The organism is Paenibacillus sp. FSL R7-0272, assembly GCF_037969905.1.
GTDB lineage: Bacteria > Bacillota > Bacilli > Paenibacillales > Paenibacillaceae > Paenibacillus > Paenibacillus polysaccharolyticus.
The window spans coordinates 5649560-6110932 of the sequence record NZ_CP150221.1; the positions used below are offsets into that span (position 1 = coordinate 5649560).

The following is a 461373-nucleotide window of genomic DNA, read 5'->3' on the forward strand; positions in this document are numbered from 1 at the left end:
GTATTTTGCAAAGTTCGCACTTCCTCCTGCAGCCGTTCAATCTCGCGCTGCATGCCGCGCAGAGAGTCAATAACTGGATCGGGCAATTGTTGATTAAGACGATCCACTCTACGTCCATCCTGTTTGACGATTCTACCTGGAATGCCCACCACCGTGCTATTGGCAGGAACTTCTTTCAGCACAACGGAGTTTGCCCCGATGTTGCTTTGATCCCCAACACGAAATGATCCCAGCACCTTTGCGCCAGACGAGATAACCACATTATTACCAATCGTGGGATGTCTCTTTCCTTTTTCTTTCCCTGTTCCGCCAAGAGTTACTCCCTGATAGATCACGACATCGTCACCAATCTCACAGGTTTCTCCAATAACAACGCCCATACCGTGGTCAATGAACAAACGTTCCCCAATCGTAGCTCCAGGATGAATCTCTATCCCTGTCATAAACCGGCTAACCTGTGATACGAACCGGGCGAGCGAGTACCATCTTCGTTTGTACAGATTGTGAGCAAATCGATGGGCCCATATGGCATGCAGCCCTGAATACGTAAATACGACTTCAAACCAACTCCGGGCGGCCGGATCATTTTCAAAGACCGTCTGGATATCGGATCTGATCTTTTTGAACATGCTCGTTCCCCTCTTGTTCCGGTTCTCGTCCTCCGGGTTCGCCGGACGGCGTGTTCCTTGGTAGTATACTTGCGCACTCGCCTAAACAAAAAACGCCCCTGCAGCACGAAGCTGCAGAGGCGTTAGTCGCGGTCCCACTCTGCTTGGCTCATTCTCTTCTTGAATAAAAGGAATGAGCCCTCTGGCGGCTCGGTAACGGGAACCAGTCGTCGCCATCTATCCTGACGTTTTCCTCTATTCAATGAATAGAAGCGGGGCCGGATTCGACGGTGCAGCTCACGGGTGCATTTCAGACTGCCGGACAGTGGATGACTCGCAGCCACCACTTGCTTGAACAAATATAATCTCTGTTCTTGTGTGGGGCCATCCTCTCTGGATCTGTCCAAATCAGCTTACTTCTCCCGGTCTTTGCTGTTCTATATGAACGTATTATGACAATTCAACCTTGTGTTGCTATTATAGCGAAAAGCCTTCGCACTGACAACCAGCAGAATCCAACTACATAAGTCGAGGTAATGAATACTTACACTCGTGCCAGCAAACGCTCGGTGACCGTGTCTCTGCCCAGTAGCACAATGGTCTGATTGAGATCACGTCCATGTGTCTGTCCGGTCAAAGCAACGCGGATAGGCATAAAGAGCTGTTTGCCCTTAAAGCCTGTTTCCTTCTGCACTTCTTTGATCAGAGCAGCCATTTTACTTGGGGTAAATTCGTCACTTGCCTGTACTTTATCCGCAAATGCCTTCAATACGGTTGGAACTTGCTCTTCAGCAAGCACCGCAGCGCCTTCGCTTTCCATTTCAACCTCTGGACGGAAGAATACTTCGGACAGTTCCACGATATCGGATGCCGCATTCATCTGTTCTTGATAGAGGTGTACGAGCGTATATGCCCACTCTTTTTGTTCAGATGACAGCTCCGCAGGAAGACGTCCCGCTTTTTGCAGATGCGGAATAGCCATCTCGGCAATTCGTGCAGGGTCCGCATTTTTGATGTAATGGTTATTCAAGTGCGCCAGCTTATGTGTATCAAATACGGCCGGGCTCTTGGATAGACGCTTCGTATCAAAGATGGAGATCAACTGCTCTTGCGAGAAGATTTCTTCTTCCCCTTCTGGCGACCAGCCAAGCAGGGAGATGAAGTTAAACATCGCTTCTGGCAGATAGCCGAGCTGATCATATTGCTCAATAAACTGAATTACGGATTCATCGCGTTTACTCAGTTTTTTGTGGTTTTCGTTCACGATCAGCGTCATATGACCGAATTGCGGCGGCTCCCAGCCAAGCGCTTCATAGATCATCAGCTGACGCGGCGTGTTGGAGATATGATCCTCCCCGCGTAGCACGTGGGAGATTTTCATCAAGTGATCGTCCACGGCAACGGCATAGTTGTACGTGGGAATGCCATCTTTTTTCACAATGACAAAGTCGCCTGATTCCTTGCTGTTGAACGAGATTGTACCTTTAACCATGTCGTTAAAAGAGTATGTGCGATCTGCCGGTACACGGAAACGAATGCTCGCCACGCGGCCTTCAGCTTCAAATGCCTCGATCTGCTCTGGTGTCAGGTCACGGTGTTTGCCGGAGTAACGCGGGGTCTCACCACGAGCCGACTGCTCCTCGCGCTCCTGTTCGAGTTCTTCTTCCGTGCAGTAACAACGATAAGCCAGACCTTTGTCCAGCAGTTCCTGCGTATATTTGCGATACAAATCCAGACGTTCCGTCTGACGGTACGGCCCGTATTCTCCGCCTACATCAATACTCTCATCCCACTCGATGCCGAGCCATTTCAAGTATTTCAGCTGGCTTTCTTCTCCGCCCGCAATGTTGCGCTTCACGTCCGTATCTTCGATACGAATGATAAATTTTCCGTTATTGTGTTTGGCATACAAGTAGTTAAACAGCGCCGTACGAGCGTTCCCGATATGCAGGTGTCCCGTTGGGCTTGGTGCGTAGCGCACCCGAATTTCTGTGCTCATATGATTCCCTCCGTCTCTAATTGATTGATGATATCACACACGTACCAGGCATACAACGGATTGAGCGGCAATTCCCTCTCCTCGTCCAGGGAAACCTAATTGCTCGGTTGTTGTTGCCTTCACGTTCACTTGTGCCACATCCGCTTCCAGCGCTTTAGCAATGACTTCCGCCATCTGCGGGATATACGGTGCCATCTTTGGCTTCTGGGCAATAATCGTTGAATCAATATTCCCAAGCTTATAGCCGCGATCCTTCACAAGTTGCCATACATGCTCCAGTAGTTTCAAGCTGTCTGCATCCTTGAATTCCGGATCAGTGTCCGGGAAATGCTTGCCGATATCCCCAAGTGCCAGCGCGCCAAGAATAGCATCGCTGATTGCGTGCAACAGCACGTCTGCGTCCGAGTGACCCAGTAGCCCTTTTTCATAAGGAATGGTTACCCCGCCAATAATACACGGTCTACCTTCCACCAACTGGTGCACGTCAAATCCTTGTCCTACACGTATCATCGATTCTTCTCTCCCTCAAGCCAAAACGCGGCATACTGTAAATCTTCCGGTGTTGTTAGTTTGATGTTGGTATAACTGCCTTCCACAACCTTAACCGACATTCCCTGGCGCTCAGCCAGCATGGCATCATCCGTCCCCAGAAACCCGTCACGTTCGGCAGATTCGTAAGCCTCCAGCAGGGAAGAAAGACGAAAAGCCTGCGGGGTTTGAATGCTCCACAGACTGCTGCGATCCGGCGTCGCTGTAACGATACCTTCCGCATTCACTTGTTTGATCGTATCCTTCACCGGCACAGCCAGCACAGCACCTTCGCCTGATTCGGCGGCAGCCATACATTCTCTAATCTGCTCACGGGTCACAAATGGACGCACCCCGTCGTGAACGAGAACCCCATCGGTGCTGAGCGCCCGAAGGCCTTCATGAACCGAATGTTGTCTCTCTTTCCCTCCGGGGATCACGCGGACACGCGTTTCCAGTTGGTATTCTTTTACCCATTCCAGGCATCGTTCAACATCTGCAACACCTGTAACCAGAATCATCTCACGGATCTCGTCCAGAGCCGCAAATACTTCAAGCGTATGTATGAAAACGGGCTTGTCCTGCAGCAGCAAAAACTGTTTGCTCTCGGTCGTTCCCATTCGGGTTCCCCGGCCTGCCGCCACAATGACAACGCCCCACCCTTTATCCATGCCGCAATCCCTGCCTTGTCTGTCAGTTTATCGCCGGGCGACAATTCATATCTCTTTCGATATCCATCATCGTACAACGATACACTACCCATCATACCGCTTTTATTGGGCTTTTTCCAACAGTTTCGGCTTGGCAAAAATCATTCGTCCCGCAGACGTCTGCAGCACGCTGGTCACCAGCACTTCCATCATCATGCCGATATACTCACGTCCACCTTCAACCACGATCATCGTTCCATCATCCAAATAGGCTACGCCTTGTCCGTGCTCCTTGCCGTCTTTGATAATCTGCACCATAATTTCTTCACCTGGCAGCACAACCGGTTTCACCGCATTCGCGAGATCATTGATGTTCAGTACGGATACCCCTTGGAGTTCACAGACTTTATTCAGATTGAAGTCGTTGGTGACGACTTTCCCTTGTAATACTTTGGCAAGCTTCACCAGTTTACTGTCCACCTCGGAAATTTCCTCGAAATCGCCTTCGTAGATCAATACCTGTACATCAAGCTCCTTCTGGATTTTGTTCAAAATGTCCAGCCCACGGCGCCCACGGTTGCGCTTGAGCAGATCCGATGAGTCCGCAATATGTTGCAGCTCTTCCAGTACAAATTCCGGGATAACAATCGTGCCCTCGATGAACCCGGTTTTGCAGATATCTGCGATTCTGCCGTCAATAATGACGCTGGTGTCCAAAATTTTATGTTCTTCCATTCTTCGCTCTTCTTCAGGCTCTGGGTGCCCCCATCGTCCTGACTTCCAGAATGCCGCCAGATCGTCTTTCTTGGCCATAGCCAAGCTATAACCCGAATATGCAGCGATCACCGTGAGAGCCACTTGCAGCACCTCTCCTGCGGTTCCGAGCCAAGCCAGGCAAGGATACATCAGTAAGGCTACGAGCAGTCCAGCCACGATGCCTGCCGCGCCAGCAGCAAGCTCGTTCATGGGTATCCTGGCTAAAGAATCGATACCACTGTTTAATCTGTTGGCCATCATTGTGCCACCGATCGTGCATACGGACATAAAAAGTACTGCTCCCAGCAGTGTTGATACACCCGCACCCAGCAGTCCCGCTGATTGAATCCATTCAGCCATCCAAGGAATGGACTTGCCTGCCAGATGATAAGCCGTGTACCCGAACCATGCGCCGCACAATCCAGTAAAAGTTAAAATGCCTTTTCTCCACATGAGTTCCTGCACCTCCTCAAATCATTCTTCATTTTCATATCCAGTATGATCCAATTATCGAAAACCTAATCGCGTCAGCATGAAGTTTTTGGAAATGTTGTGCTCATCAGTTGAAAGTGAGACTTTTATTGGCATATAATGAATTCAATTCATATCCCGAGGTGAGTGGCAAAATGAGTACGCTAAGTTTACAGGCTTTTCAGGATCAAGTTTCCGAACTGTTGCTGCGCCATCGCAGCCTGATTGATGTACTGTCCAAAACGGGACAAGCCGGAGCCTCTGTTAACCGCGCTGTGTCCAAAGCCATTACCGAATGCGGCTGTATTGAGCTGCACGCCACCAAACAGAAATATGCCCCCGAGAGTGATATTTCTCAAGCCAAGGGCCTGCTGGAAACGCATGTGGAAGGTGAATTGTGTGAGAATTGCAAAGAGGTGATCAGCTCCGAGTTGGGGCGGAACCTGTTCTATATGTCTGCACTCTGCAATCTGCTGGACATCAACATGGAAGAGGTCGTGAATCACGAATCACAGAAATGTTCGACGCTTGGGATGTTTAATCTGTCTTAGCTAATCCGTCCCCGCTACTTCGTCATATATCAAAGAATACAAGCAAAAAGCACGTACACTCCTTGTTAGGAAATGTACGTGCTTTTTTTTGAACTCATAGGGACCTTAGAGTTTGCCGAGTGGTTGGTACTTACTACCCTACCATTCTAGTTGTCAGAAGATCGCGATGATTTCTTGTCCTTGCGTTTCTTAGCACGATTGCGAGAAGCTGCCGTTCTTACACTGTATCTCATGCCATATAGGGCATATAACACCAGCGGAATAAAAATCAGCTTGGAGAGTTGATCCGGGAATAAAACAGCCAGTGCAACCGCAAGTAACACAACCCACGGAGCGATCCAGATCGCCTTGCGGGGTAGTCCGACTTTTTTGAAATTGGGATATTTCAGTGAGCTGACCATCAGATAAGACAACAGCAACGTAGCAATCATCATACTAATGGGTCCGATATCTTTGTGAAACAGGGATAGCGTAGCCAATACACCGCCTGCAGCAGGAATGGGCAAGCCTGTGAAATACCCCGGAATGCCCGGGCGCACGTTAAATCTCGCCAAACGAATCGCACCACAGATCGGAAAAGCCGCCGTTGCGATCCAGGCAAAGATCGGCATGGAATCCTGAAAAGACACCATGAAAATAATCAATGCAGGCGCCGCACCAAATGAAACCATATCCGATAGGGAATCAAGCTCCTTGCCGAATTCACTTTGTGCATTCAGTGCTCTGGCCACCCGTCCATCCAGACCGTCGAGCAGCATCGCAACGATAACCATAATCGCGGCCGAGCTATACTTTCCGTTGATTGCCAGCAAAATGGCCAGCATACCCAGAAACAGATTACCTAAGGTAAAAAGATTTGGAATGAATCTGGTTAACATGTTGTTTCACCTCATCCATAAAAAGCCGTTATAAGCGACCTCTACATCTGTCTGTCAATAAACATCTGCTCTTGCAGACGTTTGAGACCTTCCTTGATGGTGCGGGCACGAACCTCGCCAATGCCGTCCACTTCATCGAGTTCTTCAATCGTTGCCATGATGACATGAGGTAATTGCTCAAATTGATCTACCAAGTTATGAATAATTACATTAGGCAGACGAGGGATCTTATTTAATACCCGATATCCGCGCGGGGCAACCGAATCTTCAGAAGTTGCCGCAGATGAAGGATAGCCAAGCAACCGTACAATATGATGTGCATCAAGCAACTCATCGTCCGACAATCTTTTTAATCCCACGATAATATCGCGAATCTTGTCATCGCTGTCATCACGAGCATAGTCTTTATACAGTAACCACGCTTCTTCCTCTGTAGTACCCACGAGCTCTTCCATTTGCATCGAAATGAGCCTTCCTTCATTACCTAGCTCATCGATATAACGTTCAATCTCGGTTTTGATCCGCAGTACCATTTCTGTGCGCTGAATAACATTAACCACCTCGGGAATCGTAACGAGTTCCTCGAATTCGGAAGCACTAAGATTCGTAAGGGATTGCTTGAGCACCGCTTTATACTTTTCGAGCGTTTGAATCGCCTGATTGGCTTTGGTCAAAATCACCCCGATTTCCTTAAGCGAATATCGAAGTGTTCCCTGGTACAGGGTAATAATATTCCGGCGCTGTGAGATGGAAACAACTAACTTACCCGTTTGTTTTGCCACTCGCTCTGCGGTCCGGTGACGAATGCCCGTCTCTGAGGAAGAGATGGATGAGTCCGGAATCAGCTGCGTGTTGGCATACAGAATCCGCTTCAAATCCTCACTCAGAATAATGGCTCCGTCCATTTTGGCAAGCTCATACAGGTAGTTCGGGGAGAAATCACAGTTAATCGAAAATCCCCCATCCACCACTTCCATTACTTCAGGGCTGTATCCTACAACAAGCAGTGCGCCCGTCTTGGCGCGTAGCACATTTTCCAGACCTTCGCGGAAAGGTGTACCTGGTGCGATCAGCCTTAACAAATCATTCATATTGTCCAATTGGCTTGAGTCCTTCATCTTGTTATGCCCCCTAATCTAAAGCAACCGCTAGTGCATCTGCCACGGTATTCACACCGATCAGTTGTATCCCGCGAGGATGTTTCCAGCCCTTTAAGCTTTTTTCTGGTAAAATAACTCGTTTGAAGCCCAGCTTCGCGGCTTCTTTCACACGTTGTTCTGCCCTGGATACGGCACGAACTTCACCGGTCAGGCCAATCTCGCCAAAGATGACATCATCCGGCTTCGTTGGCACATCTCTCAAGCTGGAGGCAATGCTAACTGCAACAGCCAGATCGACCGCTGGCTCATCCAGCCTCACCCCACCAGCCACGTTCAGATAGGCATCCTGTGTCTGCAGGAACATACCCATGCGTTTTTCAAGCACCGCTATAATTAGATTTAATCGATGATGGTCGATACCTGTTGCCATCCGCCTAGGAGAAGGGAAGTGGGTCGTGGAAATCAAAGCCTGTAATTCTACAAGCATCGGACGTGTGCCTTCCATACTCGCCACAACGGTAGACCCAGCTACCCCTAGTGGACGTTCAGATAAAAATAACTCGGAGGGATTACCGACTTCACGAAGGCCATCTTCCCCCATTTCAAATATGCCAATCTCGTTAGTAGAACCGAAACGGTTCTTCACCGCACGAAGGAGACGATACGTATGATGCCGCTCTCCTTCGAAATAAAGCACACAGTCCACCATATGCTCCAGCATACGCGGACCAGCAATGGCACCTTCTTTGGTAACATGCCCTACAAGAACCGTTGCAATGCCTCGGCCTTTCGCAATCCGCATGAATCTGGACGTACATTCCCTTACCTGTGCTACACTTCCTGGTGCGCTGGTAACTTCGGGCAGATATACGGTCTGAATGGAATCGATGACAAGAAAATGCGGCTGGATCTGATCCACCGCTTCCTCAACCCGCTCCATATTGGTTTCACAGAGCACATACAGCTCCGGCGAAAGTGCACCGAGGCGGTCTGCGCGCAGCTTTGTCTGCTTTACGGATTCTTCTCCAGACACATATAAAACCCGCAACCCCGAGTGGGTCAACGCATGAGAAGTCTGTAACATCAACGTTGATTTTCCGATCCCCGGGTCGCCCCCCACCAGAACAAGCGAACCTGGCACAATGCCGCCGCCCAATACACGGTTCAGTTCACCGATTCCAGTCTGTACACGCGGCTCCTGACCGCTATCTATATCTATGATAGGAAGCGGTTTATCTTTACTGTCAAACAGAGGAGAATTTCTCCCTTGTGTTTTGACTACCGTTTCAGTTTCTTCTATCATCGAATTCCAGGACTGACAGCCAGGACATTTCCCGTACCATTTGGGGGCTTCATAGCCGCATTCCGTACATTGAAACTTGGTTTTTACTTTGGCCACTTCAGCACTCCTATTGATTTTTTTATTTTATAGCAGCATTTTGCATTATTCGACAAAATTTACTCGTTGCCCTGACATACAGGGATACTAAAAGTTTACCATTGTTTGAGATTTTTCGTAAAGGATTATCGCAAACTTTACACATGTTCCTCATCAATATCGCTTCATCTCAATCAAATCTTCACACTTCCTTTTATATATTCGTACATACGAAAAAAACCTCCCCGGCCAAAGCCAGGGAGGTTCTATATAAGCGGGTAGCTGAATTCATTCAGCCACATACATCATACTTATTTTGTTTCAATTTCCTCATTGGATGGAACGGCTACTTCCTTTTTCGTTACAGACAATGCACCATTCTCTTCGTCGATGAGTAAGGAATCCCCTTTAGTCACATTACCTGTAAGCAACTCTTCAGACAATTTGTCTTCAATATGCTTCTGGATCGCCCGGCGAAGTGGGCGTGCACCGTAAGCAGGATCAAATCCAGCTTTCGCCAAGAAGGCCTTAGCGTTATCTGTGAGCTCAAAATCAACCTCGTACTCATTAAGACGTTTACGTAGGTCCTCACTCATAAGAGTAACAATCTCAGCAATGTGTTTCTCTTCGAGCGAGTGGAATACGATGATTTCATCGATCCGGTTCAAGAACTCAGGACGGAAGCTTTTCTTCAGCTCATCCATCACTTTGCCCTTCATATTATCGTAATCTGCACCTGCATCCACAACAGCTGTGAATCCAAGAGTAGAATTACGTTTGATCGCTTCTGCACCCACGTTGGATGTGAGAATGATCAGTGTATTACGGAAGTCAACAACACGGCCTTTGGAATCCGTCAGACGACCATCTTCCAGCACTTGCAACAAGATGTTGAAAACTTCGGGGTGAGCTTTTTCCACTTCATCCAGCAGGACAACGGAGTACGGTTTGCGACGAACTTTCTCTGTCAACTGTCCGCCTTCTTCGTATCCAACATAACCTGGAGGCGCTCCGACCAGTCGTGCTGTGGAGTGTTTCTCACCATACTCGGACATATCAATCCGGATTACGGCATTTTCATCACCAAACATTGCTTCAGCAAGTGCACGAGCCAGCTCGGTTTTACCTACACCGGTAGGACCGAGGAAGATGAATGAACCCATTGGGCGTTTTGGATCTTTAAGTCCTGCACGTGCACGGCGAACGGCACGGCTGACCGATTTAACAGCCTCATCCTGACCGATTACACGTTCATGAAGAATGGACTCCAGATTCATCAGACGCTGTGTCTCTTCTTCTTTCAGCTTGTTCACCGGAATTCCTGTCCAGTTGGCTACCACTTGAGCGATATCCTCCGGAGTGACTTCGGAATCGGTCCGACCTTGTTTTTCTTTCCATTGATTTTTCGTTGTATCAAGCTCTTCACGGATTTTTTGTTCCGTATCACGCAGTGCCGCTGCCTTTTCGAACTCTTGACTCTGAACCGCGGCGTCTTTTTCCTTACGGATATCTTCCAGACGGCTCTCCAATTGTTTCAGGTTTGGCGGAATCGTATAGGAGTTCAATCTTACTTTTGATCCTGCTTCATCGATCAAGTCGATCGCTTTATCCGGTAAGAAACGATCTGTAATATACCGATCCGACAATTTGACAGCTTGCACAATCGCTTCGTCCGTAATTTTCACACGGTGATGCGCTTCGTAACGATCACGCAGGCCATGCAAAATTTGAATGGCTTCTTCCGGAGATGGTTGATCCACTGTAATCGGTTGGAAACGACGCTCTAGCGCAGCATCCTTCTCGATATATTTGCGGTACTCATCCAGTGTCGTTGCACCGATGCACTGTAATTCTCCACGAGCAAGAGCCGGTTTCAAGATGTTCGATGCATCAATCGCGCCTTCTGCGCCACCCGCACCAATCAGTGTGTGCAACTCATCAATGAACAGGACAATGTTGCCCGCCTGACGAATCTCATCCATGATTTTTTTCAATCGATCCTCGAACTCACCACGATATTTGGTTCCAGCAACAACCGAACCCATATCCAGCGTCATTACACGTTTATCACGCAATGTTTCGGGAATTTCGTTTGCAATAATTTTTTGGGCAAGCCCCTCGGCAATTGCTGTTTTACCTACACCCGGTTCACCGATCAATACCGGGTTATTTTTGGTACGACGACTCAATACCTGAATCACACGCTCAATTTCCTTGCTACGGCCAATAACCGGGTCAAGGTTATTCTCTCTGGCATACGCCGTCAAATCACGAGCGAGGCTGTCCAGTGTTGGTGTGCTTACATTGGCAGGTGTGCCGTTGTGGCTGGAAACTGCTTCACTGCTACCGAGCAATTGCAGTACTTGCTGACGTGCTTTGTTCAAGCTGATGCCAAGGTTATTGAGCACACGTGCCGCAACGCCTTCACCTTCACGGATCAGTCCGAGAAGAATGTGTTCTGTGCCAACATAGGTGTGGCCGAGTTTACGCGCCTCATCCATCGATAATTCAATTACTTTTTTCGCACGTGGCGTATATGCAATGTTCGTAGGTTGCTCTTGGCCACGGCCAATCAGCGTTTCTACTTCATCCTGAATTTTTTCCAATCCGAGTCCCAGGCCGATCAGTGCTTTGGCAGCAATGCCTTCACCTTCACGAATGAGGCCGAGCAAAATATGCTCCGTACCGATGTTATTGTGACCGAGACGGACAGCTTCTTCCTGCGCGAGTGCGAGCACCTTTTGGGCCCGTTCCGTAAATCTTCCAAACATCATATCTCCTGCACCTCCATGGTTTTGGATAAAACGAGGGATTCCATTCTATTTGAATGCCCCTTCGTATTCTTCATATCACTTTTGTTTGCAGCCATGCTGCGAATAAAATCATTGGTAGCTTCAGTCTAGATGGAAGCTTATTATATAAAAGCCGCAGATGCGGCATGAAACCCATATTAACGCTTAAAGGAAGGTTTAACCAGAACTTTTAGCTGCATTGATCGTATCACGAATTAACTGAGCACGGTAGATGTCGCGCTCATCTGTACGCATATCCCCAAATGTTTTTTGTAAAAACCCTGGCTGAGTCATTACATTCAACTCATTCATCACTGGAATCGATAATCCTTCCAACAAACCAAGATCTACGCCGAGCCGCACATCCGACAAACGTTGCGCTGCTTCCTTCGTATCTACAATCGCTGCATGAGACAAAATCCCGTATGAACGCATCACTCGATCCGTAATACGCAGTCTGGAATCAGTAATGAGCCGTTCTCTTGCGGTACGCTCATGACCAATCATCTGTAAAACAACACCGTGGAGGTTGTCGATCACTTCTTGCTCCGTCTGTCCAAGTGTAATCTGATTGGAAATCTGGAACAAGTTGCCCATCGCCTCGCTACCCTCTCCATAGATCCCTCGCACCGTTAATCCCACTTGAGACACGGCACTGAGGATACGGCCAATCTGCTGAGTCATAACCAATGCGGGAAGGTGCATCATAACCGATGCCCTGACACCTGTTCCAACGTTGGTTGGACAACTGGTCAGATACCCTCTGCGATCATCAAACGCATAATCCACGTGCGCTTCAAAAGCATCATCTATAGCGGAAGCTTTCTCCCAGGCCTCTTTGACCTGGAACCCCGGATAGAGGCACTGGATACGCAAATGATCCTCTTCATTGATCATAATACTTACCGACTCATCCTCACTAAGAATTACGGCTCCGTTGGTCGATTCATTCGCCAGACTCGGACTAATCAAATGTTTTTCCACCAGCACACGCTTGTCGAGTTCGTCAATATCGATCAGATCGAGTGTAGTAAAATCACCAAAGGCGTGTACGTCATCGTACTGAAGTACTTCGCTCAGCTTATTCAGCACCTCTTCCGATTGCTCACTCGAAGCCAGCATTGGAAACGGGATATGCTGAAGGTTACGTGCGATCCGGACACGACTGCTGATTACGATCTCCGAATCAGTTGCATCACTGCGCATCCAGTCACTGAGCGCCTTCTCTGTAAAACGCAGATTAGGCATCATGCTTCCCTCCTACTTATGACAAACTTTACTCTTGAGCTATTTCTTTTTCAAGTTCCCGGATCTGGTCACGAATCTGAGCGGCCTCTTCAAACTCTTCTTGAGCAATGCTCTGCTGCAGATTTTGCTTCAGATCGGCAATTTGCCGTTTCACCTTAATACGCCCGCCTGCTCTGGCAGGAACTTTACCTACATGCGATGTACTACCATGCACTCGCTTGAACAAAGGGTCCAGACGGCTGTCAAAATATTTATAACAGGAACTGCAGCCAAAACGACCAACTTTGCTGAACTGGGCATACGTCATGCCACATTCTTCACATTGCAGCGTTTTAGCAGGAGCAGCACCTGAACTTTTGCCTGCCGGATCAAAATCGAGTATTCCTGATAACAGGTTGTGTATAGAGAATCCTCCTGCTGTTCCAGGAATCATCTCCCCCTTCTCTCGGGCACATGATTCACAAATATGAAATTCCGTCTTCTCGCCATTTACAATTTTCGTAAAATGAAGTGTAGCCGGACGTTTGTTACATTCTTGGCACAGCATATAGATGTACCTCCTTTGATCCCGATAGTTTTCATTTACCGAGCAAAGATATTAGCATTGCCTTCAACATTCTGGCACGAATTTGATCCCGGTAAGGAAGTTTGACCATAAGAACTTCTCTCGACACAGCCGCACGCATCAACCCGGCTTCCCGCTTACTTAAAAAACGCGCTTCTTCCAATTGATAAATCAAGCCTTCCGCAGCAGTCTGTCCAATCTCGTCACCAATACTGTGATGCAGATGGTTGTGCAGCGCCGATTGGGCAGGTAATTCAATGCGTTGTATACGAACATATCCACCACCGCCACGTTTACTCTCGACGAGATACCCTTTTTCAAGAGTGAAACGGGTGCTGATGACATAATTGATCTGGGAAGGTACACATGAAAACTGATCTGCCAGATCATTACGCTGAATTTCAATCATTCCTTCGGGACTTTCATGCAAAATACCCTTCAGATATCGTTCAATAATATCAGAGATATTACGCATCCAATCATCCTCCACTGTCTGAAACGTTAAGTCAATAAGGACCACACGCCCCCACAGAGTACACCTTCTCCACCCATTTAACCACTCAGAGAAACAGCGAATCTTGCTGATACAAGTGTTAAACAGGAGAACAAAGGAAGCACGAAGGTCCTTGAATATCCCCTTGATCTTCCAATGATGTGTTCCGACTTACGGTACTTTTCATCAGAGAACAGTAAGAAAGCTAACGTCATATCATAGGTAAATAGTACGTATTCCAGAAATATAATCCTACGTATTTAACCTTGAGTTGACTTTGACTTTCTTTGACTTTATATACATTATAGCATATTTTACTGTTTTGCCAAGTGGGGGCACTATTCATTTTTTACGATTTTACACGAAATATTCGCCTGACACAAAAAAACCTCTCCCGGACCTCGGGAGAAGTTCTCATTGCTTCCAATTGCGCTTAGTATCTGTTGGAATGAAGTCGTACTCGATATAGATCGTCGCTCAAAAGAAATCAAGCAAATAGGTTTCGCGTTTGGGAACTGCCTTTTCCAACGCTTGGATAGCGCTCACTGGCCCTTCCAATCTACCGATCTGTGCCATCTCTGCGGGTCTACGATAACCCATTAACACGGCTGAAAGGGATTGAATACTAAGACGAATCGGCTGATTTAGCTGACCCTCGCCATCCGATTTTGCCTTTTTCCATATTGAAGCGGTTCCGTTCATCGCCACGTTTAATTCCCATACACCTTCGTTCCACGGAGCGTAAGCATCTTCGACATCAAGCCAAATCTGTACGGGCGAGTCCTGACTGGCAAAAGGATACTGCGAAATGAACTGCTCCACGCTCACGATTCGTGCCATAAAGTAAGGCACTACCTCTTGCCCAATCCGTGGATTGTCCAATTGAAATGCAAGCAGATCACTTGCAGGTGCCTGTAAAGTTACTTCGTCAATCATGGAATCGTGATTAGCAATGAACGTCCAAAGCCCTCGTCTGGACTCTTCATTCAAATGAATGAACTCACCGATGGTAAACTTACTTTCCTTGACTTCGTAGAGGACATACCCTTGCGGCACTCCTGCCTCATCATAGTATACAGCACGCTGGCTTCCTTTTTTGACATAAACGGAATTTTCCCACCACGCATCATCACGATTCAAAGTCCCATTATAGCGCGCTGCATAAGCGTCATACACCTGCTTCAATTCTGCAAGCTCAGCATTTCCACGTTTGATCGTGCCTGGTGTCAGTTGCTTGGCAGGCAGTTGAGCCGTAGACAATTTGTATTTCTTATATTCAACATAGGTTTCCCAGCCATACTTTCGATAAAAAGAAAACGAAAACGGATGCAGGAAAGATACACTTTGTTTATTACGATTCATTTCTTCTAGTGCGTATTTCAGCAATCCTGCTACCCAGCCCTTACGTCTATATTCCGGCCAAGTCGCTACACCTGCAATTCCACCCATTTCAAAGGACCTTCCGTGGATATAGGTCTGAAAAGGAATAATCTGCAGCTTGGCTCCAACCTGACCATCCGCATAAACACCCAATACATTATGCTTAGCGAATTCCTGGCGCCGCCTCTCTAACTGATCTTCTGTTAATTTAAATTGAAAAGCATACTCGGAGAGCGCCATACAAGCCTCATAATCGTCGATCGTTAATTTGCGAAGTTCCATACTAATCTGCACCTCATTTTCTTCTAATGTAAGTTCATTCTGTACAAAAGGCTGCTTGTGCCCTTTTCTTACATTTGAGTGTCTCAGAGGTTCCCTTTAAAGTCAAACAAGAGATGTAACGTTCACATCTCCTGAATCATAATGTCTTCTGAATTTTTATATATAAAATAAAAACCACCACCGAATTACATCGGCAGTGGTTCTTTGCTTGGCGGCATCCTACTCTCCCAGGACCCTGCGGTCCAAGTACCATCGGCGCTAGAGGGCTTAACGGTCGTGTTCGGGATGGGTACGTGTGGAACCCCTCCGCCATCGCCACCAAACGAGCATTTGTGAAACAAATGCATTCGCGTTCCATTCGGTCCATCACAGCGGTGTGGATGAATGGTTCAGCGCATATTCAGAGTGTTGTTCTCTGAAAACTAGATTCGAAACGAAATGCACGCGATTTAAAACTTGCTATTGGATAAGCCCTCGACCGATTAGTACTGGTCAGCTCCATGCATTGCTGCACTTCCACCCCCAGCCTATCTACCTCGTCGTCTTCAAGGGGTCTTACATACTGGGAAATCTCATCTTGAGGGGGGCTTCACGCTTAGATGCTTTCAGCGCTTATCCCGTCCGTACATAGCTACCCAGCGGTGCTCCTGGCGGAACAACTGGTACACCAGCGGTACGTCCATCCCGGTCCTCTCGTACTAAGGACAGCTCCTCTCAAATTTCCTACGCCCACGACAGATAGGGACCGAACTGTCTCACGACGTTCTGAACCCAGCTCGCGTACCGCTTTAATGGGCGAACAGCCCAACCCTTGGGACCTACTTCAGCCCCAGGATGCGATGAGCCGACATCGAGGTGCCAAACCTCCCCGTCGATGTGGACTCTTGGGGGAGATAAGCCTGTTATCCCCAGGGTAGCTTTTATCCGTTGAGCGATGGCCCTTCCATGCGGTACCACCGGATCACTAAGCCCGACTTTCGTCCCTGCTCGACTTGTAGGTCTCGCAGTCAAGCTCCCTTATGCCTTTGCACTCTTCGAATGATTTCCAACCATTCTGAGGGAACCTTTGGGCGCCTCCGTTACTCTTTAGGAGGCGACCGCCCCAGTCAAACTGCCCACCTGACACTGTCCCCGCACCGGTTTACGGTACCAGGTTAGAACCTAGATACGATCAGGGTGGTATCCCAACGGTGCCTCCACGCAAGCTGGCGCTCACGCTTCAAAGGCTCCCACCTATCCTGTACAGATCGTACCCAAATTCAATATCAAGCTGCAGTAAAGCTCCATGGGGTCTTTCCGTCTTGTCGCGGGTAACCTGCATCTTCACAGGTATTAAAATTTCACCGGATCTCTCGTTGAGACAGCGCCCAAGTCGTTACGCCATTCGTGCGGGTCAGAATTTACCTGACAAGGAATTTCGCTACCTTAGGACCGTTATAGTTACGGCCGCCGTTTACTGGGGCTTCGGTTCACAGCTTCGGATTGCTCCTAACCACTCCCCTTAACCTTCCAGCACCGGGCAGGCGTCAGCCCGTATACTTCGCCTTACGGCTTCGCACAGACCTGTGTTTTTGCTAAACAGTCGCTTGGGCCTTTTCACTGCGGCCCCCTCGTGCTATTCACACTACCGGGGCACCCCTTCTCCCGAAGTTACGGGGTCATTTTGCCGAGTTCCTTAACGAGAGTTCTTCCGCGCGCCTTAGAATTCTCTTCTCGCCTACCTGTGTCGGTTTGCGGTACGGGCACCTTCATCTGGCTAGAGGCTTTTCTTGGCAGTGTGAGATCATGACCTTCGCTACTGTAATTTTCACTCCCCATCACAGCTCAGCCTTAACAATGTGCGGATTTGCCTACACATCAGCCTTACTGCTTGGACAGGCATCCATCAGCCTGCGTCACTACCCTACTGCGTCCCCCCATCGCTCGTAACGATTTACGGTGGTACAGGAATTTCGACCTGTTGTCCTTCGACTACGCCTTTCGGCCTCGCCTTAGGTCCCGACTTACCCTGAGCGGACGAGCCTTCCTCAGGAACCCTTAGGCTTTCGGCGGATCAGATTCTCACTGATCTTTTCGTTACTCATACCGGCATTCTCACTTGTATAATGTCCAGCGCTCCTTACGGTACACCTTCAACCCTTATACAACGCTCCCCTACCCCTGGATCGACTTCACTCCAGCTTCGAAGTCCTGTGTTTATCCCCTGGGAACCATTTGGTCATCCAAGGCTTCACACCTTGTCAGACAAAAATGTCCTTGTGGTAAACACCGCCTCAAAGAAGCAGTGAAGTCGATCCAAGCCATAGCTTCGGTGGTGTGTTTAGCCCCGTTACATTTTCGGCGCAGAGTCACTCGACCAGTGAGCTATTACGCACTCTTTCAATGGTGGCTGCTTCTAAGCCAACATCCTGGTTGTCTGTGCAACTCCACATCCTTTCCCACTTAACACACACTTGGGGACCTTAGCTGATGGTCTGGGCTGTTTCCCTTTTGACAATGGATCTTAGCACTCACTGTCTGACTCCCGGAAGTAAGTCTATGGCATTCGGAGTTTGACTGAGCTTGGTAACCCTTGCGGGCCCCGCACCCAATCAGTGCTCTACCTCCACGACTCTGTTTTCCGAGGCTAGCCCTAAAGCTATTTCGGGGAGAACCAGCTATCTCCGAGTTCGATTGGAATTTCTCCGCTACCCCCACCTCATCCCCGCATTTTTCAACATGCGTGGGTTCGGGCCTCCAGTGCGTGTTACCGCACCTTCACCCTGGACAGGGGTAGATCACCCGGTTTCGGGTCTACGTCCACGTACTCACTCGCCCTATTCAGACTCGCTTTCGCTGCGGCTCCGGCTCTTCACCTTAACCTTGCACGGGAACGTAACTCGCCGGTTCATTCTACAAAAGGCACGCCATCACCCCTAAAACGGGCTCTGACTTTTTGTAAGCACACGGTTTCAGGTTCTATTTCACTCCCCTTCCGGGGTGCTTTTCACCTTTCCCTCACGGTACTGCTTCACTATCGGTCGCTAGGAAGTATTTAGCCTTGGCAGATGGTCCTGCCGGATTCATACGGGGTTTCACGTGCCCCGCACTACTCGGGATCCGTCTCGGAGGGAACAGACTTTCAATTACAGGGCTTTTACCTTCTTTGGCGGGCCTTTCCAGACCTCTTCGCTTAACCGGTTCCTTTGTAACTCCATGTGAGACGTCCCACAACCCCAAAGAGCAAGCTCCTTGGTTTGGGCTTCTCCGCGTTCGCTCGCCGCTACTGACGGAATCACTATTGTTTTCTCTTCCTCAGGGTACTTAGATGTTTCAGTTCCCCTGGTATGCCTCTACTTGCCCTATGTATTCAGACAAGAGTAACTGGATATTACCCCAGCTGGGTTTCCCCATTCGGACATCCCCGGATCAAAGCTTGCTTACAGCTCCCCGAGGCAGTTTCGTTGTTCGCCACGTCCTTCATCGGCTCCTAGCGCCTAGGCATCCTCCGTGTGCTCTTAGTAGCTTAACCATTGCGCTCGTGTTCGAGCTGTCACTTCCCTTGGTTTGCTTGCGCAAAGCCAAAAGTCGTTCCATTTCGATCACTCGCTCCAGCAATCTACCTTATAAAACACTTCACTTGTTTAACACAAGTTCAGCTAGGATGATTGTTGTTCGGTTACTTGAACCGAGTCATCATTCATCCCTAAAGGAATGTTCTAATTCGCGTTTGTTTCGTTTCGATATCTAGTTTTCAAAGAACACAACAAATAGATGAAATTGTTTGGTGGAGCCAAGCGGGATCGAACCGCTGACCTCCTGCTTGCAAGGCAGGCGCTCTCCCAGCTGAGCTATGGCCCCTCAAATTCCATCAAAACTGAACAAATGGAATAGTAACTTAATATTGCTTGCAAGTTCAGTGAACTTGCTTATTTGAATGTCTTCGTTGCAGAAGACGATTCTCCATAGAAAGGAGGTGATCCAGCCGCACCTTCCGATACGGCTACCTTGTTACGACTTCACCCCAATCATCTATCCCACCTTCGGCGGCTGGCTCCTTGCGGTTACCCCACCGACTTCGGGTGTTATAAACTCTCGTGGTGTGACGGGCGGTGTGTACAAGACCCGGGAACGTATTCACCGCGGCATGCTGATCCGCGATTACTAGCAATTCCGACTTCATGCAGGCGAGTTGCAGCCTGCAATCCGAACTGAGACCGGCTTTGGTGGGATTGGCTCCATCTCGCGATTTCGCAGCCCGTTGTACCGGCCATTGTAGTACGTGTGTAGCCCAGGTCATAAGGGGCATGATGATTTGACGTCATCCCCACCTTCCTCCGGTTTGTCACCGGCAGTCTATCTAGAGTGCCCACCCGAAGTGCTGGCAACTAAATATAAGGGTTGCGCTCGTTGCGGGACTTAACCCAACATCTCACGACACGAGCTGACGACAACCATGCACCACCTGTCTCAACTTTCCCCGAAGGGCACCTGATGCATCTCTGCCTCGTTAGTTGGATGTCAAGACCTGGTAAGGTTCTTCGCGTTGCTTCGAATTAAACCACATACTCCACTGCTTGTGCGGGTCCCCGTCAATTCCTTTGAGTTTCAGTCTTGCGACCGTACTCCCCAGGCGGAGTGCTTAATGTGTTAACTTCGGCACCAAGGGTATCGAAACCCCTAACACCTAGCACTCATCGTTTACGGCGTGGACTACCAGGGTATCTAATCCTGTTTGCTCCCCACGCTTTCGCGCCTCAGCGTCAGTTACAGCCCAGAGAGTCGCCTTCGCCACTGGTGTTCCTCCACATCTCTACGCATTTCACCGCTACACGTGGAATTCCACTCTCCTCTTCTGCACTCAAGTCACACAGTTTCCAGTGCGATCCGGGGTTGAGCCCCGGGATTAAACACCAGACTTACATGACCGCCTGCGCGCGCTTTACGCCCAATAATTCCGGACAACGCTTGCCCCCTACGTATTACCGCGGCTGCTGGCACGTAGTTAGCCGGGGCTTTCTTCTCAGGTACCGTCACCTTGAGAGCAGTTACTCTCCCAAGCGTTCTTCCCTGGCAACAGAGCTTTACGATCCGAAAACCTTCATCACTCACGCGGCATTGCTCCGTCAGGCTTTCGCCCATTGCGGAAGATTCCCTACTGCTGCCTCCCGTAGGAGTCTGGGCCGTGTCTCAGTCCCAGTGTGGCCGATCACCCTCTCAGGTCGGCTACGCATCGTCGCCTTGGTGAGCCGTTACCTCACCAACTAGCTAATGCGCCGCAGGCCCATCCCCAAGTGACAGATTGCTCCGTCTTTCCAGTTCTCTTCAGGCGAAGAAAACAAGTATTCGGTATTAGCTACCGTTTCCGGTAGTTGTCCCAAGCTTGAGGGCAGGTTGCCTACGTGTTACTCACCCGTCCGCCGCTAACCATCAGAGAAGCAAGCTTCTCTTCAAGTCCGCTCGACTTGCATGTATTAGGCATGCCGCCAGCGTTCGTCCTGAGCCAGGATCAAACTCTCCAATAAAGATGAATTTCGTCAGCGTCGTTAAACGCTCTGAAACTCATCGGGGTATTGAAAAGAGCGATAAGCTCATTTTGAATCTGACGATTCATTGTGAATCAAAAGTTACTATCCATTTGTTCAGTTTTCAAGGAACTTGTTCACCTTATCTTGCGACAACTTACGTCAACCAGACAGGAAAATCATCATATCATGTTAACTGAGTTTCTGTCAACAATCTTTTTCGTCAATCTTCAAAGCTACTCGACTACCTTCTGTTTGAAGCGACAAGAAATAATATATCACGCTGTCATGCTTTTAGCAAGTACTTTATTCAACTTCTATCATTTTGAAAATAAGATCGATCTTAAAGCCTGGAGAGAATGATCGAAATGAAGCGAGTTTTAGCTTTGCTTAGCCAAACAAGAGAGGTGATAGCTCGGAAAAGATCAAATTTGAAGTAAGTGATCCAAAAACTTTATAATAAGGTATCTTTAAATAAAAGGGAGTACTCCAAGGTTGTTAACAGTTCCAACTGAGCAGTAGCACGCCCACATTTACACGTGCCCTTCCTACAACTTATCTGAGATCCGCTTCTGGATTTTTGAATATTGATCTATTACGATTTTGCTTTAGCCTAAGATTTTGATTTCTAGATCAAATCCATGACGTGAGGTGAAAACACTTGAAACAGTGGTTAAAAATGATGCGTAAAGGTTACGGCAAAAAGCTCGTTTCTATTCATGCCTGGAATGCCTGGATCGTTGTGATACTTGCTATTACTGGTCTCATATTAATTGGTGGCTTCTGGCGTGAAACTCTGGGTATCGGACGTGTTTGGTTAAAATGGTTACATATCGCCGTGGGCATCGCCATGCTTTTGCCTGTCGTGTATTACTTATTTTTGGCCAGCAAACATTGGAAGCAACTTCGCAATAAACCATGGCAAAAAGCAAATACCATCATCGTTCTTGCACTTCTGATCGGATGGCTATTATCCGGAATTGTTTTATGGCAGTTCAAGCTGGCCGGCCCACAGTGGTCCAATGCCGCGCTTCTGATTCACGATTTGCTCACATGGGTTGGTTTACCTTACATCATCTACCACTCCATCACACGTACACGTTGGTTAAAAGACCCTGCACGCCGTACGATCCAAACGAATGAACCATCGATACAGAAGACAAGTGTAAATAAACCAGCCGCTCCCAACGCTAACAAAGAGGAACCGGACACGGGTAACATACCAGCAGCTACATCTGTTCTCCCTGCAGACAAAGACTCTGGTAGAAATAACGTCCCAAACATGGAGAAACCGCAACCGGTATATACCCGTCGGGCCTTCATCCGTTCTGCTGTGGGTATAGGACTCGCCGTTACTCTTGGACCTACATTTGTATCATGGGTAGGTAAAAACCTCAAGTTTGATAACAGCATAGACAGCATGCTTGAGACTGACCCCAATCGGATGGTTCCACTTCCGCAACCTTTATCTTCTTCATCTCCTCCAATTGGCGGGGGCGCCGAGGGACACTTTCGTGTATATACGGTAACACCCATTCCATCATTCTCTAATGCAAACTGGTCATTTCGGGTAGATGGTCTTGTAGAACGTGCTCAGATCTGGAATTGGGAACAGTTCGTCAAGCTTGCACGCACCGTGCAAGTCAGTGATTTCCACTGCGTTACTGGCTGGTCCGTGTACAAGAATACATGGGAAGGCATTCCTCTGAAGCATTTTCTGGAGAACGCCGGTATAAAGCCTGGAGCGCACAGCGTCAAATTTTATTCCGGAGACGGGGTATATACCGATGCGATTACACTAGAGCAGGCACAAATGGATGATATTATGATTGCGGTCATGCATGATGGCAAACCTATCCCTGCGGATCTTGGTGGACCTGTACGACTCGTTATTCCGCAGATGTACGCTTACAAATCGGTCAAGTGGTTGAACCGTATTGAAGTCATCGACAGCGAGCATATCGGGTATTGGGAAGAACGGGGATACGACAAAGATGCATGGTTATCCGGTGCTTCTCAGCGTTTTCCTAACATAACGGGTTCATAACAGATCTCCAGCGTATACAAAAGAGGCCTCCTGACACGACATTTGCGTGTTTTGGAGGCCTCTTTCTTTACAAGCTACTTGTATCACGTACCTAATTAATGCCTATGACACGTGCTGACGCAAAGCTGTAGATATTAACGTTCTAAGGATTCAGCAGGCGTACCAATTCGTCCTCATCTTCGATAGTCGGAATACCGAGATCACGAGCTTTCGTTAATTTGCTGCCTGCCTTCTCTCCAGCTATGACAAGATCTGTTTTTTTCGATACACTCCCCGTGACCTTCGCACCAAGCGCTTCAAGTCTCTGCGTTGCTTCTTCACGTGTCAATTGATGCAGTGTTCCTGTAAGCACGACCGTTTTACCACTAAAGAAAGAATCCTCCACCACAACCGCTGGCGCTTCTGGTGCCTGTGCTTTCACACCCAAATTCAGCATTTTCTCAATAGCAGCCTGTGTGAACGGATCGGCAAAGAAATTCACAATGCTCTCCGCAACAATACCACCTACATCGGGGAGTTCAACCAGCTCCTCTACGGTAGCATTCATGATGGCATGCAGATCACGGTAATGATCGGCGAGCATACGCGTGGTGGATTTTCCAGTGTTGGGGATACCCAAGGAATACAGGAAAGAAGCCAGGTCCCGATCTTTACTCTGCTCGAGCGCTGCGAGAAGGTTATTCGCTTTCTTTTCGCCAAATCGCTCCAGCTTCACGAGATCATCGAACTGCAATGTATATAGATCAGCTGGTTCACGCACATTCAATTCATCATATAGCTGAATCGCTGTTTTCTCACTGAAGGTCTCAATGTCCATGGCATCTCTGGAGGCAAAATGAGAGATACGAGCAACCGTCTGCGGTTTGCATGCCAGCTTGTTATTACAGAACAAGTGCGCTCCGCGTTGCTCTAACGGGAATCCACATGCCGGGCATTGCTCTGGATAGATGATCTCTTCTCCGTCATTCTCCTCAGTCACTTTGCCGAGAATCTCAGGAATAACATCATTGGAACGACGAATAAAGACACGTGAACCCAGCGCAAATTTCAGATTTTTACGTTCAATATCACCCACATTGTTCAGGGTGCAGTTCTGCACGGTCACTCCAGCCAGTTCAACGGCTTCTACCCGCGCCAGCGGCGTCACTTTACCCGTCCTACCAACATTCCACACGACTTCGTTCAGTACGGTTGTTGTCTCTTCCGCTTCGAACTTATAGGCAACTGCCCAGCGCGGGAACTTATCCGTGTAGCCTAACACTTCACGAGTTCGCATGTCCGTGAGCTTAATGACCGCTCCATCAATCAGGTAATCCAGTTGCCCCCGATTTTCCTGAATTGCTTCGAGTTGCTCCATAACGTCATCAAATTCTTGGAAATAGGTGAGTGACGGATTAACTTTAAAACGGTTCTCACGCAAGAAGTCCATCATTTCCTGATGGTTGGCAAACTGGATATCATCCGAGTATCCAATGTTATAAAAATAAGCATTCAACCGACGCTCAGCTGTCGTTTTCGGATTCAGGTTACGCAGCGCTCCTGCGGCTGCATTTCGTGCATTTTTGAGCGGCTCGGCAGCCGTTTCATTATATCGATTCAGTACAGAAAGATTCATAATGCCCTCGCCCTGCACTTCAATCGTACCTCCGGTATACGGAATTTTGAGCGGAACAGATTTGATGGTTTTCACTTGTGCCAAAATGCCTTCGCCCACCGTTCCGTTTCCGCGCGTAGAAGCCTGCACCAACTCACCGTTGGTATAGGTCAGGTTCAAGGTCAGTCCATCAAACTTCAGCTCAATGACATAACCCGGTTCAGGCAATGGATTATCCGGGTTTTTGCTGTTATAGTCATTCACCAGCTTTAATACACGTGTATTCCAATTGCGAAGCTGTTCAATGTTCTGCGCTTTGTCCAAACTCCATAATGGGGATAAATGGCGATGCGGGGTGAATCCCTTGAGCAGTTCGCCCCCTACACGTTGTGTGGGAGAATCCGGCAACACCATACCGCTCTCCTGCTCCAGCGTAACCAGTTCATCGTATAGAAGGTCATACTCCTTATCACTGATCTGCGGCTGATCCATCGTGTAGTACTGATAGTTGTGCTGGTTCAGCTCGGTAACGAGTTGCTCCATCCGGTGCATCGGGTCCATATTGGGCCATCCCTCCGTATATTTAATATATGTAGAACGAACATGCCTATTGTAATCGGGAGACATGGCAGAATCGATGTTCATGTCAGTCCAGTATCATACAATAGGCCGTTTATTCTTATTCCACTTTGGTAATCGGGGCAAATCCAGCGAGTAGACGTTTTACGCCGACTGGAGCCGGGAATGCAATCTGCAGTTCGGTATCATTACCACTGCCTTTGACTGCAACGATGGTACCTGTCCCCCATTTGCCGTGTTGCACTTTGTCGCCTGCCTTAAATCCTGCCGCACTTTCGGATGAGGCCGATTTTGAAGCCGATGTTGGTGCCGCAAAGGTTGGACGAGATGTACTCGTAGTTACCCGGGACGTTGGCCCAGATGAAGCTGTTGCGGATGAACCACTTCGGCTTTGTTGCTCAAACAGCTTGGACGCACTTGCAGCGCCGCCGAAATTGCTTCCACCACTGGAGCCTAAACCACGTCCTCCATATGAACCTCCGCCTGTGCTGGTTCCTCGGCGGTAACGGTCGCGTGCAATGGAAGTATCCTCCTTCAGCTCATCCGGGATTTCATCCAGGAAACGGGATGGCGGATTGGCCGTTGTACGCCCAAACAAGGTCCGCATCTGTGCACACGAGAGGAATAACTGTTCCTCAGCCCGTGTAATCCCCACGTAAGCCAGACGACGTTCCTCCTCCAGCTCTTCATTATCCATAAAAGCCCGGCTGTGAGGGAAGACCCCTTCCTCCATACCTACGATAAAGACAACGGGGAACTCCAGACCTTTGGCACTGTGCATCGTCATCAACGTGACCGCATCGCTCTGATCCTCTTCGTCATCGTTCATGCTGTCGATGTCTGCAATGAGTGCCAGATCGGTGAGAAACGAAACAAGCGTTTTGTCTTCATTATTTTTCTCAAACTCCATCGTTACCGACAGGAACTCTTCGATATTCTCGAGTCTTGCGCGAGATTCAATCGTATTTTCCTTCTGCATCTCGTCACGATACTGGCTCATCTCCAGAATCTTCTCGGTCAATTCAGTCACGGACAGATATTCAACCATCTGGTGCAGGGCGGCAATCATATCATAGAATTCCACCAGCGCATTACGTGTGCGACCAGCGAAACCGAGATCATCAACCACTTGCAGTACACGGAAAATGGAAACCCCGCGTTCTCCAGCTGCTGCAGCCAGCTTGGCTACTGTCGTATCTCCGATGCTGCGCTTCGGCACATTAATAATCCGGGTCAAACTGATATCATCATCCGGGTTGGACAGCAGGCGCAGATAAGCCAAAATGTCCTTGATCTCTTTCCGATCATAGAACTTGATGCCGCCGACAATCTGATACGGAATATCAGACTTGATCAAAATTTCCTCGATAACCCGGGACTGAGCATTGGTACGGTACAGAATCGCATGATGCTGATAGGATTTGCCATTCTTCACATTTTTACTAATCTCGGAGGTTACAAAATACCCCTCATCATGCTCGGAATCGGCACGGTATACCTTGATCTTTGATCCACCTTCTTTATCCGTCCACAGCTTCTTCGGTTTACGGCCCGTATTCAGGCCGATGACTTCATTCGCCGCATTCAGGATGTTGGAAGTCGAACGATAATTCTGCTCGAGCAGGATCGTCTGTGCTTCCGGGTAATCTTTTTCAAAGTTAAGGATGTTGGTAATATCCGCCCCACGCCAGCGATAGATCGACTGGTCACTATCCCCTACGACGCAGATACGGTGGTGGCTGTCAGCCAGCATACGGCACAACATGTACTGTGCACGGTTCGTATCCTGATATTCATCGACATGAATGTATTGGAATTTCTTTTGGTAAAAATCGAGCACTTCCGGCACTTCTTTAAACAGTTGAATAGTTGCCATGATCAGGTCATCGAAGTCGAGTGAGTTGTTGGCTCTGAGACGTTTCTGATACATCGTATACACCTTCGCTACAATGCCTTCAAAATAGTCGCCCGCCTGTTTCTCGTATTGCTCTGGACTAATCAGTTCATTTTTGGCCGTGCTCATCATCGCCTGAACAGCTTTGGGTTCGAACTTTTTCGTATCGATGTTCTGATCTTTCATACAGCTACGAATAACGGATAACTGGTCGGATGAGTCCAAAATACTAAAGTTGGATGTAAAACCGATCCGTTCAATGTCACGGCGCAAGATGCGCACACACATGGAGTGAAACGTGGATACCCAAATATCGCGGCCCTGAGATCCGCCTACCAGTTGGGATACCCGATCCTGCATCTCCCGAGCAGCTTTATTCGTAAACGTAATGGCCAAAATGCCCCACGGGGGTGCTTTCCGTGTTGCGATCAGATAGGCAATCCGGTGTGTCAGTACTCTGGTTTTACCCGAGCCCGCGCCAGCCATAATAAGCAATGGCCCATCCGTTGCCTCAACAGCTTGCCGCTGAGGAGTGTTCAGCCGTGCTACGGCGTCATGTATATTTACAGGTTGCATGCATGCATGCTCCTTTCATTAGTTGGTCGTATAAGTGGGTCCTGCGGTTACACTTGTCACTCCGATGACAGAATAAGCTTTCAATCGCTGTTATTCCCGGATTTTTTAAACTATTTTCTAAAGGTGAATATCCGGTAATAAAGGCGAACGCTTCGCTTCTCCAGCTTATTTCTGTCCTCTCCGTTCGCGTGTAAACATAGTCGCCATATACTTTGTGGGTAGGTAAAAACACCAAAAAAACTGTAATAAATCTTCAGTTTGTTTAACGGGAGTCTTCGTTTCTTCAGATTACTCCTGTACTCTCCGTTCCTGTGTAAACATAAATCATAATGCACATGGGCGGAAAGAGATTTAGGCACCTGAAAGCAATATTACTTAAATGAAATTAAATCAATAAAGGGACAAGGATCTATTTTAACAGATTCTAAAGGGGATGTGGGGGAATGGTAAACTAAACCGGTCAGGTGTTACTTTGATCGCCTTTCACAGCTTGTACCGTTTCCAATGCTTGGCTCAAATGGCTGTACACAATATTCCCAACAACAATGGTATCCGCAACTTGGGCAGCTTGTCTTGCTTTCTCTGCTGTATCAATTCCACCGCCATAAATGAGATGTGCTTTCTCCAATTGTCTGTGCGTCTCGCCAACCAGCTCCATATCCCCGAAAGTTCCGCTGTACTCCATATATATAATGGGCAGGTTCAGTAAACGTTCTCCAGCTTGAGCGTAAGCAACCGCAGCCTCTGTCGTCATTTCCGTATCTGCTCCGGTTAACCTCGCCACAGTCGAGTCCGAATGAAGCACAATATACCCCTCGGTAATCAGCAAATCCCAAGGAATTAAATAGCCATAACGCTCGATAGCCTGCTGGTGCTGTCCAATAATCCATCTGCTGTCCGTTGTGTTCAGCACCATCGGGATCAGATACCCGTCAAACCCGGGCACAACTGCCTCCAGATCGGATACTTCCAACACACAGGGCAGTTCATAGCGACGCACCCGGCACATCAGATCTACCGTATTATCATACGTAATACCTGATGATCCACCCACGATAATCGCATCCGTTCCAGACATGCATACCTGATCCAATGCCTCATCGGTAATTTCCCTGTCGGGGTCGAGCTTAAATACGTGTCTCCACTGCTTAATCATGTCTATCAACGAACATTCCTCCAGAGGTTCTTCTGCATCCTAAAAAGCTTGTAAACTAAGTCTAAGTCAGCAGACAGTAGGTGTCAATGTTCGTATAAAAGGCGAACAGAAAAAACACAGACTTTTTTGCTGTTTCCATCCCTAAAAAGTCTATGTCTTAAAATTTGATTCTCTTACAAATGTTTTTTAGCATATATTGAGTCTCTTCTGGGTCTTGAATGATTTAAGGTTTCCAAGCAAACCTTGTATTCATTTCTTCCATTTCCTGCTCTGTCAGGACATCGGAGTACACCCCATACACACCCCATTTTTCATAATTGGCCGCCTGCTGGGTATCATTAATGGTATGCACATAGGTGACTGCCCCAGCCTTCTTCAGCTTAGCGACAAAGTTCTGATTTACTTTATATTCCGGCATCGTTACAGCATCAATATCGTTATTTTGCACAAAATCAACAACTTGGCTCTCTGTATCTTGTGTAGCGTATAACGTGTAGATAATGGACGGGAAGTTGTAAACCTCCTTTACTTTTTCAAGCATAGGTTCATTATAAATCTGTACCACGACTCGGCTTAGAGCTGACGAATCATGTTTCTTCGCTGCATTGACCAATGATCGAAGCACTTGCTGAATATCTTCGTCCTTCTGCTCTTTGGTATCCGTTACAATATACATATCCGGGTACTTGGATAACACTTTCATAATTCCATCGGCATCCATTGGCTGGTACATGCCAAGAATCGGTGTGTTCATGAATTCATCGTGTGTAAGTGCCCCGGCCTGTTTATGCTCTGGCAACTCTTCATCCTGTCCCAGCATTTTACTCATGTTAGCCGTCCACTCATGTCTGGCTACAGCTACGCGATCCGAAGTGAGCATGAAGTCTATTTCGAATACCCGTGTACCTTTTTCATAATTGGCAATCATCGCTTCATACGCGTTGGTGTAAGGCTGTTCCCGAATACTGCCCATCGCATGGGCGATTAATCGGTAGTTTGCAAATCCATCACGTTGCTCCTCACTTTGACTGTCATGTGCCCAAAAGAGTGTACCCACAGTAACGAGCAACAGGATCAAAACGGCGGCAATACGTTTCATATCATTTACACATCCTTTGCAGACGTATTAGTCAAAGTAGTTTACAAGTATCACAAATTAATTATTGCTGTTCACTTACTATTAACGACGGTACATGTTGTGTAACATTACTTTTTGGTAACTAACTACCCGAATAAAGCAGGAGCAAAACAAAAAAGCCGCCCAAAGGCGACTTTCAATGGTGTGAGAAAAGGATCAGATAAGGGAAGCCAGAGAGATCATTCAATTCATCTGTCGCTATCTGATGCCCTTCTCGTATATACATGAAAACTTAATATGCATTTTTCAAACCATTGCGAATGGTTTCCCATATAATTTTAATATCAAATAATAAAGACCAGTTTTCAATATAAAAAATATCCTGTTCAATCCGATCCTCGATAGAGGTATCTCCACGTAACCCCTTACTCTGGGCTAATCCTGTAATGCCTGGGCGAACATGATGTTTAATCATATACTTAGGGATTTCATCCCGAAACTGGTTGACATAATACGGTCGTTCCGGTCTTGGACCCACCACGCTCATATGTCCAAACAACACATTAAAAAATTGAGGCAATTCATCTAAACTCGTACGCCTTATAAACGTTCCAAAGGCGGTACGACGTGGATCATTTTGAGTTGACCATCCTGTATCTTCAACACCTTCGGGCATCGCCTTCATAGAACGGAACTTATACATCATGAAATTACGTCTGTTAAGTCCGACACGCTCCTGTTTAAAGATCACCGGCCCTGCAGAGGTCAAACGCACCCCCAACGCTACAATGAGCATAATAGGCGATGTGAAGATGATTGCTGCGAGCGAGAACACAATATCAAACGCACGTTTCATAAGACGATTAATGGTAATGTCGAGCGGAATATCACGCACATTAATCATCGGCATACCTGCAAAGTTATCAAAGTGAGGGCGTGCCGGCAGATAATCAAAGAAATCCGGAATAATCAGTGTGCGCACTCCAGCCTTCTCACACACATTGATAATATGCGAATATTTATCATGTGCATCCAGCGGCAAAGCCAGAATAACCTCATCTACATAGTGCGTAGACAAAAATTCTTCCAGTTCGTCGATTTTCCCTAGAATCGGGCTGTATCTCTTTTGTTCCACTTGATCCCAATGTCGGTAATCATCCAGAAAGCCCGTAACTTCATACCCGAGTTCAGGATAACTTTTGAGATTGTCATAGAAACGTTTCCCAAGTGAGCCTGCCCCAAGAATCAGCACAAACTGACGGTTGAATCCTTTTTTGCGCAGGTGTTTTAATTGCAGCTTCACCATATAACGATACATCAACGTGAAGGACACGTTACCGACCATATACATCGCAAGATATGCACGCGAGATATTTACTTCCTTGAAAAAGAACATCAGACTCATCAGCATGAAGAAGGCTATGCCGTGAGATTGGATTATTTTCCAAAGTTCATCAACAAAGCGCTTTTTTCGTTTAGGTACATAAAGTGAAGATAAAAGACCTGCCAATATAGCAAGCACCGCATATACCAGGCTCCACATCATATATTTTTCAATCGGTAGCGGATTCTGATTTGTTAACAGATCACTCTCAAATTTCAACCACCACGCCAGCAAAAATGATACTTGAATAACACCAAAGTCAGATGCGATATACAATTGAGTTAAAAACCGTTGATTACGCCGAATCATGATTTCACCTCGGATGATACTTCATTTTCCGTTCTCGTCGGTGTAACAGTTCTCTTCGAACGAGAAGGCAGAGATACCCAGTTGCGCAGGAGGGATAACGTGAACTTTAAAGATACGCCCATCCATACGGCTCCGTTCATTAATGGATTATATTTCTTTGCGTAGTGCTTGCGGTGGAACACCCACATTGCTCTATGAAACTCATACGTAATTTTCAAAGGTTTGCGACGGGCACTACCACCCTTATAATGCACAATATATGTACGCGGATAGTAATAAATGCCCCACCCTGCCTCTTTAATACGATAACACCAGTCGATATCTTCACCATACATAAAAAACGTCTCGTCCAATCCACCAATCTGCTCAATGGTCTCACGACGTACCAACATAAATGCACCAACCAGACAATCTACTGGATATTCATCGTCTGGACTAAGATGCCCCAATTGATATTGATTGAACTTCGGCCGATCCGGGAAAAGCCGTGAAAGCCCAAACGCGTAGTAGAATGACGCAGATGGTGTGGGAAATCCTCTTTTGCAAGCTTTATCCAGTGAGCCGTCCGGAAGAATGACTTTACAACCGGAGGCCCCCATTTCGGGATGGCGATCCATAAAATAGACCATCGTATGGAGCGTATCTGGCTGAACGACCGTGTCAGAATTAAGGAGCAGAATGTAGCGTCCGCCGGCAATGTCCATTCCTTGATTGTTGGCTACGGCAAAGCCGGTGTTGGCAGAGTTGGCGATCATCCGCACATTCGGATAAGCTTGTTGAATGGCCTGAACCGAATCGTCCCGTGAAGCATTATCTACGACAATAATCTCATATTGGTAAGAGGTCTGAGACGCATAAACTGATGCCAGACAATCCATTGTCAGTTGACGTGTATTGTAGTTAACGATGATGATGCTAACGTCAACCTTATCATTTTTATTTATATGTGATACTTCGCTTAGTGAAGCATCGGTTGTATGAATCATTTTGAAAACTCCTGACTTCGTCTCATGTTTAACTATTGAAAGTATAGCATATGTTGGCATCAGAAGGGACTAAAAGTAGATTCAAGATACAACTTCAAACCTTCTTCATTACATATATGAGTTTGAGAACAAGGTTATCCAGCGAGGCTTGACGGTAGAATGGCATATTCAGGGCATAACTGATTCTATAACGCAAACTACGATTCCTCTGATACAAAAAATGTTGTATGTCTTCTTGCTGTTGTGTAGATAACTGATCCTTATATATCTCAAAAAATGCACTTGCCTGTTTACTTAAAATAAAATGATTCTTTCCATTCATAAAACGATTCCATCTGTTCTTCCATTTTGTAATAAGTTTATCATTGCTGCCACCAAGGACATTTCCTTGATGCTGTCGATACAATATCATTGGCTCCTTATCGAAGATTACTTCACCAAAAGAGGCAACGAAAAGATATATCCACCAATCATGCATAATGATACTTGTTTGATCGGAGGGGAGATTCATTCTGAGATGCTCGAATGTAACTGAATTCAGAACCATGGTACAACCCACACAACAATTTTCGACTAAAGCATTGCACATATTGAGTGGTTTCGGAGGAATCTTTGGCCATATGTTTAAATGATTCAACTCTTGATCCACCATTTGGGTAGAAGAACAATACATCAGCGGAATATTAGACGGCCTTGATTGAAGTTGTTCCACAGCTCTGCTGAGTTTGTAAGGCTTCCACACATCGTCCTGATCACAAAAGGCGTAAAAGTCATATTTCGGCTGCGTTAAACGCATCAGTTCAAAAAAACTCCCTATCACGCCTAAATTCTCACCTTTGAAAATATGGATCCCGATCTGCTGGGGAATAGATTCAGCAAATTTACGTATCTTTAGGAGAGTCCCATCGGAAGAGCCATCATCCCGGATGTAAATATCCATCTCGATGTGGCGTTGTGCGATCAGACTTTCAAGTTGTTCCTCGATATACTTTGCACCGTTATATGTAGAAAGCATGACACATACTTTAGATTGGTTCACTCTGCACCTCAAATTTAAACTTTTCTTTTTATTATATACGAAAACTCCCGCCCGGAAATACAAGAGCGAGAGTTCATTATTGAGTAATAGATTTGTTTTGGTTATGACATAGAACGGATAAAATCACGTAAACCTTCCCGCCACGGGCGGAGATCTGTTAAACCGTTAGTTCGAATGGACAAGTGATCCATTACTGAATTAACAGGTCTAGGAGCCGGCCTTGGAAACTGCTCTGTTGTGCAAGGTTCCAATTCAGCTTGAATGGAAACTCCGACAACAGTTTGAGCTTCCTTAAATATAGCTTGGGTAAACTCATACCAGGTACAATCTCCACAGTTAGAAGCATGATATATCCCATACATCTCTGTTCCCATTAGTTCGATAAGGAACAAAGCCAAGTCCACAGTATATGTGGGCGAACCTTTTTGATCATGAACAACCTGAAGTTTCGGTTTCTCCTGACCCAGCTTCAACATAGTTTTGACGAAATTATTACCGTGAAGGCCATACACCCAAGATGTTCGTACTACAAACCATTTAGAACACAATGATTGTACCAGCCACTCTCCGGCTCGTTTGGATTTGCCATACACACTTTGAGGATTCGTATTATCATATTCTTGATAAGGAGTAGTCGACTGACCATCGAAGACGTAATCTGTACTGATGTAAATCAGCTTGGCTCCGACTTTCTCTGCAGCTACAGCCACGTTACGTGTGCCTACTGCATTCACCTTATATGCACCATCCGTATCGGTCTCTGCTGCATCCACCGCAGTATACGCCGCACAATGTATAATGACCTCTGGATGATATGAAGATATAACCTCGTTACATTGAGCTTGATTGGTTATATCCATCTGTTCCCGATCACAAGCGAGAATGTCATGCCCCTCTTTTTCTAAAAGAAGCACAACATCCCGTCCAAGCTGGCCACTGGCACCTGTTACGAGAACCTTCATGCCTTATCGTCTCCTAAACGAGCTCCATACTGTTTCTCATAGTACTCCTGATAGGCACCAGATTGAATACGAGTCCACCAATCCTTGTTATCCAAATACCACTGAATTGTTTCCTTAATTCCTGTCTCGAAGTTATGCTTAGGCTTCCAGCCAAGCTCGGTCATCGTTTTGGTTGGGTCGATGCCATAACGCCGGTCATGTCCCAGACGATCCTGTACATATTGGATTAGAGACTCAGGTTTTCCTAGCTGCTCCAAGATAGTCTTCACAATGTGTATGTTCGTCCGCTCGTTGTTACCGCCAATATTATAGACTTCACCATTACGTCCCTTGTGAATAACAAGATCAATCGCACTGCAATGATCCTCCACATAAAGCCAATCCCGAATGTTCAAGCCATCTCCGTATACAGGCAGAGCTTCATCATTCAACGCATGTGAGATCATAAGCGGAATGAGCTTCTCCGGGAACTGAAGCGGACCATAGTTGTTAGAGCAACGCGTAATATTTACAGGCAAACCAAAGGTTTCGTGGTAAGCACGCACCAGCATATCTCCTCCTGCTTTGGAAGCAGAGTAAGGGCTGTTAGGTTGAAGAGGAGTATCCTCTGTAAACAAACCGGTTGGACCTAAAGAACCATACACCTCATCCGTCGATACTTGAACGAACTTGGTGATATTGTGTTTTTTCGCCGCTTCAAGTAGTGCCTGGGTTCCATTCACATTCGTACGCACAAAAACATCCGGTTCCAGTATGCTGCGATCCACGTGTGATTCTGCCGCGAAATTAACGACGACATCTACACCCTGGCCAATCAAACGATCCATCTGGGCAGCATCCGTAATATCTGCTTTGATAAAGGTATGTCGCTTGTTACCTTCAAGAGATTTTAAATTCTCCAAATTCCCAGCATAGGTAAGTGCATCTACATTGACGATTTCATAGTCCGGGTACTGCTCAAGCATATACATAACAAAATTACTTCCAATAAATCCGGCGCCGCCGGTAACGAGCAGTTTCATGGGATGGGAACCTCCTAATTACTTCACTTCAAAATTAAAATTGATCTCCGCGTCCTTCAGCAATGGATGCCTCTGATCCTTGTCGGACAAGACCGGATTGGACGTAGGCCAATCAATTCCTAGTGCCGGGTCACTCCATAATATGCCGCGATCATGCTCTGGGGAATAGTATTCGTCTACTTTGTACAAGACTTGGGTGTCTGGAACCAGAGTACAAAAACCGTGAGCAAACCCTTTTGGAACCAGCAATTGACGATGATTATGCTCGCTGAGAATAAAACCTTCCCATTGACCAAACGTCGGGGACCCTTTACGAATATCTACGATAACATCGTAGATAGCGCCGGAAATAACACGAATCAGCTTGGTTTGAGCTTTTGGATTAAGCTGATAGTGCAAGCCACGAAGTACCCCGGGTTCCTTAGAAAAGGATTGACTATCTTGAATAAATACCCTTTTAATCCCGATTCCTGTAATTTCTGAGGTATTATAACTTTCCACAAAATATCCTCGATGATCCGCATGAACTATAGGTTCTAGAAGAGATGCACCTTCCAACTTTAGAGGAGTTTTTCTCATAAACGTATACCTCCTTTATAGCTTAAGCTTACCAAACTCTTCGTCAAAGACGATATCTCGAGCAAGTTCATTAGCACGAGCCAATGAGGCGTGTGTGCCAGCATCGGTCCACCATCCTTGTAAAATATCAAAGGTAAGAGCCTTACGTTCAATATATGCATTGTTAACATCTGTGATTTCTAATTCGCCCCGCTTGGAGGGTTTTAATTTTTTTATTATTTGAAAAACTTCATGATCATACATGTAAATACCTGTCACAGCATAATTGGACTTTGGAAATTCAGGTTTTTCTTCAATTGAGACAATTTTCCCATCTTGAATCTCAGGTACACCAAATCTTTCCGGATCAGGTGTCTCTTGAATAATAATTTTTGCTCCATTATTTTGTTTTTTAAAATTAGATACATAAGATGATATATCATCTACGAAAACATTATCACCTAAGATGACAACCATTTTATCCTCACCTACAAAATCCTCAGCAAGATCAAGAGCTTGAGCTATTCCACCAGCTTCATCTTGCACCTTGTAAGTAAAGGCGACACCCATATCCTTCCCACTACCAAGAAGGTTTACAACATCCCCCATGTGGTCTTTACCTGTTACAATCAGAATGTCCTTAATTTCAGCTTGCTTAAGTTTATATACGGAATGAAAAATCATAGGATATTTCCCCACAGGAAGAAGGTGCTTATTTGTGACTTTAGTTAAGGGATACAGCCGAGAACCAGTGCCCCCAGCAAGAATGATTCCTTTCATAAAATAATACCTCCATTTAATTGCTTTTTATAATTAGTTTAGATAAAAGAAATGTGATAGGAACTGTGATTATCATTGCAACTAAGGGCACGATTTGAACAAAAAAATGAGCATACTCAACTAGAACATAGATCAACAGCATGTTGACTAAGTATTGTACCAAATAAACAATGGGAAATTTAAGAAATTTACGGAAAGATATCTTCTCCTGAAATACAAATACCGAATTAAGATAATAGGATAGAAAGATTCCTAAAATGTAAGATACCGAATATGATAAGGAATAATTAAAGAACAGCAACAAAAATAAATACATTAGGTATGTAGCCAGTGTATTTATTCCTCCACTGATCAAAAATCTTAAAAATTCCTTATTCAAACGTTTGGTCAATAACATAGGAAGGTCTCTCCCTGCTTTCATCTAATATCCTCCAAAGATATTCTCCAATCATTCCTAACATAACCATTATGACACCCAATAAAAATGTTATTAAAGCGATAATCGTGGTCCACCCTTGTAACTCAATAATTCCAAAAAGTGTACTTATTACGACAAAAGCTCCATATAAAATACTAAGTATAGCGGTAAAAAAACCAATAAAAGACATAAATCGGATTGGCGCATAGGAAAAACCTACAAATGAATCAACAAACAATTTGATTTTCTTTGAGAGTGTCCATCTAGACTTTCCCAGCTTTCTTTCTTGTCTGACATAAGGAATTTGAACCTGATCGTGTCCAAGCCAAAAAATAAGACTCATGATATTTGTGTTTTTTTCCTTTATTTGTATAACTTCCTGAACAACCTGCTGATCAATTAGTAAAAAATCGAACCCACCTTTCGGATAACCCTTCAACGCAAGCTTCTCTAACAAGTAATAATACGTATTAGAAAATAACTTTTGAAAAAAAGATTCTTCACGATCCGCCCTGGTTCCAAGTATAATTTTTTTACCCACTTTCCAGTGGTCCAGCATTTCTCTGAACATTTCAGGAGGATCTTGTAAATCAGCAGCGATTATCCCAACGCAATCTCCAGTTGTATATCCTAATCCAGCTTGTATTGCAGACATCGAACCGAAGTTCCGGCTAAGTTTGACTACCTTAATTCGTGAATCTCGATTCTTGGCTTCGAGCAATAACTCTAAAGATTTGTCTTTAGACCCATCGTCCACAAACACGAACTCCAAGTCACATTCGGGCATAAGATTTTGAAGTTTTTGTAACCGTGGAACGGTATACGGGATATTTAATTCATTGTAATAAATGGGTACCACTATAGAAAATTTAATTCGATCTGTACTCATTTACGACCTCCACAACTTGCATAACTTCTTCCATTTCCATGACTGGGCTTATGGGTAAGCTGACTACTTCTGCATGAATTTTCTCAGATATCGAAAATACAAGGTTATTCCATTCCTTGTAGGCTTCCTGCTTATGTGGAGGAATAGGATAATGAATCATGGTCTGTATATTATTACTACTCATATACTCGATAAAATGGGGCCGATTTTCTACGCGAATTACAAAAAGATGCCACACATGTGACTCTGGCTTGTTCTCTACGATTGGCAGCGTTATATATTCATTAGTAATATTACTTAAGTAGAAGGTAGCTATCTCCCTTCTGCGCTCATTATCCTGATCAAGCCAATTTAATTTTTCGCTTAGAATGGGGGCCTGAAGTTCATCTAATCTACTATTGTAGCCTTTAAATAAGTTCTCATATTTTTTTTGTGAACCATAATTTCGAAGAGCACAAAGTTTCTTATACAGAATTTCGTCATTGGTTGTGATGGCTCCACCATCTCCTAATGCCCCAAGATTTTTCCCGGGATAAAAACTGAATGCAGCGGCATCACCCAAATTCCCCACGCGTTTATCATCATATAGTGCTCCATGAGCTTGAGCACAGTCTTCTATAATTCTCAAGTCATAACGATTAGCAATCTCTCCAATAGGATGCATATCACAAGATTGCCCATACAAATGAACTACTAATATTGCTTTTGTTCTAGGAGTGATATGTTCTTCTAGTTTGGCTGGATCCAAATTATAAGTTAGCAAATCCGGCTCAACTAATACAGGGGTAGCTCCATTAGCAGAAATTGATAGTATCGAAGCAATATAAGTATTGGATGGCACTATTACTTCATCACCTGGGCCGATATCATAACCATGAATAATAAGTTCAAGTGCATCCAACCCATTAGCAACACCCACACAATATTGCGTACCACAATATGAAGCAAACTCATCCTCGAAAGCTTTTACTTTGCTCCCCAAAATGTACCATCCTGAATGTAGAACATTGTGTAATCTATTCATAATGGCATGTTCATGGCGCAAATTAATTTTTTTGAGATCCAAAAAAGGAATCACTGTCACTCACCTATTTCCCATAAAGTATTAAATCTCTACAATTAGGCTATCTTCTAAACCGTAGTGCTTTCCACACTCGGGACAATCCAGAGTTTCGCTTAATTTCTCCCCACAGTTACAAATATAACCACTCAATCGAGCTGGGTTCCCATACCACAACGTATTATTAGGAATATTCTTGGTAACTACAGAACCTGCTCCGACCATAGCATACTTACCAATCGTATTTCCAGCCACTATAGTTGCATTTGCACCTATTGATGCATACTCCTCAAGAATCGTTTTGAGGAATTCGGGTGGGTACTGTTTGGATCGTGGTCTAAGATCATTAGTAAAAGTTACATTAGGACCAATGAATACATTATCGTGTACATGAACCCCATCCCAAATATAGACTCCTGATTTCACTGTGACATTATTACCTAAAATCACGTCATTTTCAATAAATGTATGATCATTGATATTACAATTAGATCCAATCTTTGCTTTTGGCAAGATGTGAGCAAATGCCCATATACGAGAGTCATCTCCAATATCATCTGTTTCTACAATAGCTTGGGAATGAACAAAATATTTACTCACCGCCATATACCTCCAAAAAACGTTCATAATCTCGAATGTAATCTTCAGAATCATACAAATGTGAAGCCAGAACTAAAAGTACACAATCTGTTGAAAAATCATACATTTCATGCCAGTCATTAGGTTCAAGTATAAGGATCTGAGTAGGAGAATCTAACAATATATCTGTCTTTCTAATCGTATTGTCCAAATATATTTTGCATGAGCCTGACACACATACCAAAGCCTGTCTTGTTTTATAGTGCGCATGAAATCCTCTTCGTACCCCAGGTAATGTTTTATAAATATAAAACACTCGATTAATTTCAAATGGTAGTACCTTGTTATTTTCTAAAACTGCTAAAAACCCTCTTTCATCACCGAACTCGCTTATCTCTTCAATCCTGCTATAACTAGCTGTCATATCCATCCACTCCGTATTAGATAATATTTGTATATACTGTAAGTTCAATCACATTAAACCAACTATCTTCATTATTATCAAACAATACTCCTAAAGACCGCTTCCCTGTGGATACCGGAGCCTCACACCTCTCATGTTACGCTTGTTGGGCTTGTTCTGCATCGTACTTGGAAGATGCCGTGCGTTCTATCTCCCGTCAGATCATCGAAGGAGGTCTATCGAGTTCATTGGCGATGGCTCGTTAACTTTTTCCTTGTTGATGGAGAATTTCTAGTCGACTACGTTCAATTATGCTAAAATGTGCGTAGCTCATGGTGGATTATCCTTGTGTAAATGATTGTTGTGGTGACTTCATTCTACACGAAGCCAACCATGGGCCAATTTTATTTATTTCCAGTGAGTTTCCACTTCATATTACAATTCGTCATTTAATAATACATTAATTTGCTCTTATAATAACGTGGGGCATGCCATCTAACTTCATTATTGTGCAGAGATTAAGATACTAACCTAGCCAAATTTGTATCCATTCAGAATGCTATTTTTCCATATCTTTTATATTAAACCTTTCTACTTTAAAATACATGTTTCTGGGGTCGCTCGGAGCTAATACTTTTTGGGCATTTGTTTCAAAAGATATGAAATTCATCCCCGAATTAAGTGTGATCTCCGCGGAAACAAACATTGGATTTTGGTTAATAGAAAGATGATTTTCATATATACCTGAGATTTTGAGATCTGAAAAATTAGAATAGCCCGTTGAAACTAAAAATTCTACTTTCACCTTAACATTACGATCCGTTAAATTATTTAGATTGATTTCCGCTCTATTCTCGCCCCATCTCCAACTCGTTTGAGGGTTTTCTTCTAAATTAAAGAACCCTTTATTAAAATCAACTAAAACAGGATTCAAAGTTTTTTCTTTCTCTTGTTCCCATACTGCCCCATTATTCTTTCTTAACTCTTTTGAATAACTTGACATATCATAAAAAGCCAAACTTCCATCTTTACTTACAACTGGAGGAGACTTAATTAAAAGTTGTATATTCTTTTCAAAGGAATCATTATTATAACCCAGTCTATTGATAACTATGCCATTATAGTCAGCGTAAGAAATGGAGTTCAACATCTCTTTAACAGGTTTACTCGCAATATTTCTTATAATTAAGTCCGCTTTTGATCCCTTCATAGCGCCAAAACTCCAACTAACTGAGTCTGGGTCAGTGTGTAGATATGCTCTCAAATGATCATAGTTACCCATATTGTTAACTGGAGGGTATTCAGGAAAGGGTATATACGGAAGTTGAAATACTTTCGACTTTAGAGGAACAGATTTTTCAATATTCTGATAAAATTCCTCGTCAATTTTGTATTGTTGTTTTAATCCTGAATAATCAGGAGTATAGTTATTAGATGTTTGATCAAAAAGACCTAAAATAAGAATTATAACTTGAAGAACTGCTATAACATAAAAAATAATAGTATTTTTAAATTTATTCAAATAATATTGGAATAATGTTGCCACTGTTGTTAAAGACATAAAAGCAATGAACGGAATGATTCTATTAAATCCTCTTATTGACGGAGTTAATATCGCAGCAAAAAAATAACTAAAACCTCCTATAGTCGCTAATAATAATGCAGCTACATTGAGCTTCGACAGCTGGTTTAACGATTTTAAATTTCCATTGTTATTCTTAATGAAAATTAAAGCAATTAAGAATAGAAAGCCTGTTCCACCTATAACACCTAAGGACACCGATGAGTTTTCGTTAACCAGTGGGGCAGTAGATGCATAAGTATCTGCTATATGACTTAACTTTTCTATACGATGTCCTTGAATAGGCATTAAAATTTGGTCTATTTTCAAACCATAAATCTCTGTCTCAACTGGTGAGCGGTGAACGGATTCTGAGGTATCATTGCTAAATAGTTTAAAATATATTGAAGGTGATAAATTTAACATGAGCACCATACAAACTATAGATATAGGAACAAATGGCTTCAAAAACAGTTTCCAACTCCTGTATCTGGCACTAGTTATTACGGACGCCACAAACCAAAAAAAACATGAAAATAAGGCATAGTAAACACCTGTAGATGCCACAAATATTGACACTAGAATCGTATAAATGTTCAATCTAAAATACTTGTTATTTTTATATTTAAATAGATCAATTTTCCTCTCAAATATCCACAAAGCTACAAGTAACACAAACGGAACCATAAAATAAAAAGCTAGAAATATGTGCCCCCCATTTAATCTAATAAAGTGGTATGGCGTTAATGAGAATAATATACTTACCATTACACATATAAAGTAAGATATTTTTTGATTTCTTAAAACTATATAGGCTGAAATAAATGCAAGATAAAAAGAGACCAAATAAAATATATTAGTTACAACCGCGTAGTCTTTTGAGAATAAAGAAATAACTTTTATTATCAGAAAATTAAAATTATCCCCTCCCAGTGGATAATCATTCATGTTCAAGTAAAAAGGTGCTCCTAAAGAAGGATTGAAGATGTACCACCCATAATCGATAACTGTTTTAATGAACGTACTTGCTGATAAAAAATCCCCACTATAGCCAAATGGAATACTCAAATTTACCTTCCAAAACTTTAACTGCAATGCCAATGCAACAGATAAAATCAAAACACCAATTATTAGCAATAAAATTTCTAATGTTTTTTTTTTATAATTTTTATTCACATTATTAATCATATCAATACCGCCTCAATAATAATTAATTATTCCAGATATAATATCTGTCATATTGACAGATACTGTCAATTCCACTTAGAGGTGCTAGTTATGTTATTATTCACACTTTAGAAATGAATCTACGAGAATCTCTAAATTTCCATCTATATATTGATCAATAATTTTATTATCATTGAGTTCTATAAACATTTCAGATAAATTAGAGACATGTTCAGAAACATATTTTTCAAAGCTCAAATTAACATTGTTTTGTTGGCCATAAATAATCTCACTAATTATCTTTTTATAGTTTGCTAAACATACGGCCATGCAATTGTTTTGCTGAATATAATTTATAATATGTCTCTCTTTAACTTCCTTGTTTTCATCTAGAATCTTCAAAATTGTCTTAATTATCTCATCAACTTCGCTTTCAACATAACCAATTTTATAAACCACTTCATCTGGAAACTCACTAAATGATCCGATATCAGTTGCAATTACAGGTTTACCATGACCTAAAATTTTAAGCAAACTTGCTGAATTTTCACCTTGCGTTGGATATCTTAAATTAACACACATATTCGATGCAGCTATATATTGGTCAAATTGATTTAAACTAACATAACCTGTACATATTACTTCATCTACTAAATTGCTTTTTTTTATTAAATCCTGTAGTGGATACGATTCAGCAATTTCACCGACTATAAAAAATTTAAAGTTCCTTATAAGTTTATTTTCCTTAATAAGTTTCAATGCTTCAATTACTTTATCTATCCTTTTGGTATGATTTGCATATCCTAAAGCACATATAACGAAATCATCCTTGCTGATACCCAGTGTTTCTCTTTCAGTAATCATCTTGGAATATATTAAATCTATATCTGTAATCAAAGGGGCAGGCAACGGTACTACACTTATTGGAGCGTATGGTGCTTGTTTCTTTAACATTTCAGAAGCAAACTGAGAATGTACAATTATACCAGCTGAACGATCTAACAACCTTAAGTTTAAAGGGTAGTTCAATGAGTCAGTTTCCCAAATAGGAGGAATTTTATGATTGAGAAACTCATTCACTTTATTTAGACCTTCATTACCATGACAATAAAACATTTCCTCTTTATAAGCAGAAATATTTCCTTGTTCTAATGTTTTAGCGGCAAAAAAATGATGCAGTGAGTAATCATGAAGTACCACAACTCCAGGATATTTAATAGCGAACTCATAAATTTCATTATGAGCCGTGTAATTGTTCCCCATATGGTATAGTACTGCATCATATTCTTTGTTGTTATACAATTCATCAAATTGGTAAAACTCTTTGATATTAATTTTATTTTGTAGTTCTATATTATCCATCTGAAAATTGTTAGGGATATAAACATCGATATCAAATTCACCGTTCAAATACGGTATTAAGTCCTCACTATAATCAGAGATACCTGATTTTATTGGATTTAACGGTGAAAAGTAAGCTAATTTCTTCAAAGCCCACTCGACTCCTATCTAATTGTTTCTGTCAATTTATCAATTGCATTGTCCCATGTGATATGTTGTATATCGTTGTATCCTTTGTTTCCCATAGAAGAAGCAACATTCTTATTATTCGAAAGAAAGCTTAATTTCTCTGCAATATCTTCAGTTGTATCCACTATAAAACCGTTACTTTCCTCAACTAAAAACTCCAAAACTCCACCTGAGTCACGTCTACTAATTACAGGCTTTTTAGAAAGAAAGGCCTCCAAAGTCACATACCCGTAATCTTCATCAAATGGCGCATAGTACACAGCCAAACAATTGGCATATAACTCCAAAAGAGTCTTATCCTCTACGAAGCCTAAGAATACAACTCGATCTTTCATATTAAGCTTTTCAACCATTTTTTTGAGATTTTCTTTTTCAGGCCCTTCCCCAGCAATAACGCATTTTATATTTGAATTTGTGTAAGCCATTGCTTCAATTAAAAATTCTGTTCGTTTGAGTTTATCTAAACGTCCGACCGATAGAACATAATCACCAATCTCATTACTATAATAAGAGCCAACATGTTTTGGAGGATGATATAGCGTTTCTGATTGGATATTATTATACTTTTTAAGTCTATTCGTTGCGTTATCAGCAATTGTATAAATTTTCTTCGATTCTGATAAGGAATTATTATCAAATCTCTTAACTAACTCTCTTATAGAGTAATCTTCTGGAGAGGAGCCATACTGACTAAATTGGGTTCCCAACAAATCGTAAACTTGTCTATATTGATGAACAAGCCATGTCACCTTATTAGGATGCTGAATTCCATAAGAAGGGAATTTAGTGCCTATAACCAAGTCAATTTTCTCCCCATTACTTTCAGAAAGGTCGATTCCTCTCCAATTGACCATGCTCTGTATAAGTTGGTTATTTGGGTACCATTTAAAAGGTATTGCAATCATTTCCGATTGATAACCTCGCTTGTTTAGTTCGGTTGAAAGCGATTGAACAAGTAACTCTGCCCCTCCTTTAAAAAAGGGTACCTGAGAATGACATATTGCTATTTTTTTTTTCATATAGTCCGCCTTTTCTTAAAACAAACAGTAAAGGATAATGGTAAATGGTTGTTTCTTATCTGTTTCTTAGACATCAGCAGTTCGCCTACGGGAATCATTTCTAATACTTCAAAACCATTGTCATTTAACTCTTCTATAATTTCTACCTCAGTCCAAAAAACATCATATATATTAAAAGCAGACCATCCAAGAGATTCCCTCAACTGAGTCTCAGAGCGTTTGTCTGGAAAATCAGCAATTACTATTCCATCCTTGATTAATCCATGAATTTTACTATATATTATTTTCCGATCCAAATAATCAAAGTGTCTCAGAAATCTAAACATAGTAACAACATCAAATGTTTCTGTGGTATTGAACTCAAAGAAGTCACTCTTTACATATATTACTTTATCATTGGTTTGAAGTTTTTTTGCTGAGACAGATATCATATATGCTGAATTTTCAACAGCAGTTACAGAACCATATGGAGTTAATGTCCTTAATACTCTACCATCTCCTGAAGCAATATCAATGATACAATTCTCTTTTGAAAAACTCCTGAATTTATACTTTTCCACAAGAATTTTTATAGATTTTCTTTCAAGCTCATCATACGTACGCATAGGATAAGAGGAAAATCTATGTTCATCATAATTGTCAGCTATGAATTTATCATTATAATACTTAGCCATATTATCCTTCTTCATGATTAGGCTGCTATTGATAGCCTCTAACTGTCTACGCCATTCTAATAAATCCGGCGCAGTCGCTTGGGATTCAGATGAATTATAGTAATGCAGATAGCTAACATCATTATTAAATATTGAAAATAGCCCCGCACTTTTTTCCTTTGCATTTTTTCTATAATAGTCATAATTGTCAAATAATTCACGAATATTATCAACCATACTGCCTGCATCACAGCTTGCAACCGCCCCAAGTTGATTATCGCGAATAATATCTGCTATTCCTACCATTTCAGTCACTAGGACAGGAATTCCCAAAACAGAGGCTTCAACAACTGATAATGGTGATGAATGATTATGCTTATCTACTGTGAATGGGGCAACCATTATATCAATGTCACTATAAAAATCATACATATTGAGGTACCCATTTAACACCTCAACATTGTGTAAATTCTTTTCCTCAATAAGCTTGAGAATTTCTTCATAACCTTCGTATCTCCATGCGAATTTGAACCTAAAATCACTTAATTCTTCCGCTAATGATAATAATAAATACACTCCTCTATCTTCCCATAAATCTTTTGATAAAGGTGCAGAAGCGAAGCCAAGAGTCAAAACATTATGAGGTTCTGGAGCAAAGAGACTTAAGTCTAAATTAACCTTCGGTAACATTAAAGTAGTTCTTAATCCTTTTTCTTCAAAATCTTTTTTTACAACCGTAGACTCTACAAACAAAAATAAATTGCCTACATCAATAGCATGCCTCAAATATTCAAGATAGTTATTTTCATATTGTGGAAGACCATTAATACCCGTAATCGTAATATAAGTTATATAAATCTTTTCTTGATAATTCTTCTGAAACAAATAATAGCTATCTAAGCTATCAGAAAAAACATGAATTATATTGGGTTGTTGCTCTTTCAGTAAATTCTCAAAGTTATTGCCCCAATAAAAGACATCTAATTCAGGATCATATAATTCCACATTATCTTTTATATCTTGTTCTAAAGAAATGAACTTAAAATTATTGCACTGCTTTGTATATTTATAATATTTATAATAAGTTAAAGCCTCTTTTTTTACGGCTTCAATATCCTTTTCTTTTCTAAACCCCAAGCAAAAAATATATATTTTCTGATCACTCGTGTAATTAGTTGACATTAATTTCAGCAGCTCCCCCCACATTTAAATTCACCAATCCTATACATTTACTATCTGAGAGTACTCTTACAAAGGTAACGTCAATAAGTCGATCTATGGTTACAATTTCTCCATTAGACTGATCTGTTATTCCCAACGTAACAAAATAGGTTCCTTCATTTAAATAGTTAGGGATAGAGAAAACTGTAGTGAATTTATCATTATTGTCTACTGAAGGACTGATACATTTCAGCTCTTTAGTATTCGTTCCATACACTTCTACGCCACTAATTGTTTTGAAAATAATGCCTATTACGGGATTTTCAATGTACTCTACCGCTTCTGCGGTTATTTTAACCCTGAGGGTAGTACCTGTTGAAAAAACAGTAGTTTCCTTTCCGAATTCATCAAAAAAAATATAGCTACTTATTCTGGCCTTTCCATTTCCATACCTTAGTTTTTCTGAACTTTCATCTTGATGATTCGTAATTTGCAAATTAGCTGTTAACGACATTTTCTGATAGTAATTAGCAACATCATTTGAATTACCTTCAAAAACTAAATTCCCATCATAAAGAATGGATGCACGATCACATAGTGTTCTAACAGCGTTCAGATCATGGGTAACCAGTACAATTGTTTTGCCTTGTGCTTTAAATTCCTCGAATTTGGTATAACATTTTCTCTGGAAAACCTCATCTCCTACCGCTAATGCTTCATCAATTATCAGCACATCCGGATCAACATGAATAGCTAATGAAAAAGCCAATCTGACATACATACCACTGGAGTAACTTTTTACAGGTTTTTCAAAAAAATCTCCAATACCTGCAAACTCTTGTATGCTATCAATTTTGCTCAAAATCTCTTGGCTGTTTATCCCATATAGATAGCTATTAAACATCACATTTTGCCTGCCTGTAAGTTCTGGATGAAAACCAGCACCTAACTCAAGCAAGGCTGCAATTCTTCCATTCACTTTAAATGAACCGTGACTCTGTTTTTTGGTTTGAGCTAATATACTGAGTAATGTACTTTTCCCCGAACCATTGAAGCCAACAATGCCATACGTTTCACCTTTTTTCACTTCAAAAGAAACATCTTTGAGAGCCCAAAAATTGTTATGTTGCTTTACTAAACCTAATGTAAGCAACTCTTTTGATTTTGAATAATTGTTTGAATACATTTTAAATTTTTTAGATAAGTTAGAACATACAATAGCTGTTTCATCATTTATAACTTTTTCTCTAGTAATAGCACTATTTAATTCAACAGTGGTTTCCAAAACTATGTTGCCATAACCCTCGAACCATGATTTACCTTCATGAATCAAATCCCAACTAAGTTGGACTTTATCTAATTTTTCTTCAATAACAAAACAACAATTTACGACAACACTTTCCCCAGGTGAAATATTATATGGAAGTTTTGTACGTATTCCTTCTTTTCTTAATCCCTTTCCATCGGAATAACTATATCCGATTAATATAGGATTTGTTTTATCATATGGATACCATACTTCAGAACCAGTATTAGTTACGAGTATTTTTATGGAATTCATTTCTCCAATTCGAGAAACAATCCCCAGATCCGGTTGTAATAACTGCAACCTGGAATTATACATGTTCATTCGTTTTCAACTCGCTTTGATGAAGTTCTTCAAATGTTTTTATTACTTCTGTCTCAATTTCTACATTATCTGGGCTTTCTTTGAGCGCCAGTAACAATAGCTGATATTTTTTATTAACATCTTGTTCTATATTAGCGATATCTCTAAGAACAGAAGCTTTCATCTCAGAGATCACTTTAACCCTCTCCAACTCCTTCAACTTGTCTTCATCAATCTTTATCCCAATTTCTTTCCTTAACACTTCTTGCAGTTCGCTATTCAATAGATGTTTTTCTGATATAATATTTTGTTTTATTTGCTCAGTAGATGTGTCAAGAACTATCCGGAATTCACTAACCATTTCTTCTACTAACTGAGATACCAAAGTGCGTAATCTCGCTTCATCAACATTTTGGGTCAATTTCTGATCGACAATATATAGATGATCAATAACCCTCTGATTGAAATGAATTTGTTTAATAAGTATTGGATACATCAACTTCCGAATTGCCTTTTTAGTAAACACAACAAATTTACCAATTACTTTTCTAGGGGAAAAGAATTCCACATTATAAATATTATGTGTATCAATTAAAGGTTGCATGGAATTATTATCATTTTGCTTGCTTAGTTCGCTTTTATTATCAATTGCATAGTATATTCTTTCTTTCAATCTTTGTTTGATGACTTCTTCATCAAAATTCGAATTTTGCATCATGACACCTCTTTCTTAATCCTAAATCTTCTATATTAAATCGGTGACGTCATCAATCATTTTCTTGTAAACTAACCATCCCAATAAATATGTCACTGTTGAAATTATAATCAAAACGATTATATTATTTATTTCTCCATAAAGTATCAAATTTTGATAACCCTGAATAAAATACATCATAGGATTAAATTGAATAAATTGTTGGGCCCCAGTAGGAAGAACGCTTGATATATACGCTATAGGAGTTAACCAAAACCATATTTGTACCAAGATCGATGTGAACTGATTTAAATCTCTAAAGTGTACATTAAACATAGATAAAATCATCCCTAATCCTGTACAGAAGAGTTGCTGCAAGATGATAATAAATAGAACCAACATATAATTTATTTGTAAGGAGAAACCGAATAGACTTAGCACTATGGAAAGCAAAAAATAATTCATCACCAATTCAATTATTGATGAAATGGTTAATGAATTAATTAAAATGTATTTAGGAAAATATATTTTTTTAACAATGTTAGAATTTTCAATGAAAATATTTTGAAATCGAACTAATGTACTACTGAAAACTGTCCATGCTAGTATGCCGGAACTCAGATAGACACTATAGTCTAAGGTACTTGTCATATTAGGAAGTTTTGCAGACATTAACTGCGAAAATACTGTTGTGTATATAATAATGTATCCCAAAGGCAAAAGAAGACTCCACAGTAATCCTAATGTAGAACCAGCATACTTATTCTTAAACTCTCGTTTCACCATATCCCAAGTAAGACGAATATTATTAGATTTCATTCATTTACCATCCGTTCTTTTACTGCGCATGTCATTCAAGACATCATTTAAAGTTTGTTGTAGTGTGAATTGTGGTTTCCAAAATGTTAGGGCTTTGAATTTGGAGTTTGAACCATAATAATCAGGAATATCATTGGGACGAAATTTACTTTCGTCAATATTAACAACAATATTCTCTGAGGACATGGAGATTAAACTCTTCAACACATGCGATATTTCCACGGATTCTCCGGAACAAATATTATATATTTGTCCCGTTATCCCCTGTTCAGCAGCTAAGACATACGCTTCTACTATATCTCTTACATCTGTGAAGTCTCTCTTTGCACTCAAATTCCCAACTATAATTTCAGGTTTTTTATTTTTCCTCTCTATTTCAACGATCTGTTGTGCAAAGTCAGGGACGACAAAGCCCGCCCCTTGACCAGGGCCAATATGATTAAAAGGCCTTAAATGCACTATATCTAGTCCGAATACACTTGAAAATTCCTTAGCAAATAGAGATACATTCATTTTTGAGATAGCATACGGATTTTTTGGATTTAAGTATTCATCTTCAACTATAGGAAACTTGATACCATCCCAATGCCCATATTCTTCTGAAGAACCAATTGTAACAATCCGAATCGATTTTGATATCTCTTTGACTGATTCAAACAGAAGTAAAGTTATCATTGTATTTGCCAAGATTGTTTCGCTAGGACTACTCCAAGATTGGCGAACATTACTTTGAGCTGCTAAATGAAAAATCACATCAGGTTCTACTTGATTAATGACCCTTTTAATGTCTTCTTTATCAGAAAAACTTGATATTATTATTTCATCAACAAAGTTTAATTGCTCTGTCTTCTCCCATCGCTTCAAACGAGAAGTCCCGTAAACTGTAATCCCCCGTTTTTTCAAGGCTAATCCCAGATATCGTCCGACGAACCCATTCACTCCTGTGATCAATGCTTTTTTCATTGGATTATCTAACCTATAGAACCTTGTAATTTACTTAGATCACTATCAACCATCATCTTAATTAACTGTTCAAAACCAACTTCCAGTTCCCAGCCCAGGTTCTCTTTAGCTTTGGTACAATCTCCTAACAAAAGATCAACTTCTGCTGGACGAACAAATTTTGGATCAATGACAACATAGTCTCTCCAATTGAGACCAGCGTGATCGAAAGCAACTTGTACAAGTTCTTCGACTGTATGCGTTTCTCCCGTAGAAATAACATAATCATCAGGTTGATCTTGCTGAAGCATAAGCCACATGGCCTTAACATAGTCACCAGCAAAGCCCCAATCGCGTTTTGCGTCTAAGTTGCCCATACGCAGTTCATTTTGAAGCCCTAATTTAATACGCGCGACTGCATCAGTTACTTTACGAGTAACAAATTCCACACCACGACGTGGAGATTCGTGATTAAATAAGATTCCAGAACAAGCATACATATCATAGCTTTCACGATAATTCACAGTAATCCAATGTCCATATACTTTAGCAACACCATATGGGCTTCTTGGATAAAAGGGGGTCGTTTCTCTTTGAGGAGTTTCCATTACTTTACCAAACATTTCACTACTGGAAGCCTGATAGAACCTTGCCTCTGGTTTGATATAACGAACTGCTTCTAGCATATTGGTGACCCCTACACCTGTAGCTTGTCCTGTAATACCAGGTTGGTCCCATGATGTAGCAACAAAAGACTGGGCAGCCAGATTATATACCTCGTCTGGATTTGACTTTTTAACAGCTTGAATCAAAGAACCTTGATCTAGAAGATCCCCATCAATAAATTCAATTTCATTTTTAATATGATTGATATTCTCCATAATTGGTACACTTGTTCTACGACGAAGACCGTAAACTTTATAACCTTTCTCTAGTAACAGTTCTGCCAAATAAGATCCATCTTGTCCAGTAATTCCTGTAATCAATGCTTTTTTACTCATTTTGTAAGTCTCCTTTAATATGCAAATAAAATGATATTCAAATTAATCAACATTTGTTAAAGATACTCTTCCATCTTCTGCATTCTCAGTTCTTTTAAAAGTAACTTCACTTCTTGTGCCTTTTCTTTAGTACAAATTAAAGTCACATCTTCAGTATCCACTACTATTAGATCTTCAATTCCAAGAGTTGCAATTAATTTACCATTGCTCTCAATGATACATCGTTTGGTATCTAAGTTCAGAATGTTACCACGAATCACATTCCCATTTTCATCTAATTCGTTGATTCGTTCCAATGCTGTCCAGCTTCCCACATCATCCCATCCAAAAACACAAGGGATAACATAGATGTTACTAACCTTCTCCATAATCCCGTAATCTATAGATTGATCAGGCATCTTTAAAAATTCCGAACGTATTATTTCATCACGATTTTCCAAATCAAGTGCAACCTTCATAGTTTCCAAAACATCATGCATTTCTGGCATTAATTCCTGTATATAGTGTCTTATCGTTTCAACTTTCCACACGAAGATGCCACTATTCCACAAGAAATTTCCCGCTTCTAAATAAGATTGCGCTGTAACCAAGTCTGGTTTCTCGACGAACTGACTAACTTTATGAACTGAAAGCTCATTAACTTCTGTTGTTTGATTACTACTTTCGATGTAGCCATAGCCTGTTTCAGGATATGTAGGTTGGATTCCAAGTGTAACTAGGTTCTCATTATCATTGGCAACTTCAACAGCTGCTTTTAGTATTTTTACAAATCCCTCCTCGTTTTCTATAATATGATCCGAAGGAATTACGATCATTGTACTATCTGGAAAGCGATCCTCAATAATAATAGAGGCCATGCCGATGCAGGGAGCTGTATTTCGCCCCACAGGCTCAATGATAATATTATCAGCAGGCAATGTGGGGATTTGTGCCTTGATTAACTCCGCATAAAGTTCATTGGTGACAATAAATATTCGAGAGATGTCGACCATCTTTTCCAATCTCGCAATAGACTGCTGTATCATGGATTTATTTCCGGAAATATTCAAAAATTGCTTAGGAAGGTTTGTTCTACTTTTTGGCCAGAATCGCTCGCCTTTTCCCCCAGCCATAATAACACATGTAATATTCATTTTATCCTCCAAAATTCCACATAGAAATATACTCTAATCTTTTCTGAATCAAACTTCCAATGGTAAGTGGGGAGTAGTACCGTTTAATGTACGCCTCTCCATTCGCCGATATCTGTTCGTAATAGTTTCTATCTTCGTAAAGTTTACGCAAGTAATAACTCGCATGCTCTATATCAGGTTCCGCCCAATATTGGTATGCTTTGTACGGACCAAAGTCTTTTTTCAAATTAACCAAAGTATGCCTCACAATACATGAGTTATCATGGTTCATAAAATCCAGGTTGGAAGACCATCCTGTTCCCACAGCCGGTTTACCCAAATACATCGCCTCAGCAAGTCCTAAACCGAAGCCTTCGCTTCGATGAAGAGAGATATAACTATCTGTTATAAAAATCAATGCATTTGTGTCGTTTCTTGTAAGGGTACCTTCAATAACATAAATGTTCCTGTATCCGCCTATGACGTTATACAACTCTTCTAAATCTTCTTTTGCATAACCAATCCCATTCACTTTTACTACAAGACCAACAGATTCATCTTCGGGTAAAAAAGCGGTTTGAAATGCTCTAATTGAAGCCATAGGGTTCTTTCTCTCTTGAAAGCTCTTTAGATCATACATTGTAAGGAATAAAAAAGCATTCTGAGGTAGATTAAAATAGGCTCTTTCTCTCATATCCCTAATAGAAACTTCAATACTATGAGGGATTTTCACTACAGGTACCGGACTTTTTTGTGCTATAGAATCAGCAACAAATGTAGAGGGAACCCAAATTTCGTCAACCAAGTTAAAACTCTCTTTCCAGTCATCTGGAAAATCAGGCAGTTCCCAATGCCAATACCCTATGTTATATCGGTTTTTAAAGATGGTATTACCATACTGAGAATAAATTTCTATCATTTGCTCCGCATTTACATGAAACAAATTAATATTGTACTTAGGTTCAACGATCTCCTTGTGTACCCAAGTTGTATCATTCATTCTCGCTGAATTAGTTCCCATAAAATTAATAATACCAAAATCAATTTGACCAATTGCATTAATACTTCGCGCAGCTATCCTACACGATTCCCCAATTCCCATTTCAGCACGTGAATAACCAACAAGATTTACACCGTAGTTCTCTATGGGAGCATTAGTCTTCATATTGTTTTTTTCAAGAGGGAAAGCTGTCTTGAGTAATGTAAACTTGATTTTTTGTCTAACTTTTAGTGGAAAAACCTTAACCATTAGAGGCTTAACTTTAACAGCAATCTTATAAAGAATCTTGAAAAATAATGATTTCAACTCTGCCATTTGACTTTTAAACGTCCTTTATAAGTTTTTTAATTCTTCTCTGACATTTAGTAGATAAGACAACTTGCATGTTCTATGCTAAAATATTGTCGTATCTACAAGAAAAGGAGAATCAAACCTTGTCGAATCCAGTATACGGGAAACAAATGAAAACGTCGAGTAAAGCTACGGCCAATTCAGCATCGACGCTCCTATGGTCATTGTCCATAGGACTTATCTTATTTTTACTCTGGTCCGCGTTCCAAGTTGCGCTGTTTAATGGTCAATTGCTGCAGTTTGAGGCACCCATTTATTGGGCTGTTGCCATTACGACCCTCCTATTTATATTATGGGTGGCAATCTACTTTAAGCAGATGAAGTTAGACACACAGCAAGATTGGCTCAAAGTAGCCGTTATACTACTCCCTCTTACCTATGTATTATCACTAATTAATGCAGCATCAGAATACTTGGCGAATAATATGATTCTCATCCAATGTATCTATGCCATGATTTTTGTGATGACGATGTACCTGCTTCAAAACAACAAAATCAATCATATCATACAATCTTCCTTAATAGGAATTGCATATGTTATTGTCGGATTTGGTTTGTTAAATTGGTTAGGGGCCTTTAGTTTTGCAGGTAAGTTAGTTGGATGGTTTTCCGCAGGCGTAATCAATGGTGTATACAACCAGGCGATTTGGAATGATTCCAATGGCGCCCGGCTTGCGTCCGTGTTTCAATATCCCAATACATACGCAGCATTTCTAATGGCATTTCTGTTTATTTCCATCTTCAGCATGATTCGTTCCAAAAGAATATTCACTCAAATGTTGCATGGCTTTATGCTTGTTCCCATTATCCTGTCGTTGTTGCTTACACTCTCTCGTACAGGACTTGTCATGTTGCCTATCGTATTTGTTATCTTGTTACTTTTGCTTAAACCAGCCAAACAAATTCTATGGTTTATCTATTGTGCCGTATCGGCAATTGGCACGCTGTTGGTTTTAAACCCTATCAATACTGCAGGAATTGAACTTCAAAAGCAGTTCACAGGTTCTCTTGCAGCCAAGAGCTGGGCCATCCTTATAGGAGCCTCGCTTGTTGTTGCGTTATTGTGTTGGGCGATTCAGCGTTTTGTAGCCCCTATGCTGGAAGCCAAGTTTCAATCTTGGTCAGCTCGAAAAGCATCCAGTGTATGGATTCCGCTAGGTTCTGTAGTTCTAACCGTTGTTATTGCTGTGCTATTGCTCGGTACGGGCGTGCGTAACATTTTGCCGGACAGTATTAGCACACGACTTGAGAATATCAACTTCCAGCAACACAGTGTGCTGGAGCGTATCACATTCTACAAAGATGCCACGAAACTATTTGCCGATTATCCTGTAATCGGGGCAGGTGGCGGAGCATGGACTGCACTGTATGAAAAATATCAGAACAATCCTTATGTCAGTGCTCAGGCACATAACTTTTTCATGCAATACCTTGTCGAAGTTGGCCTCGTTGGATTTTTAGTATTTATGGCGTTTATACTATATGTTTTCTATCAATATGTACGCTCGTATGTCAGACGGAATGAAGAGGATCGCGAATCACATTTCGTGTACTTTATTCTTTCTATGTCAATCCTGGTGTTGAGTCTTCTTGATTTCAACATGAGCTATGTCTTTATTGGAATGCTGGTATTCCTTGGTCTTGGAGGTATGAGTGCCGCGATTGAGCCTCAACCAACTCGTCGTTTAAAAATGGGAGAAGCTGCGGCACGCGGAGTGTACAGTATAATTGCTGGAATAGCGATCATTGTGCTTCTCATCGTTTCTGTTCGATTCCTACAAGCTAATCATTATGCGATTGAAGGTAACGAGCTCGCAAGAAGCAGTCAAGATTTCCGGCAAATCAAAGCTCCGCTGGACAAGGATTTGTCCATCCGTAGCACACATCCGGATTCATTAATGCTTCTAGCGTCACTTTATCAACAAGGCTACACGCAAACGAAAGATGAGCAATTCTACACAGAAGCCGTGCAATTGTTGCAGCGCGGCCTCGAAGCAGAACCATATAATAAAAGTATGGTAAAACAACTCATTGGCATATACGAATTGAAAGGCGAAAATGACCAGGCATATACGCTACGAAAAGAATATGCGAGTAACTATATTTGGGATATGGACTGGTATGAGCAATTGATCAGCCGTTCATTCGATCTGGGGTATCAGGCACTTGGACAAGGGGATACCACAAAAAAGAATGCTTATTTCTCTTCGGGAATTGAGGCATATCAGCATGTAGTAGATGGAGTGGAGCACCTTAAAACTCTTCCTAAAGGACAACTTCAAGGTCAGCCATTCCAGGTCACTCCAACGATGATTCTCAATGCTGGGAAAATGAGGTATATGTCCAACGACCTTCCAGGAGCTACCGCTGTACTTAAAACGGGAATTGCCGAAGATCTGACGGATGCGACAAATCGTGAAATTGCTCGTTGGTACCTCGCTTCGCTCAAACGAGAATTTAAATTAGACGAGGCTCTATATAATAAACTGATTGCCATCTCATCTAGTGAAGCAGACGAAATTAAACGAATTGCAGAATTAACTTTTAATTAGAACCTATCCTCTTTTGTTGTTAACATCTTATATAAAAAAGGTTTGCCTTATAAGGCAAACCTTTTTTTAGTCCAGTCCTTGGTAGAAACGTTCCAAAGAAATAGTGGATTGATAACTTAAGTAATGAATAAATTCGTTAATCAGTCTGATACCACGATATCTTTCAAATACTTCAGCAAATCCTCCCGCAGATCAGGACGCTGTAACGCATAGTGAATGGATGTTTCAATGAAACCTAACTTCTCACCCACATCATGGCGCAAGCCCTCAAAATGATACGCGAGAATCTGTCTTTGCTCATTCAGACGGGATAAAGCATCGGTCAACTGAATCTCTCCGCCTACACCGGCAGACTGCCTGCCTAAGATTTCGAAAATATCGGGAGTAAGAATGTAACGGCCCATGATCGCCAGATTCGAAGGGGAATCCTCCGTTTTCGGTTTTTCAATCAAACGTCGCGCACGGAAGACACGTTCATCCGTACGAGTTAGCAATTCTCCATCGATAATACCGTAACGGGATACTTCACTCCAATCGACAGGTTGCACGCCGACAATCGGGGACTGTAGTTCGTCATAGACTTCAATCATCTGCTGCAAGCATGGGTGATCCGCTTCAACAATGTCGTCCCCGAGCAGGACGGCAAACGGTTCATTGCCAATAAACTTGCGAGCACACCAGATCGCGTGACCAAGTCCCTTCGGTTCCTTTTGCCGGATATAATGGATGTCAGCCATCTCGGAAGGTTTACGAACTTCGTTCAGCAGATCCCACTTCTGTTTGTCTGCGAGATTCTGTTCAAGTTCAAAGGAATAATCAAAGTGGTCCTCGATCGCCCGTTTCCCTTTCCCTGTAACGATAATAATATCTTCAATTCCTGAGGCAACGGCTTCTTCAATAATGTATTGAATAGTTGGCTTGTCCACAATGGGCAGCATTTCTTTCGGCATGGCTTTGGTGGCAGGCAGGAACCGGGTTCCCAGTCCGGCGGCTGGAATAATCGCTTTGCGGATACGTATAGGAAACACTCCTTTGGCTGGATCAAGATAGTATAGGGATAACACGATTAATAAGTTGGTAAAAGCGGTGCATTTCTCTATACATTACCACAATTTATTAACAATTGTTGTATAAAAATCGAGTTTCCTCTACACCATTAACAACTCGCGAATATCCTGCTCGGATAATGTCGTTGATCCTCCGTCGCCCGGTTCAATGACCTCGGCAATCAAGTCTTTTTTCCGCTGTTGTAGCTCCAAAATCTTCTCTTCAATCGTGCCCTCCGTCACAAGACGAATCACCTGAACCACTTGTTTCTGCCCCATACGATGAGCTCTTCCAATCGCCTGTTCCTCCACGGCGGGATTCCACCACAGATCATATAATATGACGGTATCGGCTCCCGTCAGGTTCAGTCCGGTTCCACCAGCCTTGAGCGAGATCAGAAACAGTTCAGCTTCTCCCTCATTAAACCTGCGACACATGTCTACACGACTCTGGGCAGGGGTTTGTCCATCCAGATAAAACAAGCTGTTGCCTTGCGCTGTAAGAGTCTGACGAATGAGGTTAAGCATACTTGCAAACTGGGAGAAGATCAGAATGCGTTTGCCAGCGGCCAGACAGTCCTGGACGGTCTCCAGCAGTTGCTCCATTTTCCCGGAATCCCCTTGATATCCGTCCACAAATAGTACCGGGTGACAACATAACTGACGCAGGCGAGTGATACCGGCCAAAATTTTGATCCGATTTTTCTGGAAACCGTTGTCTTCCATGTCCTTTGTGGTCTCATCCTGAAGCTGAGAGAGATACGCTGCGTAAAGCTTTTTCTGTTCGACCGTCAGCTCAGAGCGTTGCACCGTCTCAATCCGATCCGGCAATTCTTCCAATACATCTTTCTTCAAGCGACGGAGAATGAACGGACGAACCATACGCGAGATGCGTTCTGGCGGCAAGTCACGAAATCTTCTGTAGCTCGGGAATAAACCCGGAAATACGGCTTCAAAAATAGACCATAGTTCATCCAGTGAATTCTCGACAGGTGTACCTGTCAGGGCAAAACGGCGCGGCGCCTGAATTTGTTTGACGGCTTGCGCTGTCTGGGACGATGCATTTTTGACTGCCTGTGCCTCGTCCAGAATCAGGGTATGGAAGGTTCTTCCCAAATACGTATCCAGATCACGTCGTAGCAACGGATACGATGTCACGATCACATCCGCCTTGTCCATATCCGCCAGCATGCTGGCGCGTTCATCCTTCTGTCCTGCGGCGATCAATACATTCAAATGCGGAGCAAACCGTGCAAACTCATTCGCCCAGTTGTAAGTTAATGAAGCAGGCGCAACAACCAATACCGGCGGATGTGTCATTCGCGTGCGTATGGTCAGACCGTCTTGCTGCGAGGTGTGCCATGCATCATCTATCGTTCCACTGACGTTAGCCAAGTAAGCCTGCTTAGACCCATCCATGGTCCAATTATTAGAAATGGAGTTGTGTTTATCAGCTGGTAGCCCTGCCTCTTGTCCCTGCTCATACACGGGTCTCTCCTGTAATGAAGCTGTGATGTAGGCGATACTTTGCAGTGTTTTACCCAGTCCCATATCATCTGCCAGAATGCCGCCAAACCGGTAATGTGCGAGCGTACGAAGCCACTGATACCCGCTTGCCTGGTAATCCCGCAGCACGGGCGCCAGCGTCTGAGGTAACGGAAAGTCCATCCGGTCCGGATCACGCAGATCATCTAGGAAACGTTTGAGCGATCCTCCCCATTTCACATGACCCGAAACTTCATCTCTGCCCGGAAGCTGCAACGCTCTCACAGCAGGCAACCGGATATGGCTGCTCTGGATATCCTTTGCTTCCAGTCCAAGCGCGTCAGCCATGTGAGCGAAGCTGCTCGCGCCATCATTTTCAAGTGACAGAAAGACACCGCTTCGCAGGCGGAAGAAAGCTTTCTTTTCCACAATGCTGCGCATCAGTTCTTGCAACTCCTGCTCGTCGACTCCCTCCATCTCGAAGGAAATCTCCAGCCAGTCCAGTCCTTTTCCCAGATCAGCACGAACCTTCGGCGGTACCGGATACGTTGGCATCATCGCTTTCACAGCATTCGGCATATAGATATCGGCCAGCTTCTCAAACTCAGGCAACAGGTGATACATCACATCATAGATGGCGTCCTCACGCTCGCTTGCCCAGACACTCCCCTCCCGCTCCAGAAAAGAACGATCCAGTCTCTCGATGAGATTGCGTTCCTTGAAGCGGTCACGGATCAAGATGACTTTCTTTTCTTCCTCGTTAATTAAATACTCTGCCAGCGGGTTAATGACCATGACGCCATAATCGAATTCCAGACGTGCTGTAATGCGTTCCCGGTAAAAGTCGATATACAGTTTCGGTGACAACTCGGGTTCGGCAATCTGTTCGCGCACATGGGAATCAATCGACAGATGCCCCAATGTCCGCAGCTCCGGTACAACATGCTGCACAAACTCATCCACCTGCTGTGACGAGATATCAATGCTTTCTTTAATGCCGTAGGATGTGAGCGCACTGTTCAGGTCCTCCAGACTTCTCATCTGCGTCGGTTCTAACATATAGAGCTGCCCTTCAACAACCGCCGCATCATATGCCGGAAGCAGAATCAACTCACGCAGTCCTGACACCTCCAGCTGATACCCTTCATTCGCCCCCTCTGCGATCCGGTAAAATAGAGGCAATGCTCCCTCGCTTAGGGTTAACGGACCGTTTGCCAGGCCTGTGCCCTCCATGCGGCTATCCGCTTGCATAAGCAACTCCAGCAGTGGCTTCCAGACAATTGGAGCGATCAGGATATCGCGACCGTCCGAAGCACCCAGATAACCGGAAATCGATTCACGGTATGCCTCTTCACTCTGTCTCATACGAATGAGCATGGAAAGGATAGCCTGATCTTCCGCCCGAAACACATGTAGCAGCGGATCATAATGAAACAGCTTGGTGAAGGACATGGGCTCGCCCTTTTCAATAGAGTTCAGGAACTGCTTGACCTTCTGCACGACATAGAGTCGTTTGTTGCCCACTTTTAATTCAAGCGCCAGCTTGGCTCCACCTTTATGCACATGTACCAGCTTGCAGATGAACTGTACCTGTAATTCTTCTCGTAGCATAGAGCGGGTAACCGGTGCTGTGTATTTTGACTCCCGTTCATGCGGCAATCTGCGATCCTTCGCAAACATGGATAAAATCTGGTCTGCTGTGCGGTAGGACGGTTTATCCGCAGAGCGGCCCCAGCCTGAGGCTGAACTCGGACGACCTGCCTGTGCAAAAGGAGAAGGGGACAACGACTGCGGCTTATGCTGTTGCGGTTGATTCGGTTGATGTGGTTGCTCCAATTGCTGCGATTCTTGACCTTGTGCAGTAGATATTAAATCTGAATAAGGCCGTTCCCATTTCTCTTCTTCGACCAGTGTGCCCACTTTTGATGGTGTCCCTCTGCCGCTGGATGGCTCTGGTGTATCCTCACGTTCATGAATAGCAAGCAGAACAGCCGCAATATGTTTGCAGTAGTCATAATAGTTGCCATATGCAGGGCAGTTGCAATGCGCTTCAATCTCTCCCGCATCGTCCAGGTCTACCTTTACTTCGTAGACTTCTGTCCCTCGGACAACGGCTTGATAATGACGTCGGTCTTCACTCACAGCGAGCTTGCCAATCCTGCCAGACTGTTGATATTCTTCACCGTGTTTGAATGCCGTGACCCCGCACAGCAATTTGATATCCATCATCGTAAATGGAGCCACGCTTCACACCTCCTTGGTTGCCAATGCCGCTTTTATAGAAAAAACCCCAAGAGCTCCGTAAAGCAGAGATTGGGGTTGCTTATTATTTCACCAGTTGGCCGCGTGTAACGCCCAATTGGTTCGTTGCTTTCAGGGTTTTCCATACTTGTGTACCGCTGATCTCACCGCGGAGTGCACGGTTGTACAGGTCGATAACTTCCTTCACCTGCTCCGGTGTCTCTTCCAGGAACTCGACCCGGTAACGGGATACACCCAGATCCATAAAGTTAGTCAGATACTCTGCACCAGACTGTTCTACGGCATTATATACCGTGTTACGGCAGCCCTCATCCACACGTACCGGGTGAGACATCCCAATTCGGTCTTGCAGGGAAGCCCGCTTTTCTTCGCAAGGACGTCCGCAGTTCGTATAGTCGGTGCCTTCACTCATAAACGTACAGTACACGCAGTGCTCCGTGTGGAACATCGGCAGATGCTGATGGATTACCACTTCGGTCTGACTTGTACGGGAGTTACCGAGCAGATCAACCATCTGCTGAATGTTCAAGTCATACGACGGCGTGATCCAGTCGCAACCTGCCTCCAGGAACAATTCCACTGCCTTGTGGTTGGCGATGTTCAAGGAGAAGTCCCCGATCAGCTGCGGATGCTTCGCGTCCGGATTCATTCTACGGTGACGCAGGTAGAAGTAAAGCGCACCTGTATTACGAACGAGTACCGCATCCGGCTCCAAACGCAAGATATTGTTGTGATAGCCGTTCTCGCCAGGCATATGAATACGCGGCGTAGCCAGCGCGATTTTACGACCTGCAGCATGTACAGCTTCCACGGCTGCCGGGAATTGCTTGATAAACTCAAAGTCGGCGTAGATCATGCCGACGCCAGCTTCCAGCGCTGCCTCCACTTGTGGCAGGCTGCGGCACAGCGCGGTCAGCTCTGCTTGACCGCGAGCCACTGGCGATGCAGGTTGTACCGCATCGCCGTATACGTCCACCGCCCGTTTCACGTAGACGGGCGGTTTCGGGCGCTCGCCCGCGAGTTGTTCGACCGCCTGACGGCGAATATTGTTCAACTCGCGCATCGGAATGATGACGTCACCGTGCAGATTGACGTCCAGATCCTCAAGCTGGAACACGGTGCCGCCGAGACGTCCGAATTGCTCCTCGAGCAATTCATGGTTCATCGGACGTTTCTGGGCAATGTCCAGTTCCATCTCCGAATCCACGCGCACGGTCGTTCCCTTCTGCACGTCGGTCCACCACGTGCTGAGCGGTTGGCCCGGGCTGCCGATGACTTTCACTTTGACCGGGAAGACACGGTAAGGCTTATCGGTCTCAAAGCTTTGACGCAGACGTTTGTCGAGCGCAGGGTCATTGGTTTTCCATACCTTATCGCCGACTTTTACGCGGCGCAAGTCTACATCACTGCGGCCTGGTACGATGTCCACGATCCAGCCTTCGCCGGCTTCGCCTTCGATCTTCACACCTTTGCGGCGTACATCATATACACGTCCGCCTTCTTCTTTTTTCGTTGGATCACCAGCGTCAAATACAATACCGTCTCCACGTTTCACGGGTGCATCCAGTTTCAGCACAACACCGTCACGCAGCACTTGATCTACACGACCCAGGTAAACGCCACGGCTTTTCGGGAACGTTCCGTCTACCAGCTGTTTGTTGTTCGTGCCGTCCAGGAAACCATGTGTGAATCCACGCGAGAAGCTCTGTTGCAGCTCACGAATTTCTTCTTTGCTTGTCCGTGTATTGTCACCGTCAAAATAACGGTCAATCGCATTGCGATATTTGCTAACTACGTTCGCCACGTACTCTGGCGTTTTAAGTCGACCTTCGATTTTGAAAGACGTTACGCCTGCTTCAATCAATTCCGGCATAATATCAATGGCTGCCAGATCTTTCGGCGATAGCAGATATGCCACATCCCCCATCGGCTGGTGAACACCATCCACCATCAGATCGTACGGCAGACGGCACGCCTGCGCACATTCTCCACGGTTCGCGGAACGCCCGCCCCACATTTCGGAAGTCAGACACTGACCCGAATAGGATACGCAAAGTGCGCCATGCACGAATACTTCCATCGGAAGTTTCGCTTGATCACCAATCTTTTGAATCTGCTTCAAATTGTTTTCCCGTCCAAGTACGACACGTTCCATGTCAAACGGCTTGGTAAACTCTACCGCTTCAGGCGATGTAATCGTCATCTGCGTGGAACCGTGAATCGGAAAGTCCGGCGAAATCTCACGAATCATTTTGACCAGACCCAGATCCTGTACGATCACAGCATCTACACCCGCATCTACGCAGGCATCGATGAGTTCTTTGGCATCTTTCAATTCATTTTCAAAGATCAATATATTAAAGGTCAGGAACCCTTTTACGCCGTAACTGTGCAAAAACGCCATAATCTCCGGTAGCTCGTCCATACGGAAATTGTTCGCTCGTGCCCGTGCATTGAATTTTTCGACCCCGAAGAAAATCGCATCCGCCCCGTTGGCTACCGCCGAACGCATGCAATCCCAGTCCCCTGCAGGTGCCAGAAGCTCAACGTCTTCTCTTCGTATTGTTGCTGTTTTCATGTAGATCCTCCCCATACCGGCCTCAGCCAGTGTTCTTCCCTTGGTACCTGTATTTCGGTACGCCTGCACTACTGTCAACGTCAAGTATCACTATATCTATACATTAAGTCTGTATTGCCTGAAATCAAGGCCTACAGTCTCTCTATTTCTCAAATCAGCAGTAATAACTCCTGAACTAGTATAGTGTACCACTTCTGCACCGACTCTTCTACGGTTTCCTGAAAAAACCGTTTGTCATTTTCATCATTTTCCCATAGAGATTCCACTCATTCTCAACATATTTACACCTTATGCCATTCATTGTGAAGTCACAGCCAAAGAAAAAAACCGGAAGGTTCTTAACCCTCCGGCAATTTCTCCACATCTATTGTTATTTAATAAAAGTAAATGAGTTCACTGCTTTTTCCAGCATGGCTGCCTGCACTTGCGTACGGTTCGCATCGTTCAGACCACTCGTGATCGTATACGTGATTCCATCCTTTTCGAACACAATCTGACGACCTGTATACGGCACACCCTTATCCACTTCATGGTACGTGAAGGAGAATGCCGGTACACCTGCAAAGGTCAGTTGCTCGCTGCGGATCAGATTGAAGCTTTTTCGCGTTTTTGCTGCCTCTGCATAGGCCTCTCTCAGCTGACTAACCGTCATCTCAATCGACTTGTCCTCTGTAGCTGCAATGGAGAAGTTGCCACCCGTGAAGGTATAAACGACAGGTGAGCTTTCAAACCGATCACTATACGGCGTCCAGTAGCGCGGAATATCCACGCTGTAATGATAGTTTTTGGACGTACGCGTGATCGTTTTCATTTTATCTGTCAGATATGGATCTTCATCCAGCTGACCGAAATTATCTTTTACCGTGTCAAAATCAATCTCTACACTCTTCATAATTCGTTCAAACCATGCTCTGTCTGCGGCCTGTCCTTCAGGGAACGTATACTCCGCGTAGTAACGATATCCGTTCTTCTGCAAAAGCACATCATATTCCGTCTGCCATCCTGACCCGAAGTTATAACGGAATTCATTCACCTCGGCAGTTTCGCCAGAGATTTCCGTTGTAAATGAACCAATCTGCTGATAACTCTCGGCTGTAAAGGTTTCACGCATCCATTTCTCGAGCTGATCACTCCAGTCCTTCACCGTTGCACCGGACTTGGCTGAAGTCACTCGAAGTTGCAAATAAGCACCGTCTTTATCTTTATAAACCATATTATTATTGTCCATGGACCAGCCCGCTGGAACCTTTAATTCAATTCCGTAATCATCATTCCATGCCGCACGCATGTCGTCCTCCACCGTGGAAAGATCCTTAATGGTTCGATCTGACTGCGAATAGCTTGGTTCAAAAGAGTTGAGCAATGAAGCATGTTTGCCCAGATCTTTATAATTAATCGCCTCATAATCCGCCAAGTAGACATCATATTGACGACCGTCATGAATGTACTGGCGTAACTCCCATAACACGCCATCCGCATCTTTGACGACAACTCTTGCATAAGGATTGTTTCCTTTAGATACCGCTTCACGGTCCAGTACCGTATCTCCTGCCTGTTTGGCCACCTGCACGAGTTGTGTCAGCAAGTCATCCGCATCCAGTACCACATTCTGGTCACTCACATACACTTCGAGAAAATAACTTTCATCCGTAGCGCCAAAGGTCATCATGCGTTCCTGTTCATTCGTTTGCAACACCAGAAGATCGGCTGGATAATGAATCGACCAGCCATAATAGCTGTTGCCAATTCTCGTTTTCCCTTTGTCCAGGTCGATGCCGTCCTCATCCACACCCTCACCCGTTTGAAGCAAACGAATGACGATCTCTCCCGAACTGTTCGGCGCAATCGTTGCACCGATTCCTGCCGCAACCGGGCGAAGAGGAACCATTAACACACCATTCACCATTTGGGGGGCAGTCCCCATCTCCACTTTGGCACCGTCAATCCATGCGATGGAACTGTCTATTCTCAAGGCCACAACGTGTGGACCTTCCTTGATTTTGATGACATCATTTTTCTCCAGCCGCACTTCACTGCCAAAGGCTTTTTTGAATACGCCGACAGGCACCAATGTCACGCCTTTAATCGTGAGGGGTTTCGTGATGTTTTGTTTCTTGCCATTCATAAAAGCACTTGTACTTCCTGCTTTGACACGCAGCTCATTGGTGATCACATCATCATCTGCCCATACTGGCAGAGCTGTGCTTGTCAGCAACATCCCTGCTAATACGCCCGTGCTCAGCACGCGTAACCATGACTTCTTCATTCCGTTCATTCGTCCTCTCTCAATTCGGGTTGCTTGCCAGGCTTATTGTTCTTCATCCGTTAAAAGCGAATCATCGGACGGCTCCTCAAGAGAGGTTCGATCCACAAGTGTCAATGTGCGGGTAACGATGTCTCCGTCCGTTTGCACCAGCAGCTTTACCTTTTGTCCAGGTAAGTAGGCTTTGAGTAGCTCATTGATATCGACTACCGAAGATACACGTTTGCCCGCAACGCTGTAGATGGCATCCCCTTCCTTGATCTTGGCTTTCTTCGCTTCCGGACTCAATACACTCGTAACCGTCAACGGATCTTCCGCAGGCAGACCTACAATGGCCGACCAGCTCTCTTCCATCTGTAATCCGAGACTTGCCCGTTTGATCGTTCCATATTTAAAAAATTGATTGATGACAAAGTTCACGGTGTCTACAGGAATAGAGAAACCCATGCTCTCGATGCCCACGGCAGAGAATTTCATGGAGTTAATACCGACGACTTCTCCCTTTAAGTTAACGAGCGGCCCTCCACTATTTCCGGGATTAATCGCCGTGTCTGTTTGAATTAAGCGGTAGGACGCTTCCACCCCACGGTTCAGACCGCTGATCACGCCAACCGTAGCTGAGTTACGCAATGAAAAGGAGATCGGCGTGCCGATCGCAATTACCGTTTCGCCCACAGCCGCTTGTGAAGCTTTAGCAAAGACCGCAGGTTTGAGTGCTTTAGCGTTAATTTTAATCAGCGCAAGGTCACTTAACGGATCACTGAACGATTCTGTAATGTTATATGTATTCCCGTCTGTCGTGACAACGACCGGATCGACCAACTGATCTACCACGTGGGCGTTCGTCACAATCCATCCATTAGCGCGAATGATAACTCCTGTGCCATGTGCCAGATTATAACGATCGTTTGCCGATCCGTTCTGGTTTTCCGTCGTTTTACCTATAATCCCAACCACAGACGGAGATACCTTCTCAATCACTTTGGGAATGGCTTCGCTTCCCTTATACGTATACGTTCCTGATTTGGCATCGTATTGTCCACTGCCGCCGAACATCTTCACCAAATCTTTCGTATTCACATACACCTGGCCGTCGATTACCTTGGCTTGCATGCCTGTCTTGGATGCTGCTGCACCAGCCGTCGCCGTCATCACACCAATGGAGAGCACAACAACCATCATCATGGCTGTTGCCCGTTTTACTAACCTTATCATGACTTCACCTGACCCTCTCTACTCTATACATCCTTCTTGCGCGACTGGACAGCCGATTCCTGGCCGAATCTATCTTCTCTCTCATCTGCAATATCGGTATCCTTCAATGTATCATACAAATTATGGCTATACAATCGTTTTGATTTTCGCTATTTTTCGACATAATCAAACTCTCTCAGTTTCCTCCCTTCGAAGAATACAGACATGAAAAAACACCTCCCATATTCATCATGGAAAGTGTTCGAAATGACTATTGCATGGTCGTATTTCTATGCATCTTAATATTGCTATTAACCAAACCAACCTGTGATCATCGCGTAGTCTGTCATCAAAAATACCAGCAGACTGACAACTGTAAACCCGATAGCAAACAAATTTTTCTTCGGTGCCCGAAGGAGCCGAACTAATCCGATAAAAATCAGGATCGTAAACAAGATCACAAAAATATCAAATGCATTAAAATTCGATGTACTCGCTGTGGCAGCCTCTGCAAGCAGCATGGATAGACAGACCTCCTCACCATAGTTGAACAACCAACACATACCCTAAACTCTTCCTCTATGTTATCTGTACCCTGTTAGTAATGCAAGCCCTATCATCCAGAAAAATGAAAAAAATCCAGATTGACCGATTTGCCCGCAAAAGCTTACCCGGTCTAATATGTAAACACTTTCATTAAGGATTCTTAATAACAGTCAAGGTATGACAGACACGGGTAACAGGCAATTTGTAAAAAGAGCCCGGGTAGATGCCAGAGCCAGGCAGCACGTATTGTGGAATAGCACGAAGTAGAACCAAGCAGTTCTGGAGCTATGTCAAGAAAGTGGACACTTAGGCTACGGTTTCGTCCGTAACTTCATCGCAAATTGTGCAGGGGAAAGACAGCCCAGTGAGCCATGCATTCGCTTGCGGTTATAGTAAAACTCAATGTACTGGTAGATGGCAGTATAGGCTTCCTTTGGCGCCTTGAACCGAGGTGTTACAGTAGATCAGTTCCTTTTTTAAAATACGATGCCAGGACTCGATAAAAGCGTTATCGTAACAGTTTCCTCTGCGACTCATGCTACATTCCATTCCGTACGTTTGGAGTTGCTTCATGTACTCTTTTGATGTGCACGGAGAGCCACGATCCGAGTGATGAAACAACCCTGGAGCAGGGCTTTTCGTCTCATAGGCTGCTTGGAGTGCATCAAGCGCCAAACTTGTTTCCATATGGTTGTACAGAATCCAGCCTACAATTTCACGCGTATACAAATCGAGAACACTGGCAAGAGATAGCCAGGCCTCCTTGGCATGGAATATAGGTGATGTCGGTGACCCATACAGTGTTCGGTGTCGATGTTTCAAACTGTTGATTCAGGGTGTTCGGAGCAATCGGATGATCATGTGTGGAATTTGTGGCCTGGACACGATACTTGGGGCTATGAACGGATCGAACATTTGACGCATACAAACACTAACGGTACGGGAACTGATCTAATATCTTTCCAGATGGAGTAAATAGGTGATATTAGGACAACCACACCGCTTCTGATGTCGAATGCGCTTCATGACCTGAGCTTTCCGCATGTGATGCTGACTTGTTCTGTCCAGCCGCCACTTGTAATATTCACTCCGAGAAACATCTAAAATGGCGCACATTTTCTCCAAAGAAAACTCGGAGCGATGGCTTTCCACAAACTGAAATCTTAACGCTTTGGTTTGCTGAAGATGTGCACCGCCTTTTTTACAATCGCTAACTCCTCTTGTGTATTCGCAAGGGTATGTTTTTTCTCTTGAAGCAACCGGCGCATCTCTTTTAGCTCTGTTTCGAGTTCCTTGACTCGATCTATACTTGCGACTGGTTCGTTTATGAGCTCGCGGTTTTTGCTCATCCATTGATGCAACGTACTTTTCGAGATGTTGAGCTCTTCTGCAAGATCCCCGAGACTCTTCGTTTGTTCTTGATTTCACCATACAGATAATATCTAGTTTTATTCGGTCTTTTACAAAGAAAAACAGTCTTTCAATTATCGAAAGACTGCTAAGGGGATCAGCTAAAAGAAAGAATGTCCTCCCATCCTACTCGCTGTATGGTAGTGTGCATAATAGAAGAAACCAGGTACTTGGTTAACATTTAGTTCTGGCCCTACAGGTGTTGCTCCACCACCAGCTACTCTTGCCACACGTGCGGCTGCCGCACTATTTACTGACCAAACATTTGCCATCGATTTCGTATACATAGGGTTTACCAATCTATGAGCTGCACCAGCTAAGTCAATAGAATGACCAACGTAAAGTTTCCCCCCCATGATTTGGGCTTCGTAGTGTTCATATTTTTTTTGTCTTAGTGTCTCTCTAATTTCATTAACTGTTACCCAAGTTTCTGTTGCTATAATTAGAGTTGCACCGACACCGACTAACCATGCCAACAAAGTTTCCCCGATTACAATACCAATGGGGATCGCGAAAGAAGCTTGTAACTTGTCCTGTTCAATTGAATAGGATTCATTTGTTTCTAGATCAGTAAAAGTTGCATTTATGTCACCCAATGAATTGACTTCATTAATAACAACGTCATAGGTTCGAAGATTTGCTGTACTGACCTCCGACTTCTCATTAGTAATAAGAGTCATCTTACCTAAATTTTTATTAATTGTAAGAGTCCCTGTAATGTCAGTAGTGGTTTCATTCTTAGAAGCCAGTGCGCTTACCCGTGCAAAACTTGTATTTAATGCTGGCATAGTAGCGCTTATAACCATTTCATCGGTATTATCTACAAGAACATCTACGTTTGAACCTACAGAAAAATCTGATAATCTACTTTCTTGGGCTTGTGCTTGGAATGTAAACGAAAAGATCATAACGAAAGCTAAAATACTGGCGATAATTGATTTATTAAAAGACTTTATCATTTCCTACCCACACCTTTCAATCTTAAAATTTATGGACGTTTATCAAAAGTTAATGAACCATTACCATAGACAGGATCATACCCTGATTCTCCTAGATCCTTTGAGATAGAATTAAGGTCTTTTATAATATGTTCGAATATCTTATCATCCTTCACATATTTACTTGATGAAAGAAAATTAGCAACGATTCCAGTAACATGAGCAGTAGCAAATGATGTGCCATCAAAAACATGGTATTTATTGTTTGGTTGAAGAGTAAGAATATTGACTCCAGGAGCACTATAATCAATTTTCCCTAGAGAAGCATAAGGATAAGGATTTTCCAAATGATCAATGGCGGAAACTGAGATCACATTTTCATATGCTGCTGGAAACTGAGTGCTCATTCCAGGGTTATTCCCTGCAGCAGCAACTATAATTATTCCTTTGTCCATTGCTTTTTCGACTGCACCCCTTAATAAAGGATCGTCTCTTTTAATACCGAAACTCATATTAATGACATCAACATCCTGTTTTATTGCCCACTCTATTCCGCTTACAAAATTACTTAAATCGCCTTTCCCTTGATTATCAAGCACCTTAATAGATAGGATCTCTACATTATGAGAGATGCCTTTGATTCCTTTGCCATTGTCATTAGCAGTTATTATACCTGCCATTGCAGTTCCATGCCCTAGTCTGTCAGTCGCGTCATTGGTAGGATTAATAGCGTTATAGTGAGATATGTAAATTCCTTCAAGATCTCGATGCGTATTATCTACTCCACTATCCATAATCGCAATCTTTACTTTCTTATTAGCTCGTTCCAAAGAGGTAGAATTAATATAGGATATTCCCCAAGGCTCATACTGAGTACTCGTAAAATCTAACTGATCTATATCCTCATTTGTGAGTACAGTAAATGATTCCTTTGTCCCCCTATTAAGGTACATAATAAGAAACGTTGACAAAACTATTAGAGTTAATATAAACATTAATAGTGATTTTTTAGATATTAAAACCCCACCTCTCATATTTGGATATTTTTACGTAATTCACGTCCATAATATTATTATATAAATCATAAATTGTAAATATATTGTAATTAATCACATATTAAAATTTATATATTGAATATTATCCCAATTATTGAAATAATATAAGACTAGAACTTATGAGAGTAGGGTGACCAAAGATGAGTTTTGAATTCTTTCTTGCCGCAGATCGTCCAATACCTGAGGTAAAACAAAATGGCTCCGAGATTTTAACGGTAAGAGATATGATTCGTATGAATGTTCCAGATGGACCAGTACCATGGAAAGCTATGAAAGAGGATGCAGAGGTACTTTATAATCGTGATCTCGCAGACTTTAATCGGTTTCATGTGGAAAGTGCACCTCATGCCTATAAAATCATGAGTAATTACACAGGTTTCAATCATATCTATACGTTTGATGTTTCTCAATTAAGTTTAGCAAAGGATTTGTATGACTATATAAATTCACTTAATAATGAAATAAACTTAGAAGTGTGGCATTTGTGGTTTGGCTATGATTATGAAGATGAAGTCATTACAAGAAAAACATTGTTACGCTCAAAGCTTACTCCCTCCGATTTTGAAGTATCGCTTAATGAGAGTTGGTGCATAGCTATTAAAAGTAAATTTGTATAGTAAGAAAATAGATAGATAAGGGACTGTTAGAAGCAGTACCTTATCTATCTATTTTTCTAGATATTGTCACCCATAACTCCTAGCAAGTGGTAATTACTATTCATACATTAAATAACATATTCCATCTTGTTAATACCTTAACAAAGGCTCAAGGTGGCTACTATATAGCTTGTCCATGATTGTAGATTAGCTGGAATCAAAAAAGATATCGAACTCGTTTTGTTAAAACAAATAACTTCAAATCAAAGTGATAAATGGTAAATAATTAATTAATATCTATTCCGGTTAAATATTGATGAAAAAAGAAGTCCCAAATGCGACTACTTTTTTTCTATCTAGATTAAGCACCTTCAATAGATATCAAAACTTTCTATCTCAACTTGAATAGATTACAAAGGTAGGGTACCATTTTAAAATACTCCCCTATTCCGTTTCTTACTTCTTCATTTTTCTACCAGCCATCCATAGACTAACATTGAAGAGAACAGCTCTAGCTTCCCTCATTCACCCTTTACTACACCTTTACTACAGAACCTTATTCACTGATAACTGAGGCTAAGATAAAATTATTACTTCTTAACTTATAAGGGTTAGTATATATTTTTATGAATAAATATAAACTCATCATAATTATGATTCATAAAGTTGCTTTTTTTTAAAAAATTACACTTAAAACTCCTTAATGCTTCTCAATACTTCTTAATTCTCTCTAATTGTAGACAAACTCCCGTGAACGCCCTCCACCTTTTAACAGATTTTGCACTTTCCCTTAAACGTATCCCCTACTCTTAATCATCAAAAAAACCTTCCTCACCGCAGAAAAGGGGTGGCATACATCCACAGCCTATTTCCCAGGCAAAGAAGGTTCTCATCTAATTTTACAGTTTAAAGATTCGCTGTTCTCTAACTACTCCGTCAGTTGCAGAGCTCTGCTCCGCTCTGTATCGCGCTCCAGTACAGGTTTCAGATACTTACCCGTATAGGATTCCTGTACTTTAATAATATCCTCTGGTGTTCCTGTTGCTACAATTGTACCGCCGCCGCTCCCACCTTCTGGACCCAGGTCAACAATATAATCGGCTGTTTTGATGACATCCAGATTATGCTCAATGACAAGCACAGACTCTCCTGAATCGACGAGGCGATGCAAGACGTTCAGCAGTCGGTCGATATCATCGACGTGCAGACCAGTCGTAGGCTCATCCAGAATATAGATCGTCTTGCCAGTACTACGGCGATACAGCTCGGAAGCAAGCTTCACACGCTGTGCTTCACCACCGGACAGTGTTGTTGCAGGTTGACCGAGATTGATGTAACCAAGGCCTACATCAAGCAACGTTTGCATTTTGCGATGAATTTTCGGAATGTTCTCGAAAAACTGAGTTGCATCCTCAACTGTCATTTCAAGCACATCTGCAATATTTTTGTTTTTGTACTTCACTTCAAGTGTTTCGCGGTTGTACCGTTTGCCTTTGCAAACCTCACAAGGCACATACACATCCGGCAAGAAGTGCATCTCGATTTTTATAATTCCGTCTCCACGGCAGGCTTCACAGCGTCCACCTTTGATATTAAAGCTAAACCGGCCTTTTTTATATCCGCGTACTTTTGCTTCATTGGTCTGTGCAAACAGGTCACGAATGTCGTCAAATACACCGGTATAGGTTGCCGGATTGGAACGTGGAGTTCGTCCGATCGGAGACTGATCGATATCAATAACTTTATCGATATGCTCCAGACCACGAATCTCCTTGTGTTGCCCTGGACGTACTCGTGCACGATTCAAATCACGTGCCAGCGTTTTGTACAAAATTTCGTTGATCAGTGTAGATTTACCTGAACCGGACACTCCCGTTACAGCGGTAAACACACCCACCGGAATCTTTACATTCAGATTCTTCAAGTTGTTCTCTTTGGCTCCGCGCACTTCCAACCAGCGATCGCCAACACTTCGGCGTTCGGTACGAATCGGGATAAACTTCTTGCCACTGAGGTACTGACCTGTCAACGAATTCTCGTCATTCATAATCTCTTCAGGTGTACCTTGTGACATTACTGTCCCGCCGTGAATACCTGCACCTGGGCCAATGTCGATAATATAGTCCGCTGCCATCATCGTATCTTCATCATGTTCGACAACGATCAACGTATTTCCGATATCCCGCATATGTGCGAGCGTAGAGATCAAACGATCATTATCCCGTTGATGTAGTCCGATACTTGGCTCGTCCAGAATGTAGAGCACGCCCATCAGGCTGGAACCGATTTGAGTCGCTAGTCTGATCCGTTGCGCTTCACCACCGGACAACGTTCCAGCAGCACGGCTTAGCGTCAGATAATCCAGACCTACGTTAACGAGAAAACCCAAACGGCTGTTGATTTCTTTTAAAATCAGTTTGGCAATGGTCTGCTCTTTCTCGGTCAACTGCAACGACTCAAAGAAACGTCCAGCTTCACCGATGGACAAACTAGTCACATAAGCCATGTTGTGGTCATTAATGGTTACGGCAAGACTCTCTCGTTTCAGACGTTGCCCTTTACATGTACCACAAGGCTTGGCACTCATGTATCCTTCAATGAACTCACGGATACCTTCTGAACCTGTTTCGCGATATCGACGCTCCAGATTATTAACGATCCCTTCGAACGTAACTAATGCTTCTTTACGCTGTCCGAAGTCATTTTCATAACGGAAACGAATTTTCTCAGACCCTGTTCCTTGCAACAGCTTGTTCATCTGATCAGCAGGTAGATCCTCGACAGGAACATCCTGAGGGATATTGAAATGTTCGCATACGGATTTGAGAAACTGCGGATAATACGTGGACGTTCCTCCTGTCCAGGCATCAAACGCTCCTTCTTCAATCGATTTACGGCGATCCGGCACCAGCAGATCGGGGTCTACAATCATTTTGACACCCAAACCGTCACAATCCGGACATGCACCAAATGGACTATTAAAAGAGAACATCCGAGGCGCCAGCTCATCAATACTGAATCCACACACCGGACAAGCAAAGTTGGAACTGAAGCGCAGTTCTTCTTCACCGATAATATCCACGAGCAGCTGCCCACCAGACAGATTAAGTGCCGTTTCAATGGAATCTGCCAATCGAGCTTGAACATCATCCTTCACAACGATCCGGTCAACGACAACATCGATGGTATGTTTTTTATTTTTCTCTAGCTGGATATCCTCTGACAGGTCTCGTAATTCCCCATTAACCCTTACACGGACAAACCCTTGTTTAGATACATCGGCAAAAACACTTTTGTGCTCTCCTTTGCGTCCCGCAACAATTGGAGCCAGAATCTGCAACCGGGTACGTTCAGGGTATTGCATGATACGATCGACCATCTGTTCTACGGTTTGGGATGTTATCTCAATCCCGTGATCCGGACAATGCGGATGACCGACACGAGCAAACAGGAGACGCAGATAATCATAAATTTCAGTAACGGTTCCTACTGTGGAACGCGGGTTACGACTTGTTGTTTTTTGGTCTATTGAGATCGCAGGCGACAAACCCTCAATCGAATCGACATCCGGTTTCTCCATCTGACCTAAGAACTGACGTGCATAGGCAGACAATGATTCTACATAACGCCGTTGTCCTTCGGCATATATCGTATCAAAAGCCAGCGAGGACTTGCCTGATCCGCTCAAACCGGTCAATACGACAAAGCGGTCACGCGGAATGGTAATATCGATGTTTTTTAAGTTATGCGCTCGTGCGCCTTTGATGACAATGTTCTCGCTCGCCAATAGTATTCATCCTCTCATTGCTTTTCTATTCTATATAAGTTGAACTATAGATTCTTTACACGTGTACACTCCAATGACAGAATAACCTGGAGAGTAGCGGTTATCCCCAGATTTTTTTAATTTCCACTTATTAAGGGGGAAAAATCTGTTGATAAGCTTATGCTTCCGATGTAGCTTTCTTGTCAGAAAGCTTTTAGGCGAACGCTCCGCTTTTCCAGGTCTTTTCTGTCCTCTCCGTTTCTGTGTAAAGATTCGTTCAACTTATATATAAACCTCTTAACCAAATTCGTCATTTTTATCAGTATAGACCTGATTTTACGATTTCAACATGTCTTATTATCGGGTCAATGGATACATTTATTTACTTCGATTTACTCAATAAGAGAACGGCCAGACTGGCCGTTCTCTTATCATCCATGTTCAATCAATGAAGCTTCCTCTATCGATTTATATCTATTCTGCTCGCAATTCCAGCAATGCATCACGAAGCTCGGCGGCACGCTCAAACTGCAAGTTTTTGGCTGCATCTTTCATCTCCGCTTCCAGACGCTGAATAAGCGACTGGCGCTCCTTCTTCGACATCTTCTCGGCGGCGCCGGTCAGATACTCGTTTTTGGATTCAGCAACCTTCGTTGCCTCAATGACATCACGCACTTTTTTGCGAATGGTCTGCGGTGTAATGCCGTGTTTTTCATTGTACTCCATCTGAATGGTACGGCGTCTCTCGGTCTCTTTTATCGCTTTATCCATGGAATCCGTTACTTTGTCACCATACAAAATAACTTTACCCTCACTGTTCCTTGCGGCACGCCCGATTGTCTGAATCAGGGAACGCTCGGAACGCAGGAAACCTTCCTTATCCGCATCCAGAATAGCGACCAATGAAACCTCCGGCAAATCCAGACCTTCCCGTAGCAAGTTAATACCAATCAATACATGGAAGGTACCCAGCCTCAGATCACGCAGAATGGACATCCGTTCCAATGTTTTGATCTCCGAGTGCAGATATCTAACCTTAATGCCAACTTCCTTCAGGTAATCCGTCAGGTCTTCCGACATCTTCTTGGTCAGCGTAGTGATCAGCACACGCTCGTCTTTGGCAATCCGGTCGTTAATCTCTGCAATCAGATCATCGATCTGTCCTTTCGTCGGACGCAACTCAATAACAGGATCAAGCAGGCCAGTAGGACGAATAATCTGTTGCACCATCGTATCGGTATGCTCAATTTCGTAAGGTCCTGGCGTCGCCGATACATAGATGATCTGGTTCATTTTCCCTTCAAACTCTTCAAACTTCAGCGGACGGTTATCCAGTGCAGAAGGCAAACGGAAACCGTGATCCACCAACACAGTCTTCCTCGCTTGGTCACCATTGTACATCGCACGGATCTGCGGCAATGTAACGTGAGACTCATCCACCACGATCAACATATCATCCGGGAAGTAGTCCATCAGGGTGTATGGCGTATCCCCGCGTTCACGGAAGGTCAGCGGCCCGGAGTAGTTCTCGATCCCTGAGCAAAACCCGACTTCCTTCATCATCTCGATATCGTAACGTGTACGCTGCTCCAGTCGCTGTGCTTCCAGCAACTTGCCTTGCTCACGCAATACTTCAAGCCGTTCTTCCAATTCACGTTCGATGTTCACCAGTGCCACACGCATCGTTTCTTCTTGGGTTACGAAGTGAGATGCCGGGAAAATAGCAATATGCTCGCGCTCACCGATTAATTCTCCGGTTAAGACGTCAATCTCGGTAATTTTCTCGATCTCATCCCCGAACAACTCCACTCGAATGGCATGTTCACCCTTGGAAGCCGGGAAAATCTCAATAACATCGCCACGGACACGGAACGTGCCACGGACAAAGTTAATATCATTCCGCTGATACTGTATCTCTACAAGACGGGACAGAATCTGATTACGTGGTTTCTCCATTCCAACCCGCAGAGACAACAACATACTGGAGTAGTCATGAGGTGATCCCAAACCATATATACAGGATACACTTGCTACGATAATGACATCACGACGTTCGAACAAGGAACTGGTCGCGGCATGTCGCAGCTTATCAATCTCTTCATTAATACTCGAATCCTTCTCGATATACGTATCTGAGGAAGGAATATAGGCTTCTGGTTGGTAGTAGTCGTAATAACTGACAAAATACTCAACCATGTTATTCGGAAAAAATTCTTTGAATTCACTCGCCAGCTGTGCTGCCAGTGTCTTATTGTGCGCAATAATCAACGTGGGCCGCTGTAGCTTGGCAATAGTCTGTGCAATGGTAAACGTCTTACCCGTACCCGTTGCACCCAAAAGCGTCTGGTATCTCTTCCCTTCCTGAACACCCTTCACCAATTCCTGAATGGCTGCAGGCTGATCACCCTGGGGAGAAAACTCTGACTCGATTTCGAACGTTTTGTCGCTCATAATAATATCGCTCATTGCCGTATCTCACCCTATCGTCTAAAATAATAGTCACTATATATTGTCGAAGTTCCCCGAATTTCCAGTTGGGAAAACTTATAGTAATAGGAATATTTGTTCCCGTTCAATTATACCTTGTTCGTTTTAGTGATGCAAACGTGAAATGAAGATAGGAGTGGGTTAATTTATGGATATTGCGACACTTATCGGTATAATTGCCGGAATTGCCGCAGTTATCAGCGGTTTTTTGTGGGAAGGCGGCCATATGTCCGGCCTGTTACAAAAAACGGCTGCTCTAATCGTGTTCGGCGGCACCATCGCTGCCGTTGTAGCCAGCTTCCCTGCACATCGTCTGCGAACGATCCCTGCTGCTTTACGTATGGCCTTTGGACGTCGTGCTCAGGATTCCAAACAATGGGTTGAAGAACTAATCGAGATGTCGTCCATTGCCCGCAGATCCGGTGTGCTTGCTCTGGAACGCAGAGTTGTGGATCATCCCCATCCCTTTTTGCAAGATGGCATTCAGATGGTTGTCGACGGTACAGACCCGGATGTTGTTCGGCAGATCTTGGAGATGGAGATTGATTCTGTAGAACAGAAACATGAGGGTTATGCCAAAATATTTGAATCTGCCGGCGGCTATGCACCAACGATGGGAATCATCGGAACCGTAATGGGACTGATTCAGGTACTTGGCAGCTTAACCGATCCGACTGGACTCGGACCAGCCATTGCCGTTGCTTTCACGGCCACTCTCTATGGGGTTGCCAGTGCTAATCTCATCTTTTTACCTATCGCCTCCAAAATCAAATCCAGAGGTGCTGACGAGGTGCAAGAAATGGAGATGATGCTTGAAGGAGTGCTTGCCATTCAAAATGGGGAAAATCCTCAGCTCGTTCGCAAACGGCTAGAGTCTTTTACGCTCTCGCACCGCCAGGTCTTGCAATCTCCGCTCGCAAAGGAGGGATTAGATGAGTCGTCGCAGTAAACGGCGTGCCAAACGCGAAGCTGCTGACCATCGGGATCGCTGGATGATTACCTATGCGGATCTCATTACGTTACTACTGATTTTTTTCGTCATCATGTACGCCATGAGCAATCTGGATACCGGTAAATACGACGTCGTGACCCAATCCCTTCAAAGCACTTTTAATAAATCCGACTCCATACTTGAACTGGGGGACGGACTCAGGGATACACCGGGTCAAACCATCACCAAGCCCCCCCAGGGAAGCTCAGAGGATGATCAAGATTCGTCATCAGATTCGGACAAAGATACCCCTGATGATAGCAACCGTCCGCTCACGGAGCGGGAAGAACAATTCAGGACTCAGGAACAGGAATTACAAAATCTGTTCAATGTGATTACCCAATATATCGAAGATAATAAACTGGATAATCAAATTTTCGTGGCAGACAAACCGCAAGGTATCTCCATTACGCTCAGTGATCGTTTTCTGTTTGATCAAGGACAAGCTGCCTTGAAAAAAGATGCTGCACCTACACTTAGCAAACTCGCCAGTTTGTTTCGTAATCTTCAAATGGTGGTCAGTATTGAGGGACACACGGATAACGTCCCAATAGGAGCCAATTCCGCGTACAAGGATAACTGGGAGTTGTCTGGTGAACGTGCGTTATCAGTACTACGCTTTTTCATCGATCAGGAGAAACTCGACCCCGACCACTTCCAATATGCAGGGTATGCGGATACCAGGCCAACCGGAGACAATACAACAGCAGCTGGAAGACAGAAGAACCGCCGGGTTGAAATCACGGTGCTTCGCCAATTACAGCCATAGTCAGTTATCCCGCAAAAAAATACATGCCTGACCTCAGCCTCTATTAACCGTATATACGAAGTCATGTTACAACAAAACAACTCAGTAAAAAGCACGTTTGACGGTATTCATCCCGTAAAACGTGCTTTTTTGACTGTATTCTAAATTACCGTTGCTCCTACTCTTGCTCTTGCTTTAACTCTTAACTCCTAACTGACTCCCTCTATCTCTTTTCCTATTTACGCCGCCACCAATTTACGCATCCATCCCCGGTTGATTGGGACGAAGAATCACGGAACCGACAGCCAGCAGGATCACGGCCATGGCAAACAGGATCAGCAGCGGCAGGGTGATGTCTGCCAATGTGCCTCCGGCGGAGATCGTTTCGACTGCCTGAATCGTCCATTTTTGCGGTACGAAGTTCGCCAGCTTCTGCATATACTCCGGCATGATGGATAACGGCCAGAAACAACCCCCAATCATACAAGTTGGTACAATGATGAGCGAGTTCAACATACTGGCATTTTTCGATTCACGGATCAGGCCACTCACGGCACTCGCTAATCCCATCGATACCAGCATAAACGCTCCAAGAATCAGAAAGTGAATACCAAACGGAATCCCTGCATCATAATGCAGCACCCAACGGCTTATACCGAGCACGAGCATAATCTGGATGACTCCAATCGCCAGACTACCCAGAAAGTTTCCTAGCGCGATCTCATATGACCTAACTGGAGCGGTATACATTCGAGCCATCGTATGTTGTTTTCGATCGTCCATAATAACAGCCACTGCACTCGTTAACAGTCCCATCATGAACATAATCGTGAATCCGGTGACGTTATTTAAACCTGGCTTGGGATACAGTTGCAGATGTAATGCTTCCCCGGATAGATGATGCCTCCCAATCTCTTGCAGGAGCTGTTCGAGTTTCGCTTCCTGACTCTTAGCGTCAGCTTTAGAAGGCAACATGGTAGCAGATGTTTGTACGGCAACAGCAGACTGTTTCAACCCATCCGCAACCCCTTCGGCGGCTGCTCGTAGGATGTATGAGCTTTCGCTGACACGCATTTCAATCCACTGGATCTCCACAGGCTTCCCCTGTAACAGCGATTCGGTGTAATTGGCGGGAATTACAATTCCCATGCTTGCTTTTTGGCGAACGATATCCGATTTCACTTCTGCCTCGTTACTCGCAGCTTTGAAGCTGTATTCCTTCGTACGAGCGAGCTCTTTGATCATCCATGATCCAGCGATCCCCTCATCCATATTGACATAAGAAACAACCGCACGACTGGCCTGCTCACTTCCAAAAAGAGCAACTGCACCTGTCACAACAAGGCATGGTAGCAGTAAAAATGCAACAAAGCCACGTTTACGTCCCAGTGTTCTCCGGATCATTAACCAAGCGATATGCAGACTATTCATAACGATATCCAACCTTTCTGTATATCACTGCAGCAGCTGCTGCTAGCACTGCACACACGGCCCCAAGCATGAAAATATTGTGCATGACCTCTTGCAAAGTTGCACCCAGCATCATACTAAGAAAACTTTGAAGCGCCCAATGATTCACCGTGAATTCGCTAATGCGCTGTACAAAATCGATGGCGATCGGAGTAAACCCGCCGCTAATAAAAGTCATCACGATGATAATCCCCTGCATTAATGCAGTAGCTGAAGCAGCACTTTTACTAACCAAGGCTACAATAATACCCAAAGTCATTGACGCCAGCGTAATAAGTATACAGATTAGTACAATCAACCACGGATGACCACCCCAATTCACGCCAAATAATAGGTTGGTCATGACGATAATAATGATTGCTTGTAAAAAGGCAAGCAGACTGTTACCTGCAACTTTGCCGGCAAAGATCACTCCATTGCCTACTGGCGTTGCCTGAAGACGCGCGAGCGTTTGTTTGTCGCGCTCCGTAAACAGGCTGTTAACGGTGGTCATGCCAGAGTACAGCATAAACATCGCCAGCATGGCTGCTGCGTAATACTGTGACGCGCTGTAGGATTGACCGGAATTCCCCGGGCTGCTGACCTTAATATTCAGCTGTGCTGACGGCAGTCCAGTGCCATCTCGCATTGAAATCGCCATCACCGTTTCTGGCCCAAGAACTTTTGCAATGGCATCCTGTCGATTCAACTCATCCGTAAAGCTAGTGAATACGGTCTGCCCCACCACATTAAGTGTATTGTCTTTTCCAAGTATCCATTGTAGCTTAACGGTTTTTCCTGCCATCCATTGTTGCACCATATCCGAAGTCATGATCACCGCAAAATCAAGATCTCCTTGTTTTAACGCATCCATCGTTTCGTCCTGTGAAGACATGTTTTTCACTTTTATCTTTTGGGCTACTTCAGGTGCAGCCACAAAGGCTTTCAGGGCTTCACCTACAGGAGAGGATGCCGCTTCATTTGATTGCACAATCCCCACGCGCAACGTATCAGGCATCGTATCTTTTCCTGTTCCCATCGCGCTCGATAATGCCGTTCCCAAGATGAAAATTAATAATAAAGGCAGAATGAACAGATTAATCACTACAGAACGAATTTTCAAAATACGTCTGAGTTCAAAGATACAAATATGCCATATGCTCATGCCATCTCCTCCTAGTCTCGAAGCGTACGCCCGGTCAGATTGAGGAAAAGCGTCTCGAGATCCGGTTCTTCGACCCGGAGAGATTGAATAGACATGTCATGTTTGCTGCAAATAAACAGCATATCTTGCAGCGCCTGCTGTGCCGAAGGCAGCATAATCGTTAATGTGTCTTCCGTGACTTCTACTGCCCGTACACGCGGGTGAAGCTTAAGTTCTTCCACAGCACCGGCATCCATGCCAGAAGTGGTAAGTACAATTTTTTCCTCCGATGCAACACGTTCCCTTAACTCAGCCTCGGTTCCACAAGCAATAATCCGGCCTTGATCCATGATAGCCACCCGATTACTGATCGCAGCAACCTCCTCCATATAATGACTTGTATAGATAATGGTCGAGCCCATCTTGTTGAGCGTTCGCACCGATTCAAGAATGTGATTGCGGGATTGTGGATCAATGCCCACGGTAGGCTCATCCATAATGATCAGATCCGGCCTGTGACTGAGTGCACATGCGATGTTGAGTCTGCGTTTCATGCCGCCCGAGAAGGTGGATGGAGCATCCTTGGCCTTATCTTGCAAACCAACAAATTCAAGAGATTCCTGCACTCTTTCTTTGAGCTTCTTCCCTCGTAATCCATAGAGCCGGGCAAAAAAAGTAACATTATCCGCGGCACTCATCGTTTCATACAAAGCCAAATCTTGCGGAACCAGTCCAATCTTACGCTTCACATCGAGTGGTCGCTCCTCCACCGATATGCCATCCAGTCTGATCTCTCCCTGATCCATGCTGAGCAAACCTGCAATCATACTAATCGTAGTGCTTTTTCCCGCTCCATTCGGTCCAAGCAGACCAAAAATCTCTCCCTTTTGCACACTTAAGTTAAGGTGATCCACCGATAACTTGCTGCCATACCGTTTTACAACGTGATCCATTTCCAATATATTCATCTACGTATGCCCCTCCCATATGAGCTCTTACCGCGATATTCCTATGTCTATTGTATCGAATGTCTCCCCTTGGCGAAGGTACATAAAGTCATCATTCAAAGGTGACTTAAGTCATCTCCTGATGTTGCGGTGGCCTATGTTATAATCAAGGATGCGTTATCGTCTTATTCTCCATTATGTTAAAAAAGGATGTCATCTACATATGCCCTTGGGATTCCTGCAATATGGTTTATTGGTTGTACCTGCTGTGTTGTTCAGTTTGACCCTACCTTTACATGGCGAAGCACTGTACACCTTTTACATCCTCATCTCGACCTTACTCGCTGTAGCGAACCGCTTTACCCGTTCAGGCGCACAGCAATCACTGTTATTTCTGGCAGAAATAATGTGGGCCAGCTGGTTGATCGCGCTATACGGCCCCTTTATGATTTTCATCTCTCTATCGGTTCTCTATGTTTATATGTATCGGCTCGGTGGATCTGTAAGATGGTTCATTCTAGGGATTCAGCTGATTACAACAAATCTCGCACTGTATTGGCATGTTGCAACTCCAACTACGCTCAGTCTTAGAGCCATGGAAGTTCAAATGAACACCATTAGCTGGCTCTCGGGCTCTATGAAGCTGAGCATTGGCGTAAACTTGCTCTTATGGATGACAGCAGCGCTCTCCTGGCAAGGAGCCAAAGCTGCAAACGGTCGCAAACAACTGGAGCATGTGTATGACGAACTACGGCATAAGCATTATGAGCTACAAGAGACGCGTGCACAATTGCTGTCATTTTCCAAACAATTAGAAGATGCGGCTCAGGCAGAAGAGCGTATTCGAATATCCCGTCAGCTTCATGATGATATCGGACATCGGCTAATACGCACCAAAATGATGTCAGAAGCTGCCTTGCTCACGCTACCTTTGAATAACGAACAGGGTACTGAAATGGTCAAGCAGATTCGAGACCAGCTGGCTGCAAGTATGGATGATATGCGTAACACCCTTCATAAACTTCGTCCTGATTTTCATGCATCCGATGCCTACGCTTTGGATCGTCTATTAGAGGAAGTCGGTCGCGATACGGGGATACAGACTCATTACGAAATTATTGGTCAGCCACACGCTCTCTATCCCAGTATGCAGATTGTGTTGTACAAAAACGCCAAAGAAGCTATAACGAATGCCATTAAACATGGAAAGGCCACTTCCATTCGTTTGCAGCTGGCTTTTGGGCATCAGGAGATTCGTATGAGCATCAGTAATGATGGCAGCATGCACTCCCTTTTAGATACAAGTGTAACAACAGGCCTTGGGCATGAGGGTATGCGTCAGCGTACACAGTTCATTGGAGGTACCATTGAGGTTCAACCCACCGCCCCATATACTGTTATCACTCGAATCCCCATGACAAACAAAATGAATTTACTGTAAAACGGAAAGGAATATGCTCATGCCAGAACCGAACAATAGCACTCAGAAAACGTTGTCCGAGCAACCTCCCTCCGTCATTCAGGTCCTTCTTGTCGATGACGATCCCTTCATCCGGGAAAGCCTGAAAGTGGTGCTCGGCCTCGATGCGGATATTCACATTACAGATACGGCTTCCAATGGGACGGAGGCACTTGTCTGCCTTGAATCAGGAACACCTGTAGATGTTGTACTCATGGATATACGTATGCCCGAATGTGATGGGGTCGAAGGAACTCTTCTGATCAAAACCCGTTTCCCCGATATCCAGGTACTGATGCTGACAACCTTTGACGACGATGAATATATCATTCAAGCTATACAGAACGGAGCGAGTGGTTATCTACTCAAAAACGTCCCTCCTGACCGGATCGTACAGGGCATCAAAACCGTCTATAACGGGGATATGCTGATCCATCCGGATATTGCACGCAAACTCGCGGGCTTGCTCCGAACACCAGCTTCTCCTCCGGTAAACGAGCCACTTGAAACGCATGGGCTTACACGCATGGAGCTTTCCGTTGCCGAAGCTATATCTGAAGGACTATCCAACAAAGAAATTGCCACTAAACTGTTTCTCAGCGAGGGTACCGTCAAAAACTATGTAACTGAAATCCTGGGTAAGCTGCATTTGCGTGATCGCACCCAGATAGCCATTTTTATTTTGAAAAAATAAAGCAAAAAGGTACTTCCTCACGCCAGCGAAGGCGTCTGGAAGTACCTTTTATTACATTTCGACTGATCCTTTGTCACTCACTACAGGGGCTGGTGGTAAAGCCAGTGGAGCTTCGTCGATACGCTGCTGCTCTTTCCGGCGTGTGAATAATTTGAGCGTAATCACATGCAACAACGTCACCGGACGTGGCTGAACTGCCCATGCTTCATGTTTATCCGGTGCCATAATCACACCAAGCTGGTGGTGCTCGCCTTCGTAAATCGCTCGTTGCATAAACTTGCTCTCTCCCTGATGATTACGCACCTCCAGCTTGCAAAAAGCCGGATTCATCCGCAGTGCCCGGTGTAGTTCTTCGGGAGAATGAACGAGTATACCGTTCACTTTATACAATGTCTCCCCTGCCTCAATTCCGAGCTCTGCTGCAGGACTCTCTGGAATTACACTCAATACCTTAAGTCCATGCTGAGGATGAACAAATGCAGGACTAAGTTGCTGCTCTTCCAATGCGCTGTACCACACCAGGAGTTCATGTCCGGCAAAAGCTACCAAGGCTGCAATCACTGTCAATGGTGACCACCATACGGCAAGCAGACTGAATACAAGTAATGCCAAGCTATACAGCATCAAACGTTTAGCTGAAACCTGGAGTTTACGCCCAGGTAGCATACTTTGTGTATTTTCGCTAAATCCCAGCAAGATGGGTAGTGCCATTAGCGTGTAGCCCTGACCTGCATGAAGTAGCGGAGTCCACGCCAATTCTGTGATACCTCCGGTTGTCGGAACAAGAATCAATAGTGGAACCGCCCAGAAGAGTTGCATTTGATATCCGCCTACCAACTTCCCGCGTTTACCTTCCATCAGAAACGGTGAGGCCATAGATACACCCTGCATTCGTGCCAGTATAGCTTCGCCAAAATGCAGCAATGCAGCCAGCACGAGCAATGCAGGCATGTCCAATGCACGCACCGTCTCCACAGCTTGTCCAAGCATACCGACAGGCTGCCAGCTGGAGGCTACATTCAGAGCAAATTGCAGAATCCCCAGTGCCCCCGCTGCATAGGCAAAGCACAAATAACGGATACGAATTAAAGATAAAACCAATGCTGCAATCCATATGCTGATTACACTACCTAGCGTAAGATAAGTGCCAAGGAAAAGAGATATCATGGACACAATTACACCAATGACAATTCCCCCGAGAACCGCTCGAATCGCCTGCGTGATCGAACTCTGCATACGTACATGGAAGAGTTTCCGTTCCTGCAGCAACTGACGATGATAAATTAAAGCAATCAGAATCACTGCCATATAATAAAACGGCTGAATCAACAACTGTAACAATGCTTCCCCTAATACAGTTAACCAAGGCCATACCCATTCCATTGTAGCATTTCACTCCTCTCCTTCAGCCGGTTCAGAAAAAAAGAAGGCTGAAAATCAGCCTTCTTTATGGCTTCGACACAGCGGACGAAATATCCTTTGAGACATTTTCGATCGCGCGTTTCAGCTGTGCATCATATTGAGGATTGGCAATACGTTCAATCAGAGATGCTTCCAGAGATTCTGCCGTTTTCTCATCGATTTGGCCAGTAACCTGAATGCCTTTTTTCTTCTGGAACGCCTTGACGGCTTCTTCGGTCTTCTGGTCGTAGTATCCGTCTACACGATCCGGCTTGAAGTCAAGTCCTCTCAGCATCGTCTGCGCACTCTTCACATCCATGCTATTGCTGTCATATTTCAGTGGCAACTTCTCTTTATTAATCGGCGCAACCGAGAAATAGTCTGGCTGGTTCACTGCAATATCCGGTTTGATGCCTTTTTCATGAATCCAGGTACCGTTTGGTGTCAACCACTTGGCGATCGTAATCTTCAGCAGGCTACCGTCGCCCATCTGTTTATCGTAGCTGGTCTGCACCGTTCCTTTACCAAATGAATTTTCACCTACGAGTGTAGCACCAGCAGATTGTTGCAAAGCTCCTGCCAGGATTTCGGAAGCACTCGCGCTACCTTTGTTCATCAAGACGGTAATAGGATAAGGTTTGGCTGATCCATTCGATTTACTTTGTTCCTTCTTGCCATTTTTATCTTCAACCTGAACGATGACTTTACCCTTCGGTACAAACTGTTCTGCTATATCGATAACGACTTGCAGTACACCGCCCGGGTCATTCCGTACATCGATAATCAGGCCTTTCATATTCTGCTTCTCGAGCCTAGCAAGCTCTTCTTTGAAGCGTTCACCTGTATTCAGCGAGAACTGCGTAATGTTGATGACACCAATACCGCCATCTTCCATATGCGCATAAACGGTTTCCAAATCAATATCATCACGAACAATCGTGAATTCAATCGGCTCTGTCGATCCCGCACGTTTCACCTGTACTTTGGCTTCGCTACCCTTTGGACCTCTAATCTTGTTAACCGCTTTGTTGAGCTCAAGTCCTTGAAGCGATTCACCGTTAACGGACATAATGATGTCTTTCGCACGGATACCTGCTTTTTCAGCAGGCGAACCTTTGATTGGGGAAACGACAACGACATTACCGTCTTGCGAGGAAACCTCTGCACCAATACCGGTAAATGAACCTTCAATGGACTCTTCAAACTGGGCAGCTGTTTCCTGTCCCATATAGTTGGAGTAGGGATCACCGAGAGATTCCATCATGCCATTGATCGCACCATCAATCAACTTGGTACGGTCGACATCTTTATAATAGTTACTGGAGATCAAATCCATTGCGGTTTCAATCTTCTTTAAATCGTTTTTCTGCTGCGAGCTGCCGGTTACACTTGCCAGCAGTCCTTCGCCGGGTTTCACCTGGCTTGTAATGCCCGGATAAGTCATTAACACGATGGTTAACAGACTCCCGCCAAGCAGTCCCAAAATAACGAACAGCAGCGCCGATCTTTTTTTCATCATCCGTTTGTCACCGCCTTTAGTATTGAAGCGCATCCGATTCGAACTGCCCCGAATCATTCCCTGAACATGCCAGCTTAGTATATGTCTAGCTTGTACGGATTATGATTTTTCCATTCGAAGTTTAAACTATATAAGTTGCAACGCATTAAATCAGACAATCTACAAATAGTTCATCGGATTCACAGCTGTTCCGTTATCACGCACTTCAAAGTGCAAGTGAGGCCCAGTTGAGTTCCCTGTATTGCCAGACTCGGCAATCGTATCGCCTTTATTTACCGTATCTCCCTTGCTGACCTTGAATCCACCTTCACGCAAATGGCCGTACAATGACCACAGACCTCCGCCATGATCAATAATAACCGTGTAACCATAGCCACTATACCATTCAGCCATAATGACAATCCCGCCGGAAGCCGCATGAACGGATGTGCCTACTGGAACGGCAAAATCGACACCTGCATGCAGTTTGCCTACTTCCCCTGTAATCGGGTGAATTCGCGGACCGAACGGTGAAGAAATGCGTCCACCAGACACCGGTCTTGCAAAAATACCGCTACCTGACGAATAAGTTACCTCACTGTTACCGCTTGAACTTACACGTGTTGGCGCCTTGGCTGCTGCTTTGGCACGTGCCGCAGCTTGGGCCCGAGCTTTGGCTGCCGCTGCGGCCTGTTGCTCACGCAATTTATTTTTCTCCTGTAACAGAGCTGAGCGTTTGCCAGCAATCTGCATCAACACCGCTTCCTGCTCAGCCGTCAACTCTTCGGATTGTTCAATTTTAGCATCATATGAAGCCAGAAGCACTTGCTTTTCCTTTTCTTTCTCGTTCAGCTGCGACTTGCGCTGTTTCTTCTGTGAATACAGGCTTTTAGCTTCTGCATATTGCCGATCCAAATCTGCCTTTTTATCCACTACAAGCTGCTTGTCCTTTTTATGCTCATCCAGCAGATGCTGATCCTGATCCACAATCGTTTTAAGCGAGTCGGCGCGGGTCAGAAAATCGGTAAAGCTGGTGGAGGACAACAGGACATCAAGATAAGATACTGCCCCATCTGTGTACATCAGGCGCACACGAGATTCCAGCAGTTTTTCTCTTGCAACGATCCGTTCTTCTGCCGCTTGCAGATCTTTTTTCGTTGTACGGAGATCTTCCTCCGTATTCTCAATCTGCAATGATACACTCGCCAGCTCATCACTTACGACATTAATCTGTTCCAGAACAACCTTCAGATAATCATTGGTTTTATTTTTGTAATGCTGGGCTTCCTTTTTGTTGGCCGCAGCTTTCTTTTGCTCCTGCTTGGCAGAAGCTGCCTTGCTCTCCAATTGTTTAATCTGCTGGTCAATATCGCTGATGCTATTCTTGGCATATCCGTCAGAAGGTTGAAACGTCATACCGGCCAGTAACATAAAGGCCAGCAGCGAAGCGGTTTTTTTCAAAATGATGATCCCCCATCCTATGAATTCACAAGAAAGCAACCTGCACAGGTGGTGAACAGCATGTTCTTTGCTTTCTTTCATCAAAACAACAGTTGCGTCTTTCCTACATATCGTCAAACAGCGTTCAATAATGAACCTGTTTTGCCATTCTTTTCGACATTTTCTACACTTTGAGCGACTTGCGAATGGACAGTGTACTGCCCAAAATGCCTACGAGCACACCAAGCCCAATCAGTAACGTTCCCATCAGTGGCCAGATTTCGCTGAGTGGAATTAGATTCAGCATCTGCATGAAGACATCCTGACCAATCGTTGACATCAGTTGACTGTATCCGAAGAACAGAACCGCGACCGTGATAACGGAACCGATTAGTCCAATTAACGCCCCTTCAATAAAGAAAGGCCAGCGGATAAAAGTGTTGGTTGCACCCACCAGTTTCATAATGCCAATCTCCCGGCGGCGCGCCAGAATCGTTACGCGAATCGTATTCGAGATCAGGAACATCGACATCAGGCCCAGTCCCCCTACAAAAATAAATCCGATATTACGAACAAGCTTCGTAAATTTGAATAACACATCTACCGTTTCCTTGCCGTAGTTCACTTTCATGATCGGCTTCTCGGCATGTTTCTCGTTCAATGCTTCAATCTTCTGCGCGACAAAATTGACCGTTTCCGGTTCAATTACTTTAACTTCAATCGTATCTGGCAATGGATTGTTATCTACATCGAAACCACCGAGAACATTATCCGCATTTTCACCTAGACGTTCACGAAATTCTTTTAATCCCTCATCCTTCGGAACAATTCGAATCTCGCTGACTTCAGGCATGGCACTGATCTCCTGACCAATGACATTGCGCAGGTTCTCGTCCACATTCAGCTCCAGAAACGTACTGATCTCTACCTGGCTGTCTACCTGATTGGCCATAGAGTTCACGTTAAGCACAAGCAACATAAACACGCCAAGAATAAACAGAGAGACGATAATCGACATGACGGAGGCCACTGACATCCAGCCATTGCGGAATACGTTCTTGAAGCCCTCCCGCAGATGTCGCAAGAGAGTACTAAAATTCATAACCGTATTCCCCTCTCATCTGATCCCGTACAATCTGTCCGCGTTCAATGGCGATAACCCGTTTACGCATCGTATTAACAATATCTTTGTTGTGTGTTGCCATTACAATCGTTGTGCCCCGGAAATTGATCTCGTCCAGCAGTTGCATAATGCCCCATGACGTCTCCGGGTCCAGATTCCCTGTAGGCTCGTCCGCAATAATGACGGAAGGATTGTTCACGATCGCCCGTGCGATCGCAATCCGTTGCTGTTCCCCGCCGGAGAGTTGTGAAGGTTCGCGGTTGGCCTTGTTGCGTAATCCCACCAGATCGAGCACTTCCATAACCCTTTTCTTGATGTGACGCTTCGGCGCTTCAATAACTTCCATCGCAAATGCCACGTTCTCATATGCTGTCATCTTCGGTAACAGACGGAAATCCTGAAATACAACACCGATATTACGGCGCACATAAGGAATTTTTCGTGGTTTCAACTTGCCAATATTAAATCCGTTAATGGATATTTGCCCTTTGGTTGGCACTTCTTCTCTGTACATCAATTTCATGAATGTCGATTTGCCTGCACCGGATGGACCAACGATATAGACAAATTCATTGCGGTCGATCTTCACCGACACCCCTTGTAATGCGTGGGTACCATTGGCGTAGGTCTTCCACACGTCCTGCATTTCTATCACATCATCACTTCCTGCTCACATAGTTAGCCATTATGATTTCGACACAATCCCGGCATTTCCTTTAAAAAGGCCTGAAATTCATCAGGAAAAATCCATCCTGTCCCTCTTTTGCTGGTGAAGCATGGATTCATATGAAGTTTATTGTAACAAATTTGTTACCTATTGAGTACCCGAAAGTTTTCCACCCTTGGATCATATAGATAGAGAGTGTTACGAATTCCGGAACAACAGAAGCCAAAAGGAGCGTTTGGTTATGAAAAAAATACATGTAACGGTCATCGCCCTGTTCTCCCTGCTCTTGATCGGCTCCGCGTCCTATGGATTGCTCTATATGTACGTAAACCAGCCTACTTTGCCCAAAGGGGTACAGATTAGCGGCTGGGCCATCGATGGCAAACATCGCAAAGAGGTACTGGCAGAACTGCACACTCGCATTCAACAATTACAGGACTGGCCTGTCACACTGGAAGTGGCCGAACCAAACCCGATAACGATGTCACATACTGCCGCCGAACTAGGAGTGAGTTACAGTGCAGACAGCTTCAAGGCCGCAGTACAACAGCTGGATGAGGGGAACCTGTGGGAACGCGCGTATGCACGGTATCAATTTCCCCAGACCTTCTCTTTGGATATGAACTACAATGAACAAACCTTTCAACAATTGCTTAGCCCTGCCTGGGAAAAAGAAACCTTCGGTACGCCGACCGAAGCCGTCCGCCGCATCACCGCAAATGATCAAGTGCAGTACATTCCGGAGAAAAGCGTGCGCCGGATTGATTGGAAAACACTTAGCACCCTCATGCAGACCAAGTTGCACAGGGAGCTGAGCGATGTAATGGATGGAGGAAAACCAGAACCCATAGGGATTCTTATACCTCTTTACACCTTGAAACCCGAGGTAACGATCGATTCATTGAAAGATGAAGGCATTGAACGTAAAATCATTCAATTTTCCACAGGACTGGGAAACAGCAGTCAAGGTCGGATACATAACGTCAGCGCGGCTGCTCAGGCCATCAACGGGATGATTTTGCCGCCTGGAGGTGTGTTCGACTATGAAAAGGTAATTCGCAAAGCGGAGAAGGAATATGGTTTTCGGGAAGCACCGGTCATCGTGAACGGCAGGTTGATGCCCGGTATAGGGGGAGGAATCTGTCAGGTATCCAGCACTGTATATAATGCCGCTCTGCTAACGGGTCTGGATATTGTGGAACGGCGTAATCACTCGTTGCCCGTTAAATATATACCGAAAGGGTTAGATGCCACCTTTGCCTCGGGCGCCATTAACTTTCGTTTTCGAAACAGCACCGAGAAATCCCTGTTGATCCATGCCAAGGTGCAAGGCGGGCGCATGGTGGTGAAGTTTTTCGGCACATTCCCCGAGAACGTCAGTTATGCGCTGGAGTCTCGTACGATTGAAACGCTCAGTGTACCTGTAAAGTATGTATCCAGTAACGTGCTACCTGACGGTGCCCAGCAAGTGCTTCAGAATGGACAGCCCGGGTACATCGTTGAGACGGTACGTACGAAGCGAGTTGATGGCAAAGTCGTTGAAACCAAAACAATCTCACGCGATACCTACAAAGCACAAAGCCGTCTGATTGCCCGCTCAGGTCATATTAGCATGCCTGATCCACAGCAACCTTCCGTGGTGGAGGATGGCATTCGTGAGGGGAATCAGCCTTAAATTCAGGCGAAGATATATAAGTTGAAATACATGTTATTTACACGGAACACTCCAAGGACAGAATAACCTTTTGATCGCTGTTATCCCCGGATTTTTTGAGATTCCCTTTTCCAAAGGGGAAAATCCGGGGATAAAGGCGAACACTTCGTTTCTTCAGGTTTTTTCTGTCCTCTCCGTTATTGTGTAAATGAAAGTTCAACCTATATATTGAAGTAGGCAAATGTAAGCCTTAAAAACAACTAACGAATGATCCTTAAAAAGTAAAAATGCACCTGTCTCATACCCTTGTACGGGATATGAGACAGGTGCACTAGATTTACGGATTTGTAAAATCTGTTTATTGCATAAACTTTTGTTTCCTTAGCGCTTAAAGCTTGCAAAACGTTATAACTCAAGACTCACCGGATCTATACTTCATAATACACGGTCGGTGATGGCTTGGCTTCGTTCTCCTCTGCTTTAGTGCCCACCTGTATACTCGTGTTGCTCTTCTCCAACAACCATTTTCTCTTTCCCCATGAAGAAGGACGCGATCAGTGCAAGGGCTGCCGGAATAACAGCCCAGGCAAACAGCTGTACAATGGAAGAGGATAACGCATGTGTGATGGACTCCAGCACCTGTGGGGGAATCCCTTGACGCAGCTCTGGTGATAACAGTGCATGCGGATCAGTCAGATCCATCCCGGCAGGCAGACCACCTGCAGGCGCCCCAGCCGTTGCACCAGCTTCTCCAGCGGCACCAGCCATGCTGTCTGTCATTTTGCGCGTAAACACTTGACTCTGTACAATGCCAAAGATCGTGATGCCCATCGTCATGCCCAAGGAACGCAGAAAGTTCAGCGTTGAACTGGCGGCACCGCGTCTTTGCGGTTCGAAGGCATTCATAGCTGCATTACTAAGTACGGAGAAGGATGCACCGACACCAAGGCCAATCATGACCATGTATACCCGAATTGTCCATAGGGATGAACCTTCATCCAATGTCGTGAGCAACCCCAGACCCACTACAAGCAATGCCAGCGTTGGAATCATAATATTGCGGTATTTCGTTTTGGTCATGAGCACACCGCCCATAGAAGCCGTCACGACAGAACCTAGCATCATCGGCAACAACACAAGACCCGAGTTGGTCGCTTTGCCACCGAGTACGCCCTGGATGAAAATCGGGATATATACCGATGCCGTAATAAACGCAGCGCCACTGAACATGGCAATGACGTTACTTGACCAGTACACCCGCTTGCGGAACATACCGAATGAAATAATCGGCTCCTTGGCCTTCGTTTCTGCATACAAGAAAATCAACGCCAGCACGATAAATCCGGCAAACAGCCCCAAGATCTGTGCAGAGTCCCAAGCAAACGTCTTGCCACCCAGCTCCAGCGCAAAGATCAGGCAAACCACAGCACCGATAAGTGTAATGGCACCCAGCCAGTCAATCTGCTGTGACTGATGCTGGTGAGATTCCTTATAGAAAAATGCGATAAACAGAAATGCAATCAAACCGAGCGGCAGATTGATGTAAAACACCCATTCCCATGTGGCATACTCTGTAATGTACGCACCTAGCAACGGCCCGAAGACACTCGAAAGACCGAACACTGCTCCAAACAGACCACCCAACTTTCCCCGCGATTCAGGTGCAACAACGTCGAACATAATCGTGAACGCAATCGGCACCAGTGCTCCTGCACCAATCCCTTGAATTGCTCTGTACATCGTCAGTTCCACGATGGATGTCGCAGTTCCACACAAAGCGGAGCCAAGCATAAATACGATGATCCCGAAGACAAAAAACTTTTTACGTCCATACATATCCGACAGTTTACCGAAAATCGGCATACCTGCCATCTCAGCCACCATGTAGGCAGAAGTTACCCAGACGAACTTGTCGAGCCCGCCGAGCTTGCCCACAATATCCCCCATGGCCGTAGCCACAATGGTATTATCCATAGAGGCCATTAAGATGCTGAGCAGCAAACCTGCCAGCACAAATCCAATTTTATTGTTACGCGCAGCCATTGTTGTTAATCTCTCCATTCCCGTTCTATTCATATGACTGCATTAGTATATCCGAAAAGAAGTAACAAGCAATCAGTCCAAGGACCGATTGCTTTATGGCAAAACCTTCTACCTTGGGGGGATAACCATAAGTTCTACTTTTATAAGATTATACGAGCCGTCTCTTGCATCTTACCTCTTGGCTAAATTCGCTCGCTGTTGCCCACCTTCGCTTCCGGATCAACGGACAGTTCGCCAGAGTACTCCACAAACCGGATATTACAGCCGCGCCCAATATGGACTCGACTCCCTCGAACCGTATCCGCTTCGGTATCTTCCAGTACAATCTCATCGCCCTCGATCAGTTGAGCCCTGAACGATGGCGCACCGCCCAATCCGAGCGCTTTCCATAATCCGCTGCGTTCCTTGCGCCGAATATCGATACGCTCACCGCCTACTTCTCTTGCTGAAGAGGACGTGTATAAACGAATCTCTACACTGTCCGCATTAAGTAGTCCGCCCACTTTAATATTGCCCTGAACGTTGATCACTTCACCCTGCACATCTCCATCAATCGTTGCCATACCACCGATATCAATACGCTCACTGTCCACTCTACCGCGCACATTACACTTTCCGTTCACAGTAAACTCAGGCGTAGATAAGTCTCCATTAATCGTGGTCATGCCATCCACACGTACCCGATTGCTGACCAGTGGACCATTAATGGTACACATTCCATTAACCATCGTACTCTCGGCACGCGCCGCACCATGAACTCCCAATGTTCCATTGACATCTAGAGATTGGGTCCGCAGTTCTCCCTCCACTTTAGCCATTCCGTTGATCGTTGTGCTCTCGGAGACGAGAGAACCGTAGATTTTCAGCGTCCCGTTAACGCTTAGGGAGGAACAATCCAGATCACCATCCAGTTTAGCCATACCGTCAATATTCACTCGGTGATAAGAACCGCCTGTTGTTTTGCGAGAGCCTGTGACATTCAAATCATTTCTTAAGTGACGTTCTTCCATTCGTAAAATCCCCCTCAGCCCAATTTAAGTTTCAATTCTTCCATGAACGTTGCAAGCGGAATGCGAAGTACCACTTTTACCCCTTGATCAAAATAAAGTTCAGCTCCCGAGTTCACCACCATAAAGGCAGGTACGCCCATCTTGCGAATAAGCAGCAATTCACTAGCACGGTCACGAAACCGGTAATAGTGTTCAGACATTACATCAATCAGGAGTAACCCCTCCTGCTGAGTGATATCCCCGCTGAGAAGCAACTTTTCAAGCACATAAAGCATCATAATCTGTTCGAGACCATATAATGACTGCTGGCGACCAGCCTCGTTTAACAGATCAAGCGAAGCTAACGAAACAATGTTTCGATCCAGCAGTTGTTGGTCTGACATCTCCACCTCACCAAGTGTTGGCGAGAACACATCTGCCAGTTCATCCAGTGACAACCCGTCTTTCATATGAACAATCTTGTCGATCCGCTGTAAAATCTGCTGTTTAGGAAAAAATGTTTCCTGTCCCGTAAAAGAAGACTTTCGAATAAACCACTCCTCAGGAATCAGGTTTTTTCGTTTCCAGCGATATAATTGACCGTATGAAATGCCTGTCAGGTCAAGTAGCTCTTTTTTGGAGATCAAATCATCCGTCAATTTCAGGACCCCCTTTTCATTAAAGCCAGTGTAACAAAACATTGTTACGTTGTAAAGGTGCGAGGATCATATGTGATGAAATAATTGCCCAGATATCGAATACGTTTTACATCCTGTCATTGCGTTTACTTTATTTTGGGTATAACCTTGAATAGTAGCTGATATCATTCAGATTTCGTACCTTTTCCATTGCATATAAATATCCTTTTTAAACTTCCATCTATGAAAGGGGTTACTTTTTGGTATGGCACTCATTAAATGTGATTTCTACTCGGATGCCCTCGGATTAAGTACAAGCATGCATGTGATTCTGCCACAGCAGACCCACAATCAGATCGGAATGGAAAATGTCACTGGTTCTGGTCTGCACCCAACCCTGTATTTGCTTCACGGGATGTCAGACGATGACTCCATTTGGCTCCGCCGTACATCGATTGAACGTTATGTCGCTTCACTTGGCATTGCTGTCGTTATGCCGCAGGTTCATCGCAGCTTCTACACGGACATGGCAGAGGGAGGGCGTTACTGGACATTTATAAGCGAAGAACTGCCAGCACTTGCTCGTTCCTTCTTCCCGCTTTCAGCTAAACGCGAAGATAATTTTGTAGCAGGCCTATCTATGGGTGGATATGGCGCCTTCAAGCTGGCTTTACGCAAACCGGATCAGTACGCTGCGGCGGCAAGTCTTTCGGGCGCTCTAGATATGGCGGCTCATCTGAACAACGACGCCCCATCCGCCTTAAGGCAGGATGAACTGTTACGTATCTTCGGCCCGCAATTTGCAGGTTCAGAGAACGATCTAATCCATTTGCTTCAGGAAAGTAAACATAACACGGCCCCACGACCACTCCTCTATCAATGCTGTGGAACAGAGGATTTTCTGTATGAAGATAATCAGACGTTCCGCAAAGCCTGTGCCGACACAGACTTCAAGTTAACTTATGAGGAAGAGCCCGGGGAGCATGAATGGGGTTACTGGGACATGAAAATCCAGGATGTGCTGAAGTGGCTACCGCTGTCTAAAAGAAACTGAGGCATATAAGAGAGGCCTCCCTCTCCTGCATTAATTGCCCACTAAAAAAGCAGGCTTAAAGTGGACTGTGCCTCCTCGGTTACTATAACTAACCTGGAGGTACAGTTTATCTCAGCCTGCTTGTAATCATATTAGGTCACTCTCTTAATACGCCGCTTTTCCTTCTTCTGGTAGCAACGCTTTGATCCGAAAGGCCATCCGAAGACGTAACGTCTCCTCCGGGTCTTTCAAGCTACGACCAATAATCTCCTCGCATTTTTCCAGTCGATAAATTACAGTATTCCGGTGAATATAAAGCCGCTTTGCCGTCTCGGCAAGATGACAATGCGTTTCCAGATATACAGACAATGTATGAAGCAACATATGGTGATCCTTAAGTGTCTCATCTTCGAATCCTTGCATCGTATCCACATAAAATTTTCTCAGATGATCATGGGGGATCAAACGCAAAATTTCAGATACTTCCTTCGGCTGATACAATTCAATGAAGCGTGCTTTTCCAGATATACTCCCGAAATAGAGAGCTTCATTAGCCTCTTTAAAAGATAAAGGAATCTGGCTAAGTGGCTGGGCATAACTGCTAAGACCAAATGACAGCTCCGTTTCGTAATACATGGCAATTTTACGTTGCAAACGTTCCAGCAGCTCGATAAAGGAAGGTTTAATCATCTCCCACTCTTCAACCAGCGGCATGAGTAGCACATAGGATTGGTCATGGGTAAACAAATATACGGGATGGCGGAAGTGTGCTAGCTCCCCTTGAAGATGTTCGGCAATCTGATCCTGTTCTGCCTTGTATTGCATGAATGACGTTGCTCGACCCTTGCCATTCAGCTTGCCGACCACACAAAGGTATCGTTGATCGCTGGACAGTCCGAACTCCCTTGCCCGGTTTGCAATCTCCTCGTTGCTCGAGAAGACCCCTCCAATAAAGTTTGTAAAAAACTCATTCTGGATGCGGCGCCGATTCTGCTTCAATGCATTGTCCTTCATTAATTCAAACGCAATTACGTTCGTTGCCTGTTCAATGGTCAGAATGCTTGAACGTTCAGCAGGTGATATGAAACCGGTAATACACAGGAAATGCAGTTGCCTATGGGTGTATACAGGAAATAATGTTAACGTTTCACGTTCCTCACCTAACAAGGAAAATGCCGAGAACACGGAAGGCGCAACATGAATTTGACCGCCGCCAGATAATAACATCTCCAGTTGTACAGCCGTTTTAGCAGGAACTCGGCCGAAGATCGGCTGCAGATACGGCCCGAGCAGATAAACAGGAAATCGCAGTAAAGCAGATAATTGTTCAAGCAGCTTAGGTATACCTTGACCGCTCATAATTTGTTGAGTGAACTGGCGATGGGTCTGTATGGCATTATGCAACTCCGTTGTTCGTACATCAAGGATATGGCTTAGCGATTTGTTGACAATATCACCTAGCGAAGGATCAACAGGCAGTTCCACCAGAGGCAGATCCAACTCGTTTGCCAGCTGAACTGCGGATTCAGGAATGCTGCCGAGAAACCTTTTGCTTTTGATACCCAGCCCTGCACACTCCTGTTGCCCCATCTCACGAATCAGTTCAAGCAGAGCCGGCAGGTCATCCTTGAAGTGAAAAGCAGTCGTAATCAGTAACTCATTTCTTTTCAAGTACGGGATAATATCAGGAGCATCCATCATATTGACGGTATGGACCTCCCGATTCAAACCACCGCTTCCCCCTACCACGATTGTGCCGTTGAATACAGCCAGCTTCAGCAGGTCACTCATTTTCATCCTTCTCCACCCCTATAGTTAACATGCACAACGAATTCAGCTATTCTTCTACATTTTCGTGAATGATTTTTAACTTTTTTTATTTTACGATGAATTAAACGCAATGCCAAGTTAATTAATCTAACATCGGTCGGAAAGCTAGCGTTGCCGGAATGGGGGATACTGCACTTGATGATTGAACAACCAAAACCATCTGCCTTGTCTAAGCAGATCGAAGAGATGGTCGAATGGCTGGCTTCGTACGGAAAAGACAACAGCGGCGGCGTAACCCGTTTGCTCTATGACCCGGCTTGGAGCGCAGCTCAGAAGGCGATTCAAGCTAAAATAGAACAACTTGGTTTATCTGCACGCTATGACGATGCCGGCAATTTGTTTGGTCGGCTTTCTGGACGTGATCCTGAAGCAAACGTAGTGTTAACCGGATCTCATGTCGACACCGTGATCGGCGGTGGCAAGTATGACGGAGCCTATGGGATCATTGCAGCACTTATTGCTGTGGAACATTTGCTCACACATTATGGTCAGCCACTCAAACCTATCGAAGTGGTATCGTTGTGTGAAGAAGAAGGCAGTCGTTTCCCAATGACTTATTGGGGCTCAGGCAACATAACGGGAGTAAAAGAACGCGAGGCCGTTCACCACATCAACGATGTAAACGGAATTCCCTTCGAACAGGCGATGCACGAGGCAGGATTCGGACTCGGACTTCACGCGCAGCCAACACGCAAAGACCTGGAATGTTTTATTGAACTGCATATCGAACAAGGCCAAGTCCTTGAACGCGAAGAGAAATCGATCGGCGTCGTCACCCACATCGTGGGACAACGCCGCTATAACATTACGGTATACGGTGAAAGCAATCATGCCGGAACAACACCTATGCAGTGGCGTCGTGATGCGATGTTCACCTCAGCCGAGCTGATCCGAATATTGATGCATCGGGCCAAAGCCCATGAATCCGGACTTGTTGCCACCGTTGGACGTATGGAAGTTAAACCGAATGTAGGTAATGTCATTGCACGAGAGGTTACCTTTAGCCTGGATGTTCGTCACAGTGATGCGAAGATCATTGAGCAATTTTGCGAGGCATGCTTCAGTGAATTCGAGACTGTCGCCTCTGAACACGGAACAACGGTCGCTTGCCATAAGTGGATGGATGAACCTCCCGTTGCGATGGATTGCACGTTAAACCAGACAGCCGAGGAGATTTTAGAAAGCGAAGGTATTTCGTACAAAAGAATGACCAGCGGAGCAGGACATGACTCACAGATTTTCGGCACATATTGTCCAACAGGATTATTATTCGTACCAAGCCAGGGCGGCATTAGCCACTCCCCTGCTGAATTCACCCCTACGGAAGATTTACAGCGCGGAGTTCGCCTGTTAATCGACCTGTTATACAAGCTGGCATACTGAATGAACAACCAGAAACTAGGAGGCGATGACGAGATGACACAGTACCGGGAAATTCATGCACCTTTGAGAACTATTATGACCCCAGGACCAGTCGAGGTTGACCCGAGAGTTTTAAGAGCCATGGCAACACCCATTCTGGGTCAATTCGATCCGGAATTCACCCGAATGATGAACGAAACGATGGACATGTTGCGGCAGACATTCCAAACAAAGAACCAGTGGGCCTTTCCGGTTGATGGCACTTCACGTTCCGGTCTGGAAGCCGTGCTGTGCAGCCTGATCGAGCCAGGGGACAAAGTGCTTGTTCCTATCTTCGGACGCTTCGGACATTTGCTGACTGAAATTGCCGAACGTCACGGCGCAGAACTCCATCTCATGGAATGCCCATGGGGAGAAGTATTCGACCAACAAGCAGTAATTGATGAGGTAAAACGAGTTCAGCCGAAAATTTTAGCCATCGTACATGGCGAGACTTCAACAGGTTGCATGCAGCCACTGGACCAGATCGGTCCAGCTTGCCGGGAACTTGGTGTATTAACGGTCGTTGATGCTGTTGCTTCCATTGGCGGCGCTCCCGTCAAAGTAGATGAATGGCAACTCGATGCCGTGATTGGCGGTACCCAAAAGTGCATATCCGTCCCTTCTGGCATGGCTCCTATGACTTACAACGAGCGGGTAGAACGCATTCTGGCAAGTCGGAAAAAGGTAGAACGTGGCGTTGCACTTGAGAGTGATCGCCGGGATGTCGCACATCCAATCCGCAGTAATTACTTTGATCTGAGCCAGCTGCAAGATTACTGGGGGCCACGCCGGTTGAACCATCATACGGAGGCAACATCTATGCTTTACGCCCTGCGTGAAGGATTGCGCATTCTGCTGGAGGAAGGACTTGAAACACGCTTCGAACGTCATCGATTGCATGAAAAAGCACTGATGGCAGGTATACGCGGTATGGGTCTGGAGCTGTTCAACGATAAAGCATGGAAGCTTCCAGTCGTCACCTGTGTAAAAATTCCTGCAGGCATTGATGGCGAGTCTGTACGAACTACACTTCTGACCCAGTTCGGTATTGAGATCGCCAGCTCATTCGGACCGTTGCATGGGCAGATCTGGAGAATCGGCACCATGGGTTACAGTTGTCGGAAAGAAAACGTACTATTCGTCCTATCCGCACTAGAAGCTGTGTTAATTCGCCATAAAGCTCCGATTGTGATTGGACGCGGGGTGCAAGAGGCCCTCGACGTTTACGAGCAAGCAGAATAAAGCTATAGAGTAAAGCTCTGAGGGATTAAGATACATCATAGAAACAGGGCTGTTTTCCAATTAGGAACAAGGCTATTTTGCAATATTGAAAGGATTCCGGGAACTGCCGGAATCCTTTTGTACAATTCAGACTTCGTTAAGATACACCAACTGCATCATGGATTACCTGAATGCATGGGAAACATTTTCAACGAAGATCCACACGGAAGGTGACACATGCTTAAAATCAACTGGCTCCGCTCCGGTCTGGGCGGGCTGCAATGGCTGTTTTTCTTATTTACCAATACGGTAGTTATACCTATTACAGTCGGGGCGGCATTTGCATTGCCTCAGGAACGAATTCAATTTCTGATCCAGTGTTCATTCATTCTCACCGGAATCGCATGTGCTGTACAAGCATGGCTTGGACATCAAAGATCCGTCATGGAAGGACAGTCGGGGTTATGGTGGGGTGTCATCCTGAGTCTTAGCGCATCCGCCCCTTCCCTTGGTATATCCTTGACGGAACTCGGGGGTAGTCTCGCCGTCGGCATTTTGATCTCGGGTGTGATCACAATCCTGATTGGCTTATGCGGTCTGGCTACGCCTTTGTCAAAATTATTTACACCAGGGGTCATGGCTGTATTTATGTTCTTACTCGGTTGCCGACTGAATATCATTTTTCTCGAAGGTATGCTTGGTATTTCATCAGGTTCTTCCGATAAGCCGAACGTCATCCAACCTGCCGTTTTCTTACTGGCGGCAACCGTAGCTATTTTCGTTGCTGTCTTATCCATAAAAGCACGGACAGCCATAGCACAGTATGCTTTGCTGATTGGGATTTTGGGCGGCTGGGCATTACATGTATTTATCTTCGGCAGCTCTGGGGGAACATCCAACTCGGGAACACTTGATGCAGGCTTGTTTCCACTCGGGGAACCTACGGGCAGATTAAACGCTGGCGTAATCGCAATCGCCGTGATTGCCGGTTTAATCAACACTTCAAACACATTTGGTGCCCTGAAAGGTACGGACGCTATCTATGAGCACGAAGCGGCCAGCAGCCAGTATAAACGTTCTTTTACAATCAGCGGCATCCTTGCAGTGATATCGGGTGTGCTCGGACTCGTTCCATACGCTCCATATGTTAGTTCTGTCGGCTTTCTCCAACAAACCCGTATGCGAGAAAGACTTCCGTTTGTCATTGGTGGTCTGATGTTTGCGGCTATCGGCCTGATTCCAGCTGTCACCGGTTTACTGACACAACTTCCGCTCAGTATCGGAAGCGCTGTACTATTCGTGACATACCTTCGCCTGTTAGGTTCTTCACTCCAGTATTTCGGACAGCTTCATATGGATGCGGCAAACCTCTACCGGACGGCTGCGCCATTATTCATAGGTATTATCGTTATGGGATTACCGTCGGAGATTTTTACGACATTACCCCCATTGCTACGTCTACTTCTCGGAAACGGGCTTTTGGTAGGCATTTTACTGGCTTTGTTGTTGAACCAAGTCCACTCCCGTTCCTCCCTGAATGCACTAAGCCCTAGTATAAGAACGAAAGGGGAATAACTAATGAAACCTTCGAATCAGGAACAGACAGAAACATCTGCAACGAAAACGGGTCCAAAAGAAACAACCGATGCACTCCAGTCTAATCACCGGGGAGCATACGTTAATGCAGAAATCAGACTCCCAGCTAACCAAGCTGGCCCACTAAGTGGACTAACCTTTGCAGTCAAAGATGTTTTCAATATTCAGGGAGAAACAAGCGGAGCAGGCAATCCCGATTGGCTTCGCACACATGATCCTGCAACATCTACTGCCTCTGCATTGCTTACCCTACTGGATAATGGCGCAATTCTCGAAGGCACAACACAGACGGACGAACTGATGTACAGTCTGAATGGGGAAAATGCTCACTACGGTACACCAACCAATCCCCTCGCTTCGGATCGGATTCCAGGCGGTTCCTCGAGTGGGTCCGCCGTGGCAGCAGCAGCGGGGCTCGCCGATTTCACCGTCGGAACGGATACTGGCGGTTCTGTACGTATTCCATCTTCGTACTGTGGTCTGTACGGCTTCCGCCCAACGCATGGAGCTGTATCGACAGAAGGGGTCATTCCTCTTGCACATAGCTTTGATACAGTCGGCTGGATGAGTCAGGATGTAACTATTTTACGCAACGTAGGCAACGTGCTACTGAAAGAAAAGCTTCTTCTAAAGGACAACGGTTCGGATTCTTCATCTGAAATAGATATGAAGCCCTTCACTCATTTCTTCATAGCGACAGAAGCGTGGGAGTTGCCAAAAGCTGAAGATTGTTCGATCTTACTCTCAACATTACATGGAATTGAGGGTTGGCAGCTGGAAGGCTATCAATGCATTAATCTAACCGAACCCGGCGAGAGCTTGGCAGACTGGTCAGCGGCGTTCCGTGTTCTTCAAGGGCTGGAAATTGCGCACGAACACAGCGACTGGCTGACAAAAGAACGCCCGACATTTGGCCCAGGAATCGCAGAACGTTTTGAGTGGGCTTGCTCCCTTGAAAAGTCTGCTAGCGAGGCCGAAGTGAAGTTGCGCGCTCGCGTACGGCGTAACCTCGTTGACTTGTTAGGAGAAGAGGGTCTGCTTGCCATTCCAACCGCACCGGGCCCGGCTCCCCTTCTGGGATTGAAAGGTCCTGAAGCAGAAGCTTACCGTGCCAAAACAATGCAACTCTCCTGTATCGCCGGCCTTTCCGGCCTGCCCCAGGTTACAGTTCCAGTTCACCGTCTCGATGGACTGCCCCTCGGGTTATCTTTTATCGGTGGTACGAACACAGATCTTAGGTTATTGCATTGGACGGCAAAACAGTTTGCGGAAGAGGTGTGCCGATGAAACTTGTAACGATTGAAGATAAAGGGCGAGAACAAGTGGCATTTTGGACGGATCGAGGCATTACTCCACTGGCTTGGCTGAACGAGCAATTCGGCACAAGCTGGGATACAGATCTGTTTACTTTGCTGCAAAAAAATCAATTCACCGCACTACGTAACTGGTACTGCAATGAACACGGACAACTTGCTTCACTGGCTTCTCTGCCCGCCAGTGACGTATCCTATCGTGCGCTATATCGCCGTCCAGGGAAAATCATTGGTGTAGGCATGAACTATTGGGACAAAGCCATCGAACTATCTGGACGCCCACCCGAAGATGAACCTGTTATTTTTCTCAAACCTGATTCATCCCTGATCGGCTCCGGGGAAATGATTCGTCTGCCTGTTGGAGCGGGACAGATCACCGCTGAGGCAGAACTCGCGATTGTCATCGGACAAACATGCAAAGGCATTGGTGAGGAGCAGGCAATGGACGTTATAGCAGGTTACACGACCTCACTTGATATGACTGCCAAGGATATTCATGCCCGCAACCCCCGGTTTATGCAGCGTGCCAAAAGTTTTGACACATTCCTAAGCCTTGGCTCTTCTCTCTCAACGCCTGAAGAATACGAAAATTTGAACGAACTTGAGATTCAAACGGTGCACAATGGTCATGTTGCCCACAGCAATACCGTTAATCATATGATCTTTTCTCCTGCGTACCTGATTTCTTTTCTGTCGAACGTGATGACACTTCATCCGGGTGATGTCATCTTAACAGGCACCCCGGGATCAGTCACCATTCAACCAGGCGATGTGGTTAGCTGTCAGATTGATGGACTTCGGAAACTAGATAATAGGGTAGAGAGCGAAACCCGAACATTGTAAGATGTTTTGAACACAAAAATGCGTTTTTTACACCATTTTATCCTAACTTCACATAACACGTCATATTTTTTCATACAAATTCAACAGAAATTACGAGAACAATCTACGTTTTTGTCAATGAATTGTACAAACAAGATGATAAAATAAGAGATACAAAGAACAAGTAAGGATACATAACATTATTAAGTTATTTTATCTTACATGTTTTATATCATCTGTGGTGTGCAGACAGGAATGGATGGAACGACTCGTTAATTCAGAGATCAACCAGCCTTGCGGCACCCCATATCAAAGAGGAGTGGGGCAGATATGTCAACGAATTTGGCAGGACAAGTACTGAAACAGACGCAGCTACACGAAGAAATCAGCATCGACGACTCCTTAAAACCGAAACAGGAGAGCGAGAGAACAATCGGATCAGTACCCTACATGTTCATGTGGATCGGGGATGGCGTGAACCTCGGTAACATGACCCTCGGAGCGAGCCTCATTGTTGCTGGTGTCGCCACGCTCAATGTGTTTCAGACATTTGTAGCTGCGATGATTGCCATTGGTATTATTTCCGTGATCTTTGCGATCAATGACCGGTTTGGTTATCGAACAGGCATCCCCTATGTTGTTCAACTGCGAATGTCCTTTGGCATCAAAGGATCGATCATCTCCTCATTTTTACGTGGTGTGCCCGCCATCGTGTGGTACGGCTTCCAGAGCTGAGTCGGAGCAACGGCTTTGAATGAAATTGTCAAAGTATTAAGCGGTGGCAGCTTAGACAGCATTCCTGTTTGTTTTATCTTGCTACAGGCCGTTCAGATTGTCCTGTCACTTTATGGCTTTCACGCAATCAAGTGGGTTGAAACTCTCGCTTCCGTCGTTATTATGCTTGCACTCGTCTATGTATTCACCTTATTACTTAACTCCCACAGCACAGCCATTACCGAAAATTGGGTGAATGCCAAAGGGACATGGGGACTTCCATTCTTTGCTTTCATCATGGTATTCCTTGGAAACTACGCAGCCATCTTCCTAAGCGCAGGTGATTATTCTCGTGAGCTGAAGAGCGGCATGAGTGACAAAAAGCGTAGTATGCTCTACTTCTTCCCGATCGTTATCGCTTATGGATTCGTTCTGACGATCGGTGCAATGATGGCGGCAGCAACAGGCATCTCTAATCCAGTCAAGGCCTTTGCTGTTATTGTGGACAACCCATACATCACCGTATTCGTCTCAGCCTTCATCGTTATTGGTGCAGTTGCCGTTAATATGGTCGCTAACATCGTACCACCCGCTTACGTCATCTCGCTTGTTACCAAGCTTAAATACAAAGCATCTGTTGTCATCACCGGCTTGCTCGCCCTCTGTTCGTTCCCATGGGTACTCGTACAGGATTCCTCGGCTCAAGGTTTGAATACATTTATTCTGATCTATTCCGCATTCCTGGGCCCCATTGTAGCGATCATGCTAGTCGAATATTACATCTTGCGAAAACAAAAGGTCGATACAGCAGAGTTATATCTGGATAACGGCTCCTTCAAAGGGTATAACCCAAGCGCCTTGTTAGCTATGCTCATCGGAGCTGGAGCAGCCTTCCTGCTCGTTGACATCGGCTGGATTATCGGCTTCATTACCGCAGGTCTATCCTATCTGCTACTCAGCAAGTTCGCCTTTAAGGGTTCCTCATTCAAGAAAGGTACCATCTACGAATAAATGAGCCTGACTTAACTGCCAGAGCCAACCCATTTAAACATCAATAAAAAGAGAGAGGGATGAATATGGAACATTATGATCTGATCATACGTGGCGGAAGCGTGGTGTTGCCAGACGGTGTCGCACAAGTCGATATCGGCGTGAAAGATGGCAAGATTGCGGCGATTACCGCCACACTTGAGGGCGAAGTTACACATGAGTGGAATGCCACTGGACAGCATGTACTTCCAGGCATGATTGATGTACACGTGCATTTCAGTGAACCAGGAAGGGAGCACTGGGAAGGATTCACTACCGGATCAGCGATGATGGCCGCAGGTGGCTGCACGACCTTTTTCGATATGCCGCTAAACGGAATCCCCTCGACAGTTACGGAAGAAGCACTGCTGGAGAAAGCACGCATCGGCAATGAAAAATCACTCGTCGATTTCAGCCTCTGGGGCGGACTCGTTCCTGGCAACGAAGATGACTTGCAGCCATTAGCCGAGTCTGGTGTCATTGGGTTTAAAGCCTTCTTGTCGACCACAGGTAATAAAGAGTTCGAAGCGGTAGACGACATGACACTGCTGACGGGCATGAAAAAGATTGCAGCTCTCGGCAAAATTCTGGCTCTGCACTCGGAAAGCGCGGCAATAACGAACTGGCTGAAAGCTGAAAAGGAAGCGGCAGGACTCGTCAGCGCCGATGATTATCTGGAGACAAGGCCCATCCTCGCGGAAGTCGAAGCGGTTGAACGCGCACTCTACTACTCCGAAATTACAGGCTGCGCCCTGCATTTTGTTCATATCAGTTCCGCAGCAGCCGTGGCTAAAATTGAGGCGGCAAAAGCCCGTGGTATGAATGTCACGGTAGAAACTTGCGCACATTACCTGCTCTTTAACCACGATAGCCTGCGTGAAAAAGGGACTATCGCCAAATGTGCCCCTCCCCTGCGTGAGGCGGATGAACAACAGCGACTGATCTCCCTCCTGGCAGAAGGTAAATTCGATATGCTATCTTCCGATCATTCACCGTGCCCTTACGAGATGAAAGATCCGAAAGATTATAATCTCTTTCAGGCATGGGGCGGAATCAGTGGTGGACAATTCACACTACTCTCTGCTCTGGAACTTGCATTAGCCCACAACATTCCACTAGAGCACGTCGCTGCTTGGACAGCTTCGAATCCGGCAACACGTTTTGAACTTGCAGATCGTAAGGGCAGTATCGCCATCGGAATGGATGCAGACCTTGCCATCGTAAATCTGAATAAAGCATTCACCGTGACGGAAGAGAATTATTACGCCAAGCATAAACAGAGCCTCTATATCGGGCATACTTTCCCGTCGAGTCTGGCAGGTACAATCGTCCGCGGACATATCGTTGTGCAGGATGGCAAGGTGCTACCTTCTGTAAACGAAGGTAGCTGGCAGAGGCCATAAGGCAGTAGGAAACCTAAAAAAGAAGCATGTCCGAGAGTACATCTCTTGAACATGCTTCTTTTAGTTCCCATTGATCACAATCAGTAACATCCTATCCCATTCAGATCATCGTCAGATCTTCACTGAGTACTGCCCCTAGGTGTTAACCCCGATTCTCGATCCATTGCTCCGTCTGTCCCAGCAGCTTCTCACTACGAGAAATAGCTTCCGCGACCTGATTAGACGCTGTTCCACCGTATACGTTACGAGCGTTAACTACTGCTTCAGGCTGTAACACAGCATAGATCCGATCATCGAACAGCGGTGAAAATTGTTTGAATTCATCAATCGTCAGATCAAGCAAATATTTGCCGTTCTGGATGCAGTACAATACCGTTTTACCAATCACCTCATGCGCTTGACGGAAAGGCAGACCCTCACCGACGAGGAAATCCGCAATATCCGTTGCATTGGAGAAGTCCTGGTTTACCGCTTGACGCATACGATCCTTGTTTACTTTCATCGTAGCGATCATTGGAGCAAACAACTGAAGCGCCCCTTCAAGTGTTGCTACCGTATCAAACATACCTTCTTTGTCTTCCTGCATATCCTTGTTGTAAGCCAGCGGAAGAGATTTCAGCACGGTCAGCAATCCGATCAGATTACCGTATACACGTCCTGTTTTCCCACGAACGAGTTCGGGAACATCGGGATTTTTCTTTTGCGGCATAATGCTACTGCCTGTGCAGAACGCATCATCCAGCTCTACAAAACCAAACTCCGTGCTGCTCCACAGCACCAGCTCTTCACTCAGACGGGACAAGTGAGTCATGATCAGGGAAGCGGCTGCCAGAAACTCCACGATAAAGTCACGGTCACTTACCGCGTCCAGACTGTTCTCATATACTCCATCAAAACCAAGCTGTTCTGCTACAAAATGACGATCAATCGGGAACGTTGTGCCCGCAAGTGCCCCTGCACCAAGTGGCAGTACATTAATCCGTTTGTAGCTGTCCATCAGACGCTCCGCATCACGCTGGAACATCGATACATAGGCCATCAAGTGGTGTGCAAACAAAATCGGCTGAGCACGTTGTAAATGGGTATAACCCGGTACAATCGTATCCAGATTGTCTTTAGCCTGTCCGATTAGCGCTTCCTGCAAAGCATGTAACATGCCAACAAAACCTACGACACGTTCACGCAGATACAAGTGCATATCGGTTGCCACCTGGTCATTCCGGCTACGACCTGTATGCAGTTTACCGCCGACAGGGCCAATCGTTTCAATCAGATTTTTCTCAATATTCATGTGGATGTCTTCATCTGATACGGAGAATTCCACTTCACCTGCACGGATTTTATGCAAAACGGTAATCAGGCCTTCTTTGATCGTTTCCACATCTTCAGCCGGCAAAATACCGCATTTGCCCAGCATCGTCACATGGGCCAAACTGCCTTGAATATCTTCTTCCGCCAATGCTTTGTCAAAATTGATGGATGCGGTGTATTCTTCAACCAGATGGTTGGTTTGCTTCGTAAAACGTCCTCCCCACAGCTTGCTCACAGTGAGTATCCCCTTTCGCTCATGGACAAAGCCGCCCCTGCCAGAATGTGCAAGAACGGCCCGCCTTGTCAGTAATTATGATGTAGCGTGATACACACGCCGTGAATTATTTTTTGTTTTGCTCCACACCGGAATGTACTTTCAAACGCAGTGCGTTCAGGCGGATAAAGCCTGTTGCATCACCTTGGTCATAAGCTTCAGATGGATCAGCTTCCATGGTAGCAATGTCCGGATTGTACAGGCTGACAGGGCTTTTCACGCCTGCGCCAATCACATTTCCTTTGTACAGTTTCACACGAACCGTACCGGTTACGTTCTTCTGGCTTTCCGTTACCAGAGCTTGCAATGCCAGACGTTCCGGTGCGAACCAGAACCCGTTATATACGAGCGTGCTGTAACGTGTAATCAAGCTGTCACGCAGGTTCATCACTTCACGATCCATCGTAATGGATTCCATTTTGCGATGTGCCGTGAACAGGATCGTTCCACCCGGTGTTTCGTATACGCCACGGCTCTTCATGCCGACAAAACGGTTCTCTACCATATCTACACGTCCAATACCGTGTTTGCCGCCCAGTTCATTCAGTTGCTCCATCACTTGCAGCGGGCTCAGACGCTCGCCGTTCAGGGCAACACAGTCACCTTGTTCAAACTCCAGTTCGAGGTACTCCGGTTGGTCCGGTGCATCCTCAGGTGCGCTGCTCAGCAGGAACATATCTTTGTTCTCATCCGCGCTCGGATCGAACCAAGGATCTTCAAGCACACCGCTCTCATAGCTGATATGTAGCAGGTTGCGGTCTGTGGAGTAAGGTTTCGCCGCAGAAGCGGTAACCGGAATGCCATGTTTTTCAGCGTAAGCGATCATTTCTGCACGTCCCGGGAACTGATTGCGGAACTCTTCCAGACGCCAAGGCGCGATCACTTGAATGTCCGGTGTCAGTGCAGCTGCGTTCAACTCAAAACGAACCTGGTCATTTCCTTTACCCGTAGCGCCGTGAGCAATTGCTGTAGCGCCTTCTGCACGCGCGATATCCACCATACGTTTAGCAATAAGCGGACGCGCGATACTTGTACCGAGCAGGTATTGACCTTCATAAAGGGCACCTGCCTGGAACATGGGATAGATGAAATCTTTCGCGAATTCGTCGCGCAGATCATCGATGTATACTTTGGAAGCGCCCGTAGCGAGTGCTTTTTCTTCGAGTCCGTCGAGTTCATCCTTCTGACCGATATCCGCGGTAAACGCGATAATCTCTGCATCATACGTTTCTTTCAACCATTTCAAAATTACAGATGTGTCTAGTCCGCCGGAATAGGCGAGTACGATTTTTTCCTTAGCCATGTGATATGGTCCTCCCCAAGATCAATTACTATATTGCATCTATCATCGCCAAATTGGCGTGTAAAATCAAGCCATTGCCGCAAATCGCGACTATTCGCTCATCAAAGCGGCCATCAGTGCTTTTTGTGCATGCAGACGGTTCTCTGCCTGATCAAAGATCAGCGAGTTCGGGCCGTCAATGACACCTGCGCTCACTTCTTCACCGCGGTGTGCTGGCAAGCAGTGCAGGAACATGTAGTCCGGCTTCGCACCTTTCATCAATTCCTCATCGACCTGATACGCCGCAAACGCCTGCTCACGAATCTTTTGCTCCTCTTCAAAGCCCATGCTCGCCCATACATCCGTATACACAATATCAGCATCTTTCACGGCTTCCTGTGCACTGTAGGTTACGACTACTTCGGAGCCACTCTCCTGTGCAATCGCACGAGCTTGCTCGACCACGGTGCTGTCCGGCTCATATCCTTCCGGAGTGGCTACTGCAACATGCATCCCCATTTTCGCTGCGCCCAGCATCAGAGAGTGTGCCATGTTGTTGCCATCGCCGACATAAGCCATTTTCAGACCCGCCAGCTTGCCTTTATGCTCCAGCACCGTTTGGAAATCCGCCAGTACCTGACATGGGTGTGCTGCATCGCTCAGGCCGTTAATCACCGGAACATCCGCGTGTTCTGCCAGTTCAATCACATTATGGTGTCCAAACGTACGGATCATGATGCCGTCAAGATAACGAGACAGTACCTTAGCCGTATCATGCGTCGTTTCGCCGCGTCCCAGCTGAATGTCGTTTTTGCTCAGGAAAAGCGCATGTCCACCTAACTGGAACATACCCACTTCAAAGGATACACGAGTACGTGTCGATGATTTTTCAAAAATAAGTCCGATCGTTTTGCCCTTCAGGGGCTGGAACGGTACACCGCTTTTTTGCTTGCCTTTAATCTCAATCGCGAGATCAAGCAGGTAACGAATTTCCTCTGCCGTATAGTCCGTGAATTCGATGAAATCCCGGCCTCTCAAATCAATTTTCTGGACCTTGTCTGTGTGCTGTACTGCCATTATTGGTTCCTCCTCATTTCCGGTTCCCTGCACCCGCACGGGCAGAAGTTCCACGTCAATGGCTGAACTGAACTAACTCTCTCTATACATGAATTTGAGTCAGAGCCGGTTTCGTTCAGTCTATATTGCGGGTGGATCGGGTGGATCGTCACACTCCACTACTTCTGCTGCATAATCACCATGCGGCTACAGGGATTCTTTCACTATAATTTGTGCCGGGGGCCATGAAGGCCCCGGTTCAGTACTTTATTTTAGTATCATGCGATCAGGCTTTCGCCGCAACGTGCTCCTCGATCAATGCCGCTACCAAGGACACAGCCTCATCGATCTCTTCTTTGCTTACATACAGGTTGGGGAGTAAACGAATGACATTCGGCCCAGCCGAGACAAACAAAATGCCACGTTTCTGTCCAGCCAGCACAATATCTCCGATTGGCTCTGCGCATTCGATCCCTACGAGCAAGCCCATGCCCCGCACATCTTTCACGAATGAGTTCCCCGCAAGACGGTTGCGCAGAGACGACATCAGATAGTCGCCCATCTCGGCTGCACGCTCTGGCAAGCGATCCTCCAGCATCGTCTCAATGGTCGCAATAACAACAGAGGAAGCAAGCGGTGTGCCACCAAATGTCGTTGCATGGCTACCCGGTGTAAATGCATCACGCAGAAACCCTTTACCCAACATTGCGCCAACAGGGAATCCACTGCCAATGCCCTTCGCAACCGTGAACACGTCCGGTTCAACACCATAATGTTCGTGAGCAAACAGCTTGCCTGTACGTCCCATTCCTGTCTGTACTTCGTCCACGATCATGAGCAAGCCGTGTTCGTCACACAGTTTACGCACATGCTTCACAAATTCCGGCTCCACCGGATATACTCCACCCTCGGCCTGAACCATCTCCAGCATAATCGCTGCGGTCTTCGGTCCAATCGCCGCTTCAAGTGCAGGAATATCATGCAAAGGCACAGTTACAAATCCAGCTGGCAGTGGCAAAAATCCTTCTTTCACCTTATCCTGCCCGGTTGCCGTCAGTGTTGCCAATGTCCGTCCATGGAACGATTGAGCAAAGGTAATCACTTCATACCGATCTTCACCCTTCACCTTCTGCTGATAACGACGTGCCACTTTGATCGCCGCTTCGTTCGCTTCAGCGCCGCTGTTGCAGAAAAAGACCGCGTCAGCGCAGGTGTTGGCTGTCAGCAAGGCTGCTGCCTTTTCCTGTCCTGGAATCTGGAACAAGTTAGATACGTGCCACAGCTCATCGATCTGAGCTTTCAACTTCGCTCCGACTTTCTCCGGTGCATGGCCAAGGCTCGTCACAGCAAGTCCGCACATGAAATCGAGATAGCGGTTCCCCTGATCGTCCCATAACCAACTGCCTTTACCTTTGACCAAGCTAATTGGATACCGTGCATACGTTTGAAAAAGTGAGCTTTCCGTCGGTGCCGTTGCACCTTTTGCTGCTACTCCTGCTACGGCTGTGCCAGAACCTGGCTGTTCGTTGCCTTTTGCCATGACCATATCACTCCTTGTCGATTCGTACACTGCGATCCATTATGAGAAAACCTTTATTTACACGGGAATTACTCCGATGACAGAACAACCTTTCGAATCATTGTTATACCCTGATTTTTCGATCATATTTATTGAAGAACTAAAGGCAGTTTACACTGGCCACTCCGATGACAGAATAACCTTTCAATCGCTGTTATCCCCAGATTTTTTGGATTCCCTTTTCTCAAAGGGAAAATCCGGTGATAAAGGCGAGCGCTTCGCTTTTTCAGGTTTTTTCTGTCTTCTCCGTTTTTGTGTAACATATTGTTCGACAATGACATATAGAAAAAAATCCGGTGATAAAAGAGTGCTTCGCTCCTCAGGTTTCTCTATCCTCTTCGTTGACGTGTAAATTCAACTTCTTATAAAAACACCGTGTACAAATTCTTTTTTATATAAATAAAACCCTAAAGTCTGAATTTCGTATTACATCTACTGCATTCGGATAATTCGTGTACCGATCGTCTCGCCGCCAAGCACACGGCTCAGGATCTGCGGCTCGCTGCCGTCCACGATAATAACCTCGCGCACCTCGCCGTGGATACACGCAATTGCTGCGCGTACCTTCGGGATCATGCCACCGTAGATTTCGCCGGTTTGAATCATATCCTCGATCTCTTGTACGGATACGGATGGCAGTACTTTTTTCTCGCCACCAATCGTCTTCATAATGCCTGGTACGTCTGTCACGACGATCATTCGACTTACGCCTAGATGAGACGCTACCGCTCCAGCAGCCGTATCGGCATTAATGTTGTAGCGCTGTCCGCTCGCATCCACACCTACGGGTGCAATAACGGGCATATAGCCCATGTTTACGATCCCCTGGATAATCTCTGCTTTGACGCTTGTTACATCACCAACCCAGCCGATTTCGGCATGGTTTGCTACCGGTTTCGCTTGAATGAGACCGCCATCGACACCAGATACACCCAAAGCCTGACCGCCTACACGCTGGATCAAACGGACGATCTGTTTGTTAATGCTACCTGCCAGCACCATTTCTACAACGTCCAATACAGGCTCAGTGGTCTTACGCAAACCATTTACAAATTCGGTTTCGATCCCAAGCTTCGCCAGGTTATCAGAGATTGCCGGGCCGCCGCCATGAACGATGACCGGGCCGTTTCCCGAGGACTGCAAATCACGCAGATCTGCAAAGAAAGACTCTGGCAATGCAGCCAGCGTACTGCCTCCACATTTCATCACAAACATTTGTTTTTCCGTACCTGCTTCCGTTGCAGTACTGCCGTTTGGCATGGTTGAATTCACGGGCAAGGCTCCTTCCTAATGGGGTTATAAAGGATTAACACCTATATAAAAGATATAGATAAACGCTGGCCGTTCCAGATTCGGATTGTTCTTTCGATCGCCGTTGTCTCCAGGTTTTTCTGATTCCCCTTTTCCAAAGGGAAAACCCGGAGACAAATGCGCACGCTACGCTTCTACAGAATCGATTCCGCCTCTTCCACTACATTCGTTTATTTTTTATATTTAAAAGTTTAATCCTTATAAACATTTTTACATCTATGATGGTACGCAGCTTTCTGGAGATGAAGCTGCAAGTTCAAGACCTTTAATAACGTTTAGGTACTTTAGTAAACTTTCTGGTGAACCTAATTTTAAGACGATCTCGATATCTTATCCATTTGAAATGAGTCCGATCAGGAATAAGACAATTTATACCCATGATATATCATCTACTTACGTGCGATATGCTGCATTAATTCGCACATAGTCATACGTCAGGTCGCATCCCCACGCTACAGCGTTGCCTTCACCGTGATGCAGGTCCACTACAATACGCACTGTATCGGTCTGCAAGTATGCCAGCGCCGCTTCTTCATCAAACACAACAGGACGAGACTGAGCGAGCACAGAAATGTCTCCGAGACGGATATCTACCGTATCCGGGTTTACGGGTTGGCCTGCACGGCCTACAGCAGCGATAATTCGGCCCCAGTTTGCATCAGCTCCAAACATCGCAGATTTCACCAGGCTTGAACCGATCACGGTTTTGGCAATGGCTTGCGCTGATTCGTCGCTAACCGCACCTGTCACTTCCACTTCCACCAGCTTGGTTGCTCCTTCACCATCCCGGGCAATCGCTTTGGCAAGCACTTGGCATACATATGTGAACCCGGCAGCAAATGCCTCCCAATCCGGGTGATCCATCGTCAGTTCTTCATTACCTGCATAACCGCTAGACATTGCTACGAGCATATCGTTTGTGCTGGTATCACCGTCTACGGTAATCATGTTAAATGTATGGTTGGTCGCCTGGCGCAGCAGGCGCTGCAACGCTTCTGCTCCGATGACCGCGTCCGAGGTCATAAATGCCAGCATCGTGGCCATATTCGGATGAATCATCCCCGAGCCTTTGGCCGCTCCTGCAATCGTTACCGTCTTGCCGCCGACAACGACGGAGACGCAAGCTTCCTTTTTCACCAAATCGGTAGTCAGAATCGCTTGTGAAAATTGTTCTGCTTCGTTTGCTTCTTTGCCCAGCTGTTCCGGAAGCGCCTTGATGCCCGAATGTACCGCATCCATCTTCAGCAATTCACCGATGACACCTGTGGAAGCCACAGCCACGTCCTCTTCAGCCACACCCAGTTCACGAGCCGCTGCCGCACGCATCGCATATGCATCCTCTTCACCCTGCTGCCCTGTACATGCATTGGCATTACCGCTATTTACAATCACAGCCTGCAAACGTCCGTTGCTCAGGCTTTCCCGAGTGACTTTGAGCGGAGCAGCCTGAAACACGTTCGTCGTGTAAACCGCTGCAGCTGTCGCAGGGATATCACATCGTATCGCTCCGATGTCGTTGCGTGATGTTTTTTTCAGACCACAGTGCAGTCCTCCTGCCGAGAATCCGCCTGGCGTAACAATGGTTCCATTTTCAACTACGGTAAAAGCTTGATGCTCCACTTTTGTTCCCATATCATATCCCCCGTATGCGTTCAGCCATATGCTGATGAACCGCCTGCTTCAACTGAAACTCCCCCAACTTATACCCATGCCTTATGACTTTTAGATGGAACACCGCTTCTTTGCGCGCTCCCCCTGCAATGTTCACAAGCCACATGTTATGGATATACTGGTGTCATGTTCAGCCCGAGGTTTTCCTCCCATCCCATCATCAGGTTCATATTTTGAATCGCTTGCCCGGATGCACCCTTCACCAGGTTGTCGATCACCGAAATGATCGTCAAACGTCCTGTGCGCGGGTCTACCGAAAATCCGATATCACAATAGTTCGATCCAGACACTTCTTTTGTCGAAGGCCAAATACCCGGTTCACGCACACGTACAAAAGGTCTGTTTTCATAATATTTACGATATAAGTCCACAATCTCCTGATCACTATGCTCACCCGTCAGCTTTGCATACATCGTACTCATAATGCCGCGTGTCATCGGCACAAGCTGTGTTGTAAAAGTTACCGTCACCGGGCTTCCGGTGATATTGCCGAGCACTTGCTCGATCTCAGGGATATGCTGATGTTTATTCAATTTGTATGCTTTAAAGTTTTCGTTCATCTCTGCATAATGGTTGGTCAGACTCGTTCCGCGCCCTGCACCGGATACACCTGATTTTGCATCAATAATGATGGTCGATGGATCAATCCAACCCGCTTCCACCGCAGGAATCAGACCCAGCAACGTAGCTGTTGGATAACAGCCAGGATTGGATATAAAATCCTTACCTTTCACTTCATCTCCATACACCTCAGCCATACCGTATACGGCCTTCTCCAGCAATTCTGCTGACGGTGCAGGGTGTTTATACCATTGCTCATACACCGATCCGTCTTTCAAACGGAAATCACCCGACAGGTCGATCACTTTCAGTCCTGCTTCCAGCAGACTCGGTACGAGCTTCGCGCTTACGCCAGACGGGGTCGCGGTGAATACGAGATCTGCACGACTTGCGATCTCTGCCGGATCGACACCGTCGAGTGGCCTGCGAATCACGTCCGTCAAATGCGGAAACCCATCGGCGATGGACTCCCCGCTGCTGGATGAAGAGATTACCGATGTAATTTCAACTTGCGGATGATTCTGAAAAAAACGAATCAGTTCCACCCCGCCGTAGCCGGTGGAACCGACGATTGCCACTCTTAATTTGTTATTCACTCTCGCTCCCCCAATCCTGTTGTATGCGCTACTTGTGCCTTGCTCAAGGTTTTTGTCAAAGCTTGAGCAGACAAATCCGTCGCTTCTATGCATATTTGTGTATTATTATACGACTCTAGTTATATAAATACAACCATCTATCATGAATTTTACACGGATTCCCAACAAATCCGAACGATAACTTTTTACCTTAGGGACGAACAAGGATTCTTCTGTTAAAATACATAGTAGAAGGAAACATTACATACAGAGTCCTGTTCATACACATACCCTTTTTAATTAAGGTCACATTGAACTGGACTCCGAAGGTCATTATGAGACATGGGGGACTACAGTGCATATCGAATCCATATTACTTATTGTGCTCCTGGGACTGAACATTATCTTCGCTGCCGCAGTCGTTTTCTTTGAACGCAAGGATGCCAGTGCTTCCTGGGCTTGGCTGCTGGTATTGAACTTTATTCCGGTCTTCGGGTTCATCCTTTATCTATTGACGGGTCAGAATCTGACTCGCTATCGCCTCTTTCAATGGAAAGAGCGCAAGAAGCTTGGCTTGGAGGAACGAATCGAGGCGCAGCTTGCCCAGCTGCAGGATAATCGCACGCCTTTCTCCAACAAGGCAACAGAAAATAGCCAAGACATGATTTATATGAACCTCAAACAAAATGGGGCACTCCTGACAGAGCATAACGCCGTTGAGATCATCACCGATGGAACAGACAAGTTCCAACGGCTTCTCGATGACATCGAGGCGGCACAAGATCATGTGCATGTGCAATATTACATTTATCGTGGGGATAGCCTCGGCAAACGAATTCGGGATGCGCTGATCCGTAAGGCGCGTGAAGGCGTGAAGGTTCGTCTGCTGTACGACGCGCTGGGCTCGCGACGGGTAAGAAATCGATTTTTCAAAGAACTTCGTGAAGCGGGTGGACTTGTGGAAGTCTTTTTCCCATCCAAATTCAGTCTGATCAACCTACGGATGAATTACCGTAACCACCGCAAAATCGTTATCATCGATGGTAATCTCGGTTATACTGGCGGCTTCAACGTTGGGGATGAATATCTCGGACTCAACTCGAAATTCGGCTACTGGCGCGATACCCACCTTCGTATTCGAGGTAATGCGGTGCATGCGCTGCAAACACGTTTCCTGCTCGACTGGAACGAAGCTTCCAAACAACATGACACGCCGTATGTTCCCTCTCATTTCCCTCAAATTGAGGGTTCAGGTCAGACCGCCATGCAGATTGTATCCAGTGGCCCTGACGCCGAGATCGAGCACATCAAGAACAGCTACCTGAAAATGATTAATGGTGCCAAACATTCGATTCTTATTCAAACCCCGTATTTTATCCCGGATGCCAGTGTATTCGAAGCGATACGCCTTGCCTGCCTGTCAGGCATTGATGTTCGTATTATGATACCCAATAAACCGGATCATGCTTTTGTGTATTGGGCCACGCTGTCTTATATCGGAGAGTTGCTAAAAGTAGGGGCTAAAGTATTTATCTACGATAATGGGTTTATCCACGCCAAAACATTGATTATTGATAGTTTGGTCGCTTCGGTCGGAACTGCCAATATCGACTACCGCAGTTTCCGGTTGAACTTTGAGGTCAATGCCTTTATGTATGATGAGGCCATTGCAACGACACTTGTACAGACGTTCGAACATGATCTGCATGTATCACGAGAGTTATCGCTGGAAGAATACCAAAATCGCAGTTTTATGATACGTTTCAAAGAAGCTATTTCTCGTCTGCTGTCTCCAATCTTGTAAACTCGGCAGGAACCTATATAAATAACAGAACATAATTTACACAGACACTACGATGACAGAATAATCTTCCAATCGCTGTTATCCCCAGATTTTTTAATTCCCTTTACTAAAGGGGAAAATCCGGTGATAAAGGCGACCGCTTCGCTTCTACAGATTTTTTCTGTCATCTCCGTTGATGTGTAAATTTTAGTTAGTTTGGTTGTTTTGCTTATACAGGAAAACCTGCCTAGTCTAGATCCTATATCCTAAAAAATAAAAGCAGAACCTCCCTTCTCCGTAATCGGGGTAAAGAGAGGATCTGCTTTTTTATATCTACCTCATGCTTTTAAACCTTAAATATGCTCACCGCGCTTAAAGCCTTCACCAAGCACCTCATGCGCATTACTAATGATGACAAACGCTCCCGGGTCCACAGACCGGATCAGCGCTTTCAGTCTCGGCACTTCATTTTGCCCCACCACAACCATCAGCACCGTTCGCTGGTCATCCGTATATCCACCTTTGGCCTCCAGCTTGGTCAGACCACGATCCAGATCAGCCAGAATGACTTTAGTAATCGGTTCTGTCTGGTTAGAGATAATATACGCCACCTTCGAGTATCCCAGTCCCATCTCCACGGCATCAATGACTTTACCCGTAACGTACAACCCGATTAATGCATACAGAGACTGCTCCAGCGACAGCACAAAGGCTGCCAAAATAATGACGGTTGCATCCATGATGACAACACATAGCGAGTAACTGAGTCCACTGTATTTTTGCACAATGCGAGCCAGAATACTCATGCCCCCGGTTGAGCCTCTGCCCCGGTACACGATCCCAATCCCGAGCCCCACACCAATGCCCCCATACAAAGAGCCGAGCAACGGATTAGCCGTCGGAATCTCCCAATGACTCGTCAAATATACAAAGAGCGGCAACACAATGCTTCCAAGGATGGAACGCACACCATATTGTTTGCCAATCAACAGGAAACCTGCAATTAATAACGGGATGTTAATCGCCCATTGGGTATATGCCGGTTCCCAGCCCAACCACTCGTCTCCGAGGATGGATAAACCCGATACACCACCTGAAGCGATTTGATTTGGCAATAAAAATAAATTAAAAGCTACGGCAATCAAAAACGAACCCACAATAATAAACAGGGTATCGATGACGTTCCGCCATGGCCCATTCAGGGGAATGAAGGTGGTTAACCTCTTTTTGCGTTGAGGATATGAATGTTGTTGCTCTTGCATGTTGTCGCGCGCTCCTTTTATATAACGTATCCATAATCTTCTTAACATTTCTTAAAATTGTTCAAAAAAAAGCCCCTGTATACACCAGCATGCGCCTCAGCGCACGGGTCCATACAGGAACTTGAATTAATCGTTTTCTACTTTAATTTGGCTACGCAAATAACCGTCGATGAATGCATCGAGGTCGCCGTCCATCACTGCTCCTGTATTACCTGTCTCTACGCTTGTACGGTGATCCTTTACCATACTATAGGGATGGAATACATAGGAGCGAATCTGGCTTCCCCACGAAATATCCGACTGATCCCCTCGGATTTCGTCCAGTTCTTTTTTCTGCTCTTCAATTTTGCGCTCATACAATTTGGAACGAAGCATCGTCATCGCACGCTCACGGTTTTTGATCTGTGAACGTTCGTTCTGACAGGTCACAACCACTCCGGTTGGAATATGTGTAATCCGTACAGCGGAATCGGTAGTGTTAATATGCTGTCCACCCGCACCGCTTGCACGATACGTATCGATCTTGAGGTCTTCGGTACGAATGTCGATCTCGATGGTATCGTCGATCTCCGGCACCACATCACAAGATACGAAGGATGTATGTCTACGGCCTGATGAGTCAAAAGGAGAGATACGCACCAGACGGTGAACCCCCTTCTCTGCTTTCAGATAACCGTATGCGTTATGCCCTTTGATGGACAACGTCACACTCTTGATCCCCGCTTCATCACCCGGAAGATAATCTAGCACCTCAACCTTGAAGCCCCGTTTCTCTGCCCAGCGTGTGTACATACGGAGCAGCATCTGACCCCAGTCCTGCGACTCGGTACCACCAGCGCCTGGATGAAGCTCCAGAATCGCATTCATCTTGTCATACGGCTGGTTCAGGAGAAGTTGTAATTCAAACTCTTCCAGTTTGCCTACAATTGCAGCGACACTGTTGCCAATCTCCGTAGCGAGCTCTTCGTCGCCTTCTTCATCAGCCAGCTCAGCCATCATCAATGCATCATCATAATCCTGTTGCAACTTCGCGTACTGATCTACCGAACCTTTCACTGCGTTCATCTCTGCAATGACGGCTTGCGCTTTCTCATTGTCATCCCAGAAGTCTGGAGCTGACATCTTCTCTTCAAAGTTCTCAATCATCTCTTGCTTGAGATCTAAGTCAAAGAGACCCCCTAAGGTTTGTTAATTTCTTGCCTATTTCACGCAGGTCCTGCTTCACGCTTGGATCGATCATGTGCAATTCCTCTTTTCATTAAGATAAGCTCCCCGCATCCGGGAAGTTCAATAATCAAGATCAAGTCTCGGATACAATATACCGTGAGGCTTGCGCATACTGTTACCAGCAGGCACGTCACCCCTCAATCAGCATCATATGATTATTCATATGCACCGATGATCGGATATGCATCCTCCACTTTATCTTATTGAACCCCCGGCTGCAAGGAGCCGTATAAGTGAAACGATATAGATTAAACTAACCTATCTTACATTTGGTACTTCGATAAAAGGAATGAAACGAAAACTACTCTTGACCATGACAGTGTTTAAACTTTTTGCCACTGCCACACGGACATGGATCATTACGGCCGATTTGGTCAGAAACTTTCACCGGACGTTTCTCAGCAGGTTCACCGCTTGTCGAGATCTGACTCTCGTCCACTACGGCTTGACGCTCCTGGTTGCTTTCGATCTGTGCTTTCATCACATACGTCGCAACTTCTTCCTGAATCGAAGCGATCATCTGATGGAACATCTCGAAACCTTCGAATTGGTACTCACGAAGTGGGTCTGTACCACCGTATGCACGGAGGTGAATACCTTGGCGCAATTGATCCATCGCATCAATGTGATCCATCCACTTGCTGTCTACTGCACGAAGCACAACCACTTTTTCGAATTCACGAACCATATCTTCACCGATACGTTCTTCACGGGCATTGTACTTGTTCTGTACTTTCTCGAACAGATACTCAATGATCTCTTCAGCTTCTTTGCCCCAAAGGTCATCTTTGGTAATCGAGCCTTCATCCAGCAATTTGCTGTTCATGAAGTCCGCAACCTCTTGCAGCTCCCAGTTCTCCGGAATCTCGTCACTGCAGTGTGCTTCAACGATACGTTCAATGGAAGGTTTGATCATATCCATAACGATTTGTTTAATATTTTCAGACTCCAATACCTCACGACGCTGTTTGTAGATAATCTCACGTTGTTGGTTCATGACATCATCATACTGGAGTACCACTTTACGTACGTCAAAGTTATTACCTTCAACCCGCTTCTGCGCAGATTCAACAGCACGCGTAATCATGCGGCTCTCGATCGGCTGATCTTCTTCAAAACCAAGACGCTCCATCATGTTGAGCACGTTGTCCGCACCGAAACGTTTCATCAATTCATCGCCCAGCGACAGGTAAAACTGTGTGGAACCCGGGTCACCCTGACGTCCCGCACGACCACGCAACTGGTTATCAATCCGGCGTGATTCGTGGCGCTCTGTACCGATGATATGAAGGCCGCCAACTTCAGCAACACCTTCACCCAAAATAATATCTGTACCCCGACCGGCCATGTTCGTTGCAATCGTTACTGCACCCGCTTGACCCGCGCCAGAGATAATTTCAGCTTCTTCCGCATGGAACTTCGCGTTCAAGACCTGGTGTCTGATGCCGCGACGTTTCAGCATGTCTGATAGACGCTCCGAATTCTCAATGGATACCGTACCCACTAGAACCGGTTGGTTTTTGCTGTGACGCTCTACAATCTCTTCCACAACCGCTTTGAACTTGCCATCAATGCTCTTGTAGACCACATCCGCCATATCATCCCGTTTGTTTGGACGATTCGTCGGAATTTGCAGTACTTCAAGTCCATAGATTTTCTTGAACTCTTCTTCCTCTGTTTTTGCTGTACCTGTCATCCCCGCAAGTTTACGGTACATCCGGAAGTAGTTCTGGAATGTGATTGTTGCCAGCGTCATGCTTTCGTTCTGAACCTCAATGCCTTCTTTGGCTTCAATCGCTTGATGCAATCCATCACTGTAGCGACGGCCAGCCATCAGACGGCCAGTGAATTCATCAACAATCATGACTTCTTCATCTGAAACAACATAATCCACATCACGGCGCATAATGACGTTAGCTTTCAGAGCCTGTACAATGTGGTGGTTCAGCGTCACGTTGGCATGATCATACAAGTTCTCAATACCAAAAGCTTTCTCCGCTTTGGCTACGCCACCCTCAGTCAGCGCTACGGATTTCACTTTGATATCCACCGTGAAATCTTCTTCCGGCACAAGACGTTTCACAAAGCGGTCCGCTGCATAGTACAGATCGGTCGATTTCTGAGCTTGTCCGGAAATGATCAATGGTGTACGTGCCTCATCGACGAGGATCGAGTCTACTTCGTCAATGATACAGAAGAACAATGGACGTTGTACCATTTGCTCTTTGTACAGCACCATGTTGTCACGAAGGTAGTCGAACCCGAATTCATTGTTCGTACCATACGTAATGTCACATGCATATGCATGCTGTTTCAGTGCATGGTCCATACCGCTGAGGTTAACCCCAACTGACATACCCAGGAATTCATAGATTTGTCCCATCTCCTGGCTATCCCGTTGCGCCAAATAGTCATTGACTGTGACTACGTGTACACCTTTGGACATCAATGCATTCAAATATACCGGCAGTGTTCCTACCAGTGTTTTACCTTCACCCGTTTTCATCTCAGAAATACGGCCTTCGTGCAGCGCAATCCCGCCAAGCATTTGTACATCATAATGACGTTTGCCCAATACGCGGCGTGATGCCTCACGTACGGTTGCAAATGCTTCAGGAAGAAGTTCATCCGTCGTTTCTCCCTTTTCAATCCGGGCACGGAATTCCTCCGTTTTGCCTTTCAACTGCTCATCAGACAATGCCTGAAATTGTGGTTCCAGTTTATTGATCACATCGACCGTCTTCATCAGACGTTTCACATCACGCTCGTTCATGTCTCCGAAGATCTTTTTGACAAGTCCTAACATGGTATACCCCTTTCGTGCAAAACAGAATAGACCCCCTGCTGCCGCCATACGACACCATCGGATGGATTGTTGATCCATTTCCCCCTGGGGGTAACAAACAAAAAAACATATGAGATGAATCAACTCCAGGCTTGCCACAGTTACTCATGAAGCTGATCGTATTCACCCGGCTCTGGTTTATGGAATACATGCCAGAATTCGAGCTATTGAATCATGTTCATGGTGCTGTGTCTGTCATTGATTATGATTAGCGATCATTCGTTGACAATTCCTCATCAGGACAATGATTCTCTTTGCATAAATTGTAACAGTTTGTAAGGGTCGCCGCAACACGCCGTAGCAGACTTCTTAGAACTTCATCCCCCGTATAAACCGAGTTTTAGTGCAAAAAATCATAGTCGTTATCGGAAGTTGCAAATGGACTGTTTTATTTCCCGAGATGTTGCAAGGATCAATCGATCATTTGTGGGAAATATGGAATTTAATATCAAAATTCATTTTAACTTTTATAATTCTACTTTTGTTTTGATTTTCCTGCTGACTCCTAATCTATTAGACGCAACAATATAGCGAATAGTTTCATCATTTTATTTCCATCTTGCAATTCATTCGCTACGCACAAAAGAGCCCCATCCCTAGAAGGATGGAAGCTCTCGTTAAGTTCAATTCAGGAAGCATAGGCTCCTGCTTATATTCAATACTAAGGGCTATCTATTCAATTGAAGCGATGCTGTAAGTATACTTAACCTTGCTCAATCAAGCCATACTTGCCATCGTTCCGTTTGTAAACCACGCTTACTTCCTCATTCTCGATGTTGGAAAATACGAAGAAGTTATGACCAACCATGTTCATCTGGAGGATTGCCTCTTCCACGTCCATTGGTTTTAACATAAAGCGTTTCGTACGTACAACTTCCAAATCATCATCCGTATCCGTGTCCAGTTCGGCTGTAGCCACTGTGCCTGTCGGATCTTCTACGAAGAGAGTCTTCAGGCTACCTTCCTGACGGAATTTACGGTTAATTTTCGTTTTGTGTTTGCGAATTTGACGTTCCAACTTGTCCACAACGGCGTCAATGGATGCGTACATATCATCGCTCTCATCTTCAGCACGGAGCACAAAGCCCTTCAAAGGAATCGTCACCTCAACTGTATGCAAGCCTCTAGTTGTGCTCAGTGTAACGGCACCGTCAGAGGTAAGGGGTGCATCGAAATACTTCTCGAGTCTACTCAACTTTTTGTCGACATAATCTTTCAAAGCTTCGGTAACCTCGATTTGTTGACCTCGAATACTTAAATTCATAGGGCACTCCTCCTTTATCTTTGCCACTTCATTATAACACGAATGTAAGCGCCATGTAAAAACTCCCGGTGACCGAATAATGACATCTGCTCCAGTCACATCAACCAACGTAAGTTTAACGCCATATTTCGTGATTTTTCGCCATTTTCGAGCAAAATCACAGATTTAACTAGATTGTACATCAGGCGCTTGATCATCTATTTAACCGTTTTTGAGGTTACTCAATCTGTTATGTAAAACCTGCTATGTTATGGCTTCTATAAAACACAAAAAAAGACCCCGGATCACCGGAGTCTGATGCTAGCGATAATTCAATTTGGAAACCATCTAACCATATATGTAGGTCGGATTGTCCGGATGATTATAATTTGATTACGTTAGCTGCTTGCGGTCCACGTGCGCCTTCGACGATGTCGAATTCTACGGATTGACCTTCTTCCAAAGTTTTGAAGCCTTCGGATTGAATTGCGGAGAAGTGTACGAATACGTCGCCGCCGTCTTCAGTCTCAATGAAACCGTAACCTTTTTCTGCGTTGAACCATTTTACTTTACCTTGCATGCACTAACATTCCCTTCGTCATCAAATGAAGTGAAGCTCTGGCCAAAACCCTAGCCCACAACTCAGATGATATCACCTAATCTTATCCATTGTCAATTGGTAAAGAAAATGTTTTATTGGTATTTTTTGTAGATTTATAGGGAGAAATGTTGAACGATTGGAAATAATCTTTATAAAAATAAAAAAAAGAATGCAACATATCTCGTTCAGATATCTGCATTCTATTATAACTTACTAGTATCTCTTTGTGTCCACGATAATGCTATCCACTGCATAAGATACTTCATATGCATTTTTTTGCGCTTTAGCTTGATTACGTTGAATGAGCCAATCTTTGGCTTCAATCTTCAGATCGTTCATCCGCTTTAAAATTGCCTGGTCATTGTCCATAATAGCCTTAAGCCTTGTTTGTTCGGCTACTGTGGCCTCATGACCACCCGTGCGTTCCAACATCAAATCAATGATTGCCTGACGCTGATCCACAAACGCCTCTAATGCTTCTGAACTCACTTCATGAATCTGAAACATAATTTGGCTTGTTAACTGCTCCAATTGAGCAATCAGATCATCCATGAACGACTCCAGGCTCAGAAGAAGACACCATTTTACTCGCTTGAACCCATGTTTCCTTTAACTCTTTTAAATACCCCAGCGCTTCTTCTGCAGGTTCTGGTTTCTTCTTCGTATTTGCATCAATAAGCAAGTAATTAATATATTCATACAAAACATTCAGATTGGCTGCAATATCAGAAGACTGATCCAAGGTAACAGATAGTTCGCTAACAATGGTTTGTGCTTTCCCCAGGTTCAGACTTACCTTCTCATAATCCTTGGTACCCAATCCATCAAGCGCTGTCCGTACAAAACGAATAGCTCCATCATACAACATAATCAATAACTGACCTGGTGAAGAGGTCTGAACAGACGACTTGCGATATTGATCATATGGAGACTTAATCATATTTACACCCTTTCAATCTTTAAATATTAATCTATCTGGCGAAGAAACTGGAAAGACTCGAGGCTTGACTCTGATACTTACTCATTGCGGTTTCCATTGCCGTAAACTGTTTATAGTAACGACTTTCCATATCAGAGAGTCGTCTTTCTAGTGCAGTAATCTCTGTGTTATATCCTTTGAGCGTCTTACCCATTACACTTTCTTCTTTATAAATACTGTTAACATCGCCGCTAAATTTGGTCGTACCCGCGCGCTCTGCGATTTTAGACATCGCTGTATCCATCTCTGAATACAACTTGCCAAAAATAGAACTATTCGTGTTCGCCCCTGATCCCTGAAAAATGTCCGCAACCTGTTGCGGATTATTAATTATTGCTTTTTTAAACTTATCTTCATCCAGATAAATTTTACCATTCTCGAAGTACTTACCACCCGTTATTCCGATATTACTCAACTCGCCCATTTTCTCACCCATGATGTTTCTCATGGTAGACGTCAGACCCGAGAGAATATCATCATTTTTAAGAAGACCACTTTTGGCTTTCTCTTCCCACAGTTTAATGTCACTCTCGGACATTGCACTACGCTGATCTTTCGTTAACGGCTGGAAGCTACGATATTTCTCTTCCCCTACCTTGGTATTGAACAAGGCCAAAATCTTGTTGTAATCTTCGATAAAAGACTTCATCGTTTCGAGCGCTTTATCCGGATCACTCTGTGTGGTAATGGTGAATGGATTATCGCCAGTTTTGACACCATTTGAATCTCTGGTTACTGTCTCTGCCAACAAGTTCATCGTCACACCATTGTAAGTAATAACATTACTCGTTGGGGCTGGATTAAGCAAAATTCCATTAATTTTGACAATAGCATCCTTCGCATTAACGTCTGTAGAGCTTGATCCGAAAAGATCAAACAAAGAATTATCCCCTGCATTTAGCGCTTGAATATTAAGGATACCTGTAGAACCGAAATCTTTCGCAGCAATACTAAACTTCCCCGTTAACTCATCGAAACTTGCTTGTACACCCAGTTCCGATTTACTGTTGATCTTTGCAATTACAGAAGAAACAGTATCTTTACCTGTAAAAGTCATTTCTATATCATTAATTTTAATTTTATATTCTTTCGTATAATCACTATCTCCAAGAGTTGTCGTTGGCTGTCCAAATTTTATTCCATTCGCCAACTCTGCTAAGGATTGTCGTGAAGTAAAGCCCTGCCCGTTGCCGTTGGTTACCCTAGCTTTGGCGGTTGCAAGCTGCTCAACAGAAACTTCCATCTTAATTCCATTGGCAGTTCCACCCGCCTCGGCTTTAACAGCATCTGTATTCCCAGCCACTACAGCCTTTTGCGTATTCAATGCAGAAGAAAGTCTGTATGTCTGCTGCAACTTCGTGTTACGGAATTCATACATTTTACTATTCAGTTCACGGTAGCTGTCCCTCTGCCACTCCAATGTTGTTTTCTTTTGATTCAATTTATCTAACGGAGCACGTTTGGCTGTCATGAGCTCTTTGACCATGCTATCAATGTCCATACCGGAAAAACCGTTTATACGCATAAATTCACTCCTCACTTATTAAAGTGGATTTAATTTTTATACTTTCTCGTCAATTAGGATGCCCGCAATTTCCATCATCTTCGCTACCAGATCCAACGTCTGCTCACGCGGAATTTCTCGAAGCACTTCTCCCGTTTCCTTGTTAAGTACTTTGACCATAATATCATTTGTTTTTTCATGGATGCTAATGTCTAGCGTCGTCTCTGGCCCTTGCAGTGCCTTCACAGCACGGTCAATATTTCGGATCAGTAACTCTTCGCCTACCGGGATTTTCACGCCTTGTCTTTCCTTGTTATAAGCTTCTTTTGCCGTTCTGATATTTGCAATTTCGCTTCCCGTTTGAGAAGTGCCTACCTGGTTTGGAACCTCGATCGTAGAACTACTTGCAGATGTAGCGGCAGACAATGAAAACTGAATGTTCATCCTTGAATGACCTCCAACTGTGTTCGCATTTATAATATATATCGGCGTATCGCCTCTCCAGCTTTAGGAAATTTGTAAAATTACAATAAAAAACCTTGGATCAAAGATCCAAGGTTTAAGATAAAGCAAATTGAAATTAACGAAGCAATTGCAGAACGCCTTGTGGTTGTTGGTTAGCTTGAGCCAACATTGCTTGAGCTGCTTGAGCCAAGATGTTGTTTTTCGTTTGGCTCATCATTTCTTTCGCCATGTCAACGTCACGGATACGGGATTCAGCAGCAGTCAAGTTCTCGGAAGCTGTTCCCAAGTTATTGATTGTGTGCTCCAAACGGTTTTGAACAGCACCCAGTTTAGCGCGCTCGCTGGAAACCAGGGAAGTTGCTTTGTCCAGAACTGCGATTGCTTTAGAAGCATCTTCACGAGTGGAGATGTTCAGAGCTGCTTCAGCTTTGATATCGTTAGTTCCGTTAGTAACGGAGTTTTCTTTTGTGAAACCAGCTTGTCCAGCGTTACCTGTGATACCCAGTGCAGCGGAACGAACATCGTTGATTTGCAGGGACATGGATTGACCAGTGTTAGCACCGATTTGGAACTTCGTGTTGAAGCCTGTACCTTGTGCTCCAGCACCTACAACTTGTTCAACGTTACCGATCGTCGCAAAGCCACCACCAAGTGTAGTCAAAGCTGTACCTGTACCGTTAGTTACAGAAATATCTTTTCCTGTTTCAGAGATGAATTGGATTTCGTTATCTTTGGAGAGAGAAGCAGTTACTTTGCCTTCCAAACCAGCTTTTTGAAGAGCTCCATTCAAATCTTTAACCAAATCATCCATTGCAGCTTTTGCAACATTTTTATCTGCATTCGTAGTGTCATACACTTTCGCAGTTGTACCAGAATTCAACTTAACTTCAACTGCACTTTCGGAACCTACAGTGAATTTAAGAGAGTCTGTGGCATTAATTGTTACAGCGCCAAGAGCAGCAGTTCCTTGAAGTCCAGCACGTTCAACAGTGGATGGATCACCTTTCACTGCGGCTGCTGCACCGACATCTGCACCAACTGTACCCAGTTTTGCATCAGCACCTGCAAATTCAATAGTACTAGTGGTTCCTTGCGATTTAGAAGTAAATGTGAGAACGCCAGCTGCAACTTTAATGTCAACGAGGTCTCCTAATTTAGTTCCACCACTAGTTACATTTTTCAAAGTTTCAACGCTGGCTGCTTGAGTAGTTGCATCTGTTCCATCAAGCGTTACACCTTCCAGGTTAAAAGTAGTTCCATCTACCTTGATGGATACACCTGCACCAATATCTCCAGAACCAGTGCTAATTACAGCACCAAGAGTTTTAGTAGCACTAGTAGCTTGAGTCAGCTTGCTGCTGTCTCCGGAACCGATACCACCATTCAGCAATTTTTGAGTATTGAACTCAGTAGTGTTACCGATACGGTTAACTTCGGAAGTCAATTGGTTCATCTCGTCTTGCAGAGCTTGACGATCGGAATCTGTGTTTGTTCCGTTCGCGGATTGGTTGGAAATCTCACGCATACGTTGCAGGATGGAGTGAGTTTCGTTCAATGCACCCTCAGCTGTTTGGATCAAAGAGATACCATCTTGAGCGTTACGGGAAGCTTGGTCCAAACCACGGATTTGGCCACGCATTTTTTCGGAAATTGCCAAACCGGCAGCATCGTCACCAGCACGGTTGATGCGAAGACCGGAAGACAATTTTTCGATGTTTTTGTTTGTGTTAGCTGTGTTTGTTGTCAGTTGACGATGAGTGTTCATCGCCGCAATATTGTGGTTGATAATCATTGAGTGTTTCCTCCCTGAAATAAGTTAGTTCCACATCCTTGTGGTAAACGCCGCGACATTAAGGTCGGCCGCCCTGCCGAAGCAGCGTCTAAATTATATATCGACGGGAGGTGAGCAACTGTTTATAGCAAAATGGGAAATTTTTAATCTTTTTTTAATCCATTATTTCGAAGACGTTCCATGAATGCTTCAACATCGGCAGCCAGCGGTGTGGCCGACTCCCGGTTGGCGTCCTGAATGGAGGCATAGATCTCTTGGCGAAAGATATCAATATGCTTCGGTGCGGATATGCCGATTCTTACGGTATCCCCTTCCACAGCAAGTACCGTGACTTCGATCTGATCCTGGATGACAATGGACTCACCCTTTTTCCTGGATAAAACCAGCATATTACACTCCACCTTTCACGGATAACGCATCTTCTTCCTCTTCGGCCCAGATCAGGTGACGTGTATCATATGCGGACTGATGAAGTACAACTTGTTTGCCCACTTGTTTTTCCGGGTTAAGTACGACTGGTGCCAGGAGATTCATTGTTGATTTGTTGGCTTGCGAATGGATGGTAACCAGAGAGAATACGGCGACTTGTTCGTCAATCTGCAACTCTTCCTTATCCACTGCACTTAACTCAAAACTGTAGTCAGGCGCAAACGTAAAAGGACTCACTAACAAGAAAGACAGTTCCTTCTCACGCACAGATTGCAAATAACTAAACGGTGTATCTACCCACGGGATTAGTGCGAATTCTGTTTCCTCTTCAAATCCAGGTAACCCTTTCGGAAATTGATAGATTTCTTTCTCCTGAACTTCAACTTCTCCCCACATGCTTGTCTGAATAATAATAATAAACGCCTCCTTGGCGGTGATTTTGTACAAAAAAAGCCATAGAGGGCTTCGTCCGAGACCGTCTATAGCTCACATTATAACTTATAACGCCATATCGATGGCTGGCGGTGTGTATTTAACTGATGCATATTGCTTCACATAGATATCCAGCTTGCCTCGTTGATACTCGATCTCCGGTTTGTGCACCGTCACATTCAGTTCAGAAACCGCCGGATCATAATTGATATCAGGTGGCCTAGTGTTAATACGAATGTCGACGTTATCAAAAGATGCGGGAGTTCTCGTCTCTGGAAAAGGCTGCGGCATCCAATCGCTGCCCACAATGTTCGCAATCGTATTCCCCGGTTTGTGAATGGCAGCCAGCTGATTTCCTTGTTCTACTCGCGCAGCTAGATTTTGAAGGAAATTTTGCTGGATTCCCGAGTAAATTCGGGCATTCATATCAATCATATTCCCGCCTGTATAGGCGGCGAATGCTTGGCTTTGATCTACATTAAGCTCAATCGGATGACTCTGAACCGTAAGTTTAGCCGGCTTAGTCTGAAGCTGTACATCCGCTTTCGGCTGACGGATAGAATATTTTCCAGGGTCGGCATCGATATTTAATATAGAAGGGGTTGTCTGAATCTGCACCACAGGAAGGATCTTCATACTGCACCCACTCCTCTTATCTCAGGAAATCCACCAGAGAAGGTGATATGATTTTTGCGCCAACAGACAATGAGGCATTATAGATGTTTTCCTGAATTTTGGATTTCAAGGACAGTTCTGCAATATCGGCATCCTCGACTTTGGCTTGAAGATCAGACAAATTGATACCCAGATCATCCAAACGCCCCATCATCAGATCAACACGGTTTGTTTTCGCTCCTATTTCGGATCGGATCGACAACATTTTACCCATACGAGAGTCCATGATATCCAGTTGATTAGCCAATTCTTTTTGGTTGCCATCTTGCAATGCTTGCATAACCGTATTCATGATAACAAATAGATTGTCTTGTTCTGTAGCTGTACCGAAAACTTCATTCCCGCTTACATTGATAGGCAGTTGCACACTTTCACCTACAATGAAATTGATTTTCCCTTGGTCCGTCACTACCGAAGCAGCATTGCTCGTATCTAGTGTACCGTCCGCATTAGATGGAAAATCATAAGGTTTGACATCATAGGTCTCGCCATTAAAAATGTATTTCCCATTAAGCTTACTATTCGAAATATCAATAAGCTGTTCCTTCAGCTGTTTTACCTCTTCATTAATGCTATCGAGTGCGGTCTGAGGATTGGTTCCTGTCGTCGCTTGAACCGTCAGTTCACGTAATCGCTGAACAACATTACCGGCCTGATTCAGCACGGTATCATTAAATTCCAGCCAGGAAACGGCACTATCCACGTTTTTCTGATATTGCTCATTAGATGATAATTCAGCGCGGTAACGAAGGGAGTACGTGATCCCTACCGGATCATCCGAAGGCTTGTTGATCTTACGCCCCGTAGCCAGTTGAGTCTGAGTGTTGTTCATCTGTTGTGCATTCCTGTTGAGGTTCATAAGCAACTGCGAACCCAGCATGTTATTTGTAATTCTCATGATCTGTTGTGTCACTCCCTTCTATTATCTGCCTACCATACCCGTGGAATTAATTAATTTATCAAGCAGCTGGTCGAATGTGGTCATAAAACGCGCTGATGCACTATACGCATGCTGGAACTTGATCATGTTCCCCATCTCTTCATCCAGTGAAACACCACTAACCGATTGACGGCGTGTATCTACTTGCTGTACCAGAAACTCCGAGTTGGATGTCTGACGTGCGGCTTCCTGCGATTGAACGCCTAACTGTCCCACAATAGCACTAAATTGAGCCCCAATCGTTGCACTGCTCAAACCGTCTGCGGATTTCATCGGAGTATCCTTCAGGTTTGCGATCAAGTTCGCAAGAGTGTTATTCCCTTTAATCACCGTTTCCGTGCCGGAAGCGGTTGTCGTTCGCAGAGATGTTGCAATTTTGTTCGGATCAGCCAATATTTCAGCATTTAAGGAGATATTCCCGGCAGTTATTGCAGTTCCGCCTCCAGCCGCAGTAAAGAACGGTAGTCCTCCGTTGTTCGTTCCATCCATGCTGTAACCCAGCTGATGTAATCCGTTCAACCCTTTTACTGTAACCTTCAGATCACTGGTCAGTGTCCGCGCTGCGCCCGTAAGACCCAACGAATTATTTTCCGGCAACACGGAACCCGCAGGTATAGTAATATCAATATCTCCATTGGCCAGCGTATTCGCTAAGTCATCCATCTGTTTACGATAATCACTCACCAGCGTATCTCTGGATCTGATCATACCGTGAACTTCACCATTGGTGAGCGTACCCGCTGTATAAGCATTATTCAAAAATGCTGAATCTACTGTTGCTTGAACCGCTCCACCCGTTACAAGCTCCTGTCCATTCATCTGAACCTGGTAGCCTTGTGGTGTATCGGTAACGGTAATATTCATAATTTTGGACAGCTTGTCCGCCATCAAGTCACGTTGGTCACGCAAATCGTTTGCATTATCGCCAAGGGATTCAACCTTCACAATTGCACTGTTCAGGTTTGCAATGTTACCCAGGTAACCCTGAATTTCATTACCCTTGACCGCAATATTACTGTCCAGATCCTGACTTAGAGAGTCTAATTGACGACTAATCTGATTCATAGCATCGGTAAGAGCCAGCGTGGTCTCTTTAACAATTCGGCGAGCCGTAACGTCTTCCGGGTTTTTACTTAGATCTGACCAGGATTTATAGAAATTATCCATAACCGTACGAAAACCAGTTTTGGAAGGCTCGTTGACAATTGCCTCAAGTTTCTCCAGTGTATCCCGTTGAATGGACCAACTCCCGAAGTTGGTATTTTCGTTGCGATATTGGTCATCCAGAAACTTCTCGCGAACACGGGTAATCGAGTCGAACTCTACCCCTGTTCCGAGTTGCCCTGGTGCCGTACTATGCAAAAATGCAAACGGCTCCATAGGAATGGATGCTTGCATATTCACTTTCTGACGTGAGTACCCCTCCGTATTGGCGTTGGCTACGTTATGACCTGTTGTGCTAAGAGCGGTCGTCTGTGCGAACAAACTGCGTTTAGCCGTTTCGATTGAATGAAATGTAGATGTCACCTGGTTTCCCCCTATTTAATCAGGCACGCGTGTCGAACAGACCGATTCGTCCTGGATTGCCGTGCTTATCAGCAGGATGCTGATAAGTTGCATCCTGTTCAGGCCTTGAAGCAAACATGTCCATCGATAGATCAATAAACATTAACGATTGCTCAATCAGCTTCTGGTTTAGTTGATTGATATCTTTCAATTCTTGTAATGTTCCCGCCAGCTTCTTCTGGACTTCAAACAACCGCTGTTTGTCAGCCGGATCAAAGATCAGCTTGGAAATCTCGGTAACATTCAGGTTCAGCATCGACTTGATGCCACGCTCCTGAAGCAGTTCGTGAACAGCATGTAGTCGCTCTGTATCCAGCGGCTCCTGCTGTTTCATAAACTTGGATTCCTTATTCATGATAGCGATAAGCTGGTCTACATCATTCTTGACGATAACTTCTCGTTTAACCTGACTGAGCGCCAGCATATCACGGTGACTTTGCTCCATCTGCTCTAAAACTGCAATTAATCTGTCCAGTGCTGCCATTACATAATCACCTATTCCTTATCAAAAGACTTGAAATACGGTAGCAACTTGTCAGCAAGCTTGCTACTGTCTACCTGATATGTTCCCGAGCTTACCTGCTCTTTCAACTCCTGAATCCGTTGCAACCGTCCTGTATCTTGCGTACGTCCTTGTTCTTCAAGCATCTTCATCGCCTCCGGAGAAATGGATACTTCATCCTTGCGGCGGCTTTTCTTGGTCTCAGCCTGCTGATTGGATTCAACATTCCTCTGATATGAATTGATGGCTCCAATTCGACTCGGTTCATTGATTTTCATTCGAAGTGCACTTCCTTTCACCTGATTTTTTTTCGTTGATATACGTATTTCTTTCTTTATCTTTATGTGTTCGAAATGAGTAGGATAATAAAAAAAACCGATAATCTTTAATAAGTTTATCGGTACGTTTCAAAACATTTGTTATAGCATTATTCGTATTTAAGACCACGTTCCTATGAATTGCGCAGTTTGTCGACGGCATTGTAGGTTCGTCCGCCTACTTGGTTGTTATCCTTCTGACCTACTTCACGAGCTGCCCCAGCCAAGTCTTTCGTTAGTCGAGTACGGCAGGAATCGCACATATGGCCTTCACGGATCAGCATTCCGCACACTTCACAAGGATACATCATATTCGGGGCGTTTTCGATGGAAATCCGTCCCTCTCGGATAAACTTCGTAATGGTTTTGATTGAGACTTCTGTCGCATCCGACAATTCCTGTATGTTGGCGCCTTTATTCTCGCGCAAATAGTCTACACAGATCTGGTATTCCTGCTCCATTTCCTTGATACAGTTCGAGCACACATCACGAAAATTCAATGCATACAATTTGCCGCAACGAGGACAATTCCCTAGATTCATCGCTAAAACTCCCCTCTCAAACTTCCTTTTCCGACTAGATAATATCTATACATTACCTTATTTTCTCATATGAAGTCCATAGCTTATTTACGAAATAAAAACGAAGACAGGATGCACGTTTACGCAAACCCGTCTCCGGAATTGTAATTACTATATATCATTAATTCAAGGTTCTAATACTCAGAGCAGAAGACCATACACTCGTATTCTGATCATTAAAAGCCCGAACACGGTATTTATGCACACTTGCCGGTAATAAATCCAGATGTACAAATGCTGGATCGCTAACAATCGCAACAATCTGTCCGTCTGCTTCAATCTCATAAGATGTAGCACCAGCTACATTTTCCCATGTGATTGTAATGCTTGTTCGATCTACTGTCCCTTTAGGAACCGCTACACTTAATTGAGTTACTCCCGTAATTATTTCGCTCCATGCTCCGGCACCGGAAGCATTTTTCGCTCGAATTCGGAAGGAATGCTCCGAATTGGGTGCAAACCCACTCTTCGTGTAGGCAACTGCATTGATTGCCACGATTGTACCATCAATCTCAAGATCATAACCGGTTGCCCCGCTTACCGCATTCCATTTTAGCGCAATTGCTGCGGTTGTTGCAGAATTCACAGTTAGACCTGATACACTTCCTGGCAGTGTCGTTTGGGAGACCACGGCTGTCCATGCACTCGCATTGGTATCGGTCAATGCACGTACGCGATACCTGTGAGCAGTGCCACCAAGTAGCTCGCTGTGAGTGTAAGAAGGTTCACTCACGGTTGCTACAGTGCTTCCGTCTGCCTCAATCTCATATTTCGTTGCTCCAACGACCCCTGTCCATGTCAAAACAACTGCTGTTTCTTCTGGCACACCTTTCAAAGCGGTTGGCAGGTTTAATTGCGTAGAGGCATTCAGCATGTCACTCCAGCTACCGATTCCGGCTGCATTTTTGGCACGGATTCGGAAAGTGTGGTCGGTGTTCGCCGCCAGACCACTCTTCGTGTACGCTGTTCCAGTAACCGCTACAACGGTGCCGTCGATTTCCAGCTCATAGCCTGTAGCTCCGATGGCTGCTGCCCATTTGATTGAGATTGCTGCAGTTGTTGCTGTGTTGAGCAATAGCCCTTCAACTTTACCTGGAACGGCACTCTGTGTTAGAACGGCTGTCCATGCACTTGTATTGGTTTCCGTTAATGCACGAACACGATATTTATGTGCTGTGCCTGGCAACAGGGAGGTATGACTATAGCTTGGTTCTTCCACCGTAGCTACGACTGCGCCGTCCGCTTCTATTTCGTACTTCGTTGCATTGGCAATCGCTACCCATGTCAGGTTGATTGCTGTTTCTTCCGATGTTGCTTTCAGAACAGGCGTGTTCAGTAATGTTGTTGCACTGATCAGCTCGCTCCACGCGCCCACACCCGCGGCGTTCTTCGAACGAATGCGGAAGGTGTGGTCGGTATTCGCTACGAGGCCACTCTTCGTATAGGCTGTGCCGGTTACCGCCACAACGGTGCCATCGATCTCCAGATCATAACCGGTGGCTCCTGTTACAGCTGTCCATTTTAACGCTATGGCTGCATTGGTTACTGTGTTAACGGCCAGACCACTGACGGATGCAGGTATCGTGCTTTGCGTCAGTACAGCTGTCCATGCACTTGTATTTGTTTCCGTTAATGAGCGAACACGATATTTATGCGCTGTACCTGGCAACAGGGAGATATGGTTGCAGCTTGGTTCTTCCACCGTAGCCACGACTGCGCCATCCGCCTCAATCTCATATTTGGTTGCATCCGCTACCGCTGCCCACGTCAGGTTGATTGCTGTTTCTTCGGATGCAGCTTTTAGAACAGGCGTGTTCAGTAGTGTTGTTGCACGGATCACGTCGCTCCACGCGCCCACACCCGCGGCGTTCTTCGAACGAATGCGGAAAATGTGGTCGGTATTCGTTACGAGGCCACTCTTCGTATAGGCTGTGCCGGTAACTGCTACGACTGTACCGTCAATCTCCAGATCATAACCGGTTGCTCCTGAGACAGCATTCCATTTTAACGCAATGGCTGCATTGGTCACGGTGTTAATCGCCAGACCACTGACGGATGCAGGAATCGTGCTCTGTGTTAGAACGGCTGTCCATGCACTTGTATTGGTTTCCGTTAATGCACGAACACGATATTTATGTGCTGTGCCTGGCAACAGGGAGGTATGACTATAGCTTGGTTCTTCCACCGTAGCTACGACTGCGCCGTCCGCTTCTATTTCGTACTTCGTTGCATTGGCAATCGCTACCCATGTCAGGTTGATTGCTGTTTCTTCCGATGTTGCTTTCAGAACAGGCGTGTTCAGTAATGTTGTTGCACTGATCAGCTCGCTCCACGCGCCTACACCCGCGGCATTCTTCGAACGAATACGGAAAGTGTGATCCGTGTTTGCCGCGAGGCCGCTCTTCGTATATGCAGTCCCGGTAGCCGCTACAACGGTGCCGTCGATTTCCAGATCATAACCGGTTGCTCCTGAGACAGCATTCCATTTTAACGCAATGGCTGCATTGGTCACGGTGTTAATCGCCAGACCACTGACGGATGCAGGAATCGTGCTCTGTGTTAGAACGGCTGTCCATGCACTTGTATTGGTTTCCGTTAATGCACGAACACGATATTTATGTGCTGTGCCTGGCAACAGGGAGGTATGACTATAGCTTGGTTCTTCCACCGTAGCTACGACTGCGCCGTCCGCTTCTATTTCGTACTTCGTTGCATTGGCAATCGCTACCCATGTCAGGTTGATTGCTGTTTCTTCCGATGTTGCTTTCAGAACAGGCGTGTTCAGTAATGTTGTTGCACTGATCAGCTCGCTCCACGCGCCTACACCCGCGGCATTCTTCGAACGAATACGGAAAGTGTGATCCGTGTTTGCCGCGAGGCCGCTCTTCGTATATGCAGTCCCGGTAGCCGCTACAACGGTGCCGTCGATTTCCAGATCATAACCGGTTGCTCCTGAGACAGCATTCCATTTTAACGCAATGGCTGCATTGGTCACAGTGTTAATCGCCAGACCACTGACAGAGTCAGGCAGTGTAGTTTGTGATTTTACTGCAGTCCAAGCACTTGTATTGTTGCTATTAATAGCACGCACACGGTATTTGTGTACTGTTCCCGCTTTAAGTGCTGTATGCGTGTAGATGGGTTCCGTTATGCCTCCGATAACCACTCCATCTACCTCAACTTCATAGGAAGTAGCTCCCTCAATTGCTGGCCATACGAGGATAATTTCCTCTTGTGTTGCATTCGTTTGAATAACCGGTGTGCTCATCTGAGTCGTTCCTGTGATAGCCTGACTCCAGCTTCCTGGCCCTCCTGCATTTTTAGGTCTGATTCTAAATGTATATTCGGTATTCGGTGTCAGACCTGTTTTATTGTATGTGGTGCCAGTGACAGCAACGATTGTACCGTCAATCTCCACGTCATAACCTGTAGCCCCTTTTACTGCACTCCAAGATAATGACAGTTTGTTTAACGTAGCATCCGTTATCTTGAATCCATCTGCACGATCAGGTACGGTCAACTGTTTTACAGTTACGCTCCAATCGCTCTCATTTGCAGCCGAATAAGCTTTGAGCGTATACGTATGCGTAGAGTTGGCTTCAAGCGCTCCATGCTCATAAGAAGTAACATTACCAAGCTCAATCGGTGTTCCGCCGTCGATTTGCAACTGGTAACGATCCGCGTATTCAACTGCGTTCCATTGAACTGTATTCTTGCTTTCTTCTGCTACTACTGTCAGAACAGGTTTCTTCAGCAGTGTGGTCAGGGTATAAGGTTCACTCCATTCACCTGTTCCAAGTTTGTTCACCCCGCGTACCCTATAGGTATATAAAGTGTTTGGGGATAACTGAGTGCTCGCATAACCAACACCATAAAATGGGCCTTTAATGGTCCCATTCTCCTCAATCTCATATTGGACAGCCTGTTTGGCAGCACCCCATGCAAGATTGGCCGCAACATCAGTAGCCGCGGCACTTAAGTTCACCGGAATTTCCGGGGTGGATGTGATTGGAGGATTGGTAGCTGATTCCTTCACAAAACTAAAAGATTCTGCTTTTCGGGTGTAATACGGGTTAAGGTTGGAGACAAAATCGACAACAACACCTGTATCCGCATTAACAACCAGACTAAGCTGAGTCGCTTCGAAGTTTTGTACATATCGTGGCGTTTCATATCCAAAGACATCCACATGAGATATATCCCACTGCCCCACGCTTGTACCGGATTGTCTATATTCCATCACCGTGTAGTAGTGCCAGATTTCTGAAAAATCGATCATGATCGCCTTTTCTACTTTCCCAGCATAAGTAGATGTGTATGTACCAAATGCTACATTCGTCATTTTCGGAACTGTTCCCGAAACAGACTGTCTTCGAGAAAATGAATATCCCGACGAATTCAAGCTATAATCTCTTGCCCATCTGAGATCAATTGCTTTTTGATTGACACGAAGATTCCCATCTTGCTCTGTAAGGACATAATGGTAGTCGTAACTGCTGGAAACAACCCTGCTACTCGTTGCGGCATGTGCCCGGTTCCCCCCGTACACGCCAAACTGACCGAATACCAGCATGAATACCAGTACACGGACAGTCCATAAATAAAAGCCGTTTTTTCTTCTCCCTGCAACCAATGTTGTTCTCCCCTTCAAAAGATATGTTTGCCCCACTCCTAGGATCACTTGTGGTGAATGACAGAACTATCTATTCTACGAGATAACATTGATTCCTCTTTTTAACATGTAAAAATTTTCTTGTAACGCTTTCAATCGATATATCATCAAACAACTGGACTATCAAATCTCGAATTCACAAAAAACAGATTCACAAACATTTAGTCATTAATATAAGAGCAAACGTTCCTGTAACACATCCTCCTCCTCATCAAGACAGGCTACGATCTGGCTAATGTAAGTGTATAAATCTCCACCGTTACGCCGGCTTTACTTGCGGCATGTAAAATGACATGCCCACAAGCGTCTAACGTACTTCCGGTCGTGTAGATGTCATCAATTAAAAGTAATTTAAACGGCTTGCTGTAATTCTTGAGCAGGCTGAAATCAAATTCATCAAGCTTGATAGAAAAGGCATGTTTCATCGTCTCGAATCGCTCGGCGCGAGACTTGAAGCTTTGTTTCCCTGTGTTGATCTGGCGTTGCAACAGATCAACACAGGGCAAACCAGCGGTGATGGCAAGCCCTGTTGCCAGACGCTCCGCCTGATTAAAGCCGCGTTCGGCCAGACGCTCGTCGCTCACGGGCACATACGTGACCGCATCCGGTCGCCATAGCGGCTTCCCGGTTTCTTTTTCATATATAAGAGTCAGTTCTTCACTCATCGCTTGAAAAGCTTGAGTTAACATAGCAGTTAGTAGCGGGGCATAGCGCTCATAGCCTCGAAATTTGTACATGCTTATCCAATCTTTCATTAGATCGTTATACTGGACGGCGCTACGATTGCAGAAGAAAGAGCGATGTTGCATATGCGGGCGCACACAGTCAGGGCATCCTACACCACGTCCACAGCGCTGGCAACGGATCGATCGAATCCATGGAATCTGCTGTACACAACGCGGGCAGATCCCGGGATAACGTGAGGACAACACCGCACGGGTTCCACAGGTCAAACATGGTGAACCCGGCGGGCCAAGCAGCTTATGGAGTTGTCCGGTTAAACGCTGAACATGCTCGAAGATATGAGAAATATAACTGAACATGAGGTGCTTCTCCTTTCTTAACGATATAACGAGACGACGTAGCGAGCATAAAGTATGTAATACACGTTCGGTTAGTATGTGTGAAGACCACTAGTGCTTGTGTAGCGATGGAATAGTTTTGTTTGAAGGTGGATACTGGTGTAAATAATGGTTCACATAAACGATTAGTCTGTAGTGAGCCTATTCAAGTTCAGTTGTGTATGTTGATGTAATGATGACTATGATCTTGGAGCTGGCGTACGGAGGTAACCTTTGCGACGGGCAATCGCGTTCATTTTGCGAATCTGGGATACAGCTTTCACTTGGGAACGAGTACGGCGGGATGCAGCAAATACGACACGGCCTGCCGGATCATCCAAGGAGCGCCCTGCCCGGCCTGCCATCTGTACGAGCGAAGCCTCGTCGAAAAGTCCGTTGTCTGCATCCAGAATAAATACATCGCTACGCGAAATCGTCACGCCTCGCTCCAAGATGGTGGTTGTCACAAGCAGACGGATGGAGCGTTCACGAAATGCAATGACTTTGGCGGCCCGCTCCGCATCCTGCGATGAAGTGCCTTCAATTGATATCGCAGGAAAAGTCCGACGCATCAGGTGCACAAAGGACTCAATCTGGGCGATACGCGTTACAAAAACAAATACCTGAGCATCACGTTGTAAGGAGGTACGAATGCTGCTCACAATGGTAGCTGGAAGTTGTTTGCGTTTGATGCATTGTGCCACAGTAGGCATGTTAACCAGCTTCGGTACAGGTAGCGGATGTCGATGGAAGCGGACAGGCACTTTGGCATGAGCAAGTTTGCCCAAAGCGACCTCGCGTTGCAAACGGGTTGGCGGCGTAGCGGACAAATAAATAAAATGCCCCTCCGGTTTACAGCAAGATGTAGCGGCATGGGCCAGCATGGGATCGTTATGATAAGGAAATGCATCAAGTTCGTCGATGATCACCAGATCAAAACCTTGGTAAAAACGCATAAGCTGGTGTGTGGTGGCCAGAGTAAGCTGCGCGTCTTTCCAGCGCTCCGAACTTCCGCCATAGAGCGTTGCGAGCGAGATGTCCGGGAATGCTTTGGCAAGGCGCGGAGCCAGCTCCAGCACAACATCCCTGCGCGGTGTAGCGACCAACGCTCGTCCCCCATGATCCAGGGTGTGCTGGATTAGTGGGAATATCATTTCCGTCTTGCCGGCCCCGGTCACGGCCCATAGCAAGAACCGCCCCGGCCCATCCCCTGCGGGCGGCCGGGCCAAAAACGCGAGCGCCGCGGCAGCTGCCGCGCTCTGCGCTGCGCTTAGCCCCCACCGGGCGAGTCCGCCGCCGGTGGGGGCCAGGGCCGTGCCACGCGATGCTTCGCCGCGTGCGGGCACGGCCCCTTGCGCTGCACTGCGTAGCAGCAGCGCACAAGCACGGCTGCGCCCTAGCGCGAGGCATGCCTCGCAGTAGGCGCACGCCGCCAGGCCGCAGGCAGCGCAGGGCACGCGCTGCCTGGCTTCGCTGCCACAGCGGTGGCAGCGGGGCGCGCTTCGCGCGCGGCCGAGCCACGCGAGCCTGCGGCGCGTGGCAGGCCCTTCGAGGGCGGCTGTGAGCTGCAGCCGCCCATGCAAGCGCGCGAGCTGCGCAGCCGCGCGCCAGCCCCTGGCGGCATGGCGGGCTCCGCCGCCAGCAGCGCCTCGGCCTCGGCCGCCAGTAATTGGCGGCCGCTCATCCGCTCAGCCAGCAGAGCTGCGCACTGCTCCAGCTGAGCCCAATACTCGGCGGGATATGGCTTCGGCATCCCGCCAACCCTAACTGCACGGATAGCTGCAGTCCCTTTCCCTCCATCCCCACCAATTCCTTTTTCCCTTTTATCGTTCTCCCCTCTGTCCAATCTACTTCCATTCCTCCATCTTACCGCTTCCGCCTGTTCGACCAACGCTCTCCTTGCCTCTATTTCACCCGAGAGATGCTCATACAAGTCCAGCTTGGTATTCAAGTAGCTTTGCCACGCCTCCATACGCCACATATCCATGCTGCGTTCGGGTACAAATTGATCTACCAGCCACGAAGCCTGACTTAACGGAAGATGCATACTTAACACCAGCCATTGTTGCACATGCCGTCCACTCATGCCCTCAAGCCACCACAGGACATCCACCTGAATGTCGAGAGACATGACCATATCCCACTCTTCCTCCGCCCGGTACACGTAAACCCCAACCTGCATCGCGTCTTCCCTCCCTTGTTCGTATCCGAAAAACAAAAAAAGCACATGCTGACCGACGTCTTCGCCGGAGCATGTGCTTCATGTCAATTCTGCATATCACAGTGATTATAATTATTCATACGATGACCATCTTCTAAAGCATTTCGAATTTCAACCTCACCGTATCCCGTTCCTTCAGCTACTTAGCTCGACTCTTTTCTTCCTCAATTTACATATAAATCAAGTATATGATTTTGAATTCTGCCCGTCAAGACAACCTTAACGTCACGTATTAACTCATTTAAAAATTTGGAATTTTTCCTTTGTATATGCGCAACTTTTTCCAGTTTTATCAGTCTATACTTCTAAGTTAAGACTTCTGACTTCAAAATGCTTCTTCAGCGTCATTTGGAGTGATAAATCCAGTCTTTAACCATAGATTGCAATAAAACCCATATTCAATTTAAAGGCAGACTTGGCTACAATTACAAAAAAAGATTACAGCAACAAGCTGTAATCTTTCTCATATCGAATCGGCATATCAACGTCTGCAAACGTGTAAAATGTGAGGATTATCTGCACCCAGCTTCATCATTGGACCTACGCAGATCAATGAGGCGATAATCACCATTCCTCTGCCCGGTATGTTCAAGTTCTGCTGGCACAGCAGGCAGATAAGACAACTCCATGCCTTGCCTTTGCATCATCTTCTCAATAATGGTTATCGTCTCTGCCTCTTGTTGCTCGGCGACCACCGTTAATGTAAAGCTCTTGCCGCGATATAATAATTCCAGGCAAAGTGATCGAATAATGCCTTCAATCCGTCCTACCTGATTGGAAGGAATGAGCAAAATCTGCTCGAAGCCTTCGGACTCCGGGCGGGAAGTATGGCGCTGGTGCATAAGATGAACGGCCATTGCCGCCAGGAAGTATATGAGCAGAATCATAGTCAGATGAGCAACCATGGCAACTGCACCTCCTCGGAAGGTCATGTTCACACATGGCGAACATCCCTGTATACCGTAGTATATGCAGCGTATTCCGAAGGGTTACAGCCAAACAACCAGTCGGCGCTCGCCTGAACCAATGTTCAGGACACCCTTACACTGTGTTCATGTACAGTGATAAAGTCCATCAACCCGCAAACCAATCCTTACTGGATAGGGCGCGAGTAGATACCTGTATAACAATTATTAGAATTAGAGTGTAACCCAGCCATATTTGATGGAGTTAATAACGGCCTGTGTACGGTCGTCCACTTCCATCTTCTGCAGAATGCTGCTGACATGGTTTTTCACTGTTTTTTCACTGATGAACAAAAATTCACCAATCATCTTGTTGCTCTTACCCTCAGCCATTAAACGCAATACCTCAGCTTCACGACGTGTCAGCGGGTTATTGTCTCCAGCAACAAATTTAACGCCTGCTTCCTTCGAAGCGCCTTCGCTCATCGCACCTGTTTCGTTAAGATACGTCATACGACGAAGTTGCATAATCAGTTTGCCCGTTACTTTAGGATGAATAAATGCATGCCCTTCATGAACGGAACGAATCGCGTTGATCAGCGACTCTGCTTCCATATCCTTCAGCAAATATCCGTTGGCTCCCTTACGGAGTGTTTCGAATACATAACTTTCATCATCATGAATGGACAAAATAATAACTTTTACATCCGGGAACAGCTCGCGCAGCTTCTCAGTGGCTTCGACGCCGTTCTCTACAGGCATGTTAATGTCCATCAGAACGATATCGGGTTTATCCTGATTACAGAATTCGAGCACTTGAATGCCATCGCCACATTCCCCGATGACCTCAATGTCGTCCTCCATATTTAAAATGCGTTTCAAGCCCTCTCGGAACAGCTGATGATCATCAGCCAAGAGAACTTTAATTGATGTTTTTCCAGTATCACGGTTTTCCATCCTGCTACTCCTTTCCCTTATCCACGTTTGTCGGGATATGAATGACTATTTTGGTTCCCTGGTTCTCTGCGGATTCAATCTCTATTCTTCCTTCTAACAGTTCAACCCGTTCTCTCATCCCGATCAGACCGAAGTGGTTGTGATCCTTGCTTTTCTTGGCAAGAAGCTCCGGTTTGAACCCAAGCCCATTGTCCTGAACGACAATTTTGACGAGCTGAGCCTGGTATGTAATTTCTACGACAACATATGTGGGATAAGCATGCTTGGCAGCATTAGACAGACCTTCCTGCACGAGACGATAGATTGCAGCCTCCATTGCAGATGAGAGACGATGTTCCTTGCCTCTTGTTTCAAAAAGCGACCGAATTTTTGTTTTTACTTCAAAATCCTGCACATACTTTCGAAGCGTTGGAATCAATCCCAGATCATCCAGTGCCATAGGACGCAGATTGAATATAACTTTTCTCATTTCTTCAAGACTTGAACGAACCTGGCCTTTCAAATCTACTATTTCGGCCTGAACCATCTTAAAATCCTGCTTCATGAGCATTCTTTCTACAATTTCCGTCCTAAGCACTAGATTAGCAAGCATCTGCGCAGGCCCGTCATGAATCTCGCGGGCAATACGTTTCCGCTCTTCCTCCTGGGCCAAAATTATTTTCAAACCAATCATTTGTCGATTCTTGGCAGATTCGATAATCCGGGTCACCTGACCCAGCTCTCCTGACAAGTATTCTAGCACAACGCCCATCTGCGAACCAATCGTCTCGGCACGCTCTACAGAAGCCTCCACATTTTTGGCACGCTTCTGCAGATCATCCCGACGGGCCTTTAGATACATTTCCTTCTCACGATAAATCATCAGATCCAGCTGTAGCTGTGTCGCTTTTTCATACGCCTGCTTGATATCATGCTCCGAATAGCGGACAAAGTCGCGGCTCACCTCTGTAAGCCGGATCCGGGAACGGCGGTAATTCAGCTCCAATTGATCTACTTTCTCGATCGTTTCCGCCGTTTCCTTCAGCACCGACTTCAACTCTTCATTGAGCGTCTTCAACTCATCACGAGTGGAGTCCATGATTTCAAACATTTGATATTTGCTGTTTTCCATGACTTGTATGGCGTTTTTTATGACGCGGTCTATGGCATCGGCTTGTAAATCCACGTTTGTTCGACTCCATTTCTATCGTTTCCGGTATATATCATACCATATCACGATGAGATGGTAACGGTCTTCGTGTTCTGTTCCCATTTTACAGTCAGCCCAAGTTGCTCGGAAACGAGTCTGAGGGGGACTAAAGTCCTACCCCCACTTACGTAAGGTGCAACCGTTGCGCTCTGTCTTTTGCCATTGAGAACAAATTCTTTCTGACCTACCACCAGATCGATCAGCTTGCTGCCGCGGATTACTGTAATCCGCTGATTTTTGCTGTCCCAGTTCGCCTGTCCGCCAAAGGCATCCAGTACATGTTTGATGGGCACATATGTTGTTCCATTTTTAATGACTGGTGCTGCATCAATCACCTTTTTTGTACCGTTCACCGTCATTGACTTCTGTCCAAGTACCAGTGAAGCTGTACCCGTAGGCAATCCAACTTCGCTGGATTTGGAAGGCATGGTGAACGCAATGTTGTCGAACGCAACCGTTCCCGTCATTGCACGCTCATCCTGTCCATCTTCTACATTCACGACATACACACGTTTCAGTTTCGCCGGATAAGCGATGTTCAGTCCATTCAGGTCAACATTAACCTTCTTCCATCCATTCCAGTCGATAGCTTTAGCCAGATCGGCATATACCGTTTTGCCTTTAGCATCCGTAAATTCTGCACGTAGCCAGTTCAGACTCTTGTCACCCATCACATCCATCGACATGGACGTTGCGGCCGCTAATACGTCTCTGCCTGTTGAACCGTTCAGCTGAGCATAAGCATACATTTTACCGGTTCCGCCCGTCATATCGTAACTGAGTTGCAGTACCTTTGAGCTTGCCTTCTCACCGGTTCCTACCACGACTGCGGCCGAGCCTGTCACCCCTGCTACATTTGTTGTGAAGTTAATCGGATAGTTCGCGTTTTCGAAATTTTCCCAGATCGTTTCGCTCGCTGCTGCAGAGAGTACAACAACCGTGCTGTAACCATCATAACGGCCGATCGCATAACCCACCTGTGCTCCATCATTCACAGAGGATACCGTTAACTGGTCACCTGCCACTTTTCCTTTGAACCCGATGAATTCCCATGTCAGAGAATCAGCTGGTACAGTCACGCTTTGCCAACTCTTCGTTGTAGCCGTCACCGGAATAGAAACGGTTGTACCCGCTTGGAGCGAACCAAGACCAGATCCGGCAGTCAGGGAAGCCAGCTCGCTACCGCCCAGTACCGTGACTTTGATCGAAGATGAAGCTCCGCTGCTTGTAGCCGTCAATGTTGCTGTACCCGGCTTCACACCTTTGACCGTTCCGTTGCTGACGCTGACAATCCCGTTATTGCTGGATTTCCAGGTCAATGGAATATTGCCTGTCGAGATCGGGTTGTAGTACGTGTCATAGCCTTTTGCAGAGTACTTGCCTTCCTGACCTGCAAGCAACGTTTGGCTGCCGCTTACCGCAAAACCTTTCAGCTTACCTTCGGGTGCTGTGGAGAACACACCAAGTGTATTCACAACTTGACGCTGCTCGGTACCATACTCGGTATTAAATGTCAGACTGGCTGACTGTTCACCTAGCGGACGTGTAACCATCGTTGTTGATCCGCCGCCATCCAGATTCATCCCTTTCCATACCCCGATACTCGTCATGAACGACTGCAATTCGGTCAAGGACATGCCGCTGCTATTGCCGTTTTTCTCGGCTGCAATAATATACACATATCGCCCATCCTGAGAATATCCTACCGCTGTTCTGGCACGGACACCACCTATGCCGGAAGAAGCAATATTCCGCGAGAAGGAAGCAGCCTGACCTCCGTTCACCAGAATCGTATGACCGCCAATCATCATGTCCAGATTATTCGGGTCAACAGACTGTCCTGTCGTTTTGGCAACCAACTTGTAATCTGCTCCAACTGTTTGTCCAACAGACAGGTGACTCATGACCCATGTTGCCGCTGTACCATGTGCACGGAGGATATACCCGTCCGGCGGTACGGTCATATTTAATGCCTTTTTATCCGAAATTTGCGTGATGACACCATTCTGAACGAGTACCTCCGTCGGCGTTGTGGAAGGATCATTCGGACGTTTGGTCGACGTCCATGCAGGTGTATAAATATACATGGAGTTCACATGGCTGTATGTACCCGCTCCCGTTTCAACCGTATAGTCCTCCTTATTTATCCCACGCAGAGCGAATGTTGAACCATCCTGCGCCTTTACTGTGCCGTCAAATGAATATTCATCAATCATCGGCTTGCCATCTTTGGTTACCGTGAGAGCATACATGCCCTTCAGTTCCGAAGGCGTAGACACCAATACACCGTCAGAGACTTGACCGCCGATCGGTGACATTTCTCCGGATACGTTAAAATAATCTCCGTTCACCGCAGCGACCGCGCCGTTTTCCTTCGCCATACCGCCAGTGCTTTGTTTACTGTTTAATTTATTTCCCTTGCCTGTCATTACATCCAGTTTCACGTATGGATTTTGCAAGTCTACCTGGATCACATCGGCAAGCACATTTACCTTCGAACCTGAACGTGTTGTCGTATATCTGTATTTCATGAGCTTCGCACCCGAAGTCAAAATCTCTTCGCCCAGCTTGCTCGTATTCGTCGATGCCGCCGCGGCTACGGATTGCCACGAAGTTCCTGACCACATCTGTCCACCTGCACTCATCACAGGCGCAATCCAGATCACACCTGCCAGTGTTACAATTGCCCATTTCTTTGCCTTATTGTACTTAACGCCTTCCAGCTGTTTCCCATGTTTCCCCAGCATGTTCGAAACGTCTCTCCCATCTTGTATATCAATCTTAGATATCACACAGATCCTGCCTAGTGACAGTCTCACAGCGTGATCCCTAGCATACCCTTCTATTAATAGACTGTTTTTTGTAGAAAAAGTTACGTTAATCATGAATATTAAGGGCTTTTCTGGTAAAAAAAGACCCAGGTATAGAGTAAACCTCCATACCTGGGAATCATCCTGCATATTACTATTTAAACCTCCATATTGAATGGGTTTGTATCCAGTTCAATATATCTACAGATAACCAATCCGATCCAACATCCGTTTTAACATCACTGCTGCTTGTTCTCTCGTTGCCTTACCCGTAGGTCTGAAAGTCTCATCGAGGTGCCCTTGGATGATGCCTGTTTGCACGGCTTTTGCTACAGAATCCTTGGAACCTTTGATCTTGGCTTTATCCTTAAATACCTTGAGCGTATCCTCGGCCTTTTCCTGAAGTGCCGGAGGCTGGCCTACGAAATCCATTGCTTTGACGAGCATAATCGCCATTTGTTCACGCGTGACCGGGCTGTTTGGCTGGAACTTCCCATTGCCTACCCCTTGAATAATCTTTGCCTTCACTGCAGCACCAATATATCCATTGGTCTCAGGTTTTCTGCCAAGGTCCGTAAATGATGTTGCAGATGCATCCGGTTTGAGTCCCAAACCTCTTGCAACAAGTTCAGCAAACTCGGCACGAGTGATATTCGTTTTGGTATTATACTTGTCCAGATTATCTGAAGTGATAATCCATTTGGAAGCGAGTTCCGTTAACGCTTCCCTAGACCAGTCCGACGCTTTAGGGAAGCTGACCAGATGGGTGATCGGTGCAATCACGCGGTTTCCATCCAACAAACCACGTGCTACGATCCCTGTCGAAGAGGTTCGATAAGCCGTTGGTATATACGATAACGATTGTGAGTTGGGGTCAATCGCTGTCAAGGTTGTTAACAGTGTAGATGTGTTTCCAGGCACCTTCGTTAAATATTCACTTTTAATATTTTGCTCTACACTCTTCCCCGTGTTTCCATTAAAGAGCGTAACATAGGTTTCTGTTGCTTCTCCCAGACTCTGTGCGTTGGATCTGGATAACATGAAGTCCATGGCACCTGCTGAAAGTCTTGGCACAGGCTCCATCTGTACGTACAGGGTCGCTGTCCCTGGAGCCGTTGTGATTCCCGCACTTTGTCCCATTGTTACAAACTTCAGGTCTGCAAGAGGGACCATCCATACATTGTCTTTATATTTGACACCGATCGTACCTGCACGATATTTGCCTGCCAGTTGGGATAGCTTGTGGAATGGAATACCCACATAGGCTGCTTCACTCGTCGTTGGGACTTCGAATATGATCGGTTGATTCAACTTAAAGCTGTTCGAGGCATAATTGAACGCCTGTTCAAGTTTATTTTCGTCCAGTGTGTACTGCTGTATTGTTCGGTTATAACGAGATGCTGCCATCTTAGCTGTTGCTGCATCTGTACTTAGAATTAACATACTTTGAGCAAAACCGGAGTTATTTGCATTACGTTCCGTCAGCCACGCCGGGAGTCCTAACGATGTATTATCTGTTGGCGTCGTAGTCGCTGCCTTCTCTTGCAACGTCAATGGTCCGAACGCAGCCACTTCTGTATTCAAAGCATCTCTAAGCTGAACGCCACCTGGGGTGTACGTCACTGTAGCAACCTGTCCGGTCTGAGCAGCTTTGGACAGTTTAACCGTCACAACAGACCCATTAACCGAGGCGGAGCTAACCGGAATGATTTCATTGCCAGACTGTACTTTAAATTGCGAGGGAGTCAGTACAGCTTCTGATTTTAATGTGTTTCGGAAGTTAATCTGGACCGTATCTCCCTGCAGAATACCGGACAGAATTGTACCGTTTCCGAAGGTCTGTGTCACAGGTACAAGATCCAGTAAAACGGCCTGATTGTTAGCCATATCCGTCAAGCGAGAGGTTCCCGGTACATAAGATAACGTCACCACTTGCGTACTTGTCACTGGAGTTGTCAGCGTTAGTGTCACCAGATCATCATCAATGTCTACATTGTTAACAAAGATCGCTTTGCCGTCTGCCAGTACCGAGTATTGATTATTCATCGGTTTGTTTAACCGGCTTAGCGGCTCATTGTAATACATCCACAGCTTATTAGCATTAACTTCAGCCTTCTGGAATACAGGCGGCTTTGAATCATTACTGTTCCGCACATAGAAACCGCTGAAACCTGCAAGCGGCTGCCCGCGGCTATCTTTTACAGGCTGGTCACCTGGCTGATACGATACTCGTACCACCTCACCATTGCTAATTGAAGAACTAAGGTTCAACGTAACCTGTGAGCTAGTGTTGGTTGAGATGCTTCTTACGCCAATGGTTTTGCCATCGGCAGTAACACTGAACTGTTTATACGCATCACTGGAGTTAATATATACCGTCTCCGGATAGTAGAGAACGATGCTGTTTGTATATGCCACACCTTCACGAGGTTTGGACATGATCGAGTCCAGTCCATTCTCTACATCTCGTGCCGAGAAGGAGACCGCAGAGTTCAGGGACAAGTCCTGAACTCTACGTGAAGTTGTCGTCGGGACGGTATAAGCTACTTTCACAACTTGTCCTACAGCGACACCTGTATCCAGCACAACATACACGCTATCCCCTGAAACATACGCCGTACTTACACTGCGATTATCTCCATTGACCGTCACTGCAAAGCTGGAAGGCAACAGGTCAAACGTAGATAACCATTCATCATACGTCAAACGAATAATCGTATTGCTGTACATTTTTGCTGTTTTGAGCACCGGTGGTGTCGTGTCAACAGACAAGGTTCTGAACGTCCACGAGGTTGTCCCCGTTAGGCCTGTAAACAGATTGCCGGACCGATCCCGGAAGACGTTACCCGGAATATCCACCGTATACGTTGTGTTACTCGTCAGGCTGGATTGCGGAATGATACGCAGCTGACGGTTGTTGGAGCTGTTAATGATCGTTGTTGCGTTCACCGTACCGCCGTTTGAACTTCTCAGGATGGCTTGAGCGGAATAATTGGTATCCAATTCTTTGGTGAAGGTTACGTTTAGTTCCGTCGTAAGAGCTATGCCTGTTGCTCCATTTGCTGGAGACAAAGAAGCCACTGTGATAGCCGATGGATCGGAGATCACACTGAATCCCCAGTCGATTCGCTGGATCGCAGCCGTGTCATTGCCAAGCGCATCACGGAAAAAACCTTCGGGTATAGCTATGTATACGGTGCTATTATTCGCCCAGTTTCGAACAGGGTCAATTGTCACAATGGTTTGTGAACTGTTAAAACTAATTTGCGAAGAGTTCGCATCCACCTCTTCAAACAATTCATTCCCTTGATAAATCTGTAGCTTTCCAGTACCTCTAGACATCGCTTGATCAAAGGTCAATGTGAGATTTGCTGAAGGCGATACGCCCGTAGATGCCGTTTGCGGTGTTCGATTCAGCAGTTTAGCCGGATTTACAGAAGCTACATGGAACGTCCACTCCTTATCCAGTCCTTCAAAAAAAGTTTGGCCATCCGCATATACAAAAGATCGATTGCCAATAGAGACATAGAAACTTCCAGCTGGCAATGCAGGACTAGGCGTAATTGTGACCACCTTTCCCAGATCTGGATCAACAGCCACATTATCAGGTGTAATACTTACAGTCGGGTCACCAACATTGATACTACGCACAACCGAGTTATCCGAAAGTCGGTGGATAATGATTAGCTCTTGCGTATTCGCTACTTTTCTCACCGGGTTGGTAAATTCAATCTTCAGCGGCTGTGTTCCGTCTGCCTGTGTTGCATTTAACAAAGGTAATGTGGCGCTAATTCCCTTCGCAGCCAAGTCATCTGCGGCATAAGCTGTATTTCCACCTGTCCAGCCGCCTAGCAAACCCTGTGTCATTAACATCACGATTAATAGTGTAATCCATCCCTTACGGGCCCAATTCTTCACAAACACCCATCCTTTCCCCTCAATCCTTAGTCCTTATGTCTGATTTACAGACCTCTATATGTATGTCGGCCACAGAAGGAATATCTGTTAGTTATTTGGATATATATTACATTTAATTTATAACTTATCGGGCTTACTTGTCTTTAAGATTACTAGGCTAGAAGAGTCTATTATTTAATAAGATTCTCAGGAGCTCATGACAAAAAAGCCCTGGTTCCTAAACGGAACCAAGAGCTTTATGTTTGCCTGACGTATTACAGACCCGCTTGTGTTTTCAAGAGTTCTGCTTTGTCCACTTGTTCCCAAGGTACATCGAGATCTGTACGGCCAAAGTGACCGTAAGCAGCCGTTTGTCTGTAGATCGGACGACGCAGATCCAGCATACGAATGATGCCAGCTGGACGAAGGTCGAAATTGTTTCGCACCAGTTCCACCAGCTTCTCTTCGCTAACTTTACCTGTTCCGTATGTGTCCACGTTAATGGATACCGGATTCGCTACACCAATCGCGTAAGCGAGCTGAATCTCCACTTTGTCAGCCAAACCCGCAGCAACCAGGTTCTTAGCTACATAACGAGCGGCATAAGCTGCAGAACGGTCTACTTTTGTCGGATCTTTACCTGAGAACGCACCACCGCCATGACGTGCATAACCACCATATGTATCAACAATGATTTTACGTCCAGTCAGTCCTGCATCCCCTTGAGGTCCGCCAATAACGAAACGCCCTGTAGGGTTAATAAAATATTTCGTCTGCTCATCCAGCAACTCTGCTGGGACAACAGGCAGGATGACCTGCTCTTTGATGTCTTTCTGGATTTGTTCCAGTGTTGTCTCTTCCGCATGCTGCGTGGACACGACGATTGTATCCACACGTACCGGCTTGTCACCGTCGTATTCAATTGTCACTTGTGTCTTACCATCTGGACGAAGGTAATCCAGCGTACCGTTCTTGCGCACTTCCGCCAGACGGCGTGCAATACGGTGAGACAATGCGATGGGTAGCGGCATTAGCTCCGGTGTTTCGTTCGTTGCAAAACCAAACATCAAACCTTGGTCACCTGCACCAATGTTCTCTGTTTCACGTGCCATTTGCTCTGGATCACGATGCTCCAGCGCGGCATTAACACCTTGTGCAATATCAGCGGACTGTTCATTGAGTGATGTCAGTACCGCACATGTATTATAATCAAAACCGTACTTGGCACGAGTGTACCCAATCTCTTTTACTGTATTCCGTACGATTGCCGGAATGTCCACATATTCAGACGCAGAGCTGATCTCACCAATAACGAGCACAAGACCTGTTGCTACCGAAACTTCGCACGCTACACGAGCGTTTGGATCGTTCGCAAGAAACGCGTCCAATACGGCGTCCGAGATCTGATCGCAGATTTTATCCGGATGTCCTTCGGTTACAGACTCTGATGTAAATAGATGTCGGCCTTTAATAGACATGAAGTTTCAACCTCCCATAACTATAGTATGGCGATTGCCCGAACAAAACATAACGGCGATTCGTTCACTATACCCTCGAAGAAGCTTACAGTATAATAAGGACACTGATCCGCAATAACGAAGACAAGGATTTTTCAGGTAATTGCCTTAACAAAAAATCAACCTTTCCCTAGTGGAAAAGGTTGCATACCTCAACTGCCATCTTATCGTATTTGTCAAGTGGTGTCAATTCAGGGTCAGTTACGTATGAGTTCTAGAGGTGCTGTTCTGCCTGACGAATCAAACGTTTCGTAATCTCTCCACCGACCGATCCATTCTCCCGAGATGTGAGATGTCCCCAGCCTTTATATTGCCCATATGAATGATCACTTATCGCGCCAAGCTCTCCACCGAACTCGGTATCTGCACCAGCTAAACTGCTACGACCACCATATCCAACATTCAAACCAAACTCGGCAGCAATTTCGTACTTCATCTGATCGAGCATTTGACGACTTTCCGGTATGACCTTCTTATTACTTCTAGCCATTGTTACTGCACCTCCGTTTGTTGGTTGTCTACAAGTATAGAGTGAGCAGGAACTTGCCCGGCTAGCCGTATTAATGATTGTTAGAACTGGTTAATCTGAGCAATAGGCCGCAAATAAAAGAGAATAATTCCGTACCAAACTGCACAACCTATTTCAACGTATATCCACCGCGTACCATAACCGTCAGGCTGTATTTGTTACCATCCAGAACCGTAATGCCACGTCCGTCCCTTGGAAAAGAAAGCAGGTGATTGGTCGGCGCTGCCTGCCCATTCGTCAGGTCCACCCCGTCCGTCAGATCGGCTACACCGTTCGTACCCTCACTGACGATTACAGCTTTACCGCTACGTACAATGAACTCCGCGCCAGATTTGCCGAGGAGCTGTTGACCCGGCTTCACGGTTACAATCTCTACGGCATCGGTTGTACCTGATACCAGCGGCGGCAACCCCGGATCAGTGCTTGATCCGCCTGTGTTGCCTGTTCCCGTCGATCCATTGTTGCCAGTGGACGCGCCTGGACTTGTAGTAGCTCCGCCACCCAGCGCTTTTGCAATCTGCTGATCCACATAACTCTTCGTTACCACCGGATCATCTGCGGTTCCCGGTTGACTCGTACCCGCACCAATGGCCGTATCGTTATATACCGCCCCGATCCACACGCCAACACCAATCGCCAGTGCAGCCAAAGAGACTTTCATATAAGGTTTCATCTGTAATTTGTTCCTCCTCTGGTAATCTATTAACTTTAACTATAGAGAAAAAGGTCAGATGGGACAAGTAAAACCTCGCTCTCCTGCATGGGGAAGCGAGGTTTACTATACAGTACATAATTTAAATACTGCTTCTTTTCCATAACCTTAATTCAAAATCTAATCATTTAGAATCAAAATTAATGATCGGTTCTTCCTTTGGAAGTTTTGTCACATCGTAACCATAGCTTTGCTCTGCTAGACGAATGCGCTGTCCTTGGAACTGGTCATCTAGGCTAATACGATACGAACCACCACGAAGCTTCTCGAAAATGCTATCCTCAATGCTCCATGTAATAGTTTGGTTCTTACCTACCTTGATATCTGTGCCCACAGTCAGTTCTTTTTCATATGTCTTCCCTGTTTGATCAGTGAATGTAATAATCAGTTTGTGTTCATTCTCAGCCATCTCTGTCTCTTCGTTACGAGTGAGTGTGTAGTTCATCTCAATCTGTACAGACGTGGTGCCTGCCAGATAAGCACGTACACTATTGGCAGTAAGGTTATACGGATACAGGTCTATATTACTTAGGGAAGTCTGCACATTAATGGAGACTGGCGGAACCTCAAATGCCATAGCGTTCACGTAAGCCGTCGCTTCCCCTTCACCAGTTACAAACTTGCCATCAGCAACCCCTTCACCTACAACCAGCTTCAAGTCAGAGAATGTAACGGATTTCGGCAATTTAGCCCAGAAGGTTACAATCGATTTTTGTCCAGGTCCCGGTAGACGCTCGGATTGTTTCGCTGTAGCTCTATAGTACTGACCATCTGCTGATTTATAGTAAGCTACCAGCTTGCCAAGTCCACTCTGACGGAGTGATTTATTGGTCATCTCAAATTCGGTATACACGATATCGGATGATGCCCCTGGATAACGAATTGTTCTACGAGCACCCATTTCCGTCTCTTTATCCCCCGAACCGGATGTGTACGTTTTACCGTTAGAGACATAGGACACTGCTTGGATGAATCCAGAAGTATTAAGTGTAATCCATTCGTTTGTTTCTTCTTCACTCACCTTTTCATTCAAGCTGATTTCCAGACGAGACATCCGCAGATCCGATGGGATTTTAGTTAACAGATAAGCTTCAGTTGTCATACCTGCGCCTAACAGTTTGCCGGATTGCGTGTAAATTAACTTTTTATCTCCATCGATTTGAGCCGAATCTATTGTAAACATCGCTTCCAGTTCAGGAAGTTGTACCGTTTTGGTTGATGCATTGCGAATCGTTACCTTTGCGGCAATAATATCGCTATCCAACCACGGCAGACGTTGTAACGAACCGATTGATACGCCAAATGTACCTTTATTGTTTTTGATGACTGTTTCTGTAGTCAGAGCATCTCCGCCAGATGGTGATTCAGGCAAAATATAGACCCCAACAGGATAAGAGAAGACCAATCCGTTCGCTGGAGTTGCCGTTGTCGTATCCGTGCCCTCGGTCTTATCCTTAGGGCTCATCACATACAACTTCATCTTGCTCGTGTCACCATCCCCTTGGAATGTTCCACTCAGCTTAATCGTTTTGATATCGCCTGGGTTTAATTTTAAATTATCCAATGCTTTCGTCTCAATGGGATTAATCGTTCCATCGGCTGTACGTACTTCGAAGGAATACGTTGGTACCTTGATGGCCTTTTTCCCTTCGTTTTTGAGTACCATCTGCATGTTCAACGTATATTCCTCATCTTCTACACGCACTCTGGATGAGCTCAGCAACGTCGAGAGAGGCTGTCCATCAATCGAAATAATATTCGCCTGATTTGCCGTTACTTCAACATTGCTTTTACTTGCCTCAGGCAGTTGCAAAGCGGCCACAGGAAGCACACTTTTCTCTTCACCCTGCTCTTCGACAAGCAGCAACTCAGACTTTTGCAGTTTCACCGATGTAGGAAGAGAAGCCATCAGACCAAGAGACTTGTTCGCCTGTGCTTGAATACTCACCGTAGCACTGTCTTTATCTGGCGTTAACGGGTAATTAGCTCCACCTGGTGTACGCAAAATCCACTTGATATTTGGATTCTCCAATAATTTATAACTAATATTGTTTAAATTCACACCAATTTTCACATACTGTTTCTTATCTTCACCTGGATAGACTTTGATGCCAGAAACTTTAACCTTCACAGCAGAGTCACTCAGACGAACCGTCTTTGGTTTACCCACGGGTGTAGTAATGCTATAGGAAGCGGGCACATTAAACTTGCCCAGTGTTCGCTCATAGTTGGCTTGACTAAAATCCCATTTCACGATGAGGAAGTTCAGGTCACTGATCTTTACTTCACGTCCTGCTTTCATGACATAAGTCAGTTCTACCGTGGAACCAGGGGAAATTGATTTCTTTTCCTGATCCTTCGCGATCAGTTTAGGGGAGAACACTGTGCCTCCACTCGTCTTTACCTTACTCCAATAATCAATCATCATTAGAGGTTTACTGTCATTATTCTGATACGATAGCGTATATGTCACGACGTTCCCATCATCCTGAGCCAGAATATTCACATCCGTTAATCTTACAGTACTTCGTGCAGTCACTTTAACAGGGGCCAGGTTCCCCAAGGTATGTACAACCTGTTTTTTCGGTGTTGTTGTTTTACTATCGCTACTGTTGGCAGATGATTTCGTTGTTGTATTGGCAGCCATCACTGTACCAACCGTTGAACTGATCAACATTGCACTTGCGAGCAAGCTCACAACCATTTTCTTTTGATCCACTTCCAAACCTCCCATAAGTTGCTTGTTGCTATATAGTATAAACGTTTGGGAAGGGAAGAAAGTTACGATGTTGTTGTGATTAAAAGAATTAAACATTACAGCTAATATCTAATTTTATTTTATCTATGCTTTAAGATTTATAATACGCCACTTATATGTTGTTATTTCTTCACAATCCTATGGGTAACTTGACATATTCCTTTCAGATCCATTCACATACCTATAACATAACTTACAAATGTAACTATTATATATTAAATAATCTTCATCCTTGAACTGTTTGTGATGATAAACATAAAAAGAGACTTGCATCAAATATGATGCAAGCCTCTTGAGTTTAGAAAGTTCTGAATTACAGCTGTTTACCGAATGAGAACTCATCCAGAGCATTACCGTTTTGGTCAGTAATAGCTTTTGCTGCTTTATTTTTAGAACCATCAAATTTAACAGTAGCTACTTTACCATCTGTAGCACCAGATACAGTTGCAGTTACAGTAATTGTTTTGCCATCTTGACTGATAGAAACACCATTTACTGTTGTAGTTACACCGCTACCAGCATCAATGCTGAACAGATCTTGGATATAAGCTGCATTGTAGTTAGCATCTTGTTTAAGTTCTTCAGACGCATTTACAGTTACTGTAATTGTGTTTGTGTTTGCAGGTCTTACGATATTACCCAAAGTTACTGTTGGAGCAATACCATCTTTAACAGGTGCTGTGAAAGCTTGCAGTTTATTGCCGAAGCTATCTTGAGTGCTAGGGTTAGTAGCTTTCAAAGTATAACCATCAACATCACTAGCAATTGTGTTATCAGCAAACTTCAGAACTACAGTTTTGTTAGAATCAGCCAAAGTGTAGCTTGTAGGGCTAATTCCGTTCAAATCAAAGTCTCCCAAGTTAACATTCGACAATGCAGTGTTAAATTTAACTTTAACTTCATTGCGGCTAGTAGCATATACATCATCAGTAGTTGCTTTAACATCCGCAGTACCAACGTTAGATCCTACAGTGTAGTTACCAGTGTTGAAGTAATTGCCTTCGGAATCTTTGATGTAGCTTGCTGACACTTTAACAGGCTGTGCCCAATCGATGCCAGTATTGTTTGTAACAGCAATTCTAACTGTGTTTGTGGAGATCAATGTGATATCATTGTTCTCTTTAGCAAGTTGTTTAGCAGTTGTCGTAGCAACACCGTTGTTATCAACGTTCATTGCCATATATTTAGCTGCATCCAATGCGTTACCGTCACCAGTAGTAGCCAAAGTTTTGTTGAATTGAACATACACATAACGAACACCGTTAGGCACATCAGACCATACACGTGTTACACTACCGTTTTGAGCAGTGTTAGCGTTCAAAGTTGCAGTGTAAGGCAACAATACATTTCCGATGTAAGCAGTATCGATAACACCAGATACAGTCAGAGTGTAAGTAGCATCAGATTTCAAGCTGCTTCCCAAGTTAACTTTAACAGTTTTGTTGTTATCAGTATAACTTGGTGTAATTACTGGGTAACCTTTAGAAGTCAAACCAGATACAGTAACTACTTTACCGTCTGCATCTTTAAGAACATAGTTCTCAGGGTTTTGTGCGGAATCTACTTTCAAAGATTTGCTGAATTGAATCTCAGCGATGTAGTTTCCATTTTCCATTTTGAATTTAGCATCAACAACAGCTGGACGAACTGTATCCAATGTTGGAGTTACTTTTGCATCAACAGAAGCAGAGTTATTGCTGTAGTCAGAAACTGCAGTCAGATAAACTGTGTTCTCGGATACATTCAATGGATTGTTGAATTTCAATGTAACTTTGTTGTCATTGATTTCGATGGATTGAGCAGTGTTGCCTGAAGTGTTAGCATATGCACTTGCAACGCTTTTCACTGTTTCATCGAACTCTACAGTTACTTCTTTCAAGTCATTGGATTTAACACCAACTACTTTAGGAGCAGCTGTATCTTCAGTTACTGTAAATTTGCTTTCTACTGGAACGATAGCAAGACCAGAGTAGTCTTGTACGCCGCTCACACGCAATGTGTGATCACCAGTAGTCAGATCAGTTGTTACAATTGCAGTGTTAGGATAAACGTATTTTACAGAAGCTGCAATTACGTTGTTATCTACACGGAAAGAAGTTGCGTTTACAGTTTCAGCCTTAACCGGCTCACTGAAAACTACTTTGAAAGCTTTTGTTCCCAAAGCTTTAACTTCTTTTACTTCTGGAACTGCAACATCAAGTGGAGTAAACTCAACTTTTTGTGTAATAGTTTTAGAAGCGTCAGCATTTTTCACATTGTTGACTTGAAGACTAGTGGATCTTTGGTTAGTCAAAGAAGTGTTACCTTCAGATACCAACAAAGTTACAGTAGTTTTGTCATCGGACAATGTAGCGCTTTTGAAAGTCAAACCGTTAACAACATAGTTGTTTTTGCTTTCAGCAGAATTTTGATCTACAGTACCATCAAATTTAACTGTGATTTCTTTCAAGTTTGTAGCAGTTACAGAAGCTACAGCTTGAGCTACAGTTGTTTTGTAAGTAACTTTTTCAGTGAATTGCTTTTCTTTGTAAGTGAATTTCACTTCAGTTTCTTTGTTAGCTTCGAGAGCTTTATCCAAAGTTACTTTAACGGATTCACCATCGCTGATTTTGAAAGTAACAACTTTACCAGCTTCGCTTACTTCGTAAGAAGAAACTTTCAAGCTTTGAGCTTGATCCACTGCATAAGCTGCACCTACCAGCAATTGGCGGGAAGCGTTAGCTGTGAAGTTAGCGTTAGCATCTACCAGACCAGCGTTGATTGCTGCTTGAACGTCTTTTTTAGCCCATTCTGGAGCACTGTTGTTTGTTTCAGCTGGAACTTCCAGGTCAAGCGCACGAGTAAGGATAGTCGCCATTTCAGCGATTGTCACTTTACCGTTGAAGTCAAAGATTTTTTTAGTTGTGTCTTTACCTTGCATGATACCCGCAGCAGTTACTGCTTCGATGTAAGGTACAGCCCAGTTTTTAGCGTTATAGTTTTTGTCTGTGTATGACAATTGACCAGTAACTTCTTTCAAACCGAGCAATTTAGTGATAACTTTTGCGAATTGACCGCGAGTCATCTCTTGATCCAATCCAGCTGTACCGTTAGGGAAGCCTTCGAAGATACCTTTTGCTTTCAATGCATCAAATTGTTGTTGCGGGGAAACTGCTGTATCACCGAATGCTACAGAAGCAAACATTGAGAATGCCATTGCTGTAGACAATGCTACGGATAAAATTTTCTTCATAACCTTTTTTTCTCCTCCTTGGGTGTTCATAACATTTGAATTTTCTTTAATAGGGTCGCTCGTGTTCCTCATATATTGTTGCACCCCCTTTCCAGAGTTCTGAGCAAGTTAATATAAATGATGTCTGTGAGCATATCACAGAAACTTGTTACCTAGAATAATAATAGAACCACACGTAAATAGAGTAGTTTCCTAATCCTACCTTACGTATTATACAATGGGTCTCTCGTGCCGTAAAGCAATTTTTTCTAATAAATAGACAAGATTCTTCACGAGGTCATTCTTGGTAAGTTCCCCAATGTTTTTGACTCTACATCTTAAACGCAGTAGATTTCAAAAAGTTGCGCATTCTTCAAAAAAAGTTTTGAATTTATTTATGTATTGATGCAGTGCGGGTTTCTAGCGTGCTAAAAACCAGTCGTAGCGCCACTTTGGTGATTTTTTGCCTGCAACATGAAGGAGTCAGAAACGCATTGGACGTTTATTTATACCCCATATTTTTGACAATGAAGCGACAAATTCCACAATATTCAAAATAAAAAAAGAGAGCCCATTGGCCCTCTTTCATGTGTCAATTTTGTAGATTATCGAATTTTCATTGCTAAATCAATAATCTGTGCACGCATTTTAGGATCACTATTAAGTTTCAAATACATGTCATCAATCGCGATACGGTTCTCACGATACGTCTTCTCATGTTTCATTGTGGTATGAGACCATTCGATCAGTTCGTTTTCCGCCAGAACCAGATTATTATACGCATCATGGAAGCCGGTCGTCTGAACAAGCCCTTCCATCACTTCCTGAGAAATCTCCTGTGTCTTACGTGTATCTTCTAGTTTTTTCTCAAGAAAGACTGCCTGCTTCTCAAACTGTGTCTTTGCCTTCATGTAGCCCAGTTGGGCCTTAGAATAAATCGGTTTCATAAGCTAACTTCACCCTCTAGATCATTGTGTATTTAACGCTATTGTATCTTAATCTCTAGCAAATTACAAAAATAGTTATTGGTAAAAAACTGTTTCCTTCTATTATAAATGCGTTCTATACAATCTCATATTTACCCATAAAAAGAACCTGCCCCTTCTTGTTAAAGGGACAGGTTCTTCCTAAAACATTTCCATATCTGATAAATTAGCTTAGTGTTTTAGGGAAAAGTTTGGTACCTTTCTTGAACAATTCCACAGCAATTTTGCCTGCTTCAGCACGAGTCAGGTTACCTTTTGGATTGAAAAGGAATGATTTGGCATTGCCCTGCACGGGACTACCTTCCATGATTTTTGCCTTGGATATAGCCTGCACTGAAGGACGGGCATAGTACTCAATCTGATTAGAGTCTTGGAAAGATTTAGACAACGTTCCTGCAAGCTTACTATCATTGGCAGCAAGTTTCATACTCATTGCTCTAGCGATCATTACTGCTGCTTGCTCACGTGTAATCGGATCTTCCACACCAAAGAATCCATCACTAAGTCCTGTTATGATACCTGCTTTGGCTGCTGTCTCAATGGAAGCATAATCCCACGTATCACTTCTTGTTGTTGGAGAAACGTCTGAGAAGGTCTGTGTATTCGAATAATTCAATGGAATATCCAAACCTTTGACCAGCAGGGTAGCAAACTCCCCACGCGTCGTCTGATCATCTGCACCAAATGCATTGAATCGCAAATTATTCATGATTCCTTTGGAATACAGAGCATTCAGGATATTTCTTGCCCATGGGTGATTCGTAATATCCGGGTAGCTCTTACTTTGCTTCATAACTTTGTAATAACCAAACTCGTCGAAAGAAACGGTAACGGTATGTTTCTTGGTATCCACAGCTCCACCAATGGGTTCCCACTGTCCGATATTGCTCTTATCGGAGTAGCGGAATACGCTAATGGTTGAACCTACTTCATCTACAATCGATGGATCGTAAGCAAGAGTCAATGTACCACGGTTAGAAGGTACCAAAATCCGTTCTGTAGGGAATTGTGTAAAACTTCCTTCCAGGGAGTATGGTGTTACTCCGTTCGTTCCTGGCTTATATCCGCTTGCCCCTTTATCCCCAAGCTCACCAATTCCTCCATTAATCCAATACGTATCGGATACTGGAACGAAGTTGCTTGTCGTCAGGTTGGAGTTAAACATCTCTGTTAAAATAGTCGGGACTGTAATTGGTGATAACCCTCCCGTACTACGTGGATCTGCTTGTCCAATATTAAAGCCGTAGTCATTTTTCCGTTCCAGAACGCCGTCCTTCGGATCAGCAATACCAAACAAAATTTTGTTGTCCGGGTAGAACTTGATTACACCACTGCTTGATTTGGAAGCTGATTGCAGAATGGTTCCTTTCGGGAACGACAATTCCAGCTTCTTATTAAATGCAGAATATTTGTTAGCCACTTTCGGAGCCATATACTGTGCATCTACTCCAACGGTGCTTGTATAGAACACGTTAACCGTATCGTTAATCTTGCCGCCTTCTCGCGTAATCTGGATTTTGATCGCATTGTTTTTATCCGGAGACAATCCTACATAATCCAGGACAAAACGGTTATCCATATCCGGACGTTTAACAGCCGCTTCCTTACCAATCAATACTTGTGTTGCACCTTCAGCTTCAATATCAAAATGTACATAGTTTTTGTTAACGACAATCTGTTGTCCTACTGTCGCTACAGGAGACAGGATACGATAAGAAGATGGTTCTCTTAAGATCTCCAACCGTTGTGTCGTTCTGGCTCCCGTGCTGTTGATCAGCTCTAATGTGTACACATGGCTACCTGGTGCATCAAAGATATAGTTCCTGATCCGAATCATGAATTCATCCTGATTCCCCGCAAAGTCAGCAATATGACCATCTTGAGTTGCCTTGTTTGGATCTCCTGTATCCGTTGCTGGAATCGGATAGCTGTAGATCAGCTTGGAACCAGAGTACAGATTTGCAATAGTGGCACCGCCACCCTTAAACACCAGGTCATATCTATCCTTACTCGTTACATACTTTCCATCACGAATAATGAAGTCCGGCGTTACTTTGAAGATATTGACCATCTCTTCAGGGGTGTATACACTAACATCTGCCTTGCTGAATTCCACACGACCATCCGTTGGAACAGGGACCGGCATGAATTTATCAATATTGGACACATTGCTGTCTGAAATGTAAATTCTGATTTTTTTCTCAATGACCTTAGTCTTACCTGCACCGTCTTTATCCGTGCCTGTAATGGTGATGGTATTCTCTCCATATACAAGTTCTCCCGTCCCCCCAATAGTCAACGGGAAGGAAAACTTACCGTTAGTGCCCGGGAAACCAGCAGGAGTTCTGGCTACACCATTCACAAATAATTGACTTGTGAATGGAGGAGATACAAGTGTACTGAATCCAACGAACTCACCATTGACCGTTAAGGACTGGGTCGTTTTTGAATTGAATGTATAGTTCTGTCCATCATACAAGTTGGCTACGTAAATATAGCTTTTGGCAGCATACGATACGGTAACATCATAATGTGGATCAGGATTTCCATAATAAAAACGAATTTTCTGCGTGCCATTGGCCACATTTTTTACCAAGTAGACCGCTTGATTGTTTGAAAGACCGGTAGGCGCATTCGTTCCCGTTGGTGCTCCCTCAATCGTCAACTTGGTTGTTCCGGTTGGGAGGTATTCACCTTTTACCATTTCGCCTGCAATAGCTTGGCTAGAATCCACCATAATATAAAAATCTGCTGTAGCAATCTGTGCATTGTCCAGTGGTACTTTATTGGTTACTGCACCACCACTATAATCTGGAAGATAGTACATATTGGTAATAGCTTTAACACCTGGAGCATAAGTAAACTTCCCTTGATATCCAGAGCTAAATGTTCCATGCCCTACAACGGCGTTAACCGTTTGATTCTTCAAAATTTCAGCTGGTGTTGTGGTTGATGTTTGTAACGGATACGCATTATCGGTTGTGAATGTAATGATTCGGTATTCAGGCGTTGACCCATCCGGACCGGGAATAATGGTTTCCGTTGCGTTGCTGAACGTCATCGTTGTTCCATTGACTGTGAACGATCCTGAATCCTTAAATGAGCTATTGCTTGCGATATAAGGAAGCACCATCTGAACTTCAAGCTTGGCTTCGGTAGCTGCATTCGAGAATGTCGGGATATTGTTCAGTAGCGATTTCGTATCTGTAGTTCCACCGCTCGTTAATGAAACGTTGAGCGTAGAGAATGGCTGATCCTTGTCGTAGTAATAAACTGCACGTTCGGTAAGGATAGAATCCGAACCGTTGGCAATTCTAAATTTCAGATTATTCAAACCAGCAGTCAGTTTTAACTGTGGCGTGAAAAATGTTCCGTTTTGAAGCAAAGACGAATCGAGTTCTTCTCCACCATTCAATGAAACAGTTACTTTAATTGCATTTTGCACTTTACCTTGAACAGACACAAACTGTGTATTGACAACTGTCTGCGCACCTTCATTCAAACCATAGGATGTATTGGAACCTGTACTTGGGTCCGTAAAAATTTTAAAATCCTGGATAAATGGAACCTGATCATACAGCACATAAAACGTATCTGAACGCTCTACTGATCCTTGAGTTCCTGTGAAGGTAATCCGGTTAAAACCCGGAAACAAGGTGATGTTGTTTGCCGTAAAGTTGTTATTACCGCTCGTACTCGCAGTTACTGCAGTGGTATTGGAACGGGTAGCATCAGGCTCCCATTTCGTTTTGTTGCTCGGTGCACTAACCGAGTTAAGCTGTTCGACTTTGACACGCATCGTATCTTTGGATACAAAAGCGTATGCACCTGTTATTGTAATTGTCCCCTGAGTCGTCTGATAAGCTCGATCCCGAGTCAAAAATCTAGCATTTGCTGAGTCTTCAATGTTCAAATCCGCCGTTTGACTAATCGCGGTATTATCTGGTGTAAAGTAGGTAGTCAGTGCGTTGGCAGCCGAAGCAACGGACCCACCGAATAGACCTTGTGGGAACAACGAGAGCACCATGGTGACCAACATGATCCAAATCAACGGCCGTTTCTTTTGTTGCATTACGTATCATCTCTCCTCTTTTTAAGTCAGTTACCAGTATTTATCGGCAAAAAGGTTCCAATTATTTAGTAAAAATCTCAAAAAAAACAAAAAACCTTATCCCAATCGGGATAAGGCAAGGGTCTAATATTAGAATATTGAACGATAGCAGGAAACGAAATAATTTTTTAGGATTTCGAACGGGTCTGTGGATTAAGCTTCACGCGCATACGCATCAGGAAGTTAATCACTGGTTTTCTCGTTTTACTTACAAGTCCAATGACTTCTGCCCCAACTTGCAGGAAGAACATCATGATACAGATCACAACAAAGGTTACCCAGTTGGCTTCAAACATCGCAGCCGAAGACTGGATAATAGCCAGCACACCGAAGAACGCAGCAATACCATAGATAATCAGTACGGTCTGACGATGGCTGAATCCAAGTTCACGCAAGCAATGATGCAGGTGACCTTTATCCGGTGAGAAGATCGGTTTCCGTTGCACCGCACGGCGAATAATCGCGAACAAAGTATCCGAGAGCGGTACACCGATAATAATCAGCGGTGTAATGAAGGACACGACTGCAATCTGTTTAAATCCGAGCATCGAAAGCATCGCCAGGGAGAAACCAAGGAATAGTGAACCGGTATCTCCCATGAATATTTTCGCTGGGTGGAAGTTAAAGAACAAGAACCCGATAATGCTACCGAGCAATACCAGACACATCAGAGCAATCATCGTATTACCCATCAGGAAAGACATCACTGCAATGGTACCAATGGCAATCCCTGATACACCGGCAGCCAAACCATCCAGTCCGTCAATCAGATTAATCGCGTTGGTTACACCAACGATCCACAGAATCGTCAGCGGAATAGACACCCACGTTTCGAGTGAAGAATACGCATCCTGAAACGGAATGTTCACGAAGTCTACGCGGATGTTAAATCCAAATACAACGACGGACGCAGCCACGATCTGTCCAAGCAGTTTCACTTTGGCAGACAATTCAAAACGGTCATCCAGCGCACCAATCAATACAATGATGGAGCCTCCGACCAGAAATGCACTGACAAAACTCATATCGCGAGTTGTAAACCAAGCGGAGACAAACGGAAGCAGCGCAGCAACCGTAATAATAAATGCCAGAAAAATACCCAATCCGCCAAGACGCGGCATAATACGTGTATGCACTTTACGTGCATTCGGTGTATCCATTGCACCGATGCGGACTGCGAACTTTTTAACAAGTGGTGTAAGAGCTAAAGCAAGTCCCATTGACACCAGAAATCCAATGATAAAGATCGCTACCATTTGAACATTCGACCCCCAATTATAATACCTTCAGAAAAATTATAAATCCCCTGTTCTCTTTTTCTATATATAAAGAAACATTGTTTTTCACTTTTGATGAAAATTTATTGTTGATTCTGAGGCAACAGTTACACGATACGAAGAGTGCAAGGGAAAACCTGTAGAAGCGAAGCGTTCGCTTTTATCACCGAATTTCATCCTTGAACAAGGATAAATAGAAATTTGGGGATAAGGGCGATCGAAGGTTCTCTTGCAATCGTAGTAATGAAGTGTAACAGCTCCTTTAGCTGGAGTGCCTAGTGCAATCAAAGATTGTTTTCATTCGAGTGACACACGTATGTGCCGGAATGAATTATACGCTGATCATTTCTGAAAAGCTATCCTCAATTTCTAGCAAAAACAAGCATTTATCTCGTAATTACCTGTTTTTAACGGACTTTTGTCACGTTTTCTTTGTCCCGCATCACTTTCAATGCGAATTTCGGGAGCGCAAGCATCCGTCCAGCCCGGCTAGGTTCACGAAGCAAACGATAGAACCATTCCAGTCTTAACTTTTGGAACAGTTTAGGTGCCCGTTTGCTTTTGCCAGAGATCACATCAAAGCTACCGCCAACCCCCATCATGACAGGAACTTGCAACGCATGCTTATGCTTGTGAATCCAGGGTTCTTGGGTATCCGCACCGCGAGCGACAAATAACAGATCAGGTGCAGCCTGCTGTATCGCAGCTACAACCTGCTCATCCTCAGCCGAACCGAAGAAACCGTCGCGATAACCGACAATACGAATAGCCGGATACTGCTGTTGTAACCGAACTGCCGTTTCTTGAATCACTTCAGGAGTCGAACCAAGCAAATACACGCCCCACCGATAGTTTTCTCCAACCCGCAACAATTCATGTAAAAGTTCAAAGCCGGGCACTCGTTCTGCTACAGGATCACCGCAGTAGCCTGCAGCCCATACTACGCCGGTTCCGTCCGGAACAATCATCTCCGCATCCTTCATCACCTTCATAATTGCGGGATTTTCTAGCGCAGCCATAACCATAATTGGATTGGCAGTGATAACCTGATGCGGCTGTTTCGACAACACGGCTTCTTCAAGCACCTGTACCGTTTCTTTCATCGTTAGTTTGGAAAAGGGGATACCATAGATGGAAACGGTAGGAATAGATCCGGTCTGACTCATTGTTATCTCATCCTTTGCGGCCTAAATAGGTAATAATTTGCTTGGCAGGCTCTACGGCCTCCTGCTTCAATGCAGTAATACGATCTTCATGTTGCTTCAACCATTGTGAACGATGTTCCAGCAATCCAGCAACCGTTTCTGCAAATTTATCCCCATCCAGTGAACTGGTATTGCCTGCAGGCTCACTTTCCAGTCGAAGCAGGAACTGATCGATTTTGGGATCATACGAGATACCCACAGGTGGGACATACTGTGAAGCTGCGTAGATCAAACTATGCAGACGCATACCGATCATCAGATCGCAGCGACTGACTTCCTCCAGCATTTGTTGAGGATCAGTAAGATCGTCCGTAATACTAATTTCACTACCTTTGCTTGTCACATCATCAATCATTTCCATAATGAAACGGGATGCCTGCACATCATCGGGCAGATGGAACGGCATAAAGCGCAGATGGACAGCCTTTTTCGTAGCCAGCTTCTTCAATCCAGCCGCAATAGCCGTCAATTCCTTACGATCCGATTCCCAGAACCGAACAGACACTCCGATCACCGGTAGTTTGGCATGAGTTGGTTGTTCCCCAGCAGTGGAAGGGTCCGCTTCATCCCGGACTGGTGATGCTGTATCTGGCAAAGGTAAACCCATCACCGGGTCAGGCACGACATGAATCTGATTCCACTTCAGTCCAAGACGACGCAGATAATCTGCAGATTGCTCGTCTCGAACCGATACATAGGTACAGGATTTAAATACCGATTTGATCATCGGGTTAAAGATTTTACGGTGAACAGGGCCAATACCCTGCGCATAGATAAATGTAGGTTTTTTCAACCACTGAGCCAGCTTGATCACACCCAAATAATAAGGAATGGACTTCAGTCCCGTTGCATCCTGTAGCAGGCTTCCGCCGCCACTGATGAGTCCATCACTTTCCTTAAGTGCCTCACGAACTTCCTTCAGCTTCATACGATGTACAGCACGGACGCCATACATCGAGGTTGTCCACTCCGGATCAATGGAGAGCACAATCGGTTCAATGGTAACATTGGACCGCTGGCTCTCTTCCTGGAGGGCAGTCAGAATGGATTTCAGTACAGCTTCATCTCCGCTGTTGTTAAATCCATAGTATCCTGAGATGACTAACTTTTTAGAAGTGGTGACCATTTTTTCCAACATCCTTCCGCGACTTGCCACACACCCACAGCAATGATACCAAAGATCAAGCCAAGTCCGAGTCCCATCACCCCACGAATCAGTGACAGTACAGCTGGTGTATGAATATGCGCAAACGTATCGACCATAGACAATTGACCCATCGTGGCGATAATTAGCGCAAAAATCACTTTACGGTATTTTAAAGCGGCGAACACGCCAACGATAAACAGCGGGTGTCCCAGTACAAATTCTTTGAATCTAGGCCGCACGCCAAACGTATCTTCCAGCGTGGTACGCAGGAACATCTCAAATGGTGTAACGGAACCAGCGTTCCCTGTACGGCTCAAATAATAATATCCAACAGTAGCAGCAACAAGCGCCAGTACAACCATCAAAATGTTGATTGGCATACGAAGCATGTCTTTCACTTGTTTCACAGAGATTGAACCGGAACCACGATAGAATATAATATAGATCGCAACCAGACCAATCGGAGCGAAGTGCAACAAGCTGACTCCACGGAACTGGTTAATAACCAGGCTGTACGTAATGCTATTCAATAATGCGATCACAAATGGTACAGCTACGAACGAAATGATCGATGTTCTTACATATAAAACAAGGGTCTGTGCCAAACGACGACTCGCAGGGGCATCCGGTTGACGCAGTTGTGTTGCATTCACTGTACGAACCACCAGTACCATCGCAATGGTTGGTGCGGAAATGGCCGCCAGCAAGGCGATTCCTTGCTCCAGCAATGTAGGTTTCAACAGGAACAGACCCGCGCTTCCTACTAGTCCAAGCAGGAACACGGCAATGGTGAATGCAGGTGCAAAATATGAAACCATCAGTGTGATCAAAGCAATTGCTCCGATAAGAGCGATCAGCTTCGCATACCGTTGAATAGACGAATCTTTCACAGTGAATGCTTCAGCTTGTCCGAGCTCAAAGCCGTGTTTGGCCATACGTTCAACGGCATGTCCTGGCTCACCCAAACTTTTGATCAGATTTTCGATCGGGTCGGTGATCTCAGCTTTGGCCGTATTCCGGCTCGGTGAAGCGTTCATATAAATCATGCGAATATTACGGTCTTTGGTTGCCAGTACAAAACGGTCGGCAATGGTATCTTCTTTCAGATTCGCATCGGAGTCGCTTAGTGAATAGAGACGAGTTACGTTGTAATCAATTTTGTAAGCCAGCGTCTGGAATCCTGCCTGTGGCTTCTTCAGATTTTCAATCGCCGCCAGACCAATATGATGTTTGTTCAGGAGCTGAGCAAACTGATCCAGACTTTTCATCTCTGCATTATCATTGTACCCTTTCACTGCATCCCCATCAAACAGGATACGTGTTACGCCATTCTCTTCGAAGAAGGTCAGCAAACGTTCCATCGATTGTTGGTTGTAAGGTACCGTGTCGGAGATACGGGGTAAAATATGAAAACCTTTATCACGCAGCATTTTCACCGCAACCGGGTCAGGCTGCATCGGTTGCATGTTGGCATTCTCCGGCGGTGTCTGCAATATTAAGCCGCTGCGACCTTCATACTCCCAAGGTTGAACCGGGATCTGACGCTCAGCGAACGTTTGTTCAATAATAGGGGTATAAGTATGCGCATTCTCTTCAGATGTGAACAATACATAGGTATAGTTCGCATTGGAAGGAATCACTTCTTTGGTCATATTCGCAAGATCCTGACCTGAATAAACCATCAATCGGCGTGTTTTTTTGAGTTCGTCCAGTGTACTCTCAAACACAGCCATCGTTGTCACACCAGCGTCTTTCAGACGTGTCATTTGTTGATCAATGAAATCTTGCGGGTGAGCCTGATACGCGGAAATATCCAAGAGTCCTCGGTAGTTGAAGACCAGTTCTACTTTGTTCGTAGAAGATTCTGTCTGCACCCGGTCACGGATGACCGGAATGGACGCCACCAAACCAATAATAACGATGAGCCACAACCACTTCCGGGAAGCGTTATTCCAATAAAGCCATTTTTGACGCACTACGTGTACCTCCTCAGTTGTTGGAACCAAATGCCCGTTCTGCTCTTATAATTCTTACGTTCAGCATGTGTTAACACACTCTCTAATATGCCAGCACACGATCCATTTTATTTCAAAGAAAAACCCCTCCGCCAACCAACCTTACGGTGCGGAGAGGCCTTCTGCATCTTTTTCTTACAGTACCATTTGTTTTATTGCGCGTCTACACGCGACATAACTTCCGAAACCAGACGTTCGATCTGGCTCTCTGCATCTTGCAAGCTCTCACCGCGCACAGCGAAGTACACTTTGATCTTCGGCTCTGTACCGGAAGGACGCAGGCAGAACCATGATCCGTCTGCCAAAATAAATTTCAGCACGTTCTCCTTCGGTAGGCCGTCCAGACCCAAAGAGTAGTCCAGCACATCTTGCACAGCGATGCCCGCAACTTCCTTCGGTGGATTAGAACGCCAGTCAGTCATTTTCGCCTGAATCTGTGCGACTCCGTCTTTGCCTTTCAGCGTGCGGGACTCCAGTTTTTCGAGGAAGAATCCAAACTGGTTGTACAGCTCCTGCAACACATCGTAGAGTGTCTTGCCTTGACTCTTATAGTAAGCAGCCGCTTCGGCAATCAACATCGAGGCAAGGACAGCATCCTTGTCACGGGCATAGTTGCCGGAGAGGTAGCCATAACTCTCTTCATATCCGAAGAGGAAAGTATGACTTCCGGTTGCTTCGAACTGGTTCATTTTTTCACCGATATATTTAAAGCCTGTCAGGGTGTTCATCACTTCTGCACCGTAATGCTGAGCGATAACTGCCCCCATCTCACTCGTTACAATCGTTTTGATTACTGCACCGTTGCTTGGCAGCGCGCCTGTCTCTTGGAGACGACTGAGCAGATAGTGTACCATAATGGCACCCGATTGGTTACCGGACAAGACGAAATATTTGCCATCCTTGTCTTTTACGACAGCACCCATACGGTCTGCATCCGGATCTGTACCGATCAGAATATCTGCGCCTACGGATTCGCCCAGCTTCATTGCCAGTGTGAACGCTTCGCGCTCTTCTGGGTTAGGGGACTTCACTGTGGAAAATTCAGCATCCGGCTGCTCTTGTTCAGCGACAATATACAACTGTTCGAATCCGATCTGCTCCAGTACGCGGCGAACCGGAAGATTGCCTGTACCGTGTAACGGTGTATATACGATTTTGAAATCACGGCCGATGCCGGATTGAATCAGCTCACGGCTTAGACTGCGGCTTGCCACGGTGTCTACGAATGCCTGATCGTCTTCTTCACCAAGCCAAACCAGCAAACCTTGTGCTTCGGCTTCTTCGCGTGTCATTTTTTTCACATCTGCAAGAGAAGGCACCTCTTGAATGTATTGAATGACTTGCTCTGCTTCATGCGGTACTAATTGTCCGCCTTCATGGTTGTACACTTTGTATCCGTTGTATTCTGGCGGGTTATGGCTCGCCGTTACCACAATACCACCTGTCGCTTGCAGATGTCGAACACTAAAGGACAGTTGTGGTGTAGAGCGCAGGGATGGATACAGCTTGGCTACGATGCCATTAGCCGCCAGTACCAGCGCCGCATCCAGCGAGAATTCAGGTGAGAAGTGACGGGAGTCATGTGCGATGACAACAGAAGGTTTGCCTTCCTTGTCCCCATGTTGCTCCAGCAAATAACGGGCAAAGCCTTGTGTAGCACGACCGACTGTATATTTGTTCATCCGGTTGCTACCGGCACCAATAACACCGCGCAATCCACCTGTACCAAACTCCAGATTTCTGTAGAAACGCTCTTCCAGCTCTTTGGGTTGATCCTTTAGATCACGAAGCTCCTGTTTCGTTGCTTCATCGATAGAAGCATCCTCCAACCATTGTTGTAACGTCTCGGCTGCTGCTGCGCTTAACTGTTCCATATCCAATAAGCCCCTTCCGTCTATATAAAAATTCTATTTATGCACGTAGCTGTTCAACTTATCTGCATGATATATACATGCCTATGTAATCAGCTTGGGTCTGACAGTGCAAACATGATTTCGCCTTCAGCAACAATTTTGTCATCCACGCGGGCAGTAGCTTGACCTTTACCAATCGAGCCTTTAAGACGTGTAATTTCCACTTCTAGAATCAACGTATCCCCAGGCACAACTTGGCCACGGAACCGGAAATTGTCGAGTCCCGCCAAGAAACCAATTTTGCCTTTGTTTGCTTCTAAATTCAGCATAGCTGCTGCGCCAACCTGAGCCAACGCTTCTGTGATCAATACGCCTGGCATTACTGGATACTCAGGGAAATGTCCAATGAAGAACGGTTCATTAATCGTTACGTTTTTTAAACCGACAGCACGTTTGCCATCCTCCATCTCTAAAATTCTGTCCACCAACAGAAACGGCGGGCGATGTGGGATAATGGATTGAATTTGTTTGATATCTAACACAATTTAATCTCCTCTCGGGGTGTTTATACGAAGGCTCTCCATCATGCAATAATGCCGGCGCAATAGCGTCGTTTCGGAAAGAGATTGTTCTATGATCGCCATTGTCCCTGAATTTTTTTGATCCCATTATAACGGGTAAAATTCTGTGACAAACGCGAGCGCTTTGCTTCTTTTGAACAATTCTCTTCTCTCCACTTACTGTAGTGCGGAAAACACTAAACGAGCATGATCAAGTCGATCCTCATATAAAATGAGTTTCATTTTTAATGTTGTATGAAATGTTGTTTTAGGGTTAACACTAGTAATATCCTTCATGACTGCAGTAGTGAAGGTTGAGATAAGGGGTCTCTCTTCGCGATGACAAGCAATGTCTTTCGCAGGGGAGGCCTCTTCTGACGTTAAACGTCATCCATCATTATACTGTTTTCAACACCAAAAAGAAAACTCCTGCCTACGCAGGAGTTTTCGCTGAACTCGTTATCTTATGGAGCAAATACCAGATCATAGACATGTTTCCAGGTACTCCATTGCCATACGGAACCGATATCCTGTTTGCCCAGTACCACATACCCAGCGACCATTCCGCCAGCGAGGGCAAGAACAAGCAAAATCGGAATCAGAAACCATCTTGCGATGCGCCACCAACTCTTCTTTTTCTTCTTGACTTCCTTCTGCTCCGGCTTGCTGTTCTGCTGCTGTGTTTCTGTCATCCCATTCACCTTTATGCTCTCATATTATTGGCAAGACCCGCCATGGAATCACTAGACGTAAGTGCCCGTGCCGCCAGTTGATAAGTCCGCTGACCTTGCATGAGCAACGCCATCTCCTGTGTCATATCTACGTTGGATTGCTCAAGGAAACCAGTGCGGATCGATGCCTGAGGTACACGTGTTGCTGCATTAACCCCGAATACGTCATTCTCGGTTAACCCAGCACCCAAACCAAAGAGGTTGTCCGCTAATTGCACAAGTCCTTCAGGACGCTCAATATCCACCATCTGTAGCTGTCCCCTAATTACGGCGTTGCCGTTGCCCTGACGCACGAGCAGATTACCTTTCTCATCAAAAGCAACTGTGCTGTCTTTCGGAGCAGTAACGGGCTCTCCCTGACGATTCAGAGCTAAATTCCCATCCCCATTGACAAGCACCATCAGGTCAGGATCGTTCGGATTCGCTTTTGGACGCATATCAGGCACAAAGTGGAATGCACCTTGACGTGTCCATACTTTCTGACCATCTGCCTGAACAGCAAACATCGCATTGCCCTCAATAGCTAGGTCTGTCGGGTTACCTGTCTCCTGCATGCTACCTTGGGACATATCTCTGGTGAGATTGACCAGACGTGCTCCAAAACCAAGGTTATACCCCATCGGTGTCGAACGCCCATCCTGCTTATACTTGTCATCTTGTTGCTGTATACGAGTCAATACATCTTCAAAGTTTGCCTGTTTACTTTTATAGCCTGCCGTATTCACGTTGGCAATATTATCGGAAATGACATCCAGCCGTTGCTGAATCGCAGTCATCGACACCTTGGCACTAATCATGGAATTATTCATGCGGTGATTTTACCTCCCCTGCTTTGCTCCGCAAAGGGCTTATCGCCCATCACTACGCGGTAATATGGTTACAATTACAATTGGCGTTAGACACGACCAACTTCGTTAACAGCCTTTTCCAAACTGCGGTCATAGAACTGAACGACCTTCTGGTTTGCTTCGTAGGCACGAAATGCCGCATTCATGTCAACGGTAGCCTGAGAGGCGTCTACATTCGACCCTTCCAGATAACCTTGATGAATCTGCACAATATCAGTAGCATTCATCGTCCGAGCCGTTGCACCATTATCTTCATTCAGACTAAAATTACCGTCACCTTGACGAACAAGCTGATTCGGCTGGTCAATAATACTGATTCCAAGCGTAACGCCTGTTGGAACACCTGTAACCGCATTAACAAGGCGGCCTTGCTCATCCACTTTAAATTGCTCCACAGAACCTGTCAATACAACCGGTTGCCCATTACTGTCCAGCACCTGAGAACCGGTAGAGCTGAGAAGTTGCCCTGTTCCATTAACATCCAGATGACCATCACGTGTATAACGCGTGTTTCCCTGTGCATCTCGAACCGTAAAGTATGCTTGCGGCTGGTACGTGACCGTTCCATCTGCTCGTACAAACTTGCCGGAAGCATCAAACCGAATGGGTTGATTGGTCTGCGGATCATTCACACTCAAATTCGATGAGATTGCAAAATCACTTGTACGTTTCGTTTCCATAAGAGCGCCTTGAACATTCATGGATAAGCTTTCCTCAGCGAATACGCCCGAGTTGAGTTTGCCCAGCCGCTTTGTTGGAAGATTGGCATCCCCGCCCGTTAAAGTAATGAGCATTTCCGGGAAGGAGCGGTTTACGCTATTCACCTGTTTGTATCCCGTTGTGTTCATATTTACGATATTCTGTGTAGCAGTGTCGTGGCGGCGTTGCTCTGTAATCATTCCCGCAGCAGCGGTGTACAGACCTCTTAACATGAATGAACCCCTCTCCTTAAACGCTTGTCCCTGCAACGCAGGTAGCTGTTTGTCCGTTCTGTTCACCTTTTCGGTGAACCTGCCTGCTTTTTATATCGGCAAACTAGAATTTTTTCTTAACTACTTGATCCAAATTATTCAGCATAATGCCTGTTCCTTTTACAACGCAGTGCATCGGATCCTCTGCAACCCATACCGGAACATGCAATTCATTGGACAACAGTTCATCCAATCCGTTCAGCAATGCACCTCCACCAGTCAAAACGACACCACGGTCAATAATGTCCGCAGACAGTTCAGGTGGTGTGCGCTCCAGTACCGACTTGGCCGCAACGATAATGGATTGCACGGAATCCCATAGCGCTTCCTGCACTTCACTACCTGACACAGTAACTGTAACCGGCAGACCGGTTACCATATCACGGCCGCGAACATCCATCTCAGCTTGAAGACCCGCAGGGTTAACGGTACCAATTGCGATTTTGATATCTTCGGCTGTACGTTCTCCGATCATGAGTTTGTATTTTGCTTTAATAAACTTGATAATCGCTTCGTCGAACTTGTCCCCCGCAACTTTAATAGAAGAGGCGGTGACTACGTCGCCCATAGACAGGACTGCAACGTCAGTCGTTCCGCCGCCGATATCCACGACCATATTGCCGCTCGGTTGGAAAATATCCATACCTGCCCCGATCGCAGCCGCTTTCGGCTCTTCTTCCAGAAATACTTCTTTGGCACCGCTGCGCTCCGCTGCTTCGCGGATGGCCTTCTGCTCTACAGAAGTGATATTCGTTGGTGCACAGATCAAAATTCGCGGGTGGCTGTACCAGCTTCTTGCCCCTACACGACTAATGAAATGTCTAAGCATGGCTTCCGTAATTTCGAAGTCCGCAATAACGCCATCGCGCAGCGGTCTAATGGCAACAATGTTACCCGGCGTACGCCCCACCATACGACGCGCCTCTTCCCCGACAGCAAGGACCCGCTTCGTATCGCTTTCAATGGTCACGACGGAAGGTTCATTGAGAACAACTCCGCTTCCTTTCACGTGAATAAGCACGTTTGCCGTGCCAAGATCAATACCGATATCCTTGCTAAACATAAAAGAGCCCCCAAAGTGATATTATTTGGTCAGCGTATCCTGTGAAAAAGTGTCTCTTATCACGTCACCGCTCGTTCGACAAAGTGCAACATATATATGTAAAAATCGGGCTGATAAGATGTCATAATTCGATCCTGTACCAGCTTTTAACATATCATACTTCAGGGGAGGGATTCAATCCATGCTGTGAGCTTTTTGGCCTAGTTCTCAAAGAACTTGCTTATGATTTGGCGGAAGCCAGCACCTCACGTTTTTTTCCACTCGTTTTTTTGTACTTGATTTTGGTCGCTTCACCGCCCCGCAAATGACGGATCGACTTATGGTATTCCAAAATGTGTTTCACCTGGTCAGCAAGATCAGGGTTAATTTCCGGCAGACGCTCCGTCAAATCCTTATGCACAGTACTCTTTGACACGCCGAATTCTTTGGCAATGGTACGGACCGTATTTCTCGTCTCAACAATGCAGCGACCAATTTTGATGGTCCGTTCCTTGATGTAATCGTGCACGCTCCCGCCTCCCTACTGTGTGGATAGTTTGGTACATTATATGAGGAGCATGCCTATATATTCGCGGTTTAGAGGTGTGACAAGCTTCGAAGGTCCCATTATTTTCTGAAAAGCATAAAAAAAGCAGAGGTTATTCACCCCTGCCCATGATGTTAGTGCGGTAAAAATCATTTATTTTTCCGGAAGATATCCTTGCGGGTTTACAGGCTGACCATCTTCATAAACTTCAAAGTGAAGGTGATTTCCTAGGTTTTTTCCAAGCTCACTCACACCGGCAGATGCAATCGCATCTCCTTGCTTCACTTCATCGTCCTGTTTTACTTTGACGTCCGCAAGGCTTTGGTATACGGTTTTCAGGTTATCGCTGTGAGTAATCTCCACCACTTGACCTGTAAGCGGATTTTGCTCAACACGTGTAACTTTACCGCTGAGTGCTGCTTTGACTTCAAATGATTTGTTATCACCGCGTGCCAGATCGACACCCGTATTCGGAATAAATGTGTCATTGTACTGCACCATCGCTGCTTCATGCTCTTCACTTGAAGCCTCGTTGTCATAGAATGGTTTCACAACCGAGATCTCGGAAGGAGATGCTACTGGCCAAACAAAATTTTCCGACTTTGCAACAACTTCCACACTTTCCTGATCCCCACCTGTAACGGCTCCCTCGTTGCTCGCTGCGCCTGTTTCTACTGATTCTTTAGGAGAGTCCGGGTTCAGCGCTTTGCCGCCTGTTCCCTGATAGACCCACACTAGAGTTAGTATAATGCCTGCTGCTGCGATGTAGACTGCCGGGAAAACCCAACGTTTGGACATTGCTTTTCTCCATGAAGAGGGCTGAGCTGCCGGTACTCCTTGAGTTGTTTTAGGAGTTTCTTCTTGGATTGATTTTTTGTTGTTTTCATTCATCTTGATCACCTCAGTAACAAGTGTTACCGGGTGCAACTCTTTTATACACGCGCGACTCTAAAAATTTTCACGCAGCTTTCAAAGAATGCTATATATGTTAGAGATCAGTGTTCATCCGTGCACCGCTTCGGGGCCAGAAAACCTTTCGACCGCAGGTTACTACAAGATTTCTTCTATCTCCTTTTTCAAAGGTGAAATCCGGTAGTAAAGGCAAGTTTATGCTTCCGATGCAGCTTTTTTTTCAAAAAGCTTTCAGCTTCACTTCTACAGGTCTTTTCTGTCCCCTGAGCTCTCCGTATGCTCTCACTTTACTCATATATAGCCAAATCTTAAAAGCTCCGGAACGGGAGGTTGGTAGAGAACCACTCACTATACTCACTTCCCCTGCTTTGAGGCTAGCATCTTGGATGCCTGTCCGAAAGAGATTCCCGTGTAATAATGCTTCAGAATCTCGGTAGCCGTGTGCCCCTCCTGCGCCATACCATTTGCTCCCCATTGACTCATACCCACTCCATGGCCGTAACCATACGTTGTAATCTGCACTTCATCGCCTGTTGTTCTCCAGCTGAACTGGCTGGATCTGAGTCCGAGGCGTTTACGGACTTCCGGACCACTGAACGTTTCACCTGCAATCTGCATTTCTTTAATACGATGCCCCTTGGTCGTAGATAACACTTTGATCCAGGAACCATTCTTATCTGCTGACACCGGAATTGCATCCAGGTTCATTTTCTGCAAAATTTCACTGCGCTTCATCGTAATTGTTTCTTCAAAACCTGGTGCAAGCTGTTTATCCCAGGGGCTAGCTACACTTTTCAAATAGGGAACAACATTGCCCCACACATCCTCTGCATTTTCCGTATATCCATTGCTGGTTGAGAAAAAGGATGCTGTGATCGCACGACCCCGATACGTCATAACTGCGTCGCGGCTTTCACGAACGGCCTGCTGAAGTTTTTTCCATTCCTTCGCTTTACCTAGCCTTGTCCAGTCTGCCTTGACCTGATCGGGTGGAATGAAGACCTGATGACTAATCGTATCCGTGACATCTGCTGTGCCTGAAGGTACGCCACTTGTATCATTTGCAGCAAGTCTTCTCACGATAAATGTGCGAGCAGCTATCGCTTGTGCTTTTAACGCTTCTAACTCGAATTCAGCTGGCATCTCAGCAGCAACTACTCCCGTCACATATGTCTCAAGTGGTAATTCCAACGTTGTCCCGGTAGCAGACAAGTAAACACGCACATTCGGCTCAGGATAGCTTACAGGCACAGCGGGTACAGGATTAGGAGACTGTAGACCGGTACCAGAGTCCACACCTGTAGGAGCAGGCGTAGATTTTACCTGTTCTCCTGCTCGCGGCCACACCAGGATGACCGGAATGCATATCGCCAGAACAAGCAGTGCTGATACCGCTACTGCGGGCTGCCAACGCCCAGGGTGGCGTCCCCAGCCGTGACGGTGACCGAATGCACGCATACGACGACGTCTGACCTTACGAAACGCATCCAACTCAATAAGCGGGATATTTATATGCTCTGTAGTTTCCTGTTTCAGTTCCTCCGTAGACAATCCCCTACGTTTAGCATGTATCGTTTCTTGCTTGCTCCCCATTACGATTTGCACCTTTGCCATCTGTAACGGGGCACCTCTCTTCTTCTCAGGATTCAACCTGTCTTTCTCTGCATCCTGAATTAAATTCTCCTCTGATCCCTGCATTCCGGGCCGCGGGGCAAGAGGTACTTTTAGTTGTACACGAGCTTCTTTCATCCGTGATACCCCTCCGTTGTCGATGACCAAGTCATGGCTGGTTTTTTCTCAAATCCATAGTTTAAGATATGAGTTCACTCGATCTGATAGAACCGGATTTAAGAGAAACGCAAACCGTTGCTATTTAATGAGCACCTTTTCCTTTGTATGAGTAGATACCTGAAAGCATTGCTACTACGCGGTTTACACAGTGCATCCCGATCATTGGGTATGGAACACCCGCTCTTTCATATGGTCAAAATAGATATAAGCCTAGATGTTATGTTATACAAAGTTAGGATCAGGTATTAATAGAATCAGGTCCTTAACAGACCATCCTCATATATCGTTTGAACTTGTAAAAAGAACAAAAAAAGCCAAGCCCGGAGGCTCAGCTTCATCAAACGGATACGATACGTTTGATCTTGTTCCTGTATTCTCCACAGTAGGGTAGCTATACAGAAATAACGCTATGTGATATAAACGAGGGTTTACACCCAAGTTGGTTGTACTTTAAACATAGGAACTTCTTCCTCAACCTTTTCGCTAGGCGCCTTAACTGCATCCAGCTTAGGCTCTTCCACCGAAATTCGGTAGATATCTGCCCCGAGGCCATTTAACTTTTCTGCCAAATGTACATAACCACGGTCGATGTGATGTACACCACCTACCTCAGTTGTGCCTTCAGCGACCAAGCCAGCAATGATCAGAGCAGCCCCTGCACGCAGGTCTGTAGCTGTCACTTTAGCACCTTTCAGCTTAGCATTGCCTGTAATGATGGAGGATCTTCCTTCAACTTTGATTTCTGCGTTCATCAGTTGGAACTCATCAACATGCATAAAGCGGTTCTCAAAAACCGTTTCAGTCACAACGCTAGTTCCTTCGGATGCCAGCAACAAAGCCATCATTTGGGATTGCATATCTGTCGGGAATCCTGGGTATGGTAACGTTTTGACATCCACTGCTTTGAGTGGACGGTCTGCAATAACACGCACGCCATTCTCGTCAGGCTGTACTGTTACACCCATTTCTTCAAGTTTAGCAATAACGGAGCCCAAGTGATCAGAGATCGCACCTTCAACGTATACGTCACCACCAGAGATTGCTGCGGCAGCCATATACGTTCCTGCTTCAATACGATCTGGAATTACCGTATGCTTAACACCAGACAGTTTCTCAACGCCTTCGATACGAATAACGCCCGTACCGGCTCCGCGAACCTTTGCACCCATCCCGTTCAGGAAGTTAGCCAGATCGACAATCTCAGGTTCTTTCGCCGCATTCTCCAGAACCGTAACACCTTCGGCCAAAGTTGCAGCCATCATAATATTTTGAGTGGCACCTACAGAAGCCACATCCAGATAAATTTTCGCCCCGCGCAACCGTCCTTGGCTACGTGCTTCGATATAACCTTGGCCCAAGCTAATCTCGGCTCCCATGGCTTCAAACCCTTTGAGATGCTGATCAATCGGTCGTGTACCGATGGCACATCCCCCAGGCAATGAGATTCTTGTTTTACCCAAACGCGTCAGCAAAGGCCCCATGACCAGAAAAGACGCCCGCATTTTACTAACCCATTCATACGGGGCTTCACAGGAAGTAAGGTTCTCCGCATTTACGGTAATCACTTCGTCCCGGTATGTAACTCCCGCTCCTAGCGATTCCAACACTTTGTTAATCGTCATCACATCGTCTAGAGGAGGTGCGTCAATAATAACGCTTTGTCCTTCTTCCCCTAAGAGAGAGGCAGCGATGATCGGAAGAACAGAATTTTTAGCGCCGCTAACTTTGACACTTCCGGTCAACCTTTTGCCACCGCGGACGATAAATTTGCTCATCATGGTTCCCTCCGCGCTTTTATTCCCTTTTCCTCATTCCGGAATACGTAAGCCCCACTGTGATAGAAAGGACTGTTGCTGTGTGTGGAATTTCGACATATTCTGGCATGTAAGCACAGATGTCTGATCAGAAAAGAATTGGTTTGTATAATTCATATCGATGATACCATGTGTACTGTACATCCTGCTTTATGGCTTGAAAAGTCATTAAAAAGGCCATCTTAGCATCAGAACAGACCAATTGGGATGGTTTTTAGCCGGTAACTACCGGATATCCCCTTTATAACCTACATAATTAGTGAAAAATTGTGAATTCCCTAACTTCCATCATAACATTGTTGAATTGTTCGATACAAGCATTTTTTACATAAACAATTCAAATTTGGTCAGTTAAACGTTCACATTTCTTTCTTATATTTTGGCCGACAGCTCATACTCTAATTGTTAACACAATTAATCGATGTTATTCGACAATGAGCTGCTTGAAGAACCTAACAGATGATTAACCAACCATCTCAACATTAAAACAAATTTCTTAACATTTGAGTCCAGGACAAATAATCAATAACAAAGCCAGCAACGGCATGCCCTAGAATAATGGCCAGCAACAAATGTAACAGTCTCCCCTGAGGACCTTTCGGCTGTCTGATCACTAAATCCAATTTCAGATTTTGCAATGACCACCATGTAATCGCTATACATATAAGAGAAACAACAATTGAGATCAGGCTGTTTGTGCTCAATGTCTGGTTCACCTGATTCGCCAGATCATTACCCATATCTTCTTACCTCCACCTTGATTGTTGCAGCGATCGGCATATCATATGCCTAATCCCCATAACTTGTTAGTACACAGGAATGAGCGAAAACCAGAAAAACATCTCTGTTCTACTGTCAGGTCCCCCTCGAATTGACAAGATCTCTGATGCCTACCTGATCAAGCAACAACAATTCAACTCTACAAGATGATGGACATCTAGCGCCCTACTTCCTGCATCTGCTGACTCTAAGGAATATAGGCTGTTTCACTATTACTTGTCAACTACATTGATTTCCACTTCAAAAAATATTTTAATTTTTATCCGCCAGTAATGGGTGACTAAAACGACATAAAATAGCGTTATAACGATATCGATTCTGTCATTTCCTCGGAAATAATTCTACTGAATCTCGTAAAATTAGTTCTATCAGGGTGATATGCCCATACTACTTAAGTCCTACATCTTATTCACCTGATCATTGAAATGTGAATCTAATTATTTGAAGCTATTCATACTATATAAAGAGATAACTCTCTAACGTTCAAATCCATAAATAGCGTAGTGGCAATTCATCATCGTATTCCACTTTTTTTATTTCTATCATTATTTCTTCATAAAAGAGTAAAAGAACCCGGCAGACAATGCCGCCGGGCTCCATAAGTTACTTTATTTGCCGAATACGTTGATCCGGTTAACCGCTTTTTGCAAAGCAATCTCTGCACGACGGTGATCAAAGTGATCCTGGTTGCTTTGGCTGGCAAGCCGGCGTTCTGCCCGCTCTTTGGCCGCACGCGCACGATCCACATCGATGCTTTCCGGGAATTCGGCACTCTCTGCGAGTACAACAACCTTATCTTTGCGGACTTCGATAAAGCCGCCGCCGATGGCGACTTGCTTATTCTCTTTTCCGTTTTTGATCGTGATCGGTGCAATCTGTAAAGGTGTGACCATCGGGATATGACCAGGGAGAATCCCCAGTTCCCCTTCAATACCGCGAGCGATGACGCTATCCACTTGCTGTGAATAGACGAGACGCTCAGGCGTTACGATCTCCAACAAAAAGGTGCTCAATTCCATCCCTCCTGAAACTATCCGAAGGATAGCTCGCTTCATAAGGACAATCCTGGACTCAGATTATACCAGTGTTTTAGCTTTCTCCACTGCCTCTTCAATCGTACCCACGAAGAGGAATGCTGCTTCCGGCAGATCGTCATGCTTGCCTTCGAGAATCTCTTTAAAGCTGCGCACTGTTTCTTTAACCGGAACGTATTTACCCGGAATACCGTTAAATGCTTCAGCAACGTGGAAAGGCTGGGACAAGAAACGTTGAATTTTACGCGCACGATATACGAGCGCTCTGTCTTCTTCGCTGAGCTCGTCCATACCCAGGATTGCGATGATATCTTGAAGTTCATTATAACGTGCCAAGATACGTTTAACGCCTTGTGCGACACTATAGTGCTCTTCGCCAACAACTTCAGGAGACAAGATCCGGGAGCTGGATGCGAGTGGATCTACGGCTGGGTAGATACCCATCTCGGAGATTTTACGCTCCAGGTTTGTTGTTGCATCCAAGTGAGCAAACGTTGTTGCAGGAGCCGGGTCAGTATAGTCATCCGCAGGTACGTAGATCGCCTGGATGGATGTAACCGATCCTTTTTTCGTTGAAGTGATACGCTCTTGCAATTGACCCATTTCTGTTGCCAGCGTAGGCTGGTAACCTACCGCGGATGGCATACGTCCAAGCAAGGCAGATACTTCTGAACCCGCTTGGGTGAAACGGAAGATGTTATCGATAAAGAGCAACACGTCACGGCCTTCTTCATCACGGAAATATTCCGCCATGGTCAAACCTGTGAGGGCTACACGAAGACGCGCGCCTGGTGGCTCGTTCATTTGTCCGAAGACCATTGCTGTTTTGTTGATAACGCCGGAATCACTCATCTCGTGATACAAGTCATTACCTTCACGGGTACGCTCACCAACACCGGCAAATACGGAGATACCGCCGTGTTCTTGCGCAATGTTGTTGATCAATTCCTGAATGGTTACCGTTTTACCTACACCGGCACCACCAAACAGACCGATTTTACCACCTTTTGCGTAAGGAGCCAGCAAGTCGATAACTTTGATACCTGTTTCAAGCATTTCCGCTTGGGTAGTCAATTCATCGAATGCAGGAGCAGAGCGGTGAATCGGGTTTTTATGTTCAGATACAACTGTACCGCCAGTATCGATCGCTTCGCCGAGTACGTTAAATACACGGCCCAGTGTCGCTTCACCGACAGGTACAGAGATTGGAGCTCCAGTATCTACGGCTTCCATGCCACGTACGAGACCGTCCGTGGAGGACATCGCGATACAACGTACACGGTTGTCACCCAGATGTTTCGAAGCTTCGAGTGTAAGATTTACACTCACACCGCTCTCGTTTACTGTAGTGATCGTAATGGCATTGAGGATTTCCGGCAGACCGCCGCGATCAAACTCGACGTCAACAACCGGACCCATGATGCTCACAACGCGTCCTTTGTTCATCTTAACGTTCCCCTCCTACAAGCCTGCTACTTTGGCAAAAATAAAATTCCGTTCGTTCATTTTTGCAGTGCAAGCCTTCATTAAATAAAAAACGGTTAGCCTTGTGCTGCGTTGGCACCTGCCACAATTTCCGTAATCTCCTGCGTAATCGCTGCTTGACGGGCACGGTTATAAGTCAATGACAGATCGTTAATGAGTTTCGATGCATTTTTGGTTGCATTACCCATTGCTGTCATCTTCGCACCCAGTTCACTCGCTTTACCATTCAACAGTGCACCGTAGATCAATGTTTCCGCATAACGCGGAAGCAAAACTTCCAGCACAGCCTCAGCTGACGGTTCATACTCGTAGCTCGCAGTCGGTCCATCCGCAGGAGTTAACTCAGGTGTTTCCATAGGGAGAAGTTTCTCCATTGTCGGAATCTGGGTCAACGCATTTACAAAGCGGTTATAACAAATGTACAATTCATCAAAATCAGCCAGTTCAAATCCATGAACTGCCTCATGAGCGATGGATTTGATATCTGCGAATGAAGGTGAGTCCGACAGATCTGTAGTTGTGGAAGCCATAGCTATTTCGCGTCTTCTGAAATAGTCACGCCCTTTACGACCAATAACGAATAATTCGTACTCGTCCTGGGAGTTGTGACGCTCTTTCAGAGTCTGACTCACCTGACGCAGAACGTTCGCATTGTATCCACCTGCAAGACCCCGATCTGACGTAATGATCAGATACGCTGTCTTTTTGACCGGACGGCTTTCCAGCATCGGGTGCTGGATACCTTGGGTACTGGAGGCAATGCTCGCCACAACTTCTTTCAACTTCTCTGAATAAGGACGTGCGGCCTCTGCTTTTTCCTGCGCTTTACGCAGTTTTGCAGCTGCAACCATCTCCATTGCTTTGGTGATCTGCTTTGTGCTTTGTACGCTTTTAATTTGCCGCTTAATTTCGCGCATGCCTTTTGCCATGATTTCACCACCTTAAAGTTTTGACATAGTCAAAACTACTTCGTAAGCATATTCCTGCTTTGACTGAGTCAAAGTTTTGCATGCAGACATGCGGAATCGGTTAGACAACTCCGCAGCTACAATCATCTATTTAGACAGAGACTGCGAAGCTCTTTCTGAACTTCTCGATTGCACCTTTGAGTGCATTTTCATTGTCTGCTGTCAATTCTTTCGTTTCACGAATCGATCCCAGAATTTCCGGGTGGTTGCTCTCCATGAACGCAAGGAACTCATGCTCAAAACGAGTAACATCACCTGTTGGAATCTCATCAAGGAATCCTTTAACCGCAGTGTACAAGCTGACAACCTGTTGTTCTACAGGCAACGGCTGGTTAACACCTTGCTTCAGAATTTCCATCATACGTGCACCACGATTCAGACGAGCCTGAGTCGCTTTATCCAGATCGGAACCGAACTGGGAGAACGCTTGAAGCTCACGATATTGAGCGAGGTCAAGACGCAGGGAACCTGCAACCTTTTTCATCGCTTTGATCTGAGCAGAACCACCGACACGGGATACAGAGATACCAACGTTGATCGCCGGACGTTGTCCAGCATTGAACAAGTCAGCTTCCAAGAAGATCTGTCCATCCGTGATGGAGATTACGTTCGTTGGAATATAAGCAGATACATCGGAAGCTTGTGTTTCAATGAACGGCAGTGCGGTTAAAGAACCACCACCCAGTTCATCGTTCAGCTTCGCAGCACGCTCCAGCAAACGGGAGTGCAGGTAGAAGACGTCACCCGGATAAGCCTCACGGCCCGGTGGACGACGGAGCAACAAGGACAACTCACGATAAGCAGAAGCTTGTTTAGTCAAGTCATCATAGATAACCAGGACGTGCTCGCCTTTATACATGAAATACTCACCCATCGAACAACCGGAGTACGGTGCGATGTACAAGAGTGGTGATGGATCGGAAGCTGCTGCTGTTACAACAATGGTGTACTCCATTGCGCCTTTACGACGAAGAGTTTCCACAACTTGTGCAACCGTAGACTGCTTCTGACCAATAGCCACATAGATACACTTCATGCCGCTACCTTTTTGGTTCAGGATCGCATCAATGGCAATTGATGTTTTACCTGTTTGACGGTCACCGATGATCAACTCACGTTGTCCGCGACCGATTGGTACCATTGCATCGATGGCTTTAATTCCTGTTTGCATCGGCTCATGAACGGATTTACGATCCATTACGCCTGGTGCTTTACCTTCAACCGGACGGAATTCCGTTGTAGCGATTGGTCCTTTGCCATCCACTGGAATACCAAGCGGGTTCACGACACGTCCAATCAATGCTTCGCCTACAGGCACCTGCATGATTTGACCAGTCCGTTTCACTTGGTCGCCCTCACGAATATCATAGTAAGGTCCCAGGATAACGACACCGACATTGCTTTCTTCTACGTTCATGGCGAGGCCCATTACACCGCTTGGGAACTCAACCAACTCGTTGGACATGACATTCTCGAGTCCGTATACACGGGCGATCCCGTCACCAACCTCAATAACTGTACCAACTTCGACTACATCGATATCAGTCTTATATTGTTCAATCTGACTCTTAATTAATGTACTGATTTCTTCTGGTTTGATACTCAAGTGTCCTCACCCCAATCTACTGTACTCGTCTGTTAAAAGACTGCTCAAGACGTTCGAGCTTGCCAGCCAAGCTGCCGTCATAGATCGTATCGCCAATGGCGACTTTCAATCCGCCCAGCAGTGCAGGATCAACAATGTTCTCGATACGGATCTTTTTATTCACACGGCCACCGAACTCACGGGCTACCGCTTCTTTCTCTTCTTCCTTCAATGCATAGGTCGAGTATACGCGAGCATCGGCGATTCCAAGGGAATCCCCTTCGATTCTCACATAATCATCCAACAGGTCTTGCAACAATTCCACGCGGCCACGCTCAATCAGAAGCAAAACCGTGCGAAGGACAGGTTCGGACACTTTGCCATCAAGGCTTGCATGAAGCACATTTCGCTTGGCTTCATCAGAGATGTTTGGAGAAACAATAAATTTGATAATCTCTTGATCTCCGGTTAATCCACTGACAACGGCACGCAGTTCCTGTTCAACTTCAAGCACTTGCTGCTGCTGAAGAGCAACTTCGAACAATGCTTTTGCATAACGCTTGGCAACAATCGTATCGCGGCTCATTGTCGGCCCCCTACCTCATTGAGGTATTGGTTCACAAGTTCCTCTTGTGCTGGACCGTTCTCAACTTCTTTTTTGATCAATCTGGAAGCAATCTGAACGGAAGCAGTACCCAGTTCGCTGCGAAGAGCGGCAACCGCTTTGTTCTTCTCGCTCTCAATTTCACGTACAGCATCGTCTTTGAGACGAGTTGCTTCAGCTTTGGCATCAGCCAGAATAGATTCAGCCTGCTTGCCACCCGTTTGTCTGGATTGTTCAATAATGTCGTGAGCTTCTTTGCGCGCTTGTTCCAGAGCCTGTTTTTGCTCCTCCACATAAGCAATCGCCTGTTCCCGAGTCTGAGCAGCCTCATTCATCTGGCTCATTACGAGTTCACGACGCTTTTCCATGATGGAGAACAACGGACCGAAAGCATAACGGCTAAGCAGCCAGTATAAAACCAAAAATGCGATAATCGCAAGAAGCGTATTTTCCCATAAGAAACTCAATCTGTTCACTCCTTCCTGGAGGTATCCTAAACCGTTATCCCTTACAGGATAAGTTCCTAGCTAAAAAGAAGGCGCGGAGGGCTACAGCCTTCCCCGCCGTACTGTGTTATGTCTTAAGCAGCACCGTAGAACATGAATGCGAGTACCACACCGATGATCGGCAATACCTCGATCAAACCTACCCCGATGAACATTGTTGTTTGCAGTGTGGATTTCGCTTCTGGTTGACGCGCGATCCCTTCCACTGTTTTGCTGATTACCATACCGTTACCGATACCTGCGCCGAAAGCGCCCAATCCTGCAACAATTGCTGCTGCGATTAATGCCATTGCTCCCATTTGTATATCCTCCTTAAAATTATAAATCAATTTTATTGTTCAGCCTGATGGAGAGATCCCCGCAGGTCTAAAACTTAATGTTCTTCGTGCGTTTCGATGGTCTGTGAAATGTACACCATCATTAGAATGACGAAAACGAAAGCTTGAATCCCGCCGATAAAGATACTGAAACCTTGCCACACTGCAAGTAGCGGTATTGCGAAAATAGCGCCCAGCACTTTAAAGCTGGTCAGTTTGAGGATGGTTGCAATCAGCACCTCACCCGCAAAAATATTCGCGAACAAACGCATGCCGTGCGTGAGCAACTTGGACGCGGTCTCGATAATATTAATCGGAAGGAACAACGCGTACGGTTGCACATAGTGCTTCAGATAACCTCTAGTGTTCTTGAACAGTCCAAGTCCATGTGCTACGAGGAAGGCTACAAGAGCTAGTCCCATCGTTACGGACAAGTCAGCTGTTGGTGATTTGAACCAAGCCAGCTCGATATGTGGATGCGCTTCTGGGTCCTTCGCGTGAGCCTTTTCATAAGCCTCAACCGCTGTAACGATTGGTTTCCCGAAAACGGTAGCTGCATTAACATCCTTAACATCGGTAACGGCCTGGAATGGAAGCCCAAGCATATTTCCTACGAAGATGAACAAAATCATCGTAAGTGCGAGAGAAATAAAGTGTTTGCCTTTCTTCATGTCCATCGTACTGGATATCAGATTACGAACGAACTCAACAGCCCACTCCATAAAGTTTTGCAGCTTTCCCGGATTATCCACCGACAGGTTCCGTGTAGCGATGATAGCAAATATGAAGACAATGGCGCTGGTTACAATCAACATCAATAGTACGGACAAGTCCAGATGAAATCCACCAAGCATAATCACTGGAGCTTCATGCATATTTTTTTCTCACCCCTTTCTCTACCTGAAAGTTACCACACTCAAAATCACTCTGCTTTGCGGGACATGATGATCCCTATAATTAATAGGGAAAATTGCGCAATGGCCAGACCGCCTGCAACCGCATATGTATTGAAGTACTGCGGAAAGCGCATCGATATGTAAATACCAAGCACTGCGAGCGCCGCTCTTGTCAAAAATCCCAGGTTCACACGCTTCAGATTACCTTCTGCCGCATCATCGGACATCTTCCTCACCTTGTAGCCCAGGTAAAATGCATTAATCAAACTGATGCTAACACCCAGGGCCAGTCCCAAAGCAATCGTTTCCAAACGAGGTGCAAATGCAGCCGTCAGAAAACAAATCATGAGAATGTACATGACGGAAACGGTCATCCATCTGCGATATCTGGCTAGTTCACTCATCACTTTCCCCCATGAATTTTTTAGCAATAAAGTAAATGCTTACCCCGCCTGCCGCAAGAAAAAAGAGAACGCTTACGGCGATCCATATTCCGTTGCCTCCAATGGTCCTGTCCAACCACGAGCCAGCGTAATATCCGGCAACAGCGAGCAAGGCAATCTCGATCCCAAAAGCTGTCACGAGCCCCATTGCTTTCCAGACCTTATCATCATGGTTACGGGATGAATTTGGTTTGTTCGAATCGGCCATTTTCCACGCCACCCTTGCAATCCCAGTTAATTTTACTGAATGATGAGAGCCTTTGTCAATTGATTGATTTTAGCGTTTTAAAGGGAGAAACGACGGGTCTACAGCTTAAGAAAGCCCATAAACCCGCGTAAACCGTACAGTTTAACTGTATGCTATCCCCTCTATAAATCCAACAGAAAATGTGAATTATTTTTTGAACTTTCTGTGAAATGATTCCGGACGCTCACTTTTTACGCCAAAATGGTGCAAAATCGCATTGACAATTCTTTCCGAAGCATGTCCATCACCGTATGGATTAGCAGCTTGGCTCATGCTTGCATACAGTTCTTCATCCGTAAGCAGAGCCTTGGTCCGTTCATATACACGTTCCTCTTCTGTCCCTACCAATTCCAGCGTACCTGCTTCGATGCCTTCCGGGCGCTCTGTAGTATCGCGCAATACAAGAACAGGCACACCAAACGAAGGCGCTTCTTCCTGCAAACCGCCTGAATCAGTCAGGATCAAGTGAGTGTGCGGGTAAAAGTTATGCAAATCCACTACGTCTAGCGGATCAATTAACTGAATACGGGGATGATTCCCCAAAATCGCGTGAGCCGGCTCCTTCACAGCAGGACTAGGGTGCACCGGGTACACGATGGCAATATCTTCAAATTCGTCAGCAATACGTTTGACGGCCTGGAAAATGTTGCGGTGAGGCTCGCCTTGAGATTCGCGGCGATGAGCAGTCATCAGCACCAGGCGTTTGCCTTGGGCCCAATCAAGTACCGGGTGTTTGTAATCCTCCCGTACTGTATATTGAAACACATCTGTTACCGTGTTGCCTGTGACGTAGGTACTAGACTCCGGTTTATTTTCCTTGGCAAGATTGGAAGAAGACCAGTCCGTTGGCGCAAAATGCAGATCGGCCAAAACACCCGTCAGCTGGCGGTTCATCTCTTCCGGGTATGGTGACAGCTTATTCCACGTCCGCAGACCGGCTTCCACGTGTCCGACCTGAATCTGTTGCAGGAAGGCTGCATAGCTGGCTACAAATGTAGTCAACGTATCACCGTGAACGAGCACGATATCTGGCTTGGCTTCACGCAAAACCGGCTCCAGACCGCCAAGAACACGAATGGTGATTTCGTTCAGGGTCTGACGATCTTTCATGACATCCAGATCATAATCGGGATGAATGTCGAAAACTTCAAGAACCTGATCCAGCATCTGGCGATGTTGCGCAGTTACGCAAACAATCGACTCAATAGAGTCGGGATGTTTCTGCAATTCCAGAATCAGCGGAGCCATCTTGATCGCTTCTGGGCGCACCCCGAAAATAGTCATCACTTTAATTTTTTTGGACATTTGAGCAAAGCTCCTTTTCTAATCCGCATGAAAATATGCTTATTTCGTTCCGTACAAACGGTCTCCCGCATCGCCAAGTCCTGGCACGATATATCCGTGATCATCCAGACGGTCGTCAAGCGCAGCTACATAGATGTCTACATCTGGATGTGCATCTTGTACTGCTTTTACGCCCTCTGGCGCTGCGACCAGGTTCATCATTTTGATCTGAGTGCATCCGCGCTTTTTGAGCACGTCAATCGCTGCGATTGCCGATCCCCCTGTTGCAAGCATCGGGTCAATCACAATAAGTTGACGTTCAGTCACATCTGTAGGCAGCTTGGTGTAGTATTCAACCGGTTGCAGTGTTTCCGGGTCACGGAACAAACCAACATGTCCTACTTTTGCCGCTGGCAACAACTTCACAACGCCATCCAGCATCCCTAGTCCCGCACGCAGAATCGGTACCAGTCCAAGCATACGTCCAGAAATTACTTTTCCTTGTGTCGCAGCTACAGGCGTTTGTACATCAATGGATTCCAGCTCAACATCTCTTGTAATCTCGTAAGCCATTAATGTTGCTACTTCATCAACCAATTCACGAAAATCTTTCGTATTCGTACGCATGTCGCGTATAAACGTCAGTTTGTGTTGAATCAGGGGGTGATCACATATTACTAATTTTCCCATTAAATTGTCCCTCCGGTAAGTTCTTCATGAGTTAAGCATTTCCAAATATACCTAGCCGTCATTCACAGGCTCGATAAATCCTGTATATTATATCATCACCCACACTGAATTACACCATCAAAGGGCACCTAATCATTACAGAAAAGCAAATCCTACAAAAACAGGACCGGAAAATGATTCATCCGGTCCTGTTTGCTCGTGCTGTTATGTCACTTGAATGCTCTCAATACCTGTGAACACTAAAGATGCTCCGCAAACCGAATGACCTTTCGATCGCTGTTATCCCCAGAATTCTCTGATCCATTAATTAGTTGGTGGAATTCCGGTGATAAAGGCGAGCGCTTCGCTTCTTCAGGTTCTTTCGGTTTGCTCCGTCTGCGTGTTCACATCCTGAACATCTCAAATACAAACAGCACGAGCAATATTATAAGTATTACTAGTATTTAAGGTCGGTGTAGAGTGGGTATTGATCCGTCAGTGCAGTCACTTCTGCGCGTGCCTGATCAAGCGTTGCTGTATCTTTTGGATTTTTGAGCGTCTTGGCAATGATCTTACCGATCGCTACCATTGCTTTCTCGTCCATACCACGGGAAGTCGCAGCAGGTGTACCAATACGGATACCGCTTGTAATGAACGGGCTTGTTGGATCGAATGGAATCGCGTTTTTGTTCACGGTAATACCGATGGAATCAAGCACATGTTCCGCTTCTTTACCCGTGATGTTCACGCTACGAGTATCAATCAGCATCAAGTGATTGTCTGTACCGCCGGATACAATGTTCAATCCTTCAGCAATCAATGTTTCAGCCAGCACCTGTGCGTTTTTCACCACGTTCTGAGCATACGTTTTGAACGAAGGCTGCAACGCTTCACCAAATGCTACAGCTTTTGAAGCGATTACGTGCATCAAAGGTCCACCTTGGGAACCTGGGAATACCGCTTTATCAATGGCAGCTGCCCAGGACTTGCGGCACAGGATCATACCGCCACGTGGTCCACGCAAAGTTTTGTGTGTTGTTGTTGTAACGAAGTGTGCATGTGGCACCGGGTTAGGATGCAGTCCAGCTGCAACAAGTCCTGCGATGTGTGCCATATCAACCATGAACAGCGCGCCAACATCATTGGCGATGGAAGCCAGCTTTTCAAAATCAATCGTACGCGGGTATGCACTTGCACCTGCTACGATCAGACGAGGACGATGTTTGAATGCTGCTTTGCGAACTTCATCATAATCAATGAGGAATGTATCTTCTTGAACACCATACGCAACGAAGTTGTAAAGCAAACCAGAAGCATTAACCGGGCTACCATGGGTCAAGTGACCGCCATGTGCCAGGTTCATACCCAGAACGGTATCACCAGGCTTCAATGCTGCCAGATATACAGCCATGTTCGCTTGTGCACCGGAGTGCGGTTGCACGTTCGCATGTTCTGCACCAAACAGTTCTTTCGCACGATCACGCGCGATATCTTCAACGATATCGACATGCTCACAGCCACCATAGTAACGTTTGCCTGGATAACCTTCAGCGTACTTATTCGTCAGAACGGAGCCGAGTGCTTCAATTACCGCTTCACTTACGATGTTCTCGGATGCGATCAGCTCGATGTTGTTCTGTTGACGTTTCAGTTCAAGATTCATCGCTTCCAATACTGCAGGGTCATTTTTACGCAATTGTTCCATGATTAAATTCCTCCTAAATTATAATGAAGTTATAAAGCGAGCCTTCAGGCTACACTCCTGACTTCGATTGCATCACCCTCTTACGATCACTGTTATCCCCAAATTTCTTTGAACCCCTTTGATAAAGGGGAAATTCGGTGATAAACGTGAACGCTTCGCTTCTCCAGATTGGTGTTGCACTCTCCGTTTACGTGTAAACATCATTTCACTTTATACGTTAGTCACAAAAGGTCGAATCAGGTTGTTCTTCCATTCGATAAACCGCACGTTCGCCGCCAATCAGTTTCGGACGTGTAAGTGCTGCTGTAACACGAGCCTCTCCAATGTAACGAAGCGATGTCCGAAAAGGAACCGCAACATGGCGAAGATGCATGCCAATCATAGTCTCCCCGATATCCATACCTGCATGGGCTTGGACATGCTCAGCCAGACATGGATCGGACAGTGAACGATAGGCGGTAGATGCCATGGAACCACCAGCTTTCGGCACAGGTACAGCGCCAACCTCTGTCAGTCCAAGCCGCTCAAGCAACCTACGTTCCATCACAAGCGCCCGGTTCAGGTGCTCACAGCACTGAAATACAGTGTCGAAACCAAACTCTGTCTGCACCTCGCGAATACCTGCAAGCAACTGATCTGCCACGTCGACGGCACCACTTGTTCCGATGCGCTGACCTGCAACTTCACTTGTACTCGTGCCGATAACAACAACATGGCCAGAGCCAAGTTTACCGGCTGTCGCCAGTTCGCGCAGGATTGATGCTGCCTGTTGTTGCAATCCGGGTTGTTCTGAATCCAGTTCAATAGTCATCCTATCGCCTCCCGATAAAATCATGCCCGTCATCTTGTGATGCTTTTGCTCAACGCATACGTTGCATGGCATTTCAGGTACTATTATAGCGAAAAATCAGATGAAAGACGAAAAAAAGAGCAGTCTGCGGGTATCGCAGAATTGCTCTTTTGCCCAGGCGACCGGCCGTTTGTTCCGGTGCTCCATTGTGGTTGTGCCCACTTCGTCGCCAGTTACACCGGATCCCTGTTTTCCCCTTCATCATAAATCAACCCCACTTTAAAATCAACGGTTAATTTACATTCCATGTTCTGTTTCTATATCTTGTCTCTGTACAGCTGAATTATTCAAGCTTATCCAGAAGCTTGGATAACGCTGTACGAATCTCTGCTGCCGCAATATTGTAATCGTCCCGGCTACCACCAAACGGATCGGAGATATCAAAACTCGGAATACGCTGCCGAATTTCGATTGCGCGCTCCCTCTCCGAGGCCAGAATTTCCTGGCCCAGGGCCCGTTTCATCTCCAGTGTAGCAAACAGGCTGTCCAATTCCTCCAGATCTTGAAGCACTTGTGCGTCATTCTCGGCATATTCCTTCAGCGTGTAGGTCTTCTGAATGGAATTCGGGAACACCTGCATCACATGTTGCTTATGACTCCGGGTTAACGTCAGAATCAGATCTGCCCATTCGATCAACGCTTCACTAAGCTGTGTAGACTGGGATGGGCCCTCTGCCTGATGATCCTTCAAAACTGCTTCGGCATGACGTGATATCGGCATGCCTGACGATGCAGCCACACCTGCTGAACGAACATGTACCTCGATACCGCGCTCGGCTGCAAGTTTCCGCAGAAGCCCTTCTGCCATGGGGCTGCGGCACGTGTTTCCTGTACATACAAACAAAATATGTTTCATTGTGATAGCCTCCCCATATAATCAAGATGTGAACTACCTATCTTATCGTTCAACCGCTTTATTTTTTAAAATATAAACAAAAGTCCAAAGGCAAGCAAGATCGCCCCGCCTACAGCTTCACCGTAATCGCCCAAATTCTGACTTACCCTACGTCCCAGGAGCAGACCCATGATCGACATCAAACCACCGCAGAAACCAAAGGCCAAGATCGTCAGGACAAGATCACTGCTGAACATACCGAGCGATACCCCGACAGAGAATGAATCTACGCTGACACTAAGCGAAAACAAAAGAATACCCAGCAAAGATCGATGATCGACCAGCTTGGTTTCCCCTTCACGAAATGCATTCAAAATCATGTGAGCACCTAACAGTACCAGCAGGCCGCCTGCTGCATAATTCGTAATATTGCCCAGCAAGGAACTGACATACTTCCCCATATACATGCCAGCAAGCGGCATGATGACATGAAACAGTGCCGTAACGGTGCTAATTTTCAGTACATCACGTAGCCGTATACCCTTCATGCCAATGCCGATGCCCAGCGAAAATGCATCAAGCCCCAGCGCAACCGCCATAATCAGAATGGTTACCAACTGCCCTACATGGGCAGACACATCCCACATCCTCATACCCCCAAGTCACATAAGGTTCTTGTACACGATATGCGGACAAGAACTCAAACATGACGGTTACAGGGAAACTGGAGGGTGAAGTGTCGATAGAGCTTTCCGATAAGAAAAAGCAGATCAAGTATGCTTTGCTAATATGAAAATAATAGATTGTTACGTTAAACGTAACAGCTACATGAAAGAGTGATGAATGCTTGCAAAAGTTGAGGCTCGCTCCTGATCCGGCGGCAGGAGCGTTAAGGTATGCGGCTCAGCCAACTTGAATAAGTTGGTTGCCTGCCGCCTTGAGCAGCCGGTTCATGACGGCTGCTCCCAGCCCTTCGCGCGAGCAGGCTTCCGCCACAATATATGTGGCTCCCTGCTCATCGCAGCTGCGCAGCGCGGCGTATAGCCTGCGCGCAGCTTCCTGTAGCTCGCTGGCGTTACCCAGCGAGAATACGGCATCGGCGCGGTACTGCTCCACGTGCTCGGTGAACGCCAGCACCGCGGTACGCTCCCCGCGCTGTGCCGCCTCCGCCAGGGCGGCGCGGGTCCAGGCCGCCACCGCTGCGGGCGGCCCCTCTACGACGCACAGCGCCCCTGCGGGTGCGTAGTGCGTGTACTTCATGCCCGGCGAGCGCGGCGCCGGGCTAGTGCTGTCGCCACCGGACCCTTCGGCGAGAAGCGCCGGGTCCGTGGCGACACGGGCGGCTACGGCGGACAGCTGTTCCGCCGTGATGCCGCCAGGGCGCAGGATGGTGACGGTACCGTCGTCACCGGCCTGCACCACGGTGGACTCGACGCCCACCCCCGTGGGGCCGCCGTCCACAATGCCGCCGATGCGGCCATCCAGATCCTCCCGCACATGTGCGGCGAGGGTTGGGCTAGGCCGCCCGGAGCGGTTCGCACTTGGCGCAGCCACGGGGCATGCCGCCGCCGCAATGAGTGGCAGCGCCACCGGGTGGTCCGGCATGCGCACGGCCACCGTGTCCAGCCCGGCAGTGACCCGCGGGGACACCGCCCCTGGCCTAACCGGCAGCACCAGCGTCAGCGGGCCCGGCCAGAAGGCCGCCATCAGCGCTTCCGCTGTTGCATTCACCTCAGTGACCAGTTCATGCAGCTGGTCACGGTGCGCGATATGCACAATCAGCGGATTGTCGGATGGCCGCCCTTTGGCGGCAAATACCGCCTCCACCGCTTTCGTGCTGCGCGCGTCTGCGCCGAGGCCGTAGACCGTCTCGGTCGGGAAGGCAACCGTCTCCCCTTGACGAAGGCAGGCCGCTGCAGCCTGCAAGTCAGCGAGCGCCGCTTCGCGGGCGGCGCTCCCCTTTTTCACATCCGATACTGGGGAAATCTCTTGAACGTGCACATTTATGTTCTCGCCCTCACTCTGCTCATGCAAAAGTGCTCTGACATCCCAAAAGGCTGTATTGTGTTCCACCTCGGCTCTCTCTACCGCCGCATGATCATGCTTGTCCTCTAACGAGGGTTGTTGTACCTTTTCGTGCTCTCTGCTCATATATATCATCATCCCTAAACTTCAAGTAGGTTCAATTTCAGTACATATAAGTATACCATATCTATCACGTTACAGGTTCGATCCAACCATAGGGTACTTCTCCCGCATATCCTGTTCATGTAGAAAAGGAAGCTCCCTGCAGATTTGCAACGAAACTTCCATCCCTTAGTTTTTTATTCTATATTGCACTGCATTTTAATATGTTTTATATTCGTTGTTAGGCGAATAAACTTGCTACCCAATCCCATATTTTCACAGCCACATCCCACAGGAAGAATCTCGCTTCAGGCGTTTCACCTTGCACAGTTGCTTTCACCTCTACAGCATCCGCAGCTGAGGCAGAGACTGTCGTTGTCGTTGGTTTAGCCAGCGCGTCCCCTGTACTTGCATCGATGAAACAGAGTGGCGGGAACAGTACACACCACCAGTTCTGCCCTTTGCCTTCGCCCAGCGTAATCCGTACCGCTTCATACTCGCCAGCAGGGTATACCGTACCCCCATACAGCTTTGTTGGAAAAGGAACCTTGCCAAGCTCCACCTGATAATCATAAGTTAGACCACGTTTCATTAGCTCTTCTCCTACCCGATTCTCAATCTCGGACAGATGTTCACGAATGACATACCGAGCCTGCTCCAGACTTTGCGGATTTTCCAGCGCCCCAACCCATTCGCCCATCTGTGCAACGACCGCATCCCGAATCTCACGTTTCACGAGCTGATCTCCCGCCGCATCGGAATTCGCTAGAATCCGCAAACGGATCGATTGCTCCGGAATAGTAGTAGCAGCAACAGCCGCATCGGTTTTCTGACCTTCCCACATCATAATGATCATCATAAGACATACAAGGATAAGTCCAATTTGTTTACCAATTCGTCTGTTCATCCCGTTCTCCCCCTCGGTTCCGATATCCAGCTGCAACTCTCTCATGTCTATCAGTATGCCCGGTAGAGGAAGAAGTAAACCTAGTACAAACCAGAAATCTATTAAAGTTTTCATAGAAACGGATGAATTGGCTTTATAGATCGGGAAAGAAACACAGACATACTCATTATGCCGGTTGCGAAAAGAGATTCCTTACTCAAAGGAGATGATTTCAGCACTCATTTATTCTACGAAATGCCCCTAAACCATCTCTTCTCGGGCATATAAAAAAAGCTTAGTGACCACTAAGCTTTCTTTCGAAGACAGTAATGGATTAGATGCTACTTTAATCTGAATAATCCCTCCAACTCGTGAAAAACACAACTACATCGCGCTATTCTCTTTTTTCTTTTTCATCAGACTCCGAATCCGCTGCATCCATGATGGTGATTGCTCCTCTGGAAACCATTCATCCTCGTCTTCATCACCATACAACTTAATGCTCATCACCAGCCCAATACAGGCCATGTTAATCAGCAGAGACGTACCGCCATAACTAATGAACGGCAGGGTAATGCCCGTTAGAGGCATGAGGCCAAGGAATGCACCTACATTTTCAAACACCTGATAGAGTAACATCCCGATAATACCCACAATGATAATGGGTCCGGCCCTTTCTTTGCACTCCAGTGCGATTAACACCATCCGGTGGATAAGGATAAAATATAACAGGATTAAGAGCGAAGCTCCGACAAAACCAAATTCCTCCGCGACCACCACAAAGATGGAATCCGAATACGTATACGGCACACGTCCGCTTTGAACCGAAGTTCCTTCCAAAAAACCCTTGCCCATAATCCCGCCCGATCCGATGGCAAGTCCTGCATTTTTTGTATGCCACATCGCTTTGGCTGTAGCTTTCTCGGGTACAAGCCACGGATCGATCCGTTCAGCCCAGTGCTCCCGTTTGATCTTTTCCAAAAAGGCGAATATTTCATCATGGTAGAAGGTATACGATTTGATGAAACCAATAAAGAAAGCACCCACAATCGCCAGCCCGATTAACGCATGTTTCAGCTTTATATTGCCGATCCATAAAATAGCAACCAGAATGACCACATAACCGAGAGCGTTACCCAGGTCATTCTGAGCCATAACCAGTACGAAGGGAATAAATGTCCAGAGCCCAATCGGTACGACATCTCTCCAGAACCCGAGCTCCCCACGTTTACGCTTCACAATTAAATGGGCAAGAAATAGAACAAGGATCATTTTGAACAATTCCGCAGGTTGAAACGAAATGCTTTCCGTGATTTTCAGCCAGCCATTCGCGTTATTCAACGTACTTCCAAGCACATTGGCCAGGATCAAGAAAACAATGCCTATACCATATAGAAGAAAAGCGTATTTTACGTACAACTTGTAATTAAACAAACCAATCCCGATGACTGCAATGAACCCAACCACGTAGAAATAGATTGTTTTCACATGATGATTCGCGAGTTTGGGATCAAAGCGTGTTCCACTATAAATCGCAAGTATACTAATCGCCATTAACAACAACAGAACAAAAAGAATGACGCCATCCAGCTTCTTTACCGTTTTCCACATGATGTTTGAATATCCCCCTAGTTCACACATCGCACTTTACCAATAATGATCAATATTACCATTGTACCTAATTGGATGGGAGAATGGAAATCCGGTTGATTTTAAAGCAAAAAACCTTGAAAGTCCGTTCCCCAGCGAATGCCGGGAAGAACGATTCCAAGGTTGATCTGACTTCTTTTTCAATATTTCTGTAAACATTCATGTTCACTGTTCCGGTTGCTCCTGTTGCGCAGGTTTGCGTCTGAACAGCTTCAAGATCAGTTCCGTAATACTCGGTTGCTCCGCTGCTCCCAGGATATCTTCATTCTCTTCGGTGTGTACCTTGATACTCATGGCAATGCCCATACTGATCATGTTAATGAGCAGTGATGTTCCTCCATAACTAATGAATGGCAAGGTGATACCTGTCAGTGGCATGAGTCCGATAAACGGCCCGATATTGACAAAGACCTGATACAGAATCATCGCAATAATACCTACAATCAAATAAGCACCTACACGATCCTTACATTCCAAAGCGATTAAGACTAACCTATGAATCAGGATGAAATACAATAAAAGAAGTACCGATGCACCAACAAAGCCAAACTCTTCACCAATCTGTACAAAAATCGAGTCTGCATAGGCCAGTGGTACCCGATTGGATTGGATGGTCGTACCCTCCATGTAGCCTTTACCCGTAACCCCACCAGAACCAATGGCAAGTTTGGCATTGTACGTTTGCCACAAGACGTCTCTCGATGTCAGTTCAGGCACAAGCCACGGGTCGAACCGTTCTGCCCAGTGTGCACGTTTAATATCTTTGAGGAAACTTGTAATTTCATCATGATAATGAATGTATGCCTGTATGCCAGCAACGATAGCACTTACCGCCAGTACAAAACCAATCAATGCATGTGAAAATTTGATATTGCCGATCCATAATAAACCGATCCAGATAAAAATATAGCTGAGTACCGCACCCAGGTCATTTTGCAACAATACAAGCAGCAAGGGCGGCAGCACACACAAACTGATCGGAATGACATCTCGCCCAAAAAACAAAGGCCTGTTCTTCTTCCTGGCGAGCAGTGTCGATAACATGACAATCAGACATAGCTTGAACAACTCCGAAGGCTGAAGACTGATTCCGCCAATCGAAAGCCAACCTTGGGCTCCGTAATACTCATTACCAATGAACAAAACCAGAACTAACAGTAACAGACCCAGCCCATAGATATATAAATAATTTTTGACGATAAATTTATAGTTGATCATGGACATTCCGAAAAAAACAACAAAACCCAAAACATAAAATACAATCATATTTTTGGAGAATCCCTCGACCTTTGGACGACCAAACGTAGTACTGTAAATGGCCATTATACTAATGACCATCAGGATCACCAAAATAAAAACGATGGAGTAGTCGATCTTTTTGAATTTGTGCAGCATGTCTTTATGTTCCTCCAAGCATTCAGAAAATCTTCGGCATACCCCATTGTAGAGGATTTCGCGGCAAAAAGAAAACTTACGTGCCTTACATTTTTGTCACCTGTTCCGAAGGTCGAACACCCAGGACATGCCGCTCAATTCCGGCAAGGTCGGGAACGATGATAATCTCTGGCCAGTGCCCCGCCGATTCCAGCAAAGCCGCCACGTCTTGAGCCTGGCCCATGCCCAGCTCAAAACCGACAATTTGCGGCGGCGCAGGCAGCAAATTCAGCTGCTCTACCATGATGCGGTACGGGGCGAGCCCGTCCGGACCGCCATCCAGAGCGAGGCGCGGCTCATGATCGCGCACCTCCTGCTGTAACCCGGCGATATCTCCCGCCGGGATGTAGGGCGGGTTGGACACCAGGATGTCCAACCGCTCCCCAGCGAACGGTGCAAGCAGATCGCCTTCACGGAAGTCGATCTGTACGCCGTTCGCGGCCGCGTTGCGCGCGGCCACATGCAGGGCATCCGCCGAGAGGTCCCCGGCGGACACCTGCCACTGCGGGCGAAGCGAAGCCATCGTGACCGCGATGGCACCGCTGCCCGTGCCAATGTCGACGGCGCGCACGGCACCGCCGGCGCCGGCAAACACGCGGTCTGCTGCGCGTAGCACAGCTTCGACCAGCAGCTCGGTCTCCGGCCGCGGAATCAGCACGGCCGGCGTGACCTCGAACGGCAGCCCGTAGAATTCCTGGCTGCCGATAATGTACTGCGCCGGCTCACCCGCAGCCTTGCGCGTGACGGCGTCTTCCCAGCGGCTACGCAGCCCGCTGGGGAACGGCTCCGGCTGCATCATGTAATACTGGGCGCCATAGACGCCCAGTACATGCTCCAGCAGCAGCCGTGCATTATTGTGCGGCTCGTACACGCCGCACTTCTCCAAAAAAGAGGAAGCCTCTACGAAGGCTTCCCGGCAACTCTGCTCCGGCGTCATTACAAACGTTCCGCCCGTCACAGATTATTCTCCTCTATCCATCATCTCGGTCTGCTGAGCAATCGTCAGTGCAGACAAGATATCTTCAATCTCACCGTTCATGATTTGATCCAGCTTGTGCATCGTCAGACCGATGCGGTGATCGGTTACACGGCTTTGCGGGAAGTTGTACGTACGAATCCGCTCACTGCGGTCACCCGTTCCCACTTTGCTTTTGCGCTCTACGGAGATTTTCGCTTCTTCTTCCATCCGTTTCATATCAAAGATACGTGTACGCAGAACTTGCAACGCTTTTTCTTTGTTGGAGTTCTGGGATTTACCATCCTGACACGTTGCTACGATACCTGTTGGCACGTGAGTTACCCGTACTGCCGATTTCGTTGTGTTAACCGATTGTCCACCGGCACCACTGGAACAGAACGTATCCACACGAATGTCTTTATCATGAATTTCGATATCAAAATCTTCCGCTTCCGGCATTACCGCAACGGTCGAAGTCGATGTATGAATCCGTCCACCGGATTCCGTTGTCGGGATACGTTGTACACGGTGTGCACCGCTCTCGTATTTCATTTTGCTGTACGCGCCGCGTCCGTTGATCATGAATACAACCTCTTTGAATCCACCGAGATCGTTCGTGTTCACATCCATCAGCTCGACTTTCCAGCCTTGTGCATCTGCATAACGGGTATACATCCGGTACAGATCCGCCGCAAACAATGCCGCTTCATCTCCACCAGCCGCGCCGCGAATTTCCACAATAACGTTTTTGTCGTCATTCGGATCTTTGGGTAGCATGAGTACACGAATCAGATCATCCAGTTCTTTCTGGCGAGCAGACAGTTCATCAATTTCCATTTTGACCATCTCGCGCATCTCGTCATCCAGCTTCTCGCCTTGCATTTCCTTCGCAGCTTCCAGATCCTCGCTTACCTGTTTGTACTCATTGTACGCATCGTATGTCGGCTGAAGATCGGATTGCTCCTTCGAATATTCACGCAGCTTTTTGTTATCACTAGCTACATCCGGGTCACACAAAAGCTCGCTCAGCTTGTCATAACGATCGGCCAATGCCTGCAATTTATCCAACATGTATAGTCACCTCACGTTTTATTTTGTCTTTGCACATGCCGTATTTCATAACGAACCAACATGCACACTTGCTGTATATATCTATCATTCAAAATTCCACAAACCACAGGATTCTTCTGAATCCCCTGACCGCAGCATCTCATTCGAATTCTGTGTTATATGATCGACGTATAACCTCGCTACAACGTCATCAAATCCTTTACTTTTAAAGTGATATAAAGAAATCGCCTACCGCCAAAAGCCCTTGTCTCATCTCATCGATTAAAACAAAGATTTTATCATGGGTATACGACTCTTAATTATAGCATATGCTTATGCCTCTGGCTAGAGCAATTCGTCCTCCAACTGCTCCAGCACAACACTCCACCATGTTTCTTCATCAAGCAAACTTACAGGGTCTTTCTCTGTATAAAATAAACGGAGTTGCTTCACTGCTTCATCTTTTCCGGACTGCTCTTTTTGCGTTAAACGAGGTTTAATCTCTCCGCGTCGAAATGCTTCCAGCTTCGCTTCCGCTTGTTCCAGTGTCATGACCGTGGGCTCATAGGCTTTGGAGTGCTCCTCTACGATTGCCGTGTACCTGCTCAGAAACGCCAGAAACAGGTGGAGACTGCTGTTCATTACAGCATACTCTCCACTCTGCACATCGACTCTATACAGTATGCCCGTTCCAGCTTCCACCCCAAGAATGGCCGTCTGCTCATCCCATTCATAACCGATGGGTAACAGCGTTTTGAGATCATCCGATGTCCTCATTAACTCCATATCCGGCAATGGGTTGAACCTAATACCAAGTACATCTTCACCGTCCAACGTAAGCTGTGGCAAGCCAGAATGAAGCAGTAACTCCTGTGTTTCTTCGGTTAAATTCGCTTTTTCTACAAGCAGAGGATCGTATCGAACACACCGGGACGTTATATCCACTCTTGCCACCTCCTCCAAAGGTCCTTCTTTCTTTTATTATATCCATCATGGGTAAACAATCCAGTGAAAACGGAATCAACCTTGCATATCCTGACCGTTGTTTCGGAGTAAAATGCAAACAAAAACAGCACCATTCTCTGAGAAACCAGAGAGGTGCTGTTCTTTATTTTAACCGGTAAGCCTCAGAAGACTGACCCGCCTTTAATCCTATTTTTTAAAAATTACACGTTGAAACGGAAATGCATAACGTCGCCGTCATTTACCACGTACTCTTTACCTTCCAGACGCAGTTGACCGCGCTCTTTGGCACCGTTCATGGAACCTGCAGCAACCAGATCGTCATAAGAAACAACCTCTGCACGGATGAATCCGCGTTCGAAGTCGGTGTGAATGACACCCGCTGCGCCAGGCGCTTTTGTTCCTTTACGGATGGTCCATGCACGAACCTCTTGTACACCCGCTGTAAAGTACGTATACAATCCGAGCAATTTATAAGCCGCTTTGATAAGCAAGTTCAGACCGGAATCCTCGATCCCGAGCTCTTCCAGGAACATTTGTTTATCTTCGCCTTCCAGTTCGGAGATTTCTTCCTCCACTTTTGCACTGATCGGCACCACTTCTGCATTTTCAGCAGCTGCGAACTCACGTACCTTTTGCACATATGCATTGTTCGCTACATCACCGATTTCGTCTTCAGCCACATTGGCCGCATACAGAACGGGTTTCAGCGTAAGCAAGTGCAAGTCACGTACAATCAGACGCTCTTCGTCTGTCAGCTCCATGCTACGTGCAGGCTTGTCTTCATAAAGGACCGCTTTGACTTTCTCCAATACTTCCACTTCTTGAGCAGCCGTTTTGTTGCCACCCTTCATGTTTTTCTTGGAACGGTCGATTTTTTTCTCAACACTCTCGATGTCCGCCAGGATCAACTCCAGGTTAATCGTCTGAATGTCACTTACAGGATCAATCTTGCCATCGACGTGAGTGATATTCTCGTCTACGAAACAACGAACAACGTGCACAATGGCATCCACTTCACGGATGTGAGCAAGGAACTTGTTACCCAGGCCTTCACCTTTGGAAGCTCCGCGTACCAGACCTGCGATATCAACAAACTCAAATGCGGTAGGCACTGTTTTTTTCGGTACAACGAGTTCTGTCAATTTGTCCAAACGCTCGTCCGGTACTTCAACGATCCCCACGTTCGGGTCAATCGTACAAAACGGATAGTTTGCAGACTCGGCACCTGCTTGTGTAATTGCATTAAACAATGTAGATTTACCAACGTTCGGCAAACCAACGATTCCTGCTTTCAAAGCCATGTATATGACAACTCCTCATTCATTACTTGTTCGGTATGGATAATCCTATCCATTATATATGACAAACCCCAAGGCATCAAGGAACTTCGCCGATTCACCCGCAGCCATCTCCATCTTCAAATCCCTGGTTCCTGCTAGCCTTTGATTTCCTTGTACATCGTCAAGTCCGTCACTTCATAGCCCATCTTGCGATACAGGCTGCTTGCCCGCTCATTATGTCCAAACACATGTAGCCCGATGCGGTCCACCCCAAGACTTCGCGCGGTCTTTTCGAGTGCATCCATCGTTTCTGTGCCGTACCCTTTTCCGCGATATGCTTCTTCCACCACGATATCCAGCAGAAAAGCTTCTTTCCCCCGGCGATTCTCCGTAATATTAAACCAGAGGTATCCGACAATGCCGTCCACCGGATGCATCAGATTAAACACATATGTCCCCGGCGTCTCTAATCCTTCCGGAAGATAACGCTCATACGATTCCTCTGCCCGTTGTAGCGCTTCTTCTGGCGCCCACGTTCCTGCTTCTACTTTTTCCTGTGCAAAATCTTCAATTGAACGGCTACGAAAACTCGCAAATTGTTCCGTACTCATTGGAGACAGTTCCATATTATCTCCTCCTTATCTAGTTGTGATCACTTCGGTGTGAATGTTACGATGGCCTACGTATGAACTTTATGTACAGTCTAGTACACTTACAAATCAGCACCTCTTCAAGTACCTCATTACATGAACCACATTAAATGAACCTTATTCCAAGCGCTTCAACTTCTTATGTTGAGCATTCATCCTAATCGACTTTACACGTTTCCAAGCATTTATCTTATTGCTCTGCTCGTTCTCCTTCATATTGTACCTTATTGTTTGAACATACACTGTAAAATAATGCTCCTGCACCAACTTTTGCATGCATCCCTGCGTTTATATCTTTAATACGAGACGCCCGTATAAAACAATCCAATAGAAAGGACGGTTTAACCATATGCACACCAAACCACGTCGTCCCTTTTCCAAAATAAAACTAATGATTGCCCTCGGCCTGTTCCTTGCACTGGGTACCATTGTAGTGATGAGTTTTCTAAATGCCATGGATCCGTTCCGCAAACTCAGAATTACGATTGATAATCAGTCAGACTATGACATTACTCAGATTAAGACAGGCATAACCCATTTGAATCAACCCGTTCTCGATGCGAGCACAGCAGATAAAACAGAAGATTCCGACCTGCTCTATACCTCTAGCGAAGAAATCGTTAGCGAGGAAAAAGTAAAGTTTACTCCAAAGCTGCAATTTCTAGGCGAAAGCTCCGTCTACGTCATACTTAAGGACAGTCGCGGCAAAACCTATACAAAAACAGCCTGTGGATATACAGAATCTGTGTCAGGAACTTCCCTCATCACGATAACTAATGAGAATATAACTGTGAAGGAAAATTGTACTTAAATTGAATGTTTCTCATTCTACACATCTACCTATGTTAAAATAGAAGGGCGAGCGACCGGCCAAAGTTTCTCGCCCAGAGGTCGATGGATTACTCCATCGGCTTTATCCTTTTAACCTGATTGTACATATTAATAAGTTCATCCAGCACCATAGATTGGTGGATCACCTGAGGGTGAAGAAGCTCGCCGTACTCCGTTTTTATCTGATGGAGTCTCTCCCTCGCTTCTTCGATCCGCAGTTTGAGTTCGTTCTGCTCCATAACACCCCTCCCTGCTGTACCATTGTAGGACATCCTGCTAATTAACATAAATTCAAATAAACTCCAACAGTGAAAACGACAAAAAAACACCCTTTTCTGAAACACCTTTGGACAATCTAACCAACTGTCTGTATAAGGAATTTCAAAACGGAGGATGTATCAGAGTGCAACAAATCTAATTTCTTTAGACCTGTGGAGATCGCCCCTAGGCCTATACATACATGTGGATACGTTCCTTGTTACTTTTTACTTAGCATAATCTAATCTTTCCTTGTTGTACCCACTCATCGTTCGGGACTGTATAATCTCTGAATCTTTTGAATAAGCATTTCGGCACTTGGCTTGACCCCGAGTCCAGTGACCACGTACTGCAAATCATCAAAAAGTCCCAAACAATCGAGAAGCCCATCTTTATTCATATTTTCAATCGCAAATTCCATGCCTTGGCGAATGTAAGCTACGCCTCTGTCATAGTGGTTATTTCTTAAATAGTACGTACCCAACCCTGCCAGCAAAATACCATACTGATCATTGGTGTATTGTTTGCTCATTTTTCCGAAGCGACTGCTCTGTTCCTCGTAATCCAGATGAGATTGATACTGCTCAAGTACATCGTCAATATTGACATTATATCGATTTGCTGCGGTCACGATGGCGCATAGCGCAGGAAATATTTCTTTTTTTCGATCAGAGATATACGTTAAATAATCTGGAATCAACTCTGTTTCACCCGACAGCAATCTGAAATAGTAGTTATTCCCTTCTGACCAATCCTGAAACTGAAGAATTACCATCTTTTCCTCTTCTGTGGGCTCTTTAATCCAGCTGTAATCAGCGTATTTTGAGACATACTGAAGCGTTTCCTTGTATTTTCCATGTTGATAACTGACCTCAGCAAGCGCAAGATACGAATACAAAGCATAATACACAATCTTCTTTTTGGTTCTGGTCTCTACTTCTCGTAATGTTTTCTTGGCATCATATTGAATAAAAGCTTTGATCTGTAACTGGTCAGCGAATTCTTTCACTTTGTCCCAGCGGCGCAAGGATGCATACACATTGATCAGTTCATTCAGCGCATCGAATTGGTATTGCTCATCAAGACGTTCTACAAATAGTTCGAATCGTGTGGCTAGCGTAAGATTATTAACCTGGTCATTCGAAAGTCCTATCGAAAACAGACGATATTGGCATAAAGCCAGACGTTCCGAATGTTGCAACTTCTCACTCTCAGCAACACAGCGATAGAGCGGTTTACAAGCCTCCATCTTGCCTTCGCTATGCAACTGCTCTGCCAGCTCAAACAACAGAGGCACATAGGAAAGGTTATCCATCACATAGTTCACCGCTGTCTCCATATGTGTTATATGGCCTAGCTCTGCACAACGATATAAAAAAGGTCTGAGCCTTCTCCAATCCAGGGTAGAGTCTACTAAATACTCATGTATGTATAGTTCATATAATTCGCCTTCAGGCATCCCAATGCCAGCCGTAATGCGATCCAATTGATTTAAGCCTATCGGACGATTCCCTTTCAACGTACCGCTCAATGTCCCGGAATTCACGCCAGAAATCTCGGAAAAGCGATTGATGGTCATTCGATTCCTTTTCAAAAAATGTTCTAAATGGTCACGAATTGTAGCTTTTTCGCTCAAAGGGACACCGCCTTCCCATGAAATGAAGCTTAATGCGATCATACAATATTTTGGTAAGTATCATCAATATTTAACTTGTAAATATTTTACTTTGATATGCAAAAAAAACCGCCCTATTTTAATTGAGCGGATTTAGAACGATCTGCGATTGCTACGATGGGACTCGAATCATTCTAACGACCACCAGCGACGCTATTTGCCCATTTTTGGTCACTTTGAGATTCTAACGATCACCAGGGAGCTTATTTACTTGAAAAGCTACGTTTTTCACTCATTTTTGCGGAATTTCACACAAATAACGCTTCTGGTGATCGTTAGATTGTCAAACACCGCAAAATGCACGAAATAAGGTTCTGTGAGATCGTTAGAGCCTCTGAGTCGATACAGCCACTCCGCTCACTAACCTTCGCTTCCGCACTCTGAGTCCTCGGCATCCATGTCGCCCGACCCCAACAACATTACCGCCGCTCAACCAGACGTTCTGTCCGCTTCACCTCTGCAACGCTGCCTGCGCCGATGCCGAACATGACGGTGCGTAGCTCGAATTCGACCTGCTCCAGCCGCTCGGACAGTGCTTCGTCGGAGGTGACGGCGGATTCGAGCAAGGAGCGACCAAAACCTGCGAGGTCAGCACCGAGCGCGAATGCTTTGGCAGCATCCACGCCAGTGTACAGTCCGCCGCTACCGATCAGCGCCCCATCGGGGTTCAGTGCCCGCACATCCTGGATGCATTCAGCTGTCGGAATGCCCCAATCGGCAAAAGCTTCAGCAGCCGCCCGGCGTACCGGGTTATTGTTGCGATACTTCTCCACCTGTACCCAGCTTGTACCACCTGCGCCAGCCACATCGATGAAGGCTACGCCTGCTTCGTACAATCGCTGTGCCGTCACACCATCGATGCCAAAACCAACTTCCTTAACACCGACAGGCACGTCCAGCTCACGACACAATTTCTCGATTCGTTGGTACAGACCACTGAAGTTCGTATTGCCTTCGGGCTGGAATACTTCCTGCAGCGTGTTCAGATGCAGCACAAGCAGATCCGCGCCGGCGATATCCACGGCACGCTGGAAATCAGCCGTGCTGAAGCCATAGTTCAGCTGAACCGCGCCCAGGTTCGCGATGACCGGGATGTCCGGTGCCCAGCGGCGGACATCAAATGTGCTTGCGAGTTCCGGCTGCTCTACGGCAGCCCGGATCGAGCCTACGCCGAGCGCCCAGCCTCTGGCGTTCGCTACCCGTGCAAGGCGCTCATTGATCGCGCCTGTGGTCTTGCTTCCACCTGTCATCGAGCTGATGAGCAAGGGTGTACGCATTTTTTTGCCAAGGAACGAAGTGTCCAGATTCACCTCTTCAAAATCCAGCTCCGGCAGCGGATGATGACGAAACGCATACTTCTCCAGTCCGCTCGTTATGCCTTCTCCTGCCACATTCTCCTCCAGACAGAGGCGCACGTGCTCCAGCTTCCGTTCTCCCGTTGCCACTTCGGGCAGCAGCCGTCTGCCGGCTCGCTCTTGTTCGTTCATGATGAGACCTCCTATGTGAGAATGATGTGCAGGGTAGGCTCATCTGCGTTGTTATGCTTCCTGTTCCCTACCCCATGCTGAGTTGCTCTGTACCTCTTGTTTCTATGTAAAATGCGGTTGCAATGGACAACTCTATCCAGTATACCGTTCCTCTCAACCTATTGAAAGGACACTCCAAAACCCCATCATCTCAAACGCTATTTTGTCAGGGTTTCAGAGCACTTGTGCAACTCTTTGCAGCCTCAAAACAACTATTCTGCACGATTGAACCCTGCATTACTTGTTCGAACTCAGTCCAATATCAGAGCAGCTGTTTCACCTCATTAGGGTCTTGTCAGCCCCGGTCTGCCTTATTCAATTCATCAAATTCATCAAGTTCCAGCACACCTGGTTCTCCACGCGCTTGCTCTACCTTCCCAGCTCCGTTGCAAGTCGCTCCCCCACAAGCTGGCCGGACAGCGTAACAATCGGGGTTCCGCCGCCAGGATGGGTTGTACCGCCAACGTACCAGAGCCCTTGAACATCTTTGCTCTGATTGCCTGGTCGCATAAAAGTCTGTTTCACCGAATTGGAGGAAATGCCATAGATCGACCCTTGATGAGCGAGTGTATCCCGTTCAATATGTTGCGGTGTGTAACAAATTAACACTTCCGATTGCATCAACCCGCCAATACCACGCGCCTCCAATTGTTCCAGCACAAACTCACCGTAACGATATTTCTGCTCTTCCCAGTTCCACGCTTGAGACAAATACGGTGCATTCACCAGAATGAACAGATTGCTGGCCCCTTCCGGAGCCATACCTGCTTCGGAATAACCCGAGTAACAGATGTATATCGTTGGATCTGAAGGCATCCTGCGATCACAGAAAATATCATCAAACTCCAGCTTATACTGCTCTGGAAAAAAGACCGTGTGATGTAATAACTGATCGTACTTTCTGCGCACTCCCGCCAGGGTTACGAATCCTGAGATGGAAGGTTCGTACTTGGCAATCCGGGCATCACTCATTCGTTTCCGATGCTCCGGCGCGAGCAGTAACCTGTTTACACTAAGCACATCTCCATTAGCCACGACCTGTTCTGCTTCCATAAAGCCCCGATCCGTATCCACGCCGATCACCTTGCCATGCCGAGTCACGATCTGATGCACTTCTACACCCGTCAGAATCTGCACGCCTTTTTCCTGCGCAAGCCGGGTCATGCCTTCAATCAGCTGATACGTTCCGCCTTTGACCCCGTAGATGCCCACCTCTGCTTCCACATGACCCATCATGGCAAAAATAGAAGGCGACAGATACGGAGATGATCCTACATACGTGGCGTACCGTCCGAACATGGCGAGTGTGTGTGGATGGCTGAAATACCTGCGTAGCAACTTATCCAGCCTGACTGTAGGCCGCACCCGAAGCAGACTGCGCAACATCTGGAGGTTGTATTTATCAGACGGATTTAGTAGCAACTTACCGAGAAAATGACGATTCGCCTCCGCATACAATGCGGCAGATTCATCCATAAACGCATCATAACGCAAGGCATCCTCCGGACTGTACACAGCAATCTGCTCTTTCATCCAGCCGCGATTTCTAGACAGATCGACCACTGTTCCATCCGCAAAAACATTACGTGTTCTAGGCTCAAGCTCGTACAACTGCACATAGTTCTCCATCACCACGCCTGCCTGATCAAAAACCGAGCGAAACGCATCCGGCATCGTAATCGTGCTCGGCCCGCGGTCAAAATGATACCCGTCCTGCTGGATCTGTTGCAACTTGCCGCCCACATGCGCCTGACGCTCCAGAATGGTTACTCGCAAGCCCGCCGTAGCAAGGCGAATCGCACAGGATAGACCGCCGAAGCCTGCCCCGATTATAATGACATCCTGTTTCAAGTTCCCGTTTGAGGCCTCCGCCCGGTGCCCGTTATCCATTTTCATCTCTTTTCCCAGCAACATTCCTGCCCCTTTACTACCTTCTCCTATACCTTGGTCTCTCTCTGTATCTTCTGAACCGTCACCATTTCCGTTCTCCTGTACACTCTGCATCAGCTATAACGCCTGCCTTTCCATACATACCCTTTACCAGATCGACCTGCCTGCCATGAGGCCAGACCAATAGCAATCACACACGCCATGCTGATCGGTTGAAAAAGAGCCAGCCACCACGGCTGACCTCCGATATGATCGGATACCCGTTTTACGGCCATGCCAAGCAATGTGCCTATGAAACCATAGAGAAATGACGTTTCACTGCCCGTTAATAGCCCTATAACCAGACCCAGCGGCGGCACAATATACATCACAAAGTACATCAGCATCGTCCCAAGCAACAGCACGTCCTTGCGTCCCATGCCTTCATACATATTTTTCTTATATCCGTTCCATACTTCTGCACCGTTCTGATACATCCGCGTACTCGTCACATCATGGACATCCGCCAGCATCACGGGATGACCGGCACGTTTCACTGCTTTGGCGAGACTCATGTCGTCCACCAGATGCCCTTGAATCGCTGCATGACCGCCGGATGCTTCATAACTTGTTCGATGAATAAGCAAAAAAGCCCCCGTAGCGGCGACAAACATCGGACTTGCCGATCTGCGTATCATAAAAATAGGAAGATGGCTGATGATCGTAAACATCATCATGGGCACAACAAGCTTTTCCATCCAGGTCTTCGCCACCTGGTACGGGAAGCCGGTGACCAGCCCGCCGCCCTGCGCGCACCCGGCAGCAAAAGTCTGCCGAATGGCATCCGGCTTGACCCGAACGTCCGCATCCACAAACATAAACCAGTCTCCTTGGGCTTCCTGAACCAATCGGTGACAGGCGTAGGATTTCCCCATCCAGCCCGCAGGTAGTTCAGTACCCCGAAGCAAACGTACGCGTGAGTCTCGCTCGGCAATCGCCTGAACCAAAGCGGCGGTTTCATCTTCGGAGCGGTCGTCCAGTACCAGCACTTCCATACGAAAACCCTTCGTATCGCTGGCAAGCACACTTTCCAAACATGCTTCAATATGTATTCGTTCATTTCGCGCGGGGATCAATACCGAAACAAGCTGATCGGATGGCACGATATTCACCTTATGGAATGATCGTATTTTGGGCAGGCAAGCGGCATTCCACACCGCAAAGAGCAATTGCAGTAGCAACCCTCCCACCAGACACATCCACAATATCTCAGATGCATTCATACTCTCATTCATCTTATCGGTTCACCTGCTTTCGTGCCGCATCGTATTTTTCACTAGTGGAGCGAATTCCCCGAATCAGAGGCTGTGCATCTGGCAGACTTCCTTGTCCAAGCTGAATCAACGTTGCTCTATGATCATTCAGTTGTTGCTCCAGCACACGTCCCAGCCGATGAGCAATCTCTTCACTTTTCCACGTTTTCCAATCTTCCACAATCGGCAAGCCAGCCTTCATAGAAATTTCCGGCAGGTCATGCTGAACCATGCCATGACATAAGGTAACTGGCACAGCAATAGCATGCGGAAAACGACGGAGCACGAGTCCAATGCCCGGACGAAACTGAATCGGCCGAGCCTCCTGATGCAGAATTTCACCCTGCGGGAATATCCAGACCCTTTTGCCAGAAGCCAGCAGCTCATTCGTATATTGCAACGATGTCCGCACACCCGATGCACTGTCCTTGTTGATTGAATACGCTCCGAGTTTGCGAAAAAAAGCATACTGCCGAAGCTGCCGCTCCTCCATCATCACATAATGATCCCCGCGCGAAGTTTGCTTCGCGGCATGATACAGTAGCAGTCCATCCCACCATGAGCTGTGGTTCATAAAATAGACCACGGGCTGATCCGGCGCTATAGGCAGCACTCCATCCAAGCCCTTACGATCCACGATTTGTGGATCGAGTGAACCCGAGAGCGTAAACGAACGAAAACGTCTACGCAACAAATAATAATGGTTGTACAGCGAGAAGACTCGGTCAAACGCTTTGGACTTTACGGCGCGAATCATACAGCCAGCTCCCCTCGGCAAGCAGCACACCTGCGATGGCAATGATGAAACTGCCTGTTATGCCTTCTTTTAGCGCAAGCAGGCCAAACAGAAGGATAAACAGTTGGTACAACCATTTTGCCCGCAGTAGGGAATGTCGATCCTTCGGCATGGCCGGCAAAAAGAGAGACAGAAATGCTCCCATAATGAACCAGCTGATGTAGTTTGTCCACGGAACACCGTAGAACCCTCCTGGAGCCTGCCATTCCCAAAATCCTCTTGCATGAGCTACAGGATCGAGTACAAAATCCAGCACAATTGCCCAAAATCCCGTTTTGAGGGCTCGCACCAACTTCCCACCCCAGGTCGATCCACCGCCGCTAATCAGCGCCGAGTTGCCAACGACTGCGATCCAGGCGAATCCAAGTGTTACCGGTACACTGAACAGATGGATTCCGAAGAAGTCGGAATAGGCATACTCGCCAAAAGGCCAGTGTGTATGTACACCGATCCATTCCACACCCATACCGCCCAGCCAGATGATGAAGGACGATATCCAGAGGTCGGGCCGTAGCCACTTGACTGACTGGTCGGACAGGTCAGATCGGCGATGTTGCTGATATATAAGGTCAAGCACATACAACGCGTAGAATACAAGAAATAGCCCATTAGAGAAGGATAACGCCTCAGGCACACCAATCGTAAGCATGAGGATGGCACCAATGGCGTACCATACCCAGTACACCCACTGAACCATCAGGATACCGCCATTCGGGAAGCTTGATACGCCAGCATCGGATACCGTTTCACAATCGCGCCCAGCATCTCCAGTTTCAATTCATCGCTGACATATGCTCGTTTCGTGTACACATCGTAGTCGTTACGCTCCACGGCGTGCAGGATCGTTGAATAGAAGGCCGCGGCTAACTCAATCGAAAAGGCACTTTCAACCGGATAGGTGTCCAGACGATCCATGCCGATCCGGAACCAGTTCAGCGCTGCTGCTTTCAGATCCTGAATGATGGCGATAAATCGTTCATCCACAATGCCGTCTTCCCAGTCCTGTTCGGAGTATCCGTGTTTCTCCATAATCTCCAGCGGTACATAACGGCGCATTCTGGCCCGGTCTTCACCCACATCCCGAATAATGTTCACAATCTGCATGCCTTTGCCTAGTGCGATACCATTCATCGCTACTTCCGCTCCGTTATCATTACGGAGCACAGGTAGCAGCATCTCGCCTACGGTTCCGGCAACCAGATAACAATAGTGCTCCAGCTGTTCTAGCGTTGTATAGTGGGTCACTTCCAGATCCGTTAATTGGCCCTCCATCTGACGAAAAAACGGGCCTTTGTCCAGATGAGGGAAGCTGCTGAACAGCCATCTCAGTGCCGGCCAGATAAAGTGCCCCTCCGCTTCTTCGAGGTGTTCAAATAATTCACGAATTTCATGGATCGTATACGTTGATTGCTCCGGCTCATCCACACTGTCATCAATCATGCGGCAAAACGCATAGATGACATATACCGCCTCGCGGCGGGGACTGGGCAGGCCCTTAAACGCCTGATAAAAAGACGAGGAGCCCTTCTGCATCAACTCTTCACACCTGCTTAAAATCGCTTCGTTCATTTCCCCATCTCCTTCATGAGTTGATTGACAGCCATCCTAGCGCCTTGCATGACAATGGGCACGCCGCCTCCTGGATGTACCGATGCTCCGGCAGCATATAAACCTTGTATCTTCGAGAACGGTTTGGGCTGCGGTCGATACACACCCGACTGAAACAGGACAGGTGCAATGCCAAAGCTTCCTCCACCGTATAAGCCATCACGCGCGGCGTCAGCAGGTGTACGTACTTTTTTCCATTGCAATGCTGCACGGAGTCCCGGGAATCCTCGTTCTTCTGCTTCTTCCAGCACACGTTCTGCCAGCGCTTCACTCTCTTGTTCCCAGTTCACGCCTTCTGCGTCCGGTACCGGAATGAGGAAATACAGTACACTCCGCCCTGAAGGTGCAGCGGTCTCGTCCACTGCAGCCGGATTGAAGACGTAAAACGATGGCTTCGCGGGAATGCGCCGCTCGTTGAAAACTTGGCGCAAGCTACCATCCAGGCTTGGTGGCAAGAAAAACTGATGCGTTGTGGCATCCTCCCACCGTTTATCTACTCCGGCATAAATCAGCACACATCCCGATGAAGGGCGATACGGCTTACGTTTCACGGGTGCTTCCGGTACCTGCTTCATCAGCCCGCTCAAATTCGGAAAATCTCCGTTATAGATTACGGCATCCACCTTTTCAGCACCATCAGCCGTTTCAATCCCCTCGCATATTCCATTGCGGATCTCCAGTCCAGTGACTTCCGTGTTCAGCTTGATCTTCCCGCCGCGAGAGAGCAGTTCCTGCTCCAGAATAGCGGGCAGAGCCGCGTAACCGCCCTTCACCATCCAGATGCCATATTCGTGCTCGGCGTAAGGAAGCAATGAATAAATCCCAGGTGTACCAAAGGGCGATCCACCGATATACAAGCTTTGCAGCGAATACGCATCGAGCAATTCTTCATGTTCAAAATAATCCCCAACGGCCTTCCGCACACTCTTGTGTGCACGCAGCTTGCCCATAAGCGACATGAGCGAAGGGGTGAAGAAGTCCCTTTTGCGCGGAAACATCTGTTCCAGAAACGCTGCCCGGCCTGCGGGGAACAACGTGTCCATATCCTTCATAAACCTGTTGAATCCTCGGCCTTCTCCCGGGAACAACCGTTCAATCTCGGCGGTCTGCTCTGCCCGGTCTGTCTTCTTGGTCATGACACGTCCGCTGTGATAATGCACCCGGTATAACGGGTCACAGCGTAGCAGCTCGACTTTGGAGCGATCCACACCGGCCTCTTCCAAAATGCCAAGCAACATCTCGGGCAGGAGGACAATGGTTGGCCCCTGATCGATCCGGTATTCCCCTTCCTGTTCAAAAGCTATCCGTCCGCCTACGCGAGAGCCTCGCTCGTACACGGTAACATCCCATCCCTGACGGTTCAGCAGCAACGCTGAGGTAAGCCCTCCAATCCCGGCACCTACAACAGCTGCCCGCTTCATGATTGTCCTCCGGCTTGGGCAGTCTTCACGTAGGAGGATGGCTTGGTACGTCTTCGTGCATCCTCTTCCTGAATCAATCTGACACTGATTCGCGCCGATTCAAAGATTGTCGGCAAGCCGCTACCCGGGTGCGTACCTCCACCCACCAGCCAAACGCGTTCCAATTCCTCAAACTGATTATGCGGTCTCAGATACATCATCTGGCCCAGATTATGTGCCATATTAAACGTTGCCCCCTGGTATACATCCAGCTCATTCTGCCAATCCAGCGGTGTGAACAGCATACATTCTTCGATCCGGCCACGAATGTCTGCCAGTTCTGGAATCGCTTCGAGCCGCTTCAACATGTCTTCTTGCACCTTCGCTCGTTCCGCCTCCCAATCGATGTCTCCCGTAAGGTTTGGTGTTGGCATCAGCACATAAAGTGCAGATTTTCCTGCCGGAGCGAGTGTCGGATCGAGCCTGGATGGGTTATGAACATATAGAGACGGATCTGCCGATAAAATTTTGTGCTTGGTAATTTCGTCTACATTCACCCGGTAATCTTCCGGAAAATAAATCGAGTGATGTGGCAGGTCGATCTCACCATCTACACCGAGATACAACATGGCCGTGGAACAGGAATATTTTTTCCGTTTCATTTTTTCGGGTGTATATTTTTTAAGTACGCCAGGTTCGAACAAATGGTTCACTGCATGGGCAAAGTCGGCATTGAGCACGACATGGTCCGCTTCGATCCGTTCGCCGTTTTCAAGCAGTACACCCTCGGCGCGACCATTGCGAACAATAACCTGTTTCACCGGTGTACGGGTGTGAATGCGTCCGCCATTCTCCTCAACAACATCCGCCATCGCCTGGAATACCCGATTCACGCCGCCGATTGGATGGAACAGTCCATATTGGTGTTCGATGAACGACAAGATCGTAAATGTTCCTGGACAATCCCATGCGGACATCCCCAAATATTTGGACTGGAATGTAAACGCCCAGCGCAGACGTTCGTCGGTAAAATACCGGGAAAGAATGCCGTAAACCGTATTATTTATATCAAGTTTAGGTAGAGCCGTAATCGCATCTTTACGTAAATAATCGGTGAGTTTGCCAAACGGACGGCGGAGCAGTGGCATCACTTTGCCAAACTTCACTTCTTCGTCCCGCATGTACCGGAGGTAATTCTCTTCATTGCCGGGGAACAGCTCTTTGATCTGCGCTGCTGTATCCTCCCGATTGCGTGAAGGCGTGAACACCTTATCTCCAAAGTTCAAAGCGTACAGCGGGGTCAGTTCTTTCATATCTACATAATCCGAGAGCTTGCGTCCGACCACATCAAACATCTCTTCAATCAACTGAGGCATCATCAAAAAGGTAGCCCCGCGGTCAAACTTATATTCACCAAGCTCCAGACGGGAAGATCGTCCGCCAATGGCTGGCTGTTTCTCGTATACATCAACCTCATATCCCTGACCGGACAGTAACATGGCTGCTGCAAGCCCACCCGGGCCTGCGCCAATGACGGCTGCACGTTTGCGTTGTTGATTCGGTATCATGCCACTCACCTTTCTATGTAGGACTATCTCTAGTTCTCAAGCCCCTAAACTATTATTAAACCGCAACGAAACACTTTAATCGGGTAAACTCAAAAACATTATACAAATCGTGTACAAATATTATACGACAAGTAAAACATAAAATGACCCGCGGGTCAAATTAATTGTTTTTTACACGTTAAAGATCTATATAATCCATAAAAAAACATCCCTTGATCGCTGGATCAAAGGATGTCCTATATGAGTCTATTCCATCAACATTCGCCTTATGTTCAATTGTTATCCTCTCACTTGTTAGGCACCTGGTGGCCGATCCGTAAAATACTCCCGTTCAATCCAGGACTGCCAGTCTGCCGAATCTTCAGGCATAATCCATTCCGGGTGACGAGCGTGCTTAGCACGTTCAAACCCTTTGCCGCCCAGCACAAAACGGATATGAGGGAACTCGTCCCGAATTCGGTCAATCAGCTGATCACAAGGTTCCACAAGTCCGGGGCTCGTAATCGAAAGACAGACCAGTTTGATTTTCTGCTCACGGAGAATCGGAAATACCCCTTCTTCCGGCGTATTGGCCCCGAGATACAGGACTTCCGCTCCATTTTTGCGCATAAATAAAGAGAACAACAATAAACCAACCTGATGATGTTCCCCTTCCGGACAGAGAGCAAGAACTTTGGGCAGATGCGGATAGATCGGGAACAGATGGAAAAACTGATAAAACCGCTGGGAGATCAATTGCGTCATGAAATGCTCCTGCGCTACCGTCGCACGTCCTGCTTCCCATGCGTCTCCAACCCGAACCAGGATCGGTACGAGTACATGGTAGAACATGCTGTCATATCCGTACATCGTGAAACCAAAATCAATCAAACCGTTGGCACGCTCGCCCTGAAAATGATAGAGGGAATCATAGATCTGATCGGCCATCTGTGCATGAGCTTCTTCCATCACGGGTACTGGGGGCACCATCGGCGCAGGTGAAGAAGAATCAGGCCTTTTAGCTTTCCTGATCTTCAACATACGTACAGCCTCGGAGATATTGGCCTGATGCTGATCAATCTGCTCCTTTAGCCAGCGCAGATCCGCTACATTCTCTTCCGTGTACATGCGATAACCCGACTCTGTCCGCTCAGGGGTAACCGCATCATAACGATTTTCCCAAGCCCGGAGCGTGACCGCCTGAATGCCCAGCATGGCAGCGACTTGTTTGATGGAATACACGTGATTACCTACTTTCTCTCCATAAACGTTCTACAAAAATAATACGTTCATTATACACAACGACCCTACAGCTGTCGATTCATCCAATCCAAATTGCATGATTCGCCTGTAAAACTCTCATGATTCTCATACAACATCCGAATTCTGCCTCCTGCGTCAACATCGCTACACCTGTGGTAATAAACGTCAGCAAGTACAGAAAGGGGGAGTCCAACATTGTTCCCATTGCGCCGCCATACCTCTGACCGCAAATCTTCCCGCGGCAAATTCCCATACATACGCACAGCAATTGCACTACTTATCCTATGGTTTATTGCTGTTATGCTCTACCAGACCTATAAACCGCTACCACCAGGCATCTCTTATGAAAGTCAAGAATATCGGGTGAAGAATGTCGAGTTCCTTCATGACCTCACGTACCCTTCTGCCGACGGACAGATGCAGCATGAACAGCAGATTTTTCAGCGGATGAAACAGGTGGTTGAGGATGCCGAGCAATTTGTCCTGGTGGATATGTTTCTGTTCAACAATTATCAACACAAGGGACAGAACTTTCCGCCTGTCAGCCAGGAGTTTACTGATGCACTCCTTGCCAAGAAAATGCAACATCCCGATATGGACATCTGGTTCATTACCGATGAAGTGAACACCAACTATAACTCGGCCCCCAATCCGCTACTGGAACAGATGAAACAAGCCGATATTCATGTCGTCATCACTAATGTTGATCCACTACGTGATTCTACACCGGTATATTCCGCAGTCTGGCGTACGTTCTTCCAGTGGTTCGGTCAGTCCGGTAAAGGCTGGATTCCTAACCTGATGGCGACAGATGGCCCGGATGTTACATTACGTTCCTATCTGAAATTGCTGAATGTAAAGGCCAATCACCGCAAGGTTGTTCTCAGCGAAAAAACAGCTATTGTATCATCAGGTAACATTCATGATCCTAGCGCTTATCACTCCAACATTGGCTTTGAGGTTACCGGCCCGATCATTGGAGATATCATTCAATCGGAGCAAGCTGTTGTAGATATATCGGGCGGGGGCCAGCTCCCTGTCTATGACGAAATCTCCCACACTCCGTCTTCCGAGGAAGCCGATGAAAATGATCGGCCTGTTCGCCTTCGTTATGTGACCGAAGGCAAAGTCAATGATGCCTTGCTGGATGAGCTGAGCCAGGTGGGAAAAGGGGATACCATTTGGATGGGGATGTTCTACATCGCTTCACCAAAAGTATTGGAGGCTTTACTGGATGCCTCGGAGCGAGGAACCGATATCCGGCTTGTACTTGACCCTAACGAAAACGCCTTTGGTCAGGAGAAGATCGGCATTCCTAATCGTCCTGTAGCAGCGGAATTACATGGTAAATCGAATGGCAAAATCCAGATTCGCTGGTATAACACGACCAAGGAACAGTACCATACCAAAATGATGTATATTGACAAAGCTGCTGGAGATCATATCGTGCTCGGCGGCTCAACCAACTTCACTCCCCGGAATCTGAATGACTACAATTTGGAGAACAATGTGTGGATTGCAGCTCCGGCAGACAACAAGTTTACGTTAAACGTTGCGAATTATTTCAAGCGCATTTGGACAAATGAAGATGCCGAATTCACTCTGAATCTGGAAGAGTTCCAGGAGAAGACCACCTTCCTGAAAGGCATTTTGTATAAACTGCAGCTCATTCTTGGGTTTACTACCTTCTGACCAGGCTCCAAAATAATTAAATATATCCTTGTAACAAGATACATCCGTCTGTACGTTTCATGTGCGGCGGGTGTATTTTCTGTTTTCTATCCTGGCTTGACAGAAGATGTAATGTGTGAAAAGATGTTACCTAACGACCGTTAGGAAGGTGAACAAAATGACTGCTTATTCCATCCGGGATGCATCCCTGTTTCATTTTGCCAGAGACGGCTATGAAGGGGCTTCGCTAAGAGCGATCGCTGATGAAGTCGGGATTAAGAAACCCTCGATATATGCACATTTTAGCGGTAAAGAAGACTTGTTTATGCACACCCTTGAGTATGCATTTGATGAAGTACGGCGACATACCTTGGAATATTTCCGAGATCACGCCCACTTGCCACTGGAACAACGGCTGCGGGGGTTGCTGACGTGGTTCGAGCAGGAGTATCAGGATCACGCCTCTGCCAGGTTGATGCTACGCAACTGTTATTATCCGCCGCCCGATCTGTATGGCCAGGTGATGGATCTGGTATATCCATTTCTGGACGGAATGGAGCGTGCATTGTCACGGCTGTTGCAACGTGCGATTCGCGAGGGGGATGTTCCGCCTATTCCTGCCGAGCAGGCCGCCATTGCTTTTATGACCTTTCTCGATGGCATTACTGTTGAAATTATCTATGGAAGCTCACGTCGGTACAAGAGACGGCTGGATGCTTCCTGGCCTGTCTTTTGGAATGGTATACACAGCTTGAATGAACAGGCACGCCCTATCGTGCCAGAAGGAGATTGAACATCATGAACCGCAACTGGTTATACGTTTTTGTAGGAGGCATTATTGAAATTGTGTGGGTTAGCGGACTAAAACATGCTTCGAATGCTTGGGAATGGGCATTGACGGGACTCGCCATTGTCATTAGTTTCGGCCTGATCATTGCTGCGGCTAAACGACTGCCTGTGGGTACGGTCTACGCAGTGTTTACGGGGATCGGTACAGCCGGTACGGTGTTGACCGAAATGCTACTGTTTGGTGAACCGTTCCGTTTGGCTAAAATGCTACTGATTGGACTGCTGCTCTGCGGTGTCATTGGGCTGAAACTCGTCACGGATCAGCAAGAGAAGCAGGAACCACAGGTTAAAGGAGGTGCCGTCTAATGGCTTGGCTTGCGATTGTAGGTGCAGGAATTTGTGAAATTTTTGGGGTCATCGGCATCAACGGTGCTTCTACGCGTAAGGGATGGCCTTATATTGTCCTGATGCTGGTATCATTCGTATTCAGCTTCTCGCTGTTATCTTACGCGATGACATCTATCCCTATGGGTACAGCTTACGCGGTGTGGACAGGAATTGGCACAGTGGGAAGTACGGTGACGGGAATGCTTCTGTTTGGTGAACGTAAAGAAGCGAAGCGACTACTGTTCATTGCAATGATTTTGGTAGCAGCGGTAGGATTGAAAATCATTACGTAATGTAATGAATATCGTGCAGTATAATGGATATTATCAACTTCAGGCAGAAAGGCGACTTCACTCAGGGAGTCGTCTTTTTTGTAGGTACGATTGTTTAAGTACGTTTGTCGAGGTGCGTTTGTGGAGATACGATTGTGGAGTGCGTTCGTATACGTAGGTTTGTGTAGGTAGATTTGTGTAAGTACAAATTTTAGGTGAAATTTTTTAAGCACAACAGTTAATTTGGAATATAATGTAATTCAAGAGAAGACCTTGTCATTAAGCTCATTGGAAAGAAGGAGAGTGCTTTTTATGAAAAAATGGTTGGTACGTATCGGCGCGTATACCGGTTATTCGTTCTTGATCGCACTTGCACTCTTCTATCTCTTTTTCTTGGGAGTAATCATCATGATCGCTGTATACGATTTTATGGGAGGAGCATAGTCTGCTTTCTCTTTACTTCACTTGCTCTTTTTTCTTAGACTCACCATGCTTTGCTTGGATTTTCATTTATTCCTTTTTTATTTTAATTTCTTTTATTGAACTGTATTATATCTTCTTTAATTTGTTCTGATTTATTTTAGGTTATATCGATTTATGTTGGTTTACTTTCTATTTGCGCTTTCCTTCGCTTTTGCCCCTATTTCGTTCTCTACTTCTCGCCTCCCTCACTTCTTTACTTTACTTACTCTTTCTTGTTTTGTTTTGATTTGTTTTGATTTGTTTTGCTTGGCTTACTTCCCTTCATTCGATATTCCTTCGTTTTTTCTCTCTTTTCCTTTTCCGAAGTAGCGCGGTTCATGCATTTAATTTCTAACGATCACCAGTAACGCTATTTGGGCCAAATTACAGGTTTTAGATTTCTAACGATCTCAGGTGAGCTTATTTCAGGATTTTGATGCGAAAATGAACGTCTAGCTTGTGTTTTCAACAAAATAAGGTTTCTGGTGATCGTTAGAATTTCAAAAGGATGAATATTGCTCAAATAAGCTCCACTGTGATCGTTAGAATAAATTTTCGATATGTTCTCGAGTCGTCCTTAAGAGCGTTGTTGAGGTGTTGATGTGTTTTTGAAGCATTCTTGAAGCGTTCTTGAAGCGTTCTTAAAGCGGGATTTATGCGTTCTTGATGTGTTGATGTGTTTTCGATGCGTCCTTTATACATTCTTCCATTCCCTCTCCAAAAAGTACAACGTACAGCTTTACGGCTTGCGTACTGTACTCTCTCAGTTCTTCTCTCGATTCATTCAGAGTTCTTTCTGGGCTCTCCTCTCGGTTCTTTCCTCAGTCCACTTTTCGGCTCTTTCACACCCCTACACCGTGCACATTTGTAATCCCTCATTCACATCGTTTATACTTAGTTTGACCACAAAGTCAATCCAAGAACTCAAGAGTTCCCAGTGAGGTGAACATACCCTTAATGAACCCGATCCATGGGATGAATGAAAAAAGAAAACTGGTCATCACCACAGCGCTCAAGCTGTTTTCCGCTAAGGGTAGCGCAGCAACCTCCATGCAGGAGATTGCCGAATTATGCGGGATGTCCAAAGGCAGCTTATATCTCATGTTCAAATCCAAAGAGGAGCTGGAAGCCAGTACACTAGAGTACTGTGTTTACATTCTTATGGACGAGATGTCCCAGATTGAACATGAAAACAGCCTGACCTCCCGAGAACGGCTACATAAACAGATTGAGGTGCTGCTAACGCATGTCGCGGAATTGAAGGAATTTTTACGTGTCCAGCTACGCAGCATGATGATGGATGATGAACAACAGCGCAAGGAGCACTGTACCCCTCAGCAAAGAGATATTGAGATCCGTACGTTGCATTGGTTCAAAAGCAAGCTCGAAGATCTGTACGGCTCCGAGATCGAGCCTTATACGATTGATCTTACCCTGCTGACACATGGACTATTCCTGTCGTACGTCAAAATCTGGTTTACCGAAATGCCTTCTCTTACGGTCAATAAGATGGCTACGCATCTTTTGCAAATGATGGATTATGCAGCACAGGGCTGCCTCCAGCATCGGCCTGAACCTCTGATTCCGCTGGATCAGTGGCCTGCCTGGATTGCTGAACCCCAACTAGATGCAACCATGTTGCGGCATCCCGTCCATATTCTGAAACAGATGCAAGATATCGCATCAAGCGACCTGCCCGCCGGTCAATCCAAAAATGATGTGCTTGAGACCATAGCCATACTAAGACAAGAGATCATGGAATTTACGCCAAGGCGTGCCATCATTCTCGGCATGATGCGTAACCTGGAAGGGATAACTATCCTTGAACCGATGCACTCCGAGCTTCAGCACATTATGGATACCATGTATAACCGGTTTATCCAGGCTGACTCGTCACACACATAAACAGGAGAAACAGAGAGGAGAAGAAACCAACGTATGAAAGGGATTATTAACTTTTCACTGAACAACAAGTTTGCGATCTGGATTCTGACCATCATCATCTCATTCGCAGGCTTGTACAGCGGAATGACGATGAAGCAGGAGACTATTCCGAACATCAATGTACCGTTTCTGAATGTCACGGCGATTGATCCGGGTGCGGCTCCAGAAGGTATTGTAGAAGATGTCACGAAGCCGCTGGAACAGAAGCTACGCAACCTCGAGGGTGTGAAGACCGTCACCTCCACTTCTATGGAGAATGCGGCATCGATCACACTGGAATTCGACTATGGAACGGACCTGACGAACGCAACAGCTACGGTTCGTGAAGCACTGAACGAGGTGCAATTGCCGGACAGTGTGCAGAAACCAACCATCTCCAAATTCAGCATTAACTCGTTCCCGGTTGTATCCCTCAGTTTGTCTGACAAAGACGGCGGGGATTTGGAAGAACTGACACGGCTCGTGGAATCGGATATCAAACCTGCACTAGAAGATATTGATGGTGTAGCTCAGGTTCAAGTGTCCGGTCAGTACGTTAAAGAAGTGCAATTGACGTTTGATCAAGCCAAAATGGCTGAACTCGGTCTAAGCGAAGATACGGTGAACGGAATCGTTAAAGGTTCATCCATTCGTGTGCCGCTCGGCCTATTCGAACTGGATAAATCCCAGAAAGCCGTTGTTGTGGACGGCAACATCATCGGACTCGATGATCTGAAAAATCTAGCGATTCCAGTCGTACCAAGCGGAGCTGGTGCAAACCAAGGTGCTGGGGCGGCTACAGAACAAGGTGCAGCTACGCCAGGGGCTTCCCAAGGTGGCGGTACTCAAACCGGTCAAACTAGTGCTCAAACCGCTGATCCATCGGCTCAAGCTGGACAAGGTGCATCTGGTGCTGCGCAGGGGTCCAATCCTGCAGCTGGTCAAGCTGATAGCGGCAATATTGCTACAGCAAATCCATCGGGTGCCGCAGGTGCGGCAAGCGCAGCTGGCATCCCAACCGTGAAGCTGAGCGACATTGCCAAAATTGAGGTCATCGGCCAAGCCGAGTCCATCTCCCGCACGAACGGCAAGGAATCCATCGGTATTTCCGTAGTGAAATCCAACGATGCCAATACGGTGGACGTGGTTAAAGCCGTCAAAAGTAAAGCCGAAGAACTGCAAAAGCAATTTAAAAATGCAGAACTGACGATCCTGCTTGACCAAGGTCAGCCTATCCAGGATTCCGTCAACACGATGCTGGGCAAAGCTGTATTTGGTGCCTTGTTCGCGATTCTGATTATCCTGATCTTCCTGCGTAACATCCGTTCAACGATTATCTCCATTATTTCGATTCCGCTCTCCTTGCTCATGGCATTGACGGCACTCAACCTGATGGACATTACCTTGAACATGATGACACTCGGAGCAATGACGGTCGCGATCGGCCGGGTTGTCGACGACTCCATCGTTGTTATCGAGAACATCTATCGTAGGCTGACACTCAAAAACGAGAAACTCAAAGGCCGGGATTTGGTTCGTGAGGCAACTCGCGAGATGTTTATCCCGATTCTCTCCTCCACCATTGTAACGATTGCGGTCTTCTTGCCGCTGGCACTCGTTAGCGGTATGGTCGGAGAACTGTTCATGCCATTCGCCTTAACCATGGTATTCGCTCTGCTGGCTTCCCTGCTGGTTGCGATCACCATTGTTCCGATGCTGGCACACAGCCTGTTCCACAAAGGAATCAAGAACAAACAAAATCATGAAGAGAAGCCGGGCAAACTGGCCGAAAGCTACAAACGTCTGTTGAACTGGACGCTCTCTCATAAAATCGTTACCGTTCTTATTGCGGTTCTACTATTGGTCGGCAGCTTGTTCCTGTACCCATTCATTGGCACAAGTTTCCTGCCGGAGCAAAAGGACAAATTCGTTACGATCACGTATAGTCCTGAAACGGGCTCACTTCGTGAAGATGTAGAAAAAGAAGCTCTCGTTGCTGAGAAATGGTTACTGAAACAGCCAGGTTTGGAGAAGATGCAATATTCCATCGGCGGCGGTAGCCCGCTCGCTAGCATGGGTGGAGGCGGCGGAAACTCTGCACTCTTCTACATCCAATACAATAAAGACACCAAAGACTTTACCGATGTGAAAACCCAGCTGGTTGAAGGTTTGCAAAAAGAGGTGACCAAAGGCACATGGAATGAACTCGACATGTCTGGCGGATTCGGGGGCAGCAACTTGAGCCTGTCCATCTACGGCGACAATGTAGAGCAGTTGAAACCTGTGGCGGAAGAAGTCCTGAAACTGGTTCAGGCGGATAAGGACTCTTTCGAAAAAGCAGATACCACCATATCCGACACCTACAGTCAGTACACGCTCGTTGCCGATCAGGAGAAGCTGAGCAAACTCGGACTCACGGCAGGTCAACTGGCAATGGCACTGAGCCCTGTACGTGAACGTCCGGTTCTTACGGAAGTGGATATCGACAGCAAAACGTATAAAGTCTATGTAGAAACGGACAACAAAACGTTCAGCAGCCTCAAGGATATTGAAAATGAAAAGGTCACTTCACCGCTGGGCATCCAGATTCCGATCAAGGATGTAGCCAAAGTGGAAGAAGGCACTTCACCAAACTCCATTATGCGTATTGATGGTAAAGTGGTTGTACAGGTGACAGCGAACATTCTGGCATCCGATGTGACCAAAGCTTCGCAAAACCTGAAAGCCAACATCGACAAGCTGGACTTGCCGGATGGCGTTGAAGTGAAGTTTGGCGGTACAACCGAACAGATTAATGACACCTTTACACAGCTTGGTCTGGCAATGCTGGCAGCCATTGCGATTGTATACTTCGTGCTCGTGGTGACATTTGGCGGCGGACTTGCACCATTCGCGATTCTGTTCTCTCTGCCATTCACCGTGATTGGTATCATGGTTGGTTTGTTTATCGCAGGCGGTACACTCGATGTATCCGCTATGATGGGTGCACTGATGCTGATCGGTATCGTTGTTACCAACGCCATTGTTTTGATCGACCGTGTTATTCATAAGGAAAACGAAGGACTCACAACGCGTGAAGCGCTGCTGGAAGCCGGAGCTACACGTCTGCGTCCAATCCTGATGACCGCTCTCGCAACGATCGGTGCCCTGCTGCCACTGGTAACAGGTCTCGAAGAAAGTGCAGGTATCATCTCGAAAGGACTCGGAATTACCGTAATCGGTGGTCTGATCAGTTCTACACTGCTCACACTGGTCATCGTGCCAATCGTGTATGAGTTCCTGATGAAATTCAAAAAGAAAAAAATCGTCGATTAATTCAGTCTATCGTTATCACCATGATTCAGATGTGAACGCGAGCAAAGATTTGCCCTTGACGGGTACTGGAATCTGTAATGATTCCCGTGCCTGATCAAGGGCATTTTTTATCGTGTCGATGGTAAAAAGTCGAACATATATCTGATGCTCATTTTAGATATAAAACAAAAAGGATAACTATTTTTGTCATCCAGACCAAATGAGCGTCAGGTTTAATCTCATCTTATCTAAATGCACGTATACTTATCTTTAAAAATCCAGTGAGCAAACACCCTGAATCCAGCATCCTTTGTATCAAATTTACAGGTGAGTCATGGGAAAGGGCGGTGATGATGTGGGAGAGACCACGCTTCATATCCAAATTAGAGACATGCTGAAACGTCCTGTATTTCGCAAGGCCGAGTACCTTGCCAGTCAGCGTGCATTGGAGCGTTATGTACGCTGGGTACATATTATGGAGGTTCCTGAGATTGGGGGCTTGCTGAGCGGCGGAGAATTGGTGCTGACAACAGGGATCGGCTGGCCTGAAGGCAAGTCGCATGGTCTGTCTTTTCTGCAACAATTGATTGCCTGCGGTGCCGCAGGGTTATGCATTGAACTCGGGGAACATACACGATCACAGCTTGAGGCGATGAAACAACTGGCGGAGGCGGAGGATTTCCCGCTGATCTGGTTTCATGAACAAGTCCGGTATATTGATATTACACAGGATTTGCATTTTGCCCTGATTCGCAGTCATCAGCGTATGGTCGCGGAACTGGATCAGCTCACCACCTCCTTTCATCAGCTATTGCTGAATGGGGATGGTGTACAGCCGCTACTGCGTCTGCTGTCACGCAATACCGGGTATGCTGTCGCCTTATATCCGCTGGAAGGTGAAGCGACGGCCATTCCTCATGTCCCACGTGAGCAACTGGAGAAGCAGAGACAACTGTGGTTGGATCAACGTGAATCGATGGATCACACTACCCTTGACGGTTATACAGCGAACCCTTCGACTGTAGAGGTATCAGACCCTTTTTCCGGTCGGCTCACAATGAATCCAATCAGCATCCCAGTTCAGGCACTGGAGTACACCTTTGCCGACCTCATCCTTTTTCCTCAGAAACAAACAGACCCTGAACCTCCCACTCCAGCTCTGCCGTACCCATCCCACGAGTACGTTTTTCATGCGCTGGAGCGATGTGCTGCTGCCATAGCCCAGGATTGGATGCGTACCCAGTACATGGAGGAAAAACGGCGTTATAAAGAGGATATGTGGGTCATTGACTGGTTAAACGGACATCACTCCGCGAAAGAAATTCATGAATATCTTGCAGCCGTACATCCGGCCCTCTGTGCAGGACAGGCCGCAGTTGTGTTATTCGACAGCAACCCTACGCAACACGACAGTCTCAGACTGCAAAAGATACTGATTCAGCGTAATATCGTTGCCCGCTCCGTATTTGCCCGGGAAGGCTTCACCCTCTACAGCACTGTACTTAATCTCCAGATCATTCTCATTGTCATTGACCCGCAGGCTGCATCTCTGCGTAAATCTAATCTGTGGTCCTGCATTCAGCAACTTCGGCGACACGAGCAGGAGCAAACTCACCAGCTCTTCTCCGGTCTGTATGGTATCGGTCAGAACTATTCGGAATACCCACGCCTGCGAGAGAGTCTTGAATCCGCGAAGGAAACGTTACGTATTCAGAAAGATATCGGAGTAATGGAGCAGCCCTTTTACAGTAATCTCCACTGCTATCGCATCATCGCCAGTATGAAACAGAACGGTAACTTGAATGATTTTATTACGGAATACCTGGGCCCACTGATTCGGTATGATTCGGAGAAGGGAGGTCAACTGCTCCTTACACTGAAACAATACCTGGCGCTCTGCTGCTCCAAACAAGAGACGGCCAGTGCACTGTTTATCGTCAGACAAACGTTGTACCATCGGTTGGATAAAATCGAATCACTTTTAGGAATAGACTACCTTCTACCCGAGAAACGGGTTGCTATGGAACTTGCGCTATATGCCTATGAATACGTGCATGGATCACTTGTATAAAGAGTGCACGTCTGTACGTATTAAAGACAGGGATAGGTAAATGGCAACTAAGCCGTCCGTCAACGTCAACGTCCCCGTCACACACTACATTATGCGCTACGCTGTTCCTGTAGCTGACGTATGAGAATATGACTGAACCACTTTCGGCCCGAGGCTGTACCCACATGCTGCTCCACATTCTCTCCTGGAAAATCAGGGTGGGCCCATGTCACATGAGCGCCCTCCAGATGTTCCCGGACCGAACAGATTCGATACCCCTGTGCAACCAATCGCTCAATGTCCAGCTTCTCCAGTTCAAAAGCTTCGTGCTCCGACATCTGTTTCGACATTAGTTCCGCCCCCCATGAATCGCAGTCACCGGTTGCCTCGGTGGAATCGGTGCTCCTGCATCATACTTATTACGCTTTACATATTTTCCTGCTCCTGCATTGCCTACATACTGCCGATCCCGTATCACATACTCGCCACGACAAAGCACGGTCACCGGACATCCCTGTACCTGCATGCCTTCAAACGCGCTGTAATCCACGTTCATATGATGTGTTTCCACCGAAATCACCCTGGTTATGGAAGGGTCAAAAATAACAATATCCGCATCCGTACCCACCGCAAGTGTTCCCTTCTGAGGAAATAATCCGAACAATTTGCTTGCTCTGGTCGAGCACAAATCCACCCATTGATTGAGCGATATGCGGCCTTTGGCTACGCCTTCCGAATATAGAATACTTAGCCGGTCTTCAATGACAGGCCCCCCGTTAGGAATTTTGCTGAAGTCATCTTTGCCGAGATCCTTCTGCCCCTTGAAGTTAAACGAGCAATGATCCGAACCAATGGTCTGTAATTGTCCGCTTTGGAGCGCATTCCATAGTGCTTCCTGATGTCCCTTCTCCCTGAGCGGAGGCGACCAAACATATTTGGCCCCCTCAAAGTCCGGCTGATCCATTATGGACTGATCCAGCGTCAGATATTGCGGACATGTCTCTCCCCAGATTCGGTGTCCCATCTCACGCATGCGCGCGATCTGCTCGGCGGCTTCGGCACAAGTAACATGCACCACATACAGCTGTGAATCCGCCAATGCGGCCAAACGGGCGGCACGTCCCGTTGCTTCTCCCTCCAGCATAGAAGGGCGGGTCAGTGCATGATGAATCGGTGTTGTGTGACCTTCAGCAAGCGCCTGCTTCACAAGCAGGTCAATGACATCTCCATTCTCGGCATGCACCATCACAAGTGCACCGTATTCTTTGGCTTTTTGCAACGTCTGAAAGAGAATGCCGTCATCGGCCTGAAACTGGTTTTTGTATGCCATGAATACCTTGAAGGACGATATGCCCTCCTCTTCAATCATTTGCGGCAGTTCTTCCAGCACCTGCTCATTCATCTCGCCAATCATCAGGTGAAATCCATAGTCAATCACAGCTTTCCCTTCGGCTTTGCGATGCCAATCTTGCAGGGATTCGGATAAGGGACGGCTTTTCTGAGTCAGACAAAAGTCAATGATGGTTGTGGTACCACCAAAGGCCGCGGCCGTTGTGCCCGTAGCAAAATCATCCGCTGTGACTGTGCCGCCAAACGGCATATCGAGGTGAGTATGGGGATCGATGCCGCCAGGTATGATATAACAGCCTGTTGCATCAAGTACTTCTGTCTGATCATCGGGGATTAACCCCATACCGATCTGTGCTATTTTCCCTGCTGCGATTAAAATATCGGCCTCAAAGGTATCCGATGCCGTCACCAAAATACCACCGCGAATCAATGTACGTGTACTCATGAAATCGCCTCCTTGGCTGATGGATTATGAACAGATTGCAGCAGGGAAATCGCCGACTGACGTTCATTCCAGGTAACCGGCTCCTGTTCTGGTGCAAGCTCAATCATCTCGATCGCACCGTCCACCGGGCAGACGATGGAACACAGATTACAGCCGACACAATCCTCCTCTACTACTTCAAGATAAGCACCTGACGGGTCGGTTAACATATCAATACATTGATGAGAGGTGTCTTCACAGGCAATGTGGCACTTATTGCAATTGATGCATACATCCCGATTGATGCGGGCAACCACTTTGTAGTTGAGATCCAGATTGCCCCAATCCGAGTATCTCGGCACGGTCTGACCGACCAGTTCGGCTACACTCTGAAGTCCTTTTTCATCCAAATAATCGTTCAGCCCTTCGATCATGTCTTCCACAATGCGGAATCCATGGTGCATCGCCGCCGTACATACCTGTACTCCCGTTGCGCCCATCAGCAGAAATTCTGCCGTATCACGCCAGTCGGATATGCCGCCGATACCCGAAATCGGCACACCAACTTCGGGATGACGGGCACACTCCGCCACCATGTTAAGCGCGATGGGTTTTACAGCCGGGCCACAGTATCCACCGTGAGCTCCCTTGCCGCCTACATGCGGAACGGTGTTCCAGGAGTCCAGATCAACACCAGCGAGAGAATTGATTGTATTAATCAGTGAGATCGCATCCGCACCACCCCTTACAGCCGCGCGGGCTGTTGCCGTAATATCTGTAATATTGGGAGTCAGCTTTACGATGACCGGTGTGGTAGCCACTTCTTTTGCCCACATCGTCTGTAGCTCGACAAGATCAGGCTGTTGGCCTGATGCGGCGCCCATGCCTCGCTCTGCCATACCATGCGGACATCCAAAGTTCAGCTCCAGACCATCGACGCCGGCGGCCTCGACCTTTTTGACAATCTCATGCCACTTTTCCCGCTTTGGTTCCACCATCAGCGATGCCACGACTGCGCGGTCAGGGAAACGTTTCTTCGTCTCGGCGATCTCGCGCAGATTGACCTCCAGGGGGCGATCGGAAATCAGTTCAATATTGTTAAAGCCTGCCACACGCTGACCGCCAAAATGTACAGCCGCAAAACGGGAGGAGGTGTTAATAATCGGTTCGCCAAGTGTCTTCCACACCGCACCACCCCAGCCCGCTTCAAACGCACGCTGTACCTGGTATCCGGTATTGGTTGGTGGCGCCGAGGCGAGCCAGAATGGATTAGGTGACCGGATGCCCGCCAGATTGATGGATAAGTCAGCCATATCGAACCCTCCTTGATGTGATTTGGAGTGAATCTACGCTTGCTAAGATGAACGTAAACAAGGATAGCCATCTAACGATCCCCACAGCGCTTATTTAGCTAAAATTCGGCCTTTGGAAATTCTAACGATCCGTAGGAGCGTTATATTGCTCTTTTTGTCCATTTCCGGCCTGAATCCACAGGTTTTGGGTGAAATAAGCTTCGTGGTGATCGTTAGAATTTCACATGCCTTGTTTTTGCCGAAATAAGGTGTCTGGTGATCGTTAGCCGATTAGGAGCAAGTATGAAGCCCCGTGGAGATGAGTTTCTGAGAAAACGTACACACTTCCTTACGCGCTCTCTTCCGAGCAACCAGGCAGCATTTTCATGATCGTGGCAGCGACCAATTTACCCTGTTGTACCGCTGAAACGACCATCGCTTCTCCATGGCCTTGACCAAAAATGACGTCTCCTGCCGCATACACCTGAGGATGTGAGGTACGATACGTATGCGCCTCGACTTCTACCACACCTCCGTGATGTTTCAGTTCGAATGCCTCAATGAGCGGCAATAACCGATTTTGTCCAATAGCCCGAATCACCGTGTCACATTCGATAATAAAGGTTGAATTCTCCACCGCCACAGGCATCGCACGTCCGCCGCCAGGCGGGGTTACAAGTTCCATTTTCACACATTCCACTGCTCGAACCCTGCCATTCTCGTCTCCAAGAATACGCTCCGGCATCGTAAACCAACGAAACTCCACGCCCTCCTGTTTGGCAAACGTGTACTCAAACGCATAGGCCGTCATCTGCCGCTCTCCGCGCCGATACAACATCTGCACGCGCTCTGCCCCCAGACGCACCGAACAGGTTGCTGCATCGACTGCCGTATTGCCTGCGCCGATCACAGCTACATTCAAACCATGCAGCGCTGGCGGCACCCCCTGTTTGGTGGATTCCACAAGTTCAATCGCATCATAAACGCCTTCCAGCGTCTCCCCTTCAATGCCCAGCATCGGGACCGACCCCATCCCACATGCGAGAATGACAGCCTCATGTTGTTCCAGCAATTCGGGGGCCGCTATATCTACACCAACCCTTACACCGTATCGAATCTTTACTCCGAGTGACTCCACCTGATCGACTTCCCATAATGGGACCGACTCCGGCAGGCGGAAGGATACGATGCCATAGGTATTCAGTCCGCCGCCTTTCGCCTTGGCTTCATAGATGGTCACATCATATCCTGCCCGGCCCAATTCGCGTGCTGCGGAGAGCCCTGTCGGTCCTGCCCCGACAATAGCCACACTTCTCCCGTTTGACGGGGCTGCATGAAACAGCGGTTCATGCCTCTCCATTGCCCAGTCTGTCGCATAGCGCTGCAGATCACCAATGCGGATCGGTTTCGAGGACTCGTTCAGCACACAGGCCCCCTCACATAACTCTTCTGTAGGACAGACACGTGCGCAACTCGCGCCAACCGGATTGGCATCCATGATGGTACGAGCCGACCCTTTGAGATGTCCTGTTGCTATTTTTTTGATAAAAGAAGGAATATTGATATCCGTAGGACATGCCTTAATACATGGGGCATCGTAACAATACAGACAGCGGTTGGACTCTTCCATCGCTTCCTTATTGGTCATGGCTGGTTTCATCTCGCTAAAACGATTTTCCCAGCCGTAATCCGACCATGCTGTTCCAGAACGGTTCATCAATGTCACGCACCTCCCGCGGATTTAAGATTTCTGCCGTACCATCCATTGATATGCCTGACAAATGCCAAGCCTATACTTCCTGCCACAACGCTCTAGATCCGTTCTACAAGCTCACCAGATGTTCATACGTCTCTGGTCTGCGATCCCGGTAAAACTGCCACACATTACGTACCTCACGGATCAACTCCGTATCCATCTCGCCAATGACTACTTCATCCTGATCCCTGCTCCCCATCGCCACCATGCGCCCTCTCGGGTCCACCAGATACGACTGTCCGTAAAACTCACCCATGTTCCACGGCGCCTCCACGCCTACTCGGTTGATTGCCGCTACATAATATCCGTTGGCTACCGCATGCGCTGGCTGTTCCAGCTTCCATAGATATTCCGAGGTGCCTGCCACTGTAGCCGATGGATTAAAAACAATCTCTGCCCCTGCCAGCCCAAGCAAACGTGCCCCTTCAGGAAAATGTCGATCATAACAGATATACACGCCCACTTTGGCGTAAGCCGTATCAAATACCGGATAACCGAGATTCCCGGGTTTAAAATAATACTTTTCCCAAAAGCCGTTCGTGCCCTCCCCCGCCTCCACATGCGGAATATGATGCTTGCGGTATTTGCCCAGATACGTTCCATCCGCGTCAATCACCGCCGCCGTGTTGTAATAAGAAGCAATGCCCTCCACCTCGTACACGGGCAAAACAAGGACAACACCAAGCTCCTTCGCCAGTTCCTGAAAACGCCGGGTCGTCGGCCCTTCGGGAACCTGCTCTGCGGATGTATACCATTTGGGTGTTTGTTCCGTGCAAAAGTAAGGCCCGTAAAACACCTCCTGCAGTCCGATGATCTTGGCCCCTCGTGCCGCTGCCTCGCGTACAAGTGTAATATGCTTCTGAATGGATGCCTCCTTATGCACTTCAACAGAGGCCGATCCTTCAATCTCATGGGAAGCCTGAATCAAACCGATGCTGACTTTTGCCATAACGTTATCCCGCCTCCTTTGGTGGATTACCGGTGCACATCTTGCTTATTGTTCGATAGAGCACCTCCGTACCTAATGCAATATCCTCCGGAGAGGAATATTCACTGGGATGATGACTGATACCGTCCTTGCTGCGGACAAAGATCATGCCATAATCGCACACATAAGATAATGCGAGCGCATCATGGAACGGGCCACTCATCAATTCGGGCATCGTTATTCCCATCTCTTCCGCGGAAGAGCGGATGATGGACATCACGGATCCGGCACAATAACGCGGTTCACTGTTGGTATCCTCGGTGACGGTATAGGTCAGACCACATCGGGAACTGATATCATCCAGCAATGTCATCAAACGGGCTTCCAGCCGGTTTCGGCGCTCCATCTCCATATCACGCAAATCAACGGTAAAGCTCACTTCTTCCGGTATAATATTTCTTGAATCCGGAAACACCCTTAGACTTCCTACCGTACCGACAGTGGGCGCTCCCGGGTCTTCACGGACCATATCATCAAAGGCCGCAATCACTTTGGCACTACCCGCAAGTGCATCATGACGCATAACCATCGGAACAGAACCTGCATGCCCAGCCATACCTTTCATGGTCACCGTGAGCCAGAGGGGACCCGAGATGCCTGTCACCAGACCGATCCGAGCGTCCATAGCCTCAAGTACAGGTCCCTGCTCAATATGTAGCTCCAGATAACTGCCAATGGAACCGGGAGGGTACACTGCTGCTGCGAATTCTGAGGGTGAACACCCGAAGGATGCCAATGCCTCCCGGCGACTCACCCCGTTTTTGTCCTGACGTTCCAGCTCCCCTTCCTCCAACTGGTTTGTGATGCCTCGTGAACCGAATAACCCTTTGTTAAACCGTGATCCCTCTTCATCGCAAAAAGCAATCACTTCGATCGGCATGCGTGGCTGTATGCCTTGTTCAATCAGGCACTGTACGGCCTCCAGCGCACCGAGTACACCAATCGCACCGTCATAACGACCTCCATACGGCTGGGAGTCGATATGTGAACCGACCAGCAGGATAGGTCTAGTTGCATCCGTCCCTTCCAGGCGACCAATCAGATTACCGAAAGCATCCATTCGAGTCACAAGACCTGCTTTCTCCATCCAGAACCTAACTTGGTTGATGCCCTCCATGTCCTCTGAAGTAAGGGCAAGCCTGCATACCCCTGTATCTCCAATCTTGCCGATCTGAGCTAACTGTTCAATATGTTCATTCAACCTCAGCTGATTAATGGATAACTCGGTGATGGTCTGCATCCTTCCTCTCCTCCTTGTCACGCGTTAAATCAACTCTTGCCTACCTTCATCCAGACTGCGAAGTGCGGTAAACAAACGACTTACGATAAGATCCAGTTCTTCCTCTGTGGTGACAAAGGGCGGCGATAGGGTCAAAATGTTCGCAAATCCTGGCACCGTATCCCCGTTTTTGCCGATCAGGATGCCTTCCCTTTTACAATGAGCCAGCACCTTCATGACGTTCTCGGTTGTCGCCGGTGAACCGTCTGGCTCAACCATCTCGATGCCGCAGGTGAATCCGAATAGACGGATATCCCCTACGGAAGGAAGTTCAAGTAGCGGTGATAACTTCTCGCCGAGCAGTTGACCCAGTTCCGCTGCCCGGCTGACCAGTTGCTCCCTTTCCAAAATCTCCAGATTCGCCAGCGCAACCTGACAGGATACCGGGTTCCCGCCAAACGTATTCACATGGCGAAAATGGTTATCCGTTCCTGGCTCACGAAAAGAGTCATACAGGCCGGCTCTTATCGCCGTGGCGGATAACGGGGCGTAGGCACTCGTCATGCCTTTAGCCATTGTGACGATGTCCGGCTGTACACCGTAGTTCTGGTGACCGAACTTCTGCCCGGAGCGGCCAAAGCCGCAAATGACCTCATCCACGATGAACAGCACGCCATACCGCTGACAGATGTCCTGTACCCTGCGCATATACTCTGGAGGGGGAACAATCATGCCTCCACCGGTAATCACCGGCTCCATAATTACGGCAGCCACCGTCTCCGGGCCCTCCCATTGAATGACTTCCTCATAGATGGCAGCACATTCGAGCCCGCAACTATCTTTACTTTTTCCAAACGGACACCGATAGCAGTACGGCGGAGGAACATGGGAGAAGCCTACACCGAGCGGCTCGTATTTGATCTTGCGTGCGGCCTGCCCCGTGGCGCCCAGTGCACCCATAGAGTTACCGTGATAGGCACGGTGACGAGAGATGAATTTGTGACGCGTTGGCTCACCGTTCTGATGGTGGAACTGACGGGCTATTTTGAAAGCCACCTCATTGGCATCCGAACCTGAATTGGAGAAAAAGATTCGATACTCTCCCTCCAGCCATTCATTCAGCTTCTCAGCCAGTAAAATCGCCGGTTCATGGCTCTGTGTCATTGGAATGTACGCGAGAGTTTTCATCTGTTCATAGGCACGTTTGGCAATCTCCTCACGTCCATGCCCTACATTGACGCACCATAGACCCGACATGGCATCGAGGTAACGTTTCCCCTCCTGATCCGTAATCCAGCTCCCCTCACCGCTAACGGCAATCAACGGGTGATCGTTATGCGGTGAGACGTGGTGCCAGACATATTTGCGATCCTTCTCCAGCCATTCTTCCTTCGTACCGCCCAGACGTTGTGATTGCTGATCCACAGAAGTCATCCACCGTGCTCCCCTCTCCTATGTGATGCATGTAGCAACGTTCCAACGTCACGCCCATCCATGTGATGACGTGCATCCAAGAACTCGGTATTAAGCGACAACGATTAATTCATCTATGGGTTTATGTTCCATGTCTCAGTCTCTTTCAAGGCTCCTATACATCTTCCGTTCTGCCAAACCGCCCAGCCTCCGGGTTTATTTCACGGCCTCTTCATATATACTCTTCTCTAGTGTTTCATCCAGATTAGCTGCTTTCTTGATCAGTCCATATTTCAGTGCAATATCTGCCGTGCGGGTAAACGATTCCTCGACAAAACTGCCCACTTGTTTCTCGCTAAACCCTTCCGGACGAATCAACTTGGCAATCTCCTCAAGCATCGTCACTTGATGTTCACGAGTCGTACTGCCCTCCGTGACATTACTCATCACGATGTCCACCGTCTCATCCTGATGATCAATGGCATAGTTCCAGCCTTTCAGGATAGCCCGGGTTACTTTTACCGCCAATTCGTGATTGTTCTCCACCCAGTCCTTCTTGGCAATCAGCGTATCCTCCAGCATGCCGACTCCGGCGTCCTCAATGTTGAACACGTCCAGATCAGATTCTTTTGTGCCGCTCTCCAGCACAACGTGATATTCGTTATAAATCGTGGCTGTCGCCACATCCACCTGATCATTGAAAAACTGATCCATCGTAAAGCCCTGCTTCACCAGTTCAATATCCTTTTTCGGATCGAGTCCATTCTTCTCCATAAAAGCAAGCACCTGAAACTGCTGACTGCCAAACCAGGTACTGACCTTCTTGCCCTTCATCTGTGCCGGATCGGTAATGCCTGCTGACTTCTTCGCGATCAGGCGATAGCTGCTCTTCTGTGAGATCTGGGCAAGTGAAACGAGGGGAAGACCGTTATCCCGGCTGACCAGCAAACTGTCCACTCCCGTAATGCCCACATCAGCTGCACCATTAACGACCTGTTGCTCAATAACGATATCCGGGCCACCTGGAATAATCTCCGCATCAATGCCTTCCTCTGCAAAAAAACCTTGTTCCTTCGCGGCATATATTCCGGCAAACTGTGCTTGCGGTACCCATTTAAGCTGAATCTTCACTTTGGTTAATGGTTGCTCCGCGGTTCCTGAACCACCCGAGCTTGCAGCGGCTGGCTGCGCTGCTGGTTCGCTTTTTGCAGAACATGCTGCCAGCACCAGCACCACACACAAGATCAACATCCCTAAACCCGGCTTCAACGTTTTGTACATGTACAGAACACCCCCCTGTTTATATATGGATCTTGTTAACGGTACGCGAAACGGAGAACGAATCTCCCGCTAGAATACGGAGCATTCAGAATTGTATTGGAGGGATAATCGAATCCTTATCTATGTGCTCACTTTTTCTGTACATACCTGTCTACTGTGCTGACGTATGCGCACGACTCCAGTGAAGCAGGCGCTTTTCAGCCAGAACAACCGTCTCATAGAGCACAATGCCGAGAATCGCTGCGATGACGATACAGGACCAGGCCAGCGGCATGTTGGCGAGCCGAATCTGATCAGAGAGCAAGTAACCCAGCCCTTGGGATGCGATAAAAAACTCCCCTACAATCGCGCCGATAATACTGGTCGACATGTTGATTTTCAGACCCGCAAAGAGAGATGGCAGCGCATGGGGCATCCTTAGCTTCCAAAAGAACTGTTTCCTGCTCGCCGCCAAGCTGCTCAGCAGTTCTTCATACTGCGGCTGAATGGAGGTTAGACCTTTGAACAGGCTGACAGCCATCGCGGCCATCGTGATGACCGATACAACGGCGATCCGGGACCAAATCCCGTCTCCGAACCAGTTGTTCATGATGGGAGCCAGAGCCACAATCGGAACTGCATTCAGCGCAGACAGGACTGTGACGGCTGCCCTGCCACTATTTGCAAAAAGTGAAGCTCCCATCGCAGCCAGAGCCCCTAGCAGCGAGCCAATCAGAAACCCGCCCAGCATCTCGGTACCACTGTAGATGGCATAGCGGAAGAGCATCTCGGCATTATCCCGGATGGATATAGCAATGGCGGAGGGTACGGGCAACTGATAATCTTCCAGTGACAGCAGCACATGAAAGAAGCGCAGTTGCCACAATGTTAGAAAAATCGCTCCTGCGAGCCAAGGCAACAGGTTGCGGAGCAGCATGCCGGCCTTCATGCCAATCTGCGAAGTACTTGTGCGGAAATAATCAGTAGACGAGGACGAATGTTCTGCTTGTTGTCTCGATCCCCTCTCGCCAGGAAGAGCATGCCCTGTAACTCCGCTTGTGGTTCCTTCATCCCTTTTTGGCTGGAATACGCTACTTTCGCTCATGGCTACTCCCCTCCTTTGGGTCTGAATTCGGGCTGCCATGGAGTAAGCCAGTGTTCAGCCAAGCTGATGAACAGATAGGAGATAAGCCCGATGCCCATGCTGAGCATGATGGTTGCCCAGAACATACCTGCTTGTGCTGAACCATAATACAGCGAGCTGACCATCAGTACGCCAAGTCCATCAGGTGCGCCCATCAGTTCCACCACAATGGAGGAGGTCACTGCGAGCGGAGCCGCAATTTTCATGCCGGAGAATAGACCAGGAAGCGCCGAAGGCAGCAAACACTTTATATAACGTGCCCTCCACGAAGTGCCGTAGGCGCGCATGAGTTCCAGATGCTGGGGAGAAGCGCTTTTCAAACCTTTTAAGGTATGGATGATAACAGGGAAAAAGGTAACATATGCCGCCATGACAATTCGCGCCCACTCCGCATTATGAATAATGCCATATACGATCGGAGCAAGCCCGATCACCGGAACCATCTGTGAAGACACTACGTAAGGAGACAACGTGCGTTCAATCCAGACTGCGGCGCTCATGAGCAGTGCCAGTAATGCTCCTAGCAATGTTCCTCCGGCAAAACCGATGGCAGCATTGCCAAAGGTAACCGAACTTTGCTCCGCCAGCGTGTTCCAGTGACGGAAGAACGAATCCATAACAACGTGAAGGTAGGGTAGACGAGAAGTGGCCTGCTGCGGAGACATAAACAGATGTAGCATCCACGCCAGCCCTTCCCAAAGGACAAAAATCGATATGATCCAGATCATCACCCAGGCCCGGTAACCCGGTTTAAGTAAACGAAGGAACATGGGTCGCATCACGCTCCTCATGAAAACAGTTACGAATTGTCATTATCATCTGATAGAAAGGTTCGGTTTCCCTCAACTGGTTCTCTCGCTCAGCTGGAAGGTTCACGGAATGAACCGAATGCACTTGGCCCGGATGGGCAGAGAGTACGATGATGCGGTCCGATAAAAAGACTGCTTCGGGGATGCTATGGGTAACAAAGAGGAAGGTTTTTCCGGTGGAACGTTTAATCTCAAGTAGCTCCATCTGCAATTTTTCTTTGGTGAATTCATCCAGCGCAGAGAACGGCTCATCCATTAATAGAAGGGGTGGATCAAGCGCCAGTGCACGTGCAATAGACACGCGTTGTTGCATCCCTCCGCTCAGTTGCCATGGATAATGATCTGCAAATCTCGTCAGTCCAACCATATCCAGCAGTTCACTGCTAATGCGTCGACACTCTTTTCGCCGGGTACCTAGCAGTTCAATCGGCAATTCTACATTGTGGCGCACCGTTCGCCAATCGAACAGAGCCGGAGTCTGAAAGACCATACCAAACTGCCGTTGCAATCTTGCCTGCTTCGGTTCCTTTCCTGCAATTCGAACACGGCCTGTTGTTGGCTGTAGAAGATCAGCGACAATTCGCAGTAATGTTGATTTGCCACAGCCGGAGGGACCCAGTAAGGAGACAAATTCATTGGGAGCAATATGGAACGTCACATCGGATAGCGCCGTTACTTGCTGAGGACCGCTGCCAAAGATGACAGAAACATGATCCACCTCGATAAGCTGTTGTTCAGAGGTAACTCTTGTGGATGGATGAAGAGATACAACAGAGGGAGAGTTCATAGGCATTCTCCTTTGGAAGGATGGGATGGTTGGAGCAAACGTCAAGGCTGAATGGTGGAAGGTTAACCTACACAAACGTAACGGGTTGACTTGTTAGATACTACTATATCGATTTGGCCGAAAATTACATTATACAAACTGTGTGGAGTATGGGCTTGTACATGTGACACACTGTAAAATGAGATTAATTCTCAGCATTTTTTTGCATATCTGTTGTATATCTCTTGCACATTTTTTGTGACATAAAGTAACATGCGGCTACCATAAATGAAGCATACTCTCCACTCCCTCTTCTGCAAACAGCGTATGTTCATTTGTATTAATTGATTAAATATTCGGAAAATATGACACATCTACTCGTAATGCTATGAGATTTCATGTATAACGATGGATATAGACAGAGATTGTAATACAGCCATGGTGGGATACAGTTGCACCAACTATAGCTTGAATTACCACAAAATCATGAAAAACAACATGTTTGAGGGCTGTTCAAATCTTTTTAAATCCAAAATTCGGGGTGGTCATCATGTTTGATTGGCTGGGATGGAAAAAAGGGTTACCGCTGTGGTGGTCTTATCGGTTGAATGCACACCGGAAGGAAGATGTGGAGCACATTTTTGAAGGGATCGCGGAGACAAGAAGACAGTTATTGATCGATTGGGCGAGTGATCAGTGGAGTCATCTGGATCGATTGCTTCAGCAGATCGGATCGGTTAACTTCCAGAAGGTGGAGCACGGATCAGCACAGGCAGAAAAGCTGGATACCTGGTTTAAGGCGAGCTACGCACGCACCCAGGATAGTACGGAATTGTTCATACTTAACGAGCAGCATCAGGTTGTATTTTCTACATATCAGAAACATATAGGTCAGCGTTATACCCCTCACGAGAATATATCCTTTGGTCCCGGATTGAGCTATGCACAAGCAACTATACACGGTCAGAAGTGCCTATATGGTCCGTATTCTGATCCGCTCACACTGGAGATCGGGCCACGCTCGTCCACGTTTCATGACGCGATTACCCTGCTGTTCATTGTCCCTATCGTGCAACAAGGTAGGTACGCAGGTGCTTTATGCAGCCGTATTCCTGGCGACGTGCTTGGTGATCTCATTCAGCGTGAATCGGGACACATCTATCCGGACTCAGGTGATAACTATCTGTTTATGGCCGAGTCTGTGTTGCGACCTGAGCTACAGCCAGGTACTGCTCTATCTCGGAGCCGCTTCGAGGATCGAACATTCACACATGGAGAAAACCTGAAAGACGGTGTAACAACCGATTGGGGCATCGTGTCTGTCCAAGAGCATACAGAGCTTGAGCTGATGTTCACCGATCCCTCTACCGGCCAATTACATCCGGGCGTATCGAAAACGATTCAAAATGGCTCCAATCTGTTTGTGTCCTATCCCGGTTATTCGGATTACCGCCATATTCCCGTCATCGGTAAAGGTATCACCTTTCATCTCCCTCACTGCCCGGATCGCTGGGGCATGATGTGCGAAGGTGATCTGGAAGAAGTGTACCGCATACGCAGTATCGGATGGCGGCAATTCAAACAGCATAGCTTCTATATTATGCTCTCGGCCCTTCTTGCTGCCGCCTTGATTTTTGTGCTGACAGGCAGCGGATGGAACGCTGCTGCAATCGCCGGCTTTCATGTCATCTTGGGATTCTTGGGTGCATTCCAGCTTCATCGCAAACAATACAACCGCGTCCATGGGGACTTGCGGAGTCTCAGTCAATTCATTCGGGTGAACGCGGAGGGTAAAGGTGATCTTACCCAGCGTCTGGACACCAATGCTTTTGCTCAAGATGAATCAGGTGAACTGGCTAAATGGATTAATAACATGATTGATTCTCTGGAGAGCATTATGCTCAAAGTCCAGCGGGCTACGGTGGACGTGATGGATAATCAGCATCTGATGCGCGCATCTACAGAGACCACCCAAGTGACTACTGACCGCGTCAACCTCAAGCTTGGTTCAATGATTCAAGCTACCCGTACGCAATTACAAGACCTGGATCAAGCCAAGCTGGCCGCTGATCATATGCGACTGACCCTGCAACAGCTGGAGATTTCAGCCAATGAACAGATTGGTGTAGCGAGACAGGAAGTAGATCGCATCGGTGATAAAATGATTCAAATCTCCAGTGCCGTGTCGGATACTAACCAGACGATCCTCTCCTTCCTTGGCACAATGAAAGACATCTACCGCGCCTTAGCGGTCATTGAAGAAATATCGGCACAGACCAATCTGCTCGCATTAAATGCGACAATCGAAGCCGCTCGCGTCGGAGAGCATGGACGCGGATTCTCGGTTGTCGCTGAAGAGATTCGTAAGCTGGCCGATGTGTCCCGCTCCTCTACAGAGGACATTCATCAGATTTTGGATCGGATCTCGACGGCTGCAAGCGCAGCTTCCAAGCAAATCACCGAAGGAGACCAGGTGCTTGCCGAAGGAACAACGCTGGTTCAAGCAGCGTCAGAGCTTCTCCAAAAAGCCAGCTCCGAAGAGGCCGAGCGTACCCAAGTCGTCGATCAGGTCGTATTTTTGATGGAAAATATCGCTGCCATCAGCCACCAAAATCGGGTGACATCCGCCGAGGTGGAAGCCGAGATGATGGCGTTGATTCGGGATATGTTGAAGGTTCAACAATCCTCCCATGATGTGGAGGCCATTACTCTGTTCCTGCAACAAGTCGTTGGCCAATTTCAATTGAATCAGCCTGCCTAAATTGCTATCACGGGACGTCATCATTGACGCGGATTGGAGAAATAGCTAAAATTTGATGCAACTGTTGCTTTTACAATTGTCGTATCATTTTACTATAGAAGGTTTCCAATCTGAACTGTTGAAAGGGTGGTCTGCATGGAACTGCTTCAGGATTCATTTGGCCGCATACATGACTACATCCGTATTTCCGTTACGGACCGCTGCAATCTGCGCTGTGTCTACTGTATGCCCGCGGAAGGCATGGAGTTTGCTCCGCATGATGAGATAATGAGTTATGAAGAAATTACGGACGTGCTAAAAGTGCTCGCCCCGATGGGCATGCGCAAGGTTCGGCTCACGGGGGGAGAACCCCTGGTACGTAAGGATCTGCATAAACTTGTGGGCATGATCTCTGCCATTGATGGCATCGAGGACATTGCACTGACCACGAATGCCTTGTTGCTGGACAAACAGGCGAAGGCTTTGAAGGATGCTGGCCTGAACCGCATTAATATTAGCCTGGACTCCCTGCATGCTGACCGCTTCTCTATGATCACACGCGGTGGAGATGTCAATAAGGTGCTGAAGGGTATCGAGGCAGCTACTGCGGTGGGCCTGGCACCGATCAAGCTGAATGTCGTGCTCATGAAAGGCATTAACGATGATGAGATCAAGGATTTCATCGCTATGACGATGGATCAGCCGCTACATGTGCGATTTATTGAATACATGCCAATCGGGCAGGCTTCCGACTCCTGGCGCCAATCTTATCTGCCGCTGGAGGCTGTTACGGATGTATGTGCCGAGGCTGGCTGGACGGTTGAGAATACCGAGGGCCCTGCCGGGAATGGCCCATCACGTAATATGAAAATTACAGGCTCCCAAGGCACATTTGGTCTTATTCATCCAGTCAGTGACCACTTCTGCGATAACTGTAATCGGCTACGCCTTACAGCGGACGGACATATCAAGGCTTGTCTGTACTGGTCAGATGAATACAATGTTCGCCGCTATGTAGATGATCCCGATGCGATGGCCGCACTTTTCCTGAAAGCACTCGGTACCAAACCGAAAAATCATGAAATGGCGCTGGCACTGGAGAAAAAAATGCAATCCCACACCCCGACGGTACGACGCATGTCGCAGATCGGTGGATAGAACGAAGCCGTACAGCACTACGACACGCAAAAAATGCTTCAACAACCTAACGGAAGACACACCTTTTATCGAACATTCCGTCATTTGAGAACGTCACAATAAGGGCTGTATTATGTATGATCAAAACAGACGAGAACATCATGTTCCCGTCTGTTTTTTTTGCACATGTGTAAATATCGTATTAAAAACATAACATGCTTTGATTCAAACGCTTCAAAAAAATGTAATAGACGTTATGCCCTTTTTAGGCCTAAATTATGCTAATCGATCTGACGATGTATAATATACACCCAGATGATATATACACATACTACAGGAGCTGAACTTATTGAACATCGTAGAAGCACTCACTGCAGCAAGTCCTTATTTTAAAATTATGCTGAAAGAACACGATATCATGATTGCCGTTACCGATACCGAAAAGTTCTGGTATTACGTTCCCAGCAACGAGCTTGATCTTGGCATCAGAGCCGGAGATCCGATCTCTCTTGAAGACCCTACACTGCGCCGGGCACTTGTGCATGGGGAGACCTCAGCCAATCGCATTGATGCCAAATTTTATGGCACACCCATTATTTCATCCGCCACTCCGCTTTATGATGATCAAGGAAAGATTGCAGGAACGCTTGCTATAGGTTTTTCACTCCAGAACGAAGAAAAGCTGGAGCACTTTACCGACCTGATTACAGGCATTAGCGGCAGGTTATCAGAGATGGTGCAGACGGTTGCTGCACAGTCTGAACAGCTAACTGCTTCGTCTACGCAAATTTTGGACAATACACGCCTTGCTGTGAAGAACTCCGGTGAGGTCAACAAAGTTGCCGTATTTATTCGTGAAGTATCGGAACAAACGAATTTGCTTGGCCTGAATGCAGCCATCGAAGCCGCACGCGCGGGCGCGGCAGGTGCCGGGTTCGGCGTAGTTGCCGCCGAAGTGCGTAAACTGTCCACCGGAACCAAGGAGGCGACCGTGAATATTGAACGCTCCCTCAAGGATGTGCAGTCCTCCATTCAGCAGATGGAACAGGAAATTACCTCCATAACACAGTCCAGCAATGCACAGTCTGAACTTGTAACGGAGTTCAGTGAGATTATTGACCATCTGAACGCAACAAGCCAGGATCTTAAAGTGTTCATTGAATCGATGCTGCTAAAAGCAGAATAAACGGATACATCAAGCTTCCCGTGACTCTGTGACGGGGAGCTTTTTTGCTACGAAGTGTTAGCTAGCAGGTGCACGGCTGCCCCCTTCTTACACCCATCCAGCCTTTACGATTCCCTAGTTTTTATTGATTCACCTTGCTCATGTGCTTTGAATACCTGATTTAGGAGTTAAAAAGCCTCCAGCACATCATCAGTGCGATTCCAACCATGATCAAAGCGGATACGCGGTTCAGCACAATTCGTAGATACCCTGTGCGATCATGTTTGCCAACTACGCTGCCTGCGGCGGCAAGCCCCAGAAACCAAACCCAGGATACAGCCATTGTTGTGATTGTAAAATACATACGCTCCGCCCCTGCATACTGAATGGAACTTGTACCAATGACAGCCACGGTATCCAGTAAAGCATGCGGATTGAGAATAGACACCGAAGCGGCAAAAGCAACCTGCCGTCCTGCCGACATCGCTGTCGGGGCTTTATCTGAGGAAGCCGATGATTTCCATAACCCCCAGGCCATGTAGAGCAAGAACAGGCTTCCAGCCGCATATAAAACATGGGTGAGTATAGGCCATTGAATCAAAATGAGAGACATGCCCCCTACAGCGGCTCCAATCAGCAGCGTATCACTAATCCCTGCTGTAATTATAGCCGGCAGTGCATGCAAGTATTTCTTCTGTGTTAACCCTTGATTGAAAATAAATACATTCTGAACACCCAGCGGTAAGATCAAGCCAAATGCCAGCACCACTGCATGAATAAAAACGTCCATTGCCCATCCCCCTTATCTCTTTCTTCAGCGTAAATGAAATCAGGAAAGACGTAACCAACCACTTGGATGGCATGGAGCCCAACCAAATGGTATAGTGGACGATACAAACACGATAACGGACACTTTCTTTAGAACCTTGTATCTCTCACATCCTAACAACAATCATAGACACATGATCGACAGCAACTACGCGACAACTTGATCTTTATAACTACAGGAGGTGAAATTATCTGATGGGACGTCAATATTCCAATACATCTTCTAGACAAATTTGGCAGCCTAACCCTGCGCTTGATTTGCCTATGTATCGTCAGATTGAAGCCTATATCCGGCAAAAAATCACAACAGGCGAGTGGTCGGCTGGGACTCGTCTGCCTTCTCAGCGAACACTGGCAACATCCATGGGTGTAAACCGCAGTACGCTGGTCACCGCTCTGGATAACCTGACTGCGGCAGGTATGATTGAAGGCCGACACGGAGGCGGTACCTACGTCTCCGGTTCCGGTTGGCACAGTATGGCCCATGCCGCCTTACCCAACTGGAGCGAAGCTGCACAGGAAGGCTGGTACTATCCGAATTTGCCCGAGATTCAGCAGATTAATCAGGCGGAGTTCAGGACTGGCATTATTCGGCTGGGTACAGGTGAGCTCGCACCGGAACTGATGCCAAACGAAGCGTTTAATAAAATTCTCCAGACCCTGTCCAGCCAAACACGTATGCTGAATTACATCGAACCTCAAGGCAGCCTGGCGCTTCGTGAGGCGTTGTCCATACATTTGCAGTCTAATGGCATTCAGGCCTCACCTGATTCGATTCTGATCGTGTCGGGATCTCTACAAGCACTGCATCTGATCTCTGTGGGATTGCTGCCTCGTGGGTCAGCTGTCTTGCTAGAGAAGCCATCGTATCTCTATTCCATCCACGCCTTCCAATCGGCAGGGCTAAAGCTAAACGGAATTGCCATGGAGGAAGAGGGATTACATCTGGGGCATTTAGAACATGCGATACATACGTTGCACTCAGGAAACGACGAGAATAACAGCGAGTCCTTCCCGCTACTGTACACCATACCGAGCTTCCATAATCCTACAGGCAGCGTGATGAGCTGCCGTCGCCGGGATGAATTGATGTCCCTCGCCCGCAACTCCGGCATTTCGATCTTGGAGGATGCCGCTTATCAGGAACTTTGGCTGGATCACCCTCCTCCTCTTCCACTTAAGGCAATGGATCAGGAAGGTCGGGTGCTGCATATGGGCACTCTCTCCAAAGCGGTCAGTCCAGGTCTTCGTCTTGGCTGGCTTGTCGGTCCTGTGCCCGTCATTCGAAGGCTGGCCGATATCAAAATGCAAACGGATTACGGTACCAGTTCACTCGCACAGGAAGCCGCAGCTGTATGGTTTACAGATGGCCATCACACAACTCATATGGAGCGGCTACGTCCGGAGCTCCGAAGACGCAGAGACTTCATGCTGGAGCTACTGCATCGCTATTTTCATGACATTGCAGAATGGGCAACGCCAGAAGGCGGGTTCTATATCTGGCTACGCTTCACAGCGGAACCCTTGTCTACCCGCAAGTTGTTCTCTGCCTGTCTGGAAGCAGATGTACTCATTCATCCAGGTTATCTGTATGATCGCATGGATGCGAGTCATATCCGGCTCTCTTATGCCTATGCTTCGCAAGATGAGATGGAGCACGGACTGATTGTCCTTGCACAAGAAGCACACAGGCTAATGAAGCCCAGCGTGTGAGCGACATCTCTTTGCATTGCAATATTGTAAAATACGTCGTCGCCCCTATTGTACTGCTGATACTCAACTTGCGCTTATTTGGGATGCTCACCTTGGTGTCCCTCTTTCCATAAATGAGAATAGCCTTAAACTAACGGAGTATATCCGCAGTTCAAGGCTATAAGCATGAGCTTTTACACACTTAAGTGTGTAGAGTGGAATCGCAGGAACAGGAACAAGCTCCTATACCTATTATCCTTTGACCGCACCCTCCGCAATACCCTCCATAATAAACTTCTGGAAGAATGCGTAGATCAGGATAACCGGAATTGCTGTCAAAACCAGAGAAGAGAGAATTAACGGCCATTCCTTGTTATACTCACCAAACAGCATATTTGTGGATAGAATGAGCGTATATTTGTTCACATCCGTCAACATCAACAATGGTAACAGGAAGTCATTCCAGATCCACAGGAAGTCCAGAATTGCAATCGTCACCGTGATCGGGAGCAGCAGCGGGAAAATAATCTGAAAAAACGTCTGGAACTCGTTACATCCATCGATCTGAGCCGATTCTTCGAGTTCACGCGGAATGGACTTCACAAACCCGTGATAGAGGAAGATCGCCATGTTTACACCAAGTCCGATATAGATCAGAGCCAGTCCGTAAGTGCTTCCCTGCACCCCCATCCCCTTCGCGACACGCGTCAGCGGGATCATGATGGAATGGAACGGCACCAGCATGGAAGCGACAAACATGAAGAAGATCAGATTGCTAAGCCTGCCGGAAGTCCGTGACAGTTTGTATCCTGCAAGCGAAGCACAGAAGACGATGCCTCCGATACCCAGAATCGACACAATCGCGGAGTTCAGCGAGCTGCCGAGCAGATTGATTTTGTTAAACGCATCCGTGTAGTTCTCCCAATGTAATGTGGTCGGCAGAGCAATAAAGGATTGGAACATTTCACCCTGTGTTTTGAATGAGTTCACCACAGCCATGTAGATCGGTAGCATGGCTACCAGAGAGCCGAGAATCAGTAACAGCCGAATCAGGTAGTTATTCAGTCGCTGCATTCTCATGCCTCCACCTCTTTTCTCTTCATGACGGTGATCTGGATGAGTGTAAAGATCAGAACGATAGCAAACAATACAACCGATTTGGCACTGGCATAACCGTATCTGAAGTTGTTCGAGAAAGCTTCTTCATAGATATTCATGGTGATGACCTGTGTAGCCCGACCCGGGCCGCCGCCTGTCAATCCATAGACCACCTCGAACACTTTGAATGCACCGTTCAGTGTCAGGAAGAAACAGATTGTAATAGCGTGTGTAATCATCGGCAGTACGACGTTACGTAACACTTGAAATGCATTTGCACCGTCAATGACCGCGGCTTCCTTGAGGCTTTTCGGTACACCCTGCAATGCAGCCAGGTAGATGATCATCATATAGCCCACACCGTTCCAAAGCGATACGATTAGAATCGAGTAGAAGGAGAACTTCGGATCACCGAGCCATTGTTGGTCGAGAAAAGAAACGGCCAATTTCTCAGCCAGCTGCGGCAACACCTGGGAAAAGATGAACGTCCACATGAATGCACTGATGATTGTACTGATCATATTGGGCATGAAGAACAATGTGCGGAATAACCCTTTGCTGCGTGTACGCGACTCAATGAACACGGCGAGCAGCAATGCAATGACATTTTGCAAAATCAGCATAAAAATAACATATTTCATCGTAAACCACAGCGAGTTGAGGAAGTCAGGATCTTCCTTAAACAATTCCACAAAGTTCCCCAGCCCGATAAAGCTGTAGTCACGGTTTAACCCGTTCCAATCCGTCAAGCTGTAGAACATCCCGCTAAACGTCGGGTACAGCAGGAAAATCGCATAGATTACAAAGGCCGGCGCTGTGAACGCGAGCAATGAAAGATACTTTTTGAACACATTCGTAGCCATAACTTCTCCCCCTTTTTGCACAGCGGATGAAGGTTAACGGGGGAACGAAGATCGTTCAGCCAGCCGTTTCATCTGCTTCGAGACTGTTACGAAATAAAGTACCGCTAATTTGTTGACAAAACCCCGAGCTCAATACAGATACGAACGAGATTTTGTCAACAAATGCAGGTACTGCTTTCTTACAGCTCAACCTTGTTGATCGTTCAGGCGCTTACTTGTTAAGCATCCCGCTCTTATTTATTGACTTTATTGTAGGATTTCCACGCTTTGTCGAGCGCATCGATCACCTGCTGTTGATTCAACTGTCCGGAGTAGTACCCTTGAAGAGCTTTACCAGACTCATCCTTCACGGCTTGTGGAATCTTTGGATCTTGATAAGCTTTGCCTTCATTAACATATTTCAGGGCGTCGTCTACCCACGGGAAGCTCTTGAACGTATGCACTTTGGCAACCGGATTAAACTTGAGCGCTTCATAGAATGCACTTGAATCCTTGTCATCGAGAATGTAGTTTACAAAGTCGAGTGCGACTTCTTTGTTTTTACTTGATGACGATACAGCTAGTGAAGTGGATGTGCTCAGGTTGATTTTCGTATCATCCGGATTATCGTTCAGTGGCATTGGAGCTACACCAAAATTAACGTCAGGGTTGGACTTCAGAATCGTTTCTGCGTACCAAGGTCCTTGAATCCACATCGCCGCTTTGCCTGTAGCATAAGCGGCAGCGCCGTCATCGGCTCCAACTTCAAGCGCTTTATCCGTTCCGTTCGCATTAACGAGATCAAACACATCAAACAGTGCTTTCATATCGGAGAAGGAAGCTTCGTCCTTGTTCATTTTTTCCACGAAGTCTTTGTGCTCCGTTTGTGTCAGCGCCCCTACAGTGAGTGGCAGGAATAATTGCGGAACCCAAGCTTCTTTGTAAGACAGCTCAAACGGTGTAATGCCAGCTGCTTTCAGCTTCTCTACAACCGCTTTCATTTCTGTCAACGTTGTTGGAACCTCAAGCCCTTGTTCTTTAAAGATATCTTTGTTGTACAGATAACCCCATGACAAGGTTTCCAGTGGAACCGCAACGACTTTGCCGCTTGCATCCGTTACCGAAGGTTTGACCGAATCCAGTAACTTATCTACAAAAGGTTGATTGGACAAGTCTTCGAGATATCCAGCTTTGCTGAAAGGCGGAATCTCATTCACCGCGTGCAGAGCGAATACGTCTGGTGCATCATTGGAAGCAAGTCTTGTTTTCAAAATCTGAGGTGCATTATCTGCTGGCGGCATCTCCAGTTGCACATTCACTTCAATGTTTTTGTCTGCTTTTTCCTTGGCTTTGAACTGTTCTATATATTTATCGTAATGTTCTTTCAGCCTTGGTTGAGCAACGAATACTTTGAGGTTTACGGTGCTGCCAGCTTTGACTTCGTTCTGTTCATTATCCGTGCCTGCATTCGAGCCGCAGCCTGCGAGCAGAACGCTGACCAGTGCCGCACTTACAACGCTTTTCCATACTTTCATCTCTTATGACCTCCCGGTGTGACTGGTTTGTCTTTCATAGGCTCATTATATATCGCCAAATGTAAGCGCTTCATTGGACAAAATTAGACTCTTCCATTGGATTATTTTAAACCTTAATCCAAGCAACATTCCCCGAATGATTCATTCGGGGAATGGGTTAGGCAACTTATGCTGGCCTTTGCGCATCTCTCCGGGTGACACACCAAAGTGCTTTTTGAATACCCGATAGAAGTAGGACACATCTTCATACCCCGTCATCTCGGCGATATGTTTGAATGGAATCTGATCATCCATCACCCACTCTTTGGCTTTGGTCATCCGAAGTTGAACCACATAATCGGTCACGTTCACGTCATATTCTTTCTTGAAAGCTTTGCTCAAATATTCCTTACTGACAAAAAAGATCTGGGCAAGCTGCTCCAGCGTAATCATCTCCATGCAGTGTTGCTGCATATATTGCTTTACCTCTTCGAGGTTCAGCTTGTTTTTATACTTACGCTGGGCAATTAATTGTTCCAGCGCCTGATAATAGGAAGCGGAGATCCATTCCACAGCCGCCCGGATCGAACCCAGCGCTGCTGCAGGAGGCAATATTCCCTCTTCCGGACGATCGAACAGCCCATTGGACACACATAGTTCGTCCAGCATATTCTGCAGCTCATAAACCGCACGTCCAAGCTGGCGAGGTCTTCGAACCTCGTTTTGTTCCATCTTTTGCTCTAATTGATGAAACCATTCCCGCAGGCTCGTCAGGTTCAAGTCGTTGAAGCGCAGACGTGCTTGCTGCTGGAACAGAGAGAATTCACCCGCGAATGAAGCCGGATAAGCTTCCCACACTTCTGGTGCCGTAGCAGCTTTATCCAGTTCATGACTACATTTCGCCAGCGTAGCATTTAGTTCATCCGGATTCACCGGTTTCAGCAGATAATCAGCTGCACGATACCGCAGAGCGTGTTTGGCATAATTAAAATCATCATAACCGCTCACCACAACAACCTTAATCTCCGGGTACTGACTGCTCAGCGTCTGCATCAGCTCGACACCATCCGATCCAGGCATACGCATGTCCGTAATAATAAGATGAGGTTGCAACGTCTTGACCATCTGTATCGCCTGTTCTCCATCCTCTGCTTCACCGCAGACAACCAAGCCGAGCTCATCCCATTCACCAAGATTACGTAAAATATCGCGATTCCACGGCTCATCATCCACCAGCAACACTCTATAGATCTCCTTACTCACAAGGGCTCGCCTCCTGTTGTGCAGGGGATCGTTACGATCACTTTTGTTCCCTGCCCAAGTTTACTTTCCATACGCATACCGTAATCGGGCCCAAAATGCATCACCATTCGTGATGCGGCATTGAGCAGTCCAATACTCGTGCCTGAATTCCATACCCGATCGGTATGCCGCGTAATACGCTCCAGTTTCGATTGCATCTCTGCAAGCCGATCCGGCTCCATTCCCATGCCATTATCACAAATTTGAATGGTCACCCTACCCTGCTGTGGATCACAGAGCACTTCGATGCCTAGCTTCCACTCCCCAGGCTTTTTCTCCAGCCCGTGCAAAAATGCATTTTCTACAATAGGCTGTAAGGATAACTTCGGAATATAACACTCTCGGAGTTCTCCCGTAATTTCCAGCTTATATTCAAGCCGGGTGGCAAAACGTTGCTTCTGAATCAGCATATAATGCTCCAATTGATCCAGTTCGGATTGCAGAGGGACAAGGCCGTCCGGTGCCCGTACAATATAGCGGAACATCTCGCTTAATGCCCGGATCACCTTGTAGCTATCTGCCGGCTTTTGCGAATAGACCATGCCACCGATCATTTGTAATGTATTTTGCAGAAAGTGGGGATGAATCTGGGATTGTAGTGCTTTGAGCTCGGCTGTCTGTTTCTCCAGATTCATCAAATAGTTATCCCGGATATGCTCCCGAATTCGACTAGCCATACCGTGCAAATTTTTCTCCAGTAGGCCAATCTCATCCACTCGTCCGCTACGCTCTACTTTACGATCCTTGATCAACTGAATACCCTTCATGGAATTCGCCAGTCTGACAATAGGTTTAGAGGTTCGCCAAGCGACCAGTGCCGCCAGAGCAACAGACACGACCGTTGCCACTCCGCCCACAACTAGCCCATACTTCATCGTTTCCAGTGCACTCTCGTTAATGACATGATCCGGTACGATTTTAATCACCCGTAGCCCTGTTGACTCAATATCGTGATAGAAAATATATTCCTGTGCTGTACGAATAAAACCCGCGTTATTCTTCGTTTCGCTCAGCTGCTTCAACGCTTCATCCGATGGCTGGATGGAGGAGTTCGGCTGATATACCGGATGACCTGAACTGTCTCCGATATAGGCGTTATAATCTCCCCTGCTGTCGAGCAGTTCAAGCGTCTGGTTAAACTCGGCCCACTTGATCTCCAGACTGATCGCTCCGATCTGAGCCTGATCCTCAAAGCGGTTCATGCTGCGGGTCATATGGAACTTTTGCGGATCTACCGGATCATTGATAATTGTAAAATCTTTATGCTCCGTAAAAAGCTTATGATACCCTTGCGGAATATCCGCAACCGTCTTAATTCGGGATTCCATAGAATTGAAGGTGAACAGGGTGTCCTGCTCCTTCAAGTACAGTTCAACCCCAAACACATAATTGCCAGCAGAATAGTACACACTGTTCAGCATATTAAAAACAGCCTTTTGTTCGTCAAAACGGCTGGAAGCAGGCGCTTCCTGGCCCAACGCCAAATACTGATGTAGCTCATCACTGATCTGAATGGAATAAATGATATTATTCATGCGGGTAAACTGTTCTGCCAGATAGACAGAGGCCCAATTCATATTGACCCGGTTCGTATCCATAACCTCGGCTTCCATGGAGGAACGCGCATTCTCCGCGGCTACCGCAGTTATCACAATGACTGGCAGTACAGCGACCAGGGTCATTGTCAGTATCAATTTATTACGAATGCTGCGCTTGAAAGGATCTATCAGCCGACGGTAGAGTTCGTTAAACACAGCGCATCCACTCCTGAGCTAAAATAAGACAAACGCCCCGGCATCAAAGCCGAGGGCGCCATGGTCTTGTTATTTTTTTCGGAAAATATGAAGTAAATGTTGAACCAAGATTTTACACAGGCCACTCCGATGACAGAATAACCTTTCAATCGCTGTTATCCCCAGATTTTTTTGATTCCTTTTTCCAAAAGGGAAAATCCGGTGATAAAGGCGAACGCTTCGCTTTTTCAGGTTTTTTCTGTCCTCTCCGTTAAAGTGTAAAAGAACAATTTAAAATCTTCTATTTTCCTTGGGAACTTAAAATCTGCACTATTATTCCCTAGTTCTGTTCGATAATGCGTACGCCCCATCGTTCCAGCTTGATCTCCTGCCCAGCGGCAATCGAATCTCCTGATAATAGCTCTGTCCCTTCGCTATACGGATTCTTGAAGGAAACCGGCTCATCCGAATAGTTGAAATAGTAGCGGATGGTATGCCCCTGATCGTTCACCCCTGTCTTCACAATGAGTGGAAAAGCAAGCTCCTGATCCGCTCCCCATACACCCGCGTCCTTCATCACACGTTCCAGCACCTTGCGAATGACGGCAGCGCTCGTATAACAGCCAACATATGTTGCTTTGCCTTTACCGTAGTTATTTTGCGTGATCGCCGCATACTCTCCCCAATGTGGATGATCGTACCAAGCGAGCACCTCCGCAGTCGTCGGCGTAATCAGCTCCATCCAGGTGTGTACCTGATTATGCTCCTCACCTACGCCAAATGGATCATCGCGTAGCCCAACATGCTTCGGTTCAACAAACAAGTTGTAGCTAATGCCACATGCTTCACTGATCAGTCCGGGCTGACGTGAAGAACGAACTTTGATGTGTTCATTGGCAAAACCGCTCTTGAACGAGTACACGATATGTCCGCCGTCCTGTACAAATTGGTTTAATTTTTCCAGCAACGCATCCGAAGCCGCATACAGAGCAGGCACCACAAGCACATCATAATCTGCATAACTCTCCACGGAAGGATCGATAAGATCGCAGCCAATGTTCATTTTATACAGCTCATCGTACATCCAGCGCACAACGTCGTTGTAGTTCTTGTCACTGGTAAAGTTAAAGCCAAACCACTTGATGGAGGTTAACGCCTCGTTACTGAACAGTACAGCCACCCGATTTGTTTTCTTCAGATTCACCAGCTTAGGACTCAGGCGAGCAAAATCGCGGCCAATTGTCTGCGCTTCGTTATACACCGGATTCGGTTCGAAATCATGGCTTAGCAGGCCTTTCCAGTAGGTCTCAAACGAATTGTGCAGCGAGTGCCAATGCCAGTAGGCAACCATGTTAGCCCCAGAAGCCAGATGACTGAATGCCTGTAATCGCAGTTGGCCCGGATAAGGAACCCAATGCCAGAAGGCCTGTGCTTCGGTCTCCAGAACAAGGTAGTTGGATTGTTTGGTGGAACGCGCCACATCTCCTCCGAACGAAATCTCAATGCCGGTTAACTCGTCTTGGGAAGGATGATAGATATCTACACTGGTGATGTCAAAAGGTCGGGATGCTGCAAAATGATCCACATCCCCCTGAATGCCGTAGGAATACCCGCGCCATTCAAAGTCAAAGTTCTGGGTAACAAACTGGCCTTCCTGTTTGTACTCATTAACAATCCCAACTTGCCACGCCAAGAAATCCGTGACCAATTGCCGCTGGAACTTGGCAAACTCAGCTCCCAGGCTACCGTTAATCGTACCCATAACGGAAGGGAAGTCCTCCCAACTGTTGATCCGATTACTCCAGTAATCCAGTCCAAACTCCTTGTTTAGCTCGTCCAGCGAGCTGAACTTGTTGCGCATATATTTAACAAACTGTAACTGCACGTTGTCTCCAGCTGTGTTGTAGTGCTTCGTTTCATTATCTGTCTGATATCCAATGACAGCGGGATGTTTACTCACGCGTGAGATCAGCTTACGAATGATGCGCTCTGCATAAAACAGATACGTCGGATGCGTGATATCCATAATCTGTCTTGCTCCATATTTTCCAGGTCCCTGTGCGGTTGTTGCCAGCACGTCCGGGTGCTCCTTCACCATCCACGTCGGAACAGCATACGTTGGTGTGCCTACGATGACATGAATTCCGGCCGCATGCATCGCATCCAGCACCCGATCGACGGAAGTGAAATCAAACACACCGTTTTGGGGTTCATGGGTACTCCACGTTGATTCGGCGATGCGTACGACATTGATCCCAGCATCCTTCATCATCTGAATGTCCTTGTCCAGTCTTTCATATGGCATATATTCATCATAATAGGCTACGCCGTATAATAATTTGTCCATGAAATAGTCTCCTTTGAGTGCATAAGGTAAGTTGACATGTTCCCGCTTCTAATGGTAGCGTTTACATTAATGCTAGTATCGTTTTATTCGTTGTTTAATATCTGTTGATACGCTTGCATATCCCGATATATTAGGATGTCCGCGTTAAACTGATTATAATGAAGTACATGCATAGTGCCGATGGCACAAGGCGAGTATTTTTTACCCTTTTCCGAGGTGAATGTCATGGATATCCGTTCGCAGCTTCGAGAGATGCCATACCATACGCTGGCTCACTGGCTTCCAATTATCGATTGTAACATCAAATTTTATGGCGCTCATAGCCAGCAAGTTCCATATAGGTGGGCTATGCCTGAGGAGACACATCCGGGCTTTGAGATCATTCTGATCATTCAGGGAACGCAGGAGAGTGTGATTCATGGCTACACGTATACGGTAGATGAGGGCTCTATTCTGCTCATTCCGCCCGGATTCAAACATACCAATACATGTATTTCTGCGGAGGGTATGACCTATTTTAGCGCACATTTTAACGTAGATGATCCGGTATTCACCTTAAAACTCATGTCCCAGCGTAGCAGAATCTATGCCGCCGGTACGGGAGATAATATGAAAATAAAAGCCGTGCTTGAAAGCTGGATGAGCATGATTAATACAGCCGAGGCTTATTCGTCCACAGACAAATTACTCATGCAAGCACGGATGTTCGAACTGTTTGCGCTGTTATCTCAAGCAGCAGAGAATACACCCGAATCCACGATCTCGGTGGATGCTGCTCATGCCCCTGCTCCGACCGCCATGCATTACGCAGGAGCGATCGCTGAAGCGATCAAGCAGGCTTTCCATGCCCAGTTACGATCACGGGACGACAATGTATCTTCGGTCAAAGTCGAGCAGATCATTTCGTCGTTTGGCATTAGTCCGGGATATGGTTTACAGGTTTTTCGCAAAGTATTTGGTCATTCTCCGCGGGCCTACCTGTCCAGCCTGAAACTGCAAGAGGCCAAGGTGTTGATCGAGCAACCTGATCTTTCGCTTGGGGAGATTGCCATCAAACTTGGTTACACCCACTTGTCTCATTTCAGTAGACAATTCAAACGCTGGACAGGCCAAAGCCCTCTACTCTATCGAAATCAACATGCAGAGAATAGCCTGAATCCCGTTGCTCAACCTCCAGAAGGAAACTCCGAACGCTGAAGATGAATTCGTATATTCTCGAATTCTTCGGGAGTATTCATATTGCTCAATTGTAGTGCGGCATGTTCAATACCTACTTGCTCCAGTTCGTCTATTTCGGCAAAATGGCAACCGATCTCTTCCAGCCAGCGAATGACACGTAGCCGGTCATGAATAAGGCACTGCTCTAGCTCGGGAAGCACACGCCTGTGGTAAACCCCTGCAAGGGGATGAATGCGTCCTTCTACTCGCGGAACGATAGCATTGCATGTTGGATATTGTACTGCGAGCCTCTTCATTCCATTGAAAAAAGAGGTTTGCAGAAGCGGCATGTCGCAGGCACTAACCAGATTCCACTCTGTCTGGGAGACACTGAGTGCTGCGTCGAGCCCCGCAAGTGGCCCCTTGCCCGGGTAAACATCTTTTACGAATTCAAAGTCCTTATCCCCCAGTGCGCTGTAGATTGCTTCGTTAGAGCCTGCTGCAACTACAATTCGGGATACGGCGGGTCTGATCGCATTGTTTATATGAGTTAACACGGCTGAACCATTCAGTTCGAGTAGTGCTTTGTTCGTTCCCATTCGGCTGGATAATCCACCTGCCAATATAATGCCTGTCCATTTTTCAGCGTCCATAGCACTCTCCTCTTCCCGTAAGAACCTGAGTTATATCTTCGTGCAACATATTAATGAAACTCCAATCGTATGCCAGAAGTCGATCGATACGATGCAAATTCATTCCTTACCCTAAATTTATATCTAATTTATATAGTGCACATTTATATCATACCTTTTGCCGCATCCGTTTTGGGATAAGAACATTCTTTAGGACATACCTTTTAGTCCATATATTCTATACGTTGAATCCCCTTTCAACAAATGATACATTGAACAATATGATTCGATTCGGAAAGGAATGGCTCAATTGGACAGATCTGCACCTGTGAGAGGCACTTCCTCGCTGACCTCTCTGAAACTATATAACTTTTTCATCTACGGAGCCATTTCAATCTTTGCCGGATTCCTGCAGCTCTATCTTCAAGAGATCGGTATGACCAAACTGGAGATCGGCAGCCTCATGGCCATCGGTCCTTTTGTTTCTCTGTTTGCCAATCCGTTCTGGGGGTTCTGGAGCGATAAGTCTCGCAATATCCGCATTGTGCTAATGATGATGATGGGAGGCACCTTTGTGCTTGCACAGGGGGTATTTTATGCGCCCTCGTATGCCTGGATCTATGTAGCCATGATTTTCTTTTATTTTTTCCAAAGTCCCTTATTCGCTCAAACCAACAGCCTGATTCTCGGTTATATCGACGGTACAGGTCAGAAGTTCGGATCCTTTCGGCTCTGGGGCTCTCTAGGTTGGGCGCTGACTGCAGTTGCTGCCGGGCCGGTTATTGACCGCTTTGGCGTGAGCAGTGTGTCCATTATTTTTGCATGTATGATTGCTGTAGCGTTTATACTCTCTGTACTTCTGCCAAGGCAGCCCATTGCTTCTGATACCCCGATTGTGACGTTCCGGCGATTCGGCAAAGTGATGTTTAACCCGTATTTTATGATCTTTATCGGTCTTGGGGTGCTCGTTTCGGTACCCAATGCCATGAACAGTACATTTATGTCGCTTTATATTGTAGAGATGGGCGGCGACAAACAGATGGTTGGCTGGGCCATCTTCACATCCTCTATTCTCGAAGTGGGTGTGTTCCTGTTGCTGGATCGGCTACTGAAACGCAAAATGAGCATACTACTGGGCTCTCTGATTCTGGTCAGCCTGTTGTTTGCTCTTCGCTGGCAGCTCATGGCGCTGGCTAACAACCCGATGGAGGTTGTCTTTATTCAGCTCATGCACTCGGTCACCTTTGGCGGTTATTTCTATGTGGGTACACAACTGACGATGCTGTTTATTCCGCGGCCTTATCGCTCCTCCGGGCAAGCGGTGTATACGATGGCTTGGGGTGGTCTCTCCGGCGTTATTGCCGGGCTGTTTGGCGGTTGGCTATTCCAGAGCTTCGGTGCAGAGGTAATGTACAACATCGGTGTCTTCTTTTCACTCATCGGCGCTGCTGGCTTTGCCATCATGTGGCTGTGGAACCGTCGTAATGGATACCAGCCAACGGTGCTGACCGAGATGGGCAATATGGATGAAGACAAGTAGGTGGGGATGTGGCTGACCACCCTCGCATGAAGCAGAGCACTGCGTGCTGGGAAATTCGCAGTACGAGCTAGATGAGTTCAGTAGATGAAGTAATTGAATAAGGTAAGTAAATGAGGTAAGTAGATGGAAGATGTAGTTGAGGAATAGCTGAGAAGTCATTGAACAAATGAAGCTTCAGTTTTTGCGTAATGATTCCTGCAGACAATGGAACAGTCCTGTGAAAAATTAGTGGTAACTCTCGCGGCTAACCGCTAACGATCACCACGAAGCTTATCTGTGCAATTTTTAGTCATTTCATATTCTAACGATCACCAGAAGCCTTATTTCCATTCAAACCGGGGAAAACAGGGTGAAAAGACTACATTTTCAGGAAATAAGCTCCGTACAGATCGTTAGAATTCAGAAATGCCGAAAAACGGGGAAATAGCGTTCCCTGTCTTTAAAGCCCCCTAATCCAATTGGACACTCGAAGCCACCTCAGATACACTAAATGAAATGAGGAGAGTGTTCATGAAAAGACGATTTAGATGCCCGGTTGAGGCGAAAAAGGAGTATGTCGTAGAGGTGCTTTCTGGCCTCCGGACAGAGGTCGTGGCACGAAAGTACGGCATGTCTCCTAAAACGCTGACGACTTGGGTTCGTCAATATGAAGATGAGGTGGGGGAACTGGTGGCTAAAAAACAAAAAGAAACGCAACAAATACAGCAAGATGCAGCCAACTATCAAGAATTACAAGAGAAATACGATGAAGCTTTGAAACTTCTCGGCGCAAAAGAATTAGAGAACCAGATTCTCAAGGATCTCGTTAAAAAAAAGTACCCCGACTACAAACCGCGATAGGTTGGATTGAGCGAGGATATCCTGTCCGTACGGTGCTTCGGATCTGCGATGTCCCTCGCTCAACATACTATTATCACTTGAAACACCCTGAACGCCAGCAACCCATAAGTAGCGGACGAAAAATCCCTGGATACTCTTACAACCAGCAGGGGAAGCGTATCTCGGACACTCGGATTTTCGGGTTTCTTCGTCGTTTGATCCAAGGGCCGGATGCGGCGTTTGGCTACCGAAAACTAACCGTGTTGTTGCGCCGGAAATACAACTTGGTGATTAACAAAAAGAAGGTATATCGGCTCTGTAAGTCTCTCTGTATCCTTCTCCCTCAGCGCGAACGAACGCATACTGTACCGAGAAAAGTAGCTAATAACCGAACGGTAGATGGGCCTAACCAATTGTGGCAGATGGATATCAAGTACGGTTATGTTGCAGGGAAACGCCGGCACTTTTTCCTCGCAAGTATTATTGATGTTTTTGATCGCCGAATCGTCGCTCACCATCGAGGTAAAGCCTGCGACACGCAGAGCATCTTGAATACGCTCCGGCAGGCTATGGTAACACGACGTATCCCTAAAACCGAGCCAAAGCTCGTGATTCGTACCGATAACGGCCCTCAGTTTATAAGCAAAGCGTTTTATAACTTCTGTGAAGAAGCAGGTTTAGAGCATGAGCGGACACCCGTTCGAACACCGAATAAAAATGCTTTTATTGAATCGTTTCATAGTGTTCTGGAACGTGAGTGTTACCAGCGACATTGTTTCGAAAGCTACGAAGAAGCCTTTTCCGAGGTAGATCGATACATCCGTTATTACAACAAAGACCGTATTCACGGCAGTCTACACGACTGGTCGCCGACAGATTACCTGCGCCTGGTCAACGAAGGAACCATAGAACCCAAATCCATTGCGTTATGATGCGTCAATCTGAGAAAAAGCTAGCTAGTGTCCAATATTAAGGGGTTGAACCGCTGTGATCGTTAGAGTAATTTGCATACTATAAAAGAGGACATCCCCTCTATATCGAAAAACACAAAAAGGGCGTCCCGTCATCTTAAGGATGAAGGAGCGCCCCTTTTAATGCTTGTGCAGCTTGTTACTCTCGAAACTTGGTGCTCTAACTCTAACCCTAACCCTTCAAGCATTCGGTGGATGAATTAACCTCACGGCTACAGTTGGGTTACCCACCAGCTCTGTCCCATGCTACTGTTGTACGTCTATCTCATGCTGTTGTGCGTCTGTGCTACTGTTTCCGTCTATCCCACTCACTTGTTTGTCTATCTCACGCTCTTGTACGTCTACCTCATCCCATATCCTCTTGTATCTACTTTATACCTTATGCCTTCGGCAATTGGAATGAGCTTTTCAGCGATACAACCCGGTTGAATACGGGACGGCCTGGCTCGGAGTGCTTTGGATCAACACTGAAGTAGCCATGACGGAAAAATTGGAACTTGTCCTGTGATTTCGCTTCTTTCATCTCTTGCTCCACGAAGCCGTGAACGATCTCCAGAGAGTTCGGGTTCAGCTGATCCAGGAACGTTTTTTCCGGTTGCTCGGCAGTCTCTGCTCCAGTTACATCGGCCTCAATCTCAGCCCCTGCTACAGCGGCAACCACCTCGGCCTCCGCTTCTGCTTCCGGTGCTTCTGCCGAAATCAACGGCTCGTACAAACGGAATTCTGCGGGTACCGCTTGAGTTGCCTCTACCCAGTGAATCGTGCCTTTGACTTTGCGGCCCGTAAAGCCGCTGCCGCTCTTCGTTTCTACATCATAAGTGCAATGAATCTCAACGACATTACCATCCGCATCCTTGATCACGTCATTACATTTAATGAAGTAGGCATGTTTCAGACGAACTTCATTGCCAGGGAACAAACGGAAGTATTTGTTCGGCGGATTTTCCATAAAGTCGTCTTGCTCGATATAAATCTCGCGGGAAAACGGAATTTGGCGGTTGCCCATCTCCGGGTTTTCCACGTTATTCTCGGCTTCCAGCCACTCCACTTGTCCCTCAGGATAGTTGGTGATAACCACTTTGAGCGGGTGCAGCACAGCCATGGTGCGCGGAGCTTTCAGTTTCAGATCCTCACGAACAAAGTGCTCCAGCGTTTGCAGATCGATCACGCCTTGGCTTTTGGAAATGCCTGTTTCGAATACAAAATCACGAATCGCTTCCGGTGTGTACCCCCGGCGACGCAGACCCGAGATCGTTGGCATACGCGGATCGTCCCAGCCATCCACATGGCCTTCGTCCACAAGCAACTTCAGCTTACGTTTGCTCGTTACCATCTGTGACAAGTTCAGGCGGCCAAACTCGTATTGACGTGGCTGACTCTCCATCTCACATTCCGCGATAACCCAATCATAGAATGGACGCTGATCTTCAAACTCCAGGGAACATAAAGAGTGAGTTACACCTTCAATGGCATCTTCGAGCGGGTGTGCGAATGCGTACATCGGGTAGATGCACCATTTGTCGCCCGTGTTATGGTGATGTGCATGAGAGATACGGTAGATGACCGGATCACGCAGGTTGATGTTAGGCGAAGCCATGTCAATCTTGGCACGAAGTACCTTTTCTCCGTTCTTGAATTCGCCTGCACGCATACGTGTGAACAGGTCGAGATTCTCTTCCACCGAACGCTCGCGGTATGGGCTGTTTTTGCCCGGCTCGGTCAGCGTTCCGCGCATTTGACGGATTTCGTCGGCGCTTTGGTCGTCGACATAGGCTTTACCTTTTTGAATAAGCAAGACCGCACGGTTGTACATCTCATCGAAATAATCCGAGGCAAAACGTTTCTCGTTCCACTCGTATCCGAGCCATTTCACGTCTTCCTGGATGGAGTTCACGTACTCCACGTCTTCCTTCACCGGGTTCGTGTCATCAAAGCGCAGGTTTGTCTTGCCGCCGAACTCGCCGCCCAGCGTAAAGTTGATCCAGATCGCCTTCGCGTGACCAATATGCAGATAACCGTTCGGTTCCGGTGGAAAACGGGTAATAACTTCCTGGACTTTGCCCGACCGGAGGTCTTCAGTAATGATATTTTTAATAAAGTTAGGTGGGGTTGTGAATCGGTTGTCCACAGTTATCAAACCTTTCATGAATGGATTGGAGCTTGCAAAAAGTACAATAGTACAGCAATTCCGGGTAAAATTCCTTAATGACGAAACCATTTCCTGAAAATATCTTCTTTCATGGAAAGTTTCGTACGCGTTTCATTTAAATATACCTTTAACGGGGAAGGAGTTCAATAAATAACAACATGAAAATCGGGATCAAACGCACACGCTACCCGATTCAAGTTAGGCCCAATACCATTTTGACGAGTTCGCACGAATCATGTAGCATATGAGTAAAACTAAATTTAAGGGAGGGTTTCCCAAGTGAACGCGCTAAAACTGACCAAAGAACAGCAGGATGAAGCCATTCGCACGATCCAGTCGTATTTTGAAGAGGAACGCGGCGAAGAATTGGGCGATCTGGCAGCATGGGGCGTCCTCGACCTGTTTATGACACAGCTTGCTCCCTACATATATAATCAGGCACTCAGTGACGCACGCACGACGGTAAACCAGCGCATGGCCTCCATGGAAGAAGATCTGTTTGCTCTGGAGCGCAAATTGCCCCGGCCTCCCCGCTAATCTACCTATTATATAAAGAAAGAAGGTTGCAATCATGTTTACCTATTCATTGGATGAATATACAGAGCTTCGCCCGCTTTTGATGGAGCACACCAAACCGCTGTTCGAACTGACGGACCGTTCCAGAGATCAACTGAGACATTGGCTGCCTTGGGTAGATCAGGTGACCGACATTGAACATACATCGAGCTTTATTACGAACGCGTTAAAACAAGCTGCGGAGAACGGCGGCTTCACAGCCGGCATCTGGTTAAAAGGAGAACTTGCAGGTATCATCGGTTTCCACGAGATTAACTGGACAAGCCGTTCCGTAAGCATCGGATACTGGCTTGGTAAAGGTTTCGAAGGACAAGGCCTAATGACCAGTGCCTGCCGTGTCTTGGTGGATTACGCCCTCGTGACACTGGATCTGAATCGGGTCGAAATTCGCTGTGCCACCAACAACAAACGTAGCCGTGCTATTCCGGAACGACTTGGCTTCGTGCTTGAAGGTGTCATTCGCCAGGCGGAAAAGCTGCCTAAAGGATACGTCAATCATGCGGTATACGGCATGTTACAGCATGAATGGGAACTTTTGCGATAACACAGCCTTACATAATGGACATGAAACGGACGGATATAACATTTTCATAAACAAAACTACATCACAACTAACCGAAGTATCTACGTAAATCAAAATACACTTCATTACACTGAAATACCTTATCATCATACATCACCCTAATCCGCTTGCCCTTTGTCTGTGACGGCACATGTCCCATAGATGAGGGGTATTTGTGGTTGTGACACCATTTTTTACTTCCCCTTAAGGTTGAACTCATCTCTGCTTCATGCTCGGTGCCTAAGATAGCGTTGTGGCTATATAACCACAAACTCTATTCAAAGGAAGAAGGATGATCACGGATGAAGAAAACCACAACATCAAAGGCAGTCAAAGTAACCAGCGCTTTAGCTTTAACACTTGCACTTGGCGGGGGCTTGGTGGCAACAACTGCGGTTCATGCAGACCCTGCAGCGAAAGCATCCGATGCACTCCAAAACAAACGCACTGCCCCGATGGGGTCCCATATATTGAAACCACCTGGCGAAGCGGAACGAGGACTTGGACCTTGGTTCGGACCTCATGCTGAAGAAGTTCTCTCTGTGCTGGGCATCACCAAAGATGAGTTGAAAGAAGCCATTAAAGCAGACAAGTCCCTTGCTGAAATTGCTGCCTCAAAAAAGGTTGAGACACAGACGCTCATTGATAAACTGGTAGCCACGGAGAAAAAGGAACTGCAACAACAGCTTACCGACTCCAAGATTACACAAACCCAATATAATGAACGTTTGGCCGCTCTTACGGAACGCGCGAGTGAACTGGTAAAAGAAAAACCATCCGCATTACGTGAGAAGAAACCACAACTTCCTGCGCTTGGAATGGATTTGCCTGGACGGGGGTTTGGCCCTGAAGTCGATCGCAACCTGGACAAGCTCGCGTCTTTACTCGGAGTGACCACCAATGAATTAACTTCATCACTCAAAAAAGGGGATACCCTCGCAGCCATTGCCTCTGCCCAGAAGGTAAACGTGCAAACCCTTATTCAGCAGCTTGCAACCGATAGAACGGCCGATCTGCAGCAAGAGTTGAAAGACGGGAAAATTACACAGGCTCAGTATGATGAACGGGTTGCCGATCTAACCCAGCGCATCACAGACCTTGTTAATGGCAAACGCCCATCCGTTCAGCCCGAGCATCACCATGGCTCTCGTTTGAAAGACGAGTCTGGCACCCCAGTTAAACCTTTGCCAGAGAACGACAAAACAGACAAAGCAGGCACGACAGATCAGGCAGGTACGAGCACTTCTGATCTTAGTAAAGATCCTGCATAACCAACCGTTAGCAAGCAAATCGTACGTGGAATCTCACCTGTCTCTGCATCCTACAGGATGATTTCCATGCCAAGCCCCTCCTTCCCACGCTGTCAGCAGCGGTGAAGGAGGGGCTTTAACGTTTATCAGGTACATCGTCCTTTAGAGCGCGCGCACCATGCCACCATCCACAATTAATGATGTTCCGGTAATGTAGGAGTTGGCACCAGACAACAGAAATACGACAGCTTTGGCGAATTCCTCCGGCTGTCCATAACGCCCCAGCGGAATCTCTTTACGGAACTGCTCGGCAATCTCGTCTTCACTGACTCCATTCTGTTCTGCCCTCGCCGTATCCAACTCACGAATCCGATCTGTTGCGATGCGTCCAGGGGCTACGGTATTAATCAGTATGCCGTAAGGTGCAAGCTCCTGAGAGAGCGTCTTGGCAAGACCAAACACACCCGTACGGAACGTATTGGATAGAATCAGACCCGGAATGGGTTGCTTCACCGATGTGGAGGCAATGTTGACGATATGTCCTCCGTTTGCCTTCATATACGGAAGCACACCCCGAATCAGCCGGACATAACTAAGCATGTTTAGCTCAAACGCACGCTCCCAGTCCTCGTCGGTCAGTGACTCGAACGTACCGGAGGGCGGGCCGCCAGAATTGTTAACCAGAATGTCGATCTGGCCAAACTGTTCTGCTGTAGCCTGAATAAGTGCCGCGATGTCCTCCTTGCGTGTTACATCCGTTGCGACATATTCGACACGTCCTCCGCCGCCAAGTGCAAGCAACTCTTCTTTGACGATAGCGAGCTTGTCCCCGCTTCGGCTGGCCAACATCACATCCGCACCTTCCAGTGCCAGCTGTGCCGCAACTGCTTTGCCCAGGCCTCGACTGGAGGCCAGCACGAGTGCTTTTTTACCGCGAAGTCCCATATCCATTGTGTATTCCTCCCTAAGCAAAGTTTCTTCCCCTACACATCCGTCTAACCGTTTAGGCATCAATAAAATAAGCCATTAAAATGTCGTCTACATCCCTGCCACCGATTCGGAACTCAGATACAAGCCTGCCTTCGGTTATAAACCCACATTGCTCATAGAAGGCAACCGCTCCCGGATTGCTCGATAATACACGCAGTCTGAGTTTACGAATGCCCTGCTCCAGCGCGTGTTGCTTCATCGCTTTCATTAGAGCTGTTGCCACACCAGAGCGGCGAAAATCCGGATGAACAGCAATATGGATTTCATAGACATGCCGATTCACTGGCATCCCCGTAGGGGGATGGAAGCCCACGTATCCGCATACCTGATCCTCTTGTACCGCAATGAGCTGACTGCCAGGAGGACAATATTGCAAATACTGCTGTCTGGATCTCCATTGCATCGGTGCAGGCGAGGTGGATGCATTCCAGACCAGCATATCCAGCTCCATTAGCTGGTTTGCATCCTTCATCTCAGAAGCACGGATTTGATACGTATGACTGGTGAACATGCTGATTCAACCTTTCGATATCTTCATTCAATTTTTTGATTCGCTTCATTTAAATATCTTTTTCCTAGCTTGATTACGCTATCTTTATCATGTTCTTTATTCTGTTATCTATTGTAGCATAGCCGCCGGGAGGACTAAAATTCCACCTTCGTTTGACCAAATCATGAAAGATTAGAGCACAAATAAAACGTATCTAATGCTCACAAATGGTACACACCAGAACCACAGATTAGAAGATGCGATGCCAGTGTATTGCAAAAAACACTTCACCTTGCCGTAACGTCATACTTTATACTGATTCCATGGTAACAATTATAGATACGGTTCAATAAGGTAAGGAGGTACATCCGATTGAATATCAAAGAAGCCGCATCCCGGCTGGGGATTTCCGCAAGAGCCATTCGTTTTTATGAGGAAAAAGGGTTAATTCAGCCTGCCAAGCAGTCCGGCAATGGATACCGCACTTATACGGAGAATGATATATGGCGTCTGCAGACAATAGCAGCGTTGCGCGAGATTGGCATGTCTTTGCAGGACATTACTCAAGCTCTTGCCGAGATAGATCAAGGTAACCAGCAGGGGTTAGAGGAATATTTGGAACTGCAACAAGCAGTCATGTATGCCCAGTGGATAGAGCTGAAGCGAATGATGGATACGACCCAGCGTATGATCGACCTGAACCGTCAGGACGGTTCACTGGATGTCAGCCATTTGCATGATCTGGCTGGCAGTGCACGCCGTCTGCGGGAAGCAAGACAGAACTGGCATGACCGCTGGAATTATGATCAGCAAGCGGCCCTCCATGATCAGCGGGTTCAAACTATGACAGATACAGAGGATTACACTCCACAAGCAGATTCAACCCTATCCACGACTGCGTCCTCAGGCCACGTACAAATAACAGCAGACAAACCATTTAACCTATACCGTAATTACGACGAAGCATTAGAACAGACCTTGCAGTCTATTGCTCCTCAGCCTGGAGAAACTGGCTTGGACATTGGCACTGGGACAGGCAATTTGGCTGGCAGAATGCTGCGTCAGGGTGCTGTCATGACCGGGATCGATCAATCACGGGAAATGCTGCGAACATGCCGCCTCAAGTATCCTCAGATGCAGGTGAAGCTTGGTAATTTTCTGGCCTTGCCTTTTGCCGAGCAATCCTTCGACTTTGTTGTATCCAGCTTCGCCTTCCATCATCTGGGCCCGGATCAGCAACAGCTCGCTTTGGAAGAAATCCAGCGTGTGCTCAAAGCCTGCGGCACGAGCAGAATCTGCCTCACCGACCTGATGTTTACGGACTCTGCCCATCGTGACGCTTACCTACGACATGCCAAGGTCACAGGCGACAAGGAACAACAACGCGCTTTGCACGAGCGCCATTTCCCATTGCTGGACGAATTACACTGCCGTCTGACTCACCTGGGCTACGAGACCAAACATGTCCGTCATAATGAATTATTGCATACCGTACTTGCGGTTCCGCTATAATAGCAGGTATCTGACAACAACCTCCTGCAAAACACGAATGATATAGGAAAGAGCCAACTCTCCGAAAGGAGGTTGGCTCTTATTGCTGGTCTCGCTAGAGAGGACAGCAATGACTAGTTTACATATAAATATCAACAATCGTACGCTCAGCCGCGCCGCTTACTTCTTTGAACGCATCCAGCGAGATGCATACCCCGCCTTCACGATAACGGTTCACTGTACGCTCCCCAGCCACGTCTTTGCCATTCACCGTTACACGGCTGACAGCTTTCCCATTCAGGTGGTAGATAAACGTCACCGGCGTGCCTGCATATTCGAATTCGAATTGCATGCCATCCAGCTCAGCTGGCAGTACCGGGTCAATGACCAGATTACCGCCTTCCTGACGAATACCGAGTGCATTCGAGATCAACTGGTTCATATAGATTCCAGGGCCGCTGGAGTAGATTCTCCATCCGCCTTTCACTTCTACCGTCCCTTTGCGAAGCTGGTCAAAATGTTCCTGCGCCTCGTAGCGGGTGTTGAACTTGCCATCCGAACTACTGAAGTACGCATTCGCTTGACGAATCTCCGCGTTAGGTACAACCTCGCGGATCCCCACCGGATTGATCATCGCCAGACCGTTCCACACTTGATCCGTTTTACCCAGCTTCGCCATCGCTTCCACGTAACGGATGTGGGCATGCACATATTGCAAACCGATCTCACGTCCGAAGTTGGACGCTTGCTCTGCACGTTTGAAGTGTGTGCTCACGCCGCCTGCATATTGCGCCGGACGGTTCATCAGACGTACGCCATCCGGGCAGAGGAACTGCTCACGAATGAGTGCATAGTGTGACTCAGCCTGTTCTGCGTTCAGCAGTTCGCCGATCATGCTGCGTGTCATTGGCAGCAGGCGGTATTGAATGCCTGTCTCGGTATCTGTCGGGTGCAGCATCAGCTTCGCTTGATCTGCCTCTTCCATGTACACGAAGCCTGGAATCACATCTGTGCCCAGCATGTAACGGTTGAAGTCATCACGGATGCCCTGTGCCAGTGCTGCAAGCTCCTCTGCAAAAGCTTCGTCTTTAGATTTCAATGCCTGTGACAACACGTTCACGGACTGATACGTCAAGGCAACCGTCCAGCTACTCACCATGTATTGCTTGAGTTGTGCATTGGCTGGTTGAAGTGTATCATCCCAGTCTCCATCTCCATAGGAGGAGAGGAACGTATCGTGCAGGAAGTGTGCACGGATGTACTCGATCTCTTTTTTCGCGTGATCCAGTACGGTGGCTGTCTCTTCTGTGAATCCAAAGCTGTGTTTAACTGTATAAGGCACTTTCTCATCCAGAATGGCATAATCGCTTGTCGCAGTAAGGTAATCTGCCAGCACTTTCAGCGGCCATACGATGATATCGCCATGGCTCTCTTCCTGTTGAATCGCAAAGTACTTGTCAAACATAAACCATTGCGGCCAGTTACCATCATCTTCGTATTGGTGTGTGTACACCATTTTGATGATATCGCGAACCTGCTCATATTTTTGAGCGGCCATGAAATACTCTACCGGACCTTGGCACACATCACGTGTACCCCATGCCGCACCGCCGTATTGCTCCAGACCATGAGGCACAGAGTAGTGAACCAGCATATTATGCGTGTACCACCAAGCAAGGGCATTAACTTTGAACAAATCTTCTGCATTTTGGCTCTCGCCGCGGGACAAACGGAAACCATTCATGACACCTGCAAAGAACTCACGGTATGCCTGCACTTCTTCTTCAAAAGAAAGAGTAGAAGTTGCTGTGTCAGCACCAGCAGTCACCTGACTTTCCAGCATGCCCTGAACCTTCAGCGTCCATTCCGCAGTCTCTTCTAAGCTTAACGTTACGAGTGAAGCAGCACCACTGCGAACACCGCTGGCAAGCAGTGTTTCGTCCCCGGCTTGTACAGAGGCACCTTCAACCGTCATGCGGTACTCCAGCTCAGGATACGTTCCTGCACTCAGAGACTTCGAATCCGCTTTGAAAATCAATGTGCTACCATCCTGCGTCATGTGCAGTGGATACTCGTACTCATTCACGTTCATCGTAACCTGGTTCGTCACCAGGTAACGATAAGCTTTGCCACTTGTAGAACGCACATTCATGCGTACTTCCGTAGAATGCGTCGTTGTGTAATTCGTCACAATGAGTGTATCGGACTCCATTTTGTATATCCAGCGAGCATAGTTAAACCCAATCTCGAACAAAGACGGCATCGTCAGCAGACGATATTGCCCATCGATCTCAACATAGATGCGTTGTCCGGCCGTTTTTGGCACGTTCAGAGCATTGCGGGCATTGCTGATCATTTTATTAAAATTGGTGTTACCAATGACAAGCTGTGAGTTAAACATTCCGTACATATACGAGGTGGTTGTAATAACCTGTGCACCAAGTTTTACATTACCGCCGCTCATCAGAATATGTCCGTGTGGACGCTCCACCATCAGTTCTTTGGCTTTCAATACGATATGCTCGTAAGATTCGGTAAAGAAGGACAACAGTTGATCCCCGCTACGTTCTTCCTGATGACGGTCAGGGTACAGCTGGTTAATCTCTTCCTGCGTCAGATCCAGTGCCGCCAGTGGCTCACCCAGAGACGAGGAAAGTTTCACCTGTTCAAATACTTCACCTTGTTCTGCGTTCAAAGCCTGTACTTCGTTCCATGCTGCTGCAACTTCATCTCCATACTCCAGTGCGGAAATACCCGATGCATGGTTAGGCTTCGCCAGTCCGTAGAAAACAACCTGTGCCTCACCGTTCAATTCCAACAACTCGGATTGCAATGCAGTATAAGCGAACTCATACTGGTAAGTTTCGTTTGCCAGAGACGAACGACTCAGGCTTTCAGGTTGATTGGTTTCTTTGTAAGACAGTCCGAAGAACTGGAACCCATCCGTCGAGTAGCCCACTGCTTTGGTGAGAGAGCCTTGTTGCATATAAGGGAAAACGCCGCCCTGAGGCTGGTTTTGACGTGAACATACCACATAACCTTTTGCAACATCCTCAAATACCGTATGGTCGATATATTGCGACAGATAGGCTTCATTACTACGTACTGCGCCCGGATCAGCAAGTCCCACATCTTGTCCATACACCACATCAACACGCTGCTGTTGTCCTGTAATTTTCACATCCCAGAACCAGATTCCTTGCGGGGCAAGCGTAAATACAACTTTATACTGGATCGCCTGTCCTGCAGGGTTCGGTTGCACACTGCCTGTCCAGATCAGCTGATGGTCTGCATGTAATTTGCTCGTAGATACTTGGCTACCGGAATGCACGCCGAGGAGAGGGAAGGAAAGAATCTCCCCATTTTCTCCGTATACACGCAGGTATAGATTATTCAAAGACCCATCAATCGGGTTGCTAAGTAGTTGATTCAGCATGGTTGAGCCGGAAGTGGCTTGATACAAATCTCCACTGTTCAAAAAAGTAAATGTGACTTCTCCGGCTGCCAGACGAATCGTTTCATTCATAGTTGTTGCCATCTCTCTATCACTCCTTAAATTAGTTTACGACTTAAAATCGAAACGTTTCGATATTTTTGAAAAAGAATAGGGCTCCCTTTGAACCGGTCGTTCCCGACCCGTTCCAACGATAACCCTCATGCTGTAATACAAGTAACACATTGTGTTCACTTACAGATCACACTTCTCGTCGTTATGTATCCATCTTAGCCAAGTCTTGCTGTGATGAATACTTGCTCCGCCTTTTGCATCTACTGCCCCAGTTGCCACCAATATTACATACCATGATGCAAACTCGGTAACCTTATTTCCTACTCTCGACCTTAAGGAGACCCCACGGACCCGCGCTCTACCAGATCAATCGTTAATGTGTAGGATGGATTAACACTCTCTCCATTCAACATCTGGAACAGCAGATGCCCGGCCAGTGATCCCGCCTCATGCTTCGGCTGACGAATCGTGGTCAGCGGTGGTTGAATATATTCAGACAGCTGGATATCATCGAATCCAATAACGGAAACATCTCCCGGCACCGAAATACCGCTCTCTTCAAATGCCTTCAGTCCACCTATAGCCATCTCATCGTTTCCGTAAAACACTGCTGACGGCAGCTCTCCCTGCATAATCATCATCTTGGTCGCGCTGAAACCGCCCTCGCGCACAAAATTGCCGTTCAAACGCCACTTGGATTTTTCGGTAAGGCCTGCTTCCCGCATCGCTCGGAGATACCCCTGGTAACGTAGCGCATTATCATAGGAATTGGACGGTCCGCTGATATAAGCAATATTCTCATGCCCCGCTCTAATTAGACGGCGAGTCGCCAGATATCCTCCCTGCTCTCCATCCACCAGTACGCTAACAAGATGATCGCCAGATAGCTGTCGATCCATGACAATAATGGGGAATCGCGACCCGGCAGACTGAACCAAGATATCATCATCGATGTTATGAGCCAGAACAACGGCTCCGTCCACTCTTTTTTCACGCAAAAAACGTACGGCCGTTGAATCCCCTCCACCCATCGAGCTGCACGCAATCAGGTCATACCCGTTCGCCAGCGCCACATCCTGCACACTACGAATCAACTCGGAGTAATAAGGTCCCGACAAGTCTGTCAAGATTAGCGCGATGGTATTGGTCCGGCTCCGTTTCAGATCCATGGCAAAGCCGTTTTTACGGTAATTCAGTTCCCGTGCTGCCTCAAGCACTTTGGCTTTGGTCCTGGCACTAACCTTGCTGTCCCCATTCAATGCATAGGAAGCAGTGGAGAGTGCTACACCCGCCAGCTTTGCCACATCCTTGATCGTTGCCATTCCTAGTTCGCCCCTTCTTGCTTCACTCGTCCATGACTATTTCGTCCTGTTCTCTGTTCCATTATAGTTACTATTCATTGTGATGCATATATTTTGAGATGATGTTTCAGGGTACCTTTAAAGTATGTTATGGTTGTACTATTATTATAAATCTTTAGTTGTTTCTCAACCATTTCAATTATGGATCGAAACGTTTCGAGGTATTTCCAAAAAAATAATTCATGCTCAACCTTCTTGTCTCTCTGCTGGAGTACAAACAAAACTGTAGTCATGATCGTTCCTTCGTAATCAAATTCTTCTTAATCATATAAAAAGAAATATTGAGAAATCTGCTCTACACAACAGATTGAAACGTTTCGACATTTTCATTATAGTCGCTAGTGATAGCGATTTCAACCATTTTATTTGATTTTCGCAGAAAAGAAGAACATATTCAATACGTTCATATCTCACTTTGAACCTCACATAGGCTTCAACGCTTATGTTCAGCATCAATGATTATAAAAAGAGGACTTGCTTTATAGGAGAGCCTATACCTCAAATTGTCCCAAGATCAGCCTTAAAAATCCAACCTAAGATCAAAATAAAGATTATAGATAAATATCCATATAAAGCAAGTCAAACGATCTAACGAATGAGACTTACACGGGATCAGATTACTTTTTTACCGCATGAATAAAATGAATCGTCTCAAAAGCAGACAAGTCATCTGTTCGTTGACTGAAATACCGCTCCTGTACTTCTTCAGGGGATAGATGCTCATAGATGAGAAGACCTGCTTTTTCCAGCAGATGCTCCATGTCTTCATACGTGAAGCAGGATAGCATCGGTTCGCCCCCCATCGTAGCCATTTTGACCATGTTTTCGACACGGTTATATTTGCCCTTTTCCTGAAAGAGATGTTCATCTGCATAATCAAACACGATTGAACTTCCAGCTGGAAGAGGTGCAAACGCGTGATGAATTAAACGACAGAGGTCTTCTTTGGGCAAATAATACGAAACGCCAAGCAGTGTAAACATGGTTCTCACATCTCGGAATAGGCTGCTCCAAGAATCCGTACGAATCATCTCACGGGTGAAGTCCATGGGTACAAAATGAAGATTGCGTGGAATAACCAGCTCTGCCTGCCTCAAACGCTCTTTCTTTAACTGCTGTTCCGATGGGAGATCTACCTCGAATATGTCCAACTCATCCCCCAATTCCGGGTGCCTAAACGCAAACGTGTCCATACCGGCACCAAGAACAATCATCTGTTTCACGCCCAGCGCAGCTTCCTGCAGCATCACCTGTTCACTATAGGCAGAGCGAGCCAGCGTGATCGGTGACAGCTGGACTTGGGTTATCCATTTTAATATCTGATTTGAATCACCCCTGAACTGATGATCCGCATCCGGGTGAAAGAAATGAATGCCTCGTATCATGTTTTCGCTAATTGTTGCGAACTCTTCTGAAGTGATCAGTTTTCGACTTACAAAATCATTAAAGATAAGTGGTTCATCATGCTCCATATGGTAGGCTCGGGCAAATGCTGAAATCAGAGACGTTATACTGGACTCCTTCTTCTCGCTCATCACATGTTCCTCCCGTATCAACAAAAATAAGGTCCCCCTGGCCAGGAGAACCTTAGTATATACGGAAAGTTTTTATATGTAAATTATAGCATATATAAACTTTTTTGTCAATCTCATTTTGAGATAAGTTCATTAGAATCTATATTATTTCAGTCGTCTCTGTTGTTTAGATTCAGTATGTTCATTTTGTCCGTTTCACTTAGAAACCTATGCGTCCATGCCGTATTCACGAGTCTCCCGGTTACGGTTCAGCGCAGCATGTAGTACAAATCCAAGCAGAGCTATTGCAGCCGTCCCGGTTGCCAGCCATGCTACAGGGATTAAGCCCTGTCTATCATACATAACCCCCATCGCATACGGACCGATTACACGTCCAACCGCTCCAATTCCGCCCGAGACACCGATGTAAAAAGGGGCTGCCCTCCCCGCATGCTCCGATATAAATGCCGGTGTTGCCGGTGAGATTAACATCTCTCCGAAAGTAGCGAGCACCATCGCAAGTACCATGCCCGGATAATTGTACATCGTGATCATAACAATGTAGGCGAGCCCATAAAATACGGCACTCGCTGTCATCTGGGCGCTGGAGGTACGAGCCATCGTACGTTTTATCCAACTGGTGAATGGTTGCCCCACAAAGATCAGCACACCGTTAAGTGTCCAGAGCAGACCGTACATTCTTTTCTCCAATCCTTCTGAAATAATATACGGGGATACGCCTGTATTCCAAATCGAGTTTCCAAATAAAAGGAACAACACGCCCAGACTCATAAACAGATACAGCCGAGTGTTCCCCAGCAGTGTCCAGATGCCCGGACCGTCTGGTACGGTTTTGCGTTTCGTCAGCTGTACTTCTCCCTGCTCCGGCTCCGCCCGGGACAGATAAAACCAGAAAAACACTGCAAATCCTGCTGAGGTCACCCCGTTTAACACAAAGCTCAGATGATACGAAAAGTCAGCGAGAAATCCGCTAAGCGCCGTTCCAATCGCCACACCGATGTTGTTCGCCACATAAATAATGTTAAACAGATCTCCGCGCCGCTCGGCAAACCGGAAGCCGATAAACGCTTGAATTGCAGGCAACGATAATGAACTGAATAACCCAATCCAACCCATTGCACAGATAAAAACAACCCAGTACGCGCTAATCCAAGGCAATGCGAACAATCCTGCCGCGTTTAGTGCAAGCGAACCAATGATTAGTTTTTTCACACCTACACGATGGTATAGAGAGCCACCAAGCAGCTGTCCAAAAATACCACCCAGAGATTGAATCAAAATAACAAAACCTGCGTTTGCCATCGTGCGCCCCAGCTCGTCGAATACATACATAGTCGTCAGCGGCCACATGAGAGCACTACCCGTGGCACTCACCATGCTTGCCAGCAAAAACACTTTCACTTCTTTTGGATAGTTATCCAGCCATCTCAACATTTTACCCATACTCCTTACATCTTCTAGCCTGACATACCCTTACCATTGTCCGCACAAAAAGCTCCCGCACACGTGGCACAACTCGCCACGGCGGAAGCCTGTAAGTTAAAGATATTATAATATGAATCTATATTACATCAAAACTATCTGGCTGCAAGCACATTCATTGCCGCTTCACTTCAACAGTGGCCGAGAAAAAGGTAGCACCGTTCCCCATATCCGACAAGCGGCTGGATGTCAACGAGTTGGAGCGCTGTTTTTTGCCCTCGCCGTCCCACCACAGTCCTTGGCTGATGACCGTTCCCGGAAGCATGGCATCCGTCACTTTGGCAGTCAGTTCAATACGTCCGCGTTCATTCCACACCACAACGGCATCGCCATCCTGCACATCGCGGCGAGCCGCATCCTCTGGATGAATTTGCAGTAGCGGCATCTTCTCCAAACGTTGATGTTTAGCTGAATTACCAAAGCTGGAGTTCAGGAAATTATGGTTTGGAGGAGATACAAACATCAGTGGATACGCTTCATCTGGCCCAGCAGGATTCTCTCCATCAAAACCTTCAACTAGCGCGGCGTATGTCGGTAATGGCGGTAGTCCCTTCTGTTCCATCTGCTCGGAGTATAATTCAATCTTGCCTGATGGCGTAGGCAGATGTTCCAGGAAAGATTCGTGGACCGACATGTCCAGCTTCACAAACCGCTGTTGCTTCAGACGATCCAGTGTAATCCCGTTCATATACGGGTTCTCCGTGCCCTGAAGTGCATTCTCAATCATCTGCTCCGGCTTCTCACCAAAGATGTCCGCATCATAACCCATGGCTTGTCCAAGTAACGAGAACAGCTCCACATTGCTTTTACTCTCGCCGATTGGTGCGATCACCGGCTCTTGTAGCTGGACATACTGGTGCCAGTAGGACAGGTATAGGTCTGTTGCTTCAAAAGATGATGTCGCTGGCAGCACAATATCTGCATATTTTGCCGTATCCGTCATGAACAGGTCATGAACCACAGTAAACAGATCTTCCCGTGCAAAACCTCGCTCCACTCGTTCCGTATCCGGTGCTACCACCAGTGGATTGCTGCAGTAAACTAACATAGCCCGGATCGGCTGCTCCGCCTCCAGCAATGCTTCGCCAATCCGGTTCATGTTTACGACCCGCGGATTGGCATTTTGCCTTAGGTCAGGCCGCTCGAGCGCGTCACCGTTGGTGCTCCCGTAGCTGTTCGTGCGAACTGCACCGCCGCCGCGCTTCAGCCACTGCCCTGTAATTGCAGGCAAGCAGGCGATGCTGCGCACGTTCATGCCCCCATTGTCATGGTGCTGCAAGCCATTGCCAATGTGAATATGAGCGGCCTGCGCTCTTCCGTAGAGCTGTGCCAGCTCCACAATCGTTTCTTCCGGCACGCCTGTAATGCGTGCTACGCGCTCCGGTGTGTAACTACGGACATGCTCGCGTAGCGCTTCGTGTCCCACGGTATATTTTTGCATAAATGCTTCATTCGTCAGTCCTTGCTCAAACAGCACATGCATCATTCCCAGTGCCAGCGCACTGTCCGTACCCGGATAGAGCGGAATAAACCAGTCTGCCCACTGAGCCGTCCGGTTACGATGAACGTCAATGACAACGATTTTGGCACCGTTCTTACGAGCCTTCTCCGCCAGTACAACCTGATGCATATTGGTGCTGACAATGTTCCCACCCCACACCACAATCAGGTCCGCATGCTCTGTATCCTCAGGCAACGTGCCGTGGTTGGCTCCCATCGTATATTTCCAGCCTGTGTTACCAGCAGCATTACATATCGTCTGCTCCAGCACGCTTGCGCCTAGCGCATTGAAGAAACGCCGATCCATGCCGTCGACACCTAGCACACCCATATTGCCGTAAAAGCTATAAGGGAGAATGCTCTCAGGTCCATACGTTGCAGACAAGTCTTTGAACTTTCCTGTAATTTCCTGAATCGCTTCGTCCCAACTGATACGCTCGAACTTGCCTTCACCTTTGGCGCCGACACGTCGCATCGGATATTGAAGACGCCCCGGATGATACACCCGCTCCGTCATATTTCGAACTTTATTACAGATTGCACCCTTCGTAATCGGATGATCCGGATTACCGGTGACCTTCGTAATTTTACCGTTTTCTTTATGTAATAGCAGACCACATGTGTCTGGACAATCGAGCGGGCATACCGCTGGAAATACACCATTCTCCTGTTCAATCATCATTGGGCTCCCCCTCTTTCAATAGCTATCCCTATATCATATCCCGTTCAGGGTTATAACGTAAAGAGAACAGAATGAATCGGCCAAATCTTCATCATTGCTGGAGAGCACATTGTGTGTGCAAACCGTTCATTCCATTCGAAAATTTTAATTTTGAAAAAAGTTTTTTGCCTATGATTCAATCTTTGAATCGAAGGGTAAATTAAGAACAAGGCATTAGGCTGGTGTTTCCCCACTTCCTCCTCATGCCATATCATGGACCACTCCCGAAATTCGCCATGCTCAGGTTTCGTTCCCCCGAACCTTGTCATGGCGAATTTAATTTTGGGCAAAAAAAAGATGACCCCCTCCCATCTCCCCACGATCAACCCTGTCGTGAAGCGATGAAATGCATCATCTCACTTCGTTATTCCGTATTCTTACAAATATGATGCTACAATGCTCCTAAGTGTCGACTCTCCCATAAATTACGCCTGTTTACTCCACATCGCTCTACCTTCTGCTTCCACTGAAGAAACCATAGCAGGAACAACCGTCTCCGGCTTGGCCGCTGACTCTGTTTTACGCAGATATACCATCCAATACGCAGCCGCTACGAACAACGCTCCACCCGTTAAATTACCTAGCCAAACCGGAATAAAATTCATGACGTACTGGCCCCAGGAAAAGTGCCCCTCAAAGATCGCCGCTGGAATCAGAAACATGTTGGCCACAACGTGCTGAAATCCGATAGCCACAAACGCCATCGTTGGAAACCAAATGCCCAGAATTTTACCGCTCATCGTATCGGCTGCATAAGACAGCCAGACAGCCAGCGCTACCAGCCAGTTACAGCCTATGCCTGAAATAAAAGCCTGCAGGAAGCTGTCATGCAATTTGTGTCCTGCCATATCGACAACTTTGCTCAGGTATACACCCTCTGCGGTGAGCCCAAGCACATGACCAAAGAAAAAGGCCACAAACAATGCACCGAGCAGATTACCCACGGTCACAAGTAGCAGGTTCTTCAACATGCTGGCTGGAGAGATTTTACTTGTGATTGCAGCGAGCGGTACAGCCATCATATTGCCCGTTAACAGTTCTCCACCACCAATCAAAACCAGAATCAGACCTACCGGGAACACCGCCGCTCCGATAAACGTTGCAATGCTCCCCCACTCCGCTGGTGCAGATGCAATTACGCGAATATCGAGCAGAAACCCAAGCGCAATAAAGGCTCCCGCCAGGAAACCAAGAATCAGCACAGAAGAAACCGGATTCTGTGCTTTCTTAACACCAGCCTGCGCCGTATATTGTGCAACCTCCAGAGGTGTTTTGGTCGCCATATGTCATCCTCTCCTTTGTCTTCTATCCGTTCGCAAATCATTGAATTCATCTATGGTTTTATTGTATCTCGACCTTGTCGAAAACTTTGTGCAAATAATCACAAAGTAATCTAAGAAGATGATTCAATTTGCTACTTAGACGACAAAAAAAAAAGACTGACGATATGATCGCCAGCCTTCCTTCTGTCTTTATTTTATGATGTACCCAAATTTAATATCGTTGCTAGCCGCCTACATTCATGACTCACCTCACGACTTACACCAGCGCAGGCGCTTTAACCTCTACCGGAGGCAGGGCTTGCAGACCTGCTGTGTTCAGGAAGTTCCAAGGTTTGTTGTAGTGCGGTTGGAAGAAGAAGTCGATAAACGCCAGCTCATCCACCGTCATGTTGTTCTGAATACAAACCGAGATCGTATTGATCGACTGCGTCAGATCCACTTGTGACATTACCTGTGCACCGACAATCCGGCGAGTCGCTTGTTCGTAAACCACTTTAAGCAACAGTTTCTCAGCCGTTGGCATGAACTCAGGACGGTAGCTGTCTTCCAGAACAACCGATTCGACAACAAGCCCCTCTTCTTTAGCAGACATCTCGGTCATTCCTGTTCCTGCAATATTTTGCTCATAAATTTTGATGCCCGATGTGCCCTGTGTTCCCATATAAGGTGTCGTTGGACGAACCAGGTTTCTCGCTACGAGTGTACCCATCCGCACGGCGTTTGTTGCTAGTGGAATGTAAGCCGCTTTGCCGGTTGGATTGTAGTGGATCGCACAGCTGTCACCTGCAGCAAAGACATCTTCCTGACTAGTTTGCATATATTTATCGACGATAATTGCACCGTTTGGCAACATATCCACTTGGCCTTTAAGCAGCTCCGTATTTGGACGGAATCCGATGCAAAGAATGACCAAGTCAGTCTCAAACTCCCCTTTGGATGTGATGACTTTGGTTACCTTGCCGTTCTCGCCCGTAAATTTCTGTACGGTTTGACCGAGAGCCAGTTTAATGCCTTTATTCGTGAGCGTATCTTCAATTCCATCTGTAAATTCAGGATCAAGGTATTTGTTCAAAATACGATCCACACTGTCGATCAGCGTCACTTCTTTACCGTTCATCTGGAATGCTTCGACCAGTTCCACACCGATGTATCCTGCGCCAACTACAGTAACACGTTTCGCATCTTTGGCTTTTTCGATAATAGTGTTGGAGTGATTGTAGTTTTTGCAAAGCAGGATGTTATCCATCTCGATGCCTTCCAGCTTCGGCACAACAGGCCATGAACCTGTAGTCATGATCAGTTTATCAAATGTATCTTCAAATTCTTCCCCGGTTTGCAGATTTTTAGCCCGCAAGGTGTGGCCTTTGGCATCCACTGCTGTAACTTCGTGAAGCATCTTGGTCACTACCCCGAGATCTGCCAATTGATTCGGCGAAGAGTAGAACAGGCCGTCAGGGTCTTTGACCACTCCACCTACGTAGAGCGCAATACCACATGACAGGAAAGAGATATTATCATTGCGTTCATATACAGTAATGGTGGCATCCGGGTATAATTTGGCGGTATTTACGATAGCTGCTGTTCCTGCGTGTGTACATCCGATGACTGCGATTTTCATGAGAGTTCCTCCTTGGAGTATATAAAATAATGAGTTTAATAAACATGGTTATGGTTGTGAAATAATTCACTATTCATTCGGTAGATCACTTGTGATTTATTTCACTTTATACACTCATTATAATGTGATATTTTTCACATTGCAATAGGTTTTGCAAAAATAAATTCAATTTCCTCATAAAACATGCGACAGTTCTACTTTTGTCTTAAGTTCACCATAGATTTTTATACGTTATAAGTACGGACCCAATCTTATTTTCACTGCTTACATTTTCCCCGAGTTGCCTATTGCTTATGCCCTCCAAATCATTCAAATTCCGTTTTGGCGCAGTGCCAGCTATCTTCTATCGAACACAATAGGCAGGATGAATGAACAAAATGCGAAAATGGATGCCATTTGAAATTAAAGGTTGATTTCTTTATTGGTAAGCGCTTACAATATAAAGAATCCTTTTATTGGCTTATATGATATATATGTTCCATATTAGTTCGGGAAAATAATAGCTTAAGGAGGCGTTCACTTGAGTAAACCTAAATTGTTAGCCCCATTACGCATCATACCCGTTGCACTTTCTATGGCCATGGTCACTGCCGCATTGGTCACTCCACATGCCGCTGCTGCCGATGTTAATCCTTCCTCCGCCCCAGTGACAATTAAAACCGAAGTGTTGCCGAGCCAGAAGTCTAGTCCTACCCTTGTAGATGTGTCCTCTTTGTTGCAGAAATTCAGGGATATAAGCAACTTCGCGACTGGGGATCTCGCCAAAGATACGGCTTATGCACTGAATATCGTATCCTGGCAGATGCCGCACGGCGGCTTTTACAAAGACATGGAGAAACAATATGCTACCCCTTGGAATGGTGTAACGGAACGTTCTGGCTGGAAAGACCCGAGCGGTGTTGAGCTTGGAACCTTCGATAATGATGCTACAACATCGGAAATCCGCTTCCTGACTGAAATGTATGTCAAAACCGGTAATCCGATCTTTAAAGACAGTGTCCGCAAAGCCGTTGATTTTATTCTCGTGTCACAGTACCCTTCGGGTGGCTGGCCTCAGGTCTATCCTAAACGCAGTAATTATTCGGATGCCGTAACGTACAATGACAATGCGATGGTGCAAACGATGATTCTACTAGATGATATCACCCAGCGCAAACACGGGTTTGATAATGATATTCTGACGAGCCAGGAACGCAGTAAACTAAAGCTTGCATTAGATAAAGGTATTGCTTATACCCTGAAAGCCCAGATTATAAATAAGGGAGTACCTACTGTCTGGGGTGCACAGCATGATCCTGTGACCTATGAACCGTTACCTGGCCGAGCCTATGAGCTGGCTTCCAAATCGGGATCAGAGTCAGTTGCCATTACCGCTTTCCTTATGTCTCTACCTCAGACACCTGAAATCGAACATGCTGCTAAAAGCGCATTGAAATGGTTTGATACCGTTCGTGAAGATGGCACCAAATACAATCGGCAAGGCCCCGTTTATTTCGAGCCCGATGCTGGCAGTGTCATTTGGTACCGTTTCTATAACGTCGATGAAGATATTCCTTTTTACGCAGATCGGGACGGTAAAAAATATATGAACATTCTGGACATCAGCGAGGAGCGCAGACATGGCTATTCATGGGCTGGAAGTTATGCTCGTAATCTGCTGAAGCTTGCCTCCGAACAAGGGTATTACAAGCTTAGCAAGCCACTTCCCAAATCATAATAATTTTGAGTATAGTATTCTGTGTAGATACAACACTTTAGACAATAAAAGAAGCCTGTCCCTGCGAAATAGCAGGACAGGCTTCTCGTCATCATACGTTTACCTTACAGCAGATGTAGCACATTAACCGAGCAATTGCTCAATCGTTGCACTCATGGACTCTGGTGATTCTTTCGGTTCAACGCGGCCAACAACTTCACCTTCGCGGTTTACAAGGAACTTGGTAAAGTTCCATTGAATATCGCTGGTTTCACCTGATCCGGGCTGTTGTTCTTTCAAATATTGAAAGAGGGGATGAGCCTCTTCTCCGTTCACATCTACTTTTGCAAAGACCGGGAAATTAACGCCGTAGTTAATCTGACAAAAGGATTCAGCTTCTTCGCTTGTTCCCGGCTCCTGCCCACCAAATTGGTTACAAGGAAATCCGAGTACGACGAGGCCTTGATCACGATAACGGTCATAGAGCTTCTGCAATTCACCGTATTGCGGGGTCAATCCACATTTACTCGCTGTGTTTGCAATAACGAGCACCTTGCCTTGATACATATCCAGCGGCACTTCCTGATTTGCGGTGGTTACCGCCTTGTACGAATATACGGACATTGCTAATTCCTCCTATGAGATCGTAATATCCCAATTATAAACGTGTTCAAGTGTGAACTTCAAATTTACCGGGAAGCTACAATCGCCTCATATCGAGTTTGCCGCTCAGCTTTGCTCAGTTTGGGACACGTGTAACAATAATCTTGACCCCCGTCCACCTTATAATACAGGCAGCATGTTGACTTCATTAAGATCTTCTCCCCCGGTTGATACGGGCTGTCTATCTCTACCGGCTTGAATTTCAACAGATTTTTACGTAATCCCAGAACTTCCGGTGGCATCGTTATGACATGCTCATACCCCTGAATAACAGCTTCTCGCTCCTGATCTGTAATCTCCATCTGAACAGCCAGCGTTTTGAACCATCTCAGGATCGACGCAAGCTGTGCCCACATCTGACCTGTATTCGCCCCGCCAGCCAGTGCCACTCCTTCAATTAAAGGCCGAAGCTGTTCTCCGTAATAAGCTGTAAGCATCGCCTGACGTGTAGATGTAGAAGCTACCGCTGAGTGGTGCTCGTCGTTGACGGGGGGTGCTGGATGAGCCTTTTCAGCGTCATCTAGCAGTTGAAAATGAAATGCGGGATATCCGTCCTGCAGGGTGAGTTGTAATCGAATATTATCCAGAGAAATATCCAGCACCTTGTCACACATCGCGTTTAGGTAATGTATACCCAAGAGCAAACCACGAACGGAATGCATGAAATACACCGCTGCGGTTTGCAAGCTATCTGCACGCAAATGTTCGTTATATGCTGTTAGCATATCTCTTGCCTGCTCTGCGTCCCTTAACGAAGCCAGAGGTGCAGCGTAGACAGAGTTCAAAATGGGATTCCTCGAGATACGTGCATATTGTTCAAGCCAGGTGTAATTGATTGCGCTCATTAATGAAACCTCCTGTGAATGCGAATGAGCCGCGTGCTAACAGCGCACAGCGGCTTCATTTCTATAATTCAGGATCGCACATCCGATCCAGCTCGTTTATTTTAACTGCCTGTTGCTTGCACACGATGTTCGGCGCGACCTGCCGCATGAACCATCGCACTGTTCACTACCTTGGTTTCAGGAGCAACTGGTTTTGGACGTTCGCCAGCGAGCGCATATGGCAAGCAGAGCGGTACATTGGAGCGCGGGTCCATAACGATGTCGGCTTCAATGTTAAATACTTCACGCAGCACGTCTGAGGTCATCACTTCAACTGGGGAACCTTCTGCAATGGCTTTACCTTGCTTGATGCCGATCATATGCTGTGCATACCGAGATGCATGATTCAGGTCATGGACGACCATCACAATGGTACGATTAGCAGTGGCATTTAGATGCTCCAGCAACTGCAATACTTCAAGCTGGTGAGCCATATCGAGGAAGGTTGTCGGCTCGTCCAGGAACAGAATATCTGTTTCCTGTGCAAGTGCCATAGCGATCCAGGCACGTTGACGTTGTCCGCCGGACAACTGATCGATCGGACGGTCATGGAATTCCGTCATGCCAGTCACTTCGATCGCCCACTCAATCATGCGTTTGTCTTCTGCACGCATGGAACCGAATCCTTTTTGATAAGGGAAACGACCATAGGAAACCAATTCTGTAACGGTCAGCCCTTCCGGTGCTGTAGGATTCTGAGGCAGAATCGCAAGTTGCTTGGCAACTTCACGCGTAGACTGCTTATGGATGGACTTGCCGTCGAGTAACACGCTACCTGCCTTCGGAGACATAATACGTGCCATTGTCTTCAGAATCGTTGATTTCCCCGAACCGTTGGCCCCCACAAGTGCGGTAATTTTCCCTTGGGGAATCTGAATATTCAGATCCTCAACAATCAGTCTTTCCTCATAAGCGATATCCAGCTTGGACGTCTCCAGACGAAACATGCGATCATCCCTCTCTCATTAATCCCGGTATGTATTCCGGCTATCATAACGACAACGAAATTGAAATTATATTCTGATTCAATACTCTGAATTTTCCGACGCTTTAACCTTTAAAAGAAACTGTTTAATCTGCTACACTAAAGATACTGATAATCATTATCACTTGTCAACCGAAAATCCCGATTTTTTTGATGATATAAGGCGTTTTTTGCTCGAAATCAGCATCTCATTGGCTACTATGACACTTATTATATGAGAGTATTTCTCAGTCATTCCGTGCGATTTTTCACCACTCGCCTAATTACCTTAATTTGAATCAATTGATATATGTCTAATTTGTGAACAAAAACAACTCATCAGCACACTTCATCTAGAAAAGATAATTGTTACACAAAAAAAGATGATTCTGAAACCTCCGTTTCAGAATCATCCCTCAAATCTCACTTTATAGTTCCTTGCCAGTTCCAATTCACATGGTGCCTAATACAAATTCAGCTTGGCTTCTGCATCAGGTTAATCGTGATCCCCGAGCCTTCTGCACCTTGCTGGATGCTCACAACTTGATCGGGGTTGATATCGTCTGGCAACTTAATCTGCATGCCATAGGGGTACAAGCGATCTGCTTCTGCCAAGGTTAACGGTGCCTTAGTATCCGTTTTATTCTGGCCCTCTGGTGAAGCTTCATCGGTTGAATTATCACCTGTTTTATTTTGGCTTTGCTCCGGTGATTCATTTGTTGTGCCTGTTGACGCGTTGTCAACTTCGGATGGAGCACCCTTATCCGCTTCACTCGTTGAAACATCTGGCTGTTCCTTCGAGGAATCACCTTGTTTCGTTGCTGTCTCGTCTGTTACCCCAGTCGTTGAATCAGCTGAACCTTGACCTGTATTTTCTGTATCAGAGCCTTCACCACGATTCAGGCTTTCCCACTGGTCTGTAACATCGATATCCTTTGTGCTTCCGTCATCCATATGTAGCTGAAGATTCCCCTTTTCAAAAGGAATTCCGCCTGTCTCGCTCCGAAAGCGGATGACTAATTGGGCTGGTGATTTAGACCCTTCCTGCTTGTTCTCTGCAACAATATACGCAATGTAGTCTGCTGGCTTCTCTTCGGGATTCGTGGTAGTTACAGGTTCCCGATCTATCGGTGGCTGTACCTCAGGTTCAGATGAATTGTTCATCAGAGCATACGTACCACCTGCAACACCGAGAATCAGGAACAACAGCAACAATCCCATCCACCGTGTTTTCTTCCGTCCTGTTAACATGCGCATGAACGGGGAGGCAAGTTCCGCTTTGGCCCGATCATAGACCGGCTTCAGCGCTTTTCCTGCTTTGGCATAGTACGGCTTAAAAGCAGACTTGGATCGGAACGCTTCCCGATCATGCGTTTTGAAATACAGGATGATGGCATCTGCATATCCTTTATGTGCGTTAGAACCGCGAACAAACATGCGCTGCGCACCAGACCATTCAAAAAAAGTATAGATCTCTTCGGGGTGCCCCATATGACTGCGTGCAAACTCGATCAGACCCGAATAATCAAGCCGATTACTCCCGCTACCCCCGCGATAAAACGCAAGCGACAATGCCTCATACGCTGGTGTTCCCGGCTGATTCCGTAGCTCTGCCGCGAGCCAGCGACGAGTCCAGCGCTGAAGCTCGTCCCGCTCAGCAAGGGAGAGAGATTCCATTCCTTCTTCCGCATTACCGTCGCCGCTAAGCCAAGCTCTGGCTGCCAGCATCATATTGGTTCTTGCAACGACATCCGAGCCTTGACGTACCGACCAATCCCGAACCTCATGCTCATGCTGCAAAATATCGATCTGCAACAGTTGCTCCCGATTCACCCGGTCCAGATCAAGATCCTGGATCATAAACAGGTTGATGACATAAGCAAGTTTGTCAGCTAGCTTGGTTAAAGCCTCCTGATATGCAACCGGTTGTTTACCAAGGGACGGAGTGGTTGGTTTGCTGGTAGGATGCGTAGTTGTAGCCTGCTGTCCTGAATCGGCAAAAAACTCTGTTTGTCCGATATATCCGGTAATTTCCGATTCCATCGCACTACTCTCGGTGATAAAGTCCAAAACGCTAACCCGTTGAAGAGCTTCGTTCGCTGATTGCACCGGATTGGGCGCAGAACACAGTCTTTCCCGTAGCTCGGTACAAGACCGTTCCACTAAAAAAGCGGATTGGATGGCAGATGGATGAGCCGTAACCCATCGCTGGATAAGCTCAATCACGCTTGCTGCCGTTTCGGTACGTTTCAGCTGATTGTCCAGATATGGCTCAAACAGCAGTTTGGTTAAAGAAGCATTACCCAGCACCTTATCAAAGAAGGCCTGATTCAACTGAGCATCCCGATCCAAAATGGTATACAGCTCCTGCACAGCGCGCAATCGTTTCTGCGCTCGTGCATTGTTTACACCGTAGATAAAATAATCCACAATCCGGGCCTTCACCACTGGTGCAGCGACCCTAAAATACTCACCGATGCGAGAAGCCACCACTTCTTCGGGTACATTTTCCCGGCGTACACTATCCAGCTCCCGGCTGAGCAAGGTCAGGAACAGTTCGTTCAGACGTGAACGCTGCTGTAATCCGCCCTCCGGCTTCAGATATGTCAACAAGCCGCTCAAGACCTCATGTTTGTTATTCAGATATAAATCCTCTACGCCTTGTTCAAGGCTGTAAAATACAGATAGCTCCCCATAGGCTTCGATGGAAAGTTCACGTCCAGGCTCCATGCCTGCCAACATCTCATCGGCAAATCCATAAAACTCGGCCGACCTTGCCTGATCCTGCATCAAAAACCACGCAAATTCTGCGTATGGTAACTTCGCAACTGAAGCATCCGCGTGTGTGACACGCCCAGAGACGAGATCAAATGTAAAATCCTTCTCCGTATTTCGATCCTTGGGACGCAGTGTGCCACGCTCCACAAATTGCACATGAATACCTTTCTTGGCCTGTGGCTCTTTGGCAAATGTCATAAAACCAAGCTGACGTCGGAACGCATACGGCAATGCCTTGTACAGCAGACGAAGCAATGCCTTGGCTCCTGCTGTTACTTCCTCTGCTGGCACATCCAGTGCTATGTATACCTTGCGACGTGCAGCCACAGATTGCATCACGGCATACAGCATACGCTTGAACAATGTCTCGTCCATTTTCAGAGCGCTTAGAATCTGGCTCGGTGACGTGTTTGCCTCAAAGCTACCACCGGGCAGTTCAGTTCCAAGTCCTGCTCCACCTTCTGTCGCTAAAGGTAATGCTGCCAGTGCAGGTAACTCTGTACCCTGCTCGATATCATATGAGTTGGCGAACACGGCATCTAGCCAGTCGCCACGTTTCATATATTCTTCCGAGCTTGCCGGTGATAGAACATAATTGTGAGCGAAAAACGCGCTGCGCAGGCCGGTAAAATCCGCAGCCTGATACACATTTTGCCCGAGAATGGTCTCGCCACTCTCCAGATGTAGCAGGTGCATCGAAGCCGGATACTTGCTCTCGTCCTTCTCACTTCGGCCTGTCAGCTCCGCAGGAGCATCATAGACACAGTAAGGATGAAGTATTTTTTTGATAAAAGAAGGTTCCAGTCCCGGTGATGCAGCCACCGTGTCAAACCCCTCCGTTGTCCGGAATACCCCGCGCCGCTCTCTCGTGTACATCTGCTGTTCAATGGGCGGAGTGTTAGTAGAACGCATCATCCCACTCTCCCCTCAATGTACTTGAGTTTGTATAGCAGCCACAGGAAAGGCTCGTCCACTCGGATGGGACTAACTACACCCTGAATTTTCATATCTACCGGATTACTTCCCAGCGCAGATACGGCAAAATAAGCGGTGTCTTTGAAATACACATCCATCGTACCTTTAAACGGACGGTCCACTTTCTCGATAAAACGGCGGATCTCCCCGTCGATATTCTCGAACTCGGTCAGGTCGAAAGAGTCGCGGTGCACCATGTTGCGGAACACATTGCTATTGGATTTGATGTAATCGCCCTCCTCGTCCTTGAGGGAATGTAACATGTCACTTTTGGTGAGCACGACAGCGGTTGGAATATTGGTTTTGGCCTTGTCTTGATAGGCGATGAAGTCACCAAAAAGGGTCAGTACCACATCGCGTGGCTCATCGTACTTCGGCGTCCATTCTCCCGGTTCGTTACCCAGGTTAATGCGGATTTTGTCCCGGATCGAACGAATCTGAAGCGGGTCAACCATGAACAGAATACCTGCCGAGTTTTTGATATGCTGTCCGTGCAAGCCCAGATAATCCTGCTCCACCATACCTTCACCTGCCACGTCAAAAAACACCAGGGTCAGCGGCGCTTTATCCTCGTCCTTGAACACAAACTGAAAAATAAATGGCTCCTGCAGCTTTTCCTTCTGCGTGGAATCCAGCAAGTCGCCTCGTTCGAACAGCGGCTCTTCATAATCCGCACGGAAACGGCGGCTGATCTCGGCATTCAGCGGCATACAAGCGGCATCAAAATGATCCGCAGTATAATGCTGCAATGTATGAATTAAGGAAGTCATATACACGGATTTCCCGACCTGGGATGCACCAATAATTGAAATGATATTGCTTGGTGCCTTACCCGCTGTTACAGGCAACTCATTATGACAATGCGGGCACAGACGGCGGCGTGTCATCACACCGTAACGATCATTCAGGCCCATGACAATGTTATCCGAATAGATCCGGTGCTCCTCCGGTACATCATAAGGTGACAGCACAGCTTCCATATCAAATACCGTATCCAGCCCAAAGCGTTCCCGATATCGGTTGAGCTTGGCATCTTCTCCGAGTGCATAATCCTCGTCATCATCACGATGGTGAGCCGCACGGAACACAACCTCTTCCGGTGAGAATTTGCTAAAGCAGTATGGACATACGATATCGTAGAACAACGGCCGTTCCTCCGGCTGCTGTCTCTTCAAAAACCGGCTAAAAAAACTCATAGACACTCCCCTCCCCTTATCTGTGTAAAATACATCCAAGTTAAATGGAGTTATTTACACGGTACACTTCGATGACAGAACAACCTTCCAATCGCTTGAAAGCTCAACTTCAGTCGTCATGTCTGTTTAATCTGATATCAGCCGATAGGCAGCTCCGTACTTGGGGCCGTCCGTGAAGAATAACCTGATATAGTCGTCTTTGGCCACTTCCACGGGCGGCATTTCATTTTTCCCCGGTACAAAATCACTCACAAATGGATACACCGTTCCATCGTCCTTGTTCAGCGGAACGCCACCTTGTTTACGAACATAACAAAGCGCTTCTTTAGGCACAGGTACCTCAGCAGTTACCGTGATCAACACCGTCTTGCGTTTCTGAAAAAAACCGCTCTTATAGCGAATGGCAAAGCGGATATCCGCCTTGCCTGCACTTGCAATGCCCTGATTATCTTCATCCTGCTGACGGATCAGTACAGGCCCATCCTCATGCATCTGGCATGCGTACACCGTGTACTGAATCGCACCAAAGCCGGTCATTCGATCCACATACCCGTTATTCGCCTTGTACTCCTCTCGCGTATACAGCTTCAGCTTGCCCTGTGTCGATCCGCCCACATGGTCTCCATAATCAACAACGCTCCCGTGTTCTTCACCCACACGATCCGTATTCATAAGATTAAGTTCCAATCGTTCCACGTATACCGCCTCAAGTTGCTCCGGCCAGAGCCAGCGAAGTGTGCAACGACCTTCGTCTACTGCGAGCGTCAACTTTCGAATCCGGGGAGCCGAAGGATCTGCATCTGCATTCATAAACCGCATATTCCGTTGACCTCCCCGATGTTAGAATCCTTTGCTGTGTGTATCTCTTGGCCGCCTACCGAATCCTTCCGCAGAAGAAGTTCCACGGCCAGCATCCCGGCGCCCTTTGCTCTTGCGTGGTGTGTTCTCTTTGATCGGAACAATCCAGGAGAAAAGGGTAAGTATACCTGACAGGATCAGCATGGCTCCAAATCGAACGAAAGCATCACCCACACTAGAACCGTTTAACCCCCACTCCAGTAACAGTCCGGCTAGCAAACCTGATACTGCACCACCTACACCGAAGCTGAGTGCAAGATGACGGTTATCAAACACAAGTCCAAGGGATACGCCAAGCGCCACACCGATCAGAAGCAAAGCCACAACACGGAAAATGGCCAGATACATACTGTGTTCCATCGCACCTGTACGCTCCGTCACGAGAGTACGTTCATCAATCGTATCGTAAATCTGCTGAAACGCGACATTCAGCCCACCTGCGTCAGGTACATCATAGTACATCCCGCCGGTTTGCTGAGCAATGCTCTTAAGCAAATCCGTACCCGAAGGGTCTACCAAGCTCAGACCAACAGTATGGATAGCTACTTGTTCCTGTACATATTGTGGCAAAATACCTGCGATATCAGCATCACTGAATCCGTCCGATAACAGGATAACGACTGTTCCCCGTTTCGGATCTTGTTTGCCTTCGATCAGTTTCATGCCTTCCCGGAGTACCGCATCAAAATTCGTCCCCCCGGATGTGGTGACAATGCCGTCGATTTTGCTATTCACTTCGCTTTTGGCAGCTTCACTATCTACGGCAATAAACGGCTGCAACAGTTGAGGCTGATCGTCAAACGTAATGACAGCCACCTGTTTGTCGCTCTCCATCTGATTAATGAGCGTCTTGGCTGCTTCAAACCGCCCGTTATTGGGATCAGTCTCGTTCATGCTGCCTGAATTATCGATCATCAATATGATGTCTTTGACCTGTTTTGCCCCGCCCGGATTGATCTGGTACAGCAATTGCAATCCCATCCCTACAACCAGTAGCAGTGCTAGCGTTGCAGGCACAAGCAGCTTCCAGGACAAGCTGAGATACCTGAGCTTCCACGAAGCACCGTTCAGTCTTGGTGAGATCATCTCTGCCAGTAGGCAGAACAGCCCCACGCTAAGTGCTAGCACACCGAAATATAACCCCATCAGCAGCAGGCGCGGCATTTCCCCAAGCCACTGATGCAGCATGATTTCTCCTGCCGCAAAACCAACTGCTCCGCCAATTAGGCTGAACAGCACCAGGAGAAGATTGATTTTTCGCTGCATGTCTGCATGCATCCTTTCTCAACGCCCGCCAGAAGCGGGCTGACTTAGTACCCACGAAACATAGAAGGACACCTCTGCTTAATCTAAGCAAGTTGAACTTAAAGATGGTTTACCTCTACACTCCCTTAACAGGATGCCCCTTCCAACGTGCATTGTGCTATATGTTCTTTCATTCCGCTACCGAAGCGGAGACAGTTTCTCTGCTAGCTCCGCAGGGTGAAGCTCATAACCATTTTCCGTATAAGAATCGTAGTACACCTTACCATTACGGTACACCATAAGATCCTCCAGATGGAAACCACCCATCAGATTAAGCTTCTCTACCCCGCTGCTACGTTCCTCATACACCACACCCAGCTTGTAGATGCGTGAGGTTTCCTCGGCATGTGCCGCGTAGTCCATAAAAGCACTGTGATGGTCGCAAAAAAAGTACTTCTCTTCATACCGATGCTCTTGCGTATAGTCGAACACCCGTATCCGGACAACGGCCTGATCTTCTAATGTGCGATACAGCCTGCGGAATAGATCATCACGGGTCAACACATCCCGATCCCTGTACGTAATCGTCACATTAGCTCGTTGCAGTAGTTCCTCTTCAAACGACAAGCGTAGCGGTTCCGCGGAAAGCAACAAGTCACGGCAAACTTCCATTAAGCGTGCAAGCAAACGGTCACTGCCTTTGATCGCAAGCTCATTCATATCTCCCATGTAGCGATCTTCGAACCATACTTCCCGCCCCCGTCTTGCCTCCAGATCGGCGATCAGTTCTTCCGTTACTTTGCCGTAATACTCCATGACGTTCTGACCAATGTATTCGTCAGCAGCGGCAATGCTCTCTTCCGCTACTTCACGCAATGTACGCTCCAGCGCTTCAAGTGAGGTTGTAACTTGACGACTGTAGCGATGCAGTTCTTCCATTTCCGTATCGTAGATACGAAGCAAATGCAGTTCATTTTCCAACCGTAGCAGTTCTACCTTGGGTTCATATACACGTTCCAGTAAACAATCGATTAGATTGCGCACGTTCTGCTTATCACGGAAGAGCGCACGTTTGATCGGTTGATCCTCCACCCGCTCTTGCTGACGCTGTTCCATCAGTGCCCGTGCGGATTCGAGTTGCATCGATTTGTCGCGGATCAGGGCGAGCAGAGCTTCACGAACACTCCCTGGCTCACCGTCGCTCCAGGCAGCCCACTGAAAGTATCCTATTTCGGGATATTCCATATGAGACTGCTCGGCCTGACGGCGAAGCGACCCCGAAGAACTGCGCTCGCGTACACGTTCCTGCACCGGACGGACAACATTTTCACGGAAGTAGGCTTCCGCTCCTTCTCCATATAGCGCTCGCTCAGCCTCTCTTAAAGAGAGCGGCTTGAGTTCAGCAAAGCTGCGATTATGCGTCATGATGCCGCTCATGCCACTAACGAGGTCTTCGCTTGGCAACAGCCCCTCCACCTTACGTTCCACGGAGGAGGCATCCAGTCCGAAAAAGGTCATTTTGTCCTTGATGCTCCAGTCTGGCTCCTGTTGCATCCGGCTGAGCAGATAACGGTACAGATGGTACAGCACGGTCAGTGCGATCGGTTTGTTCGGCCGCCTGATCTCGGCAAAACCTGCACTGGCATACCCATGCTGATCCGAGGTGGTACGGATATTATTTTTAAACGACGTATTATTGTAGGTATTCGCGCCCGTGCTGGCGATGGCAGCCCGGTCTTCATAGCTTTCCTCCTGCTTTCGGTTCTTCAGCAGGCAGATGCGGCAGATGATCTCGGCATTTTCAATCCAGCCGCCAGGTACACCGGTGCCACGTTCGTTTTTGTCCGAAAGTACATAGACCAGATCAAACAAGGGCGCTGCAGGATAGGTTACGGGAATGGATATCCCGTCCTCCGTCACCAGCAACTTGCCGCTGAACATGTAATCCAACGATTGCATGTAATCGAGCTCACGCAGAAAAGCAAGTCCCGCTGCGCTGGCATATCCAAAGGAATCGACCTGCTCCATCTCGCTAACCAGCACATGAAGATCCGTCTGTACCGACTTGAAAGACTGTGCCAGAATGGTCTCGGCCAGCTTCGTTATCTCCGGCAACAGTACATTCAGCGGATCATCGGCCCGGGTAATGACGGTTACGTAAATTCGATCAAAGGACGAATACAGCCGTCCATATTCAGCAATACGGTTGCTTACCCGCCGCATCATTCGATTTAATCCAAAAAGCGCCGCTGCCGACTCGTGAAAGCGACGGTGTACATCCTTGCGCAGCGTTTTGGAAGAACTCCGCTGTGAATGCGAGGTGGAGATTGGTAAACGGTGGTACGTGACCTGAGCGTTTTCATAGGATGACTCGGCCCCGTAACCTGATTTTGCTTTCTCCTGATTGTGAGACGAATTCGTTGCATTCACTGCATCCACTGGATTCAATGTGTTTGAAGCATTTGAAGGACTCGAAGGACTCGATGCATTTCCCGCATCGGCTTCATTCGATGTATCATCTGTCCCAATGTGTACGTATACTACACCGTCTTCGTTATCCCACTTCAACTGGTTAATATCATGCACTGCGGACACCGCAGGTTTCACCAGATCACCAACAAAAAGGAACAAGGCCGGGTAATGGATGCTGCTGCGTCCATCCCCTTGGCTTCCTTGGCGTTCCTGTTCTACGGCGTACCGGGAAGCGTACTTGTAAAGCTCACGCTTTAAGGCGTGCTGCATCCCGTTTTCTTTGTGCTGCATATTCATTGGTACATTCATACCATCAGCCACCTTATTTCAGCCTTCTGCGAATATCGTTCAGCTTCGACGACATCGTTCTATAGAACTGGTAGATGTCTTCTCCGTTCGCGAGCTCTACCCGCTCATACTCCAGACGATCACGTGACTCCATAAACAATGCCGCCAGATCATCCAGCTTGCTCAGGAGCGGTGTAATATCCTCGGAAGCGGTCAGGTCGTTGTCGCGACGGGAGGATTTGCGTAGCAATGTACTGCGATCCTTCTCGGACAGGCCGCGGAAGTTGCCAAACACTTCGTATTCAGCGAAATTACGGCTTTTCATCAGGTTAGCGAACGGTTCCCATGCGTCTTCCTCCGGATCACGGTCATAGACGTATAGTGCGCCCTTTTTAACAATCGTATCTGTATAGAGTGCTTCGATGAAGCGATCATACCACTGCTCTTCATCCTGATACTGTGCGAGAATGCCTTCCAGTTCAGCCACTTTCGCAGTGATTGCATTCATCTTCGCCAGTTCCTCACGTACCCGCGCGATAAGCTGTGGAGAGCGTACAAGGTTTTCTTTCGCCATATCTTCATTAATACTTCCGAAAATATCCTTCGTATCTACCCGTGGCAACCCTTCGGATTGCAGACGTTTCAGTTCAAGGACAGCCCGTTTCACTTCACCCAGATTCGGTGCGTTCGATGTGAGACGCATGTCGTAAGCAGCCAGCTTGGCAGACAGGTCAAACGGTTCCGTCGTGACAATCGCATATCGGTTACTTGTATTTTCATCCTGCGATTTGGCAGTGACAATGTTATAACCGAGCGCTTGCTCGAATTCATTGCGAACCCGTGCATTATACTGCTTCACGCGGGCATTCTCGTACACATCTCCCCAAGACTTTTCCGGGATTGGAGATGGCAGGTACGTCCAGTTATTTTTCTCCGTCTGCACCAGATGGCGTCCAATGCCCTCTTTGTCCAAAATCGTGCGTTCATAGCTCTCTTCATACACTTTGAGCGGTGTATATACAAAGAGTGGTACCCCGTTGCGTGTATTCAGCCAGAAAATACGGTTCCGCACTTCGCTTTCTTTAACAGTAAAGTGAGATTTGCCTACGGCATTGTTCTGGTAGTTACGAATCCCTTTCAAGATACCCGGAGCCTGTGCTGGCACGGACACAAACCCCCAGGAAGGGAAATGTAGACTGCCTGTGCTATTGCTCAGGTTAAACACGGGAACAGCCTCGTCATCCAACTTGCCTGCGATAAAACGTTCCACGAATTTCTCAACGGACTCGTCTTTCCCGTATTTGATCACCAGAAAATCTTCCATGGAGCGAGTAATGAGATCACCGAATTTTTCACTCAGGAAATCAGAGATAGAGCTGACGATATCAATCTCGTTTTCCTTCACCCACTGGCTCGAATTCTCCAGCAGCTCACGCGAGAAGTCGCGGATCAGATCATCCGTGTCGCGTTTGTCCAGCAACCCGTCCACCACGCTCACGATATCCGGTACACTTACCACGTTCCAATAATAGGTTTTGTTGCCTTTATGATCCGTTTGCTCTTCGCCGCGTGTCAGCAGATCGCCGTTCTTGGCAAAGATGGAGCTGAGTGCATTCAGCGTCTCGGAAAATACGTTATAAATGCGACTGTTCTCTTGATTCAGCAGCTCATACAAGTCTTCATAGAACTCAATCATCTGGTCGTTGCGTTCCACATCGGCATGCAGCCAGTATTCATGAATTTTTGCTTCGATATAAGCATTCTTTTTCTTCTCTTTGGAGACAAAAGCACTCTTCGCATCACCCAGCTTCTCTTCGGATTGCTCCTGAGCCGCTTCAATATCACGTGGAATGCGGAACGCATTTTCCCGTAGCGTTTCGATGTACGACTGAATCATTTTCAGTACACAGAATCCTTTTTCGGTATAAATCAAACGAGAGACATAGAACGGCCCCTGCTCAGGATGCAAAAACATACGCCGAATCTGCTCGGTAAACTGACCCGCAATCTCGCCCGGAAGCTGTTTCTTCGCCTTGATATATTCCTCACGGGCACGTGCCAGGAAGTTCTGTTCCAGCTCCGTATCCATGTTGACGACCTGGGATTTCACCACGTTGCCATAGGATAGACGTTCGCTGTTCTGGTAACCCGGTAGCGGTTCAGGTACGCGTGATTCGAAGGATTTAACGACACTTTCGAGATCAATACCCAGCTTACGCGCAAACTTCTCGGTATCTTCCTGATTCGGTGCTTTGGAGAACATGGTGCTCATTTTGTCGAACATCCGGTAGGCCAGATATGTTGTCATCTCTTCAATCGGCAGTACAGCCGAAGATGCACCGATGATGTTGTAGTCATAGTTGGCCGGGTACACTTTGTTCATCTGTGCGATGTTGGTGCGAATGTTGCTGATGTAGTCGTGGATCGCAAATTCCTCACCCGACTGCTTCTCTTCACTGGAGATAAAGTTGGTGATGTTCTCCGCCGTAACGTTCATGCAGTAGTCGTAGGCATTCTCCAATAACTTGCCTTCCGTATTGGTCGCCGAGATCAGATGACACAGGTTAAATGGCGGCAACGGTGAGTTCACGGCCAAAATGTTGCCGTACTTCTGGGTAAACCGCTCACCGCGGCTGTCCACGTTCATCCAGTAATCCAGCTCTTTGAGCGCTGCATATCCATTCTTGCGAATATATTCGCGTGTATGCTCACTCAGGCTTTTATTGGACAAGTTCACGTCTGGCGTAAACAGGTAACCGAGCGTGTTGACGCGGTCAATCCCGGCAGAGCCGTGATCCCGCTCAATGATGCCACGCACGATATAGGAAATATCGAGGAAGCAGCCGCTGCCTGTACCACCGGACAGACCGGTGAGCAGGAATACCATCAGTTTTTTGTTCGTACCAACGGATAATGTTTTGATCTTTTTATCGATGGCCTGTACGACTTGATTGATCTTCGTAAACAGCAGCAAACGTCCAGCCTGACGCACCCCTGCGGCTCCGTTCATACCGTCCGTGATGCTCAGTTCAGGAGACAGCCAGTCTGTAATATACGGCTCCAGCACGCTGCGGTTCTGCAAAAGACCACCAATCTCGGCATTCGAAAGCAGTACAAATTCGTTGATCGGATCAAGGCCGATGCCTCTGTATTTCTTCGCGCGATCCTGTTCGTTCGTCTCAAACGCCAGAAATTCAACGTTGTCCGGCTTCTCCATCTTTTTCTTGGACACCGGGTCTTGCGGCAGCTTGAAACGACGATTGATCTGATATTTCAGACGCAATAGCGCGTCAATTCCCGTTCCGCCCAGACCGATAATCAGAATCGGGTTATCAATCGTATCGACCCTGATTTTCTCACTGACGATACCTCCGCCCAGTGATACATCCAGTTGTTGAATATGTTCTCTCACGATCGGTTTCATTCAATATCCTCCCTGTATTTCAATTAAAAAGACTAGAAATATCATTTACACTTGCCACTCCGATGACAGAATAATCTTACGATCGCTGTTATCCCCGGATATCTTTGAATATGTTTTTCAAGGTTGATATCCGGTGATAGCGTATGCTTCCGTAGCAGCTTTCTTTCAGAAAGCTTTCAGGCGAACGCTTGGCTTCTTCAGGTTTTCTCTGTCCTCTCCGTTAACGTGTAAATTGTAATCTGTCTTTTAAAGCTCTCATTCAACGAGCTCCAACACGTCACACCAAATACTCAATCAAAATCGTTTTATCCGCCTGTTGCAGCGGGATGCTCAGTCGATCACCGTTCTTCAGTTCAACGCCTGAGCTTGCATCTACCGCACGACCTGATTTCTCCAGCGTACCTCCTGCGGTATTGCGAATGATCAATCGGTCTCCATTTCCAGGAGTAAATATATATTTTTCGGTTTCCTTCAGTTCAGGATCAAGCTGCAACAATTGATGCAGGTGGAACTTGCCCCGGAAGGATGCCAGTTTTTTGTATTGCGGATAAGACTTGTCTCCAGTGTTCTCATCCCGAATCTCCACGATGATCTGACCGACAAAGCCGCGGTTTTTGCGTTTCAGCCAGCCCATCAGGAACCAACCGCAGGCCGCCACCACGATCAGGGCAATCACACCCAGGATGACGGGCAACCAAGGGAACGGCTTATCATTCGCAGCAGGTGGCGTTGTCGGTTGTGCCTGACTTCCGCCTGTGCCCCCTGCATTGATGACAATCGGTGCACTTTCACGGTAAAAGCTGTCTTCCTCTGCACGGATGATCAGTTCATAGTTGTGATTGTCCGGCACTTCAAAGGTTCCGGTAAAACCGGAGCCGGTGTTCTTCAGCGCTTGCTCTTCACTCTTGCCTGCGTCCTTGTCATTCACGATCAACGTGGCTTTCATGTCCGCGTACAGATCTTTATCTTGTAGCGGTTGACCGCCATTTTCCAGCCTCGCTGACAGGTCGATCTTGTCACCCTTCGTATAGGACTTGGTCTTAATTTGGTCCGCAACGAGTTGAAGATCGTAGTTAAACAGCAAGTTGATATCGATGCTGTCTTTCGGAGCCCCTTTTACCCGAAGTTTCCAGTCGCCCTCCTGAGGTTTCAAGAGCTTCACCAGCGAATAACTTTTGGAGGTAGATAGCTTGGCCTCATTCGAATTCAGGTTTACGTTCTTGCCAGAAGGATCGGTTAACTGTACCTGTACTGGCTTCGAAGACATGATGGAAATATTGGCTTCGAGCACGCTGTCATTCGGCACGTTCACGGTAACTTCCTGATAACTGCCGTTTCCGGTTACAGAAGGTAGCTTCACAACATTCAGCTTGGCATGATCGGCGAAAATTTCACTCAAAATCTGCGGCAGATCATCCGGTGTATCGGTGATAAACGACTTGCCTTTTGTTTGTTTGGCAAGGTCTGCAAGTGCATTTTTGTTCAGCTTGCCATCGGCATTAAGGCCGATCGTGTAGACTGGAATACCTTTCGATTGCGCATCCTTGACGGCTTTTGCCAGATCCGCGTCCGACTCGGCCTGGGTGCGTCCTTTGCTTTTGTTAAAATCGTTATTGCCATCCGCAAGCAGTACAATCATGGGCGAGTGCGACGGGTCGGCCCCATGGCTCAATATGTTCATGGCTTCCGCAACACCTACGGATATATCGGTGTATGGGCCTCTGCCAAGCTGGTCGATAAAGTCTTTCAAATTACTTTTATCTGCGTCAGACTGAATCTCAAGCATTGCCTTTTCTCGCTCCACCTGATCGGTGTAAGCCACGATACCTACTTTATCGCCGACGGTGGGCAGCATATCTATAAACATTTTCATCGCTTCGTTACTGATCTTGTCGCGATCACTTGTATTCATCGAGTTGCTGACATCGGCTACAAGCACCGCGTCGATTCCACTCGTTTGTGCCTGGGCAGCTTCCGCTTGGGGGAGCAATGCCGAAGGCAGCAGCAGGGTTAGTAATGCCAGCAGAACCAGAGTTCCGCTGAGCCAGCGTTTTTTGCGTATCCGCAGCATGGGCTGTACTCCTTCACGTTTGAGATTAAAATGCGAATAGTTTATTATAGGCGTCAAGCCTTAAGGAAATCTTAACAGTCTTCTAATAAAATCTGAAAAGCACCCCTATTCTGAGTTACAATTTTGTAATGTCTGACAAAAATCGACGATTTTAGCGCTTTTGTTGGAATTCAAATTCCAACTATGGAAATATGATATAGCTATTACCAACAAACCGCAATATAACAGCGCTTGATCTTCAAGCCTTAGAAAGGGACGGAATTATGGTTACATACGTATGCCTCGCCATAGTGTTTCTTTTTGTTATGATCAAAGTGATCACGTTTCAGGTTCATCGGCGAAAGCCCGTCTCCCGTGAAGACACGGATCGTACCCTGTACAATATTCTAAATGGTGGGCGTGATGGAGCATGAGTAGTACGAAAAAAGTAGTATCCATCCGGCCTTTCTATCGAACGACATATGCCTACCAAAAGTTGCATATCTGCAAACGCTGCGGGCAGTATACCTGCCTCTGGGAAGATCAGTGCACTTCCTGCGGACGTAGCACCCTTGTCACCGTAGAGGAAAAAGCAAGTTCACGAGTAAAACGCAGGATGGTCCGTGATGCTTTCTTTGTTCTTTTGATCGGCGCCGCAGCCACTTATTTCGGTGAAACGCTGGACCAGTCTATGATCGCTGCTACGGTGACGCTGTTACTGTTCGGCGGCCTGATCTTCTTGCAGCAGCGTTCATTCCAGATTGAACAGCGGCGCGAAATGAGACAGTTGCTACGATTGGACGAAGAGATCATTCGCCAAGGGATCAATCGGAACTGGGCCCTTGTTGCCGAAGCGCGAAAAGAGGACGAGGCACTCGCCTACGAGATGTTGCGCGAGATCGGCTCCCTGATCTATAACGATCGGATTCGTCTGCAACAGATCGCGTTACTGCAATCCTTCGTGTTACGCAGCGATATGGACTTGCAACTTAAACCGCTACTGCTCCAGAACTTCGAGCGGCTGCTCGCCGAGTATATTGGTGAAATTGCCCGGCTGAAGCCGGAACTGATCCGTGAAGACGCGATTCGGTATATCGCCACGTATGAGGTTCACATTTTACAGTTGCATAATGGCATCCAGATTCTGACCGCCGTGGCGGCCGCTGCCGTGCGTAAGAGCAAATATATTGAACTGTTTCCCAGTCTGATCACCCGCTATGCACGTTTCATGCCCAAAGACCGGTTTATGCGGCTTTATCACACGATCGAGCGTTATCCAACCAAGGCACGCGGTGGACTCGCGGAGTCCGTCGGCAGGGTATATAACGAGAAATACCGCGACCAGTATGCTGATGTCCATGGGTGACCGTCTGTGCAACAAGCCGGTCTATATCGTATCAAGACTGGCTTACGTTCAGATTCGGATTCATAAAAAGTGGGCGAACCGCGTGTAATAACCAGTTAACCCGTAAGTAAAATAATGCAAATCAGCTCCCTAATTATAGACGAACGGTACACCGAGCTTCCCTGCATTGTTGTGATCTAGTAAGCAAGATATCGTGCCATCTTTTAATCATATAAGTTTTAAACCAAAAACACCCCGTCCTTAGGTCTAGGATGAGGTGTTTTGTCGTTCTGGTTCATATTGTGCGAATTCTAACGATCACAGGGGAGCCATCATAGCGTGGTGACTGCATAACGAGTGAGGGCTGGAGTGCAGTTCACATCGTGTGAATAAGTGCATGTGCATCCTGATTGTAAAAAAGGGCCGCGACGTGCTTCCGTCGCGACCCTTGGTTCGAGCGTTCGGTACGATGACGTACCCGAACGCTCTCGATATGGGCCATGCGGCATCCGCTACTGCGGTGGCATGGCTATGATGCTTCTAGCGCAATATGCGGCTGCATCGCCGCTTGCGCCAGTGCGTTACCGCCCGCGACGAGAATCGCGGCGGTCGCCCCTGCTCGGACCGCGTCCAGCGGAGTCCGAGCGGCCTGAACCAGCGCCACCGCGCCCAGCGGTGCGCTTGTCGGCGCTGCGGCCAGCCCAGCCGCCGCTGCTGCGCTCTTCGCCGCGGCCTGCTCCACCGCGGCCGCCTTGGCTTGTGCCGCGGCTACTGCTGCTGCGGCCTTGGCTTGCTGCACCGCGACTGCTGTCGCTGCTACGCGCCGATCCGCGGCCTGCGCTGCGCTCGTCACCGCTACGGCCGCCACTGCGTCCACCGCTACGGCCACCTTCGCCTCCGCGTGATCCACGACCGCCACGTCCACCATCTCGGCGGTCGTTACGACCTGCACCGCGACGGGCACTGCCTGTCCCGGCAGTACGACCACCACGCTCATCATTGCCCTCGCTATTAATTACGCGGCGAGAAGCTCCCGTAGAAGCGACTGGTCCTTCGCTTGTCCATTGGATGCGATTCAGCTTCTGATTCGTACCTTCCTCGATCCGAGCAAGTTCCGGTCTGTCGTGCTGGGTTGCAAACGTCACGGCAAGACCCGTTCCACCTGCCCGGCCTGTACGACCGATACGGTGAATATAACTTTCCGCATCATGTGGCATATCGTAGTTGAATACGTGGGTAACCCCTTCAACGTCCAAACCGCGTGCGGCGACATCGGTAGCCACAAGGATTTGCAGCTTCGCATCACGGAATGCCTTCATGACATTCTCTCGCTTGGATTGGGACAAGTCCCCGTGAAGCTCGTCGCTCTCATATCCTGCTTCTCTCAGATCTTCGTTCAGCTTCGAAGCCCGGCGCTTCGTCCGGCAGAAAATAATCGCCAAATACGGGCGATACGTATCAATCATACCCCGAAGTGCATCAAACTTGCCGCGATCTGTACATTCCAGCACCTGCTGGCGAATCTGATGAATCGGAATCACGGACTTGGAGGAAACTTTCACGTCCTCCGGGTCTTTCATGTAGTTTTTCGCCAGAACACGAATGCCCTTAGGCATCGTAGCCGAGAAGAGCATCGTTTGACGTCTATGCGGCAATTCTTTCAAAATCGTTTCTACATCGTCCAGGAAGCCCATGTGTAACATCTGATCTGCTTCATCCAGCACCAGCTTTTTCACATTATCGAGCTTCAAGGTACCACGGCGCAGGTGATCCAGAAGACGCCCTGGTGTTCCTACAACGATCTGCGTTCCGTTTTGCAGTTTGCGCAACTGCTTTTCTACATCCTGTCCACCATATACCGCAAGCACATGCAGCTTGTCATCGTTCGCGGTCAGTTTCTTCGCTTCTTCCGTAATCTGCAATGCCAGCTCACGCGTAGGCGCAATAATCAGTGCCTGCGGAGAGCGGTCGGATACGTTAATTTTCTGAATAATCGGCAGCAAAAAAGCCAGCGTTTTCCCTGTGCCCGTCTGCGCCTCGGCGATGATATCACGTCCACCCAGCAGTACTGGAATGGAACGCTCCTGTACTGGAGTTGGCACGGCGATGCCCTGATGTTTCAGCACCTCGCACCATTCCGGGCGAATGCCCAGTTGTTCAAAGTTTGCCAATCGTTACACCTCTGTATATTCATTTAGATAAGTTCATTTCATAGAAGACCCTAGCCCCCTTGGAAATGCATAGGCATCTCCGTCTGAACTTGATTGAGTCTATGTCATTGTCTGAGTCGGCATACGAGCCTGCTATTTACGTCCTTGTGCCCGAGTTCTGCATCTGAACCTGATTCTCTACTCCAATCACACCCGTAACTGCAGTACACATCCTGTGAGTCCAAACTAGTTTTCCTGAATTCAACTCTGATTATGAAATGAATTTTTAAAAAGCAATCATTCCATTGCTCTTCTTCTCCATACCCTGTAGTTTACACGTTCATCCAGCAAAACAAAAGCGAAACTGAACTACCGCGCCAACTTGTAGCATGAATGTAGCGTAAAAAGCAGACGTTTTAAGTTTATATTTCACACGCGGCGCATAATAAGCCGGACATAGGGAGTACGGAACACACAAGGTTTGTTTTTCGTAAATCAAGCTACACCAACTACTGTGACACCAGCCACGAAAGTCCTAACGATCACCACAGAGCTTATTTGCTCGAATTATGCCTTGGCTGAATTCTAACGATCGCCACGAAGCCTATTTCGTCAAAAATCACGAAAACTCTCACTAAAAGTAGCGAAATCAGTAAAATAGCGTCTCTGGTGATCGTTAGAAATGAAAATGGCCCAAATTGGGCTAAATAAGCTCTCTCCTGATCGTTAGCGCTCACAGCTACAAAAAAAGCGACTCCCCCGGCACACACCGCAAGGAGACCGCTGCATATCAATACTGTCTAGCGTTATCTATAGCCTATATTCGTTCGCATCGCAGTCCGCTATTTTTAGCTTACTTGCCGTCTGTTGATGTTGTAACGTTCAGATACCAATACCAATACCATTTTGGAACAAGTTACTTAAACGTTACGCCTTACTTGAACTTTACACTTCGCTTTAACTTTACGCCTTACCCGAGCCTTACATGAACTTACGCTTTACTTCAGCCTTATGCTCCGTGTCCGCCCGTCCCCGGGACGGTACCCGCATCAGAAGCCTTAAAACCGCTGCGCTCCAGCAATCGGGAGCTTTCCTCGTTTAATCCACGCAAATGCACGGTTTTACCAAGCTTCGCGTATTTGAATTTTACTTTGCCAATCGCTACAACCGCGGTGTTGTCCCAGATATGCGAGCCGCCAAAGTCAATGGTGATGTCCTGCGGATCGGCTTCCGCATCGAATTTGTCCACGAAATGGGACGAGGAACCGAAGAAGAATGGTCCGTGTACACGATACACTTTCTGTCCTTGCTCTTCGCTAGACTGGACGCGAATTTTGGTCTGTTTCCAGCCGAAGTGCAGCACACTGAGCACGACGCCAACCATTACACCAAGCGACAGGTCATGCGTGTAAACAACGATCGCTACCGTCACCACCATAACGATCGCTTCAGCGCGTGGGACGCGGGCTATATTTTTCACAGAACTCCAGTCAAACGTACCAATACACACCATAAACATCACGCCAACCAGCGCACCCATCGGTACCTGTTTCACCACACCGCTCAAGAGCAACAATAAAATCGCCAGGAACGCACCTGCCGTAAATGTCGACAGTCTGCCGCGTCCGCCTGACTTCACATTAATGACGGACTGTCCGATCATTGCACAGCCACCCATACCGCCGAACAATCCGTTTACAAAGTTTGCAATCCCCTGACCACGCACCTCGCGGTTTTTGCTGCTTTTGGTTTCCGTCATCTCATCCACAATGGTCGCGGTCAAAAGGGACTCCAGCAAACCGACAAGTGCCATCGTAAACGAATACGGCAACAGGATCATCAGTGTATCCCATGTCCACGCAATATTCGGCAGATGGAACATCGGCAATGTACTTGTCAGATTGCCCATCTGACCTACCGTTTTGACATCAAGATGAAAGACCACCGTAATAATAGTCATGATAATAATCGCTACAAGCGGAGCCGGAGCCCCTTTGAAAAAACGCGGCAAAATATAGATGATTGCCAGTGTTCCCGCCACCATCGCATACATGATCCAGTTCGCTCCCGTAAAGTGGGTGAGCTGCGCCATAAAGATCAGAATCGCTAGTGCATTCACAAATCCGGTCAACACCGAATGAGGCACAAACGTAATAAATCGCCCCACTTTAAATATGCCTAAAATAAACTGAATGATGCCCGTCAGGATGGTCGCCGCAAAAAGATATTCCACGCCATAATCCTTGACCAGCCCTACCATTAATACCGCCATAGCTCCTGTTGCTGCCGAGATCATGCCCGGTCTACCGCCCGCAATCGAAATGACGATTGCAATCGTAATCGACGCATACAGGCCGACCATCGGATCGACACCAGCGATAATCGAGAAGGCAATAGCTTCCGGAATAAGCGCGAGTGCTACGGTGATGCCTGCGAGCACATCTCCGCGAATGTTGCCAAACCACTGTTGTTTTAACGTATTCATATGTTCTTGCGTTGCCTCCTAGATGTGTCCCTCAAATTAACGAACCTGCTGAAGAATAACGGGAGTCGTACACGTCCAATTTCTCACCTTGGGGACCCATAAAAATGACAGTGGTGTGTAAAAGCAAACCGCTTCCTTAACCTGTCTATCGCTAGTCTACTTGTCCCTAAGTGCATGATGATCTAATGCCTTGATTCAGCCGCAAACACCGTCTCATAATCATCATGTCATTGCCGTTCCAGCATGTACTGACCATTTCCGTTACCATTCAGCTGTCTTTCTTGCTTACGGCATCTCGTCTCACCATCTAATCTCAACTATATTTGCTGGATAGACAGAGCAATGCCTGTTGTTAGTTTTCCTCTCTCAGAAAAACCGGGGCCGTTAATCTACTGACTTAATATTATAGTTACAGACATACATATGTACGAACACTGTAATATCGCAAAAACAGGTGCTTATCCCCTATTATCTTCATTCTTCTAGATTTAACTCTCTGTATCTCTGCTCATCAAAAAAAAACCGCAAAGACCTTTCATAAAAGGCCTTGCAGTCTATTTTGGCATTTACAGGTTATGGTGAGTTATACCTATTGTCAAGCAATCACTTTTTGGCGTTCGTTTGCTAACTTCATTATTATAAAAGCTTGAACTTCCGCCCTAAAACCTGCCCGATTTAAAAATCGAGTACAGCAGAAATGCCACCATGAGGATCGCCACGAGAAAACCAATCTCAATCACTGGAATATCCCACAGCATCGTGGATTGGTGACTAATCGAAGAACCGATAATGAGTCCTACCATGATGATACAGAAGGCGAGCAGCACAATGCTGAACGATAAACGATTGCTGATCTGATCCAGTCTACGCATGAGCGACTCTAATTCGGGAACGCTGATCTCCAGTCGCAGCTTGCCTTTGCTGATGATGGAGGACAACTGCCGTAGCTGTCCCGGCAAACCAATGACACTTTCGGCCATATCTGCCGCACTGCGAAACAGCCGATTTTTGATCCGACCCGCACTAAAACGTTCCTTGAGCAGCTTTCGCCCGAACGGCTCTGCCATATCCACAATGCTCAAAGTAGGATCTAGATGTTCAATGACCCCCTCCATCGTCAGCAAGGATTTGCCCATCAACAGTATATCTGCGGGCATGACAACCTTATGTTTCTGGGCAATGCCAAACAGATCATTGAGCGCCTGTCCTACACTGATTTTGGAAAAAGGGATATCGTAATATTTCGTTCGAAGTTTGTCCAAATCCACATGAAGGGCGCGCGCGTCCATGTCATCCGGCATCATACCGAGTTTCTCAATCGCCCGGATCATACTATCCGTATCCTTACGCATCAGCCCGATAATAAGCGAGGCAAGCTGCTGCTTCATCTCATCACTCAGACTGCCCACCATACCGAAGTCGATGAAAGCCAGTCGCCCGTCCTTCAGCACCATCAGATTACCAGGATGCGGATCGGCATGGAAGAAGCCATGCATAAAAATCTGATTGAGCAACGCATCCACCAGCCGCTCGGCAATATTGTTCAGATCATGACCACGCTTCACCAGTTCATCCCGATTATTCAGCTTAATGCCCTCGATATACTCCATGGTCAATACACGTGATGAGGTCTGATCCCAGTAGATTATCGGAATTTTCACTTTAGGGTCCTGCTGATATTGCTGTGCAATCTTCTCCGTATTGCGACCTTCCACCGTGTAATCGAGCTCTGCCATCAGAGCCTGGGCATACTCTTCCACCATCTGCGGAATCTGGTATTGTTTCACCCAATCCCAACGTTTCTCCGCCATCGCAGTCAGTTCTCGCAGAATGTCCAGATCACGTTGCACAATCCGCGATATGCCGGGGCGCTGGATTTTGATCGCTACCGCCTCTCCGCTCTGAAGTTTGCCCAGATGCACCTGACCAATACTGGCCGCGGCCACCGGGGTATCCTCGAACCGGGAAAAGATCTCTTCCAGCGGTGTATCCAATTCCTGTTCCAAAATACCCCGTGCCGTCTCTGACGAGAACGGCGGAACCTGATCCTGTAATTTGACCAATTCACGAATCACCGATTCAGGTAATAGATCTGCCCTTGTGCTTGCAAGTTGCCCCAGCTTCACAAAAGCCGGCCCCAGCTCCTGCAACACCAGCCTGATCCGTTCACTTAACGTTTTGGTAGGTTGCGCTTCACGCGACATCCACCGTCTAGGCAGCGCGAGTAGCTGGAATAAACCCAACTCCTCGACCATATAACCGAAGCCATGACGCACCAGCGCCATGGCAATTTCCCGGTATCTGCCGACATGTTTGATCCGCACAGCCATCTATTCGATCTCGTTTCCTTTGAGAGGAGGAGAATCTTCGACAACCGGAGCCGGGGATTCATCAAGTTGAAGTTGAGGTGTCTGATTCTGCTCGGCCAGCTTTTTTTCCAAAACCGCGACACGCTGTTCCAAACTGGTTACGTCACTTTCGGACGCCACGCCAGCTTCCTGAAGCACACGTTTGACCTGCTCCTGAATGACACGTTTCAGCTGGCCTTGCTCTTCTTCCCCGCGCTCCAACAATCGTTCAACAAACGCTTTGGATTCTCCAGGTGCAAGCTTCCCGCGCTCCACCAGATCATCCACGGTTTTCTCAATCTTTTCTTTGCTAACTAACGTAAGACCAAGCCCTAACGAGAACGCCTTCTTGAACAAATCGCTCATCTTATTCATCCTCCTCTTCGGTTGTCTATATATTACACCTGTTAAACCTCGACATGCAAAAAGGAGAGCTTCCTTACACGTACCGCGCTGCCCATTTTCCCGCTTGCAAAACTAATCGACGATATGTTTCATTCGCAAAGGATGGAACTGAATGCCCAGGCATCAGATAAACAATCCGCCCAAGTCCATACTTATGTGCCCAGGCTGCCGGTTTCGGCCCCTCTTTAGACTGATAGTGTAGCAAAATTTTAGTCTCGGTAAATGAACCAAACTCAAATTCATATGGTTCTTCTTCCATCGTAAAACCGGAAATACCCTCCGTCACAGGATGGCTCTCTTCCGTCACCGTGAACTCCAGTGGCGCATACGGCGGGTGATGAAGAAATTTGGCGCCAATCATCTGTTTGATCTCATTTCGATTCTGAAGCGAGATTCCATTATGTAAGATGACCAGACCGCCCCCGTTACTTACGTAAGACAACAGACCTGCTGTCTGCTGCGGGGAGACTTTGCCTCTCCAATCGTCCATGTATGAGATACATACATCAAATCCCGAAATATTTTCATGAAGCAACATGTTGCGATTTTCACTACATTGAACTGTAATCGTATCTTGAAAAATCCGGCTAATCTCCCCGTCTACCCCCTGTAGCGGATGCCAGTCCGGATGTGTATAATCTCCAATTAAAAGTGCCTTTTTGCGATGATCCATTATAATCATCTCCTTTCTTCTGATGTTATTCGTTTAGATTCGTCTGCACACTCCATATCCTATAAATTAACCACGCTTTATAAAATCGACTACCGTGGTGTTTCTTCATCTCTTCCACTTAGGTTTCGAATAAGATGTTCCCATCTCACAATACTTCCTAGTATAGCCGTATAACGGTTTGGCATATCCATATCATGCCTATCCAGCTTGGACTCACCGTCTCCCTTGTCACAACACATTCCATCCCTAACACATTCCACATGATTCACTAAAAACCTTTAATTGTACAGTCCAAGACCCAACTTCACGACCAAAGTCTCAGGAGGTTCAAAATAAATTCAAGCCCTTCCGCTTATTGCCGGAAGAGGGATAGTAGGCTGGTTCCATCAAACGAAAAACCGCCTCATCGTACTTCGTTCTCTAACCTCTATCCCTCCATATTGGGCTCAGTGTATCCATATTTAACATTACTTCCGTGCCGCATATGAATGCTTTATACACGTTTGATCTGAGCACTCTGAACGCGATCATTTGCACACGGATGCTGCGTTCGAACTAAGCTTGGTGCTTGCGGTATAGTCGACAATGCTCCACCCATCGCTGTGCGGCTTGCGGATCAGAACCAAGGTGCACATGCGTATATCCAGCCACGATATTGCCCAAAGCATATCCCTCCTGCTTCGAACCCCTTAACCCCTTCGTCTCATAAGCATATGGGATAGGTTGCTCGTCGCGGTACGTCATCGTTGAATAATGGAATTCATGCCCCCGCAGCACTTCACCCTGTCTTAGCAGAAAAGAGTCCTGAACCGCACTCGCCTCCCGGTATCCCAGTGCAGCTCGTTTTTTCTGCATCTGTACCTGCGCAGGAATAATACCTGCCATGTTATACGTCCGCCCTTCACGGTCCGTCAGCGTTTCGGCCAGTACCATATAGCCGCCGCACTCCGCAAACAGCGGCATCTGAGAACGGGCTGCTTCACGTAGCCCTTCCAGAAAACGCTCGTTTCCGGCAATCACCGCCGCGAACTCCTCAGGAAAACCACCACCCAGATAAATGCTGTCCGCCTCGGACGGAATACCTTCACCAGCGAGTGGACTGAAATATTTTAGCTTCGCCCCCGCCGCTTCGAGCAGTTCCAGGTTATCGGGATAATAGAAGTTAAATGCCGCATCACGAGCGACGGCAATAACAGGCTGGTACGTATCTGGCTTGCTGTGGATGTGGAGAACTGTCGGTTGGGACACATAGTTGGCATCGTTCACGCTGGCTGTGTGGGCATTGCTTATGGTGTCGGTAGCGTTAAGTGTAAGGCTGTCTTTGCTTGTATCGTTAGATTGATCAGAACTAGAATCTTGAACGATGTCGTGAGCATGGACCGGTTGGATTGCTATAGAGCTGGCTGCAGCGTCATCGCTCTCTTCCAAGCACTGGAGAGGGGGAGCACTTGCGGCCAATTTTAGCAAATGATCCAGATCCGTGCCCTCTAGCAACACATCGGACGCCCGTTGGAATAACGGCTCCAGTTCTCCACGCTCGATGGCAGGAACAAGTCCGAGATGTCTCTCGGGGATAGACATGTCTTCATCTCGCTTTAGCCACCCAACGACCGGAATGCCGCACATTTGCTCAATGGCTTTTTTCACAATCGTATAATGTCCCGCACTTCCGCAACGATTAACAATTACACCGGCAATGTTTAACTCAGGTTCAAGTTGCTGGAAACCTAGTACAATTGCCGCTGCACTCCGTGCCATACTGCGTACATCCACAACCAGAATCACAGGTGTCTGCGTAATCATCGCGATCTCGGCGGTAGAGCCGATGTTGCTGAGCGGATCTTTGCCATCGTAGAGGCCCATTACACCTTCAATAATGGAGATATCATGTCCCGCGGAAGCCCGCTGAAATGTCTGCTTCACATATGCAGGCGAAGTCATCCATGCGTCCAGATTACGTGAAGCCCGACCTGTCACTGCCGTATGATACGTTGGATCAATATAATCCGGGCCGCATTTGAATCCCTGTACGCTCAATCCGCGCTGGGCGAGGGCTTTCATTAGGCCGAGCGTTACAGTCGTTTTGCCCGCTCCACTGCCTGTGCCCGCAATGATCAGCCGAGGTGCCCTTTCGTTATTAGGCGTCGTTGGTAAGGCTTCATTATTGGAGATCATTGTTGCGACTTCGTTATCGGACGTCCTTGTTGCGCCTCCATTATTAGACGTCATTGGTGTGACTCCGTTATTAGACTCCGTTGGTAAAACTTCATTCGTTGGTAAGACCTGATTATTGGATACGGTGTTCTTTACATTTTTTGAATTCATCGTTCATCCCGCCTTTGTTTTACATATAGCAAATAGACCATCCCATATCGATTCCAACGGCCTGGGACGGTCATGTTCATAAGGTGATGACAACTACTTTTTGTATGTGAACGCATCAAGGGAATGTAGCTTTAGCCCACTCGGATGGACTGCGTGATCTCGCCTCGGCAGACGTAACTCTGACTCTACAACTGATGCAACGGGTGGCAACCGAGACAACTGATTCAACCCATAGCAACTCAAGGTATCGAAGTACAGAAGTACCCAATTATCTAAGTACCGGCCCTTCCTTTGATGCCCCACCTCTAACGATCACCAGAGATCTTATTTTGCGAAAAAGGTACACTTTCAAATTCTAACGATCCTGAGGAACGTTATTTGGGGTAAAAAGCTCGAATTCTAGCTATTTTTTCTGAAAAATGCTTACATAACGTCTGTGGTGATCGTTAGAATTTAGAGTTGTCCATTTTGGGGAAAATAGCGTCATCTGTGATCGTTAGAGCTGCCACGCTGGTTGACCACACCAAATTGCTTCCAATCACACGAACCCTAGCTTAATCAAACGCAACCCGTGCGACAGAGATCGTCAAGTTGCCGCTCTTTTTCTTTTCCAGCAGCCAATGATCCGCTCCCGAAGAGAGCAGTGCCGCCGGTTCACTTACGCCATAGGCTCCGGTGTATTTAAATACCGTCTCGGACGGATTGGCAAGTTGAACCATATTCAGTTCCTCTGGAGTGTAAGTGACGAGTTCCCAGCCGTACTTAGCGCATAGAGCCAGCAGGCCTTCCTCATCTTTTTTCAGATCAATCGTAGCCACGTTGCGCACGCTCTTCACGGACAGGGACAGCTCTTCCAGCGTGGCAAGCACTTCCTGCTCCAACTCCTCCATCGCCGTTCCGCGATTGCAGCCCATGCCGAGCACGAGGCTCTTCGGACGATACAACACACCATTGGTTAGAAAACGCTCCTCTTCCACTGATGAAAGCAGACGGTCACTGACCACCAGTGCGGCGTTAAACGCAAACGTTTCCGTCTCCTGCATACTGCCGAAGACCCGAATGTGATCAGGTACAGGTTTGTTATACCGCCACCAGTTGCGTTCGCCTGTCTCTTGAATAAGTGCCACCGGCTCTTCGTTGACCACCGCCGCACTTACCGGGGTTGCTTTATCAAAGCTGTCCACGATCCAGCCCAGTTCACGACCAAACATATCCACCGGGATCGTGCCCTGTACATCCGAAGCTGTCGTAATGACTGCACGCGCACCAAGCACTTCCGCCACTTGACGCGTGAGTTCATTGGCACCGCCAAGATGACCAGATAACACGCTGATCACGTTCTCGCCGCGGTCATCGATGACCAGCACGGCAGGATCGACTTTTTTGTCCACCAGCAGCGGAGCAATCATACGGACGACGGCACCCAGCGAGATAAACAGAATGATGCCGTTGTAACGTTTGAACAGGTCTGGCAGAATAAGCTTCACCGAACCTTCAAACAGTGTATATCCAAGTTGTTCCTCATCGCCACGGGCAAATTTGCTCATATAATAGACGTCTGTACCCTGAAACTGTCCTTCGAGGTTACGCACCATCTCCACGCCGTGCTTCGTAATGGCTACAGCAGCAAACGGATTACTCACCGGACTTCACTCCCTTGCGATAGCCGTGGGTGAAGGATTTGTCGTACAGTTTGGAACGGTGAGCATCCCGGTTCACCAGATCAGGATCAAGCGCCCAGCCTGCCAGAATCATCGCGTGCATCGTAATGCCTGCGGCACGCAGATCCGCAGCCAGATTGGCCAGCGTGGTACGCACAATTTTCTGATCCGGCCATGTTGCTCGCTGCACTACCGCCACTGGTGTATCTTCGCTCCAGCCTGCGGCTAGGAATTCCACCACGACTTTTTTCGCCAATGTTGCACTTAGGAAGAGCGCCACCGTACAGTGATGGGAGGCCAAATCGCGCAGCTTCTCCCGTTCAGGCACAGGGGTGCGTCCTTCCGCACGTGTCAGGATGACGGTCTGCGTCAGTTCCGGCACAGTCAGCTCCGCTCCCAGCGCCGCTGCCGAAGCAAATACCGAGCTAACGCCTGGAATAATCTCGTACTCCACGCCTTGTTGTTTCAACAAAACCATCTGTTCCAAAATGGCACCATACATCGCCGGATCACCCGTATGTACACGTGCTACACTGCGTCCTGCACGAACCGCTGTGCACATCAGTTCGACCTGCTGTTCCAAATCCATGCCGGAGCTTTGCAACACCTCGGCTTCGGGTTTGGCAGTCGCAATCAGTTCATCATTCACGAGGGAATCCGTGTACAGAACAAGGTCGGCATTTTTCAAAATATTCGAACCTTTTACCGTAATCAGCTCGGGATCTCCCGGGCCAGCACCAACGATGTACACTTTTGCTTCTAATGTTTTCATTATTTGCTCACCACCATCAGGCTCAAATATTCCAGCTCCTGCCCTTTCAGTTCACGGGCGTCACGCCAGACCAGTTCATAAGGAGAAGTGACTTTGGTGACCACCGACGCTTTGCCGCCAAGTCCCATCTCCTCCAGCAGCTCCAGCATCGGGTCCAGCACCTTTGCTACTTTGATAAACACAATCGTATCGTGATGCTCAATCGCCTGCCGCATCGCTTCTTTATCCGCTGTAGCCGGAATAATGCCAACCTGCTCATCTCCATCTGCCAGATGGATATCCAGCGCTGCCGCCGCACCAAGCACGGAGGATATGCCCGGAATCGAGCTAATCGGCACTTCAGGATGAAGTTCACGCATGAGACGTGCAAGGTGGATAAATGTACTGTATAAGTTCGGATCACCTTCCGTCACGAACGCTACATCTTTGCCTTCCTTAAGTGCTTCCCAGCACGCTTCCACGGTTTTGCCCCACTCCCGCTCAAGTACAACCGGGTCTTTGGTCATTGGAAAGATCAGCCCCAGCATCTCTTTCTCCTCTGGATTCACATATAATTCCACGATTTCGTGAGCGTAGGATTTGCCGCCTTTGCGTTTCTTCGGATAGGCGACTACCGGGCATTCGCGAATCATCCGGTATGCTTTGACCGTAATCAGCTCCGGGTCTCCCGGCCCGACACCGACGCCATACAATGTGCCAACGGTAACTCCGGCTCCTGTCATGCTCTCTGAACTTTCCGTGTGAATTCCGGTACTGTTGATGTTTCCTGTTGTTGTACTAATGCGACTCTCCCCTTCTTCGTCTCCTGCCAAACTATTCCGCTCCGTTCGCTGTTTCGGCTTCCGCTTCTGCTCCTGCTATAAATTGACCTGTAATGACATAGATCGGATTCAGTCCGTCAAAACGGGTCATGTTCAGGATCGGCTTGCTCCGCGCCGTCTGCAGCAAAGTCACGGAAGCATCCATGCCCGCATCGCGCATCGCCTTCATGCTGTCATGCAGCGTTTCGATGGTCGCTGCATTCACGACAATGCGTCCCTCGGGGCGCAGCCGGGACGCACACAAAGCGATCAGCTGCGCGAGTTCACCGCCGCTGCCGCCAATGAACACCGCATCGGGACCCGGTAGTTCGTCCAGCCCCGCTGGCGCTTTGGCATGAAGGACGGTAAAATCCGTCCGGAATTTGATCCGGTTGGCCTCGATGTTCACGAGGTCACCTTCGTTCTTTTCGATGGCGAAGACCTGGCCTCGCGGCGCCAGCCGCGTGCACTCCACCGCCACCGATCCGGAACCTGCGCCGATATCCCACACGATGCTGTCCTCGCCCAGTTTCAGCTCAGATAAGCTGAACGCGCGGACTTCACGCTTGGTGATGAGGCCCTTCTCGGGTTTGCGCTGATGGAATTCTTCATCTGCAAACCCGAAGCCTTTGCGCGGCGCCGGTGCATCTTTACGGCGCAACAAAATGACGACGTTCAGCGGGCTGCACTCAGCCGCTGCCAGCTCGTCCAGGGTGTAGTGGCGGGCACGCTCGTCTGCCGCGCCCAGGTTTTCCGCAACGTAGGCATCGTACTCCGTCATGCCGAACTGTTGCAGATACGCCCCGATCGCAGCGGGGCTGTTATGCTCGTCCGTGAGCAGCGCGACTTTGGCTTTGCCATCGATGCGCTGGGCTAGACCTTTGAGGGGGCGACCGTGCACGCTTTCAAGCACGGCGTCGTGCCAGCTCTCGCCAAGCCTTGCGAATGCCAGCTGCAGCGAGCTGAGATTAGGCCGGATATCCAACTGATCCGGGCCGAGTTTGCGCGCGAAATACCCGGCGATGCCGTAAAACAGCGGGTCTCCTGAGGCAAGCACAACGATGGTGTGAGAGTCCTGCAACGCTTTTATTTTCGCAACGAGGTCATTCAAACTGCTCTTGATCACCAGCTTCTCTCCCGCAAACGCTGGGAAAAATTGCAGCAGACGTTCGCCGCCTACCAGCACATCGGCCTCCTGAATGAGTTGTAGACTGTCTGCCGTCAGCCCCGCCGCGCCTTCTTCCCCTACGCCAATAATGCGGATGTTACGATTCTTTGCTCCAGTTGTTATGTTCGAGTTCACTGATTTCCGCCCTCCCCAGTTCCATTCCTTTCATGGTGACGAGCACCACTTCCACCGTTACGTCGCCCCCCGCATGTTCCAGACAGTGCTGACAGGCGTATAAGCATAACTTTTCAAAATAAGGCAAATATCCCGCTTCGGTCATCATATCTGCTACCTGAGTCGCCGTGTTGGCTTCCTCGATCGCTTGCGCCAGATCATCGCCAGCTCCGGTCTCGCGAGCCACGGACGCAAGAAATCCAAAATCCACCGGCGCACTTTTGGAGTGCACCATCATGACCCCTTGAGCCACTTTAGCGAATTTGCCTGGCATCCCGACCAGACTGATGCGTTTCATACCCAATCGTTTCCCGTGTTTGATCGCAAAGCCGACAAAGTCACCCATCTGAATAAAGGCTTCCTCCGGCAGTTCGGGCATCATTTTCATGGCGTATTTCTCACTGCTGCCGCCTGTTGTCAGTACAATATGCTCACAACCGGAAGCCTGAGCAACGGAAATCGCCTGTACCACACTGGCTTTGTACGCCGAAGTAGAGAACGGAACGACCACGCCGCGTGTACCCAAAATGGAGATACCGCCAAGAATGCCAAGCCGCGCATTGAGCGTTTTCTTCGCAATCTCTTCGCCGTCCGGTACGCTGATAACCACTCGTACCCCTCTTGCAGTACCATATTCCGCAAGTACTTGGGTGACTGCTTCGGTAATCATACGGCGCGGCACGGGATTAATGGCCGCTTCCCCAACAGGCACGGGCAATCCTGGCTTCGTAACACGCCCCACACCAATGCCGCCATCCAGCTCTACCCCCGGCTCGTCCCGCCAAGACACATGCGCAATGATTTTCGCCAAATGTGTGGCGTCCGGGTCATCCCCGGCGTCTTTGATCGTGGCACAAGTCGCCGTGCCGTCCGTCATCAGTTCCTGCTCGATCAGCTCGAACGAGTGGTCAAAGCCGGCGGGCAAGGAAACCACGGCTTGCGCAGGGATATGACCCGTTAACAGGAGCTGTGTCGCTCCTTTGGCAACGGCTGTCGCACACGCACCGGTCGTAAAGCCGGAACGCATCGGTTTATCCGGGTCCGGTGCTTCTCCGCTTTTCATGCGTTTCTTTTCCATGGCTTTGAACCTCCCGTCCTTCTATATGCTAGTTTGTTCGTGCGCTTATGTTGATTGTTGGTTGATTTTGATTGTTCATTGTTGTTTGGTCTTGTATGGATGTTGATACATTGATTTTAGTTTTACTCAACAACTGCGGTGCTAGTAACTGTACACTAACCCCTGGTGATCGTTAGAAGTTACCGGAGCGGAATCCCCATCTCTGGTGACTCGCACGCTAAGCGTCTCATTTACTTAACACCCACACACTCACGACTGAGCGCTAACGATCACAGATAACGTTATTTGGCCTAATATGCCCTCGCTGGAATTCTAACGATCTCAGGAGACGCTATTTCACTAAAACAGTGCGATTTCCAGCGCTTTTGGGTGGTTTTGAGCGAAATAACGTTTCTCAGGATCGTTAGAATTTCAAAAGGGTGATTTCACTCAAAATAAGCTTCCTGGTGATCGTTAGAAGTTGCTGGACTTTAACAGATTCGGACATGGCCCTTAGTGAAGACTCTTCCAGTTCTCATTAGGATTCGGCACGACTCGCTAACCAGACTTAAATCAGATCAGGTAGATTTCGTTTGACCTCACTGGTCGAACGAGGCAAACCGCCTTAGTACTCCCGCCGCTCTATGCCTTTACAGCCATCAACGAGATTGCGTTAAGTGCTGCCACAACGATGGTGCTGCCGCCTTTGCGACCAATGTTGGTGATAAAAGGAATGTCCAGCTTACGTAGCTCGTCCTTGGACTCGGCCGCAGATACAAAACCTACCGGCATGCCGATGATCAGCCCCGGCTTGGCCTCGCCCTCTTTGACAAGACGAATCAATTCCAGTAGCGCCGTTGGCGCGTTACCGATGGCGTAGATGCCCCCGTCATACATTTGGGTTGCTTTGCGCGTCGAGATGATGGCACGAGTGGTGTTGAGGCGTTTGGCCTCTTCCATTACATCTGGATCGGAAATATGTACATGTACATCGCCGCCAAAACCGCGAATACGATCCTTGCTCACACCCGCCTGAATCATTTGCACATCGGCAATGACTGACTGACCTGCACGTAGCGCCGCAATTCCCGCCTGGATCGCATCCGGGTGAAATACCATACTACGGCCCAGTTCAAAATCAGCCGAAGCATGAATGACACGCTGTACGACCGGATACTGCTCATCGGTAAACGGGTGTTCCCCCAGTTCCTCCGTAATCATCTCAAAGCTCTTACCTTCAATTTCCTGAGGTTGCACGGTCAGCGGTTTAAATTCCGTCTTAAAATCCACCCGAATCACTCCATTCTTCTTTCGATATTTACAATCAAGCCGTTCAAAGTTGCGTTATTCAAATTAAGCCTATCGGGGAGATTATTTCCCAAAATACTTTTCAGCTCGTCCAGTACACCATCAAAATGATCAAACACCGTGCCAAACTCCGCCTCTGGACGTGAGATCAGCACAACATGAATACCCAGCTCCAGTGCAGACTGGATTTTCTCATCCACGGCTCCGGTTTTACCGCTTTCCTTGGTGACCATCACCGTTGTTGCATAGTGCTTGTACAGTGCTTCGTTCATTTCCCTGGAAAAAGGTCCTTGCATCGCAATAATATTGCGTTGCTCTACGCCCAGCTCACCGCATTTCTCCATATTGTCGAGACGGGGGAGCATGCGTGCAACAAGTCGTATATCCGGATCACCGAGCAGGTGCTTGGTGAAGATTTGCAGCGTTTTGCTGCCTGTTGTCAGCATGACAGAACCTTTCAGCTCTTTGGCTTTGAGTGCTGCCTCATCATAAGATGACACGACATGTAATAGTTCATGGTCATCATAAGCAAGCCCCGTTCGTTCGTAACGAATGTAAGGAATGTCCGCTTGTTTCGCGGCTTCCATAGCATTCGCATGGGCTTCTTCGGCAAAAGGATGGCTCGCATCCACAAGGACAGGGGTATTATTTTCCAGAATCAGCTTCACCATCGCCTCTACGGTCAATCGGCCTGTCCGCACTAATAAACCGGCTTCGGTCAGACTTTGGGCTGCACTCTCGGTCACAACCGACGTCAGGACGTTATGTCCTTGTTGCTGGATTCGGATCGCAAGTTCGCGTGCATCGCTTGTACCGCATAACATAAGAATCATGAACGCTTCACCTGCTCGGAAGTTGCTGCCACTTGTGCCTGAGAAGAGGATGCATGCTGCTGAATATCTCCTGCTGTTGCTTCTGAAGCGTGTTGCTGGTTGCTCCGATGTCCTTCGTGCTCATGGTGTGAATGATGCAACTCTTCGTCATGGTCATGATGGAAATCAAGTGTCGCCTCACGAGTAGATGCAGCCTCCGCAGCGTGCTCGGAATGCTCGTGGTCATGACTATGATCGTGATGATCGTGCTCATGATGGTGGTGATCGTGCCCGTGGTCATGTCCGTGATCGTGATGATCATGGTGATGGTGGTCATGGTGATGATCATGGTCGTGATCATGGTCGTGATCGTGGTCATGCCCATGGTCGTGGTCGTGATGGTGATGATGGTGTTTGGCCGCTTCGAGGCGGAACTGGCAGTTGTCACAGTTGGCTGTAACCCTTCCATATAGCCCCTCGTGTGCACGTTCCAACACCAGCTCGACCAGCTTCGGATGGAAGCCGAAATAACCGCCGATTTCGACTTGAATATCTGGATGTGCGGCTGCAAATTCGGCCGTCATCTCATCAATGCGTTTAATCAGCACACCGGTAAAGAGGAAATACGGCATGACGATAATTTTTTTCGCACCAAGCAAGAGGCAACGTTCCAATCCATCCGGGAAAGAAGGCTGGGTTACGCCGATAAAGCTGCTTTCTGCCCATCTGTACGGCAACTTCTCCCACAGCATACGGGTCATTTTGAAAAAGTCACTGTTGGCATCCGGGTCACTGCTTCCCCGTCCAAGTACAAGTACAGCGGTCTCTTCATCAGTCACCGTAGCAGGCGGAGCGGCCACTGCAACTGCTGTATCTGTTCCACCTTCACCTTGAGCTGCAATCCGTACAGGCTGCGCCTCTTGCAGACGAGTTTGCATAATTTGCACGACTTTTTCATGCACACCAATCGGACGACCATAGATAAACTGTACTTGCGGATAACGTGCTTTGGCACGATCAATCGCATTCGGAATATCAATCTTGGCATGACCGGCTGCAAATAAAATAATCGGTACGAGTACGACACGGGTTGCGCCTCGATCTACACAAGCGGTAACCCCATCCGCAATACTTGGTCTGGTTAATTCCAGAAAACAGGTTTCGACCAGTGTGTTCTCCGGTGCTTGCTCCGCGACCTCACGTGCAAACTCCTTTAACTCGCGGTTCCCCTCGGGATCACGGCTCCCGTGTCCCACCAACAAAATTGCATCCATCTTCGTATTTCCTCCTCTGTCCGATCCACAGATCAGATTTCTCATATTCGTAAGGCTCTCCACTCGGTTCCAAGGAAGAAAGGTATAATCTATGTCTAAGTCTGTATTGATGAAGCTGTAAATGTTGTATCTATCTCAATCAGCTGGGTTTCAGCCAAGTTGTGTCTGGGTTAACTTTTGGCTTTGTGGCCTCTTATCTTCCGTAGATTACTCTGCCGCTGATGCTTAAGTGGACTTCAAGCCCGTAACCCAAACTACGCACTTCCACTCTTAGTCACCACATACCGGATTCACTTCAACAGTGACTGGCGCATCCACATGGCGGAAGCCTTGAATAACTCCAACGCGTTTAAAAAACTTGTGGAAACGTTCGTTCGGATGGCCTTTTTCCTTGTACTCCGCGACAATACGTTCCACAATACCGCCGATCTGATCACCCGGAATGCCCTCTGCTACAGGCTGAGCCGGGTGGGCATTGCGGCCAAACTTTTTCCCGCCAAGGAACAGATCGTATCCTCCTTTGCGGTACACGATACCGATATCCTCCAGCACTGCCCCGTAACAAGCCATACCGCAGCCGTTTAACGCTACGCTCGTTTCCTTCGGAGCAGACAATCCACCGATCACGTCCTGCAAATGGTTAGCCATCGGCACCGCGTCGTCCTTCTCCAGATTGCAGAAGTCACAAGCTTTGACTTTGATCACATCCCCAATCGGCACCACGATAAAGTTTGCTGCGCGCAGCTCATCTACCAACGCATCCGGTTCAAACGTCGGCACTCTCAGAATAATCTGGTGCTCTGGCGTATACTCGAGTTCACCATCCTCGCTTGCGCACTGCGCCAGCAGGGCCATCTGAGCAGCGGTGAACTTTTTGTTGCCCACGCCGGGCGACACGCCGATCTCAAAGAGCGGCGCCTTGCGCCCCGGCACGGGCACAGCAGCGGCTGCGCCAAGCACCGCTACGCTGCTCGCGCCCTGCGAGGCTGCCGGGCCTGACGCCGATGCGTCCAGCCAGCGGCTTGCCGCTTCGCCTGCGAGCGCACCGCCTGCCGCGAGCCGCGTCAGCGCCTCGGCGGCGAGCTCGGCTGCGCCGGCACGTGGCGCCACAGCGGCAGCGCGCGGTGCGGCCTCTGCCGCCGCGGACGCGGGCCGCTCTGCGGCAAGCACGGCGGTGCCAGCACCGCTCGCCGGGCTTGCCGCAGGCGGGGTCGCCGCCCATGCGCTTGCGGGCGGCTGCCCTTGCGGAGCCGTGCCCGCTCCGGCGCTGGCGCCGCGCAGGGCTGGCTCCGCCGTTGGCACGGCCTGCGCATCGCGGGCCGTGCCATTGCCCGCTGCCTCGCCGGAGGCGGCAGCGCGGGCTTCTTGCGCGCCGAGCGACCATGGCTCGGCTTCGGTGCGTAGCCGCTCATGTGGCCTGAGCGGCTGTTCCGCGGAGTTCAGCGTATACTTCCGCTGATATCCGCGCGGCGTGACCATGAGCCCTTCGTACATCATGGTCGAGGAATTGCCGATGATCACGGTGGTTAACATACCGATATCGTGATTCAGCATATCTTCCAGCGTCGTCATGACCACGTCCTGGCGCTCCCGATATGCACTTTTGACCAAGCCAACCGGTGTCTTTGGATCACGGTAACGTAGCAACATCTCTTGCGTTTCTACAATCTGGCGTGTCCGGCGTCCACTGCGGGGATTATACAGAGCAATAACAAAATCAGCGGAAGCCGCTGCCTCAACCCGGCGAATAATCGTTTCCCATGGTGTCAGATGATCGCTGAGACTGATCGTGCAAGCATCGTGCATGACAGGCGCACCAAGCAAGGACGCACACGATTGAATAGCCGACACGCCAGGAATAACCTCGACAGCTACGCCAGTATCCGGCTTCCAGCCTTGCTCGATCAGCACCTCATATACAAGTCCCGCCATACCGTATACCCCGGCATCCCCACTGGAGATTACGGCAACGATGTGGCCCGCTTCCGCTTGTCTTACTGCTTCCTGTGCCCGGCTGACTTCCTCCGTCATGCCTGTACGCACAATGGCTTGTCCATTCAACAAAGGCCTGATCAGATCCACATAGGTGTTATATCCAATGATGACCTCGCTTTCCTGCAATGCATCCAGTGCCCGTTTCGTTATGTGCTCCATCGCACCTGGACCGAAACCGATGATCAGCAGCTTGCCTTGCTTTTGCATCCCTTTTCCCCCTCACTCCACTTGTCACGCGATTAATGCCCAAACCTTGTTTATCCAAAAATTCCCCGATACAGATGTGGCTCTTTTGCTTATAGCCCTGTAACACAACATTTCTTCTACTTAACTCGGCAACTTCGTTCCTGTCCGAAAAAACAAAAAAATCCCATCCTAATCACGGATGAGATACGCATGTACTTACACTCAGGAAACCTGGCCTGTAATATTCCATAATAAGGAATTACAAGCAGCCAGAATAGCCCATATAGAGCCTCACAGGACAAACCACGGTTTGTCCCTTTCCCGAACTTATCGTACACCACTCCTTTCCGCGAAGGGTTTGGTGACACAGGCAAGGTAGGTCTCCTGGCTCTGGATCATTAGCGTTCTTTCCTGTCTTCCCCGGTATACCGAGTGACTTTCATGGAAAACGCTTCACCATTACAGTGGCGGGACCGCTCGGGACTTGCACCCGATTCCCTGTTACCTCTTGCTTTATGCAAGAGCACCTTGCTGTTTTCATATTGTCTTCATCATACCATCGGTCAGGAAATAATGTCCACGCTTCTCAAGATTGTCCTAAACATTAATTTTGGATAAAAATGAAAAAAAGGTCCCGATCCGATAACGGATCAGAACCTTGATATATCCATCCATATAACTGATGTGATTCCTTCTAAACTTAATACCTCTGTATACGAATTGCGTCTGCTATTCTTCATACAGCTACTCTTGCCCTGTGAATGCTCTCTTTATTAATCTTCCCGGACACCCACCGGATTCGCGGCAAAATAACGTCCCAGTTCAACGATGAGCGCTCCCATCTTCTCTTCGTCCGGTACAACCAGCGCTTCAATGCCTTCCTCACGCATGGCATTGGCCGTAACTTTACCAACAGACGCCGGGACTACCCCTTCTTTGAAGGCTGTCAGCATCTGCTCCAGCTTACCTTGAGATGTCGCATATTCCGTCAAAAACCGCACCTGCGGCCCACTTGTAAAGGCCACTGCATCTAACTTATGCTGAATTACTTCGTTCAGCAGTTGCTCCAGCTCTGCCTCTTCCGGCGGTACGTGACGATACGGCAATACCTGCCGCACAACAGCTTCTTGTTCTTCTAACCAGCGAACCAGCTTGGGAGCCGTTTCTCCATGCAGCTGTAACATCACCTTTTTGCCTGTAAGATCATGCGAGCCAAATTCACGAATCAGTCCGTCTGTACTGCCGTCATCATCTCGTACCAGAGGTGTTAGTTTCAGCTTTTTTAACGCATTTACCGTTTTGTACCCTCGAGCAGCAATACACGATTCAGCCAAGACATTCCGAAGTTGTCCGGCTACATCCATGTCCTCAGCCATGTCGAACAAAGCATCCAGTCCCATGCCCGTCGTAAACACTGCCCAATCCGGCGGATCAGAAATCCAGGAAACCAGTCCATCCCGAATGTTACGATCATCCAGAAACACCGTGCCTTGTGCAGGACGCACAAGCGGGATTCCGCCCATTTTCTCTACCAATAGAGACATCTCTTTGGACTTTCTCGGTCCGGTTAATGCCACACGTACCCCTGCCAAATGTTGAGCCATTCATGTTCCCCCCGTTATTAAGCCGAAAGTTCATCAATCTGACTACAGTATACAGGGTACTTCTGCGGAGGGAAACCATGTCTGCTTGCTTTCCGGCCTCTTTAGCTATAACGATTTTTTATGGTTTGCATCAGGAAGGCTGCAGATTGCCGCCGCCAGGTGATGTTTTACCTTTCTTCTCTATGGACTTTTCCGCTGACTTATCACCAGACTTCTCTTCGGACTTCTCTTCGGACTTCTCTTCGGACTTCTCTTCAGATTGATCTGATTCACCAGATGCCTGCTCCTGCTTCTGTTCACCTTCCTGCTGTTTGCCTCTCGAGGCCCTATCTCCCGATTCAGAGTTCGGTGCATGCCCAGCCTCCTTTTTGCGCGGACGAAGAAATAGAAAGAATACGATTGGAAACAGCACCTCAAATACAATGGCAACCCATGTCCATTCCCGTGTAAATCGATTCAGTTGGATCGCATTGCGGAAAAACCAGAACGCACATACAAAACCCAGCAACGCAATGGGTCCGGTCAGTACTTTACCAGACACTTTGGGAATCATGCGTTTCAACCCCCAGCACACTAAATACAGGTCAAACGCAATCTTGGTAATAATACAAGGCAAAGTTGCTGCCGCAAGCGCCAGATCGAATCGATCTAGAAAGTCACTAATCTGCAGCTGTCTTGCCAGCTCATATGATGGGTATACAAGTCTTGAAGCAATGGGTACACCGATGGAGGTGATCGTTTCTATTACAATAAGCATCATAAGCAGTCCCGTGACGATGTTGCCTGTAACGATAGACTTTACTCGAAAATCACTTCCCCTTACGATAAAGGGCAGAAAAATCATCTCTCCATAAAACGAAAAGAGATACCAGCTCCCCCTGCCCACACCCGCCAGGTCAACATCGAAATAGGGCTTCAGGTTATCCAGATTGATCTGCTGAATTAGCATAAACGGCACAATGATGGAGTTTAACAGAAAAAGCGCTACATATAACTCCACCATGCCAATCAGGGAACCTAGCCCTCCTCGCACGATAAATATAGCCATGACAAGCAGAGAGAGCACGATAATCGATATTGGTGTTGTTTCCAACAATGTGATACTTACATAATCCCCTGTTAGCCGAATATCTCTCGCGAATACAAAGAAGAAAAACGCGATGTACATCAATCCGGCCAATCTTCCCAGAAAGGGAAATCGTGTCACTAATGATTCAAACAGATCCTTGTCTGGAAAACGCCGCTGGACACGGCTGAGCAGCCACATCGATGTAAACATAATCAGAACAACGGGTATGTAACAAAGATAGGCATGCTGTTCTGCATAATAAATGGCTTGTGCATGAGGTTGTAGCAGTGTACCCGTAATACTAAGCAGCATGAGCATCAAGATCATTTGCCTGTGCGTTACCTTCTGAATCATCCTGCCCCTCCTTCCGTACCTGTTTCTTGCATATCAAGATTACATATGCCACATCCTCAAGGCATTGGCAGCAGACGTTGAATAATATGACTCATCCATACCGATAGGAATACGGTTTTGTTCAGCGTCGTAACGTAGAGCCAGAGGCCTATTCCAAGCGCAATGATTCCATAAGACAGCCAGCGATTAATGGAGGCCGCTTGTTTCAGATGCCTGAAATCCATAATCAGCACCCCGATTACCATTGCCAGATAGGTAAACAGTAGCGGTTTAATCATGTATGATGTCCTCCTCTACGACTCCAATCGGTTTATTGACAATACCGACATTCTCAATAATGACATGCGGGTCCACAGTTACTTGAACCTCCGGATAGAGAACCTCCCAGCGATCTTTAATCTTGTCCCATTCCTTGGGTAACTGCCTATGGATGGAACGGCCGATGCCGATAATGTCTGCTTTGAATTTCTTCTGAACCAGCCTTATACCTTCCTCAATATCCTCTTTGATCTTTCGGTGTACGGCTTCATTCAAATTTAAAATTTCCTTTTCGCGCCTGTCACCATAATCCGATTCATTATCCACCAGCACACCCTTGGCGTACATCTGAATGGTTACACTCACTTTGCCATTCACAATTTTGGGATGGAGGGACGAATTGTTCTCGTTTAATTTAATGAACATATCTCCTTTTCCCCGTGGAGCTTTAATCATAACTTCGGGTTCGTTGGCTTCACCCATGGCAAGAATCAGTGCATCGGCAGGGGCCTTGTCCATCATGCCTACCAGCTTGTCTTTTTTGAAAATAGCTAAACCATCCAGTTTGATATTGGTTATGGCGCCCTTCCAATCCTGTGGTACATTGTCTGAAACGGATGCGATAGGTAGAAATGGGTCCACTCCTTCATCCAGAATGGAGTCTATAAATGTTTTAAGGGATCTTGGATTCCTCATGTTAAGGAAGCATAATTCCCTCACCATCTCGGAAGGGAACTTCTCAATCGGTGCATCCGTGTCTATAACTTTATGTGCTTCGCCCCTGGTGACAACAGGCATTGCCGACAAACGGTTAAGTGGATATCTTGTAAATAGGTCAAGCATCGGGGCAACCCCCTCCCGTGCTAATTCTTCGCCAATAAGGATGGTACGACGGTGTGCATAATAAATTCGGCGAGAGAGTGACTTCTGACCCTCAAGCGATGTCCCACGCAGTGTACGAGCTGTATTAGAGAGGATAAACCACGGTTTATCTCCACTCGTTCCTCCACCGCCACCTTCACTGCCCGAAGCACCCGACTGTCCAGGGAGGGCAATCTGCAGGCTAGACCGGTAATCCTCCCCTTCTTTATCAACAGCAATACCGATTACAAAGGCGACATCATTAATCTCTTCGCGATCCCAGCAACCTGTAAGCAGAGATGTACACAAAATCAACGAAATGACAGCTCTATATTTAATCAAAAACTTCATGGAATCACCATCCTTCCTCTGCTTCCGGCGAACCATTGATATCTCTGGTCATACGTTTGCGATCCCGGTGCACGGTCGAAGGACGATTGATCATTTTCCACCAAGGCACCCGGACCAAAATATCTTTGGTATCCTTCTTATGGTATGGGCTCACCCCTGACAGATAAGGTACACCAAAAGAAGTCATCTGTGTCAGATGTACAGAAATCAGCACTAGACCAATCACGATGCCGTATAATCCCAGCATGCCTGCCAGAAGCATGATCGGAAACCGTAACAGCCTTACGGTAATGGCAAAGTTGAAGCGCGGAATGGTGAAGGATGCAATCCCCGTCATCGATACGATAATAACCATTGGGGCAGACACAATACCTGCCTGTACCGCTGCTTGACCAATCACAAGGGCACCGAGAATACTGACCGCTTGCCCCACCGTTTTGGGTAACCTGACCCCTGCCTCCCGCAGCGCTTCAAAGGATAATTCCATAATGAGCGCTTCAATGAGTGCCGGGAAAGGGATGGCTTCGCGGGCACCGGCAATACTGAGAATCAATGTAGTTGGAAGCATGTCCTGATGAAAGGTCGTAATGGCGATATACAATGCTGGCAGGAACAATGCAATAAACACAAACAAAAAGCGGATCCAACGAATCAAATTGGTAATGAAGAAGCGTTCATAATAATCCTCACTAGCCTGTAACATCTGCCACATCGTCACGGGTGCAATCAATGCAAACGGTGTGCCATCTACCATGATGGAAAACCGACCTTCCAGCAGATTCGCGGCAACTGTATCCGGACGCTCCGAATAGTGCATCTGTGGAAACGGGGAATTCGGGTTATCCTCGATAAGTTCCTCGATATAACCGCTCTCCAGAATACCGTCGATTTCAATCTTCTCCAGACGTTTTTTGACATCCTGGATCAATTGAGGATCGGCGACTCCCTCCAGATAGACGAGAACAACATCGGTTTTGGTATCGGAGCCAAGCGTCATACTTACCATTTTGAGTGCAGGTGTCTTCAGCTTGAAACGAAGCAAAGCCGTATTCATACGTAGCGTCTCGGTAAATCCTTCACGCGGCCCCCGGATGACCGACTCCGTCTGCGGCTCCTCTACACCTCTCCGTACCCCGCCTTTTACGTTGAATAACCATGCTTCGGCTTCTCCGTCCATAACCAGTAACGCCGATGAGGCAAGCACGCCCTCGGTCGCAGCAGCCCATGTCTGAACTCGCTTGACCTGCGTTAATTCAATTCGTGTATCATCTATCGGCACATCCGGCTCGTCAGTCCGTTGCTGGATCAGCCCTCGAATAAGCGGGCGTAGCATATGCTCCTGAATATCGGCCGAATTCACAATCCCCTCGACATACACGAGAAGCCCCTGAATCTCTGGTGTGATCATAACGTTGCGGAACACGACATCCGAAGAGTTCGAGAAGATTTCTTTCAACGCCTGAATTTGATTGGTATGTACGGCACTGATCGGTTGTTTCAGAATAGGTGGGGACGGCAGTCCCAAGGGTACATATTTGCTACTGTCAGTCGTTGATGCTGAAGTCTTGGACTTTTCGCTACCTTTTGATGATTTAGCTGCCATATGCCGCCCCTCCATTCTTGGTTTTTATACAAGGTAGCTTGTGCCAGAAGGCAGGGAATTATGTGGTCTTTTTTTACAAAAAAAAGCCTTCCTCAAGGGAAGACTTAACTTAACGATCGAAACGATCAACTTGAAAACTGAACCATGCGTGTTAAATCAATAACTTACACCATGAACAGAATAACAAGCTTAGATCATACACATATCTCTGTTCGGTTAGTCAGCAAAATAATCATCAGGTATATATTGAATTTCCGACTTGGCATAGATGGTGATTGAATGCCGCTCGCTGTCATATTTTACGCGGTCGCCGTCAACATAATACCAGTGCTTTGTCAGAGGACGGTCTTTGCGCTGTACGAAACGGAATACGTTTAATTCCTGTCTCAGCTCAACAATCTTCAAGGCGGTCTGCTCTTCAAGTCCCGATACAGTGAACAGGTAACCTGTTCCTTCCTGCTGAAAGCGATAAGACAAGGCTGCATCCGTCTTGCTGTTCGCCAGCCCACGCCCGGTGACCCCATGTTTTACCATAAACCATTCCTGCTGTGCCATACGTATCGTTCCTCCTTTGATCTTGGAGTGGGAGTTCTTATTTTTATTAAGGCAAATCAATCAACATATAAAACGTATCCTCATGCCCTTCCAGCTTTATGGAAGAAGTCTGCTCCACTCGTGCGGTATCTCCTGTATGAAGCACATGTTCATTCTGCAGGCCAAGCTTGCCCTCAATGGAGAAAATGTACATGCGGCGACCTTCGTTCTGTTCAAAATCAAGCGTCTTGCCCTTGGATAACCGCCCAAGGTAAATCGTCATGTCTTGATGAACCGTGGCAACCCGCGGCCCACCATCGGATGATGCTACAGGCACAAGAGCGCCTTCCAGAGCAGTTGTATCATACGAAGTCGTTTCGTAGGATGGCTGTAACCCTTTCGTATGTGGCATAAACCACAGCTGGAGAAGTCTTACTTCCTGGGTATCTGAGGCATTATGCTCTGTATGAATGACGCCGCTTCCTGCTGACATGCGCTGAATGCTACCAAAGCCTGTTACGGCAACATTGCCCAGACTATCTTCATGTCTCAGCTTGCCATTCAGCACGATGGATACGATCTCCATATCACTGTGTGGATGTGCCCCAAAGCCGCGACCTGGTGCGATGACATCATCATTGGCTACCCGCATGGGTCCAAAAGCAGTGTTGTCCGGGTCCTGGTACTCCCCAAAGGAAAAGCTGTGACTGCCCCGCAACCAGCCACGGTCAAAGCTGGAACGTGCTTCAGATGGAATAACCTTAATCATATCGCGTAACCTCCTCAAATCTGTTATGGTTCGTGCAGATCCCTCTTATTTTTTCTTAGTAGCATACTTATTCTCATTATATCAAATGTTAAGGTAATACGTCCAAGCCAAAAAGTGACGCTCCTTCCTTCAAACCAAAAAGCTCTTTACCTGTCAGCTCGATCCGGCAATCACCGTTACCTCGTCGGACTGGCAAGCAAAGAGCTTGGCCGCAGGCGTATTCCTGCGCTTTAACACTTTCCGTTACACTTTTCTATAAATCGTTATATTATGCTTTGATTATACTCATCCTGTTATGTCGCTTTCCTCTCTGATGCAGATCAGGCACTCACATTTTGGCTGTTCTGACGTGTAGCTCCTTGCCGGTTAAACAGATAATCCAGCGCCAAAAAGCGGCTGCCTGTCAGGAGAAGAGTCAATGATCCTGCCATCAGCATGTAGTCGAACTCTGTTCCCATCAAAAACGGTTGCCCCGCCTTGGCTGTGAATACTGCACCGACCATAACCGCGATGAACAACAAGGCGAACACACGTGTACCCAGGCCCAAGATCATGGCCGCGCCACCTGCCAGTTCAATTACGGCAACAACAGATGCCATAAAACCGGGAATGCCTATACTTTCGAAGAAACCAACCGTACCGCTAATTCCACCCTCGAACTTACTCCAGCCATGTAATAGAAAAATGAGTCCGATCATAATCCTTGAGAAAAAAAGTCCAATTTCAATGGTTTTGTTATTCATCATACATCTCCCCATTTCATTCATAATTTTAGTCCTAATGGATTGCTTGATTCTTGGTCGTTTTCTATCCAATCGACCATACAAACAGAACAGACAATAACAGAAACACCGTTACAGAGATTAGAATGGCATATCGCGGTAAGCGCAGTGTAACATCCCGTTCGGGGTCCAGCAGACGGGAAATGCGCACATTCACCGACGTATCGGCAAATGAGGACTGAATCGTCATCGCTCTTCCCTCCCCAGTTGGTGTGCATGCCCGAAGCAGTTTCAAGAGTGCACTGCCAATACCGGCGGCATTACCCGTACGTTCAATAGCTTCGTTATCTGCTAAAATTTCTCTCACTATGCGATATTGCTGTGACGTATGTTTCAGCACAGGAATATACGGCATCATCGTAGCAAATACCGAGAGCAATGTTGTTTTCAGTGGATCTCGATGCCACAGATGGTGTACCTCATGATACACGACAGCCTTCTCTTCATCCGTATCCAGCATACGGAGCAGTCCTGTGGAAAGCACGATGCAAGGGCGCCATAACCCGATGGTAAACGCAACCGGAGAAGGCTTGTCTACAACAAGAAATCGGGGTTTCTTCAGATGCCTGTACCTTGCATTCATTTTTTCTGACCAAGCCCGAACCTCCATGGAGCGGAGCTTGGTTACCGCGGCACGCGTCTGGACAATTCGTCTAATCAACATCCAGCTTGTACCAGCGAAAGTCAGCAAAACCAGAAGCAACAGGAACTGACCTACAGACATCCACCCCATACGACTCATCCAGTGATTGCACAGCCATAGCAGATTCAACCGGATGTCCCATCCAAATATTTTATACATCGCATACATGAACATCTGCATGAGCACGAGTACCGGAATACCCAACCCGACGGTGAACAAAATCTTGGAACGGGTCTTCCACATCTTAATCGTTATCCTTTTTCCATTGCTTAATCTTCATTTCGAGCCGTTCAATCAAGCCTTCGTCGGCTTCATCTAACGCATCCAGCATGTGATTCACTGCCAGTGTCCCGAATTCGTCCACCAATTCCTGGGACAGTTCCTTGGATTGATCGTTCATAAAGTCCTCCCTGCTTTGTACCGGCCGGTACAGCGATGTGCGGCCCTTCTGTGTTTTGCCGAGTAATCCCTTATCCACCAACCGATTCATCACAGTCATAACCGTATTGAAATTTACGTCTTTGTCTTGTTCCAGTGCCGTCTGTACTTCACGGATGCTGCTGCCGGGACGAGCCCACAATACTTCCATAATCTTGGCCTCAAGTGGTCCAAAAAAACGATTCAGTCCTCGCTCGCCCACTTTAAAATTGAGTATTCTCATATTCTGACACCCCTCACACTACCCATTGTAGTGTCCAGAAATGAGAAGTCAACCTCTATGTCAGGTATTTTATGTAAATGATTTGTAAAAATGTTTTTCATTTGTGTATAAAAGTACATAAGAAAACCGGGCAATTCTGCAAAATTGCAGTCATACCCGGTTCGTATCATAACCTTTCCAAGCTGACATAAAGACCAGCTATTCGCTTGTGCGAGATGCGGGAAGTTCCCGCATCCTCAAGTACTCCCGCTTTATTTTGGCATATGCCCAGAGATATCTACACCCAAGCCATGAGCCAGTCGTCCACCCAGCTGACCGTCAGCCCGGAAGAAGTGGCATAATGCTCGCATCTGGATATCTACCGGTACAGCTTTGAGATCATTCGTCAGATTATCCAGCAGATGATGCTGCTCTTCTGGTGTGAAAGAACGGAACAGCTCTCCTGCCTGCGTGTAATCATCCGTTTTCTCAATCTTTTCCCGTGTGACATGCCCCTGTAATGGAACCTGGGTTTCCCGATAAGCCGGATCTTCCTGTGGACTGTTACCTGAGCTGTTAGGCTCATAGTTTACGGGAGATGGGTCCTGGTTCACGTTCATGAGCCCATCACGCTGATGATTGCGCACAGGTGCATACGGGCAGTTCACCGGAATTTGGAGATAGTTAGGTCCAAGACGGTGCCGTTGTGTATCCGGGTAAGAAAACAGACGACCCTGCAACAATTTATCCTCAGACGGTTCAATGCCTGGCACAACAGCACTTGGTGAAAATGCGACCTGCTCCACTTCTGCGAAGAAATTCTGAGGATTACGATTCAATGTCATCGTCCCTACTGTCTGGAACGGTAGTACATCCTCAGGCCATGTTTTCGTTGGGTCGAGCGGATCAAAAGAGAAATCATCCATCTGTTCCGGCTTCAGCAGCTGCACTTGCAGCTTCCACTGCGGATATTCTCCATTTTTGATATGTTCATGCAAGTCTCGCGTTGCGTGGTTAAAATCCTGTCCCTGAACTTCGGAAGCTTCCTTACGAGAAAGGCCACGAGCACCCTGCGCTGACTCCCATTTGTATTTCACATAGTGTACTTCACCTTGGTCATTGATCCATTTGAATGCGTGTACTCCGAATCCATCCATCTCCCGATAGTTGGCCGGAATGCCCAGATTCGAGAACAGCCAAGTCATCATATGAGTTGATTCCGGGGAGAGGGTCATGAAATCCCAATATCGCGCCGGGTCTTGAATGTTGGTATCTGGAGCCGGTTTGAGAGAATGCACCATATCCGGAAATTTAATGGCATCCCGAATGAAGAAAACAGGCAGATGGTTACCCACAATATCATAATTGCCTTCACGTGTATAGAATTTAACAGCAAACCCGCGAGGATCACGTGCGGTCTCGGGAGAACCCGTACCATGAATTACAGTTGAAAATCGTACGAACACATCCGTTTCTGTGCCCGGCTCTTGCAGGAAATCGGCTGACGTATATGCCTTCATGCTCTGCTCCAGCTTAAACACCCCATGTGCTCCTGCGCCTCTTGCATGCACAACCCGTTCAGGAATGCGCTCACGGTCAAAATGAGCGATTTTCTCGATCAGGTGGTAATCCTCCAACAAGGTTGGCCCTCTTCTACCTGCTGTGCGTGAATTCTGGTTATCTCCTACCGGTGCTCCCTGGTTAGTTGTCAAACGATCTGTCATCCTGTCGTCCTCCTTATAATGGGTCTCATGTCTGCTGTATCTATCTACTAATTCCATTCATATTCGTTGTTCGCTCAAATATACATTTAGACTTGATCTAACTGTTAAAATCATTCTAACATGTCCCATCTATCTACTGCATGAGGTTCGTATGAGGTTCAGATGAGGTTGTTACGCTAAAGATGAATGAAACATGAAGCATACGAAAGAGGTTGCATATGACACCGGAAAATAAAATAAGGCGTAGATCATTTAATAAACGATCTACGCCTTATCTGAATCGCTAACAAGATAACCATGAGCCCATATTCCCAATCGCACCACACTACGTGAGGCCATTCTTGTATCTATATAAGTTGGTGTAAAATCTTTAGTTCAACTTAATAGGATACTATTAATCCGCCAATCGATAGCCCACGCCTCTTACCGTAACGATATATTGCGGCGAAGAGGCATTATCGCCCAATTTTTTGCGCAAGCTTTTGATATGCACATCCACCACATTGCTTCCACCTGTAAAATCAGTCTCCCAAATATCACTAAGCATCTCTTCACGCGAGATGACTGCCCCTTTGGCATCAATCAGCTTGAGTAGCAGATCATACTCCGTCTTGGTCAAGTGAATGCGATCCTGATCACGTTGCACGCTCATGCGCTCCCGATCCAGCACCAAGTCTTTGAATCCGATTCGCTGTCCCTCTTCAGGTAAAAAAGCTCGCTTAGGCATTACAGGACTACTTCCAATCATGCGCTGTACACGGTAAAGTGCCTCCTGCGGACGTGCAGGCCATACAAGCAACTCCTCCTGAAGCATCGGTCCGCTTGCACTGCCAATCATCTTCTCCCCCACCAGGTAGAGACATGGTGTCGTTTGTTCCGCCTCGCGGTTCAACCGGCTGTGGATTCCCGTAAATGCATCAATCGTTCCGGCAACCGAGAGGTCATAGATCAGTAGATCAAAAACAAGGCGTTCATGGAGATCCGGTTCCCAGCGATGGAACACAAGTACGTCAAAGCAACTATCTGTCAGAGCCTTCACCAGCTCATGCACCTGACCCGGCATCGGGCTGATCAGAATGACACGTCTGGTAATCGGGCAGTTGTCCACGAGAGGTGCCGTTCCTGAATCTGCCAGCGCAGGCTTGACCCGAAGTGGCAAACGGCGGCCTGACCATTTCACTTTTACTTGACCCGTTTGGTTTTGCATTCCCCGCAGACACCTCCAAATACCACATGTGCATGATCTATTGAATAACCGGTTTCTGCCGCTACCTGCTTCATCCATTGTGGAGGAACTTCTGTCATCACTTCGTCCACTTTGCCGCATACTTCACACATAATATGTTGGTGATCATCCATCCGGGCGTCATACCGACTTGCTGTTTCGCCAAGTTTTAGCTCCCTGATGAGCTCTTTGTCTGTTAAATAGCGAAGAGAATTGTATACAGTGCCATAAGCCAGATTGTACCCCTGTTCCACCAAGCGATTCATTACATCCGCAGCCGTTGGATGGTCTTCTGATTTACGTACGACATCATACACGGCTTGCCGTTGTATTGTCAGATTTAACGTTTTCACAACCAAGTCCCCTTTTTTCTATTTTTCAAATGTATATACCTCTCGAACATATTTGTTCGCTTTGCTTTTACATATCAAAAGAATTTTGATTTAGATTAAGTATAAATCTTAATGCATAAGGAAGTCAATATTGTCCCGTACGGCTACGTTTTAGAATTTTATAGCGCATTAAAACCAAACCCTTCAAACATTTGGGATTATATGGTTCGCTCCCACACTGATTTTCAGATAAAATAGAGGGATGTGCGTAAAAGGGGGGATGCTGGTTGTTAAGCACGTTTTTTGTCAATCTCTGTGTGATCATTTCCTTTCTGTACCTGTCAGGAATCATCGCCAAATACTACAGCATTCGTTTGCCTTTTCCCTCGCTTTGCGTTCAGCTGGTCGGTGGCTTTTTATTCGGTCTATACGGTACAGTGCTTATGAATTATTCTTTCCATATTAATGACACTACCATTGTGGATCTACGGCATTTGGCTGTCGTAACTGCAGCCGTATATCTTGGTGGGCTCGCTTCTGTCATCACCGGAATCATCATCGCGATCCTTCGTATCGTTATGTTTGGTGTCACCTCAGCAGCCATTGATGCAGCATTTATCATGATCCTACTCGGGCTGGCTGGTGTGTATTTTGCCTACGCTTCGTGGTCCAGATTAACCAAGATTATTACTATGAATCTCTTAGGCATGACCATGATATTTATCGTACTGCTAATGAACACACCCAGCATGAATACATTGATGAAAGTATATCCCATACAGATGACCATAGCCTTTGCTGGCGGCCTTTTCATATATTTCATCGCTGAATTTATCAATAGATCCAACGAGATGTTATTTCTGCTGGAACGACGAGCCTCTACAGACCATCTGACGGATCTGAGCAATCGGCGGCAATTCGAGCAGTCTCTCCAGTCTGAGCTTCAACATGCTAGGCAGTATCATCAGAAGCTTTCCTTGCTGGTTATTGATATTGATCGATTCAAAAAGGTAAACGATACGTTTGGTCACTCTGCCGGAGATTCCGTATTGAAGCAACTTGGACAATTGCTTGTAGAACATGCGCGTTCCACGGATCTTGTATCCCGTAACGGTGGAGAAGAATTTGCAATTCTATTGCTCGATTGTGGATATCATCAATCCATGGCTATTGCAGAATCCGTGCGGAAAGCTGTGGCCCGATCTCTTTTCATCCTGCCAGACGGGCAGACCGTAAAGCTCACGATCTCCATAGGCGTAGCCGTTTATCCTGATCACTGTGATGACCACGATGACAACGACCTGTTTGATCAAGCTGACCGTGCGCTGTATGAAGCTAAAAATACGGGACGCAACAGGGTATGCTCACTGCCGCCTCGCAATATCACGGTTGTAGATAATGATTCATTATGAGATGAGGATTAGTCTTAACGACGAAACGAAAGGGATGTCTCACCTGCCTCAACCAAGGCAAGCGGGACATCCCTTTCGCATTCATTAAATCAATGATGTTCTTACAGTTTCTATAGAAAACCAGTTGGAGTCAGGCCAGAATTTGTTCAATCTCTGCAATAACAGCAGCATCCAGCTTAACTCCAGAAGCTGCAGCATTTTCCTTAACCTGTTCCGGACGGCTCGCTCCGACCAGAGCGCTGGAAACATTATTTTGCCGCAAAATCCAGGCCAGTGCCAGTTGTCCCACCTTCAGGTTCAGCTTGTCTGCAACTTCAACTAATTGACGTACTTTGCCGATGCGATCTGCGTTAATTTTCCCTTCATCCCAGCCAAGCTTGGCTGCCCGGCTATTCTCCGGAATATCGGAGACAGATGTATATTTCCCTGTCAGCAAACCTTGTGCAAGTGGTGAATAAACAACCTGTCCGATGCCTTTACGTTCACCCAAAGGAATGATCTCGCTCTCAATATACCGATCAAACATATTATATACCGGTTGATTCACGACAATACGATCTAGCAACAGGCGATCTGCTGTACCGAGCGCAGCTTCCATCTGAGCCGCTGTCCACTGGCTCACACCTACATATAGCACTTTACCATGACGCACCAGATCATCCAGTGCACGAAGGGTCTCCTCTATCGGTGTCTCCTGATGATAACGATGACAATAGTAGATATCGACATAATCGGTGCCAAGGCGTCTCAAGCTGGCCTCGCACTGTTCCATAATATGCTTGCGGGACAAGCCGTGATCGTTAGGGCCATCACCCATTTTGTTAAACACCTTGGTTGCGAGAACATAAGAGCTTCGTGAGTACGCTTTCAATGTTTGACCCAGCAATACTTCTGCGGCTCCCCGCTCATAGGCGTTGGCTGTATCGAAAAAGTTGATCCCTTCATCAAATGCCGTTTCAATTGATTTCACCGCATTTTCACGTTCCACATATCCTCCGTACGTCAACCAGCTACCTAAGCTGATTTCGCTTACTTTCAGTCCGCTTCCACCTAACCTGCGATAATCCATGAATGCATGTCCTCCTCAGAATGTAGAAATGATGAAGTTAAGTTCCATATCCTATTGTAACCCAACCTGAACAAATGGAAAAACATATAAGTAGAAACTCAGGAAAAACAGCAAAAAAGGCACATGCGATGTGATGTGCCTTCTGTAACCTTGGTAGAGTTATATTACTTCTTAACTTCAATAGTAGTCTACACCCGCTTAACTTCAATGAAGTATACGTCCTCTTAACTTCAATATGGGGGATTAGCTCAGATGACATAGCCGGATCACGTAGCAAACGTTTATGGCAAAATAATACTTAGTGCATTTAAAAGCTCAGTCTGTCTAACTGGCTTTGTCAGCACGGCATCAAAAACCTCCGTCTGCTGAATATCCATATGCATCCCATATGGAACGAGCACAATGACAGGCAGGCCTTCAATCTGCTGTTTCAGCGCAATGACGAAATCGACTGTAATGCCCTCACGCAAGCCCAGATCTACAACAGCCACATCCGGCTTATAGCCTTCCTTGATCCATTCATATGCAGAGGCTGAACCCGAAGTCATGCGCACATCCATCTCCCAATTCCGCATCAAGGAGGATACGCCCTGCAAAATATCAGGATCTTTGGCGAGTAGCACTTTTTTAGCTTTCAAACGTTGCTGCACACTTGTGATTTGCGGCAAGTCCCAATATCTGCGTAATGGCAATGAAATCTGGAACTCTGTTTCGTCACCTTGCAGGCTGTTCACCTGAATACGACCATGCATCAGAATGGCCAGATTCTGGCTGACTGCTAGTCCCAGATTGCTACCAATCAGTTTTTCCGTACTGATCGCTTCCGGTTTGGCAGTAGAAACTCGCAAACGGTTGTCGGATAACATCTGTCCCGTGTATCTAACCCGTAGCAAGAGAAGACTTGTATCCTCTACTTCCTCTCCCCTCATCTCTGCTGTCACCAGAACAGCACCTTCACGAGTTGAATCCATTGCGTATTGCATCACATGGCCCAACATCTGACCTATCTTGATCTCATCACCAATGAAAACTTGGGATACATTCAGATTCAGGTTTAATCCCAGTTCTATCTTTTTGCTAGCGGCTGTTCCAGCATAGAGATAGACGGTGTTCTCAATGGTGCTGACCAAATCGAAGGGGTCGTCATGAATTACGGTTTTTCCTGCCTCGTTGATGTTAAAGTTCATCATATTGTTGAGCAGTGAGAGCAAAATATTGCCACTCATTTCAATCATATTCACATACTCAGCTTGTTCCTCCGACATGTCGGGTGTCCGCATCAGATCCGTCAATCCCAAAATGCCGTTCAGTGGATTACGGATTTCATGACTCATCAGTTTGAGCATTTGTGTCTTGGTCATGGCCTCGGATTCGGCACGTTCCTTCTCCGCCTGTAATTTTTCTTGCAATTGTTCTGAATCGCTGATTCTCTGCTCCTGAACGTGCAGCGCACTCTCCAGGTCAACAACGTATCCTAGAAAAACAGCCATAGCTTTCAGCGTCTTCATATCGGTTTCACTGATGTTATACCCTGGATCATCCATTATGCATATCGTTCCGAAGGCTTCACCTGTTCTACGTACAATAGGTACTCCCACAAAAAAGCGATTACCCAATCCACCCGTGACATTCATTGATCGTGTTACAAAATGCTCGGTGGTATCCGAAATGGTAACGACACTGTTATTGTCTCTCAAGACCAGACTACAGTAAGATTCCATAAAAGGAAGCGCAGTCCCTTTGACTATTAATTCTTCCTTGCGGTTGAAGGCTTCCAGAATGACATTAGTCACTCCGTCATTCGTGGCTACAAAGATGGTATTCACTCTTAATATGCCACTTAATACGTCCACAATATGGGCCGCTGCTTCTTCAATATTTTCATAGAAGCCTTGGTTAACGCCTTCTACCGTCCCCATGATCCAACCCCTCTTTGTTTGTCTTAGCTGCTATATTAAGTTCACCGATCAGAATGTTGATTCACATGCAGGGGTCTGCCGGGGAATCCGAACGATTGTCACAAACTATACTTATATGTTTAACACCACAGAAGTACAAGAGAATCATCCTGGTGCCTGTAACCTCTTCTCTCACCGAACAGATCTAAAAAAATGCTTCGATCCACGGTATCTAACTTATAAGTTTATACTTGCAGGGTAAATAGAAATTATACGCTTCTGTTTGAATTTTGGGAACCTTAAACCCGCGCCAAATCCCGGAAGATGCTCTTCCACCTCACAGGGGGTGTGATCATAATCACACCCAAAAACCCACATATAGTTTATAAATGGATAATACAAACCTACATGTAGTATATAACTCATATATTAATCAAATTATAATCTATTTAAAAATCATTTAGGAGGCACGTTACATGACTATGCTTGAGCATGCCGCAGCACCGGCAACCGATCTGTTATCTGACCTGGGAAGACGTATAATTGGCGCAGAAGACGCTGATACGCTGAGGGAGAATGCAAATCTGAATGGAGATTCCTTCAGCGGCAAGATGAGCAGGCTCGGATCGGAGACAGCCAAATGGCATGCCATGCGTCATGTATTGCCAGAGGTGCTTGCCGATGCGGTGGAGAATGGCGATCTGTATGTGCACGATCTGGATCAGTATGCCCTTGGAACAACGAACTGCATTTTTATTCCATTCGATCGATTGCTTGCTTCTGGCTTCAATACAGGGAACGGATCGGTTCGCACACCACAGACCATCATGTCTGCGATGGCTCTGGTCGCGATCATCTTCCAGTCACAGCAAAACAGTCAGTACGGCGGCGTATCTGCCAACAAAATCGACTGGGATCTGGCGCCTTACGTACAACGCTCTTTCATCAAGCATTTTCGCAAAGGTCAACGGCTTTTTGATGAACAAGCCTTGCTGACGGACGAGCAGCTTCATCTGAACAGTGCTGAAGCGAAGCAACAGTGCCCGCGGGCATTTGCTTTTGCAAGTGAGGAAACAGAACTGGAGACAGGACAAGCCGCCGAATCTCTTATACATAACCTCAATACGATGAGTAGCCGAGCGGGCGGACAGATTCCTTTTACATCGCTAAACTATGGTATGTGTACATCAGCGGAGGGTCGTCTGGTGTCCCGCTCCCTGCTCGAAGCAACGATTCGTGGCCTCGGACATGGGGAAACGCCTGTATTTCCACAGCATATTTTCCAGTGTAAGCAAGGGGTTAACCAAGCTCAGGGCGACCCGAACTATGACTTATTCCGCCTCGCGGTAACCTGTTCTTCACGGCGCATGTACCCTAACTTTGTCAACGTGGACGCATCATTTAATCTACCTTACTATCACCCGGAAGACCCGGATACGATCATTGCAACGATGGGCTGCCGCACACGCACCCTTGCGGATCGCTTTGGACGAAATCGGCAAAGTGGTAAAGGTAATCTGTCCTTCAATACAGTCAATCTGGTGAAGCTGGGAATTCGATTTGGCATCTGCCAGAACAGTCGGGCTGTTGCGGATCGGGAAGGATTCTATGTGGCCCTGGATAAAATCATGTACAATGCCGTGGAGGGTTTACTTCATCGGTATGCCATTCAGAAAAAACAGCCTGCCAAATCATCGGACTTCATGATGCGTGAAGGGGTATGGGAAGGCGGAGAGAAATTGGAACCGGATGAGCCGGTTGCCGATCTGTTGAAACACGGCACGTTGTCTCTTGGATTTATCGGGCTCGCCGAATGTATGACTGCTATGTATGGACGCCATCACGGACAAGATATGCATGTGCATCGCGAGGCGCTGAATGTCATCCGTACGATGAGAGAGTTCTGTGATCGGATGAGTGAGCTGCATAACCTGAACGTTACGCTCTTTGCTACACCTGCTGAAGGTTTATCCGGCAAATTCACCAAAATAGACCGAGCCTGTTACGGCCCGATCTCCGGTGTGAATGAACGTGAATACTATACGAATTCATTCCATATTCCGGTCTATCATAACCTTCCCGCCTACCGTAAGATTGAACTGGAAGCTCCATTCCATGCTCTATGTAATGCCGGAGCCATCTCTTATGTCGAACTTGACGGCAATGTGCGGGCGAATACAGCAGCCTTTATGCGCATCGTACAGTACGCGCTGGCACAGGATATCGGTTACTTTTCGATTAACCATCCGATTGATCGCTGTCCTGAATGCGGGTATGAGGGAGTCATCGGTGATACCTGTCCGGGATGCAAAGTTCACGAGAATGAGGTTCACTTCCAGCGCTTGCGCCGTGTAACCGGTTATCTGACAGGAGATTACAAGGTACGCTTCAATGCTGCGAAGCAGGCCGAAGTGCGGGATCGGGTGAAACACCGGTGAATCTGTTTGGTTACATTCCCGAATCGGTCAATGAAGGAACCGGCCTGCGAGCTGTGCTGTTTATCAGCGGATGCCGCCACGCATGTCCGGGCTGCTTCAGCCCGGATTCGTGGAGTTTTCGCGCAGGTGAACCCTTTACAGAAAAGCGGCAGCAACAGATTTTGCATGAGATCACGAACCATCCGTTACTGGATGGCGTGACGTTATGCGGGGGTGACCCCTTTTTCTCAGCAGCAGCATGTACTCGTTGGGTACGTCAGTTTCGAGATGCAAGGCCAGATCTGACGGTATGGGCCTACACCGGATTCGAATATGAGGAACTCATCGCCGACCCGGAAAGAGCAGAGCTTGCACAGCTATGTGACGTGATTATCGACGGGCGTTACCTTGCAGCAGAGCGTGATGTATCTCTGCCCTTCCGTGGAAGTCGTAATCAGCGCTTGATTGACGTGCGCGCAACGCAAGCATCTGGAAACATCGTTACATTGCATCTTGGTGCAGTGTAACGATGTTTTTTCTCCTTTTACACCTGAAACCTTTGGATGACCTGATTCAGTTCGTAAGCCAAACTTCTCAGCTCGTGAGAGAGACTCGATACTTCTTCCATCAGCGCCAGTTGTTCTTCCGAAGAAGCACGAGCCTTGTTCGCGTTACCGGATGAATCCGAAGCCACAACACCCAATTGCTCCAAAGAAGCAGCAATCTGATCACTGCTGGCTGACATTTGCTCAGAGGCGGCGGATACTTCGTAGACTTGTCCCGATACCTTCTGAATAGATTCGACAATCTGGCGGAATGTTTCTGCCGTTACTACGGATGTCTCTGCTCCTCGTTTAGCGACATCCACTGACTCTTCAATGGAAGTTACGGCCTTCTCCGTATGATTAAGGATACCTTGAAGAATCTGGTCGATCTGATCAGAAGACTCTTTGGAGCGATTCGAAAGCTTCTGAATCTCCTGTGCAACCACAGCAAAGCCTCTTCCTGTCTCCCCTGCTCTAGCTGCCTCAATGGAAGCATTCAGCGCAAGCAGGCTCGTCTGATCCGCAATATCCCGAATCATGGACATGATTCCACCGATGCTGCTGTTCAATTGTTGAAGATCATGAAGAACTACAACCGTGCCTGACATGTTAAGTTCAATCTTCTGCATCTGATCGACCATCGTTGTAATATCTGCCTCACCTCGGCTAGCGAGATCCGTTGTATCCGAAGCCAGTTCAGCAACCACCTGAGATGAGTCAGCAATTCGTTTGATGCCAATGACCATCTCGCCGATGGACTCCTGGCATTCATTCGTGGATTGTCGTTGCTGTTCTGCCCCGGAGGACACCTGCAACATCGATTCGGTAATCTCTTGTGAAGCTTCAGTGGTACGTTCCGAACTCATCTGCAGATCCGCAGCTGAGCGGGTCACACTCGCAGAAGTGGACTGAATGCCTGTAATCAGTTGCTGTAGCCCCCCAAGCATATGATTAAATGCGTTGGCCGTTTGGCCGATCTCATTGTTATTGCGTACATCCAGACTGACTGTCAGATTGCCGCCTGCCGCCTGCTTCGATACATCTGCGAGTTTCTGTAATGGTCGAAGTACAATTCGAGCCAGAATGACCATAACTATAATCATAATGACCGCAATGACAAATCCACTCCCCAGACTATACAAAAACATCCACATCTGATCCTGCTTCACTTGGGCTGCGTCCAAATCCAGACCAAAAATAGCAATCGTCTTACCCGTATCATCTTTGATCGTGCTTAGATAGGTCACCCACGTCCCTGCAGTATCCGTGTATGATTCTGTAAAAGCGGTTCCGTTCTGGAATACATGATCATATGTATCTTGAACTACTTCTGGAATTTCGTATTCGACACCGGGGACCATCTCCAGATCATAGAGTGCCTGATTGACTTGCACCCCCGTTAAGATCTGTTTCCCATCCCGTTCGATAATATCCGATTTGAATATATAAGCATTTGCAATAGAGGCAACACCGGTCATCGCATCGAGTTGTTCTTTCAATGACGTGAGTTCGGGAGATGTTGGCTTAGGTGAAGCCTCCAGTTGCTGATTCGCCTGTTCTACCCACTTATGGTTGAGCTGGAGCTGATTGGACAGCGCCTTACCTACCTGATTGATTTCTTCGTAGTAAGCCTGCTGACTTTGTTTGAAATTCAACACACTCATCAGGATGATCATTACAAACAAAATGATGGCAATCAGGACAGAACTGGTGAAAACCAAACTTCGATTGCGGAAGTAGCGTAACATTGCAGATTCCCCTTTTCCTTTACTTTTCTAGCTTACATATCCGTCCTGATAAAGAATGAGTTCGGGTTCGACCTCTTTCCCCACCTATGCGTCCAGCATATGATATGACACTATATAATATATATCGTGATATAATTGCTTTTTTTGAATGGGGATCATGTAAAAATAAAAAAAGGCCAACCGTTAAAAACAGGTTGACCTCGCATAATAGAGAATAGGAAAAAGATGGTCAGCGACCTCTTCTATCCTGCTCTCTATCGTTTACATTTTCTATATGTTAATGAACCTCAAAATGACGAACACGGACGCCCGCAGGTAATATCAGATAGATATCCTGCACTCCTGATGCGCCTGTCAGTTCAACCTCTACTGTAGACCACTGCTGGGCACCGCTCTGTGCCAGCTCTACACGTCCTGCAATTGTACCATCCGGCGTACCCAATCTCACCTCCAGCACACCTCCCTGCTGTTCTGAGGATACGCGAGCTTCAAACGTGGTGGCCCCGTTGCCAAGGTCGGTATTCTTAAAGGCAATCCATCCTTGCTCACCAATAACATGGACAGCTGTTCCGCCCTCTTTGCACTCATCCAGCTCCACACCCAGATACGCATCGTAGTTCTCGGCGCGTGTAGTCACACTCAAGTCACGTGCAGGGATCGTCTCCCCTTCTACCTTGAGATCCGCGACTAACTGCACATCCGAGGAAGATTTGGCAGCCATAATGGAATAGATGCCGTCCTCCACCACATAGCGATCACGGGTAACATCCCAGATCGCGAGTTCCTGAACGGGCAGGTCAAAATGAACAGTCGCTGTCGCTCCAGCTTCAATATGCAGACGTCGGAAAGCTTTTAGCGTTTTAAGTGGACGTTTCACTCGTGACTTTCCTGCACGCACATACAACTGCACGACCTCGTCGCTGGCAATTGAACTGGTATTCGTCACATCCACTCGAATGGTCACGCGATCGTCTTTTCCTGCTTGCGCAGGGCTAATCTCCAGATTGCTGTATTTAAATGAAGCATAGGTCAGACCATGTCCGAACGGATATAGCACATTTCCTTCAAAATATTGATACGTGCGGCCCGCTTGGATAATGTCATAATCCCGAATATCGGGAAGTTGATCTTCTGATTGTACCCATGTCATGTTCAGACGGCCCGCTGGTGCGTAGTCTCCGTACAATACGTCAGCGACTGCGTTACCCAGCTCCTGTCCGGCGTGTGACGTATATAGTACCGCTGGAATATTCTCCTGAACCCAGTTACAGGTAAATGGATAACTTCCTACAATCACCACTACGGTGTTCGGGTTAGCTTCATGTACTGCCTTCACCAGCTGAAGCTGTGATTCAGCCAGCTCCATACTTGGGCGGTCCACTTCTTCTTTACCGTTGACAAGCGGGTTGTTACCGACAAATACAATCGCTGTCTCGGCTTCTTTGGCTACAGCAACAGCCTCGTCGATCCCATTCGTTACGACATTTTGCTCGAATAGCTCTGCATCACCGAATGTTGTCAACTCTTCGGCCACCTTGAGTCCATCATGGCCAGCGTTCGATGTCGTCACGACTCTACCATTCCATGTGGTAAGCCCCACACGACCCTCCGCCTGTGGCAACAGATGAAACACTTCTTTGACAAACCAGCCGTACACTTCATTAGCCGAGGCAGTGACCGACTCTTCATCTGTGGTCAGGTATTTGCGGTTACTCTCTGCCTGCAACGTGTAACTGCCGAACCCCCAATCCGTCACTCGGAATGTCTCGGCTTCTTCTGAGGCTCCTACTGCCATCTCAGATGAGCCCTCCACTCTGACAAGGCCCAGCTTTTTTCCACTTGCTGCTGATTTCAGTGTGATGCGATAGTCACCGTCCTGGTAGGTTACGTTATCGCTGCCCACCTTGCTCCGAATCGCTTCCAGAGGTGTCACGCTGTAGGGCATCGTGCCAGCATACCAATCCCGATAGACCGTTCCGCCGAGTTGGCCAATCACAGCTACTTTGCCTGTTTTGGTTTTGTCCAACGGAAGGGTACCATTTTCGTTTTTGAGCAAAACCATCTGCTCTCTTGCCGCCCGGAGAGACAGCGCTTTGGCCTTCTCCGTCATCATGGATTCCTCACCAATTGCAGCGTAGGGATTGCCTTCTTCCGGATCAAATTCACCTAGACGGAATCGCACACGGAATGTATTAAACAAGGCTGTGTCGATATCTTCCATGGTCAGCAGCCCCTGCTCCAATCCTTCACGAAGCGCTTGCTTGGACAGTTCGGCATCGTCGGTGATACTGTCGATCCCCGCTTTGACCGATTCAACCGTACCCGGTGTGTGGGATTCATAATATTTATGATCATTCTTGATGCCCATCACGTCGCCCGCGTCACTGACGATGAATCCATCCATGCCCCATTCGCCTTTAACAATCTCGTTCACAAAAGGATGCAACAAAGCCGGCGTGCCATTAATCGAGTTGTACGCTGTCATCATCGACTGTGCTCCGCCTTGCTTGAATGGCTTTTCGAACGCTTTCAAATAATATTCACGCATATTGCGTGGATCAATGCTGGATGAGCCGCTACCACGATCCACTTCGTTGTTGTTGCCGAGGAAGTGTTTGAGCGTTGCCACAGCTTTGTAATACTTGGGATGGTCTCCTTGAATACCTTTGACCAATGCGGTTGTCAGCTCTGCGGTCAGTTCCGGGTCCTCGCCATACGCCTCTTCGTTTCGTCCCCAGCGCGGGTCACGTTCCATATCCACCGTGGGTGCCCACAGCGTAAGACCGTTGACGGCAGGATTCCGTTTGTAAAATACACGTGCTTCGTCTCCGATGACAGAGCCGATCTCTTTCATCAGTTCGGTATCCCACGTACATGCGAGTCCTACAGGCTGCGGGAATGAGGTAGCTTCACCAAGCCAAGCCAGGCCGTGAGCGGCTTCCGTTCCATGTTTGTACGCAGCAACGCCCAGGCGTTCTACAGCTGGCTGGTATTGCAGCATGGATTCAATTTTTTCATCGTCCGTGAGACGGGACACAAGGTCCTTCACTCGATCGTTAAGTGCCATTGTTGTATCTTGAAACGGATATTTCGTTTGATGAGTTGTCATATCTATTCTCCCTTTAATGTATAGTATAGATTGATTATGATAGCGAATACATTTTAATTCATGAAAACGGACTATATCTTTCGGATTACCTCTCTAAATTAGGCAAAATACCTTTATAAAACATGATTTATTTTTATTTTAGGGTATATTAACCAAAAACCTAAAACGATTTCGGTAATCTTACTATAAAACATTCTGATATAAAAAAACAGAGGGACGTTTCAAGAAAATGTTCCTCTTCCTTTCTTAAAAATATCTAGCTACTCGTTTTTTTCTGGCATACTCTGGCAATCCTGATTAGAAGTACAGGGACTTCTGCTTCTGAACGTCCCCTATTATGCTGTGATCATGATTAGGAGGAAACCAATCCAATGAATAACAATGAGCAGTTGAACACAAGTTTACCACCGGTTCCCGAATCTTTGTGGCGTGCCGCGAATACATTCGAATCTTATCCGAAGTTAACAGAAGATGCCACAGCGGATGTAGTGATTATCGGAGCCGGGATTGCAGGCATCACCACAGCCTATTTGCTTGCCCAGTCTGGACTGAGTGTCGTTCTGCTTGAAGCTGGAAAAGTACTGGACGGCACAACAGGCCATACAACCGCCAAAGTATCTGCACAGCACGGGGTCATCTATGATGAAATTATGCATCACTTCGGACATGAGCAGGCACGGATGTACTATGAAGGGAATGCAAATGCAGCGAGCTGGATGCGTAGTCTGGTCAAGGAAAAGCAGATCGATTGTCAGTGGGCTGATGAGGATGCCTATGTCTATATTCAGTCCGATGACCATATCAAAAAGCTGGAGATTGAGCTGACCGCTTATGGCAAACTCAACATCCCTGGCGAATGGGTAGACCCCCTCCCGATTCCTGTTCCCTCCAGAGCCGGCATTCGTATGCCTGGACAAGCACGTTTCGACCCATTAGCTTACTTGCATCACTTGCTTGCTTCAGCCGTAAAACAAGGGGTACGTGTCTATGAACAAACAACGGTAACTGACGTTGAGGAGGAATCCTCTCTGAAAGTAAGAACCTATAATGGTTCATTCGTCACGGCAGAGCATATCGTTGTCGCTTCCCATTTTCCCGTATATGATCCGGGATTTTACTTTACCCGCCTGCACGCTGAACGCTCATATGCGGTGATGGTTGAACCTGAAAGACCTTATGCAGGCGGCATGTACATCTCTGATGATGATCCGGCCCGTTCACTCCGTGCTGTAGTTCATAATGGTAAAGAGCATATTCTATTCGGCGGAGAAAATCATAAAACCGGACAAGGCATCTGTACCTTCGGTCACTACGAGCGCCTGGAGAAATATGCAGCCGAGACGTTTGGGATTCGTAACATCCCGTTTCGCTGGTCGGCTCAGGACCTGATCTCCATCGATAAAGTGCCCTACATCGGGCCGATTACCGGAAGACATGAACGGGTCTATGTCGCTACAGGCTTTGCCAAATGGGGCATGACCACGGGCACGATGGCCGGACATCTGCTGGCAGACCGAATTACCGGCAGAGATAACCCGCACGCAGAAGTATTTGATCCGGCAAGATTCAAGGCAGACCCGGGTTTCAAACACTTTATCGTAGAGAATGTCAATGTTGCGAAGGAGTTAATTGCAGGCAAAGTCGGCATTGTGCACAAAAATATAAACGAGCTCGGCAACGACGAAGGCGCAGTCGTGCGTCATAACGGTAAAAGGGCCGGAGCCTATAAGGACACCAGCGGTAAGCTGTTCCTGGTTGATACAACTTGCACCCACTTGGGATGCGAAGTGGAGTGGAATAATGGGGAACGTTCCTGGGACTGCCCATGCCACGGCTCACGCTTTAATTATGAGGGACATGTCATTGAAGGGCCTGCGGTCGAAGACCTGCCCATCCTGGATGTGCAGGGGCAGTAAATACAATAGAAGTAAACTATAACTATATATCCATACAACGAATAACCCCTTCCCCACCAAATGTACAAAAGTTGTATTTCTGAACTCCATGTGTGAATATACGTGGAGTTCGCTGACATACATTTCATCTCATAGACCGGATCGGTATCCGTCTCCAGACGGAAGCAGCCGAACCGGTTTTTCTGTATGCTGGTATAGAAGGAAGTTATAATACGATCTGACATTACATAAATACGGAATGCGTTGATGAATCCACTACCACTGCACTAAACATAGGGTGCGAAAGGAACACAAGATGAATAGACAACAATTTATGCAAGCTATGGAAGTCGTTTTACATCCGATGGACCGGTTGGAACGTGCGGAACTCCTTGCAGATTATGCCCAAAAGTTCACACTAGGGCTACGTGAAGGCAAATCGGAGGAAGACATTACACGTGAGCTCGGCCACCCGGAGGAAATTGCACGTAAAGTACTCGGCGAACGGTATAACGCTAACGCATACTCTCACACATCCGATAGAGATCCCTTTGATGGGCCAACGTTCAGAGAGATGAAACCACATGTTAATCACAATCGGGCTACGCGGAACTTTTTTGTGGGCATAGGCTTGATTTTCCTTAATCTTACACTCATGATTCCTATTGGTCTTAGCCTCTGGTCTGTATGGCTTACAATTGCAAGTCTGTCCTTGCTTGCGCTGGCTCCTGTCGCAGCTGCCTTCGACTACCTGTATCTGAATCACCTTGAAACAACAGAAATTTTCGTTGCTATTGGGCTGTTCGGTATTGGCATTTTGTTTGCCCTTGCCTCCAAATTTGTCTTTATCGCATTTAAAAATGTGACACTTCACTATATTCGGTGGAATATCAACGTGATGAAAGGGGATGTTTCTGCATGAGCACCAAAAAATGGCTAGCACTGGCTCTCATCTGCATTGGCATAGGTTTACTTGGAACATCGGTCTATGGTTTTCAGTTCAAGGATGATAGAGAAGCATACAGCAAGCGGTGGGAACTCAGCACCGGAGGACTACAAGATGATCTGCAAAATATTCAGCTGGATGGCAATTTCAATGCTGATATCGAATTCATCGTTAGTCCAGACAACACCGCGTATATCGAAGTGGATGGAAAGTGGGAACCGGAGGTTATTCAAAGCTTCGAGGAGGCAAGTTTTACCGATGGCACATTCCAGCTGACGCTGCAAAAACACAACCGTCTGAAGTTGTTCTCTTTTAATTGGAACTGGGGGGAACAAGATTCAAGAATAACCGTGGCTTTGCCAAAAGGATATCCCTTGAATGATGTCACACTACACTCTAGCTCAGCGGATTGGGATATAACCGGGCTACATGCTGAATCTCTGGAGATGAAAAGCACCTCAGGCTCCATTGTTTTGCGTGATATTCAAGCTCCTCGCATGGAATTGTCTTTGACCTCAGGGGACATTGCTGCTTCTGCTATTCAAGGGGATTTAGCCGTGGAACAGACATCAGGAAGCTTCACCGCAAAACAAGTGGATGGAAAAGTAAATAGCGTGATTCAATCAGGAGATGTGGAAATTGCACAATTGAATGGTGAGGCTAATGTTGAGTTCACATCCGGCAGTATTGATATCCAGCAATCTCACGCAGCGCCTATTCAGGTATCAGGGACATCGGGGGATATATCCATTCAGGCTGCGCCTGATTTTGATGGAATTTATGAGGCCAAGGCCACTTCGGGCGACGTTAATATACCGGAGTCACCAGGCATAAGTCAGGATGTGATCCAGGCACGTACGACTTCTGGCAGCATTCGAATCACCCAACCGCGCTAACGTGTGATGAAGCATATTTCCGATCATTGGGTAAAGTATAGTATAATCAAGTGCTAACCCAAATGCTGAGGAGGAATATTCCTATGGAACTTAAAAATAAAACAGCCATCATTACTGGCGCCGGTAAAGGTATTGGCCGCGCCATCGCGGAAGCCCTTGCCAAAGAAGGCGTACATCTTGGACTGATCGCCCGCACCGCTTCCGATCTGCAAGCCCTTCAAGAGTCTTTAAGCCAGCAATATGGCGTGAAAGTAACAAGTGCTGCAGCAGACATCTCAGATCGCTCTCAAGCTGAAGCAGCGGTCGCAGCTATCGAGATGGAGCTTGGAGCAGTCGATATCCTTATTAACAATGCAGGGATCGGAAGTTTCGGTACACTGCTAGAGATGGACCCTGAAGAGTGGGAACGCATCCTGCATGTGAATGTCATGGGTACATACTATGTAACTCGGGCCATTCTTCCAAGCATGATCAAGGAAAGCAGCGGCAGCATCATTAATATCGCTTCAACGGCAGGTGAGCGCGGATTCGCTACAGGTTCAGCCTATTGTGCATCCAAATTCGCATTGCTGGGCATGACGGAATCCTTGATGCAGGAAGTTCGCAAATCGAACATTCGTGTAACCGCGCTGACACCAAGCACCGTAAATACGGAACTGGCTGTGAATGCCGGACTCAAAATCGGAGATGAGGATCGCATGATGCAAGCCGAAGATGTAGCCGAACTGGCGCTGGCTACCCTCAAGCTGTCTGACCGCGTATTCGTCAAAGCCGCAGGCATCTGGACAACCAATCCACAGTAAGATGTGACTCCACCAACCAGAATGCTGGTTGGTGGTTTTTGTGTTTATGATATAAAGGATATGTAACGTATTCGTGAGGATGCTGAAGGTAATTAATTCGAAAAGTGTTCTACAAGAACTAATAGGGTTGATTGTTTGTATCCAGAGTCATGATGCAGAACACTTCTCTATCGTAATCATTAAGAAACCTTTTAAAAGTAAACACGGCATCCCCTGGAGTTTTGATTTTGTTTTTAGGAAAATGAATTGATGTTTTATCACGTACTATTTATAGTTTTATGATTTGGACAATGGTCTGCGTAGCTTTTGTTCGTTTACTCATTCGTAGATACGACTTTCCGGTATACGTTCTGGCCCGAGTCCGGGATTTTGTCGTAGCTTTGATACAATAGAAACAAGCAGAATGAAAGAGCCTTCGGAATTGATCGAGATTCCAAGGCTCTTTCATGTTTATTTCTTGTTTATTTTTTGTTTATTGTGTTTTTGTATAATAAACCTGATTTTTGTCGAAATGGGGGACGAGAGCTGTGAATCATCAAAGAAAAGCCAAACAATGGTTGAAGAAGTTGTATATATTGAGCATGGCGTTGATTATTGCATGTTCAAGCATATTAGAAATCCCGGTTTATGCAGCTGAGACTTGGAGTCAATTTGGCCGGATCGGGTCGGTCTCCAGTTCAAACCCCGGAGGTTTTGCCTCTCCCAAAGGAGTAACGGTAGACAGCAGCGGGAATGTGTATGTGGCCGATAGTAGCAACCATCGCATTCAGAAGCTGACCCTATCGACGAATACATGGAGCGAGTGGAAAAAGGTCGGTGGCGGCGCAGGAAGCGGTTTGGGCGAGTTTAACAGCCCATGCGCAGTGGCGGTAGACAGCAGCGGAAATGTATACGTGGCCGATTCTGGCAACCATCGCATACAGAAGCTGACCCTATCGACGAATACATGGAGCGAGTGGAAAAAGGTCGGCGGCGGCAATGGACTCGGTTTGGGCGAGTTTTACAATCCAAGAGGAGTGGCGGTAGACAGCAGCGGGAATGTGTACGTGGCCGATAGTAGCAACCATCGCATACAGAAACTGACCCTATCGACGAATACATGGAGCGTGTGGAAAAAGCCCAGTACCGGCGCAGTCGCAGGAAACGGCTTGGGCGAGTTTAATTTTCCTAATGGAGTGGCGGTAGACAGCAGTGGGAACGTGTATGTGGGTGATAGTAACAACCATCGTATTCAGAAGCTGAACAAATCCACGAATACATGGAGCGAGTGGGTGAAGAGCGGCGGCGGCGCAGGAGCCGGTTTGGGTGAGTTTAATACTCCAAGAGCAGTGGCGGTAGACGGCAGCGGGAACATCTATGTGGCCGATACTGGCAACCATCGCATTCAGAAGCTGAACGCAGGAAGCGGTACATGGAGCGAGTGGGTGAAGAGCGGCGGTGGTTCAGGAAACGGCTCGGGCGAATTTATTAATCCAAATGGAGTGGCGGTAGACAACAGTGGGAATGTATATGTGGCCGATGACAGTAATCGTATTCAGAAGCTGAACGCAGCCAACAATACATGGAGCGAGTGGTCTGTATTAGGGCCTGTTAACGGGATTAGTCCGGGCGAGTTTACTTTTCCAAGAGCAGTGGCGGTAGACAGTAGCGGGAACATCTATGTGGCCGATTCTGGCAACCATCGCATACAGAAGCTGAACAAATCCACGAATACATGGAGCGAGTGGAAAAAGGTCGGCGGCGGCACTGGAAGCGGCTTGGGCGAGTTTTACAATCCATTGGGAGTGGCGGTAGACAGCAGCGGGAACGTGTATGTGGCCGATACCGGCAACCATCGCATTCAGAAGCTGACCCTATCGACGAATACATGGAGCGAGTGGAAAAAGGTCGGCGGCGGCACTGGAACCAGCTTGGGCGAGTTTAGCGTCCCAAGTGCAGTGGCGGTAGACCTTAACGGGAATGTGTATGTGGCCGATACCGGCAACCATCGCATTCAGAAGCTGACCCTATCGACGAATACATGGAGCGAGTGGAAAAAGGTCGGCGGCGGCCCAGGAAGCAGTTTGGGAGAGTTTAGCGTTCCAGGTGCAGTGGCGGTAGACCTTAACGGGAATGTGTACGTGGCCGATTCTGGCAACCAGCGCATTCAGAAGTTGACCCTATCGACGAATACATGGAGCGAGTGGAAGAAGGTCGGCGGCGGCACTGGAACCAGCTTGGGCGAGTTTAACAATCCAAGAGCAGTGGCGGTAGACAGCAGCGGGAATGTGTATGTGGCCGATTCCGGCAACCATCGCATACAGAAGCTGACCCTATCGACGAATACATGGGGCGAGTGGAAAAAGGTCGGCGGTGGCACTGGAACCAGCTTGGGCGAGTTTAATACTCCTTATGGAGTGGCGGTAGACAGCAGCGGGAATGTGTACGTGGCCGATTCGGCCAACCATCGCATGCAGAAGCTGGATATACCTTCATCTGCGATCATTGACTTTGCAAGCACAGCGAAGACGAGCACAACGGCATCGTTCAGTTGGACTGCAGCCAGCGGAGCGACGGGACTCATCATCGAGCAGTCGCCAGCCGGAGCGAATACATGGACAACGACCACGATTGGCGCGATCGCAACCAATTCGACGACTGCGACGGTAACAGGGCTCAGCGCGGCCACCGCATATGATTTCCGGTTAGTGGTCAGCGGCGGGGCGAACGCAGGCAACTCGAACACGGTGAGTGTCACGACCGATAATGTACCAACGTACACGATAGCAGAGATAGCGGATCAAACGGCAACGGAACTGACGGCAGGTTACAGTTCGGGCACTCAGGACACGAAAACGATCACGATTACGAAAACCGGCACCGGAGATTTGACGAACGTAGCGACGGCGTTAAGCGGAACCAATGCGACCGACTTTGTAATTACGCAGCCGGGAACGACGACACTAAACAGCGGAACGACATCGACGACGTTTACGGTGAAAGCAAAGGACAGCCTGGCAGCAGGCACGTACACCGCAGCGGTGACGGTATATGCGGACAGCATGACGAACGTGACATTTGCGGTTACACAGACGGTGAATCCAGCGCCCGTGGCACCGTCTATCACAAGTCAGCCGGGCAACAAGACAGTGACAGCGGGACAGACGGCAACGTTCAGTATAACCGCCAGCGGCGACGCGCCACTTAGCTACCAGTGGAAGAAAGACGGCAATGCGCTGACAGACGGCGAAAACATCAGCGGAGCAACGGCGGCGACCCTAAGCATCAGTAACACGCAATCGGGCGATGCGGGCAGTTATACCGTCGTGGTCACCAATGCAGCGGGGAATGCGTCAAGCAACGCGGCAACTCTGACGGTGAACGCTCTGACCAACGCGGCAACACCAAGCATTGATACACAGCCGACGGGCGATACGGTTAACGAAGGTGATAGCAGCCCGAACTTGAGCGTAGCTGCCAGCGTAAATGACGGCGGAACGCTGTCCTATCAGTGGTACAGCAATTCGGTGAACAGCACGATCGGCGGCAATGCAATTGCGGGTGCAACCAGTACAACCTATGCCGCACCGACGACATCGACAGGCACGACCTACTACTATGTTGTCGTAACGAACACAAACAACAGCGTCAGCGGCACCAAGACCGCAACGGCAACGAGCAACATCGCTACGGTCAACGTGAATACTCTGACCAACGCGGCAACACCAAGCATTGATACACAGCCGACGGGCGATACGGTTAACGAAGGTGATAGCAGCCCGAACTTGAGCGTAGCTGCCAGCGTAAATGACGGCGGAACGCTGTCCTATCAGTGGTACAGCAATTCGGTGAACAGCACGATCGGCGGCAATGCAATTGCGGGTGCAACCAGTACAACCTATGCCGCACCGACGACATCGACAGGCACGACCTACTATTATGTTGTCGTAACGAACACGAACAACGGTGTCAGCGGCACCAAGACCGCAACGGCAACGAGCAACATCGCTACGGTCAACGTAAACATCGCGCCTACCCATACGATTGCTCCTATTGCGGATCAAACGTTAGCTGCACTTACTCAAGGTTATGCTCTGGGTACCCAAGAGACAAAAACTATCGATGTAACGAATACTGGCACGAGCGATTTGTCGAATCTGTCGGCGACGGTTAGCGGCATTCATGCTAGCGATTTTGTGATTACGCAACCAAGTACAACGTTAGTGAACGGAGCGACCACGTCAGCCTTTACGGTGAAAGCGAAAGATGGCTTACCAGCGGGGACATATACCGCAACAATAACGTTATCAGCAACCCAGATGACGGATGTGACGTTTACAGTGATGCAAGTTGTGAACATGCCGAACGCACCGGAAAATCCGCAAAACCTTGTGGCTGTCGGTGGAAACGGTGAGGTCACCCTAAATTGGAGTACGGTAACGGGAGCGACGTATTACAACCTTTATATGGCGACTGATCCAAGTCAGCTTAGTAACGCTTCGGTTGTTATCGTCAATTCCTCTACCTACAATGCACAAAACTTGCTAAACGGCACGACCTATTTCTTTACAGTGAGAGCAGGTAACTCGGGAGGCTTGAGTGGGGAATCGAATCAGGCAAACGCCACCCCTGCAACTGTACCGGCAGCCCCAACGAATTTTTTGGCAGTAGCTGGAAACGGAGAAGCCACCGTAACCTTTACAGCTCCAACCGAGAACGGTGGAAGTCCGATTACGGGGTATGAAGTAACCGATTCATCAGGGAATGTAGTCACAACAGGAGCGGCAAGTCCGATTGTAATTACAGGTTTAACGAATGGAACGAGCTATACATTTACGGTGAAAGCGATCAATGGTCTAGGAAAAAGTACAGCATCCGCTAATTCAAATGCGGTTATTCCGCAAAAGTCATCCGGCGGTAGCACGATCCCGATCGATACGCCATCCGTGCCTAGTACTCCAACCATCCCGGAGAAAACGAATACGGGAATGGATATACTTGTGAATGGTAAAGCGGAAAATGCGGGGACCGTAGCGAGGACCCAACGAAACGGTCAAACCGTTACAACCGTGTTTGTGGATCAGAAAAAGTTAGAGGACAAGCTCGCTGCGGAAGGCCAAAATGCTGTGGTGGCGATACTTGTAAGTGACAAATCCCATGTGACCGTCGGCTCATTGAACGGTCAGATGGTGAAAAACATGGAGGACAAGCAAGCTGTTCTTGAGATTAAAACCGATCGTGCGACCTATACGATTCCAGCGCAACAAATCAATATTAATACGATATCCGAGCAGGTCGGCAAGTCAGTAGCCTTGCAAGATATCCAGGTACAAATCGAAATCTCCGAACCAACCACAGATATGGTGAAAGTTGTTGAGAATGCGGCAGCCAAGGGAACGTTCACGCTTGTCGTACCGCCGTTAAACTTCACGGTGAAGGGTATCTACGGAGATAAGACTGTCGAAGTATCGAAGTTTAATGCCTATGTCAAACGAAATATTGTGATTCCGAATGGTGTTGATCCCGGTAAGATTACCACAGGAATTGTTGTTGAGACAGACGGAACCATACGTCATGTTCCGACCAAGATTGTCGTGATTGACGGCAAATATTACGCGCAAATCAATAGCTTGACGAATAGCACGTATTCTCTTGTCTACCATCCGCTCGAATTTGAAGATGTGGCCAAACATTGGGCAAAACAAGCAGTGAGCGACATGGGATCACGGATGATTATCGATGGTACGGGCAATGGTATGTTCAGTCCCGACCGGGATATTACCCGTGCTGAGTTTGCAGCTATCATTGTTCGCGCATTGGGACTCAAGACGGAGAATGGAGCAACCTCATTCTCAGACATACAATCAACAGATTGGTACAGCAGTGCTGTCAATACTGCTTATGCCTACCACTTGATCGGCGGTTTTGAAGATGGTACCTTCCGTCCGATGGACACGATTACACGGGAACAGGCAATGGTGATCCTCTCCAAAGCAATGGCGATTACTAGTCTGAAAGGCAATCTTGCTGTTCAATCGACAGATGTAATACTTCGCCCTTATGGAGATACGGCAACTGTGTCTGCATGGGCGCTGAGCAGTGTAGCTGATACTGTAGAGGCTGGCATTGTATCAGGAAGAGGCGGCAATGAGCTTGCACCGAAGGATTACATCACTAGAGCTGAGGTTGCCAAAATTATTCAGGGACTATTGCAAAAATCCGGCTTGATTTAAGCAAGGGGATGACGGCAGCTGAATTGTGATTTGGCACAGCTAAGACTCGCAAAGAAGAACTAATTAACTAAAACAAGGTGAGGGACACGTGTCCCTCACCTGTTTATGCTTTTGTAATACACTTGAATCAGATCTTTACTAATAAAAGCAGACGGTACACATCATATTTTAGAATCCGTCCCTTTCCTCACTCGCCTCACTTACCTTACTTGTTCAACAGATGATCCAGCTCCAATTCCTTGGACACCGCAATCAGCACAACGGCGGGTTCCTCGCCGATATTAGTCACTTCATGGGGTACAATCGCGTTCCATGTAAACGAATCTCCCGCTTCCAGCGTCTCCACATCTTCCCCCTGCTTCGCTTGGATGACACCTTGCAGTACCAGATGGCTCTCTTCCCCCGCATGTTTGCTGATCCCGGTCGAAGCTCCCGCTGGCAGTTCTACTATGGACATACGCATCGCACCTTTTGCCGTTAACTGCTGTACTTTAATCTGCCCGCTACCCGCTGTAGTCTCCTTGCGTTCATGCTTGCGAACCACATTCATACGCTGCTCTGATGTCAACAACAGGTAGGGTAGCGGGACGCCCAGGTAGTCCGCGATGCTTTCTAATGTAGCGATGGACGGTGACGTTTTGTTATTTTCCACATTGCTGATAAACCCCTTGGACAACCCTGTCCCCTCACAGAGTTGCATAATCGTAATCTGTTTCTGTTTGCGTATCGTTCGAATGGCCAAGCCAATATCCATGTGACCGCCCTCTCTTCTCTCTAACTACCGTTTCATTGAAATCAAGATTCAACCGTTGACTCTACAAAAACAAGGCGATTGCCAAATGGATCGGTAATGGTCATTTCCCGTGAATCCCAAGGGGTCTTCTCGATACCCGGTCTCGCATATTTATATTTTTGCAAAGAAATCCGCTTATGCAGCTCCTCCAGATGCTCTGTCTCAATCCGTAATGCCGCACCAGGAGTACAGTCCCCGTGATGTTCGGACAGATGAATAACAATCTCATCCTGCGACACCTGCATGTACAGTGGCATATCAGCCTCGAATCGATGCTCCCAGTCCACTTTGAACCCCAAGTAATCCATGTAAAATTCCTTTGCCTTCGCTTCATCAAAAATTCTAAGAATAGGTACGATATGTTTCATCATCTTCTTCACGTCCTCCTCTAAAGAGATAAAAGCACAACAACAATTCTTATTCCAAGTTCCCTTATACAAAACATATTTTCATCATACAAAAAAAGTGTTGACCCTACAATGAAAGCATGATAGATTTTGTTCATAAATAAGAATATTATTTTCACATAGGTGAACTTTTTATTTTTAGTTTAATCCCTGTCATTAATTCATTCCAACTCTTTTGCTTCATTGGTTTGATCTATGCATTCATTTTATACATTTGATTCATCGCAGCTCATCTTTCACCTGGAGGTGTATTGGTTTGAATTCTACTTATATTCATGAGGTGAAGTTGCCTCCACATTACGATAAAGCCCAGCAATATCCTGTTATTTTTGCCTTGCACGGCATGGGATCAGATGAGCAGGACATGCTTCGATTAATGGAGCCGCTGTCTACCGATTTCATCATTGTTGCCATTCGTGGGCCTATTGTACAGGGCGGAGGTTATGCTTATTTTCAGATCAAAAGCATAGGCAATCCCGTCCGCGAGTTATACGATGCCTCGGTTCAAGGACTGCAACAACTTATCATCGAGCTGTCGGCTCAATATGCCATTGATCCTGCACGGCGTTATATCGCCGGATTCAGTCAGGGCAGCATCATGGCGATGACGCTTGCCTTGGTCATGGGGGATGCCATCAAAGGCATCGTGGCTATGAGCGGATACATTCCGCAGTTTGTAAAAGAGGAATATGCTTTGCAGCCTTCATCCAATCTGTCTGCATTTATCTCACACGGCGATCAGGATCACCTTTTCCCGTTACAGCTGGGTGAAGATAATGCTTCGTTTTTCCGGAATCATACGAATCAAGTTACTTATGTACCATACAGCGGGGGCCACCATGTAACTCCTGAGTTATATGCCAAACTCCAACACTTCCTTCGGACGGATGCTGGGGTATCTACAGAAGATACGAAAGGAATGACTGAATCATGATGCCATCTTTGTTTATCGCCCATGGCGCTCCTTCACTTGCATTGGAGGAGAATGCGTACACTGAATTTTTGCAAAAACTTGGGCAGGATCTGCCCAAACCTAAAGCGATCGTCCTGTTCTCCGCTCACTGGGAATCGACGACACAGCTCGTATCTGCTGTAACCGGCTCATATGACACGATCTATGATTTCGGTGGTTTTCAACCCGAACTGTACCAGATCAAATATCCAGCTCAAGGACATGCTGAAACAACCGCTGAGATCGTCAAGTTGTTCACCGAAGCGGGAATATCAGTGCAGACGGATGAGATGCGCGGCCTGGATCATGGAGCATGGGTTGTACTGCGCCTGCTCTATCCCGAGGCAGATGTTCCTGTAATTGCTCTCTCTGTGAACCGTCATCTGACGGGTGAGCAACAGTATCAGGTAGGCCAAGCACTCGCTTCTTTGCGAGAGCAAGACGTTCTTGTCATTGGCAGTGGCGGAACCGTGCATAACCTGCGCCGTCTGAACTGGGAAAGTCAAGGTGTAGATTCCTGGGCTATGGAATTCGACAGCTGGCTCCAAGATAAGCTTGAGCACTGGGATACGGATGCCCTCTTCGCATATGACAAGCTTGCTCCATCTGCACAGGCAGCGGTTCCTACGCCAGAGCATTTTGTGCCAATCCTGATCGCCATGGGTGCAGGAGATGAGAAGAAACAAGCCTCTCTCTTGTTCCGGGCATATCAGCTGGGTAACCTGAGTTTATCCTGCTGGAGATTTGAATAACAAAACATGAGATTGGTTTAAAACCAATAGACCACATAGAGACCAAAGCGTGAGTCACAGGGTAAACCTGCTGCTCACGCTTTTTTTTGAGATATTGTTAGGTGGCTGAATGCAACTCTGCATAGACCACAAGTGCGCTTTTACACATCCATATTCGTTCATTATGTAGGACTCCCGCTTGGGTCTATGGTTTCTTGTCCGAGTTTCCTGAGTAAATCTATACTAGTGGGAAACCATCTCATCAACAGATTTATTAGATGAGTATGACATGCGAACGCTCATAAGGAGGCGAAACATGATGGCAGAACCAAAGTCAGAACAACGGATCGATGAACTCATGCAAGAGTTGTTGGAACTGCTGGAAGAAAAGGTGCAGGATGAGGAAAACCAGGAGTTGCTGGAGGCCTACCGCGAACAGGAAGGAGCAACCGATGAGGAGCTTGACGCGTTCGAGCAATATTACAGTATACGTCTACCAGAAGACTTCCGGGCATTTTACAAACGTAAAAACGGCAGCGGATATGCCTTTCACGTTCTTTTTCCAGGTGATGCCGCACAAAATGAAGATATGGTCTTCTACATGTTATCGCTTGAACAAATGAAGAGAGAACATGACGGTACTGTAGAGATTCGGATGGAAGACTATTTTTCCGAAGAAGAAATGCTTGAACTGGACCCGCGAATCAAGCCTTATTTGCATCAGAAATCATGGATCACCTTTGGCAAGCTGGGAGGCGGATCGCTTTATTTGATGTTGGATTTTGACCCGACAGAGCAAGGAACATATGGACAGATTATTATATTCAAACATGATCCTGACTTTGTCTATTACGTGGCTGAAAACTTCACCGAATTGCTGGAGCAATCCAATCGTAATTTGCGTGAGATCGATGTGATCGAATACTAAGTCAAATTGAATGACAAACAATTATATTAACAGCCGTTATCGTCTGGATAATGATATGACCATTGTTTCATAATGCTGGGAGTTGTAAAGGCGGTTATAATAACATTTAGTGGAAATGCACAAGCTACCGGAAGAAGGACTGTCTTTCTACACCAACTACATATCTGGGAGGAACTACCGAAGTGGCTGAACAACCGAAGTCAGAGAGCTTTATGTCTCTCGTCAAAAAAGGCAACACATCCTCTGCTGTAGCCATGGCGGGTAACGCCATACTTGCACTATGTAAAGGAGGAGCCTTTATATTCAGTGGCAGCGGCGCCATGTTCGCGTCAGCGATGCATTCACTGGCCGATGCCATTAACCAAGGGTTTGTATTTGTCGGAAGTGTATTATCCGAGAAAAAACCTACACGCCGCTTCCCGACTGGATTCGGACGGGTCATCAACATTTTCTGTATGATTGCCGTAATTGTGGTGACGATTATGGCCTACGAAACCATTCACGAAGGCATTCACCTGCTCCAGCATCCTGCTGGTCACTCAGGGGGACTGTGGATCAACATTGGTGTGCTTGTGCTTAATATTGTGATCGATGGAGCCATCCTCATCAAAGCCATGAAGGAAATTTTGAAAGAAGCTCGTGCGCCCAAAGCGACAGGGTTTGCCCTGGTGCCTGCAGCAATCAAAAATGTAGGACGTGCCGCACCACCAACCCGCCTGGTATTCTACGAGGACGTTGTAGCCGTGCTTGGAGCGACGCTTGCGCTTATATCTGTTGTCGTCATTGCACTGACAAACTTCGCTTTGCTAGATGGTATTGTCACCACCATCATCGGATGCCTGATGATTGCCGTTGCTTTCCGTGTCGGCTACGACAACATGATTGGCCTGATCGGTGTCGCCGCACCGCAGGATATTGAGGACAAAGTGTCCCAGACAATTCTGGCAGACAGCCATGTAGCTGATATCCAGATGATGCGCATCATTCAAGAGGGCCGGTATTACCATGTCGAAGGCCTGATTGAGCTGACTAAAGGACTCAGTCTAGCGGATGCGGATGATATCAAGTTCCGGATTCAGGAAAAACTGATGACAAACCCGGATATTGCTGACGCGGCGATCTCGATCATTGAAGACGACGGCGTGAACAGCTGGGGCAAGAAACATTCGGATGTGTTGAAAAAGTAGTGAAAAAGCAGGTTAACAACTGACTTATCGCTGCTTCATCTTCACAACAAAGAAACGAAGCAGGAAGTGCTCTGCCTCGTTTCTTTTGTTTTGTGTTCTTTGATCCTTGCTTTGATCCTTTTCTTTGCTTTGATCCTTTGTTCCTCACTCTTTATGAACGATTCTCATTTGATATTCCTATCCCTATTAGATCATCGTGCCTGCCTCATCCCCATTTCCATCACCTTACCCAGCCATTTCTGACGAAACGCTTCCGTGGACTTGCGGATTGGACTAATCTCGGTTACACGTACAGGGGATACCCCACTGAATTGAAGGACGTTGGATTTCATGACCCGGTGACCTGCCCTTCTGTATACCAATGCATTGTAGAACCAAGGGGTGTCCATCGTCACAATAAGCTGTGCAGACTTACCTTTCAACAATTTGTCCCAGAGCGGTGAGTTGTCCCGATACCTCATAGCAAACCCGGGCAGGAAAATCCGATCAATAAACCCTTTCAACACAGCGGGCATTGTTCCCCACCACGTCGGATACACAAATACCAAATGATCTGCCCAGCGAATGAGTTCCTGTGCCTTCAGCAGATCAGGCTCGAGCTCTGTCCGCTGACGATAGCCGTATCGGAGATTAAGATTGAACTCGATCTCGCTCAGATCGATCATCTCCACCGTCCCACCTGATTTTCGTGCGCCCTCTGCGTAGGATTCTGACAGTGCCTTGCAATAACTCTGTGGATCGGGATGACCGTTAATGATGAGAATTTTATTTGCATTCATACGTATATTCCTCCTGTATAATATAGTTCATGAAGGCCGATGAAACGGACATATCACAAGCATATAGTGAAGGTAGGTATAAACAAATGATCAACGACGCCAAATCATTGCGGATTCGTGCAAACGGGAGGACTTATGAAACATCTTAACCAGAGTGTCCCGATATCCATGGTATATCCTATTTTAAAAACACTGGTACACAAAGGTTTTGACACGGAATCCTTTTTCAAAGACATCGATGTAGATCCCTCCATCTTGGAGAACCCGGATGCCCGGATTCCCGTCACTGAATTGGAACGGATCATGCGGCGTGCTGCTGATTATGCAAACGATCCATACTTTGGATTAAACCAGGGTGGACGGCTGGATTTTGCGGATTTAAGTCTGCCCGGATATGTCATGATGCACTCCAAAACGATTGGTGACGCACTTAGCGCGTACCAGCGGTATAACGATATTTTATATAGTGGATTTCAACTGGAGTGGAAGGTCTATGGACCGGATGTGATCATTCAGTTGTCTGTGCAAAATGAAGAAATCCCCATGTCTCGCCATTGCGTAGAGGATATGACTGTATCGGTATTACATCTGATCAACAAGCTGGCGAATCACCGGGCCGTGGTACGAGAAGTCCAATTCAGTCACGAAGCCCCTGTCGGGGCAGGTGATCTGTCTGTTTACGTGAACTCCCTTGGGGTCACTCCCGAGTTCGGTGCTACCCAAACCCTGCTGCGTCTATCCAAAGAGGTCCTGACGTTGCCCGTTTTATATTCGGATGCCAGGATGTTGAAGGTTTTCGAGTCGATGGCGGAGGAGACCCGGGCAGACCTGTATGCCTCTCAACCCTTCTCCAGCAAAGTAAGCCGATGGATCACGGAGAGTCTGCCTTCCTTCTTCCCCACATTACAACACACGGCAGCACATCTCGGCGTGAGCATTCGCACACTCCAGAGCAGATTGCGTGAAGAAGGTACAACGTTTAACGAAATCTCCGTTCAGGTACGGAAGGAAATGGCACTACGTTACTTACAAAGAGGCAACTATGCTGTCGTCGATATCGCCTATGCCCTGCATTTTTCGGAACAAAGTGCCTTCCAGAATGCGTTCAAAAAGTGGACGGGACAGACCCCGGGTCAATACCGGGCTAATCTGGGGACTCGGCAGGGATAGGATCGTAACCCCATACCTAGACTTTAGTCTAGGATAAGTTTAACGCCAAAGACGGAGGTTCCCCTTTTCCAATTCGTGGTATGCTGTATATAACGAAAGTGATGTTACATATTGCACGGATGAAAGATTCCATATTCAAAAGGAGAGAAATTATGGCTAAACGTACGATTCTTGCACCTGTCCTGATTTTGCTCGGTGTATACCTGATTCTGAATCAAGGCGGCACAATGGGCCCAGGCACCATCTTTGGTACTTTCTGGCCTACGTTATTTGTGATTCCGCTCGGACTGTTCTTCCACTGGCTATACTTCTCCATGATTGGCCGTGGCGTTGGATTACTCGTTCCAGGCGGCTTGCTGCTGACCGTCGGTATTGTATGCCAGATCGCGATGCTGTTTGGTAACTGGGGTACGATGTGGCCGGGCTTCATTCTGGCGCCAGCGGTCGGTTTGTTTGAACTCTACTGGTTTGGCGGCAAAAATAAATGGTTGCTGATTCCGATTAATATTCTGACGGTTCTTTCCCTATTGTTCTTCACTGTCATGTCGATCGGTTCCGTACTGAGCAACATGAGCTATATTCAACCGTTTGTGGCCATTCTGCTGATTGTGGGCGGGGCGTATATCATCATGGGGCGCAAAAAGCCTATGTAGTGGCATGATATCCGATAAGTTCTTTGAGTTACACTGGAGCCACTCCGAGTGCAGAGTAATCTTCCGATCGCTGTTACCCCCGGATTTTTTGGAATCTCATATCCTATGAGAAAATCCGGTTGTAAAGGCGAGCGCTTCGCTTCTCCAGCTTATCTCTTCCCTCTCCGTTAACATGTAACTTGTTAATTATCTGATATCGCACTGCAAGGCTATTGCTATAAAGTAAGGAAAGGAGCCATCCCTGATCCAAAGGTGATCAGGGGTGGTTTTTGTTTTTTCAGGAGGGTTCTGATTCATATGTCGGAGTCTACTGACTGTCTATTGACTTGGCTTGGTTTCGATTGAATGGCGATATTGTATTTAATCCAGAAAAAAAGGATCAGAGGCAGGGCTGCGTTGGACGCGACAAAAAAAATCAGTGAAGGTATTCCGGCAAGTGGCATGTAGCTTATGCCTGTCACTTGAACGAACAACTGCTCGCCGTTTGGGCCATCAGAGAACAGGATGGATGATGCCCCGTTCCAGCCTAGATGGCTTCCGACTGCAATAGCCATAGAACCGGATTTGGCATACGCATATGCCCAAACCAAGCCCATGATAAAGGTCGTTATAAATACAATGAGCATAATCGGGATGTTTCCGAACACACCGTCCGTGAACCAGTGGTACATCCCAAACGCCATGGAAGAAAGTACGATTCCCCATCGGACTCCTAACCCGTGAATCATAAGTACAAGCAGTGCACCACGGAAAAGCAATTCCTCAAACCAGACCGACTTGAAGTTCCACCAACTGACTGTCATAAAATCAGCCCAGGAATATTCGGGGTTTAGCTTCCAGTTTGACATGGTGACCAGAGATTCTGTCCAGTGAACTGCCGAGGAAACGAGGATACCCAAAAGTAAGGCTATCGCAAATTGCTGGAGACGTAGACCTGCCGGACGATACCCGAGCACAGACAACGGTTGCTTGATCGTGAAACGAAGCAAGAGCCAAGATAACAAAACAAGCACGATCATGCCTAACATCACGAACCTCCTTCCCACTTCATTGTAGTAAAACAATTGAATTCAAACATCACATCTACACCGTCAGAGTTTCCGTTCCGTTCTCTTTCATCCCGTTCCGTTCCCTCTATCCCGATATACTTTTCATATTCGGGGTTATGGGCTTTAGTACGCACGGGTGTAAATAAAGTTCCCGGCAATCCGAATTCTCAGAGCCCGCGCCGTCCCAGCTTTATTACATGTTTCTTTGTTACATGCACCGTTTTGTCTCATCCCCCTTCGTTTCGTTCATCACAGCTCGAAATAAATCCAACGTCAAATATCCCCTGAAGCCACCAATAGGCTCAGGGGTATTTGAGTTGCACTTGTTGTGTTCGTTGCAGTTCGCGCAGTTTGCGTAGACTGGAGGACAATTATTTACTATGCATCTTAAACTCCAGAAACAGGTCGTTATAATGCGATAGCATTTTTTTGCCCAGATTGTTGTAAACCTCCAGCTTGCTTGTCAGTGTCTCGTCTGGATAGAAGCGTTCATCCTGCGAGATATCTTCTGGCAACAGCTTAAGTGCCTCCGCATTCGGTGTCGAGTATCCCACGTACTCTGCGTTGCGTGCAGCATGATCCGGGTCCAGCATAAAGTTGATAAACTGGTGCGCGCCGTCTACGTTTTTAGCTGTTTTCGGGATGACCATGCTGTCGAACCAGAGATTTGAACCTTCCTCCGGTACCTTGTAATCCAGCTTGTCGTTCTGATCCATAATCTCCGATGCGTCCCCAGACCATACGAGTCCAACCGCGGCTTCTTCGTTCGCAAGCAACATTTTGATCTCGTCTCCAACGATGGCTCTTACGTTAGGAGTCAGGGTAGACAGCTTTTTGAGTGCAGCCTGAAGATGATCTTCATTCGTATCATTAAGTGAGTACCCCAGGCTATTCAGCCCCATACCGATGACCTCACGAGCACCATCGAGCAACAGGATCTGATTTTTCAGACGCGGGTCCCATAGGTCATTCCAGCTGTCAAATGTCAGGCCACCCACCAGTTCCGGGTTATACACAATACCAACGGTTCCCCAGAAATACGGGATAGAGAATTGGTTATCTGGATCATAGTTCAAGTTCAGGAACCGGGAATCGATGTTTTTCAGGTTAGGCAGCTTGTTGTGGTCAATCGGAACGAGCAGGTTCTCTTCTTTCATTTTGCTAATCGCATATTCAGAAGGAATCGCCACGTCAAACGTTGTGCCGCCCTGTTCAATCTTGGTCAGCATCGCTTCATTGGAATCAAACGTCTGATAGATGACCTTCATGCCAGATTCTTCTTCGAATTCCTTCAAAAGGTCAGGGTCGATATAATCACCCCAGTTGTAGATCGTCAGCGTGTTTCCGCCGGAATATCCCTGACTTTTGTTCAGATACGAAGCCAAAATCATCAGGGCGAATGCGGCCACAAACACAAGCGCGAATGTCCGTACCAACTGTTTCATGGACGCAGCCCCTTTCCTCCGGCTGGAATGCGTGATGCACGGCGGTTAATGAAGTAATATCCGACCACCAGCAACACCGTGAGCAGGAACAATAGGGTAGACAACGCATTAATCGACAGCGATACGCCCTGCCTTGCTCTGGAGTAAATCTCCACTGAAAGCGTGGAGTATCCGTTCCCTGTCACAAAGAAGGTTACGGCAAAGTCGTCGAGCGAGTACGTCAAAGCCATGAAAAATCCAGCAAAAATACCGGGTTTCACGTAAGGCAGTACCACACGCGTTAGAATTTGCCATGAACCCGCGCCTAGGTCACGAGCCGCATCCATCAAGGTTGGACTCATCTCCTGCAGCTTCGGTAGCACCATGATGACCACAATCGGCACACTGAATGCGATATGGGACAGCAATACCGACGTAAAGCCGAGTTTGATGCCAATCATCGTAAACAAAATCAGGAATGATGCACCGATAATGACATCGGGGCTAACAATCAACACGTTGTTTAGAGATAACAGTGTGTTTTTGGTCCGTTTACGACGTACATGATAAATCGCCAGTGCCCCTGCCACACCCAGAATGGTTGAAATCGCTGAGGACAACAGCGCGATAATAAACGTATTCAAGACAATAATGAGCAGCCGGGTGTCCGCAAAAACTTCTCTGTACCATTCCAGTGTAAAGCCTTCGAACCCCCGCATATGGCCACCACTATTGAATGAATAGAAAATCAGATAGGCAATCGGCGCGTACAAAATGGCGAACACAACCGCCAGATAGACGTTAGACAGCTTTCCGTTTCTTCCCATTTCGCACCTCCTTCTTGCCTGATCCGGTCAGAAACATAATGACTGCCATCGCGATAATCAAAAAGACGGCAATCGTCGAACCCATGCCCCAGTCCTGGGTAACGAGAAAATGTTGCTCAATCGCTGTACCCAGCGTAATAACACGGTTCCCCGCGATGAGGCGGGTAATCATAAACAGGGACAACGCCGGGATAAATACGGCCTGACAGCCTGATTTCACTCCGCTGATCGTCAGCGGGAAGATCACACGGCGGAACGTCAGCCACGATGAAGCGCCGAGATCCCGTGCAGCATAGATTAGGGACGGATTCATCTCCTCCAGCGCGTTAAAGATCGGCAGAATCATAAAGGGAATGAAGATGTACACCGAAACAAAGATAAAGCTGAAATCAGTGAACAAAATCTGTTGTGTCCCAATGCCCACCACTTCCAGCAGAGAGTTGGTCAGACCGTATGTGCCGAAAAGGCCAATAAAGGCGTACGCTTTTAACAACAGATTGATCCAGCTTGGCAAAATGATCAGCAACAACCACAGTTGCTTATGCTTCGTCCGGGTCAGCATATACGCCGTTGGATACGAGATAAGTAGCGAGAACGCCGTAATTAGAAATGCATACCAGAATGAACTGAGCGTCATCTGCATATACACTGGCGTAAAAAACCGCGCATAGTTGCCAAGCGTGAAGTTACCCTCCACATCAAAGAACGAATAATAAATGACCAGCAGCACCGGCGCTACAACGAACAACACCATCCATAACACATAGGGAATCAGATACGCATTGCGCGTGCTGGCTTTAGTCTGCATGAGCGGCCTCTTGGTAAGCTTCGAGTCGTCTGTCGAACTCTTCCTCAGTTTCGTTAAAACGCATAACATGAATGGCTTCCGGGTCAAAATAAAGCCCGATGCGCGATCCGACGGCCGCTTTCTTCGTCGAATGAATCAACCATTCGTTGCCTGCGTCATCGTAGGTCGATATTTCGTAATGCACGCCGCGGAACAGCTGCGAATCCACCTTAACCTTAAGCTTGCCCTGCTCCTCGGTTGTGATCTCGAAGTCCTCCGGGCGGATGACGATCTCAACAGGCTCGTCAGGCTGCAAACCCTGATCGACACATTCATACTGAGCACCTGCAAACTCAACCACAAAGTCCTGCTTCATCTTGCCGGCCACGATATTCGACTCTCCGATAAAGTCCGCGACAAAGCGGTTAATCGGCTCATCATATATATCATTCGGCGTACCACTCTGCTGAATGACACCACCGTTCAGGACAAAAATTTCATCGGACATCGCGAGTGCTTCTTCCTGGTCATGCGTGACAAAAATAAACGTAATGCCCAGCCGTTGCTGCAGCTCTCGCAACTCGTACTGCATCTCGGTACGAAGCTTCAGGTCGAGAGCCGACAAAGGCTCGTCCAGCAGCAAAATTTCCGGCTCGTTCACAATTGCGCGGGCAATCGCCACACGCTGGCGCTGTCCGCCGGACATCTCGCCAATCTCCCGGTTCTCGTAGCCGGATAGATTGACAAACTTGAGAGCTTCGAGCACTTTGCTACGAATCTCGGATGTTTTCATTTTTTTAATCCGCAAGCCAAAGGCTACGTTCTCGAATACATTCAAATGCGGAAATAACGCATAGTCCTGAAATACCGTATTCACCTGACGCTGATGCGCAGGAACCTTGTTAATCAATGCGCCGTTAAAATAAATGCTGCCCTCCGTCGGCTCCGCAAAGCCGGCAATCAGCCTTAATATCGTTGTTTTACCGCAACCGGACGGGCCGAGAAGCGTATAAAATTTTCCACGTTCAATCTCAAAGCTGACAGCTTTCAATACAGCCTCATCCTGGTCATATTGCTGTGTCACCCGCTCGAACCGGATGATCGGTTGTTGTTCTGACATGCTTCACGTCGCCCCCTTATCCTTGGGTTTATCCTAAGAAACCTTACCTATTATACACGACTTTAATTAAGCCATATCTCGAATATGAATAATTTACCCCATTTTCTTTTGTTTTGAAAGGTCAAGCACGCACGTTACAGATATTAATAATATGGCAATAAATCTATTTTCTTATTAATTAGTCTTCTATACAAACGAATTAATAGATTCGGAATAGTATAACGTATATCCATCACAAGGAGGTATTCTTCATGGCTAACTACTTGTCCCCACACTCTCCAAAAAGTAAAGCTGCAAACAAAAGCAAACTGGTATCCAAAAACCGCGCAAAAAACAAATCTAAAAACAACGCAGGTAACACAAGCAAGTCAGAGCATATTCAGGAAACTGTCGTTAACGTCATTCTGCCTGAATCTAAAGAGAAAGATACACATCACCACCACCATCATCCACACAATCATCATCACCATCACTGCAATCCCGGCTGCAATCCTTACTGGTAATCTATCTATTTCAATATTTTAGCCTGTCCATGTGAATTGATAGATTCAAAAAAATAAAACGTATATTAATGAAGGAGGCTTTACCATGACTAACTTCTTCTCACCGCTCTCTCCAAAAAGCAAAGCTGCCAACAAAAGCAAACTCATCTCTAAAAATCGTGCGAAAAACAAATCTAAAAACAATGCAGAAAACACAAACCATGCAACACATATTCAAAAAACCGTTGTTAACGTTGTTATACCTGACCATGAAAATAAACACCCTCACCATCATCACTGATGGGAAAAACTGTTCAGCATTGATGTAAATTTCGCAGCATAAGTCTCACAAGAAGACGTAGCAGTTACATCTGCTACGTTCCTTTTTGAGTTATTTTAGTTTTTCGAAGTGATTCAAAAAGAATGAATGATGCCGGGACTCCATATCATGGAGTTGAGGTGAGAAAGACCATGGAAATGCGTCGTAATTTACCCCTTTTGATGAGTGTCTGTTTTCTTAGCCAGATGGGGGGATTTATGATTCTGCCCCTCTTTCCGATATATATCGACCAACTTGGCCTATCTGGCTGGGAGATGGGGTTCATTTTCGGATTGTTCTATTTAGGTAAAGTAGTCGGCGGGCTCCCTGCCTCTGCTCTCTATCGCCATGTAGGGGTCAAAATATCTCTCGTCCTTATGCTGCTGATGCTCGCTATATGTACAGCCGGTTTTGCCATTGCCTCTACGCCCCTGTTCCTTGGCCTGTTGCGGCTATTGCAAGGAATGGCTTCAACCGGGCTGACCGTCATCGTACGCTCCATCATCAGTGACGGAGGAAATAGCGATAACCGGGGACTATACAACGGATACATCAGTAGTAGTGAGGGTGGGGGCATGATCCTAGGGCCGGTCATCAGCGGCTGGCTTACGCTCCACGTACCGCTGTCCGTTCCGTTCTGGCTGGTTGCATGCTGTTGTCTGATCGCCATGGTTGTTGTTATGGGTATGCAAAACAAAACAACGTATGGATCATCTGGCTCAATACCTATTCTAGAGTCGAAGGATAGTGAAGTTCTCTCTTCGGCTCCTGCAGATCAAACTTCACGTCAAGAAAAGATTGCTCAGGAGTATACCTCCAATAATACACAGTCTCGCCCAAGTAATGGCACAGGTCCTATTTCTGTCCCACTTATAGGATACATAACGGTGCATGTCCTGGAGATGAGTGCCTATGCCGTTTTCTTGACGTATTTTGCACTCTATGCAACTCAAATCATGCAGTGGGATACCTTCTCTGCCAGTCTGGCCTTTACCATAGCCGGAATTTCTACGCTTGCGGCTGCCCCTTTTGTCGGTTTTCTCTCCGACCGCTTGGCTGATCGGCTCCTGATGTGCATGCTGGGCATGTTTCTGATCGGGGTTGAAGTCATTGTTTTTCTAAGTACATCTGTCCACCTCTGGGTGTACATTGGCATGTTCGTCGGTGGCATTGGCGGGGCTTGTTACATGGATTCCTTTTTTGCACATATTGGGGATCACACTCCTGAAGTGAATCGAAGCTCTGTCATTGGTAAAATTGTCTCGTCTGCGGAGATCGGTTCTATGGTATCTCCTCTACTCGCAGCACTTCTGATGGAGACCTTGTCTCTGTATGCTGTATTTGTCTTAAATCTTATTCTGATCGCGGCAGCCATCGCCGTTCAAGGTATTATGCGTAGCAAGTATCGGATGAAAGAGAGATGAGAGGACTGCTTCAAAAAATAAAACCCGCTCACACAAATTAATGTGCAAACGGGCATTTCATTGGTGTATTCCCTGCCTGTGACTGTTTAGCTTCATCGGACGGATGCTCTTGGTCGTTTGGATGATCCGGGTTCTCATGGTGCTTATAATATTGCTCACGGGTACACGCGTCTGCGGCAACAGCCATCCCATCTTGAAACCTGTATGCAGGGTCCTGGTGAAAAAAGTTCGGCTTCACAATCTCATTCCGATAGGAACTGTGAAAAATATGAGTAGTGGCTGGGGACACTGGTGGAATCAGCCACACCCAGTCTCCGGTCAGCTCGCGTCCAGCCTTTTCTTCCCGCTGTTCAAACAGAGCAAACTGTGATGCAGCTGTATGGTGGTCCACGATACTCACACCGGCCTTCTTAAATGAATGTAGCACAGCCACATTAAGCTCCACCAGTGCTCGATCTCTCCACAGTGTCGTTTCACTCGACGTGTTTAACCCTAGCGCAGCAGCTACATCTGGCAACTTGTTATATCGGAATGTATCGGCAAAGTTTCGCGCTCCGATCTCCGTTTCCATATACCAACCGTTAAACGGCGCAGCCGGGTAGTTAATGCCTCCGATCTCGACCCGCATATCCGCAATCATTGGCACACCGTACCAACGCAGGCCGAGTTCAGCAATCTCCACTCGCTCCGGGTGCTCAATCTGCACTTCGATAATCTCCTGCTCTGGTATTACATACCACTCTGGGGCCTGTCCTTGAGCTTGAATAATGATCGGCAACACATCATAATCGCCTCCAGCTCCCTGCCAGCCGAGGGAATTGGCCGCTTTGGTCAGTTCAATGGAAGCAGGATCACCCACAATGCCTTGCGCTGTCTCATATCCAGCATAACGGATCAACTGATGATTCCAGATACGGATGGGGGCTCCAACTGGGCCTTCTGGCGGCAAGAGGGTAATCGTCGGGATGATCTTGCCTCCGTTTGAAGCGTTATGGATATGATCCAGTACGGCCTGCGCAGCCACTCCTGCGGTATCAGCATGACGTGCATCCACAATGCGCAGCTTGTCCCAAAACAGCCGCCCGATACAGCGGTTGCTGTTCCGCCATGCCATTTTGCAGCCATGTTCCAGTTCCTCTGTAGTATGGGTATAGGTTCCCGTTTTGTCCATCTCTTGCTTAATGGCAATAAGCCGAGCCTCTGCGTCTTTACGCGTATGGCCCAGCTCTTCATAACTAGTATATATAAACCGTTCAGCTTCTTCCTGCAATCGATCCAGGTCTGTCCGCATTTCTCATTCCACCATTCTGTACATCTTGGATGCCATTATTATACGGGAAGCACACCTGATTTGTAAGCGAACGGGACGTTTGTTCACGGACTCTACATATCGTTGTCAGGACACAGGTTAGCCTAGATTATTTGCCCAAAAATGCGTTTAACATCCAGATCTCTTTATCCAGCGCAGCAGTGAATCCAATCATCATGTCTTCAGTCGCATTGTCTTCAACTTCTCCAGCTTCATGAATGCCTTGGCGAATCACATCAAGCATTGCATTCAGATCAGCAACAACATGTTCAACCATCTCTTCAGCAGACAGTTGTCCTTGTGCCTCCACAATTGGGGACAGGCGAAGTTGTTCTGCAATCGTTGCTACAGGACGACCACCAATGGTCAGAAGACGCTCAGCAACCTCGTCCATATTCGCTGTAGCCAGGTTGTACAGTTCTTCAAATTTGGCGTGAAGTGTGAAGAAGTGTGGTCCTTTGACATACCAATGGAAGTTGTGCAACTTCGTGTAGAGGACAGACCAACCTGCGATCTGACGGTTCAATACCTCTTGAAGTTTAGCTGTGTTTGTTACAGAAGTGTTTGGGTTAGTTTGGATTGTACTCATGGAATTTATCCCCTTTCGAATATCTCATTTTAGTTTTGTTTGTCATATGATTTGTTTGGAATCGCTTCGTTATTCTTTTCTTTTAATTTAGACTTAATCTAAATCTTGTTTTAATTATAGCACTGACTATATACTTTGAAAAGAGCTTTGACCTCTCTTCCAAATGAAGATTCCATGAAGCCGGGCTTCATGATGAACTTTTGGCTGCTTCCACTATGAACAAGGCTGCTCATGTAGTTATACCGCCAACCTTACCGACCTTCAGTGAACATTCTCACACGTCTGAGTGAAAACAAAAAACAGCCCTTCATCTGCAATCACAGATGACAGGACTGAATGTCTTGTTAGAACATGATCATTATTTAGTTAATTCTTAGAAGTGCTTCGATTCTCCGAGTTCCCGCCTATGAACGAACCTGTTCAAACGTAAGAAGATGACTGATTTCCTCGTAGTTCCGTGCCATAAAATGAGGTTCATGATCTGATTCGGGCGATACCTCACGGTGATTAAACCAGATGATCTTCCAGCCTGCATCCACCGCTCCGGCAACATCGTTGCGCCACGAATCTCCAATATAGTAGCTATGATCAGCTGTTGTTCCTGTCTGCTTGTTCACATGCTCAAACAGTCTGCCGTCCGGTTTCGCATAACCGACTTCACCGGAAATAAAGACCAGTTGCTCGTCCACCAAACCGAACACATCTAGCGCTTCTAACTTACGCCGTTGATGCTGACCTTCTCCATTCGTAATCAGCCCCACCGTATGTCCCTCCGCTTGAAGTCTGCAAATAAGATCATATGCTCCTTGGAAGGGAGTAATCTGAAACTGTCTGCTCAAATACCTTCGTTGCAGTTCTTGCGCTTGTCCAGGCTGCAGTTCAATCCCAAAATCAGCCATCGTTAGCTCGAATCTACGGCATCTCATACGCTCTACTGCATCTGGTTCGGGAACCGCCGAAAGATCTTCCTGTGCAGACAGCCAGTCGCTGTAATAGCGAAATCGATGATACGCCAGCGCATAATCAAACGGTTCCGGCAATCCGAGCACTTCCTCTAAAGCACCTCGAAGCGGCTGTAAGTGATCATATAAGGTATCATCTACATCGAAAAATATGGCTTTAGCCAAATATCCAGTATCTATCATTGATGTTTGTCCTCCTGCTCAAATTATTATTCTTGCATAATTAAATGTGCTTGAAAATAATCCAAGAAAATCAACAGTAGTTCTTAATTTCTCTCACGAGAGATCACTCATAATTCGATAAAAATATCTAGGATTTGCAATTGTGTTAACACTTCTTATTCTTCTAGTATAAAATGGGGATTATGATTTAGAAATATTTAGTAGCAAACGGTGACTAAATTACCTAGGAGGAGAAGTATGGATCCTATATCAAGCAATATTCTAATCCCTTCGATTATTAATGTTTCATGTTCATTATTAGTAGATTTATTTAAAAGCTATAAAAAGAGAATTCAAACTAAAACACTTTTCAAAGAAGTTGGACAGTTTATCGAAGATTTTACTGATGGAGAGTTGGACTCGGGAAGCTTCATCAGTTTCCTTGAACTTGCTAGTACTAAAAGGGATTTCGTTGATTTCATTAACTTTTGTGTGTATAGAAGGCAAGGTTCAAAAAAAAGAAATTTCACTTTAAATAGAGCAAGTTTTATTCAATACTTATCTGAGAAGGCACAGGTATATGTAAAAGAAGACGTGGGGAAAAATCTCAATATTGATGTATTAAAAGGATATTTCAGTCAGGTTATTGATGTGCTAGAGAGCAAGTTAATTCAAAAACTTGATACTGAACATGTAGGTGTACTTTATTTTATAAATAACAGTCTGTTAGAAACAGAGAATCGTATTCTTGAGAGTTTGAGGTCAGAAACAATTATTAAACAGAATAAAGATTATGAACTAATTAAGAACAATTATATGAACATAATTAAGAAAAGGAATAAAATGAGTCACGTTTATGGAATAGACGAATTAGATTTATATTCTTTCTATGTGTTTCCACGTTTTAATGTATTTGAACCAGATGAATCTACACCAGAAACCCTTCAGAGTAAAAAGTATAAACAGAGAGGAGGAAAGATTGATTGGATTGACATATTTAAGGAGTCAAATATGGTTTCAATAATTGGCGGCGCTGGGTTCGGCAAATCACTTTTCCTAAAAAATCTTATTAATAAGAGCAACGAATTAAATATATATAACCCCACAAACCTTATTCCTATCTACTGTGATCTTAAACAATTTAAGGTTAATTCCAAATTTTCATCATCTTATTCAGTAGAAGACTTCCTGGTTGATAGTATGATATCCAGTACTGGTATTGATAAGAGATTGATTAGTAAGGAATTTCTAAACTATTTTCTTGGTGAGGGCAGATGTTTAATTCTTTTTGATGCACTAGACGAAGTAGAACTTGAAGATAGAGCTGAACTGAATGATCTAATCAGTAGCTTCTTTGAAGTGACGAATAAACATAATAAGATAATAATTACCTCAAGAGCTCAGGGCTTTACACCCAAAACAAGAATAGTTTGTAATGTTTGTGAAGTAGACGAAGACCAAATTGAAGAATATTTAATGAAAATGGTGAAAATAAAACAGTTCAATCAACAAAATATTAAAGAGTTTATTAAACAATGCGATGTCTTAATTGAGTCAAATTTTCTTTCAAGCCTCCTAACGGTCTCATTATTAGTCCAAATATTCAAAGCAGAAAAAGAACTACCTGAAAGTAAAATAGATTTATATGATAAATGCGTTGAGTACATTTCAAAAAAAAGAGAAAGAGATCAAAAAAAATCAAACTTTGATTTTAAGCTAATGAGTAACATTTTAGATAATAATATAAGCTTTGAAAAATTATCCTGGTTGGCTAGACCAAATAACATCGAAATAAATGAATTTGAAATAAAAAAACTTCTATTGGATATACATGAGGACTCCTACAGTTCAATAAATGAAACTCGAAATGCAATTGATGAATTTCTAAAGTTTTGTGCACAAAGAACAGAGCTTTATGTTGCAGGTAATCAAGAATCTCATTACAAATTCTTTCACCGATCTTTTTACGAGTATTTTTATTCGAAATGTATTATCAATGAATTTCCTAAGAACGAAGATCTTCTTAATGAGTTGTTGAAATTTGGAATAGATTCTGAGATGTTTGAATTAACAACTGCTTTACTAAAAAAGAATAATTATGATAGATTCAAGCTTTTTGTAAAATATATTTACAACTTAATAGATGAAATAGATGATTTTCAAAGAGATGGCTCTCAATTTAACTTTTTGAAAATTTGTTTAATGCTAGATGTGTCTGAGCAAATTAAATTTTGTGATAAAGTCTACACATCATGTTTCAATAACAAGAAAATTTTAGCTAAATTGCAATTAGATAGTTCCTACAATATTTTACTACCTCTTTTTAAAAAAGTAGAAAAAAAACTGAGCAGGGAACTTGAAAAAGATGCTCTAATGTTCTATAAAGAGGAAATTATTGTGGCCCATTTAATTAAAAAGTTATTAAAACATAGAAATCTAATCAACGGTATATCATTAAATTTTGTATTTGCAGGTTTAGAGTCAGAAATTAGTAATTTAAATATTATGAACTTATTAAATTATTTCACTGTAGACGAATTATATTCGTTAATAGCCAAATACATTGAGGTTGCTTCTGATAAAGAAATGATATTAAAAAAACAACTAAAAAGATACATGAAAAGAATAAATTCTACGAAAAGCCAGGAACACGTAGGTTAAATATCAGTATAAAATTCCATTCGATCTTTCAAATTAAAGGAAATCCAGTTCTATCTTCACTAAAAGACCCGCACTTCATCACTAATCGTGACGAAACGCGGGTTATCTTTGTGAAAAACAATGCACCCGACACCATATATCTGATTTAAATTTAGTTTATAGATTAAATAGATGTACTCGAAGTGCTTCTCGCTGAGCGTTTCTCGGTGCGAACCAGACTAAAGACCAGATAGACCAATACCACCATTTGCGGCACGAAGGTCTCCCATGTAGGATACATGCCAAGCCAGCTTAGGGCAGGCAACTCATGTGCCACATGTGCAGGAAGCGTGGCCGATACCTGCAGGGCATGAATACTCTCGCCCAGAAAACGAAAGACCAGATAATAGATCAATAGCGTAGCCGTGAGGAAAAACCAGCGCACCGGTAGGCGCACGCTGAACTGAATAATCGCTATGGCCAGAATAACCAGGATCACCAAGGCTATGCCCACCCCCATGAACAACTGGGATAGCTGAATGGAAGGAGCCATGCCGATGTAAAAAATAGTGGTTTCCGCACCTTCTCTTAATATGGCAAGACCAGCGACAGCAAACAAAGACCATAAACTTCCGCGTGCAAGGGCTCCTCCAACCTGGCGTTCTACATAACTGTTCCATGAGCGGGCGTTTGATTTGTAATGCATCCATTGTCCAACGGTCAACATCAGAACCACTGCCGCAAGACCCGTATACCCTTCAATCATCTCGCGTGTACTGCCTGAAGACGCCGCAGCCAGCAGCAGTGTTAGCACCACAGCCAGCCCTACACTCAAGAGCAAACCGCTACCCGCCCCAGCCCAAATCCATCGCCGCGCAGCAACTTGCCCGCTCTTCTTGGCATAGGCCAGCAAAGCAGCCAGTACCAGAATCGCCTCCAGTCCTTCACGAAGAAGAATTAAGGCTGCATCCCATGCAGTATAAGACGTTGTTTCCGTTAAAGGTTCCAACCGCTCTATCATTCGGGATACCACTACTGTTGCTTTCGATGTATTCGGCGGACTGGAGACCAGGTAGCCGGATGCTTCCGTCATCTCATTCTCGATTGCGGTATACGATGCAGGCGAAGAGATCTGCACCTGTCCTTCGACGGAAGGCCAAGCAACAATAAACTGTTCCATGCCTGTAGCCGCTCCGGTGCTATCCCCGGCCTGAATCTGCTGTTGCACCTGTTCCAGCAATTGCAGCAGATCAGACAGCGATGCAGAACCAGCGTTGACTGCTTCTTTATCCAGTTCCCCATCCTTGAGTGTCCCCATACTGTAATCCGTCAGAAGCGTCACCATTTCGTTCATTTGCTGGATGGCCTGTGTTTCCTTGCGCGGTTCAGCTTGCATGGCAATCCGAATCAGGCTCATCTGTTTCTCAAGCTGGCTGTATACGCCAAAATGGTCCTTGCGAATCGGTGCTTCCGTACCTTTCCAGGCAGTAACGATTCGTTTATACGTGCGCTCTGCCAGTGGCCAGTCTCCGTTTTGCATTGCGACAAGACTACTTCGGGAATCCGGAAGTAAACGTGTTGCCGCCTTCCGGCCTGCGTCACTGCCACCTTCTCCACTTTGGAAGGCTTCTACGTATGCATTGACTGCTCTTGCAAGGTCTGCCAGTGCACTTTTGGCTGCGTCGGCATCGCTACCCTTCAACACATCTTGAACCTTGGTGAGTGCATCGTTAACGGTAGTAGTTAAACCTGCGATCTGCTCTGTATTTTGCTCCGGTTTCAGTTGTCCGGCTTGTTGCCATAACACCTGAAAATCGGATACATCCCGAATGGCATCTTCCAGCTTGCCCTGGCCTGCTTCCACCAGCGCGCTTCCTACCGGAGGAAGCAGAGCATGCAACTGATCCGTTTTCGCGCTTTTCTGTGGTACAGCGGACGCAGCTGCAGCTGACGCATATGAAGCTTTTCCAGAAGCATAAGCAGTAGTCTCCTCAAAGGCAAGGCCGCGTCCACCAAAAACATAATCAACATGTTTGAACAGGCCCCCTCCCATCCATGAAAAAGAATAGATGAGGCCAACGAGTAAAGATAATGTAATGCGTAATAGTAATGTGATGCGTAGCAATCTCATATCGTTTTACCCCTTAATCCGTGAACATTTGGATGTGGATTTCGATGTAAACTCATCAGCATTAGAACAATGTCTCCCCGATATATCCACCCTGTTTGCATCCGGGAAAACAGGCAAAGACGGCACTACCCACATGCACCGTATATTCATTCAGCTTGTCACTCTTCGCCAGCCGTGTCTGGATCGGGATAAACTGCTTGTCCAGATCCCGCTGGTAGCTAATAAACAGCAAGCCTGCGTCGAGCTGGCCTGTTTTGGCATCGAGGCCGCTCGAATACGAGTACGAGCGGCGCAAGATCAGTTGACTCCCGTCTCCCTTGGCGAGCCGCAGATGCGATGTTGCCGGGATTAAGGGCTGTCCATCGGTGGATCTCGCCTGCAGATCCACCGGGTCGAATTCTCCACGGCTGCCAATCGGCGCGCCGCTATCACGGTGGCGACCAAACGTCGCCTCCTGATCCTTCAAGGTGGAGCGGTCCCAGACCTCCACACGCATGCGCACCCGGCGGACGGCCATGTAGCTGCCGCCGGCCATCCACCCCGGACCGTCACTCGGCTGCGCCCAGACGGTCTGGTCCATAAGCACGGCATCCGTAGTATCCGGATTGCCGGTGCCGTCTTTGAAGCCGAGCAGATTGCGCGGTGTTCCACCCGCGGGGTCGGCTCGGCCTGTGCGCTGGAAGCCCTCCTGGGTCCAGCGCAGCACCGCATGCCCTCGCGCAATACGCGCGAGGTTGCGGATCGCATGGAAGGCGACCTGCATATCGTCTGCGCAGACTTGCACGCACAGGTCGCCACCACACCACTTCGGGTCCAGTACATCCCCGGCAAATGCCGGCAGGTCACGCAGTCCCCGCGGCTTCGGTCCCTTCAAGCCGAAGCGCCCGTCAAACAAAGACGGCCCCACACCAAACGTCAACGTGGTACGTGACGGTGTCAGGCCTGCCGCCTCCCCCGTATCGGTGGGGGGCGTATTCAGCGTGGTGTTGTGCTCGCCGATCATCTGTCCGGAAGCCATGGCAGCCGAGGCTGCCGTCCAGTCCCGGAACAGACGGCGAAGCTCTTCCACGCTGCCTGCGGTAACGTCAAACGCCGCAAAGCAGATAAAATCCTGCGCGGGCGTAATAATGCCTGCCTGATGCTTGCCATAGAAAGGCAATCCCTTATCAGCCGCCGCAGGTTCTACAGCGGCGACAGAAGAGCCTTTGCGGCCCAGCGCCATCAGTCCGCCTGCGCCGCCCCCGCCAATAAGCAGACCAAGCCCGGCTACGCCGGTCAGCTTCAGCATTTCACGCCGTGACAACGGCTTTTTCAGCGAATCCTGCTTGTTCTCCGTCATCGTTCTACACTCCCAGTACCTGTCCCATATTGGACAGCGGCTCCGCGAGCGCATCGAGATTCTGGCTTAGCTTGCGCACATCCTCATCCTTCAACTTCTTGTAAGAAACGTACCCGTCACCTTCCTTGAACGGAGCCAGTTCTTTCTCCAGCGCATCGAATCGATCCGCAATCTGTTGGTTCAACTCTTTGTCCTTGGATGCCAGATCATCCTTCAGCAAGTTGTAAATCTCGCGTGCTCCTTCTACATTCGCCGCAAAATCATACAGATCCGTATGCGAATACCGTTCCTCTTCCCCGGTCACCTTGCTGGAAGATACCTCGTTCAGTAGTTCGACCGCACCCGTGACCATCAGACTTGCATCGATATCCATCGTTTCCACTTTAGCCCGTAGCAGCTTCGCATCACTGAGCAGTGTGTCTGCATATTCGCTCATGCCGTCGGTTGTTTTGTCTGCCCATAATGCTTTCTCAATCCGGTGAAAACCACGCCAGTCTGCAGCTTCAACGTCACCATCACGTGCATCAATGTTAGGGTCCAGATCACCTAGCGCCTCCGCTACCGGTTCAATCCGTTCATAATACATACGTGCCGGGGCATAGAGCAACTTGGCCTTTTCCAAGTCTCCAGCCTTCACCGCATCCGTAAACTTCTCGGTTTCCTTCACAAACGCATCAATCTGCTCTACGGCAAATGTACGATACCCCTCTACCGCAACAGAGCAATCTGCAACTGTTGCCTCTTGGCCTCCCTTGCTTGTATCCTGAGATGCTGTTTGAGCTTCACTCGTTACAGCTGTCTTCTCAGATGCCTTGTTCAAAGCCGCCCCATCATTGCCACACGCTGCAAGCAGCACCGAAGTCACCATCACGACAGCTGGCAAAGTCACACTTTTTCTCATTCTCAACACGAACACTCCCCTATGAACGCAGTAATTAGGCAACAAACCCTTCAAACAATCCTTTACCGATACAGGAACGTCGAGCAGACATAAAATATCGCTCTTGACTCCCCAGCCTTTAATTGATAATGATTATCAATTTCGATAATGACATCATAATTCCGCCCCATCTTTATGTCAATATGAAAATATGGCAGGTTATTACGCCTGTTTCATTAGGTTTATTTTGGGTATTTAATTCTGCGATCCATAGACAAAGTTCGTCATAGAACGTTAAAATGAGACACAATGTTAACTTGTTCCATAATTTAAGAAATTGGAGGCTTATGAACATGAAATGCCAAGTATGTAATCATGAAAATGGAGATGCCCAGTTTTGCGAGAAGTGCGGCTCTAACCTGACGGGAACCCATGCTTCTTCTGATCCTGTGGATTCCGTAACACGCACAGATTCAGCTTCCGCTGACTCGGAATACACGCATTGGTCCAGCAACAAGGAATCTGCTTCTCATCAACCAGATCCTACACGCTCTTCTTCGGCTTCACCTGTACCATCGCTTGTAAAAGAAACAGCAACGGTACATTCTAGTAATCATGAAGCTCCTGATCACGATACTAACCAAGGTAGCGCAGGAAATCAGTGGAACAACTTCGTTCAGAATGAAAAAGTACAGCAAGCCAAAGAAGTAAGCAAACAATACCTGACCTATTTCCTCAGCGTACTGGCTCGTCCGTATCAATCGATGAAAACCGTCGGTGAACAGCATGCTCTGAATGGGTGGCTAACGATGGCATTGTTTGCTGTATTAACCTCTACATATGTTCTGATCACATTTGGCCGCCTCGGTGCGGAAGGCATATTTGTTAGCGGATTTTTGCGCCCGCTCCTGTTTTCAGCTATTATTCTGGTTGCTGCTGTTGCGCTCATCTATGGTGTACTTAAGCTGGAACGGATTACGTTCCGTCCCAAAATTCTGGTTGCCCAGTTCGGAACCTTGCTGGTCCCTGCAATCGCTACGCTTCTGCTCGCTAACTTGATGATTGTGATCTCCTACTCGTTCGCGATCTCCCTACTGGTGCTGTCGTATATTATGGTGTTTGTTGCGATGAATACGGTGCTGTTCCAGCATCCGCTCAATCGGACCAAAGCTGCCATTGACAGCACGTACAGCGTGTTGATTGTGAATGCTGTATTGTTTTACTTAATGTATCGTTTGTTATTTTCGACTATAGCTGGCTTACTTAGCCCGTTATTCTCGCCGTTTGGACGCTTGTAAATTCGTTTCTTCTACTCAAGATTGCTGAAATGGAGACTTCCCCCGATTGTGGGGGGAGTCTTTTTCATTTGCGAAAGGCAACATTGCGCGGATCATATTCCATACACTATAATGTGTAGTGTGAAAAATATGTTTGTATTTACTTATATGAGCCAGCATTTAGTTGAAGTAACTTTGCTCTATTGAGGTAGATATAGCAGACTTTAAAGTAAAGCAAATCGTTTATGTGGTCTTGAGTAAGAAAAGAAGTTTACTTACTTATATTTGCTTAATTATATTTGCTTACTTATAGCCTTGCATCGATTGCTGCTTGCTCTACTGTTTTTTCTTTGTTTCTTGCTTGGTTTTTAATGTTTATTAGCTTGTCTGTATGTTTTCTTTATGTTGCTTCACCTTCAACACTACAATACGTAGTGTAACTATTCATTATTTGTTGACGAAAGCGGAGGAATTCGAATGGACATGACCCACATGGATCATATGCAAATGGAACAACAAACGGGGACCTCATATCTATGGCTGATTGTTGGAGCCGCCCTGCTGCTACTCTCGATTGCCGCCTATATCTGGGCATCACGTACGCGCGGCAAAATTCTTAGCCACATGAAAAAGAATGAGCGAGCAGCTATTCAGAAGAAAAGCCGCTCGCTCCGGCTCACAGCACATGCCTTGATCGCTGTATCCATCGTAGCCTTCGGCGTATTTTTCCTTCAAGGTGCCGGAAAGACATACGATGTAGCCGACCTCCCGAACAATGCAACCATCGATGTGACGGAAGACAAATATTATGGAGCTACCCACACCGAGGAGCCGATCCAGTATGAAATGAAAATACCAACCTCGGGGCCACATAATCCACATGATATCCAATTTGGCTTTTATACCGACTTTCCCGGGTATCCTTATCTGGTTCACAACATGGAGCATGGAGACATCATCATCTATTATCGTGAAAATGCCAGTGATGAACTGAAGGAACATCTCCAATATCTCGCAAAATTTCGCCAAGCCGGGTCAGGCATTCTTGCCGTACCCAACAAAGATATTCCTGACGGTAGCGAGGTCGTTGTGACCGCCTGGACCAAAACAATGAAGCTGGACAAGTTTGATGATGCCAAGGTAGGTACGTTTATCCATCGTTACATCAATCAGGGGCCTGAGAAGATCCCGCCATCCATTCGCCAAGGCGGCGGAACAATGTAGCTTAGCAAAATTAAATGTAACGATCTCCAGAAACCTTATCTTCTGAAAAAGGAGTGCTTAAGCTCAAAAAAAATCCTTTTGAGCAAAATAAGGTCTTTCAGGAATCGTTACATTTTCAACTGTTCAAAAAAGGAGCAATTAGCGCTTCTCAGGATTGTTAGACCCCACAACTGAACGCAGCAGGACACGGCGACATAACATACCAGCGTCAACTTCCGCCCCCTCCCCTAATCCTTTCCCAATCATATGCCGATAAATTGAAGTAGAAATGCATACATAACATATACGCTCACAAGGGGGAGCAATTGGAACGATGAATAGTTTGTTTATGCGAATTTTTTTGTTTTTTTCCTGTTTGATGCTGGCTGCTGGGGCCATTTTAGGCATCACGATGTATCGGGCATCTGCTCAATTGGTTGAACAATCCATGGGGATGCAGGCACAGGCTGTAGCTGAACGGGCAGCCGCTTTGATCGATACGACACTGTATGCTCCACTCAGCACGGGGCAGGACAAAACGGCGTATTACGATACGCTGCGCGCACAACTTAGCCAGTTGCGTGAAGCCAACGGACTCAAATATTTGTACACACTTGGCACACGCGAGGAAAGTGGAAAGGCTGCGTATTATTACGTGGTAGACGGGGCCGCGCCGGATGTAGCCGAGGATGATTTTTCCCCATACGGTACAAAAGAGGAAACACTGTACGATGGCATGCTTCAAGCCTTTGCACAAGACACATCGGTTCGCGGAGAGCTTACTCGGGATGAAGATTACGGGGCTACGATTACCGCTTATGTACCGATTCATGGATCAGATGGCAAGATGTTAGGTATTGTAGGCGCAGATCTGGACTCTACCGCTGTCTATGCACTCATGTCGAGCAACCGCATCACGATGGTTTGGACAGCACTGGCGATTGTATTGCTCAGTGTATTGCTGGTGTATATTTTCGCACGTTATCTGACAAGGCCACTGGTGAAGCTGAAACAGCTCATTACCGAAGTGGGAAAAGGGGACCTCACCGTCAATGTGGAGCTTGGACGCAAGGACGAAATTGGCCAGCTCGCTTCCGAGTTCAAACACCTGGTCACGGATACCCGGCAAGTCATGACGGGCATTCGCCAAAGCTCGGATTCCTTGCTTCACGCCGCAGAAGGTGTATCCCGGCATTCCCAGGCAACGGCCGAGGCCAGTCAGCGGATTGCAGAGCACACGAATCATACTGCACAGGGGGCTTCCGAACAGGTGGTACGCGCTGGAGAAGTCACGGTAGCCATGGAAGAAATCACACGTAGCATGCAGCATATTGCTCATTCTTCTTCCAGAGTTGCCGACGTATCACAGCAGACAACAAACGAAGCCATTCAAGGACAGGCGAAGCTGGATACAGCCATCCGCAGCATGGACGGGATTCATCAGGCCAACGTACAGATGGCCGCATCGACGACCCAGCTTACGGATTACTCCAACCAGATTGAATCGGTCGCCCACTTGATGAAAAATATTGCTTCACAGACGAATCTGCTCGCACTCAATGCCAGTATTGAAGCTGCTCGTGCAGGTGAACACGGTAATGGTTTCGCCGTTGTTGCTTCTGAGGTCCGCAAGCTTGCAGGAGAATCCGAGCAATCTTCACAACATGTAGCCGAGTTAATTGCCGAGATGACACGTCAGACCTCTTTGCTAGCAGAACATATGTCGGCAAGCACTACGGCGGTACAATCCGGTCTGACTGTTGTGCAAGAGGCAGGTCAATCGTTCTCCTCCATTCATGGCGGCATTGAAACGATCAACGAGCGCCTGCATGAAGTGTCCGCAGCTTCTGAACAGCTGTCAGCAAGCTCAGAGGAAGTGTCGGCATCCATTGAAAACATGGAACACATCTCGCGAGAATCCTCATCCAGCATCCAGAAGGTATCGCAGGCTGCCGAAACGCAGCTACAATCCATGGGTGAGATCAGTGCTTCCGCAGAGTCACTGCGTGTTTTATCCAGCGAGCTGAATGGCCTAATCAGCCGCTTTAAGATCTAGTTCGGTGCCCGCTTGCTCCATACCAAAAAGCCGCATGGCAGTAATCCACATCATCGGGGTTCTCCCCGATCATCGGAACACAGCCTGCGGCTTTCTTTAGCTCTTACCTTTCTACCGATTCGTATCTTTGATGCGTATCGTAGAAAGGTCTTTTTATCTTACATGAAGGTCAGCCCTACGGCTGCCGATCATTAGTAACGCTGCGGAGCAGCTTTTTTCCCCAAATCAGTCATGTATGTGAAAAATGCTTCCGGATCTGTATCATACACCAGTTGCACCGGACGTCCGTCCGCCTGCTCCACCGTGCGGCCTTGGCTCGGGCCATCTGGGATGACGATGCAATTCACGGTTTTTTTCTTCACGATGTCCTCGCGGCCTACGGAAGCCGTAGTCAGCACATCCCACAGATAATACGTGGAGTTGGTCTCACTGTACACCAGTGGCGGACATCCTGCATAACAGTTCCCCAGGAAATCCACACCTTCGAAGCGGCGTTCTGCTGCCCAGCGGTTACGGACTGCGGGTGTAAGAGGTACTTTGTTTGTGCTTTCGAGTGCGACCAGATCAATCTGGATGCCGCTCTGCCATACGCGATAAGCTGCTTCCGGGTCCCAGAATACGTTCCATTCCGCCGTACCGTCATGCTCCGGCTCTTCTACGTTTCCGCGTTCAAATGTACCGCCCATCCATACCAGCTTGTCGATTTTCTCTTCGATGTCCGGTGCTTCGTCCAGCGCACGCGCGAGGTCCGTCAGCGGGCCTGTGAACAACAACAGCGTTTTGCCTTCGGTATTGCGTACTTTCTCAATCAGATGCTGATGCGCAGGAATAGCGGAGAGCGGCGCTTCCATTTTGCCGGATTCATTCAGCACAGGCAGTGCATCTACATAGAATGAGTGCAGTCTCCATGCAGCTGGAAACGGGTTTTTGCCTCTGGAATTGGATTTAGCCACTTCAATAGAATACGTCCCGAAACGATCGATAATTTTACGGCTCGCATCGGTTGCCGGCTCCAAATATCCGTCTGCCGGAATAACCGATACACCGGTTACGTTTACATTGTCCATTTGCAGAAGCATAAACAGCGATACGAGATCATCCACGCCGCCGTCATGATTGAAATACACATTCAGTTTGTTCGTCATGCTTGCTTTCATCCTTCCTCTGGTTCCCCATTGATGTGAACTTGTCCGTCTGCCCAAGGCCGACGCTTCTTCTATTATGTCCCATAACCCTAAGCCGAGTAAACCTTCCACACCCAAAGAATCCCGTATCTATAGCATTCCCTGCGCATTTTTACCAGCTTATCCATTCCATCTCAGACATACAAACCCAAGGCTCTCGCCTCTGGTAAAAAGAAAGATGGACCACGGGCATCAAGCCCCGCCGTCCATCTGCCCCTCCTCCTGAATTACAGGGATCGGGTTGGTTTCTTCTCTTGCTTCTCGGCAATCTCCGTATACTTGCCTGGCCAGAAAGCCCATTTGCCCAGCAACGCTGTAATCGCTGGTACCATGAACGGACGAACCAGGAACGTATCGAGCATAACACCTACCGCGGTAATAATCCCGAACTGCACCAGCACCTGAATCGGCAAGGTTGCCAGAACCGCGAACGTACCCGCCAGAATCAGACCTGCAGAGGTAATGACCGAACCCGTCTCGCCTACACCTTCTCTAATCGCCTGGCGAAGCGGCATTATTTTGCGTTTCTGCCAGATGCTTGAGATCATGAAGATGTTATAATCCTCGCCGAGTGCTACGAGGAAGACAAAGGAGTAGAGCGGAATTGCTCCCTGAATCGCTTCTGCTCCCAGACCATAGTGAATGATAATCCAACCCAGACCAAGTGCAGAGAAATACGACAGGACCACCGTTACAATCAAGTATGCTGTCGCAACAACAGAGCGCAGATAAAGTAGCAATAGCAGCGTAATCATACCGATCACGACCGGAATAATAATCTTCGCATCCCGCTCTCCAGCGACTTCGATATCATATTGTTCAGCAGTCTGCCCATCAATCCACACTTGTTGATCCACATTGGTAACTCCGGCATCTTTCAATGCCGCTTCGGCCGTAGCTCGCAAGTCAGGAATATGCTGCATCGCTTCAATCGAGTATGGATTAAGGTTGAACTCTACGTTATACGCCGTAATGTTGGCATTCTCCGCGCCTTGCTGCGGGTGGCCCACCTTGCTGATATAATCCAGTGATTCGAGACGTGTTTTCAGATCTGTCTCTTTACCTCCGGCATCCACGATCACTTTAACTGGAGCGAGCTCTCCTTGCGAAAATTGCTCCCCAATAACCTTGAAGCCTTCACGCGAAGGTACATTTTCCGGGAAGGAAGATAACAAGTCGTACGTAAATTTCACTTGGGTTGAAAAAGTAGCCAGTCCACCGAGCAGCACTACCGTAATCGCCAGAACCGTCCAAGGTTTAGTCGTTACGATGCGTCCGATCCAGCTTTCACGGACTTTACGCGGAGCCGGAGCCGGTTTGCCTTTTTTCTTCGCCCGCTCCACTTCCATCTCGTGAGTACGTGGAACGAATGGATAGAATGATCCTCGTCCGAAGATGGCCAGCAGCGCCGGAACGAGCGTCAGACTTGCAATAAACATAATAAAGATGGATAAACTGAAAGGTACGGCAAAACGATGATATGCACCGTATTCAGCTAACAGCAATACAAGTAGAGCTGCGACAACCGTAAATCCACTCATCGCAATCGCGCCAGATGAACCGGTGATGGCTTGGAAGATCGCTTTCTTTTTATCCGGCTCATGATAGAGAATTTGACGGTATCTGGAGATCATGAACAGACAGTAGTCCGTACCTGCTCCGAAGAGTAATACAGTCATGATGGAGATCGACTGGGCGTCAACTGTAATCCAGCCCTGATCCGCCATAAATCCGAGAATCGGACTGGTGACCATATAGGCGAAACCTACGGCAATAATCGGAATGATCGCTAGCACCGGTGAACGGTAGATCAGCAAGAGCAACACGAGTACAAGCACGACAGTTGCGATGAGCAGAGACACATCGGCGGATGAGAACAATCCGCTTGCATCAATCGATATGCCCACTGGTCCGGTTACGCGTGCAATTAACTTGCCTTCAGTATCTATAGCCGTATCAAATGGATTCATGCCGAAGATGGCTTTTGTTTTCTCCTCTAACCCTTCGACACCTGCCTTCAGTTGCTCTGAATCGGCATCTTTGTTGAAAAACAGCGGCATGACGATGGTGCTTCCGTCTTCCGAAAGCTGACCTTTAATCGCCTGCGGTGGCAGCTGATAGAGTGGTACAACCGACTGTTGCTGCTCCACCGGGTCTTGATCCAATCGCTCGGTTAACGCCTGAATCTGCTGGATCTGATCCTCTGTGAGTCCGGCAGAGTTACGCCAGACAATCAGCGCGGGTACGCCCTCGCCGCCAGGGAATTCCTTTTTCGCCAAAGCAGCGGCCTGTACAGATGGTTTCGAATCACTTAAATCTTGTGCGTTGTTGGTCTCACGCTGATTTACTGCGGGCCACACCAGACCAAGTACAACCGCAATGATAATCCATACGAGCAGTGTCACCCATTTACTTCGTTTGCCCGCTACGAAGCGGCCATAACCTGAACCTTCCTGCATGGTCTATTCATCTCCCTAGTTTTGTTTTAATCCATATAAGTTGAACAGAAAGATGGTTTGCACAGACACTTCAATGACAGAATAACCTGGAAAGTAGCTGTGCAAAGTAAATAGTTCAACTCATACGAGAAATCTTTTTATCAAAAACAGCTTTTAAATTAATGTCATGGTATGGAAATGAACCATGGGTCATAATATAATCGAGTTAATTATATATACCGGAAGGTTAATTATGCAATCCCTAATTTTTTGAAAAGTCACAATACGTTATTTTATCCGTAAATGAGGTCGAGTATGATGAACAAAAAACCAAGAAAAGAAGCACGCCCGGCGCGTGCTCCAGGCAGACCCAAAGCAGGTACAGATCAAGCTTCCGCCTACAATAACATCCTAATGACGGCCTCACGGCTGTTTATGGAATACGGCTATGAAGCCGTTTCCCTTCAGCAGATCGCTTCGTTATGTCAGGTGACCAAAGCGTCGATCTATTATCATTTTTCGAGCAAACCGGAACTGTTCACCATAGCCATTACCCGTATGATGGCTATGGGCATGCAGCAGACCACACTGCGGCTTGAAGAACCCGGCACGTTGTACGAACGGCTGGTCAACGTGGCGGCTGCCAAGATGCAACAATCTCATGTGGATACGGAAACGATGATGCGTGAAGCCGAAACGTATCTGAATGCCGACCAGTTTGCTCAGATTCGGGATGCAGAACATCGTATCTTCGAAGTTCTCGCTACACATTTCCAGCGTGAGATGGACAACGGGTATTTGAGAGAAGCCAACCCCTTATTGCTTGCTCAGGCCTTCACGTCCCTGTTGATGTTAGCCAACCGTGAAGATGTACGCCGTATGCACGATACGATTGCCGAACTGGCCGAGGAACTCGTCGGACTCTTTTTGAACGGAGCAGTTAAACATCCATAGGATGAGTAGACGTGTAAACACAACTTCCCCTCTACTATTCCATATGCGCATCTGGAGAACATTTAGTAAGGTTTCAATGATCGTTAAATCGGCCGAATTTGGCTAGAGTAACCTTGACTTAAATCAACAGATAGTCTCCCATACACGCGCTAGCGCGGCGATGCCTGGCTCGATGTTCTCTGCTTCAATGCCGGCAAATCCGATGATAAACTCTCTTTTGCCGTCAGCAGGAGCACTTCCGTCTGCCCACAGATACTCCGCCGAGGCCACACGTATACCCATCTCTAACGCCTTAGCCACCATATTGTCGGCTGGATTCGGGTTAATCAGCCTTAAGACCAGATGGAATCCGGCGTGTTCGCCCTTAATCTCCATTCCCGGTTGATCGCCGAAATGCTGCTGAATGGCCTGCACAGTCAGGTCATGTTTGCGTTTATACAGATTGCGCATTTTACGAATATGTTTACCCAGCTCTCCCTCCCGCATGAATAACTCCAATGTCCGCTGATGCAGACGTGAAGCTGACTGTTCGAACAGAACCGTTCGATAAACCTCGCCAAAATGAGGAACGAGTTCCTTTGGGAGGACCATGTAATGCACGCAAAAAGCAGGGGCAAGCACCTGAGAGAATCCTCCCATGTAGATAACAGGTGCGTTCTCCCGCAGTCCCTGCATCGAAGAAATAGGACGACCGGAATATCTGAATTCGCCGTCATAATCATCCTCAATCAGATAGGCCCCGGAACGTTCCGCCCAGTCCAGCAAGGCGAGTCTGCGGCTGATCGGCATCGGCATGCCCATGGGAAACTGATGCGACGGGGATACACCAGCCAGTGACACATCTGCTTGATACAGTTCATCCAGATTTATGCCTTCGCTGTCCAGTGAGATTGGGATAATCTCATATCCATAATTCCGAAAGGTTCCAGGTAACAGGCGATACCCGGGGTTCTCCACGGCAATTGATCTAACCCCACCTTTGCGAAGCATCGTCTGTGTAAGCAAGGACATGAGCAGATGTTGCTCTGCACCTATCACAATCTGCTCAGGCGTACAGCGAACTCCTCTAAATTGTCCTAGATAGGCCGCAATCTCGTCGCGCAATCCCCACTCACCCTGCGGGTTTCCGTAAAATAATAAACCTTTTGATTCTTCACGCCAAACCCGGTTCGCGTACTGCTGCCATTTCATATAAGGAAACAGGCTAAAATCATTATGCGACATGTGAAAATCATAGGTAACATTCGTCACCGGACGCAAGCTCAGTAAATCTGGTGATACTACTGTAGAACCTGCCTGACCCTGTTTGTTATTTGTACGGGCATAGTTAACCCCTTTTTCATTTTCTGCCGTATGTATATCGGACTTCCCCAGTAACATATCGTGATAACCTTCAATCACGGCTCGAACGCGGTAACCTCTGCGCGGCTGGCTATACACGTACCCTTCCGCAATAAGCTGCTGGTAGGCCGCTTCCACTGGTGTTGTGCTTATGCCCAGCAGTTCTGCCCATTTTCGTACAGAAGGAAGGCAGCTGTGTTCCACCAATTCCCCGCGGAAAATCTCCCGTTTGATATGATCCGAAAGCTGAATATAGACGGGTACACTTTCGTGCTCATCAAGTTTAGGTAATTGCATCATAACTGCCTCACTCCATCTGTCCTTTTCATTTTATCAAAACTGTATATTTGGAAGTATACAGTATTGGGATATAATCATGTCAGAAGCGAAGACTTACAAATCATATTCAGGCGAAACAAATCGTTAGATGCCTCACAGGTCTCGCGCTCCACAAGTTTACTTGAACAAGATCAGGAGGAAACAAACCTATGTTACACCCTACATCTACAAATCGTACCGCCAAACTCATGCAGACTGAACGCATTTACCTGCGCCCATTCGATATATCGGATGTGGATGCTTATTATCCAAGCCTGTTTGAGCCCGAAATGCGTAAACAAACAGGAACTCAAGCGAGCTTTATCCGTTCTCAGGTTGAAAAGTATGTAGAGAGTTTAGCTCAAGACGACTCACGCCTGAACCTACTTATTGCATTACAAAACACAGACGAAATCATCGGCGATGTCGCCCTGATGGACATGCATGCCAAAAATCGCAGTGCACATATTCGCATCGCCATTGATCAGCCAGCTAACCAAGGCAAGGGATATGGTAGTGAAGCCTTGCTACTTATGCTGGACTACGGCTTCGGCATTGCCAATCTGCATCGGATCGAACTGGATGTCTTTGCGTTTAACGAACGCGCCATTCATACGTATGAGAAGCTCGGCTTCCAGCGTGAAGGCGTGAAGCGGGACATGTTGTACTACAATCATCAGTATCATGATGCCATTCTGATGAGCATTCTTGAGCATGAATTCCGGGAGAAACATCTGAAAATAGACAAATGATAGAGTTCATGCAAAAAATACAAAAACCGGGGAGGTTATTCCTCTCCCCCGGTCAGAAAATGCAGATGACCCGCCAGCACCGACAGCTCGGCGGGTGTCTCCATGTACAATTCGCCATCCGTATCGGCCGACATCGGTACATCTGTTTTTATTTTCAACGTAGACGCCTTGAAGTAGGAAATACTCTCATTCCGGGGTTGCCATTCTCCCTCTGGCTTATGTGAAAGCACCTCACGCAGAAGTGGAATGCCTGTCTCATGAATAATAAGCACATCCAGCTTGCCATCTTGTAACGCATCCGGAGCAAACGGTAACGCATTCGTGCCCAGAAAACGTCCATTCGCCGCATAGATCATTACCGCTTCGCCTGTTGTCCGCTCTCCATCGATCTCAAGCTCATACTGAAATGGCTCGGAACGAGTTATCGTCTGGAGTGTGCTGATGAAATAACTGAGTTTGCCGAGCGCCCCTTTTAAATTCTCGTTAATGTTCTGTGAGGCTTCACTGATGAGCCCTATTCCGAAAAAGTTCGTAAACACCCGATCATCTGCTCGTCCGACATCCACCGAGATAACTCGACCTGACAGCATCTCTTGTGCTGCTGTCTCCGCATCCGGGGAAATCCCAAGTGATCTTGCAAAATCATTACATGTACCGCCTGGAAGTACGCCGATCTGTGGAGGATTTTGCAAGGATGCCAGCCCGTTTACACACTCATGCACCGTACCATCGCCGCCTAGAATAAACACCACATCGAACTCTTCTCCGCGCTCCCAGCACAGCTTCTCTCCTTCACCCGGTTCATCCGTCCGAACCACGACCAATTCATGAATGGCTGGAGCAAGTACGCCTGTGACCAGACCTAATGTATTCTCCCGATTGGCTTTCCCTGCATGAAGATGATGTATTAACAAGGCTTTATTCCATTCCATGCTGCTTTCCTCCATTCAAATGCTTGTTTCCCTTTACCCAAAAAGGTTGAAGTGATAAACAAAACCATGGCTCAGCGCATGCTCCTGACATACGAACCGTGGTTGTGAAGGTTAAACTTCATATGAAGAAGCGACAGACGGAATATGCATCGTTTTTGTTTTTCATGCGTAATACCAGATAGCTGTACAGGACAAGCTACTTTCATTCATTTTTGGCAACGTGAGATGTATGTTATTATTCTATAAAAATAAAGCTTCTGTTCTGTCTGAAGCCACATGATTACCATCATTTATTAACATGGTTTCGCATCTCCGGTCTTATAGCCATTACCTGCTGTAACCGGATCTATGCATGAGAAAAAAGGTTCCTCCGCAACCTATGAGATATAAGCAACAACTTAGCGGGAGCAACCCATTCAATTCGCTTCAAAACGGTTATATGTACACTATACACGAATGGAGGAATTCCCTATGATTCCAGCTACAATGGAGCAATTAGAGCAAGTTCGCAAGGAATGCCGTACGATGGTTCGCAAAAGAGCAACCGCTTCTGCTGGCTCCACACTCGTACCTCTTCCCGGTACAGATGTCATCGCTGATGTGGGCATGCTGATGCAGCTGCTGCCTGCCATTAACAATAAATTCGGTTTATCGCAAAAACAGCTTGACGGCATGGACCCTGAAACCAAGTCCATGATTTACGGATTTGTGATGTCGATCGGGAGTAAAATTATCGGCCGCATGGTCACGAAGGAACTGGTCGTTCAGGTGCTCAAACGGGTAGGTGTACGAGTAGCGACTAAATCGGTCGCCAAGTTTGTTCCGTTTGCGGGGCAAGGTCTCGCCGCAGCTCTCAGCTTCACTGCCATGCGGTATGTGGGCAACAAACATATCGACGACTGTTATGAAGTGGTTAAACGTATGATTGAACAGCGCGAAGGCCTGCCTGGTGAACCGGCAACGGCATCACTGGAGGAAGCTACCAGCCATCACCTTGAGGAAAACTTGCAGGATATAGCTGAACATGAAACAAAGCAGCATGCTGATACGAAAGAGGAAGAGGAAATCAAACAGGACCATCAGAGCACCAGTGAAGGTAAGAAGGGTTTCCTGTGGAGACCAAGGCTTAAATAGTACGTTAAATTGTCTTCCATACATTGCATATCTGCAAGCGAACATGGCTGGGCGGGGCAAGGCACAACATCTATCCGCAGGAAAACGTTGTGGCATAGCAGTGATAACACAAACGGGACGAAGCAGTGCAATGACCGCGACGTCCCGTTTGTTTGGATTTATGTTACACCAGAGGTGCGAAGAGCACCGTGGTGAGGTTCTATTTTTCCAATAAACTATGGTTCTAGATGTTCCTGACGGGTCTGACAGCTCTGATAGATATCTAGTCCAGTCCGTTAAATCGCCTGCGGCTGTTGCTCCGTAAACTGACTGTTGTACAAGTCAGCATAGAAGCCCTGTTTCGCCATCAGTTCCTCATGATTGCCCTGCTCAATCACATTACCGTGATCCATGACCAGAATGAGATCGGCACCACGAATGGTAGACAAACGGTGAGCGATAACAAAACTTGTACGGTCTTGCATCAGCTCATTCATCGCTTTCTGGATAAAGACCTCGGTCCGTGTGTCAACGCTACTGGTTGCTTCATCCAGAATCAGGATGGACGGGTTCGCCAGAATCGCTCTCGCAATCGTCAGCAGTTGTTTCTGACCTTGAGATATATTGGACGCCTCTTCATTCAAAATCGTATCGTAACCGTCCGGGAGTGTGCGAATGAAATGATCAGCATGTGCAGCTACAGCGGCTTTGACCACTTCCTCTTCCGTTGCGCCTTCCCGTCCATACGCAATATTATCCCGGATTGTACCGTTAAACAGCCACGTATCCTGAAGCACCATACCGAACAGACCGCGCAGATTACCACGGGACATGTCTTTAATGTTAATGCCATCAATGGTAATCCGGCCACTCTGGAGTTCATAGAACCGCATAAGCAAGTTAATCAGTGTTGTTTTCCCGGCACCTGTCGGTCCAACAATAGCTACAGTCTGACCTGGTGCCACATTAATATTCATATTGCGAATGAGCAGTTCATCTTCTTTATAGCCAAAATCCACTGCCTCAAAAGCTACAGCCCCTGTCGGGTAACGCAACGTTGCAGGTTGTTTCGACTCAGGAACTTCCTCTTCCTCGTCCAGCAGTTCAAACACACGCTCTGCCGAAGCAATCGTTGACTGAATAATGTTGGAGATGTTGGCAATCTGGTTAATCGGCTGTGTGAATTGCCGCGAATATTGCGTAAAGGCCAGAATATCCCCGATGGAGATCGAACCCCGTGTAACAAAAATCCCGCCGACCACACAGATCAGTACATATCCCAGGTTCCCGACAAAGTTCATCAAGGGCATAATAATCCCCGAAATAAACTGAGCTTTCCAACCCGATGCATACAGTTCTTCATTCACTTTCTCGAATTGCTGTACAGATTGTTCCTCACGTCCAAAGGCTTTGACCACCTTGTGTCCGGTATACATTTCTTCTACATGACCATTCAGTTCACCGAGCGATTTCTGCTGTCCCGCAAAATGTTTCTGCGAACGGGAAGCCACCAGCATAACGACCACGACACTAAGCGGTAAAGTCAAAATTGTAATCAGCGTCATCCATGGACTGATCGTCAGCATCATAATGATGACACCCACAATCGTCACCACGGACGTAATAAACTGGGCCAAACTTTGTTGCAGCGTGTTACTGATATTGTCCACGTCGTTGGTTGCACGGCTAAGCGTCTCACCATGTGTACGGGAATCGAAATATTTCAGTGGCAAACGTCCAACCTTGGCACTGATCTGCTCGCGCATATCATAGACGACCCGCTGAGCTACACCCGCCATCAGATATTGCTGTACATACGCAAAAGCAGCACTGAGCAGATAAAGTCCAAGCAACAGGTACAATACTCGCATCAGGGCTGGGAAATCAATCCCGGCTCCCTGCACACCCTGCATAATCGCAATGGCTCCATGAGCAAGAATATCTGTACCCTCTGCCATAATCTTCGGACTAATAATGCCAAACACGGTACTTAAAATGGCAGCGATCAAAACAAAGATCAGACGAGAGCTGTGTGGCCGAAGATACTGAACCAGGCGGCGCAGTGTGCCTTTGAAATCCTTCGCTTTCTCGGCAGGAGCCCGCATGCCCATTCCGCCGCCAGGATGTCCTGGTCCGCCTGGGTTGCTCGGTGTTTTGCGTGGTGCTGTACGTTCACTCATGCGATCTCCTCCTCAGTCAGCTGGGAGGATACAATCTCGCGGTACACTTCATTGTTCTCCAGCAGCTCTCTATGTGTTCCCGAACCGACAATTTCACCCTCATCCATAACGAGAATACGGTCTGCATCCATAACCGTGCTTACCCGCTGAGCTACGATCAGCACAGCCGCTTCCGTCGTTTCCGATTTGAGCGCAGCACGAAGTTTGGCATCCGTTTTAAAATCAAGGGCCGAGAAACTGTCATCGAAAATATAAATTTCAGGACGGCGAACGAGTGCGCGTGCAATGGACAAACGTTGTTTCTGTCCACCTGACACATTATTCCCGCCTTGTGCAATCAGGCTGTCATACCCTTCCTTCATCTCGGAGATGAAGTTTTCGGCTTGGGCCGTACGTGCCGCATGAATCACTTCATCCATACTCGCATCATCCTTACCTTGCCGAATGTTATCTGCAACCGTACCGGTAAAAAGAACAGCTTTTTGCGGGACAAACCCGATTTTGGATCGAAGTTCTTCTTGTTTAAGCTCCCGCACATCGGTTCCATTCACACGCACAGTACCTTCGGTCACATCATAGAAACGCGGAATGAGGCTCAGCAATGTGGTTTTACCCGAGCCCGTACCGCCGATAATCGCTGTCGTTTCACCGGAACGAGCCGTAAACGAGATATCGGACAACGCAGCATTTTCTGCACCCGGATAACGGAAAGTGACACGGTCGAACTCAATCGTTCCTTGCATCGATTTCATTGTGCGAGGCTGTGCAGGATCAGACAGATCAGGTTGCATATCCAGCACTTCGTTAATCCGTTCTGCGGAAGCTGATGCTCTTGGAATCATGACAAAAATCATGGATACCATAATCAGCGAGAACATAATCTGCATCGCATATTGTACAAAGGCAATCAGGGAACCAATGTTCATATGACCGCCATCAATACGCAGACCACCAAAGTACAGAATTGCAATCATCGAAAAGTTCATGACCAGCATCATCACCGGCATAACTGTCGCCATCAGGACATTGACCTTAATCGACGCATCTCTTAATTCCGTATTTGCCCCATTGAAACGAACACGCTCATGCTCGCCACGGTTAAAAGAACGAACAACCCGGATACCTGTCAGCTGTTCACGCAGAACCAGATTAAGCCGGTCCAGCTTTTTCTGGATTTGCTTGAATAACGGAAATCCTTTGGAACCGATTAAGGCGATTGCTCCTGCAAGTACAGGCAGAACAACGAGGAAGATGGTGGATAGCTTCGCGTCCTGAGAAACGGCCATGAAAATCCCCCCGATACACATCATCGGAGCCATAATCATCATGCGCAGCATCATCGTTAATACGTTCTGTACCTGTGTAATATCATTGGTTGTACGCGTAATCAGTGAAGCTGTGCCAAGCTTGTCGAATTCCTGCAGCGAGAAATTCTCAACATGCCGGAACACTCGGCTGCGTAGCTGTTTGGCAAATCCGCCCGCTGTGCGCGAAGATAGATAACTCGCGATAATGGAACATGTGGTTCCGCCAATGGCAATCAGCAGCATGAAACCGCCAATTTTCCAGATATAAGGTACATCACCTTTGACGATACCCAGGTTGACGATATCAGCCATTAACGTTGGCAGGTACAGCTCCGCCATCGTTTGCAGAAAGATGAGCGCCAAAATAAAAATAATCGGAATACGATAGGGCTTTAACATGCGAAATAACTTCATCATGGCGTATCATCTCCTTGTTCGGGTGTTTCTGTATCAGGTGCTTTATTGTCGTTTTCATGTCCTTCATCGTGACCAGAAACCTGTGCATCAAAGAAGGTATACACCTTGCTGAGCAGTTCCGCCAGTTGCAAACTATCCCCTTCGCCCAAATGTTCAACCAGTCTGTTGAAGGTAGCCATTCGTTCTTCATGGGCTGCACGAATAATTGCTCGGCCTGCATCTGTAATTGTAATCCGCACCGCCCGCCGATCCTCGGGGTCCATCGTCCGCTCAACCAGCCCTTCATCCTCCAGGCCACGAATCACGGGCGTAATCGTTGGTGATTTCACACGCATTAATGCGCTAATTTCGGACACTTTTAAACCCGGATGCTCCTGGTTTAGATGGCTCTCGAAATCAGGCGGATTATCCCGCCAATCCATACGCTCCCCTGGATGTGCACCATGAAGCAAACAAGCGAGTACCATAATTTCGTTGTGATTGCGCCCATGTGGTTTATGTTGTCTCCATTTGCCTTTGTTAAACTGCATAATGGAATATAAAAGCTTCTGGGCTACCGGATCTATGCCAGTCATCACATCACCCTCCTTCTTCGGAACATCATGTTCCATAAAATAATCATCGCCTGTCTATTAGATAGGACTTGTATTTAATAGCCTACCGATTTAATAGATGACCAATTTAATAGTTAATCAATTAATTAGGTTACCTAAGTATATTATCAGCTTATGTATATGTCAATCATTTCATCCATGTCAAAAGCATCCAATATCAGAGAGCATTCCAATGCTATCTGAACACCCATATAATCACTTGCGCTTCTACTTGACAGCATGTTTACTCTTAGCCATCCCCATGACAAAAAGCCCCCAACCCATCAGTTTGATTAAGACCAAACGAAGGGAGTAGAGAGCTTTTTTAAAATAGAATTTTCTAAATAGATTTTTTTAAAGTAGACCTGTTGAATCGATATTTATTTTGAAGCAGATACACTCTTCGGCACAGCAGCAAACGGGAAATAGTCTTTAGCATTATTATAGGATATGCCTTGCACGATCTGACCGAGCAGCTCCATATCGTTTGGTGCTTCACCTTGTTCTGCCCATTCACCAATCAGATTACAGAGCAGGCGGCGGAAATATTCATGTCTCGTATACGAGAGGAAACTTCGGGAATCGGTCAACATGCCGACAAAACGGCTGAGCAGCCCCACATTTGCAAGTGCCTTCATCTGTGCAAGCATGCCATCCTTCGTATCATTGAACCACCATGCCGCGCCAAGCTGAATTTTACCTGGAACGCCTCCACCTTGGAAGCTACCAATAATGGCAGCAAGCACTTCGTTATCCCTTGGATTAAGGGAGTAGAGAATCGTTTTTGGCAGAGCGTCCTGCTGCTCCAACGTATCCAGCAATCCGATAACAGCCGCCGATAATGGCGTATCATTCACAGCATCGTACCCTGTGTCAGGCCCGAGCTTCTTGAACATTTTCGTATTGTTGTTACGAGCTGCATTGATGTGGAACTGCATAACCCAGCCGCGCTCTGCATACAGCTTGCCAAGGAATGTCAGTGTAACCGTCTTGTATCCGTCCTCTTCCGCGCGCGAAACTTTCTCCCCCGCAAGTGCTCTGGCAAAAGCAGCAGCCGCTTCCTCGCGAGTTGCATCAGCATACGGCACGTAATCCAGTGCGTGGTCAGATACACGACCACCTGCGGAATGGAAGAATTCCACACGGGATTCAAGCGCAGCCAGGAATGAGTCATAATCCGTAATTGCTGTGCCCGCAACCTGTGAAAGCTTGCCTACCCACTCGATGAAAGTATCCCGGTTCAATTCCAGTCCTTTGTCCGGACGGAAAGACGGCAGAACTGCTGTATCGAAACCTTCAATCTCCTGAATTTTGAGGTGATATTCCAGAGAATCCGTTGGATCATCGGTGGTGCACACCACGGTGACATTGGATTTGGTAATCAGATCACGCGCACCGAAGCCTTCGCCGGTCAGTTTGGCATTTACTTTTTCCCAGATCGCTGGAGCGCTTGTCTCATTAAGCACTTCATGTACATCGAAATAACGTTGTAATTCCAAGTGAGACCATGCATACAGCGGGTTGCCGATCATCATCGGCACTGTTCTGGCATACGCAAGGAAACGGTCATAATCCGTTACCTCTTCGCCGCCCGTCACATACTTCTCTTCAACACCGTTAGCCCGCATCAGACGCCATTTGTAATGATCGCCGTACAACCAGGCCTCTGTCAGATTGCCAAATGTTTTGTTCTCGTAAATTTCCTGAGGACTGAGGTGGCAGTGATAATCCATAATCGGCATGTCTTTCGCATACTGCTCGTACAGCTTGACCGCCGTTTCATTGTGAAGTAAAAATTGTTCATCCAGAAAAGATTTCATTCGCCTTGCACGCTCCCTTTAGGTGAGTTTACGTTCATTTAGGTTCACTTTCCATCTTTACGCTACACCGTTTTCGCCTAAAGTTCAATATAAAATGATAGCGTTCTCAAAAAAGGTTGGTTTAGGCATACTTTCGGAAACGCGGTATACTGGATTTAACGCGAGTGATACTGATTTAAAGATCGATGCGAGATCAAAATTCTCATTAAAAACAATACGGATATGGAGATCGATATGGATATGACAATCAAAGATTGACTATATATCGGTGCTTACATTAGCCATAAAAGGAGATGCAATGCGATGAAAATCACTTTTCTAGGTACAGGAGACATGTTCAGTGTAGAACAACATCATAATAGTATGCTGGCCGAATTCGGCGATACCCATCTGGTTATTGATTTTCCAGAGTCCAATGCCAAAGCGCTCAAGGAATACGGATTCGCGATGACAGGTATTCATAATGTGTTTATCACCCATCTACATGAGGATCATATTAATGGGGTTCAGATGCTCGGCTATTATGGACAGATTGTCGGTGACCGCAAACCACGCCTGTTCATTCATGAAGAGTTGGTTGACCCACTGTGGAACATCCTTTCTCCAGGGATGCGGTATACAACAAACGGCGAGCGTACAATGAGTGACTATTATGATGTGATTCCGCTTCCGGATGGCGGAAGTTTTGAGCTTGGCGGGGTCACGTTTGAGACATTTCGCACACAGCATGTTCCCGGCATGGTCAGCAACGGGCTGATGGCGAAGCCTTATTTTTACTATAGTGCAGACAGCACACTGGATCGTGAGCAAGTGGAACGGGTTGCACCCGATGTGCAACTCATTTTCCATGAATGCCATATGCATGACCTGGTGATCAAATCCCATACGTCACTGAAAGATGTGGAGCAGCTACCCGCTGAAGTGAGACGGAAAACGGTACTGATGCATTATCATGATGAATATGCCGATGCAGACAAACGCGCAGCATTCAACCGTACGTACGCGGGTGATCTGCGCATGGCTGGCACGCTGGAGTCTTTTGAGTTGGGGGCATATTAGTAAACGGGCTATGGCCTACAAAATAGAACAGATCATTGGCATGGGAATGAGAGATTAGGGGGTCAGGACGATCCCTGGCCCTCCGTTCCCCCGTTATTCTCATCACTCCCAAAACTTCATATATTCAATCATTCTTGAAGATGGCTTGGCTTGAAGGTGAATATAATCCTCTTCCCGCTGATCTTCTGGTCCATATGAGATTTTGACATACACATCAGTATAGTTCTGAAGATATTCTGCGCTAATTTCGGATTTGGGTCTCAGAACATAACTTCTGGATAAGCCTAATCCCAGCGGCTCTTTATCCGGCCGCAACGTAGTTTCATATGTATTGCCCACATTCGAATGGAATAGTTCAGCTGCATCAATAACTTGAAACATATCGGGATCGAGAGTGAAGGTTTGAATGACATTCATCATCGGCATGCGAACTTCATCAATCATAACCTCATAGGTGATCCCATCCACTCCAGATTCTCGGTCAGGGTTTACATCCACCGTTGCAGCCAGATGATACTCTCCTGGCAAGGCTCCTTTGAAACTCTCCTGATCCTTTGTTACCCGCTGGGTTATATCCCTGCGTTCTGTGTTAAATGTATAGTTGTCCGCGCGCTTAACCTCTCCATTTGGCCCTTCTTCCACGCCAAAATTGCACGCCGTCAAACTTATTGCTATCACAAGTAGATAGAGGACAAGCCATAAGGGAGACGTTCTTGCTCTAACTTTTGTAGTTCTGTTTATTGTAGTTCTGGTTCTTGTAGTTCTTGTTATTGCAGTTGTTATCCTTGTTTTTGTATTGGTTTTAGTTCTACGATGCATACCAGTGCTAACTCCCTTCTCTCTTTCATATATTCCATTCTCGAAACTTATCGCCCATCCATATGAACAACATATCCGGTATGATACTTAATACGTTAATAAAAGTGTCCAACATCATTGATATTATCTTGTAAACTCGAGAGACTACCTAACTAGTCTAGATTCCAAATGAACTTTTCCCTATATTTGGAATATTGTAGCATATATTCTAATATTAGTCTCACATAATCTCTGTCATGTGTGTGACGTAAGTAGTGAATATGTTGGTTGGTTGGTTGTTGTAGTTAAGCATAAGTGGGATGTGCGTAGAGTAGATCGAGAGTAGATAAGTCGTTAGGAAGTAGCTAGAGTAGAGGCCTGACTATATAAATGCGGGGAAATTCCATCAGTGTACACTCTGTTTTAAGTTTCCATTGTACGTTAACGATCACCAGAAACCTTATTTTACGTATATTGAAGGGTTTTACATTCTAACGATCACCAGAAGCGATATTTGGATGAATTCGCTGTAAATGATAGCATTTTGACCGAATTTCAGCAAAATAAGCTCCACTGGGATCGTTAGAATTCCAAGGACCCTGTTTGGGGGCAAATAAGGCTTCCTGAGATCGTTAGAGTTCCAGAGCTGCTTCCAAACTATAAGTTACTAAAATGGGAAAACCACCTGAACTATCAGCACGCAGCAACGCGTCTGTTTGAACGTCCTCCACTCGTTGGATACTATTGGACGAGTGAAGATACCGTTCAGTTTCAGGTGGTTTATTTATTAGTTGCAGTGCTGTATCATATCGACCTTTTTTACTTGTTACGTATCACTTATGCAGAGACATTGTCCTACAAATATTCACAAACAATTACTTTGGCTATTCTCAACATCTAGTTTGAGCCATCTACAGTGTCTTCACCGCAGTCCTCATTCTGCTCAGACAGTGCCCAGACGGACACCCCTCCGCCGCAGACGTGGAACGTAGCCCAGCCATCTTCCTCAATGGTGATCGAATCTTCACAACTACCGGTCAGGTCTTCCCAGACTTCCCCTGCACGATGCTCTCCGACAAACATTCTCTTCTCACCGTCATCTCCGTTTGAGATGACCACTGCGCAACCCGAGCCTTCAAACTCTTCCAATCCGCGGCGAACCCAACCAATGGTGTTGGGATGATCGAAATAGTCTTCCTGCTCTCCATAGGCTTTGTTGCAACGAGCTGACAACAGAATGTCCAAAATCTCTTTTTTGCCCTCCACCGGTTCAGGTCCACCAATCCCGTAATAATCGCCGTAAAAGATGACGGGATATCCGTCACGACGCAGTAGCGTCAGTGCATACGCGCTCGGCTTGAACCAATCGCCAACCCAGGATTCGAGCGCCTCATGGGGCTGCGAATCGTGGTTATCCACAAAAGTCACCGCATGGGTTGGATGAGTCTGAACCAAGGTGTCGTCAAAAATTTTGGAAAGATCGAAATCGCGTCCTGCCAAAGAGGCCTCATGTAATTTATAGTGAAGCGATACGTCAAACAAGTCAATTTGATAATCCACTGTATCTAAAAAGGTACGACAAGCATCCAGATTGGGATTCCAGAACTCACCAACGATGTAGAAATCTTGCCCGCGTTTGCGGATCATCTCTGCAGTAAATTCCTTGATAAACTCATGGTTAATATGTTTGATCGCATCCAGTCGGAACCCACCGCATTGCAACGTATCGATCAACCATTTGCCCCACTCCATCATCTCATGCCGTACATCCGGGTGGTTATAATCTATATTGGCAAACATCAGATAATCATAGTTGCCAAACTCATCATCGACGTTTTCATTCCAGGTTTTGTTCTCGCCGGCAATGCGGAATACACCCGTACGTTCTTCTTTTGCATCAAAATCGGTACCGTTGAAGTGTTCGGATGTCCATTTGAAGGAAGAATATTCATTGCCCCGGCCTGGAAATGTGAACTTCGTCCAGCCTTCAATCTCGAATGGTTCGGAAATCTCCTTCGTCCGGTCGTTGGGATCAACCTCGATCACTTTAAAGACTTCCTTCTCATCTGCTCCGGCTTTATGATTCATTACGAGATCCACATAAACGACAATGCCGCTCTTCTGACATTCTGCGATGGCTTCCACCAGTTCCTGCTTGGTGCCATATTTCGTGCGTACCGTACCCTTTTGATCAAATTCACCCAGATCGTACAGATCATATACGCCATAACCTGTATCCTCTGCAGACACTGCCTTTGTTACAGGAGGCACCCATACAGAGTCTATGCCTTTTGCTTTCAGTTCCGGGGCCATGTCAGCCAGTCGCTTCCAATGATTGCCGTCTGCAGCCAAATGCCATTCAAAAAACTGCATCATGGTATGATTTCTCTTCATCACAAACCGACCTCCTTGATTTGCATGCGAAGCGGACCGCGGAACGGATAGGGTATCGCCGTTGTTCGTTCGTGCTAACCAAGTTATAACCCGATTGCCCTATGTTTCAATCATGAAAATGAAAGAATGTTAAGAAATTCAAAGAAAATTTTTCGTAAAGCACTGAAAATAGCATGATAAATAAGTAAAAAACGTAAACATCATCAAATCCATTTATAATCCATCCATTCGTCAGGTAAAAGAGAACGATACGGCTCCTGCGTGAAACGGTCATCAACTAGCACGAGCACACCCTTATCTTCTTCCGTTCGAATGAGCCTGCCCCCAGCCTGAAGCACTTTATTCATGCCTGGGAAAACATAAGCATAATTAAAACCGTTACGTCCTGATTTATCAAAATAATCCTTGAGCACGTTGTTCTCGAGACCAATCTGCGGCAACCCAGCACCTACAACGACAACGCCGTTCAGACGGTCTCCCGGCAGATCGACCCCCTCCGAGAACACACCGCCCATTACAGCAAAAACAAGACGTGTGCGCTCCGGATGTGGCTGGAACGCTTCAAGGAACTGCTCTCGCTCCTGCTCGTTCATTCCTTGCTCCTGCATCACCGTATCCGCACCACTGGCCCCCGGAAGCTGTGTATATGCCTGATAGATCTCCCGCATGTACGGATAGGAAGGGAAAAAGACTAACAGGTTGCTACGCGGCCACTCGGATACGAGTTGCTGTAACATCTCGGCAATCGGGCGTTTGGACCGCTCCCGGTCTTTATAACGTACAGACAGAGGCATGAGCCGAACATCCAGCTGTTCCCGGTTGAACGGAGACGGAATCTGCAATGTGTAGTCCTCTTCCTCTGCCCCCAGCATATCGCGGTAATAACGAAGAGGTGACAAGGTTGCCGAGAAATGAATGATCGAACGGAAGCCCTTCGCTGTCTGCCGCAGTAGCAAAGATGGGTCCAGACAGAACAGTTTCACCCGTACCTCGCTTCGCACACACTCTGCATAGGTGATAAAACGCTCGTCATATAACCTGGCAATTCGTACGAAGTTTTGTGCTGTAAAATAGGCATCGAGCAGCAGCTGATCCATCTCAGCATTGCCAGATCCACCCTCGGCCAGACATTGCTCCGCCACCATGACAAAAGGCTCAAGCCGTTCAATCAGCTCCTCTGGCGCTTCTTGCTGTATAATCTTGCCCTCTTCTCCGCCGTTCTTACGAAGGGTGATCAGATACTTGTCGATGGCTCCGGTATAGTCCACAATCGCTTTGGCGGCAGGCACACTGCTGCCCAGCGTCTGGAACTCTCTTTTGACATCGAGAAACACCGCCTTTTCCAGCTCAGCCGAGAACATCATACGCCCACGATCCACCAGATTATGTGCCTCATCTACTAGCAGCACCGTCTTGCGCTTCTGTTCCTCCAGCATCCGTTTGAGTGAAATACGCGGATCGAAAATGTAGTTGTAATCGCAGATCACCGCATCGGCTGCATATGCCGCATCCAGCGAGAATTCAAACGGACACACCCGATGTTTGCGGGCATACTGCTCAATAACGGGCCGTGTCATCAACGTTTCATGTTCCAGCATGTCCAGCACAGCACCATTAATTCGGTCATAATACCCTTCACACATGCCGCACTGCCCCGTATCGCAGGCTTCCTCGTCTTTGAAACAAATTTTGTCCTTCGCCGTCAGGCTGATGACATGCATGTTCAACCCTTCTGCCTGCATCCGGGCAAAAGCTTCCTCCGCCGCCACTCTCGTTGTCGTTCTCGCGGTCAGGTAGAACAAACGACTAGCCTCACCTTCTCCGATGGCTTTCACCGTAGGAAAGAGCACAGACATGGTTTTGCCGATGCCTGTAGGTGCTTTGGCCATAAGTCCCTGTCCTTCACGAATCGTTTTGTACACTGCACCTGCCAGCTTACGCTGTCCTTCCCTGTATTTGCGAAAAGGAAACGGCAACTCGCGTACACTAACGTCCCGCTCCGCTTCATAAGCAGCAATCATCTCCGCATACGGCGCATAGCCCGCGATGACTTCTGCTGCAAACTGCTCGAGTTCCTGCCGCTCCGCCATGCGGCGAAACCGTCGCTCTTCACCCGTCACCGAATGCACATACGTCAACTGCACCTGCATCCGCGGCTCATCATGCTGAGCGGCATACATATAGGCATACATCTTCGCCTGGGCCCAGTGCACGTCGAGGCCGCCTTCCAGCTCGTCCAGGTTACCCGCCGTGGATTTGATCTCATCCACCGTTAATTGCCCCTCCAGGCGAATCAAGCCGTCACATCGGCCTTCAATGACGTAGGTCAAATCCCCATGTTGAAGCTCGGCTTCGAGTACAACTTCTTTTAAATCCTCTTCGGTATATGCTTTCTGCACACGCTGATGGATTCGCGTCCCCTCCTGCATCGAAGCATTGGTGCGGAATCCAGGACGGATGCTGCCGCTCCGATACACATACTCGACCAGTGGCCTGACTGATATCCGAATTGTTGTTTTCATACGATCACCCGTTCTGCTTGTAGTGGTTCTACTTTATCATGAAACAGGTTCCTCTAACCAGATTTTTGGCAAATTGGACTCGTCCGTTCCCGTATGCTATGTTGAGTTGTATAAAGCGAACGCTCTGCTTCTCCAGCTTATTTCTGTCCTCTACGTTCTCATGTGTAAAAGTATAGTCAAACTTATTTTGAATTTACGTATAAAGAGGAGGCAAACTTCCTATGTATATTTATTTGATCCCATCCCCGTTACCGGATGCACTTGCGGCATATCCACATCTGACACTGCGAGCTGAAGGTCAGGTACTTCTCGCTATGGAAACCACTGATCGTCTGCTGGATATTGAGTCAGATGAACAGGTAGCTTCTTATGAAGCATTTGATGATGCAGGAGCATGGGCAGGCGGTGGATTTGCTGTACTGAACAACATTCCTGTAACCGAAGATGGCCGGAATGATTTTGAGGAACGTTTTAAGAACCGTGCCCGCAAAGTTGAAGATGAACCTGGATTCGTCGGTATTCGTGTACTCCGTCCATTGAAGGGTGATACGTATGTCGTACTGACACTGTGGCAAACAGAAGAACATTTCAAAGGCTGGCAACAATCGCAAGCCTACAACCATGCTCACCGCAATCGCAGCACTAGTGAGGGCCTGACCGCGCAGAAACCAACCATGTTCCCTCGACCTTCATTTGTGACCACATATACAATCGAGTAGAGAGAGTAGAGTAAAGTTGAAGAGTTACACGCAAATGGAGTTGCGGAGTGAGTGGGAAGTTAGGAAGTTTACCGCAGGCGTGCAGTTTCACATCAAGGGGAAGCGACGCAACAAGGGGCGAAATAGCGGTAAAAAAGGTACTGCAGTGGGTTACAAAACACGCTTCAAGACAAGCCATAGTATTCGAAATTCTAACGATCTCAGGAGAGCTTATTCCGGCCTTTTTTGTCCTTTTGGAGATCTAACGATCTCAGGGGACGCTATTTTAGTCGAATTCACAGTTTCAGCTTGAAAATGACCCTTTTTCACTAAAATAAGGTCTCTCCGGATCGTTAGATTTTGAAGACATGCTCAAACGCCTAAATAAAGCTTTCTGAGATCGTTAGCGCATTCGCCTACCTTGCTCAGCAAATCTTCTGCCTCACGTCAACTTACAACGGACGTAATGCCACGGATTCACGCGCGTTCAACTGCCCCACCATAGACAGCCATTCCTGCGGTTTGTTTGGAAGTACAGCATAGTAACGGTTCAGGAAATCGGACACCAGACTGGCTGGCAGTTCTGCAAGAGACTCATCACCCGGCATAAAGCACAGGTCCAATCCTCCCACAGCTTCACCGTCACCTTGCCAGGATGGATGAACATAAGGGAAGTCCAGACGCTGATACCCCAGATGGGACAGCACTTCACGGCGTACATAAGGGTCCATCGGTTTGATGCCACCAAACGCGTGATCCTGAGTCAAATATGGATTGTATATTTCGGCAAACATGCCGAACAACGATTTACCATTGGCAGCGGCGAGTTGCTGCAGGTCAAGCTTGCGATGATTCGCCAGGAATGTGCCGATTCCCAAACCTTCGCGTCCGATAATCGTAAAATCAGTCATGGCCACGTTCCAGTCCTCATAGTAACGGTACTCCGTCGCACCAACCACTTGGCCTTCATGTACAGCGACAAATACCCGAATACCCGGGTCTTCCAGTGGTTCAGCCCATAACGGGAAATCCAGCACTTCCTCTGGCGGGAAAATGTCCTGCATCAACTTGTGCATTTGAGCAAACAACGGGTCTTGAATGGATGTAATACGTGTAAATTCCATAGATAAAAGCCTCCCTATTTAGATATGTATTTACTTAAAAGGATTACGCCACTCCATCAGAGCCGCGTAATGACAAGATTCCTCGTCATCCAGATAATCGATAGCCACTCCAACAGGCATACGCCCGCATCGTAGCAGAAAAGAAATAACCGGGTCATGCCTCTCTCCAGCGGCAACCTGATCCAGATACTGTTGTGCTGACATTTGCTCAGCTACCTGGTGATATCCAGGCATCCGCCCTGCCCCAAGCAAACGATCCACCCCCTGTGCAATCACAAGATGGTACATCGCCTGCATCATAAGCTGGGCCAGCCCCCACTTACGATACTTCGGACGGACACAGAGGTCAACGATGTATAACGTGTTCCCATCCGGCTGGTGATTGCGGATATATCCATCATCTGTGACCTCTGCCCACGTATGACTGGGTGGGTGCGCAGCATCCCACTGCATTCGTAGTGACGTCATCGAGCCAGCCAGTTCCCCATCCACCTCGATGCAGATGGCTCCTTCAGGATAATGCTGAATATGGCTACTAAGTTGCTCTTGGTTCCAAAGAAGATCCTCCGGATATGGTGGTGGGAAGCTCTCTGCCTGAATACGAATAAGCTCTTCAAAGTCATGGGCCACATAATTGCGGATGACCGCTGTAGCTCTACCATGTTTACCACTTCCATCGGGTGCCGTTATCAGCATTTCTTTGACATACATCCCGCTTAACCCCTCCTTTGTCTAGCTCTATTCAGCTTCCAAAAACAGATCTATTCCCAATCGGTGTACAGATCTGTACGGCGGTCACGCCAAGTTGTTACCGAGCCACGTTCGCGCACCTCGTACAGCAAATCCAGATCGAGATCGGCCGTTACAATCATATCGTTGTTAATCTCACCTTCCGCAAGAATGCCGCGCGGCGGAAATGGCACATCATTCGGGGTAATGATCGCAGCTTGTCCGTAATTGGCACGCATGAAATCCACTGTAGGCAGATGGCCCACCGTTCCCGTTAATACAACGTAAACCTGATTCTCCACAGCGCGAGCATGACTCGTATACCTTACCCGGTAAAATCCGTGGCGGTCGTCCGTACAGGAAGGACAGAAAATCACATCTGCTCCCTTGGCTTTCGCCATACGCACAATTTCGGGAAATTCAATATCGTAACAGGTCAGCATCGCAATTCGACCTTTGTCTGTATCAAACACTTCCAGTCCGTCACCTGCAGCCATATTCCACTCCGTTACTTCGGTCGGCGTAATATGAATCTTCGCCTGACGTGCAATCCGTCCATCCGGGTAGAACATATGTGCTGTATTGTACAGCTTGCCTTCCCGCCGGATAACGTGAGTGCCTCCGATCAGATGCATGTTGTATTGGGCTGCAAGAGAGATAAACAATTGCTCATACTGCTCTGTAAAATCAGGCAAATCTTCAATCGTCAGCGCATTTCCTTGTGCGTCTCCAATGGACATTAATTGTGTTGTAAAAAATTCAGGAAACAGCACAAATTCCGTTCCGAATTCGTCAGCTGTCCGTATGTAATGCTCCGCCTGAGCGGCAAATTCCTCAAATGAGCGGATCGTTTGCAATTGGTATTGTACAGCGGATACCCGCAGTTTCATAAGTCCCACACCTCCACCAGTATTGTGGTTATATTGTATCAATGATCCGACGATTTATCTAATGCTATAGCTACGGAGGTAAGGCAATGTAGCGACAATACTTACACGTTATTCATCCCTCTACATCCTTCACTTCTATACAAAAAAGCCTCTTCATAATGATGAAGAAGCTTTAGAAGACTCATTTATTCAATCCAATACCTAGAACCCATTTATCTAATCAAATGCCTGAAACTAATTTATTCAATATCCGAACGTTTCGCAATATTGCCGTCACCAAAGATGATTTGATCCATCTCAAACTCAACTTTGATTTTTTCTAAAGGTGTCTCCCTAAGTTCAGTATCTTTATCCATAAACTGATTTAATTCGAAACTACCCTCATAAGGCGTGGAAGCTCCAGATTTGATGGGTTCATCATATTTAACGTTTAGTGACTTGATCTCATTATCAAACATGTCTTTGAAGGTAATGACCCCCTGAAACCCTTTAATATCCTTGTCCGAAATGTTCTTCAAGTCAAGCGTCATATGTATAACATCGCTGAAGATCCATTTATTCGTGTCTTTCAATGTCACACTTTTTTTGATTAAACCAACCTGCACAGACTCATCCAACAGTTTTAGTTGACTTTGTTTCTTTGCTTCAGCTTCTTCCTGTTTTCTCTTGATTTCTTCCTGTCTCTTCTTCTCTTCTTCCTCAAGCTTCAGCTGTCTTTGCTTCTCATCGGTTATAATTTGTCCCACCGTTTTAGTAGAAAGATCGGTATTGCTACCCATTGAATATAAAATGGCTTTTCCCAAGAGGTCTTTATCTTCTTGCGTGATTTCAGTGCTATTCTTGATATCCTCGGGTACCGTTTCTGAATATAGTTTTTCGGTTAACGGCTTACCACAAGCCACCAGCAGAATCGTCATTAAACCAATCAATATAGACAACTTGAATCCTTTATTTGCAGTACGTTTCTTCAACTTTACACAACCCTTTCGAATTCGGAATAATTGGCAACAAACACGTCATACTTTACACGCCATAGATGGAAAATATATGTAAGAACACGTTACTATACTCTGTATAACTTTCACAGAAAAATCATCCAACTTCTGAACGCTCAGGCACCAGTCCATTTTTAAATATCTTTATCCAGCAATCTTGAATGCTCCCCTTACAATATCTTCCCGATTCACACCCCCTCAGTAACTTTATATCGGTTGAAATGACAATAAAATTAGAAGAAAAGATCGATAACTAACCTATGGATGCTCAGCCTCAGCAATCGACCTTACTCACTGTTCCCCCAGCATCGACTGCGTAAATCCGATCCATTCCCGGGTAGCAAACGACAGATACCGATCCTTCCGCCAGATCATACCGAGCTGCCAAGGAATGACGGGTTCAATAACCGGGATGATCCGTACGCGCATATGATCAACCTCACGGCAGATCGTTTCCGGTAGCAAGGCCACACCCAGATTCGCCGCAACCATCGCACTTAGCAGATCCCACTGGGAACTCTCATAGACCACACGCGGCTGGAATCCCGCTTGCTGGCAAGCCGCAATAATGCGGTCATGGAGCGCAAAATCTTCCCGAAACAAAACAAACGCATCCTGTTCCAGTTCATGGAGCGCGACCGACTTCTTTCCAGCAAGCGGATGCGAAGGGTGCACGAGCAGATTAAGCTTTTCCTGAACAAACACAAAATGATCGAGCAGTTCATCGACCGTCGGCAACACCGCCACACCGATATCCAGCGCACCACTGATGACATCAGCCTCCACTTTTTTCGCCCCATCCTCGAACAATTGAATGCTCACTTGAGGATATGCTTTGTGGAACTCCCCGATAATCATCGGAAAGAAACTCGACCCCACCATTGGCGGCAGACCGATGCGCAGATGTCCCTTCTTCAGATTCATCAGATCGTCCAGCTCGGACGAAAGACTGCGGAACGATTTTTCAATCTCCAGCGCCTGCCGAAAAAAGACATGCCCGGCATCCGTTAGCTGCACCTGTTTACCGTATCGATCCAGTAAAGTTACGCCCAGTTCCTCCTCCAGACTTTTAACGGTCTTACTAATTGTAGGCTGAGTGATATACAGCACCTCGGCGGCCTTTGTAAAGCTTTGTTGCCGTGCAACTTCGAGAAAATATTGCAAATGACGAATATCCATCTTTTCCTCCCCCTCATATCCTGCTAGTCAAATCTATTTTAACTATAGACAAACGGAATAGTAAACATTCTTAATATGCATTTTACTCATGAAATAATGCGTTGTAAAATTTGTGATACGAAGCAACGTTTCCATTCATTTTCATAATCATACGAATTAAATCGATCAGATACATGTTGATATACAAGGAGGGATTTGCGTGAAAAAATGGGGTGTCGGGATTGCACAAATTGCGTTATTAATGGTTTTTTCACTGCTGATGGACCTGCTGGCCCGTACTCTCCACCTGCCTGTACCTGGCTCCATTCTCGGAATGATCGTGCTGTTCATCTTGTTACAAACTGGCGTGGTGAAGCTTCGGTGGATTGAGGTCGGAGCGGCATGGCTACTTGGTGAACTGCTGTTATTCTTTATCCCGTCGGCGGTCGGCATCATGAACTACATGCCCATGTTGGAGCATGACGGATTGCAGATTTTATTTATCGTGCTGCTAAGCACGTTTCTGGTTATGGCCTGCACCGGCCTCGTTGCTACACGTATTGCCAAACGAAAGGAGCGTCACACCGGATGATTGGACTTTTATGTTTGTTGTTAACGGTCGGAATCTACATGGTTGCCAAGAGAATGTATCGCAGTCTGCCCAAAGTATATCTGTCACCGCTACTTATTACGCCGCTACTCGTTGTAGGCGTACTCCTATTAACCGGAACGGATTATGCCGCATACAGCAGCGGAGGCAAATGGCTTAGCCTTCTGCTACAACCTGCTACGGTCGCTTTTGCGGTACCGCTCTACACCTTCTTCCATGTGCTCAAAAAACATATTTCCGAGATTGTCATCAGTGTTATGACCGGATCGGTTGTTGCCGTACTCTCCTCGGCTATGCTTGCAAAATGGTTGCACCTCGACTCCGGCTTGATTCACAGTCTGATTCCGCGCTCGATCACAACGCCCATTGCGATGAATGTATCGGCTTCCATCGGAGGCATCCCGGCAGTGACGGCCGTATTTGTGATTATGACGGGGCTACTTGGGGCTATTATGGGGCCCTCCATCGTCAAAATGCTGCGTATTGATGGCGAGATTGCACGCGGTACACTCCTCGGAACAGGTGCTCATGGCACAGGAACTTCGAAAGCCTTTGAGCTGAGTTCATTGACAGGAACGATCTCCAGTATCTCCATGGTTTTGGCTGCACTCTTCACTTTAGCCGTCGCTCCCGCGCTCTCTAAACTTATTTTCCCATAATAGTTGGAATAATCCCTTTTTTTTGAAATATTATTGTTGTATTAAAGCCCTTTCTTCCTTACAATAAAGACAGGTTTTAATGTTAATATTGCGGGGGAGATGCGATGAAAAGAACCGGAATGAAGAGATCTCTGGACCGTCTCGGACGAATTGTCCTTCCTAAAGAAATGCGGGATACAATGGAAATCCATATCGGCGATCCGCTTGAATTTTTCATTGAAGGGAAAGAGTTGATTTTAAGAAAGTACAAATCAACATTGTGTATTTTTTGCGGTGACGTGGATACGGAAATGTATTTCAAAGAGCAATTCATCTGCCGGACTTGTGCAATTCAATTAAAACACCCAGATGACACTCCCGACTGGTTCGTACCTGAAAACAAACAGGTTTCTGCACCCAAAGAACGTCCTGTTGCTAAACCCGTAGCGTCCTCAGCTTCCTCTTGGGAAGAAGGAGATGCTGCGAGCAAGGACTACCCCGACCTGCGGCCAAAGACGGCGCGCATGCTGCAACAGATGAAAGAGATTATCGAACAGCACCCTGGCCTCGCTCAACAGCAAATTGCGGAGAAACTTGGCATTAGCCAGGGACGCGTCTCTCAACTAAAAAAGTTATTATAGCTGGAATTTTGATACTCATGAATGTACAACATACTTCCAAGCAGGAAGTTACACTGAAAAAGAACCCACTGTTCCATCGGGTTCTTCTTTTTTGTCACTATTACTTTACGCCTGTACGATATCCATATCCATATTGCTTTCTTCTTCTTCCAGTCTGTGCAGACTAACCAGTAACACGACGATATTGGCTACAAGTAATACTGCCGGGAGCGGTATAGCCGCATATTGTGCATAGATTAGATGGCTTCCTACAGCTCCGATCAGAATGAATGTTAGTATCCCTGAAGCCAGAATACGGGCACGCGGAATGAGCAACCCAACCGCACTAAGCAGTTCCAACACACCGATCAAATACATCGTCCATGTAGGATAAGAGAAACTCTCGAAGGTATCAATCATCATCTCTGCTCCCGTAACTTTCGTATATCCCGTCATGACGAAAACACCCGCCAGCACCACCAAAAAAACATATCCCAACACTCTTTTCATATCTTCCATCTCCCATTCATCCAAGTATTATTTTGAGAATCTTTGACGTATCGCTAATCTCTTCTGCACAAAAATCAGCAAAATACAGTATGTATTGCAGCACTCATCTATGTAAAAGTTCCCTAGAAGAAACTGTAGTTTACTCAGGTTCTTCTGGAACTTGGATAAGGTTCTAATTTCCGAGGTTTATCCACTGCTCTGGTTGCATGACTACTCACCCGGAAATGGTATGTACATTTATAATACGCATTATTACTCACAAACTTACTTTTATGAAGTGAGTATATAATAATAAGATAATTTCTTCAAGTAATTTTTTGTGAAATGATGTATAATACATACAAAAGGTATGTTACAGTATATTTTGTAGTGACCAGCCTTCACTTGAAGGTGCTTTTATTTTTCAGAGCGGCAGAAACTTTTGTCCTTTTATATAGGTTGTATTGCACATTTGCCATGAATCGAGGTGAAACACGTTGAAGCTGAGAAAAGTAAAATCCCCAAGCCCTTGTCTGATTACACAAGCAATGGACATCATCGGGAAAAAGTGGGTACTGCTGATTATGTATCAGCTGCTGTCCGGACCAAAACGGTTCACGGAACTGGAAGCCGAGATGGCGATTAGCGGGCGGCTGTTATCGGAGCGGCTGAAAGAGATGGAGACGGAAGGCATCGTAACCCGGCATATGTATCCCGAGATTCCGCCCCGTGTGGAATATGAACTTACCCCTAAAGGTAGAGCGATTGAACCTGTCATTAATCAAATCTACAGCTGGTCTTCGGACTGGTTAAAAGAACAGCAACAATTGAAGTAAGATACAAACTACAACAAGAGGTCTTATTTTACCCTAAGTTTTATACAAAAAACGCCTGCACCCGGAACCACAGAAAACATGGTTCGAGGTCGCAGGCGTTTTTGTGCGCTAACGATCTGTTTAAGCTTTGATCTTTACAGGCAGACCAGAGTCCACGGATTCCTGTGCAGCGACGGTAATTGCCTGTGTACGGCAGGCATCTGCGTAATCGGACAAAATGCGGGAACGATCTCCCGTGCGAAGTGCATGAATAAATGCTTCATTCTCCCGTTCATAGGGATTCTGTCCAGCTGAAACCTCAAGTCCTGCCATCGGATGCGAAGCCGCACTCGGTAGCAGAAGGCGGTCGGGTGTCCAGTCCCATACACCGGCATCCGTGTAGAATTGCAGCCCTGCTCCACCCTCACCGTCAGGCAGTAGACACGTATTCGCAATGCTCGCAATCGCACCACTTTCCAGCTTCAGCGTCACGTTAGCGACATCGTCAACCGTCACATGCTCATGTTTCTCATGCATGCTACGCTGGGCTGCTACGGCATAAACTTCCGTCACTTCGCCTGCACAGAAACGCAGTAGATCTACAATATGGGTCGTCTGTTCCACAAACTGACCTCCCGATCCGTCTTGACGGCGCCACCAACTAACGCCAGGCATACCGCCCATCCAGCGCCCCAGAGCCATGCCCACCTTCTGCTCCTGCATGGCTTGTCTCATGACCTGCGCAGCACCCTGATAACGGAAATGATATCCTACAGAGGTTAATAAAGAAGACTGTTGCACTTGCTCCAATATGCGGAGTGGTACGTCCATTCCTGTGCTCAATGGCTTTTCCACCAGGAACGGAATGCCCCGTTTGATCAACTCTGACTCAATGAATCCGTGAGACATGGGAGGCACACAGATATATACGGCATCCAGTTTCTCACCGTCCAACATATGTTCAAGCTCATCGTATCCCGTTGCATCATACACGGAGGCCATCGCTTCTGCCTTTTCGAGTGTTGTTCCACATACACTTGCGACACGAACACCTTCCATGCGTGTAAGAATATCTGCGTGTACTTTACTAAACCAGCCTGTTCCTATGATTCCGATCTGCAATGTCATGGATGTAATCCCCTCTCTGTTACGCGCTTACATGTTCCATTCGACCCCACTCGGCAAATTCCTGCTCCCCTAGCTCTTGCCGGATGCTTCCAGCAACAGTTGATCCAATTCCTTAGCGTAGGTTGCTACCTGCTGTTCTGACCAGCCAAGCTGTTCTGCCATATACATGCTGACTGCTGATCTATAACGGCGTACCTCATCGATGCGGAAAAATAAATCACCCGTTCGCCGTACCCAGAAATCGGCTGGCGTTGCCGTCATCTCTTCCTCCATCGCGTAACGAAGCATCAGCAAAAGCTCTTGCGACATGCCGTGAAGCTCTGCCTTGGCTCGCGGGTCAGGCATGCGCTCATACAGCGCATCCACGTTGGAGCCGTACGTACGGGCAAGCCGTTCCGCCGCTTTCCGGTCCAGACCTAGCGCAACGCCATCCTTGATCTTGCGTTCGGTGTACGTGACGTATCCGGCCGAACCGCCAACATCCCCCCCGGAGATCGGCATCTTTTTGGTTACACAAGGTCCCGGGGTGTAACCAAACTCTTGTTGCATCTGACGCGCAACCAGATCCACGACCATCTCGGCCATTTTGCGATACCCCGTCAATTTACCTCCAGCAATGGTAATCAGGCCGGAATCCGATACCCAGACTTCATCCTTACGCGAAATCTCTGAAGGGCCCTTGCCCTCCTCATGGATCAGTGGACGCACGCCTGCCCAGCCTGACTCCACATCCTCTGCACGAATCTGGACATCCGGGAACATGCCGTTCACTGCATCAATGACATAATCACGGTCTGATTCCGAAATTAACGGATGAGCCGGGTCATCACGGAATACTGTATCGGTTGTACCTACATAGGTTTTGCCATCCCGCGGCACCGCAAAGACCATACGTCCATCTGGCGTATCAAAATAAACCGCTTGCCGTAGCGGGAATCGTGCGCCGTCAAATACCAGATGAATGCCTTTGGTCATCTGTAGCGTTTTACCCTGGCGTGAGCCATCCACTTCACGGAGGGTATCCACCCATGGCCCTGAAGCATTGATTACTTTTTTCGCCATAAGTTTGTAACGATTCCCGTTTAGTTGATCCATCACATGGATGCCTGTTATCGTTCCATTCTCCTTCTGAAAAGAAGTTGCTTTCATATAATTAACAGCCAGCACCCCGTGCCGCACTGCTTCCTTCATGACTTCAATCGTAAGTCTCGCATCATCCGTCCGGTACTCCACATAACGTCCGCCTCCCAGCAGTCCCTGCTTCCGCAGCAGAGGCTCACTTGCAGATGTATCACTGGCGTTCAGCATCTGGCGACGTTCACTGCGCTTCACTCCAGCAAGTCGGTCGTACACCATCAGACCCATAGATGTACTGAAACGGCCAAACGTGCCTCCCGTGTATATGGGCAATAACATCGGTTCCGGTGTTGTTACATGTGGCCCATTCTCATAAACCACCGCCCGCTCTCTTCCAACCTCGGCTACCATCTTCACTTCAAACTGCTTCAGGTAGCGCAAGCCGCCATGAACCAGTTTTGTGGAACGACTCGATGTGCCTGCCGCGAAATCCTGCATCTCCACCAGTCCCGTCTTCAATCCACGAGATGCCGCATCCAGTGCAATGCCGGCACCTGTAATGCCGCCACCAATCACCAATACGTCAAAATGTGCATTCGACATTTGTTCCATGTATTCGGTTCGTTTTGCCGCCGAGAACGTTGCTGTCATGTAAAAACCCTCCATAATTTCCCTTATTTTTCTCTAAAAAACAACAAAAAAAGGACCACGTCATTCGTTCAGCAATTGCTGAACGCACGTGGTCCCTCCCGATCTCCAGACATCATTTTTTAACTTGTAACCTAATCCTATCACAGATTTTCGGTGGCGTGAAGGCCTGATTTGACACATTATTCAAAAAAATTTAAAAAACTTTTTTTGTGCAAGGATGGAATTTCAAAGCAACCCACTAACTCTACAATTTTCCTTATTGTGGACAATACTTTCTCTCCATCCAGGAATATAATCCCTGTAAATTAAGTATCATTTTCCACCAGTAAATATCATTTATAACATATGTTTAACGAAAAAGTACAAATAACCATTTGCCTATAATGAGGAAGACGTAATTCTATTTTATTTAAAAGCCATGGCCGCCTTGATCGCTCGCTGCCAACCCGAATACAGCTGCTCCCGCTCGTCCTGGGCCATCACAGACTCAAAGACTCGCTCCGTATGATCATGTTGATTCAGTTCTTCTGTATTTGACCAGAACCCCACGGCTAGGCCCGCAAGATAGGCTGCACCGAGAGCTGTCGTTTCGTTCACTGATGGACGCTCCACAGGAATGCCCAGAATATCACTCTGGAATTGCATCAGGAAATCATTCGCCGCAGCACCTCCGTCAACACGTAACGTATGTACGGGGTATCCAGAATCGGTCACCATGGCCTCCAGTACATCCTTGGTCTGATAAGCCAGCGCCTCAAGTGTCGCGCGGATAAAATGCTCCTTCGTAGTGCCACGAGTAAGGCCAAATACAGCTCCTTTCACATCGCTGTCCCAATACGGGCTTCCGAGTCCCACAAAGGCAGGCACCATATAGACCCCGTCCGTCGAAGGCACTCGCTTCGCATAGTCCTCACTGTCTTTGGACGAACGAAGCATGCGAAGACCGTCCCTCAGCCACTGCACGGCTGAACCTGCTACGAAAATGCTGCCTTCCAGCGCATATTGAACTTTACCATCCACACCCCAGGCAATCGTTGTAATCAGCCCGTGATCCGATTGTACAGGCTCCTCGCCCGTGTTCATCAACATGAAACATCCGGTACCGTATGTATTTTTCATACTCCCCTGGATATAACATCTCTGACCAAACAATGCAGCCTGCTGATCCCCTGCCGCACCCGCGATCGGAACCCTGTGGCCGAAGAAATGGTAATCTGTCGTATGTGCATATATCTCGGAAGAGCCCCGCACTTCAGGCAGCATCGCCTTAGGGATATCCAGAATATCCAACAATTTATCATCCCACTGCAACTCATAGATGTTATACATCAGGGTGCGCGAAGCATTCGAAACGTCCGTAACATGGGTACCGCCACTGAGTTTCCAGATCAACCAACTGTCGATGGTGCCGAACAGTAACTCCCCTTTCTCCGCCCGTTCACGTGCACCAGGGACATGATCCAGAATCCATTTTACTTTTGTACCCGAAAAATAGGGGTTAATCAGCAAGCCTGTTTTCTGATGAAACAGGTCGTCCAGCCCTTGCGTTTTCAACTCATCACAGATGGATGCTGTCTGTATGGACTGCCATACCACTGCGTTATAGATCGGTCTGCCGGTTTGCTTATCCCACACCACTGCGGTTTCCCGTTGATTGGTGATGCCGATACCTGCAATCTGTGCAGGTTTGATGCCACTCTCCGCCAGACAGGATGCCATTACGGCGAGGATCGAACTCCAGATTTCGTTGGCATTTTGCTCTACCCAGCCCGGTTTGGGAAAATACTGCGGGAACTCTTGCTGTGCCATATGCACAATCTCGCCGCTATGGTTAAACAGAATTGCCCGGGAGCTAGTTGTGCCCTGGTCCAGAGCCAAAATAAATTTTTCCATACCTTGTGCCTCCAGTGTGTAATTATAATGTAAGCGTTTTCCCAAAATACTTGATCAAATCATCATTGGATGTCGTTACAGCCGCCGCTCCCACACCGAGTGCAAGTTCCACTTCTTCAGGTGTACGAATCAGCCCCCCTGCAATGATGGGAATACCTGTCCGTTCAGACACCTCCGCAATAATATGCGGAATGACTCCAGGCAATACCTCGATATAGTCGGGCTGTGTTTTGGCAACCAATTGGTAACTTTTCTCCAGTGCATGGGTATCCAGCAGGAACACCCGCTGAATCGCCGTAATGCCTTTTTGTTTCGCTTTCTGGATGATGCTGGCCCTTGTGGAGATCAGTCCAGCCGGACGAATATGCTGGCACAGATACTCTGCGGCGTACTCGTCGTTTTTCAGCCCTTGCACCAGATCGGCATGTAGCAAAATCTTCTTCCCATACCGCCGAGCCTGGTCCATCATACTTTGCAGTTGTGCAATATGCGTTTCTAACATGACCCCGTAAGTATATGGGCCTTCGATGATTGCTTCAAACTGCTTCATACTCTTCGCCGCTGGCAAAATACGTTGTCCCTCAAATGCCACCATCGTTCCCCCTGCATTCATCAGATGTCTATATTGTATAATTCGTCACACACCAACGGCAAGTGATTTGGGGGAAGTCACCAAATTCAAGAATTCAGGCGACATACCGCATATTCCTCCCGGCAAATTATCTTACACCGCAAAAAGACTGCTACTGCACTTTTCAATATGAAAAGCACCGTAACAGCCCGTATACATTACAACCAACGTATGATCACTATAAATTACCATGTAAATCCAAATATTTATTCTTAATCAATCAAGCCTGTGCATGTGGAACACGTGTCTCTGTCGCCGTCTCTGTCCAGCTATCGCTTTCCGCCAGGTGACCTGAACGCTTCACTTTCGTTTGCAGATACTTCTCATTAAATGCCGACCGATCTCCCCAGAGCGGAACGCGTCCGCCCACATTGAGTCCTGCTTCCTGCAGTGCAGCCAGCTTACGTGGATTATTCGTGATCAACGTAACCGGAGCTGACCGAAGTGCACGCAATACAGCAATCGCATCGTCATAATTACGCGCATCATCCGTGAAGCCAAGTTGCAGGTTCGCATCTACTGTATCCAGACCTTCTTCCTGCAAAATGTAAGCCATTGCTTTGCTGAACAGGCCAATGCCCCGTCCTTCATGATTCGCAAGATAGAACAGCGCACCTGCGCCATGTGCCGCAATCATCTTCATGGACTGCTCCAGTTGGAATCCGCAGTCACAGCGTTTGCTGCCGAAGATATCGCCTGTGTGACAGATGCTATGCATACGAATCAGCGCATCCTGCGCCTCAGCAAAATCGCCATACACCAGCACGCTGGATTGCTGACGCTCTGCCAGTTCAGCACCCGCAAGAGATGCGATTAGCTCGCCGCTTTCCATCGCTTTGTCCGTTTTCAGCCAGCTGTACCATTGAAATGTTCTCGTTTCCCCATCCAGATTGACCGGCAGTTTAATCGGTCCCACCAAATGTATGAATTCTTTTCCGCTCGGAAAAGTCTGGATTTTAGGGGCAAGCAGTTGAATAATATGTGAATTGATCATCGTTCGTTCCTCCTGTTAAGCATCTTCATCTCAAAATGTCTCATAATATTATGCATTCGCATCCGCTTTGATTTTGGATCACTTACTGACGTAATACATTAAAACGTCTTATTTTCAAGCTCTGCTCACAGCGAAATATTACGTATCTATATAATCCTCACTATAATTAGTTACTTAATGTAAGTTAGTTTAGAATAAAAATTATATTGTGTCAAGTAACTTTTATTTTTAAAGTAACTACTAATTTTATGTTAGGTAATGGACACAACCCATGTGTTTCATTTAAGGAAAATTGGGTATGAGTTTAGAAACTACTCATACACTATTGGTGTAGTCCACGAAGCCCAGCCTTAGTCTCTGATACTTCTTGCGTCAAACCTAATGATGAGGGGGTTAGCCTATGAACCGCCGTAGAAGAACCTGTTGGATAGCCATCATCATGGTCTGTGTCCTGCTAATCAGCGGATGCTCCATCTGGCCGGGACAGGATGATTCAGCATCCAGTAAAAAGGTAGCGCTTACATTGTGGTATTGGAATCGATCCATTGACGACAAACTCATTGCCAAGGCCAAAGAGGAATTCCCGAATATTGAACTGACTGCCCAGAAGATCGGTGGGGATTTCAAAGCCAAGCTCAAAACCACCCTCGCTGCACGCTCAGGCGAGCCAGATATCGTTGCACTTAACGACTGGATCATGGAGTTATTCCCGAGCGAGGATCGCTTCTATAACCTGTATGATCTAGGCGCAGGAGAGGTCGAAGACCAGTATTTGCCGTGGAAATGGAAGCAGGGCGTGACGCCAAATGGACAGATGATCGGCTTTCCGATGGACACGGGGCCGACAGCACTTTTCTATCGTGCAGACTTGTTCAAGGAAGCAGGGCTACCTTCCGAACCGGAGCAAGTTGCACGCCAGATTGATAACTGGGATGCCTACGCTGCTGCCGGAGAGCAGATTAAGGAGAAGTTTGGCGGAAAGGTTTTTCTGACCGATAATATCGGAAGCGTTTACAATCAGGTGCTTTCTCAAGCTGCAGAACGGTATTTCCGTCCTGACGGGTCGTTTATCGGCATGGATTCTCCTGCTGTACGCAAAAGCTGGGACACAGCCGTTGCTTTTAAGGAAAAGGGACTGCTTGCTAACGCTGACGGCTGGACACCCACCTGGAATGCAGCAATGAATAACGGCGAGATTGCCTCGTTCGTTGGTGCAGTCTGGATGAAGCAGGTGCTTCAGGAGGCGGCACCAGACACTTCGGGTAAATGGCGTGTTGCCCGAGCTCCTGGGGGAGATGGCAATAACGGCGGCTCCTTTCTCTCCATTTTAAAATCAAGCAAACATCCGAAAGAAGCCTTTGAATTGATTCGCTGGCTGCAAAGTCCAGAGAACCAACTGGAGCAGTATCAGACGCTCAACCTGTTCCCGTCAGCTCCAGGTGTGTTTGATAAACCAGCCATGAAAGAAGAGGAACCTTTCTTCGGCGGGCAAGCAACAGGCCCGGTATTCGCTGAATCCGCACAGCATGTGCCTGATGCTTTTTTTGGTGAACGATACCCTTCGGTACACAATATCATCACCCGTCGGCTGAACGATATTGCCAAACAGAACGCTGATCCACAGCAAGTCTGGTCAGATACGGTGCACCGCGTCGAGCGGGAATTACAGCGTTAAAGCATGCATGTGATCCGTAAAGGAGGAGTTGTTATGGCTGTCACCGAACCTCGCACGTCCCCTGATTCCGGGCCGTTCCAGCCTGATCTGGACCGGCAAAAATCACTTTGGGCCCGTATATGGGAGCATCGTGCGCTCTATGTTGCCATCTCGCCTTTTTACATTCTGTTCGCCGTGTTCGGTCTATTCCCGATCGCATTCTCACTGTATCTGGCTTTCCACAAATGGGATGGAATCGGTGTGATGACGTATAACGGCTTGAACAATTTTAAATATATGCTCACCGATGTCGAGTTCTGGCAAGCGGTTGGCAACACGTTGATGATCTGGATCTATTCGACCATTCCGATGCTTTTCTTCGCTCTTATTATTGCGTTTCTACTACATGCGCCTTTCATCAAATTCCGTACCTTGTTCCGGGTCGGTTACTTTCTGCCCAACGTCACATCAATTGTGGCGGTAGCCATCATCTTCGGGGCATTGTTCGCAAACAATTATGGCTTCCTTAACTATCTTCTGCAGTCGGTCGGCCTCCCGGTCGTCGAGTGGCTGAATGCTCCCTGGGGCATCAAAATCGCTATCTCCTCCATGGTGGTCTGGCGCTGGACCGGTTATAACGCCATTATCTATCTAGCCGGACTTCAGAGCATCCCGCAGACGCTGTATGAAGCGGCCAGAATCGACGGGGCATCCGCTGTGCAATCCTTCTTCCGTATTACCATTCCGATGCTGCGTCCGGTCATTCTGTTCACGGTCATTACATCTACGATTGGCGGCATGCAACTGTTCACTGAACCGCAGGTGCTGGTGGGCAATGACGGAGGTGCCGGAGCAGCTGGTATGACCATCGTACTTTACTTGTATCGTGAATCCTTTATCAACAATTATTTTGGATACGGTGCAGCCGTTGGATGGGGCATGTTCCTGATTATCGCCCTGTTCTCCATCGTGAACTGGAAGCTTGTTCAAGGCAAATCATCCTGATGTGACAAGGGGGGAGCGCTCATGGCGTCCAAACATCTCAAGTCGCTGGTGCTGTATACCGGCCTGATCGGTGGCATGCTTATATCCATGTTCCCGTTCTATTGGCTCATTGTTATGTCCACCCGAACAACGTCCGACATTTACAAGTTTCCGCCCCAGCTCTGGTTCGGCGGTGAACTGTGGAACAATATTACACGGGTTTTGCAGCAGATTGATTTTTGGGGAGCCTTTCTGAATACCTTGTTTGTATCAGGTGTAGTAACCATTCTGGTGTTATTTTTTGATTCACTTGCGGGATTTGCGTTTGCGAAGTTTGAGTTTCCGGGCAAAAAATGGCTCTTCGTCCTGCTGCTCGCCACCATGATGGTGCCTTCCCAGCTGTCGCTGGTGCCTTCCTTCGTGCTGATGGCCACGTTCGGGTGGGTAGGTTCCTTCAAAGCCCTCATTATTCCGGGCATGGTCAATGCCTTCGGCATCTTCTGGATCCGTCAGTATGCGACGGAATCCATCCCGAACGATCTGCTCGATGCAGGACGGATCGACGGTTGTAATTTCTTTCGCTTGTATTGGAACGTTGCATTACCAATTCTACGGCCTGCATTTGCCTTTCTCGGCGCATTCACGTTTATTGGGGTATGGAACGACTACCTGTGGCCGCTAATTGTACTGACCGATGCACGCAAATACACACTTCAGATTGCATTATCTCAATTAAACGGACTCTATAACACGGACTATGCGATGGTCATTGCAGGTACACTGCTTGCCGTTCTTCCGCTCATCATCATGTTCCTGTTCATCAGCCGCCAGTTTATCTCGGACATTGCGGCAGGAGCGGTGAAGGATTAACTGAGGTGAGGTAGGGATGAGAGATATCCAGAGCACTGGGAGCAAAGTACCGATATGAAGCCATTTTGATCCTTCCCGCAAGTCTGATATTCTTATTCTATAGATGAGATACCAGACGTTATATAAGCTTGAATATTGAAATGGAAGAGGGATGATCACCATGGCGGCTTCACCTTATATGATCGGCGTAGATATCGGCACAACCTCGACCAAGGCTGTGTTGTTCAAGCAAGACGGTAGCATAGTTGCACAAGGCGGTGCAGATTATCCGTTATACACACCAACACCAGTGATTGCAGAGCAAGATGCGGAGGATATTTTTCAAGCGGTCCTTGCCTCCGTGCATCAAGCCACCTCCAAAGCCGGGGCACAGCCGGACGACATTCTGTTTGTTTCGTTCAGCTCGGCCATGCATAGCATTCTGCCTGTAAATGCACAAGGCAAACCGTTGATGCGAGCAATGACATGGGCAGACAATCGCAGTGCCGAGTGGACAGAAGCACTCAAATCGGAGATGAACGGACATGAAATCTACCTCCGAACGGGTACACCCATTCATCCCATGTCTCCACTGACTAAAATGATGTGGCTCACCCGAGAAGAACCGGACTTGTTCAGGCAGACACATAAATTGATCTCCATGAAGGAATATGTTTTCTACAAGCTATTCTCTGAATTTGTTATCGATCATTCAATGGCCTCTGCCACCGGACTTATGAATCTGGAAAAACTCGAATGGGATGCGGAAGCATTGCATGTTGCTGGCATTACGCCGGAGCATCTGTCCAGCCTTGTACCCACAACTCATGTATTAAAAGAGGGGCTTAACCCCGAATATGCCAAAGCGATGGGTATCGCGGAAACGACTCCATTTGTGATTGGGGCAAGCGACGGCGTGCTCTCGAATCTGGGCGTGAATGCCATTGACCCAGGAGTTGTTGCTGTGACGATCGGCACCAGCGGGGCAATTCGTACGGTCGTAGACAAACCAGTGACCGATCCAAAAGGACGTTTCTTCTGTTATGCGCTAACGGAAGATCAATGGGTCATCGGCGGGCCTGTGAACAATGGCGGCGTAATTTTCCGCTGGATTCGGGATGAGTTCGCGGCCTCCGAGGTGGAAACGGCAAAACGTCTCGGGATCGATCCGTATGAAGTTCTGACACGTGTCGCTGAAAATGTACCGCCAGGTTCAGACGGACTGTTGTTTCACCCCTATATGACCGGGGAGCGCGCACCTCTCTGGAACCCGAACGCACGCGGATCGTTTTTCGGCCTGACGTTGCATCACAAGAAGGAGCATATGATCCGTGCCGCGCTGGAAGGTGTGCTGTTTAACCTGTACACGGTTATGCTCGCGATTGAGGAGAAGATTGGTCGTCCGAAAAAGATTCAGGCCACCGGCGGCTTCGCCCGCTCCGAGCTGTGGCGCCAGATGATGGCCGATATTTTCGATCAGGATGTTATCATTCCCGAAAGCATCGAGAGTTCCTGCCTTGGTGCCGCTGTACTCGGGCTGTATGCCACAGGCCGTATTGATTCCCTAAGCGCCGTTTCCGGCATGATCGGTTCAACTCACCGCCATCAGCCACACCCGGAACGTGTGCGTGTGTATCGCGAACTGTTGCCGATCTTCATCCGCATCTCACGCAAATTTGAAGAGGAATATGCCGATATCGCGGCATTCCAGAATCGAATGATGCAATAAATGAAGGCTCTTCCCTATTCTAGAGAGGGGAAGGGCCTGTTTCATTCCATCTTTTTTTTAAAAAAATATGTCCATGATACGGTGTACACACTCTCCAAGATACAAATAAACCCCACAGCTTAAAGCCGTGAGGTTTATAACACACCTACGAATTATATTTGCTGAACGCATTCTCGTCCGCTTGTACATTTTCCAAGTATACAATCTGGCCTGCATCATTCACACGCGCAATATCCACGCCCGTCTTCGCATACACCGATCCATCCGCTGCTTGTCCGCACACAGCCCAATTGGTTTGATAACTACCGTCCGGCTGGGGCACCCAGGCGTCCCACATATGTTTAATGTCTTGGTTATATTCATAAAAAGCTTTCATAAACCCCTCAAACCCGGCATGACTGGTGCCATTCAACACAATCTCGGCATCTGAAGTAAACAGGGATAACAAGTCCTGCATAGCCTGTTTATCTGTTCGTGAAGCATCAAATAATCGGAAATAGTTATTCAACATCGTAATGTTCGCTGCTGTATTCATCAATGGTTAGCCTCCTGTTGTCTCTTGCTGTCTCGAATGAAATATTTCATGCCGTATGCTCAGCACATGCTATCAATTCGAATAATTTCGAACTAATTATTACGATAAGAACTGTATCACACTAGCTTACCGAATCGCAATACATATTTCGAAATTTTTCGAACATTGAAAGAAATAGCCAACTATGCTAACGTCTATCTTATGAGAACTATAACGATACCTACCGCTTCGGAGATGAGCCTGACCACAGTCTGCAATGCACTCGGTGACCCTATCCGCATGAAGATTGCATACTGTCTAGCCAGCTCGGGCGAGAAAAATTGTTCCGCTTTTGAAGTTGACCATATCTCCAAATCCACGTTGTCCCACCATATCAAAATCTTGCGAGAAGCTGGCATTATTCAGCCACGCATTGACGGTAAACACCACTTTTATTCCCTTAGAAAGGACGAACTCATTGCACGTTTTCCAGGACTGGTCGCTATGATTCTACAAACAGGAGGCTCAGATTAATGGATAAAAAGGCAACCAAGATTCTAATGAGTACATTCTGGGGCGGTGGCGGTTGGAAATCACCTCATGCCCCCTTTTCGGGTGATGATTTCGAATATGCCAAAAGCAAGGGCGTCATGTTCGACCCGCTCACGATCAGCCATGACGAGATCGTAGAGCGTCTGCATCACATGCATCAGAACCCTGCGCTTAAAGAGCGCGTCATTACAGCCTTTCTACACAGTCTATCCACCAAAAAAGTGTATCTGCGCAGCGCATTATCCAGCTGGGCTTTGACACGAAACATGCCTCTGCATACCTACGGTGAACGCCCGGCTTTACATGCCAATACAAGCGCCTGCGGGGACTGTAACTTCCTTCGTTTACAATCGGATAAACAATATGTGGATGTAGATTTAAACGTGCTCAATTTTGAACGAATCAAATGGGGTGGCGTACGGCACGGTTGGTTGCTCTACTGCCTGATGGATCTGGAGTTACTGCTCCAGGATGACAACGATAATAGTAGTAACAGCACGGAGAGCAATCACATTTCCCCTTACGAAGTGACTGAGGAAGACCGAACGATTCTTGCCAAGATGCTGGAAGCCTCACAGACAGGAGATCCAACGGACAGTGCACGCTCCCTGGAGAAAAAGTGGAAGGATTGTGTACCATCCAGTAAACAAGAACGGGATTCACTACTAGAAATCTGGGCGGCCGCTGGTATTCTCGTTCCTATGGATACGCCAAGGAAACGTAAAGGTGGTTCAGGCGACTTTATCTTTGTCGCTACTTGGCAGGGCGATGATGGGTATCATGCCGAAAACGTACTTGATTACTTCGGCCCTTATCTGCCTCCAAGTAACCTCTAGATTGGTTTCATCTATTACATCTGATTCGCATGACCATCCATGCTCCAGGTTACAATACTGATATCGACAGATTTCGGGTTGAACTCGTATAATAAGAGGAAATGAGGATGATGGGAGTGAACCAAGCGAGTTTATGATGTACATACTGGCTTTCATATTGTCTTTTGCTGTCGTGGTTCTGCTGATTCCGCCGCTGGGCCGACTGGCGCACAAGCTGGATTTTGTGGACAAGCCCCGGGAAGATGTGGAGCGTAAGCTACACAGACAACCGATACCACTGACTGCTAGCTACGCGATATTTACTGGATTTTTCCTGACATACATTGCTCTTACTAAAGAATTGACCTGGGAGACAGCCGCATTGGTTGCGGGCGGCATGCTTCTCCTGACGATCGGTACGATTGATGACTGGTACAAAACCAAAGGAAAAGACTTTCCCGCGCTACCTAAAATGATTATTCAAGTCTCCGCTGCAGTGCTCGTTTTTGCTTCTGGTATTGCGTTTACCGGATTCGTGAATCCGTTCAATGCAGAGTATGTGCTCCTGCCGATCTGGTTGCAATTCATTCTGACGATCCTGTGGATTTTCGGAGTTACGACGGTGATTAACTTCTCGGATGGTATGGATGGACTGGCTGGTGGTTTGTCCGCGATCTCAGCGATCACGTTGTTTATTGTAGCGATTACGAAGGGCCAGAGCGATTCAGCACTGATGTCCATTACTTTAGTTGGGGTAACGCTTGGTTATCTCAAATATAACAAGGCTCCAGCCAAAGTGTTTATGGGCGATGCCGGCGCTACGTTCCTAGGCTTCATTCTAGCGGTCATCGCACTTGACGGTGCATTCAAACAAGCAACGATGCTGTCCATTTTCATTCCGATTCTGGCGCTGGGCGTACCGATTTTCGATAATATTTTTGTCGTGATCAAACGTTTCCTGCAAGGCAAAGCGATCTATCAAGCCGATGCAAGTCAGGCTCACTATCGCCTGCTCCGTGCCGGTTTGAACCACAAACAGGTGGTTGCCGTGCTCTATCTGGTCAGCACTTGTCTGTGTCTGTCCTCCATTATTTTATTGTTAGTCGATATGTAAAAAAATCGTTGGATCACCCAATGCAAGCTATGCCAATGAATGATTCAATAGAAATACAAGAAGCCACCCCCATGTCGAATGAGGGTGGCTTTTTTTGTTATTGAATAACTTGTTACATGAGTATCAACTCAACAAGAACACATCAAGATTAGCCGTTTTTTTCTTATTCGTAAAAAACCTATGATTTAACCGCACCCGCCATTGCACCGCCAACGATAAAACGCTGCAACGCAACGTACAGCACAACCAGCGGCAACGTCACGATCAGAATCCCACACGCTAGTAGCGGCCAGTTATTCATATACTGCCCATAGAAGGTAAACAAACCTTTGGTAACCGGCTGATAATTCGGATCAGACAGATAAATGGTCGGCCCAATAATATCATTCCATACCCCGATGGCTGTGAGAATAATGCCTGTTGCCAGAATCGGCTTCATTAGCGGAACAAGGATGGTAAACAGATAACGGGTGTATCCGCATCCGTCCATGGCAGCCGCCTCATCCAGCTCGCGGGATACCGATTTGATATAACCGACAAACATCAGAAACGCAATGCCTGTGCCCGTCGTTTTCAGCAAAATGTAACCCGTCTGCGTATTATACAGCCCCAGTTGATTGATCAAAGAGAACTGAGGAATCAACGGGTTCGGCAAATACATGGAGATCAAAAAGAAAATATAAATCAACGTACTGAATTTCACGTATCTGCGAGCAAGCGGGAAAGCTGCAAATATGGACAAAATTAAGGTCAGCAGTGTGGACATGCCCGTGTAAAGCACACTGTTCCACATGTACTGCGAGAAACTACCCTTCGTCCATGCTTCGGCAAAGTTCTCCAGCCGTATGCCTTCCGTAAGTGCTACGGGATTCAGTAAATACTCCGTCTGTGTTTTCATGGACACATTAAACAGATAGAACAGAGGGAAGACGTATAGCGCAAGCATCAGCAGCACAATAATGTAGCTGATTGTTCTTGATGTTCTGCTCTGCTTCATTATACTTCCACCTCTCTTTTGCGAAGATAGAACAACGCGACCATCGAGATCGTAAACACAAACAGGAACTGAATCATTGCTACCGCAGAAGCCAGACCATAATCGGCTGAGCCGCTACCAAACGCTGTTGCATACACGTCAAATGCCAGCGTTGTTGTATTAAATTTACCGCCTGTGAGGACGTAGATAATGTCAAAGGTTTGCAGTGCGCCGATGATGGACAACAGCATATTCACGGTAAAAGAAGGAGCAATCATCGGGAACGTGATGTTAGTGAATGCTTTCCATCCCGATGCACCATCCATATAAGCCGCCTCGTACAGATCACTCGGAATCGTCTGCAGCCCGGCAAGGAAGATGGTCATGGAATACCCCATATACATCCAGATCTGCACGAAAATAATCAGCTCAAAGGCAATATTATAATCCCCGAAAAAGTTCGAGCTGGTGCCAAAGAAATTCAGAATTGACTGCGCCGGCCCGCCAAGCGGATTTGCTACGAGCTGCCAGATCAATCCGGACACCGTTACACCAAGCACGACGGGCAAAAAGAATACCGCACGATACAGCTTGTCGCCTCGAAGCTTTTTGTTAATCAGAATGGCCATAAACAGACCTACTGCGTTTTGGATGATAACTACAGCAAACGCAAAATATAAGGATCGCCCGATCGCATCCAGCCGGTCACCTGCATTAGATGCGCCAAAGAAGGTTTTATAATTTTCGAAACCGACAAAGCTCCACTCTTGTCCTCTCACTCCAGTCGCATCGGTAAACGAAAACAGCACCGTCACCAGCGATGGACCAAAACCAAACACGACATAAAGCAGTAGTGGAATGCTTAAATACAGATAAGGAATCAGCCGCGCCTTCCCTTTTCCAAACGGATACATCGTCCTCACACCTTTCATCGGGTAAAACCAAAAAACCGGAATAACAGCTTGACTTGGTACGGGCTGGCCTGAAGGCTCTTACCCCAAGCGCTATTCCGGTGGTTACTATACTACAAAGCTTAGATCCATAACTTAGATGAGTCTTTAGTACACGAGTCCAATCATTCGTTTATTTTGGAGCCGCTGCATCCCAGTCTGCTTGTGATTTGCTCGCAAGTTCCTCTGGTGTAGCAATTGGCCCAGCCGGTTTAAGCATCTCTGCATGAACACTAGACTCAGCAATGTACTGTCCTACGTTCTGACGATTAATGAACAGCTGATCCCAGGAAAGCTTGAAGTTCTCCAGGTATGGTTGAATGTCTTTAATAAACTCGCTCTTGATTTCTACATCAGGCTGTGTCGGAAGGAATCCGGCTGCATTAACAAAATCCGTATAGTTCCCTTTCTCCGACAGCATTTCAAGCCACTTCAGCGCATAATCTTTGTTTGGTGACTTATCTACTACCATCCAGGTCATATCGTATTTACCAGCCAAGTCTTTGTTCTTCGCTGCATCGTTACTGCCCGGAATCGGGAAATATCCAAACTTCAGATCAGGGTTAGCTGCTTGAATCGTCGTTGCATCCCACGTACCGTCCGCAATCATAGCCACCTTACCTGTAGCAAACAGACTTGGCAGTGTGCCGTAGTCAATCCCCATGAAACCAGGCATTGCACTGTTCATCAGCGTTTGAGCCTTTTGCAATACTTCAATCTGTACCGGATCAGTCAGCTTGGTTTGACCTGTCCACAGACCTTTGATGTAGCTCAGTTGATCATCATGAATGGAGGCTTGAAGACCTTGCACCGCAAGGCCAATCGGCCAAACATCTTTACCAGCAAAACCTAATGCTTCTACACCGTTATCTTTGAATACTTTGATGACGTTTTGCAGTTCATCCCATGTTGTCGGCACTTGCAGATTGTATTTGGCAAAAAGGTCTTTGTTGTAGAACAGGCCTGTGAATGCCACTTTACCCATATTGACACCGTACACCTTGTCGTTGTATGTCATCGCGTTCTGCACGTCAACTTCGTTATAATTCTTGATAAAAGCCTGACCCGACAAGTCACTGATCAGCCCTGCGTCGATCCACTGCTTCCACATCGGATCAGCCGCACCCTTGGACCAGTCTTGCGGAGCACCAACGAAGCTGGACTTAAGCGGAATGATATCTACATCGCCCGTGCTACCTGCGTTCATCCGTGTTTGCATTAGTTGATCATACGTTGCATCTGCCGGAACTGTTGTGTACTCCACTTTCACGTCCGGGTACTTCTCTTCAAATTTTTTATTAAATTCTTTGATGTAATTGTTGATATTCTCTTGTTGCCAGTGAATGATCTTTAATGTCACTTTTTTGTTTCCATCCGTAGACGCCTTCCCATCCGAATCGGTCGAACCGTTACCACATGCTGCAAGTACAAACATTAAAGCGGTTACAAGTGTAATAGATAAAATCTTTCTCTTCATATCACTTTCCCCCAACCATTCAAGATTAATTTACGATTCAACAAATTTACGAAATCAGTTTCGTTAATTACACCCTCATTATGACTTCACCTAATAAATTTGTAAATAGTTTATTTGAATTTTTACAAAATATGTGATGAAAACCGCGTCTGATATGGGATTGGGCGTTCTTCCATGGGTGGATTCACACTTTGTTTTACGAAAACTCTATTCGCTGGCTTTATTTTTCCACCTCTACTCTTCCTTCCACTCTAGTTAAAATGAGCCTCTGTTTGTAGGAAATAAGGTTGTTTTCACTAAAATCTAGTAGTATTTTCGTTAGATTTGAGAGAAAATACTTATAAAATATCTATACATATCATAATCACCTCGACGATCACCCTTTCTGTTATTGACTCTCAGAAGCTTGTGACATAGAATGTTGGCAAGAAAGCAATAAAAAGGCACAGCCACAATCTACGAAACTAGTTTAGAATTTGAGGGATATATAATGAATATCAAAACGATAGCTCGTTTGGCCGGTGTGTCTGTTGCAACGGTATCTAAAATTATTAACAACTACCCTGACATTGGCGAGGAGACACGCCAACGCGTACTTAAGATTATGGAGGAAACGGGTTATCGCCCCTCATCTTCCGCCAAAACACTGGCGACTAAAAAGTCCAATCTGGTGGGTGTTGTCTTTGCAGGGAAACTGAATGTCGATTTCAGTCACCCTTTCTTTGTAGAGGTCATTAATGCCTTTAAGAAACAGATCGGCCTGTTAGGATATGATCTGCTCTTCTTTTCCAATGAAAAGTTCCTAGATCAGGGTGAAGACTACCTGGCACGTTCCAAATATTTTCAAGTGGATGGCTGTATTATTATTGCGGGGGATGAGGTGGAGAGCAGCGTGTCTGACCTTGATGCAAGTCCCATTCCGTGCATCGGAATTGACATTGAGATGAATGGACAGAACTCCTGTTATATCATGTCGGATAACGAAAAAATCTCGACCAAAGTGGTGGAACAATTTTATATTAATGGGTATCGGGATCTCGGGTTTATCGGGCTCCAGCGCGCCTCCCTCGTGATGCAGCATCGGGAAAAAGCCTTTAAACAATCCCTAAAGCAGTTTAGTCTCGAAGAGAAACCGGAATGGTTGGTATACAGCCAAGATTATGCCGCTACCGATGGTTACGAGGCAGCCAAACAGCTGTTACAAGCAGATGTCTTGCCGCGAGCTGTATTCGCCGCCACGGACTTGCTTGCATTCGGAGCAGTACGAGCCTTTAAAGAGGCGGGATTACGCGTTCCCGAGGACATTGCTGTTGCAGGATGTGATGACATTGAGGCTTGCCGTTACAGTGATCCTCCACTCACGACCGTTAAGCAGGATACAGACAAAATCGGACGTCTTGCGGCAATGATCCTGTTTGACCTGATGAATAAACAAATGGATAATCGTTGCATTAAAGTAGAGCCGGAACTGGTACTGCGCCGATCCTGTGGCACGTTGCTGGCATACCAGTAAAAGAGTCGGGCAGTGTAAAGAAAGCTGGGTTTGGGACTGGATTCAACGTTAACATTGGCGCTAGCCAAGTGGGGTGACACTGTGATTTGAAAGTGCGAGGAGTAGGAGCATCGGTCTGTCGGGCTAGATATATGTTGAGCTCAAAAGGATAGAAACTAGATGGATGGTTCGGTAGTAGTTGGTTGGTTGACACTGTAGTGATGTTAGATAGAAACTCAGTTATTACCTTGCTGGCAACCCGGTGTACACTAGCTGCCGCTCCCTCCCTTCCAAACTCTAACGATCACCAGAAACCTTATTTACCGGATTTCGCCTCTGTAAAAATTCTAACGATCACCAGCGACGCTATTTGAACCAAAATGGCTTGTTTACTGCGGTTTTCGGGCTAAAATGAGAAAATAGCGTTCCTCATGATCGTTAGAATTCGAAAAGAGTTAAAACGGGCCAAATAGGGTCACCTGTGATCGTTAGCCGCATTGTCATCAAGGCAAAGATGTATAACTGACACTGAAAGGTGATAGAGACGGCTCAACGAAACCTTCATAAACAATAAGGGCATACACGTCCTTTCCATTGTAGCTTGGCAGTGAATAGATAGAGAGTACTTAAGCAGGCGCGAGGGTGTTCATTGGATACGAGTCAGCACATGATGAGAGCTAAATGGACAGACTTCGGGCGATTGTCGACTTCGGGCACAAACAACAAAAAGACGAAGCAGGACTGTGCCTGCTTCGTCTTTTTTTACAATTTACTGCATCATTTCACTTTCCTGCATCCTATCTGCTGCTCGTTGGCACTACAGGATTCGGAGTCTTCGGAGGATGTGGGTCGGCTAAGTCTATAGCCAGTCTCAATGAGTTGTTCTTGCGCTGTCTACTCACATAGTGATCACAATCTCCTGCCACAGTCGGTTACTTGAGAGTAGCGGTGGGAGGCAGCGGGGATTTGCGCTGCCGATCCAGCCATCCGGGTCGATCCAGTTCAAGGAGTCGGCGATATCGTTCTTCCCGAGCCAGCAGTTGTTCGTGAGAACCCTGCATGACGATGTTTCCATTTTCCACAAACACAATCTCGTCCATCTTCTCTGCACCAATCAGGTGGTGAGTGACCCAGATTAATGTTTTGCCTTGCAGGCTGTCCAGCATGGTGCGCATCAGTTCGCGTTCTGTCACGGGATCTAACCCTACAGTAGGCTCGTCAAAAATAACAACGGGCGTCTTCCGTAGCAACACTCTGGCTAGTGCAATCCGCTGACGCTCCCCGCCGGAGAAGCGCAGTCCTGTCTCTAGCATCGGTGTCTGATACCCCTGTGGCAGAGACTCGATCAGTTCAGCCAGACCAACCTGTGCAGCGACCTGACGTATCTCTTCATCCGTTGCATCTGGACGACCAATCCGCAGATTGCCTGCAACCGTCGTATTAAAGAGATGTGGACTCTGATTGAGTACTGCTATCACTTCGGTTATACTCTCGCCAAGCATCTCTACAGGCAGATCATTGATTAGAACCTTGCCGGATGAGGGAGACAACGCACCTTGAATCAGCTTCAGTAATGTCGATTTACCACCACCGCTGCGTCCAAGAATAGCCATACGTTTGCCCTGAGGCAGATGCAGAGAGATATCCTGAACGGCATATGCTGTCTCTGCTTCATACCGATAACTCACTTGCTCAATGTTAATATCCGCGCGCAGTTTCGGCGGAATGCGCAGACGGATTCGTCCATCTGCAGTCTTTCCCCGATCCGCTGCGGCTATATCATCGGTCGATTGCACCGCAACTGAACCAGATCGATGTCTGTTATGAGACTCCAACACTTGAGACTTCTTTTTCTGATCTTCGCAATTCTGACGTCCCTGCTCCTCCGAGCCTTCCAACTTGCTTAATCGATCTAGAGATTCACGGTAATCCGGAATATGCCCTAGTGCATCGTTAACAGGTAGAAGTGATTCCGTAAGCGGGAACAAGACGAGCACAAATGCTGCGATCATAACCGCAGGTAGCTGGGCTGCCGAAGTCGTTTGTCCTGCCCACATGGCGACCCAAACAACCATCCCGCCAATGAAGCATTGCGCAATAAAATCGCGCGAGCGGTTCCAGCGACGCAATCTACGGCGAATCTGATCAGCATGCTCCTCGTCCTCTTCCTGCCATTGCACGAACGCTGCCGCTCTGCCACTGGCAATCCAGTCTCCCAGCCCGAGTACGCCGTCGGTCAGACGTGTGTACAGCTTGCTGTTTTCTCTTTTGAGCTGCACACGCCATCTCCAGGTCAGTTTTAAAGAAATTGCAGGAAGCAATGCAACAATAAACAACATATACAGTGCCATCCATAGTGCAAACATCGGATCTACACTGCCGAATGCCAGTACAGCCGCTCCGTAGATCACAAGTGCTGTAACAGCCGGGAATACGGTACGCAGATATATATCTTGCAGACGTTCTACATCATCGGCCAGTGCACCGAGCACGTCACCGGTTTGCATTCGCGAACGCAGAAACAGAGCCTGTGGTTCCAAAATGCGATAGAGCTTCACTCGCTGATCTGCGAGCACACGCAAAACAGCATCATGTCCTGCCAGCCGTTCGACATAACGGAACACCGCCCGGAAGATACCAAAGGCACGTACACCTACAATCGGAACATAGACCATCAAAATATTTTCAGGACGCAGCGCAGACTTGGAGATCAGATATCCGGAGGTGAAAAGGAGCATCACCGCACAGAGAGCCGCGCAAGTGCCCAGTGCAATCGCACCGATCAATCGCCAGCGGTACTGTACCGCGTATGGAGTAATCCAGCTATTTTTCCCACCTTGTGCGCCTCGTTCGGTCTCTGTCCCTGGGTGTCCGGATCTCATCTCATATCGCCTCCATCTGCGCTTCATTCATGTGATAATATACCCCTTTTCGTGCAAGCAGTTCCTGATGTGTGCCTGTCTCCGCTACCGTACCGCCATCCATGACAATAATGCGATCCATATGCGGCATCCAGTGCAGACGATGCGTTGCCAGAAAGACAAGTTTACCTTCAAACAAGGGTAGCATCGTCTGCTTCAATTCATATTCGGTCTCGACATCCAGATGTGCCGTAGGTTCATCAAGCAACAGAACACTGCGTTCACTCAGCAAAGCTCTTGCCAGCGCCACACGTTGCTCCTGACCTCCGCTGAGCTGTCTGCCTCCTGCGCCAATCTGTTCATGCAGTCCATTTGCCAGAGATGACAATAGCTTTGTCAGCCCCGCTACCTGTGCCGCTTGAGCTACTTCCGCATCGGATGCCTCCGGCATGTAAAAACGAATATTATCCGCAATGGAACCACTGAAAATATACGGATGCTGCGGAATCGCCGCCGTCTGGCTACGCCAGGCCTTGAGCCGTTCCAGACTTAGAGGCTGGCCATTGACCAGAACTTGTCCGGCTGTTGGAAGCTGAAAACCCGCGAGAACATCGATAAGCGTTGATTTTCCCGCTCCACTGGCACCGATAATTCCGATCTTACCAATACCCTTCAGCTGAAAGCTCACATCCTGAAGGGAGTAGGCTCCCTCTGCTTCATGCTGGACCTGAATATCCTTCAGCGCTAATCGGCTATGCTCTCCCCAAGATGATGAAGTTGCCACATCTTGCATCACATGTTTATCCCGGTTAAATACCACTCGCAGCTGTGAAGAGGAGACAGAAGCATTTTCATTTTCACCCAACACTTCAGCTTGATCCAATGCACTTGCATAAACCTCTGTCTGACGTTGTTCTGCGGCCTTGCCTCGTTCAATCACTTGATTAATCGCTTCGCCAGCTTCCTTGCCATCCAGAGTCGCGTGGTAATCTGCACCCAACATACGTACGGGCAGGAAATACTCAGGTGCTAGAATTAATACCGTTAGAGCAGGAAACAGGGACATATGTCCTTCCGTAAGCCGGAGTCCGAGACCTACTGCAACGGACGCAACCGACAACATGGTGAAGAAATCCAGCGCAAACGAGGACAAAAAGGCCATACGTAGTGTGGACATCGTTGCTTTTCGGTATCGCTGGCTTACTTGCATGATGGAGCCTTCGTGTGTTTTGCTTTGCCCCAACGTTTTCAACGTTTCCAGTCCACGCAGTGTATCCACAAAATGATTCGCCAGCGCTTTGTAGGACTTGAATTGTCCATCGATCTTACGCTGAGTCGCCAGACCAATGAGAATCATAAATACGATCAGAATCGGTAGCGTCAGCATTAATATCACACCGGACATCGTATCCAGTTTGAATATATAAAGCAGAAGGACAACAGGTATAAACCCCATGCCCAGCATACGCGGGATAAACAGCTCCAGATACGTTTTATATTGGGAAACCCCTTCACGTGCCAGTGTCACCAGATGTCCCGTACCTTCTGTCTTGGCATAACGTGGCCCGAGTCTAAACCATTGTTCCGTCATCTGTTTACGCAGATCGGTTCCGGTTCTCTCCGCATACCGCGTAGTGACAAGCTGTAACCAGAATGACAAGGCATAGCGGGCGGCAAAAGCAGCCAGAAACAGCAACAGCACCGGATACTGTGACGAAACCGTGGCACCTTCGAACAACGCCGTAATGGCCTGTGCCAGCCATTTGGCTTGCATAATAATCGTCATCGCCTGCAACAGCACCAGCGCAGATGCCAGTGCGAGTACCGGCCGGATGCCAGACAGCTTCATAAGCCCGCGTCCCATGTCAGTACTCCAGGTGATGCTGTTCGTTCAGACGTTTGCGGAAAATATAATAACTCCAGATCTGATATCCAAGTACAAACGGTAACAAGGTGCACGCAACAATAGTCATCACTTTTAATGAGTAAGGTCCCGATGCTGCGTTATATACGGTCAGATCAAATGCCGAATTGATGGAACTCACCATAACTCGTGGGAACAATCCGATAAATACGGAGGCAAAAGCAATGGCAATAACCGCACCTGTCATCCCGAAAGCCCAACCTTCACGCTGTTGACGAATGAAGTAAGCCGCAAGAGCCAGTGCCGTAGCACCAAGCAGAACCATAATCCAAAGCGCCCAGCCACGAACAGCAAACACATCGGTCATCAGATAGGTCAATAATGCGTATATCGCAAGCACTGCAACCAGCGGCATCATTACCTTTTTCGCCAGTTGAAGTGCCCGTTCTCTCAATTCACCTACGGTACGCAAGGAAACAAATAACAGCCCGTGAACCAGACACAATAACGTTACACTCAAGCCACCCATAACGGTGTACGGATTCACAATATCCAGGAAACCGGCATGCATCTGCATGTTCTCATCAATGGGCAGACCTTTCATCAACGTTGCAAAAACAACCCCAAACAGGAATGGCAGTAAGGTACTTGCCACTACGATAATAATGTCCCATGTTTTACGCCAGCGCTGCTGTTTCATTTTACTGCGGAACTCAAAGGCGACGCCGCGTCCAATCAACAACAGCAACACAACCACCAGTGGCAGATAGAATCCGCTGAACAGTGTTGCATACCAGTGCGGGAAAGCAGCAAACATGGCACCGCCTGCGGTCAGCAACCAGACCTCGTTTCCATCCCAGAATGGCCCAATCGAATTGATTAATGTACGACGTTCACGATCTGTTTTGGCAATCAGACCCGTAGACATCCCTACCCCGAAGTCGAATCCTTCGAGAAAGAAAAAACCGATAAACAATACGGCAATCAGTACAAACCACAGCTCACTTAGTAACAACGGAATACCCCCCATCTACGCCAAACGGATCGGCAGGCTCATCATGCTCTTCGGACTTATCGACGGCATACGGCCCTGCTTTGATTTTGCGGACAAACAGGAACACCATCACGATGCCAAGAACCGTGTACGCCGCAGTAAAGGCAATCGTGGAGAACAAAATCATTCCTGCGGAAACATTAGGTGACACACCTGCTTCGGTCGTCATATACCCGAAAACCGTCCATGGCTGTCTTCCGACTTCAGTCATAATCCATCCTGCTGAATTCGCAATAAACGGCAGGGAGATCGCAAAGACCATCAGACGCATAAACCAGGGTTTCGCCACTTCCAGCTTCTTGCGCCAAGCCAGATATGTACCATACATCGCAAGCAGAATCATCAAGCCACCTGCAGCAATCATGACACGGAAGCTCCAGAATGTGGTTCGCACTGGTGGAATGTAATCTCCGGGTCCATACGTTTGCTGGTACTCGGCATTCAGTTCTTTCATGCCTTTGACACTACCCGAGAATTTACTATAAGAGAGATAACTGAGTAATCCAGGGATTTTGATCTCACCGGAGTTCTCCTGTTTATCCGGGTCAATGGAGGCAATAACCGTCCACGGTGCCGGGTCTTCGGTTGTTGTCCAGGTTCCCTCACTTGCAGCCATCTTCATCGGCTGTGTTTCCACCAGATATTGAGCCTGGAAGTGCCCTGAGAAGGCCACGCCCAGCGAGGAGACAAGACCGATAATAACCGCGATGTTAAAGGATCTGCGGAATACTTCGACATCCTTCTTTTTCATTAACTTATAAGCACTAATGCCCGTCACGACAAAGGCTCCCGTCATTAACGCACCAAAAATCGTATGCGGGAATTCAACGAGAAACTGCCCATTGGTAATGAGTGCAAAGAAGTCATTCATCTCCGCCCGGCCATTATTGATGGCGAATCCAACGGGATGTTGCATAAACGAGTTCGCTGCCAGAATCCACACCGCTGACAAGAATGTGCCGACAAATACAAGCCAGATACAGGCCAGATGTACTTTTTTGGACAAACGATCCCAGCCGAATATCCATAAACCGATAAATGTGGACTCCATAAAAAATGCCAGCAAAGCCTCGATCGCCAGCGGCGCACCGAAGACATCACCAACAAAGCGGGAATACTCCGACCAGTTCATGCCGAACTGGAACTCTTGCAAAATACCGGTGACCACACCGACGGCAAAGTTAATCAGGAACAACTTGCCCCAGAACTTGGCCATCGTTTTGTAAATCTCTTTTCCCTTCGCAACATACAACGTCTCCATAATCGCTACCAGCAGCACGAGGCCAATGGATAGCGGTACGAAGAAAAAGTGGAAAATCGTTGTAAGTGCATACTGGATACGCGATAGCATAATCGGATCCATACCTTTACCCCTTCTTTCTGTTCACTTTAGCAAGATACGTAAATGGCTTTGAAGCGGGCTTCTTCGCTGTCTGTCCTCCAAATACGTTGATGAACGTATTGTGCCAGATTACCTAATTTTCACATGTGATAATTATCACTAAGTCATCCCTCTTACGTAAAAAAAGTGACCTCGGTCACACAATAGATAAAATTAAGCCTATTTATTAAGCTTGTTCGTTGCCTGATTGGTCTTGACTGATGCACGTATTCATGGAAGTTGTTCATGTTTGGAGACAAATGCCCATATGTTAGTGTCAGACGGAGATATGTGAAGTGCTACAGCGGCTTTTTACATACCAAAAATCCCTTATCAAGGTGTGGTGAGTTACAAATGGAACATGCTGAACCGTTAACAGATGCGGATCCAAAGCCAAAACAGAGGCAGGAAGAGGATATAAAACAGGCAACAATGGACCTGTCTGTGTCCACAGATCTTGCCGTTCAATATGTGATTTTCCCGCGAAAAGGAGGCTGGTTATCCTTCCCCTACCCGGACATCGTTGCTTTATTTGCAGCTCAAGAAGGCACGATCTTATATGTCAGTAGCCGTACGGCTGAGGAAGAAGAATTACCAAAATCCATTCAGGTGATCTCTCTTTCGGAAGCGGAGAAACGATTACAGGAACCACATACAGTTGCAATCGTCGCACACCCATACTGGCTTATAGCGGTAGCTTCACTACAACCTGAATTATGTATTGCACTATTGCCTGAACCCGTAGGAGATGAAGCTGCATCTCCACTCTGGGAGAGCAATATCTCCAGACTTGTCGGCATTGCCGATCTAGTGGCCACATCCTCGGAAACCCGGTATATGAAGCTGCTCTTTCAAGGTACCCGTGCCATCTGGCTAGGGGGAGAAGACACTTCACCAGCCGGTTACATTCATTATGATGGTACACGTATTCCACTGCGCGATTATGAGATATTTTTTATGCATGCACTTCAGCAGGTACTGACTGGTAAACCAGACCGTGTTACCACGCTTCAATGTCGTTTGCGAGCTGACTACTACAGACAGCTCCGAGCCAAAACAGGTGCTCATGAAACCATCTCGTTTCTTCTGTCCGCATATGAGTATTTACTGGAAGATTCACGTGCCGCCGCCTCACTCAAGGAAGCATTCACTCATGCTGTCATCAACGGAAGGCAAGATTGTGTGGTGTCTCATTACCGGTTCCTCTCCGCCATCTATGCGAGATCAGGTCAGATTGAAGAAGCTCTACAGGTGTTTGGCATCAGTGCAAGTAACGAGCAGGAACGTCATCATTATGAGCAATTGTGCCGCTGGCTTGAAGCCGGAGAAGAACAGTTGGTTCGAGCAGAACTGCTGCGCATCAATGATGATTACGGCAGTGCTCTGCGCGTTCTGGATGAGCTTGGCGGGGAAACGGCAAGGCATTGGAAGTTTCGTATCTATCAGGAAACAGAGTGTGTGGAGGATGCGCTCGCGCTCGTTCATGCCAGTGATATTCAGGATGCGACCAGCCTTCTGCAATATCGACAACTATCCGGGACGGCACTGGCTCTTCGAGGGGAACGTCACGGTGCGGTAAGGCTGTTTCTGGAGACAGCTGTGGAGGATGAAGAGGCCTTAGCTCGGATTATGGAACTGGAGCTGCTCGATCAAGCCGTACAGCAGTTGCTTGGGGAGGTGCCTTAATGATAGACCCGAAGAAGCGCAGAACCCCTGGAAGTAGGCCCGTTATGCATGATTCGCTTCAATCGTCTTCGAGTTCCGAAGCCCAAAGCCAAAGCTTCTCAAGTCAAGTTCATCGCATCATTAACTCACGGATTGAAGAGGAAACGAATTCTTCCGCGAGCCGTGATGTAGAGGTAGACGCATACGAACAAAACTCTCCCGTACGTCGGGTACGCAAAAATAAAAACAACAAGCTGACTGCCATGCTTCAGGTACGTAATGAGCAAGGACGTTATCTGGAAGAAGTGTTGCAAAATCTGAGTGAATTCGTGGATGAAATCGTCATTGTGGATGATGCCAGTACAGATGGAACACCGGAAATATGCAGAGCTTTCCCAAAAGTAGTTCGTCTTGATGTGTTAGAGAAGCCATTGTTTGCCGAAGAATGGCGCCTTCGCAACACGTTATGGCAAGCTGCCGTCAGTACAGATCCAGACTGGCTTCTCTCGGTAGATGCCGATGAACTATATAGTGCTGAAGCCAAAAAGGCAATGCGCAAACTCATTGATCAGGACTACGCAGACTGGTTTGCCTTCCGATTCTACGATATGTGGGGTTGCCGAACACATTATCGGGAAGATGAGCTGTGGTCCATGCACAAACGTCACACTGCCTCCCTTGTCCGTTATATGCCGGGCTATCCTTACTTTTACCCGCAACAGAATCACCATGTTCCTCGTCTCCCCGCGTCCTGCACCGTGTTACCAGGGGTATGCACTGAACTGAAAGTTCAGCATCTCGGCTGGGCTGGAAGTTTGGAGGATCGGGTACGCAAATATTTACGTTACAAACGTATTGATCCGCATGGGGAATGGGGCAACCCAGCGCAGTATGAGTCCATTCTGGACCCTGAACCGCGCCTGCTCCCTTGGAAGGAGGAGTCGTAATATGGGTGTGGTCAGCATACTGACCCATAGTTTCACCGATGGTTACAACCGGGAGTTTGGCCGGGTATTTGGCGGCGGGCTGGAACGTTATATTCTCGATCTATGCAGTGTCATCCGCGGACTCGGACATATTCCCGAGGTGCACCAGCTGTCCTATTTCGAAGCATTCCAGACCCGAACCGAACAGATCGATGTCTATGGTTACGATTACGACATGGAAAATGTACCGGAAGCCTTTGATCGGATGGCCGCAGCAGCCCGCGGTCCAATCATCTATGCCAGCTGCCTCTGGCAACCCATTACCTATAAACCTGGCAGCCTCGGGATATGTCATGGCATTAATTGGGATCGCCCCCGCCTGCCGCTTGAGACGAAACGCCAAGTTGCCGATCACATTCAGCTAGCATTGGACGGACTGGTTCGCATCGTTTCGGTAGACTCCCATTTCCAGACCTTCTGCCGGGCAGCTTGTACGTATACCGATTCAGAACAAATTGTGCTGATTCCCAACGCAGTGGACACCTCTTATTTCATCCCGGCTCCGCCAAGCAGGATGCTCACACCGCAACATGAAGAGGAATGGTTGACGGCATGGAAAAGAGACACTGCATTTCAGGCTGAACATGAAGACATTCTTGTTAAGGGATACAGAGAGGATGCAGCAGATCATCATACAGCAGGCCTTAATGATTCAGATTTATATCGCAGTTCAGGGGAAAAAGCCAGAACGCAGAGTTTTAAGCCAGAGCAGGGTCAACTCCCCGGTGTAGGTGCTTTTTCTTTCGAAAATGAATTAGCCGAACCTCCCTCTCATCAAGGTTACGATCATATGAACAACGCTGTACCTGTGCCCGCTCTTCGTCCAATCCGTATTCTGTATCCACGTCGCATCAGTAGCGAGCGGGGGATCATCCCTATGATGCTTGCCGCGGATAAGCTGCTCGGGGCATTTCCGGATGTAGAGGTTGAATTCGCCGGAGAACTGGTCGAAGGCAGTACGGTGGGCAGAGCCTTTCGCTATTGGCAGCGTACACATCCGCATATGGACCGTATCCACCAGCATACGTACGATTTCAAAGATATTCGTGAAGCTTATCATCAGGCAGATATCGTTGTCATTCCTACCCTATTCTCGGAGGGAACCTCCTACGCATGCTTGGAAGCGATGAGCTGTGGTCTTCCGGTGATCGCTTCCAATGTCGGCGGACTCAATGATCTGATTCAGGATGGGTTCAACGGATTGCTCGTGCCTCCGGGTGAGCAGGCACTGACTGCCGCGCTCATCAGGCTTGTTCAAGATCGCACCGAGCGGGAGCGACTGGGTATCTATGCCCGCGAAACTGCACTGTCTTATGATCTGTCCATATGGC

353 protein-coding genes, 1 tRNA gene, 3 rRNA genes, 2 pseudogenes and 2 riboswitches (2 of these 361 only partly in view) are annotated in these 461373 nt (G+C 47.0%); of the genes and pseudogenes, 83 read left to right on the forward strand and 276 right to left on the reverse strand.

Going from position 1 to position 461373, the window contains the following annotated elements; translation table 11 throughout:
* From cysE to MKY23_RS24980, 6 genes are all read right to left on the reverse strand, one after another.
* A protein-coding gene (gene cysE / locus MKY23_RS24955; RefSeq protein ID WP_339832919.1) for a serine O-acetyltransferase crosses the window boundary here: on the reverse strand, window positions 1-629 show its 5' portion. 25 nt of this gene lie to the left of the window's left edge; the window shows 629 of its 654 coding nt (coding positions 1-629); its start codon is at window positions 627-629; its stop codon lies beyond the left edge, outside the window.
* Between the two features lie 122 nt (window positions 630-751).
* Window positions 752-1015 (reverse strand): hypothetical protein, encoded by a 264-nt coding sequence (locus MKY23_RS24960; protein ID WP_339832921.1) that lies wholly within the window; start codon window positions 1013-1015, stop codon window positions 752-754.
* A gap of 137 nt (window positions 1016-1152) precedes the next feature.
* Window positions 1153-2607: a glutamate--tRNA ligase gene (gene gltX, locus MKY23_RS24965; protein ID WP_339832923.1), complete on the reverse strand. Its 1455-nt coding sequence runs from the start codon at window positions 2605-2607 to the stop codon at window positions 1153-1155.
* Between the two features lie 33 nt (window positions 2608-2640).
* Window positions 2641-3117 (reverse strand): 2-C-methyl-D-erythritol 2,4-cyclodiphosphate synthase, encoded by a 477-nt coding sequence (gene ispF / locus MKY23_RS24970; protein WP_154892117.1) that lies wholly within the window; start codon window positions 3115-3117, stop codon window positions 2641-2643.
* Window positions 3114-3806, reverse strand: coding sequence for a 2-C-methyl-D-erythritol 4-phosphate cytidylyltransferase (ispD, locus tag MKY23_RS24975; RefSeq protein WP_090924693.1), 693 nt, complete (start codon window positions 3804-3806; stop codon window positions 3114-3116). Before ispD ends, ispF begins: the two co-directional genes overlap by 4 nt.
* Window positions 3807-3908: 102 nt before the next feature.
* Complete coding sequence (locus tag MKY23_RS24980) at window positions 3909-4994, reverse strand: PIN/TRAM domain-containing protein (RefSeq protein ID WP_090924694.1); 1086 nt, start codon at window positions 4992-4994, stop codon at window positions 3909-3911.
* A 173-nt stretch (window positions 4995-5167) separates the two neighbouring features.
* On the opposite strand from MKY23_RS24980, the gene MKY23_RS24985 reads away from it, so the two are divergent.
* Window positions 5168-5563: a DUF1573 domain-containing protein gene (locus MKY23_RS24985; protein WP_090924695.1), complete on the forward strand. Its 396-nt coding sequence runs from the start codon at window positions 5168-5170 to the stop codon at window positions 5561-5563.
* 146 nt (window positions 5564-5709) lie between these two features.
* Here MKY23_RS24985 and pssA read toward each other — a convergent pair whose 3' ends face one another.
* From pssA to MKY23_RS25045, 12 genes are all read right to left on the reverse strand, one after another.
* Window positions 5710-6441 carry a CDP-diacylglycerol--serine O-phosphatidyltransferase gene (gene pssA, locus MKY23_RS24990; protein ID WP_090924696.1) on the reverse strand — a complete coding sequence of 244 codons (732 nt, stop codon included), beginning with the start codon at window positions 6439-6441 and terminating at the stop codon, window positions 5710-5712.
* Window positions 6442-6482: 41 nt separating this feature from the next.
* A complete protein-coding gene (gene disA / locus MKY23_RS24995; RefSeq protein ID WP_090924697.1) occupies window positions 6483-7559 on the reverse strand; it encodes a DNA integrity scanning diadenylate cyclase DisA in 1077 nt (358 codons plus the stop codon).
* Window positions 7560-7572: 13 nt separating this feature from the next.
* Window positions 7573-8940: a DNA repair protein RadA gene (radA, locus tag MKY23_RS25000; protein ID WP_090924698.1), complete on the reverse strand. Its 1368-nt coding sequence runs from the start codon at window positions 8938-8940 to the stop codon at window positions 7573-7575.
* A 290-nt stretch (window positions 8941-9230) separates the two neighbouring features.
* A complete protein-coding gene (locus MKY23_RS25005) occupies window positions 9231-11693 on the reverse strand; it encodes an ATP-dependent Clp protease ATP-binding subunit (protein WP_090924699.1) in 2463 nt (820 codons plus the stop codon).
* A 195-nt stretch (window positions 11694-11888) separates the two neighbouring features.
* Window positions 11889-12959 (reverse strand): protein arginine kinase, encoded by a 1071-nt coding sequence (locus MKY23_RS25010; protein WP_154892124.1) that lies wholly within the window; start codon window positions 12957-12959, stop codon window positions 11889-11891.
* Between the two features lie 28 nt (window positions 12960-12987).
* Complete coding sequence (locus tag MKY23_RS25015; RefSeq protein WP_090924701.1) at window positions 12988-13506, reverse strand: UvrB/UvrC motif-containing protein; 519 nt, start codon at window positions 13504-13506, stop codon at window positions 12988-12990.
* 31 nt (window positions 13507-13537) lie between these two features.
* Window positions 13538-13999, reverse strand: a complete 462-nt coding sequence (locus MKY23_RS25020) for a CtsR family transcriptional regulator (RefSeq protein WP_090924702.1) — start codon at window positions 13997-13999, stop codon at window positions 13538-13540.
* 495 nt (window positions 14000-14494) lie between these two features.
* Window positions 14495-15679 carry a GNAT family N-acetyltransferase gene (locus MKY23_RS25025; protein ID WP_154892121.1) on the reverse strand — a complete coding sequence of 395 codons (1185 nt, stop codon included), beginning with the start codon at window positions 15677-15679 and terminating at the stop codon, window positions 14495-14497.
* A 206-nt stretch (window positions 15680-15885) separates the two neighbouring features.
* Window positions 15886-16002 (reverse strand): 5S ribosomal RNA (gene rrf / locus MKY23_RS25030).
* 139 nt (window positions 16003-16141) lie between these two features.
* A 23S ribosomal RNA gene (locus tag MKY23_RS25035) occupies window positions 16142-19190 on the reverse strand.
* Between the two features lie 253 nt (window positions 19191-19443).
* Window positions 19444-19519 (reverse strand) — tRNA-Ala (locus MKY23_RS25040).
* A 108-nt stretch (window positions 19520-19627) separates the two neighbouring features.
* Window positions 19628-21183 (reverse strand): 16S ribosomal RNA (locus tag MKY23_RS25045).
* The 16S, 23S and 5S rRNA genes sit together here with 1 tRNA gene alongside, the layout of an rRNA operon.
* A gap of 661 nt (window positions 21184-21844) precedes the next feature.
* On the opposite strand from MKY23_RS25045, the gene MKY23_RS25050 reads away from it, so the two are divergent.
* Window positions 21845-23230, forward strand: a complete 1386-nt coding sequence (locus tag MKY23_RS25050) for a molybdopterin-dependent oxidoreductase (protein WP_339832933.1) — start codon at window positions 21845-21847, stop codon at window positions 23228-23230.
* A 142-nt stretch (window positions 23231-23372) separates the two neighbouring features.
* Here MKY23_RS25050 and ligA read toward each other — a convergent pair whose 3' ends face one another.
* From ligA to MKY23_RS25185, 27 genes are all read right to left on the reverse strand, one after another.
* Entirely contained in the window at window positions 23373-25385 is a 2013-nt protein-coding gene (gene ligA / locus MKY23_RS25055; protein WP_339839696.1) for an NAD-dependent DNA ligase LigA, read from the reverse strand.
* A 118-nt stretch (window positions 25386-25503) separates the two neighbouring features.
* Entirely contained in the window at window positions 25504-27873 is a 2370-nt protein-coding gene (gene pcrA / locus MKY23_RS25060) for a DNA helicase PcrA (protein ID WP_090923054.1), read from the reverse strand.
* A gap of 460 nt (window positions 27874-28333) precedes the next feature.
* Window positions 28334-29038 carry a heptaprenylglyceryl phosphate synthase gene (locus MKY23_RS25065; RefSeq protein ID WP_339832937.1) on the reverse strand — a complete coding sequence of 235 codons (705 nt, stop codon included), beginning with the start codon at window positions 29036-29038 and terminating at the stop codon, window positions 28334-28336.
* 214 nt (window positions 29039-29252) lie between these two features.
* On the reverse strand, window positions 29253-30128 hold the full coding sequence (locus MKY23_RS25070) for a phosphatidylinositol-specific phospholipase C/glycerophosphodiester phosphodiesterase family protein (protein ID WP_154985926.1): 876 nt from the start codon (window positions 30126-30128) through the stop codon (window positions 29253-29255).
* Between the two features lie 271 nt (window positions 30129-30399).
* Entirely contained in the window at window positions 30400-31800 is a 1401-nt protein-coding gene (locus MKY23_RS25075; protein ID WP_339832940.1) for an undecaprenyl-phosphate glucose phosphotransferase, read from the reverse strand.
* The gene (locus MKY23_RS25080) at window positions 31797-32786 is read right to left on the reverse strand and encodes a glycosyltransferase family 2 protein (RefSeq protein ID WP_339832942.1); all 990 of its coding nucleotides are present in this window, start codon (window positions 32784-32786) and stop codon (window positions 31797-31799) included. The genes MKY23_RS25075 and MKY23_RS25080 overlap by 4 nt, the downstream gene beginning before the upstream one ends.
* A gap of 94 nt (window positions 32787-32880) precedes the next feature.
* Complete coding sequence (locus MKY23_RS25085; protein ID WP_339832944.1) at window positions 32881-33825, reverse strand: glycosyltransferase family 2 protein; 945 nt, start codon at window positions 33823-33825, stop codon at window positions 32881-32883.
* 101 nt (window positions 33826-33926) lie between these two features.
* Window positions 33927-34787: a dTDP-4-dehydrorhamnose reductase gene (gene rfbD, locus MKY23_RS25090; RefSeq protein WP_339832946.1), complete on the reverse strand. Its 861-nt coding sequence runs from the start codon at window positions 34785-34787 to the stop codon at window positions 33927-33929.
* Window positions 34784-35809: a dTDP-glucose 4,6-dehydratase gene (gene rfbB / locus MKY23_RS25095; protein ID WP_339832948.1), complete on the reverse strand. Its 1026-nt coding sequence runs from the start codon at window positions 35807-35809 to the stop codon at window positions 34784-34786. Before rfbB ends, rfbD begins: the two co-directional genes overlap by 4 nt.
* 18 nt (window positions 35810-35827) lie before the next feature.
* Window positions 35828-36388: a dTDP-4-dehydrorhamnose 3,5-epimerase gene (gene rfbC / locus MKY23_RS25100; protein ID WP_339832950.1), complete on the reverse strand. Its 561-nt coding sequence runs from the start codon at window positions 36386-36388 to the stop codon at window positions 35828-35830.
* A gap of 15 nt (window positions 36389-36403) precedes the next feature.
* Window positions 36404-37147 (reverse strand): sugar phosphate nucleotidyltransferase, encoded by a 744-nt coding sequence (locus MKY23_RS25105; protein WP_339832952.1) that lies wholly within the window; start codon window positions 37145-37147, stop codon window positions 36404-36406.
* A 16-nt stretch (window positions 37148-37163) separates the two neighbouring features.
* Window positions 37164-37568: a GtrA family protein gene (locus MKY23_RS25110; protein ID WP_339832954.1), complete on the reverse strand. Its 405-nt coding sequence runs from the start codon at window positions 37566-37568 to the stop codon at window positions 37164-37166.
* Entirely contained in the window at window positions 37519-38454 is a 936-nt protein-coding gene (locus MKY23_RS25115) for a glycosyltransferase family 2 protein (RefSeq protein WP_339832957.1), read from the reverse strand. The genes MKY23_RS25110 and MKY23_RS25115 overlap by 50 nt, the downstream gene beginning before the upstream one ends.
* Window positions 38435-39538 (reverse strand): DegT/DnrJ/EryC1/StrS family aminotransferase, encoded by a 1104-nt coding sequence (locus tag MKY23_RS25120; RefSeq protein WP_339832959.1) that lies wholly within the window; start codon window positions 39536-39538, stop codon window positions 38435-38437. The genes MKY23_RS25115 and MKY23_RS25120 overlap by 20 nt, the downstream gene beginning before the upstream one ends.
* A gap of 21 nt (window positions 39539-39559) precedes the next feature.
* The gene (locus MKY23_RS25125) at window positions 39560-40114 is read right to left on the reverse strand and encodes an acyltransferase (protein WP_222591839.1); all 555 of its coding nucleotides are present in this window, start codon (window positions 40112-40114) and stop codon (window positions 39560-39562) included.
* A complete protein-coding gene (locus MKY23_RS25130) occupies window positions 40107-40517 on the reverse strand; it encodes an FdtA/QdtA family cupin domain-containing protein (RefSeq protein ID WP_339832962.1) in 411 nt (136 codons plus the stop codon). Before MKY23_RS25130 ends, MKY23_RS25125 begins: the two co-directional genes overlap by 8 nt.
* Before the next feature lie 538 nt (window positions 40518-41055).
* Entirely contained in the window at window positions 41056-43245 is a 2190-nt protein-coding gene (locus MKY23_RS25135) for a hypothetical protein (protein WP_339832964.1), read from the reverse strand.
* Between the two features lie 96 nt (window positions 43246-43341).
* Entirely contained in the window at window positions 43342-44715 is a 1374-nt protein-coding gene (locus MKY23_RS25140) for a glycosyltransferase family 4 protein (protein WP_339832966.1), read from the reverse strand.
* Window positions 44716-44729: 14 nt separating this feature from the next.
* On the reverse strand, window positions 44730-45773 hold the full coding sequence (locus tag MKY23_RS25145) for a glycosyltransferase family 4 protein (protein WP_339832968.1): 1044 nt from the start codon (window positions 45771-45773) through the stop codon (window positions 44730-44732).
* Complete coding sequence (locus MKY23_RS25150) at window positions 45770-47608, reverse strand: glycosyltransferase (RefSeq protein ID WP_339832970.1); 1839 nt, start codon at window positions 47606-47608, stop codon at window positions 45770-45772. The genes MKY23_RS25145 and MKY23_RS25150 overlap by 4 nt, the downstream gene beginning before the upstream one ends.
* Window positions 47598-49196, reverse strand: coding sequence for an ABC transporter ATP-binding protein (locus MKY23_RS25155; RefSeq protein ID WP_339832972.1), 1599 nt, complete (start codon window positions 49194-49196; stop codon window positions 47598-47600). The genes MKY23_RS25150 and MKY23_RS25155 overlap by 11 nt, the downstream gene beginning before the upstream one ends.
* Before the next feature lie 7 nt (window positions 49197-49203).
* On the reverse strand, window positions 49204-49914 hold the full coding sequence (locus MKY23_RS25160; protein ID WP_339832974.1) for a hypothetical protein: 711 nt from the start codon (window positions 49912-49914) through the stop codon (window positions 49204-49206).
* 27 nt (window positions 49915-49941) lie between these two features.
* Window positions 49942-50709, reverse strand: a complete 768-nt coding sequence (locus MKY23_RS25165) for an ABC transporter permease (protein WP_154984689.1) — start codon at window positions 50707-50709, stop codon at window positions 49942-49944.
* The gene (locus tag MKY23_RS25170) at window positions 50710-51672 is read right to left on the reverse strand and encodes a GDP-mannose 4,6-dehydratase (RefSeq protein ID WP_339832979.1); all 963 of its coding nucleotides are present in this window, start codon (window positions 51670-51672) and stop codon (window positions 50710-50712) included.
* An 8-nt stretch (window positions 51673-51680) separates the two neighbouring features.
* Window positions 51681-52652, reverse strand: coding sequence for a GDP-mannose 4,6-dehydratase (gmd, locus tag MKY23_RS25175; protein ID WP_154984691.1), 972 nt, complete (start codon window positions 52650-52652; stop codon window positions 51681-51683).
* A 56-nt stretch (window positions 52653-52708) separates the two neighbouring features.
* On the reverse strand, window positions 52709-53785 hold the full coding sequence (locus MKY23_RS25180) for a mannose-1-phosphate guanylyltransferase (protein ID WP_339832982.1): 1077 nt from the start codon (window positions 53783-53785) through the stop codon (window positions 52709-52711).
* A gap of 1 nt (window position 53786) precedes the next feature.
* The gene (locus tag MKY23_RS25185; RefSeq protein WP_339832984.1) at window positions 53787-55079 is read right to left on the reverse strand and encodes a glycosyltransferase; all 1293 of its coding nucleotides are present in this window, start codon (window positions 55077-55079) and stop codon (window positions 53787-53789) included.
* Window positions 55080-55198: 119 nt separating this feature from the next.
* On the opposite strand from MKY23_RS25185, the gene MKY23_RS25190 reads away from it, so the two are divergent.
* The gene (locus MKY23_RS25190) at window positions 55199-57667 is read left to right on the forward strand and encodes an O-antigen ligase family protein (protein WP_339832986.1); all 2469 of its coding nucleotides are present in this window, start codon (window positions 55199-55201) and stop codon (window positions 57665-57667) included.
* A 140-nt stretch (window positions 57668-57807) separates the two neighbouring features.
* On the opposite strand, the gene galU is transcribed toward MKY23_RS25190, so the two are convergent.
* The 10 genes and pseudogenes from galU to MKY23_RS25240 all read right to left on the reverse strand — a co-directional run bounded on the left by galU (window position 57808) and on the right by MKY23_RS25240 (window position 72423).
* Complete coding sequence (gene galU, locus MKY23_RS25195; RefSeq protein ID WP_339839699.1) at window positions 57808-58686, reverse strand: UTP--glucose-1-phosphate uridylyltransferase GalU; 879 nt, start codon at window positions 58684-58686, stop codon at window positions 57808-57810.
* A gap of 129 nt (window positions 58687-58815) precedes the next feature.
* Window positions 58816-62442: an SNF2 helicase associated domain-containing protein gene (locus tag MKY23_RS25200; protein ID WP_339832988.1), complete on the reverse strand. Its 3627-nt coding sequence runs from the start codon at window positions 62440-62442 to the stop codon at window positions 58816-58818.
* A gap of 82 nt (window positions 62443-62524) precedes the next feature.
* Window positions 62525-65038: a DUF3656 domain-containing protein gene (locus MKY23_RS25205; protein ID WP_339832990.1), complete on the reverse strand. Its 2514-nt coding sequence runs from the start codon at window positions 65036-65038 to the stop codon at window positions 62525-62527.
* Window positions 65039-65408: 370 nt separating this feature from the next.
* Window positions 65409-67304, reverse strand: a complete 1896-nt coding sequence (locus tag MKY23_RS25210; protein ID WP_339832992.1) for a stalk domain-containing protein — start codon at window positions 67302-67304, stop codon at window positions 65409-65411.
* Between the two features lie 42 nt (window positions 67305-67346).
* Window positions 67347-68516 (reverse strand): trypsin-like peptidase domain-containing protein, encoded by a 1170-nt coding sequence (locus tag MKY23_RS25215; protein ID WP_339832994.1) that lies wholly within the window; start codon window positions 68514-68516, stop codon window positions 67347-67349.
* 290 nt (window positions 68517-68806) lie between these two features.
* Entirely contained in the window at window positions 68807-69016 is a 210-nt protein-coding gene (locus MKY23_RS25220; RefSeq protein WP_090923015.1) for a hypothetical protein, read from the reverse strand.
* 424 nt (window positions 69017-69440) lie between these two features.
* On the reverse strand, window positions 69441-69863 hold the full coding sequence (locus MKY23_RS25225; RefSeq protein WP_339832997.1) for a DDE-type integrase/transposase/recombinase: 423 nt from the start codon (window positions 69861-69863) through the stop codon (window positions 69441-69443).
* Between the two features lie 341 nt (window positions 69864-70204).
* Window positions 70205-70447, reverse strand: a pseudogene (locus MKY23_RS25230) (transposase); the annotation flags it as partial.
* Window positions 70448-70552: 105 nt separating this feature from the next.
* Window positions 70553-71410 carry a hypothetical protein gene (locus MKY23_RS25235; RefSeq protein WP_308722760.1) on the reverse strand — a complete coding sequence of 286 codons (858 nt, stop codon included), beginning with the start codon at window positions 71408-71410 and terminating at the stop codon, window positions 70553-70555.
* A 29-nt stretch (window positions 71411-71439) separates the two neighbouring features.
* Window positions 71440-72423: a S8 family serine peptidase gene (locus tag MKY23_RS25240; protein WP_308722759.1), complete on the reverse strand. Its 984-nt coding sequence runs from the start codon at window positions 72421-72423 to the stop codon at window positions 71440-71442.
* Window positions 72424-72584: 161 nt separating this feature from the next.
* On the opposite strand from MKY23_RS25240, the gene MKY23_RS25245 reads away from it, so the two are divergent.
* Window positions 72585-73061: a hypothetical protein gene (locus tag MKY23_RS25245; RefSeq protein WP_339833004.1), complete on the forward strand. Its 477-nt coding sequence runs from the start codon at window positions 72585-72587 to the stop codon at window positions 73059-73061.
* A 907-nt stretch (window positions 73062-73968) separates the two neighbouring features.
* Here MKY23_RS25245 and uvrA read toward each other — a convergent pair.
* Window positions 73969-76827, reverse strand: coding sequence for an excinuclease ABC subunit UvrA (gene uvrA / locus MKY23_RS25250; RefSeq protein ID WP_339833006.1), 2859 nt, complete (start codon window positions 76825-76827; stop codon window positions 73969-73971).
* 453 nt (window positions 76828-77280) lie between these two features.
* Window positions 77281-79272, reverse strand: a complete 1992-nt coding sequence (gene uvrB / locus MKY23_RS25255) for an excinuclease ABC subunit UvrB (protein WP_339833008.1) — start codon at window positions 79270-79272, stop codon at window positions 77281-77283.
* Between the two features lie 169 nt (window positions 79273-79441).
* Between uvrB and MKY23_RS25260 the strand changes: the two genes are divergently transcribed.
* Both MKY23_RS25260 and MKY23_RS25265 read left to right on the forward strand, forming a co-directional pair.
* The gene (locus MKY23_RS25260) at window positions 79442-80242 is read left to right on the forward strand and encodes a flagellar motor protein (RefSeq protein ID WP_221790429.1); all 801 of its coding nucleotides are present in this window, start codon (window positions 79442-79444) and stop codon (window positions 80240-80242) included.
* On the forward strand, window positions 80226-81053 hold the full coding sequence (locus MKY23_RS25265; protein ID WP_339833011.1) for a flagellar motor protein MotB: 828 nt from the start codon (window positions 80226-80228) through the stop codon (window positions 81051-81053). The genes MKY23_RS25260 and MKY23_RS25265 overlap by 17 nt, the downstream gene beginning before the upstream one ends.
* Before the next feature lie 234 nt (window positions 81054-81287).
* On the opposite strand, the gene MKY23_RS25270 is transcribed toward MKY23_RS25265, so the two are convergent.
* From MKY23_RS25270 to MKY23_RS25280, 3 genes are read right to left on the reverse strand one after another with little or no spacing between them, the layout of a single operon-like run.
* Window positions 81288-82463, reverse strand: a complete 1176-nt coding sequence (locus MKY23_RS25270) for an ABC transporter permease (RefSeq protein ID WP_339833013.1) — start codon at window positions 82461-82463, stop codon at window positions 81288-81290.
* On the reverse strand, window positions 82456-83646 hold the full coding sequence (locus MKY23_RS25275) for an ABC transporter permease (RefSeq protein ID WP_339833016.1): 1191 nt from the start codon (window positions 83644-83646) through the stop codon (window positions 82456-82458). Before MKY23_RS25275 ends, MKY23_RS25270 begins: the two co-directional genes overlap by 8 nt.
* 11 nt (window positions 83647-83657) lie before the next feature.
* Entirely contained in the window at window positions 83658-84593 is a 936-nt protein-coding gene (locus MKY23_RS25280) for an ABC transporter ATP-binding protein (protein ID WP_339833018.1), read from the reverse strand.
* A 202-nt stretch (window positions 84594-84795) separates the two neighbouring features.
* On the opposite strand from MKY23_RS25280, the gene MKY23_RS25285 reads away from it, so the two are divergent.
* Window positions 84796-86013, forward strand: coding sequence for a histidine kinase (locus MKY23_RS25285; protein ID WP_339833020.1), 1218 nt, complete (start codon window positions 84796-84798; stop codon window positions 86011-86013).
* Window positions 86014-86032: 19 nt separating this feature from the next.
* Window positions 86033-86725, forward strand: coding sequence for a response regulator transcription factor (locus MKY23_RS25290; RefSeq protein WP_339833022.1), 693 nt, complete (start codon window positions 86033-86035; stop codon window positions 86723-86725).
* Window positions 86726-86776: 51 nt separating this feature from the next.
* Here MKY23_RS25290 and MKY23_RS25295 read toward each other — a convergent pair whose 3' ends face one another.
* The 5 genes from MKY23_RS25295 to ftsE all read right to left on the reverse strand — a co-directional run bounded on the left by MKY23_RS25295 (window position 86777) and on the right by ftsE (window position 92842).
* Entirely contained in the window at window positions 86777-88108 is a 1332-nt protein-coding gene (locus MKY23_RS25295) for a PDZ domain-containing protein (protein ID WP_339833024.1), read from the reverse strand.
* A 64-nt stretch (window positions 88109-88172) separates the two neighbouring features.
* Window positions 88173-89645 (reverse strand): S41 family peptidase, encoded by a 1473-nt coding sequence (locus tag MKY23_RS25300; protein WP_339833026.1) that lies wholly within the window; start codon window positions 89643-89645, stop codon window positions 88173-88175.
* Window positions 89646-89804: 159 nt separating this feature from the next.
* Window positions 89805-91085, reverse strand: coding sequence for a peptidoglycan DD-metalloendopeptidase family protein (locus MKY23_RS25305; protein ID WP_339833028.1), 1281 nt, complete (start codon window positions 91083-91085; stop codon window positions 89805-89807).
* Between the two features lie 163 nt (window positions 91086-91248).
* Window positions 91249-92166: a permease-like cell division protein FtsX gene (gene ftsX, locus MKY23_RS25310; protein ID WP_090922996.1), complete on the reverse strand. Its 918-nt coding sequence runs from the start codon at window positions 92164-92166 to the stop codon at window positions 91249-91251.
* On the reverse strand, window positions 92156-92842 hold the full coding sequence (gene ftsE / locus MKY23_RS25315; protein WP_090922994.1) for a cell division ATP-binding protein FtsE: 687 nt from the start codon (window positions 92840-92842) through the stop codon (window positions 92156-92158). Before ftsE ends, ftsX begins: the two co-directional genes overlap by 11 nt.
* Before the next feature lie 253 nt (window positions 92843-93095).
* Here ftsE and MKY23_RS25320 point away from each other — a divergent pair, with 253 nt between their 5' ends.
* Window positions 93096-94529: a VanW family protein gene (locus MKY23_RS25320; RefSeq protein WP_339833032.1), complete on the forward strand. Its 1434-nt coding sequence runs from the start codon at window positions 93096-93098 to the stop codon at window positions 94527-94529.
* A 459-nt stretch (window positions 94530-94988) separates the two neighbouring features.
* Here the strand turns inward: MKY23_RS25320 and MKY23_RS25325 are convergent, their stop codons facing one another.
* From MKY23_RS25325 to MKY23_RS25335, 3 genes are all read right to left on the reverse strand, one after another.
* Window positions 94989-96551: an MDR family MFS transporter gene (locus tag MKY23_RS25325; protein WP_339839702.1), complete on the reverse strand. Its 1563-nt coding sequence runs from the start codon at window positions 96549-96551 to the stop codon at window positions 94989-94991.
* A gap of 182 nt (window positions 96552-96733) precedes the next feature.
* Complete coding sequence (locus tag MKY23_RS25330) at window positions 96734-97561, reverse strand: polymer-forming cytoskeletal protein (protein WP_090922989.1); 828 nt, start codon at window positions 97559-97561, stop codon at window positions 96734-96736.
* 14 nt (window positions 97562-97575) lie between these two features.
* The gene (locus MKY23_RS25335; protein ID WP_090922987.1) at window positions 97576-98199 is read right to left on the reverse strand and encodes a YhbD family protein; all 624 of its coding nucleotides are present in this window, start codon (window positions 98197-98199) and stop codon (window positions 97576-97578) included.
* A gap of 244 nt (window positions 98200-98443) precedes the next feature.
* Between MKY23_RS25335 and MKY23_RS25340 the strand changes: the two genes are divergently transcribed.
* Complete coding sequence (locus MKY23_RS25340; protein ID WP_339833035.1) at window positions 98444-99232, forward strand: alpha/beta hydrolase family protein; 789 nt, start codon at window positions 98444-98446, stop codon at window positions 99230-99232.
* 144 nt (window positions 99233-99376) lie between these two features.
* On the opposite strand, the gene MKY23_RS25345 is transcribed toward MKY23_RS25340, so the two are convergent.
* Window positions 99377-101008 carry a PucR family transcriptional regulator gene (locus MKY23_RS25345; RefSeq protein ID WP_339833037.1) on the reverse strand — a complete coding sequence of 544 codons (1632 nt, stop codon included), beginning with the start codon at window positions 101006-101008 and terminating at the stop codon, window positions 99377-99379.
* 171 nt (window positions 101009-101179) lie between these two features.
* On the opposite strand from MKY23_RS25345, the gene allC reads away from it, so the two are divergent.
* The 7 genes and pseudogenes from allC to MKY23_RS25380 all read left to right on the forward strand — a co-directional run bounded on the left by allC (window position 101180) and on the right by MKY23_RS25380 (window position 110543).
* A complete protein-coding gene (gene allC, locus MKY23_RS25350; RefSeq protein ID WP_339833039.1) occupies window positions 101180-102424 on the forward strand; it encodes an allantoate deiminase in 1245 nt (414 codons plus the stop codon).
* A 33-nt stretch (window positions 102425-102457) separates the two neighbouring features.
* Complete coding sequence (locus MKY23_RS25355) at window positions 102458-103687, forward strand: alanine--glyoxylate aminotransferase family protein (protein ID WP_339833041.1); 1230 nt, start codon at window positions 102458-102460, stop codon at window positions 103685-103687.
* A gap of 216 nt (window positions 103688-103903) precedes the next feature.
* Complete coding sequence (locus MKY23_RS25360; protein ID WP_339833043.1) at window positions 103904-105241, forward strand: uracil/xanthine transporter; 1338 nt, start codon at window positions 103904-103906, stop codon at window positions 105239-105241.
* A 3-nt stretch (window positions 105242-105244) separates the two neighbouring features.
* On the forward strand, window positions 105245-106549 hold the full coding sequence (locus MKY23_RS25365) for an amidase (RefSeq protein WP_339833045.1): 1305 nt from the start codon (window positions 105245-105247) through the stop codon (window positions 106547-106549).
* Entirely contained in the window at window positions 106546-107418 is an 873-nt protein-coding gene (locus tag MKY23_RS25370) for a fumarylacetoacetate hydrolase family protein (RefSeq protein ID WP_339833048.1), read from the forward strand. The genes MKY23_RS25365 and MKY23_RS25370 overlap by 4 nt, the downstream gene beginning before the upstream one ends.
* Window positions 107419-107727: 309 nt before the next feature.
* Window positions 107728-109122, forward strand: a pseudogene (locus tag MKY23_RS25375) (NCS1 family transporter).
* 65 nt (window positions 109123-109187) lie between these two features.
* Complete coding sequence (locus MKY23_RS25380) at window positions 109188-110543, forward strand: allantoinase (RefSeq protein ID WP_339833050.1); 1356 nt, start codon at window positions 109188-109190, stop codon at window positions 110541-110543.
* Window positions 110544-110685: 142 nt separating this feature from the next.
* Here MKY23_RS25380 and argH read toward each other — a convergent pair whose 3' ends face one another.
* From argH to argC, 7 genes are all read right to left on the reverse strand, one after another.
* Window positions 110686-112089, reverse strand: coding sequence for an argininosuccinate lyase (argH, locus tag MKY23_RS25385; RefSeq protein WP_090922970.1), 1404 nt, complete (start codon window positions 112087-112089; stop codon window positions 110686-110688).
* Window positions 112090-112195: 106 nt separating this feature from the next.
* Entirely contained in the window at window positions 112196-113431 is a 1236-nt protein-coding gene (locus tag MKY23_RS25390) for an argininosuccinate synthase (protein WP_090922968.1), read from the reverse strand.
* Window positions 113432-113521: 90 nt separating this feature from the next.
* Window positions 113522-114487, reverse strand: coding sequence for an ornithine carbamoyltransferase (gene argF, locus MKY23_RS25395; RefSeq protein ID WP_090922966.1), 966 nt, complete (start codon window positions 114485-114487; stop codon window positions 113522-113524).
* Window positions 114488-114752: 265 nt separating this feature from the next.
* Window positions 114753-116006, reverse strand: coding sequence for an aspartate aminotransferase family protein (locus MKY23_RS25400; protein ID WP_339833056.1), 1254 nt, complete (start codon window positions 116004-116006; stop codon window positions 114753-114755).
* A 471-nt stretch (window positions 116007-116477) separates the two neighbouring features.
* On the reverse strand, window positions 116478-117305 hold the full coding sequence (gene argB / locus MKY23_RS25405; protein WP_154959472.1) for an acetylglutamate kinase: 828 nt from the start codon (window positions 117303-117305) through the stop codon (window positions 116478-116480).
* A gap of 444 nt (window positions 117306-117749) precedes the next feature.
* Window positions 117750-118988: a bifunctional glutamate N-acetyltransferase/amino-acid acetyltransferase ArgJ gene (gene argJ, locus MKY23_RS25410; RefSeq protein ID WP_339833058.1), complete on the reverse strand. Its 1239-nt coding sequence runs from the start codon at window positions 118986-118988 to the stop codon at window positions 117750-117752.
* 146 nt (window positions 118989-119134) lie between these two features.
* A complete protein-coding gene (gene argC / locus MKY23_RS25415; RefSeq protein ID WP_154891300.1) occupies window positions 119135-120184 on the reverse strand; it encodes an N-acetyl-gamma-glutamyl-phosphate reductase in 1050 nt (349 codons plus the stop codon).
* Between the two features lie 334 nt (window positions 120185-120518).
* Here argC and cls point away from each other — a divergent pair, with 334 nt between their 5' ends.
* Window positions 120519-121967: a cardiolipin synthase gene (gene cls, locus MKY23_RS25420; RefSeq protein ID WP_090922960.1), complete on the forward strand. Its 1449-nt coding sequence runs from the start codon at window positions 120519-120521 to the stop codon at window positions 121965-121967.
* Between the two features lie 332 nt (window positions 121968-122299).
* Here the strand turns inward: cls and MKY23_RS25425 are convergent, their stop codons facing one another.
* The 74 genes from MKY23_RS25425 to MKY23_RS25790 all read right to left on the reverse strand — a co-directional run bounded on the left by MKY23_RS25425 (window position 122300) and on the right by MKY23_RS25790 (window position 212740).
* Complete coding sequence (locus tag MKY23_RS25425; RefSeq protein WP_090922958.1) at window positions 122300-123208, reverse strand: YitT family protein; 909 nt, start codon at window positions 123206-123208, stop codon at window positions 122300-122302.
* A gap of 126 nt (window positions 123209-123334) precedes the next feature.
* A protein-coding gene (prfB, locus tag MKY23_RS25430; RefSeq protein ID WP_139168923.1) for a peptide chain release factor 2 occupies window positions 123335-124448 on the reverse strand; the annotation gives its coding sequence in 2 pieces (ribosomal slippage) (window positions 123335-124375 and window positions 124377-124448; 1113 coding nt in all).
* 288 nt (window positions 124449-124736) lie between these two features.
* Window positions 124737-127241: a preprotein translocase subunit SecA gene (gene secA / locus MKY23_RS25435; RefSeq protein ID WP_090923074.1), complete on the reverse strand. Its 2505-nt coding sequence runs from the start codon at window positions 127239-127241 to the stop codon at window positions 124737-124739.
* Window positions 127242-127983: 742 nt separating this feature from the next.
* A complete protein-coding gene (gene raiA, locus MKY23_RS25440) occupies window positions 127984-128544 on the reverse strand; it encodes a ribosome-associated translation inhibitor RaiA (protein WP_090922954.1) in 561 nt (186 codons plus the stop codon).
* A gap of 361 nt (window positions 128545-128905) precedes the next feature.
* Window positions 128906-129103: a cold shock domain-containing protein gene (locus MKY23_RS25445; RefSeq protein WP_024631599.1), complete on the reverse strand. Its 198-nt coding sequence runs from the start codon at window positions 129101-129103 to the stop codon at window positions 128906-128908.
* 234 nt (window positions 129104-129337) lie between these two features.
* The gene (locus tag MKY23_RS25450) at window positions 129338-129676 is read right to left on the reverse strand and encodes a hypothetical protein (RefSeq protein ID WP_339833063.1); all 339 of its coding nucleotides are present in this window, start codon (window positions 129674-129676) and stop codon (window positions 129338-129340) included.
* Complete coding sequence (gene fliS / locus MKY23_RS25455; protein ID WP_154984721.1) at window positions 129669-130064, reverse strand: flagellar export chaperone FliS; 396 nt, start codon at window positions 130062-130064, stop codon at window positions 129669-129671. Before fliS ends, MKY23_RS25450 begins: the two co-directional genes overlap by 8 nt.
* Window positions 130065-130095: 31 nt before the next feature.
* The gene (fliD, locus tag MKY23_RS25460) at window positions 130096-131628 is read right to left on the reverse strand and encodes a flagellar filament capping protein FliD (protein WP_339833066.1); all 1533 of its coding nucleotides are present in this window, start codon (window positions 131626-131628) and stop codon (window positions 130096-130098) included.
* 36 nt (window positions 131629-131664) lie between these two features.
* On the reverse strand, window positions 131665-132051 hold the full coding sequence (locus MKY23_RS25465) for a flagellar protein FlaG (protein ID WP_339833069.1): 387 nt from the start codon (window positions 132049-132051) through the stop codon (window positions 131665-131667).
* A 136-nt stretch (window positions 132052-132187) separates the two neighbouring features.
* Entirely contained in the window at window positions 132188-133864 is a 1677-nt protein-coding gene (locus MKY23_RS25470) for a flagellin (RefSeq protein WP_339833070.1), read from the reverse strand.
* A 143-nt stretch (window positions 133865-134007) separates the two neighbouring features.
* The gene (csrA, locus tag MKY23_RS25475) at window positions 134008-134253 is read right to left on the reverse strand and encodes a carbon storage regulator CsrA (protein ID WP_311282387.1); all 246 of its coding nucleotides are present in this window, start codon (window positions 134251-134253) and stop codon (window positions 134008-134010) included.
* 1 nt (window position 134254) lies between these two features.
* Window positions 134255-134740, reverse strand: a complete 486-nt coding sequence (gene fliW / locus MKY23_RS25480; RefSeq protein WP_339833076.1) for a flagellar assembly protein FliW — start codon at window positions 134738-134740, stop codon at window positions 134255-134257.
* 51 nt (window positions 134741-134791) lie between these two features.
* Window positions 134792-135361 (reverse strand): DUF6470 family protein, encoded by a 570-nt coding sequence (locus MKY23_RS25485; protein ID WP_339833078.1) that lies wholly within the window; start codon window positions 135359-135361, stop codon window positions 134792-134794.
* A 16-nt stretch (window positions 135362-135377) separates the two neighbouring features.
* Window positions 135378-136298: a flagellar hook-associated protein FlgL gene (flgL, locus tag MKY23_RS25490; protein WP_339833080.1), complete on the reverse strand. Its 921-nt coding sequence runs from the start codon at window positions 136296-136298 to the stop codon at window positions 135378-135380.
* Window positions 136299-136322: 24 nt separating this feature from the next.
* On the reverse strand, window positions 136323-137867 hold the full coding sequence (gene flgK / locus MKY23_RS25495; RefSeq protein ID WP_339833082.1) for a flagellar hook-associated protein FlgK: 1545 nt from the start codon (window positions 137865-137867) through the stop codon (window positions 136323-136325).
* Between the two features lie 19 nt (window positions 137868-137886).
* Window positions 137887-138390, reverse strand: coding sequence for a flagellar protein FlgN (locus MKY23_RS25500; RefSeq protein ID WP_145414110.1), 504 nt, complete (start codon window positions 138388-138390; stop codon window positions 137887-137889).
* A gap of 11 nt (window positions 138391-138401) precedes the next feature.
* Window positions 138402-138686, reverse strand: coding sequence for a flagellar biosynthesis anti-sigma factor FlgM (flgM, locus tag MKY23_RS25505; RefSeq protein WP_154984739.1), 285 nt, complete (start codon window positions 138684-138686; stop codon window positions 138402-138404).
* Window positions 138687-138859: 173 nt separating this feature from the next.
* Window positions 138860-139267 carry a TIGR03826 family flagellar region protein gene (locus MKY23_RS25510; protein ID WP_123065335.1) on the reverse strand — a complete coding sequence of 136 codons (408 nt, stop codon included), beginning with the start codon at window positions 139265-139267 and terminating at the stop codon, window positions 138860-138862.
* A 160-nt stretch (window positions 139268-139427) separates the two neighbouring features.
* Window positions 139428-143957: a fibronectin type III domain-containing protein gene (locus tag MKY23_RS25515; RefSeq protein WP_339833087.1), complete on the reverse strand. Its 4530-nt coding sequence runs from the start codon at window positions 143955-143957 to the stop codon at window positions 139428-139430.
* 242 nt (window positions 143958-144199) lie between these two features.
* The gene (locus MKY23_RS25520) at window positions 144200-144715 is read right to left on the reverse strand and encodes a ComF family protein (RefSeq protein WP_221791259.1); all 516 of its coding nucleotides are present in this window, start codon (window positions 144713-144715) and stop codon (window positions 144200-144202) included.
* A 524-nt stretch (window positions 144716-145239) separates the two neighbouring features.
* Window positions 145240-146496: a helicase-related protein gene (locus tag MKY23_RS25525; RefSeq protein WP_339833094.1), complete on the reverse strand. Its 1257-nt coding sequence runs from the start codon at window positions 146494-146496 to the stop codon at window positions 145240-145242.
* Window positions 146436-147221, reverse strand: coding sequence for a hypothetical protein (locus MKY23_RS25530; protein WP_339833096.1), 786 nt, complete (start codon window positions 147219-147221; stop codon window positions 146436-146438). Before MKY23_RS25530 ends, MKY23_RS25525 begins: the two co-directional genes overlap by 61 nt.
* A 551-nt stretch (window positions 147222-147772) precedes the next feature.
* Window positions 147773-148165 (reverse strand): hypothetical protein, encoded by a 393-nt coding sequence (locus MKY23_RS25535; RefSeq protein ID WP_090922927.1) that lies wholly within the window; start codon window positions 148163-148165, stop codon window positions 147773-147775.
* Between the two features lie 234 nt (window positions 148166-148399).
* On the reverse strand, window positions 148400-149122 hold the full coding sequence (locus MKY23_RS25540; RefSeq protein ID WP_063567747.1) for a response regulator transcription factor: 723 nt from the start codon (window positions 149120-149122) through the stop codon (window positions 148400-148402).
* A gap of 4 nt (window positions 149123-149126) precedes the next feature.
* On the reverse strand, window positions 149127-150287 hold the full coding sequence (locus tag MKY23_RS25545; RefSeq protein WP_090922925.1) for a sensor histidine kinase: 1161 nt from the start codon (window positions 150285-150287) through the stop codon (window positions 149127-149129).
* A gap of 47 nt (window positions 150288-150334) precedes the next feature.
* Window positions 150335-153058: a stalk domain-containing protein gene (locus tag MKY23_RS25550; RefSeq protein WP_154984742.1), complete on the reverse strand. Its 2724-nt coding sequence runs from the start codon at window positions 153056-153058 to the stop codon at window positions 150335-150337.
* Between the two features lie 264 nt (window positions 153059-153322).
* Window positions 153323-157039, reverse strand: coding sequence for a SwmB domain-containing protein (locus MKY23_RS25555; protein WP_339833102.1), 3717 nt, complete (start codon window positions 157037-157039; stop codon window positions 153323-153325).
* Window positions 157040-157293: 254 nt separating this feature from the next.
* A complete protein-coding gene (gene metK / locus MKY23_RS25560) occupies window positions 157294-158496 on the reverse strand; it encodes a methionine adenosyltransferase (protein ID WP_145334489.1) in 1203 nt (400 codons plus the stop codon).
* A 253-nt stretch (window positions 158497-158749) separates the two neighbouring features.
* On the reverse strand, window positions 158750-159025 hold the full coding sequence (locus MKY23_RS25565) for an alpha/beta-type small acid-soluble spore protein (RefSeq protein ID WP_221791267.1): 276 nt from the start codon (window positions 159023-159025) through the stop codon (window positions 158750-158752).
* Window positions 159026-159173: 148 nt separating this feature from the next.
* Complete coding sequence (locus MKY23_RS25570) at window positions 159174-159737, reverse strand: hypothetical protein (RefSeq protein WP_154984744.1); 564 nt, start codon at window positions 159735-159737, stop codon at window positions 159174-159176.
* Between the two features lie 163 nt (window positions 159738-159900).
* The gene (locus tag MKY23_RS25575) at window positions 159901-162495 is read right to left on the reverse strand and encodes a hypothetical protein (protein WP_154984745.1); all 2595 of its coding nucleotides are present in this window, start codon (window positions 162493-162495) and stop codon (window positions 159901-159903) included.
* 352 nt (window positions 162496-162847) lie between these two features.
* The gene (locus MKY23_RS25580) at window positions 162848-165838 is read right to left on the reverse strand and encodes an S-layer homology domain-containing protein (RefSeq protein WP_339833106.1); all 2991 of its coding nucleotides are present in this window, start codon (window positions 165836-165838) and stop codon (window positions 162848-162850) included.
* A 512-nt stretch (window positions 165839-166350) separates the two neighbouring features.
* Window positions 166351-166692: a hypothetical protein gene (locus MKY23_RS25585; protein ID WP_090922908.1), complete on the reverse strand. Its 342-nt coding sequence runs from the start codon at window positions 166690-166692 to the stop codon at window positions 166351-166353.
* 205 nt (window positions 166693-166897) lie between these two features.
* A complete protein-coding gene (locus MKY23_RS25590) occupies window positions 166898-170803 on the reverse strand; it encodes an S-layer homology domain-containing protein (protein WP_339833108.1) in 3906 nt (1301 codons plus the stop codon).
* Between the two features lie 167 nt (window positions 170804-170970).
* Complete coding sequence (locus MKY23_RS25595) at window positions 170971-172098, reverse strand: MraY family glycosyltransferase (protein ID WP_090922903.1); 1128 nt, start codon at window positions 172096-172098, stop codon at window positions 170971-170973.
* A 428-nt stretch (window positions 172099-172526) separates the two neighbouring features.
* The gene (locus MKY23_RS25600; protein WP_339833111.1) at window positions 172527-173285 is read right to left on the reverse strand and encodes a WecB/TagA/CpsF family glycosyltransferase; all 759 of its coding nucleotides are present in this window, start codon (window positions 173283-173285) and stop codon (window positions 172527-172529) included.
* A 7-nt stretch (window positions 173286-173292) separates the two neighbouring features.
* A complete protein-coding gene (csaB, locus tag MKY23_RS25605; protein ID WP_339833113.1) occupies window positions 173293-174450 on the reverse strand; it encodes a polysaccharide pyruvyl transferase CsaB in 1158 nt (385 codons plus the stop codon).
* Window positions 174426-176447 carry a DUF5693 family protein gene (locus MKY23_RS25610; RefSeq protein WP_339833115.1) on the reverse strand — a complete coding sequence of 674 codons (2022 nt, stop codon included), beginning with the start codon at window positions 176445-176447 and terminating at the stop codon, window positions 174426-174428. The genes csaB and MKY23_RS25610 overlap by 25 nt, the downstream gene beginning before the upstream one ends.
* Window positions 176448-176638: 191 nt before the next feature.
* Window positions 176639-178360 carry a phospho-sugar mutase gene (locus MKY23_RS25615; RefSeq protein ID WP_253499739.1) on the reverse strand — a complete coding sequence of 574 codons (1722 nt, stop codon included), beginning with the start codon at window positions 178358-178360 and terminating at the stop codon, window positions 176639-176641.
* An 89-nt stretch (window positions 178361-178449) separates the two neighbouring features.
* A complete protein-coding gene (gene fabZ / locus MKY23_RS25620; RefSeq protein ID WP_090922893.1) occupies window positions 178450-178881 on the reverse strand; it encodes a 3-hydroxyacyl-ACP dehydratase FabZ in 432 nt (143 codons plus the stop codon).
* 482 nt (window positions 178882-179363) lie between these two features.
* Window positions 179364-179591, reverse strand: coding sequence for a DNA-directed RNA polymerase subunit beta (locus MKY23_RS25625; protein ID WP_221791282.1), 228 nt, complete (start codon window positions 179589-179591; stop codon window positions 179364-179366).
* Between the two features lie 11 nt (window positions 179592-179602).
* On the reverse strand, window positions 179603-180439 hold the full coding sequence (locus MKY23_RS25630; RefSeq protein ID WP_339833120.1) for a flagellar hook-basal body protein: 837 nt from the start codon (window positions 180437-180439) through the stop codon (window positions 179603-179605).
* An 86-nt stretch (window positions 180440-180525) separates the two neighbouring features.
* Complete coding sequence (locus MKY23_RS25635) at window positions 180526-181410, reverse strand: flagellar hook-basal body protein (RefSeq protein WP_154959363.1); 885 nt, start codon at window positions 181408-181410, stop codon at window positions 180526-180528.
* A gap of 103 nt (window positions 181411-181513) precedes the next feature.
* Window positions 181514-182512 carry a rod shape-determining protein gene (locus MKY23_RS25640; RefSeq protein ID WP_090922887.1) on the reverse strand — a complete coding sequence of 333 codons (999 nt, stop codon included), beginning with the start codon at window positions 182510-182512 and terminating at the stop codon, window positions 181514-181516.
* Window positions 182513-182732: 220 nt separating this feature from the next.
* The gene (spoIIID, locus tag MKY23_RS25645) at window positions 182733-183020 is read right to left on the reverse strand and encodes a sporulation transcriptional regulator SpoIIID (RefSeq protein WP_024632710.1); all 288 of its coding nucleotides are present in this window, start codon (window positions 183018-183020) and stop codon (window positions 182733-182735) included.
* A gap of 171 nt (window positions 183021-183191) precedes the next feature.
* Complete coding sequence (locus MKY23_RS25650) at window positions 183192-183929, reverse strand: M23 family metallopeptidase (protein ID WP_090922885.1); 738 nt, start codon at window positions 183927-183929, stop codon at window positions 183192-183194.
* Between the two features lie 375 nt (window positions 183930-184304).
* Entirely contained in the window at window positions 184305-185699 is a 1395-nt protein-coding gene (gene spoIID / locus MKY23_RS25655; RefSeq protein ID WP_339833125.1) for a stage II sporulation protein D, read from the reverse strand.
* Window positions 185700-186169: 470 nt separating this feature from the next.
* Window positions 186170-187516, reverse strand: a complete 1347-nt coding sequence (murA, locus tag MKY23_RS25660) for a UDP-N-acetylglucosamine 1-carboxyvinyltransferase (protein ID WP_090922882.1) — start codon at window positions 187514-187516, stop codon at window positions 186170-186172.
* A gap of 521 nt (window positions 187517-188037) precedes the next feature.
* Window positions 188038-188295, reverse strand: coding sequence for a DUF1146 family protein (locus tag MKY23_RS25665; protein ID WP_090922880.1), 258 nt, complete (start codon window positions 188293-188295; stop codon window positions 188038-188040).
* Window positions 188296-188943: 648 nt separating this feature from the next.
* Window positions 188944-189348: a F0F1 ATP synthase subunit epsilon gene (locus MKY23_RS25670; RefSeq protein WP_090922878.1), complete on the reverse strand. Its 405-nt coding sequence runs from the start codon at window positions 189346-189348 to the stop codon at window positions 188944-188946.
* 63 nt (window positions 189349-189411) lie between these two features.
* Window positions 189412-190815, reverse strand: coding sequence for a F0F1 ATP synthase subunit beta (gene atpD, locus MKY23_RS25675; RefSeq protein WP_090922876.1), 1404 nt, complete (start codon window positions 190813-190815; stop codon window positions 189412-189414).
* A gap of 95 nt (window positions 190816-190910) precedes the next feature.
* Entirely contained in the window at window positions 190911-191783 is an 873-nt protein-coding gene (gene atpG, locus MKY23_RS25680; RefSeq protein ID WP_090922874.1) for an ATP synthase F1 subunit gamma, read from the reverse strand.
* A gap of 130 nt (window positions 191784-191913) precedes the next feature.
* The gene (gene atpA, locus MKY23_RS25685) at window positions 191914-193428 is read right to left on the reverse strand and encodes a F0F1 ATP synthase subunit alpha (RefSeq protein WP_090922872.1); all 1515 of its coding nucleotides are present in this window, start codon (window positions 193426-193428) and stop codon (window positions 191914-191916) included.
* A gap of 16 nt (window positions 193429-193444) precedes the next feature.
* On the reverse strand, window positions 193445-193993 hold the full coding sequence (locus MKY23_RS25690) for a F0F1 ATP synthase subunit delta (protein WP_090922870.1): 549 nt from the start codon (window positions 193991-193993) through the stop codon (window positions 193445-193447).
* On the reverse strand, window positions 193990-194478 hold the full coding sequence (atpF, locus tag MKY23_RS25695) for a F0F1 ATP synthase subunit B (protein WP_090922868.1): 489 nt from the start codon (window positions 194476-194478) through the stop codon (window positions 193990-193992). The genes MKY23_RS25690 and atpF overlap by 4 nt, the downstream gene beginning before the upstream one ends.
* Before the next feature lie 113 nt (window positions 194479-194591).
* On the reverse strand, window positions 194592-194816 hold the full coding sequence (gene atpE / locus MKY23_RS25700; RefSeq protein ID WP_090922866.1) for a F0F1 ATP synthase subunit C: 225 nt from the start codon (window positions 194814-194816) through the stop codon (window positions 194592-194594).
* A 74-nt stretch (window positions 194817-194890) separates the two neighbouring features.
* Window positions 194891-195709: a F0F1 ATP synthase subunit A gene (atpB, locus tag MKY23_RS25705; RefSeq protein WP_090922864.1), complete on the reverse strand. Its 819-nt coding sequence runs from the start codon at window positions 195707-195709 to the stop codon at window positions 194891-194893.
* A gap of 47 nt (window positions 195710-195756) precedes the next feature.
* On the reverse strand, window positions 195757-196134 hold the full coding sequence (locus MKY23_RS25710) for an ATP synthase subunit I (protein WP_090922862.1): 378 nt from the start codon (window positions 196132-196134) through the stop codon (window positions 195757-195759).
* A complete protein-coding gene (locus MKY23_RS25715; RefSeq protein ID WP_090922860.1) occupies window positions 196127-196381 on the reverse strand; it encodes an AtpZ/AtpI family protein in 255 nt (84 codons plus the stop codon). Before MKY23_RS25715 ends, MKY23_RS25710 begins: the two co-directional genes overlap by 8 nt.
* Window positions 196382-196567: 186 nt before the next feature.
* Complete coding sequence (gene wecB / locus MKY23_RS25720; RefSeq protein WP_308722726.1) at window positions 196568-197725, reverse strand: UDP-N-acetylglucosamine 2-epimerase (non-hydrolyzing); 1158 nt, start codon at window positions 197723-197725, stop codon at window positions 196568-196570.
* Between the two features lie 39 nt (window positions 197726-197764).
* Window positions 197765-198394, reverse strand: coding sequence for a uracil phosphoribosyltransferase (gene upp / locus MKY23_RS25725; protein WP_090922856.1), 630 nt, complete (start codon window positions 198392-198394; stop codon window positions 197765-197767).
* Window positions 198395-198830: 436 nt separating this feature from the next.
* The gene (glyA, locus tag MKY23_RS25730; RefSeq protein WP_167375780.1) at window positions 198831-200078 is read right to left on the reverse strand and encodes a serine hydroxymethyltransferase; all 1248 of its coding nucleotides are present in this window, start codon (window positions 200076-200078) and stop codon (window positions 198831-198833) included.
* Between the two features lie 217 nt (window positions 200079-200295).
* On the reverse strand, window positions 200296-200889 hold the full coding sequence (locus MKY23_RS25735) for a TIGR01440 family protein (RefSeq protein WP_154959368.1): 594 nt from the start codon (window positions 200887-200889) through the stop codon (window positions 200296-200298).
* A gap of 144 nt (window positions 200890-201033) precedes the next feature.
* Window positions 201034-201115: riboswitch (ZMP/ZTP riboswitch) on the reverse strand.
* 96 nt (window positions 201116-201211) lie between these two features.
* Window positions 201212-201784 (reverse strand): low molecular weight protein arginine phosphatase, encoded by a 573-nt coding sequence (locus MKY23_RS25740; RefSeq protein WP_154959369.1) that lies wholly within the window; start codon window positions 201782-201784, stop codon window positions 201212-201214.
* A gap of 65 nt (window positions 201785-201849) precedes the next feature.
* Window positions 201850-202410, reverse strand: a complete 561-nt coding sequence (locus MKY23_RS25745; RefSeq protein WP_090922831.1) for a manganese efflux pump MntP family protein — start codon at window positions 202408-202410, stop codon at window positions 201850-201852.
* 256 nt (window positions 202411-202666) lie between these two features.
* The gene (locus MKY23_RS25750) at window positions 202667-203926 is read right to left on the reverse strand and encodes an L-threonylcarbamoyladenylate synthase (RefSeq protein ID WP_339833137.1); all 1260 of its coding nucleotides are present in this window, start codon (window positions 203924-203926) and stop codon (window positions 202667-202669) included.
* A 205-nt stretch (window positions 203927-204131) separates the two neighbouring features.
* The gene (spoIIR, locus tag MKY23_RS25755) at window positions 204132-204797 is read right to left on the reverse strand and encodes a stage II sporulation protein R (RefSeq protein ID WP_339833139.1); all 666 of its coding nucleotides are present in this window, start codon (window positions 204795-204797) and stop codon (window positions 204132-204134) included.
* A gap of 363 nt (window positions 204798-205160) precedes the next feature.
* The gene (locus MKY23_RS25760; protein ID WP_339833141.1) at window positions 205161-206387 is read right to left on the reverse strand and encodes an FtsW/RodA/SpoVE family cell cycle protein; all 1227 of its coding nucleotides are present in this window, start codon (window positions 206385-206387) and stop codon (window positions 205161-205163) included.
* A 204-nt stretch (window positions 206388-206591) separates the two neighbouring features.
* Window positions 206592-207821, reverse strand: a complete 1230-nt coding sequence (locus tag MKY23_RS25765) for an FtsW/RodA/SpoVE family cell cycle protein (RefSeq protein ID WP_090922823.1) — start codon at window positions 207819-207821, stop codon at window positions 206592-206594.
* Between the two features lie 85 nt (window positions 207822-207906).
* Complete coding sequence (prmC, locus tag MKY23_RS25770) at window positions 207907-208797, reverse strand: peptide chain release factor N(5)-glutamine methyltransferase (protein ID WP_339839707.1); 891 nt, start codon at window positions 208795-208797, stop codon at window positions 207907-207909.
* 24 nt (window positions 208798-208821) lie between these two features.
* Entirely contained in the window at window positions 208822-209889 is a 1068-nt protein-coding gene (prfA, locus tag MKY23_RS25775) for a peptide chain release factor 1 (protein WP_090922822.1), read from the reverse strand.
* A 324-nt stretch (window positions 209890-210213) separates the two neighbouring features.
* Window positions 210214-210813 (reverse strand): SUKH-4 family immunity protein, encoded by a 600-nt coding sequence (locus MKY23_RS25780; RefSeq protein ID WP_221791299.1) that lies wholly within the window; start codon window positions 210811-210813, stop codon window positions 210214-210216.
* A gap of 221 nt (window positions 210814-211034) precedes the next feature.
* Entirely contained in the window at window positions 211035-212135 is a 1101-nt protein-coding gene (gene ychF, locus MKY23_RS25785; RefSeq protein ID WP_123065294.1) for a redox-regulated ATPase YchF, read from the reverse strand.
* A gap of 134 nt (window positions 212136-212269) precedes the next feature.
* A complete protein-coding gene (locus MKY23_RS25790; RefSeq protein WP_339833147.1) occupies window positions 212270-212740 on the reverse strand; it encodes a GNAT family N-acetyltransferase in 471 nt (156 codons plus the stop codon).
* 373 nt (window positions 212741-213113) lie between these two features.
* On the opposite strand from MKY23_RS25790, the gene MKY23_RS25795 reads away from it, so the two are divergent.
* Complete coding sequence (locus tag MKY23_RS25795; protein WP_339833149.1) at window positions 213114-213575, forward strand: hypothetical protein; 462 nt, start codon at window positions 213114-213116, stop codon at window positions 213573-213575.
* Window positions 213576-213663: 88 nt separating this feature from the next.
* Here the strand turns inward: MKY23_RS25795 and MKY23_RS25800 are convergent, their stop codons facing one another.
* The 11 genes from MKY23_RS25800 to MKY23_RS25850 form a co-directional block, all read right to left on the reverse strand.
* Window positions 213664-213834, reverse strand: coding sequence for an aspartyl-phosphate phosphatase Spo0E family protein (locus MKY23_RS25800; protein ID WP_339833151.1), 171 nt, complete (start codon window positions 213832-213834; stop codon window positions 213664-213666).
* A 284-nt stretch (window positions 213835-214118) separates the two neighbouring features.
* Window positions 214119-215489, reverse strand: coding sequence for a helix-turn-helix transcriptional regulator (locus tag MKY23_RS25805; protein WP_090922809.1), 1371 nt, complete (start codon window positions 215487-215489; stop codon window positions 214119-214121).
* Between the two features lie 458 nt (window positions 215490-215947).
* Window positions 215948-217015 (reverse strand): type 2 isopentenyl-diphosphate Delta-isomerase, encoded by a 1068-nt coding sequence (fni, locus tag MKY23_RS25810; protein ID WP_154891332.1) that lies wholly within the window; start codon window positions 217013-217015, stop codon window positions 215948-215950.
* Between the two features lie 408 nt (window positions 217016-217423).
* Window positions 217424-218944 carry a phytoene desaturase family protein gene (gene crtI, locus MKY23_RS25815; RefSeq protein ID WP_339839710.1) on the reverse strand — a complete coding sequence of 507 codons (1521 nt, stop codon included), beginning with the start codon at window positions 218942-218944 and terminating at the stop codon, window positions 217424-217426.
* A gap of 113 nt (window positions 218945-219057) precedes the next feature.
* Entirely contained in the window at window positions 219058-220218 is a 1161-nt protein-coding gene (locus tag MKY23_RS25820) for a glycosyltransferase family 2 protein (RefSeq protein WP_339833155.1), read from the reverse strand.
* Between the two features lies 1 nt (window position 220219).
* A complete protein-coding gene (locus MKY23_RS25825) occupies window positions 220220-220993 on the reverse strand; it encodes a lysophospholipid acyltransferase family protein (RefSeq protein WP_339833157.1) in 774 nt (257 codons plus the stop codon).
* Entirely contained in the window at window positions 220962-221729 is a 768-nt protein-coding gene (locus MKY23_RS25830) for a carotenoid biosynthesis protein (RefSeq protein WP_339833159.1), read from the reverse strand. The genes MKY23_RS25825 and MKY23_RS25830 overlap by 32 nt, the downstream gene beginning before the upstream one ends.
* Window positions 221729-222601, reverse strand: coding sequence for a phytoene/squalene synthase family protein (locus tag MKY23_RS25835; protein WP_154959382.1), 873 nt, complete (start codon window positions 222599-222601; stop codon window positions 221729-221731). The genes MKY23_RS25830 and MKY23_RS25835 overlap by 1 nt, the downstream gene beginning before the upstream one ends.
* Entirely contained in the window at window positions 222598-224061 is a 1464-nt protein-coding gene (crtI, locus tag MKY23_RS25840; protein ID WP_339833162.1) for a phytoene desaturase family protein, read from the reverse strand. Before crtI (MKY23_RS25840) ends, MKY23_RS25835 begins: the two co-directional genes overlap by 4 nt.
* A complete protein-coding gene (crtI, locus tag MKY23_RS25845; protein WP_339833164.1) occupies window positions 224058-225608 on the reverse strand; it encodes a phytoene desaturase family protein in 1551 nt (516 codons plus the stop codon). The genes crtI (MKY23_RS25840) and crtI (MKY23_RS25845) overlap by 4 nt, the downstream gene beginning before the upstream one ends.
* 294 nt (window positions 225609-225902) lie before the next feature.
* Complete coding sequence (locus MKY23_RS25850) at window positions 225903-226829, reverse strand: MerR family transcriptional regulator (protein WP_090922795.1); 927 nt, start codon at window positions 226827-226829, stop codon at window positions 225903-225905.
* A gap of 216 nt (window positions 226830-227045) precedes the next feature.
* Between MKY23_RS25850 and MKY23_RS25855 the strand changes: the two genes are divergently transcribed.
* The 8 genes from MKY23_RS25855 (at window position 227046) to MKY23_RS25890 (ending at window position 237719) form a co-directional block, all read left to right on the forward strand.
* Window positions 227046-228542, forward strand: a complete 1497-nt coding sequence (locus MKY23_RS25855; RefSeq protein ID WP_261764620.1) for a phospholipase D family protein — start codon at window positions 227046-227048, stop codon at window positions 228540-228542.
* A 157-nt stretch (window positions 228543-228699) separates the two neighbouring features.
* On the forward strand, window positions 228700-229314 hold the full coding sequence (locus tag MKY23_RS25860) for a TetR/AcrR family transcriptional regulator (RefSeq protein ID WP_090922793.1): 615 nt from the start codon (window positions 228700-228702) through the stop codon (window positions 229312-229314).
* Between the two features lie 5 nt (window positions 229315-229319).
* The gene (locus tag MKY23_RS25865; RefSeq protein WP_090922791.1) at window positions 229320-229676 is read left to right on the forward strand and encodes a multidrug efflux SMR transporter; all 357 of its coding nucleotides are present in this window, start codon (window positions 229320-229322) and stop codon (window positions 229674-229676) included.
* Window positions 229676-229990, forward strand: a complete 315-nt coding sequence (locus MKY23_RS25870; protein WP_090922789.1) for a multidrug efflux SMR transporter — start codon at window positions 229676-229678, stop codon at window positions 229988-229990. The genes MKY23_RS25865 and MKY23_RS25870 overlap by 1 nt, the downstream gene beginning before the upstream one ends.
* Window positions 229991-230281: 291 nt before the next feature.
* A complete protein-coding gene (locus tag MKY23_RS25875) occupies window positions 230282-230413 on the forward strand; it encodes a hypothetical protein (RefSeq protein ID WP_261764621.1) in 132 nt (43 codons plus the stop codon).
* Between the two features lie 993 nt (window positions 230414-231406).
* Window positions 231407-232336 carry a TetR/AcrR family transcriptional regulator gene (locus tag MKY23_RS25880; protein WP_339833172.1) on the forward strand — a complete coding sequence of 310 codons (930 nt, stop codon included), beginning with the start codon at window positions 231407-231409 and terminating at the stop codon, window positions 232334-232336.
* 33 nt (window positions 232337-232369) lie between these two features.
* The gene (locus MKY23_RS25885) at window positions 232370-235669 is read left to right on the forward strand and encodes an efflux RND transporter permease subunit (RefSeq protein ID WP_339833174.1); all 3300 of its coding nucleotides are present in this window, start codon (window positions 232370-232372) and stop codon (window positions 235667-235669) included.
* Between the two features lie 313 nt (window positions 235670-235982).
* Entirely contained in the window at window positions 235983-237719 is a 1737-nt protein-coding gene (locus tag MKY23_RS25890; RefSeq protein WP_339833176.1) for a PucR family transcriptional regulator ligand-binding domain-containing protein, read from the forward strand.
* A gap of 89 nt (window positions 237720-237808) precedes the next feature.
* On the opposite strand, the gene MKY23_RS25895 is transcribed toward MKY23_RS25890, so the two are convergent.
* The 11 genes from MKY23_RS25895 to MKY23_RS25945 all read right to left on the reverse strand — a co-directional run bounded on the left by MKY23_RS25895 (window position 237809) and on the right by MKY23_RS25945 (window position 250140).
* Complete coding sequence (locus tag MKY23_RS25895; RefSeq protein WP_339833178.1) at window positions 237809-238048, reverse strand: hypothetical protein; 240 nt, start codon at window positions 238046-238048, stop codon at window positions 237809-237811.
* Window positions 238048-239493, reverse strand: coding sequence for a dihydropyrimidinase (gene hydA / locus MKY23_RS25900; RefSeq protein WP_339833181.1), 1446 nt, complete (start codon window positions 239491-239493; stop codon window positions 238048-238050). Before hydA ends, MKY23_RS25895 begins: the two co-directional genes overlap by 1 nt.
* Window positions 239490-240785 carry an NAD-dependent dihydropyrimidine dehydrogenase subunit PreA gene (gene preA, locus MKY23_RS25905; protein ID WP_339833184.1) on the reverse strand — a complete coding sequence of 432 codons (1296 nt, stop codon included), beginning with the start codon at window positions 240783-240785 and terminating at the stop codon, window positions 239490-239492. Before preA ends, hydA begins: the two co-directional genes overlap by 4 nt.
* 328 nt (window positions 240786-241113) lie before the next feature.
* Window positions 241114-242481, reverse strand: a complete 1368-nt coding sequence (locus tag MKY23_RS25910) for an NAD(P)-dependent oxidoreductase (RefSeq protein ID WP_339839712.1) — start codon at window positions 242479-242481, stop codon at window positions 241114-241116.
* Between the two features lie 106 nt (window positions 242482-242587).
* Window positions 242588-243469 carry a nitrilase-related carbon-nitrogen hydrolase gene (locus MKY23_RS25915; protein WP_339833187.1) on the reverse strand — a complete coding sequence of 294 codons (882 nt, stop codon included), beginning with the start codon at window positions 243467-243469 and terminating at the stop codon, window positions 242588-242590.
* 4 nt (window positions 243470-243473) lie between these two features.
* Window positions 243474-244748 carry a M20 family metallo-hydrolase gene (locus tag MKY23_RS25920; RefSeq protein WP_339833191.1) on the reverse strand — a complete coding sequence of 425 codons (1275 nt, stop codon included), beginning with the start codon at window positions 244746-244748 and terminating at the stop codon, window positions 243474-243476.
* Window positions 244749-244772: 24 nt separating this feature from the next.
* Entirely contained in the window at window positions 244773-246161 is a 1389-nt protein-coding gene (locus MKY23_RS25925; protein WP_339833194.1) for an aspartate aminotransferase family protein, read from the reverse strand.
* Between the two features lie 195 nt (window positions 246162-246356).
* The gene (locus MKY23_RS25930; RefSeq protein ID WP_339833196.1) at window positions 246357-247421 is read right to left on the reverse strand and encodes an ABC transporter substrate-binding protein; all 1065 of its coding nucleotides are present in this window, start codon (window positions 247419-247421) and stop codon (window positions 246357-246359) included.
* A 151-nt stretch (window positions 247422-247572) separates the two neighbouring features.
* Complete coding sequence (locus MKY23_RS25935) at window positions 247573-248505, reverse strand: ABC transporter permease (RefSeq protein WP_339833199.1); 933 nt, start codon at window positions 248503-248505, stop codon at window positions 247573-247575.
* 2 nt (window positions 248506-248507) lie between these two features.
* Window positions 248508-249323 (reverse strand): ABC transporter permease subunit, encoded by an 816-nt coding sequence (locus MKY23_RS25940; protein ID WP_339833202.1) that lies wholly within the window; start codon window positions 249321-249323, stop codon window positions 248508-248510.
* Window positions 249295-250140: an ABC transporter ATP-binding protein gene (locus MKY23_RS25945; protein WP_339833205.1), complete on the reverse strand. Its 846-nt coding sequence runs from the start codon at window positions 250138-250140 to the stop codon at window positions 249295-249297. The genes MKY23_RS25940 and MKY23_RS25945 overlap by 29 nt, the downstream gene beginning before the upstream one ends.
* 529 nt (window positions 250141-250669) lie before the next feature.
* On the opposite strand from MKY23_RS25945, the gene MKY23_RS25950 reads away from it, so the two are divergent.
* The 3 genes from MKY23_RS25950 to MKY23_RS25960 all read left to right on the forward strand — a co-directional run bounded on the left by MKY23_RS25950 (window position 250670) and on the right by MKY23_RS25960 (window position 255182).
* Window positions 250670-252880: a methyl-accepting chemotaxis protein gene (locus MKY23_RS25950; protein ID WP_339833208.1), complete on the forward strand. Its 2211-nt coding sequence runs from the start codon at window positions 250670-250672 to the stop codon at window positions 252878-252880.
* A gap of 135 nt (window positions 252881-253015) precedes the next feature.
* On the forward strand, window positions 253016-254017 hold the full coding sequence (gene moaA / locus MKY23_RS25955; protein WP_253499621.1) for a GTP 3',8-cyclase MoaA: 1002 nt from the start codon (window positions 253016-253018) through the stop codon (window positions 254015-254017).
* 328 nt (window positions 254018-254345) lie between these two features.
* Window positions 254346-255182 (forward strand): methyl-accepting chemotaxis protein, encoded by an 837-nt coding sequence (locus MKY23_RS25960; RefSeq protein ID WP_339833212.1) that lies wholly within the window; start codon window positions 254346-254348, stop codon window positions 255180-255182.
* A gap of 160 nt (window positions 255183-255342) precedes the next feature.
* Here MKY23_RS25960 and MKY23_RS25965 read toward each other — a convergent pair whose 3' ends face one another.
* Window positions 255343-255951: a LysE/ArgO family amino acid transporter gene (locus MKY23_RS25965; RefSeq protein ID WP_339833215.1), complete on the reverse strand. Its 609-nt coding sequence runs from the start codon at window positions 255949-255951 to the stop codon at window positions 255343-255345.
* 233 nt (window positions 255952-256184) lie between these two features.
* Here MKY23_RS25965 and MKY23_RS25970 point away from each other — a divergent pair, with 233 nt between their 5' ends.
* Window positions 256185-257702: a PLP-dependent aminotransferase family protein gene (locus MKY23_RS25970; protein ID WP_339833218.1), complete on the forward strand. Its 1518-nt coding sequence runs from the start codon at window positions 256185-256187 to the stop codon at window positions 257700-257702.
* Between the two features lie 231 nt (window positions 257703-257933).
* Here MKY23_RS25970 and MKY23_RS25975 read toward each other — a convergent pair whose 3' ends face one another.
* From MKY23_RS25975 to MKY23_RS26000, 6 genes are all read right to left on the reverse strand, one after another.
* Window positions 257934-258761, reverse strand: coding sequence for a carbohydrate ABC transporter permease (locus MKY23_RS25975; protein ID WP_339833221.1), 828 nt, complete (start codon window positions 258759-258761; stop codon window positions 257934-257936).
* A complete protein-coding gene (locus MKY23_RS25980; RefSeq protein ID WP_090922752.1) occupies window positions 258758-259642 on the reverse strand; it encodes a sugar ABC transporter permease in 885 nt (294 codons plus the stop codon). Before MKY23_RS25980 ends, MKY23_RS25975 begins: the two co-directional genes overlap by 4 nt.
* A 233-nt stretch (window positions 259643-259875) precedes the next feature.
* Window positions 259876-261156: an extracellular solute-binding protein gene (locus tag MKY23_RS25985; RefSeq protein ID WP_090922751.1), complete on the reverse strand. Its 1281-nt coding sequence runs from the start codon at window positions 261154-261156 to the stop codon at window positions 259876-259878.
* 141 nt (window positions 261157-261297) lie between these two features.
* On the reverse strand, window positions 261298-262398 hold the full coding sequence (locus tag MKY23_RS25990) for a response regulator (RefSeq protein WP_339833225.1): 1101 nt from the start codon (window positions 262396-262398) through the stop codon (window positions 261298-261300).
* Window positions 262395-264191 (reverse strand): sensor histidine kinase, encoded by a 1797-nt coding sequence (locus MKY23_RS25995; RefSeq protein ID WP_339833228.1) that lies wholly within the window; start codon window positions 264189-264191, stop codon window positions 262395-262397. The genes MKY23_RS25990 and MKY23_RS25995 overlap by 4 nt, the downstream gene beginning before the upstream one ends.
* 319 nt (window positions 264192-264510) lie before the next feature.
* Complete coding sequence (locus MKY23_RS26000; RefSeq protein ID WP_339833231.1) at window positions 264511-266517, reverse strand: beta-galactosidase; 2007 nt, start codon at window positions 266515-266517, stop codon at window positions 264511-264513.
* Between the two features lie 225 nt (window positions 266518-266742).
* On the opposite strand from MKY23_RS26000, the gene MKY23_RS26005 reads away from it, so the two are divergent.
* Window positions 266743-267714 carry an AraC family transcriptional regulator gene (locus tag MKY23_RS26005; protein ID WP_154984786.1) on the forward strand — a complete coding sequence of 324 codons (972 nt, stop codon included), beginning with the start codon at window positions 266743-266745 and terminating at the stop codon, window positions 267712-267714.
* Here the strand turns inward: MKY23_RS26005 and MKY23_RS26010 are convergent.
* A complete protein-coding gene (locus MKY23_RS26010) occupies window positions 267684-268328 on the reverse strand; it encodes a molybdenum cofactor guanylyltransferase (RefSeq protein ID WP_339833236.1) in 645 nt (214 codons plus the stop codon). The genes MKY23_RS26005 and MKY23_RS26010 overlap by 31 nt on opposite strands.
* Window positions 268329-268635: 307 nt before the next feature.
* On the opposite strand from MKY23_RS26010, the gene MKY23_RS26015 reads away from it, so the two are divergent.
* The 3 genes from MKY23_RS26015 (at window position 268636) to MKY23_RS26025 (ending at window position 271598) form a co-directional block, all read left to right on the forward strand.
* Complete coding sequence (locus tag MKY23_RS26015) at window positions 268636-269847, forward strand: MFS transporter (RefSeq protein WP_339833239.1); 1212 nt, start codon at window positions 268636-268638, stop codon at window positions 269845-269847.
* Window positions 269848-270357: 510 nt separating this feature from the next.
* On the forward strand, window positions 270358-270687 hold the full coding sequence (locus tag MKY23_RS26020) for a transposase (RefSeq protein WP_221791733.1): 330 nt from the start codon (window positions 270358-270360) through the stop codon (window positions 270685-270687).
* Between the two features lie 5 nt (window positions 270688-270692).
* Complete coding sequence (locus MKY23_RS26025) at window positions 270693-271598, forward strand: IS3 family transposase (RefSeq protein ID WP_336122791.1); 906 nt, start codon at window positions 270693-270695, stop codon at window positions 271596-271598.
* Between the two features lie 418 nt (window positions 271599-272016).
* On the opposite strand, the gene MKY23_RS26030 is transcribed toward MKY23_RS26025, so the two are convergent.
* On the reverse strand, window positions 272017-273783 hold the full coding sequence (locus MKY23_RS26030) for a glutamine--tRNA ligase/YqeY domain fusion protein (protein WP_339833242.1): 1767 nt from the start codon (window positions 273781-273783) through the stop codon (window positions 272017-272019).
* A gap of 282 nt (window positions 273784-274065) precedes the next feature.
* Here MKY23_RS26030 and MKY23_RS26035 point away from each other — a divergent pair, with 282 nt between their 5' ends.
* The 3 genes from MKY23_RS26035 (at window position 274066) to MKY23_RS26045 (ending at window position 276195) form a co-directional block, all read left to right on the forward strand.
* The gene (locus MKY23_RS26035) at window positions 274066-274323 is read left to right on the forward strand and encodes a DUF2164 domain-containing protein (RefSeq protein ID WP_090924184.1); all 258 of its coding nucleotides are present in this window, start codon (window positions 274066-274068) and stop codon (window positions 274321-274323) included.
* A gap of 34 nt (window positions 274324-274357) precedes the next feature.
* Window positions 274358-274906, forward strand: coding sequence for a GNAT family protein (locus MKY23_RS26040; protein WP_090924183.1), 549 nt, complete (start codon window positions 274358-274360; stop codon window positions 274904-274906).
* Window positions 274907-275226: 320 nt separating this feature from the next.
* Complete coding sequence (locus tag MKY23_RS26045) at window positions 275227-276195, forward strand: LysM peptidoglycan-binding domain-containing protein (protein ID WP_339833247.1); 969 nt, start codon at window positions 275227-275229, stop codon at window positions 276193-276195.
* A 141-nt stretch (window positions 276196-276336) separates the two neighbouring features.
* Here MKY23_RS26045 and MKY23_RS26050 read toward each other — a convergent pair whose 3' ends face one another.
* Both MKY23_RS26050 and MKY23_RS26055 read right to left on the reverse strand, forming a co-directional pair.
* Complete coding sequence (locus MKY23_RS26050; RefSeq protein ID WP_090924181.1) at window positions 276337-277125, reverse strand: SDR family oxidoreductase; 789 nt, start codon at window positions 277123-277125, stop codon at window positions 276337-276339.
* A gap of 52 nt (window positions 277126-277177) precedes the next feature.
* Window positions 277178-277675 carry a GNAT family N-acetyltransferase gene (locus tag MKY23_RS26055; RefSeq protein WP_090924180.1) on the reverse strand — a complete coding sequence of 166 codons (498 nt, stop codon included), beginning with the start codon at window positions 277673-277675 and terminating at the stop codon, window positions 277178-277180.
* Between the two features lie 351 nt (window positions 277676-278026).
* Between MKY23_RS26055 and MKY23_RS26060 the strand changes: the two genes are divergently transcribed.
* Window positions 278027-279166 carry a MerR family transcriptional regulator gene (locus MKY23_RS26060; protein ID WP_251509324.1) on the forward strand — a complete coding sequence of 380 codons (1140 nt, stop codon included), beginning with the start codon at window positions 278027-278029 and terminating at the stop codon, window positions 279164-279166.
* Window positions 279167-279284: 118 nt separating this feature from the next.
* Here the strand turns inward: MKY23_RS26060 and MKY23_RS26065 are convergent, their stop codons facing one another.
* The 7 genes from MKY23_RS26065 to MKY23_RS26095 all read right to left on the reverse strand — a co-directional run bounded on the left by MKY23_RS26065 (window position 279285) and on the right by MKY23_RS26095 (window position 292153).
* Window positions 279285-282683, reverse strand: a complete 3399-nt coding sequence (locus tag MKY23_RS26065) for a cellobiose phosphorylase (protein WP_339833255.1) — start codon at window positions 282681-282683, stop codon at window positions 279285-279287.
* Between the two features lie 302 nt (window positions 282684-282985).
* A complete protein-coding gene (locus MKY23_RS26070) occupies window positions 282986-283975 on the reverse strand; it encodes a LacI family DNA-binding transcriptional regulator (protein WP_339833258.1) in 990 nt (329 codons plus the stop codon).
* A gap of 656 nt (window positions 283976-284631) precedes the next feature.
* Entirely contained in the window at window positions 284632-285549 is a 918-nt protein-coding gene (locus tag MKY23_RS26075; protein ID WP_339833261.1) for an SAM-dependent methyltransferase, read from the reverse strand.
* 207 nt (window positions 285550-285756) lie between these two features.
* On the reverse strand, window positions 285757-286980 hold the full coding sequence (locus MKY23_RS26080) for an MFS transporter (protein ID WP_339839717.1): 1224 nt from the start codon (window positions 286978-286980) through the stop codon (window positions 285757-285759).
* 166 nt (window positions 286981-287146) lie between these two features.
* Window positions 287147-289210 (reverse strand): molybdopterin oxidoreductase family protein, encoded by a 2064-nt coding sequence (locus tag MKY23_RS26085; RefSeq protein WP_339839720.1) that lies wholly within the window; start codon window positions 289208-289210, stop codon window positions 287147-287149.
* A gap of 467 nt (window positions 289211-289677) precedes the next feature.
* Window positions 289678-290535, reverse strand: coding sequence for a formate/nitrite transporter family protein (locus MKY23_RS26090; protein WP_339833264.1), 858 nt, complete (start codon window positions 290533-290535; stop codon window positions 289678-289680).
* Window positions 290536-290791: 256 nt separating this feature from the next.
* A complete protein-coding gene (locus tag MKY23_RS26095) occupies window positions 290792-292153 on the reverse strand; it encodes an FAD-dependent oxidoreductase (RefSeq protein WP_154984481.1) in 1362 nt (453 codons plus the stop codon).
* A gap of 574 nt (window positions 292154-292727) precedes the next feature.
* On the opposite strand from MKY23_RS26095, the gene pelA reads away from it, so the two are divergent.
* Window positions 292728-293870, forward strand: coding sequence for a pectate lyase (pelA, locus tag MKY23_RS26100; protein WP_339839723.1), 1143 nt, complete (start codon window positions 292728-292730; stop codon window positions 293868-293870).
* Between the two features lie 123 nt (window positions 293871-293993).
* Here the strand turns inward: pelA and MKY23_RS26105 are convergent, their stop codons facing one another.
* The 10 genes from MKY23_RS26105 to MKY23_RS26150 form a co-directional block, all read right to left on the reverse strand.
* On the reverse strand, window positions 293994-294473 hold the full coding sequence (locus tag MKY23_RS26105) for a glutathione peroxidase (protein WP_090924172.1): 480 nt from the start codon (window positions 294471-294473) through the stop codon (window positions 293994-293996).
* Window positions 294474-294538: 65 nt separating this feature from the next.
* A complete protein-coding gene (locus MKY23_RS26110; RefSeq protein WP_339833270.1) occupies window positions 294539-295357 on the reverse strand; it encodes a ferric iron reductase in 819 nt (272 codons plus the stop codon).
* A 101-nt stretch (window positions 295358-295458) separates the two neighbouring features.
* Complete coding sequence (locus MKY23_RS26115) at window positions 295459-296343, reverse strand: ABC transporter ATP-binding protein (protein ID WP_090924170.1); 885 nt, start codon at window positions 296341-296343, stop codon at window positions 295459-295461.
* 491 nt (window positions 296344-296834) lie between these two features.
* Window positions 296835-300053, reverse strand: a complete 3219-nt coding sequence (locus MKY23_RS26120; RefSeq protein WP_339833275.1) for a hypothetical protein — start codon at window positions 300051-300053, stop codon at window positions 296835-296837.
* The gene (locus MKY23_RS26125) at window positions 300050-301309 is read right to left on the reverse strand and encodes a hypothetical protein (protein WP_090924168.1); all 1260 of its coding nucleotides are present in this window, start codon (window positions 301307-301309) and stop codon (window positions 300050-300052) included. The genes MKY23_RS26120 and MKY23_RS26125 overlap by 4 nt, the downstream gene beginning before the upstream one ends.
* A 126-nt stretch (window positions 301310-301435) precedes the next feature.
* Window positions 301436-302128 carry a beta-mannanase gene (locus MKY23_RS26130; RefSeq protein WP_221791686.1) on the reverse strand — a complete coding sequence of 231 codons (693 nt, stop codon included), beginning with the start codon at window positions 302126-302128 and terminating at the stop codon, window positions 301436-301438.
* A 21-nt stretch (window positions 302129-302149) separates the two neighbouring features.
* Window positions 302150-303433: a vWA domain-containing protein gene (locus MKY23_RS26135; RefSeq protein ID WP_221791687.1), complete on the reverse strand. Its 1284-nt coding sequence runs from the start codon at window positions 303431-303433 to the stop codon at window positions 302150-302152.
* A gap of 177 nt (window positions 303434-303610) precedes the next feature.
* Window positions 303611-306175, reverse strand: coding sequence for a transcription initiation factor TFIID (locus MKY23_RS26140; protein WP_339833282.1), 2565 nt, complete (start codon window positions 306173-306175; stop codon window positions 303611-303613).
* 31 nt (window positions 306176-306206) lie between these two features.
* Window positions 306207-309596: a tubulin-like doman-containing protein gene (locus MKY23_RS26145; protein ID WP_339833284.1), complete on the reverse strand. Its 3390-nt coding sequence runs from the start codon at window positions 309594-309596 to the stop codon at window positions 306207-306209.
* A gap of 277 nt (window positions 309597-309873) precedes the next feature.
* Window positions 309874-311667, reverse strand: coding sequence for a vWA domain-containing protein (locus tag MKY23_RS26150; RefSeq protein WP_339833287.1), 1794 nt, complete (start codon window positions 311665-311667; stop codon window positions 309874-309876).
* A 409-nt stretch (window positions 311668-312076) separates the two neighbouring features.
* Here MKY23_RS26150 and MKY23_RS26155 point away from each other — a divergent pair, with 409 nt between their 5' ends.
* A complete protein-coding gene (locus MKY23_RS26155; RefSeq protein ID WP_154892006.1) occupies window positions 312077-313012 on the forward strand; it encodes a hypothetical protein in 936 nt (311 codons plus the stop codon).
* A gap of 560 nt (window positions 313013-313572) precedes the next feature.
* On the opposite strand, the gene MKY23_RS26160 is transcribed toward MKY23_RS26155, so the two are convergent.
* From MKY23_RS26160 to MKY23_RS26295, 28 genes are all read right to left on the reverse strand, one after another.
* Window positions 313573-315162 (reverse strand): DEAD/DEAH box helicase, encoded by a 1590-nt coding sequence (locus MKY23_RS26160; protein WP_154892007.1) that lies wholly within the window; start codon window positions 315160-315162, stop codon window positions 313573-313575.
* A gap of 988 nt (window positions 315163-316150) precedes the next feature.
* Entirely contained in the window at window positions 316151-317626 is a 1476-nt protein-coding gene (locus MKY23_RS26165) for a SulP family inorganic anion transporter (protein ID WP_154890310.1), read from the reverse strand.
* A gap of 659 nt (window positions 317627-318285) precedes the next feature.
* Window positions 318286-319956 carry an AarF/UbiB family protein gene (locus MKY23_RS26170; protein ID WP_339833297.1) on the reverse strand — a complete coding sequence of 557 codons (1671 nt, stop codon included), beginning with the start codon at window positions 319954-319956 and terminating at the stop codon, window positions 318286-318288.
* Window positions 319957-320340, reverse strand: a complete 384-nt coding sequence (locus MKY23_RS26175) for a phasin family protein (protein ID WP_090924158.1) — start codon at window positions 320338-320340, stop codon at window positions 319957-319959.
* A gap of 73 nt (window positions 320341-320413) precedes the next feature.
* Window positions 320414-321052, reverse strand: coding sequence for a ThuA domain-containing protein (locus tag MKY23_RS26180; RefSeq protein ID WP_090924157.1), 639 nt, complete (start codon window positions 321050-321052; stop codon window positions 320414-320416).
* A 555-nt stretch (window positions 321053-321607) separates the two neighbouring features.
* Window positions 321608-323227, reverse strand: a complete 1620-nt coding sequence (locus tag MKY23_RS26185; RefSeq protein WP_339839726.1) for a cobyrinate a,c-diamide synthase — start codon at window positions 323225-323227, stop codon at window positions 321608-321610.
* Between the two features lie 704 nt (window positions 323228-323931).
* Window positions 323932-325020: a cobalamin biosynthesis protein gene (locus MKY23_RS26190; protein ID WP_339833302.1), complete on the reverse strand. Its 1089-nt coding sequence runs from the start codon at window positions 325018-325020 to the stop codon at window positions 323932-323934.
* Window positions 325013-325810: a precorrin-4 C(11)-methyltransferase gene (gene cobM, locus MKY23_RS26195; protein ID WP_339833305.1), complete on the reverse strand. Its 798-nt coding sequence runs from the start codon at window positions 325808-325810 to the stop codon at window positions 325013-325015. The genes MKY23_RS26190 and cobM overlap by 8 nt, the downstream gene beginning before the upstream one ends.
* Window positions 325810-326532, reverse strand: coding sequence for a precorrin-2 C(20)-methyltransferase (gene cobI / locus MKY23_RS26200; RefSeq protein ID WP_154984470.1), 723 nt, complete (start codon window positions 326530-326532; stop codon window positions 325810-325812). The genes cobM and cobI overlap by 1 nt, the downstream gene beginning before the upstream one ends.
* Before the next feature lie 91 nt (window positions 326533-326623).
* Complete coding sequence (gene cbiE / locus MKY23_RS26205; protein ID WP_339833308.1) at window positions 326624-327913, reverse strand: precorrin-6y C5,15-methyltransferase (decarboxylating) subunit CbiE; 1290 nt, start codon at window positions 327911-327913, stop codon at window positions 326624-326626.
* A complete protein-coding gene (locus MKY23_RS26210) occupies window positions 327876-329030 on the reverse strand; it encodes a cobalt-precorrin-5B (C(1))-methyltransferase (RefSeq protein WP_339833311.1) in 1155 nt (384 codons plus the stop codon). The genes cbiE and MKY23_RS26210 overlap by 38 nt, the downstream gene beginning before the upstream one ends.
* A gap of 621 nt (window positions 329031-329651) precedes the next feature.
* Window positions 329652-330299 (reverse strand): precorrin-8X methylmutase, encoded by a 648-nt coding sequence (locus MKY23_RS26215; RefSeq protein WP_090924152.1) that lies wholly within the window; start codon window positions 330297-330299, stop codon window positions 329652-329654.
* A gap of 5 nt (window positions 330300-330304) precedes the next feature.
* Complete coding sequence (cobK, locus tag MKY23_RS26220) at window positions 330305-331150, reverse strand: precorrin-6A reductase (RefSeq protein WP_339833315.1); 846 nt, start codon at window positions 331148-331150, stop codon at window positions 330305-330307.
* The gene (locus tag MKY23_RS26225; protein ID WP_339833318.1) at window positions 331147-332403 is read right to left on the reverse strand and encodes a sirohydrochlorin chelatase; all 1257 of its coding nucleotides are present in this window, start codon (window positions 332401-332403) and stop codon (window positions 331147-331149) included. The genes cobK and MKY23_RS26225 overlap by 4 nt, the downstream gene beginning before the upstream one ends.
* A 270-nt stretch (window positions 332404-332673) precedes the next feature.
* The gene (gene cobJ, locus MKY23_RS26230; protein WP_339833321.1) at window positions 332674-334605 is read right to left on the reverse strand and encodes a precorrin-3B C(17)-methyltransferase; all 1932 of its coding nucleotides are present in this window, start codon (window positions 334603-334605) and stop codon (window positions 332674-332676) included.
* 335 nt (window positions 334606-334940) lie between these two features.
* Window positions 334941-335130: riboswitch (cobalamin riboswitch) on the reverse strand.
* Window positions 335131-335357: 227 nt separating this feature from the next.
* On the reverse strand, window positions 335358-336188 hold the full coding sequence (locus MKY23_RS26235; RefSeq protein ID WP_339833324.1) for a uroporphyrinogen-III synthase: 831 nt from the start codon (window positions 336186-336188) through the stop codon (window positions 335358-335360).
* A gap of 130 nt (window positions 336189-336318) precedes the next feature.
* A complete protein-coding gene (locus MKY23_RS26240; protein ID WP_339833327.1) occupies window positions 336319-337611 on the reverse strand; it encodes an endospore germination permease in 1293 nt (430 codons plus the stop codon).
* 56 nt (window positions 337612-337667) lie between these two features.
* On the reverse strand, window positions 337668-337889 hold the full coding sequence (locus MKY23_RS26245) for a hypothetical protein (RefSeq protein WP_090924146.1): 222 nt from the start codon (window positions 337887-337889) through the stop codon (window positions 337668-337670).
* Window positions 337882-339081: a Ger(x)C family spore germination protein gene (locus MKY23_RS26250; protein ID WP_167375828.1), complete on the reverse strand. Its 1200-nt coding sequence runs from the start codon at window positions 339079-339081 to the stop codon at window positions 337882-337884. The genes MKY23_RS26245 and MKY23_RS26250 overlap by 8 nt, the downstream gene beginning before the upstream one ends.
* Window positions 339082-339085: 4 nt before the next feature.
* A complete protein-coding gene (locus MKY23_RS26255) occupies window positions 339086-340684 on the reverse strand; it encodes a spore germination protein (protein ID WP_090924144.1) in 1599 nt (532 codons plus the stop codon).
* Window positions 340685-340900: 216 nt separating this feature from the next.
* A complete protein-coding gene (locus MKY23_RS26260; RefSeq protein ID WP_339833336.1) occupies window positions 340901-341239 on the reverse strand; it encodes a hypothetical protein in 339 nt (112 codons plus the stop codon).
* A gap of 46 nt (window positions 341240-341285) precedes the next feature.
* Window positions 341286-341987: a pirin family protein gene (locus tag MKY23_RS26265; protein ID WP_090924142.1), complete on the reverse strand. Its 702-nt coding sequence runs from the start codon at window positions 341985-341987 to the stop codon at window positions 341286-341288.
* A 320-nt stretch (window positions 341988-342307) separates the two neighbouring features.
* The gene (locus MKY23_RS26270) at window positions 342308-342730 is read right to left on the reverse strand and encodes a DoxX family protein (protein WP_090924141.1); all 423 of its coding nucleotides are present in this window, start codon (window positions 342728-342730) and stop codon (window positions 342308-342310) included.
* A 64-nt stretch (window positions 342731-342794) separates the two neighbouring features.
* Window positions 342795-343655: a M56 family metallopeptidase gene (locus MKY23_RS26275; protein ID WP_090924140.1), complete on the reverse strand. Its 861-nt coding sequence runs from the start codon at window positions 343653-343655 to the stop codon at window positions 342795-342797.
* Between the two features lies 1 nt (window position 343656).
* A complete protein-coding gene (locus MKY23_RS26280; protein WP_090924139.1) occupies window positions 343657-344073 on the reverse strand; it encodes a BlaI/MecI/CopY family transcriptional regulator in 417 nt (138 codons plus the stop codon).
* 251 nt (window positions 344074-344324) lie between these two features.
* On the reverse strand, window positions 344325-345776 hold the full coding sequence (locus MKY23_RS26285) for a catalase (protein ID WP_221789687.1): 1452 nt from the start codon (window positions 345774-345776) through the stop codon (window positions 344325-344327).
* 394 nt (window positions 345777-346170) lie between these two features.
* The gene (locus MKY23_RS26290; protein ID WP_154890284.1) at window positions 346171-346983 is read right to left on the reverse strand and encodes a winged-helix domain-containing protein; all 813 of its coding nucleotides are present in this window, start codon (window positions 346981-346983) and stop codon (window positions 346171-346173) included.
* A complete protein-coding gene (locus MKY23_RS26295; protein ID WP_090924136.1) occupies window positions 346959-347354 on the reverse strand; it encodes a transcriptional repressor in 396 nt (131 codons plus the stop codon). The genes MKY23_RS26290 and MKY23_RS26295 overlap by 25 nt, the downstream gene beginning before the upstream one ends.
* A 266-nt stretch (window positions 347355-347620) precedes the next feature.
* Between MKY23_RS26295 and MKY23_RS26300 the strand changes: the two genes are divergently transcribed.
* The gene (locus tag MKY23_RS26300; RefSeq protein WP_339833348.1) at window positions 347621-348745 is read left to right on the forward strand and encodes a diguanylate cyclase; all 1125 of its coding nucleotides are present in this window, start codon (window positions 347621-347623) and stop codon (window positions 348743-348745) included.
* 130 nt (window positions 348746-348875) lie between these two features.
* Here MKY23_RS26300 and MKY23_RS26305 read toward each other — a convergent pair whose 3' ends face one another.
* Window positions 348876-349814 carry an aldo/keto reductase family protein gene (locus MKY23_RS26305; protein ID WP_251510337.1) on the reverse strand — a complete coding sequence of 313 codons (939 nt, stop codon included), beginning with the start codon at window positions 349812-349814 and terminating at the stop codon, window positions 348876-348878.
* A gap of 281 nt (window positions 349815-350095) precedes the next feature.
* Window positions 350096-351733: a histidine kinase dimerization/phospho-acceptor domain-containing protein gene (locus tag MKY23_RS26310; RefSeq protein ID WP_339833356.1), complete on the reverse strand. Its 1638-nt coding sequence runs from the start codon at window positions 351731-351733 to the stop codon at window positions 350096-350098.
* Between the two features lie 455 nt (window positions 351734-352188).
* Between MKY23_RS26310 and MKY23_RS26315 the strand changes: the two genes are divergently transcribed.
* Complete coding sequence (locus MKY23_RS26315) at window positions 352189-354150, forward strand: anaerobic ribonucleoside triphosphate reductase (protein ID WP_339833359.1); 1962 nt, start codon at window positions 352189-352191, stop codon at window positions 354148-354150.
* A complete protein-coding gene (nrdG, locus tag MKY23_RS26320; protein ID WP_339833362.1) occupies window positions 354147-354656 on the forward strand; it encodes an anaerobic ribonucleoside-triphosphate reductase activating protein in 510 nt (169 codons plus the stop codon). The genes MKY23_RS26315 and nrdG overlap by 4 nt, the downstream gene beginning before the upstream one ends.
* Before the next feature lie 17 nt (window positions 354657-354673).
* Here nrdG and MKY23_RS26325 read toward each other — a convergent pair whose 3' ends face one another.
* Both MKY23_RS26325 and MKY23_RS26330 read right to left on the reverse strand, forming a co-directional pair.
* Window positions 354674-356422 carry a methyl-accepting chemotaxis protein gene (locus MKY23_RS26325; RefSeq protein ID WP_090924130.1) on the reverse strand — a complete coding sequence of 583 codons (1749 nt, stop codon included), beginning with the start codon at window positions 356420-356422 and terminating at the stop codon, window positions 354674-354676.
* Between the two features lie 277 nt (window positions 356423-356699).
* Entirely contained in the window at window positions 356700-359531 is a 2832-nt protein-coding gene (locus tag MKY23_RS26330; RefSeq protein ID WP_339833365.1) for a glycoside hydrolase family 3 C-terminal domain-containing protein, read from the reverse strand.
* A 371-nt stretch (window positions 359532-359902) separates the two neighbouring features.
* On the opposite strand from MKY23_RS26330, the gene MKY23_RS26335 reads away from it, so the two are divergent.
* The 5 genes from MKY23_RS26335 (at window position 359903) to MKY23_RS26355 (ending at window position 370283) form a co-directional block, all read left to right on the forward strand.
* Window positions 359903-361447 (forward strand): FAD-dependent oxidoreductase, encoded by a 1545-nt coding sequence (locus tag MKY23_RS26335; protein WP_339833368.1) that lies wholly within the window; start codon window positions 359903-359905, stop codon window positions 361445-361447.
* Window positions 361448-361742: 295 nt separating this feature from the next.
* A complete protein-coding gene (locus MKY23_RS26340) occupies window positions 361743-362348 on the forward strand; it encodes a DUF1700 domain-containing protein (RefSeq protein ID WP_339833371.1) in 606 nt (201 codons plus the stop codon).
* Entirely contained in the window at window positions 362345-363268 is a 924-nt protein-coding gene (locus tag MKY23_RS26345; RefSeq protein ID WP_339833374.1) for a DUF4097 family beta strand repeat-containing protein, read from the forward strand. Before MKY23_RS26340 ends, MKY23_RS26345 begins: the two co-directional genes overlap by 4 nt.
* 83 nt (window positions 363269-363351) lie before the next feature.
* Window positions 363352-364071, forward strand: coding sequence for a 3-ketoacyl-ACP reductase (locus tag MKY23_RS26350; RefSeq protein ID WP_090924125.1), 720 nt, complete (start codon window positions 363352-363354; stop codon window positions 364069-364071).
* Between the two features lie 527 nt (window positions 364072-364598).
* On the forward strand, window positions 364599-370283 hold the full coding sequence (locus MKY23_RS26355) for an S-layer homology domain-containing protein (protein ID WP_339833380.1): 5685 nt from the start codon (window positions 364599-364601) through the stop codon (window positions 370281-370283).
* 205 nt (window positions 370284-370488) lie between these two features.
* On the opposite strand, the gene MKY23_RS26360 is transcribed toward MKY23_RS26355, so the two are convergent.
* Together MKY23_RS26360 and MKY23_RS26365 are read right to left on the reverse strand one after the other, a co-directional pair.
* Window positions 370489-371037 (reverse strand): XRE family transcriptional regulator, encoded by a 549-nt coding sequence (locus MKY23_RS26360; RefSeq protein WP_145333555.1) that lies wholly within the window; start codon window positions 371035-371037, stop codon window positions 370489-370491.
* Window positions 371038-371078: 41 nt separating this feature from the next.
* Window positions 371079-371447 (reverse strand): glyoxalase superfamily protein, encoded by a 369-nt coding sequence (locus tag MKY23_RS26365; RefSeq protein WP_090924122.1) that lies wholly within the window; start codon window positions 371445-371447, stop codon window positions 371079-371081.
* Between the two features lie 292 nt (window positions 371448-371739).
* On the opposite strand from MKY23_RS26365, the gene MKY23_RS26370 reads away from it, so the two are divergent.
* The 4 genes from MKY23_RS26370 to MKY23_RS26385 all read left to right on the forward strand — a co-directional run bounded on the left by MKY23_RS26370 (window position 371740) and on the right by MKY23_RS26385 (window position 375281).
* A complete protein-coding gene (locus MKY23_RS26370; protein ID WP_221789668.1) occupies window positions 371740-372417 on the forward strand; it encodes an alpha/beta hydrolase-fold protein in 678 nt (225 codons plus the stop codon).
* Window positions 372414-373187: a class III extradiol ring-cleavage dioxygenase gene (locus MKY23_RS26375; RefSeq protein ID WP_221789667.1), complete on the forward strand. Its 774-nt coding sequence runs from the start codon at window positions 372414-372416 to the stop codon at window positions 373185-373187. The genes MKY23_RS26370 and MKY23_RS26375 overlap by 4 nt, the downstream gene beginning before the upstream one ends.
* Before the next feature lie 295 nt (window positions 373188-373482).
* Entirely contained in the window at window positions 373483-374094 is a 612-nt protein-coding gene (locus tag MKY23_RS26380; RefSeq protein WP_260510995.1) for an SMI1/KNR4 family protein, read from the forward strand.
* 182 nt (window positions 374095-374276) lie between these two features.
* Window positions 374277-375281, forward strand: a complete 1005-nt coding sequence (locus MKY23_RS26385; protein WP_090924118.1) for a cation diffusion facilitator family transporter — start codon at window positions 374277-374279, stop codon at window positions 375279-375281.
* 191 nt (window positions 375282-375472) lie between these two features.
* On the opposite strand, the gene MKY23_RS26390 is transcribed toward MKY23_RS26385, so the two are convergent.
* Window positions 375473-376060, reverse strand: coding sequence for an NAD(P)H-dependent oxidoreductase (locus tag MKY23_RS26390; protein ID WP_090924117.1), 588 nt, complete (start codon window positions 376058-376060; stop codon window positions 375473-375475).
* A 135-nt stretch (window positions 376061-376195) separates the two neighbouring features.
* Here MKY23_RS26390 and MKY23_RS26395 point away from each other — a divergent pair, with 135 nt between their 5' ends.
* Together MKY23_RS26395 and MKY23_RS26400 are read left to right on the forward strand one after the other, a co-directional pair.
* On the forward strand, window positions 376196-377230 hold the full coding sequence (locus MKY23_RS26395; protein WP_339833395.1) for an AraC family transcriptional regulator: 1035 nt from the start codon (window positions 376196-376198) through the stop codon (window positions 377228-377230).
* Window positions 377231-377382: 152 nt separating this feature from the next.
* Window positions 377383-377883 carry a hypothetical protein gene (locus MKY23_RS26400; protein ID WP_154890251.1) on the forward strand — a complete coding sequence of 167 codons (501 nt, stop codon included), beginning with the start codon at window positions 377383-377385 and terminating at the stop codon, window positions 377881-377883.
* A gap of 293 nt (window positions 377884-378176) precedes the next feature.
* Here the strand turns inward: MKY23_RS26400 and MKY23_RS26405 are convergent, their stop codons facing one another.
* The 5 genes from MKY23_RS26405 to MKY23_RS26425 all read right to left on the reverse strand — a co-directional run bounded on the left by MKY23_RS26405 (window position 378177) and on the right by MKY23_RS26425 (window position 383090).
* A complete protein-coding gene (locus MKY23_RS26405; RefSeq protein WP_339833399.1) occupies window positions 378177-378911 on the reverse strand; it encodes a CPBP family intramembrane glutamic endopeptidase in 735 nt (244 codons plus the stop codon).
* A gap of 392 nt (window positions 378912-379303) precedes the next feature.
* Window positions 379304-380377, reverse strand: coding sequence for an ABC transporter substrate-binding protein (locus MKY23_RS26410; RefSeq protein WP_090924112.1), 1074 nt, complete (start codon window positions 380375-380377; stop codon window positions 379304-379306).
* A complete protein-coding gene (locus MKY23_RS26415) occupies window positions 380374-381183 on the reverse strand; it encodes an ABC transporter permease (protein ID WP_090924111.1) in 810 nt (269 codons plus the stop codon). Before MKY23_RS26415 ends, MKY23_RS26410 begins: the two co-directional genes overlap by 4 nt.
* Entirely contained in the window at window positions 381158-381991 is an 834-nt protein-coding gene (locus MKY23_RS26420; protein ID WP_090924110.1) for an ABC transporter permease, read from the reverse strand. Before MKY23_RS26420 ends, MKY23_RS26415 begins: the two co-directional genes overlap by 26 nt.
* Entirely contained in the window at window positions 381981-383090 is a 1110-nt protein-coding gene (locus MKY23_RS26425) for an ABC transporter ATP-binding protein (protein ID WP_090924109.1), read from the reverse strand. Before MKY23_RS26425 ends, MKY23_RS26420 begins: the two co-directional genes overlap by 11 nt.
* A 251-nt stretch (window positions 383091-383341) precedes the next feature.
* On the opposite strand from MKY23_RS26425, the gene MKY23_RS26430 reads away from it, so the two are divergent.
* The 3 genes from MKY23_RS26430 to MKY23_RS26440 all read left to right on the forward strand — a co-directional run bounded on the left by MKY23_RS26430 (window position 383342) and on the right by MKY23_RS26440 (window position 385315).
* The gene (locus MKY23_RS26430) at window positions 383342-383593 is read left to right on the forward strand and encodes a hypothetical protein (protein WP_090924108.1); all 252 of its coding nucleotides are present in this window, start codon (window positions 383342-383344) and stop codon (window positions 383591-383593) included.
* An 85-nt stretch (window positions 383594-383678) separates the two neighbouring features.
* Complete coding sequence (locus MKY23_RS26435) at window positions 383679-383873, forward strand: hypothetical protein (RefSeq protein WP_090924107.1); 195 nt, start codon at window positions 383679-383681, stop codon at window positions 383871-383873.
* 200 nt (window positions 383874-384073) lie between these two features.
* Window positions 384074-385315 (forward strand): MFS transporter, encoded by a 1242-nt coding sequence (locus MKY23_RS26440; RefSeq protein WP_339833407.1) that lies wholly within the window; start codon window positions 384074-384076, stop codon window positions 385313-385315.
* A gap of 37 nt (window positions 385316-385352) precedes the next feature.
* Here the strand turns inward: MKY23_RS26440 and MKY23_RS26445 are convergent, their stop codons facing one another.
* The 3 genes from MKY23_RS26445 to MKY23_RS26455 form a co-directional block, all read right to left on the reverse strand.
* Entirely contained in the window at window positions 385353-386606 is a 1254-nt protein-coding gene (locus tag MKY23_RS26445) for a nitric oxide synthase oxygenase (RefSeq protein WP_339833410.1), read from the reverse strand.
* Between the two features lie 127 nt (window positions 386607-386733).
* On the reverse strand, window positions 386734-387213 hold the full coding sequence (locus MKY23_RS26450) for a DNA starvation/stationary phase protection protein (protein WP_154959454.1): 480 nt from the start codon (window positions 387211-387213) through the stop codon (window positions 386734-386736).
* 404 nt (window positions 387214-387617) lie between these two features.
* On the reverse strand, window positions 387618-388358 hold the full coding sequence (locus MKY23_RS26455; RefSeq protein ID WP_339833415.1) for an HAD family hydrolase: 741 nt from the start codon (window positions 388356-388358) through the stop codon (window positions 387618-387620).
* 237 nt (window positions 388359-388595) lie between these two features.
* Here MKY23_RS26455 and MKY23_RS26460 point away from each other — a divergent pair, with 237 nt between their 5' ends.
* Window positions 388596-390998 (forward strand): NACHT domain-containing protein, encoded by a 2403-nt coding sequence (locus MKY23_RS26460; protein ID WP_339833418.1) that lies wholly within the window; start codon window positions 388596-388598, stop codon window positions 390996-390998.
* Window positions 390999-391161: 163 nt separating this feature from the next.
* Here the strand turns inward: MKY23_RS26460 and MKY23_RS26465 are convergent, their stop codons facing one another.
* The 3 genes from MKY23_RS26465 to efeO all read right to left on the reverse strand — a co-directional run bounded on the left by MKY23_RS26465 (window position 391162) and on the right by efeO (window position 395348).
* Window positions 391162-393108 (reverse strand): FTR1 family protein, encoded by a 1947-nt coding sequence (locus MKY23_RS26465; RefSeq protein WP_339833421.1) that lies wholly within the window; start codon window positions 393106-393108, stop codon window positions 391162-391164.
* A gap of 61 nt (window positions 393109-393169) precedes the next feature.
* Entirely contained in the window at window positions 393170-394447 is a 1278-nt protein-coding gene (efeB, locus tag MKY23_RS26470; protein WP_339833424.1) for an iron uptake transporter deferrochelatase/peroxidase subunit, read from the reverse strand.
* Window positions 394448-394451: 4 nt separating this feature from the next.
* Window positions 394452-395348: an iron uptake system protein EfeO gene (efeO, locus tag MKY23_RS26475; protein WP_339839731.1), complete on the reverse strand. Its 897-nt coding sequence runs from the start codon at window positions 395346-395348 to the stop codon at window positions 394452-394454.
* 332 nt (window positions 395349-395680) lie between these two features.
* Between efeO and MKY23_RS26480 the strand changes: the two genes are divergently transcribed.
* The 3 genes from MKY23_RS26480 (at window position 395681) to MKY23_RS26490 (ending at window position 399863) form a co-directional block, all read left to right on the forward strand.
* Window positions 395681-396625: a hypothetical protein gene (locus MKY23_RS26480; RefSeq protein WP_339833427.1), complete on the forward strand. Its 945-nt coding sequence runs from the start codon at window positions 395681-395683 to the stop codon at window positions 396623-396625.
* 456 nt (window positions 396626-397081) lie between these two features.
* The gene (locus tag MKY23_RS26485; RefSeq protein WP_339833430.1) at window positions 397082-397828 is read left to right on the forward strand and encodes a DUF3105 domain-containing protein; all 747 of its coding nucleotides are present in this window, start codon (window positions 397082-397084) and stop codon (window positions 397826-397828) included.
* A 313-nt stretch (window positions 397829-398141) separates the two neighbouring features.
* Window positions 398142-399863 carry a methyl-accepting chemotaxis protein gene (locus tag MKY23_RS26490; RefSeq protein ID WP_253499444.1) on the forward strand — a complete coding sequence of 574 codons (1722 nt, stop codon included), beginning with the start codon at window positions 398142-398144 and terminating at the stop codon, window positions 399861-399863.
* 191 nt (window positions 399864-400054) lie between these two features.
* Here the strand turns inward: MKY23_RS26490 and MKY23_RS26495 are convergent, their stop codons facing one another.
* Window positions 400055-401008, reverse strand: coding sequence for a nucleoside hydrolase (locus MKY23_RS26495; RefSeq protein ID WP_090924098.1), 954 nt, complete (start codon window positions 401006-401008; stop codon window positions 400055-400057).
* Between the two features lie 266 nt (window positions 401009-401274).
* A complete protein-coding gene (locus tag MKY23_RS26500; RefSeq protein ID WP_339833439.1) occupies window positions 401275-403506 on the reverse strand; it encodes an MMPL family transporter in 2232 nt (743 codons plus the stop codon).
* A gap of 294 nt (window positions 403507-403800) precedes the next feature.
* Between MKY23_RS26500 and MKY23_RS26505 the strand changes: the two genes are divergently transcribed.
* A complete protein-coding gene (locus MKY23_RS26505) occupies window positions 403801-404439 on the forward strand; it encodes a TetR/AcrR family transcriptional regulator (protein WP_339833442.1) in 639 nt (212 codons plus the stop codon).
* A gap of 123 nt (window positions 404440-404562) precedes the next feature.
* Here MKY23_RS26505 and MKY23_RS26510 read toward each other — a convergent pair whose 3' ends face one another.
* On the reverse strand, window positions 404563-406080 hold the full coding sequence (locus MKY23_RS26510) for a PLP-dependent aminotransferase family protein (RefSeq protein ID WP_339833445.1): 1518 nt from the start codon (window positions 406078-406080) through the stop codon (window positions 404563-404565).
* A gap of 188 nt (window positions 406081-406268) precedes the next feature.
* On the opposite strand from MKY23_RS26510, the gene MKY23_RS26515 reads away from it, so the two are divergent.
* A complete protein-coding gene (locus MKY23_RS26515) occupies window positions 406269-406850 on the forward strand; it encodes a GNAT family protein (RefSeq protein ID WP_336121699.1) in 582 nt (193 codons plus the stop codon).
* Between the two features lie 35 nt (window positions 406851-406885).
* Here the strand turns inward: MKY23_RS26515 and MKY23_RS26520 are convergent, their stop codons facing one another.
* Entirely contained in the window at window positions 406886-407782 is an 897-nt protein-coding gene (locus MKY23_RS26520; RefSeq protein ID WP_336121698.1) for a YegS/Rv2252/BmrU family lipid kinase, read from the reverse strand.
* Between the two features lie 471 nt (window positions 407783-408253).
* Between MKY23_RS26520 and MKY23_RS26525 the strand changes: the two genes are divergently transcribed.
* Window positions 408254-408916 carry a hypothetical protein gene (locus MKY23_RS26525; protein ID WP_336121697.1) on the forward strand — a complete coding sequence of 221 codons (663 nt, stop codon included), beginning with the start codon at window positions 408254-408256 and terminating at the stop codon, window positions 408914-408916.
* Between the two features lie 275 nt (window positions 408917-409191).
* Here MKY23_RS26525 and MKY23_RS26530 read toward each other — a convergent pair whose 3' ends face one another.
* The 4 genes from MKY23_RS26530 to uxaC form a co-directional block, all read right to left on the reverse strand.
* On the reverse strand, window positions 409192-411075 hold the full coding sequence (locus MKY23_RS26530) for an ABC transporter ATP-binding protein (RefSeq protein ID WP_339833454.1): 1884 nt from the start codon (window positions 411073-411075) through the stop codon (window positions 409192-409194).
* The gene (locus MKY23_RS26535) at window positions 411072-412799 is read right to left on the reverse strand and encodes an ABC transporter ATP-binding protein (RefSeq protein WP_339833457.1); all 1728 of its coding nucleotides are present in this window, start codon (window positions 412797-412799) and stop codon (window positions 411072-411074) included. The genes MKY23_RS26530 and MKY23_RS26535 overlap by 4 nt, the downstream gene beginning before the upstream one ends.
* Window positions 412796-413374, reverse strand: a complete 579-nt coding sequence (locus MKY23_RS26540) for a MarR family transcriptional regulator (protein ID WP_186812325.1) — start codon at window positions 413372-413374, stop codon at window positions 412796-412798. Before MKY23_RS26540 ends, MKY23_RS26535 begins: the two co-directional genes overlap by 4 nt.
* A gap of 398 nt (window positions 413375-413772) precedes the next feature.
* Window positions 413773-415212, reverse strand: coding sequence for a glucuronate isomerase (uxaC, locus tag MKY23_RS26545; protein ID WP_339833460.1), 1440 nt, complete (start codon window positions 415210-415212; stop codon window positions 413773-413775).
* Between the two features lie 303 nt (window positions 415213-415515).
* Here uxaC and MKY23_RS26550 point away from each other — a divergent pair, with 303 nt between their 5' ends.
* Window positions 415516-416271: an MBL fold metallo-hydrolase gene (locus tag MKY23_RS26550; RefSeq protein ID WP_154984417.1), complete on the forward strand. Its 756-nt coding sequence runs from the start codon at window positions 415516-415518 to the stop codon at window positions 416269-416271.
* A 102-nt stretch (window positions 416272-416373) separates the two neighbouring features.
* Here the strand turns inward: MKY23_RS26550 and MKY23_RS26555 are convergent, their stop codons facing one another.
* The 3 genes from MKY23_RS26555 to MKY23_RS26565 all read right to left on the reverse strand — a co-directional run bounded on the left by MKY23_RS26555 (window position 416374) and on the right by MKY23_RS26565 (window position 421985).
* The gene (locus MKY23_RS26555) at window positions 416374-416949 is read right to left on the reverse strand and encodes a hypothetical protein (RefSeq protein WP_339833464.1); all 576 of its coding nucleotides are present in this window, start codon (window positions 416947-416949) and stop codon (window positions 416374-416376) included.
* Between the two features lie 1017 nt (window positions 416950-417966).
* The gene (locus MKY23_RS26560) at window positions 417967-419463 is read right to left on the reverse strand and encodes an alpha-amylase (RefSeq protein ID WP_339833467.1); all 1497 of its coding nucleotides are present in this window, start codon (window positions 419461-419463) and stop codon (window positions 417967-417969) included.
* A gap of 203 nt (window positions 419464-419666) precedes the next feature.
* Complete coding sequence (locus tag MKY23_RS26565) at window positions 419667-421985, reverse strand: helicase C-terminal domain-containing protein (RefSeq protein WP_339833470.1); 2319 nt, start codon at window positions 421983-421985, stop codon at window positions 419667-419669.
* A 221-nt stretch (window positions 421986-422206) separates the two neighbouring features.
* Here MKY23_RS26565 and MKY23_RS26570 point away from each other — a divergent pair, with 221 nt between their 5' ends.
* Window positions 422207-422704, forward strand: coding sequence for an antibiotic biosynthesis monooxygenase (locus MKY23_RS26570; protein WP_154890182.1), 498 nt, complete (start codon window positions 422207-422209; stop codon window positions 422702-422704).
* A gap of 431 nt (window positions 422705-423135) precedes the next feature.
* Here the strand turns inward: MKY23_RS26570 and MKY23_RS26575 are convergent, their stop codons facing one another.
* The 5 genes from MKY23_RS26575 to MKY23_RS26595 all read right to left on the reverse strand — a co-directional run bounded on the left by MKY23_RS26575 (window position 423136) and on the right by MKY23_RS26595 (window position 427600).
* Complete coding sequence (locus MKY23_RS26575) at window positions 423136-423807, reverse strand: GNAT family N-acetyltransferase (RefSeq protein ID WP_339833474.1); 672 nt, start codon at window positions 423805-423807, stop codon at window positions 423136-423138.
* 30 nt (window positions 423808-423837) lie between these two features.
* Entirely contained in the window at window positions 423838-424503 is a 666-nt protein-coding gene (locus MKY23_RS26580; protein ID WP_339839733.1) for a GNAT family N-acetyltransferase, read from the reverse strand.
* A gap of 65 nt (window positions 424504-424568) precedes the next feature.
* A complete protein-coding gene (locus MKY23_RS26585; RefSeq protein WP_339833477.1) occupies window positions 424569-425426 on the reverse strand; it encodes a carbon-nitrogen hydrolase family protein in 858 nt (285 codons plus the stop codon).
* A 239-nt stretch (window positions 425427-425665) separates the two neighbouring features.
* Window positions 425666-426397 carry a hypothetical protein gene (locus MKY23_RS26590; RefSeq protein ID WP_339833480.1) on the reverse strand — a complete coding sequence of 244 codons (732 nt, stop codon included), beginning with the start codon at window positions 426395-426397 and terminating at the stop codon, window positions 425666-425668.
* Window positions 426398-426712: 315 nt separating this feature from the next.
* Entirely contained in the window at window positions 426713-427600 is an 888-nt protein-coding gene (locus MKY23_RS26595) for a LysR family transcriptional regulator (RefSeq protein WP_339833483.1), read from the reverse strand.
* A gap of 199 nt (window positions 427601-427799) precedes the next feature.
* Here MKY23_RS26595 and MKY23_RS26600 point away from each other — a divergent pair, with 199 nt between their 5' ends.
* The 3 genes from MKY23_RS26600 to MKY23_RS26610 all read left to right on the forward strand — a co-directional run bounded on the left by MKY23_RS26600 (window position 427800) and on the right by MKY23_RS26610 (window position 429468).
* The gene (locus tag MKY23_RS26600; RefSeq protein WP_090921718.1) at window positions 427800-428171 is read left to right on the forward strand and encodes a CidA/LrgA family holin-like protein; all 372 of its coding nucleotides are present in this window, start codon (window positions 427800-427802) and stop codon (window positions 428169-428171) included.
* A complete protein-coding gene (locus tag MKY23_RS26605; protein ID WP_154890170.1) occupies window positions 428168-428848 on the forward strand; it encodes a CidB/LrgB family autolysis modulator in 681 nt (226 codons plus the stop codon). Before MKY23_RS26600 ends, MKY23_RS26605 begins: the two co-directional genes overlap by 4 nt.
* 104 nt (window positions 428849-428952) lie before the next feature.
* Window positions 428953-429468: an AbrB/MazE/SpoVT family DNA-binding domain-containing protein gene (locus tag MKY23_RS26610; RefSeq protein WP_090921714.1), complete on the forward strand. Its 516-nt coding sequence runs from the start codon at window positions 428953-428955 to the stop codon at window positions 429466-429468.
* A 105-nt stretch (window positions 429469-429573) separates the two neighbouring features.
* Here the strand turns inward: MKY23_RS26610 and MKY23_RS26615 are convergent, their stop codons facing one another.
* Entirely contained in the window at window positions 429574-429957 is a 384-nt protein-coding gene (locus MKY23_RS26615; protein ID WP_339833490.1) for a DoxX family protein, read from the reverse strand.
* A gap of 527 nt (window positions 429958-430484) precedes the next feature.
* Between MKY23_RS26615 and MKY23_RS26620 the strand changes: the two genes are divergently transcribed.
* Window positions 430485-430772 (forward strand): helix-turn-helix domain-containing protein, encoded by a 288-nt coding sequence (locus MKY23_RS26620; RefSeq protein WP_090921779.1) that lies wholly within the window; start codon window positions 430485-430487, stop codon window positions 430770-430772.
* Window positions 430773-430892: 120 nt separating this feature from the next.
* On the opposite strand, the gene MKY23_RS26625 is transcribed toward MKY23_RS26620, so the two are convergent.
* The 5 genes from MKY23_RS26625 to MKY23_RS26645 all read right to left on the reverse strand — a co-directional run bounded on the left by MKY23_RS26625 (window position 430893) and on the right by MKY23_RS26645 (window position 437125).
* Entirely contained in the window at window positions 430893-431879 is a 987-nt protein-coding gene (locus tag MKY23_RS26625; RefSeq protein ID WP_339833493.1) for a Gfo/Idh/MocA family oxidoreductase, read from the reverse strand.
* 69 nt (window positions 431880-431948) lie between these two features.
* A complete protein-coding gene (locus MKY23_RS26630) occupies window positions 431949-433607 on the reverse strand; it encodes an FAD-dependent oxidoreductase (RefSeq protein ID WP_336121689.1) in 1659 nt (552 codons plus the stop codon).
* 405 nt (window positions 433608-434012) lie between these two features.
* Complete coding sequence (gene glpK, locus MKY23_RS26635) at window positions 434013-435500, reverse strand: glycerol kinase GlpK (protein WP_336121688.1); 1488 nt, start codon at window positions 435498-435500, stop codon at window positions 434013-434015.
* A gap of 22 nt (window positions 435501-435522) precedes the next feature.
* The gene (locus MKY23_RS26640; RefSeq protein ID WP_154960817.1) at window positions 435523-436092 is read right to left on the reverse strand and encodes a glycerol-3-phosphate responsive antiterminator; all 570 of its coding nucleotides are present in this window, start codon (window positions 436090-436092) and stop codon (window positions 435523-435525) included.
* A gap of 259 nt (window positions 436093-436351) precedes the next feature.
* Window positions 436352-437125, reverse strand: coding sequence for a GTP cyclohydrolase II (locus tag MKY23_RS26645; RefSeq protein ID WP_221789626.1), 774 nt, complete (start codon window positions 437123-437125; stop codon window positions 436352-436354).
* A 400-nt stretch (window positions 437126-437525) separates the two neighbouring features.
* On the opposite strand from MKY23_RS26645, the gene MKY23_RS26650 reads away from it, so the two are divergent.
* The 4 genes from MKY23_RS26650 to gntK all read left to right on the forward strand — a co-directional run bounded on the left by MKY23_RS26650 (window position 437526) and on the right by gntK (window position 442341).
* Window positions 437526-438800, forward strand: coding sequence for an ABC transporter substrate-binding protein (locus MKY23_RS26650; protein WP_336121687.1), 1275 nt, complete (start codon window positions 437526-437528; stop codon window positions 438798-438800).
* 33 nt (window positions 438801-438833) lie between these two features.
* The gene (locus MKY23_RS26655) at window positions 438834-439784 is read left to right on the forward strand and encodes a sugar ABC transporter permease (protein ID WP_339833500.1); all 951 of its coding nucleotides are present in this window, start codon (window positions 438834-438836) and stop codon (window positions 439782-439784) included.
* A gap of 21 nt (window positions 439785-439805) precedes the next feature.
* A complete protein-coding gene (locus MKY23_RS26660; protein WP_090921699.1) occupies window positions 439806-440633 on the forward strand; it encodes a carbohydrate ABC transporter permease in 828 nt (275 codons plus the stop codon).
* Between the two features lie 160 nt (window positions 440634-440793).
* Window positions 440794-442341 carry a gluconokinase gene (gene gntK / locus MKY23_RS26665; protein WP_339833505.1) on the forward strand — a complete coding sequence of 516 codons (1548 nt, stop codon included), beginning with the start codon at window positions 440794-440796 and terminating at the stop codon, window positions 442339-442341.
* A 145-nt stretch (window positions 442342-442486) separates the two neighbouring features.
* Here gntK and MKY23_RS26670 read toward each other — a convergent pair whose 3' ends face one another.
* Window positions 442487-442876, reverse strand: coding sequence for a polyketide cyclase (locus MKY23_RS26670; RefSeq protein WP_090921695.1), 390 nt, complete (start codon window positions 442874-442876; stop codon window positions 442487-442489).
* Between the two features lie 201 nt (window positions 442877-443077).
* On the opposite strand from MKY23_RS26670, the gene MKY23_RS26675 reads away from it, so the two are divergent.
* The 3 genes from MKY23_RS26675 to MKY23_RS26685 all read left to right on the forward strand — a co-directional run bounded on the left by MKY23_RS26675 (window position 443078) and on the right by MKY23_RS26685 (window position 445336).
* Window positions 443078-443389 (forward strand): metalloregulator ArsR/SmtB family transcription factor, encoded by a 312-nt coding sequence (locus MKY23_RS26675; RefSeq protein WP_154890154.1) that lies wholly within the window; start codon window positions 443078-443080, stop codon window positions 443387-443389.
* On the forward strand, window positions 443389-444243 hold the full coding sequence (locus MKY23_RS26680; RefSeq protein WP_154890153.1) for a hypothetical protein: 855 nt from the start codon (window positions 443389-443391) through the stop codon (window positions 444241-444243). Before MKY23_RS26675 ends, MKY23_RS26680 begins: the two co-directional genes overlap by 1 nt.
* Window positions 444244-444376: 133 nt before the next feature.
* Window positions 444377-445336: an MraY family glycosyltransferase gene (locus tag MKY23_RS26685; protein WP_090921690.1), complete on the forward strand. Its 960-nt coding sequence runs from the start codon at window positions 444377-444379 to the stop codon at window positions 445334-445336.
* A 178-nt stretch (window positions 445337-445514) separates the two neighbouring features.
* On the opposite strand, the gene MKY23_RS26690 is transcribed toward MKY23_RS26685, so the two are convergent.
* The 3 genes from MKY23_RS26690 to MKY23_RS26700 form a co-directional block, all read right to left on the reverse strand.
* Complete coding sequence (locus tag MKY23_RS26690; RefSeq protein WP_090921688.1) at window positions 445515-446333, reverse strand: carbohydrate ABC transporter permease; 819 nt, start codon at window positions 446331-446333, stop codon at window positions 445515-445517.
* Complete coding sequence (locus MKY23_RS26695; protein ID WP_090921685.1) at window positions 446333-447226, reverse strand: sugar ABC transporter permease; 894 nt, start codon at window positions 447224-447226, stop codon at window positions 446333-446335. The genes MKY23_RS26690 and MKY23_RS26695 overlap by 1 nt, the downstream gene beginning before the upstream one ends.
* A gap of 169 nt (window positions 447227-447395) precedes the next feature.
* Window positions 447396-448739 carry an extracellular solute-binding protein gene (locus tag MKY23_RS26700; protein ID WP_123064072.1) on the reverse strand — a complete coding sequence of 448 codons (1344 nt, stop codon included), beginning with the start codon at window positions 448737-448739 and terminating at the stop codon, window positions 447396-447398.
* Window positions 448740-449229: 490 nt separating this feature from the next.
* Here MKY23_RS26700 and MKY23_RS26705 point away from each other — a divergent pair, with 490 nt between their 5' ends.
* Window positions 449230-450252, forward strand: coding sequence for a LacI family DNA-binding transcriptional regulator (locus tag MKY23_RS26705; RefSeq protein ID WP_339833527.1), 1023 nt, complete (start codon window positions 449230-449232; stop codon window positions 450250-450252).
* A gap of 660 nt (window positions 450253-450912) precedes the next feature.
* Entirely contained in the window at window positions 450913-451137 is a 225-nt protein-coding gene (locus MKY23_RS26710; protein WP_339833530.1) for a hypothetical protein, read from the forward strand.
* Between the two features lie 26 nt (window positions 451138-451163).
* On the opposite strand, the gene cydC is transcribed toward MKY23_RS26710, so the two are convergent.
* The 4 genes from cydC to MKY23_RS26730 are packed head-to-tail and all read right to left on the reverse strand — an operon-like array spanning window position 451164 to window position 457373.
* The gene (cydC, locus tag MKY23_RS26715; RefSeq protein ID WP_339833533.1) at window positions 451164-453113 is read right to left on the reverse strand and encodes a thiol reductant ABC exporter subunit CydC; all 1950 of its coding nucleotides are present in this window, start codon (window positions 453111-453113) and stop codon (window positions 451164-451166) included.
* 1 nt (window position 453114) lies between these two features.
* Complete coding sequence (gene cydD / locus MKY23_RS26720; protein ID WP_339833536.1) at window positions 453115-454956, reverse strand: thiol reductant ABC exporter subunit CydD; 1842 nt, start codon at window positions 454954-454956, stop codon at window positions 453115-453117.
* 1 nt (window position 454957) lies between these two features.
* The gene (cydB, locus tag MKY23_RS26725; protein WP_339833539.1) at window positions 454958-455971 is read right to left on the reverse strand and encodes a cytochrome d ubiquinol oxidase subunit II; all 1014 of its coding nucleotides are present in this window, start codon (window positions 455969-455971) and stop codon (window positions 454958-454960) included.
* The gene (locus MKY23_RS26730) at window positions 455958-457373 is read right to left on the reverse strand and encodes a cytochrome ubiquinol oxidase subunit I (protein WP_154890143.1); all 1416 of its coding nucleotides are present in this window, start codon (window positions 457371-457373) and stop codon (window positions 455958-455960) included. Before MKY23_RS26730 ends, cydB begins: the two co-directional genes overlap by 14 nt.
* A gap of 372 nt (window positions 457374-457745) precedes the next feature.
* Between MKY23_RS26730 and MKY23_RS26735 the strand changes: the two genes are divergently transcribed.
* The 3 genes in view from MKY23_RS26735 to MKY23_RS26745 are tightly spaced (at most 1 nt apart) and all read left to right on the forward strand, a layout consistent with a single transcriptional unit that may run on beyond the window.
* Entirely contained in the window at window positions 457746-459077 is a 1332-nt protein-coding gene (locus tag MKY23_RS26735) for a hypothetical protein (RefSeq protein WP_339833543.1), read from the forward strand.
* Window positions 459077-460003 carry a glycosyltransferase gene (locus tag MKY23_RS26740; protein ID WP_339833546.1) on the forward strand — a complete coding sequence of 309 codons (927 nt, stop codon included), beginning with the start codon at window positions 459077-459079 and terminating at the stop codon, window positions 460001-460003. The genes MKY23_RS26735 and MKY23_RS26740 overlap by 1 nt, the downstream gene beginning before the upstream one ends.
* A 1-nt stretch (window position 460004) precedes the next feature.
* Window positions 460005-461373 carry the 5' portion of a glycosyltransferase family 4 protein gene (locus tag MKY23_RS26745; protein ID WP_339833549.1) on the forward strand. It continues 71 nt past the right edge of the window, so the window shows 1369 of its 1440 coding nt (coding positions 1-1369); the start codon lies at window positions 460005-460007; its stop codon lies off the right edge, out of view.

Coding starts and splice junctions, on each gene's coding strand:
- gltX (WP_339832923.1), bottom strand. CDS start 2,607: ATGAGCACAGAAATTCGGGTGCGCTACGCACCAAGCCCAACGGGACAC.
- ispF (WP_154892117.1), bottom strand. CDS start 3,117: ATGATACGTGTAGGACAAGGATTTGACGTGCACCAGTTGGTGGAAGGT.
- ispD (WP_090924693.1), bottom strand. CDS start 3,806: ATGGATAAAGGGTGGGGCGTTGTCATTGTGGCGGCAGGCCGGGGAACC.
- MKY23_RS24980 (WP_090924694.1), bottom strand. CDS start 4,994: ATGTGGAGAAAAGGCATTTTAACTTTTACTGGATTGTGCGGCGCATGG.
- MKY23_RS24985 (WP_090924695.1), top strand. CDS start 5,168: ATGAGTACGCTAAGTTTACAGGCTTTTCAGGATCAAGTTTCCGAACTG.
- pssA (WP_090924696.1), bottom strand. CDS start 6,441: ATGTTAACCAGATTCATTCCAAATCTTTTTACCTTAGGTAATCTGTTT.
- disA (WP_090924697.1), bottom strand. CDS start 7,559: ATGAAGGACTCAAGCCAATTGGACAATATGAATGATTTGTTAAGGCTG.
- MKY23_RS25005 (WP_090924699.1), bottom strand. CDS start 11,693: ATGATGTTTGGAAGATTTACGGAACGGGCCCAAAAGGTGCTCGCACTC.
- MKY23_RS25010 (WP_154892124.1), bottom strand. CDS start 12,959: ATGCCTAATCTGCGTTTTACAGAGAAGGCGCTCAGTGACTGGATGCGC.
- MKY23_RS25015 (WP_090924701.1), bottom strand. CDS start 13,506: ATGCTGTGCCAAGAATGTAACAAACGTCCGGCTACACTTCATTTTACG.
- MKY23_RS25020 (WP_090924702.1), bottom strand. CDS start 13,999: ATGCGTAATATCTCTGATATTATTGAACGATATCTGAAGGGTATTTTG.
- MKY23_RS25025 (WP_154892121.1), bottom strand. CDS start 15,679: ATGGAACTTCGCAAATTAACGATCGACGATTATGAGGCTTGTATGGCG.
- ligA (WP_339839696.1), bottom strand. CDS start 25,385: ATGGACCCGATGCACCGGATGGAGCAACTCGTTACCGAGCTGAACCAG.
- pcrA (WP_090923054.1), bottom strand. CDS start 27,873: ATGCAACCTGTAAATATACATGACGCCGTAGCACGGCTGAACACTCCT.
- MKY23_RS25070 (WP_154985926.1), bottom strand. CDS start 30,128: ATGAAACGTATTGCCGCCGTTTTGATCCTGTTGCTCGTTACTGTGGGT.
- MKY23_RS25075 (WP_339832940.1), bottom strand. CDS start 31,800: ATGATTCGGCGTAATCAACGGTTTTTAACTCAATTGTATATCGCATCT.
- MKY23_RS25080 (WP_339832942.1), bottom strand. CDS start 32,786: ATGATTCATACAACCGATGCTTCACTAAGCGAAGTATCACATATAAAT.
- rfbD (WP_339832946.1), bottom strand. CDS start 34,787: ATGAAGGTTCTCGTAACAGGTGCCAGTGGCCAGCTTGGACGGGATGTT.
- rfbB (WP_339832948.1), bottom strand. CDS start 35,809: ATGAAACTGCTCGTTACCGGCGGCGCCGGATTTATTGGAAGTAATTTT.
- rfbC (WP_339832950.1), bottom strand. CDS start 36,388: ATGAGAAAAACTCCTCTAAAGTTGGAAGGTGCATCTCTTCTAGAACCT.
- MKY23_RS25105 (WP_339832952.1), bottom strand. CDS start 37,147: ATGAAAGGAATCATTCTTGCTGGGGGCACTGGTTCTCGGCTGTATCCC.
- MKY23_RS25110 (WP_339832954.1), bottom strand. CDS start 37,568: ATGAAAGCAGGGAGAGACCTTCCTATGTTATTGACCAAACGTTTGAAT.
- MKY23_RS25115 (WP_339832957.1), bottom strand. CDS start 38,454: ATGAGTACAGATCGAATTAAATTTTCTATAGTGGTACCCATTTATTAC.
- MKY23_RS25130 (WP_339832962.1), bottom strand. CDS start 40,517: ATGACAGCTAGTTATAGCAGGATTGAAGAGATAAGCGAGTTCGGTGAT.
- MKY23_RS25135 (WP_339832964.1), bottom strand. CDS start 43,245: ATGATTAATAATGTGAATAAAAATTATAAAAAAAAAACATTAGAAATT.
- MKY23_RS25145 (WP_339832968.1), bottom strand. CDS start 45,773: ATGAAAAAAAAAATAGCAATATGTCATTCTCAGGTACCCTTTTTTAAA.
- MKY23_RS25150 (WP_339832970.1), bottom strand. CDS start 47,608: ATGTCAACTAATTACACGAGTGATCAGAAAATATATATTTTTTGCTTG.
- MKY23_RS25160 (WP_339832974.1), bottom strand. CDS start 49,914: ATGATGCAAAATTCGAATTTTGATGAAGAAGTCATCAAACAAAGATTG.
- MKY23_RS25165 (WP_154984689.1), bottom strand. CDS start 50,709: ATGAAATCTAATAATATTCGTCTTACTTGGGATATGGTGAAACGAGAG.
- MKY23_RS25170 (WP_339832979.1), bottom strand. CDS start 51,672: ATGAAAAAAGCATTGATCACAGGAGTGAATGGGTTCGTCGGACGATAT.
- gmd (WP_154984691.1), bottom strand. CDS start 52,652: ATGAGTAAAAAAGCATTGATTACAGGAATTACTGGACAAGATGGATCT.
- MKY23_RS25180 (WP_339832982.1), bottom strand. CDS start 53,785: ATGAATATTACATGTGTTATTATGGCTGGGGGAAAAGGCGAGCGATTC.
- MKY23_RS25185 (WP_339832984.1), bottom strand. CDS start 55,079: ATGGCAGAGTTGAAATCATTATTTTTCAAGATTCTTTATAAGATTGCT.
- MKY23_RS25205 (WP_339832990.1), bottom strand. CDS start 65,038: ATGAAAACAGCAACAATACGAAGAGAAGACGTTGAGCTTCTGGCACCT.
- MKY23_RS25210 (WP_339832992.1), bottom strand. CDS start 67,304: ATGAAGAAGTCATGGTTACGCGTGCTGAGCACGGGCGTATTAGCAGGG.
- MKY23_RS25215 (WP_339832994.1), bottom strand. CDS start 68,516: ATGATAAGGTTAGTAAAACGGGCAACAGCCATGATGATGGTTGTTGTG.
- MKY23_RS25220 (WP_090923015.1), bottom strand. CDS start 69,016: ATGCTGCTTGCAGAGGCTGCCACAGCGAGTACATCGAATTTTAATGCA.
- MKY23_RS25235 (WP_308722760.1), bottom strand. CDS start 71,410: ATGATAAAGTCTTTTAATAAATCAATTATCGCCAGTATTTTAGCTTTC.
- MKY23_RS25240 (WP_308722759.1), bottom strand. CDS start 72,423: ATGAGAGGTGGGGTTTTAATATCTAAAAAATCACTATTAATGTTTATA.
- MKY23_RS25245 (WP_339833004.1), top strand. CDS start 72,585: ATGAGTTTTGAATTCTTTCTTGCCGCAGATCGTCCAATACCTGAGGTA.
- uvrB (WP_339833008.1), bottom strand. CDS start 79,272: ATGAGCGATATTATTATGAGCGACAAAACGTTCGAAATCGAGTCAGAG.
- MKY23_RS25260 (WP_221790429.1), top strand. CDS start 79,442: ATGGATATTGCGACACTTATCGGTATAATTGCCGGAATTGCCGCAGTT.
- MKY23_RS25265 (WP_339833011.1), top strand. CDS start 80,226: ATGAGTCGTCGCAGTAAACGGCGTGCCAAACGCGAAGCTGCTGACCAT.
- MKY23_RS25270 (WP_339833013.1), bottom strand. CDS start 82,463: ATGAATAGTCTGCATATCGCTTGGTTAATGATCCGGAGAACACTGGGA.
- MKY23_RS25275 (WP_339833016.1), bottom strand. CDS start 83,646: ATGAGCATATGGCATATTTGTATCTTTGAACTCAGACGTATTTTGAAA.
- MKY23_RS25280 (WP_339833018.1), bottom strand. CDS start 84,593: ATGAATATATTGGAAATGGATCACGTTGTAAAACGGTATGGCAGCAAG.
- MKY23_RS25285 (WP_339833020.1), top strand. CDS start 84,796: ATGCCCTTGGGATTCCTGCAATATGGTTTATTGGTTGTACCTGCTGTG.
- MKY23_RS25290 (WP_339833022.1), top strand. CDS start 86,033: ATGCCAGAACCGAACAATAGCACTCAGAAAACGTTGTCCGAGCAACCT.
- MKY23_RS25295 (WP_339833024.1), bottom strand. CDS start 88,108: ATGGAATGGGTATGGCCTTGGTTAACTGTATTAGGGGAAGCATTGTTA.
- MKY23_RS25300 (WP_339833026.1), bottom strand. CDS start 89,645: ATGATGAAAAAAAGATCGGCGCTGCTGTTCGTTATTTTGGGACTGCTT.
- ftsX (WP_090922996.1), bottom strand. CDS start 92,166: ATGAATTTTAGTACTCTCTTGCGACATCTGCGGGAGGGCTTCAAGAAC.
- MKY23_RS25320 (WP_339833032.1), top strand. CDS start 93,096: ATGAAAAAAATACATGTAACGGTCATCGCCCTGTTCTCCCTGCTCTTG.
- MKY23_RS25325 (WP_339839702.1), bottom strand. CDS start 96,551: ATGGCTGCGCGTAACAATAAAATTGGATTTGTGCTGGCAGGTTTGCTG.
- MKY23_RS25330 (WP_090922989.1), bottom strand. CDS start 97,561: ATGGAAGAACGTCACTTAAGAAATGATTTGAATGTCACAGGCTCTCGC.
- MKY23_RS25340 (WP_339833035.1), top strand. CDS start 98,444: ATGGCACTCATTAAATGTGATTTCTACTCGGATGCCCTCGGATTAAGT.
- MKY23_RS25345 (WP_339833037.1), bottom strand. CDS start 101,008: ATGAAAATGAGTGACCTGCTGAAGCTGGCTGTATTCAACGGCACAATC.
- allC (WP_339833039.1), top strand. CDS start 101,180: ATGATTGAACAACCAAAACCATCTGCCTTGTCTAAGCAGATCGAAGAG.
- MKY23_RS25355 (WP_339833041.1), top strand. CDS start 102,458: ATGACACAGTACCGGGAAATTCATGCACCTTTGAGAACTATTATGACC.
- MKY23_RS25360 (WP_339833043.1), top strand. CDS start 103,904: ATGCTTAAAATCAACTGGCTCCGCTCCGGTCTGGGCGGGCTGCAATGG.
- MKY23_RS25365 (WP_339833045.1), top strand. CDS start 105,245: ATGAAACCTTCGAATCAGGAACAGACAGAAACATCTGCAACGAAAACG.
- MKY23_RS25370 (WP_339833048.1), top strand. CDS start 106,546: ATGAAACTTGTAACGATTGAAGATAAAGGGCGAGAACAAGTGGCATTT.
- MKY23_RS25380 (WP_339833050.1), top strand. CDS start 109,188: ATGGAACATTATGATCTGATCATACGTGGCGGAAGCGTGGTGTTGCCA.
- MKY23_RS25390 (WP_090922968.1), bottom strand. CDS start 113,431: ATGGCTAAGGAAAAAATCGTACTCGCCTATTCCGGCGGACTAGACACA.
- argF (WP_090922966.1), bottom strand. CDS start 114,487: ATGGCAGTACAGCACACAGACAAGGTCCAGAAAATTGATTTGAGAGGC.
- MKY23_RS25400 (WP_339833056.1), bottom strand. CDS start 116,006: ATGGCAAAAGGCAACGAACAGCCAGGTTCTGGCACAGCCGTAGCAGGA.
- argB (WP_154959472.1), bottom strand. CDS start 117,305: ATGCCAAACGGCAGTACTGCAACGGAAGCAGGTACGGAAAAACAAATG.
- argJ (WP_339833058.1), bottom strand. CDS start 118,988: ATGGGAACAAAAGTGGAGCATCAAGCTTTTACCGTAGTTGAAAATGGA.
- MKY23_RS25425 (WP_090922958.1), bottom strand. CDS start 123,208: ATGCAAGAGCAACAACATTCATATCCTCAACGCAAAAAGAGGTTAACC.
- secA (WP_090923074.1), bottom strand. CDS start 127,241: ATGTTAGGACTTGTCAAAAAGATCTTCGGAGACATGAACGAGCGTGAT.
- raiA (WP_090922954.1), bottom strand. CDS start 128,544: ATGAATTTAAGTATTCGAGGTCAACAAATCGAGGTTACCGAAGCTTTG.
- MKY23_RS25445 (WP_024631599.1), bottom strand. CDS start 129,103: ATGCAAGGTAAAGTAAAATGGTTCAACGCAGAAAAAGGTTACGGTTTC.
- MKY23_RS25450 (WP_339833063.1), bottom strand. CDS start 129,676: ATGGATGATCTGATTGCTCAATTGGAGCAGTTAACAAGCCAAATTATG.
- fliS (WP_154984721.1), bottom strand. CDS start 130,064: ATGATTAAGTCTCCATATGATCAATATCGCAAGTCGTCTGTTCAGACC.
- fliD (WP_339833066.1), bottom strand. CDS start 131,628: ATGCGTATAAACGGTTTTTCCGGTATGGACATTGATAGCATGGTCAAA.
- MKY23_RS25465 (WP_339833069.1), bottom strand. CDS start 132,051: ATGAACATTCAGTTTTCATTGTCTGCCGCTACATCTGCAAGTAGTTCT.
- MKY23_RS25470 (WP_339833070.1), bottom strand. CDS start 133,864: ATGATTATCAACCACAATATTGCGGCGATGAACACTCATCGTCAACTG.
- csrA (WP_311282387.1), bottom strand. CDS start 134,253: ATGCTGGTTTTATCCAGGAAAAAGGGTGAGTCCATTGTCATCCAGGAT.
- MKY23_RS25485 (WP_339833078.1), bottom strand. CDS start 135,361: ATGAAGATCCTTCCTGTGGTGCAGATTCAGACAACCCCTTCTATATTA.
- flgL (WP_339833080.1), bottom strand. CDS start 136,298: ATGAGAATTACAAATAACATGCTGGGTTCGCAGTTGCTTATGAACCTC.
- MKY23_RS25500 (WP_145414110.1), bottom strand. CDS start 138,390: ATGGCAGCACTGGACAGATTAATTGCAGTTTTAGAGCAGATGGAGCAA.
- flgM (WP_154984739.1), bottom strand. CDS start 138,686: ATGAAAATCAATGAACCGAGTCGAATTGGAGCCATCAATTCATATCAG.
- MKY23_RS25510 (WP_123065335.1), bottom strand. CDS start 139,267: ATGAATCTAGGGAATTGTCCTCGTTGCGGCAAATTGTATGCATTGAAT.
- MKY23_RS25520 (WP_221791259.1), bottom strand. CDS start 144,715: ATGTACAAATTTCGAGGCTATGAGCGCTATGCCCCGCTACTAACTGCT.
- MKY23_RS25530 (WP_339833096.1), bottom strand. CDS start 147,221: ATGCAGGTTGGGGTTTACGTGTACCGGGCGGAGGAAGAGTGGGATATG.
- MKY23_RS25535 (WP_090922927.1), bottom strand. CDS start 148,165: ATGGTTGCTCATCTGACTATGATTCTGCTCATATACTTCCTGGCGGCA.
- MKY23_RS25540 (WP_063567747.1), bottom strand. CDS start 149,122: ATGGAAAACCGTGATACTGGAAAAACATCAATTAAAGTTCTCTTGGCT.
- MKY23_RS25550 (WP_154984742.1), bottom strand. CDS start 153,058: ATGCTGGGGAAACATGGGAAACAGCTGGAAGGCGTTAAGTACAATAAG.
- metK (WP_145334489.1), bottom strand. CDS start 158,496: ATGTCTATTAAAGGCCGACATCTATTTACATCAGAGTCTGTAACCGAA.
- MKY23_RS25565 (WP_221791267.1), bottom strand. CDS start 159,025: ATGGCTAGAAGTAATAAGAAGGTCATACCGGAAAGTCGTCAAATGCTC.
- MKY23_RS25570 (WP_154984744.1), bottom strand. CDS start 159,737: ATGAAACCTTATATGAAAGTCTCTTTGGCTGCACTGGCGATTGGTGTT.
- MKY23_RS25580 (WP_339833106.1), bottom strand. CDS start 165,838: ATGAGGAACACGAGCGACCCTATTAAAGAAAATTCAAATGTTATGAAC.
- MKY23_RS25585 (WP_090922908.1), bottom strand. CDS start 166,692: ATGAAACCGATTTATTCTAAGGCCCAACTGGGCTACATGAAGGCAAAG.
- MKY23_RS25590 (WP_339833108.1), bottom strand. CDS start 170,803: ATGCAACAAAAGAAACGGCCGTTGATTTGGATCATGTTGGTCACCATG.
- MKY23_RS25595 (WP_090922903.1), bottom strand. CDS start 172,098: ATGGTAGCGATCTTTATCATTGGATTTCTGGTGTCAATGGGACTTGCT.
- MKY23_RS25600 (WP_339833111.1), bottom strand. CDS start 173,285: ATGAGTCAGACCGGATCTATTCCTACCGTTTCCATCTATGGTATCCCC.
- csaB (WP_339833113.1), bottom strand. CDS start 174,450: ATGGTCACCACTTCTAAAAAGTTAGTCATCTCAGGATACTATGGATTT.
- MKY23_RS25615 (WP_253499739.1), bottom strand. CDS start 178,360: ATGGAACAGTTAAGCGCAGCAGCAGCCGAGACGTTACAACAATGGTTG.
- MKY23_RS25625 (WP_221791282.1), bottom strand. CDS start 179,591: ATGACAGAAACACAGCAGCAGAACAGCAAGCCGGAGCAGAAGGAAGTC.
- MKY23_RS25630 (WP_339833120.1), bottom strand. CDS start 180,439: ATGAATAATTCCATGATTAGTGCCAAGGTGTCGATGACTGCGATTCAG.
- MKY23_RS25635 (WP_154959363.1), bottom strand. CDS start 181,410: ATGTTAAGAGGTCTGTACACCGCTGCTGCGGGAATGATTACAGAGCAA.
- MKY23_RS25640 (WP_090922887.1), bottom strand. CDS start 182,512: ATGTTTAGCAAGGATATCGGTATTGATCTTGGCACGGCAAACGTGCTT.
- MKY23_RS25650 (WP_090922885.1), bottom strand. CDS start 183,929: ATGAATGAAAACAACAAAAAATCAATCCAAGAAGAAACTCCTAAAACA.
- spoIID (WP_339833125.1), bottom strand. CDS start 185,699: ATGAAAGAAGCTCGTGTACAACTAAAAGTACCTCTTGCCCCGCGGCCC.
- murA (WP_090922882.1), bottom strand. CDS start 187,516: ATGAGCAAATTTATCGTCCGCGGTGGCAAAAGGTTGACCGGAAGTGTC.
- MKY23_RS25665 (WP_090922880.1), bottom strand. CDS start 188,295: ATGGGTAATGATCTGGCGAATCAGGTGAACCAGACATTGAGCACAAAC.
- atpD (WP_090922876.1), bottom strand. CDS start 190,815: ATGAACAAAGGACGCGTTGTGAGCATCATGGGTCCGGTTGTTGACGTC.
- atpG (WP_090922874.1), bottom strand. CDS start 191,783: ATGGCAAAAGGCATGCGCGAAATTAAGCGGCAAATTAAAAGCGTACAA.
- MKY23_RS25690 (WP_090922870.1), bottom strand. CDS start 193,993: ATGAGCCGCGATACGATTGTTGCCAAGCGTTATGCAAAAGCATTGTTC.
- atpE (WP_090922866.1), bottom strand. CDS start 194,816: ATGGGAGCAATGGCATTAATCGCAGCAGCAATTGTTGCAGGATTGGGC.
- atpB (WP_090922864.1), bottom strand. CDS start 195,709: ATGCATGAAGCTCCAGTGATTATGCTTGGTGGATTTCATCTGGACTTG.
- MKY23_RS25710 (WP_090922862.1), bottom strand. CDS start 196,134: ATGAGTGAACTAGCCAGATATCGCAGATGGATGACCGTTTCCGTCATG.
- MKY23_RS25715 (WP_090922860.1), bottom strand. CDS start 196,381: ATGGCCGATTCGAACAAACCAAATTCATCCCGTAACCATGATGATAAG.
- wecB (WP_308722726.1), bottom strand. CDS start 197,725: ATGTCCAAAAAAATTAAAGTGATGACTATTTTCGGGGTGCGCCCAGAA.
- upp (WP_090922856.1), bottom strand. CDS start 198,394: ATGGGAAAATTAGTAATATGTGATCACCCCCTGATTCAACACAAACTG.
- glyA (WP_167375780.1), bottom strand. CDS start 200,078: ATGGAACAATTGCGTAAAAATGACCCTGCAGTATTGGAAGCGATGAAT.
- MKY23_RS25735 (WP_154959368.1), bottom strand. CDS start 200,889: ATGACTATTGAACTGGATTCAGAACAACCCGGATTGCAACAACAGGCA.
- MKY23_RS25740 (WP_154959369.1), bottom strand. CDS start 201,784: ATGAAACATATTTTGTTTGTATGTACAGGAAACACGTGCCGCAGCCCC.
- MKY23_RS25745 (WP_090922831.1), bottom strand. CDS start 202,410: ATGTGGGATGTGTCTGCCCATGTAGGGCAGTTGGTAACCATTCTGATT.
- MKY23_RS25750 (WP_339833137.1), bottom strand. CDS start 203,926: ATGATGATATATATGAGCAGAGAGCACGAAAAGGTACAACAACCCTCG.
- spoIIR (WP_339833139.1), bottom strand. CDS start 204,797: ATGAACAGACGAATTGGTAAACAAATTGGACTTATCCTTGTATGTCTT.
- MKY23_RS25760 (WP_339833141.1), bottom strand. CDS start 206,387: ATGTGGAAAACGGTAAAGAAGCTGGATGGCGTCATTCTTTTTGTTCTG.
- MKY23_RS25765 (WP_090922823.1), bottom strand. CDS start 207,821: ATGCTGCACAAATTCAAAAAGATCGACTACTCCATCGTTTTTATTTTG.
- prmC (WP_339839707.1), bottom strand. CDS start 208,797: ATGACGCCGGAGCAGAGTTGCCGGGAAGCCTTCGTAGAGGCTTCCTCT.
- prfA (WP_090922822.1), bottom strand. CDS start 209,889: ATGTTGGATAAATTGCAGGCATTGGCCGATCGTTATGACAAGCTGAGC.
- ychF (WP_123065294.1), bottom strand. CDS start 212,135: ATGGCTTTGAAAGCAGGAATCGTTGGTTTGCCGAACGTTGGTAAATCT.
- MKY23_RS25790 (WP_339833147.1), bottom strand. CDS start 212,740: ATGGAACTGTCTCCAATGAGTACGGAACAATTTGCGAGTTTTCGTAGC.
- MKY23_RS25795 (WP_339833149.1), top strand. CDS start 213,114: ATGCACACCAAACCACGTCGTCCCTTTTCCAAAATAAAACTAATGATT.
- MKY23_RS25800 (WP_339833151.1), bottom strand. CDS start 213,834: ATGGAGCAGAACGAACTCAAACTGCGGATCGAAGAAGCGAGGGAGAGA.
- fni (WP_154891332.1), bottom strand. CDS start 217,015: ATGAACGAACAAGAGCGAGCCGGCAGACGGCTGCTGCCCGAAGTGGCA.
- crtI (WP_339839710.1), bottom strand. CDS start 218,944: ATGGATAACGGGCACCGGGCGGAGGCCTCAAACGGGAACTTGAAACAG.
- MKY23_RS25820 (WP_339833155.1), bottom strand. CDS start 220,218: ATGAATGAGAGTATGAATGCATCTGAGATATTGTGGATGTGTCTGGTG.
- MKY23_RS25825 (WP_339833157.1), bottom strand. CDS start 220,993: ATGATTCGCGCCGTAAAGTCCAAAGCGTTTGACCGAGTCTTCTCGCTG.
- MKY23_RS25830 (WP_339833159.1), bottom strand. CDS start 221,729: ATGGTTCAGTGGGTGTACTGGGTATGGTACGCCATTGGTGCCATCCTC.
- MKY23_RS25835 (WP_154959382.1), bottom strand. CDS start 222,601: ATGAACGAAGCGATTTTAAGCAGGTGTGAAGAGTTGATGCAGAAGGGC.
- crtI (WP_339833162.1), bottom strand. CDS start 224,061: ATGAAGCGGGCAGCTGTTGTAGGTGCCGGGATTGGAGGGCTTACCTCA.
- crtI (WP_339833164.1), bottom strand. CDS start 225,608: ATGATACCGAATCAACAACGCAAACGTGCAGCCGTCATTGGCGCAGGC.
- MKY23_RS25860 (WP_090922793.1), top strand. CDS start 228,700: ATGACTGCTTATTCCATCCGGGATGCATCCCTGTTTCATTTTGCCAGA.
- MKY23_RS25865 (WP_090922791.1), top strand. CDS start 229,320: ATGAACCGCAACTGGTTATACGTTTTTGTAGGAGGCATTATTGAAATT.
- MKY23_RS25870 (WP_090922789.1), top strand. CDS start 229,676: ATGGCTTGGCTTGCGATTGTAGGTGCAGGAATTTGTGAAATTTTTGGG.
- MKY23_RS25875 (WP_261764621.1), top strand. CDS start 230,282: ATGAAAAAATGGTTGGTACGTATCGGCGCGTATACCGGTTATTCGTTC.
- MKY23_RS25880 (WP_339833172.1), top strand. CDS start 231,407: ATGAATGAAAAAAGAAAACTGGTCATCACCACAGCGCTCAAGCTGTTT.
- MKY23_RS25885 (WP_339833174.1), top strand. CDS start 232,370: ATGAAAGGGATTATTAACTTTTCACTGAACAACAAGTTTGCGATCTGG.
- MKY23_RS25890 (WP_339833176.1), top strand. CDS start 235,983: ATGGGAAAGGGCGGTGATGATGTGGGAGAGACCACGCTTCATATCCAA.
- MKY23_RS25895 (WP_339833178.1), bottom strand. CDS start 238,048: ATGTCGAAACAGATGTCGGAGCACGAAGCTTTTGAACTGGAGAAGCTG.
- hydA (WP_339833181.1), bottom strand. CDS start 239,493: ATGAGTACACGTACATTGATTCGCGGTGGTATTTTGGTGACGGCATCG.
- preA (WP_339833184.1), bottom strand. CDS start 240,785: ATGGCTGACTTATCCATCAATCTGGCGGGCATCCGGTCACCTAATCCA.
- MKY23_RS25910 (WP_339839712.1), bottom strand. CDS start 242,481: ATGAACCGTTCTGGAACAGCATGGTCGGATTACGGCTGGGAAAATCGT.
- MKY23_RS25915 (WP_339833187.1), bottom strand. CDS start 243,469: ATGGCAAAAGTCAGCATCGGTTTGATTCAGGCTTCCCATGAGATTGAA.
- MKY23_RS25920 (WP_339833191.1), bottom strand. CDS start 244,748: ATGCAGACCATCACCGAGTTATCCATTAATCAGCTGAGGTTGAATGAA.
- MKY23_RS25925 (WP_339833194.1), bottom strand. CDS start 246,161: ATGACTTCTGTGGATCAGCAATCACAACGTCTGGGCGGTACGAAGGAA.
- MKY23_RS25930 (WP_339833196.1), bottom strand. CDS start 247,421: ATGTACAAAACGTTGAAGCCGGGTTTAGGGATGTTGATCTTGTGTGTG.
- MKY23_RS25935 (WP_339833199.1), bottom strand. CDS start 248,505: ATGAGCGAAAGTAGCGTATTCCAGCCAAAAAGGGATGAAGGAACCACA.
- MKY23_RS25940 (WP_339833202.1), bottom strand. CDS start 249,323: ATGCGACCCATGTTCCTTCGTTTACTTAAACCGGGTTACCGGGCCTGG.
- MKY23_RS25945 (WP_339833205.1), bottom strand. CDS start 250,140: ATGAACTCTCCCTCTGTTGTATCTCTTCATCCATCCACAAGAGTTACC.
- MKY23_RS25950 (WP_339833208.1), top strand. CDS start 250,670: ATGTTTGATTGGCTGGGATGGAAAAAAGGGTTACCGCTGTGGTGGTCT.
- moaA (WP_253499621.1), top strand. CDS start 253,016: ATGGAACTGCTTCAGGATTCATTTGGCCGCATACATGACTACATCCGT.
- MKY23_RS25965 (WP_339833215.1), bottom strand. CDS start 255,951: ATGGACGTTTTTATTCATGCAGTGGTGCTGGCATTTGGCTTGATCTTA.
- MKY23_RS25970 (WP_339833218.1), top strand. CDS start 256,185: ATGGGACGTCAATATTCCAATACATCTTCTAGACAAATTTGGCAGCCT.
- MKY23_RS25975 (WP_339833221.1), bottom strand. CDS start 258,761: ATGAGAATGCAGCGACTGAATAACTACCTGATTCGGCTGTTACTGATT.
- MKY23_RS25980 (WP_090922752.1), bottom strand. CDS start 259,642: ATGGCTACGAATGTGTTCAAAAAGTATCTTTCATTGCTCGCGTTCACA.
- MKY23_RS25985 (WP_090922751.1), bottom strand. CDS start 261,156: ATGAAAGTATGGAAAAGCGTTGTAAGTGCGGCACTGGTCAGCGTTCTG.
- MKY23_RS26000 (WP_339833231.1), bottom strand. CDS start 266,517: ATGGACAAATTATTATACGGCGTAGCCTATTATGATGAATATATGCCA.
- MKY23_RS26005 (WP_154984786.1), top strand. CDS start 266,743: ATGGATATCCGTTCGCAGCTTCGAGAGATGCCATACCATACGCTGGCT.
- MKY23_RS26010 (WP_339833236.1), bottom strand. CDS start 268,328: ATGGACGCTGAAAAATGGACAGGCATTATATTGGCAGGTGGATTATCC.
- MKY23_RS26020 (WP_221791733.1), top strand. CDS start 270,358: ATGAAAAGACGATTTAGATGCCCGGTTGAGGCGAAAAAGGAGTATGTC.
- MKY23_RS26030 (WP_339833242.1), bottom strand. CDS start 273,783: ATGAAAGGTTTGATAACTGTGGACAACCGATTCACAACCCCACCTAAC.
- MKY23_RS26040 (WP_090924183.1), top strand. CDS start 274,358: ATGTTTACCTATTCATTGGATGAATATACAGAGCTTCGCCCGCTTTTG.
- MKY23_RS26045 (WP_339833247.1), top strand. CDS start 275,227: ATGAAGAAAACCACAACATCAAAGGCAGTCAAAGTAACCAGCGCTTTA.
- MKY23_RS26050 (WP_090924181.1), bottom strand. CDS start 277,125: ATGGATATGGGACTTCGCGGTAAAAAAGCACTCGTGCTGGCCTCCAGT.
- MKY23_RS26055 (WP_090924180.1), bottom strand. CDS start 277,675: ATGTTCACCAGTCATACGTATCAAATCCGTGCTTCTGAGATGAAGGAT.
- MKY23_RS26065 (WP_339833255.1), bottom strand. CDS start 282,683: ATGGCAACAACTATGAATGAAACGATTCGTCTGGCAGCCGGAGAAGTC.
- MKY23_RS26070 (WP_339833258.1), bottom strand. CDS start 283,975: ATGGCAACGATCAAGGATGTGGCAAAGCTGGCGGGTGTAGCACTCTCC.
- MKY23_RS26075 (WP_339833261.1), bottom strand. CDS start 285,549: ATGAGCGAGAAGAAGGAGTCCAGTATAACGTCTCTGATTTCAGCATTT.
- MKY23_RS26085 (WP_339839720.1), bottom strand. CDS start 289,210: ATGATTGAACAGGAGAATGGTGTATTTCCAGCGGTATGCCCGCTCGAT.
- MKY23_RS26090 (WP_339833264.1), bottom strand. CDS start 290,535: ATGGCGACCAAAACACCTCTGGAGGTTGCACAATATACGGCGCAGGCT.
- MKY23_RS26095 (WP_154984481.1), bottom strand. CDS start 292,153: ATGAAAATCGCAGTCATCGGATGTACACACGCAGGAACAGCAGCTATC.
- pelA (WP_339839723.1), top strand. CDS start 292,728: ATGGCCATGGTCACTGCCGCATTGGTCACTCCACATGCCGCTGCTGCC.
- MKY23_RS26105 (WP_090924172.1), bottom strand. CDS start 294,473: ATGTCCGTATATTCGTACAAGGCGGTAACCACCGCAAATCAGGAAGTG.
- MKY23_RS26110 (WP_339833270.1), bottom strand. CDS start 295,357: ATGAGCGCAATCAATTACACCTGGCTTGAACAATATGCACGTATCTCG.
- MKY23_RS26115 (WP_090924170.1), bottom strand. CDS start 296,343: ATGTTTCGTCTGGAGACGTCCAAGCTGGATATCGCTTATGAGGAAAGA.
- MKY23_RS26120 (WP_339833275.1), bottom strand. CDS start 300,053: ATGATGCGTTCTACTAACACTCCGCCCATTGAACAGCAGATGTACACG.
- MKY23_RS26125 (WP_090924168.1), bottom strand. CDS start 301,309: ATGAGTTTTTTTAGCCGGTTTTTGAAGAGACAGCAGCCGGAGGAACGG.
- MKY23_RS26130 (WP_221791686.1), bottom strand. CDS start 302,128: ATGCGGTTTATGAATGCAGATGCAGATCCTTCGGCTCCCCGGATTCGA.
- MKY23_RS26135 (WP_221791687.1), bottom strand. CDS start 303,433: ATGCAGCGAAAAATCAATCTTCTCCTGGTGCTGTTCAGCCTAATTGGC.
- MKY23_RS26140 (WP_339833282.1), bottom strand. CDS start 306,175: ATGCAGCACAAAGAAAACGGGATGCAGCACGCCTTAAAGCGTGAGCTT.
- MKY23_RS26145 (WP_339833284.1), bottom strand. CDS start 309,596: ATGAAACCGATCGTGAGAGAACATATTCAACAACTGGATGTATCACTG.
- MKY23_RS26150 (WP_339833287.1), bottom strand. CDS start 311,667: ATGCTGCGGATACGCAAAAAACGCTGGCTCAGCGGAACTCTGGTTCTG.
- MKY23_RS26155 (WP_154892006.1), top strand. CDS start 312,077: ATGAGTAGTACGAAAAAAGTAGTATCCATCCGGCCTTTCTATCGAACG.
- MKY23_RS26165 (WP_154890310.1), bottom strand. CDS start 317,626: ATGAATACGTTAAAACAACAGTGGTTTGGCAACATTCGCGGAGATGTG.
- MKY23_RS26170 (WP_339833297.1), bottom strand. CDS start 319,956: ATGGCTGTGCGGATCAAACATGTCGGCAGATACCGGGAAATTGCCATG.
- MKY23_RS26175 (WP_090924158.1), bottom strand. CDS start 320,340: ATGAGCGATTTGTTCAAGAAGGCGTTCTCGTTAGGGCTTGGTCTTACG.
- MKY23_RS26180 (WP_090924157.1), bottom strand. CDS start 321,052: ATGGATCATCGCAAAAAGGCACTTTTAATTGGAGATTATACACATCCG.
- MKY23_RS26185 (WP_339839726.1), bottom strand. CDS start 323,227: ATGATCTCCAATAATGAAGCCTTACCAACGACGCCTAATAACGAAAGG.
- cobM (WP_339833305.1), bottom strand. CDS start 325,810: ATGAAAACATTAGAAGCAAAAGTGTACATCGTTGGTGCTGGCCCGGGA.
- cobI (WP_154984470.1), bottom strand. CDS start 326,532: ATGACAGGAGCCGGAGTTACCGTTGGCACATTGTATGGCGTCGGTGTC.
- MKY23_RS26210 (WP_339833311.1), bottom strand. CDS start 329,030: ATGGAAAAGAAACGCATGAAAAGCGGAGAAGCACCGGACCCGGATAAA.
- cobK (WP_339833315.1), bottom strand. CDS start 331,150: ATGATTCTTATGTTATGCGGTACAAGCGATGCACGCGAACTTGCGATC.
- MKY23_RS26225 (WP_339833318.1), bottom strand. CDS start 332,403: ATGGATGCAATTTTGTTGGTGGGACACGGGAGCCGTGATCCCGAGGGG.
- cobJ (WP_339833321.1), bottom strand. CDS start 334,605: ATGCAAAAGCAAGGCAAGCTGCTGATCATCGGTTTCGGTCCAGGTGCG.
- MKY23_RS26235 (WP_339833324.1), bottom strand. CDS start 336,188: ATGGCTCAACATTTGGCAGGGGTACGTGTGGCATTAACCGGACCGAGA.
- MKY23_RS26240 (WP_339833327.1), bottom strand. CDS start 337,611: ATGATTCAGAAGGTAACGCACAGGCAAATGATCTTGATGCTCATGCTG.
- MKY23_RS26245 (WP_090924146.1), bottom strand. CDS start 337,889: ATGATTAAACCGCTACTGTTTACCTATCTGGCAATGGTAATCGGGGTG.
- MKY23_RS26250 (WP_167375828.1), bottom strand. CDS start 339,081: ATGAAGTTTTTGATTAAATATAGAGCTGTCATTTCGTTGATTTTGTGT.
- MKY23_RS26255 (WP_090924144.1), bottom strand. CDS start 340,684: ATGGCAGCTAAATCATCAAAAGGTAGCGAAAAGTCCAAGACTTCAGCA.
- MKY23_RS26260 (WP_339833336.1), bottom strand. CDS start 341,239: ATGGCACAGCAGGAATGGTTTATGGTAAAACATGGGGTCACCGGGCGT.
- MKY23_RS26265 (WP_090924142.1), bottom strand. CDS start 341,987: ATGATTAAGGTTATTCCATCTGAAGCACGTTCCAGCTTTGACCGTGGC.
- MKY23_RS26270 (WP_090924141.1), bottom strand. CDS start 342,730: ATGAATAACAAAACCATTGAAATTGGACTTTTTTTCTCAAGGATTATG.
- MKY23_RS26275 (WP_090924140.1), bottom strand. CDS start 343,655: ATGTGGAAGACCCGTTCCAAGATTTTGTTCACCGTCGGGTTGGGTATT.
- MKY23_RS26280 (WP_090924139.1), bottom strand. CDS start 344,073: ATGAGAATACTCAATTTTAAAGTGGGCGAGCGAGGACTGAATCGTTTT.
- MKY23_RS26285 (WP_221789687.1), bottom strand. CDS start 345,776: ATGACAGATCGTTTGACAACTAACCAGGGAGCACCGGTAGGAGATAAC.
- MKY23_RS26290 (WP_154890284.1), bottom strand. CDS start 346,983: ATGCAAAACCAAACGGGTCAAGTAAAAGTGAAATGGTCAGGCCGCCGT.
- MKY23_RS26305 (WP_251510337.1), bottom strand. CDS start 349,814: ATGGATTATCGCAGGTTAGGTGGAAGCGGACTGAAAGTAAGCGAAATC.
- MKY23_RS26310 (WP_339833356.1), bottom strand. CDS start 351,733: ATGGGGACGGTAGAAGGCGTTAACCAAGGCTTCTATGAAAATATTGAA.
- MKY23_RS26315 (WP_339833359.1), top strand. CDS start 352,189: ATGACTATGCTTGAGCATGCCGCAGCACCGGCAACCGATCTGTTATCT.
- MKY23_RS26325 (WP_090924130.1), bottom strand. CDS start 356,422: ATGTTACGCTACTTCCGCAATCGAAGTTTGGTTTTCACCAGTTCTGTC.
- MKY23_RS26330 (WP_339833365.1), bottom strand. CDS start 359,531: ATGACAACTCATCAAACGAAATATCCGTTTCAAGATACAACAATGGCA.
- MKY23_RS26335 (WP_339833368.1), top strand. CDS start 359,903: ATGAATAACAATGAGCAGTTGAACACAAGTTTACCACCGGTTCCCGAA.
- MKY23_RS26340 (WP_339833371.1), top strand. CDS start 361,743: ATGAATAGACAACAATTTATGCAAGCTATGGAAGTCGTTTTACATCCG.
- MKY23_RS26345 (WP_339833374.1), top strand. CDS start 362,345: ATGAGCACCAAAAAATGGCTAGCACTGGCTCTCATCTGCATTGGCATA.
- MKY23_RS26350 (WP_090924125.1), top strand. CDS start 363,352: ATGGAACTTAAAAATAAAACAGCCATCATTACTGGCGCCGGTAAAGGT.
- MKY23_RS26360 (WP_145333555.1), bottom strand. CDS start 371,037: ATGGATATTGGCTTGGCCATTCGAACGATACGCAAACAGAAACAGATT.
- MKY23_RS26365 (WP_090924122.1), bottom strand. CDS start 371,447: ATGATGAAACATATCGTACCTATTCTTAGAATTTTTGATGAAGCGAAG.
- MKY23_RS26375 (WP_221789667.1), top strand. CDS start 372,414: ATGATGCCATCTTTGTTTATCGCCCATGGCGCTCCTTCACTTGCATTG.
- MKY23_RS26380 (WP_260510995.1), top strand. CDS start 373,483: ATGATGGCAGAACCAAAGTCAGAACAACGGATCGATGAACTCATGCAA.
- MKY23_RS26390 (WP_090924117.1), bottom strand. CDS start 376,060: ATGAATGCAAATAAAATTCTCATCATTAACGGTCATCCCGATCCACAG.
- MKY23_RS26395 (WP_339833395.1), top strand. CDS start 376,196: ATGAAACATCTTAACCAGAGTGTCCCGATATCCATGGTATATCCTATT.
- MKY23_RS26400 (WP_154890251.1), top strand. CDS start 377,383: ATGGCTAAACGTACGATTCTTGCACCTGTCCTGATTTTGCTCGGTGTA.
- MKY23_RS26405 (WP_339833399.1), bottom strand. CDS start 378,911: ATGTTAGGCATGATCGTGCTTGTTTTGTTATCTTGGCTCTTGCTTCGT.
- MKY23_RS26410 (WP_090924112.1), bottom strand. CDS start 380,377: ATGAAACAGTTGGTACGGACATTCGCGCTTGTGTTTGTGGCCGCATTC.
- MKY23_RS26415 (WP_090924111.1), bottom strand. CDS start 381,183: ATGGGAAGAAACGGAAAGCTGTCTAACGTCTATCTGGCGGTTGTGTTC.
- MKY23_RS26420 (WP_090924110.1), bottom strand. CDS start 381,991: ATGCAGACTAAAGCCAGCACGCGCAATGCGTATCTGATTCCCTATGTG.
- MKY23_RS26425 (WP_090924109.1), bottom strand. CDS start 383,090: ATGTCAGAACAACAACCGATCATCCGGTTCGAGCGGGTGACACAGCAA.
- MKY23_RS26430 (WP_090924108.1), top strand. CDS start 383,342: ATGGCTAACTACTTGTCCCCACACTCTCCAAAAAGTAAAGCTGCAAAC.
- MKY23_RS26435 (WP_090924107.1), top strand. CDS start 383,679: ATGACTAACTTCTTCTCACCGCTCTCTCCAAAAAGCAAAGCTGCCAAC.
- MKY23_RS26440 (WP_339833407.1), top strand. CDS start 384,074: ATGAGTGTCTGTTTTCTTAGCCAGATGGGGGGATTTATGATTCTGCCC.
- MKY23_RS26445 (WP_339833410.1), bottom strand. CDS start 386,606: ATGCGGACAGACCTGGATCGATTGCAGGAAGAAGCTGAACGGTTTATA.
- MKY23_RS26450 (WP_154959454.1), bottom strand. CDS start 387,213: ATGAGTACAATCCAAACTAACCCAAACACTTCTGTAACAAACACAGCT.
- MKY23_RS26455 (WP_339833415.1), bottom strand. CDS start 388,358: ATGATAGATACTGGATATTTGGCTAAAGCCATATTTTTCGATGTAGAT.
- MKY23_RS26460 (WP_339833418.1), top strand. CDS start 388,596: ATGGATCCTATATCAAGCAATATTCTAATCCCTTCGATTATTAATGTT.
- MKY23_RS26465 (WP_339833421.1), bottom strand. CDS start 393,108: ATGAGATTGCTACGCATCACATTACTATTACGCATTACATTATCTTTA.
- efeB (WP_339833424.1), bottom strand. CDS start 394,447: ATGACGGAGAACAAGCAGGATTCGCTGAAAAAGCCGTTGTCACGGCGT.
- efeO (WP_339839731.1), bottom strand. CDS start 395,348: ATGAGAAAAAGTGTGACTTTGCCAGCTGTCGTGATGGTGACTTCGGTG.
- MKY23_RS26480 (WP_339833427.1), top strand. CDS start 395,681: ATGAAATGCCAAGTATGTAATCATGAAAATGGAGATGCCCAGTTTTGC.
- MKY23_RS26485 (WP_339833430.1), top strand. CDS start 397,082: ATGGACATGACCCACATGGATCATATGCAAATGGAACAACAAACGGGG.
- MKY23_RS26490 (WP_253499444.1), top strand. CDS start 398,142: ATGAATAGTTTGTTTATGCGAATTTTTTTGTTTTTTTCCTGTTTGATG.
- MKY23_RS26495 (WP_090924098.1), bottom strand. CDS start 401,008: ATGACGAACAAACTGAATGTGTATTTCAATCATGACGGCGGCGTGGAT.
- MKY23_RS26500 (WP_339833439.1), bottom strand. CDS start 403,506: ATGCAGGAAGGTTCAGGTTATGGCCGCTTCGTAGCGGGCAAACGAAGT.
- MKY23_RS26505 (WP_339833442.1), top strand. CDS start 403,801: ATGATGAACAAAAAACCAAGAAAAGAAGCACGCCCGGCGCGTGCTCCA.
- MKY23_RS26510 (WP_339833445.1), bottom strand. CDS start 406,080: ATGATGCAATTACCTAAACTTGATGAGCACGAAAGTGTACCCGTCTAT.
- MKY23_RS26515 (WP_336121699.1), top strand. CDS start 406,269: ATGTTACACCCTACATCTACAAATCGTACCGCCAAACTCATGCAGACT.
- MKY23_RS26520 (WP_336121698.1), bottom strand. CDS start 407,782: ATGGAATGGAATAAAGCCTTGTTAATACATCATCTTCATGCAGGGAAA.
- MKY23_RS26525 (WP_336121697.1), top strand. CDS start 408,254: ATGATTCCAGCTACAATGGAGCAATTAGAGCAAGTTCGCAAGGAATGC.
- MKY23_RS26530 (WP_339833454.1), bottom strand. CDS start 411,075: ATGAGTGAACGTACAGCACCACGCAAAACACCGAGCAACCCAGGCGGA.
- MKY23_RS26535 (WP_339833457.1), bottom strand. CDS start 412,799: ATGATGAAGTTATTTCGCATGTTAAAGCCCTATCGTATTCCGATTATT.
- MKY23_RS26540 (WP_186812325.1), bottom strand. CDS start 413,374: ATGACTGGCATAGATCCGGTAGCCCAGAAGCTTTTATATTCCATTATG.
- uxaC (WP_339833460.1), bottom strand. CDS start 415,212: ATGAAATCTTTTCTGGATGAACAATTTTTACTTCACAATGAAACGGCG.
- MKY23_RS26550 (WP_154984417.1), top strand. CDS start 415,516: ATGAAAATCACTTTTCTAGGTACAGGAGACATGTTCAGTGTAGAACAA.
- MKY23_RS26560 (WP_339833467.1), bottom strand. CDS start 419,463: ATGAAGAGAAATCATACCATGATGCAGTTTTTTGAATGGCATTTGGCT.
- MKY23_RS26565 (WP_339833470.1), bottom strand. CDS start 421,985: ATGAAAACAACAATTCGGATATCAGTCAGGCCACTGGTCGAGTATGTG.
- MKY23_RS26570 (WP_154890182.1), top strand. CDS start 422,207: ATGTATATTTATTTGATCCCATCCCCGTTACCGGATGCACTTGCGGCA.
- MKY23_RS26575 (WP_339833474.1), bottom strand. CDS start 423,807: ATGGAATTTACACGTATTACATCCATTCAAGACCCGTTGTTTGCTCAA.
- MKY23_RS26580 (WP_339839733.1), bottom strand. CDS start 424,503: ATGCTGATAACGGCACCCGATGGAAGTGGTAAACATGGTAGAGCTACA.
- MKY23_RS26585 (WP_339833477.1), bottom strand. CDS start 425,426: ATGAAACTGCGGGTATCCGCTGTACAATACCAATTGCAAACGATCCGC.
- MKY23_RS26595 (WP_339833483.1), bottom strand. CDS start 427,600: ATGGATATTCGTCATTTGCAATATTTTCTCGAAGTTGCACGGCAACAA.
- MKY23_RS26605 (WP_154890170.1), top strand. CDS start 428,168: ATGATTGGACTTTTATGTTTGTTGTTAACGGTCGGAATCTACATGGTT.
- MKY23_RS26610 (WP_090921714.1), top strand. CDS start 428,953: ATGAAAAGAACCGGAATGAAGAGATCTCTGGACCGTCTCGGACGAATT.
- MKY23_RS26615 (WP_339833490.1), bottom strand. CDS start 429,957: ATGAAAAGAGTGTTGGGATATGTTTTTTTGGTGGTGCTGGCGGGTGTT.
- MKY23_RS26620 (WP_090921779.1), top strand. CDS start 430,485: ATGGACATCATCGGGAAAAAGTGGGTACTGCTGATTATGTATCAGCTG.
- MKY23_RS26625 (WP_339833493.1), bottom strand. CDS start 431,879: ATGACATTGCAGATCGGAATCATAGGAACAGGCTGGTTTAGTAAAGTA.
- MKY23_RS26630 (WP_336121689.1), bottom strand. CDS start 433,607: ATGACAGCAACGTTCTCGGCGGCAAAACGAACCGAATACATGGAACAA.
- glpK (WP_336121688.1), bottom strand. CDS start 435,500: ATGGAAAAATTTATTTTGGCTCTGGACCAGGGCACAACTAGCTCCCGG.
- MKY23_RS26645 (WP_221789626.1), bottom strand. CDS start 437,125: ATGATCAATTCACATATTATTCAACTGCTTGCCCCTAAAATCCAGACT.
- MKY23_RS26650 (WP_336121687.1), top strand. CDS start 437,526: ATGAACCGCCGTAGAAGAACCTGTTGGATAGCCATCATCATGGTCTGT.
- MKY23_RS26655 (WP_339833500.1), top strand. CDS start 438,834: ATGGCTGTCACCGAACCTCGCACGTCCCCTGATTCCGGGCCGTTCCAG.
- MKY23_RS26660 (WP_090921699.1), top strand. CDS start 439,806: ATGGCGTCCAAACATCTCAAGTCGCTGGTGCTGTATACCGGCCTGATC.
- gntK (WP_339833505.1), top strand. CDS start 440,794: ATGGCGGCTTCACCTTATATGATCGGCGTAGATATCGGCACAACCTCG.
- MKY23_RS26670 (WP_090921695.1), bottom strand. CDS start 442,876: ATGAATACAGCAGCGAACATTACGATGTTGAATAACTATTTCCGATTA.
- MKY23_RS26675 (WP_154890154.1), top strand. CDS start 443,078: ATGAGAACTATAACGATACCTACCGCTTCGGAGATGAGCCTGACCACA.
- MKY23_RS26680 (WP_154890153.1), top strand. CDS start 443,389: ATGGATAAAAAGGCAACCAAGATTCTAATGAGTACATTCTGGGGCGGT.
- MKY23_RS26685 (WP_090921690.1), top strand. CDS start 444,377: ATGATGTACATACTGGCTTTCATATTGTCTTTTGCTGTCGTGGTTCTG.
- MKY23_RS26690 (WP_090921688.1), bottom strand. CDS start 446,333: ATGAAGCAGAGCAGAACATCAAGAACAATCAGCTACATTATTGTGCTG.
- MKY23_RS26695 (WP_090921685.1), bottom strand. CDS start 447,226: ATGTATCCGTTTGGAAAAGGGAAGGCGCGGCTGATTCCTTATCTGTAT.
- MKY23_RS26700 (WP_123064072.1), bottom strand. CDS start 448,739: ATGAAGAGAAAGATTTTATCTATTACACTTGTAACCGCTTTAATGTTT.
- MKY23_RS26705 (WP_339833527.1), top strand. CDS start 449,230: ATGAATATCAAAACGATAGCTCGTTTGGCCGGTGTGTCTGTTGCAACG.
- MKY23_RS26710 (WP_339833530.1), top strand. CDS start 450,913: ATGGACAGACTTCGGGCGATTGTCGACTTCGGGCACAAACAACAAAAA.
- cydC (WP_339833533.1), bottom strand. CDS start 453,113: ATGAGATCCGGACACCCAGGGACAGAGACCGAACGAGGCGCACAAGGT.
- cydD (WP_339833536.1), bottom strand. CDS start 454,956: ATGGGACGCGGGCTTATGAAGCTGTCTGGCATCCGGCCGGTACTCGCA.
- MKY23_RS26730 (WP_154890143.1), bottom strand. CDS start 457,373: ATGGATCCGATTATGCTATCGCGTATCCAGTATGCACTTACAACGATT.
- MKY23_RS26735 (WP_339833543.1), top strand. CDS start 457,746: ATGGAACATGCTGAACCGTTAACAGATGCGGATCCAAAGCCAAAACAG.
- MKY23_RS26740 (WP_339833546.1), top strand. CDS start 459,077: ATGATAGACCCGAAGAAGCGCAGAACCCCTGGAAGTAGGCCCGTTATG.